Genomic DNA, 461,373 nt, shown 5'->3' with positions numbered 1-461,373 from the left:
CCTACCAGCTTACCATTTTCGATAATAGGAAAACGTCGGCGTTTAGAATTAAGAAACTTATTGGCTGCATCAAAAATATTCATATTGCCTTCAATGGTTTCAACATTTTTAACCATATTTTTTTCAACGGTAGCGTCATTATTCATTGGCATATTATAATATCTACTTTCACTTATCTGTTTTATACAGTCCCCTTCTGAAATAACACCAATTAATTCGTTTTTTTCATTTACCACAGGTCCTCCTGAAATCCTATGCTTAATTAAAGCATCAATAACATGTTCAATTCTTTGATTAGGTTTAAACGTAATCAAATTCGTAGTCATATAATCACTAACCTTAATTGGGGTTACGGTTGTAGCGTTTTTTGTTTTTTTTCGAGAAGGTAAAAAACTCTTTATTCCCATAATGCTATAATTTAGTTATTCTTAAATATAGGCATTTTTTTTAAATATTCCGGTTATAAACTTTTTGCTCAGGCTAATAACTACAAGTATTACTGTGTGATTGTGGTAAAAAAGCCACGATTGATTTTAACAGGAAAGGAAATTGTTTAGCCCAAACAAAAATAATTAGTAATCTTTTAAGGATTTAAACACTATTTTTTTATAGTTTTAGCGCGTTAAATAAATAATAGAGGAATGAAAAGATTTTTAGCATTGATTTTAGTAGTGAGTAGCTTTTCTTTAACAGCACAAAGCAACTCAGAGTTAATAAAACATTATGAAGCTTATTATAAGCAAATGAGGGCACAAGGCGATGTTCAAGGCATAATAAACGGGATGACACATTTAAATATATTGTCACCGTCTCAAGCGAGAAAAGATACGCTTGCTTATTTGTATATGACCGAAGGTAAATATATGCAGGCTCTTAATACCATAGGTATTGAAAAGAGTGCTACAGATTCTGATATTGCAATCGAAGTAAAAGCTTTGTCTTTAAAATCGGTTAAACAACCAGAATTAGCTATTAAGTTTTTTGATGAGATGTTTAAAAGAAAGCCAAGTGCCATAATAGCATACGAATTAGCAGAACTTAATTTGCAAACCCAAAAAATAACCGAAGCTGAAAAGCATGTTACGTACGGTATGGCAAATGTTAAGGAAGATATGAAAAAGGCTTATTACGAAACTCAAACACCATATGAAGTGCAATTAAAAGCGGCATTCATGTATTTAAAAGCACTTGTTGCTTTTAATAAGGATAAAAAAGCCAATATCGATGCTGCCGTTGATATTTTAGATGATGCTTTAAAAGTGTCACCTAACTTTAATATGGTTCAATTAACAAAGAACGAGTTGTTAAGACAAAAGCAAATTTTGCAAGCGCAAGCGGCAGAAGCTAAAAAGTAATAAATATTTAAAGACCATTTGAATAATTAAGTACGGTGTTATTAAAGAGTGTCGGTCTGTGAGCAGTCGAATACAAACGGCTGTACTAACCCGTCTCTGTTTAATTCTAAGTTTAACTAGGAATTTGCAATAACATCATCAATTAAATTTTCAAATGGCCTTTATTTTATGACCTATTGAGGCTTCTCGATTTTTCGACTATCGAATTCTACTTTCTTATTTACCTGTAAGTTTAAACTGGAAAAAGAAATTAAAAAATCTTTAATCGTATCTATAAGTTCTTCCTTGCTTGTAGTAGATAAATTTGATAAACTTTTTAATTTATGAAGTTTAGTTTCTAATACTGTAACTCTGGCAGAAATAGAAGGTACTTTAATTTCTTTTGGAATACCCGATTTTAACTCTTTTAATAGTGCATTAATAGATTCTTCGTTATCTTTAAAAAAGGTTAAATCCCCTTTTTTAATATTGCTAATGTTTTCTTGTAGGTCGCTATATCCTAGCCAGTTTTTAACAATATCTTCAGCTTTTAAGTCTAAATCAAACTCCACGTAATCAATTTTAGAAATGTCCTTTTCGGTAACTTCCTTGCTATTGGTATTTTCTACATTAATTTCAACATTGCTATCCTGAGTCTTTTTACAAGACATAAATATAACCAGTAGACTTAATATGCTTAAAGTTTTAAAATGCATAGTGCTTCATTTAAAAATGCTTCGCAAAGATATAGCAATAGTTTATTTTCTGTTTAAAAATCAGAAACCAAATTGGTAATATTTAATTTTAAACTATGATACGTTCAACCAAATCTAATTATTTTTGAGAAATTCTTACAAAAGTGTTTTTTAATTAAAGTTAAAAGTCTCTTTTATTGTTTTAGAGGAAAGTAAACTTCTGATAGACTCCAACTTATCAGGACTTTGTAAAAAAGGGTGTTCCTGATATAATTTTTGATATTCAGATAAAACGCCATCCTCATAATGACTTATTTTTTTGTCAATGACCTTATTAATATCTGAAATGATATTTTTTTGAAAATGTAGATTTATGGGGTCAACAAATCCCATCTTTATAAATCCCACAGTTTTTCTGGCACAACGGCAAGGGTTGCTTTTATTTACAAGGCCACATTTATTGTCCATAAAATTATATAACTGCTTTTTAGCCCTATGTAATTTAACCCTAAAGTTTTCTTTTGAAATTTCCATTATTTCGCTGCCAATAGCATCTGTAAACTCAAACAATTCTCCTATTATATAAATCATGCGTTGTTCCCGATCAAGACATAATAACATGCCTTTCATACAACTGATTTTTGCTTCTTTTACTAAATATTTATCCTCAACATCATAAGAATAGTCAGAGAGTGATTCGTTAGGTAGTTGGTCAAGTCCTTGTCCGAATTGTCTAAATGTTTGTGAGTCGGTTTCATACTTGCCTCTTTTCATATTTAAAAAGTGGTTTTTTATAATGCGATATACCCAAGTTTTAAAATGACTCTTTTGTTTAAATGACTCTAATTTTGTAACAATTTTTATTAAAACTTCCTGTGTCAAGTCTGCTGATTCATCTTTATCACCTACAAAAGTTAAGGCAATATTATAAATCCAATCTTGATGTTTTTTAATAAGGTTTTCTAATGCTTTTTTATTACCAGCAAGGGACTCTTCTATTAAAGTAGCGTCTGAAGTAGAGATATCAAATATTTTTTTCACCATTTCGTGTTTTTAAATGATAACATTTTGTCTTTACAACGACAAAATGTTATCAAAATTATCTTATTTATTCATTAGAAATTGGCCATGTGGATTATCTAATATCATTAACCACGTTCCATCATCTTGTTTTCTTAAAACAGCAATAGACAATCCGCTTTCTTTTATGTCGGTTCCATCCGGTGCTTTTGCTGTCATTTTCCATGGTGTAATATGAGTTGCAATATTTCCGGTTATAAACACTTCATGGCCACTATAAGTGAAAATGGGGTTTAACATAGACATCTTAGTAAACATTTCTTTCAAAACATTTGTATCAGATATCGGCAATTCAGGTTCAAAAACGACAACTGCGTTTGGCTCATAGCAAGCCATTACCTCATCAATCTTTTTGTTTTGAAAGGCCGTTGTCATTTTTTCGATGGTGTTTAATACATTTTGTTGTTCTACCGTCATCTTTTCCGTTTTATTTGTTTGTGAGTTAATAATTATAGAGTTCATACAGAATAGTATAACCATTAGTAATTTCGATTTCGTTTTGTAAATCATAAAGTTTTTTTATTTAATTAATACATGCTTTATAATTTTTAGACACAACCAAAAGATGACTGTTACAGTAAGTGTCAATTTATTGCCAAAAAAATAATGCTTGATATAAAGTCTAACAATGGGATAAAAAATATAATACCATATTTAAAAGAATCTAATTAATTGTATATTTGAACAATCCCCATAATCTTAATAATTATTATGTTTGAAAATTTTTGGTTTAACGTAGAATACGGCATTAACCATGTGTTGGATATCAACGCATACGATCACGTTTTGTTTCTTATTGTTTTAACCGTTCCTTATATGTTTAAGGACTGGAAACGTGTATTGTTATTGGTTTCTATGTTTACTCTAGGGCATACACTATCGCTTATTTTGGCGGCTTATGGTGTCGTTCGCATTAATGCCCGAATTGTAGAATTTTTAATTCCGATTACCATATTAATTGTGGCACTTTTTAATGTGTTTACATCTGGTAAAGGAGCTCAAAAAGAAAAGGTTGGGGTGCTGTTTCTGTCTACCCTATTTTTTGGTTTAATACATGGTTTAGGTTTCGCACGCGAATTCCAAATACTATTAGGAGCTTCAGATAGTAAATTAGTGTTGCTTTTGGAGTTTGCCTTGGGAATAGAGTTGGCACAGGTTATTATTGTGTTTTTAGTCTTGTTTTTAGGGTATATAGTACAAACTATTTTTAGATTCTCTAAACGCGATTGGATTATGGTAGTATCTTCCATTGTTGTTGGTTTAGTTATCCCCATGATCTTAAATAGCGATTTCTTATAGTAGTAGAAAAATCCATCAATTAGATTGGAACAACTCATAAAGTGGTTATTCTAGCCTATCGATTATGTATGCGTTAGTAGTTGAGAGGATGGTGTAGCGTTTTATTTAACGAAATCTTCAGTTTTTTTAATAAATCATATTAAACTTTCGTAAAACTTTAACGAACTTGCGTTGTAATTAAAATACTAACCAAGTATCTTCGTTATATTGTTTTGCGTGAAGGAATTAAGGCGGATGTTAGAGTATTCTTGATTTTTGTAGAAAAGCAACCATCTTAAAACCAATTTGCCATGTGGCAATTATCACGTTATAATTATAAGTAAATTAATGCCTGAAAATAAACAACTTAAGTACGACAAAGCTTATTTAAGAATAGCAAAAGAATGGGGGAAATTATCTTATTGTAATCGCAGACAAGTTGGCGCGGTTATTGTGAAAGATAGAATGATAATCTCCGATGGATATAACGGAACACCTTCTGGATTTGAGAATTTTTGTGAAGATGACGAAGGTTACACAAAATGGTATGTGTTACATGCCGAAGCAAATGCGATTTTAAAAGTAGCAGCATCTACACAATCCTGTAAAGGCGCTACATTATATATTACCATGTCACCTTGTAAGGAGTGTAGTAAACTAATACACCAAGCAGGCATTGTAAGAGTGGTATATAATGAATCGTATAAAGATGATTCCGGATTAATATTCTTAAAAAAGGCGGGTATCGACCTTAAACTAATAGAAGATTTAAAAGCGTAATGTCATTTCAAAAAAAATACTTGCCGTTGATTTTGGGAGTTGCAATAGCAACTGGCATTTTTATTGGTGGAAAATTAGATTTTAGAGACACATCTGATAGATTGTTTTCTACAAACAGTAAAAAGGATAAACTTAACAGGTTAATAGATTATATTGATTACGATTATGTTGACGACATAAATACAGATAGTATTGTTGACGTTACGGTTAATGGTATTTTAGAGAATCTCGATCCACATTCGGTGTATATTCCTAAAGATGCCATGGAGCGTGTAGCCGAAGAAATGAAAGGTGATTTTGTAGGTATCGGAGTTAGCTTTTATCCTTATAAAGATACCATAGCTGTAATTAGGGCTATTGAAGGTGGTCCAAGTGCTAAAGCAGGAATTAAGGGTGGTGATAGGATTATTATGGCAGACAATGATACGCTTTTTGGTGATAGGTTGAATGATGGTGAAATGGTTAAAAAACTAAAAGGGCCAATTAATACTAAAATCAAATTAAAAGTATACAGAAAAGGCGAGCCCGAGCTGTTAAGTTTTACAGTAAAGCGAGGTAAAATTCCCATTAAAAGTGTGGATGCAGCTTATATGCTGACCGAAAAACTAGGATACATAAAAATAAACCGCTTTGCAGAGTCTACCTATAAAGAATTTAAAAAAGGCTTGGATAAGCTTTTAGAATTAGGAGCGACCGAAATTGCCTTGGATTTACGAAATAATCCGGGCGGAATTTTAAGTATTTCAGAACAAATTGTGGATGAGTTTTTAGAAGATGACAAGCTTATTTTATTCACTAAAAACAAACGCGGAAGTATTGAAGAGAGCTATGCAACCAGTAAAGGTGATTTTGAAAACGGACATGTATATGTGCTTATAGACGAGAATTCGGCATCGGCAAGTGAGATTGTTGCCGGAGCTTTGCAGGATAATGATAAAGGCACCATAGTAGGGCGTCGTTCTTATGGTAAAGGCTTGGTGCAACGTGAGATGGATTTGGGAGATGGTAGTGCAGTACGCTTAACGGTATCACGCTATTACACACCAACAGGACGTTCCATTCAGCGTTCATATAAAAATGGAAATAAGGATTATTACGATGAATATTTCGACCGCCTGAATAGCGGAGAGCTTTTAGATCCTGACAAAATCAAGGTTGCAGATTCTTTAAAATTTACTACACCAGGAGGAAAGGTCGTTTATGGTGGCGGCGGTATTATTCCAGATGTATTCGTACCAATAGATAGTAGTATGCAAAATGAAACGCTTACCTTTTTACAAAGACGTGGCTTTATTGGGTACTTTGTGTTTGAAGAGCTCGAAAAGGATAGACGTCTTTACGAAGGTATTTCAAGACAGGATTTTATCGATTCATTTGAGGTGGGTGATGATCTAGTATTTGCTTTTCAGGATTACTTAAATGTACGTACCGATTCTAACATTACGTTTGTTGCCTATCATACCGAGGTAAAACAATATATTAAGGCTGCATTGGCCGATCAGCTTTACGGAGGAGGAGCCTTTGAGGAAGTTTTCAATCAACGTGATATTATGATTGATGAGGTTATTAAGTTGAGTGATGTAAAAAACTAAACTTCAACCTTATCATGCACTTTGGTGTCTTTTCCATCGTTTCTTAGCGTTAAACCCGAAGATCCATATTTATACCATTAAGAACTATTGTTTATAAGAGATGTCCATATTTGTCATATATGGATATTATTCATTATATTTGATTGTAACAAAACGGAATTATAATGAATGTAAGTTTAACAAAAAAGCAACGTGAATATATCACCAGTCAGATCGAATCTGGCGATTTTCAAAATGCAAGTGAATTAGTTAGGGATGCATTACGTTTGCATGAGTTGTATAGGCATAGAATAATCATGGATTTAAAAGCTGAAATTGAAAAAGGGTGGTCTGGAGCTACTAGCAAGCGTAAGGTACAAGATATAATTAAGGATAGGCAAGACAAGAGAAATAAAAATGCTTAAAGGCTACAAGCTATCAGAACAAGCTGATTTTGATCTTGAAGACATTTTTGATTACACAGAATATAAGCATGGCTTTAATCAAGCTGTAAAATATCTTTCGGATTTAGAGGATGTTTTTAATCAGTTAGTAGCAAATCCTGAAATAGGAAGGAAGCGCAACGAGTTAAAAGTAGGTTTGTTTGGTATTCCTGAACAGGAGCACATTGTTTTCTATCGAATTATAGATAGATATATTAGAATTGTTAGAGTGTTGCATGGCAGTAAAGATATGCCCAAACACTTTTAAACTTCAACCTTATCATGAACCTTAGTATCCTTACCGCCATTCCAAAGCGTTAAAATATCGGTAGCGACATGTGCGCCACTACCAGATGCTATGGCAAATTGACTACGCCATCCGGCAAGTGTGCCAGCAACATATAAACCATCTTCAATTAAATGATTGTCGTTTTTTAACCAGATACGGTTTTTTTCAATAGGACTTCGTGGGTGTGGTTCAATATGGTGTTTCAATCCTTTAATGGTCATTAAATTTGTATAACCAACAGCAATAACAACTATTTTGGCTGTGTAACTGTTTTTGTTGGTTTTCACATTAAAAACGTCTCCGGATTTTGATAATTCCAATACCTTTTCACTTTCAATTTGATCCACATGCGGATACAAAGTTGCTAATTGTTTTTTGCCACTTTCTAAAATAGAAGCCCCAGTAGTTTCTGGAGATAAACCCAATACATTGTTGAACAAGGCAGTTTGAAGGTGCGATGTTTTTTGGTGGGCAATAATGCCAATACGCTTGTCTTTGGCAAAAGGTTTGTTTTTTGCAGAACCTAAAACCAAAGCGCAGGATAGCCCGGCGGCACCGCCACCTATAATAAGGGTATTGTACATTAGTTACGCTTTTTTACTTTTTGTTCAATACGTTTCGATGTCCTTAAAATAAGCATCATCAAGATAACACAAAGCGATGCTGCAATTGTAATTAAGGCGATAATGCTATCTCCTTCAAAAGGCGCACTAAAATCAACCTTGGTAAAATTAAAAATCATTAACCCCAAGGCTATAACACTTATAATAATAGTTAAATATTTCATTCTAAATATAATTATGCAATTTCAAACAAGGCTTTAATATTGTGAGCAAACAACTTAACGGCAATAGCTAATAAAACGACACCAAACACTTTACGTATTATATTAATACCGTTTTGCCCAATAAAGCGCTCTATTCTAGACGATGTTTTAAGTACTATATAAATAAAAATAACATTCATTATTAAAGCAATAACAATGTTTTCTGTTCTAAATTCGGCTCTTAACGATAACAAAGTCGTTAAACTACCCGGCCCTGCAATTAATGGGAACGCTAATGGGAATACCGCAGTCGTTACAGCCGTAGTCTCTTCCTGTTTATATAATGTGATTCCTAAAATCATCTCTAAAGCAATAAAAAACAAAATAAAGGCACCAGCAACAGCAAACGAATTTACATCAATACCAATAAGGTTTAAAATACTTTTACCTAAAAACAAGAAAAGTACCAATATAATACCTGCTATTATAGAGGCCTTTTCACTTTGTATTTGTCCTGCTTTTTTTCGTAAATCTATTATTATCGGAATGCTTCCAATAATATCTATAACAGCAAATAATACCATAAAAGCTGTAAAGATTTCTTTAAAGTTTAATTGCATATTCTTTGGTTATTAATTTTGCCGACAAAGGTCGGTATTAAATATAAGATAATTGCATAAAAAAAATCCAAAGATTGTCTATTTTTGCCAGATGTTTCAATTAGGAAAAACCATCGTATCCGAAGATATCATAGAGAAAGACTTTATGTGTAATCTTTCTGCCTGTAAAGGGGCATGCTGTGTTGATGGAGATGCCGGGGCGCCTCTAGATAAAGGTGAGATTAAAATACTTGAAGATATTTATCCTGAGGTAAAACCTTTTCTGCGTAAAGAAGGCATAGAAGCTATCGAAGCTCAAGGTGTGTACGTAACTACCGAAGATGGTGAATTGGAAACACCATTAATTAATGGTGCTGATTGTGCATACGTTATCTTTAATGACAAAAAAGTAGCGCTTTGTGGTATAGAAGAAGCATATAATCAAGGGCGCATTTCCTGGAAAAAGCCAGTGTCTTGTCACTTATATCCAATACGAGTTCAGGATTACAGTGAATTTTCGGCTGTAAATTATCACAAATGGCAAATTTGTGATGATGCTTGTACGCTAGGTAAGGAACTTCAAGTGCCTATTTATAAATTTGTGAAAGAGGCGTTGATTAGAAAATTTGGTGAAGATTGGTATATGGAGTTAGAGAAGATTGCGAACTCCAAAAAAATTGGTTAAGATTTGTCTTAATTCCTTAAAATAAACTGTAATTTTTTGTAAACTTTTTGCTAATGTTGGGTACCCGTTTTACTGGGCTTAAGGACGATTTTTTGTTTATAAATAATTGATTTTCAATATTTTGAGTAATTCGCAAAATTTTCACTAAAAATCCATTTTTGTAAACTTTTGTTAAAAACTTGTTGACAATGTTTATAAAAATGCCTTTCATTTTCAACATCATTTTTCAATCTTTGTTACTCCCAAATCGAATGTAAATTTTCGTTCAATTTTTATAAAAATTTTAAAAAAAATGTCTCAGGCTATAGAACCGATTCTTCAAGAAAACAAAGACCGCTTTGTTATTTTTCCAATCCAACACCATGATATTTGGGAATGGTACAAAAAATCGGAGGCAAGTTTCTGGACAGCGGAAGAAATTGATTTGCATCAAGATCTTACAGATTGGTCTACAAAACTAAATGATGATGAGCGTTATTTTATAAAACACATCCTAGCGTTTTTTGCTGCTAGTGATGGTATAGTAAACGAAAATTTAGCTGAGAACTTTGTAAATGAAGTACAGTATAGCGAAGCGAAATTTTTCTATGGTTTCCAGATTATGATGGAAAATATTCATAGTGAAACCTATTCGCTTTTAATAGATACTTATGTAAAAGATGAAAAAGAAAAAGACCTATTGTTTAATGCATTAGAGAACTTTCCAGCTATTAAGAAGAAAGCAGATTGGGCGCTTAAATGGATTGAATCGCCAAGTTTTGCAGAGCGTTTAATTGCGTTTGCTGCAGTGGAAGGCATTTTCTTTTCGGGTGCATTTTGCTCCATTTTCTGGTTAAAGAAAAGAGGGCTAATGCCAGGTTTAACATTTTCTAATGAACTAATCTCTCGTGATGAAGGTGTACACTGCGATTTTGCGGTGCACTTGCATAATAACCATTTAATAAATAAAGTGCCAAAATCTCGTATAAGAGAAATATTGGTTGATGCTTTAGATATTGAACGTGAATTTATAACAGAATCTTTACCAGCTAGTTTAATTGGTATGAATGCAGTTTTAATGGCACAATATTTGGAATTTGTGACAGATAGATTGTTATACGAATTAGGCTGCGACAAAGAATACAATACAGCAAACCCATTTGATTTTATGGATATGATTTCGTTACAAGGAAAAACCAATTTCTTTGAGAAACGTGTGTCCGAATATCAAAAAGCGGGTGTCCTTAATAAAGAAGAAGAAGAGGACAAATTCAGTTTTGACGCCGATTTTTAATTGAACCCTTAATTTTCGAAGATTTCTCTCTTTTGAAAATCCAATTAGAATCATATTTCCGCGGTAACGTGGAAAATTAAGTACCTTTTATTGAAATAACCTAAGCAACTGAGTTTTACTCTAATTATTAACCATTAGATCTAAATTTTAGAATAACAGACTAACCCTTTTTCTGAAGGTGTATCAGAAAAACCAAACCTAAAAAGTGTAATAATATGTATGTAATTAAAAGAGACGGAAGAAAAGAGCAGGTCATGTTCGACAAAATCACCGCCAGAGTGAGAAAATTATGTTACGGATTAAACGATTTGGTCGATCCGTTAAAAGTAGCTATGCGAGTAATTGAAGGATTGTACGATGGCGTTACCACAAGTGAACTTGATAATCTTGCTGCAGAAATAGCAGCTACCATGACGACGGCTCATCCAGATTATGCACGTTTGGCAGCACGAATTTCGGTTTCTAACTTACATAAAAATACCAAAAAGACATTTAGTGATGTTATGGAAGATTTACATAAATATGTAAATCCACGAACAGGAAAAGAAGCGCCACTTTTATCAGATGAAGTCTACGATGTGATTATGGCTAATAAAGAGCGTTTGGATTCTACAATTATCTATAACCGCGATTTTGGTTACGATTATTTTGGCTTTAAAACTTTAGAGCGCTCGTATCTTTTAAAATTAAACGGCAAAATTGCCGAGCGTCCTCAACATATGCTTATGCGTGTTGCAGTTGGAATTCATTTAAATGATTTAGATGCAGCTATTGAGACGTATGAGTTAATGTCTAAAAAATATTTTACACACGCTACACCAACATTATTTAACGCAGGTACACCAAAACCACAAATGTCATCCTGTTTTCTTTTAACCATGAAAGAAGACAGTATTGATGGGATTTACGATACGCTAAAGCAAACCGCCAAGATTTCACAATCTGCAGGTGGCATTGGTTTAGCTATGCATAATGTACGAGCAACGGGTAGTTATATTGCTGGAACCAACGGAACGAGTAATGGTATTGTGCCAATGCTTCGTGTGTTTAATGATACGGCACGTTATGTAGACCAGGGAGGCGGAAAGCGTAAAGGAAGTTTTGCTATTTATTTAGAAACCTGGCATGCCGATATTTTCGATTTCTTGGATTTAAAGAAAAACCACGGTAAGGAAGAAATGCGTGCACGTGATTTATTCTATGCGATGTGGATTTCAGATTTGTTTATGAAACGTGTTGAAGAGAATGCCGATTGGACTTTAATGTGTCCTAACGAATGTCCGGGATTACCAGAAACACATAGCGAAGAATTTGAAGCATTATACACGAAATATGAAAAAGAAGGAAGAGGGCGTAAAACTATAAAAGCCCGTGAACTTTGGGAGAAAATATTAGAATCGCAAATAGAAACGGGTACACCTTATATGCTTTATAAGGATTCGGCTAACCGTAAGTCTAATCAGAAAAATTTAGGAACCATCCGTTCCTCTAATTTATGTACAGAGATTTTGGAATACACATCTCCAGATGAAGTTGCTGTGTGTAATTTAGCGTCTATCGCATTACCTATGTTTGTTAAAAATGGAGCGTTCGATCATAAAGAATTGTTCCGTATTACCAAGCGTGTTACCAAAAACTTAAATAGAGTTATCGATAGAAATTACTATCCGGTAAAAGAAGCCGAAAATTCTAATATGCGCCACAGACCAATAGGTTTAGGTGTTCAAGGATTGGCAGATACCTTTATAGAATTGCGTATGCCTTTTACTAGCGATGAAGCTAAAAAACTAAATCAAGATATTTTTGAAACGCTATACTATGCAGCTGTTACAGCAAGTATGGAAGAAGCAAAAGTAGATGGTCCTTACGAAACTTACGAAGGTTCTCCAATAAGTAAAGGTGAGTTTCAGCATAACTTGTGGAATTTAAAGGATAATGAATTAAGTGGAAACTGGGATTGGGAAAAGCTACGTAAACAAGTGCTTAAACATGGTGTACGTAACTCATTATTGGTAGCGCCAATGCCAACGGCATCAACATCTCAAATTCTTGGTAATAATGAGTGCTTTGAGCCTTATACTTCCAATATTTACACACGTCGTGTATTGTCTGGTGAATTTATTGTTGTGAATAAGCATTTATTAGAAGACCTTGTTGACCTTGGTCTTTGGGACGAAAATTTAAAGCAAGAAATTATGAGAGCTAATGGCTCTGTACAAGATATAGATATTATTCCTCAAGATATTAAAGACTTATACAAAACGGTTTGGGAATTAAGTATGAAGGATATTATAGATATGTCTCGTCAAAGAGGTTACTTTATAGATCAGTCGCAATCGCTTAACTTATTCTTAGAGGGTGCAACTATGGCTAAACTAACTTCAATGCACTTCTATGCATGGAAGAGTGGCTTAAAAACAGGTATGTATTATTTACGTACTAAGAGTGCTGTAGATGCGATTAAGTTTACTTTACAAACTACCAAGAAAGAAGAACCGAAAGCAGAAGTTGTTGAGGTTACAGATACAGATACCGCTGTAGAGCAAAAAGAGGACTCAAAGAAGAAGAAATTGGCAGCTCAAAATGCGGCTAAATTTGCGCAACAGAATGCGCCGGAAGTTGAGCCCATGACTGCAGAGGAAATGAAGGCGCTCATCGCACAGGCAAAAGCTGGTGAAGGTGATGATTGCCTCATGTGTGGATCTTAACAACTATAGATTTATATAGATAGAATTTATCAGGCGCATAAGGCATCCTTTTTGGGATGCCTTTTTGCTTTTAAAAGATTATATTTACTTGATAATCCAATTAACCAACCTACATATGGAAAACAGCTTTCAGGTTACTGAGGACGTTCTTGCCAGTAATAATATGCGTTTTGTAAACTATCTTATTGATTTAATACCTCAATACGGCATAGTATATGGTGCAATTTATTTGCTTTTTTATATTGCAGAAAGTACCAGTAATTACGCTTTAAATGATTTTCTTCTTGAATTGTCTACGCTACAAGATTATATATTTACCTATTCAATAATGTTAGGCTATTATTTTTTTATGGAAGGTTTCACCAACAGAACCTTAGGAAAGTATGTAACCAAGACCCTGGTTGTTACGGCAAATGGAAACAAACCCACGTATCTGGATATTTTAAAGAGGAGCTTTTGCAGATTAATTCCTTTTGATGCATTATCTTTTTTAGGCGCCAAAGGCAAAGGTTGGCACGATTCCCTTTCGAAAACATATGTTGTTGATGTTAACAAGTTTGAAGCAAAAAGGAAGTTGCAAGGCGAGTTAAATCTGATAGGTAAGCAGTAGAAAATAATCATGTACTTTATATTTTTTAATAATGGACGAAATCGTATATAAATTAGAAAGCTTAATAACTAAAGGAGTAGCCTATATATCGCAATCTTCTGATGCAGAAATGACTCAAAAACCATTACCGGAAAAGTGGTCGAGAAAAGAGATTTTGGGGCACCTTATTGATTCTGGAATAAATAATCTACAGCGGTTTACCGAAATTCAAACAGCAAACAAACCGTTTAAAATAAGGCAGTATAAGCAGGATGATTTGGTAAAGGCTAATAACTATCAGGATGCTGAGCTGAAAGAAATTGCTAATTTCTGGGCGTCAATCAATAATAGAGTCTGCTATGTAATAAAGCAACAAACAAAAGAAACACTGAGTTATAAAATAGAACTTCCTAGTGATGAAATATCCGATTTAAGGTTTTTAATTGAAGACTATGTAGATCACTTGGAGTATCATTTAAATCAAATAGTTAAATAAAGTTCTAACAATGTTATTCTGAACGACTTGTGCTGAGCGGAGCCGAAGCAAGTGAAGAATCTCTTTTTCTCATTTTTCTCAGATAGATTCTTCAGTCGTTCCTCCTTCTGAAAGACAAAAAATTTAGGCTGTTTAATTCAAAATATCTGTTCCTAAATAAGCATCATTTTTGTTGTAATACCACGCTCTGTTTTTAGGCATTTTAATGCCGTTTAAAACCTTTTCTTCTGTTAGGATAATATATTCGCCAGAATCATCAATTTGCTGTCCGTTTTCATCTGTTTTAAAGAATTGATACACTTCCATGGCATAAGATTTTGGATTAAAGTAAAAGTACCAAATATCATGTCCTATGTTATGGTCATAAGATACCTTTAAAACCAAATAGTCTTTTCCTTTAAATGTTTTCTTTTCAACTTTTTCTTCTATAATCGTTCCGGGGTCTTTTAATTTCATTGGTAACCCATAGAGATAGGTGTAATAGTTTTTGTAAAGCTCGGCACGTTTGCAGCTAAGATTATGTTTTTTTAGCTTTTCTTCAGATATATTTGTAGAATCGTTTAAGGCAAAAGTGCACTTGCCCTTATTTATAGTAAACCTAGTAGTTACAGAGTCTCTGGTTGCAATAACCTGAAAATAGTCTTCCAGTAAATTTATTGTAATGTTACTGATTCTAGGCGCTTTATCAGGTGTTTCCATAGTCACATGTAGTTCCTCATTAAACGAAGCCCAATACCCGTTTTTATCATGATATTCGATGGCCTTTTCCAGTAGTTGGGCACCTGTTAAATTTTGGCCATTTAAATGCGATAGAAAACAAGTAATTAGTAATGCTAAACTTATTGCCTTCATTGTGATTCGTTTTATGACTAAGATACAAAAACAAAAAGCACCTTACGAAGGTGCTTTTTGTTTACTAATTGAGATTTCTTTTTCTATTCTTCTTCTAAGTTGCTTACAATAGTAGCAGCTTCAACAGATTTATCATGAGCATTATGATATTCTTCTAATAAATTCATGGTTGCAGTTAATAAATCCTTTGTTTCTAAAAGAAGACTAAAATATAAAGTTGTGTTTTTTGGACTAGATTCTTCAGTTCTGGTACGTTCTACTTGTTTTTGTATTTTCTCAGTAACTAGATCAAAGACTTCTTTTTTGCCGTTTATAATACTACCGATTTGCTCAAAAGACTGAGAATCGAAAGCATCTTTGGTTGTGTTAAATAATAACCGTAGCGCTTCTTCTACTTGTTTAAGCTCTTTAATCTGGTTGAATTTAAGCTTTTTGTGGTTATTGTTTACGTGCTTATGACTTACTTTAGAAATATATTCTAACGATTGTGTCATGTCTTGTAAGTAACCTAATATGTTAATGTAGAAATTACTAGCCCCTAAACTGGACTCGTCTAAATTTTTAATGAAGTAGAAAATATTGTCGCGCAATTCATCAATTTCATCAGAGAGCTTAACTATATTTTTCTTGTTCTTTTTCAATAAGACTAAGTCTTCTTTTGATAAACCATCAATAGCACTAGAATAAATTTTGTTACCACGTTTAACAACATTAGCTATATTGTTTGCACTTTCGTTAATAACACCTTGAATAGAGCTACTTTCGGCATGTATTAAACTGTCTTCGGTTACAACTTTTTTAGAGCCTTTTTTGTGTGATAAGTAATTTCTAACCAACAGAATAATAGTTAATAACAGCAAAATAGGTGTCATGGCACTAGGATTCCATTTAATTAAAAATACAACTGTTCCAGCAGCTATAAAAGCGCCTATAGCAGTACCAAACCATCCACCGATTACATTTAGTACACCAGCAACTCTGTAAACAGCACTTTCTCTACCCCAGGCACGATCTGCAAATGATGTACCCATGGCTACCATAAATGTTACATAGGTTGTAGATAAAGGCAATTTCATAGATGTTGCAATAGCAATTAAAACCCCAGCAACCATTAAGTTTACAGAAGCTCTGATCATATCGAAAGCAGGAGCATCTATACTTTGGTCTTTTGTTAATACCACATCTGGTTTTTCAAAGCTTTTACCTATTTTTTCTTGGGTCTCTTCGGGTACAATTTTTCCAAATAAATCTGATAATAGCGTAGAACCTTTTACAATACCTCTGGATAACATATTTGGCTCAAATTTTTCATGAGTTTCTCCCTGACGAGATAAACTTATTTCGGTTTCGGCAACTGTTTTTGCTTTTTTAGAAAGCCATAAGGTTAATACCATAACGCCTCCAGCTATAAATAGTAGTAATGGTTCGGCAGGTACTTTTTTGTCAAGTACTTCCATTGAGAACATTGCTGCATCAACACCAGAAACAGACCATGCTTCATAAGAATGGTAAGCGGCCATTGGTACTCCAATAAAGTTTACCAAATCATTACCAGAAAATGCTAGTGCTAAACCAAAAGTTCCTATAGCAATGACTACCAATAAAATAGTTTTTTTAAATACTTTTTGGAATGCAAAAGAGAACAGCGTCCAAAAAACAATGCTACCAATTATAATAAGTAATTCGTTCCCCTCAAGAACTCCTTTAAGATCTTTGTAATAAGGTGTTCCTTTTAATCCTTTTAAGAAGATAAAATAGGTAATCGCAGCTAAAGATATACCGCCAAATATAGCACCGAAATTTTTTATTTTTTTCTCATAATGGAATGTAAAAACTAAACGAGAGACCCATTGTACTAAAGCACCAACTGAAAAAGCAATAAATACAGACATGATAATACCCCGAATAATTTCAAATGCTTTCTTGGTATTTATGTAATTTCCTAAATCGGCAAAAGTTTGAGAGTCTGATGCACTAATTTTTATTAATGACATAACTACAGCAGCACCCAATAAGTTGAATACAATTGAAACTGTTGTAGAAGTAGGTAATCCTAAGGTATTAAAGAAATCTAACAGTAATATATCGGTAATCATTACTGCCATGAAGATATACATGATTTCTTCAAAATTGAACATAGCAGGCACGAAAATCCCTTTACGTGCAACCTCCATCATTCCACTTGAAAATACTGCCCCAATAAATATACCTAAACTTGCAACAATCATTATGGTTCGCATAGAAATAGCTTTAGAACCAATAGCAGAGTTTAAGAAATTAATAGCATCGTTACTTACACCAACTACAATATCAGCAATCGCTAAAACTGTAATGGCAATGAGCATTAATAAATAAATGTTGTCCATAATTTAACTAAAATAAGTTTGCAAATATCTTAAGTGTTTCCAAGTATAATGTTACGTAATTGTTATGTTTTAGAAATGTAAATCAAATCCTAACCTAAAAGTAATATTATCTTCATTACCATCTATGGTGGTATAGCTCAAATCGCTTTGTACTTTTAATTTATGACCTACTACAAATTTATTAACCCCTAAAGTATACTGCGTCTCTGGAAGTCTACCTGTAATAGTTTCATAATCTGTTGTTGTGAATCGACCAGCGATTTCATAGTTGCTTTTGAATAAATAACCAGCCTGAAGGTTTACAGCGCTACCGGTTAAAACAATATCTCCCGTAGTTGTTATGCCGTCAATCTCAGTAGCAACAGGATCGTCTGCTGTACGTTTAGCATATTCTGCCATTAATGAGAACCCCTGGTATTTAAACATTGCATCTGCAAAGATAGTGGTTATATCGGTTTCATAAAGAGAACCATCACTTCTAAGCATATAACTTCCTAAAACACTTCTTGTTTTTACGGCATCTTGATTTAAATCATAGTTAAATGCAAACATTAATTTAGGAGTTTCTTCACGTTTAAGATCAGATTGACTGTAATCTCCTTTAGACTTAAATGCTCCGAATGGTAAAAATTCCAAACGTGCTGTATATTGTAAACCGCCTTCGTTACCTTCGGTAACATTACGACCTTCACCCTGCGATACTGCTAATTTCTCACGCATTAAAAAGGTTTTTCCTAGCTTGGTTTTATGACGTAATTGTACTCCTAAATCACGGTCAATGTTAAAACGGCTATTTAATAAAGAACGATCTATTAATTGAAGATTAGCAGAGGATACTACACGTTCAACATTACCAGGTAGTTTTGTTTGCCCGGCCCATAATTCCCAGTTTTTTGCAAAATGCCACATTATTACGGCGTCCAGAATATAGCGAGGGGTGTTTCTGTTAAATTGATTGGCGCCCGAAATATCTCTATTAGAAAGTCCCAATTCTATTTTATATCTAAGTTTAGGGCTGTAAGCGAATCCATCAAATTTTAGACGTGCACGTCTAACAATAAAATTATGTTCTGGGCTTCCGTATTTGTCTCCATCATGATCCCAAGACGATACAGATCGTACTTGAAAACGGGGAGCAAATTTTACACTAAAAGAACTGTCTTTTGCAGTGAAGTTTATTAAGCCTTTTCCAAAAGAAGTGTCGCTGATTTCTTGAGCGTTAATGTACGAGAATGCTACAATAGTAAAAACTATTGTACTAAGTTTTATTTTCATTGTAAGTATTAGTTTTTGTCGCTGCAAAGAACCAATACTAATGTTAACTTAATGTTAACTAAGGGTTAATATTAAAATAAATAAAGGCTGCCTGGCCAAGGCAGCCTCATTAGAAATCATAATAATGTAGTCGACAAAAACTAATAGATTATAATGAAATACTAAATGTGTCTTTAAGACATTGCAAAACTCTTAGTTTAAAGTAACTTGAATGTGACGATAACATTAAGTAATCATTAAGATTTCCAATGTTAAATATTAATTATCAAATACCTCACAATCAACGTTTTATTGGCTTAATGTTAATTTAATGTTATGTAAGTATTGATTTAATGTTATCTTATTTGTATATTTGATATATAATATTAAAAACCCCATAATTATGAAGAAATCAGTTTTATTTTTATTTGCCTTTTTAATTACTGTGGTAACTTTTGCTCAGCAAAAGAGAGAATTAAAACATAATAAAGAAACCAATTTAATCGAGGTTGTTTATTATCATGACAATGGTGTAGTAAGCCAAACAGGGACTTACACAGCAGATGGTAAACTACACGGTAAGTGGTTAAGTTTTAATGAAGAAGGCAAAAAAATCGTTTCTGCAAATTATGATAATGGGAAGAAAGTCGGCAAGTGGTTTTATTGGAACAATCAAACCATAAAAGAAGTAGATTATAGTGCTAATGTTATAGCCGGTTTAAAAGAATCTGAAACCAAAGAAAACAACGGTCTTTAAACTTGAAAAACTAATAAATAAAAAAGCATCCTAATTTTTTAGGATGCTTTTTTATTGCTTTGTGTTTTTTTACTTCGTTATTTTTCTAGTTCCAGTTGGCGTTTTTATGATGTATAAGCCGGAAGGAAGGGAATTAATAATCGTGTTTTCTTGTTCGGTTGAGTTTACCTTGGTTGATTTTAATATGTTTCCGGTAAAATCATAAATATCCAATTTAGATGGTTTTAAACTATTTTGAGCGTTTCTTGTAAGCGAAATCTTGCTGGAATTCTCCCTGTATTTTATAAGGAATTTTACAACATTATTATCTTGGTTACTTTCATCTTTAGGGTCTATTTTCATTATAAAAAAGTAATTTCCATAGGGAGGTTCTGTATTATTGTCTCCAGAGACCCTAGCATCTCTAAAGTCTAAACCTGTTAAACTTTTAGCAACTGATTTGAATGAGTTTTTATTTATTGATGGGACGTCTGTTGAAACTTTAAATTCATAGTCTTTTTTAGGGTCTAATTTAGAATCTGATGAAAGGTAATATTTTATTTTTGTGGGAGTTGAACTAACTGTTCCTTTATTATCTATTTTGATTTGTAAGAAATCTAAAGCGATTCCATTTTCGTTAGCAATATGTCTTTCGTTATTTTTAATTAATTCTTTTATAGCAAAGCTACAATTGAAGCAATCACTAGTTGCTGTAATAACTCCTGTATCAAAAACCAAATCAGGATACTCTTGAACACCGTTAACCTTAAAACTTGATGAGGAATAGACTGTGTTATTACCTGAATTTGAATCTCCATTTGTTGAAACTTTCATAAATATTTTATAAGTATCAGTTTTAGTTCCTAGAGGTATTTTTGCTGTAATTGAACCCGTTATGGTCTGATTTGTATTAACAGATCCAATAGATTTGCTTACTAGAAATTCTCTAGAATTTGTAGTCGTGGAGGAGATGTGAAACTCGAGACGTGTTGAAGTGGCCGTTAAGTCTCCTATATTCTTAACTTCATAAGATAATGTTTTATTTGATCCAGCATTTATTGAACTAGAACTTACAGAAGCTTTAACAGCTTTTAAGTCTGGAGGTGTTGGGCAGTTAAAAAATACTTTAGAGAAAATAGCATTATTATTTGTAGTATCTAAATCATAATCTGAATCCCCTTTTGCATAATCTGATGCTATTATTTTGTAGTACTTGTTACCTAACCCAAAATTCATCAAATATACTTCACCTTCTAATAGAGGTTTCTCAATTTTAATGTTTACTTTTTCTCTAATATTATTAACTGTTTTTTTAGAGCAAAAATTATTTTTTGCTTCTAATTCAGTACTACCAATTAATATAGGTCTATGATACTTCCATGACAATGAATTACAAATATCCAAAATTGGTTGCCCAAAATTCGGTAGCGTATTTATGTTTGTGGCATTACTTGAAGGGCTGTTAGCGGAATTAATTACTTTATAATACCTAATGCCATTTCCGAGCCCTAAGTCAAAACGATAAATGTTTTCTTTAGGTAATATTATATTAGGCAAATTAGTTTTAATTAATGCTCCTTGGGTAGTTCCTGTACAATGTCTTCTTATAGCTGTTTCAATCGTTACTCCTAGGTCCATAAATTCATTGAATTTATAATTTTGGGAGTTTATACTGATAGAAAAGATGGTAAAGAGAACTAGGAATGTAAGTTTTTTCATGATATTTGAGGTTTAAATTTATATGAAAATAAAACATAAACATTAATGTAAAGCATAACTTACGTTATGTGTATGTTATTTAATATGATTTATTGTTTTTATAAAAGAAACGGAACGTTTGATAAATGAATCTAAATATTGAGTAATAGCAAAAAAGCATCCTAATTTTTAGGATGCTTTTTTATTGTTTTATGTTTTTTACTTTGTTATTTTTCTAGTTCCAGTTGGCGTTTTTATGATGTATAAGCCAGAAGGAAGGGAATTAATAATGGTGTTTTCTTGTTCGGTTGAGTTTACCTTGGTTGATTTTAATATGTTTCCGGTAAAATCATAAATATCCAATTTATATGGTTTTAAACTATTTTGAGTGTTTCTTATAAGCGAAGTCTTACTGGAATTCTCCCTGTATTTTATAAGGAATTTTACAACATTATTATCTTGGTTACTTTCATCTTTAGGGTCTATTTTCATTATAAAAAAGTAATTTCCATAGGGAGGTTCTGTATTATTGTCTCCAGAGACCCTAGCATCTCTAAAGTCTAAACCTGTTAAACTTTTAGCAACTGATTTGAATGAATTTTTATTTATTGATGGGACGTCTGTTGAAACTTTAAATTCATAGTCTTTTTTAGGGTCTAATTTAGAATCCGATGAAAGGTAATATTTTATTTTTGTGGGAGTTGAACTAACTGTTCCTTTATTATCTATTTTGATTTGTAAGAAATTTAAAGCGATTCCATTTTTGTTAGCAATGTGCCTTTCGTTATTTTTAATTAATTCTTTTATAATAAAGCTACAATTGGAGCAATCACTGGTCGCTGTAATCACTTCTGTGTCAAAAACCAAATCAGGATACTCTTGAACACCGTTAACCTTAAAACTTGATGGGGAATAGACTGTGTTATTACCTGAATTTGAATCTCCATTTGTTGAAACTCTCATAAATATATTATAAGTGTCAGTTTTAGTTCCTAGAGGTATTTTTATTGTAGCTGAACTGGTTATAGTTTGATTTATATTAACATTACCAATAGGCTTGCTTTTCAGAAATTCTCTAGAATTTGTAGTTGTAGAGGAAAGGTAAAACTCAACCTTTGATGAAGCGGCGATGGAGTTCCCTAAATTTTTCACTGTATAGTTTACCGTTTTATTTTCTCCGTGATTTATAGTGGTGGAACTTACGGAAACTTGAACGGCGTCTAAGTCTGGCTCTGGGCATGGATTAGTTATTTGGTGAGCTATAATTCTGTAGTCTTCATCATTGTGTTCGCCAGCATTAGATTGCCACAAATAATAATAGTTAAGTCCTCTACCAAAGTTTAAGTAATAAAATCTTCCAGACTTTAGTGGGGTATCAATTTGAATATTTACATAATTTCGCCCACCTAATTGAGATAAGGGAAAAGTTTTACCACAATTACTTAATGCTATTTGTTCTGTAATGGTACTTCCGTTTAATAAAGAATAAAAAGTGTGGCTTCTTAATATACCAGTATCACAAACATCGCCAATACCATCATTATCTGTATCTAATTGATTAGTGTTTGGTGTTGTTGGGCAATTATCGATTCTATCTGGTATAGTGTCTCCGTCGCTATCTGTAGGAGTGCAAACTGAAGTTATATTATATGGAAGACTAAGACGATAGTCCTCATCGTTGTGCTCATTTGAACTTGATCTAAGAAGATAGTAATACTTTAAACCGTCACCGAAATCTAAATAATAGAATCTACCTGAAGATAAAGGGGCTTCAATTTGAATATTTACATATTGTCTATCTCTTAATTGTTGAGAGGTAAAAACTGTATTGCAATTGTCTAAAGCAATTTGTTCGGTGATCGCTTGAAAGGTATTCGATCCTGGATCTTTGATGATGCTATAGAAGGTGTGACTTTTGTAAGATTGAGCGTTTAGTCCAATAGTGAACAAGACAAGCATGGATGTAATAAAGGTTCTTTTCATGATTTAGAATGATTAAGGGGTTATTGTTACATAAATATAATCCTATAAAGTGCGTAATCCGTTAACCACATGTTAAGCAAACATTAAGAACGTTTATAAATAAAAGAACCGAAGAAGTTAACTTCTCCGGTTCTTTTATTTTAAATCTGTTACCTCTATTGTTCTCAATAGATTTAAGACAGATAGATATTGTTTTTTAGTTTAATTTAGTAACCACAAAGCTTTGGTTAGCCCAATCAAATGCTGATAAATCAGCACCAACACCAGCTTTAGTATTAACTGTATTGTCAGAAGGAACGCTAATGCCATCTGTAATTGCAGTTACAGTACCTGTAATATCTCCACCTACTTTATCGTCTCCTACATTACCTTGAGCAGAAGCATTAGAGATAGTTAAAGTTCCGTTTCCTTTGTCATCTTTGGTATCTATTCTGTTTCCAAAACTAGCGTTGCCGTAAGCAGCAAATAAAATATTACTTATGATCGCTTGAGTACCTCTTCTAATTTCAGCACCAGCTTTAAGAGCAACGTCTGGGTTAAGGTTTAATATAGTAACATTTTTTAAAGTTGGTGTAGAGATTGGTGCAGCATTAGCATCAGAACTGTTGCTATCTCCTTCAATACCTCTCGGATCATCAGTAGCAGCATCAAAACCATCATTACGAACTCCAAATGCATTAGTAATAGTACCAGTATAACCTCCTGTCCAATCGAACATGTCGTCAGCAATATTTGCACAATATACATTAGTTACATTAACGCTACCTCCAAAGAATTCAATACCATCATCGTTACCATTGCTTACAACTATGTTGTTTACTACAGTTCCGTTACCAACACCGAAGAAAGAAATTCCGTTAAACTCTTGCTCTCCGTTAATTTTAGCACCAGTATATTCAGCAATTATATAGCTTAATTCACCAGAGTTATCAGCGTCATCGCTACCTCCGTAAAGTAAACCAGCAACTTCAGATTGTACATCAGTTCCTTTGTTACTTTTTGCTTTACCAGCAATTACAATTCCTCCCCAATCTCCAGCTTTAGGAGAACTTGCATCTGAAGTAAATTTGATAGGGTTAGCAGCAGTACCCTTAGCAATGATTTTTGCTCCTCTTTCTACAGCTAAGAAAATATCTGTTCTACCACTTTTAGCTTTGATTACTGTACCTGGCTCTATGGTTAGAGTAGCTCCACTTTTAACGGTGAACGATCCTGTTAATGTGTATTCTACAGAAGCTAATAATTTAGCGTCTTCAGAAAGATCGCCCTTTAATTCATTGCCAGTAATAGGGTTATCTCCTCCATTGCCCGGGTCGATAGTTCTGTTATCATCATCAGATGAACAAGAGAAAATTGAAATTACTGTAATGGCTATTAGTAAGTTTTTAAATGTTTTCATATTGATTTTTTATGATATTTTATTTATAGCGCAAATTAACTTTAAGGGTTTGAATAAGGTGTTACCCAAATATTAGTTTTAGGTTAAGAAATAACAACAATGTTAAGTTAATGTTTAGTCTAATTTATTGATTATTATGAGTTAAAAACCCATCAAAAAAATATTGGCTTTTTTGATGGGTCTTAAGTTTTTATAGAAAATTGTTTTATAGATTGTAGCTTATTCCAACAGATATAGATGTTCCTTTTTTGTATGAATTCATTGTAAGTTTCTCAGGAATATCTCTATATCTTTCAAAACTTGGATTCAATAAGTTTTTAGCATTGAATTTTACACTTAAATTCTTATTGAACTTATGGCTAAAAACGAAGTCTAACAAAGGAACTCCTTTTTCAACAATATTTTCTTGAAAGTTTGTACCTATACTATAAACTTTGTCACTTTGATAATTGAACACTAAAGTAGAAATGGTTTCTTTATCATTCACACTAAATCTATATGAAAGATCTGCGTTTAAGGTAAAAGGAGAAGCTCCTTCTAACTCAGAACTATCACCTGTATAGTTAAACAAAGTGTTAGCTGTATTGTATTCAAGTTTAGTTTTCATTAATGTGATGTTACCACCAAAAGTAAGGTTTTGAGACTTTTCTGCATCTTCGGATTCTTTAGATAAGATGCTTAATCTACCTTCTAGTTCGGCACCGAATACCGTAGCGTCACCAGAGTTGTCGAATGTAAAATCTCTTTCTACCGCAGAGTTTCTTTCTAAACGGTTAATGGAATTTTGAATTAACTTACCAAATAAACCAACCGAAATTAACTCGCTTTTATTAGGGAATAACTCAAATTTAAGTTCTCCATTATAGTTGTCTGATGGAAGCAGGGCTGGGTTACCACTTTCTTGAAAGTTAATACCTTCGTAAGTAAAAGGTGCTATTTCTTTAAATTGTGGGTATGTGTATGTAATACTACTAGATGCTCTTAAGTTAATTTTTTCGTTAACCTCGTATTTTAAATTAAGAGAGGGTAAGATGTATTGCTTATCTAATGCTATTTCACTATTGTTAGAAAAGCCAGGAAAGCTAATATTAGTATCCCATTTTACATTCATTTTTACGTCTTCAGTTCGAACCCCTAGATTTGCGGTAAATTTATCGCTAAACTTGTATACAGCATCTATATATCCTGCGTGTATTGTTTTTTCGGCATCATATAGTTGGGGTAGGTATGTTTCTGCATCATTACTGTTTCTCCCTCTGGAAGTTTCAATTCCAAAAAGACCACTATTTAAATTACTTTGGTTAAATGTTGCGTCTAAATTATTTATGTCTAAAAAAGTATTCCTTGGATCGGTAAAGTTATGGTCGAAATATATACCATCGAATTTTCTGTCCGAAATACTTCCATCATAGCCTAAAGTTATTTTTCCATTGTTTTCTTGACGATCTCCTAAATACTTAACAAAACTTAGGTTTCCAGCAATATTGTTTTCAAATAAGTTACCGTAAAATCTACTATTATCTCTTACTGCGTTTTGAGAGATTCTTGTAGTGTTTGTGTCATTATTTATAATGAAAGTATTTTTTCTTCTGTCGGGTTCATCATTAAATATAGCATTATAACTTAAAGCAGCATTAACATCTATGGATTCTCCAAACTTATTAGTTGATAGTAGCTGGTTTACAAAAAGTTTGTTTTGAATTTCTGTTTGTAATAATACATTTACTAGCCTGTTGTCATCATTATCTCTTCCTACATCATTAGTAGTACCAATAAAATCTTGTACCTTCTGATTATTGGAGTGTACAAATAAATGGTTAAAGCTTAACTTGTGATTTGGATTGATTTTGTAAACTACATTACCCATCAACATTTTTGATGCGTTATAATTATATGTCTTAGTGTCAAAAATAGAGCCTACATTAAGTACACCACTATCGCTTATGTCTACAATAGCATCAGAAGCTCCTTCTTGAAAGGTGTATTTGTTACTAAAGGAACCTACTAAAAAGATACTTAAACTGCTTTCGTCAGATAACGTAAACTTTTTACCATAATTAATTGAGAGTCCTAAATTAGGGTTGGCTTTTCCGTCATTAGGAGTATAATTGTTATCAAAACTATAAGTTGATAAGTTTCTCACATTATGTTTTGTGTTGGAGTTGATACCAAACCAATTAGCACCATCAATTTCTTTAAAATCCTCGAAAGTAGTTTGAGTATTTGCCCCAGAAGAAAACCCTATCTTAAATAAAGATTTTTGTGATGTTTCTTTACTTATAATATCAATGTTTGCCCCAGATACATCAGATGACATATAGGAAGAAAAAGCTTTTCCTATGCCAACACTTCCAATAATATCGGATCCAAATAATGATAAGTCAATATTTTTGTTTCTCGGATCGTTAGAAGGGAGTGGTAGGCCATTAAGAGTAGTCGTGTTGTACCTGTCTCCTAAGCCTCGTACATAAATTTTACTAGAGCCTTCTTTTTTATTTACTCCCGTAACCTTTAAAGTAGCCGCAGCAGCATCAGATACAGCTTTTTTACTTAACTCTTGAGCGCCTATCGCAGTTTTTATTTCAACAGCCTTCTTCTGTTCAAGTAAAAGAGCCGTTTCGCTTTCTCTTTTAGTAGTGGTAGTAATTACAATTTCACTTAAAGCCGCAGCACTTGCTCCCATTGGTACATTTACCTCGGTTACTTTGCCGGCAACAACCTGAATACTTATTTCTTGAGTTTCGTACCCAACAAAACTAAATATTAAGGTGTACGCTCCAGGCTCTAAGCCTTGTAGGCCATAATGACCGTCAAAGTCTGAAGTTGTTCCTTTAGTCGTGCCTTTTATTAAAATATTAGCAAAGGCTAAAGGCTCATTATTATACTCTTTGTCTGTTAGTTGTCCAACTACAGAATCTGTACTTTGAGCATACGAAAATGTAGCAGTAAGAACTGCTAAAAAAACTAAAATTCTTTTCATTATTTCTATTAATTTCTAGCTGCAAAGAACGGTAGGTTATGTAAAGAGTGTGTTACCTTTAGATTAAACAACAGTAATCAAAGAGTTATCTAAATGTTACCTGAAAAGCGTCTAATTTCTCATTTGGAAACAATAAGTTAACATTGAAAACGTTTAAAAAAGATTGATTTTTTGTAATCAGAAAAAGAGTTTGTTGCCCGGGGTGAGGTTTGATACGAATTTGTCATTACAGGCTAATACTCCTTTTAGATGATGAGTTAGCTAAACAAACAAGTCATCTATACAGTTATGCCTTTGCTGTTAACTATTAGTGATAATTTGTATAATTCGTGTCTCTTTATTTTAAAGACAAGGGACCCTATTTATATATTGGTCAGAAGATTATTAATTTAATCGAGTAGTCTTGTTATCTTTCTCGCTAGTGGTATTGCTAATAGAAGCTAGTTCTAATAAAGGAAGTGTGCTTGCGCCTAAAGAAGTTTTGATATGGTCGCAATTTCCAGAAACTACTTTTACTTTTAATTCTTTAGTTTCATAGCCAATAAAACTGCAAACTAAAGTGTAGTCACCGTCTTCTAAATTCTCAATAACAAATAATCCAGTTTGATTTGTAGTTGCTTTAATTGAAGTTCCTTTAATCGCTACATCGGCAAAAACTAAAGGATTATTATCAAACTCCTTATCCATTAATTTACCGGTAATTATTCCAGTGTTTTGTGAAAAACAAAAAGAAGTAAATAATAAGATTAAAAAGATTGATAACTGTTTCATAATGCGATGTGAAATAATCTGATGCAAAGAACTAATTTTTGAATTGTTTGTATGTTATCAAATTATTAAAGAACGATGATTAAAATGTTACCTTAATGTTATGAGATTTTGGGAGCCAATTATTATTGATTTTAATTATCTTGCTTGTTTTTAAATGAAAAAAATGAACTGGGAACAATTACTATCCTTAAAACGCTTTGGCGACACTAACAAACGTTTACGAAAAGAACAAGATGAAACCCGTTTAGGGTTTGAGGTAGATTACGATCGTATCATCTTTTCCTCAGAGTTTAGAAGCCTTCAGGATAAAACGCAGGTAATTCCTTTATCGCAAACCGATTTTGTGCATACCAGATTAACACACAGTTTAGAAGTGAGTGTGGTAGGACGTTCTTTAGGAAGATTGGTTGGAAAGAAACTATTAGAAAAACATCCGCATTTGAATAATATTCACGGATACCAGGCTAACGATTTTGGAGCTATTGTTGCAGCAGCGGCCTTAGCACACGATATTGGCAACCCACCTTTTGGTCATTCGGGAGAAAAAGCCATTGGAGAGTTTTTTAAAACAGGAGAAGGGAAACAGTTTAAAAATCAGTTAACAGAAAAAGAGTATCAAGACCTATGCGATTTTGAAGGAAATGCTAATGGGTTTAAAATTTTAACCGAAAGTAGAGCAGGGCGAGAAGGCGGACTGCGATTAAGTTATGCCACTTTAGGTGCTTTTATGAAATACCCAAAGGAGTCGTTGCCAAAAAAACCAACAAAGCATATAGCAGATAAAAAGTATGGGTTTTTTCAAAACGAAAAAGAAGCGTTTATAGATGTTGCCAATGAATTGGGCTTATTAAAAAGAAGTAAAACGGATCTTAGTTTTTCCAGACATCCGCTTACTTTTTTAGTTGAAGCGGCAGATGATATTTGCTATACCATAATTGATTTTGAAGATGGTATAAACCTAGGCTTAATACAAGAAGAATTTGCTTTAGAATATTTAATTAATTTAGTACGGGATTCTATTAACACTAAAAAATATCATCAGCTAAAAAACACACAAGATAGAGTAAGTTATCTACGTGCTTTAGCAATAAATACCTTAATTAATGAAGCCGTTACTATTTTTATGGAAAACGAAGAAGCCATATTAAACGGTGACTTTAATTGTGCTTTGTTAGATAAAAGTAAATACGAAGCACAGATAAACGATATTATTAAAATTAGTATAGAAAAAGTGTACCAAAGCAAGGAAGTTGTAGAAAAAGAAATAGCTGGATATAGAATTTTATCCGACTTGTTAGATGTGTTTATTACAGCTATTAATAACTCGTATGAGAATAAAGCATCAAATTACGATAAGCTTGTGCTGCACCTTTTACCCGAAAATTATACTGAAACAAAAAGTGCCCTTTATAATAGAATATTTAAAGCCTGTAGCTTTGTATCGAATATGTCCGATAGCTATGCCATTCTATTATTTAACAAAATAAGAGGGATTAACATAAATTAGCCGCCTTATGAACTTAAAAAATTAGCTATACGTTTTTGTAAACTATAGCGTTTTATTTTGACTACTTATATTATATGAAAAAAAGCCTCATTTTATTTGTCGTATCAGTTTTTGCTGTTTCAGCTTTTGTGTTTTTTTCGAATACAAAAAATGCTAACATAGAAAAACTTAGAGAGCAGCATGCCTCTTTTTTAAAATCACATCCTTATAACAACACCTTAAAACTTTCTAAAAAAGAAAGAAAAGCGTTAAGAATTCCACCTAATAAATACTTTGAAGAACAATATTTATTAGAGATGAATCCTGCATTAGGGAGACCGACTCACGAAAAAGTAAAGAAGTTACAACAAGAACTAGCCAAATTAAGAACTTTAAGTCGTTTAACGGGAAAGGTTCCGGGTGAAAAAGTTGAAAATCGTTGGATAGAAAGAGGACCTAATAATGTTGGAGGTAGAACAAGAGCAATCATGTTCGACCCCAACGATGCCACAAACGAAATAGTTTTTGCAGGAGGTGTTAGCGGAGGCTTATGGAAAAACACCAATATTTCGAATGCAGATTCGCAATGGACAAGAGTAAACATTCCTGAAAACCTGTCAATTTCCAGTATAACTTACGATCCCAACAACACCGATATTTTTTATATCGGGACAGGTGAATCGTATGTAAATGGCGATGTAAATGGCGATGGATTATGGAAATCGGTAGATAGAGGAAATACATGGACTAAAGTTTTTGGAGGTATAACTGGAGATAGCTCTTTTCAATCGGCAGCTAATCTAACTATTAATTCACCGGGAGGAATTGCTGGTGATGTACCATACCGAGCAACAACAAATTTTGGTACTTCGATTAACTCTGTAATCACAGCAGATGTTGTTTTAGTAGACGATGGAGACGGAGAAACAAGTGATGGATGCGTAGCATTGGTAAACGGTTCCCAACTAAACGGTAAAATAGCGTTAGTGCGTAGAGGAGGATGTAATTTTACAGAAAAAGCAAAAAATGCTCAAAACGCTGGAGCTATTGCTGTGATCGTTATGAATAATATTGATGGAGATCCAATTAATATGGGTGGTGACGATGCTACAGTTACAATTCCTGCTGTTATGATTTCGAAAGCAGCTGGCGATTTAATAGAAAGTACTTTAAATACAGAAACAGTTAATGTATCCCTTAATCCCAGCAGCGGAGGTTTTACGGGCGTACTTGTTCCTGGGATACAGCATATCAACGACGTAGTTGTTAGAAATAATGCAGGCACATCAGAAATATACGTGGCTGCTGCCGATGCGTTTTATAAAGATGCTAACACTAATACGTTTTTGGGAGGACCAGAATTTGGTTTGTATAAATCGACAGACGGAGGTTCTAATTGGTCCGAAATCTCGTTAACGTTAACATCAAATGGTAATAAATATGTGCCTAACGATATTGAGATAGGTTCAGATAATAAAGTTTGGGTGACCACTACTAATAGTGTCATTTTTGGAGATGGTGGCGGTACAGTTTTATCGTCTGCAGATGGTATAATATTTACTAAAGTCCATGAAATTTCAGGAGCGCAGAGAACACAAATAGCATTATCTGCAACCGACGCACAAAAAGTATATGTTTTGGCAGAAGGAAATAATAGCGAACCAGTAATAATAGAAAAAACGACCAATGGTTTTGCAACAAGTACAAAACTTGACCTGCCTAATGATGCCGATTCTGGGGTACCCGAAAACGACTTTACAAGAGGACAAGCTTTTTACGATTTAATGATATCTGTAGATCCTGTTAACGATGAGATTGTTTACACCGGAGGTATCGATTTGTTTAAAACTACAAATGGAGGAACCAGTTGGGACCAAATATCAAAATGGACGGAAGGAACAGGAAGCAATCCGCTTAAAGATTTAAACGTTCCTTTGGTACACGCAGACCAGCATAATGTCGCATATGGTAACAGCGATAACAATAAAGTTTTGTTTGCTAACGATGGTGGTGTTTATTATTCAAATGATGCAGGAACTACAATTAGTGCCAGAAATAAAGGCTATAATACCGCTCAGTTTTATACTGTAGGCGTGGGACCACTTAGCGCTTATAATAATCAGGACTTTTTTCTAGCAGGAGCTCAAGATAATGGCACGCAGCTATTTCAAGATTCAAACAAAACTCAACCAGACGAATCTTTCGAAGTAGCAGGTGGAGATGGAGCCCATTGTTTTTTCGATCAAGATGGAACCGATCATTATTTCATTGGAAATATTTTTTACAATCAATTTGTATTCTTGTTCGATTATGATTTGGGTGAATATATTACAATTAATTCCGAAGATTCCGATAATGGCTCTTTTATTAATCCACAAGCATTAGACTCTAACTTAGATATCTTGTATTCTAATTACTCTTCTGGAACAAATAATATTATTAAAAGATATTCTAAAATAAAATCGGAATCAACAGTAACGAAAAACAATCTAACAAACGATTTACTAACGGCAAGGCCAACGGCATTAACAGTTTCTCCGTATACAGTAAGTTCATCTAAATTGTTTGTTGGAACCATTTTAGGAAAAGTACTTAAAGTCGTTAATGCCAACGGAGGTTCTCCGGTATGGTCGGACATAACAGGTGCGAGTTTTGTTGGAAGTGTTTCCGATATTGAATTGGGAGCTAACGAGAATGAAATATTTGTTACCATGCATAATTATGGTGTAACGAATATCTGGTATACTAATGATGGCGGATCGAATTGGGAAAGAAAAGATGGAGATTTACCAGATATGCCAGTAAAAACAATTTTACAGAATCCTTTAAATTATGAAGAGGTTATTATAGGTACCGATCTTGGAGTTTGGTTTACTAACAATTTTTCATCGGCAACACCAACATGGAATCAGGCGTATAACGGAATGAGTAATGTAAAAGTAACCGATTTAGATTTAAGGGACGATAACATGGTTTTTGCTTCAACTTATGGGCGAGGCGTATTTTCTGGTCTGTTCGAAATAGATCCAGCGGGAGATCTTGATGGAGATGGCGTATTAAATGGGGTAGATATATGTCCTCAGGTAGCAAATGCAGATCAGGCAGATTCAGATAATAATGGTATTGGTGATGTATGTCAGGATACAGATAAAGATTCTGTAATAGATATAGATGATAACTGTCCCGAGACTTCTAATATAGATCAGAAAGACGCAGATGGTAATGGTATTGGTGACGTCTGTGATGTTTCTTATACCAATCCCGATAACATCACTCTAGAAATAGTATCTGAAACATGTCCAGGGTTGGATAATGGGAAAGTTGTTGTTAGTGTTAAAGAAACAGCTGTTGCTTATACATTAACATTAACGGGTAATGGATTAAACCTAACCCAGGCACTTACAACAACGCATACTTTTGAAGATATAGCTGTTGGATCATATTCATTGTGTGTAGATGTAAATGGCACATCGTTTCAGCAGTGTTTTGAAATTACTATAGTACAGGCAGAGGCATTAGAAGCTGTTTTTGATAAAAGCACTAAAAATAATACTTCTGAAGTAACATCGGTAACCATCAATCAGGGTACACCTCCTTTTACCGTTGTTTTTAATGGCAATACTATAAGGACAACTAGTGAAAGGACTTTTGAAATAGAAACGTTAAAATCGGGAGTGTTAGAAATATTTACCTCTAAGGCTTGCGAAGGGGTTGCCAGTACAGTAATTAACAGCGAGAATGATTTTAGCCAATTAGTTGCAAGTCCAAATCCAGTTATTGAAAACTTAACGGTAACATTGCCTTCAATTAAAGAAAGTCAAATTCCGATTCAGATTCATAATATTAACGGTAAATTACTTTTAAGTAAAACTATAAATAAAGGAGATTCCAATTTTATTAAAATACCATTTCAAGAGTTTGGTAAAGGTGTTTATTTTGTGAGAATCAATATTGAAAAACCAGTAGTTTTCAAAATAATTAAATAGAAGAAAGACCATGAAAAAGATAATAAAAACGGGAGCCATTTTTACAGTACTATTTTTTGTTTTTGCTTGTGGAGGCGGAGATGGACCAGCACCAAATTCGGCACCAACAACAACGCAATTAGTATACCCATCGGTAGACTTACTGTGCATTGATAATACTATTGAATTTAGTTGGAACGCAGCTACAGACCCCGATGGAGATTCTGTTCGTTATAAAATAAGTATTGCCAGTGATAGAGCCTTAACAAATCTTGTAGAACAGCGTACAGTAACCTCTACAAGTGTTACCATAACCTTAAATAAGGGCGTTGCTCATTATTGGAACGTAATTCCGATTGATAGTGAAGGTAATGAAGCTGCACCAACAACAACACAAGCATTTTATACTTCAGGAGAAGGCGTGTCTAACTATGCACCATTTTCTGCTGCATTAGTAAGCCCGGATTTCGATGGCGATGTAGATGCAGGTACTGTAAGTTTAAATTGGATTGGGGGAGATACAAATACTGATGATGTACTAACTTATGAACTATATTTTGGTGAAGATACCGATCCTCCTTTAGTAGCAAGCGATTTATCATCTGCAAATTCGGATGTTAATGTAGTTTCGGGCAAAACATACTATTGGAAAATAAATACATCAGATGGTTCTGGAGCAAAAACAATCGGACAAGTCTGGAAGTTTAATGTAAATTAGTGTTATTCCTGCGACCTGTGCTGAACTTGTTTCAGTAAGGCAGGAATCTGCTGGTTTAATGAGGTACTTTGAGTGATCTCTATAAAAATTGGAATCACTGCCATTGACGTGTTTTGTTAAAATATTGTCTGTAATAAAATTATAGAAGTAGCTTAATCGCTCTAACGCTTAAGTGGAAGATTCCTGCGAAAGCAGGAATGCCAAAGTTTCATTAATATAACCTGTTAAACCTTCAACATCCAATCCAGTAGATTGCTGTAGCTGGTTAACACTTCCATGCTCAATAAAGTTATCTGGAATTCCTAATGTACTAATATTGTTTTTGTAATTATTAGCAGAAGCAAATTCTAAAATAGCACTACCAAATCCGCCTTTTACAGTGTTGTTTTCAATAGTAACAATGCTTTTGTGTGTTTTAAAAATGTTATGCAAAAGCTTTTCATCCAAAGGTTTTATAAAACGCATATCGTAATGCGCAACATCTTCAGGTGTGTTACATTTTTGAATGGCTTCACATATGTTTTTAGCAATGTCTCCAACACTTAGAATAGCCATGCTGGTTCCTTCTTTAAGCTGTGTGCCCTTGCCTATTTCTATTTTAGAAAATGGTTGTTTCCAGTCTATCATAACACCACGACCTCGAGGATAGCGAATAGCAATAGGTTGATTTAGACCTAATTGAGCAGTGTACATGATGTTTCGTAATTCGATTTCGTTTCTGGGAGCAAAAATAATAAGGTTAGGAATGCATCTTAAATATGATAAGTCATAAACTCCGTGGTGTGTAGCACCGTCGTTACCAACCAACCCAGCACGATCTAAGCAAAAAATAACAGGCAATTTTTGAAGCGCCACATCATGTATTACCTGATCGTAAGCACGTTGTAAAAATGTGGAATAAATGTTGCAAAAAGGGACTAAACCTTGCGTAGCCATACCAGCAGCTAATGTTACTGCATGTTGCTCTGCAATACCTACATCGAAAGCGCGTTCTGGAATTTCATCCATCATGTATTTTAAAGAACACCCAGTAGGCATGGCTGGTGTAATACCAACTATGCTTTTATTCTGTTTCGCTAATTCAACAATAGTATGACCAAATACGTCCTGGTATTTTGGAGGCTGGATGGTTTCAGATGTTACAATTAAATCTCCTGTTTGTGCATTAAACTTTCCCGGAGCATGATACTTAACTTGGTCTTCCTCTGCCTGTTTTAAACCTTTGCCCTTTGTGGTTATAATATGTAAAAACTTAGGGCCTTTTATGTTTTTTAAACGTTCTAATTCCGAAATAACCATGTTTATATCGTGTCCGTCAATAGGTCCCGAGTAGTCAAAATTTAAAGCTTCAAAAATATTATCTTGCTTTTGAGTTCCCTTTTTAACATTGGTTAAATATTGTTTTAATGCCCCAACGCTAGGGTCGATACCAATGGCATTATCATTTAAAATAACCAATAAATTGGCATTGGTTACCCCCGCATGGTTTAAACCTTCGAATGCCATACCACTGGCAATGGAAGCATCTCCGATTATGGCAATATGTTGTTTGTTAGTGTCTCCTTTTAATTGAGAAGCAATGGCCATACCCAAGGCTGCCGAAATAGATGTAGATGAATGTCCGGTACCAAAAGCATCATAATCGCTTTCACTTCGTTTAGGAAATCCGCTTACCCCATCCATTTGTCTATTGGTATGAAAAATATCTTTTCTGCCCGTTAATATTTTATGACCGTATGCTTGATGCCCTACATCCCAAATTAATTCATCTTTCGGTGTGTTGAAAACATAATGCAAAGCAATGGTTAGCTCTACGACTCCTAAACTAGCACCCAAATGGCCCTCTTTGGTGGCAACGATATTAATTATGAATTCCCGCAACTCTTTAGCAAGTTGAGGTAAATCATGTTGCTCTAAATGGCGAAGCTCTACAGGCGAGTTTATGTGTTGTAATAATTTTTGCATGCGGATACAAATGTACTATTTGAAATTGTATTTTTGTTCTTATGTTAGAACCTTTTGACGATACCTATTTTATGAAAAAAGCGCTTCAGGAAGCTGAGACCGCTTTTGAAAAAGGAGAGATTCCCGTGGGAGCTGTTATTGTTGTTGACAATAAAATAATTGCCAGAGGGCATAATTTAACAGAAACCTTAAACGATGTTACGGCACATGCAGAAATGCAAGCCATTACAGCAGCGGCTAATTTTTTAGGAGGGAAGTATCTAAAAAAATGCACCTTATATGTAACCTTAGAGCCTTGCCAGATGTGCGGAGGTGCTTTGTATTGGAGTCAGATTTCAAATATCGTTTATGGTGCCAGAGATGAAGAACGAGGCTGTATTAATTTAAAAACGAAACTGCACCCCAAAACGATTATAAAAGGAGGGGTTATGGCAGATGAAGCTTCAGAACTTATGAAACGGTTTTTTATTGAAAAACGGAATTTGAATTAGAGATTTTGATGGTGAGATCTTACGAGTTTTTGAGAGTAGGCAAAACCAACTAATTTTTTTAGACGATGTTATTGTGCATTATTATATAGGCGTACAATACTTTTTATTTCAAATGTTTTATAGTCATTTGCTTTAATTCTGTCATAAACAGCTTTCTTATCTATAAGTAGTTCTAGAAATTTATTGGTTTTGTCAACTAAAACATATTTTGAGTTTTTCTTTTTTATATAACTTTTAGAATTTTCTAAATCCTTATATAAACAGATTTCTCCTTTTATTTTTTTATTTAAAGTCCTTCTATGATTATTAATAATATCATTTATATATTCTCGATCATTTATTTTATAGCCAACTAATTCTTTGGGATCATAAGTGAATTCGTTTCCGCTTTTGTCAATAAGTTTTAGCTTCTCGCTAAGTATAAATCTATTTTTGATTTTCAAAGAACCATTAATTGTGTCATTTTTACTATTGATTACATATCCTTTAGCATATCCTCTTTTCAGTGTACTATCAATAACCTTATTAAAGCTTTCGATATTAGTAAGAGCCTTATTCGATAAGTTTACCAAATACTCTAGATCATCTATTGAAAAGTTATTATTTTTTATGAGCTTGCTAAGGGTATGGTCTTCTCCTAAAATTTGAAAAAAGCTCCATTTAAAATTTGAAGAATAGATATCATTTGAAGAAAAGGTTTCAAGCGAAACTGACGAATTAATACTGTTATTAGAGGGAAGTATATGGTTAGGAGGAAAGTCTTTTTCATCATTTCCGACATTTATTGGATATAACTTTTCTTTATGTTTCACGTAAACTTTTCGTCTGTAATTCAGTGTGTATCTTGATTTAAGATGCGATTCAACAAAATATGAAAGCTCTCCGTTTATTACTTCAAGAAGGAATTCTGGAAATTTAGTTTTTACCGAAACAAAACGAAAGTCACCTCTTTGAAAAAAATTAACCTTACCTGCTCGAAATTTTTGCTTCCCATTCTCATTCTTAACAAAGACAAAAACATTGGTTTTCAATTCAATTTTTCCAAAAATGGTATCACCACTCTTGGTTACTAAATAATCTTGGGATTTACATATGAACACATTAAATATTAGAGTGAAAGCTATAAATAATTTAAGAAATGATAATTTCATATAGTTTTATTCTTCTTCTTTGGTTATGAGGCTAGATATAATACATTAAGCTTTAATATAGCGGTATATAGATGTAAATAATTTATTTGTCAATCAAACTCAGTTGTTAACTTTTCTTTTCACGTTCACGCATCTTATCCAAATTCTCTTTAGTAAGCATATAATCTTTAATATCCTTGTCTTTCCAACGGTAATAAGAAAATAAAGGAAACACAACAACAAATAACCCAACAACACCAAAACCAATGAGTTTTTGAGACCATTCATGGTCTATGATAAAGCCGGTAACAATGCTTCCAAAAGCCGCTAAAAACAATATGAGAATAATATATTTCATTAGTTTAAAAGTGAGATAATTACAAGAGGTCTAAAAAGTCTTTATAATTTGATCTGTCAGGTTGAGCTTGTCGAAACCGATCTTGATTATCGGTAGTATAAATATATTTAGATAAGCTCAATATAATGTCAAGTTTACTTTTTAGGCAGCCTCATTATTGCGTAAAATTAATCAATTGTTGCCTGTAAGCCGTTAATAATTTAGATTTTGAGATATACCCATAATATTTACCATGTTTAACAACCGGTAAGTTCCATGCACCACTGGTTTTAAACTTATCCATAATATCATTCATGGAATGTTCCTCGTAAATAATAATATCTGCATCGGCGTGCATTAAACTTGAGGCATCTACTTTATTATAAAGTTGAGAGTTAAACATAATATGCCTAACATCATCTAAACGGATAACCCCTAAAAATTCATGTTCATCATTCACCACGGGAAAATGATTTCTGGAAGATTTAGCAACAGCATTTTTCAATATATCACCAAGTTTCATTTCCGGCTTTAATATGATAAAATTGGTTTCTATTACCTTATCAATATCCAAAACCATTAGTACATTTTGATCCTTATCATGAGTCATTAACTCACCACGTTCTGCCAGTCTAAGGGTATAAATAGAATGAGATACATAATATTTAGTCATGGCAAAAGAAATGGTTGAAACGATCATTAAAGGCACAAACAGCTCATATCCTCCAGTAATTTCAGCGATGAGGAAGATCGCCGTAAGTGGGGCATGTAGCACACCGGCCATTAAGCCCGTCATACCAATTAAAGTGAAATTCGATTCGGATACATGAAAACCCAAACCGACATTATTGATGATTTTTGCAAAAGCATTTCCTAGGGCACTACCCATAACAAGTGTTGGAATAAAAACACCGCCAACACCACCAGCACCAAAAGTGGTCGTCATAGCAATAGCTTTAAATATAGCAATACCAACCAGTAAACCGATAACAATCCAGATATTCGATAAATCTAAATCAAAAGGTGTTGTACCAATAGCAGATAAATGATCACCTTTTAAAAGATTGTTCATAATACCATACCCCTCACCATAAAGTGGCGGAATAACGTATAGCATGGAGCCAATTGCAACCCCTCCAATTAATAGCCGTTTGGCTCTACTTTTAAATTGTTTAAAGAAGTTAGTAATTCCAAAAAACACTTTCGAAAAATATACCGAAGCCAAGCTGGTAACAAGTGCTAAAAGGATATAGAATACAATATCGTTAACTTCAAATTTATCGGTTAATTCAAATCGCAATAAGATATCGGTGCCCAAAAACATATAAGAAGTTACCACAGCAGAAACAGATGCTAATAAAAGTGGTACTAACGAGGTAAAAGCAATATCCAGACTAAATACTTCAATAGCAAAAATAATAGCCGCAATAGGCGCTTTAAACATAGATGCCATAGCACCAGCTGCCGCACAACCAATTAAAAGCATTCTCGTTTTTGTGTTCATATGGAACAAACGAGCTGCATTCGACCCTAATGCAGATCCTACACTAACAGCTGGTCCCTGTAACCCCACCGATCCACCAAAACCGGCAGTTAAAGGAGCCGTTATTAATCCAGCATAAATATTATACCTCGGAATAATTCCGTTTAATTTTGAAATAGCATATAAAGTAGAAGAAATACCATGGCCTATATGCTTTTTTAGCCAGGTTTGCTTTATGATATAGACAATTAAAAGACCAATAATAGGTAAAATGAAATACAGCGAATTTTGGTAGTTGTTAAAGAAATCCAGTTCGAAAAGTAATTGAATATAGTGTGTGAAGTTTTTTAGAAGCACGGTACCCATTCCTGCTAAAAAACCAACAAAAATACTAAGAATGTAAATAAACTGGCGTTCAGAAATATGCTTGTATTTCCAGATTAAAAACTTTCGTAAAAGACTTTTAGTACTCAGAGGCATATTATAAAGTTAATAAAAAAATCCTGCAAAAAGCAGGATTTAAATTTTATGATTCCAAATTAAGTTTTAAACTTAATTCTGTTAACTGTTCATCGTCAATTGGAGCAGGAGCATCAATCATAACATCACGTCCCGAGTTGTTTTTAGGGAATGCGATAAAGTCTCTAATAGTTTCCTGTCCACCTAAAATAGCTACCAATCTATCCAATCCAAAAGCTAAGCCACCGTGTGGCGGTGCACCATATTGAAAAGCATCCATTAAGAAACCGAATTGTGCTTTGGCTTCTTCTGGTGTAAACCCTAAATAATCAAACATTAAAGATTGGGTTTCTTTATCGTGAATTCTTATGGAACCTCCACCTATTTCGTTTCCGTTTAAAACTAAATCGTAAGCATTGGCCTTAACATCTCCCGGATTTGTTTTTAATAATTCTAACTGCCCTGGTTTTGGTGATGTAAACGGGTGATGCATGGCATGGTACCGTTCGGTTTCTTCATCCCATTCCAATAGAGGGAAATCCATAACCCAAAGTGGCGCAAATTCGTCTGGTTTACGCAAGCCCAAACGTTCTGCCAATTCCATACGTAAAGCGCTTAATTGCGAGCGCACTTTGTTTTTATCACCAGATAACACACAAATTAAATCACCTTTTTGGGCGCCAGTAACTTCTGCCCATTTGGCCAAGTCATCCTGATCGTAAAACTTATCTACAGAAGATTTATAGGAACCATCATCGTTACAACGGCAATAAACCATTCCTAGCGCACCTACTTGCGGGCGTTTTACCCAATCGATGAGCTTGTCTATTTCCTTTCTAGTATAACAGTTTCCTCCAGGCACAGCAATACCAACAACTAATTCTGCATTATTAAAAACATTAAAGTCTTTATGTTGAGCAACACTATTTAGTTCGCCAAACTCCATACCAAAACGAATGTCTGGTTTATCATTACCATACAATCGCATAGCATCATCATAAAGCATTCTTGGGAATTTGTCTACTTCAACACCATTTACTTCTTTTAATAAATGACGTGTTAAGCCTTCAAAAGCATTTAAAATATCTTCTTGCTCTATAAAAGCCATTTCGCAATCTATTTGCGTGAACTCAGGTTGTCTGTCTGCACGTAAATCTTCATCTCTAAAGCATTTTACAATCTGGAAATATTTATCCATGCCGCCAACCATAAGTAGTTGCTTAAAAGTTTGTGGCGATTGTGGTAAGGCGTAAAATTGCCCTTCGTTCATACGTGATGGTACAACAAAATCTCGAGCACCTTCTGGTGTCGACTTAATTAAATAAGGTGTTTCAACTTCGATAAAGCCTTCCTTAGATAAATAGTTCCTAACTTCTTGAGTAACTTTATGTCTAAAAATCAAGCTGTCTTTTACCGGATTTCTACGAATATCCAGATAACGGTATTTCATACGCAAGTCTTCACCACCATCAGTTTCATCTTCAATGGTAAAAGGAGGAAGTATAGCTTCATTTAAAATGTTCAGTTCAGAAACCAATATTTCAATATCTCCAGTTGGCATGTTTGGGTTTTTTGAGGCACGCTCAATCACAGTCCCTTTAACCTGAATTACGAATTCACGACCTAGTTTTTGCGCTTTTTGAAGCATATCTTGTGAAGTACGTTCTTCATCAAAAACCAATTGCGTAATACCGTAACGATCTCGTAAATCGACCCAAACAATGAATCCTTTGTCGCGAGATTTTTGAACCCAACCAGAAAGGGTTACTTCTTCATTTACATTTGTAGCGTTTAATTCACCACAATTATGGCTTCTATACATAGTTGAAAATTGAATTGCATTTCTCACCTCTATTCTAGGTTAATTGAACGGTGAACCTAATGCATTAAACAGATTGCAAATTTATAAAGATATTACTTTGTAGTGTAACCTTTTTTACAAAGATTTAAGTAAAAGTGAATTTGTTGTATTCTTAAGGATTGCTCTTGTTTTTTATTAAAATATGGTTTTTCTGACTTAATAACTATGAGTATTCGTATTTTTTTTGGATATTTAAGAAGACTAATTCAAATAAAAAACAACATTATGAGCAAACTTTTACAATTTAAAATTCTGGCTTTGTTACTTATTTTACCCTCAATTGCTTTTACTCAGCAGATTTCGGGAACTATAACAGATGCTGCGACGAATTTGTCCTTACCTGGGGCAAATATTATTATTAAAGGAACCGCTACAGGGGCGGTTTCAGATTTTGATGGGAATTTTAGTTTAACCGTAGAGAACTTTCCAGTAGTTTTGGTGGTGTCTTCGGTAGGATACGATACCCAAGAGGTTACCGTATCTTCTGCCTCCCAAAGCATTATAATAAAACTCGAAGAAGGCGTTGCTTTAGACGAAGTTATATTAATCGGGTCGAGAAACCCAAATAGAACAGCAGTAAATACACCAGTTCCTGTTGATGTGATTGATGTTTCCGAACTTACATCGCAAGCACCACAAGTTAATTTAAATCAAATCTTGAATTTTGTGGCACCATCATTTACATCGAATACCCAAACCATTTCCGATGGTACCGATCATATAGATCCTGCATCTTTGAGAGGCTTAGGACCAGATCAAGTACTTGTATTAATCAATGGAAAACGAAGACATAACTCTTCTTTAATTAATGTTAACGGAACTTTTGGTCGTGGTAGTGTAGGAACCGATTTAAATGCCATACCATCTGCAGCCATTCAGCGATTGGAGGTATTGCGTGATGGAGCAGCTGCGCAGTACGGATCGGATGCTATAGCGGGAGTTATCAATATTGTTTTAAGTCAGGAGGTAAATACGCTTGCTTTAAACGTGACTACTGGAGCACATTTTGCTAAAAATGCAAATAATCAAACCGGAGGTGTTGATGGAGAAACTGTTAATATTAGTGCTAATTATGGGGTGCCTTTGGGTGAAAATGGAGGGTTCATAAATTTTACCGGAGATTTCGATTTTAGAGAAGACTACAGTAGAATGAAATCATGGGAAGGAAATGTTTTCAATCTGTATAACACAGTTGAACGATTTGCAAATAATGATGGTTATAATTTATCGGATCTGTTGGATGATGATGTAGCAGACGTTATACAATATGCCAATGCAGCCGGTATTAATTTAGGAGGAGCGAGCACTAAAGCAGATTTGCGGACTATTTTAAATGCCGATAATACCGATGCGGAATTAGCAGCCAGAGGATTAGTGAGGAGTGATTTTAACATGCGTGTTGGTCAATCAGAAGTAAGGGGAGGACGGTTTTTTGCTAACTTATCGTTGCCGTTGGATGACAATGGTACCGAATTTTATTCTTTTGCAGGAGCAAGTTCAAGAAAAGGAAATTCAGCCGGGTTCTACAGATTGCCGAACCAAAGTAGAACCTATACTCCAGCTTACATTAATGGGTTTTTACCTGAGATTAATTCAACAATTTCAGACAAATCTCTAGCTGTTGGAATAAGAGGTAAAATAAATGATTGGAATGTCGATTTAAGTAATACCTGGGGGAAGAATGCCTTTTTATACACTATAGGTAATACCTTTAATGCATCACAACAAAATGCATCTCCAACAACATTTGATGCTGGTGGTTTCAATTTTATGCAGAATACAGTCAATCTCGATATTAATAAATTTTATGATGGTATTCTTGATGGACTTAATGTCGCGTTTGGAGCAGAATACAGATTAGAAAATTATGAAATTGAAGCAGGAGAAGAAGCATCTTATGCGCAATATACGGCAGACGGACAAGTGATTACGTTATCAACACAAAATCCAGCGGAAGATTTTTTTGGTGATTCCAGACCTGGCGGTTCTCAGGTATTTCCTGGGTTTAGTCCTAATAATGAATTATCCAGAGGACGTAGTAGTGTAGCAGGGTACTTTGATTTAGAGGCAGATTTTTCGGAAGCATTTTTAGCGAGCTTTGCAACACGTTTTGAAAACTATTCAGATTTTGGTTCTACAATCAACTTTAAGTTAGCCACCTTGTTTAAAGCAAATGAAAATATTAATATTCGAGCAGCCTTAAATACTGGTTTTAGAGCACCTTCACTACATCAGTTAAACTTTAATTCTACATCTACCATATTTGATCAAAACGGAGATCCACAAGAAGTAGGAACTTTTTCTAATGATAGTAGAGCAGCACAGTTACTTGGAATTCCGCAATTAAAGGAAGAAACTTCTAAAAGTGTAAGTTTAGGTTTTACAGCTAAAGTGCCAGATGCCAATTTAACTATAACTGTTGATGGTTATTTTGTGGCCATTGATGATCGTGTTGTTTATACAGGCCAGTTTGCGCCAACTCCAGATGCAGGCACTGGTACAGGAGGTGTGCCTCCTGTGTATTCAGGACCACAATTAGAGTTGTTCAATCTATTAACTCAGGCAAATGCTTCCAGAGCCGCTTTCTTTGCAAACGCCATCGATACAGAGTCTAAAGGATTAGACATTGTTATTACGCACAAGGCGAATATAGGAACAGATATGAGCTTAAAATCAGATCTTTCAGGAACATTTTCCAAAACAAAAAAAGTAGGTGATATAAAAGCATCAGATTTGTTAGAGAGAGCCGGCAAAGTAGGTACTTATTTTCCAGAAGACAGCAGGGTTTATCTCGAAGAAGCTGTGCCGAGAACGAAGGTGAATTTAACCAACAATTTAACGGCAGGGAAATTTAATGTGTTTTTAAGAAATGTGTATTTTGGAGAGGTTACAGAAGCGACTACAAATGTAGACAGGCAACAGGTTTTTGGAACCAAACTAGTTACCGATTTATCTCTTGGTTATAAAGCTTCAGAAAGCTTAACATTAACCATTGGAGCTAACAATCTATTAGATGTTTATCCAGATAGAGCTGCCGAGGTTTTTTCCGATGGAGGAACCAATAGAAGTAGTGGCCGTTTTGATTGGTCCAGACGCGCACAGCAATTTGGTATAGGCGGGCGTTTTCTGTTTGCCAGATTAAGTTTTAAACTGAAGTAAAAAATAAAAAACATGCTTTATAAGCTCCATGAAATTTTCATGGAGCTTTTTTGTATAATATTTTGAATGAATAATCTGACGACTTTCTTTGATTAAATCCCTCTAGTACAATTCATTATCCTTTAGGAGTAAGTTTTGTCATTGACTTTTACGATGACTAATTCAAATAAAAATTATACAATGAGCAATTTTTTACAAATTAAATTGCTCCTAACCTTGTTATTTTTTATTCCCATAATGGCTTTTACGCAGCAAATTTCGGGAACAATAACAGATGGAGCAACAAATTTGCCTTTAGCAGGGGCAAACATTATTATTAAAGGAACTAATATTGGAGCAACATCAGATTTTGATGGGCGTTACAGTATAAATGTTAGCAGTTTTCCTGTTACATTAGAGTTTTCTTCTTTAGGATTTGAAACTCTTGAAGAAGTTGTAAGGCAAGCAGGAACCGTAAATGTTACTTTACAAGAATCGGCAGAATCTTTAGAGGAAGTCGTTATTACAGGTTTGGCATCCTCAATTAAACGGACTAATGCTGCAAATGCGGTAGCAAGCATTTCTGCAGATGATTTGGCAGGGCGAACCCCACCGCAAACTTTAGATGGTGCCATGGCAGGTAAATTTGTGGGAGCTCAAATCACACAGGCTTCGGGAGCACCAGGTGGAGGTATCTCGGTTAAGTTAAGAGGAGTAACTTCCATTAATGCCAACGGACAACCTTTATATATTGTTGATGGTGTTTATGTAAATAATAATAGTGTATTTGCAGGAGGACTAAACGAAGTATCTGGTGCTGCCGGTGGCGGAGCTACAACAAATGATTCTCAGGATAATGCTTCTAACAGAATTGCCGATATTAATCCAGACGATATTGAGAATATCGAGATATTAAAAGGAGCTTCTGCTTCTGCGATTTATGGGGCTCGTGCTGCGGCAGGGGTTGTTATTATTACTACTAAAAGAGGTAAGCAAGGAAAAACAAAAATTAAATTTTCTCAAGCCTTAGGGTGGAATGAAGCCGTAAATTTATTAGGAACTAGAAAATGGAATGCCGAATTAGCTGAAAATGGTGACCCCATAACAGGTATAGGCGGTCGCGCAGGTGCAGGTGCATTGTTTACGGCTGCACAAACAGCAGGTAGATTGGTTGATTGGGAAAAGGAAATATATGGAGAAAAAGGCTTTATTACGAACACTAATCTCAGTGCTTCAGGAGGAAGTGAAAAAACATCCTTTTTTGCAAGTTTTACAAGTAATGAAGAGGAGGGTATTGTTAAAAGAACAGGTGCAGGAAGAAAATCATTTAGGTTAAATGTAGATCATAAGATAACGGAGAATATTAAAATTGACCTTTCTGGTAATTATGTTACTTCAAGTGCTGATAGAGGCTTTTTTAACAACGAAAATAATGGAACAACCATTGGTTTTGCAACTTTATTTTCTAGACCCTGGGATGATTTTTTCCCAGTTAATGGAATTTATCCAGATAATCAGAATGGAGGTTCAAACCCAATTCATACGCGTGATGTGATGACTAACAATGAAGATGTTAGTAGGATTATTGCAGGAGCAGGTTTAGATGTTAACTTATTTAGTAATGATAAGCAAAGTCTGAAATTATTTATAAATGCAGGGGTAGATACGTATACGCTTAAGACGACTGTTTTTTTTCCTAGAGATTTACAATTTATGAACCCAAATACTGGTGTATTGCCTCTAGATGGATTAACTTCAGATGGAACAACTAAAAATACTGATGCTAATTATTCTGCTTTTTTGGTTCATAATTATTTGAATAACAATGAAATCAGTTTTAAAACTCAGGTAGGACTTACTAATAATCAGTTTTTGCAAAATACGGTTAGAGTTACTTCAAACGGTCTCATTGGTTCAGAATCAAATGTAGATCAATCCACTAATGTAGCAGTCTCTCAAACCAGATTAGAACAGGAAGATTTTGGGTTTTTCATTCAAGAAGAAATAAATTATCAAGACAAAATTATTGGAACGTTAGGAATAAGAGGTGATAAATCATCAAATAATGGTGATGCTAATGAACTCTTTTATTACCCTAAGGCATCAGTAGCTGTTAAATTACACAAACTATTTACTTTGCCTGAAGACATGGAACTAAAACTTAGAACGGCATATGGTGAAGCAGGAAATTTTGCGCCTAATGGGGCTTTATTTACACGTTATTTAAATACACTAATTACCAGACCAGGTGATGGTAAACCCTTTGCTGGAATTATAACATCTAATACACTTGGTGATCCGACAATAAAACCAGAAAGACAAAAAGAACTGGAGTTTGGGTTTGATATGGGGTTATTTAACAAACGTTTGTTTTTAGAATTCACTTATTATAAAAAAGATGTAGAGGATTTAATTCTTTCTGCAGATAATCAAGCGTCTTCGGGGTTTTCATTTCGCTGGGCTAATGCTGGTGAATTAGAGAATAGAGGGGTAGAAATAGCATTGAATGGAAGTGTTTTTGACAAAGGGGATTTTACATGGGATACAGGTGTTATTTTCTTTAAAAACACATCCGAAATCACCAAGTTAAACGTGAACCCGTTTAATACCCAAGGATTTCGTACTAGTTTAGGTACTTTTAGAATTGAAGAAGGTAAGAGTGCTACTCAAATCGCAGGAAATGATTCAGATGGCAATGTTGCTACTTTTGGTGATTCTGAACCAGATTTCCAGATGTCTTTTAATAATAATTTTAAGTATAAGGATTTCACTTTATCGTTTTTTTGGCATTGGAAGAAAGGAGGGGAAAATGTAAACTTAACACGTCTTCTTACAGATGACTCGGGAACAAGTCATGATTGGGATGACCTTACTTTAGATCCGGAAGGTAAAACACCAAATGGGTTTTATAGACTTTCATCTCTTGAAGCTGGTACAAATGCATATATAGAAGATGCTAGTTACTTAAAACTAAGAGAAGTTGGGTTATATTATAACGTTCCAAAAGGGGCTTTGAATAAATGGTTTGGAGATAATGTTTCAGACGTTAAGTTAGGTTTTTCAGGTAGAAACCTAATCAATGTTTTCGATTATGATAGTTACGATCCTGAGGTATCGAATTTTGGTTCTGCGGCGGCAGGTATTGGTATAGAGGTGGCACCATTTCCGTCATCAAAAAGATACATGTTTCATCTGTCAGTCGGACTTTAATATTAAAAAAAGAATAATATGAGAATTTCAAATAAAATAAAGACATTAGCCTTAGTCCTAGCTATAGGACTTACTTCTTCATGTACTCTAGAAGAAGGGCAAAGTTTAAATGGGGCTCAAACGACTTCAATTTCCGAAGGGCTTTCAAAGACAGAACTTCCACAGGTAGTTGCTGGGATTTTATCAAATATGAGAGATAGAATGAGTACACAGCGTGATGTCATGTCTGTGTTAGGGAGAGAATATTGGGTGCTTCAAAGTTCCGATCCGGGATGGGGTACAGAATTGGCAGCAGGATTGTTAAGTAACGGATCATTTTTTATAAATAATCCATATTCAGAACGGTATGCTACAGTTAAAGCATGTAATTTGTTATTAGAAAGTTTAGAAGCAGAAAGTACAAAAATCGTATTTACAGAAAATGAAATAGTTGCTATAAGAGGGTTTGCTAATACGATTAAAGCCCACGAGTTACTATCTGTTTTAAATATGGTGTATCAAAATGGTATTAGAACAGAAGTGTCTGATCCAGATAATTTAGGACCTTTTGAAAATTATGATGATGCACTAACAACCATTATGGGGCTTTTGGATTCAGGTTTTACCGATATAACAACAGCAGGAGAAGTTGAGCCTAATACTCTAGGAGTTTCTTATTCTGAATTTAATAGAGCTATTGCAGCCAGAGTTGCAATGTATCAAGGTGATCATGCTAAAGTATTAAGTGCTCTTGCCGATTCTTTTATGAACATGGAGGCGGGAGCAGATTTGAACGCTGGAGCATATCTAAGATATTCAGCAGCCGGAGCAGATCAATTAAATCCATTATTTAACGCACTACCTTCTTCGACAGATGGGGCTAGATTGGTTTATCCGGATTTTCTTGATCCAGCTTCTTTTGAAGCAGGAGATACACGAATTAATAAGGCTGTTATAAGAAGCGGAACAGATCCAGAATTGTGCCTGGCAGGTATGTGCGGAACACATGATGTATTGTTGTATGAATCTAATACTACTCCAGTAGGGTTGATAAGAAATGAAGAGCTTCTTTTGTTGTATGCTGAAGCTAATATGACTTCTAATCCGGGAGAGGCGGAAGCGGCCATTGATTTTATAAGAGCTGGAGCAGGTTTAGGTGCTGTTGGAGCAGGAAATGTTGACGAAGACAGGATAATATATGAAAGACGTTATTCGCTATTTGGAGAAGGCCATCGTTGGGTTGATATGAGACGTTTTGGAAGATTGGCTGATATAAACCAGGATTATGATAGAGCTGGTGATTTATCACCAGTGCCTAATCAATTCCCAATTCCTCAAAACGAAGGACAATAATATATTTACTTATTATTAACGTAAACTTGGATAAGAGAATTTATGTCGGTGTGTGTCCCAGACTTGTTTCAGAACTATTTTTTTACAGTCACAGTGCTCTCCTCTTTAAATTAAAGAAGAGAATGAATTTCGATTTTGATAAAAATAGGAAGAAAGAGGAGTTTCATTAAAAATAACAAACAAATATAACCCTCCGAATCCCGATTACATCGGGATCCACTTCCCTTTTTAAAAGGGAGGAACACCTTGAATTCTTAAGCAAGATTCACGTTATTATTTAAATAAAATGAAAAGCCCCAACATAATGTTGAGGCTTTTCTGCTATTAATCAATCCTTTAAATGAGATTAAAGGATAACGGTAACAACTATATTTCAAGTTGTTTTAGTTAGATTAGAAATTAATCTAATCCTTTATCCATATTTAAAACTTCTTGAGGCTCATTATTTGTGCTCAAAGCTTCTTTTAGTTTGTTTTCTGAATATTTTGCCACTCTGTTACTATACAACCACATTTTAAATTTGGTTACTAAATAAAACAGTATTGGAACTACTATTAGTGTTAAGAATGTGGCAACAAATAATCCATATATAACTGTCCAGGCTAGAGGTCCCCAGAAAATTACATTATCACCTCCCATATATATGTGAGGGTTAAACTCTGTAAATAAAGTAAAGAAGTTTATGTTTAGTCCGGTTGCTAACGGTATTAAACCTAAAATGGTTGTAATTGCAGTTAGTAGTACTGGGCGTAAACGTGCTTTCCCTCCTTTAATGATGGCCTCTAACAGATCATGATTTTCCAGATACTGGTCATCTTCCAAATCGTGTGCTACTTTTTTCCTATCAATTAAGAGTTGTGTATAATCTAAGAGTACCACACCGTTATTTACAACAATACCAGCCAGCGAAATAATACCCATCATGGTCATCATAATTACGAAGGAACTGCCTGTTATTAAAATACCACCAAAAACACCTATTAAACTTAAAAATATAGCAAGCATGATGATTCCCGGTTTAGAAACAGAGTTAAATTGAAAAATTAGAATAAAGAATATTAACCCTAAACCAGCCAAAAAGGCTCCATTAAGAAAGTTTTGTTGCTTTTCCTGCTCTTCAATTTGACCCGTATAATCAATTTTAACATTATTAGGTTTTTCCGAAAACCCTTGCATTTCGTTTTGAATTTGTGACACTATAGCTGCAGCATCGATGAATCCAGGCGCCAATGCAGAGTATAATGTTACAACACGTGTAACATCTCTATGTTTTATGGCGCTAAAACCAGAAGTATTATTTTGTTTAGCCACTGTAGAAACAGGGATTTCTTTTATTTGTCCATTAGCAGGATCTCTAAAAGTTATTTTCTGGTTAAAAATAGCACTTGTATTATATCTGTTTTCTTCATTAAAACGTACATAAATATCATAGTCTTCACCATTTTCTTTATAAATACCGGCTTTAGCTCCAAATATTGAATTACGCAATTGTGTTCCTACTTGACCAGAAGTTACACCCAATTCTCCGGCTTTTTTTCGGTCTACCTGAACCTGCATAGATGGTTTCGACTTATTTACATCAATTTTCAATTCATCAATACCTTGAATATTTTTCGAATTGATAAAATCGCGCATTTTTTCTGCGGTTGCAATAAGCTCAGAATAATCGTTACCTTCTAGTTCAATATTGATTGGATAACCAGCAGGAGGGCCTACTGGATCTTTTTCTACAGAAATACTTACCCCAGGGTAGATTCCTTTTAAATCTTCTTGTACTTTTTTAAGAAGTATATTACTATCGGCACCATCTCTAAATTTGTATTCACGCATGGTAGCTGTTATTTTACCACGATGAGGCATTTCTGCTTGTGAACCACCATCGGTTTGCGGATTCCCTGCACCTGCGCCAACTTGAGAAACGGCACTTTCGGTTAAGAAATTAAAATCACCATGCATATAAGTTTCTTCGTTTATAATTTTATAAACACGCTTTTCAATATCATTGGTAATCGCATTGGTTTTTTCAATGTCTGTACCTTCAGGGTATTCAATGTAAACAATAATTTGATTTGGTGTATTGTCTGGGAAAAACTCAAGTTTTGTACGTTGGCTTCCTACAGACATTCCGAAGCCCATAAAGGTTATAATAAGTAAAATAAATGTTCCTATGCTAATAACAATTGGTTTTCTTCCACTTAATGCCGCACGAAGTGTTCTTTCGTAAAAACGTTCCCATTTAGGTAATACATAATTTTGGAATCCATTAGCCCAACTTCTTAGGAATAAACGATATAACCAAAGTAAAATAACAGTTACTATCATTAAAGTTCCCAAGCCTCTGTAGCTTCCTCCAACAAGCATGATAAATAAACCAATACCTCCTACAATGGCAGAGATTTTAATGATGTTTTTTAAAGGCATTTCTTTATCCTCAGTAGTCATAAATTGAGATACCATAACGGAGTTAAAGAAGATGGCCACAAACAATGATGAACCTAATACAACAGATAGGGTAATAGGAAAATATATCATGAATTGTCCCATAACCCCTGGCCATAAACCTAAAGGTATAAATGCAGCTATTGTTGTTGCCGTAGATATAATAATAGGGAAGGCGATTTCACCAATACCTTTTTTTGCTGCTTCTGTACGGGTCATACCTTCTTCGCTCATTAAACGATACACGTTTTCAACAACAACAATACCATTATCAACCAGCATTCCAAGCCCCATAATAAGTCCGAAAAGAATCATGGTATTCATGGTATAGCCTAAAGTATTTAAAACCATGAGGGACATAAACATGGACATAGGGATAGCAAAACCAACAAATAAGGCATTTTTAAACCCTAAAAAGAACATTAAAACAGTTACTACGAGAATGATACCAAATATAATGTTGTTTACTAAATCATCAACCTGCCCTATGGTCTTTGAAGATTGGTCGTTCGCTACGGTAACTGTTAAATCTGGAGGAAATACATTTTCGACAGCCTCTTTAATAATAACATCTATTTGCTCTGCCGCAGCCACCATATTTTTTCCAGCACGTTTCTTAACATCTAGCATCACAACTGGCGCTCCAAATTCTCTGGCATAAGTCGTTTTGTCTTCATCTTTAAAGGTAACTTGAGCAATATCTTTTAGATAAATAGAATTGCCTTTTTCAGATTTTACTACAAAGCTTTCAAGTTCGTTTGGCGTATCAATTTCTCCAATGATTCTAATAGTACGTCTCTGCCCACTTGTAATTAAATTACCTGCAGACATGGTTACGTTTTCTCTGCTAATAGTATTTATAACATCGTCAAAACTTACTTGGGCAGCCATCATCTTGTATATGTCTACAGCAACCTCTACTTCTTTTTCCTGTGCACCACGAATATCTACTTGCTTAATTTCTTGTAAGCTTTCAATTTCATCTTCCAGATATTCTCCATATTCCTTTAATTTATCAATCGGATAATCTCCAGAAATATTAATATTAAGGATCGGAATTTCTTCAGACATGCTTAAATCGAAAATATTAGGCTCGACTTTAGCGCCATTAAATGTTGGCCAATCTTCACCCGAAGTTTCTGTATCTACTTCGTCCTTTACTTTTTGTTTGGCTGCATCAACAGAAATATTCTCATCGAATTCTACAATAATAATAGAATAGTCTTCTTGAGATGTTGATGTGATTTCAACAACATTACTAACTGTTTTTAGCTTGTCCTCAATGGGATCGGTTATCAGTTTTTCAATATCCTCGGCGGTATTTCCAGGATATACAGAACTAATATAGATTTTGGTTTCTTTAATTTCGGGGAAACTTTCTCTGGGCATACTAAAATAAGCGCCAGCTCCAAGAAATAAGATTAAAGCAATTAAAACATACATGGTTGTTTTATTGTTAATTGCCCATGATGAAAAACCAAACTCTTTATCTACTTTCTTTTGTTTTAAATTTTTACTCATTAGTCTTCAAAATTAGTTTGATTATTCTACAGCTTGTATTTTAACCTGTTGTCCATCTTTAACACTTCTAGCACCTTCATCAATAATCTCAGTACCATTTTCTAAACCAGAAAGTACTTCAATGTCGTCTCCTTGTGTTTTTCCAGTTTCAATAATAACCCGCTTTGCTTTTGCTTTGTTTTCAACTTTATCGGTTACAATGTATACATATTGTTGACCTTCTGCATTTTCAGAAATAATACTTTGAGGTATTAATATGGCTTTTTCGTTTTTGTAATCGTTAATTTTAAGCTTAGCCGTTAAATTGGGCTTTATAGTTTTGTCTTTATTTGAAACGGCAACTTCAATTTTAAACGTTCGATTTGCTGGGTTTATAAAATTACCTGCTTGGCGAACTTTTGCATCTACCTTTTTTCCAAGTATTGGAAATTCTACCTGAACATCCTTACCTGGCGTTATATTAGAAATGTAACGTTCTGGTACATCGGTTTCAATATACATATCACGAAGATTTACAATTCTAAAAAGTTGAGATTGCCCTTGAGCAACTACACTTCCTTGTTCTGTAATAACATCGTCGATAGTACCAGAAAAAGGTGCGCGAACCACTGTTTTTCCAACCTGTTGCTGTAATTGATTAGCAGCTCTTTGTTGCGCCTCGTAAGTCGATTTGGCTTGTAAGTATTGAATTTCGCTTCCTATTTTTTGATTCCATAAACGTTCTTGACGCTCGAAAGTTGTTTTGGCTAAATCAGCTTGAATTTGTAGTTGTGCCAATTGCTGGCCTAAACCTCCATCATCAATTTTTGCCAATTTTTGTCCTTTAACAACTTTTTGGCCTTCTTTAACGTAAACCCTTGTTAGCGTTCCAGAAAACTCAGGATAAATTACCAGGTTTTGTTTTGTGTTTACGCTTCCTTGTAATTCTACGAAGTGATTAAACACGGCTTCTTTTGCTTTAAAGCTGGTTATTAAAGGAACTCTTTCTTGTGGATCAAGTTTTTTAATTTCTAATTCCAATTGTTTTAGTTGTGCAGAGATTTCTTGGGCAGAAGCATCTAATTCAGATTTCTTTTGTCTTATCTGTTCTAAGTTACCAGATGCTATAATATCTTCTACAGACATTTTTTTATCGGCTCCACAAGATGATAAAACAAGTGTTACGATTAATAGTGAATATATTTTTTTCATTTTATTGATTGATTAATTGTTAATAGTGTTTAATGCTGTTTCTAGCTCAGCTTTTTTATTTATCACGTCAAGCATAGCTTGTAGAAACTCTTGTTGCGAACTGTATAATTGTGTTTGTGCTTGTCTTAACTCGAAACTTGAAGCAATACCTTCAAAGAATTTGGTTTGATTCTTTTTTTCAATACGTTCTGCCAAATTCAAATTTTGTTTTTTGTTATCGTAATCTTCAATGGCAAATTGATAGTCGCTTTTTGCTTTTGCTATTTGAAGTTTCAACTTTTGTTGGGTTTCTGTTAAATCTTCTTTTGCTTTTTCAAGGTTAATTCTGGCTCTTTGGGTAGCCGCACCTCTTCCTCCAGAGCTAAAAATAGGGATGTTCATACTTACACCAAATAGCGATGATCCGAACCATTTTTGCTTGCTGTCCGTAAAAACGAAATCACTTCCAAAAGTAGAATAACCAGCATTAAGAAAGGCGTTTAAAGTTGGTAACGCTTTACTTTTCTCTAATTTTAAAAGGAGTTCTTTTGAAACTTTATCGTTTTCTGCAATTTTAAAATCGATATTGTTTTCTATATTTTCTTCAGCTTCAATTAACTCTAAAATAATATTTTTTGCTGTTAAGCTTTCTAAATTATCGGTTAAGATGGTATTGGAGTCTATTTCTGTACCCAGCGTGATATTAAGCATTTGGTACGATAAGGTTTTTAAGCGCGTGGTATTGTTTAAATTACTTTCCAAGCCAGACAATGTAATTTGTAACTGTTCCACACTTTCTTCATCACCTAAACCATTTTCGTATATTTTTGTGGTTTCGTTGAGGTTTTTCTTTAAAACGTCGATGTTACGTTCTAAAATCTTAACGCTTTCTTCGGCTAATAAAACATTGCCATAAGCGTTAACAACAGCTTTTCTAACTTCTAAATCGGTTTTTTCTTTAGCATTTTTAGAGATTTCTAAAAACACTTTAGCCGATTGCAAACCAACCAAGTACGAACCGTCAAAAATTTTCTGATCTACTTTGGCAAAAGCATTCATGCTTTGTCTTGCACCAAAAACAGTGGGGAATTGGTCATCTGTTTCAAGTCCCAATTCATTTCGTACATCTTCAGGAAGTATAAATGCCGGAATAACAGAAACCTGTTGCTTTAAAAAGTTTTGATAATCTATGCTTGCACTTATTTGAGGGAGCCCTGTTGCAGTAGTTTCCCATTTTTGTTTTTCGGCTGCCTTGATGTCGTGCGCCGCATTTTTTGCAGTTCTGTTATTTTCTAGTGCAAAATCTATAGCTTCCTGTAAAGAGAAGCTTTTGGTGTTTTCTTGGGAAAACATGGCAATAGAACATAATAAACTAAATATTAAAATTAGTTTGTTTTTCATTTTATGATTGATTTGATGTTATAAACTTGTTTAATATGTTGAAGCCTTTGTCGGTAACAATGGCTCTTAAATGATATTCTAAATAACTTTCTATTAAGTATTCCATGGTATATATTTTCTTAGGAAAAATGGACTCGTCTTTTATACCGGTCATACCATTAAAATACATTCTGGAGATAAAATCTACGTTAATATTCGACCTGAACAATTCGGTGTCTACCCCTTTTTGAAGGCTTTCTTTAACCGAGTCGTGCATTTTTTCAAATTGTTTAATTTTCAGGGCATCATGTATTTGGGGATAGTATTTTCTTAATTGAAATTGAGGCGATGATTTTTCATTTTTTAAATGATGCATCACGAACATTTTAATATCGTATAATTCTTCGATAGGATTGTTTGAAGCTTCGCATATGGTATCGATACCATCGCATATGGTTTCAAATAGTTCGAACGTTACAGCTTCAACTAACTTGGTTTTGTTGGCAAAATGTACATAGATGGTTTTTTTAGATATACCCATTTCTTGAGCAATATCGTCCATTGTAACACTTTTAAACCCTAGAGTAAGGAATAAATCGGCCGCTTTATTTATAATTTTTTTTCTCATAATCGGGTGCAAATATATGACTGGAAACTTTGAAAACAAAAAAAGTTTCCTAAGTTTTACAATTTTTTAACATATAATTTCGAAGGAAACTTTTTAATAATGCTATTTAATTTATTTTTGCTTTATGCTTTCAATAGAAAAATACCAAGAAGAATTTGTTGCTTATTTAAAAAAGTATTCAACACTAAAGGAACCTAAAAACCTGTATGAACCTATTCAATATATCTTAGGGTTGGGTGGTAAGCGGCTGCGACCGGTTTTAACCTTAATGGCTACCGAAGTTTTTAATAGCGATTATAAAAAAGCCTTAGATGCGGCATTAAGTATTGAGGTGTTTCATAATTTTTCGTTGGTTCATGATGATATTATGGATGACGCCCCTTTACGTCGTGGACAGGAAACCGTGCACGAAAAATGGGATATTAACACGGGTATTCTTTCTGGTGATGCCATGTTAATTATGGCGTATCAATTGTTCGAAAACTATGATGCTGGTACATTTCAATCGCTAGCCAAGTTGTTTAGTAAAACTGCTATTCAGGTTTGCGAAGGCCAGCAATATGATGTTGATTTTGAAACTAGGAATGATGTAACAGTTCCTGAGTATTTAAAAATGATAGAATATAAAACGGCTGTTTTGGTTGGTGCAGCGATGAAGATGGGTGCCATTGTTGCTAATGCCTCAGAGAGCGACCAAAATAATATTTATGAGTTTGGCCGTAATCTGGGTATTGCTTTTCAATTGCAAGATGATTATTTAGATGCTTTTGGAAATCCGGAAACATTTGGCAAACAGGTTGGGGGTGATATAATTGAAAACAAAAAGACCTATTTATATATAAAGGCATTAGAATTTTCTGCTAGTGAGGATCGTATGAAATTGAGGGACTTGTTTAATACAATTCCTGAGGATAATGCAGCAAAAATAGATACTGTTAAACAAATATTTGATGCTTCTGGAGCTTCTAATGCCACTAGAGAAGAGATTAAGAGTTATACTAATAAAGCCTTTTTGGTTTTAGAGTCTTTAGCTATTTCTGAAGAGAAAAAAGCACTCTTATATAGTTTTGGTAATGCTTTAATGAACAGAAACGTATAATGCAATTACCATCTACTTTCGATCAACTCATTGAGGAAGCCAATCAATTGGATTTATACAGGAAATTAATTCTTCAGCTTAATAAGGACTTTCTTTTAGCGAACATAGATTTGGATTTTCATGAAGATGTTTTGCCTTCAAGTTTAAAGCTTTTGCTTCATGAAGCGGTTTATAAGCTTATTCAGGAAAAGTTTACCGAATATTTAAATCTGCTTTATATTATTGATGTGCCCGAAAAAGACATTAAAGCATTAGACGGGGATGATATTTTAAAACTCTCTGAAGCTGTTTCTTTTTTAATTCTTAAACGGGAATGGCAAAAAGTATGGTTTAGAAATAATTTTTAATTAGGATAAGTTTGTCCTAATTAAAAATTTAACTTAATTTTGTACCAAATTTAAACCAGATATGTTTTCCAAGGCTTGTGAATATGGTATTAAAGCGTCAATCTTTATTGCGCTTAATTCTAATAAGGGTAATCGGGTAAGTCTTAAGGCTATTGCTAAGGAGATTGATTCTCCAGAGGCATTTACTGCTAAGATCCTACAAGATTTGGTAAGGCATAAGGTTATTAGTTCCACGAAAGGTGCGCATGGTGGTTTCGAGATTGAAAAGCGTTTAATTAATACGGTAAAGCTAGCTCATATTGTAAATGCTATAGACGGCGATTCTATCTATAAGGGTTGTGGGTTAGGGCTTCATACTTGCGATGAAAAGCGACCTTGCCCTGTTCATGATAAATTTAAATCTGTTAGAGAGGAATTAAGATTTATGCTAGAAAACACGAATCTTGAAGAATTAGCTCTTAAGATTAAGTCTGGAACTTCATTTTTGAAAGTGTAAAAAAAATTTAAATATAAATAGGATAAATTTATCCGAATTAAAAACAATGATTATGAAAACTATGCTTAAAGACTCACAAAAACAAATCGGACAATTTGTAGCCGAAGATTTTAGAACTGCTGCAGTTTTTAGTAACTATGGTATAGACTTTTGCTGTCGTGGAGACAGAACAGTAGAAGAGGTATGCGATAAAAATGATATAAATGTATCTGAATTACTAGGCAAACTTCAAAATGTTTTAAGTTCAACCACAGGGCAGAATATAGATTATAAGTCATGGCCTTTGGATTTGTTGGTTGATTATATTGAAAAAACACACCATCGTTATGTGGCAAAAAAGGTACCTGTATTGCTTCAATTTTTAGATAAGCTTTGTAATGTACATGGAGAAAATCACCCGGAGTTATTTGAAATTAACGAACACTTTAAGGCTTCGGCTGGGGAGTTAGCAGCTCATATGAAAAAAGAAGAGTTAGTGTTATTCCCATTTGTGAAAAAGATGGTTAATGCTACTATTAGTCAATCGGGAATACAAGCGCCTCATTTTGGAACGGTTGAAAACCCAATAGCTATGATGAAGGACGAACATGATAATGAAGGGGTGCGTTTTAGAGAGATTGCAAAATTAACGAATAACTATACGCCTCCAGCAGATGCTTGTAATACTTATAGAGTGGCGTATGCTATGTTAGAGGAATTTGAAAAAGATTTGCACCTGCATATTCATTTGGAAAATAATATTTTATTTCCCGGAGCTATTAAATTAGAACAACAATTTGGTTAATGGTAAGTTCTAAATTATTTACAAATAAGTAACTTGAGTTTACTTATTAATAAATCAAAGTGCAGGAATATAATAGAATTAAATCGGGTTTGGATTGTAAAAACAGACTGAAAGTCTAATTCGTGATTATGAATAGTATAGAGAGCTATCCATTATATTGAGGTTTATTCGTGTAAATCTGTGTAATTCGTGGCTTGATTAAAAAGATATGGGTACACCTTAGCTGTCGGCAGACAGGGAATTTTTTAATTCTACATTATTTAGATTCATCAGTCGTTCCTGCCTGCCGGCAGCTAAGGTGTACCCACAAATATTGCTGCATATCAAATAATAATTTTACAAGGATAGACACTAATTTCACGAATTATCACTAATGGTTCTAAATATAAATTAAAGTACAGAAATATAATAGAATTAAATCGGGTCTAGATTGTAAAGACAGACTGAAAGTCTGATTCGTGATTATGAATAGTGTAGAGAGCTATCCATTATATTGAGGTTTTATTCGTGTAAATTTGTGTAATTCGTGGCTTGATTAAAAAGATATGGGTACACCTTAGCTGTCGGCAGATAGGGAATCTTTCTATTGTTACGTTAAATGAAAACTAATCCAAATTCTTCGGTTTTTCCTTCTTTACAATGGCGAAATAATTTAATAACCTGATTACCTTTATACAGAAAAATTAGACTATCATGCCCAAAAAGCTTGTAATAATATGCTTGATTAATTTCTTAATAGCTGCATTAATGGGTTTGGTGTTACGTTATACGTATATTGACCCAATTAAATTCAACTATAGGTTTTTAACGCATGCGCACTCGCATGTGGCGATGTTGGGTTGGGTTTATTTGATGTTATTTACTCTAATTGTTCACTATTTTGTTCCTGAGAAAAAGCCCGTATTTGATCGGTTGTTTTGGATTACGGAATTAGCGGTTGTTGGTATGATGCTAAGTTTTCCTTTTCAGGGATACGCTGCCGTTTCTATATCGTTTTCTACCCTGCATATTTTCTGTAGTTATTACTTTGTTTATCTTATTTGGAAACATCAAAGAACTGATTCGTCAGTAACGGGTAACTTATTAAAAGCGTCGCTTTTATTTATGCTTCTATCTACCGTTGGTGTTTGGTGTTTAGGACCTGCTGTGTCTATGTTGGGTCAAGCTTCGGCGTTTTATCAAATTGCGATACAGTTCTTTTTACACTTTCAATTTAATGGTTGGTTTTTAATAGCTGGGTTGGCTGTGTTTTTTCATGTATTAAATATTAAAAACTCTAAACTATTTAAATACTTTTTTAGTTTATTAATGACTTCAACAATATTAACCTTAGCGCTTCCTGTTCAGTGGTTTGCACCTCATAGTATTCTGTTGTATATTAATGGTGTTGGGGTCTGTCTTCAAATATTGATGTTGGTTTTCTTTTTAAAATTGGTGTATCCGAGATTAAGAATCCTATTTAAGGAGCAATCGAAACTTGTGAATGTTATACTTGGCTTTTCGATGTTCTGTTTTGTGCTAAAAACAGTTTTAAATGTATTGACATTGTTTCCTGAATTTTCAACTGTAGTTTATGAACATCGTAATTTTATAATCGGATTTATCCATTTGGTTATGTTGGGGGTTATTTCCGGGTTTTTGTTTGCGTTTATCTTGCAGAATCAATTAGTGACGTTTAATAAAACTTTAAATATTGGAATCTTCTTTTTTGTTATTGGTTTTGTTTTTACTGAGTTACTTTTAGGTATCCAAGGCTGCATGTTTTATTTTGGGAAAGGGTTGTTACCTTACTATCATTTGCTTTTGTTTTTGTTTAGTTTGTTGTTGCCGTTTGGGATTTGTTTTTTATTGATTAATATTGTTAGAACCAAGCGGATCGTCAGTTAACGTTTGTCATTCCTGCGAAAGCAGGAATCCATTCGATAGCAAAATCATGAATGGGTAATCAATCAACAATATCTTAATTATGTTGATAAATGGAGTAATTTATAACGACATGTATTCAAGTAACTCTATATACAGGTTTAATATTTCCAGAATTCAAGTGGATTCCTGCTTTCGCAGGAATGACAAAGTAACTGTCATTTAACTTAACGTTAGTTCGACGCAACCATAATAATATTATACTGAATGCCAGTGATTTAATTTAAGTGTCGGGTTGAGCGCAGTCGAAACCTATTTAAAATTATAGGTTTTAATGACCTTTCGACTGCGCTCAAGGTGACAAGTAACATTTTTAGTGTATTTATCGTTAAAATTAGACTGCTTTTAAATCGAGTTAACTTATCACTAGAAGTGATAACACAAAAAAGCAAAATAAACCCGATAATTAATACCTTCCAAAGGGAATGCGATTTTTTCATTTCCATGAATTGAAATGCGATTCCCAGAAACTTTAATGCTGCCAGCATTAAGATTATAAGCCCAATATAGTTGCTTTCTAACTTAGAGAATAGTGCAGAAATTAGTGTGAGTGCCAGTAAAACAATCCATGTTATTGTTGCGGTTTTGTACATATTTAAAAGAGTAAATAAATGATGGGAAAAAGTATAATCCAGATTAAATCGCACATATGCCAAAAAGCAGCACTGGCGTCAACATCTTCTATACTGGTATTTGAGTCTTCTTTTTTTATTCCGAAATAAACGGAAGTTAAAATAACCAATCCAACAATAACATGAATGGCATGAAATAGGGTAAGCATCCAATAGAAAGAGAAAAATGTATTATACCCAATGCCTATGCCTTCATTTAGTTTTTCGTAATATTCAAAGCTCTTTAGGCACAAAAATAAAACCCCAAATAGCATGGTTAATGCTAAAAGGGTTTTAAATTTTTCTTTGTTACCTCTTTTTAATTCGGTTACGGAAATCGCCATAAAAAACCCACTGGTAAGCAACAGCATGGTATTAACCATCCCATATGTAGCATCTAATCTCAGGCTGGAATTATGAAATAACTCTGGTTCTTGATTACTATAATATGCCATGGCTATTAAAGCAGCTCCAAAAGTGATTAACTCTAAGAAAATAATAATCCAGATGAGAATACCTCCCGGCGGATAATAGATGTTTTTATGGTCTATTTCTTGTGTTTGTATCATTTTAGTCCCAATCTAACAGTCTTTTTTGACCTTCTAATCTTTGAATCTCCGTGATGTCTTGAGACATTTCTACAACGCCTTTGTATTGCTTGTTTTTATCGCGAATGGCAAAGTATCTAATATGAATAATTCGTCCCTTAAAGTTGAACCAAAACTCTGCAACATCTTTTGTGCCAGCTCTAAATTCTTCAACAATACGCAATACCATATCGACGCTTTTTGGAGGATGGCAAAAGCGCACTTCTCGACCTATGATTCCTTTGCTACGGGCAAAAACCCTGTCGTCTCCTCTATTGTAAAATATAACCTTGTCGTTTTCGTCCACATAGGTAATGTCAACGGGTAAGAAACGAAGTAACAGGTTTACTTGTTCTGGGGTCATGTAACCTTCGTCGTAGTGGAATGTGTCTTCTAATGAAAAGGATAAGTCTCGCTTAGTATGATCTTCGCTTGGATGCACATAGGCAGTTTCTTTAATAGGTGGATAAGGTGCTGGTTTTTCAGATAACATCCAGCCAATTTCTTCATCGCCTATATAAAACTCTTCCCAATCTTCTTCGGAAAGTAAATCCATAGCTGTTGGAAACAAGCGTACATCTTCAATGGTTAGTAATCGTTTTATCCCTTCGGCCAGATAAGGAATATTATCTACGATTTTTGTCGCGTTTTTTTCTGAATTATAGCCTTCCAGGATACGGAACTGCTCTCGTAAATTATCGTGAAAAGACCACATGCCTTGTGAAGGACCAAACCAACCATATTTTTCCAGATATGGAAATAATTGATTTTCCTTTCTTTTAAATCGTTTTTCAATGGTATGTAACTGATTGAAAACGTTAAAGTATTTTTGAAAATCTTCTGTGGGATCAACATCATATAATTCTAATATAAGCTCTTGTATTAAGGTGCTTTCCTGATAATAAACTTTTACAGGGTGTCCTACTGGTAGTTGCTCGACTACGGGTAAATATGAATTCATTATTATTTATTCTAATTATTTGTTTTTTATTTTAAGTCTGGTGTTTTATGCGTTCATACAGTTTCACTAACGCTTGCAGAAGTTCTACTGGTGTTGTGAGGATTTGATAGTGATTTTGTCCAAACATTTGGGGTAAATAGTATTTGGCTTGTGCTTCAATGGCTAAGGCATACGAATTTATTTGTCGTTCGTTTAGTTCACGCAGAGCTTGTTTAACATCATTAATGCCATATTTTCCTTCGTATTTATCATAATCGTTTGGTTTTCCATCCGATATTAAGATGACCCATTTGTTTTTGGTATCGCGTTTGTCCAGAAGGGCTCCGGAATGCCGAAGTGCAGCACCAATGCGCGTATAGCCACTAGGCTCTATGGCACCAACCCTGTATTTAGCTGTGTTCCAATTATCATCAAAGCTTTTAATGCTTAAATATGAGGAATGGTTTCTGGTTTTTGAGTAGAAGCAATCTATGGAAAAATCGATATTAAACTCATCTAAGATTTCACCGAATAGAATAGACACTTGTTTTTCTACATCAATCACTCTGTTGCCTGCTGCATAACCATCACTTGATAAACTAATATCTAACAGCAATAAAATAGAGAGGTCTTTTTCTTTTTTTCGTTTTGATAAGTAGATTTTCTCCGATGGGGTGTGTCCTGAATGTATATCTACAAACAGATCGGTAATGGCATCAATGTCGAATGCTTCGCCTTGTGTTTGTCTACGTTGTTGCTGGTATTTATTATTTACCGTTGTAAGCATTTTGCGCAACCCGATTAATGTGGAGCGATTATCATATATTGTTTTTTCATAATATGTAACGTCCGATTCTAGCTGTGTTTTTGGGTATACCTTACAGAAATTGTCTTTGTAAGTTCGTTTGGCATGATCCCATTCATCATATTCCAAATAGTAGTCATTGCTTTCACTTTCTGCACTTTCTTGAATGGTCGTATTTTCAATAAAATCTGCCTGATATACCGAATGAGCCGTGTCGTCTACACGAACCGTAAATTTCATGTTTACTTCATCCAATGCGTTGGCATGATCTTCTAAATCGTCCTCGCCATCAAAATCTCTAAAATTCCCTCCAAACTCTTCGGCTGTTTCTACTTTTTCAAACTGATGTTGCAAGACTGCATCCTCTTGCTGTTTTTGATCGATTTGTACTGAAATGATTTCTTCAACGGCTTTAGATTTTATGATGGTTTGTAGTTGTTCTTTATTGGCTTCTTTTACTTTATCTGTAAAGTTTTTGAGTTGGTCGTCGGAATCATCATTGGGTGAATTTCGCATCCATTTTCCATAGATAAAGGAATAATCTTCGGGTTGTTTTGTGGTAGCCTTGTTTTTATAGAATGCTATGAATTTTTGATAGTAATTTTCGGTTATGGGAAATTGTTCCAATAATACCTGTAATACTTTTCCTGAAGTATTTTGAGCTTTTTGCTGGGATTCTATAAGTTCGTGTTCCTGATTGTCATTCCAGTTAAGATTTAAATTCTTTTGAATGGATAAATAAAGCACTCTAAACAGGTAAAAAGACAGGCTTTCTTCTTCGGTTTTAAAATCATAGAATTTTGTGGGTAAGAAGAAGTTGTTATTTCTGTAGCCTCCTTCGCGTTCTGCTTCATAAATCTCAATAGACTCACCAGTAATAGCACGTGCAAATATGGTAAGGCGAGCTTTTATGTCGCTTAAATTTACCGCATGCTCAAGTTCGGCTTCTTTTTTCTTTTTTCGCTTTTTAAAGAAGAAGGCAAACTTGGTGAATATATACTCGTCTGGTTCGAATTCAAACATTTACTTAGTGTTCAGTGTTCAGTGTTCAGTGTTCAGTGTTCGGTAGGCAGTATGCAGTGATCAGTATTCGGTGCTCATTGTTTACTGATCACTGCCAACTGATTACTGGCTTATATCATTAAATCACTTAAATCTTTGAGCGCTTGTATGACTTCTAAATCGTCTGTTAAGGGTTCTATTACTGCTACATGAACTGCGAGACGTTTTGGAAGTCCGGAATGGATTAGTTTTGCGGCATCTACTAATAATCGGGTAGAGACGGTTTCGGTTAACCCTAATTCTGTTAGGTTTCTGATTTTTGTGGCTATGTTGACCAATTTCTTAGCGATGTCTGGTTCGACTTCGGTTTCCGATACTAATATTTGTGTTTCAATTTTAGGTTCGGGATAGGCAAAAGATACGGCAACAAAGCGTTGTCTGGTTGAGGGTTTTAACTCTTTAAACCCACGTTGATATCCGGGGTTAAAGGAAGCTACTAGCATAAAATCTTCATGAGCTTTTATGGTTTGCCCTAATTTGTCTATAAACAGTTCACGTCTGTGATCTGTTAAGGAATGAATGGCAACGATAACATCTGGTCGTGCCTCGGCAATTTCATCTAAATATAAAATGGATCCGTTTTTAACGGCGGTTGTTAGTGGGCCGTCCAACCATACGGCTTCTGCACCTTTTATAATAAATCGACCAATTAAATCGGTTGAAGAGGTTTCCTCATGACAAGAAATAGTGATTAGTTTTGTATCCAATTCATGAGCCATGTACTCAATGAATCGAGACTTCCCCGTACCTGTTGGTCCTTTTAGTAAAATTGGTAATTTACATTTGTATGTCTGTTCGAAAACAGATACTTCCTTTCCAATAGTATGGTAATATGGTGCGCTCATTTTTAGAGTTTTTTGAATAATAAACCAGAGTTATTATTGTGTAAGAATTCTAATTCTGGTTTTTTAAGTGCTATAATTGTTTTAATCTGTGGTTGTTACCAATGCTTCATCGGTGGGTCTTCCGTGTTTTATAAAATCTATAATGTACAGTGCAATGCCTGTTAGGAATAATGTTGCACAGATAATGAGTACCATAAAATGGATTTCAATTTCTTTTTGAACTTCCATGAATTCCATTTTAAGTTTACGTTCTAAATACACTTGAACGACTCCGGCAACACCAAAGGCAACAGTCATACCTATCATACCAATATTTGATGTCCAAAACGCAGCTCTACCTCTAACGCTTTTATAGAGTTTTCTACCTGTCATATTTGGTAAACTATAGCTAATAATGGCAAGTACAATCATGGCGTAAGCGCCCCAAAAGGCTAAATGCCCATGCATGGCTGTAACTAATGTACCATGTGTGTATAGGTTTGTTTGTGGTAAGGTGTGTGCGAACCCTAGTAGTCCGGCACCGATAAACGATACGATGGCAGCTCCAAGTGTCCAGTATAGGGCCAGGTTGTTCGGGTGCTTTTTCTCGCCTTTTCGATACATATTAACAGCAAATAATGCCATGGCTAAAAATGCTAATGGTTCTAGAGCAGAGAAGATCCCACCAACGATTAACCAAATTTTATTTACACCAATGTAGTAGTAATGATGCCCTGTCCCTAAAACTCCGGATAGGAATGTTAAACCGACAATAACATACAGCCATTTTTCGATAACTTCTCTGTCTACACCTGTTAGTTTGATTAATAGGAACGATAAAATACCACCCATTATAAGTTCCCAAACGCCTTCAACCCAAAGGTGAACCACCCACCATCTAAAAAATGAGTCTTTCACCTGACTATCAAACGGAAGCATTCCGGGCAGATATAATAAGGCTGCAAAAAGTAATCCCATTGAGAGTACTAGTGCCGTGGTGGTTTTACGTTTTCCTTTAAATAGTGTTATTAATATGAGCCCTAAAAACAGAAGTACATTAACTACCACTAAATAATCGAGACCTCTTGGGATCTCAAGAAATTTACGCCCTTCCCAAATATTAAAGTGATAGCCAACAATAGCAATAACACCAACAACGGCGAGACTAATTAATTGTACATAGGCTAGTTTAACACTTACGAGTTCGCGTTGTGCTTCTTCTGGAATAATGTAATAGGCAGCTCCCATAAAACCGGATAACAACCAAACTACAAGTAAATTTGTATGTACAGCTCTTGCTGTGTTAAAAGGGATAAAGCTGTGTAATCCATCAAATCCAGCATGGGCAAATCCCATTATAAAGCCATATATAATTTGTAGACTAAACAGTAACATGGAAAGCGCAAAAAACCAATACGCTACTTTTTGTGATTTATATTTCATAATTCTTTAGTTTAGTTGTTGTCTTTAGCCAAGGGTGAAACCACGGTGTCGAATCCGTTTAAATCTATATCGTCAATCCAATCGAAAAAGGCGATTAAATCTGCAGCTTCTTCGGGAGTGAATCCGTAAGCCACCATTTTTCTTCCATTTGGAGCCCAATCTACAGGTGTTGTTAGTACGGCTTTAATGTAGCCTTCTCCTCGTCTATCTATGACTTTTGTTAATTCTGGAGCATAATAGGCTCCTTCTCCCAGAATTGTATGACAGCCCATACAATTGTTAGCTTCCCAAAGGTGTTTTCCTCTTACTACGGCTTCTGTGATGTTTTCGTCATTAGATTGGTCTTGCGATTTACTAAAAGAGTAAATGGTTAAACCAATAAATATTAAAAAAGTAACCACAGTTCCGCCCAGGAAAAAGGCTCGTGCTTGTTTTTTTGATAACATGTTATTTAGTTTTTATTAATTAATTCTATGATTGTTCTTACTGTTTCTTTATTATCTACTCCTAACCCTTCTTGTTGATGTATTAATTCACCTCCGGAATTAAAGACACTTATAATGTTAGAATGCGAAAAATCTATGGGAGAAATTTGTTTGTACTTTACAGCTAAAACATTCGCAAATTCACGAATACTGCTTTCCGTACCTTGTAAAAAAGTCCAGTGAGTTCCATCCATAAGGTTTTCTTTGGCAAAGGTTTTTAAGCGTTCTGGCGTGTCTGTTTTCGGGTCGATGCTTACCAAAACAAATTGCAGGTCTTTTAGTTGGTTTTTTGGGATTTGTTTTTCAATGTTGCGCATATCGGCTACTAGTCTTGGACATGCGGCTTTACAGGTTGTGTAAATCATAACCATGACCAGTGTCTTTCCTTTTAAATCTTCTAGATGAATGATCAGGCCTTCTTCTGTATTCCATGTTGTGGTTAAATTGAAAATAGATTCATCTGAAATGTGGTTGTTATCCATTTCTTTTGAATCTTGTTTGGTAGTCTTTAAGTCCATTTTGCAAATAGGACAACTACCAGAGTTGTTATATGCTTTCTTACCTTCGCATGCCATAGGGCAGGTATAAACTACTAAATCATTGACCTGTTTTGATACGTCTTGTTTGCAAGAAGCAAGAAACAGCACAGAAATAAAGCATAGTATTACTAATTTTAAATGTCTCATTTGTTTATATCCTTTACACATCTAAAGCCTAAATTTTTCATTGCATATTTTGCTTTTAAGCTACCTCGGGTTGCATAGCGCATAAATGCTGCATAATTCATTAAGTCTGTGGCTCCAACCGCAGCGCTTCCACAAAACAGATTGCTGTCGTTATCGACATCTTTTCTTGATTCTCCAGAGACTAAAACAGAGTTGAAATCGAAAGTCCATTCCCAGACCAGCCCATGTAAGTCGTAAACCTTCCAGTAGTTTTTAAATGTTGACCCCACATTATTGTTAAATGTTTTAGGTGTTTCGTACCACGATAAAATGTATTCATTGTAACTCTTTAGTGTTCTGGCATCTGGTAACTCTTTGTTTGCCATAGCTACATATTCCCATTCATCTACAGTTGGCAATCGTTTCCCCAGACATTCGCAATAATCTTTTGCTGCAAACCAGGACACATTCGTGATTGGTGCGTTTAATGATTGTTTTTCGGATAACTCGGTGTCCGATTTCCATTCTTTTAAATAGTTTCCGTCTGCGAACAACTTTTTTACTTTAGATCGCTGCCATTTAGGGTACTTTTTTACAAAGTCTAAAAATTGATTATTGGTTACAGGAAATACATCCATTTCAAAATCTACGACGGTAACCTTTAATGAATCTCTACCGTAAAGTGGGGTATAGGTATCTCCTGTTATTGGTACCATTTTAGACTGACCATGTACCAAATTGGCAAGGCAAAGAAATATGGTTATAATGATCAGTCTAATGGTATACATGATTTATTAATTTACTTATTAATTAGTGTGCGTTTTTAACTTGGTCTACCTGAGCTTTCGTTACATTGGTTTTGTTATTACCCCAAGAGTTATAGACATAGGTTAAAACATCGGCAATCTCGTCGTTACTTATGGCTTGCCTAGTCATAACACTATTATATTTTTCCCCGTTTACGGTAATTTCTCCTGTTTTACCCCTAAGCACAATGTCTATAGCACGGTTAACATCTGCATTTAAATAATCTGATTTTGCCAAAGGCGGAAAGGCGTTTGGAATTCCTTGGCCTTCTGCTTGATGACATGCAAAACAGGTTTGCATATATATTGTCTTTCCAGATTTCATTTTCTCAGCCAAAGTTTTGCTTTCTTTTGGAGTTGCTACTTTTGTATCGCTATCAGGCATTTCTTGGATGCCTCCGCCTTCTGGATGGTAAATACCTTCTTGTACTACCCCAGAGTAAATGGTTTTATTTTCCTCTCCTTCAACTTTTAACATGCCTAAAGCGCCTTTATTAAAGGCTCTAAAAATGGAGTGATCTACCAAAATAAAAGTTCCGGGAACGCCTACTCTAAATTCAACAATAGCTGCCCCGCCGGCAGGTATTAAAGTTGTTTGTACATTTTTGTTAATTGAAGACCCGCCTTCATCCATAACCTTGTCGAAAATCTCACCAATAACATGGAATGATGATACCAGATTAGGTCCACCATTACCAACATATAATCGTACGGTTTCACCAACATTAGCCGTAATGGCATTGTCGCCCGTAAGCGCGCCTACTTTTCCGTTAAACACTACATAATCGGCATCTTCATCCACTGCTTTTTGCATATCGAAAGCTTGTAAGCCCGGCTCGCCATTTTCACCTTTGGTATAAAAGTCGCCTTGCATAATGTAATACTCTTTGTCAACCTGAGGTAAACCTCCAGCAGGTTCCACTAAAATGAGTCCGTACATACCATTTGCAATATGCATACCTACAGGCGCAGTGGCGCAGTGGTATACATATAAGCCCGGATTTAAGGTTTTAAAATTGAATTTTTTCTCATGCCCGGGAGCTACAAACGACGATGTTGCACCTCCGCCTGGTCCGGTAACGGCGTGTAAATCGATGTTATGTGGTAATTTGTTGTCTGGGTGGTTAGATAAAGTAAATTCCACTTCATCTCCAACTCGTGTTCTAATAAAACTACCTGGAACAGATCCCCCAAAAGTCCAATAGTTATAAGTAGTGCCGTCTGTCATAGTGCCTTCTTTTTCAAGAATTTCCATGTTAACAATTAATTTTTTCGCTTTACGTACTCCAACTGGTGTAGGTACATTTGGTGGAGACGTTAGTTCTGCAACCATTTCTCTGCTTACAGGAATTTCGGCAGGATTATCGTAAGTTTTTTTTTCGTTGTTAATGCATGATGTTAGGACTAACATCACACACACGAGTAGTGTGCATGGGGGATTTGATAGTTTCATGGTCCATTGGTTTTTTAATTAAAATTTAGTTTTATTAATAAAAGACAAAAATGTCTTTTTTATGGTTAATCAAAAATACCTTTTAGCCTCATGAAAAAACATGACTTTTGTCAGTTAATTATGTAGTATGGTAGTAGGTAGCTTTCTAAAATATTATATAAGAAGTGTTTAAATAAAAGCTTCTTCTTTGTTTTGGTATGTTGTTCCAATAGGAGTGGGTTGTTTTGTCTCATATAACAAGCAACCAAAAACAGGGCTAAGGTTTTACCTTACTTTCTGTAAGGTTTCATTTTTTCAAGTTGATAATAGATGGTAGTGTTTTATAAGTGTTTTAAATGAACGGGTTAGTCGTATAAAAGATTGCTAAAAAGAATATGTAGGAAAGATAACCTTATTGTAAAATTTTAATTTTCAAATCATTGAAAAAAGTTATTAACCCTTACTAAAAGGAAGTCAGATCCTCTCTTATTATTCGGAAAAGCAATATAATTTAGTAACATATTTAATCATTAATTAATTGCTAAAAACCACTCTATTTTTATGGGAAAATTAGTTTTAAGTATTGTTATGTTACTTACTGTGTCTATTCTTTTCGGACAAGAATTGCCAAGTATTATACCGCCTTCTCCAAATGCAGCTTCTTTGGCCCAGTATGCGGACGTACCTGTGAGTAAATACACAGGAATACCTAGCTTATCAATTCCATTATATACGTTAAAGTCTGGGAAAATTGAGTTGCCATTATCTATTAATTATCATGCTTCAGGGGTTAAAGTAGCTCAAGAGGCATCATGGGTTGGTTTGGGTTGGTCGTTAAATGCAGGAGGAAATATAACCAGACAAGTTAGAGGTGTAGACGATTTTGAACCTAGGGGGTTTCCTTATGTTGATGAATATAATCCTAGTGAATTAAATGGTTTCGAGTTTTTTGAGAAATATAAGCTCGATAACCCTAGTGATACGGAACCTGATATTTTTTATTATAATTTTTTTGGGTATACCGGAAAATTTTTCTTTGAAAAACAAACCGCTAACGGGCATATTATTTATGCAACACCTATAGATCAGAACCAATTAATTATTTCTTATAATATACATACAAAAGAATGGATTGTTACCGATGGTAATGGTTGGAAATATTATTTAGGAAATAAAAATTTAAACGTTATTGAGAGAACCCTGAATGCAGGGTCATCACGATTTGTTCCTATTACAAGCGATAGGCTTGTTTTTGGAAATAAATTAATAGATACGGCATGGTACCTCACAAAAGTTTTGACACCAGAAGGTGATGAAATGAAATTTCTTTACAAAGAAGGTCATTTTACGAGTTTAAGTCAAGTTTCTCATAGGCAAGAATTGTATGAACTTTATGGTTCCGTTGGTGATGGTGGGCAACTAAAATATTTTGCAAGTCAGCAGGTAACTTATGATGTTTATTTATCACAAATAATTTGTAATAATGGAATAGCTTCCTTTTCAACTTCTCATAGAGCGGATATGAGAGTTGCTGATGGTAGTAGTATTGGTCCGAAAAGATTGTCTCATATAACAATTAAAGATTCAAACTTAAATTCTAAAACGATAAAAGAATTTGAATTTCAGCATAGTTACTTTAATCAGTCGAAGTTAGGAACAGATAATGAGCATGATTATCTTAGACTTAAGTTAGATGCTGTTCAAGAAAAATCAGGAAACTCAGAACTCCCTCCCTATGAGTTTTATTACAACACAACAGCATTGCCAGATAAAGGATCTTATTCGGTAGATTATTGGGGGTTTTTCAATGGAGCAAATAATAACTTAAGTACTTTAACTACTAACAGAGAGCGTTTAAATATTGATGAATACTTAGGTAGTAATACCCCTTTCCTTACCTATAATAAACCTAGGGCACAAAGAGATGCTGTTCGTACGTTAATCCCTAGTACTAATAGATTAGGAGGTGGTAGGAATTTAGGAGGAGCAAATAGATTTTCAAATCCTAGCTATGTAAAATCTGCTATTTTAGAGCGTATAAAATACCCTACTGGAGCCCAAAAAGATTTTACATATGAAGTTAATGAGTTCGAAAATGATTTAGGCGAAACATTAGGAGCAATTGATGGGGGGCATCCTTTACGTGTTACAAAATCTGTGACAGATTACGGTTCTGACACTCCAGCCTCAAGTAAACAGACTACCTTCTGGATATTTAATATTCCCCCATATCATATTCAGAAAGTACATTTAGATGTAAATATTAGCAATGGAACGTGGTACAACATTAATGATTTTTCCATTTTTGACGACATTGAAGTTGTATTGGAAAATAGTCATACAGGTAAAAAAATTATTAGTTTTAAACCTGATTCTTTAGAGAGGATGAAAAGTGGAGGGTTTTATACACAAGTTGAAATCACCCTACCTGCAGGATTCTATAGAATGAGGGTAAACAATGCTGAACACGATAGAATACCTCTTACAATGACAGTAAAATATTTAGATCCATTTAAATATTTTCCACCTGGACCACCCGATTTCCATAAACCTGGAAAAATACCTGAAGAAATAGATAAAAGCTCCCCAGATAAAATAGGTGCAGGTGTTAGAATTAAGACAATAAAAACCAAGGACGCTTCTGGTCTTATTAGTGAAGAAAACTATTCGTATGATGATGAACTAGGTATAACTACTGGTCTTTTGATGACAAAAGTCATCAATCATTATCATAGTACTAATTATAGATTGTATAACACCCTTAATTTACCGCCAATAACAATTAGTAAAAATTATCTTGTTAGGACTTCTGGTAGTGTTGTTGCTATGGGGAGTTCTGCTCAAGGGAATCCTGTAGGCTATTCCAAGGTAAAAGTTACACATACAGGTACTGTTGAAGGTTCTAGCTTTTTTTCTGAATATTTTTATAATAATAAACCTTCGGTAGTTAGGGAAGAAGTTTATCTTTCAGGAGTACCGTATTTTGCTCCTTATAGCAATGGTCAATTATTAAAAGAAAAGCATTATAATAGTCTCGGTAAGCTTGTTTCAGAAAAAAGTTTTAAATATTCTCAAAGAGAACAATCTAAAATCAGCATAGAAGTAGGTATTTTAGACATAGGTTATTTCAGAGATTTATTAAATCCTCCTAATAGTCTAGATCATATTCCTTCTTCTTATATAGGTTATGCACCTTACCATATCAGATCCGAATGGTGGCATTTAGACAAAGAAAAAGGTACTATTTATGATGTAAACGGTAATAACCCTGTAGCTAATGTTACAAATTACATTTATCATAGTGAAATACACAAACTGCCAACTGAAATTAATACCACCAACAGTAAGGGAGAAGTATTAAAGACTTTAAATTCATATCCTTCAGATAAGCCTACAGGTGTAGGTATTCCTAGTTTAGTCTATAATAAAATGGTTGAACAGAATATATTGAGTCCTGTAATCAAACAAGAGACCTTTAAGAATGATGTCCTATTAACTACTAAGGCAAATGTATTTAATAATTGGGACAATGTTATTCTACCTAAGTCTGTAAAAACAGGCAAGGGAACCAATGATCTAGAAGATAGAATAGAATTTGTAAAGTACAATAATACGGGTAAAATATTAGAAGTTAAGAGGACCAATGGTGCCCCTACATGCTATATCTGGGGTTATAAAGGTGAATATCCTATTGCAAAGCTAGATGGTGTACACTATAGTGCTATAAGTACTTCAATTATTTCTAATTTACAAACATTAAGTAATGCTGATGATGATAGAACCGTTGATATTATTAATTCCAATGGATTAATTACTAAAGTTGGAAAAGAGGGTAGTTTAAGAGAAGCTCTTAGAAATCTTAGAAATTCGTTACCAAATGCCATGGTCACTACTTATACCTACGATCCGTTAATAGGCGTTACCAGTTTGACGGATTCCAAGGGTTATACCACATACTATGATTATGATGAATTTAATCGCCTCGAGTTTGTAAAAGATGCCGACGGTAATCTAATGAGTGAGAACAAGTATAACTATAAAAACTAAGCCCCATGAGAGAATACATTTATATCCTTTTGCTGTTACTCATATCCCAAACAGCCCTGTCGCAAGCCCGAGAAACGATTATAGAAAAAGGCGATTACACCATAAGTGCAGCTTCTGGTAAGGTAGAGCTAAAAGCAACACAGTCTATTATCCTAAAGCCAAATGTATGGATCAAGAACGGGAGTACTTTTACGGCAGAAATAGTCGAACATACCACTACAACCGACTCATATACAGGTGTTTCACTAGGCAGTAATCAGAACTATGTATTTACACGTAATTTCCAAGCCCCGATGACTTCTTTTAAAGCAACTACTGCTAGGGAAGGCGATGTTGTAGAACAAGTCACCTATTTCGACGGTATAGGCAGGCCGATACAGAACATCGGTATCAAGTCTGCTCCCGATAAAAAAGATATCATTACCCATATAGAGTACGATGCCTTTGGCAGACAGGACAAGGACTGGCTATCTTACCACGAAATAACGGGCAGTGTCGGTGCATACCGAGGGAACAGGGCAACAGCAACGAAACAGTACTATAAGGACAACTATAGCAATGACTTTACAGAAGTGACCCTTCCAGACATCAATGCCTATTCCCAAAAAAATCTGGAAGCTTCCCCTTTAAATCGGGTCTTAAAACAAGCAGCTCCTGGCAAGGACTGGAAACTAGGCGGAGGGAAAGAAATAGAGTTTGGCTATAATACCAATACAGGAACGGAAGTTAAACAATATGGTGTAAGCTTAATTTTTGCAAATAATATCTATGCTCCAACATTAACAGGAGGCACCACGAACTATCCAGCAGGATCACTCTTTAAAACCATAACCAAAGACGAAAACCATGATGGGACATCCTCTAAGGCCCATACTACAGAAGAGTTCAAGAACAAACAGGGACAAGTAGTTTTAAAGCGTACCTATGTTACCTCAATGGTCAATGGGGTATCTCAAACCAATATACCTCATGACACCCATTACGTGTATGACGATTTTGGAAACCTTACCTATGTTATTCCTCCTAAAGTGGATACCTCCGATGGAATATCCCTAACAGAATTATCAGAACTGTGTTATCAATACAAATATGATCTTAGGAATAGGTTGGTTGAAAAGAAAATTCCGGGCAAAGGCAAAGAGTATATCATATATGACAAATTGGATAGGCCGATAATGACCCAAGATGCCAACCAAAGAACCAATGAGGAATGGTTGTTTACATATTACGATGCTTTTGGAAGAGTGGCATATAAAGGAAAATGTTCCCTTCCCGACGCAACAAATATAGATGTGCAAGCTTATGCCGACCAAAACAGTAGTGTTTCCGTGAGCAAGAGAGAAACGGGCATCCTTTATAACGGAACCACATTGTACTATAATATGGTCCCAATTTATAACCAAACAAGAGGCTCGCAGATTTTAACCATTAATTACTACGACAACTATACTTTCGACAAAGTATCCGGTAACCCTGAGACCTCATATGATATAACGCCAATTACAAATGCAAAAGGGCTTACAACGGGGAGTAAAGTTAGAGTTTTAGGATCGAACACATGGATCACTACGGTAACCTATTACGATAACAAGTCCAGACCCATATATATCTATAGTTTTAATGATTATTTAAAAACAACGGACAAAGCTAAAAATCGAATAAACTTTGCGGGACAAGTTACAGAGTCAACAACTACACATGTTAAAACAGGTCAATCCACCATTACAGCCATAGACACTTTCGTATACGACCATGAAGGTAGGTTACTAAGGCAAAAGCAGACCATTAATGATCTGGGTCAAGAGACCATAGTAGATAATACTTACAACAATCTTGGACAATTGACAATAAAAGGCGTTGGAGGTAAATCATCTAGTACTACCAGATTGCAAACCGTAAACTATGCATATAATGTAAGAGGCTGGTTAAAACAGATCAACGATCCTGCTATTTTAGGCAATGATCTGTTCGGGGTTAAGATCGGCTATAACGAGGGCGCTAATCCGTTATATAATGGCAACATAAGCTCGACACAGTGGAGGACCGCCAATACGGATCCCAGTCTAAAGACCTATAACTATCAATATGACGCCCTGAATAGAATTACTAATGCAACGGATAATTCGGGACATTATAATTTGATCAACGTTCTATATGACAAGAACGGAAATATTACTAACTTTACCAGAACGGGTCATGTAGTTGACAACCCTGTTGCAAGCAATAATACCCATTTTGGAACCATGGATCAACTGAGCTATACCTACCAAACCAATTCGAACAAGCTTTTAAAAGTATCTGATGCTGCAGCTACGGACAAGTACGGGTTCAAGGATGACGCTGTAGATAAGGCTTCGGATATTTCTGATGATTACACTTATGATGTGAATGGTAATTTGTTAACCGATACTAATAAAGGAATTATCAGCATAGAATATAATCATTTAAACCTACCAACCAAGGTTGATTTTGGTTTTGGACGGTCTATAGATTATACTTATGACGCTACAGGTATAAAAATACTCAAGAGAGTTAACCTGCCTACTGCTGGCGGTGGCACTGTTACTTTATATGCTGGAAACTATATATACGAATCACAAAGGAACAATACAATATTGAAATTCTTTAACCATTCCGAAGGTTATTTGGAGCCAAAAAACCAATTTGATCTGTCGCAAGGTTTCGATTATGTATATCAATACAAAGATCATCTGGGAAATATAAGGTTGAGTTATAAAGATAGTAACGATAATGGTAGCGTAGCTTCTTCTGAAATACTGGAGGAGAACAACTACTATCCTTTTGGACTTAAACATAAAGGGTATAATAATGTTGTAAATGGCGTAGAATACAAGTACAAAACTTATCAAGGTCAGGAGTGGCACGATGAACTTGGTTTAAATTTACATGAATGGAAGTATAGATTTAGTGACCCTGCTATTGGTAGATTCATTTCAATAGACCCCCTAGCGGAAGATTATAGATATAATGGTGTTTATAATTTTGCAGAAAATAGAGTTATTGATGGAAATGAATTAGAAGGTTTAGAATGGCAGCCTGTTAATGCTGATGGTAATAATATAGCACCGAATTCAGACCAAATAGCTAATTATAATTGGGCAGGATACGATTATAGTATGGCACGTGGTGTTATAAATACGAAAGGGTTTGTCACTGAAGGGATTACAGGTTTTTCTATGACAGCTAAAGAAGGTACTGTTGCTAGTGGTGCAATACAGGGTAATAATAGCGCGGGAACTGAAGGAGCTACTTTCTTTTCAGTTGATAATAATAAATCCCCTGTTAAAGAATTTTCAGCTTTATCAAGTAAGTCTTTAAGTTTTACAGGTTCAATGGAAACTTTTCCAAGTAATGCTAATAAAGAATGGGCTTCAGGAGATGTAACATTAACTTCTTCATATGCAAATGGAAAAACATTAACAGATAAAAGTTGGACAGCTATATCAGGTCCTTGGGGAAATGGTTCACTTGAAAATGGAGATTATACTACTAATAATTTAAGAGATAATAGAACTGGCTCTTATGCGAATCATGGAGTAGGTTTTACTTTTGATGTAAATCCAACTTTTACTACAAGTAGAGATTTGTTAAGGTTTCATCCAGATGGAGGAACAGCAGGGACATTAGGTTGTATTGGTTTAACATGTGGAGCTACTGGATTAAGAGATTTTAGAACAAGAGTAAATAATTATTTAAGTAATAATACAAGTATTAATGTGAACGTTAATATTACAAACAATCCAAATAATGATGGTAATTAAAACTAAATTTTTATTAGTATGTATTATGCTTATTTGTTTCTCTTGTAAAACTGAAACCAAAGAAAAAGCTAGTATTGATAATATAAGCAAAGTCAATATTAAAGATACGCTAACAAATAAAAAGCAAGATACTGAAATCAGCAACCGAATGAAGGGTAACGAAGAGTTACAATTTGCTATTGAAACTTCAATAAATAAAATAAATCTTTTAGATAGCAAAAGTCTTTTAAACGTAATTAGTAGTCCAGTTTTTATAGAAAATGGAAAAAGTGAATTTCCTGAATTGATTATTTTAAATAAAGACAACACGCAAAAGCTTACTTTGCTATTTTATCCGGGAAGCAATAAAAATCAAGTAAGCTATTTCATTTTAGAACAAATTGATCGAGCTACTATCCCTAAAGGTGAAAATGTATTTAAAATCGCGGAAGCTATATTTAAGACTAACAATGGTATAGCTCTTGGAGTAAAAAAGGAGGTCATAGAAAGCAAATATTTATCAGAGAACTTTAAGCTTATACAAGGAGACAAATTATTGTCTTTTGTTTTAGACGACTTCAACAATTCTTTTTTAAAAGAGTATAATATGCCGATGTATTCTGCAAAGTATTATTTCACAGATAATACAATTAAAAGGATTGAATTTGGTTTTGAATATCCCTAATAAGTTTGTAAATATTTAAAGAAAACCAAATACCCATAAGACCAAATCGCTCTTTTGAACGAAATTCAGGAAAATATCGCTCTCGTATCAAACCTAAAATATCTAAAAACCAAAAAGATAGCTTATGATAAACCCTTAACTTAATGACATTGAGCGCAAGTATGCAACTTGTGCCTTAACAGCAAACAAACTAAAATATAAAAACTATTCCATCTAAAAAAGAATATAAGAAGCATTTAAATAAAAGTTCCTGCCTTGCCTTGGTATATTGTTCCAATCGGCATAGGTGGAGTAGTTGGTGTCCAAAATATTCTCAACACCATATTTAAAAACCAATTTGTGCTGTTTTAAGTGGAACATGTTACCCAGATTAAGGTTTAAAACAGCATAGGTTGGTGTTTCGTCTTCACCATAAAAACTACTGTATTTACTTTGATTACCATTGCCTTCTAGTTGTAATGCCGCATTAAATTTTTTGGTATTGTAATTTATTTCGGCAACATAGGAAAGGGGCCTGATTAAAGGTAGGTTTTCCTTATTGCTTCCTACTCCATAGTTATACCCAACGGAACTATTGAATGATACTTTTTTTGAAAAACCGTAGCTCGTGTTAAGGTATACATCGAAAATGGAAGCATTGTTTAGGGCATTGTACAGTCTTACGCCATTTGCTCCAATAGTCATGGGGCTGGCAGTATCGTCGATTTCTCCAATAATATAATTTGAAATATGAAAGAAGGATGAGGTGACACCTAGTTTTAAGTTATTGATTTTGAAGTTTATTCTGGTATTAAATTCTAAAGCTTTTTCATTTTTTAAATTGGGATTACCTATATAATCATATCTATCAAAACTGTTGAATAGGAAAAAACCATAGCCTTCACTTACTGATGGTGCTCTTTCGCCGTAACCAAGTCCCAAAGATGCATCGAACATACTTTTTTTAATGGTATATGCCCCAGAAAGGCTTAATAGAAAACGATTTTTTGAGTCGCTTGTATTTGGGTGAAAAATTTGTAAACTTTCAACACCCACTTGTTTTGCTATTTTGTTTTGATGGAATCCCAACCTTAATGTTCCAGAAATCGATTCTTGAGCATTTAAAGCAATATTATCGTTTAGGTACAAGCCTGTATAAAGTGTCCTAATATCTGGCCAGGTGTACATAAACATATCAGGTTGGTTTGGATCGTTAGGGTACATGGTCATTTCTGCTAACGACCTATTATAAAACCCGTTGAGGTTGATACGGATATGATGCTTTTTTTCTGCGAGGGAGGCTTTACTGTAAAACCCGTAGGTATCGCTCCACCCGGGCATATCCATTCTTATTGGTACGTCGGGGCGTTTACTATCGTCCATAATATGTGTTATGGTGTTAAAGTAAAGTTTAGACTCTAATGATTTTATCTTAGCATCTGCGTTTTTATAATTGTGGGTTACCGATGTTATTAATGCTTCGGCTAAAGAAACATCCATTGGTAAGGCCGGGTAACCAACGTCTGTAGCCTTATCATATATAACATTTGCTTCTAACACATGGTTGTTAGCCAACTGATAACCTCCTTGGAGAGAGATATTGTATTTTTGAAATTGAGAATACAGTATTTCTTTGTTGTCTCCAGCATCATAATTGTCCGATTCACGAAATATGGCGTCTGTGTTCAAGTAAAATTTATTGCCAGAATACTCTACATCTAAACCAGCAACCTTATAATTACCATTAGTTTCGTACCCTAAATCTACACTGGTTTTTAAACCTGAATTATGGAACTTTGATGGTGCGATTTGTAAATCGATACCACCCCCAACACAATGTCCGTTTTCGGTACCTTCTTGTCCGGAATTTATGTTTACCTGTTCAAGATTAGAAACATCAACATACGATGTAATGGGATCCATTTTATCGGTACAGGCACCAAAAATCTGCATACCATCTATGGTTACATTCAATCTGTCACTTACCATGTTGTTTAGCGAAGGCTCCCAGGCATAATTCCCTCGTTTTATCATGGTTACCTGATTGGCTTTTTCTAAATAAGCATCAATACTCGACAAGGTTTTTTCTTGTCGATAGTTGCTTAATTTGCGTTGTGCTATAATAATAGTTTCTTGGAGTTTGGTTGTGTCTTTTTCTACAATATACTCCTGAGAAAAAATATTGTAACTACAAAAGCAGCAAATACTTATTATAAAGATTTTTTTCATGATACACGTATTATCAAGTTGAAAGCGTTTAAAAATGTCATTCAGAGTGACTTGTATTGAGCCTTTCGGCTTTAATTAATTCTAATAAGGAGAAGGAATCTCTTTAGATTCTTCGGTCGTTCCTCCCTGCCTGCCTGCAGGCAGGCCTCTGAATGACATTTTTTATACTAAATCGTTAAAATTCCAACTCTAAGTATAGAGAGCTTTTTTCGTTAGATGTTGTAACATCTTCACCTTTTAAAATAGTGCCTTCGCTATTTTTTAGTTTTAAGTTAAGTACCCAAAATCCCGTCATTGTTAACGATAAGTCACCCTGATACATGGTATTTGTTGCTTTATAACTTAAATCTGTATTGTTAGGGGAACTGTGATTGCCCATTCCTGGCATTCTAGGGTCTAACATGATGGAATAGTCTTTTACAACTGGAAAGGACATCATACTTTCCATTTTGTATAATCCAACCATAAGATCATTAATTCCAATTATAGGATCCTTTGGTTCAATAAGCGCTACGATATAACGGGTGTCGTCGCTTCCCATAAAAACTGCTGCGTTTTGTTTTTCAGATTGTGTTACAGTAATAGTATCTGTTGCCGAGTAGTCTTTGCCATTTACAGTGTAATTAAATGTTAACGACCATCCAGAACCATTGGTGCCAGTCATTTGGTATACTACAGTTCCTTGATATACGGTGTTTTTATCTGCTATTTTTGTGATTGCCGATCTTGGGCAGGAATGCTGCATGGTTTGCATGTCCATCATTGGCATCCATGAAATGCTTGCATTTTCAAAATAAGAATCGTCGGTATTGTCTTTAACTCTAATGGATACACTATTATAACCTGTTTTAAACTTCCCATTTTTGTTATACAATTCGATAGTATGGTCGTTATTTGCGATTTCTTGAATTTTGACTAGATTTTCAATTTCATCTGTTGGTGTTTCATCGTCGTCGTTAGAGCAGGCTGTTGTAAAAAGGGTTATAAATAAAAGTGGTAATATATACTTTAGTTTCATTTTTGATGTTTTTAATTTTTTTAAATACGTAAAAGGTCTGCCTCGCCCATTTGTATGAGCCAGAAGAATAGATAAAACCCATAGAGGTTTTGTAGCGAAAAAAATTAACTAAACATCGGAGGAGGCGTTTCTACCTCTAGGAGTGTTTTTATGACTTTAGATGAGTTATATGGAAAGTTAACTCGGGGTAATATGAATTTTTTTGAGTGAATACTTGATATGCCTGAAGTAAAAAGACAATAAATATCAAGTTCTACTCTTTTGCTTTCTTGAGAAGGAATTTTGCTATTGGTATCGGGATTGTTTTTTGCCAATTGATCTTTTAAGTGACATTTACCTTGACAGCCTTGTTGGTTCTCTTTTTGAATACATAAGGTTTTGGCGATGAGGTCTTGGTTAATAATAAAATCACCAATAATTGCCAAGGTGTTAATGTTATGTGCCAATAACATAATCACCAAAAATAGCGCTACGATCTTATGTATAAAAACCTTAATCATGGGCGCAAATTTATAATATTTTTATCTAAGTAAATATGATTCATGTCATTCAATTGTGAAGTACTGAAAATACTTGTTTATGTATATTTGAAGCTTTAATAATGCTGCTTTTTTTATAGCTGTTTCTTTATTTTCTTTAAGGATGGAAATTTCGTCTAGCATCGGTATTACAACAATATGTAACTGATCGTGAGCTTTCCCTTTTATAGAGCATTTTTTAATGATATAGCTGGTTTGTTTTGATAGTAATTCACCTAAGTTTACATAGTCTTTATCTTTCGACTTGTTGAAATCTTTAATTAAAGCGTCCATTTTGGTAATACCTATGTGCGTTTCGTTGTTTACGAGCCATGGGTTTCCTTTGTCTAATACTAATTCTTCAAGTGCTGGGTCTGTTTTGATTTCTACTTTGTTGTCTTTACAGCTGTAGGTAACAACAATTAGAAATATAAATATCAAATGTCTCATAAGTCATATAAGTTAAAAATCCTTTTTTCTTGATTTAAATACAATTCGTAATACGGGCAAAATCACCCATATGGTTAGCATTATAAAGGATATGATGAGCCCGAAATTGGTGCCAAAGAATTTTTTAAAAACAGCTCCAGTGTATCCTAGTAACGCCGAGATATCTAGTTTTAACAAAATAAGTGTTCGCGATAAATCTATGGGGTTTAGCATTGTGCCTACTAATGATAGTTTGTCTAATGGATAATCTTCAAACAGAATCAGAGTCATTAAAAATAAACCATCGTAAATAATAGCTAAAAATAGCCAGACCAAGATGGCATATCCAAAACCTTTAATTTTGTTTTCGTTAGTTAGTGCGATGTTAAATGCTAATGCTGTAAAGATGAATGTTAAAAATGTTCCTGTAATTAACAACAGGGAAAAACCCCAGATGGCATTCGATTTAAATAAGCCATAAGCGATAAATGGAATACCTAGTCCTAAAACTAAACTCATGGATAGAGAGATGGCTACACCCAGGTACTGCCCCAGAAATATGGAAGAACGTTTTAAGGGCTGAGCGAGTAACAGCTCTGTAAATTCTTTGGAGTTATAATAATACATTACTCCAAAAATGGTTCCTATAAGCGGTACTAGCACGATAATAACATTCATTAAGGTGATAACGGCTTTTGATAAATCATTATTAAGAAACAGCAAAACGATTCCCAGTAACAAGTAAAAAGTGAAGTATACATAACTCCAGCGGCTACGCATTAAATCGAAAAAACTATATTTTAATATTTTAAGCATGATTTTGTTTCAATTTACAAACCTCTCGACTGCGCTCGAGGGGACATTTTATACGCTGATTGTCAGGTCGATCGCAGTCGAGACCTAATTTCTTTAAGTTAATATAGATGCAATGGCATGTTCAAAATCTGGTTGATTGGTTTTACTTTTTAATGCTGCTATTGTACCCTTAAAGTAAATTTGACCTTCTAAAAGAAAGACTATTTCATCTGAAACCTCCTCGACAAAACTCATAATATGTGAGGTTATAAGAATGGTTTTTCCTTTAGCTTTTTCTTTCTGTATTAAATCTTTTAATCGGATGAGTGAAATAGGGTCTAAACCTGTTGTTGGTTCATCTAAAATAATTAGAGGACTGTCGAACATAAAGGTTAAAACCAGATTTACTTTTTGCTTAGTACCACCAGAAAGGTTACCAAGTTTTTTATCTAGAAAAGGCTCTAATGTAAAGAGTTCGATTAAGCGTTGGTCTTCATTGGTTTTTCCACGTAAATCTTTTATCATTTTAATGAGTTCCTTAACTTTTAGGTTATTGGGAAAATTGGCGATTTGTGGTAAATAGTCAATTTTATGCCTATAACTGGAACTGTTTTTAATATTTTCTCCAAGCACATTAATGGTTCCTTCGTTAGGAATAACCATGCCCAAAATAGATTTGATAAGTGTTGTTTTTCCAGAGCCATTAGGCCCCAAAATAGCAAAAATACCTCCTTCGGTAATGCTTAAGTCTACCCCGCTAAGCACAACATTTTTGTTAAACTTTTTATGTAGATTTTCAATACTTACCATGTTATCTTTTTTGTTAATGGGTTATTGTCTAATAAATTATCGGGCGTAAAAACAGGCGAAACTTTTTCGGAAAAATCAATAACATCTATAAATAAACTGCGTAATAGAATAATTGTTTCTGGTGTTCTGTTTACAATGTATGAAAATAGTTTTACGGGTCTGTAGGGTACGTCACCAATGCCATCTTTATCTAAATCGTAACCTGTGTAACTCGACCAGTAGTTTTTATTAAAAACATTATCGTTTACTTTACTGTTGTATGAGATATCGAAAGAGTTATATAAAAAATTATTTTCTACAAAGTTATTTGTGTAGCATGCACCACGAACTTTAATCGCCCAACCGTTATTAATAAAGTTGTTGTTTTTATAAACCATACGGTTTGAGCCTTCAATGTTAATACCAATGGTGTTCTCTTCAAAGGTGTTGCCTATAATTTCTGAGTCGTTTATTTCTTTTAAAAGCATACCATAGGATGCCGTTCCCCAGTTTTCTTTAAAGGTATTATTTAACATCTTTATTTTTTTAGAAAACATAACTGCAACACCAGCACCATTTTTTTCAAATGTATTATCTTGATAGATGTCGTTATTAGAAAACATAAAATGTAAACCGTAGCGTAAGTTTTCTGCACTAACATTGTTTTTTATTAAGCAATCGTCGGAGAATTCTAAATAAATACCATCGCGTACGTGTTGCACGAAGTTGTGTTCGATTACCACATTGTTACTGTACCATAATTGAATACCATTTCCGGAATTATATTCTTCTACAGCTTCTCCTATAATCTTGTTATGAAACACTTTTCCGTCTCGTGATTTTTCCAGATAAATCCCAAAAAAGAGCTTTTCTAAAACTAAATTTTGAATTACAAAATTCTTGCTTCTTCTTACTCGAATGGCGGCATAATCTTCTGTATAACTTGTGCCTACATTTATGATGAATAAGCCATCAACAGTTACATTATCTGCACTAACAGTTATTATTTCGCCTTTTAACTCCCCATCAATCACCGGGTAGTTTTCGCCTATAATAGTTAGCGGTTTGTTTACTAATATGTTATGTTCTTTATAAGTGCCTTTTTTAATCAAGATAGTATCAAAATCTTTAGCTAAAGATATAGCTTCTTTTAAGCTTGAAACAGGGCATGTATTGCAAACCTCAATATTTTGAGCATATGTTGGGTAGGCCATTAAAATGGCTGAGAAAAAAAGCAATAAATTTTTCATCTGTTTAAATATAACTGTTTTCTACACTGGAGGTCATTCGCTCTTAAATTAGACTTAATAATAAGCTTTGTTATTAAGGACCATTTTATAAACTAGCTTTTAAAATGAGCTAATAACTCGTTCCAATTATATAGTTTTCCTCCTTTTTCTGCTTGAGTTTTTTTAGCATCTTCTTCAGATTTAAAAGCCGATAGAAATGCACCCATGGGACTGGGTATGTTTTTGCTTATTAAGAACGTGGCTTGTGTAGCGTCTATTAACGCTTCGGGTTCTTTATAGTTATTGGATAAATAGAGTTGGATTTCGGATGAGTCAAATTCATCAATGAAATTAACCATGCATTCTGTAGCATCGAATTTATATACTTTGCCTTTTGTTGTAACGATTTCTGCGGCATGAACTTTGTCTACGATAGTCATTTTACAAAAATGACAACCATCATTTCCATAATCAATAGCCTGTGGTTTAATATTACAGCTAAAGCATAGCAGCAGCAATAATGATATTGTTGAATAGCGTTTTAGTGTTTTCATGTTTTAGTGTTTTTATCCCTAAGTCTTTCCAAAGAAAAGGGACTTTACACTTTAACAATTGGTGTTTAATACCTTTCCTTTAGTAAGCGTTTAGGAAGTAATTCTTTTATTGTTCTTCTTTCCAATTAAATAGGCTATAAAAGAAGCTGCAATTCCTAATCCTAAGAAAAATGCACCTAGTCTTGGGTAAGAATGCGCTCTAAAATTTAAAATGTCTTTACTTCCAAATAGAGGGGGTTGGAACCCCATAACGCTTCCATCTGGGTTTGTAAATTTCATTATGGCTTTAGGATCTAGATCATGGCCATAGTCGTATTCCCATAGGTAAAAATCGTAAAGCCCAGCGCTGCTTAAAATAATCATTAAAACAAACCATGATAAGAACCATTTATAATTGCCTTTAAGGGCTATGATTAACCCCAAAATGCTTGTAACAATAATTCCAATAGGGAAAATTTTAAATTCGGGAATTGCTTCGGGTATGTATTTCATTCCCACGTAATGGTTCATTAAATTAATGTTTTTAATGTCGTGAGGGTGTACATCAGAAAAATCATTAATATGAATATACATTCCTAACGGAATAGGGTATTGTGGTGCTTCCAGCGTTATTTTCCAAAGCGGAAAAAAGAATAATCCCAGTGGTAATAATGCTGCAATTAGCATGATGATATTTGACCTTTTCATCTTTATAATTCCTATGAAAATAGGAATCTCTTTTTTAGTTATACTATTAATCCTTTAAGATATTACTCTTATTTTTTTACTCAAGAGTATTGAACATTCAAATATTTGGACAAATATTTTAAGATTCCTGCCTTCGCCTCGACTACGCTCGGCGACTGTATTTCGACTGCTTCAAAATGACAATTCAAGGACTTTTTTAGACAGCAGCTTCTTTAGTGTTTTAAAAAGAAAGGCGAGAGCGAAGTGGATTACTCTCGCCTTAAATTAGGAAAATAAACACTAAAACAAAATTTCCCTAAAGTCATTAACCAATTAATTATTCAATGTCTTCACCAAGCGACCATTTTAATGGTGTGTTGGCATTTGCAGGAGATACACGAACATATCCTTGCATTTCCTGATGTAATGCCGAACAGAAATCTGTACAATAGAAGGGCCATACACCTATTTCTTTTGGTTCCCATAAGAAGGTTTCGGTTTGCCCCGGCATAATTAGCAGTTCTGAGGTGTTAGCCCCAATCATACTTACACCGTGAGGTACATCGTAATCTTGTTCTAAATTTGTTATATGAAAATATACTTTGTCTCCAACTTTTATGCCTTCAATATTATCTGGTGCAAAGTGGCTACGTATTGTGGTCATGTAAATATGAACGACATTGCCGTCTCTAACAACTTTTGTATCTGCTTCGTTTAAAGTAGCGTACGGATGCTTGTTTTCTTCTAGTTTAAAAAGCTTTTTAGAGCGTGGTTTTATTAAGTCTGCAGGACATCCGGCAGCATAGTGAGGCTCTCCAACTGTTGGGAAATCCAATAATAACTCCATTTTCTCTCCAGAAATATCGTAAAGCTGAGCAGATTGTGTTACTTCTGGACCTGTTGGTAAATAACGGTCTTTAGTAATCTTATTCATGGCTACTACATATTTACCGAATGGTTTTTGTGAGTTTCCTCCTGGAATCATTAGATGACCAACAGAATAGTAGCAAGGTTGTCTGTCTACAACTTCCCAAGTGCCTAGTTTCCATTTTACAACTTCGGAAGAAATAAAGAAGGTGGTATATGCATTTCCTTTGCCATCAAATTCTGTATGTAAAGGGCCTAAACCTGGTTGTTCTACAACACCTGCTAACACATCTTCGAAATTTAAGATAGGAATACCATAGGCATCTCCAGCTACTTTATTGTTTTCGATAGCATCTAACATTTTAGTAAACGAGTGTACTGTTAAGTTTGCAGATAGTTTACCGTTACCAACAATATATTCACCAGAAGGATCAACATCACAACCGTGTGGAGATTTTGGTGTTGGTAAGAAATAAACAGCGCCAGGAACGTCTAACGGATTTACAACACGTACTTCTTTTTTCATTGTTGACGTTGCGGTATGAGTTGCTTCGTCGTATATGTTGTGAGCATACTTAGTTGGCATCATAGTACCACCACCGTTGTTTACATATTCTTCAATCTTTTTCCAGTTAACAGCGGCAATAAAATCTTTGTCATTTTGAGATGCATTTACTTCCATTAGCGTACTTGCTTCTTCTGTATTGTAAGTTGTAAAGAAAAACCAACCATGAGATTTTCCACGACCAGGGTGTGATAAATCGTAATCGAAACCAGGCATTATTAATTGGAATTTAATATCCATATGACCGTGTTCCGGATCTATAGATATAAAAGATAAAGATCCTTTAAAGTTTCCTTTGTAATCTTTAATTGGCATATCCTTTTGCGGAATAGGTACAGAGAAACGCGTACCTGCTACAACATATTCTGAGTTTTCTGTTACGAAAGAAGAACTATGGTTACCAGCACTATTTGGAACTTCAATAATTTCTGCAGTTTCGAAAGTAGATAAATCTATTCTTGCAATACGTGGTGTGTTATTACCATTAATAAATACCCAACGCCCATCTATTACCCCATTAGTTTGAGAAATGTCTGGATGGTGAGAATCGTCCCAAGGCACAAAACCATGAGAGGTATTTAACATAGGTTTTGTTTCTTCATTATACCCATAAGCTTTTTCGGCATCTTGTGAGAATACAGGTATTACTTTAAATAAACGTCCGGAAGGTAACCCGTAAACAGAAAGCTGTCCGCTAAATCCGCCGGATATAAAGGCGTAAAATTCGTCGTGTTCTCCAGGAGCCACATAAACCTTTTCTGCGGCACTACTAGAAAGCGCTCCAGAATTAGATTTTGATGCGTCATTACAACTTGTAAATGCTACAAGAACACTTAATAATGCAACAGTTGATTTTAAAATATTTTTCATTGTCCTTTAAATTTAGTTAGTGTTTTAGTTATTCCGTAGGGGGTAATAATACTTTGTCTATAACATGTACAATACCATTACCTGCTGGTACACTTGCAATAATTTTAGCACCGCCAATTAGTGGTTCTCCGTCTACAACTTCTACTTTCACATAGCCATTGTTGGCTTGTCCTAACTTTTTAAACTTTTTAAGAAAATCCTTTGAGTAGTTTCCAGGAGTTACGTGGTATTTTAAAATATTAGCTAAAGCGTCTTTGTTTTCTGGTTTTAACAAATTTTCTACAGTACCTTCAGGTAAAGCAGCAAAGGCCTCGTTTGTTGGTGCAAATACCATTAGTGGTCCGGCATTTACCAAAGCATTTTCAAGTTCTGCTGCTTGAACAGCTGCAACTAAAGTTGTGTGGTCTTTAGAGCCGATAGCTATGTGTAAAACAGTTGGTTTTGACTCATCGTCTTTAATAAAAGCTTGTCCGGATTTTTTTTCTGGTGTTACTTGTTCTGGTTTAGAACTCGTTGAGGTTTCTTTGTTTTCGTTTTTACAGGCTGTAAATGCTATAATGCACAGTAATGTAAGAACGATGTGCTTTAATGTTTTCATCTGTTAATATTTATTGTTAGTTAGTGGTCGGTACTGCTCATTGGCAGGTATAATTTGTATAGCAAATATTTTAAGTGTAGGGCTATTTGCTATACACAAATAAGGTTCGTTATTTTAATGTTCTAAAATATTCTAATACTGCTCTGGCATCTTCCTCAGACAGGTTTTGATTCGCCATAGGAGAACCATTAAATTCAATAAGCAATGCTTTAGCTAATGGATCTTTTTGAACCATTTCATCCGGATTCAGTATCATGTTCATAACCCATTCAGGAGAACGTCTGTCTAAAATATTTTTTGGAGAGGGTCCAATAAATTTTTTATCTGCTCTGTGGCAAGCGGTACACATTTTTTTGAATACATCTGCACCATGGGTTACCATAGTTTGGTCGATATCCGAAGGGAGCTCTAAAGATGTTATAGGACCTATACCTTTGTTTGCTAAATCTACTTTTTTAGATGCAGGTTCAGACTCAACTTTTTTTGCTTTTTGTTCTGTCGGCGCTTTTTTCTCATAAGAGAATCCTTCTTTCTTTTTTTCTTCTTTTCCGCCACAACTTATTAGCAGTGATACACATAGTGCCATTACAATGTTTAGTGCTTTTTTCATAATTGGTTTAGATTTTTGTGGTACAAATTTAAAACCCTATACACCAATAAAATATGACAAAAATCATATTAAGGACATAATTATCCTTTTTATATTTGTTTCTAAAATAATTGCTGTTAGATTATGTTATCGAATTCGTCAAAATATGCAATTAAGGCTGTATTGTTTATAGCCTTGAATGCCAGTGAAGAAAATAAGGTTATGGCTAAGGATATTTCCCAACCTATAAATGTGCCACAAGCTTATATAGCGAAATTATTACAAGAATTGGTTAAAAAGGGTATTGTGTCGTCTGTAAGAGGTCCAAAAGGAGGGTTTTATTTAGATGAAATCAATATGAACCATTCTATAATGAGTATTGTAAGCGTTATAGATGGTGAAAAAAAATTGAATTCCTGTATGATGAGCTTAGAGAAGTGTAATGAAGAAAAACCCTGTCCGTTGCATAGTATATTAGTAACCTCGAGAAGTCAGATATTGAATAGTTTAAAAAACAAAACTATAAGAGCATTGGTTGAAGAGGTTAAATTAGGGAAAGCTTTTCTTCCCTTATAGCTATAAGGTATTCTTTAAAAATAAAATCTTACGAAAGGCGCCCAAGGATCTATATAGATGCTTTTGTCTTTATCGTGTAACACGTCGTACCTTACTCCAAAGGTTACATTGCCATTTCTATATCCTGCACCTATAAATAAGGCCGGAGACCAATAGTTTTCATTAGGAGTATTTACGTTAACATTATATCGCCGGTTTACATTAAGTTGTTCGAATTCGGTAGAGAGTTGTAACACATTAATGATATTGAATAGACCGATTATACTACCTCCTAAAATTGTTGATTTGTAAACATTTTTTTGATTGTCGAAAGTTCCATTAAGACCTAAGCCTGCGGCAAAAGTTTCATCAAACTTATAAATAGCACTGGGAGCTAGAGTTGCGCTAAAAAAAACCGTCACCAAAACCCAGTCCAATACCACCACCAAAGCGAACATGGCTCCAAAAATAACTGTTCTTTTGTTGTGCTATTCCATGGTTTATACCAAAAAACATAAATAGCATAATTAAGATTATTTTTTTATTAATGTTATAGAATGTCTTCATCAAAATTAAAAATCATTAAAAAATTAACAGGTAATAGTAGATATTCATTAAAAGCAAATGATGCAGTTATAAATATAGTCAAAGAAACATCTAATTTTAGTAAAAGTTGTATTTTTGGGGAATATTTTGACTAACCTATAGGGGATTAAAAATAGCAATGGATAAATTTTCATTTTTAAACGCAGCACATACAGCATATTTTGCTGATTTATACGATCAATATTTACAAAATCCCGATGCGGTAGAACCTAGTTGGAGAGCTTTTTTTCAAGGGTATGATTTTGGTAGTGAGAACTATGGATTAAACGGAGAGATTGTAGAAGGTGTTTCTACTCAAATCCCTGAAAAGGTTCATAAAGAGTTCAATGTCGTTAGGCTTATTGATGGATACAGAATGCGAGGTCATTTGTTTACCAAAACAAATCCTGTAAGAACACGTAGAAGTTATTCACCAACTTTAGATTTAGAAAATTTCGATTTGCACGAAAACGATTTAGATACTGTTTTCAATGCTGGAGATATTCTGGGTATTGGTGCAAAGACGTTACGTGAAATAATTAGTCATCTAGAAAGGATTTATTGTGATTCTATAGGTGTTGAGTACATGTATTTGCGTAATCCAGAGGTTATTAAATGGTGGCAAGAACGTCTTAATAAAAATGATAATCACCCTCAGTACTCGGTTGAAACTAAAAAATATATTTTATCTAAATTAAATCAGGCCGTTACGTTCGAAAACTTTTTGCAAACCAAATATGTGGGGCAGAAACGTTTTTCTTTAGAAGGAGGAGAATCTTTAATACCAGCCATTAGTAATGTACTTTTTTATTCGGTAGAAAAATACGGTGTAAAAGAGTGTGTTTTAGGAATGGCGCATCGTGGACGTTTAAGTACGTTGGTTAATATTTTTAGAAAACCATTACATGAACTTTTTAGTGAGTTTGAAGGTAAAGATTTTGAGGATGCAAATATTGATGGGGATGTTAAATACCATCTAGGACTAACATTAGATAAAACTTACCAAAACGGTAAGGACATAAAAATGAATTTGGTTCCTAACCCATCACATTTAGAAACTGTGGCTCCAGTTGCAGAGGGTATTACACGTGCTAAAATTGATAGCGATTATGATGGTGACAATTCAAAAATAGTACCCATTATAGTACATGGAGATGCTGCCATTGCTGGACAAGGGGTGGCTTATGAAGTAAGTCAGATGAGTCAGTTAAATGGCTATAAAACTGGAGGTACTATTCATATTGTAGTTAACAACCAAGTTGGTTTTACGACCAATTATTTAGATGCGCGATCTAGTACGTATTGTACCGATGTTGCCAAAGTAACTTTATCGCCGGTTTTACATGTTAATTCCGATGATGCTGAAGCTGTTGTACATGCTGTGGAGATGGCCTTGGAATATAGAATGCACTATAAAAAAGATGTGTATATCGATTTATTAGGATATCGTAAGTATGGTCATAATGAGGGTGACGAACCCCGTTTTACACAGCCAAACTTATATAAATACATATCAAAACACCCTAATCCCTTTAAAATATACTCCGACAGATTAATTGCCGAGAATACTGTAGATAAAGCTTATGTAGATAAGATTGTTGCAGATTTTAAAGAAACGTTGGAAAGGGAATATACGAAAGCTAAAGAAGCAAAATCTTCTAAGGTTAGGGAATTTATGCAAGAGCGATGGAAAGCATTTGAACGTAAAGGTTTGGATGCCATGCTTGAACCGGCAGAAACCATGTACCCTAAGAATAAGTTAGAAGGTATTTCAAAAATAATATCAACAGTTCCGGAAGGGGTTAAGTTTTTACGTAAAGCGGAAAGAATTCTTGATGGACGTAAAAAGATGGCTTTTGAAACAGACACTCTCGATTGGGGAATGGCCGAAACTTTAGCTTATGGTAGTTTAATGGAAGAGGGCTTTAATGTGCGTATTTCGGGACAGGATGTAGAGCGTGGAACGTTTAGCCATCGTCATGCTATTTTGCGTGATGAAATATCGGAAGAACGTATTAACTTATTAAATACAAACCCTGAAAATAAAGGGGAAATGCATATCTACAATTCCTTTTTATCTGAATATGGCGTACTTGGATTCGATTATGGTTATGCCATGGCTAATCCGAATACATTAACCATATGGGAAGCCCAGTTTGGTGATTTTAGTAATGGAGCTCAAATTATTTTCGACCAATATTTATCGGCAGCAGAGGATAAATGGAAAGCACAAAATGGAATAGTAGTTTTATTACCTCATGGATATGAAGGGCAAGGATCTGAGCATTCATCGGCTAGAATAGAACGTTATTTACAATTGTGTGGTATGGATAATATGATTGTTGCAGATTGTACTACGCCAGCAAACTTTTTCCACCTGTTGCGTCGTCAAATGAAACGAGATTTTAGAAAACCATTGGTTGTATTTACACCAAAGAGTTTATTGCGTCATCCAAAAGCAGTATCGTCTATGGATGAATTGGCAACTGGTAAATTTGAAGAAGTTATTGATGATACGATTGCCCCTAAAAACGTAAAAAAACTGGTTTTCTGTACTGGTAAATTCTATTACGATTTATTGGCAGCAAGAGAATCATTGCAAAGAGAGGATGTTGCATTGGTAAGAATTGAGCAATTGTTCCCATTACATTTAGAAAGTATACAGAAGGTTATTGATAGGTATCCAAATGTAGAAAAGTATGTTTGGGCACAAGAAGAGCCTAGAAATATGGGAGCTTGGAGTTTTATGGCTCAACGTATGGATTTGGTTAAGTTAGAAGTAGCATCCAGACCGTATAATTCGGTGCCAGCACCAGGGTCGAGTACGCGAGATAAGAGAAGACAGCAATCTGTAATCGATTCGGTTTTCAGTATCGACTAAAAAATATTAAAGAGAAACAATTCACATACAATTAAAATTATAAAGAATGATTTTAGAAATGAAAGTGCCTTCGCCGGGGGAATCCATTACAGAAGTGGAAATAGCTACATGGTTAGTAGAAGAGGGAGATTATGTTGAGAAAGATCAGGCTATAGCAGAGGTAGATAGTGATAAAGCAACATTGGAATTACCAGCAGAGGTTAGCGGAACTATTACGTTTAAAGCAGAAGAGGGTGATGCTGTAGAGGTTGGAGCTGTTGTTTGTTTAATCGATACAAGTGCAGAAAAACCTGAAGGAGGTGCGCCTAAAGCAGAGAGCAAAGAAGAAGCTCCAAAAACTGAAACACCAAAAGCTGCTGTTCCTGAAGCCAAAACATATGCTACAGGTTCGGCAAGTCCAGCTGCTAAAAAGATTTTAGCAGAAAAAGGTATAGAAGCGGCTTCCATTTCTGGAACAGGAAAAGATGGTAGGGTCACTAAAGAAGATGCTATAAATGCTGTGCCTTCTATGGGAACTCCAACTGGAGGAAATAGAGGTACATCACGAAGTAAAATGTCTATGTTACGTCGTAAGGTAGCAGAGCGTTTGGTTGAGGCTAAAAATACCACAGCCATGTTAACGACCTTTAACGAGGTAGACATGTCTCCGATTTTTGCACTACGTTCAGAATACAAAGAAACATTTAAGGCTAAACACGGTGTTGGTTTAGGTTTTATGAGTTTCTTTACATTAGCCGTAGTTAGAGCATTAAAAATGTATCCAGCGGTAAATTCAATGATCGATGGAAAGGAAATGATAAGTTATGACTTTTGTGATATTAGTATCGCTGTTTCCGGACCTAAAGGATTGATGGTTCCTGTAATGCGAAATGCAGAGAATTTAAGTTTTAGAGGTGTTGAGGCCGAAGTGAAACGTTTGGCTATTCGTGCCCGGGATGGACAAATTACGGTTGATGAAATGACTGGGGGAACATTTACAATATCTAATGGAGGTGTATTTGGTAGTATGTTATCTACCCCAATTATTAATCCACCACAAAGTGGTATTTTAGGAATGCATAATATTGTAGAGCGTCCGGTTGCGATTGATGGCAAAGTAGAAATACGTCCAATTATGTATGTAGCGCTTTCTTACGACCATAGAATTATTGATGGTAAAGAAAGTGTAGGGTTTTTAGTTGCTGTAAAAGAGGCTTTAGAAAATCCTGTAGAATTGTTAATGGATAATGATGTTAAGAAAGCGTTAGAACTCTAATACTTTTGTAATATAAAGAATAAAAGACACCTCCAATAGGGGTGTTTTTTATTGCTCAATATTTAAATGTTGTTCGATGATTTTTCTTTTGTTTTTAGAATAATAACAAGGAAATTTAGCTGACGAATATATGATAAAGTTTAAAAGTTGTTTATTAAACTATTTGAAATTGATACATTTTTGATACTTTAACACGTATAAATCCATTTTTTATATTTTTATGCAAATGTATAAGTCTGGAAAAATCATTAATTAAAACCTGTTGTATTTTTGAATTTTACTCTGATTGATATCATTCATATTCTTTCAATTTTTATACAAATTCCATTAATTATCGTCTTATTGTATAAAGGATATCGTTTAATCTCAAACAGGTTAATGGTTTTCTTTTTTTTTGCTCAAATTTTGAGTTCGTTAGAGGTGTTATGTTGGTTACATTTTGATTTCACATTCAAACCTTATCCTTTTTTAGCATATATCTCTTATCCTTTTTTCTTAGTTTGGGGACCGTGTATTTATTTATACATAAAGTCAGAAACAACTAATAACTTTAAATTTAAAAGGATATACTTACTCCATTACCTTCCTTTTATTTTAATAGCTATATATTCTATTTCCTTTTTTCACTTTGAATCCATAGAGGAAAAAAGACGAATTCTTTATTCTAAAGAAGTATTAAGTTTTTCCTTTAGAAAAGCGCTTAGTGTATTTATTGCTATTCAGGTTATGACATATAATATTCTTTCCATTTTTGCTTTGGAGCATTTTGCTAAAAAAAATGAGCTAAAAACAGCTCTCATTAAAACAAAAATAAAATGGAATAGATTTATTATTTATGGTTATTTTGTCGCTTGCATTTGTAATAATATAGCGGGCGTTATTTATTTTACTTCTGGATATAAAGAAACAACAACCTATCAATATGCTACTGCCATTTTATTCTTTTCATATTTTACTGTGATACTAATTAGAGCTCTCGTGGGATCCCATTTTGGAGAGCAGATAAAAATATCCAAAGCATCATCGTTTTCGAAAGAAGAGTTAAACAGGTTAAAGACCAGATTGGAGTTCCTCATGAATGATCAAAAACCTTTTTTGCAATTTAGCTTGACCTTATCTGAATTAGCCTCGAGAATGGAAATAAAAGAAAGGCAATTGTCACAATTTATTAACTCATATTATAAAATGTCCTTTCAGGATTATATCAATACTTATCGTATAGATGAAGCTAAAAGTTTAATTGAGCAATACAGACATTCGGGAAAAACTATTTTAGAAATTGTTTACGAATCTGGTTTCAATTCTAAAAGCGCCTTTAATTTTGCATTTAAAAAGCATACACAAACCACACCCACCAACTATAAAAAAACACTTCAATAAGAAGCGTATAGAAGTATTTGTTCTTTTTTAGGTTTTTATAAAAGCTGAATTAGATACCTGAAAAAATGAGTCCTGTTTCATGAAACCGCACATTTTTACAACAATACTTATGTTAATTTACTAGTAATCAAAAAGTAAAACATAATATTAATTAAAAGCAAAAACACATGAAACCGCTTCATTTTTTCTACTTTAAAAGAAACCTTACTATGTTCTTGGTCTTTACATTATTATTAAGTGTAAATCAAACCATTTATTCACAAGACACCAAAGAGTTAAATAATCATTACAATCAATATAAAGGCAAAGTCATAGACCAAAACTCAAAAAAACCTTTAGTTTTGGCTACCTTGTCTATTCGAGGCACTAACATTACTACTGTTACCAATGCAGAAGGTAAGTTTTTATTAAAAGTTCCAAAGAATATAAATGAAAGTAATGTTGTTATATCCTCTTTAGGTTATGAGAATAAGGAGATTTCTTTAAGACAACTTAAAGCTTCTAAAAATAATATTGGATTAGAAGTGCATATAACCGAATTAAGTGAAATAAACATTGAAACTATCAAGAACGCAAGTGAATTAGTTCGGGAAACTTTAAAGAAAAAGGGCGAAAATTATTTTAGCGATCCCACCTTAATGACAGCCTTTTACAGAGAAACAATAAAAAAAAGGAAAAAGAATATATCGCTTTCAGAGGCGGTAGTAAATATTTATAAGGCGCCTTACAAGTCTCAAAAAAGGGATAAACTAAAGCTGTATAAATCCAGAAAGAGTTCGAACTACAAAAAACTTGACACATTAGCACTAAAATTACAAGGGGGGCCTTTTAATACAGTATATTTGGATATTATGAAGTATCCTGAATATATTTTTACTGATGGATTGCTAAATGATTATGTATTCAGGCTCGATCATTCTACAAAAATAAATAACAGGCTTATTTATGTAATAAATTTTGAACAAAAAGAAGATGTTAAAAAGCCTCTTTACAAAGGTCAATTATTTATTGATGCTGAAAAAAAGATCCTTACAAGCGCTATTTATTCATTGAATATAACAGATAAAAAAGAAGCAGCTCGAATACTTGTTAGAAAAAAACCCACGCGAGCAGATGTTTGGCCTAAAGAAGTGGCATACCGTGTAGATTATCTTGAAAAAAATAATAAATGGTATTATGGTTATAGTAAACTTTTATTAGAGTTTAAAGTAAATTGGGATTACAAGTTATTTAATTCGGTTTATAGTATGGTGTGCGAAATGGCTGTTACAGATTGGGAGAAGAATATAAATGAAAGTGTTCCAAAATATAAAGACAGAATTAAGCCTTCAATAATAATGATTGAAAAGTCTATCGGATTTTCAGATCCAAATTTCTGGGGTGCGTATAATATTATAGAACCTGATAAGTCTATCAATTTCGCAATTAAAAAAATACAGAAGCAATTAAAGAAAGCCAAATTAAAAAGAACTGCTCTTGCAAAATAAATTTAAAACTACTTATAGGTTTTTAAATATAGAAGGGGCTATTAATAAGATTATTAATAGCCCCTTTTGGATTAACTAAATATAATTCAAGTGTAAAAAAACATTAACTGAAGCACATAACTAGGTTTATTGAAATGACAACAACTACCAGGACACCTAATCCTATCATACAGTATTTGTCAAGAATATCATTATCTTTTTCCATCATTATAACTTTAAAATTTTCCCTTTAAAATGTTTAGATTAAAAACTCTGCGCTTATTTAGCGCAGAGCCTTTAGGATAATTCTCTCTCTCAAAGAATTAATTAATAGCAGTGTAAAGGTATGTTGTGATAACGAAATAAAAAATAAGCAGTTCTACGTATTTTTCAATTTACAATAGGGTTTATAAAATGCGAAAGCCCTAAATATATACATATTTAGAGCCTTCTATAATTCTCCCTAAGAACTAATTAATAGCTCCGTAAAGGTAAGTTGTATTTGTGAGAAAAAAAATACGCACTTCTACGTATTTTTTAAAGATGGTTTTTATTTAAGTTAGCCCAAATTGAAAGTGATGTAGGTTTATTATCCAAGCCCAATTTGGCTACGATGTTACTTCGGTGCTTATCTACAGTACGAACAGAAATTGATAGGTCTTCTGCAATATCATGGCTTGTTTTGCTTTCAGAAATAAGCTTTACTATTTTAAGTTCAGACTTGGTTAACGAATTTATTACCTCGGGTCTTTGCGCTAAGTTGCTTGCATTTAAATAAGAAGCTATTTCTTCACTAAAATAGGGCGTGCCATTTATAACATGTTCAATACAAGTTTCAATTTCTTCAATGGCAAATTCTTTTAAAATGTATCCAAAAACATTAAATTCTTTTGCTTTATCGTATAACTCCTCTTCTTTATCAAAGGTAATAAGGATAACTTTAGTATTTAAATGGTTTTTTTTACAAGCCTCTGCGATTTCCAAACCTGTTCTGTGAGGCATTCTTATATCTAGAACAGCTATGTCTGGTTTTAGTTTTACTATAAGATTGTAGGCTGCATTGCCATCCTGGGCACTTCCTATGATGTTATAGCCCTTAGAAGTTAAAAAATCAGTTAAACCCCTTAACATTAATGGATGATCGTCAGCAATTACTATTGAAGTATTCATTACCTGAGGAGAATTGAAATGCTATTAATTAAAGTATAAGTTTTGTTTAGATCTGTTTATAATTTTAAATATAGATATTTCTTTTCATAATCTATTATGGCTTTAGCTTTTTTTAAGATATCCGCGCCTATTATCCCATCTACAGGCTTAGAATTGTGGTTTATTAGCGCTGTATTTACATGCGTGAGGTTAAACAAAACCAAAACAACCTTATTGCGTTTCCACTTTCCAATTTTCACTTTGTTCTTTTTAGACATTTTGGTTTCCATGTCTACAGCACCTGCGCCAGCAGCTTTAATAATGGAGTCTTCGGTTTTAAGTTTAAATGTTTCGATGGCTTCAAAACCTACACAAGAGTTTGATGCTCCGGTATCTAAAATAAATAATCCTTTATGGCCATTTATAGTTGCTTTTATTTCAAAATGATTTGTTTTAGTAAGATGCAATTTTACTTTAACATATCCTTTTTCATTTAGAAACTCCTGTAGTGTTTTTTCCATAAGGTTTTTTTATTCTCAGCAGTAAAAATAATACAATCAAGACTATTAATAGGCCAATAAGACCATAAATTAATTTACTGTTATTAACGTTGGCAGGTTGTGTTAATTGACCATAATATACAAATGCTCCCCAGTAATAAGGAGATTTTTTTATGTTGCTAATAGAGTCGTCTTTTAAATAATCTATTTTTGATTGTTGATTTGCAATATTAGCAGACAGATTATCGCTATAATGTTTATAAAAGGATTGCATAATTTGTGAGGTGGATAAATCGTTTATTTGCCATAAAGAAAATAATACGTTTTGTGCACCGGCGTATTGAAAGCCTCTGGCTATACTCATAGCACCTTCTCCTTTAAACCGTTTCCCAACACCCGTTTCGCAGGCACTCAGTACAACAAGGTTAGCATTTAAGTTAAGGCTATAGAGTTCATTTAGAAACATGGTCTCTTTAAAAAACGCTATACTTGCCGAGATTGAAGCGTTGCCACTGTTGGCGTGGGTAGACAAATGTAAAATGCTATAGTCTGGACTATTTTTAATAAAGGTTTCTTTGGTTGCTTTATTCTTTAAAAAAAGGTTGGAATGCATTTCTTCTTTTATAGCATTAGCCTCATCGATAGAGTAAATTAAACTGTTTTTTGTTTTTTCGAATACAGGAAAGAAACCAAGGAGCTTATTGGTATTGTTTTCTACTTTTTTGTCTTTTATATAAAACGCTGCACTTGTATTGTAAATAACATGTTGCTTCTGTACAACGAATGGCATTTTTGAAAAATTCTTTGTATTTGTTTTCTCTGTTAGTAAAGCTTCAAAAGGAATAAAATTTAATAACCCATCTGGAATAATAATTGTGTTTTTATAGGCTGCCGTTTTTCCAAAGTTTAAAGTGTTGTAAAGGGTAAGGGCTAGGGTGGTAAACGTATTTATGTTATCATTTATTATGGATGGTTCGTCAAATAAATGAATGAAGTCTATAATGCATTTTTGTGTAGTTTCGTTCAAATTAATCTTATTGAGATTAATACGGTTATCATCTATTATAAATTGATAGATGTTTTTTTGTCCATAAAAGTATTCAATCAAGACGGCTTCATCTTTTATGAGTTTATGTTGTATGTCATCAACCGAGAAATTAGTATTATTTAACTCGGGGTATTTTTTAGTTATAACTTCCTTAAGTGTTTTTAGTTTAATACTTACAGCATTTAAATCTGAGCTTAGGGTCGTAATTATTGATGCTTGCGAATTGCCTAATTGCTCATTTATTAAACGATTGGTTATTTTTTCCTGTTCTTTAAGTAAATAGGCTTCTTTAAGGAGTAAACTATCATTCGGGTATTGGCTTAAGAGTGTTTTTTTAGTGGCTTTCTCTTTTAAAACTCCCGATTTGTTTAATTCTGCATATTGAAAAGCGGTAAATAAAAGTGTGTCGTTTTTGGTGTTTTGGTATACGTCAAAAATAATATCGATACATTTTTCGCTGCGAATTCTGTTGGTTGCCTGATTCGATATTTTGTTTTCTTGGGAGGTCCAGTTGCTCTCTAATAATTGCGATACATAAAAGCTTAAGTTATAGCAATGAAGTGCCGATTTATAATCTTCTTGTAGCGTGGCGTAGAAATCAAAAATATCTATAAAGGTATTTTCGGCATACAGGCTGTTTTTATTGGGGAATTCTGTAGGTTTAATATTGGGTAATAAGGTTTTGAGAGCTAAATTAAGACTGTTTTTCGTCTCCTTTAATTTGTTTAATAGTTTGTAAAGTTGAGCTTCTTCTAAGTAAAGTTTGGCAAGTTTTCTTCGGGACAAGCTGTCTTGAGAAATATGCGTTTTGGCATTATTAAATGCTTGTAATGCTTCTTTATAATTGCCGTTTTGTAATTGAAGGATGTAAGTACTTCTAAACCTGCTGTAAGCATTGTTGTGGATTGTTTTAGGAATATCCTTAACACTGTTTATTTTATTTAATGCAATTTGACTGTCTATACGTAACTGGGCAACTTTCTGTTTTTGATACCTGTTTATGTCTTCTTTATTAAGGTAACCAGAGGTTAATTTTAATACGGTTTCATACTTCTCTAAGGTTTTATATAAAATAGATAGATTAATTATACCGCTAGCTTGATGTTTTGTATGGTTGCTCTTTTCTGCTAAGAAGATATATTGTTTTATTATATTTTCGGCATTGGTATAATCGCCTGTTTTAGTATATAAATTCCCCAGAGGAATAAAGCAGCTTTCAATAATATCGAAATCGGAAAATTTAGAGAGTTCGTTTGTTTTAAAACGATTCAGGGCATTTTCAAAGGTTGTTATAGCATCTTTTAATTGCGAGTTCTTCTCTAAGTAAAACCCTTTATGGCATTGCAAAAAAACAAGAGCTAGTTGTTCATCCTTACTTTTTACCTGTTTCTTGAATTGGGCTTCATGCGTACTTAAAAGTTTTAGGGATGCATTATTTTTGTTGTTAATAAATGTTTCGGCAGCTGCGTATATAGCTTCTTCTAAATTTTGAGAAAAAGTAGTTCCATAAATTAAAAAGAAAATTAAGCTTAGTTTTTTCATAGGAGTGAGCCACCAATATGGTTAGCTTCAAAATTTCCAAATGGCATAAAACTGCCAGTAATTAAAATTGTCTTTAAAATTCATAATATAACGCGCCCCTAAACTTGGACCAATTCTAGCAAAGCCAGCAGTCGCTTCAAATAATAAACCTGTTCTTAAATTAGTAAAAGAATTGGTTGTGCTGGTGTTATCTGTAATGGTATTAAAAACAAAACCACCGGGTTCTTGACCTTCGAATTGCTCTATAAGAGAGGTTTGACTTTGTTTTTCGCTTAACGATATGGTGTTTTGAAAACCTGCGCCTAAACCAATGTAATTGTTGACATTATAGCGAATTAAGACCGGAATATCCCAATCGATATTCTCATAAGAGATATCGGTGGTGGTACGCTGAAAAAAGCGAAGCCCTTGAGGACCTTGAACAAATTCATCTAATATATTGGTTTGCGCATCATAGTTATGCAGGTTATTCATTAATTCTATTTGCCAATACCATCTATATGATTTATACGGGGACAGTGTGGCTCCAAAAAAATAGCTTTCGGAGTTTTTTAAATCGTTAAACGAATTGTAACCTACTTTAGCTCCAATAGATATGCCTGGTATAAATCGAGTTGTTGCATAGTTTGTGATAATAGGTTCGTTTTTATCAAAAATAATAGCCGTCCTACTTTTGGTTTTTTTCTTATGAAAATCCTTGGCAAACTTAATCTTGTATTTTACAAAGCCTTTTGTGGAATCGTATTCTTTTACGTTTTTCTGTTCGCTTCCGGGCAAATAAATATTTTTAAAGGTAAAAATAGCCTGAGTGTTGGTATAGGTCGTATCTAAACAACTATACAAAACTTCCTGTTTGGGGCATATATCGCATTTAGGATACATGTCTACAACCTCTAAAGTCGATTTGTCCAGCATTTCAGGAATATCGGTTTCTAACCTTATAGTTCTAGCAGGACCTTCACCATTATTCTGAAATTTGATTTTATATTTTAAGGTTTTAAAACGAACCAATCTATAATTCATAATACTGCCATTCGATGACATTTTATTTGGATCGTGAGAGGTAACGATTTCCATTTCCATATCTTTTATTTTATGGTTATCGTAGTTGCTATCTGGTACATAAACACCTCTAACAGAAATGATGGCACTAGTATCTTTAACCATTTCCGGAGTTGTTTTTAAACTGAAAAAGATGTTGCGCTCCTTGTTGGGTTCCATGTTGTCGAATTCTAAAAGGCTCCAATCTTTATAGATAGCTTTAGATTCTGATATGGTTAAAGGCAGGTTTGTCTTTACTGTTGAGTCTTGTAATATGGCGCTTGATTTAATAATATCGTTATTAACAGAAGCTAGATAAGTCCCATCATCGTCAATATTATTTGTGTATGCAAAACTATTGGCAGAAATGCTTTTTTCGTTGTGATGTGTTCTGGTTTCTAATAATTCAAAATTATCGGCTTTATATTTAAGCTCATTATAAAACAAATATATTTTACCATTGGTCACGTATTCTTTCTCATTTTTATAGCTCATTACAACCACCATTTCCTCTTCGGGAAGTGGCTCGCGGTTACGCTTTAATATAAAGCTATCGTCCATCGAAGCAATATCATTATAGTCGGTTGTAATGGAGTTAACGGCAATTTTTTTAGGTCTCGTTGTTGGAGGCTTACCGTTGTCGTAATTATTAGTAACCCATAGCTTTACTTCATACTCGCCTTTGTTTTTATATATGTGTTTTGGTTTTTCTTCGGTGCTATAATGTCCGTCGCCAAATTCCCAGAAATGTGTATAAAATGCTTTTGGTGCACCGGCTATTTGATTTAGGGCTGGTGTTTCCGGAGTGAATATTATTTCGTTTCCATTATTAATACTCTTAATAGTCGCAGTTCTTGTGAGGCTGTCGTTTACAAGCAAATGTTGAGAGTGACAGTATACAGAAATAAATAAGAGACAAATAAAAATGAATAGTTTATTCATAAATAATTATGGTTAAATAGGGTTTAAATATACAAAAAGCGTAATCTATATAGTTGTTTACTATTATTTTAGCTTAAGAGCGTGTATGAAAATTAGATGCTATAATTATAACATTAGCAATTAACATCAATAATACGATGATTACAATACTTAATATGGACATTGCTTTTTTCACAGTGTTTTTTTGTGTTTATATATAGATACAGTAGAAGGAAGTTTTGTTACCCAAATTTCACTACAAATTGTCAGTTTCGTTAAGATCCTAACTATGATTTCATTCAGATTTATTTAAAAAATGAACAAATAGAAGGACATTTAAAGGATTCCCCAATACTTGTTGGAGTTATGTTTAGCTATATTAACCAGAATATTTACAATGCATTAGTCGTGGGGTTAGATTATAATTTCGTTTACAAGAACAATACCTATAAGTAAATACTTTATCAAATACTAATTAGGGCAGGGGCGTTGAATTGCGATAAGCTTGATTTAGCATTTACGGCGGAGTTGGAAAAGAAAAAGATTGGAGCCCTTGTAGCGAGTAGTGAGCATAATATTTGGGGAAAATATGTTTCAATAAGATGCGAAAATATATTGGACACGGAAATTAATTAACGTAAATATTGCTTAAGAGTTCGGAAGTCACTTCGAGTAAAATTCTGGAAGAATTTAGCACTTCGACTACGCTCAGCGGAGCTATCGAGAAGCTTTTTTTAGTCAAAAATTTACTTGTTTTCGATACGATCCCGAAGAAAATCGGGATCACTCAAACTGACATAAATTTTCTTATCCAAGATCCACGTTAATTACCAATTTTATAGTATGTAAATCTATTAGAATCTTTCCAAAGTGTTAGGAATAAAGCTTAAAAGCGTGTACTTGAAACAAACTAACACTCATTTGGCTTTTTTAAAACCCTCTCTTCTGAATTTTTTTTCAACATTTGAACTTCAAATACCATAATACTAATCCAAATAAATAATTAAGATGGTTGGTAATGGTGTTAATTCGCTTGTTTTAATTTTAATGACAAAGTATAACACAAAGAATAAAATATTTTATAAATGAAATTTAGAGGAATTATTTTAAAAACATTTTTGCTGTTTGGAATTCTTATAGGACATGCCACAGAAATATATGTTTCGCCAAATGGAGGTACAAAAAATACTGGGAAAAAAGATGACCCTGTATCGTTTGAGACGGCTATAAAAATGGCATCAAAACTACTTAAAGAATCTGGTGTGCCCGATGAGAGAATCACGATCCTGGTTTTAGGGGGACACTATCGTTTTGAACGTCCTATAAGTTTAGGAGAAGAATTTAAGGGGACAGCTTCAAGCCCGATAGTAATAAAAGCAGCAAAAGGGGGAAAAGTAGTTTTTGATGGAAGTGTTTTAGTAGATGCAAATAAATTTAAAAAAGTAACAAAAGCTAAGGAAAAGGCTCGTTTATCAAAAAAAGTAATTGATAAAATTGTAGCTGTAACAATTAAAAATGAAGCGATGATTGAGCGTTTTAACGAGTCGTTAATGTTAAACTTAAATTTTAATGGGAAGAACTATCTACCATCAGTTTTTCCTAATGAGGAGTATGCAGATTTTGTAGAAAAAACAGTAACTGCAGAAGTTACTCCACCTGGAATTCCTGTTGGCGAGCAAGATTACGGTCTTAGAGCTGGGTATGTTCCATACTTAGAAGAAGGAAAATCTAGAGGTTGGAAAGGAAGTCTAGAAGAACCTCGTGGTGCACGTGCAAAAATAGACAACAAGGAAAATGAAATGGCCGGAACATGGGTGCAGTGGGAAAATGAATTAAAACGGAATAACAAGCGAAATCAACTAACAGGTTTTATTGAGGCAAATTGGTTATTGAGCTCTCAACCAATTTACGCAGCAAGTGGCAAAGATGAATGTTTGCATTTATCTCGTGCATTAGGTTATGGTTGGGCATGGCGTAAAAACGATAAGCAATTTCGTGTGTTTGGAATGCTTTGCGAACTAGATGCGCCAGGCGAATGGCATTTCGATCCATTAACTAACCGCCTATTCATTTATCCGCCAGAACCTATGACTAAAGACACTAAAATTAGTCTATCTGTAGCAAACGGATTTATGGCATTAGAAAACACGAAGCATGTTCAAATTATTGGTTTATCTGTAACGAATGTAGGTGGCGGAAATGTTTATGCTTTAAGTGGCGAGAATAACTTAGTTGCAAGTTGTGACATTACAAATAGCACAGCTATAGGTGTAGATATATTAGGTAAAAATAATAGTGTTATTGGGTGTGATTTAATCGATTTAAATATACATGCAAGATTAGGCGGAGGAATTGCAGATGGAAATGAAATTACGCCGGCAAATAATAAAATTGAAAATTGCCATATCTATCAAAAACAATTTAAACACGAAAAAGTTAATATTGCAATTAATGGGTGCGGAAATGTATTTAGAAACAATCTGGTGCACAATTCAATTGGTCAAGCACTGGTTGTAAAAGGAAATGAGCAATTAATTGAGCTAAACGAATTCTTTAATATTGGTTTTGAAGAAGGTGATGGAGGAGCTGTTTATTCCGGAGCAGATATGGGAGGTTATGGCAATGTGTATCGATACAATTTTTTCCACCACTTAATACATTGCCCAGGAAAGGTAGGCCGTTCGGGTATACATCTTGATGATGGTCAATCTGGTGCAACGTGTATTGGGAATGTCTTTTACAAATCGGCCGCTAAAGGAATTTTCACATTTGGAGGTGCTGGACATACAATTTATGATAATGTACTACTTGAAGGGGATATCGGTATTTATTTAATGCAGGTATCGGGAGAAAAAGAACGGTTGATGGCGAAAGAAATCAAAGCAGACCCAAATCATCATAGACGCGGAACTAAAGAAGATATGATTGGTAGAGTTGAGGCAAGGATAGGAGATAATGGTTGGGCTAAACCACATTGGATTAATAAGCATCCTACTTTTAATAAAATCATGAGCGATACTGAAACTTATGGTAGGTTCTGGCCAATATACTTAAAGGTTGTTAATAATTTCTCTTATGGTAACGGATCTCAAAAAATGCTTGATTATCGTGTAGAAAAGGGAGCCTTAGAAAAATGTGTTATTGAAGATTATAAGGAAGTTACTCCATCTGATTTTGTGGATTATGAGCAAATGAATTTTCAATTTAAAGATAAAACAAAATTCCCTGCTATACCATTTGATGAAATTGGTTTGAAGAAAGATGAGTATCGCCAAAAATTTCCTGATAAAGTAAAATATAGAAACGGAGTTAGAGCGTTTTTTAAAGGAATTGGAAGTATGCCAGGAACGAAAAAGCAAATAAACACATCTGAATTAGTAGAATAATTAGTTTTTGTTTGTATAACAGAAATAATCTTTAATCACTCTGAAATGGTGTGATGATAATACAAATAGTTGATATTGAAAAATAGGTCTAAAAGTGTCATCCTGAGTGTTTAGACTAGGCTCAGCACGAGCTAAAGTCGAAAAATCTCATGTGTTAATAAAAAAGTGTTTAAGTTTTTAAGAGATTCCCAGCCTACTGCAGGCAGGTTCATTACCTGCCCGTCCTGTAGGCGGGTGTTTTGAATGACACTTTTTAGACCTCAAAAAAGCATGTTAATTATTATATAAGTAGGTCATTGATAATATCTTTATTACGGTAAACCATTAATAATAGTTGTTAATTGCGCTTCGGTAGCAATTGATGTTTCATCTTCTGTAAAGGTTATAACATCATTTTCGGCAATAGTTACAGATTTGATTGCATACTTCCAGTTATCGCCATCTTCTGTAGCAAAAATAATATGGCATTCTAAACCAATAGGGATTAGTCCGTAGTGCTCGCTAAACAAACCTGTTTGGTCATCATAAGTATCTAAATGAGCTAACCCAGTGTCTTCTCCGTCGTAAGAGATATAAACAGAACTATTCATGTTATCATATCCTTCTGGTACGGCTACCTGAATGGTTGTTTTTGGACGAGGATCACTATAAAAACGATCTACGTTAGACCATCCAAATGATTGAAAAAAGCCATAGTAGAAATCGCCTTCTCCAAATACACCTGCATCTTGTCCGGCAACAGCAGCGTCAACTTCACCCCATACAAGGTTTCCGTCTTGGTCAATTCTGCCTTCCCATAAAGTCATATCATTATCGACTCCTCCCGTTAAATCTGTAGGGATTTGCATTTGAAACCCACAGTTTATATCTAAATCGACACCGTCTTGAGTGGCATTTACATAAAACTCACCTCCAGAGATTAACATTGCTCTATCTCCATTAGGCATAATTCCCATGGTTGGCTTGTTTGCGGTAAGCATGCTACCTTTGTCGAAAAGTTCAACAAATTCAATGTTTACAGCACCCGTTACGTCATTTCCGTTTAAAGTTAAACAAGTACCACTAATAAAAATTTGTACGCCTTTTTCAGATGTAAGGGTTACACTTCCTTCGTCTGCATCAATTTCAAATGTTTGAGTCAGGTTCTCTAAGGCTGCTTCCTTTAAATTGTTAAACTCTTCAGCAGTCGGACGAATTAGAATGTCGCCGTCACCATCGTCGTTGTGGTCTTTGGAACATCCTGTTACTATTAAAGCTAACATTAAAAGTGTTCCTAAAATAGATTTTAAGTTTTTGCTCACGTTATTAATAGTATTTAAGAATTCGTGAAATTGTCTTGTAATTTTCATAATAAATTGGGTTTTTAATTGTTCTTCGAGTTTATATAAACAGGGCAATTATTTTGTTACCCTGTTTTTTGATTTTTTTCTGAGGGCTTTAATTTTTGAATATTTAGAAATGGTTATTCCTGCTAAAGTGAAAGTTTATGAATTGGATGTGGGTTGAATCTAAAAAGTAAAAAATAAGAGGCTCAAAAGTTAAAATGGACCGATACTACTTTCGCAGCAAGACATTGCATTATACTTTTGAGACCTCTCTAACAAGTAGGTTAACAATAAATCAACACTATAAACAGGTTATTAAAATTTTAAGGTAAGCCATTAATGATAGTTGTTAATTGCGCTTCAGTAGCAATTGATGTTTCATCTTCTGTAAACGTTATAACATCATTTTCGGCAATAGTTACAGGCTTAATAGCGTATTTCCAGTTGTCACCGTCTTCAGTAGCAAAAATAATATGGCATTCTAACCCAATAGGAATTAGTCCATAATGCTCACTAAATAACCCTGTTTCACTATCATAAGTATCTAAATGGGCTAACCCAGAATCTTCTCCATCGTAAGAGATGTAAACAGAACTATTCGTATTGTCGTATCCTTCTGGTACAGCTACTTGAATAGTAGTTTTAGGACGTGGGTCGCTGTAAAAACGATCTACGTTAGACCATCCAAACGATTGGAAAAAACCATAGTATTGATTGCCTTCACCAAATACACGACCTTCTCCCTGTGGCTCATCAGCTTCTACTTCGTCCCATACTAAATTTCCGTCTTCATCAATTTTACCTTCCCATAAGATCATATCATTATCTACTCCTCCTGTTAAATCTGCAGGAATTTGCATTTGAAATCCGCAGTTGGTTTCTAAAGCAGCTCCATTTTGTGTAGCGTTCACAAAGAATTCCCCTCCAGAAATAAGCAATGCTTTATCACCATTAGGCATAGTTCCCATAGTTGGTTTGTTTGCTGTAAGCATGTTTCCCTTGTCGAAAAGCTCAACAAATTCAACGTCTACAGTACCCGTTACAGCGTCCCCGTTTAATGTTAAACAAGAACTGCTAATGCTAATTTGTACACCTTTTTCAGAAGTAAGGGTTACATAGCCGTCATCGGTGTTAAATTGAAATGTTTGAGTTAAGTTCTCTAAGGCAGCATCTTTTAAACTTTTAAAGTCTTCAGCCGTTGGACGGATTAAAATATCACCATCGTCGTCACCATTTTTAGAACAGCTGGTTGTTATTAAAGCTACCATTAAAAGTGCTCCTAAAATAGATTTTAAATTGTTGCAAAATTGTGTTGTCTTTTTCATGATTAATTTGATTTATAAATTGTTTTTCGAGGTTATATAAACAGGGCAACTATTTTGTTACCCCGTTTTGGTAATTATTTTTTATTGTTGAGGTTGACTGATTATTTTTCTAGATACAATAGCATCTCCCGAGGCAACTAATTGCATCATTTTGTATGCGTAAGTTTTAGATGAAGAATAGCCTTTTGCATATCCGCTTACAGTTTTAACTTCCCAGAAATAATTTCTTTTAGAGTTGTTTTTTGCTTCAGTTTTTAAAACAAAATAGCTTTCAATTTTTGATGCTTTTACTATTTCTCCAGAGCTTGTTAAAAGAATCATTCGCTTTGCGTCTTCAACAGAGGGAGATGTTCCAGAATAAGATCCTTTATTGGTTTCTACGTTCCAATCGTAAACCTTAATTAAACTTTCATTTGTAATGTCTGCATGAATAGTTGTTGTATTAAAGTTCGATACTAAGGTTGTGGCATGCGTGTTTAAAATCGATAATACTACAGTACCAATAACCAAAAGGGATTTTTTACATACGTTATTAATATTGATGAGGTGTTTGTGAAATTGCTTTGCATTTTTCATGATTTCTAAATTTTATGGATTAATTAAAATTTTTGTCCAGTATTTTTACTGTTACACCCTTATATCAAGACCATTAAAAAAATGTTACCCTTTTCGCTTAAGATTTTACTTAAAAAGTATCTTTTGGAGTTTTACTTTGAATTTCCTTGGTAATTGCTTAGCCCTTGTATTCACTGAGTTTGCTCGAGTAATTTCCCATGCTTTACTTCGAGACTAGCTGGTTTAAAGAAATTCTTTATTTTAGTAGCAAATACAAGGGGTAATGAGTGAAAAAAAAATACACGAAGACCAGAAATATATTGAAGGATTACTAAAAAACAATTCGTTTATAATACAGGCTATATATGATAAGTTCGCACCTAAAGTGATTAATTATATAAAGCAAAATAGTGGCGATAGCGATAAAGCTCAAGATGTAATACAGGATACTTTAATAACCATTTATAATCAGGCAAGCGAAAATAAGTTGCAGCTTACTTGCCCGTTCGATGCCTATTTCTTTCTACTGTGTAAACGGAAGTGGTTAAACGAATTAAAAAAAACTTCTAAAAAGGAGGTAACAATTAATGAGGACATTTTATCTAAAGGTGACGAGGCTCAAGAACTGGCTTTTGAAACATCTGTATTTGGCGAAAAACAAGCATTATTTACAGAAATGTTTCAAAAACTTGGAACCGCTTGTAAAGATTTGTTAACAGCTACTTTTAAAATAAAATCTATGGAGGAAGTAGCAAAAAGTTTAGGTGTAACCTATGCTTATGCAAGAAAAAAGAAATCTTTATGTATTGGTAAGTTAACAGAACTGGTTCGGGAGTCACCAAAGTTTAACCAACTTAATAATTAATAGCCATGAACGATCAAGATTACATATTATTCGAATCCTATTTGTCTAAAGAGTTATCTCAAGACGAAGTCACCGCTTTTGAATCTAGATTAGAAAATGAAGCAGAATTCAATCAGGCATTCAATACCTATAAAGAGTTGTCTTCTTTTTTAGAACATAAATATGAAAATGAAGCAGCCTCAACGACATTTCAAAATAACCTAAAAACTATTTCCAATACTTATTTTGAAAAACAAGAACCAGCCAAAAAAGTAGTCCGCTTTAAACCGTGGCAATATGCTGTAGCAGCAAGTGTTATGTTGTTAATGGGGATTTTTACCTTCAACAATTTTTCTAATCCGTCTTTTAGTGATTATAATAATTATGAAACTATTAGTTTAACCGTTAGAGGGGGTCAGGAAGAGCTTTTAAAGACAGCCGAAGATGCTTTTAATAATAGAGATTTTGAAACAGCAGAAAAAGCTTTTACAAGTTTATTGGAAGGCGGAAATGATAGTTTGGAATTGTTGTTATATAAAGGTATAGCAAACATGGAATTAGACAATTTTGAAATTGCCGATAATACTCTACAAAATATAGGTAATGGAGATTCAGTTTATAAATACAAAGCTATATGGTACTTAGCATTGAGTAAATTAAAACAAAAAGAATACAAAGCTTGTTCTGAAATTTTAAAAGGAATACCAGAAGATGCTGAAGATTATGAGCAGGCTCTGAAGTTAATTGATAAACTAGAGTAGGAGTGTTCAGTGTTCAGTGATCAGTAATCAGTTTTTAGTGATCAGTATTTGGTAAGTTGTTTTTGTTGAAGATAAATACCTCTATTAAACTATCGGTTGCTATACTATGTGTGATTTAAGTACAAAATGTATAACAGTATAAATAAGCTCGAAGAAAGTCATCAACTTATTGGTGACTTTTTTATTTTTACCAAATGATTATTACTGACACACATACCCACTTGTATAGTGAAGCTTTTGATGACGATAGAAATGAGATGATCGATCGTGCTATAGAGCAGGGCGTTTCTAGGTTTTTTATTCCAGCTATAGATTCCGAGTATACCGAAGCCATGCTTCAACTTGAAAAGGATTACCCCGATAATATGTTTTTAATGATGGGGTTGCATCCTACCCATGTTAAAGAGAACTATAAAGAAGAGCTTAAACACGTGGAACATATGCTCGCAAAGCGACATTTTTATGCTGTAGGCGAAATAGGAATTGATTTGTATTGGGATAAATCCACATTAGGAATTCAGCAAGAAGCATTCAAACATCAAATTAGGCTTGCCAAGCAATATAAGTTGCCAATAGTAATTCATTGTAGGGATGCTTTTGACGAAATATTTGAAGTTTTAGAAACAGAAAAGAGCGATGATCTGTTCGGTATTTTTCATTGTTTTACTGGAACCTTGGAACAAGCACATCAAGCCATTTCTTATAACATGAAACTTGGTATAGGCGGTGTGGCTACTTTTAAGAATGGGAAGATTGATACTTTTTTAAATCAAATACCGCTTAAACATATTGTCTTAGAAACAGATGCACCTTATTTAGCTCCAGTTCCATATAGAGGGAAACGAAACGAAAGTGCCTATATAAAACAAGTGTTGGAAAAGTTAGGACATATATATGGTGTATCTTTGGAAGACATAGCGGCAATTACCACTCAGAATTCTAAGGACGTTTTTAAAATTTAAACCATGAGCGATATAAAGCCAAAAATATTACTAATATATACTGGAGGAACCATAGGTATGGTTAAAGATCCTAAAACGGGGTCGCTTAAGGCGTTTGATTTTAAAACACTTTTAGAAAAAATTCCGGAATTACAGCTTTTAGAATGTCATATAGATACGGTATCGTTTAAAGAACCTATAGATTCAAGTAATATGAATCCGAAATACTGGGTTCAAATTGCAGAAATAATAGAGGCTAAATATGAAGCGTTTGATGGTTTCGTGGTTTTACACGGAAGCGATACCATGAGTTATACATCATCTGCATTAAGTTTTATGTTGGAGAACTTGGCAAAACCAGTCATATTTACAGGATCTCAATTACCAATAGGCGATTTAAGAACAGATGCAAAGGAAAACTTAATTACATCCATTCAGGTAGCCTCGTTACAACATAATGGAAAACCAGTAATTAAGGAGGTATGTCTATATTTTGAATACAAATTATATAGAGCCAATAGAACCACAAAAATAAACGCAGAACACTTTGAAGCTTTTGCATCTTTAAACTATCCAGATTTAGCCGAGTCTGGCGTTCATTTAAAAGTTAATAAAGAATATTTGTTTAAGCCTGATTTAGATAAACCTCTAAAAGTCTATAAGAATTTAGATAATAATGTTGCACTAATAAAACTCTTCCCAGGTATCACTAAAAGTGTATTGCAGAGCATTTTTAATACCCCGAATTTAAAAGCTGTTATTATTGAAACCTACGGTGCCGGAAATTGTAGCACTGAAAGATGGTTTATTGACATGTTAAAGGAGCATATTGAAAAAGGGATACATATTATAAATATTACACAGTGTTCGGGAGGAAGCGTTATGATGGGGCATTATGAAACCAGTAGTGAGTTAAAAAGTATAGGAGTTATTTCTGGAAAAGACATTACAACCGAAGCGGCTATAACTAAGCTAATGTATGTGCTGGGACGAAATATTACAGAAAATAACGTCAAAACGATCTATGAAACAGCTTTACGGGGTGAAATATCTTAAAATTAACTCTTAAAATTTTAGCGTTCAAAGTTTTTTTTGTTATTTGAGCCCCCAATAAAATAAAGTGCAGTTAAAAATACAGAGAGGTGGCCGAGTGGTCGAAGGCGCACGCCTGGAAAGTGTGTATACGTCAAAAGCGTATCGAGGGTTCGAATCCCTTTCTCTCTGCTTTTTTATTTTATTTTTAATTGCTTTTTTTTTAATATCTTTAACACTTTAACTAATATATTAAGATCTAGAACATGAAAAGATTATTTTCTCTCCTTGCCATTACAGGAATGATGGCATTTGGAACTACTAATGCAACTACAATTGCAAACTCAACTACAGCAGTAACTGCTATTAATACAACTCAAGAAGAGGCAACAGATGCTGCGGCAGCTCCTGCCGAAACACTTGGGTTTCATCAAGAATTGAAAAAACGTTTTATAGAAGGTGGTGCTGGCTTTATGGGAATTGTATTATTATGTTTAATTCTTGGGTTAGCTATTGCTATAGAAAGAATTATCTTTTTAAACCTTTCAACTACCAACACAAAAAAATTAACACAAAATGTAGAGGATGCTTTATCTTCAGGTGGAGTTGAAGCAGCAAAAGAAGTTTGTAGAAATACAAAAGGACCTATCGCATCTATTTACTACCAAGGTTTAGATAGAACAGACGAAGGTATAGAAGCTGCCGAAAAAGCTGTTGTAGCTTATGGGGGAGTTCAAATGGGACAATTAGAAAAAAATGTATCTTGGATTTCATTATTTATCGCTTTGGCACCAATGCTTGGTTTCATGGGTACGGTAATTGGTATGATTCAAGCATTCGATAAAATTGAAGCTGCCGGAGATATGCAACCATCTCTTGTTGCCGGTGGTATTAAAGTAGCACTTTTAACAACTGTATTCGGTTTGATAGTAGCTATTATACTTCAGATTTTTTACAATTACATTATTGCTAAAATTGATAGTATTGTTAACGATATGGAAGATGCTTCTATTACGTTAATGGATCTATTGATTAGAAATAAGAAGTAATAATTTAAATATAAAAAATTATGGGTTTACATAAAGTTTTAAAAATAGTAGCTTTCGCTCTTGCTATTATTGGCGCGATTTTTGCGCTAATGATAATAGCAGGTGATGATGAGCAACAGCTATCCATGAGCGGAAATATGCTATATATTGCCTATACCGTACTTGGATTAATATTAGTAATGGTTCTGTTATTTGTTATAAAAGGACTATTTGCTGGAAATATTAAAAAGACATTAATGACAGTTGGAGCGTTTGTTCTAATTGTAGTTATTTCTTATTCGATGTCGTCTGGTACAGATTTAGATTTAACACCTTTTACAGATAAAGGGTTAGATGTTACCGAAGATACATCTAAGTACGTAGGAGCTGGATTATATACATTCTATGTGTTAGCTATTTTAGCTATAGCATCCATGTTATATTCAGGAGCTAAAAAAATATTTAACAAATAAAGTTATGGCAAAAAGAGCAGCACCAGAAGTAAATGCAGGCTCCATGGCCGATATCGCGTTCTTACTATTAATATTCTTCTTAGTAACAACAACAATTGAAACAGATTCTGGGATTAACAGAAAACTTCCACCTATGGAAGAGTCTGAAGAAGATGTAGTTATCAAGCAAAGAAATATTTTTACCGTATTATTAAATGGTAAAGATCAATTGCTAGTAGAAGATGAATTAATGGAGGTTAAGGATTTAAGGCAAGCAGCCATTGAATTCTTAGATAACGGAGGCGACGGATCATGCGATTACTGTAAAGGAAATAAAGATAAGTCATCTTCTGATAATCCAGATAAAGCGATTATATCTTTAAAGAATGAACGTGAAACAACTTACAAAACTTATATAGCTGTTCAAAATGAATTAGTAGCGGCTTATAACGAATTAAGAAATATCAGGGCTCAAGGGCTGTACGGTAAGTCTTTTGCAGAAATGCAGGAAAACTATAAGGATGTAAATTGGCCAGGTAATAAGGAAAGGTTAAAAGAGAAGATAGACAAAATTAAATTGGATTATCCTCAAAAACTTTCAGAAGTACAATAGTTTAAAATTTAACATTTATAAATATGTCTAAATTTAAAAAGAAAAAAGGCGGCGATATGCCAGCGGTTAACACAGCATCTTTACCAGATATTGTATTTATGTTATTATTCTTCTTTATGGTAGCCACAGTAATGAGGCAAAATACCTTAATGATCGAGAATAATTTGCCATTTGCAGACCAGGTTGAAAAGTTAGATAAAAAGGATTTGGTGATGTATATATATGCAGGTAAGCCAAGTGATAACTATAAACAATATGGAACAGAGGCAAAAATACAACTTAATGATAAGTTCGCAGATGTAAATGAAATTGCTGCGTTTATTGCTGCAGAAAGAGCTTCTAAGCGAGAAGAATTAATACCATTTTTAACAACTGCCTTAAAGGTAGATAGTGATGCTAATATGGGATTAATTGGAGATATAAAGCAGGAATTAAGAAAAGTAAATGCACTTAAAATTAACTACACGACTAAAAAAGGTACTGTGTTAGGAAGATAATAGTTCTATACTCTTAATTTTATATAAATAAAAGGCGTTTTGATTTATCAAAACGCCTTTTATTTTTAAAACCCAGATAATTTTTAATTATAATTGTATGTTAGTAGCATAATACTATTATTAATGAAACATTTATTCGTTATAATATTCTTTTTAATTGGTTATTTAAACTGTCTGGCTCAAGAGCAGGAACGAGACGTTAATAAAAGTGTTGATTCACTTTATAAAGAAGACCAATTTTATGCAGGAGTAACTTATAATTTATTAGGAAAAATGCCAGAGAATGTTTCTCAAAGTGGATTCTCTTTAGGGTTTCATTTAGGTTTTATTAAGGATATGCCTATTAATAAAAAAAGGAATGTTGCTATAGGTTTGGGGGTCGGATATTCTGCAAACTCCTATAATCAGGACTTGCTTATCGATAAGGATAACATGGGTAATACTACATACACTGTTTTAGAAAGTAGCAGCACATTTACCAAGAATAAATTCTCAAGCCATTTAATTGAGGTTCCTCTAGAGTTTAGGTGGCGTACATCTACAGCTAGCGATTACAACTTTTGGCGCATTTACACGGGTTTTAAAATAGGTTATATGTTTACCCATACAACCAAGTACAGAGGTGATTTAGGAAGAATAGGATATAGCAATATAAAGGACTTTAACAACCTTCAATATGGCTTAACGTTTAGTGCTGGTTATAGTACGTGGAATGTATATGTGTATTATGCCTTAAACCCCATCTTTACGGACGATGTTATTGTAAATGGGAAAAGAGTTGATATGAATGCCGTAAAAATTGGTTTAATGTTTTATATCCTATAACCAATAAGGTACTAGTATTAACTGTGGAATAGCTCCAACAAAACCACCCATAATAAGCTCTTTATAATTGTGTGCGTTTAAATGTAGTCTGGATGTAGCAACAGCTCCCATTATTATTGCCATTAAAGCTAAGGTTCCATTAATGTTTATGCTAAAGTGTATGCTTAAGATGGCAAAGAACATGAATAATCCGGAAACAGAAATCATGTGTATACTGGCTTTAAATTTAAAAAGGGCAAGTGTTAGGCATGCCATAGTAGAAATTAATATACCTACAAAGAAAAAATAAAGCTCAACGATTTGGGAAGGTGTTATAATACGTTGCAATACTATTATAATGACAAAGCAGTTTAATATTAAAGGAATAATACGCTCTTTAGTAGTCGCCAGATAAATGGATTGCACTTTACCCAGCGTTTTAAGTAGAAAGTAAAGCAGGATAGGTAAAATAACTGTTAGTATAAAAAGGGATACTAACTTGGCTTTTATTATCTCTTCCGGAATAAATCGTGGTGATTTATAGAAATAGAAAATAACGCCAAGAATAGGCATTAATAATGGATGAAAAATGTATGAGATACTCCTTAGTATTTTATCCATTATATCTTTTTACGTAATCGGGCAACAGGAATATCCAATTGCTCTCTATATTTTGCTACTGTTCGACGAGCAATAGGATACCCTTTTTCTTTAAGAATAGAAGCTAAGGTTTCATCGGTTAAAGGTTTTTTCTTGTTCTCTTCTTCTATAACCGTTTCCAATATTTTTTTAATTTCTCTTGTAGAAACATCCTCCCCTTGGTCATTTTTCATAGACTCGGAAAAGAATTCCTTAATTAGTTTTGTACCATAAGGTGTATCGACGTACTTACTATTTGCGACTCTTGAAACCGTTGAAACATCCATAGAAATTTCGTCGGCAATGTCTTTTAAAATCATAGGTTTTAAGTTGCGCTCGTCACCTGTTAAGAAATAGTCTTTCTGATAGTGCATAATGGCACTCATGGTAACAAATAAAGTCTGCTGACGTTGCTTAATAGCCTCAATAAACCATTTAGCAGCATCTAATTTTTGCTTAATAAAGATCACGGCATCCTTTTGCGATTTAGACTTGTCCTTAGTGTCTTTATAGCCTTTAAGCATGTTATTATACTCTCTCGATACATGAAGCTCTGGAGCATTTCTTCCGTTAAGTGTTAACTCTAATTCACCATCTATAATTTTAATAGCAAAATCAGGTACAACATGCTCTACAATTCTGTTATTTCCTGCATAAGAACCTCCTGGTTTCGGATTTAAGTGTTCAATTTCAGTAATAGCACTTTTTAATTGCTCTTCAGATATATCAAACTTTTGAATTAACTTTTTATAATGCTTCTTCGTAAATTGATCAAAAGCATTGTCTATAATATTAATTGCTAACTCACAATGCGGTGTTTTTTCTTTTCTGTGTAATTGTATGCTTAAACATTCTTGTAAGCTTCTTGCTCCTACACCTGCCGGATCCAATTGGTGTACAATTCTTAAAACACTTTGAATTTTTTCTTCCGTAGTATAAACGTTTTGCGTGAACGCCAAATCGTCCATAATATCGCTTAACTCTCTACGTATATAGCCACTTTCATCAACACTTCCTACTAAAAATTCTGCTATTTCCCGTTCTTCATCATTGAGACGATACGTGTTCAATTGATTTATTAAGTGTTGCGTAAATGATGTACCTGCCGCATAAGGCATCGTTTTTTCATCATCATCGCTACTATAATTATTTGATTGAGTACGATAATCGGGAATTTCGTCATCGCTTAGATATTCATCAACGTTAATATCTTCGGCATTTATAGTTTCACTGTCGTTTATATCGTCTGTATTGCTAAATTCAGAATCGTATTCACCATTATCTTCTTTACCACTCTCTAGAGCTGGATTCTCTTCCAGTTCTTGTTTTAAACGTTGTTCAAAAGCTTGCGTAGGCAGTTGTATCAATTTCATTAATTGAATTTGCTGCGGCGAAAGCTTTTGCGATAGTTTAAATTGTAAATACTGCTTAAGCATATTGTGATTTGGTTTAAGATAAAAGTAAAAAAAACTTTTTACCTATAAATAGGCATATATCTAATGTTTTTAAAATTCTGCATTTTGAGGTGTTCTTGGAAAAGGAATTACATCTCTAATGTTACTCATTCCAGTAGCGAACATTACTAAACGTTCAAAACCTAATCCAAAGCCAGAATGTACAGCTGTACCAAATTTTCGTAAATCCAGATACCACCAAAGCTCTTCTTCTGGAATATTAATAGCTGCCATTCGTTGTTTTAAAACATCTAAACGTTCCTCTCGTTGCGCGCCTCCAACAATTTCCCCTATGCCAGGGAATAAAATATCCATAGCACGAACAGTTTTTCCGTCGTCATTTAAACGCATGTAAAAGGCTTTTATATTTGCAGGGTAATCAAATAAGATTACTGGACATTTAAAGTATTTTTCAACAAGAAAACGCTCGTGTTCACTTTGTAAATCCGTACCCCACTCATCAATTAGATATTTGAATTTCTTTTTCTTGTTAGGTTTACAATTACGTAAAATATCGATAGCCTCCGTATAGCTAACACGTTTAAAATTGTTGTCTGTTACAAAATTGAGCTTTTCTATTAAAGTCATTTCGTTTCGTTCTGCCATTGGTTTCCTTTTGTCCTCATCCTGCAAACGCTTATCTAGAAACTCTAAATCCTCACGATTATTATCTAGAATGTATTTTATAACATACTTCATAAAGTCTTCGGCTAAATCCATGTTTCCAGCCAAATCCATAAAGGCTACTTCGGGCTCAATCATCCAAAATTCGGCTAAGTGACGCGATGTATTTGAATTCTCGGCTCTAAAAGTAGGGCCAAATGTGTAAACTTTACCTAAGGACATAGCATAGGTCTCTGCTTCTAACTGACCAGAAACGGTTAAATTGGTTTCCTTGCCAAAGAAATCCTTTGTATAGTCTATTTCTTTTTCATCGTTTAGGGGTGGGTTTTTAGCATCTAGGCTGGTCACCTTAAACATTTCTCCAGCACCTTCGGCATCACTACCTGTTATAATAGGCGTGTGTGTGTAGTAAAAACCATTTTCGTTAAAATATTTATGAATGGCAAATGATAATGCCGAACGCAAGCGCATAACAGCACTAAACGTATTTGTACGAGTACGTAAATGGGCATTCTCACGTAAAAACTCAAAGGAATGCTTTTTAGGTTGAATAGGGTAGGTTTCTGGGTCTGAGTCTCCTAAAATCTCAATAGTATTTACTTGTATTTCAACTTTTTGACCTTTTCCTTGGCTTTCAACTAATTCTCCTTTAATATATACTGCAGCTCCAGTCGTGATACGCTTTAAAAGCGCTTCATCGAAATTTTCAAAATCTACTACACACTGAATATTATTTAATGTAGAACCATCATTTAAAGCTATAAAACGGTTTGCTCTAAAGGTTCTAACCCAGCCTTTTATTTCTACTTCTGGGAAAACAATATCTTGGGACAGTAATTCTGATACAGTTCGTGATTTCATACGTGTTCAAATTTAAAATGTAAAGATAAAAAAGCCAATTGGCTTTTAAGCATCAAATGTTAAAAAACGAAAAGGGATTAGCATTAAAATTTACTGGTCTTCGTCTTCTTCTGGAATAATATTAATTGCGGGTTTTTTTAGTACTTGCTTATTGGCAATACTACGCTCTAACGATAACAACAAAGAAGGTAATAAGAGCAGGTTCGATAACATAGCAAATAGTAATGTGGCAGAAACTAAAGCTCCTAATGCTACGGTACCCCCAAAGCTGGAAATGGTAAATACAGAAAACCCAAAGAAAAGCACAATGGATGTGTAAAACATGCTTACTCCGGTTTCTCGTAATGCACCATACACAGAGGTCTTAATTTTCCAGTGATTGGCCTGGAGTTCCTGACGGTATTTTGCTAAGAAATGAATAGTATCATCTACAGAAATACCAAAAGCTATACTAAACACCAATATGGTTGAAGGTTTTATAGGGACTCCTAAATACCCCATTAAACCTGCTGTTACTAATAATGGCAATAAGTTTGGTATTAATGACACAATAATCATTCTTCCCGACCTGAACATGTATGCCATAAACAACGATATTAAAAAGATAGCAAGCGATAACGATATGGCTAAATTCTTAACAAGGTATTTGGTACCCTTTTGAAAAACTAAGGCTTTACCCGTCATGGTAACATTATATCTCTCCTCTGGAAAAACTTTGTCTATTTTTGTTTGAAGATTTTCTTCTATGCGCTCCATTTTATCAGTTCCAACATCTTTCATAAACGTTGTAATACGGGCATATTGACCAGTGCTGTCAACAAAATTTTTAAGCAAGTCTACATTCGAAGTCGAATTTTTGGCATAAGATAAAATAAAGCTGTTTTCTTGCGATGTTGGTAATTGATAATATTTGGTATTACCATTATAGTAAGCTTGTTTAGAGTATTTAACTAAGCCGACTACCGAAATGGGTTTAGATAATTCCGGAGTCTCTATAATTAAATCTTCCAATTCATTCATGCGTTTTAAAGTAGAAAGTTTCATAACACCCTTTTTACGTTTGGTGTCAATCATAATCTCTAAAGGCATGATACCATTAAACTCTTTTTCGAAAAAACGGATGTCATTAAAAAACTCTGTGTTTTTAGGCATATCCTCTATCAAACTGCCAGAGATTTTTATTTGGTAAATACCAATAATACTTAATATTAATAATACCAAAGACGTGGAGTAAATAGCTATGCGTTTTTGTCTTACCATATGCTCCATCCAATTTACAAAACCACCTATCCAACGTTTGTTCAAGTGCTCTAAATGACGTTCTTTCGGATAAGGTAAAAAGGTATAAATAATTGGAATGATAAGTAAGCACAGAATAAAAATGGCTAGTATACTTAAGGATGCAACAATACCAAACTCCTTTAAAAGTTTACTTTCTGTTAAAATAAAAGTTGCAAACCCAGAAGCAGTGGTAACATTGGTCATTAAAGTCGCGTTACCAATTTTAGTGATAACACGTTGTAGTGATTTTACTTTATTACCATGTAATTTTACTTCGTGCTGGTATTTATTAATTAAAAAGATACAATTAGGAATACCAATAACTATAATTAACGGCGGAATGAGGGCTGTTAAAACGGTTATTTCGTAGTTTAATAAACCAAGAATTCCTAAGGTCCACATAACTCCAACACATACTACAATAAGTGATATGAAGGTCGCTCTAAACGATCTGAAGAAGAAAAAGAAAATAATAGATGTTACTAATAATGCGGCACCTATAAACAAGCTGATTTCATCTACAATATTTTGTGAGTTTAGAGTTCTAATATAGGGCATTCCCGATATTCTAACATCTAAGTTGTTCGATGTTTCGAAGGTTTCTATTGTTGGTAATAAAACATCGACAACAAAGTCTTTCCTTGCTGCGGTGTTTACAATATCCTTTTTTAAATAAAGGGCTGTTCGAACCGTTTTAGTTTCGTTATTGAATAAAAAATTATCGTAAAACGGATATTTTTTAAAAAGCTCTTCTTGTAATGTTTTAACCTGTTCAATTGAAGAAATAGAATCTTTTATAAAAGGCTCTAAACGAAACTTTTCATTTTTAGTATCTTTTACAAGCTTTTGAAGGTCTTTAATAGATACGACGGTTTCTACTTCGTCATATTTTTTAAAGCTTTGCGATAGCTTATTCCAAGCATTTAATTTTTGAATGCTAAAAAGGGAACTGTCCTTTACGCCAAGTACAATAAGGTTGCCTTCTTCTCCAAAGGTTTTCAAAAAGTCGTTGTAGATTATGTTTACCTCATGATCATCAGGCAATAAATTTGCCTCGGTATAGGTAAAACGCATGTTTTCCCACTTAGTACTAAAGAAAAAGGTGATTAAAACAATACCAACAAGGATGATGGTTTTGTTACGCAAAATCAATCTTGCAACGATGTCCCAAAAGTCTTTACTAAATAATTTAAACATGCCTTATATAAAACGAAGCGCAAAGGTAGGAAAAACGAGTGTAATACGTTATAAAGAGACGTTAAATGTAAACTTTAAAGTTGTATTCTTTTAAATTTTTATAAATGCTAGCATTAAAGCTGTATATAAAGCTTATACCAAAGTCAGAAAGCGATTTGTTAGTTTTGAATCCCTATCATCATATCTTTAATTAATTAGAGTTTCTCTATTAGGCATTTTGGAAAACTAAGGTTTTCCCTTATTAAAACTAAGGAGAAACAATCGAATTTCTATTAGAATTACAATTTTTCCTTACAAAAAAAAGGTTTTTCCCTTACTAATCATAAGGATATCCTTAGCTAATTTTTGAGCGATACACTTTATTTTTACAGTAAGTAATTTCACTTTATTCTTAAGTAATAAACAAATAAAATTTATGAAAAGACTTTTGTTATCAGTAGTATTTATACTAATCGGTTTTTACCCTATTCTGGTAAAGGCTCAAGACCTTCCAACCATTGTTCCTCCGTCTCCTGAAGCTACTTCGCTAGCTAAGTTTACAGAAGTTCCAGTTTCGACTTACACTGGAGTGCCTAATATTTCAGTTCCTATTTACACAATTAAACAAAATGGTATTACAATTCCTATAAGTTTGACTTACCATGCCAGAGGTATAAAAGTTGAAGAGGTAGCTTCAAGAGTTGGTTTAGGGTGGGCGCTAAATTATGGTGGATCTATCTCAAGACAAACTAGAGGTATAGCAGATGAGTATCCACAGGTGGGATATGCTAAAAATATTATTAATCAAACTTTTTTTTCTAATCCTCCCAATCCTTCAGCTCAGTCTATTAGGCAATCTGTTTACAATGAATATGTGCAAAGACCTAACATAGATTTTACTCCTGATTTATTTTTCTTTGACTTTAATGGGACCAGTGGTAAATTTATACTGGATAAGGAAAGTAACGAAGCTGTTCTCCAAGAATTCAGAGATATCAAAATAGAATACTTTGATGCCGAAACGGGTGCTGCTGCTATAGGCATAGGTAGTTTTGTCGTGACAGATTCTAACGGAACCAAGTATTATTTCGGGGTGTCGAAAGATAAATCGAGAAAAGCAAGAAACACAGACGAAGTAACATCTTACAGCTACCCTCTTAACGGATCTCCATCACCTGGTTCTGCTGGTGGCACACTTTTTTATAATGCTTGGCAATTAATGGATATAGAAACTGTAAATGGAGATCTTATTGAATTTTTCTATTATAATGATGATATTGATGATAGTACCTATTATAGGCGTTCCTACGACAAAATAGAAGCCAACAATATACCCGTAAACTATTCATCAAAAATAAGAAGTTTCCAATATCAATTAAGTGAAATACATTTTAAGTCGGGAAAAGTAGTTTTTAAACGATCTGGAGACGAAAGAGATGATCTGTCCGGTGCACATTGTTTAGATAAAATTGAAGTATTTGATAAAAACAATAAACTCATTCAAATACATCAACTAAATTACACCTACACGACCGATACCACCAACAAAAATGTACTAAGCTTTTTGCTTTCATCCGACCCCAAATCTTCAAAACGATTATTTTTAACTTCAGTACAGCAAGAAGATGCTGGTGGTAAAAAGTTACCTGCTTACAGTTTTGAATACAGTGATACAAAGCTACCTAATAGATTTTCCAACGCACAAGACATATGGGGTTATTATAATGGTAAGGACAATGGGGCCTATCTTACTTTTTTCAAGTATGGAACTGACCCAAATGACAGAACCGTTGACACGACCTATGCAGAAGCCGGAATGTTAAAAAAGGTTAATTACCCAACAGGTGGTAGCACTTCTTTTACCTATGAGCATAATAAAGTTAGAAAGAGCGGGAAACTTTCAACTGTTGTATGGGCAAATAATACCGACCCAAACCCAATTATCAGAAAACAAAATGGTTTAGGTTTTATAGATACAGATCCGAACATATTTAATGGGTCTAGCCACTACATTAAAACTATCGATCTTACAAATTTATCGAGTAATAATCCTGGTGGTAGTTATACCTTTTGGGCTGTATCACCAGAAGAAAGGTATGTTTTTTCTGCACTCCTTACTATAAACCCTTCCGATGGTTCACCGTCTCGGCCACTTGCATTAACTCCAGGAGAGAATAAAGGGATTAGTAATAGTGTGCTTGTTCCCGGATTACATACTTTAGAAGTTTTCATAAATCCCGGTGACTATGATCCATATGATATTATGAATCATGGTTCTAGTTTTAATATAATATTAAGTTGGAATGAAAATAGCACAGGAGGCACAAATGATCCACCAACAGTTACAGATGATCCTAATCTCTTATATGGTCCAGGAAAACGCATTAAAAAAATAGAGTTTAATGATGGTAATGGTGTGGTAAACTCAAAGGAATATGAATACAAAGGCCCGGATGGATTTTCTAGTGGAAAATTATTTGGCTTACCTAATTTTTATTCATTAAATAGCGAACATGAAGCGGCATCTTTTACAACCATACTTGAACCATTCGGAGCAGTTCCAGGAAGTCCTTTAGGAACGCCACAGGGTAGTTCTATTGGTTATAGTCATGTAACAGAGTATTTAGGCACAAAAGAAGATAATTCTGGAAAAACAGAGAGTGAGTTTACAGTATTCGAAGATACCGGAGCCTTTTATAAATTTCCTTATCCGCTGCCCACGGATAATGAGTGGTTAAGAGGGAAAAATATCAGTACGAAAATTTATGAAAGACAGGGGAATTCTTATACGTTAAGAAAAGAAATTAGAAATGAATATCTATTTGGAGGTATAAATACTCCCCCGTATTTCACTGTACCTATTTTTAATCCTGAAACGAGAGTTGATACACTAACTTCAGATATAAAGGATCCTAATGGAGCTATTTTATATCTAAAGAATAAACGGGTGTTTCGTTTACCACTCGTAACTTTCTGTCCAGATCCTAATGATACTCCACCATATAATTCGCCTTCAGCTCCAAATGAATTTTTTTATAGAGTATACCATTATACTGCCGGGACTTTAGATTTACATTCAACCAAGGAAACCAATTATTTTGATGGAGGTATAGAGCTGGTTAATGCAACCAAATATTTTTATGATTACGATACCCACTATCAATTAGATAAATCTGAGGCTTTCACAAGTGATGATAAAACCATCATCACAGAGACTCATTACCCTGAAGATGTTGTTCATATAAATGATTTAGGCTATGACGACTTAGACACCTATGAAAAAGTAGCCATAGATACATTAAAAAACCAGCACCAGTTAGCCACTCCGCTTCAGCTAGAGACTACCATTAAGGATGGTACAACCGTGTTATCTAAAACAGTGCAACGTACAAATTTCTATAATAAGCCTAACACGAATCTTGTTCTACCAAAAGATCAGCAAACCTTGAAAGGCTCCTATCATGAAACAACTAACCCTTTACAGGACAGAGTTGAATTTATTAAACATGACGAAAGAGGGCATGTCCTTGAGGTCAAGAAATCTGATGGTACGACAGTTGCCTACCTATGGGGGTATAACGAAGAATATCCTGTAGCTAAAATAGAAAACGCAACTCATACTTCAGTTACGGCGACTTTAACAACTGGAGAATTAGATGCTATTAAAGCAGGAACCTATAATCAAAACATGATGATAGCGACCTTGAATAAGATAAGGTCAGGGCTTCCAGACGCTATGGTAAGCACTTATACCTATGCACCCCTGATTGGCGTAACAAGTACTACAGACCCCAAAGGTTATACCGTTTATTACAATTACGATAGTTTTAACAGGCTTAAGGAAGTTAAAGATTCCGATAAAAAACTTGTGACCGATTACCTACACCACTATAAGAATCAACAATAATATATAAGTCCCATGCATAATAATTTTCAATACAAATTAAGCTCTCTTTTTTATGGAATGCTATTTATTCTATTAGCAGGATTTAAATTATATTCCCAAACCACACTGTTTGGTCCCACAAGTGTTAATATCGGAGATGTTAGCACTTATAATATAAACGGGCCAGCGAGTAACGTAAACTGGGCCAGTAGTACGTACTATACAACATTATCTTCTACCCCAGGCTCTATAACCGTTGAATGGACAGGAGCTGGTCCTGGTAACACGGCGACTATCGCTGCGTTCGCAACGGTTTCTGGGCAACCTGAGCTTTTGAGTTTGGTGGTAACTGTTAACCTCCCGCAACCAGACACTCCGAGCCCACCAACTATACAAAGTACTAATTGTGGTAATACCGTACTAGCTAGGGGCAATCCTCCTGAAGGAGTTGCTTGGTTTTGGCAAACCAGCCCTACGGGGACGAGTATATCCTATTCTGGAATTACCCTAACAGTAACCAGTGGTACAAAATATTATTTAAGGGCCAGAAATACAGCAAATATATGGAGTTCTGGTTCCAGTAGTGTAAACTATACTGTCAATACAGTACCTGGAATACCCAGTGTTCCTATAGTGACCAATAACTGTGGCAATACAGTATTAACCAAGGGGAGTTCGCCCAGTGGGATAACCTGGTACTGGCAGAGTAGTGCTTCAGGAACCAGTACGTCCAATTCGAACACTTCGCTTAGTCGTACCAGTGGTACGGTATACTACTTAAGGGCCAGGAATAATACAACGGGATGTTGGAGTTCTTCAAGAACAATAAATTATACTGTCAATATAGTACCTGGAATACCCAGTGCTCCTACAGTGACCAACAACTGTGGCAATACGGTATTAACTAAGGGCAGTTCGCCCAGTGGGATAACCTGGTACTGGCAGAGCAGTGTTTCAGGAACCAGCACGTCCAATTCGAGTACGTCGCTTAGTCGTACCAGTGGTACGGTATACTATTTAAGGGCCAGGAACAATACAACGGGATGTTGGAGTTCTTCAAGAACAATAAATTATACTGTCAATACAGTACCCGGAATACCGAGTGCTCCTACAGTGACCAACAACTGTGGCAATACGGTATTAACCAAGGGCAGTTCGCCCAGTGGGATAACCTGGTACTGGCAGAGCAGTGCTTCAGGAACCAGCACGTCCAATTCGAGCATTTCGCTTAGCCGTACCAGTGGTACGGTATACTATTTAAGGGCCAGGAACAATACAACGGGATGTTGGAGTTCTTCAAGAACAATAAATTATACTGTCAATACAGTACCCGGAATACCGAGTGCTCCTATAGTGACCAACAACTGTGGCAATACGGTATTAACCAAGGGCAGTTCGCCCAGTGGGATAACCTGGTACTGGCAGAGCAGTGCTTTAGGAACCAGCACGTCCAATTCGAGTACGTCGCTTAGTCGTACCAGTGGTACGGTATACTACTTAAGGGCCAGGAACAATACAACGGGATGTTGGAGTTCTTCAAGAACAATAAATTATACTGTCAATACAGTACCCGGAATACCGAGTGCTCCTATAGTGACCAACAACTGTGGCAATACGGTATTAACCAAAGGCAGTTCGCCCAGTGGGATAACCTGGTACTGGCAGAGCAGTGCTTCAGGAACCAGCACGTCCAATTCGAGCATTTCGCTTAGCCGTACCAGTGGTACGGTATACTATTTAAGGGCCAGGAACAATACAACGGGATGTTGGAGTTCTTCAAGAACAATAAATTATACTGTCAATACAGTACCCGGAATACCGAGTGCTCCTACAGTGACCAACAACTGTGGCAATACGGTATTAACCAAGGGCAGTTCGCCCAGTGGGATAACCTGGTACTGGCAGAGCAGTGCTTCAGGAACCAGCACGTCCAATTCGAGCATTTCGCTTAGCCGTACCAGTGGTACGGTATACTATTTAAGGGCCAGGAACAACACATCCGGATGTTGGAGCTCCTCCAGAACAGTAAACTATACAATAACACAACTTTCAATCTGGTATGCAGATAGTGATGGCGATGGCTTTGGAGATCCGTCTGTAACTCAGTCGGCTTGTACAAAACCTGCCGGATATGTCTCGAATAATACAGATCAATGCCCTAACGTAGCAGGACCTCATAGTGGCTGTAGCCATATACCAACATCATTATCGAGCAATGAGAATTATGTTTATACCAGAGTGTATCAAGATCGTATGGACAATGCCTCAGAAATAGATGAAGAATCAGATTTTACAGAAAGTGTAACCTATTTTGACGGTTTGGGCAGACCAATGCAAAGTATTGGCATTAAGGCGTCTCCAGATAAAAAGGACATCGTTACCCATATCGATTACGATGCTTTTGGTAGACAGGATAAAGAGTGGTTACCTTATCGTGAAGTATCGGGAAGTGTTGGCTCTTACAGAGGAGATAAGTCTGTAGCGACTAAACAGTATTATAAGGACAACTATGGTGATGATTTTACTGATATGATCCTGGCCGATATCAATGCATATTCTCAAAAAGAACTTGAAGATTCTCCATTAAGTCGTGTTTTAAAACAAGCAGCTCCAGGCAAGGATTGGAAACTGGGTGGTAACAACGAAATAGAGTTTGTCTATAATACTAATGATGCAAATGAAGTAAGGTTTTATAATGTTTCATTAACGCCTTCAAGTAGTGGTGGAATACATACTTATACACCTACATTATTAGGAGGGACTACTTTTTATGCAGCTAATAAACTCTATAAAACCATTACCAAGGATGAAAATCATGACGGAACACTATCGAAAAACCACACTACCGAAGAGTTTAAAAACAAGCAAGGACAGGTTGTTTTAAAACGCACCTATGCTGATATAGAAGGTGTGTCAACCGCCCACGACACCTACTATGTATACGATTACTATGGTAATCTTTCATTTGTTATTCCTCCAAAAGTTGATACTTCCAATGGCGTATCTGCCATCGAACTATTAGAATTGTGTTATCAATATACCTATGATGATAGAAATAGATTGGTTGAAAAGAAAATTCCGGGAAAGGATAAAGAATATATTATATACGATAAGTTGGATAGACCTGTTTTAACTCAAGATGCCAATTTAAGAGCCCAAAAGCAGTGGTTGTTTACTAAGTACGATATTTTTGGTAGAGTCGTTTATACTGGATTGCATACAAATACCGACAAAATAACACGTCCCGACATGCAATCCCATTTTAATTCCGAAAACAATCTGGATACCGAGCTATATGAAACTAAGGTGTCTTCAGGAACGGGTTATAGTGGATCCTATTACACCAATTCGAACTTCCCTAATGCAGCCATTGACTTGTATACCATTAACTATTACGATAACTACTACTTTAACAAAGATGCTTTGATCCTGCCCGATAAAGCTGAAGAACAAACCATAATTAATCATAACGGCACAAACAATATGTTAACCAAAGGTCTGGCAACAGGAACTAGGGTGAAGGTATTAACAACAACCCAATGGATTACCTCGGTTACTGGTTACGATGTAAAGGCACGTCCAATCTATGTAGCAAGTAAGAACAGTTATTTAGGCACTACAGATATTGTTTCGAGCAAATTGGATTTTGCAGGTAAAATAGATAAGACCACTTCCACTCATTTAAAAACTGGACAAATACCCATTACAAATGTAGATGTTTTCGAATATGACCATGAGGGTAGATTGTTAGAACAAAAGCAAACGATTAACGATCTTATTCAGGAAACCATAGTGGACAATACTTATGACAATCTTGGGCTTTTAAAATCGAAGGGAGTTGGCGGTAAATCTACTAATACGGTCAGGTTACAAGATGTAGACTATACTTATAATGTGAGGGGGTGGTTAAAAGGAATTAATAATACGGGTGGTAGTAATTCTGCCATTACATTGGATGCAAATGATGCGTTTGGCTTTCAAATAAATTACAATACGCCTAGTACTGGTGGAACAGTATTGTATAACGGCAATATTAGTCAAACACTTTGGAAATCTACAAGTGTTAATAATACCAGCAACCCTGTTGCCAATAAATATTCTTATATTTATGATGCACTTAACCGGATTACAAATGCGACGGACAATACAGATAATTATAACCTTTCACTTATCGATTATGATAAGAACGGAAACATCATGCATTTAAAAAGAAAGGGGCATAGGAATGCCAACGCAACTACTTTTGCCCTGATGGATGACTTAACCTATACTTATAATGGTGGAAATAAACTGTTGAAAGTGGCAGACGCTGCTACAGTAGACGAATTTGGGTTTAAAGACGATGCAGTAAATACTACTGTGGATAGTGCAGATGATTATACTTACGATGACAATGGCAACATGACAAAAGACGAGAATAAAGATATTATTTCTATTAGCTATAACCATTTGAACTTACCCACCGATATTATTTTTGACAGGCACGATGAAACTGCCGTACATTATGTCTATGACGCTAACGGGGTAAAGTTGCGTAAGTGGACAGTAGATGAAGGAGACGAGCCAGTTATTACCCTTTATTCTGGAAACTATACCTATCAAGGTCAGTTGAATTCAGAGGTCCTGAAATTCTTTAACCACCCTGAGGGTTATGTGGAGCCAAAGAACGAAAATGATTTACCTCAAGGTTTCGACTATGTATACCAATATAAAGATCATTTGGGTAATATTAGGTTGAGTTATAAGGACAGCAACAATGATGGTAATATAACTGGTAGTACAACACAAATATTCTTTGATGGTTTCGAAAGTGCTTCTGGTTGGGATGGTACAGGGCATACTTGGGGATGGGATGTAGATGAGTTTGATAGTAATTTTAAGCTTCAAGGGAATTATGCCGCAAGGTTGGATCCACACTCCCATTGGGAAAATGTAGCGCACAGTAATGACTGGATAACTATAAATAATTCGGTAACCACAGATTATATTTATTCTGGGTGGGTTTACCTTGAAAATATACCAGAAAACCAGGCAGATATATTTTTATTTATGAACGAACCAGGAGAAACAAGTTATTATACATTAATAGACTATCAAAGAACACATACTAAAGGTAAATGGGTATATCTTGAGAAACGAGTAAGTGTGCCAGCTAATATTACTCAACTAAACTTAAGGATTGATAACGACTATGCTGGTAGTGTTTGGTTTGACGATGTAAGTATTCGTAAAGTTAACGATCCTATGACTGTTGAAATACTGGAGGAAAATAATTATTATCCTTTTGGTTTAAAACATAAAGGGTATAATGATAATGTTACTAATACTAATATTGCAAGAAACTGGAATTACTTAGGGCAGGAAGAACAAACAGAGTTAGGTTTAGGCTGGTTGACGTTTAGGTATAGAAACTATATGCCTGAGATTGGGAGATTCTTTGGTGTAGACCCTGTATCGAGTGAGTATATGTCAATATCTACTTATCAATTTGCTCATAATAATCCTATTTGGAAAATTGAGCTAGAGGGCTTAGAAGGAATAACCATTAATAAAGAAGATGAAGGAGGAGATGTTATAACTCGTGAGCCAGTAAAAGTTAGAGGGGATAGGTTGCCAAATGATGTCCAGATAGATGCTAAAGGTACAATGAACGCAATAATGCCTATAGTTACGACTTTGGTATTGATTGATGGACCTGAGCCTGGTCCAGGTGATGTTACAGCTGGAGGAGTTCTTGCATCTGCAGGTTTAGGCATTGCTATTGGACAAACTTTAGCAGATGGCTGGAATATTTTTGCAAATTTTTATAATTCTTTAAATACAGAAGATACATCGTCAACTCAGACAGAAAGTAGTACTAAAGAAAGTTCAGCTGAAGCAGAAACATCTTCTGAGACTTCAAAAACAGCTAAGGAAAGGGCTGAAACCGCAAGTGGTTTAGAAGCAGCATTGAATCAGGATGAAGGAATAGAAAAAGCACAACAATCAGCAAAGAAACAGGTTAAAGGTGAAAAACAAAATAGAATTCAAAGCAAAAAGAAATCAGAGCAGAGAGTTGATCACCAATTAAAAAGAATTGATTTAGAGAATCTAGGTGATATTTGATTATAAAAGCAGTTATGAAAACAAACAGTTATATTGATGAAATTGTCCAGCAAGGAATAGAACTTAAAAACGAAGATAAATTTCAACAGTCAATAGATGTATTAGAAAAAGTTATATCTAATTATCCTAATTATAAAAAAATTAATGGTGTTATGCTTTTACTAGCTGGAAATTATTATAAACTAAAACTATATGAAAGGTCCATAGATTATTCATTTAAAGTAGTTGCTAATAATCCAAAAGTTGAATTAGCAAACCTTTTATTGTATTTATCATATTTTGATTTGGATGAACATGAAAAAGCTTTTATGGTACTATTCTCTTATCTAGAAAAGTATCCAGCTGATTTATTTAAAGATACCTTAGAAGAACTTTTAGATGGGTTAATTGATGGATACAGCTTAAATTACGAAGAGGATATAATTTCATATGCAAAAAAGAATGATGTAGATATCCCAAAAGGTTTATTGGGTGGTACTAACTCAAATTAGTGGTTAGAGTAACATATACTTTTAAGTCATAAGTAATCAATTAAAAATAATTTAAACTTATTAAAACAACAGGTGTACTATAAAGTATACCTGTTTTGATTTATGTACTCTATATTTTTGATGTGATTTTGGTTATTTGTGTTATTGTTGAGTAATAGAAATAATGGTTTTGGAGTTGAAAAATGAGAGTGTTATTATTTTATTAATTGAAGATTTAAATACCCCGCTCCCGCTAAACTGCGTTTAGTGGCGGTAAGATAAAAAAACAAGAAAAATTACTTTGAATTAAGGGATTGTAATCCGAAACGTTACAGCAGGGAATAAAAGGTAAAGACCACATTTTAGAAATAGGATTTGGTCTTTAGTTTAATCCCATTTATACTGGTCCTTTTACCATTAAATTAGGAACAAAATGTCGATTAGGTACTTCGACTTTGCTCAGTACAAGCTTCATCAGAAATATTGTTATACCTTGAATTTTACCTCAAAATAAACCCTGTTTTTATAACCATATTAATTAAAAGCCCCATGAGATATTTCAAGGTTAATACGTTAGGAAATCACCTAGATGGTAATCGCCCAATTATAAAAACCGTTCCGAATTCATTTAAAAAATGGAATCAGTGTATGATGTTGAGAGAACCTGTAGAAGTAAATTACCCTACTAATGTTAGGTTTAACTTAGATGAAAATACAGAAATTAAAATTCCTTACTTGCTTGGAAATGAGTTGCACTATTTAATCAAAATAAAGGTGCTTTAATATTTACAGAGATACATTAAATGTAAACTTAACAGCAATGTTATCGCTAATTTCTGGTAAGTGATAAGCACCATAGCGATACGTAAAGCTTAAGCCAAAGCCAAAAAGAAATTTGTTGATTTCGAACCCGGATTCCGTATACCCCTTTCTTAAAGAGCCAAATGTTACGTCTTGGTGTAGTTCTGGATCTTTCATGTCACCTACTGCATATCGGGAAATTAAAACAATCTGTGGTTTATATTTTTGTGAAATATTAAATGGCTTCAAATAATGTTTTAGTTGAACTGTAGTAAACTTATCTGAAAAGAACTCATTAAAATACATGGTTTCAAAGCTGTTTAGTCCAGCTACTGAAAAACGTTGCATGACGGTTTCTTTAGTAATATTATTAGGATAAGCGTGGTATAAATGAGTTAGAGGCGTATTGCCATTTGCTATTCCGGAAACTAAGGTTATTTCAGACATTCCGTCCTTTACACTGCCTATTCTATAAATCGTTCGAAAATCTAATTTAGAAAAGTTAAAATCACTTTTAAAAACATTTTTAATGCTTTTGGTGTATTGGAGCGTAAACTGTGGATACCCTTTTTTAGTTTCCTTGTATGTCTTCTCCGATATTTCAAACTTGCTAAAAGGATTCCATTGTAACGATAGCTGTGCGGTACTTAAATGAAAAGAGCTTATAGGGTTGTTATCTAAAATGTATTGATAGTTATAAGTAGGGTCTATATTGCTAACAGCAAACTCGGCTTCAGCTAATAATTTAGGATTAAACTCGTGTTCTACATTTAAAGACTTGGTAATATGCTTATGAAATAGGTCGATGTTTAATAAACGAGGTTCAAAAAATTGAAAGAACCTACCATCTGTTAAAAATTTGGTGCTTCCTGTTTCTTTTAAGTCGTTGGTGTAAGAAAGATTGACCCAGGTGTTCGTTTTTTTAGCCAATCGAAAACCACCTCCAATAGAGTATTTAAAACGATGATCCCTAAAGCCATAAACACCATAACTGTTTATGCGGTATTTTTCTGAGAAAGCATCGTTAGTAACACCACCAATACCTGTTCTTATACCCTCGTATTGGTTGTATTTTATTAAATATCTTAAATCGAAATTGAAATATCTGGTGGGGAGATACCCGTTACCAAGATGTTTTATGAATTCCCTTTTTTTAATGGAATCTTTAGCGGGGGTTAAAATAGTTTCTAATGAATTCTGTGCTTGCGCATATGTGGCACAAATAAAACAAAGAGTTAGCGTAAAGTGTTTTATCATTTAAAGGGTTGAGAGAGACTAAAAGATTTACGGAAAAAGCGACTATTTAGACTACGAACAGTAACTAAAAGTCGCTTTTTAATTATACCGTCATGATTTCTTTTTCTTTTACATCAAAAAGATTATCAACCTTTTTAACGTGATTGTCAGTCATTTGTTGTACATCAATTTCAGCATTATTCATTAAATCCTCAGATACGTCATCTAGTTTCTTAATGTCGTTGTTAGCATCTTTACGAGCTGTTCTTATACTCACTTTCGCATCTTCGGCTTCAGATTTAGCTTGTTTCGCTAGGTCTCGTCTGCGTTCTTCTGTTAATGGAGGTACGTTTATAATTATAGTTTCACCATTGTTCATTGGATTAAAACCAAGATTAGCATAGGCAATACCACGTTCTATTTCCTGGAGCATACTTTTTTCCCAAGGTTGTACCGTAATGGTGCGTCCGTCTGGAGTATTTACATTAGCAACTTGACTTAATGGTGTTTGCGATCCATAATAGTCTACCATAACACTACCAAGCATAGCAGGGCTAGCTTTTCCTGCTCTAATATTAACAAATTGTTTTTCTAAATGCTTTATAGCATTATCCATAGCTTCTTTTGTCGTATCTAGTATAAATTGTATGTCTTCGTTCATTGTACTAAACTTTTTGAGTCAATATATTATAGTCATCTGTATAGGGGTATAACGTATATACAGATGTCGTTTGTATTTTAATGTATTGGTTAAAAACCAAATCCGGGAATTCCCGTTCAAAAATTACGCCAAGTTTTATAAGTTAACCTCAGTACCAATTTTTTCACCGGAAACGACCTTTAATAAGTTTCCTTTTTTATTCATATCGAAAACAATAATAGGCAACTCATTTTCCTGGCTAAGCGTAAATGCCGTGGTATCCATTACTTTTAATCCTTTGCGCAAAACATCGTCAAAAGATATGAAATTAAATTTAATAGCATTGTTATCTTTCTCAGGATCTGCATTGTAAATACCATCAACACGGGTTCCCTTTAAAATAACATCTGCTTCAACCTCTATAGCTCTTAGCACAGCAGCAGAATCTGTAGTGAAATAAGGGTTTCCTGTACCACCGCCAAAAATTACAACACGTCCTTTTTCTAAATGACGCATGGCTTTTCTTCTAATAAAAGGCTCAGCTACCTCGTTAATTTTAATGGCCGTTTGTAAACGTGTCGGGATACCTGCATCTTCCAGAGCACCTTGTAAGGCCAAACCATTTATAACAGTTGCAAGCATGCCCATATGGTCGCCTTGTACGCGATCCATACCTTTGCTAGCACCGGCAACACCTCTAAAAATGTTTCCGCCACCAATAACTATGGCAACTTCTACACCTTTGTTTGTAATGGTTTTTATGTCTTCTGCATATTCTGCTAATCGTTCCGGGTCGATGCCATATTGGCGATCTCCCATTAATGCTTCTCCCGATAGTTTTAGGAGTATACGTTTGTATTTCATTTAGTTATTTCTATTTCTTTTTTAATTGCCGGATCTGCTTGTTTGCAGGTGCAATTTGCTATTTAATAGGCCTAAAATACAGGTAATTATCATAGCTTATTTGTTTTTGCTTTTGAAAGTTTAGCAAATATAAACAATATCTTAATTTGCTGAACTGGATTTTTTGTATAAAAAAACCACTGCAATAAAAATTACAGTGGTTACCTTTTGAATACTTTTTTGTTTTACCCTACAGAAGCACGTTTGAAACCTGTAATTTCAACATCACCGTAAGATGTTACATATTTAGCAACATTTATTTTTTCATCTTTAATGAAGTTTTGATCTAATAAACATTGTTCTTGATCAAGTGTTGTGTTATCTGAAACAAAACGCTCCATTTTTCCTGGTAAAATTCTATCCCAGATTTGTTCTGGCTTACCTTCAGCTTTTAATTCTGCTTTAGCATCTTCTTCAGCTTGCGCTAAAACTTCTGGCGTTAATTGCGCCATAGAAATGTATTTAGGTACGTTTTTAAGCGTTTTACCTAAACGTCCTAACTCGATGTTATCTTTTTCAATAACAGCAATTCTAGCTTCAGTTTCAGAAGCAATATAAGCTGGATCGAAATCTTTGTAAGATAAAGTAGTGGCACCCATTGAGGCTACCTGCATAGCTACATCTTTAACTAAAGTTTCAGCATTGTCAACTTTAGCAGATAAACCTACTAATGCTGCAATTTTGTTAATGTGAACATAAGTCCCAACAAAAGGAGCTTCTAACTTTTCGAATGCAGTAATATCAAGTTTTTCACCAATAACACCTGTTTGCTCTGTTAATTTATCAGCAACGGTCATACCACCAAAATCACCAGCTAAAAACTCTTCTTTAGTATTGTAGTTCAATGCAGCTTCAGCTAACTCATTTGCTAAAGCTAAAAAGTTTTCGTTTTTACCAACAAAATCAGTTTCACAACCTAATACAATAGAAACACCTTGAGTTTGGTCTGTATTGATTTTAGAAACAGCTGCGCCTTCAGAAGAATCTCTGTCAGCTCTTTTTTCAGCTACTTTTTGTCCTTTTTTACGTAATACTTCAATGGCTTTGTCAAAATCGCCTTGAGCTTCAACTAAAGCTTTTTTGCAATCCATCATCCCTGCACCAGTAGCTTGTCTAAGCTTGTTTACTTCTGCTGCTGTAACTTTTACTGTAGATTCCATATCTTTATTTTATTTAAAAAAAGTCGTTCAAATAATTTCCCAGCTAAGAAAAGAATTAAACGACTTAATCGTATTGTGTAATTGTTAATTTATTCTTCTTCTTCGGCTGCAACTGTTTTAGCTGGAGCAGCTTTTGCTTTAGGAGCCTCTGCTTTAGGAGCAGCAGATGCTTCTTTCTCAGCTTTACGCTCTGCTAAACCACCAGCGATAGAGGCTGTAACGTGAGTTAATATTTTATCGATCGATTTAGAAGCATCGTCGTTTGCAGGGATAACATAGTCAACTTGACGTGGGTCTGAGTTGGTATCTACCATTGCAAAAATTGGAATGTTTAATTTTTGTGCTTCTTTAATCGCGATATGCTCACGTTTAATGTCTACAACAAATAAAGCGCCCGGTAAACGAGTCATGTCGCTAATAGATCCTAAGTTCTTTTCTAACTTAGCTCTTAAACGATCTACTTGTAAACGTTCTTTTTTAGAAAGCGTATTGAAGGTACCATCTTTCTTCATTCTATCGATAGAAGCCATTTTTTTAACAGCTTTTCTAATAGTTACGAAGTTAGTTAACATACCACCTGGCCATCTTTCTGTGATGTAAGGCATGTTAATAGAACCGGCTTTTTCTGCTACGATATCTTTAGCTTGTTTTTTTGTTGCAACGAATAAAATCTTACGACCAGAATTAGCAATTTTGCTTAATGCAGCACCTGCTTCATCAATTTTAGCCGCTGTTTTATAAAGGTTGATAATATGGATGCCGTTACGCTCCATGTAAACGTAAGGAGCCATGTTTGGATCCCACTTACGTGTAAGGTGACCGAAGTGTACACCTGCTTCAAGTAATTCTTTTACTTCTACTGCCATTTTGTAATAGTTTACGTTCTGTTGAATTAGCAATGATTAAGTGGTCATTTTTATAATCGCCTTAACCATTTAGATGCTAAACTAAATCCTGCCTTATTTAGACTAGGACAACAATAACTGGTTTTTTAAATGCTGAACTGGTTTCAGCATCTTTTTAAATTTTCTTTATATGATAAAGGAACCTGATAAACAGATCCTGAATCAAGTTTAGGATATTAACGTTTAGAGAACTGGAATTTCTTACGAGCTTTCTTCTGTCCGAATTTCTTACGCTCTACCATTCTTGGGTCTCTAGTTAATAAACCTTCTGGTTTTAGGACTAATCTGTTTTCAGCATCAACCTCGCACATAGCACGAGAGATAGCTAAACGAACAGCTTCTGCCTGACCTGTAATACCTCCTCCAAATACATTTACTGTAATATCAAAGTTGCTATCATTGTTAGTCATAACTAAAGGTTGTTTTACTTTGTACTGTAATGTTGCAGTAGTAAAGTAAGACGTTATGTCTTTTTTATTAATCGTGATGTTCCCTTTTCCTGGGGCAACATACACACGAGCAACAGCCGTTTTTCTACGGCCAATTTTGTGAATTACTTCCATTATTTGAATTCGTTTAAGTTAATTGTTTTAGGTTTTTGAGCTTCATGAGCATGAGCAGAACCAACAACAACGGTTAAATTACGGAATAAATTTGCACCTAATTTGTTTTTAGGTAACATTCCTTTTACTGATTTCTCTACTATTCTTGCTGGGTCTTTCCCGAACAATTCTGTAGCAGTTAAACTTCTCTGACCTCCTGGGTAACCTGTGTGACGAATGTACGTTTTATCAGTCCATTTGTTTCCAGATAAGTTGATTTTTTCTGCATTGATAATAATAACATTATCTCCGCAATCAACGTGAGGTGTGAAATTTGGCTTGTGCTTACCTCTTAAAAGTTTGGCAACTTTAGAAGCGAGACGACCAAGTGCTTGACCTTCGGCATCAACTAAAACCCACTGCTTATTCACAGTAGCTTTATTGGCCGAAATCGTTTTGTAGCTTAATGTATCCACACTAATTAATTTTTTTATATACCTGTCTGCCGACAGGCAGGTTAAACATTCCTCTCTCAAAAAGAGTTTGCAAATTTACGATTATATATTTGATTACCAAATAGGGAAGTGATATAATTTCTTTAAATGGTACGGGCTAACAAAATTACCCGTTAAAAGGTATCAATATTTTGATATTAAGGTGGTTATTAATTCCAATTTTGGAACATTAAAGTATTGAGAAATACTATTGATACTTTGATAAAGTATGGGTATAAGGTTCCTAACTAGAAAATTAAATCAGATGTATTGGTTTGATATAGAAATATTTACGGTTTTACCACAATTCTTTCAGGTAAAATCCAAACTAAATAGAATTATTTGTAATTTAATATTCAATATTCTGGAACTGAAACAACTCACCTTTATTAATTCCAGAATTAGATTAAATATCTAACAATTATATACAAAACAGTAAGCTCTCTGTGTATATTGTTTTTGTGAGTTTTAATCACTAAAGACACATCTTGCTTCCATTGTGAAAACAAATCACGTGGCTCAAAGGGCTCCTTCTAATCAAGCTATAACGAGTTGTCTTATTATATGATGACCTGTTGTATAAGTTAGTGTTGTATCAAAACTTTTATAATTATGGAAAACTTAAATATCATGAGTTTCTGGCAGGCACTTATTTTTGTTATCTCGGTGCCCCTATTTTCGCAAACGGTAACTATCGATCAAAGCGTGCAACGCTATTTGGGAACAGTCTCCGACTTAGATCGAACCAAATATTTTCGAATTCATTCTAATACAACCTCAGACCCGGAGATGAATACGTTCTACTCCGATTACAATGTTACTAGAGGAAGGGGGTTCTGGGGACCTTATTCTTATGCTAAAAGCCAAACGGGATCGGTTGGTAATTACCCACCTTATAAAAATGGTCCCGGAGGTGTTAGAAATGTATCGAGTTTTGTTAGTACCGAGCATCCAAAAAATGTAATTCGTTATAATTTGGATATGGTGGCAGCTGCTAATTGGGCTGTTGAATACTGGAAGGATTTTGTTAACGACAATGGGCGTGCGGAGTTTTTCGAACTAATGAACGAACCTTTTGTACATTCAGACGATGCTGTTTTTGCTGCGCAACAACCCGATGCTAATTTAATGCGTATTCGAATGGCAGACTGGTATAACGAAGTAGGCAAAAAGATTCATGCCGAACCATTATTGGCAAATATGAAAGTTATTGGTTATTCCAGTGCCTGGCCATCTATGGAATTATGGGATTTTGGCCATTGGAACAGTAGAATGAAAATGTTTATAGATAGAGCAGGTGCCAATATGGATGGTTTTTCAACACATTTATATGATGGTATTAATGTAACAGGACAGGATAGTTTTAGGTCTGGAAGCAACTCTGAAGCTATATTGGATTTAATAGAAGCATACAGCCATATTAAATTTGGGTTTGTTAAAGACCATGCTATTACCGAGTATGGTGGTATTGCTAAAGGTTATGGTCCGAATTATTCCGATACCGAAAGTTCACAAACAGTAAAATCGTTTAATAACATTTTGTTTAACCTGTTAGAAAGGGAAGATAGAATGGCAATCTCTATACCATTCGCAACCGATAAGTCTCTATGGTTTTTAACAGCGGCAAATAACTATCAACCCTATGGGGCAGTGTTGTTAAGACCGACTAACTTAGGGCAGCCTAATCCTGCTGGATGGGTGTATACTCCCAAGGTGTATTTTTATGATTTATGGAAAGAATTTAAGGGTAAACGTGTTGAAGTAAGTTCAAATGATTTCGACATCCAGGCACAGGCATTTGTAAATGGAACAAAAATGTACGTTGCTATTAACAACTTGGATACAGCATCGAAAACAGTAAGCTTAAACTTTGCAGATGCTTTCTCAGGGTTTCAGAACGTTAGAATAAAAGCATTAAAGGTTTACGATAATAGCCCTCCGGTTTTTACGAATACATTAAGCACAAATGCCCCATCCAGTATTACTTTAATAGGAGGGGAAACAGTAACTCTAGAGTATAGCTTTTCTAATTCTTTGACATTTGATAACGCCATTCGTAGAACAAAGTACTATGCATCTACATATTTAAAATCTATTACTAGCGGATCGAATATGTCGTTTTCATTTAACGGTGTGTCAAGCGGTTCTGGAAAAGCGATGTTAAGAATGTCTATTGGAAGGAAACATAACGTTACTAAAGCGCCTACCGTTAAGGTAAATGGAACTACGGTTTCTGTACCCAATAATTGGAAGGGATACGATCAGGCCAACAGAACCGATTTTTTTGGAACTATTGAAATTCCTGTTCCTATAAATCTTATCCAGACAAATAACACCGTAACACTTACATTTCCAGATTCTGGAGGGCGTGTAGCTTCTCTAATTTTACAAGTTGAGAAGTATGATACAATGGTGAGCGGACAGAGTCCTTATCCTAATGGTGTTGCGCATGCCATACCTGGCACAATTCTCTGCAAAAATTTCGATAATGGAGGAGAAGGTGTAGCATATCATGATACAAGTTCTGGTAATACTGGTGGTTTATACAGATCTACCGATGTTGATCTGGGTAACGGAGATGGCGATGTGGTCATAGGATGGACGGCTTCCAACGAATGGTTAGAGTATACTACAAATGTAGTAGCCGGCACATATAATATAAGTGCAAGGGTTTCTTCGCCTCAGAACAATAAGCGTATTGTTGTAAAGCTGGACGGGACAACTTTAGGAACATTTACGTTACCAAATACAGGGGCATGGCATACTTATCAAACCATTACTTTAAACAACATTGCCCTATCGGGAGGAAATGGAAAAATATTACGTCTGGAGTTTCCAGATGGAGGGCTTAATTTAAAAACGCTTTCGTTTGTAAATACAACACCTAATGCAGATACTGTAAATTGTGGGTTGTTGCCAACATCGGTTGCTTCATCAACATCCTACGTCGTTAATGTGTCATATACGGCCACTCAAAGTAGAGATGTTGTAGTAGAGTTTTGGAATTCGGGATGGCTGTCCAATGGAAAAACAACAGTAAGTGCGGGTTCTGGAACCGCGGCGGTTACGGTTAACTTGAATAATGCTCCAGCAGTAGGTTCTGGGTATTTGTGGAAAGCTAATATACGACCTGTGGGTACATCATGGACATCTAATATTGATGGTTGTAATATAACAGGAGTAAATGTTACCTCTTCTGCAAAACAATCCAATAAAAAGGAAGCGCCTGTTCAGGTAAATAATAGAGTTGTAAAAGCATACCCCAATCCATTTAAAAGTATTCTAAAAATCGAATTGCCAGAAAACCATCAATTCAATAAAGCTTTAATATTCGATCTTTATGGAAGAACGTTGTACGAGCAGAAAATTTCGAATAAACAAAAGCATGTCGATTTAAGCAATTTTGGTTTAAAGGCAACTAATTCTAATATCTATATAATTAGGCTTTCTGGTAAAAAAGGAACTTGGGGTACTAAAACAATAAGAGTTATTAAAGAGTAGTATAGATATAACTTGAATAATTCTGGGGTATATGAAGAAGAAAAATCTGCTGGATTTAAATTAAATTCAGCAGTCTTTTCTTTTTTATGATTTACTTAAAATAGCGAAAAAATCTCCGGATTAGGATAAAACGCTGCAATTGCAAACCAATAACTCATTACAGACCTAGCACCTGTTAGCGTTTCGCCAGCTCTGGGACCTTCAATGGCTTTACCAAAAATAGACCATTTGTTTCCTTCATTGTCTTTAAAAAAAGCTTCAGTCCCATTAAAATCGTATTCAAATATTAAGCTTTCATGGTCACCAGATAGTTTATATCCGTAGATTAAATCATTGTTTCCAACAATTAAGTAGTTGTCTCCATCAAAGGAATCCCTAATAACCTCTCCGCCTTTGAAATCTGAAAATTGATAGACCTTAGATTTTTCTCCGCTAATTATAGCATAAACACGCTCTTTATTAGGTAGGTCTGAGTTTAGTATTGAAGGGGTGAATATAAATCGATTGTTATTAGTGGAATAATCGCCATAAGGCGACGTGCCATATGATCTTGAAAAGCCTGTTGTAGTTGTTAAAACTTTTGTATTAGGATAAAGTGCTTTCCATGTTTTCCAATTTGTTTCTACAACATCAATTAATTTAGGTTTGTCGTTAATTAATTGTCCGTTTACACATTCAAGTCTTAATTGAGACCAATTACTGTCCGTATTTCTATCGTATAAAATTAGATTTGCATTATATAGAAGTCCAGATACTCCAAAAGTAGTTTTTTTTCCATCACTTATACTTTCCCAGGCAAAAGCAGTACCGGTTAACGGGCAGTAGTTTAATGTAAAGAATTCGCCATCTATTTCATCGTTAACCACCTCATGCCAATCTAATACAATATGAGGATAAGCTTTGGCTTGATTATTATGTACAATTCCAACAACAAGATCATAGTCATCTATAAAGTCTGTAATGTTGGCATTAGTAAAACGAGGATTGTCTATTGATGGAATTCCGTCTTTACCAGGACCACCATCTTTAACTTCTGAAATTGGTATTAACCATTGGTTAGAATTTTCGTTTTCATTGCCGCCTGGATTAATAGTGCCATTGCCATTGTTAATGTCACTACTAGTGCTACATGACGATAGTAATAAACAGCATGCAAATAGGTAAAAAATATTTTTTTTCATAGCATTTAATTTAATTGTAAAACATTCTTTTTTGGACTTATTTTTAATAAAAGCCCAGTTGTGATCCTATAAGTAGGCGTTAATTGCGTGCCATCAACATTATTATAAATAGGTAGCTCTGCTTTGGCAGAAAATGCTAGTTGAGGTTTTAAATTGATGGAAAAGTTTGGAATAACCGAAACCCAGTTGCCACCTGTGTTATCCAAGTCGAAACCGCTAATTTTGTCTCGTCTCGCATCTCTGTATTTAAAAGACAGACTAGGGTTGGTTAAGGTTTTAAATAATACGAATTGATCTGAAAAGCTTATAAACCCTTGAAATTCGTTGCCAAATTTGTAAGTACTGTTCTCAAAATAGGAATCATTTGTTCCGGTGCTTCTGTAAATAATTCTTGCTGAAAGTGTTGATGTTGGTCTAAATGCGAAATTCTTGGAAAAAGAAGTCCAGTAAATAATATCCCAGGCATTGCTGCCGGGTTGTAAATCGGCATTTAATGTAATGCCTTGATCGTTTGTTTCTGTAGAGGATCCTAAGGGGATTTTTGAACCCAATCCGATAGCGATATTGCTTTTTTCGCCTAATAATTCGGGGAAATTATATTTTAATAATAAAACAGCATCTCCAATACCGGAGGTTTGATCTAGGTTCTCATTTCCAAATTGAGAAATATTACGGCGTTGATTTACCCATGTGAATAGACCTTCTATTGAAAATCGGTTGGAAATAGAATAATTGGCATTCAACAATACCGAATGTGTAATTCGTAATCTGGAATTGTCGTTTAGAGTTTCAGTTCCAGAGTTTAACGTGTTTAAGTAGTTGTAATCGTAATTTAAACCTACTTGAATGGTTCCTTTGTCTGCCTGAGATAACCCCAGATTGTTTGATAGGGGAATACCACCAGAGCAGCAGGTTTGAGCATCAATTTGAGTAAATACCAAAATACATGTAACAAAAAAAAGCCTTTTGCAATTCATGGTAAATCTTTTTGTCATATATAAGATGTCGTTGCGTAAAGCATTGCCTTACTAACTTTAACATATGGGAAATATTGATATATTGTTTTATGGTTACTAATTTAACGTGAAACTTGGATAAGAAAATTTATGTCAGTTTGAGTGATCCCGATTTTCTTCGGGATCACTCGAAATGACATCTTGAACTCTTAAACATAGAAGATTCACGTTAATTTATTCAAATAGACATTCAAAAAATCCCAGATTTATAATCAGATTATAATTTTTCATATAGTCCGATTTTTCTGCATTACAACGCTTATTTTTTTAATAGTTTAACATTATAAAATATAAGAATTTACTGAGTTTTTATTAGTTTAGATGATAGTATTGTGTCTATAAATTAATCGACTCTATAGTTTAAGATTAACGAAAACATACCTACTGTGTTTTTATAAATTAGATCTTAAATGGATAGGGTTTTTCATTTTAATAAAAATAATGTTTGATAAAAAAACCTACTCTTTTATAATTAGTCCCCTATGTTTTATAAGCCTATTTATAAACTTCTCCTGTACAGACCCAGTTACCCCAGAATATAAATATAAAGAGGGTTTAATATATATAGATGCCTATGTTTCAACAGTTTTAGAAGCGTCATATACAACTATAACAGAAACAACATTATTATCGGGCAAGTTGAAAGATTTGTTTGTTAAAAATGCAACTGTTTCTTATAGAAATATAGAAACTAATCTTGAAGTTTTTTTAATAGAAGAGGAAGAAAGTTACTTCCCCCCAAATGATTTTCATGCATCTGTGGGTGAAACGTGGGAACTTTTAATTACACTCTCAGACGGAAGAAAATATAAATCTAAACCAGAAACGATAATTGAGCCAGTAGGCTTTTCAAATTTAAAGGCAAGCTATGATAAAGAATTATTTTATAGAGAAAGTATAGAAGATTTCGTTCCAGGTCATAAAGTTTCTTTAGACCTTGAGGATCCTGCTACAGATGATAATTATTATTTTTGGAAGTTTCGTTCGTTTGAAAAGATTAGTATTTGTGGTGAATGTTATGGAACAATATTAAGAGATGGGAAATGTATAACTAGCCCAGTGTCTATTGATAGGAATAAAATTATAAATTATGCATGTGATACTGATTGTTGGCGAATACGATATAATGAAGATATAAAAATTTTTTCCGACGATTTTACAAACGGTAAACTTGTATCTGGACTACCTGTTGGTAATGTGATATTGTACACTAAAAATAATATCGTAGTAGAAATGCAACAATATTCACTTTCTTCTTCTGCTTATAAGTATTACAAAGTTTTAAAAGATATCGTAGATAATAATGGAGGTTTTAATGCACCACCACCAGCCGCACTTGTAGGTAATGTGTTTAACCCAGAAGATAGTAACGAATTTGTTTTAGGCAGATTTACTGCTGCATCTGCAGTTATTAAATCTATTTTTATTGATAGATCACAAATTATAGATAAGGCTGTAGAACCTAGGGTTCTTGCACAGCCAGAGGTGTGTGAAGATATTTGTACTTTCTCAGAATGTTTTCCGATACAATCAGATTGTATCCCAATTACGAGCATGTCTTGTGATGAATCTCGATATAGAACAAGTATTAGACCAGAGGGGTGGGTAGATTAAAACTTAAAATATACTTTATGAAAATACTTTTGCCCCTTTTTCTGTCAATTTTACTAATTCATGGTATTGAAGCTCAAACTAAAAAGCATGAATTGTCTTTTAAAGTTAAAAACCAAAAAACAGACAAAAACCTTGATGGTGCTCAAATTTATATCACACCCTGCAATTGTGGCGGCGTAACAGATGCTAACGGTTTTTTTACAATAAACCTTCCCGAAAAGGAATACAATTTAAGTATTACATACATTGGGTTTAAATCCTATAATAATAAAATTCTTTTGAATAAGGATATGCTTATAGAAGTCACTTTAGAAGAAAATCAAGAGCAATTATCTGAAATAATATTAAAAGCAAAAAAGATAAATGATTATATAGAATCGCCCCAAATGGGTGCTATACAACTAAAATCGGAAGAAATTGAAAAACTGCCCTCAGCCTTAGGAGAGGTTGATGTGTTGAAAGGAGTTACTTTGTTAGCGGGAGTGAATAACGCTGGAGACGTAAGTAATGGTCTTTCTGTTAGAGGGGGATCGTTAGATCAAAATCTTATTTTATATGATTATGCTCCAGTTTTTAACCCAACACATTTATTTGGACTTTTTTCTGTTTTTACGCCAGAGGTACTATCGTCTGTAGATTTATATCGAGCAAACATTCCTTCAAAATATGGAGGCAGAGTGGCTTCTGTTTTAGACGTAAAAGTTAAAAACCCATATGTAGATAAATTAAAGTTAAGTGGAGGTTTAGGATTAGTATCTACCAGACTAGCTATTGAAACACCAATAATAAAAGATAAACTAACACTTATTGCTGGTACGAGAGCTGGCTTAACAGATTTTTTACTCCCCATTTTTTCTAAACGATTAAAGAATACAAAAGCTAAGTTTGGAGATGCGACATTAAAATTAATGTATTTACCAACAGATAAAGACCAAATTACTTTTACAGGGTTTTATAGTAAGGATTTTTACCAATTAGATTTAATATCTGAAGTAGAAAATGTTAATGCCAAAAACAACCAATATGATTTTGGAATGCTAAATGGGACACTTAATTGGATACATTCATTTAACCACAAAACTAGTTTAAAAACAATTTTGGTTGGAAGTAGATATACGCCTAAAATTATTTTTCCCGAAGTAGAGAATAATAATAAGATCGAGTTTCAATCAAGAATAAATTACTTGAGTCTTATATCGGAATTGAAGAAAAATGGCAATGATACATTTAATTATTATGCGGGTATACAAGCCAATAAATACATAATTGAACCGGGGGAATTAAATCCGGGTAGTGCAGAGAATGTGCTTCCTGTATCATTGAAATCTGAAACCAGTTATGAGTTGTCAGGATATTTAAATGCTAATTGGTCACCTATAGATAATCTTTCTTTATCGGCAGGATTGCGTTATAACTATTTTATGTTCTTAGGGCCTTACAAGTCAGTAACTTTTGATGAAATAAGCGGTGCTATTTTAGATACTAAAGAATTTAAAAAAGGAGATTTGGTGAAATCGTATAATGGCATTGAACCTAGATTTGGAGTTTCTTATAAGTTAAATGATAAAACATCTATAAAAGCAAGTTACGCTAAAGTGAACCAGTATCTTCAAAATGTATATAACAGTACAACGCCTATACCGACATCACGTTGGAAAACTTCAGATATAAATATTAAACCACAAATTGGAGAAACTTATGGCATGGGGTTTTATCATAATTTTAGAGAAGATGATAGGGTCATTACAATGGGTTTGGAAGGGTATTATAGAGATACAAAAAATGTACTAAGCTATAAGCCCGGGGCAGATTTTTTTCTTGAGGAATTTTTAGAACGAGACGTGGTTCAGGGTATTGGCAAAGCATACGGAGTAGAGTTTAGTTTAAAAAAACCAAGAGGAGATGTTAATGGATGGATCAATTATACATGGTCAAAAAGTCTATTAAGATCCTTCAATGAGAATTTAGGAGATAGAATTAACAATAATGAATGGTATCCATCAGATTTTGACAGGACTCATGTTGTTAATGCGACCATTAACCTTGAGGGGGATAAATACAATACCTTTAGTTTTAATTTTACAGGACAAACAGGTAGACCTTATACCGTTGCTAATGCGGTAGTACAAGTTGATGAAATACAAGTTCCAGTATTTATTGATCGAAATAACGCACGTCTTCCAGTATATCACCGTTTAGATCTTTCTTGGAATGTCCATTTTAGCGGTAGTAAAAAGAATAAAAGATGGAAGAATGATTGGACATTTACTATTTATAATGTTTATAGCAGAAAAAATCCGTTCAATATTTATTATAGACAGCGTACCGGAGAAAAAACCAACTCGCCTATTTTTAGAGACAGTCCTTTAGGTACATATCAGCTTTCGGCTATAAATAGCCCTTTAATATCTTTAACCTATAATTTTACATTCCAATAGAGCTGTATTCTAATAGTTGTTTAGTTAGTTATCACTGGTTTGAAAGGAACTGATTAATGATTTACACGGACAGTTGATTTTTGCATTTGTAGCTAAGAGCTAATTTTTGACTACTTTTGGGGCATCATGCAAGAGTTAAAACTTTCAAATTGGTTGCCTACCACAAACAAAGAGGTTAAAATACGAGGTTGGGAAGCGCTCGACGTTATTTTATTTAGCGGCGATGCTTATGTAGATCATCCGTCGTTTGGTCCTGCTGTGATTGGTCGTATTTTAGAAAGTTATGGTTTGCGTGTCGCTATAGTGCCGCAACCTAATGTTAATGACAATCTTCAGGATTTTGTAAAGTTAGGAGCTCCCCGGTTGTTTTTTGGAATTACTGGAGGGTGCATGGATCCGATGATTAGTAATTATAATGCTAACAAAAAACGTCGGGATAAGGATGCGTATACGCCAAACGGCGATATTGGTTTTAGACCCGATTATGCCACGACAGTTTATTCAAAGATTTTAAAGGAAAAATGGCCAAACGTTCCTATTTTAATAGGAGGTATTGAAGCGTCGTTGCGTCGTGTAACACATTATGACTATTGGAGCGATAAACTAATGCCTACTATTTTAGAAAGCTCTAAAGCCGATATGTTGGTTTATGGTATGGGAGAACAACCTTTGCGAGAGGTTGTGAGGTTATTACAAAAAGGAGTGCCTTTTAGCAGTATTAATACCATAAAACAAACAGCAGTACTTTTAAATAAAGAAGCTAAAGTACCTAAGAATAGTAATTGGGAAGATGTTGAAATTGCATCGCATGAAGCTTGTTTAACCAATAAGAAGACGTTTGCATCTAACTTTAAGGTTATAGAACAGGAATCTAATAAGTTATATGCACGCCGAATTTTTCAGAAAGTAGGTGAAAAGACCTTGATGATTAATCCGCCATATCCTACTATGACGGAAAAAGAAATTGATGCTTCCTTCGATTTACCGTATACACGTTTACCACATCCTAAATACAATAAACGTGGCCCCATACCTGCGTTCGAAATGATTAAGTTTTCTATAAATGTACATCGTGGTTGTTTTGGCGGATGTAGTTTCTGTACCATTTCGGCACACCAAGGAAAGTTTATAGCGTCCCGTAGTCAGGAGTCGGTATTGCGCGAAGTCGATACCGTAGCCAATATGCCAGATTTCAAAGGGTATTTGTCAGATATTGGCGGTCCAAGTGCCAACATGTATAAAATGCAAGGGAAGATACAATCCATATGCGATAAGTGTGTGGCGCCGTCCTGTATTTCGCCCGTTATTTGCAGTAATTTAGATACCTCACATAAACCATTAACCAAATTATATCAAGCAGTTGATAGTCACCCGAAAGTAAAAAAGTCTTTTATAGGTAGTGGTATTCGTCATGATATGCTCGTACCGGAGTTTAATAAAAATGCAGATGCAAAAGAATTGGATGATTACACCGAAGAGGTGATGACAAAACACGTATCCGGTAGGCTTAAAGTGGCTCCAGAACATACGAGCGATCCTGTTTTAAAGTTAATGAGAAAACCGTCTTTTTCCTATTTTCATAAGTTTAAAGAGCGTTTTGACAAGATTAATATTAAGAAGAATTTAAAGTTACAGCTAATTCCGTATTTTATTTCAAATCATCCAGCTTGCGAAGCCGAAGATATGGCTAACCTTGCTGCCGAAACCAAGGATATGGGTTTTCAGCTTGAACAGGTACAAGGGTTTACACCAACACCTATGACGGTGGCAACTGTGATTTATTATAGCGGCTATCACCCTTATACCCTTAAAAAAGTAAAGACACCAAAAACACGTAAGGAAAAAGACGAGCAACACCGATTCTTCTTCTGGTATAAAAAAGAAAATAAAGATTGGATTAGAAATACCTTAAACAAATTAGGGCGTCAGGATTTATTAAAAGTATTATTACCAGAAAACGATAAATGGCGAAAAAACAAACCAGGTAAGCCTAAGCATACTTTTGATGATGCTGTTCCTTTTAATCAAAGAAAGAATAAGGCTAAGTTTAGGTCTAAGAAGAGAAGACGTTAAGGTTTTTATTTATTGGCCATATTTTCAGGGTTAAATGGTTTTAAATCAATCTGAAACGTAAAAGGGTATAATTTTTAGTCAGAAGTTATATTTTGTCGTAAGTTTTTTTTGGTATATTCGTTTTTTCATATACATTTTTCAAAATCATTATTTAAGGTAAATGGAAAAGCTATAATTTGTGATATGTATCATGTTATAGGAGAGTCTTTAAGCTTTTTTAAAAGAAATTCAAACGTGAAAATTCAATTATATGTAGTAATACCTGTTTTTAATGAGGAAGAAATAATCAAGGCTGTGGTTGAAGATTGGATAACACTACTCAATAAACTAAAAATAAGTTATAAACTTAAAATCTTTAACGATGGATCAACAGATTCGACCTTGGAAGAACTTAAAATGTTGAAAAATCATTATCCGAATTGTATCGAATTAATTGATCAAAAAAATTCCGGACATGGTCCGACAATACTTAGAAGTTATAGAGAAAGTTTAGATTCTGAGTGGATTTTTCAAGTTGATTCTGATAATGAAATTAAGGCGCATTATTTTGAGGATTTTTGGAAAGTTAAAGATAATTATGATTTTATTATAGGTAAAAGAGTAAATAGAAATTCCCCAGTTTTTAGAAAAATCATGACATATTTCTCATATCTTGTTGTCAAATATTTTTATGGTAAAGGTATTAAAGATGTTAATTGCCCTTATAGACTTATGCGGACAAATGTATTTAAAGACATTTTTATGAATATTCCTGATGATACATTTGCGCCTAATATTATAATTTCTGGTATGGCTTTAAGGAAAGGATTAAATGTGAATTCTTTTGATATTGAGTTTAATACAAGTGTAAATAAGGTTAGTTCATTAAGCTCTAATATTACCAAGTTAGCCAGAATAAGTGTTAATTCTTTTTTAGAAATTATCAATTATGCAAGAAAAAAAGAGTTATAAGGTATACCTTATATTTTTTGTTTTAATTCTTGTTTATCTGGTTTTCGCTATACAATATTCGCCCATTTTTGAAAAGCTTGGGAGTGATAAAGAAGTGTTTCAATATATAGGAATGCTTATAAAAAATAATAAATACCCTTATACAGATGCATTCGATCATAAGCCCCCTATTATATATTTAGTGAATTATTTGGGCTGTTTATTTACGCCAAATAGTACATGGGGTATATTTATTATTTTAAATTTTATGGGCTTTTTTAGCGCCTTACTTGTTTATAAAGCAGCATTAAATAGATTTCAAACTTTCATTTTACCCATGCTTATATGTGTTGCTTTTTTTTGTGTAAATAATAGCAATATCATATTACAAGAAGGCAATTTAACTAGGCAAATAGCGGCATTTTTAACTATATGGGTCATATTTCTCATTTTTACTAATAAAAGAACGAAAATTAAAAGTATCCTGATTGGTTTTATAATTGGGATTATTTTTTTTACGCAACAGAATGAGGTTTTAGGAGGGGTAATATTATCTGGGTATTATCTCATGTTTAAGAAAAATTTCAGTTTCAATACTTTAAAAAGTATTCTAGAAAATATTACTTTTTTTACTTTAGGACTGTTAATTCCTTTTATTGGAACTTTATTAATTGTTAATCATTGGGATAATTATGGTGACTTTATAAACCAGGTGTTTTTATTCAATTTTGATAATTATATAGAAGATAAATCGTTTATAACTAAAATAGCTGCGGTTGTATATAGGTTTGCTACTATTGCGTATTTGAATAAAGTTCTTTTAATTATTATATTATTAACACCTGTTAGTCTTTTGTTGTCAAAAATAGATGAAAAAAAATGGCACATTGACCCTAAATTTATAGTATTATTTACAGCTCTTATATTTCAAATAATATCTACTTCAATTTCAGGAAAAACATATGGTCATTATTTTCTTATGTTTGTTCCTTATATAATATTTATGTTTATTTTCTCATTTTATGAGAAAAGAACTAATTATAAAAATTTCCTTTTAATTGCTTTAGTAGGTGTTTTAATTTATCATTCTGTAAGTACATTATCTTATCATAAACCTAATAATTCTCTTTTAGAAGGTTTAACTAAGGAAGTCATTTCTGTTAAAAATACCGAGGGTCAGTTTTATTCATTAAATGGTAGATATCTAAGGGTAAACTTTAACCTTAATATAACCGCTCCATCAAAGCATATTTATACTCATTTTATGAATGAGGAAGTTGGTAAAGAGATTATTGAAGATTTACGTATAAACAAAACTAAATATATATTGTTCGACATTAGGGAAGATCATATAATTCCTGAATCATTAAAATCTTTTATAACTTTAAACTATAAAGAAACAATGATTCATAAAGACCACATTTTATTTAAGAGAAAGTAATTCTTAGATGAATTTGTTAATGCGCCTCCAACCAATTATCACCAATATCCAGATCAACATCAAGAGGAACATCCAGCTTATAAGCATTTTCCATTTCGGTTTTTACAAGTGACTTAATGGTTTCTAATTCGGGTTTGTATACATCAAAAACCAATTCATCATGCACTTGTAAAAGCATTTTAGATTTATAACTTCCTTCAGAAAGCTTATTGTAAATATTAATCATGGCAATTTTAATAATATCTGCCGCACTACCCTGTATTGGTGCATTTACAGCATTTCGTTCGGCTGCGCCTCGCACTACAGCATTTCTGGAATTTATGTCTTTTAAGTAACGACGACGTCCCAAAACTGTTTGTACGTAGCCATTATCTCTTGCAAAATCTACTTGCTCACTTATAAAACTTCTAAGCTTAGGATAGGTTTCATAATAAGTATCGATAAGTTCTTTGGACTCGGCTCGCGATAGGTTTGTTTGATTGCTCAACCCAAAAGCAGAAACACCATAAATAATACCAAAATTAACAGTTTTGGCATTACTACGTTGCTCGCGGGTTACTTCATTTAAAGGCACGTTAAATACTCTTGAGGCCGTCGATGCGTGAATGTCTTCACCATTCTTAAATGCAGAAATCATGGTTTCTTCTTTACTTAAAGCAGCAATAATACGAAGTTCTATTTGCGAATAATCGGCAGCTAAAAGCGTATAATCTTCGTTTCTTGGAACAAAAGCTTTTCTTACCTGTCTACCGCGTTCGGTACGAATAGGGATATTTTGAAGATTCGGATTGTTACTACTTAATCGTCCAGTAGCTGCAACAGTTTGCATGTAATCGGTGTGCACTCTACCAGTTGATGCTTCAATCTGTTCTGGTAGGGCATCAACATAGGTGCTTTTAAGTTTCGATAAACCTCTAAAGTCCAAAATATTTTGAATAATTTCATGCTCTTTTGCCAAATACGATAGAATATCTTCAGAGGTTGCATATTGACCCGTTTTGGTCTTTTTGGGTTTGTCTACAAGCTTTAATTTCTCGAAAAGAATGACACCTAGTTGCTTAGGCGATGCAATGTTGAATTCTTCACCAGCAGCTTCGTAAATTTTAGTTTCTAAAGAAGCAATGTCTTTGTTTAATTCTTCCGAGAGGGAATTCAGGAATTCCTTATCTAAATTAATACCTTCCAATTCCATAGCCGCCAATACACGAAGTAATGGGACTTCAATCTCATCAAAAAGTTTTTTGGTATTTGCTTCACCCAACTCTTTTTCGAAATGCTCTTTTAATTGAAGAGTAATATCGGAATCTTCAACAGCATATTCGGTTTGCTTATCTAAAGGAACATCCCGCATTAATAACTGGTTTTTTCCTTTTTTACCAATAAGCGTTTCAATAGAGATTGGTGAGTAATTCAAGTATGTTTCTGCCAGCACATCCATATTATGACGCATATCAGGGTTGATGAGGTAATGAGCCAACATGGTGTCAAATAATTCACCTTTAACCTCTATGTTGTATTTGGCTAAAACTTTGATATCATACTTTAAATTCTGACCAATTTTCTGAATCGTTTCGTTTTCAAAAAACGGACGCAATTGTTCAATAAGAGCTTGTGCTTCAGTTTTATCTTCTGGAAATGGTAAATAAAACCCTTTGCCTACTTCCCAAGAAAAAGCAATGCCAACCAATTCTGCTGTGATAGGATTTAAGCCTGTAGTTTCGGTATCGAAGCACACGGAAGTTTGATTCATTAAATTTTTAATGAAGAGTTTGGTGGCAATTCCAGAGTCTACGCTTTGATAAAAATGAGATGTAGTTTCGGCTGTTTTACGAGTATATTCTGATACGGTTTCTGTGTTTGATACATCTGAAACATCACCTCCAAACAAAGAAAACTGTCCAGCACCAGCAGAAGCTTGTTCTTTTGGTGTCGCTTTTGTTTCTGCTTGTTTTGTATTTGCTTCAGCAGTTTGTTGAGCATCGTCCTCAGTAGCAAATGTCTTGTTGAAATTGTCTATTAAACGTCTAAATTCTAACTCCTGAAAAATCTCGGTAACTTTTGGAATGTCTGGCTGAGACATTTCAAAATCATTCTCATTAAACTCAACAGGAACATCCAGCATAATGGTAGCCAACTTTTTTGATAGTATCCCCAATTCACCATTGGCTTCAATTTTCTCTTTCATTTTACCTTTAAGCTCATGGGTATTGGCTAAAAGATTTTCCATACTACCGTATTGTGCTAAAAACTTTTTGGCTGTTTTTTCTCCAACTCCGGGAAGCCCAGGGATGTTATCACTGGAATCTCCCATCATTCCTAAAAAGTCAATAACTTGTAAGGGGTCGGTAATTTCAAATTTTTTCTGCACTTCTGGAATACCCCAAGTTTCGTAACCACCGCCAAAAACAGGACGATACATAAAAATGTTTTCAGAAACCAATTGTGCAAAATCTTTATCTGGAGTTACCATAAAGGTTTTATAACCTTCTTTTTCGGCTTGTTTGGAAAGTGTTCCAATAACATCGTCGGCTTCATAACCTTCCTTAACCATGATGGGAATATGCATGGCTTCGAGTATGTTGTAAATGTAAGGAACAGCTATTTTAATAGCCTCGGGAGTTTCATCTCTATTCGCCTTGTATTCCTGATACATCTCAACACGGTCTGCGCTTCCACCTTTATCAAAACAAACGGCTAAATGATCTGGTCTTTCTCGCTTAATAACATCTAAAAGAGAATTCATGAAACCCATAATAGCAGAGGTATCAACACCTTTAGAATTAATTCTGGGATTTTTAATAAAAGCGTAATAACCACGGAAAATTAAGGCATAGGCATCGACTAAGAAAAGACGTTTTTGATCTGACATATTTTTTGTTTTGAAAGAAAATCAAATCTACAAAAAGTAAATCGTAAAATAATGCTTATACTGGTTTTGGTTTTTAAAAACATGGGGAGGTTTGTTAAACCTTAATGTTTCTATTTACTATAAATAATAAATTTATAATTAAGCTTACTTTTTCGCCAACCGTTTTACGAAGTATAGAAAATGCTTTAGTTATGTGGGCTTCTACAGATTTAATAGAAATGTTCAGGTATTCAGAAATTTCTATGTTGGTCAGGCCTTCTTGTTTACTAAGTAAAAATGTTTGTTTGCATTTGGGAGGTAGGTTTTCTATTTCTTGTTTAACCAGTGTTATAAGTGTTTCTAAAGTTTTTTCGTCTTCTTTTTCTACGATATAACTTAAGGCGTCTATATGTTTTTTCTCTAAAGAGACTACCGGTCTAAATTTTCTGTATTGATCAATAAATTCGTTATAAACAGATTTATATAAATAATTTTTAATAGAAAAATTGTTCTTTAAATTCGAGCGACGCTTCCATACTTTAATGAATACATTTTGCACAATATCTTCTGCTAAATCACTGTCGTTAGTGAGACTATAAGCATAAACACAAAGTTTATGGTGGTAGTTCTCAGCTAAAAAAGTATATGCTTTAGACTCTCCTTTTTTTAATGCATTAATGAGAGCAGAATCATTAAAAAAAACGGTTTTCATACTGATAAAATGATAAAAAATTGCATGGATAATTATCGAAATATAAAAAAAGTTATTTAAAAAGCTAGGGTTGTTTAAAATTATAGCGTAATAAATATGAATAATGAATTTATATCTCAATAATGGTATCTCCTAAAATCGAAAAGATAATTGCAAAGTATTTAACAAAACAGGCTTCTTCTTCAGAACTTGATGAGTTGCTCATTTGGCTAGAAGAAGGCGATAATGAAAAAGAGCTTTTAAGTTATGTGAAGGTAAATTATGCCATCGATTTTAATATGAAAGAGTTTGATACGAACCGCTCTAAAAAAGAACTTCTTGAATTTATTAATAAAGAAAAGAAGGTGTATGCCTTAAGTAAGGTTAAAAACATAATGAAGTATGCTGCTTTATTTATTTTGTTGTTAGGGTTGGGATACTTATATAATGAAGGGTTCTTTACTAATAAAACACCCGAATCCATTATTTCAGGAGACAGCATAACATTAGAATTAGAAAATGGAGATATTGAAATTCTTAGCGAAGACGGGTCTAAAAAAGTAGTAGATAAAAAAGGAAATGTAGTAGGAACTCAAAATGGAAGCGAATTACTTTATGTTAACGATGCTGAGCAAGAAACGTTGGTGTATAACACGTTAACAATACCGTATGGCAAACGCTTCAAGATTACATTATCCGATGGTACAAACGTGCATTTAAATTCCGGATCGTCATTAAAGTATCCTGTTAATTTTATTAAAGGAGAAACAAGAAAGGTGTACTTAGATGGAGAAGGGTATTTTGCTGTTGCAAAGAATGCAAGTAATCCCTTTATCGTAAATTCCGAAACTTTAAATGTTGAGGTTCTAGGAACAGAGTTTAATGTATCTGCCTATCCGGAAGATGCAACTACCGATGTTGTTTTAATTGAAGGTTCAGTAGGACTTTATGTAGATAGTAGTACATTGGAAGATGGTACAGTTATTACACCAGGAACCAAAGGAGCTCTTAACAAGGCTAATAAAAGTATATCTACAGAAGAAGTAAATACCTTTATTTATACATCTTGGAGGCAAGGTGGACTATTTTTTAGAAATATGCCATTTAAAAACATCGTTAAAAAAATGGAGCGTCACTATAATGTAAAAATCATTGTTACCAATAACACATTAAACAGTGAGGTGTTTAGTGCCAATTTTAATGATGAACCCATAACCAAAATCTTAAGTTATTTTAATGATAGTTATGATATCAATTATACTATAAAAGATAACACTATATATATTAATTAATCCTTAAAACTCTCTAACTATATGGAAAAACACGCATCTCAATAACTAATACAATTAGCTAAAACAATCACTTTTTATTTCTCCTATCTTGGGAAATAAAAAACCGGAAAATGCTACCAACATTCCCCGGTGGTTTAAGTGATTAACTAAAAGTCATTCACTAATTAAACATTTAAAAGTATGAAAAAATTTCACCTTAACAAAAGGGGGTATTTCTCTTTTGTAAAATTTGATTTAAAAATGAAATTAACCAGCCTTTTCGTTTTTGCATCTATTTTTAGTTCACTGGCCAATACAGGTTATTCCCAGCCAATAAATTTGGATGTGAAAAATGAAACTGTGGCTAAAATTATTGATAGAATTGAAGCAACTACAGAGTACAGATTTGTGTATAATACCAGATTTGTGAACCTAAAACGTAGAATTTCAATAAAAGCAAATAATAAACCAATAGAAGGAGTTCTAAATGATTTATTCAGAAAAACACAAACGACTTATAAAGTAAGTAATAAGCAAATAATTTTAAAAGATAAAAAGGGCAATAAGCCCAAAGAACAGGCAGCATTAAAAACTCAGGACTTTATTATTCAGGGTGTGGTTTCAGATGCTAAAGGGGTACCATTACCGGGAGCTAATATCATTGAAAAAGGGACGAGCAATGGAACGCAATCGGATTTTGATGGTAAATTTTCCTTAGCCGTTTCAAATGCAAATGCTACACTTGTTATTTCTTATTTAGGATATACAACAAAAGAGGTTGCTGTAAATGGGAAAACTTCTTTTTCTGTGTTATTAGACGAGGATGCAGCAGGACTTGATGAAGTTGTATTAGTTGGGTATGGTTCCCAGCTTAAGTCTGAGTTAACCGGAGCCGTTGCATCGGTAGACACCGAAGAGTTAACTAAAGCCACCTCAGCTACGGTAGATAATGCCCTGATTGGTAAAGTAGCAGGGGTACAGGTATCTGCTAATAGTGCTACTCCGGGTGGAGGTATGTCTGTTAGAATTAGAGGTGTAGGAGGTGTTAATAGCAGTGAGCCATTATATGTTGTAGATGGTATTCCTATCAGTATAAACCCAAATGAAAATAGTAGCCCGCTGTCATCTATAAACCCTAAAGATATCGAGTCAATAAGTGTTTTAAAGGACGCAGCCTCGGCAGCTATTTATGGAGCCAGAGCAGCAAATGGGGTGGTGTTGATTAAAACGAAGCGAGGTACCGGGCTTAAACCGACAATAAACATCAATATGTCTCACGGGTTTCAGAGCATCGTAAACGATTATGATTTAATGGATGCAAGTACTTATGCTCAATTTGTAAATGATGCTGCAACTAATGCCGGAAATACAGCGCCTTTTTCTAATCCGTCGAGTTTTGGTGCTGGTACAGATTGGATAGACGTGGTTACGAGAACAGCTTCGGTATCAGATTTAAATGCATCATTTTCCGGAGGTGGCGAAGCAGGTAATTATTTTTTATCTTTAGGATATTTTGATCAGGATGGTATTGTTATTGGGAGTTCGTTTAAAAGAATTTCCTTGGTCGCAAACGGGGATATGAATATGTCGGATAAGCTCAAAGTAGGGACAAGTATTGCAGTGTCGAGATCAGAACAACTTGCTACGGAAAACCCTAGAGGGCTAAACGATAATACACTTTTTGACGTTGCGATGCATTATCCAACACTTCCGATATACGATAGTAACGGTAATTATGCTCCAACGCCAAATGAATCGCCATATAAAGCCAGGCCAAATCCGTTATTTTATGTAGAACAATTAAGTGGCACACCACCAGAAATAAGGAATTTTAGAGGAGCGGTTTACTTGGAGTATAAAATCATACCAAACCTTACGTTTAAAACAAGTGGATCATATACTTATGGAAACACGTTAAATAGGCAAGTAGGTCGAATTTATGATTTAGGTGCTGCTATGTCTAATTTGCAATCGCTTCGAGTAGCTCAAAGTACTAATTCAACATGGTTAATTGAGAATACGCTTAATTATAGATACCAAACAGATAATCATAACTTTGATGTTATTGCAGGACAAAGTGCCCAGGAATCTGAATTCGAAATACTGCAGGCTGATGGTGAATACGACCAGGAAGGAAATGATATAATAACTACAGATGCGGCAGATTTAGCCTTATTTAATCAATTTCAGGATAATTCCTTAACATCTTATTTTGGTAGAGTTAATTATGGTTACAAAGGCAAGTATTTAGTTACTGCCAATATTAGGTTTGATGCTTCTTCCAGGTTTGGGTCAAATAATAAGTGGGGAACATTCCCATCGGTATCAGCAGGATGGAATATTCATAAAGAAGATTTTTTCCCGGAAGGTGGCGTGGTTAGCTCTTTAAAATTAAGAGGAGGATGGGGACAAGTAGGAAACGATGATACTGCAGGACTTAACTATGCATTCTCAGCCAATGCTACTTCAAACTTTGGTTATGGTTTTGGTAACCAGACAGGGGGTAGAGCTATTGGTACGGCAATAAATGGCGTTGCTAATCCCGACTTAAAATGGGAAACGGTTACACAATACGGTTTTGGTATTGATGCTGAACTTCTTAGCAACAGATTAACGTTGACTGCTGAATACTACAACAAGAATCAAACCGATATGCTGGTTGCAGTTCCTCAATCAGCCATTACAGGTTTATCTGATCCCGGTGGTGCCCAAGGTAATATTCTGCAAAATGTAGGAGAGCTCACCAATAGTGGTTTAGAGTTTAGTGTAACCTATAGAAATAAAATTGGAGATTTTGCTTATAGCTTGGGAGCTAACTTAGCTACCATTAATAATGAAGTTACTGAATTAGGTGCCAAAGGGGATATTCTTGCCTTTAATTTCAACAATGCTTTTAGAACAAGAACTTATGAAGGCGGGGAAATAGGCGAATTTTACGGTTGGGAAGCAGATGGATTGTTTCAGTCACAGGCCGAGGTAGATAGCCATGCAACTCAAAATGCAGGTACAGCAGCAGGAGATATTAGGTTCGTTGATCAGCTTACTGTTGATACCAACGGTGATGGTATACCAGACCAAGCGGATGGGGTTATTAATGATGATGATAGAGTATCTATAGGAAGTCCGGTACCTGATTTTACATACGGATTTAACATCAACCTTGAATACAAGAATTTTGATTTTTCAGTACAAGCTAATGGTACACAGGGTAATGAAATTTATAACTTAACCAAGTCTACATTACTTGATAATACAAGTGCTGAAAACAAAGGTAATTTTGTTCCCTGGACAGCATCCAATCCAACAATGTATCCAAGAGCTATTCAAACAGATCCTAATAATAACAGAAGATCATCCAGTTATTTTGTTGAAAACGGTTCGTTTATGCGTGTTAGACTTATTCAGTTAGGTTACACGTTGCCTTCAAGTGTATTGGAAAAGATTCATATTAACAACCTTCGAATATACACAAGTGTACAAAACCCTTTTACATTTACTAAATACTCGGGGGTAGATCCGGAAGTAGGAAATGCAATAGGCAATACAGCTGGAAACGCTACCAATTTGGCGTCTGGACTTGATCATTTTGTATATCCCTTAGCTCGTATGTTCACTTTCGGGGTTAACATTTCTTTATAATAAGAATAAAAAAATATTTAATTATGAAAAAAGTACTATATATATTAATTGCAGTTCCTTTTTTAGTAATCTCATGTCAGGATGACTTTATCGAAAAGGTTGACAAAAATGGCCTAAATTCTGAAAGCTTTATGCAGTTTGAAAGCCAGGCAAAAGAAGCAGTGACTTCAATTTACGACCCATTAACTCATTATGGTATGTATAATTGGGGTTTCATGATACTTGGAGAAGCACCAACTGATAATATTGAAAATGATTGGGGAGATGGAAGCTGGGGACCTCATGTTGTGAACATACATAATTTTAACTGGGAAGGTAGTAATACCTTTATCGTACGTAGATGGAACAGTTGTTACAAGGGCATTGCAAGAGCAAATTTTGTGTTGGAAAACCTTGATAAAGTTCAGGATTTCTCTAATGAATCTGAAGATCAACTCAGAGGAGAAGCTTTGTTTTTAAGAGCATTGTATTATTATAATTTGGTGAGTGCCTATGGTGATGTACCACTAGTTATATCATTATTGTCACCAGATGAGATTAATAACATTACAAAGTCTCCAGCTAGCGAGGTTTGGGCGCAAATCGATGCAGATTTAGTTGAAGCGTCGTCGTTATTGCCAACCACTTACAGTGCAGATGACCTAGGAAGAGCAACAAGAGGAGCTGCTTTTGGGCTTTTATCTAGAGTAAGACTTTGGACTGAAGATTACGCTGGTGCCGAAAGTGCTGCAAGTTCGGTTGAAGGTTTAGGTTACAGCTTGGTCTCTAGCGAAGATTATGTAAAAATGTTTGATGGAAGAATGGAAAACAGTTCAGAATCCATATTCGAAACACAATTAGTATCGGGACTTGGCGGTTTATGGAATGCGCATGCTACAGAACAATCCATATTAATGCACATATTCCCAAGGCTAGCGTGGGGCGATTATATGCACCCAAGACGTAAAGGTACCTATGATATCGTTGATATATTTGAAACCGGAGATATTAGAAGACAAGCTTCTATATTAATTCCATTTCAGGATGAATTATATTCAGAAACATTAGGGGAGTTAAGAACGTTCCCAGATACCGATACCCATCCAGATTTTAGATCGAATATTTTAAATGACGAGGTATACCAAATGAGAAAATTTATCTCTAACGATGATAACCTTTGGGGAGGTGGAGATGGATTTAGAGAAGGCGTGGCTATTAATATTCCGGTTATTAGATATGCCGAAGTCATACTTAATAAAGCGGAGGCTTTAGTGGAGCAAAACAAATTACCAGAAGCGTATGCCGAGCTTGAAAGGATACGTACTCGTGCAGGTTTGGATATGACAGGTATTAGTGCTTCAGACCAAAGTGCATTACGTGATCAAATAAAGAAAGATAGACGTATTGAGCTAATTTTTGAAGGTCACAGATGGGGAGATTTAAAACGTTGGGATGACCTTTCTAAAATTACCGATGCAGGTTTATCTTATGCAGGCCAGATAGATTATCCAATTCCATCTCAAGAATTAGATATTAACCCTAATTTGGGTAATTAAGATTTGAAATATTTATGAGTTTTATTTAGTTCGAGTTAATTTAGTTAGCAAAGAGGCTGTTTAAAAAGCAATATATTTTGCCGTTCAGAACATAACAAAGAATTTTATTGTTTTGTAAATCAAAATATTACAAATTTAAAGAGTTTTCCTGCCTGCCGCAGGTAAGTTCATTTTGTTCATAATGACATTTTTAAGCAGCCTTTTTCAATATTTAATAAATTTTCGAGAAACATTATAGAGGTAAAGAATCATTTTCATGAAAAAAATATCAACGATATTAATTTTTATTTGTCTTTTTATTTCATGTAGAAAACAAGAGCAACCCAAGCATTTGTTTACATTACTTACTCCAAAAGATACCCAAATTACCTTCAACAATAAAATTACAGAAACCGATAGTTTAAATTACTACATCTACCCTTACATGTATCTTGGTGGTGGTGTAGCAACAGGAGATTTTAATAACGATGGCTTAGTAGATGTCTTTTTTACTGGTAATATGGTTCCTAATAAACTATATATCAATAAAGGAGATATGGTTTTTGACGATGTTACTAAAACTTCAGGAATTAAAAGTTCAAAATGGCACACTGGAGTAGCCATAAATGATATAAATAATGATGGTTGGCTCGATATTTATGTAAATGTTTCAGGAAATGGTAACGAGAAAAGAAACCTTTTATATATAAATAACAAAGACCTAACATTTACAGAAAGTGCAGAACAATATGGTATAGATGATAACGGATGTTCCATCCAATCGGTCTTTTTAGATTATGATTTAGATGGTGATTTAGATCTATTTGTAGCAAATTACCCCAACGCACCTTTATCTAGCGGAAATGCGTATTATCTAAGTAGAATGAAAAACTTAGAATATGAAGAAAGTGATCATTTATATCGAAATGAGGGTCATGGGAAATTCACTGAGGTATCTCAAGAAATAGGAATAGCCAATTATGGCTTAAGTTTAGGTGTAAGCGTAGCAGATTATGATGGTAATGGTTATGATGATATTTATGTGTCTAACGATTTTAATACACCCGATAGATTTTTCTTAAATCAAGGTAATGGCACGTTTAAAGAATCGATAAAGGAAACGACTTTTCAAACCGCTTTATTTGGTATGGGCTGTGATGTGGCCGATTATAATAACGATGGGTTATTTGATTTACTTCAAGTAGATATGACTCCTGAAAATAACCGAAGAGCCAAAGAAAATATGGCTAGTATGAATGCAGAGACATTTTGGAGCACCGTAGAAAGCGGTTTTCATTATCAGTATATGTACAATGCTTTGCAACTTAATAGAGGCTTAGATAATAACAATCAATTAAAGTTTAGTAATACGTCTAGAATAGCTGGAATAGCTACAACAGATTGGAGTTGGTCGCCATTGTTGGTTGATTTGGATAATGATGGTTGGAAAGATATATTTATAACCAATGGTATTAAAAAAGAAGTAAATAACAGGGATTTCTATAACAAATTAAAAAAGGAAATTAAAAGCCGTAAAGATTTTACCGGACACATTTATGAAGATATGCCTTCTGAGCCTGTTGAAAATAGAGTGTTTAAAAACAATAGGGATTTAACTTTTGATGAAAAAAGCGAAGCATGGGGGCTAAACTTAAAAGGGTTTTCCCACGGTGCAGCTTATGCCGATTTGGATAATGACGGGGACTTGGATGTAATTATAAATAACACTGATAGTGAGGCCAGCATTTATAGGAACAACTCGGATACAGGCGATAAACATTATTTAAAGTTGAGGTTAAGTGGAACCGAAAAGAACAGAATAGGTCTTGGAACAAAAGTGTCTATTTATTATAACGAAGAAGAACAGCATCAGCAATTAACCCTTACCAGAGGTTTTCAGTCTTCTGTAGACCCAACAGTCCATTTCGGGCTTGATACAAATACAAAAGTAGATAGTGTACTTGTTAACTGGCCAGATGGTAGCAAGCAACAACTAAAAGATATTGCGGCAAATCAATTTATAGAATGTAGTTATGCAGATGCAACAAAAATAAACCTGAAAACAAATACAATACAACGATACTTTCAAAATATCACAGACCAAACTAAAGTGTCTTTTAAGCATGAGGAAAATAGCTATAGAGATTTTCATTTTGAACCTCTGTTACCTCATCAAACATCAAAATTAGGAACAAGAATTGCTGTTGATGATTGCAACAGGGATGGTTTGGAAGACTTTTATGTTGGTAATGCTCATAAAAGCAGCGGTGTACTTTATGTTCAAACGAAAGATTATACCTTTATAGAAAAAGAAGGCCCTTGGAAAGATGATAATTTGTCTGAAGACATGGGAGCTTTATTTTTTGATGCAGATGGCGATGGCGATAAAGATTTATATGTTGTTAGCGGAGGTAACGAATTTTTAAGACGTCCTGAATTGTTGCAAGATCGTTTGTACATAAACGACGGCGAAGGCAATTATATTAAAACACAAGAAAGCTTACCGAAAATGTATACTAGTAGTGGTTGCGTTAAGGCTTGCGATTATGATAAAGACGGCGATCTGGATTTATTTGTTGGAGGCAGACTAGTTCCTGGAAAGTACCCGCTACCGGGAAGGAGTTATATTTTAAAAAACGAAGGCGTTAAAAACGGTTTTCCAAAGTTTGTTGATATAACAGAGCAGTTGGCGCCAGAGTTGAAGTACGCTGGAATGGTTACAGATATGCTTTGGTCTGATTTTAATGCAGATGGTAATGATGATATCGTTATAACTGGAGAATGGATGCCGGTTAGGTTTTTTGAAAACAAGCAAACATCGTTCAAAGAACGCACTAATGATTTTGGATTAGAGGGAGATACCGGTTGGTGGTATAGTTTAGCCGAAGGGGATTTCGATAACGATGGCGATATTGATTATGTCGCAGGTAACCTGGGAGATAATTACAAATACCAGACAACCAAGGAAGAACCTTTTGAACTGTATTCGGCAGATTTTGATAATAATAAAAGTTTAGATATTGTATTTAGTTATCATCAAGAAGGGGAACGATATCCACTAAGAGGAAGGCAATGTTCCGCCGAACAAATTCCGCTTATTGAATTAAAATATAAAGATTATAGCTCTTTTGCTGTTGCTAGTTTGTCGGATATTTATGGAGAGCAAAACTTAAAAGAAGCCATTCATTTAAAGGCTACCAATTTTTCGAGTAGCTATATTCAAAATAATAGAAATAAAAAATGGGACATAACATCATTAGCCCCATTAACACAGTTGTCGTCTGTAAATGGTATTGTGGTCAACGATTTAAATTCAGATGGCAATCAGGATATTATAATAGCTGGAAACCTATACAGCTCTGAGGTAGAAACCCCCAGAAATGATGCAAGCTTAGGGCTTGTATTGTTGGGTGATGGAACGGGAGGGTTTGCTCCAATAGATTCTAACCAAAGCGGATTATATATTGGAGGAGATGTAAAGGATATAAAAGTGATTCAATTGGGTTCATCGGCTAAGGAAAAAGCTTTGCTGGTTTCAGCAAACAATGAAAAACTACAAATAATTAAAATTAACGAAACTCTTAACGATTAGTTAAATTAAAAGAGCAAGAGAAGTATTAAATTAGAATACCGTTATCTTTGATAAAAAAGAAATATGCTTCGTTTGATACTATTTATCTTAATCTTATTGATTTTAGATTTTTATACATTTCAAGCTTTTAAAGTAACTTTTAAGAGTCAGATTGTAACATATATTTTCACTTTTCTTTCATTAGTTGTTTTAGGAAATTTTTTCTACCAAATTTTTACTTTCGACAGATCCAACGGAATTCAATTCCAGTTTTCGTTAGCATTAATTTTGTTAGTTTTATTTTATGTTCCTAAAATTTTTATTGCCGTTACTTTATTAGGAGAAGATATATTTAGGTTTTTTTCTTATGGTTTAGAAAACGATGTAAGAACATCTATAGAAGGAGGAACTACTTTAGGGGGTAGACGTAAGTTTATTTCGCAGATAGCATTGGGTTTGGCAGCACTTCCTTTTGCTTCAATTTTATATGGTGTTTTTAGAGGAAAATACAATTACAAAGTATTAAAATATACCCTGCATTTTGATGATTTGCCTAAAGCTTTCGATGGGTATAAGCTAACTCAAATTAGTGATATCCATTCTGGGAGTTTCGACAATGTGGAAAAGGTAAAGTATGCGGTCGATTTAATAAACGAACAGCAAAGTGATGTGATATTATTTACGGGTGATATCGTAAATAATAGAGCAGAAGAACTAGTGCCATATAAAGATGTTTTTGGTAAGCTAAAGGCAAAAGACGGTATGTACTCTGTATTGGGAAATCATGATTATGGCGATTATGTGGCATGGGAATCTGAAGAAGTTAAAAAGCAAAATTTAGAAGATTTAAAAGTACTGCAAAAAGACATAGGGTTCGACGTATTGCTAAATGAAAGTAGATATTTAGAGAAAGAGGGCGAACGTATAGCCTTGGTGGGAGTAGAAAACTGGGGCGCTGGAGGATTTAAAACGGCAGGCGATTTAAAAAAGGCTTCCAGTGTTATAGATAAAGATGATTTTAAAATTTTAATGAGTCACGATCCGTCGCATTGGGAAAAAAAGGTGATTCAAGACGATTACCACTACCACTTAACACTAAGCGGTCATACCCATGGTATGCAGTTTGGTATTGAAATACCCGGTTGGTTTAAATGGAGTCCTGTAAAATGGCGTTATAAGTACTGGGCTGGCATTTATGAAGAACTGGGGCAGTATATAAATGTAAATAGAGGTTTTGGATATTTAGCGTTTCCAGGACGTGTTGGAATATGGCCAGAAATAACAGTTATAGAACTTAAAAAGGGCTCAGATAATGCATAGTTATTAAGAAATGCTATATTTGTATAAGAAGATTTGACTAAAAACTACTGAAATATGTCAAAATTTGGTGAACTTATAGATGTTGAAATTCCTGTTCTGTTGGATTTTTATACAGAATGGAATGATCAATCAACAGCAATGCACCTTGTATTAAGGGATGTAGCCGCTGCACTAGGAGACAAAGCTAAAGTTATAAAGATTGATGTTGAAAAGAACGAAGAACTTGCTGAAGCCTTAAGAGTGAAAACTTTACCAACTCTTATTATCTATAAAGACGGGGAGATGAAATGGCGCCAAAGCGGAGAGCAGGACGCCAATACCCTTATAGGTATTATTCAGCAATACTCATAAATTCCTGCGATATGTGCTGAACTTGTTTCAGTATAAGGTAGGGCCTTTTTCAAAATAAGCTTTAAATAGCGGCACGCACTAAATATTTATATGTGGTACATCCTTAGTCATGGTGGGCCTAGATATATAGTGTATTTTAAATAACTTCAAATTTAATAGATTTCGATAGCGCTCGACCCAACAACAGGTTATTTGTTAATTAGTAAACATTATTTATTAGTAAATAGTATTCGTATCTATCTATATAGCTTTAAAACTATAGCCTAACATACTAAAATGCTTTAGCACTTTTGGTAAAGCGTATTGCATGTTTTTTGATGCTTTTACGCTATCGTGAAATACAATAATACTACCATTGGTTGTTTTGCCTGTAATGTTGTTTAAACAAGCTTCTTTGCTGATTTTTTTATTCCAATCGAACGATAGCACATCCCACATAATTATTTTGTAGTCTAACCCTATTAACTTTTTCCCTTGCTTAGGGGTTATCTGTCCGTAAGGTGGACGAAACAAATTCTTAATCCCAAATTCTGAGTTCGGGATTTTACGTTCAATAACGTCCTGAGTTTTAGAAACATTTTTTAAATAATCGGCTGTTTTTGTTTTCCAACCTTTAAGATGATTATAGGTGTGGTTGCCAATACTATGTCCTGCAGCTAGAATATCAAGAAATATATCTGGATGCTTTTCTATATTATTACCAATACAAAAAAAGGTAGCTTTTGCCTTGTATTCTTTTAGTGTATCCAATACCCAATTAGTGATCTCAGGTGTTGGACCGTCATCAAATGTTAGGTATATCTCTTTGCTGTTAGAAACCATATTCCAAATATAATTTGGGAATACTTTCTTTAAAAGCAAAGGTGTTTTTACTGGAATAAAGGCATCCATAGAAGAAGGTTAATTCGGGGTACTATCTGTTGTAGGGACATCTTTATCAACTTTTTGAACAGGCTCTTCTACCTCCGGCTCATCGCCATAAAAATGTTTAAAGGCTCTTAGGTAATTGTTAAATATATCACCTTCGGCTTCAGCAAACTCAATATCATATTTTATTAAAACATCTACCAATCCTTTATAGCGTTGAATGTCCGTATAAATATCTTCAAATAAACGTTCTTGATTATATGTTTTTAAGCTACTGTAATAACTTAAGTTTTCCTGATATTTTTTTGCTACATCCTTAAATAACTGTTGAGCCTTTTCTTTATTTCCTACTTCGTAATAGGCGCCAATGTAAGGCTCTAAAAGCGTATAGTAACCAAAATGTTCCACAGGCATATTAGCCATAGCAATATCTGCTATCTCTTCGGCTTTATCCAATTTATCCTCATTAATTAAATTTTCAATTAATCGAGCTAAATTACCTCTGTAAGTTATTGAGTTTTTGCGAGTTTCCACATCGTGGTAAATATCCGGACTACCACTATTTCCCCAATCCCATTTTTTAACCTTTTCGTACATAAGATCTGTATCCACACGTCCCATATCAAAAGGATTTGCTCTATTAATGGGTGTACTTATAGGAACTAACTTGTAGCACATACCATCAAGTTGCAGGTAATCTTTCATCCAGATATAATCATCGTCGCCAAAACTACCGCCTGTAAAATATATAGGGCGTTTCCAGTCGTTATTAGCAACAATGTCTAGCATAAGTAATCTGTTTTTATAAAGTGCACCTCCCTTGATGTTTATATCGATATGAGATACTATTTTATCGGCATCTTCTGGTTTTACTATTCCAGAACGTAATGCATTTTCTTTGTTAACGGGAATTCGTAAATAATTTGACGGAAGATATCTTCCGTTGAGTTCTTGACTAGGATATTGACTGATGTCTGCATCGGTATAATTCTGCAAATAATATTTAAATCTGGTTTTAGGGCTCTCGCTTGTTATAAAATTTAGCGCAGATTTTATCCCTATAGTATCATTTGCCATTTTTACGATTCTAACATAATCGTTTGTTCCTAATTTATAATCGTTGTGCGTAAGTTGCGATGGTATAGGATCGCTATCATAAGCTTTACGCTTCATTTGGTCTATATACCAGTCTGTTTGGAATAAACTTGTATTTACAACGCGTACATCGGTTCTATAGCCTTCAATTTCTTGAGCGTACCAAAGCGCGAATGTGTCATTGTCGCCAATGGTAAATAAAATACCATTTTCTGCACAAGAATCCAGATACTTTTTGGCCATAGCATTTGCAGTATATTTGCCAGACCTGTCATGATCGTCCCAGTTATTGGCAGCTAAAATACTTGGAACAAGTATTAAGCAAGCTGCTGCGATAATAGGTGCAGCTAATTTTTCCGGTACGTATTTTTTTAAGACATCGAAAATGGCATATACGCCAAAACCAATCCAAACAGCAAATACATAAAAAGACCCAACCACAGAGTAGTCGCGTTCACGAGGCTCAAATGGACGTACATTGGTATACACCTGGATGGCAATTCCTGTAAAAAGGAAAAAAACAAGCATAGTCCAGAACAGTTTTTTGTCTTTATTGAATAAAAAGAAAAAGCCAAAAAGCCCTAAAAGAAATGGCAAAAGATAATATGTGTTTCTGGCTTTGTTATTCTTAACATCCCCCGGTAAATTATCTTGCGAAAAACCTAATAGGATTTCGTCTATAAACTTTATACCAGTTATCCAGTTTCCATGATTATCATAGCGTCCTTGTATATCGTCTTGTCTACCCGAGAAATTCCACATAAAATAACGCCAATACATATAACCAAGTTGATACTCGAACATGTATGCTATATTATGCATTAATGATGGTTTCTCAACATCAATATATTGCTGGAATTGTTTTAAGAAGGAATGATAATCCTCATAATCTACATTGCCTTGAACGACATCATTTTTAAAATTTGAAATAGCCGTTCTCAATTTGTTTTCCATTTGATATTCCGGTTTTAACTTAAAGTTTAAAAATCCGGAAAACATCATATAATTTTCGGCGTGTTCAGAACTCCACATACGCGGAAGAATGGAAGCGTGTTTTGAATTGTAATTTTGCTTAGCGTTTTTATAATCGTTTACTATGACATATTTGCCTTTGGCTTCGTCTTTTTCATATTTTGGCTTATCATCTACGTAAGGATTGTTTTCATCAAGATAAGCGTATTGATCTGTAAACTGAGGACCATAAAACAAATGAGTCTCAGGATATTGTTCTAAGTTGTAATAAGCTAGTAGTTCTCTGGCACTCGACGGGTTATTTTCGTTAATTACAACATTGGCATTAGCGCGAATAGGAAGCATTAACCAAGTAGAAAACCCTACAATAACAAATGCTATACATAGAATACCTGTATTTAAATGAACAAAGTTTTTTTGTCTGGTATAGCGTAAAGCATAATAAATAACCCCCACTAATAAGATCCCTGCAATTATGGAACCCGAATTAAATGGCAGTCCAACAGTATTCACGAAAAAGATTTCGAAAGAACTAAATATTTTAAGAATATTAGGCGCTAAAAGTTTAAAAATGAATAATAAAACCGCTACCGAAACTGCATTAGCAATGATGAAGTTTTTAATTGTAATGGTTTTATAGTTTTTAAAATAATATACAAGACCAATAGCAGGAATGGTAAGCAGTCCCATAAAGTGAACTCCAAAAGACAGTCCGATAACAAAGGCAATTAAAATAAGCCAACGATTACCACGAGGTTTGTCCATGTCTTGTTCCCAACGTAAACCTAACCAGAAAAGAATAGCCATAATTAGCGTAGCCATAGCATATACTTCGGTTTCAACAGCATTAAACCAAAAAGAATCTGTAAATGTAAAAGCTAAACTACCAACTAAGCCACTTCCAAGAATGGTGATAGATTGGTTTTTGTTAAGATCTTCGTTATTGCCAACAAGTTTTTTCAACAATAAGGTAATTGTCCAAAACATAAACAAAATAGTAAATGCGCTGGATACGGCACTCATCATATTCATGACCCAACCAATTTGCGAGGGCTCTAGAGCAAAAATGGAGAAAAAGGCACCAAACATTTGAAATAAAGGAGCTCCCGGTGGGTGACCAACTTGTAACTTAGAAGATGTTAAAATGTACTCGCCTGCATCCCAGAAGCTAACGGTAGGTTCAACTGTTAAAGTGTAGGTGATTAGGGCTATTAAAAAAGAGAGCCAACCTAAAATAGTGTTCCATTTTTTAAAGTCGAAATGTGCCATGTATATCAATAAATTTATTTGCTATGGCGAATTTAATAATAAATATGTTATTCCTTAGCTTTTTAAGGAAACGTTAAGTAATGAAAATTATTTTTAAAAAATACTTGTACAAATAAAACTTTGTACTAAATTTGCACCCTCAATTGCACATTGGCCTATGGTGTAACTGGCAACACGTCTGGTTTTGGTCCAGAAGAGTCTAGGTTCGAGCCCTAGTAGGCCAACAGAATTGTAATCCCGATCATTAATTTGGTTGGGATTTTTTTTGAAATGAAATTACTCTGGGGCGAGAAGTTTATGCTGAGCGGAGTCGAAGTAAGCCCTAGTAGGCCAACAGAATTGTAATCCCGATCATTAATTTGGTTGGGATTTTTTTTGAAATGAAATTACTCTGGGGCGAGAAGTTTATGCTGAGCGGAGTCGAAGTAAGCCCTAGTAGGCCAACAGAATTGTAATCCCGATCATTAATTTGGTTGGGATTTTTTTTGAAATGAAATTACTCTGGGGCGAGAAGTTTATGCTGAGCGGAGTCGAAGTAAGCCCTAGTAGGCCAACAGAATTGTAGATCCTGATCATTAATTTGATTGGGATTTTTTTATGGAGTAGAATTATTTTGGGCGAGAAAATGAAAAGTTTATGCAAGACCTTGTGAAAAAATAAGAGAAATCCTTATTAATTGTAAGGATGAACCTTAGCTGTTCTTAGTTTCAATGTATTAGTTTTGATGGAGTAAGTGTGGACTATTTTTAATAATGGTTTTTTGTTAAGAAATAACACTATCAAGAGGATATTAAGAGGTCATGATCAAAAAATTAAAGGAACTTTGGTATTAGATGGAAAAGAACTTTCTTATAATGCATATTTGTCAAGAGCAAATCATACTCATATAAGTACATTTGGTTATTTTAACACTCATAGGAGAGAAGGATGAGTCTTAAATGCGGGTAACAATGGAGGAACAATTAAAGGGCAATTTTTCTATCTTTCTAACCAAATTATGGGAGCTGATTTTCCTGTTTTAAGAGTAGATTTTAACAGTACTGAAGATTATAATTATGCGGCAAAATGGTTTGATAAATATAGATAAAGAATGAATATAAATTTTAAAAGATTAATTCCTCTAATAATACTATTGTTTCTAAGTATACATGTGTATTACAAATATAATATTTATAGAAAGAATTTTGATAATCCTAAAGTTGAGGAGTTATCAAATGCATTATCTATTCCAGTATTTAACTACGTAAGTCAATTTGAAAATAAAGACTTATGCGATTCAGATAATTTTAAGGACATGATTAATTGGGTTACTGAAAATTATTATGTGTTAGAAGAGTATCCTGATTTATTAGACTCAGGATATGAAATTAAATATCATAACAAAAGTGATAAGTACTTGTTTTGTCTTTACGGAGAAGATAAAATAAGTAGTTCAAATAATATTTCGATAATAGAAGGGCTTGATGAAAATGGTCTCTTCAGTAAAAAAAGGCCGTCCTTTATACAATATTATTTTAATTACTCAGATTATGATATTGTTCTATTTGGTTATTCACCGATTCCTCCTTTAAATGAAAATGGGAATAATAAAAATAAAACACTAGGCAGATAGTTTTTTTACACCATATACCGTTTAGTAGATTATTGCTCTCAGAGGTGTGTTAAATAATAAAATATTTTATGTGTTTGTTTTTCAGATGTTAAACATGTATTAGAGTAGTATATCTGTGTTTTCCTAAGAGGTGTTTTTCAATATATCAAGGGTAGGGTATAACAAATAATTGATTAGGACTAGTTTTACTTACTATTTGTGATGTTAGGAAAATGATTTGAGCTTTTGCACCAATCTCTTAAAGCTTTCTATAGGGAATAGAAAAAATTAAAGAAATACATTTGCATATGTAATTTCTGTAAAGCCATATAGTTGTTATGAATAAAAAAATTACATTTGTTTTTAGTTAAGCACACTTTTTAAAGTATATATGTATAATTATATAAAAAGAATTGCAAGAACTATTATCCCTAAAAGTTTTTTGTTTAAAAACGAGTTGTTTTTTCGTCAATTTTATGCGTTGTTTTATATTGGAACTAGACATCAGTGCAATATTTGTGGTAAAAAATTAAGGTCATTTGTTGGGGGAGTTTATGGAGGGGAATTATGTCCTTCTTGTGGTAGTTTGCCTAAGTCTAGACGGCTTTGGGATTTGTTAAAAGACGCAAATATTAAGGGCGAGGTATTGCATTTTTCTCCTTCAAGATGCTTGTATCGCAAATTTAAAAAAATGAAACATCTAAATTATATCAGTTCTGTTTATGATGGGGATTTTCTGGGTGATGAAAAATTTGATATAACAGGCATAGCAGTAGGAGACGATAAATTTGATTTTATTATTTGTTATCATGTGTTAGAGCATATAATAGATGACCAAAAGGCAATTTCTGAACTTTATAGGGTTTTAAAGCCAGAGGGAAGGATTTTTATACAAACACCTTTTAAGGATGGTGAGATATATGAAGATTCAAACATAACGTCTTCTGAAATGAGAAAAAAACATTTTGGGCAAGAAGATCACGTTAGGGTTTACTCTGTTAATGGTTTGGTAGATAGATTAGAAGCAGAAAAGTTTAAAGTTACAGTTTTAAACTTCGAAGCTTGTAATGAAGATTTTCGCCTTGGTTTTGAATCTCCAGAAAACGTACTTATAGTAAAAAAATAGCATTTAAAGATATTTTATGTCTTTGTTTTCGGATGTTTTTAAATGAATAACTATTAAAAAGAGGAAGCCTCAAAAGTCACCATATCGAGAAATCTAAGCTAAAACGGCTTTATATAAAGATTCTCGAATCTCGCTAAAATTCAGTTCGTAATAACGTATGGGTTTTTATGCTTTTGAGACCACCTCTTGTGTTAGAGTAGTATATCTGTGTTTTCCTAAGAAGTATTTTTACATGCCTTTAAGGGTTTGCCAAGCGAATCATTAAATCCATTTTTGTAATCAACGCATTATCTTGTCCAGCGCCACCACCAAGGGATTTGAATTTTACTTTTCCATTGGGAGCAATAACAATTTTAGTAGGGATGCTGTTTATATTATATTTTGAAGCTAGATCAAAACTCTTAGTGTCTTCATCCATAGTATCAAAAAGATTATTAAAATTGAACTTCTTTTTTACCATATAATTTGTCACTGTTTTTACCCTGTCTTCATAAGTTTTAAAGCCACTATCCAGTGTGTTTATAAATACAAAAACGATGTTTTCATTATCTTTGTATTTTTCTATTAACTTTTGCATGCCCGGAAACGATGCTTTACAAGGACCGCACCATGTAGCCCAAAAATCCAGAATAACTGTTTTTCCTTTTAATGAAGCCATTGTTACTTCTTTGCCATCAAGATTTTTTAAAGTAAAATCGGGAGCGTCTTCATTTAACATGGTTTTTTTAAGATATTCTAATTCTTTTTCAGCATATTTGTTTTCTATGTTGGCAACAGCCTCTTTAAGGTTTCCGTTAGGGTTAACATGCTTATATGCTTTTTTAAATGCCACAAGCATCTGATCGGTACCTGTTCCTTTGGTTAAGAATTCTGGAGCCTTGTCTGTTACTAATTTAAATTGATTATCAGCCATTAAATACTCAATATACTTATCGTTTAGATATAGGTTGTACCCATCTCTGATTAATAATTCTTGATGTTTTATCGCTTCTTTTAGATTTCCCTGTTTTAATGAGATGTTTATATAAGTCTCCAAAAACGCATCGTGTTTTTGGTTAAATTTCTCTTCATTCTCATTTTCGGTAAGAGAAAGTTGTTTTTGATAACCAGAAGATAACATGCCTCCTTTTGTTAACTCTACAGACTGTTTGGCGATATTAGAAATAAAGCCATCCACATTTTTTCCTGCGCTCAGTGCTTGGTTTACAATAGTGTTAAAAAATGACGCTTTTTCAAATGGAGATTCTATGAGATCCACATACGTGTGAAAAGCATCCATATTTCCAGCTTCATAGTACGCGATAGCTAATGCACTGATTCCAAAATTGAAACCTCCGTTTGTTTTAGCCTGTATTTGTTTAAATAGTTGTTCTTTTTTTACGACATCTTGAGTATTATAAAATTCGGAGGTTAGATTCTCTATTTTAATTTTACCATCAGGAAACTTACGGATCACCATTTTTTTTATAGAATCTGCAAGCTTTGGTTTTCCAATTAATTCATAGGTTTGTAATAATATTGAGTAGTCATTTTCATCTAGATCTTCTTTAGCTTCTAACTCCTTTATTTTTTCCTCCGCGGCTATTTTCATTTTAGCCTGGTCGTAAGTCCTAAGTATGTATAGGTAACTCAATTCATTTTTCTTTTTAAACTCTGGAAATGCTTCGAAGTCCTTTTCCAAAGCTTCAATTAATTGCGAGCCACTTCCTATTAGACCATAACTATATCCATGAGTCAATGGGTAATTTGCAATGGTACTATTGTTTCCTGATACCGTATTGCCATTAATATCATGTACTTTTAGAAGATATCCTTTTCCTTCATTACTGTCAAACTCACCGTTTACCTTAAATGTAAAGGCTATTGCTGAAATAGAATCTGGAATTGTTAGTACAGCTTTTTTATTTGTAAAATTGATATCGTAGGCATAAGCGTTATAATCTTTTAATTGATGGTAAAAACTTTCCATTTCTGGATCGTCCCCATGGTATGTAATTGTAAATGGTTCATTATGGGTGATCTTATCTGTAGAGATTTCAAAATCACCCAAAGTAAGTGGCGTTAATTCTTTTTTTTCTGCTTTGCAGGAGGTAAAAACAATAATGGAAATCAATACGTATAATAAGACTTTTTTCATTTTATGGGGTTTTATTTAATATTAGTTCTCTTTTTTAGAACAATTTTTAAAGGTTTAAATAAGGCAATTAATTAGTGAGACATGATAGTGGCTGTTTAAAAAGCAAATGGGGGTTTCTTTAAAAACAGCCTTAACTATCCGACTAACTCAAAAAGTATTCATTTCAATAAAGAATTTCTTGATATAAACTTTCTTCGAACCAAAATCTGGAGGAATTCTTTTTGATTAAAAAGCCATGGTACTAATTATTTTAATAGTTTATCTAATAATGGTTTTATTTCATTGCTGGAAGGTCTAGGAGCGTCCGGGTCTACTACATTTCCTTGAGGATCTAGTATAATAAATCTGGGAATGGCTTGAATTGCATAGTCTGGATATATTGTATGATTTTCTGGTGCTAACAATTGGATCCCTGTTAATTCTTCTTCTGTAACCAGAGCTCTCCACGGATCATAATTAGAAGGCCCATCTACTGAGATACCTACAAATTGGATGTTCTTGCCATGGTATGACTTCTCTAGTTCTTTTAAGGCGGGGAACTCTTTTTTACACGGTCCACACCAGGTTGCCCATAAATCTATATATACATATTTACCCTTTAAATCCTCTAAAGATGTAAGGCCTCCAGCATGATTTTCATAATTAACAAAATTTGGTGCTGGCTTCCCTATTAAATCATTTTTTGCTTTATTCATATTATACAAATAAACCATTGTGCCTTCAGTAAATTCAATAAATTCTTCCTGAAGCTCAATAAATGCAGTTCCTAAATTTTTATTCTCATCTACTAATTTTCTTATCTCATTTTTTAAACCTTCTATTTTTTTATAGAAGGTAATTGAATCGGTAGCAATAAACTTTTCTTCATCAGGTATCAACTCTTTTACTTTTTTTCTTCGTGCTTCCATATATATAGAACCTTGAATACCTGTTCCTTCAAATATTGCAGATTCATTTCCTTTAACATCATAATTAATAGTGATGTCGTCTCCATTTTTTAAATATAGAAGTATTGCCAAAGGATCTTTTCCTTGTTGTGAAAAAAAATACTCGCCTTCTTCTAGTTTTAATGTGTCTGAAAATGTGCCGTCAGGATTAAAATTGATTGTTGTTATAGAATCACCTTTAGATGTGTACTTTCGTAAAATAAGTTTATCAAAATCTATGTTTTTGAATGTTCCCGAAAGGGTTACATAATCTTTAGGAGCTTGTTTATTGCAAGATGTAAATAATACAATGGCTATTAACCAAATTGTGTGTTTCATAATTGATTTTTAATTTAAGCGTTTGGGGTTTTTAAAAAAAGTATACAATCTTTTTGCGATGAAATAAAACCCCAGTTTTAGACTTGTATTGCATATCAAAAACTGGGGTGTACTTAATTGCTAATAACCAGGGTTTTGTTCTACATTACCATTACTTACTTGAATGGAAGCAAATGGTATTGGGAAAATAAATTTGTCTGGATTCGTTGCTACTGCAACTTCATCTTCAACTTTAAAGCCAGCATTAAAACCACCATCTACAAAAGCATATCTAACTAGATCGAACCAAGACTGCCCGCCTTCAGAAAATAACTCAACCGCTTTTTCTAAACGTACAGCAGTTAGAAATTCATCTAAAGTTATACTTGCTGGGTATTCAACAAAACCATCTCCTCCAATCGTTGCACCTGCTCTTGCTCTAATGGCGTTTAAAGCAGCTAATGCTTCTGGAGTAACTGTACTATTTGCTCTAGCATCTGCCTCTGCATAAATTAAATAAACTTCTGCCATTCTCATATGCCTGATCATTTCAACAGTAGGAAACCCGCCATATTTGGTAACTCCAAAAACTCCAGAACCAGGAAAAAAGACCTCGGCAGTAAGTGCACTTGCTCTTTGCGTTCCATCAATGGTTATGGTTTGCCCACCTATTGTTACAGAACTGCTGGCCTGATCTTGTAATTTACTCGTAAGATTTAAAGGAAAACCACCAATTAATCTTACCGGGGTATTAAAAGCATTATTGCTATCACCAGCAGGTGTTGTTCCAAACAAAACTTCCGAACTTTCATATACCTCTGTTGAGGTAAGGTCTCCAAAAATGTCAAAATAAGCAGGTGTTAAAGAAAAATCTGATGGCGAACTATCAATAACCTCTTTAGCTAACATAGCAGCTTCTGTATATTGACCTTGATACAAAAGTATTTTTGCTTTTAATCCTTTTGCAAATGTTTTGTTTGCGTATTGTTTAGACCTATTATCGGGAGCATTGGCTATACCCGCGTCTAAATCTGAAATAATAGCAGTATAAGTTTCTGCAACTGTATTTCTTGGAAATGCCTCATCACTTTTAGCTGGTGTTGTTCTTACTGCAATTCCATAAGTTGATGTGACATCATAAAACTGGCCATAAGAACGCAACAAGTAGTAATGCCCTAATGCTCTTATTATTTTAGCCTCTGCAAGAAATTCTTCATATCTTTCTGGATTATCGAAATCGGTATCGGTTATCTTTTCCATACCTTCAATAAACCAATTAGCTCTATTAATGACATTATATAAGCTTTGATATGCAGTAGTTATAAATGGATTATTAGTATTAATATTATGTGAAGCCATGGTAGCAAAATCAACATTGATGGGGTCATCAAATGCTGTTGTTTGTGCAATATATCCACTTAAAAAATCAGGCAGCGTATATGCTAATGCGCCTTGGTTCTGTTCTGTTCCATATAACCCTACATAAACGCCAGCTAATACACTTTCTGCGCTTCTTTCATCGACTATTGTCTTTGATGCGTCTAAGCTTAGTAATGGTTGGAAATCGTCTAGATCATTTGCTAGCTCACAAGAATTTGATAGAAACATAAGGGGAGCCAGTAGAAAACTATATATTATTTTTTTCATATTTATAATCTTTATATTAAATATATTATAACCCTATATTAAGGGAAAAGGTGTAGGTTCTTGTATTAGGAGTGTTAATTCCAGTATCATTTGTTAAAGAAGAACTGGAATTGAGTGCAATTTGGCTTGGAACACTATTCGTAGGAATGTTTACGCCTACATCTTCAGGATCTAAACCTGGATAATTGGTGATTGAAAATAAATTATTACCAGTTACTGTAAATTGCACATTAGAGAGTCCTAATTTACTAATGATATCTTTTGGTAGACTATATGAAATAGAAGCAGATCTTAACTTAATATATGAGGCATCAACAACATCATACGAGCTTACTCCTCTAAAATAAGAAAAGGAGCCAAGACGTGCTAGAGAGGCATCCGTGTTGTCTTGAGCCCAGGTATCGAATACTCTTCTAGAGAAATTCTTACTCAAATCAATAGAACCAAATCCTGTTCTATCTGTGGTAAATATTCTTTCTATACCTTGCGCATAGGTCCAGTTTATATTACAACTCCAGTTTTTATACCTTATTTGGTTATTCCATCCTCCAAAGTAGTCTGGAATTCCACCGCCACCTAACGCAACCCTATCATCATCATTTAAAACATTATCTCCATTGGTGTCTTCAAAAATATAATCCCCTGGGGCTGTTAAAAAATCGTCGTATATACCGCTTGGAGATGCTGCATTTAAATCGTCAATTTCTTGTTGTTCTTGAGCAATTCTTGTAACATTAAACCCAAATATGGTGCCTATAGGGTTTCCTTCAGACACAGCATCTGTTCCGCTATCTGCATTGTATAGATTATCAACATTATTTTTTACTGTAGCAATATTAAAAGAGGAAGACCATGTAAAATCCTTGCTTCTAAAGATGTCGCCACCAAGTGTGAACTCCCAACCTTTATTACTTACATCGGCTACATTAGCATTAAACACAGCACTACCTGATTGCAATGTTATTGGCACGTTTAAAAGTAAACCGGAAGTGTTTTTTTCGTAATACCCAATTTCACCATATAATCTATTATTAAATAAAGCGAACTCTGTAGCCAGATCTAATTGATCTGTTTCTTCCCAACGAATATTTAGATTAGGAACCCCATTTGGTAATAAGCCTACGATGCCATTATAAATGGAGCCTCCAAAACCAGTTGAATTATAAAGGGCTAAATAGGCAAAATTTGCTGTGTTATCATTACCTGTTTTACCTAAAGAAGTTCTTACTTTTAGTTGGTTTATGGTCTTGCTGTTTTCTAAAAAAGATTCATTATGTATATTCCAGGCTAAAGCACCTGAAGGAAAAACGCCGTATTGATTACCTGGTCCAAATTGTGATGAACCATCTCTACGTATAGTGAACGTTGCTAAATACCGATCATCATATACGTAATTAACTCTACCAAAAATAGAATTCAAACCTTGCTCAATAGATCCATCATTACGAAAATCATTAAATTCAGCATTGCTGGGAGCTATTAAAATATAATCATCTGGAAAGCCTCTGTAACTCTCTTCAATACCATTTCTTTTGCTTGCATCCCATGATATACCAGCGACGGCATCTATTCGATGTATATCACTAATTGTTTTCGTATAATTTAATCTATTTGTAAATGTTGTTGTTGTTGATTCAACGTTAGAAAGCGCAAGTATAGCACCGGGTCTAGGGGAAAAATCAGCGGCATTTTGTATGACTCTTTCACTATCTGTGGTATTAAAACTATTCGTGTTACTTTCATTACGTGATACGTTTATTGAAGATCTAAATTTTAATCCGTCAGCTAATTTAAGTTCTCCGTATACAGATCCAAATATATTATGACTTACGGCTCTATTTCTGGTTTGATTACCTTCTCCTAAAAGTGTGAATGGTTTATCGTTTCCAAAAGTGAGGAACCTGTCTTGTATAGAAAAATTACCATTTTCATCAAAAGGAGATTGATCTGGCGTGTAATTAAATACATTTTCATAACTATCAAAATCCTTACTTCTATTAACCGAATGATTATAATTAACCGAAACACCTAGCTTTAAACGGTCGGTTACGTCAATATCTACATTGCTACCTAATGTATAGCGTTTAAAATTGCTTTCTATAAAAACACCATCTTGACTGGCGGTACCTAAAGAAAGGCTATAAGCTACGTTTTCCGAGCCACCACTAATATTAAGGTTGTGTCTAACCCAAGCTGCATTTTCATTGGTAATTACGTCCTGCCAATCAGTATCTGCATTGCCGAAAAAATTTGGATCATCAAGAACCTCGTCGGTAAAGCTATAAAAAAGGAAATTATCTCTTGATTCCTGTGCAAGATTGGTTACGAGTTCTCTATGCTCTGCGGCATTTAACAAATCATTTCTTCTGGCAATATTTTGTATGGTTGTGCTAACGTTATAAGAGATTCTTGGTGCTTGATTCTTTTTACCACGTTTTGTGGTAACAATAATAACCCCATTTGCAGCACGAGAACCATATATGGCAGTTGAAGATGCATCTTTTAAAATATCTATACGTTCTATATTACTAGGATCGATAGCTATTAATGGGTTTTCTGTGGAGACAGAGTTAATAAATCCATCATTAGTAACTGGGGATGTTACAAATGGGACACCATCTACAATATATAATGGTTGATTGTCACCACTAATCTGACTTAGACCTCTAATGTTTACAATAGTTTTAGAGCCTCCTGGCGCACCACCAGTAGTTTGAATATGTAACCCTGCTACTTGACCTACTAATGCCTGATCAAAACTTTGCGTTACAATTTGTTTAAGTTCTTCGGATTTAACTGATCCTACAGATCCTGTTAAATCTTCTTTTCTTGTAGTACCATAACCTACAACTAATACTTCATCTAATTGATTGGACGTTTGTAATGTAAAATTGTAAGTGGTTTGGTCTGCTGTAATTTTTTGATATATAGATTTATAACCAAGAGCTGTTACTGTTACAAAATAACCTACTTCTACTTCTAGAGAAAAAGTACCATCAAAATCTGTCGTGGTTCCTCTAATAAAAGTGGCATTGGCCGTATCGCCTGTAGATGGGTCTAAACCTGTAACATATAAAGACACACCAGGTAAAAAATCACCACTATCGTTTTTTACGCTTCCTTTAATGGTAATAGTTTCCTGTATTACAGTTCTTTTTTTCTTTTTAACAATAACAGTGTTATCTGTAAATTCATAAGTACAATGAATAGCAGACAGCCCTTTTTCTAATAAGGTTCCTGCCCTTATAACACCTTTTTTTAAAGAAATTGGTGGTGCATTCTTTATTAAATTATAACTATAAATAAATTTATAGTCAGTTTGTTCTTTAATAAGTTCAAAAATTTGCTCAACAGATATAATCTTGTCTGAATTGATGATAATTTGCGCATCTTGAGAAAACCCAGTTTTTGGGCTCAAACTAAATACTGTTGTGCATAATAAGAAAACAAAAATTCTCATAATAGCTTTAAAAAATCTTTGACTGTAAAAATCAAAGACATTGGTCAGTTTAATTTTCATAAATTTGTTTTGAATTAGTTAGACATTGTTTAATTGGTTCACTTTAAAGGGAATTTAGCTTCTGCCTGGTACGTATTAGCTTTATTCCTTTTTCCTATTCTATAGTTATAGTTTTATTTGTTATACTAAATTTGACTTCACCTGTTTTCTGAATTTTATTTAAGAGCACATCTATTTTATTGCTTCTGTTTAAAATACCAGAGAATACTAAGTTTTTCGTATCCGAATTTTTAAAAACGACATCAACATCATACCATCGGCTTAATGTTTTCATCATGTCTTCTAAGGTTTGTTTGCTAAATCTAAACTCTCCTTTTACCCAGCCTATTATGCTGTATACATCAGCCTCTGTAGTATGTATCTCATTAGATTCAATATTTAGCACCGCTTGTCTTGAAGGCGTTAACGTTTCTCTATTTGTGGCATTACCAACAACAACACTACCTTCAACTAGAGTAGTATAACTAAATGCTTCATCATTATATGCTCTTACATTAAACTCGGTTCCTAATACTTCAATGTCTTGTTTATTGGAAAGTACTTTAAAGGATGTGTTATTATTACTAGTGCTAGGGGTAACATCAAAAAAAGCTTCACCATAAATTAATTCTACAATTCTGGTTTCTTCTTTATCAAAATGAACAGGATATTTTAGCTTGGATTCTGAATTTAACCAAACCTGAGTTCCATCAGATAGTTTTACATAATATTGACCGCCTTTAGGGATTGTTAAATAATTATAAGCAGTTTTTGGATTTTTTGTAATAGGACTAGTATCGTAAATAAGTTCCTTACCATTGCTTTTTACATTATTTCCAATATATTCTTGTTCTTTTTCTAGTACAATTTCAGAGCCGTCATCTAAAGTTAAAGTGGCTTTGTCTGTACCTATGCTAATGTTGTTTTTAACTATTGAGTTATTCTCATTAACTACATGTTTTTTAGTTAAAAAGAAATATCCCATAGAAATTAATACTAACGCAGCTGCTGCATATTTGTATAGCCTGGTGATTTTATTTGGCTTACTGCTTTTAGACGTATCATTGTTATTGACATAAGATGCTTTGATGTTTGCCAATGAAGGCTTATGATCAAATTTGTTTTTAGAATTTATTAAATAGTTTATTTCAATAAACTCATTAAAATATGCCAAATTTTCTTCGCTCTTAAGCCAGGTCTTCAGTATTTCAGACTCTTTATCTGAAATAGTATTTTCAATTAATTTGAGGATTAACCTATCTATTTTATTGTTCACTTTTATTGTATTTATGAAAATGACGGAGTTTTAACAAAAAACCCTTGTTTTTTTTAATATTAAGTAAAAACCTTTAATATTGTTTATTAAATGGGGGATTTCAATATTTTATTAGCAGCTTTAAAAAATGGGGATGATCATGCCTTTGAAAAAATATATGCAGATCATTACGAATTGCTTTGTTTTTACCTCCTCAGCTATACGTCAGATAAAGCAAAAGTAGAAGATATTGTTCAGGAAACGTTTATAACCTTATGGTCTAAAAGAAAAGAAATAAACATAACAACTTCCCTTAAAAATTATTTAATAAGAATTGCTTATAACAAACTAACAGATACCTACAGGAAAAGTAAGAAAAAAGATGAAATGTTATCGTCTTATTACCAAACAGCTCTAATGCGTGCTATTAATTTAGATAATGATGAGAAAAATGAACGCCTTTTAAAGCTTGATAAATGTATTGATAAATTGCCAAAAAAATGCAGAGATGTATTTAAGGAAAATAAAATAAAGGGCATGAAGTATAGTCAGGTAGCAGAAAATATGAATATCTCAATTAAAACCGTGGAAGGCCATATAACAAATGCTTTTAGATTAATTAGAAGCTGTATGAAAGTGAATAGCTAAGTTTAAGTTAAATAGCAAATGGTGTTAATGATGGTAGTTTGTTGCTTGTTATAATAATATTATATTCTAAAAGTAATCACAGGACGTTTGGCATGATTTACCAAATCTTCGCTAATGCTACCGTTAAAGAAATGAGAAATACCCTGTCTGCCATGCGTACTCATACCAATCAAGTCGGCATTTATGGATTGGGAAAAATTCATAATACCTTTTTCAATACTAATGTCGTTATAAACGTTAATTGTATAATTTGAAAAGCCAAACCCCTCAACAAATGTCTTCATCCTATCTTTCGATTTAGCAGAAGTAATAAATTTATTGGGCGTATTAACCATAAGTAAATGCATTTTTGCTTTCAATATATTGGCAAAGTAAATAGCCTTTTCGAAAGTAGCTTTGCTTTCGTCTTTAAAATCTGAAGCAAATACAAAATCATTAATCTTAAAAGTTTCGTGCTCGTTTTTTACAACCAAAACAGGTGTTTCAGACGTACGAACCACCTTTTCGGTGTTACTGCCAATAAGCATTTCTCTTAAACCGCTTACGCCGTTAGACCCCATAATAACCAAGTCGATATCATGTTTTTTACAAACATGGAAAACACCCTTAAAAATTTCATGAAATTCTACAGTTTCATGTAGTTTTAGATCTTTTAAATATGCTTTGGCTTTTAATTCTTCAAATTGTTTATGCGCTAATTTCATAAAATACACAGCCTCAGGCAAATTGTTGTAAGAGCTTAAAGGGTCTACCTGCTGTATAGGCATTTCAAGTATGTGTAACAGATAAATTTCGCAATGATGTTTCTTTGCCAACAAAGCTGCTACTTTTAAAGCATTTTCAGCTTGCGTTGAAAAGTCGGTTGGAACGAGTATTTTTTTCATAAAGCGACAGGTAAGATATATCTAAATTTATGAAATATTCCTTTAAAAATCAATAAAATATTATATATTTGCACCGTTGTAAGGCGAAATTAAAGTAAATGAGGGGACGAAAAGTCCCCTCTTTTTATACTAAAAAATGTTTAAGAGTACTGTTACAGACTTATTGGAGGCTGCGTTAATTGAAAGGCCAGATTTATTTCTTATAGATTTTACTATTCAGGGAGATAATCAAATTAAAGTAATAATAGATGGAGACAATGGTGTTTTGGTTGAGGACTGTATGTTCATAAGCAGAGCCATTGAGCATAATCTTGATAGGGAGGAACAGGACTTTTCTTTAGAAGTTATGTCTGCTGGAGCAACATCGCCGTTAGTTCACAAACGACAGTACAAAAAGAATTTAAACAGGGTGCTTAAAGTAAAGATGGCTTCCGATGAATTGGAAGGAACACTTACAGAAGCAACTGATAATGATATTAAATTAGAATGGAAAGTTAGAGAGCCTAAACCCATAGGGAAAGGTAAAGTAACTGTTAAGAAAGAAGCGAATATCGCTTACGAAAATATTGTAGAAGCTAAAGTTATGATTAAATTTTAAATCAAAAAGAGTTATGGAGAATATCGCGTTAATTGAATCTTTTTCAGAATTCAAAGACGATAAGCTAATTGACAGAGTAACGTTAATGGCAATTTTAGAAGATGTATTTAGAAGTGCCTTAAAGAAGAAGTATGGTGATGATGACAATTTTGATATTATTGTAAATCCAGATAAAGGAGATTTAGAAATATGGAGAAATAGAGTTGTAGTTGGAGATGGAGAAGTAGAGGAACCTAACCAAGAGATTTCATTATCTGAAGCTCGAAAAATTGAGCCCGATTTTGAAGTAGGAGAAGATGTGTCTGAAGAAGTAAAGCTTATTGATTTAGGAAGAAGAGCTATTTTGGCGTTACGTCAAAACTTAATTTCTAAAATTCATGAGCACGATAACACCATAGTTTATAAACAATTTAAAGATTTAATTGGAGAAATATACACAGCAGAAGTACACCATATTCGCCATAGAGCGGTTATTTTGCTAGACGATGAAGGTAACGAAATTGTACTGCCAAAAGACAGACAAATACCTTCAGATTTCTTTAGAAAAGGAGATAATGTAAGAGGTGTTATTGATGCCGTAGAACTTAAGGGAGCAAAACCAACGATTATAATGTCTAGAAGTTCCCCTGTATTTTTGGAGAAATTGTTTGAACAGGAAATTCCAGAAGTTTTCGATGGTTTAATTACCATTAAGAACGTAGTTAGAATCCCTGGAGAAAAAGCAAAAGTGGCTGTAGACTCTTACGATGACAGAATAGATCCTGTTGGAGCATGTGTTGGTATGAAAGGGTCTAGAATTCATGGAATCGTTCGCGAATTAGGTAATGAAAACATTGATGTAATTAATTATACAAATAATTTACAATTATTTATTACAAGAGCATTAAGTCCTGCAAGAGTAACTTCAATAAAGTTGAATGAAGAAGCAAAAAGGGCTGAGGTTATATTAAAACCAGAAGAAGTAAGTAAAGCGATTGGTAGAGGTGGACATAATATACGTCTAGCTGGTCAATTAACTGGTTACGAGATTGATGTGTTTAGAGAAGGAGCTGAGGAAGATGTGGAATTAAATGAGTTCTCTGATGAAATAGAAGGATGGATTATTGAAGAGTTTAGTAAGGCTGGATTAGATACAGCAAAAAGTATTTTAGAGCAAGAAGTAAACGATTTAGTAAAAAGAACAGACTTAGAAGAAGAAACAATTAATGAAGTTATTAGAATTTTAAAAGAAGAATTCGAAGAATAACATATATATTTGAGTATTTTAAAGGCGATTTATGGCTGAAACAATTAGATTAAATAAAGTATTACGCGAGCTTAATATCTCTTTAGATCGTGCCGTAGAATTTTTAGATTCTAAAGGTATTGAAATAGAGAAACGACCCACTACAAAAATTTCAGAAGAAATATACAGTGTTCTTTCTAATGAATTTCAAGTTGATGCTAACAAAAAAGTGGCATCGAAAGAGGTTGGTGAAGCTAAGATAAAAGAGAAAGAAGTGTTGCGAGAGCAACGCGAGCGTGAGCTTGAAGAGAAACAAAAAGTAACAGCCAGAAAAGATGAAGTAGTTAAAGCTGCTGCAGCACTTTCAGGACCTAAAAAAGTTGGTAAAATAGATTTAGATCCAAAAAAGAAAAAAGCAGAACCAGTTTCTAACAAAACAGAAAAGGTAGAAGAACCTAAAACGCCCGAAAAACCAGCTGTTAAAAAAGAAGTAGCGGAACCTGCGAAGCCTGTTGTTAAAAAAGAGGAGGTCAAAGCGGTAAAAGAAGAAGTAAAAGCTGTTAAGAAAGAGGTTAAAACAGAGAAACCTAAAGTTGTCGTAGAGAAAAAAGCTGAAGAAAAGAAGGAAGAAAAACCTAAAAAGCAGATTTTAAACGAAGCTGGAGAACTTGTTCCAGATGAAAGAGTAGAAACACAGTACAAAAAACTAACAGGTCCAAAAATAGCTGGCGATAAAATAGATTTATCCAAATTTGTTAAGCCAAAGAAAAAGAAAGAAGAAAAGAAACCAGAAGCCAAAGCTGGTGAAGCAGGAGCTGCTAATAAGAAAAAACGTAGACGTATTAGCAAAGCTGGCGGACCGCAATCTGGGAACAATCAAGGAGGAGGAAATAGACAAGGAGGAAGGTCTGGAGGAAACGATAGATTTAAAGGAAAACCAGGTCAAGGTCGTCGTCACATTGTAAAAGAAGAGCCTAGTGAAGAAGATGTAAAAAAACAAGTGCGGGAAACACTTGAAAAACTTCAAGGAAAATCTTCAAAAGGTAAAGGAGCAAAATACAGAAGAGATAAAAGAGATCAGCATAGAGAACAAACTGAGATCGATCAGCAAATAGAAGCAGCAGAAAGTAAAATTCTTAAAGTTACAGAGTTTGTAACCGCAAGTGAAGTTGCTACTATGATGGATGTATCTGTTACCCAAATTATTTCGGCATGTATGTCGTTAGGTATGATGGTAACCATGAATCAGCGTTTAGATGCCGAAACATTATCTATCGTAGCAGAAGAATTCGGTTATCAAGTAGAGTTTGTAACTGCAGATATCGAAGAGTCTATTGAAGAAGTAGAAGATAAAGAAGAAGATTTAAAATCACGTGCACCTATAGTAACTGTAATGGGACACGTAGATCATGGTAAAACATCGCTTCTGGATTATATACGTAAAGAAAATGTAATTGCAGGTGAGTCTGGTGGAATTACCCAACACATTGGAGCTTATGGTGTAGAACTGGAAGGCGGACAAAAAATAGCGTTTTTAGATACACCAGGTCACGAAGCCTTTACGGCGATGCGTGCTCGTGGTGCACAAGTTACAGATATTGCGATTATTGTAGCTGCTGCAGACGACGATATCATGCCACAAACCAAAGAGGCGATATCTCACGCACAAGCAGCAGGAGTCCCTATTGTTTTTGCAATTAATAAAATAGATAAGCCAGATGCCAATCCAGATAAGATTAAAGAAGGATTAGCACAAATGAATCTTTTAGTTGAAGATTGGGGTGGAAAAATTCAATCCCACGATATTTCGGCTAAAGTGGGAACAGGAGTAAAAGAACTATTAGAAAAAGTATTGCTTGAGGCTGAGTTATTAGAGCTAAAGGCAAATCCAGATAAACAAGCTGTAGGTACAGTTGTAGAAGCCTTCTTGGATAAAGGTCGTGGTTATGTATCAACTATTTTGGTACAGGCAGGAACACTAAAAGTTGGTGATTATGTATTAGCAGGTCAACACAGTGGTAAAGTGAAAGCAATGCATGACGAACGAGGAAATGATGTTGAAGCTGCGGGACCTTCTACACCTGTTTCTATTCTAGGTTTAGATGGTGCGCCACAAGCGGGTGATAAATTTAATGTGTTTGCAGATGAGCGTGAAGCTAAGCAAATTGCATCAAAGAGAGCGCAGTTGCAAAGAGAACAATCTGTTAGAACACAACGTCATATTACGCTTGACGAGATTGGTCGTCGTATAGCACTTGGTGATTTCCAAGAATTAAATATCATCCTTAAAGGTGATGTGGATGGTTCGGTAGAAGCATTAACAGACTCATTCCAAAAACTGTCTACAGAAGAAATTCAAGTTAATATCCTGCATAAAGGGGTTGGAGCCATTACGGAAAGTGACGTATTGTTAGCATCAGCATCCGATGCTATTATAGTCGGGTTTAATGTGCGTCCTGTAGGAAATGCTAGAATGATTGCCGATAAAGAAGAAATCGACATTAGAACATATTCTATTATTTACGATGCCATTAACGATCTTAAAGATGCGATGGAAGGCATGTTGTCGCCAGAACTTAAAGAAGAAATTACTGGTACAGCAGAGATTAGAGAAATATTTAAAGTATCTAAAGTTGGAAGCATTGCAGGTTGTATGGTAACTAATGGTAAAATATTAAGATCATCTAATATTCGCTTAATTAGAGACGGTGTAGTTGTTTATACTGGCGAATTAGTATCGTTAAAACGATTCAAGGATGATGCTAAGGAAGTTAGTAAAGGTTACGACTGTGGTATGCAAATTAAAAACTACAACGATATTAAAGAAGGAGATATTATTGAAGCCTTCCATGAAGTTGAGGTTAAAAAGAAACTTAAATAATACATATATTTTGTTTTGATGGCGGAACGGTTAATTAAGTGTTCCGTCTCAAAAAGAAGTTTTAAACACTGGAGCGACCAAATTTTGGTCGCTCCAGTGTTTTTTGTCTATAATTTATACTGGATAATGTATAATTATTCACCGCTTTTTTAATTATGTATTTATGATATAAAAACTTAAATTAATAAGAGGTTTTGAGTTGTATTGTTATAGAATTAAATAAGCTTGTATTTATATGTTAAAATATTAATATAAGCGTAAGATTTGGTTTTTTTAAAAGGTCATTTTATACCTACAATGTTAACATATAATACACCATAATTATATATGTTTTTTTTAATTTTATCTTAATTAATTAAAACTCTCAAATCCAATGAACTTTCTTAAGGGGAAAAACAGCAAAAAAGACGACGTTATAAACAAATATGTAGATATGTTTACTACAGGCTTGGCAGCAATTTTTACTGCTGGTATTTTTTATGGGGCATATATTATTTACAACTGGTTGATGGACGATTTTTTTTAAGAGTACATTCACTAAAAAATGTTTTATTGGCTGATAAGCGGGGTTAAAATCAACATTAATTAAGTAGAGAAAAAGATCGTTGTTTTTTTGTGAGGTGATTTCAATATTTTGGTATTGTAAATTCTAAATCATTATGGAAATCAGGCTCTCAATTTTAGTATTATTCCTCATGTTTTCAATTAGCAGCAATTTGGCATCTTCTATTTGTTGGATTAACGGAATCACTTATAATGGTGATGGAAGGACTACCTTTGCTTTGCCAAATCTAAAGGTAGAACACCGTTACATACTGGTGGAAGGTGTAACCTATGTCAATTAGCTTAGTGCAACAAGGATGTCTGGAATCTATCGATCCTAATGAGGTGAATATACCTAAGAAAGAATCTGAAAACACTAAAAAAGTTAGGTTTTTGAGAAATAATAGTGCGTATGAGTAAGTTCAAGCACGGTCACCATTTCTTGGTGTTAAATATATAATTATGTTTCGTAGGATTTATTCTTCAATAAATTAAATAACTAGCTTTTCTTTTTTTTAGGTTTAAAAATAAAAGCTGTAGGAAATTTTCTTTTAATTTTTTTTAGTGCTCTGTCGGCTTCTAATCGAGTTCTAAAATTTCCTGCCCAAATTTTAAAGTTCGGAGACTCATATTGAATAGTAGGAGTCCAATTTGTAAACGATTCTCTAAAGTCTTTTTTAGCATTTTGGGCACCACCACGATTGCCAGAATAGATTTGAATTTTATAGCGTTTAGAATCGTTTTCTTTTTTGTTCATTGTCTTCTTAAGATCCAGTAAAGTCGCTATTTTACTATCCTGATTGATAGTTGCCTCACCCTGCTGCGCAAAGCAATAAGTGGAAGTAATTGCAAAACAAATAATGCTTAAAAAACTAATTTTTAGATTCAATGATTTCATGTTTTAAAATATATTTATACAAATGTATACGTTATAAAATTAAATGTGGCTCTTTTTGTTATTTAGAATCTATCTAAATTAGCAATATCACTTCTGTAACATTTCTAAAATCGACTTTAAATATTACTTTTGCCAGAGATTTTACAACTATGGTTTTTTTTATTATAATATGAGAAAAATCATGCCAAAGTTAAGAAGTTAATTTAACCAACAATATGAGAAAGGTGATTCACCGTAAATTGGGCTCAAACGTTTTCGGTTTAAGCTTGATTATTTTATTAGCGTTTACAGCCTCCTTTTCTGCTCAGGAAGGGGATTCAGCAAAAGGGAAAGCTTTATTTAATGCCAATTGTGCTGCTTGTCATCAATTAGATAAAAAAATGACAGGTCCTGCATTGCGCCATGTTGAACAACGTTTGTCTGACGAACAAGGTCTAGACAGAGAGTGGCTTTATGCTTGGATTCGTAACAGTGCTGGAGTAATAAAGTCTGGCGATGCATATGCAAACAAAATCTATAATGATTTCGGCGGTGCGGCCATGACGGCATTTCCGCAATTATCTGATGATGATTTAAATAATATTTTAGCCTATACTGCTCAAGAAAAAGCAGCTCCGGCGGTTCCAGCTGCTACGGCTGCAGGAACAGGATCGGCAACTTCTAATACCGGAGGTATTTCAAACGAGCTTATTTTAGGAGCCTTAGCTATTTTGTTCATTCTGTTAGCAATTGGGTTGTATGTAGTAAATAAAACATTACGTCGTTTCGCTGCAGCTCAAAATATAGAATTGCCGGATACAGAAAGAACCCCATTATGGAAAGCATTTGTTAAGAATCAATTCTTAATGTTGGTAACAGCAATATTCTTTTTGCTTGCCAGTGCATATTTCGCTTTTGGTTACTTTATGCAAATTGGTATCGATCAAGGATATCAACCAGTACAGCCAATACACTATTCACATAAAATACATGCTGGCGATAACGGTATCGATTGTAAGTATTGCCACTCTTCTGCAAGAGTAAGTAAAACATCAGGTATTCCTTCATTAAATGTTTGTATGAACTGTCATAAATCTATTTACGAAGTAGCTCCAGAAACGTTGGCAGAAGGAAAAGCAATTGGAGTAGATTATAACGAAGAAATTAAAAAATTATACGCAGCAGTAGGATGGGATGATGCAGAGCAAAAATATACTGGAAACTCTCAACCGGTAAAATGGGTGCGTATTCATAACTTGCCAGACTTTGTTTACTTTAACCACTCGCAACACGTTAGCGTTGCAGGAGTTGAGTGCCAAACTTGTCACGGACCAGTTGAGGAAATGGAAGTTATGTACCAACACGCGCCATTAACAATGGGTTGGTGTATAGAGTGCCACAGAACAACAAATGTTGATGTGAAAGACAATGCTTACTATACTAAGATACATGAAGAATTATCTAAGAAGTATGGTGTAGAGAATTTAACAGCTGCTCAAATGGGTGGTCTGGAATGTGGTAAATGTCACTACTAAACAATTAAATGTCACACTGAGCGCAGTCGAAGTGCTTGTGAAAGTGAAACAATAAATAATAAGAAGTAATTCAATTATATAATATGTCATCAAACAAGAAATACTGGAAAAGTGTTGAAGAGCTAAACGAGAATAGCTCTATTGTTGAGACGCTAAAACAAAACGAGTTTGTAGAAGAGATTCCTACTGATGAATTTTTAGGTGATAAAGATACATTAGAAGCATCATCTACAACGCGTCGCGATTTCTTAAAATATGTAGGTTTTAGTACTGCAGCTGCTTCATTAGCGGCTTGTGAAGGTCCTGTTAAAAAATCTATTCCATACGTTGTACAACCAACGGAAATTATTCCTGGTGTTGCCAACTATTATGCAACTACCATTGCAGACGGATTCGATTTTGCGAGTGTTTTAGTTAAAACCAGAGAAGGTCGTCCAATTAAAATTGAAAATAACACTATGGCAGCTACCAATGGTAGTGCTAATGCCAGAGTGAATGCATCAGTTTTAGGTTTGTATGACAGTTTAAGAGTTCAAAGTCCTAAGAAAGCAGGAGAATCTATTTCTTGGAGTGCTTTTGATTCTGAAACAACCCAGAAATTAGCAGAACTAAGTGGTGCTGGTCAGGAGATTGTGTTATTAACACAAACATATGCAAGTCCATCTACAAGTAAGCTAATTTCAGAATTCAAAGAAAAATATGGTAACGTTCGTCATGTAGTTTATGATGCTGTTTCAGAATCGACTGCATTAGATGCTTACCAAGCTAAATACGGAGAGCGTGGATTAGTAAGTTACGATTTCGCTAAAGCCATGACTATCGTTTCTGTTGGAGCCGATTTCTTAGGAGATTGGCAAGGTGGTGGATTTGATTCTGGATATGCTAAAAACAGAGTGCCAGATCATGGTAAAATGTCACGTCATATTCAGTTTGAGTCTAATATGTCTTTAACTGGAGCCAATGCAGATAAACGTGTGCCATTAACACCAACCCAACAAAAATTAGCTTTAGCAAAATTATATAGCCTGGTTACCGGTAATAATGTTTCGGTAAATGGTTTGCCAGAGAAAGTAGAAGCAGCAATTAAAGGTGCAGCTTCGCAGCTTAAGAAAGCAGGAAGTAATGGTGTTGTAGTTACAGGAATTCAAGATGTAAATGCACAAACCGTTGCTTTAGAAATAAACGAAGCATTAGCGAGTAAAGCTTTCGATAAAGATACCCCTATTAAAACAAGACAAGGTAACGATAAGGCAGTTGATGCGTTAGTTACTGATATGAAAGCAGGTAAAGTTGGAGCAATTATAATGAGTGGTGTAAATCCAGTTTATACTTTACCAAACGCTGCTGATTTTGTTGAAGGGTTAAAAAAGACAAAATTATCTGTTACGTTTTCTATGAAAATAGACGAAACGTCATCAGAAACACAATATGTTGCAGCAGCACCTCATTACTTAGAATCTTGGGGAGATGTTGAGATTAAAAAAGGACATTATGCGTTAACACAACCAACTATTCGTCCTTTATTCGATACCAGACAATTTCAAGAAGCTTTATTAAAATGGACAGGAAATGATGTTTCTTACCATGATTACATAAAAGATGCTTGGGGTACAGGTATACTAGGCGGTGGTTCTTTTAACAAAGCGTTACACGATGGTGTATTTGTTGGAACGATTGCTACTGAAACTGTTGAGACTGCGGGGCCAGCCTCTGAAGCTTCTGCCTCAGATGCTACAGAAGAGTCTGCCGAAACAGCAGCGCCTTCTGGAAATGCAGCCAGAGCATTAGCAACTTCTGCAAAAAGTAACGGATTAGAATTAACCTTATATACAAAAGTAGGTATGGGTGATGGACAACAAGCCAACAACCCATGGTTACAAGAATTTCCAGATCCAATTACAAGAGCATCTTGGGATAATTACCTAACCATTTCAAAAGCAGATGCAGACGAAAAAGGGTTAGAGAATACTCATGTAGCAAACGGTGCTTTAAATGGTAGTTATGCTAACGTTACGGTAAATGGAGCAACTATTACTGTTCCTGTAATGATTCAACCAGGACAAGCTAAAGGTTCTGTTGGACTGGCATTTGGTTACGGAAAAACCAAAGGTTTAAAAACCGAAATGCAAACAGGTGTAAACGCCTATAAACTATATCAAGGATTCAATACTGTTCAAAATGTAACTATTGAGCCTGTTGCCGGAGAGCATGAGTTTGCTTCGGTACAATTACACAATACCCTAATGGGGCGTGGTGATATTGTAAAAGAAACCACTTTAGAAGTATTTAATACTAAAGATAAGAAACACTGGAATGCCGTTCCTGTAGTATCCTTAAACCATAAGGAAACTCCAGTAACATCACCAGATGTTGATTTATGGGATGAGTTTGATCGTTCTATCGGACATCACTTCAACTTATCAATCGATTTAAATGCCTGTACAGGTTGTGGTGCTTGTGTGATTGCTTGTCATGCAGAAAACAATGTACCAGTAGTAGGAAAAACTGAAGTGCGTCGTAGCCGTGATATGCATTGGTTACGTATTGATAGATACTATTCATCAGAAGAGTCATTTGAAGGTGATAATACTAAAAAGGATAATATATCTGGATTAGGTAGTTCATTAAGTGAGTTTGGTGAAATGGAAAACGCTTCAGAGAACCCTCAAGTAGCATTCCAACCGGTAATGTGCCAGCACTGTAACCACGCACCTTGTGAAACAGTATGCCCTGTGGCTGCAACATCGCACGGTCGTCAAGGTCAAAACCATATGGCATATAACCGTTGCGTAGGTACAAGATATTGTGCTAACAACTGTCCTTATAAAGTACGTCGTTTCAACTGGTTCTTATACAACGGAAATGATGAGTTCGATTATCATATGAATGATGACTTAGGACGTATGGTATTAAACCCAGATGTAGTAGTACGTTCTCGTGGTGTGATGGAAAAATGTTCTATGTGTATTCAAATGACACAGAAAACGATTCTTGATGCTAAACGTGATGGACGTAAAGTAGGAAAAGATGAGTTCCAAACAGCATGTTCTGCAGCATGTAGTAGTGGTGCTATGACGTTTGGAGACATCAACGATAAGGAAAGTAAAGTTGCAAAACTTAAGGAAGATAATCGTATGTATCACTTATTAGAGCACGTAGGAACAAAACCAAACGTGATCTATCAAACGAAAGTGAGAAATACAACCGAAGCATAAAATTAATTAAGAAACAATTATAAAAGGATTATGGCGTCTCATTACGAAGCACCTATTAGAAGACCTTTAGTTACAGGAGAAAAATCATATCACGACGTTACTGTAGATGTGGCAAAACCTGTAGAAGGAAAAGCAAATAAACAGTGGTGGATAGTTTTTGGTATCTCACTAGCTGCTTTTCTTTGGGGAATTGGATGTATTATTTACACAATATCTACAGGTATTGGAACTTGGGGTTTAAACAAAACCGTAGGTTGGGCTTGGGATATTACTAACTTTGTTTGGTGGGTAGGTATTGGTCACGCAGGAACACTTATTTCTGCAGTACTATTATTATTCCGTCAAAAATGGAGAATGGCAATTAACCGTTCTGCAGAGGCAATGACTATTTTCTCGGTAGTACAAGCAGGTTTATTCCCAATTATTCACATGGGTCGTCCATGGTTAGGATACTGGGTATTACCAATACCAAATCAATTCGGATCGCTTTGGGTAAACTTTAACTCACCATTACTTTGGGACGTATTTGCGATCTCTACGTATTTATCGGTATCGTTAGTATTCTGGTGGACTGGTTTATTACCAGATTTCGCTATGCTTAGAGATAGAGCCATTAAACCTTTCCAAAAGAAAATATACTCACTATTAAGTTTTGGATGGTCTGGACGTGCTAAAGATTGGCAACGTTTTGAAGAAGTATCTTTGGTACTTGCAGGTTTAGCAACACCATTAGTACTTTCTGTACATACTATTGTATCGTTTGACTTCGCAACGTCTGTAATTCCAGGATGGCATACCACGATTTTCCCTCCTTACTTCGTTGCAGGAGCGGTATTCTCAGGATTTGCCATGGTAAACACGCTTCTTATTATCATGAGAAAAGTGTGTAACCTTGAAGATTATATAACAGTACAACACATCGAATTAATGAACATAGTCATTATGATTACGGGTTCTATAGTTGGTGTGGCATATATAACAGAGTTATTCATAGCTTGGTATTCTGGTGTAGAATACGAACAATATGCATTCTTAAACAGAGCAACAGGACCTTACTGGTGGGCATATTGGGCAATGATGACTTGTAATGTATTCTCTCCGCAATTCATGTGGTTTAAGAAACTAAGAACAAGTATTATGTTCTCTTTCTTTATCTCTATTGTAGTAAACATAGGAATGTGGTTTGAGCGTTTTGTAATTATCGTAACATCATTACATAGAGATTACTTACCATCTTCATGGACGATGTTCTCACCAACATTTGTAGATATAGGTATCTTTATAGGAACCATAGGATTCTTCTTTGTATTGTTCTTATTATACTCTAGAACATTCCCAGTAATAGCACAGGCAGAGGTTAAGACAATCTTAAAATCATCTGGAGAGCGTTATAAGAAAATTAGAGAAAGAGGAGAGAGTTTAGTAGGAACTGGCGTAGATGCAAGAACTTCAGGAGGACAAGCTCCTAAGCCAGCACCTGCAGCTGAAACACCTACTACTGAAGAAGATAATACAACAGAAGATAATACAGCTAAAGTAAGTGACTTACTTGGTAGTATAGGATCTTTTGATGTTGAAACGCAAACAGCTGATGACTTGAAGAAAATTAATGGTATCGGACCAAAAATGGAAGAGACCCTTAATAGTATTGGTATTTATACCTTCCTTCAGGTTAGTAAGATGACGAAAAAAGAATACGACTTGTTAGACGCTATTACAGGTTCTTTCCCAGGAAGAGCAGAACGTGATGATTGGTCTGGACAAGCTAAAAATTTAATAAACTAAATATAGTCAATGGAAGCTTCAAAAGTTATTCACGCTATTTATACGGATGATGATGTATTAATGTCGGCTGTTAAGAAAGTTAAGGCAGAAAAACATCATATCGAAGAGATATATACACCATTTCCGGTTCACGGACTAGACAAAGCTATGGGCTTGGCACCAACACGTATCGCTATTACAGCATTTATGTACGGTTTGGTTGGTTTAACAGTAGCTATCACGATGATGAATTTCATTATGATAGAAGATTGGCCTCAAAATATTGGAGGTAAACCAAGTTTTAGTTATCTAGAAAACATGCCAGCATTTGTACCAATTATGTTTGAGTTAACGGTATTTTTTGCGGCGCATTTAATGGTAATAACATTTTACTTACGTAGTAGAATGTGGCCATTTAAAGAGGCTGAAAATCCTGATCCTAGAACTACAGATGATCATTTCTTAATGGAAATAGCAGTTCATGGAAATGAAAAAGAACTAGAAAGTTTACTTGCAGAAACAGGAGCCGTTGAAGTTAATTTAGTCGATAAAGAAGCGCATTAATTTAGTAATATGAAAAGCTTAATTAAAATATTAGTAGTAGCAGTGGTTTTAGTAGCCGTATCATGTAAAAACGATACTGCACCAAACTATCAATTCATGCCTAATATGTATGAATCTGCAGGATATGAAACTTATGGTGAAGCTGCGTTTCCTAATGGTGTAGAAGCACAGGTGCCAGTAAAAGGAACTGTTGCTAGAGGACACATTCCATTCGATATAGAAAATTCAACAGCAGGTTACGAGTTAGCTAAAACAACATTGGTAAGCCCTTTGGATTCTACTCAAGTAGATTTAGAAAGAGGAAAAGCATTATACGACATTTACTGCGGCATTTGTCATGGTAATAAAGGTAAAGGACAAGGGAAACTTGTAAAGCGAGAAAAAATACTTGGTATCCCAAGTTACGACGATGCAGGTAGAGCAATTACTGCTGGTAGTATTTACCATACCATTTATTATGGTAAAAATGCAATGGGTTCTTATGCAAACCAATTGAAAGAAGAAGAACGTTGGCAGGTAGTATCCTACGTGTTGAAGTTAAAAGCAGATTTAGAAAAGTAAGATTGATAAGATTATTATAGATATGTATACATTTTCAAATAAATTAAAGACATTTTCAATCGTCCTAATGGTTTTAGGATTACTAGGTGTTGGATATGGTTTTATAACATCTCATAAATCTTTTGAAGAAGTTGAGCACTTACTTGAAGTTGAAGAGGCTCATCATGGTGGTCATGGAGATGTGGCAGGACATGCTACAGCAACAGCTGGTCATGCAACCGATTCACACGGCGAGAAAGCTCATGGAGATGCAGGTCATCAAGGGGAAGATGCACATAAAGAACATGTAGAACATGTCATGCATCAAATACATAACAGACCATGGTCTGCTTTATACGTAGCTGCCTTTTTCTTTATGATGATTGCTTTAGGAATATTGGCATTTTATGCCATACAAATTGCATCACAGGCAGGATGGTCTCCGGTATTATTTAGAGTCATGGAAGGTATGACGGCGTATTTACTACCTGGAGCTTTAATCGTATTAGCTATAGCTATATTTGCTGGCGATCATTTATTCGTATGGATGAACCCAGATATGGTAAATCCAGAAAGCGAGCACTTCGATAAATTAGTTGCAGGTAAATCTGGTTGGTTAAACAAAACAGGATTTATTATTCGTGGTTTAATTTTTATAGCAGGATGGAGTTTATACCGTCACTTTTCACGTAAATTTTCAATTGCACAAGATACAGCCGAAGATAAAAGCAACTTTAAAAAGTCATTCCGTATAGCAGCAGGATTTTTAGTATTCTTTATATATACAGAATCTATGATGTCTTGGGACTGGATTATGAGTGTAGATCCACACTGGTTCTCTACCTTATTTGGATGGTATGTGTTTGCAAGTATGTTTGTAAGTGGAATAACAGTATTATCTTTAATCACATTATACTTAAAGTCTAAAGGACAGTTGGAATTTGTAAACGAAAACCATTTACATGATGTTGCTAAGTACATGTTTGCATTTAGTATCTTCTGGACGTATTTATGGTTCTCTCAATTCATGCTTATCTGGTACTCTAACATACCAGAAGAGGTAACTTATTTCGTAACTCGTTTTAGCGATTACAAATTACCATTCTTAGGTATGGTAGTTATGAACTTTGTATTCCCAATACTTATGTTAATGAATGCCGATTACAAACGTATTCCTTGGTTTGTTGTTATGGCAGGGTTGGTAATATTAGCAGGTCATTATATTGATATTTTCAATATGATTATGCCAGCTACAGTTGGAGACAGATGGTTTATAGGAATTCCAGAAATAAGCTCAATATTACTATTTGCTGGATTATTCATATTTATAGTATTTACCGCTTTAACAAAAGCACCATTGCTAGTAAAAGGATATCCTTTTAGAAAAGAAAGTGAAGAATTTCATTATTAATTAAGATATAAATAAAGACGAACGATAACAATGACTGCTTTATTAACAATTATAGTTTTAGTATTTATTTCAGTAGCCATTTGGCAAATGGTAAAGATTTTCGATTTGGCACAAGCTACCAAAGGCGAGAATAGTCAAGTTGCTACCGATAAGGATAACACAATGAATGCATATTTAATGATGGGTTTTTTAGCCTTCATTTATATCATAACCATAGTGTGCTTTATAAAATGGGGTGATTTACCATTAATGTCAAATTCAGCTTCGGCACACGGTCCTACTATCGATAGTTTGATGGTTATCTCTATGATAATTATCTTCATAGTACAAACCATTACACAATTCTTATTACACTACTTTGCTTATAAGTACAAGGGTGAAAAAGGAAAGAAAGCATTATTCTTTGCAGACAATAATAAGCTAGAAGCTATTTGGACAATCATTCCAGTAATCGTTTTAGCAGGTTTGATTATTTACGGATTAAACACTTGGATTAACATAATGGGTGTTGATGAAAGTGACGATCCGCTAGTAGTTGAGTTATATGCGCAGCAGTTTAACTGGAAAGCCAGATACGCTGGAGCAGATAATACTTTAGGAAAAGCTAATGTACGTTTAATAGATATAGATCGTGCTAACATCTTAGGTTTAGATGAATCTGATCCTAATGCACAAGACGATGTAATAACTACAGAGCTACACTTACCAGTTGGAAAACCGGTATTATTCAAGATGCGTTCGCAAGATGTATTGCACTCAGCTTATATGCCTCATTTTAGAGCGCAAATGAACTGTGTACCGGGTATGATTACCCAATTTGGTTTCACGCCAACAGTTACAACTGCAGATATGAGGGAAACACCTCAAATGAAAGAGAAGGTTAATAGAATTAATGATATTAGAGTAGAAAATAGTAAACCACTATTAGCAAAAGGAGAAGAAGCTTTAGAGCCTTACACATTTGATTACTTGTTAATATGTAACAAAATTTGTGGAAAGTCTCATTACAACATGCAAATGAAAATAGTTGTAGAAACTCAAGAAGAATATGATGCTTGGATTAAAGAGCAGAAAGCATTCAAAAACTCTCTAATTAACTAACAAATTTAAAAGATAAAACGATATAAGATTATGTCAGCACACGCAGATACTCACGCACACGACGACCACGGACATCATCATAAAGAAACGTTTGTAACTAAATATATATTTAGTCAAGACCATAAAATGATTGCCAAGCAGTACCTTGTTACCGGTACAATAATGGGAGTTATAGGTGTTTTAATGTCTATGATGTTTCGTATGCAAATCGCATGGCCAGAAGAACCTAATGTATTGTTTGAAGCATTACTAGGTAAATGGGCGCCAGACGGTGTTATGGATGCAGATATATATTTAGCATTAGTAACCATTCATGGTACCATTATGGTATTCTTTGTACTAACAGCTGGTTTAAGTGGTACGTTTAGTAACTTATTAATACCGTTACAAATTGGAGCGCGTGATATGGCTTCAGGCTTTTTAAATATGGTATCGTACTGGTTATTCTTTTTATCGAGTGTAATCATGGTAATATCCCTATTTGTTGAAGCTGGACCAGCGGCAGCAGGTTGGACAATCTATCCACCGTTAAGTGCTTTACCAATGGCTCAAGGAGGTTCAGGTATGGGTATGACGTTATGGTTAGTTTCTATGGCCATATTCATCGCATCATCATTACTAGGATCGCTTAACTATATTGTTACGGTAATTAACTTACGTACAAAAGGAATGTCTATGACAAGACTTCCATTAACAATCTGGGCATTTTTTGTTACAGCTATAATTGGTGTGGTTTCATTCCCAGTATTATTATCAGCAGCCTTATTATTAATAATGGATAGAAGTTTTGGAACATCATTCTTCTTATCAGATATATTCATTCAAGGCGAAGTATTGCATTATCAAGGAGGTTCTCCGGTTCTATTCGAACACTTATTCTGGTTCTTAGGACACCCGGAAGTATATATTGTAATACTACCAGCAATGGGACTCGTTTCAGAGATTATGGCATCCAACTCGCGTAAACCAATTTTCGGTTACCGTGCGATGATTGCATCTATTCTAGCGATTGCATTTTTATCAACAATCGTTTGGGGTCACCACATGTTCGTATCAGGAATGAACCCATTCTTAGGATCTGTATTTACATTTACAACATTATTAATTGCAATACCATCAGCAGTAAAAGCATTTAACTGGATAACAACACTCTGGAAGGGTAACTTACAGATGAATCCAGCCATGCTATTCTCAATTGGTTTTGTATCAACATTTATAACAGGAGGTTTAACAGGAATTATTTTAGGAGATAGTGCCTTAGATATTAATGTACACGATACTTACTTTGTAGTGGCTCACTTCCACTTGGTAATGGGTATATCTGCATTATATGGTATGTTTGCAGGAATCTACCACTGGTATCCTAAAATGTACGGACGTATGCTAAATAAGAATTTAGGTTACATCCATTTCTGGATTACTGCAGTATGTGCTTATGGTGTATTCTTCCCAATGCACTTTATTGGTATGGCAGGACTACCACGTCGTTATTATACCAATAGTAACTTCCCATTATTTGATGATTTAGCTAACGTAAATGTTATCATTACCATATTTGCCTTAATAGGAGGTGTTGTACAAATCGTTTATTTATACAACTTCTTTGCTAGTATTTTCTTTGGAAAGAAAGCAACGAAAAACCCATGGAAATCTACAACATTAGAGTGGACAGCTCCAGTAGAGCATATGCATGGAAATTGGCCAGGTGAAATTCCACACGTGTATCGTTGGGCTTACGATTATAGTAAACCAGGACATGATGCCGATTTTGTGCCTCAAAATATCCCTTTAAAAGAAGGAGAAGAAGAATTACAGCACTAGTAGCTAGTACTACTTTCAACATATTAAATAAAGCCTTTCTAAAAATAGAAAGGCTTTATTTTTATAATTAATTGACATTCAGGATTATATTCACATCGGATTTTTAGCACAAAAAAGCGCTATAAACAGACATTTAAGTCTTAAAATACAATTTTTCAACACTCGTAAAGTCGCTAAAAGGTTGATTTCTTCGACGAAATACCAAAAAAATACAAAAAAGTCGACGAAATACAAAAAAATCCGTTAAATTGCGCATCGAATAAATTTGTATTTGATTTCAATTTAAGACAAATAGTGAAGATGATACAATTTTATTCAGAGCTATCAAGATATGAATAAAAATGATCAATTATGAAACTAGCACTAGTATTTAGAAATGTATTAAAGAATGCTTTCTATGTTTTGATGTTATGTTGTACATCATTATCAGTTTTTGCGCAATGCCCCGATATACCAGTTTCACCCCAAACTGTTTGTGATGCATCTGGACTTACTGTTAATGATTTAAATGTTTATGCAACAAATATAGTTAATGGTATTGCTTGGTATGATGTTCCAACTGGGGGAACCCCTTTAAGTGCAAACCAATTGGTTTTAGATGGGGCAACTTATTATGCCGATGATGATTCTGGTTCTTGTGGCACTAGACAATCTTTAACCGTAAATTTTGATGTAGCTCCTACAGGGCGAATTTTGCACCGTATTTATTGCGACAATGCAAATGCTACTTTACAAGACTATATAAATGAAATTTTAGTTCCAAGTATTCCAGCAGGAGGTTCTGTCGAGGTTTATTATCCAGCAGTATCACCCAACCCGCCAGTTCCAATTACCCCTACAGATCCCGTTGCTCCGGGATCAACAAGTTTACTTGTAACATTTGTAGATAATTTAGGTTGTAAAAGTCAATTTGAAAATGGTTTAACATATTTAGTTCCCGCCCCACAAGATCCAACACCTGCAAGTCCACAAGAATTTTGTGCAAATACAAATCCAACTGTTGGCGATTTAGACAGAGGAACACTAGCGACTAACTTTGTGTGGTACCAAAGTATTGATATTTTTGGAAACCCTATTCCACCAGCATTATCGCTAACGACACCGTTGGTAGATGGAAATACATATTATATTATAATAGACGATGTACTTTGTGATAGTAACCCAATACCCGTAACAGTAAACATTGATATTCCTTTAGATGCAGGAACACCTGGAAGCAGACAGTTTTGTGAAGACGATATTCCTACAACAGCACCCTTTAATTTGTTTGATGAATTAGGAGGAATGCCAGACGTTGGAGGTACTTGGGCATCACCCCCATCTATAACAACAACAAACGGTCATTTAGGAACTGTGGATATCTCTGCGTCAATTGCAGGAACATATGTGTTTACTTATAGTCTTAACAATGCCCCAAGCGCTTGTCCGCCCAGTACTTCAACCGTAACAATTACTATTTCACCAAGATTGTCTCCGGGAACACCATCCCCTACGGCTACGGTATTATGCGTCTCTGATTTATCTGTAAACTTTGACTTAACAACATTACTGAATAATGATGAAGATCCAGGAGGACAATGGACACGTGGTACTTTAAGTACCGATCCTATGGTTACGTCACCAATAGATTTAACCGCTTTCATACCAGGAGTATATAATTTTACCTATACACAAAATCGTTTAACCCCCTGTCCGGAAGATTCTACAACTGTTCAACTTGAAGTAGTTGCCAACCCTAATGCGGGAACAGCTTTAAATGACTCCTTTTGTGAAAACGCTTTAGTAGCAAACTATAACTTATTTGATGCTTTAGATGGCTCGCAGGATAATAATGGTGGTACGTGGACAGATGCCACGAATAATCCAGTTACAACCCCAATAGATATTACAGGTTTTACTGTAGCCGGAAGTCCTTATACATTTAATTATACTATAGATAACGGAACGTGTTCAGACACCGAAGCAATAACAATAACAATTCAACAAGCCCCGGAATCAGGAACACCAGTGGCAACTTTTTCAGAATTCTGTGAAGGAACAGCACCAGCAAATTATGATTTATTTGATTTGTTAGACGGAGAAGATCAAGCAGGAACATGGTATTTGGGACCAGACAACTTAGGAGCCGTAGCTCCAAACCCAACAGATTTGTCTAGCTTAACCCCTGGAACATACGATTTTACCTATGAAGTAACTCCGCTAGTGGCTTGTAGTGATGTATTAGTAACCGTTTCTGTTACAATAAATCCATTACCCAATACAGGTACACCTACACCGGCAACATATTGTGAAAATGATTTAGCCACCGCTTCATCATTAGACCTATTTGATCAACTTACAGGAGAAAGCTTAGGAGGGACATGGACAGATGACGATACTTCAAATGCATTATCAGGAAGCAATGTCGATTTAACTGCCCTAATAATAGGGTCATTTAATTATACTTATAGTATAACAGATGCAAATGGATGTATGAATAGTTCAACAGTAACAATTACAGTTGAAGATGCTCCAGAATCAGGAACACCAATAGCTACTTTACCTGAGTTTTGTGTGGTAGACATTACAACAAACCAAGCAGTAGACTTATTTGATTTACTAACAGGAGAAGACCCATCAGGAACATGGAACGACGATGACGCTAGTTTGGCCTTATCTGGGAGCTCAGTTACAATTGATGGTCTTATGCCCGGAACATATAACTTTACATACGATGTAACTGCAATTGGAACTTGCGACGATCCTAATGTAACAGTATCAATTACAATAAATGATACATTGGTACCAACAGCAGCAGCAACTCAAGAATTCTGTGATACAGCAACAGTTGCAGATTTAACAGCGACAGGAGCAACAATACAATGGTACAATGATGCAACAGGAGGAACACCATTAGCAGGAACAACAGCCTTAATAAACGGAGAAAATTATTTTGCCACACAAACAAATGCAACTACAGGATGTGAATCTTCTACAAGAACAGAAGTAACAGTTACTATACATCAATCACCAAGTGCAGGAGCTTTGGCAGATCCGGCAATTTCAGAATGTAACAATACTACAATAAACCTTTTTGATGGTTTAGATGGTTCGCAAGATAGTGGCGGAACATGGTATGAAGGCCCAAATAATTCAGGAACAATAGTAGCAACCCCAACAGCATACGATGTAACAGGATTAAGCGCCAATAATTACCAATTTACATATTATGTAACTGCTTCCGCACCATGTATAGACGACAGTATAACCATAACGGTAACTATCGATGAACCTTTAAGTGCGGGAACGAATAATACCTTGGATGCTTGTAGTACCGATGGAACTACAGACTTATTTACACTTCTGGGAGCAGCAGACCCAGGAGGAACATGGTCGCCAGCATTAACAAGCGGAACAGGCGTTTTCGATCCATCAGTTGACCCAAGTGCTACCTACAGATACACACACACTAATGCTTGCGGAACTTCAAGTAGCGAAGTTGTAGTTACAGTAACGCAAGCACCAAATGCAGGAACAGATAACGCAGCCTTAATTTGCGTTATCGATGGTCCTACAGATTTATTTACCTTTTTAGGTGGAGCAGATGCTGTAGGGACGTGGACACCGGCATTGGCTAGTGGCACAGGCGTTTTTGATCCTTTAGTAGATGCCCAAGGCGTTTATACCTATACAGTAACAGCAAACGCGCCTTGTGCAACAGATGCTACTGCAGATATAACAGTAACAGTTAGCGATATTACCCCACCGGTTGTAAACAATGCAACCATGGAGTTTTGTTTGGTAAACAATCCAACAGTAGCAGATCTAGATGCGGCTTTAACCGTAACAGGAACTATTACTTGGTATGATGATGCTACCTTAACAACGCAACTAGATCTTACAGATGCATTAGTAGATGGCGAAGATTATCATGCCACCCAAAGAAATGCTTCAGGCTGTGAGTCATCAATAAGCGTACAGGTAGATGTTGTTATTCACGATACGCCAACCCCTACAATAAATGACCTTAGTGTAGAATACTGTATCAACGATGGTCCGATAATTAATGATCTCTCATTAAATATTACAGAATATGACTCATCAGCAAATAATATCGTTTGGTACGATGCGGCAACAGGTGGTTCTGCGATTTCAAGTAGTACACTTTTAAATCACGAAGCAACCTACTATGCAGCATTAATAGATGCAACTACTGGTTGCGAAAGCAGCGTAAGGTTACCATTAACTACAGATTTAACATCATGTGGTAAATTGATACTTCCAGACGGATTTTCACCAAATGGAGACGGTACAAACGATACATACGATTTCGACAATTTACATATTCTGTATCCAGACTTTGTAATAGAGATATTTAACCGATACGGAAACATTGTTTATAAAGGAAATGCTAATACACCAAGATTTGATGGTACATCCAATCAGTCCGGAACCATAGGAAATGGCGATTTACCAGTAGGTGTATATTACTATGTTTTCATTTTTAATGATGGAGAAAACAAACCAGAACAAGGACGCTTATACTTAAGCAGATAATTCATATAAAGCAAAATTTAAGAAACGATGAAAAATTTAAGTATATATCATAAAATAGCTGCTTTGTTAAGTTTGACGCTCTTGTCATTACAAAGTTTTGCACAACAAGACCCCCAATTTACACAGTACATGAATAACATGAGTGTAATTAATCCGGCATATGCAACAGCCCAAGAAGCGATTCTAAATTTAGGAGGCCTCTATCGAACACAATGGGTTGGCGTAGAAGGAGCACCTAAAACAGGAACGTTTTTCGCCCACACTCCTATTAATGAAAAGATAGAAATAGGTCTGTCGTTTACTAACGATAACATTGGCGATGTTGTAAATGAAAATAATATCTATGCAGATTTTGCCTATGTACTACGCGTAGGATTTCAGGCGAAACTATCACTTGGTATTAAAGCAGGTGTTACGCTGTTTGATGTTAATTTTGATGATTTCAACTTACAATCAGGAAACACATCAACAGATGTAGCATTTAACGAAAACATCAATAAAACATTCCCTAACGTAGGTATTGGAGCATTTTATTTTACCAGTAACTTTTACGTAGGACTATCTGCCCCAAATCTATTAACGACAAAACATATAGAAACAGAAAACGGCGTAAAATCTACGGGTGTACAAGACATTCATTATTTTTTAACAGGAGGGTATGTTTTCGATATTAATAGAGAGCTAAAGTTTAAGCCAGCGTTTATGGCGAAATCGGTTAGAGGCGCACCTTTATCGGTAGACCTAACAGCAAACGTGTTATTTAATAACAGATTAGAACTGGGGTTGGGCTATAGGCTAGATGATGCCATAAGTGGGTTAGCAAGTTTTAGAGTATCACCAGATTTAAAAATTGGATATGCATACGATTTTACAACCTCGAATCTGGGCGATTACAATTCAGGATCTCACGAAATATTTGTTTTGTTTGATATTGATTTATTCGGACTTAAAGGCGGGTACGATCGTTCACCAAGATTCTTCTAACCTAAAAATGACTACAATTATGAAAAAAAACATATACATACTTGCAAGCCTTTTATTAGTTAGTGGAATGGCATTAGCACAAAAAGGAAATTTAAAAAGAGCCAATAAGCTTTTTGAAATGAGGTCTTATATAGAGGCTGCCGAGATTTATGAAAAGAAAGAACGCAATCAGGAAGTGCTTCAAAATTTAGCAGATAGCTATTACTACAATGCCAATTTGCAAAAAGCAATAAAAACATACCGTGAGTTATTTGTAAGCTATGGAGATTCCATAGACATTGAGTTCCATTTTAGATATGCGCAAGCCTTAAAAGGAGTTAAAGATTATAAAGAAGCCGATTTTCACTTAAGTAGATATTACAATAAAAAAGTAAACACACCAGCTTTTATTGATGCTTTAGAGAAAACAACGCCACATACTTTTAAACTAAAACAGATAGAAAACACAAATTCCAGTAGCGATTTTGGTTTAGTGTTTTATGGTGATGACAAAGTTGCTTTTGCGTCGGCAAGAAATAGCAAAAACCCATCTTACTCATGGAATAAGTTGCCATACTTAGATCTGTACAAGGCTACGATGACCGATAGTGGAACTTTACAAGATATTACACCCTTTTCAGATGAAATAAATACCGATTCTCACGAAAGTAATGCCACATTTAGTAAAGATGGTAAAACTATGTACTTCAACAGAACCAATAGTACACGTACTAAAACCGATGAAAATAAAATAGCCCACATTAAAATATTTAAAGCGGAGTTGGTAGATGGTAATTGGACGAATGTAACAGAATTACCATTTAACTCGAATGCATATAGTTGCGAACATCCGGCACTTAGTAAGGATGGTAAAACACTGTATTTTGCTAGCGATATGCCTGGAACCATTGGTAGTTTCGATATTTACAAAGTAACAGTAAACGAGGATGGTACTTACGGAGAACCAGTAAACCTGGGCAATAAAGTAAATACAAAACATCGTGAACAATTCCCGTATATAAGCGCACTTAATGTATTATATTTTTCATCAGACGGACACTTGGGCTACGGTGGATTAGATGTATTTAGAAGCGATATGGTTAATGTTAATTTTAACAAACCAATAAACTTAGGAGGTTCAATAAATAGTAACCTGGACGATTTTTCATATACCATAAGAGAAAAGAATAATAAAGGTTATGTGTCTTCAAACAGGGGAGGTTACGATAGATTATATGGTTTTGCCAGAGAAGAAAATATTTTAACCAAATACTTAGTAGAAGGTATCGTTCAAGATAAAAATACCAAAGAACTATTAGCAGGGTCTTTAGTAACACTATTTGACGAAACAGGTACTGTAATTCAAGATTCTTTAGTAGGGGAAAAAGCGGATTACTTGTTCAAAATAGAACCTAATAAAAAGTATAAAATTAGAGGAACACGAAAAGCATATATTCCACAAGATGTTGAATTCTCTACAGACAGCAAAGGTAAAATTAGCCATAATATCTACTTAACTTTAGAGGCATATACGGATGCAGAAGAAAACGTTAAGAAAAACGAAAGAGGCGATGTTCAAATTCAATTAGATAAGATTTATTTTGATTTCGATAAATCCAATATTCGCGAAGATGCTGCAACAACTTTAAATGTTTTGGTAGATTTAATGAAGAAATATCCAGATATGGAAGTTGAAGTATCTGCACATACAGATGCACGAGGACCAGATCAATACAACCTGGATTTATCTAAAAACAGAGCAGCAGCAACTTTAGAATATTTAGTAAGCAAAGGCATAGAAAGAAACCGATTAAAAAGTATAGGTTATGGAGAAATGCAACCGCTTAACAAATGTATTAAAGAAGGAATTTGTAAAGATGAAGAATACGATGTAAACCGTCGTTGTGAATTCACGATTATAAATTAGTTAACCATATATAACTAGCCATAATTTTAACCAAATTATTTGCTAAAGCCTTTCCTGGTTGGGAAAGGCTTTTTTATTTTGTATAAGGTTCGTGCAGTTATTTAATATTTATTCTTTGATGAGTTTCTTTACCACTAAAAGGTTTTGATTTTCAAAAATATTTAGAAAATAAACTCCTGAAGGTAAGCCTTCAATTTCAAAATTATAAGAACCATTTTGGTTGGCTAAAGACACCTCTTTTATTAAGCCACCAGTGACATTGTATAATTTAGCCTTGGTAATATTAGCTGTCGATTTAATATTTAAATCGTTATTGAAAGGATTAGGAAATACTTCAATATTATTTGCGGTCTTAGAAAAATCATCTGTACTTAGAGCTTGGGAACTTATCTCCAAACCATTGAATCTTGGACCTCTGCCATTTGGAGTATCACCATTACTACCATCAATTCCAACGATTGCTAGTTCATAGGTTTTGGACCCATCACTGGTAAAACTAAATGACGCAGGATCTGAAGAATTTCCAGCAATTGGAGGCGTTTGATTATCATCTTTTGCGTCGGTATTTTCGTTTAAGTTTACAGTACCTATAGTAGCTCCTCCAACTTCTCTAAGCGTTACCATAACTGGTGCCGGGTATCTGTAATCGAAATGATAGCTGTTAATGGAATAACTTCCTGCTGGAAGATTGGTAATGCTTACAATGGTTTCTGTAGAATTGACTGCCCCAAAAATAAAATCTCTTATCATATTATTGTCGCCACCCCGGTTTCTTGAACCAGCTATGTTACCACCTAAAGTTATAGTAACACCGTCAATTGTAATGGAATTATTGGTTGGTGCGCTATCTCTAGGAGAAACCAAAGCTTCAAAACCACTTTCTGTTAAATTCGAGCCACCATTATCTTCACTATTAATATCTAAATTTATACCCGATACATCAATAGTTGCATTGGGATCTATAATAGAAAGCCCGTTAAATCTAGAACCATTACTGGAAGTACCTGTAGCAACAACCTCATAAACTTTTCCAGCTTCAGCATTAATAGTAAAACTTGCAGGAGTTTCAACATTGTCGATAGCAATGGTGTTTCCTATTTGCGCCCCCCCTTGTTCTCTTAAAACCACGGTTACCGGAGCTGCATAATCATTATCATAGTGAAAACTGTTAAAGGTATATTCGCCAGCTGGCAAATTTTCAATACGCATTCCTGTACTGGTTCCATTACCAGCTGCATAAACAAAGTCTCTAACTAAATTATTTGGAGTACTGGATCCTCTATCTCTACTACCCTCTACAGAACCAAATAGCGTAAATGTTACACCATTATCTGTCGCAGAGGCATTGGCCACTGCATCCATAGCAACGAATGGGTTTAGTGTTGGTCCAACGGCTCCATTACCACCAACTCGTCCATTAATATCAACGCCGTAGGCAATATTTGTATCAATCGGGGGTATCGGTTCTGGTATTATTGGCGCTGGGCCATCGTACACTTTATTGATATATTCTCCAACAACCATCGTTGTATAATTTAAATATGAAATATAATTCCCATAAAACCATAATACGACTCTATCTTCTGGGGTAGTAATTCCTTTTGGTACATATGGACGTAAATTGTCTTGAATTGAATTACTAGTAACTTCAGTCCAGTTCCAAGTTGTTCCACCATCTGGGGTAATGGCTGAGTAAATTTCATAACGATTATTTTCAATCCCAGTAATCGGATTTCGATTTGAAGACATGAATATTTCGTTAGTATTATAAGGATTTGTAGTTATAAGCCCAGTATAATCTTCTTGTCCAAGTTCAACAAACCCTTGTCCTGCATCAGAAACAAAATAGTTATTCCATTGGGTACCGTTCCACTTGGCATAGTGATACGTAATTTGATTGATGTTTCTTTGCTTAGAGTAAGTTACAACTGGGTGTCCGGTTACAGGATCATAGTTTATATTATGTGTCCAAGGTCTGTCTTGAGTACCATCGCTTCCAAAAACATAAACTTTGTTTACTGAAGAAACTTGAATTGGCACTCCCGGGGTTGTATCGGTACCAATTACACTTGCCATAGTAGTTATAAGCGTTCCGTCGGTTTGATAAATACTTCCCTGAGAACCATCCGCATTTGTTTTATAATAACAATGGTATAAGTTATTTTCAACATTTACCGGATGTCCATCTGTAAAAAAGAAATCAATTCTATCTGTATTATTTGAGGTGCATTTTAAGTAAGGACGCACACTACCATTACCAATTTGAAATAAAATAAGGTCTTTTCCATCTCTTACAGGCGTACCATCTGCCAGATATTCTTTAAAGTTAGGGTTGAAGTTATTGGTACGCATGAAGTTATAAATCTTTCCTGCTTCCGCACTCAACTGGTATGCATTATTATAAGTAGCTCCCTTATTGTCAGAATCGTTAGTGGTAACTTGCGAGACTTGAGCCCCCCAATCACTTTGTTGGGTTGGTTCGTTTACATTAGATATCCGGAAATAGTTTACTTTCTCCCTAATATGCGCAGTAAAAAAAGCCATGATTTTTCCATCTTGACGGAGAAGCAACGAGGCATTGTTATGATCGTCTTTTTCAAACCAATTGCTTAATAAGGTCTCAGTACCAACATTGGCTCCCGTTTTAATGTCGTTAACACTTAATCCTACTCTTCCATTTTTTTTCACATAGGAAGTATAAAGTTTGTCGTTTTTAAATGCCGCCCTTTCATCGTTATACCATGTCCAGACACCATCATCAGATATAATAAAATCAAAACCATTAGCAGTGTCGTGTTGTGCGTTCATTACACGTAGTGCAGAAAGCCCCAAAACAGTTAGAAATAAAATTGTCTTTTTCATAATTTTCAGTAAAAATATGGTAACATAACTATTAGGATCGGACTCTATTTACTAGATCACACATGTTAATATTCTAGTTACCTTGTTGTAAAGAATTGAGAAACAATATATATGCTTTTGCATTTAAAGAGGGCAAGGAATGTTTTGATATATGCCTCATATCATTAATGGCATATGATTTTTTTACATATCACCCCTGGTTATTTCACTTTATCGATAAATTATTAAAATATCCACATGAGTACGAGAAATGTATTACATGTTTAATTTTTAGATTCAATCAAGGCATTATCAAAATTTTATTTCTTCGTGTAATTAAGAGCGAGTAGAAAAAATGAACGAAAACCTAGATCCATCTAACGAAAATTTTTCTCCTGAAGAATTAGACGTAGAAAAAAAATTAAGACCACTGGCTTTTAATGATTTTACAGGTCAGGATCAAGTATTGGAAAATCTTTAAATATTTGTTCAAGCTGCGAATTTAAGAACAGAAGCTTTAGATCATACCCTGTTTCATGGTCTTCCATGATTAGGAAGAACAACCTTAGCCCATATATTGGTTAACGAGATAAATGTTAGTATAAAAGTAACCTCAGGTTCTGTATAAACCGGGAAACCTGGCAGATTTGTTAACCAATTTAGAAAAGCGCGATGTACTGTTTATACATGAGATCCATCGACTAAGTCCTAATATAGTAGAAGAATATTTGTATTCGTCTATGGAGGACTATAAGGTTGATATCATGATCGAGTTGGAACCCAATGCACGTACTGTACAAATCAATTTAAATCCTTTTACACTAGTTGGTGCTACTACTCGATTAGGATTATTAACCTCACCCATGCAACTGCTTAACAAATGTGTTAAAGAAGGAATTTGTAAAGATGAGGAATACGATGTAAACCGTCGTTGTGAATTCTCGATTATAAATTAGTTAACAATATATAACTAGCTATAATTTTAACCAAATTTCGAACTATTCTGGTCTTTTCGGGCTATTCTGGTCTTTTTGGAGTCTAATTTAAAACAGTGTATTTAATACTTTTGTCGAAATTTAGAACTAAAAACAATAATTAGCCAATAACCACTCCCAAATATTTTTGCCATGAAGAAAATCACGTCTTTATTTATTTTATTAATTCTCATTTTGCCTTTTGAGAGTTCTTTTTACAAACTATGGTAATTGATTTCAATACAGACTTTTTTGTTCCTGTTATAGGTGATAGATTAATAGGTATGGTGTACTGAGCTGTTAAACAAAGAGGTGCGTATATTCAAATATTGCACGTTCACCTTCAATTTTCACATTTTTCAAATTTATATTAATCTAACTCTCGAATTATATAAAACAGATGACATATATAAAAGCAATAACAGGTGCTGCATTTTTACTCTTAAGTGCAGGAGGGATATTACAAGCACAAGAAAGTCCAACAGTCACAAATGGCAAAGCAAAAGGAGCAGGAGGTACAGTGAGTTACTCCGTAGGTCAGGTTGTCTGTACCACCAATACTGGGTTAAACGGTAGTTTATCACAAGGAGTACACCAGCCTTATGGAATGACTCTTGCGACTGATAATGGATTGATACATTTAGAATTGATGGTATACCCCAATCCTACTACCAATCGTTTAACATTAAATGTAGATAACATTGAATTTTCAATGTTGAACTTTCAACTCTATGATATACATGGAAATCAACTAAAAAGTGGATGGTTGGAAAACAAAACGACTACTATAATAATGGAAAAATTACCAACAGCCACCTACTTTCTAAAAGTGAGTGATAATAAGAAAACCTCAAAAACATTTAGAATAATTAAAAAATAAAATTGTATGAAAAGAATATTTACAATAGCAGCTGTATTTCTATTTACAGCAATTACATGGGCGCAGAGTCCAGAAAAAATGACTTACCAAGCCGTAGTAAGAGATGCTAGTAATGTATTAGTTGCTAACCAGACCGTAGGTACACAAATTAGCATTATACAGGGGAGCGTGAATGGTACTACGGTATATGTGGAAACACATGTGCCAAATTCTAATGCCAATGGGCTAATAAGTCTTGAAATAGGATCGGGAACTATCGTTTCAGGTGCTTTTAATTCTATTGATTGGAGTAAAGGGCCTTATTTTATAAAAATAGAAACCGACCCAAAGGGAGGTACAACATATACTATAAAAGGAACCAGTCAATTATTAAGTGTTCCTTATGCCTTACATGCCAAAACAGCAGAGACTATTTCTGGAGGTTCTAGAATAATAACAATCAATGAGGATACAACATTAGATGTTGGTGATCAACTTGTTTTCATCAATGGACCCTATATTGTATCGTTTCCAGCTTCACCAGTAGATGGTATGAAATTGGTTATTTGTTCCATATATAATGCTGCTCGTATAAGCGGAAATGGAAAAATATTACGCATTGCAGGAGTAATAGTTAATTACCCTTTATCTTTTGGTATATTAGAGTCTAACATGGTTACTTTCTATTACAGTAGTGTAATGGATGCTTGGATTGGAGGAGGTGCAAATGGTTAAATATAACGAACGATAGTTATTATAAACAAATATTTGATAAAGCCTTTCTAATTCAGAAAGGCTTTTTGATTATATTTGTTAATACTGAAATTGCTTCAGTATCCCTATAATCAAAGTCGATATTTGATAAACGGGAATCCATGCTGTTGTAAATTATTTAAGTAATAAAAAAATTCCTGCCTTCGCAGGAAGTTACTATGAACGAAAACCTAGATCCATCTAACGAAAATTTTTCTCCTGAAGAATTAGACGTAGAAAAAAAATTAAGACCACTGGCTTTTAATGATTTTACAGGTCAGGATCAAGTATTGGAAAATCTTCAAATATTTGTTCAAGCTGCGAATTTAAGAACAGAAGCTTTAGATCATACCCTGTTTCATGGTCCTCCAGGGTTAGGAAAAACAACCTTAGCCCATATATTGGCTAACGAGTTAAATGTCGGCATAAAAGTAACATCGGGTCCTGTTCTGGACAAACCGGGAGACTTGGCAGGTTTATTAACCAATTTAGAAGAGCGCGATGTATTGTTTATAGATGAAATCCATCGATTAAGTCCTATAGTAGAAGAATATTTGTATTCAGCTATGGAGGACTATAAGATTGATATCATGATTGAGTCCGGACCAAATGCACGTACCGTACAAATCAATTTAAATCCCTTTACTTTAGTTGGAGCTACAACCCGATCAGGGTTATTAACTTCCCCCATGCGAGCGCGTTTTGGTATTCAAAGCAGGTTACAATATTATAAAACAGATTTATTAACAACCATCATACAACGAAGTGCTAGTATTTTAGGTGTGCCGATATCTATGGAAGCAGCCATAGAAATTGCAGGTAGGAGCCGGGGTACGCCAAGAATAGCAAACGCTTTATTACGTCGTGTTCGGGATTTTGCTCAAATAAAAGGCAACGGAAGTATAGATATTGGAATAGCAAAGTTTGCATTAGAAGCGCTAAATGTTGATGCTCATGGTTTGGACGAAATGGACAATAAAATCCTATCGACCATAATAGATAAATTTAAAGGAGGTCCCGTTGGTATTACAACCATAGCTACGGCAGTTAGTGAAAGCCCGGAAACTATAGAAGAAGTTTACGAGCCTTTTTTAATACAACAAGGCTTTATTATGCGAACCCCTCGAGGGCGAGAAGTTACAGAGCAAGCCTATAAACATTTAGGAAGAGTAAAAGGAAACATTCAAGGCGGATTGTTTTAATGTTGATGTCATTCCTGTTTGGTCACAGAGCGTAGTCGAAGTGAAGGCAGGATTCTCATCCTATTTAGACTTCTCTTACGGTTTAAACTGATAAGTGATTATTAGCATTGTTGTGCTGAAAAAGCTATATCGAAACTAACGCTATTTTAATCATTTACAGATGCCAAAATACAAGTACCCAAATAAGGTTCACTTTTTTAAATTTTTAATACAAGCATCATCAATAGCAAAAAATCCTATGCTATTTCGCAACAAGTGGTTTAATGAGATAGGAGATACCTTTGCAATAAAATCACCTTTTTACGGACATATAATATTAACCCGAGATGCTGTTATTACAAAACATATGCTTCAAAAAAAGCATAAAGTGTATCATAAATCAAAAATTCAAACCCTTTATTTGTCAAAATATGTAGGTTACGGGTTATTAACCTCAAGTGGTGATTATTGGTTAAAACAACGTCGCTTAATCCAACCAGCATTCCATAAAGAGAAAATACAAAACCTTGTAGAAATTATTAATAAAGCCGTTAATGAACAGGTTGAAAGTATAAACGCAGAAGGATTCGTAGAGCTGTATCCAATTATGAATGAACTGGCATTCGAAGTGGTAGCTAAGTCATTATTTAATTTTTCAGCAGAAAAAGAAACCCTAAAACGATTACAGTTTATTATAGAAAAGCTGCAATTGTTTATCGTTAAAGAGCTAAGAATGCCATATAAAAAATTATGGTACACATTAACAGGCGAGATTAAGTACCATATGAAACTGGTAAAAGAAAGCCGAAGCATCATTAATACAATTATTGATCAAAGGCGAAAGTCAAATGAAGAACATGACGATCTTTTGGATATGCTACTATCTGCAACCTACGAAGATGGAACAACCATGACAAATGAACAATTAATTGACGAAATATTGATCTTGTTTGTTGCAGGTCATGAAACTACAGCCAATGCATTAACTTTTACATTAAAGTTATTGGCTCAAAATAAAGACGCGCTAACCAAGGTTGAGACAGAGATTAAAGAAACCAACACAAAAGGTTTAACACCTTTACAAGAACTTTCCCAACTTAATTATACCAAGTGCTGTATAGAAGAAAGCCTTCGTTTATATCCACCCGCATGGATAACAGATCGTGTAAATATAGAAGACGATACCATAGATGATTACATACTAAAAAAAGGAACCATAATAGGAGCTTCTATATACGAATTACACAGAAATAAAAATTATTGGGATGACCCGGAGTCATTCAAACCATCTCGTTTTTTTGAAGAAAACAGAAAAGAAGTACTGCCTTATTATATGCCTTTTGGAGCAGGGCCGCGATTATGTATAGGAAATAACTTTGCTATGTACGAAATGATTTTAGCCGTTAGTGCCATATTGAAAAAATTCAATATAACTACAGATAATGATACCATAAAAGTAAACCCTTTAATTACTTTAAAACCTGTTGATGTTAGATTGAAGTTTACATTAAAAAATGACTGTTGAGATAATAGGTTCTACTTCGCTGAATTAACTAAAATTTTATCTCTAGCAATGTTTTAGTGTCAGGAGCGTAGTCTAAGCCCAAAAGGAGTTACACGTTAATAGAGCACTTCGACTGCGCTCAGTGTGACATCGTAGAATTCATTTATATTTACAAAATTAGAAAGGTTTTAAGATAAAATAAATAATAACTATAATGTCAAGCTGAGCGCAGTCGAAGCTCTTATGTTATCTAAAATGTATTTTTATTACGTTTATATAATAAAATGTTCAGATGATTCCTATTACACAGGTATCACTAATAATATTGAAAAACGTTTCAAAGAACACGAATTGGGTTATAAAAACGATTCATATACATATAAAAGAAGGCCTTTAGTATTGGAGTTCCATCAAGAGTTTAATGATGTTTTGCAAGCCATTTATTTTGAAAAGAAAATTAAAGGGTGGCCCCGAGCTAAAAAACAAGCTTTGATAAATGGAGATTATGATATGCTTCAAATACTTTCAGAGTGTCGAAATGCTACTCATTGTAAGTATAAAGATTAAGTTTGCGATTGTTAAATTTTTATCGATTTTGTTAGGTTGAGCGCAGTCGAAGCCCTAAAGTTGTTAATCGTTAAATAAGCACTTCGACTGCGCTTAGTGAGACATTACAGAATTCATTTATATTTACACCATAATTATATTTAAAAAGAAAGTTTAGAATAAATAAGTTGTGGTAATATTAGGAGTGCAGCCAAAGCCCAACAAAAAAAATGAATTCAAAAGCAAAACATACCAACCTAATAAAAACCGAAGCAAAACGCCTAGGGTTTTTATCATGCGGTATAAGCAAAGCACAGTTTTTAGAAGAAGAAGCTCCACGATTAGAAAGCTGGTTGAATAAAAATATGCATGGCGAAATGCGTTATATGGAAAATCATTTCGATAAACGCTTAGACCCAACAAAACTAGTAGAAGGTTCCAAAAGTGTGGTGTCGTTATTATTGAATTATTACCCTTCGGAAATTCAACAAGACAAAACAGCTCCAAAAATTAGTAAGTATGCATACGGAAGAGACTATCACTTTGTAATAAAAGATAAACTAAAATCGCTTTTAAACGTCATTCAAGAAGAAATAGGAGAAGTTAATGGGAGAGCATTTGTAGATTCGGCGCCAGTTTTAGATAAAGCCTGGGCTGCCAAAAGTGGACTGGGTTGGATAGGTAAGCACAGTAATCTAATTACCCAGCAAGTAGGCTCTTTTTATTTTATAGCAGAATTGATTATCGATTTAGAGCTGGATTACGATACCCCAGTAACCGATCATTGTGGCACATGCACAGCCTGTATTGACGCCTGCCCGACCCAAGCTATAACAGAACCCTATGTAGTAGATGGCAGCAAATGTATTTCCTATTTCACTATAGAATTAAAAGAAAATATTCCGACAGAATTTAAAGGACAGTTTGATGATTGGATGTTTGGTTGCGATGTATGTCAGGACGTATGCCCATGGAACAGATTCTCAAAACCGCACAACGAGCCACTTTTTAACCCGCATCCGGAATTATTATTCATGACCAAAAAAGATTGGGAAGAAATTACAGAAGATACCTTTAAGAAAGTCTTTCAGAAATCTGCAGTTAAACGCACAAAATTTGCTGGGCTTCAGCGAAATATCAAGTTTTTAAAAGACTAAATATAATTAGGTAGATTCTCTAATAACTAGACTGGTTTTCATTTCAATAGTTTCATATGGAATATCAACATTTTTAGCCTTTATTTCTTTATATAAAAGTTTAAACACTGTTTTCCCCATTTTATAACCAGGCTGATCAATAGTTGTTAAAGTTGGTGTGATTACAGAAGACATAAACCAATTACTAAATCCAATTATGGCAATATCTTTAGGTATTTTTATACCATTATCATTAAAGTATTTTAGTGCACCAATGGCCACCATATCAGTAATAGCAAAAAGAGCATCTACATTTTTCCCATGCATATCAATTAGCTTTTTAGCAGAAGCATGACCATCATTAAAATCATCATTATTATTACAGATATAAACTAAAGAAGGATCAAATTCAATATTATTGTTTAATAATGCTTTTTTATACCCCAAAAAGCGATCTATAGAAACTTGCGGATTTAAATCACCTCTAAAATGAGCAATACGCTTATAGCCTTTTTTTATTAAATACTCAACAGCTTCATAAGCTGCCTTTTGATCATTTATAACAACTTTAGAACAATCTGTGATTTTAGAAATTTTGTCAAATAAAACTAATGGGATATCATGATTTTTTATTTTTTCTAAATGGTCAAAATTTTGTGTTTTATTGGAAAGAGAAATCATAATGCCATCAACGCCTTTACTAATGAGTAAATCCACAGATTTAATCTCTTGTTCAACATCTTCTTCAGACTGCATTAAAATAACCATATAATCCTTCTTTTTAGCAGCCTTAATAATTCCTTTTATTACAGTCGCAAAAAAATGGTGAACCGTGGTAGGTACAATAACACCTATGGTTTTGGTTTGTTGAGTCCTCAAATTTACAGCAGAAGCATTAGGAATGTAGTTTAGCTTTTTTGCTAATTCCTTTACCTGCTTTTTTGTTTTTTTACTTACATCAGGATAATCTTTAAGAGCTTTAGAAACGGTAGTTACAGAAATATTTAGTTCTTCCGCAATTTGTTTTAAAGTTATAGCTTTCATTGTTTTGAATGTCAAAATCACTAAAATAGGAATAATTATTCAGTAATTGAAAGTGATATTAAAAGCTTTCGAAAACGTTTTCGGTGAAAACGAAAACGTTTTCGAAAAAATTTTAAGAGTTTAAAATATAAAGAAAAGTAAATTTGAGTAACTAAAACTAAACTAAAAAAGCATTGATTATGTTACTACGAATTACAATTTTAAAAAAGCTTTGTTTTACAGTGCTGGCTGTAATGTCAAGTTTGGCAATAGCCCAAACCGGAGGCGTTGAAGGTACTATAACGGACACAAATGGCAGCCCTCTGCCGGGTGTAAACGTATTGATTCAAAATACCAATAAAGGAGCCGTAACAGATTTTGATGGAAATTATGTTATAAGTGATATAGATAACGGAAGTTATACACTAGTAGTTTCCTATATAGGTTTTAAAACAGAAGAACTGCCATTTACGGTAAGTGGTGTTGCTATACAATTAAATGTATCGCTTCAGGAAGATTTAATGTCATTAAACGAAGTCGTTGTAACAGGTTCTGGTAACCCAAGGAAGAAAATGGAATCGAGTGTTGCAATTACTACAATGGGGTCTAAACAAATAGAAGAGCAGGCACCACAAAGTACAGCCGATTTATTACAATCCATACCAGGGTTTTTAGTAGAGACTTCGGGAGGTGAAACAGGAAACAACCTATTCGCAAGAGGTATTCCAACAGCAGGTGCTTACGAATATGTTCAATTTCAAGAAGATGGTCTGCCGGTATTCGAAGACGGTGCTTTACAATTCGCAAATATCGATAACTTTCAAAGAACAGACCTTACCGTTAAAAGACTAGAAGCAGTAAAAGGTGGTACAGCCTCAATCTATGCTTCTGGAGCACCAGGGGGTATTATTAACTTCATTTCAAATACAGGTCAAAACGAATTTAAAGGAACAACTAAATTAACAGTAGGAGACTATGGGTTGTTTAGAACAGACTTTAATCTTGGCGGATCAATTATAGAAGATAAATTGTTTTATAATGTAGGAGGGTTTTACAGAGTAGACGACGGAATTAGAGATCCAGGATTTAAAGCCAATAACGGAGGGCAAGTTAAGTTTAACATGACTTATAGATTTGATAAAGGTTATGCCCGTATCCATTTCAAAAATTTAGATGATAGAACCATTTTCTACCAATCAACACCATTTATAAAGGATGGCGATAAAGTAAAAGAATATCCAGGATTCGATGCTAATTACGGCACATTCGCAAATCGTGAAATGACTAAAATTAACGTGCCTCAAGGTGGTGGCGGATTTTTTAAAGCAGATTTGGAAGATGGTATACACCCGAGAACAAATGCCGTTGGTGGTGAGTTTAAATACAAGCTTTCAGATATAGTATCTGTAAAGAACAGTTTTAAGTATACAGATATAAACTTAGATTACAATGCTATTTTCGCAGCCGCTTGGATGGGAGGCGTTACCAGTCAGGCAGATTATGCAACGGATTTGGGAATTGCTAGCGGCGATGCTGTTTTTACTTATAACAATGGAGGAGGTGCATTGCCTTCAAACATTAACTTAAAAAGAGCAGATTTCTGGAACATTAGAAAAAACATGAATAATTTTGCTAATAATTTAGCATTCAACTTTAACTGGGACAAAATTAATTTAAACGTAGGGTACTACTATTCTAACTGGAAATCTAATCAAAATTGGAACTGGAGCAGCTTCTTGGCAAGTGTTGAAGATGAAGGTAGATTAGTAAATCTGGTTGATTCAAATACAGGAACCGAATACACATACCATGGTATATCTGGCATTTCATGGTTACAAAGAGAATCACAAATAAAAGGAACATTAAATGCCATTTTTGTTGATGCTGAAATTGAAGCGACTGATGACTTAACATTAAACCTTGGTTTTAGATATGATGACGATAAGTATTCTGGAGCAGGAGATCATGGAACCTGGGGTAACGATATAGGAGTGTTGCCAAATAATAATGCAGATAATGGCGTAAACATTTTAACAGGAAACTATATTTATTGGGATTACGATGTAAGCGAGTTTTCATATACTGCAGCTGCTAATTACAAGTTTAGCGATAACATGGCATCTTATGTAAGATACAGTAGAGGATTTAGATCGCCTATTGAAGAAGCCTTTTATATAGCTGTTGAAAGTGGTGAAGGAAACGCAAACCAAGCCTTTCAGGATTTAGAGCCAACAAAAGTGAACCAGACAGAATTAGGTTTCAAATATTCATCTAAAAAATTAGCTTTATTTGCTAACTTGTTTCACATGAAATTAGATAATATAACCTATCAGGATATCGGTGCAGGAGGAGTTTCAGAAAGAAAGTTTGCAAATGTAAAGAATACAGGTTTAGAACTTGAAGCTATTGTAAAATTAGGGGATTTTAACGCCACATTTAACGGAACGCTTCAAAACCCTGAATATGATGGTTATGAAGGATCTCAAGTAGCCTTAAACGGAAATTTAGCAAGACGTATTTCTAAGTTTTACTGTAACATAAGACCAGATTATAACATTACCGACAATTTTAATATATATGCTAAGTACTCTTATTTCGGGAAAAAATACCACGATATCGAGAATACTTTCGAACTACCAGCATTTGGTGTAGTAAATGCAGGAGCATCATATAAAATAAACAATTTAAGATTTGGATTGGATGCCTCAAACTTATTTAACACCATTGGACTTACCGAAGGTGATGGCGGAGCACCAGCAGATGGCGATGTGTTCCTTGGAAGGTCAATATTAGGAAGAGCAGTAAGATTATCAGTAGCAATTAATTTCTAATAGATAGTGAGTAGTTTATTTTTATAACGTTAATTAAAATGCTGTCTAGTTAGTTTAGATCTAGACAGCATTTCATTTTAAAAAAGGCAAAATGAAAAATCTGGGAATTAAATCGGCTCTTTACATTAACTATTTTGTTTTCGCCATTCTGTTAAATAGCGTAGGCATTGTCATTAAGCAATCTATAGAAAATTATAATGTAAGTGAAACAAGCGCGAGTATCTTAGAAGCCTTTAAAGATTTACCCATTGCCTTCGTATCCTTTTTTGTAGCCTCGTTTTTGCCAAAAATAGGATATAAAAAAAGCATGCTCTTTGCTCTGTTTATAGTGTTTTTTGGATGCATATATATGTATTATGGCAATACATTTGGAAGCACCAAGATTTTGTTTTTAACCATTGGAGTTGCCTTTGCTTTCATTAAAGTATCTGTTTTTTCAATGATAGGGTTGCTTACATCAACTCAACAAGAACACAGTAGTTTTATGAGTTCTATCGAAGGGTTTTTCATGGTAGGAATTGCTTTGGCATACTTTATCTTTCCTGCTTTTTTTAATGAATCCGATCCAGATGCCTGGTTACGTGTATATCTATTTCTAGCAGGATTAATAGCCGTTTCATTTGTAATTCTTTTATTCTCCAAAATAAACGTAAAAGCAGAAGTTTCAGATAAATCTGTGGCTCAGGACTTTTTAGAAATGGTAAAATTAATAGCGTTGCCATTGGTAGTCTTTTTTACAATTAGCGCCTTTTTATTTGTAATGGTAGAACAAGGTATCATGACTTGGTTACCTACATTTAATAAAAATGTATTATCACTTAGTGATTCTTTAAGTGTACAAATGGCAAGTATTTTAGCTATTTCATTAGCCATAGGAAGGTTACTGGCTGGTGTGGTTGTAAAAAAGATATCATGGCTTACTATAGTTGTCACCTGCTTGATTATATCTATGATAATAGTGGGGCTAGTATTGCCAAATGCCCTTAGCACAGGAACCATGGAAATTAAAAATGTGCTCGACATCCCGTTTATAGGGTTCATTTTTCCAATTATAGGGCTTTTTATTGCCCCGATATATCCACTAATCAATTCAGTCGTACTCTCAGCATTACCTAAAAAAATGCATAGCTCCATGACGGGGCTTATTGTTATTTTTTCTGCTTTAGGAGGTACACTGGGCTCAAGAATTATAGGCTACCTATTTGAACATATAGGAGGAGAAAAAGCATTTGTTTTTATGCTAATTCCAATGTTAATTCTTATAGCCTCCCTTTTTATGTTAAACAAAATGACGAAGAAATATGAAGTTGTTAGTTAATAAGTACGAACTCATAGACCAATTAATAAAACAGGAAGATACTACCGGAAGTTTTACTATAACAGTAGACGATTCAGGCAAAAAAGAATTCTTTATAAAAGACGAAAAAAGCAATGACGTCGTAGTAAAAGGTACGTATCATTTATCTAATCTGTTACAAGAAGCAGCTCTTTTAGCTAGTGATAGCGGAGAGATTTTTTTAGAACATGTTACAGAAGAACCTGTAAAAAGAATATCCAGAGTAATAAAAGATTACTATTGGGATAAACTAACCAGGAGTTTTAATAACGAAGCGTTATTAGACGTGTTAGAAGATGAAAAAATGCAGGGAGATTACCTGCGATTGTATGTGCCAGAATCAGATACAGAAGCACTAGCGTTTTATAAACAAAAAACAATAGGACATGAACGTGTGAAAGTCGAAACGATTTCAGACCATATTTCGAGCGAATACATAAGTACACTAAATAAAAAGCCAGGAATTTTAGCATTAGCATATTCAAAAGAAAAAGGGAAAAGTATTCCGTTTGTTGTACCCGGAGGACGTTTTAACGAAATGTACGGATGGGACAGTTATTTTATTGGTTTAGGTCTTATAATTGATGATAAGTTTGATCTTGCTCGGGCTATGATTGATAACCTTGAATATCAAATTATACACTACGGAAAAATATTGAATGCCAATCGTAGTTATTATTTGTCCCGATCACAGCCGCCTTTTTTTACATCATTTATAAGAGCGTTTTACGAAACCTATTCCGATAAATTACAGGTAAATTGGTTGCAGCAAAAGCTTACTACAGCCATTTCAGAATATTTTAATGTTTGGATGACCCAAGATGTGCGATTAACCAATACGCAATTAAACCGTTATTTTGGAGAAGGAATAGGGGTTCCTAACGAAACAGAGCCAGAACATTTTGATGCCATATTCGAAATATATGCAAAAAAGCATAATATGTCGCTTACAGAGTTTAAAACAAAATATAAACAAAAGGAGATTGTTGACGAAGCTCTGGATATGTATTTTATACATGACAGAAGTATGAGGGAAAGTGGGCATGATACAACCAATAGATTAGACGATTGTTCGGCACACCTAAATACCGTCGATTTAAATAGTTTATTGTATAAATATGAAACAGATATCGCTTATCTCATTACAACATATTTTAATAATACCTTTTCGTATAATGACACAACTTTTAACTCAAATGATTGGTTGCAACGCGCAAACAAGCGCAAACAGCTAATCACAGATTTTATGTGGAACGAAAAAGAAGCTACATTTTACGATTACAACTTTGTTAAAAAGGAACAACAACCCTGTGCCTCTGTTACAAACCTATATCCTTTGTGGGCAAATTTATGTACGCAGGAACAAGCAGAAAGCCTAATAGAAAAGCAATTGCCCAATTTAATTTGTAAAGGAGGCGTGGCCTCAACATCCAAATTAGAAGTCATGCCCGAAGATACAGTAGAAAGACAATGGGATTTTCCATACGGTTGGGCACCACACCAGATGTTAATTTGGCAAGGACTTAAAAATTACGGATTCGAAGAAAAAGCACAAGAACTTATTTACAGATGGCTGTGGCTTATCGTAAAAACGGTGGTGAATTATAATGGTTTAATACCAGAAAAGTTCGATGTTAATTCATGCACCCACGAAGTAGATGTAGAATATGGTAACGTAGGAACAAATTTTAAATACGTTACAGAAGGAGGTTTTGGTTGGACCAATGCATCCTACAAATTAGGGATTAAGCTTTTAAAAAACAGATATGTTGACGATTTAAATAAGCTTCAAGACCCAGATTTGGTCTTTTCAAAAAACACTTAAAACCAAAAAATAGTTCAGTTCGATTTATTTGAGCAAACGTCGTTTATTGATTCTTAGGATTTAACATCCCGAAACTTACCAATTTAATATCTCGCGGTCAAAACCGCGAGATAGTTTATTATTTTCAATCAAATTATACTTAACCATTAATAATGTTAAAAATGGATTGATAGGTATGACAATTCTCCGAAAGAATGAAGGTTTACTTAACAGGATTGTTATCTTTGTTGGTTCAATAAAATTGGGACTGTCTCAAAAGTTATTGTAATTTAATTTGTCAGATTGAGTACAAACGATAAACTCAATAGGACAATGCACTTACTTTTGATACGGTCTCCTTCTTTTTTAAACTGTCATTCCCCCGAATACGGGAACTATTAATTAAGTATAATCATGAGCGAAGAAAGTAAACGAAGAGAGGCGCTTATCTATCACGCCAAGCCAACTCCAGGAAAAATAGAGGTAGTTCCAACTAAAAAATATGCTAGTCAAAGAGACCTGTCTTTAGCCTATTCTCCAGGCGTAGCAGAACCTTGTTTAGAGATTGAAAAAAAGAAAGAAAACGTATATAGGTATACGGCAAAAGGGAATCTGGTTGCTGTAATTTCCAATGGAACAGCAGTTTTAGGTTTAGGGAATATTGGTCCTGAAGCATCAAAGCCAGTAATGGAAGGAAAAGGTTTGTTATTTAAGATTTTTGCTGGCATTGACGTGTTCGATATTGAAGTAGATACCGAAAATGTAGAAGAGTTTATTCAAACCGTAAAAAAGATAGCCCCAACATTTGGAGGTATCAACTTAGAAGATATAAAAGCCCCTGAAGCTTTCGAAATAGAAAGACGTCTTAAGGAAGAACTTGATATTCCTGTAATGCACGACGACCAACATGGAACGGCAATAATTTCGGCTGCGGCGTTGTTAAATGCAGTAGAATTAACAGGAAAAAAATTAGAAGACGTAAAAATAGTAATAAGTGGAGCAGGTGCAGCAGCCATTTCTTGTTCTCGTTTATACCAAGCCTGTGGTGCAAAACGAAAGAATATGGTTATGTTGGATAGTAAAGGTGTTATTAGAGACGATAGAGAAAACCTTACTAAAGAAAAAGCGGAATTCGCTACCCATAGAAAAATAGATACGCTAGACGAAGCTATGAAAGATGCCGATGTTTTTATCGGACTTTCAATGGCGAATATCGTGTCGCCAGATATGTTGTTAGCTATGGCCAAAAACCCAATTGTTTTTGCTATGGCCAATCCAGATCCGGAAATTAAATACGATGTAGCTGTTGCAACTCGTAAAGATATTATAATGGCAACAGGTCGTAGCGATCATCCTAATCAGGTAAACAACGTATTAGGGTTTCCATTTATATTTAGAGGAGCTTTAGATGTTCGTGCTACAAAAATTAACGAAGCCATGAAAATGGCTGCTGTTAAAGCATTAGCTAAATTGGCTAAAGAGCCAGTTCCGGAACAGGTTAATATAGCCTACGGAGAAACCAAACTCACATTTGGTAACAACTATATAATACCAAAACCTTTCGACCCTCGACTTATTGCCGAAATACCTCCAGCGGTGGCTAAAGCCGCAATGGATACTGGAGTGGCCCAGCAGCCTATTGCCGATTGGGAAAAGTATAAAGATGAGTTGTTGGAACGATTGGGATCTGATAATAAGTTAGTAAGATTACTTCTTAACAGAGCCAAGCTAGACCCAAAACGTGTTGTGTTTGCAGAAGCAGATCAATTGGATGTTTTAAAAGCAGCTCAAATAGTTTATGAGGAAGGCATCGCACACCCAATACTTTTAGGTAGAAAAGAAACCATAGAATCTCTTAAGGCAGAAATAGACTTTGATGCTGATATTCCTATTATTGACCCAAAAACAGAAGAAGAGAACCCGCGTAAAAACAAGTATGCCAAAGTGTATTGGGAACAGCGTAAACGTAGAGGGGTTACTTATTACTCGGCACAGCGTTTAATGAGAGAACGTAACTACTTCGCAGCTATGATGGTGAACGAAGGAGATGCCGATGCGCTTATTTCTGGATATTCCCGGAATTACCCAACTGTGGTAAAACCTATATTGGAACTTATAGGAATGGTACATGGTGTAACACGTATAGCCACTACCAATTTAATGATGACAAAAAGAGGGCCGCTATTTTTAAGCGATACCTCAATAAATATTGATCCGGGAGCCAAGGATTTAGCAAAGATTACCCAGATGACCGCTAAAGTCATCAAGATGTTTGGTTTAGATCCCGTATTGGCCATGGTATCGTATTCGAATTTTGGTTCTTCAGATCACCCGATGTCCTCTAAAATTAGAGAGGCTGTTTCTTATTTACATCGTCATTTTCCAGATATGAATGTAGATGGGGAGTTGCAAACAGATTTTGCATTAAACGATGAGATGCTTCGGGAGAAGTTTCCGTTTTCTAAACTGGTAGGTAAAAAAGTAAATGCATTGGTTTTTCCAAATCTGGATTCAGCAAATATTACTTATAAATTGTTAAAGGAATTGCACGAAGCCGACTCTATTGGACCTATTATGATGGGGTTAAAAAAGCCTGCGCACATTTTACAATTAGGAGCCAGCGTTGATGAAATAGTGAATATGGCAGCCATTGCCGTGATTGATGCACAGAATAAAGAAAAGTGGGAGTTAGAAAATGCTGACAGGAAGTAATTTAGTGTGAATAAATTTATTACATTTGGTCGGTTAACGAACAATATACATGATAACACATATTCAAGGAAAACTCACTGAAAAAAATCCAACACATGTTGTTCTTGAATGTAATGGAGTAGGCTATATGCTAAACATTTCATTACATACATTTTCTCAAATTCCTGATAATGAAAATTTAAAGCTCTTTACTCATCTTCAAGTTAAGGAAGATTCGCATACGCTTTATGGATTTTCATCGTTAGCAGAAAGGGAGATTTTCAGGCTGCTCATTTCCGTAAGTGGTATTGGAGCAAGTACGGCACGTACGATGCTATCTTCATTAACACCAAAACAAGTACGAGAAGGAATAGCTTCTAACGATGTTGCTTTAATTCAATCTATAAAAGGAATTGGAGCCAAAACAGCCCAGCGCGTTATTATAGATTTAAAAGATAAAATCTTAAAGATTTATGATATTGACGAAGTTTCCGTTTCTCAGGGCAATACCAATAAAGATGAAGCGTTATCTGCTTTAGAAGTCCTTGGTTTTGCAAAAAAACAGGCAGAACGTGTTGTAGATAAAATTATAGTCGTGCAACCAGATGCCGATGTGGAAACCATTATAAAACAGGCTTTGAAAAATTTATAATAGATTTGAATAAAACCAACTTTAAATTTTATAAACTAATTAAAAATCGTCGTGCTAAACAATCAGTGTTGAGCACTTCTATGTATTTCGACTTCGGTCTAAATGGAATATTTACCGCAAGTTACCTTAAAAAAAGCCAAAATGCTTTTTTAATTTTAGCACTACTTTTCTCAGTAGGAGCATGGTCTCAAGAACCTGTTCAAGATTCGGTTAAAACAGGATATAATGTGGGGCGTTTAAAAACACCTAAGCCTAACAGTGTAGAATCTAAATATACTTACGATCCCGAAACAAACCGATACATCTATACAGAAAAGATAGGGAACTTCGATCTTAAATACCCGATTATCTTAACACCAAAAGAGTATTACGATTTAGTAGCTAAAGAAAATTTAAAGTCCTATTACAAAGAAAAAATTGATGCCTTTGATGGTAAAAAAGGTGATTCCAAAGACGAACGAAAAAACCTGTTGCCAGAGTTTTATGTGAAATCGGGTTTATTTGAATCCATTTTTGGAGGAAATACAATAGAAGTCATTCCACAAGGATCTGTAGAAATAGATTTAGGACTCTTGTTTTCAAAACAAGATAATCCATCATTTTCACCAAGAAACAGAAGTAACCTTACTCCCGATTTCGACCAGCGAATTAGTTTAAGTATGCTGGGGAAAGTTGGTACACGACTACAAGTAACAGCAAATTTCGATACAGAATCAACGTTCGATTTTCAGAATCTTGTTAAATTAGAATATACACCTACAGAAGATGATATCATTCGAAAAATAGAAATAGGTAATGTAAGTATGCCTCTAAATAGCTCGTTAATTACAGGAGCACAAAGTTTATTTGGTGTAAAGGCAGAATTACAGTTTGGAAAAACAACTTTTACAGGAGTTTTTTCCGAACAAAAATCACAATCTAATACAGTTGTAGCGCAAGGAGGGGGTACCCTAGAAGAATTCGATTTATTCGTTAGAGACTATGACGAAAACAGACACTTCTTTTTAGCACAATATTTTAGGGATACTTACGACGAATCCTTGAAAAACTATCCATTTATAAATAATAAAGGGTTACAAATAACAAGACTCGAAGTTTGGATAACTAACAGAAGTAATAGAACCGAAAATGTTAGAAACATTGTAGCGCTTCAAGATTTAGGAGAATCGTTTTACGACCCTGCAAATCAGGCCAATGATCATATACTATTGGATCCGATACCAAATGGTTTTATAACCAACTCTAATGTATTCCCAGATAATGGTAATAATAGATTTAATCCTACTACTATTGGTTCGGGGTCTATTTTGACTGAAGCTATTAGGGATATAGCAACAGCCCAGCAAGGTTTTGGATCACAATCAGGTGCAGTTAGTGAAGGTTCAGATTATGCCAAGCTGGAAAACGCCAGAAAATTAATAAGCGGTCAAGAATATACCTTAAACTCAGAGTTAGGATATATATCATTAAATCAGCGTTTAAATAACGATGAGGTTTTAGCAGTTGCGTTTCAGTATACCGTTGCCGGAAAAGTATATCAGGTAGGGGAATTTGCTAACGATGGTGTAGATGCTACCGATGTAACCACAAACAATACAGGACAGGTAACCCAGGTTGTAAATACTAACTTGGTTTTAAAACTATTAAAAAGTAGTATTACCAGTGTAGAACAACCGATTTGGGATTTAATGATGAAGAATATCTACGATTCTGGAGCTTTCAATTTAAGTCCAGACGATTTTAAACTTAATATTTTTTACAACGAAGCCTCACCATTAAATTTTATAACACCCGTTGGAGCAAGTTTTGCTGTCGATATAAATGGAGTCCCTGTTAATACAAATACTCCAGATGAAGATTTAATAGAAAATATACCATTATTAAGAGTATTTAATTTAGATAAACTCAATTTTAATAACGACCCGCAGGCTAGAGGTGATGGTTTCTTCGATTTTTATCCGGGAATAACGGTGATACCTCAAAACGGAAAAATAGTTTTTACCAGTGCAGAACCTTTTGGTGAATACCTATTTAATGTATTAGGAGGTGGAAATTACGATAGTAACGTTTCGTATAACGAGGACCAAAACAAGTACGTATACGATGTGCTCTATAAAAGTACAAAAACAGCAGCTTTAGAAGCCGTTGAGAAAAACAAGTTCAGACTAAGAGGACGTTATAAATCTACAGGAGGCGATGGTATTCCTATAGGATCATTTAATGTACCAAGAGGTTCGGTTAGAGTGGTAGCCGGAGGACGTGTTTTAGTTGAAGGCATCGATTATACGGTGAATTATCAGTTAGGGCGTGTTCAGATTTTAGATGAAGCCCTTAAAGCTTCTAATACCCCAATTGAGGTTTCAACCGAGAACAATGCTGTTTTTGGTCAGCAAACAAGACGCTTTACGGGAATAAATGTAGAGCATAAGTTTAATGAGAATTTTGTGTTAGGAGCCACACTTTTAAATCTTAATGAGCGACCTATAACACAAAAAGCAAATTTCGGAACAGAACCAATAAACAATACTATTTTTGGGTTTAACGGGAACTATTCTACCCAAGTCCCCTTTTTAACCCGTTTAGCAAATAAATTACCGAATATTGACACAGATGTAGAATCAAACCTTTCATTACGAGGGGAATTTGCATATTTAGCACCAGGGTCACCTAAAGGCACTAATCTTAATGGAGAAGCAACATCTTATGTTGACGATTTCGAAGGTTCCCAAAATGCCATCGATTTAAAATCCCAACAATCGTGGTTTTTGTCTAGTAGACCCCTTGATATAAATGGAAACGGAAATACAGATGAACTGGAAGACAGGGATGGGATTCAAAATGGGTACGGCCGGGCACTATTAAACTGGTATAGTATCGATCCTATTTTTTATAGCAGTCGACGTCCATCCGGTATCACAAACGAAGATATGTCAAGCCTATATACAAGTCGTGTATTTATAAACGAACTCTTTCCCGATAGAGATTTGGTACAAGGGCAAAACTCGGTACTTTTTACTCTGGATTTAGCATATTATCCGGAAGAAAGAGGTCCCTATAATTTTGATTCAGCGGCAACTAGTGGAGTACTAAGTAATCCTGAACAAAGTTGGGCAGGTATCACGCGACAATTAACTTCTACAGATTTCGAACAACAAAATGTTGAATATATAGAATTCTGGTTACAGGATCCTTTCCAGGAAGACGAGGCCAGAACAAGAGGAGGTAAGTTAGTATTCAATCTTGGTAACATATCAGAGGATATTATCAAAGATGGAAGAAAGTTATATGAAAATGGTCTTCCTGAAAACGGTGATGTTAGCCTGTTACAGCCTACAACTTGGGGCACAGTGGTGCCGCAAAATCAATCATTAATTTATGCGTTCGATACCACAGGCGAAGAACGTACCAACCAAGATGTCGGTTACGATGGATATAATGATGCTAAAGAAGCGGAAGTTTTTGGTGCCAATTTTGGAGATGATCCAGCAAACGATAACTACACCTATTTCTTAAATACAGATGGGGATGTATTTGAACGTTATAAGAAATTTAATGGCGTAGAAGGAAATACGCCAGAAACATTTAGCGATACACAAAGAGCGGCAAACACGCAGCCAGATGTAGAAGATATTAATCGTGATAATACTATGAACACGATTGATAGTTATTTTGAATACGAATTAGAAATAACACCAGCTACTTTAAATATGGATACAAATCCATTTATCGTTGATTTTAAGAATTCAGAGCCGAGAAGGTTTCTTAATGGCGAAACCACTTCGGGTGATAAGAACCCTAGATGGTATCTGTTTAGAATTCCAGTTGATGTACCTTTGGAAAGGTTTGATGATGATGTAGATCCTGCTAACAAACCTTATAAACGCGTTGGAGGAATTACCGATTTTAGATCCATTCGTTTTGCGCGTATGTATTTAAAAGGCTTTGATCAAACTACAGTATTTCGTTTTGGTACATTAGATTTGGTTAGAAGCGATTGGAGACGTTATAAACAAGCTTTAAATAGAAATATTAATAATGCCGATACAGAATTCTCTTTAGGTATAATAGGCACCATTGAAAATGAAGGGAGTTATGTAAGTCCTCCGGGAATTCAACCAGAAGAGTTGTTTAATAATAATACGGTTGTGCGACAAAATGAACAATCGTTAATAGCCAATGTTTGTAATTTACAACCAGAGGATTCTCGAGGCGCTTTTAAAAATATTAATATTGATATGCGTCAATTTAAGCGTTTAAGAATGTTTATACACGCAGAAGATGATGGTGGAGGATTTACGGAAAATGGAGATAGAAGAATGGTTGGTTTTGTTAGAATGGGTAATGATTTAACAGAGAATTATTATCAAATTGAAATTCCGTTAGTAAAATCTTCAATTAATTCAAACGATCCAAATCAGGTTTGGCCTCCCGAGAATGAAATTAATTTACCATTAGATATTTTAGGAAGAATAAAAGCACAGGCACTTTCAGATGGCCCTCTGCCTAATAACGATCCAAGGTTCTACGATGTTATTAATGGTGATATCGTTGATGTAAATAACGAGTTTGCCGGATATGAAATTGGTAGACATCGTGTAGCTATAAAAGGAAATCCAAATTTCGGGGATATTAGAACACTTATGGTAGGTGTTAAAAATGCTACGACTTCTAATGCTTGTGCAAATGTTTGGTTTAACGAACTTCGCTTATCCGATATGGATAACGAAGGAGGCTGGGCCGCCGTGTTAAGTGTAGATACCAATATTGCAGATTTTGCAAACATAAGTGCAACAGGAAGAAAAAGTACTTCTGGTTTTGGAGGCCTTGAACAAGGTCCTAGTGAGCGTAGTTTAGAAGATGTGCAGCAATACGATGTGGTTACAAATGTTAATATAGGGCAATTGTTACCTAAAAAATGGGGTGTTCAGTTACCTTTTAATTATGGACAAAGCGAAGAACTTATTACGCCTAAGTATGATCAGTTTTATAAAGATTTAACTTTAGATTCCAGATTACAGGCTGCAGATACAAAGGAAGAAAAAGACCGTATAAAAGAGCAGTCTGAAGATTATACCAGAAGACAAAGTATTAATTTTATTGGTGTTAGAAAAACAAGAACATCCGATGCTATTCCACGTTTTTACGATGTGGAAAATTTAACGTTGAATTATTCATACAACAAAGTAGAGCATCGGGATTTTGAAATTGAAAACTCTGTTGACAAAGCGGTTAGAGTAGGAGCAAACTATGCCTTTAATTTTAATCCTATTACTGTAGAGCCATTCAAGAAGAGTGACTCATTATTTAGAGGCAAGTATTGGAAAATATTAAAGGACTTTAATTTCAATTTGTTACCAACAAGCTTTACGGTTAATACAGATATTAATAGACAATTTAATAGACAAAAATTTAGAGAGATCGATCTTGGAGGCTCAAATATTGGAATAGAAGAATTATTTAGAAGAAACTACACATTCGATTTTCAATACACCATTAATTATAACTTAACAAAATCGTTACAATTCAACTTTACAGCAGCTAATAATAATATAGTTCGTAATTATTTTAAAAACAATATTATTAATGGAGAGCAAGATCCTTCATTGGATATTTGGGATGGTTTCCTCGATTTTGGAGACCCAAATAGGCAAAGCCAAAATTTAGGAGTTACCTATCAATTACCAATTAATAAAATACCGACGTTTAGTTTTCTTGATGCTACGTATCAATATACTGGTAATTTCCAATGGCAAAAAGGATCAGATTTGTATGGAGCTATAACAATACCAGACGATCCTAATACATACGATTTAGGTAATACGCTCCAAAATTCTAGTGTTCATAATATCAATTCATCTCTCGATATGAATCGATTTTATAAATATATAGGATTAGTAAAAAAACCTATCAGAAAAGTACGATCCAGATCAGCTTCAAATGCAGGTGCACCTCCGGGAGCAGTTGACGACAAAAAGAAAAAACCAAAAAAGCCAAAAAGCCAATCGGTTAGAAAATTAATAAATGCAGGAATAGATATCATAACAAGTGTAAAGCGAATTCAAGTTAATTATTCCGAAAATAGTGGGACATTCTTACCGGGTTACCTTCAGTCACCAGGTTTTATAGGTACTTTAAAACCAACATTAGGATTTACATTTGGTAGTCAAAGCGATGTAAGAGACCTCGCCGCAAGAAGGGGATGGTTAACCAACTTTCCGCAATTTAACCAACAATATACAGCTACAAACACTAAGCAACTCGATGTGTCTGCTAATTTAGAACCGGTAAAAGGTTTAAAAATAGATATTGTAGGAAGCCGTGGGTATCTCGAAAATTATTCCGAGAATTATAGGATTAATGGTGGAGAAGGAAATTATCAATACCAATCGTTAACGCCAAACGCCTTTGGTAACTTTAATATATCGACCATATTAATAAAAACTGCATTTAGTAAAAGTGATGAAAATACGTCTGATGCTTTTAACGAGTTTAGAGCGAACAGATTGATAGTCGCCAGAAGGCTAGCCGCTAAGAATGGAGCAGACTTAAACGATCTGGACGAAGACGGTTTCCCAAAAGGTTATGGAAAAAGTAATCAAGCAGTATTACTACCGGCCTTTTTAGCTGCCTATACAGGTACAGATGCAAGTAGTGTGAAATTAGGGGCATTTAGAGATGTGCCAATTCCTAATTGGGATTTAAAATATACTGGTTTTATGAAGTTTAAATGGTTTAAAAAACGCTTTAAACGTTTCTCCCTAACTCATGGATACCGTTCGGCATATACCATAAATCAATTTCAGTCTAATTTAGATTTTGAAGCAATAAACCCGGCTTTAGATTTCGATAGTCAGTCCGACAACACTAAGGATCAATCTGGTAATTATAAAAACGAACGCCTACTGAGCAACATTAATTTAACCGAGACATTTAGTCCTTTGGTTAGACTTGATTTTGAAATGAAAAACTCAGTTAAAATATTAGCCGAAGTTAGAAAAGACAGAATGCTATCGCTTAGTTTCGATAATAACTTAATGACCGAGGTATTGGGCAACGAATATGTGATAGGCTTAGGTTACAGAATTAAAGACTTAAAAATACGCTCTAAATTAGCTGGACCTCGAAAACGTGTTGTAAGTGATTTAAACATGAAAGCAGATGTATCCGTTAGAGAAAATAAAACGATTATAAGGTATTTGGATTTAGAAAATAATCAGGTAACCTCCGGACAAACAATTTGGGGAATAAAATACACGGCAGATTATGCGTTTAGCAAAAACCTAACAGGTCTCTTTTATTTTGATTATTCGTTCTCGGAATATGCTATTTCTACCGCATTTCCACAAACAACAATCCGTTCGGGTATCACTATTAGATATAACTTCGGAAATTAACATAAAAGAAGTAAAAGAGTCATTCAAAGTTATTTAAGATCAGGGTTCTCATTCCTGCGCGATCACTTAGCGTAGTCGAAGTGAAGGCTGGAATTCACTTTATTGTAGTTTTAGTTACCATTTATTTAAATAGATGCTTGCTTTCATAGGAATGAAATCAATATCTATTCCTTTTTTATTTTTAGAAAAGCGCTATTTGTTTTCGATTATGTTCGTCCATTAGTTGTCATTAATGTCTTTGTCCTTATAGCAAAATGATCTAATGCCCTTAAACAAACAAACGATCTAGCATTATTATTCATTAGAATAAATAAACTTCCTGCTTTTTATTAAGCAATCTATTTGAATTTAAGATTTGAATAAATACATTTGTCGAACTAAACGAATTTAAATCAATACTATGAATATTCCATCAGAATTAAAGTACACTAAAGACCACGAGTGGATTAAAATAGAGGGTGATATTGCTACCATTGGTATTACCGATTTTGCTCAAGGAGAATTAGGCGACATTGTGTATGTAGAGGTAGAAACTGTAGATGAGACATTAGATGCAGAAGAGGTTTTTGGTACAGTTGAGGCTGTTAAAACGGTGTCCGATCTATTTTTACCATTATCTGGAGAGATTATAGAGTTTAATGAAACTTTAGAAGACGAGCCGGAAAAGGTGAATAGTGACCCTTATGGAGATGGTTGGATGATAAAAGTAAAATGCTCAGACCTGTCTCAAGCAGATGGACTTATGTCTGCAGACGATTATAAAGCATTAATAGGTGCTTAAAAAGCTAATACCTATAGCAACCATAACATACTCGTTAGCTTTAATTATAGCAAGTCTAATTAGGTTAGATAATGTTCCAAAATTGGGAATCTCTTTTGAAGATAAGATATTTCATCTTTTTGCCTATTTTATCTTAACGGTTTTATGGTTTTATACATTTTTATATTCATTTAAAATCAGAAAGAAGAAAGCCATATTTTTGGCAGTCATTCTTTCTGTCTTTTTTGGTATAATTATTGAGGTATTACAGGGGAGTATTACAGCTTCGAGAGCATTAGATGCTTATGATGCCGTAGCAAATACCATTGGAGCTTTATTAGCAGCAATTGTATTATGGTTTAAAAAAAGTTTGCACGTTAAAAACCTTTAAACACTTGCTTTTTTTATAAATAAATAGTTATTTTAGCAATCTTGATAAATGATATAAATTATGGAACCTAAAAAAAATCCTAAAGCTAATGTTGGACGAAACAGTTCACTTTACTTCGCTATTGGTTTAGCTTTAATGTTGTTTTTAACAAACTACGCAATTAATTATAAAACATATGATAAGGCTGATACAGATATTGGAATGGTCAATATGGATGAAGAATTAGAAGAGGAAATCCCAATTACTGAGCAAATACAAACGCCTCCACCACCTCCACCTCCACCAGCAGCACCGGAAGTAATCGAGATTGTTGAGGATGAGGTAGAAATAGAAGAAACAGTTATCGAGTCTACAGAGGTAGATCAAGAAACTGAAATTGTAGAGGTAGAAGAAGTAGAGGTTGAAGAAGTTGAAGAAGATATAGACGTACCGTTTTCAGTAATTGAAAATGTACCAGTTTTCCCAGGATGTGAAAAAATGAAGAACAATACCAAGAAAAGGGATTGTATGTCTAAGAAAATTGCACAGTTTGTAAATAAAAAGTTCAACACAGAATTAGCTAGTGATTTAGGCCTTTCTGGAAGACAACGTATTAATGTAATTTTTAAAATAGATAAAACTGGTAAAATTACTGGTATACGAGCAAGAGCACCTCACCCAGGTTTAGAAAAAGAAGCAACTCGTGTAATTGGTTTATTACCAAAAATGAAACCAGGAAAACAACGTGGAAAACCAGTAAACGTTCCATATTCATTACCAATAATTTTCCAAGTTCAGGACTAAAGTTTCATTCCATGTTTACAGCGCATATCTAAGTTGGCTGTACAACGAAATCGAGACTGGTTATTGAGCATATCCGAAATATAAAATCCCGTTACAAAATATGTAACGGGATTTCTTTTTTGGTATGCTTATTGTTATTTTATCATAATATTAACATTTATACTATAATTATTATGAGAAATCAAAAGAAGTCTCACGAACTCATTCGGCAAAATGAGGAAATCGTGAAGAAATCACAAAAGCATGATGCAAATTTACAAAAAAACTCAACCCTATACTTTCAGGTTGGATTAATTATTTGCTTACTGGCAGTCTATGGCCTGTTTGAAATGAAGTTTGAAACTAAAATTTCAACTTATGCAGGGAATCTCCCTCTAGAAGACCCTTACACTATTGAGATTCCAGTAATAAAGCCAGAAGTTCAAGCTGTTAAAGAAACGGTAAAACGAAAACGAATTGAGAATCCTAAAAAATTTATTGAAGTCCCAAATGATGAGCCTATAAACCCGATAATAGATGAACCGGTGGAACCCATTGTAAATAATGGTGCACCAATAAATCCCGAAGACATAAACTTACCTGTAATAGATGAAGAAGTTTTTATACCTGTTGATTTTGTTCAGGTTGTACCGATTTTTCCTGGTTGCGAGAAGAAAAAATCGAATCCGGAAAGGCGCAAATGCATGACTAAAGAACTTAATAAACTAATTAAAAATAAGTTTGATAGAGATTTGGGACGCGAATTTGGGCTTAAAGGAAAACAAGTTATACGTACTCAGTTTAAAATAGATAAAACAGGGAAAGTAACAGATGTTAGAGTAAGAGGTTCACATCCAGCCCTAGAAAAAGAGGCAGAACGTGTTATTAATATTATTCCAAAAATGACTCCTGCGAAACAACAAAAAGAAAATGTGGGTGTCATGTATACATTGCCCATAGTTTTTCAAGTAGAATAGTTAGTGTCGTATTCTAATTTTTAAAAGAGGTTTGAAAAGTTAAATTGAACTTGTCATTCAGAACGAAGTGAACCTGCCTGCCGGCAGGCAGGGAATCTGTTAAATCTAGACTTAAACAGATTGATAAAGTTGTACCTCCTTGTCTACCGACAGGTCGACTCCAGTAATGACAATTCGATAATACTTTTCAAACCTTTTTTCTTAACCAAGACCAGGCTTATATTCTTAAAACCAAGCAGTAATATTTAAATTTAGCCTATAACTTTAATAGGGGAGCAATCTAAAAAAATATAGTATCTTTCAGCGCAAAATCAATTATTAATCACTTTCATGAAGAGATTCATTGTACTGCTCCTACTTTTGGTTCAATATACCAGTTATTCGCAAGATATCTTTTTAGTTGAAAAACCTCCGGTTTTTCCAAGTTGTGAGGCTGTAGCCATAGATTCTTTACAACAATGTTTTGATAGAAATGTATTCGAACATATCTATAAAAATTTTAAAGTACCTCAAAAAGTAGATGACGAGAAATATAAAGGAGAAGTTGTTGTTCTTTTTGAAGTGGATACTTTGGGGCAGTTTAGGGTTATATATATTGATGCTATCTATAACGAATTAAAGGAAGAAGCCAAGCGTGTGTTTGCAACGTTACCAATCGTTAAGCCAGCAACCTATAACAGTAGAAAAACGTACAAGCAGTATAGTTTGCCTATAAAAATTCCTTTGGTAAATCAAGAAGTACAAACTCAGGATTTGGCAAAGAAGAATGAATTGTCTAAGCTGGAACAGCAATCGAAAAGTGAGTTCGATAAGGTAAATGCCGATTTAAGACCGTTTGAGAATAAGGCCCATAACAGTCAACTAAATATTCCATTTACGCATAGTGACTATGCAAGGTTCGATAGAGGAATGAATCTTGTGGGAACTAATAGTCACACCGCTTCAAAACCATTTATATACGACGAAGTTTCCAAGTATCATGATTTTAAAGCAGAAAAGGAAAAATTAAAAAAGGAAACAGATACCTGGGTAGGAAGAAAACTTTGGAACGAGCACCTAGTGCGACTACAGGGTAAAGATTATTGGTTTACAATAGACCCGATATTCGATTTACAAGTAGGTAAAGATACCGATGCCAGTTTTAATACCACATACAACAATACAAGAGGTATTTTAATTCAAGGAGGCTTAGGTAAAAAATTCAACTTTTATACCACCATTTTCGAAAGTCAGGGCAGGTTTGCACAGTATGTAAATCAGTATGCAGAAAGTTTAAAAGCTTTTGGTCCCGATCCGGCAATTATTCCTGGTAGAGGTATAGCAAAAAGGTTTAAAACAGACTCTTACGACTATCCAGTAGCAGAAGCCTATTTGTCATATTCGCCAGCAGAGTTTTTAAATGTTCAATTTGGGCATGGTAAAAACTTTATAGGCGACGGGTACCGATCCTTATTCCTTAGTGATGTTGCAAGTCCATATCCTTTTTTAAAACTCAACACAAAATTCTGGAAAATAAAGTATACCAACACATGGATGTGGTTAAAAGATGTAAGACCAGAAGTTGTAGAAGATAAAGCGTTTTTAACGAAATATATCGGAACCCATTATTTAAGTTGGAATGTCTCTAAAAGGTTAAATGTTGGGTTGTTCGAATCGGTGCTTTGGACAAATTCAAACGATAGAGGGTTTGACATTAATTATTTAAACCCTATTATATTTTTTAGAGCCATTGAGTTTGAGACCGGACAAGGGGCAGGAAATGCACTTCTTGGGGCATCGGCCAAATATAAATGGAGTGATAATATAAATTTATACGGACAGTTTATCTTAGACGAGTTTTCGCTTAACGATATTAAAGCCGGAGAAAAAAGTTGGAAAAACAAGTACGGCTACCAGTTAGGTCTTAAATATTTTAACGCCTTTAAGGTTGATAATTTATTGTTACAATTCGAGTATAATCGAATAAGACCATACACATATTCGCATAATACTATTGTGCTTAACAATGCACATAACAACCAACCCATGGCGCATTTATGGGGAGCAAATTTTAGTGAAGCCATTTTAATAGGGCACTACAGGTACAAACGTTGGTTTGCAGATGCAAAACTCATATATGGCGTACGAGGGTTAGATTTTAATGATGGTACAGACAATTTTAGTTATGGAGGCGATATTTATAGAAACTATAACGACAGACCTTCAGACACAGGAGTAGAAGTTGGGCAAGGCTTAAAAACTACGACATTTAATGGTAATTTACAGGCTGGCTATATTATTAACCCGGCATCTAATTTAAAGCTATTTGCAGATATTAGTTTTAGAAATTTTGATCCGGAAGCAGAAACCACTACTACATTTAAAAACAATACCGTTTGGTTTAATTTTGGACTTAGAACCGATTTGTTTAATTGGTATTTTGATTTTTAAGACCTAATCTTCTTAATTTATTAATATTTGGAAATTCTTCAAATAATATTTTTTCATACTAATCTTATGTAATCATAAGTTTTACGGTTTTCCCTCAATACAATACTGTTAAAGTTCATGTATTCTATGAAAATAGAATAATTACATAATCTAAAAAGATCTTTTGTTGTTTATATTTAGGTGAAGGTCAGGTTAGTTCCTAAAGACCTCGTAAAATATTTAAACCCCAAAAACAATACAATTATGAAAATTATCAAACGTACAGGCTGGGTGTTAATAATGGCGCTTCTTATTATAAGTTCATCGTTATTTGCAGTAAAGATTTCTGATTATGACTACAAAGCAGAAAACATTGATTTAAGAATTGAAGAACAAAACTTAAAAACAACGAAAAATGAGTCTTTAGAAAAAGCTATAAAGCTTAATAGCTCAACACAAAAAGGTATAACTATAGTTATGTCTGCAACTCCAGAGGTGTATGCTAGCCAACCAAATCTCAACAATAACCCTAAATTTGCTAAGTATGATGATCTCGTTATTTATGTGCGAGATGCTAATAATCACCAATTAAGCCTAAACCCTTCTAATTTTGAGGTTGATTTTGATACAAGTAGTGATTTTAATTTTCATGGAGTTTTTGGGGATGTGTTATATATGAGTTGTAATGCTGCCTCTCCATACCTGAATTTAAGTTTTGATGCTCGTATAAAAGATGCTTCCGGTTGGGGACCGTGGAAAAATTTTACATATTTCTTTCAAGGGTATCCATGATCAGGAGGAGTTTTCTTAAGACCTCTAAATGGTAAAGAAAACTATTAAGCAAAAAGGTATTATTATTAAATAATATCGTTCTTAAAAGAGAAGATCTAAAAAGTGAGTTTGATTTGTCAAATTATAAAGACTTTTTGGATCTTCTCTTTTATTTTTAATTGTAGGTGTTTTTTAAAACCTCATATATTTTCCCTTCAAAACTCTTATAATAGTCACTTCTTTATTTTGAGAGGAGATACTCAAAGTGTTTAAAAAAGAAAAAAGGACAAAATGTTTTTATCGATTTCATCATTAAAAACCTTGAAACATTAATAAATGCAATAAAAACACGAAATATTTTATGCGATAAATTAAGCAAGAAAAAGCATTGCTCGAAAAACTTTAATAAAGTATCTTTGCACTCGCTATAAAAGCCCGTAAAGATAAAAACATTGAGCAATACAAAATCTTCATTAGCAACACCTTCTGTTATTTCAGATTTTAAGGAGATCACTAAAATGCGGTTAGCATTAAGTGTGGTTTTCTCGTCATTAGCAGGTTACTTGTTGGGGGTAGATGTAGTTGATTTTAAAACATTAGTGCTATTAGCCTTTGGAGGGTACTTTATGGTAGGAGCGTCCAACGCATTCAATCAAATTATTGAAAAAGATCTGGATGCGTTAATGAAACGTACCCAAAACAGACCAATACCAGCCGGACGGATGTCTGTAAATACAGCATTTATCATAGCATCTATTTTTACGTTGTTAGGAATCATCATTTTATATACCATCAACAAGCAAACAGCAATGTTTGGTGCTATTTCTATATTTTTATACACGTGCGTGTACACCCCTTTAAAAACTAAAACACCCCTTGCCGTTTTTGTAGGAGCCATTCCTGGAGCAATCCCGTTTATGTTAGGATGGGTGGCCGCTACCGATGATTTTGGTATAGAACCAGGAACATTATTTGCGTTACAATTTTTTTGGCAATTCCCACATTTCTGGGCCATTGGTTGGTTTTTGTTTGAAGACTATAAAAAGGGAGGGTTCTTTATGTTGCCAACTGGAAAGCAAGATAAAGGGACAGCGGTGCAAACCATCATGTATACAATTTGGACATTAATAATATCTATTATACCAGTATTTGGATTTACAGGAAAGTTACAATTATCAATTGTTGCCGCAATATTAGTTTTTAGTTTAGGAATAGGCATGTTGTATTACGCTGTTCGGTTGTTTAAAGAAATGACTGAAAAAGCAGCCAAACAACTTATGCTGGCTAGTGTTTCCTATATAACCCTTGTACAGATAGTATATGTAATAGATAAATTTATATAAGAACTATGGATTTAACTCAAGGAACACAAGAAGAGAAAAATAACAGAGCAAAAAAAATGATGCTCTGGTTTGGTATTATTTCCTTAATAATGTCCTTTATGGGATGGACAAGTGCTTTTATTGTAAGTAGTTCCAGACCAGATTGGTTAAAAGATTTTGAATTACCCAATGCTTTTTTAATAAGTACTGTGGTAATAGTTATTAGTAGCCTATCTTTCATTTTAGCAAAAAAAGCTTTAAAAAATGGAAATAGAAATGCAACCACACTATGGTTACTAGTAACTCTTATATTAGGAGTTGTCTTTATTTTCAATCAATTTATAGGATTTCAACAGATTATAGACTTGGGTTACAATTTTACGGGACCAACGAGCAATGTAACCATGTCTTATATTTATTTAATAGCCATAGTGCATGTATTGCACGTGGTTGTTGGGATAATTTGCTTATTAGTAGTAATTTATAATCATTTTAAACAGAAGTACGATGCAACGAAAATACTCGGATTGGAACTTGCAGCAACCTTTTGGCATTTCATAGATATATTATGGGTTTATCTCTTTTTGTTTTTATATTTTATTAGATGAATAAAATGACTATTTTTGTGCAACTTTAAAAAAAATAATCATTATAATATGAACACTACAGTTGTAAATACTGGAACAGAAGGCAAAACATGGGGAGGCGGCAATAAGCCTCTTAATGCGAGCTATGGAAAAATGATGATGTGGTTTTTCATCGTTTCAGATGCTCTAACATTCTCTGGGTTTTTAGCGGCCTACGGATTTTCAAGATTTAAGTTTATTGATTCATGGCCAATTGCCGATGAAGTGTTTACTCACTTTCCGTTTTTACATGGTGTAGAAGCACCTATGTATTATGTGGCTTTTATGACGTTTATACTTATTATGTCGTCTGTAACTATGGTATTGGCAGTAGATGCTGGTCACCATTTAAATAAAGCCAAAGTAACCTTTTACATGTTTTTAACCATTATCGGAGGTTTAATATTCGTAGGATCTCAAGCTTGGGAATGGGGAACATTTATAAAAGGTGATTACGGTGCAGTACAAACAAAAGGAGGTAATATTTTACAGTTTGTAGATACAGAAGGACACAGAGTTGCTTTAAGAGATTTTGTAGTAGCAGATCCGCATAGCGAAAGAACACAACATGAACGTAAAGAAGGTTTATGGTTCGTATCTGAAGGAACATTGCCAACTTATACTGTTGCAGAAGTAGCAAAAGGCTTAGAATCTCACGACAACGTTTTAGTGAGAACACAGATAATTAATGAAGCAGGAGAGAAAACGGTTTTGTCTAGAGCAGAGTCAATAAAACAAATAAAACAAAACGGAAAGGCAGTTGTAGAAGGTGCTAATTTACACGTTAATGAGTATGGTTCACCGCTGTTCGCAGATTTCTTTTTCTTTATAACTGGATTTCACGGTTTCCACGTATTTTCTGGAGTTGTTATAAATATCATTATTTTCTTTAATGTTATTTTAGGAACTTACGAAAGACGCAAAAGTTATGAGATGGTTGAAAAAGTGGGGTTATACTGGCACTTTGTAGATTTAGTTTGGGTATTTGTATTTACATTCTTCTACCTGGTTTAATTATTTAAGAAATTATAAAAATGGCACACGAACATAAATTAGAAATATTTAGAGGTTTACTTAAATTTAAATCGAATACTCAAAAAATATGGGGTGTTTTGATTCTTTTGAGTATAGTTACAATAGTTGAGGTGATTTTGGGTATTATAAAACCAGAATCTTTAATGGGTCAAGTGTTAGGAATGAAAGCCCTTAACTGGATTTTCATTATCCTAACTATAGTAAAAGCATATTACATTACTTGGGACTTTATGCATATGCGTGACGAATTAAAGTCTTTAAGACGTATGGTAGTTTGGACTTCTATATTCTTGATTCTATACCTAGTATTCATTTTATTACAAGAAGGCGGTTATGTTTTTGATGTATATAAAGAAGGATACGTAAAAAGAGATTTTTAACTAACTTTATTGGCTTTTAATTAATGCTTGTAGCAAGCAAGCCAAAACAAGTAAAGTGTTAAATAAGAAATATAAAGACGGTTTTTAAACCGTCTTTATTTATTTTTGCAAACACAATTTTTTATAAAAAAACTGTTATTTGATGGATTACAAAAAAGTACGTCGGTATGTGGTTTTAGGAATTTTGTTTTTTCTTCCTGTAACATTTTTATTGTTCTTATATCCTGCAACCCATAATTACACACCGCTTGATATTGTTAATGAATCCGTATTGGATATAGAACAGTTTGATTCAGCTTCCGAAGAGAAAATCGTTTTAAAAGATCATATTACAGTATTAGGTTTTTTTGGAAGCCGTCCTTTAGATAAAGCTACAGCAGCATCCAATTTAAAAGAGCTGGTTTACGATAAGTTTAAAGGCTTTAAACGATTTCAAATAGTAATACTTATGCCTCATGGTACAGAAGATGCAGTAGACGAACTTAAGGCAGAAATTAGCTCGTATGAAGATTTAAGGTTTTGGCATTTTGTTTTTGGAGGACATAGTAAAATTCAGGAAGTGTTTTCTAGTTTAAGAAGTAGTATCAATATTTCAGATTATTTAGATACCGATCAAGTATTTATTATAGATAAAGATTTAAACCAAAGAGGTCGACTTGATGATAGAACTGATAACGAGCTTGAAAAGAATAAACCCATATATGGTTTAGATTCTTATAACTGTATTGAAGTCGCAGAAATTAAAAATAAGATGAGTGAAGATATGCGCATTTTGTTTACGGAATACAGACAAAAAAGAAAAGGAGAATTTAACTCTGATACCAGAAGAGCTAGCGATTTAAAATCTGAATCAAATTGAGTTGAGACCTTTAGTAAAAGAGTGCTTCGCTTACTTCGGCTAGGCTCAGTACAGGTTGCTCACATAAACTAAAGACGAAGGAAACTATAAAAACAAAAAAATGAGTAAAAAAACGAATTATTCATATATAGGAATAGCATTCATTATTCTGGTTTTCGGTATTATTTTTATACCAAGAATTGTAGATAGAATTTCCAACAAAGATATTACCAGAAAAGAAAGCAGAAGTGATTTCACGGATGATAAAAAATCGGCGTTATCAGATTTAGCCTTTATAGAAATAAACGGTGAGCCAAAAAAAGTACCAGCCTTTTCCTTTACAAATCAAGATGGTAAAACCATAAGCAATAAAGACTACGAAGGAAAGGTGTTTGTTATAGAATTCTTTTTTACAACATGCCCTACGATTTGTCCGAGAATGAATGCCAATCTCATTCAAATTCAAAATACTTTTAAGAGTTTTGATGATTTTGGTGTGGCATCATTTACGATAAACCCCGATTATGATACACCAGAAATTCTTAAAGCCTATGCAGAGAAATATGGTGTAACGAATCCTAATTGGCATTTAATGACTGGGGATAAAGAAACTATTTACAAACTGTCGAACCAAGGGTTCAACTTATATACAGGAGAGGAAGAGGATGCCGCAGGAGGCTTTGAGCATTCAGGCAACTTCGCTTTAATTGATAAGAACGGATACATTAGGTCAAGAAAAGATGATTTTGGTAATCCGATTATTTATTACAAGGGTATCATTTCTGAGGAAGAACAAATGGATGACGATGGTGTAAAGGAGGAAATAAGTGCATTAAAAGAAGATATAAAGAAATTACTTAACGAATAATCGGTGTCATTCAGAGTGACCTGTACTGAGCCTAGCCGAAGTAAGCAAAGAATCTATTATAAAGAATACTTATGATTGAAAACACAAACATAGCAGACGAAAAAAAATACAATAAACTAATCGTTGCATTGTCGATATTAATACCAGTAGTGGTGGCCGTTTTATTTGGAATTAAAATTCCGAATGTAGAACCATTAACCTTTTTACCACCGATTTACGCGACTGTAAACGGTATAACAGCATTGGTTTTAGTGTTGGCAGTTTTTCAAATTAAAAAAGGGAACAGGACAACACATGAGAAGTTAATGAAATTGGCTATTATGCTTTCAGTATCGTTTCTGGCTATGTATGTAGCTTATCATATGACGAGCGATTCTACAAAGTACGGAGGAGAAGGAGCTATTAAATATGTTTACTACTTTATACTGCTAACGCATATTTTATTATCGATTGTAGTTATTCCGTTTGTGCTTATTACATACGTTAGAGGTATAACAAACAATATAGAAAAACATAAAAAAATAGCGAAAATAACCTATCCGTTATGGCTATATGTTGCCGTTACCGGAGTTGTAGTTTATATTATGATTTCTCCGTACTATTAATGAAACTCTACTTTTAGGAGCGGGCACCGCGAACTAAAAGTAGCTAGTTGAATTAATCCCGCTAGAGAGCGGGATCTAAAAAAGAATATTATCTCACTCTACTTTTAGGAGCGGGCACCGCGAACTAAAAGTAGCTAGTTGAATTAATCCCGCTAGAGAGCGGGATCTAAAAAAGAATATTATCTCACTCTACTTTTAGGAGCGGGCACCGCGAACTAAAAGTAGCTAGTTGAATTAATCCCGCTAGAGAGCGGGATCTAAAAAAGAATATTATCTCACTCTACTTTTAGGAGCGGGCACCGCGAACTAAAAGTAGCTAGTTGAATTAATCCCGCTAGAGAGCGGGATCTAAAAAAGAATAATATTTCACTCTACTTTTAGGAGCGGGCACCGCGAACTGAAAGTAGCTAGTTGAATTAATCCCGCTAGAGAGCGGGATCTAAAAAAGAATAATATTTCACTCTACTTTTAGGAGCGGGCACCGCGAACTAAAAGTAGCTAGTTGAATTAATCCCGCTAAAGAGCGGGATCAATAAATCTATAAAATGAAACAAAAAAGTATCCTTTTTCTCTTTTCTCTTTTCTTTTTTCTAAAAGGAAATACCCAATGCGCCATGTGTCGTGCGGTTTTAGAAAGTGAAGAAGGACAAACAGCAGCAGAAGGCATTAATGATGGTATTGTATATCTGATGGCTATTCCGTACATTTTAATGGGAGGATTAGCGTATTTCATTTATAAGAAATACAGTACGTTAAATAAATAATAAAAACTTTTCGGAACAATTTTTGTAACATTTCTTTGTCTTTGAAGTCTAATTGTAAAGCTTAATAAAAAAGTTTTCATTAATCACCCCTAGAAATGTTAAAAATCACTCAACTGCACAAGTCCTATCCAATAGGAGATTCTAGTTTACATGTTTTAAAAGGTATTGACCTTGAAGTTGAACAAGGAGAAATGGTAGCCATCATGGGATCTTCTGGATCTGGAAAATCTACATTACTTAATATAATTGGAATGTTGGATGAAGCAGACGAAGGAGATTACATTTTAGATGGATTACGCATTGAGAATCTTACGGAAAAAAAAGCCGCAGTTTACAGAAATAAGTTTCTTGGATTTATATTTCAATCATTCAACCTTATTAATTATAAAAATGCATTAGAAAACGTAGCCTTGCCTTTATATTATCAAGGAATGAAACGTAAAGAGCGCCAAGAGAAGGCTCTGTTTCATTTAGAAAAGGTAGGATTGGCAGACTGGGCGGAACACTTGCCAAAAGAGCTTTCTGGAGGGCAAAATCAACGTGTTGCCATAGCCAGAGCTTTAGCTGCGAATCCTAAATTGTTACTAGCCGATGAGCCCACGGGAGCTCTAGATACTAAAACTTCTCATGAGATTATGGCTTTTATCCAGCAATTGAATGATGAAGGAAAAACCATTTTAATGGTAACTCACGAAGAGGATATTGCCAACATGTGTAAACGAATTGTTCGATTGAGAGATGGTGTTATTATGGAAGATTCGAAAGTAGAACAAGTAAGAGCCGAGCAGTATGTTTGATCTGGATCTTTGGCGGGAAATATTTCAAAGTATAAATAAAAATAGAACACGAAGTCTACTATCTGGCTTTACGGTAACGTTTGCAATATTGTTGTTTGCCATCCTTTTCGGGATATCCAATGGTTTACAAAATACCTTTGAAGAGGCTTTTAAAGACGATGCCACCAATTCCATCTTTATCAATTCAGGAAGAACAACAAAGGCCCATAAAGGTTTGCAAGCTGGTAGACGTATTACATTTAAGAATAAAGATTTCGATTATGTAAAAGATGAATTTGGAAATAAAATAGAGTTCATTACCGCACGAATTTATAGAAATGTTCAGGCTTCATTTCAAAACGAACAAAATACTTACGATTTAAGAGCTGTTCATCCCGATCATCAATTTTTAGAAAAAACCTTAATAAAAGAAGGAAGATATATCAATCAAAACGATGTTAATAATAGAACTAAGGTTGTTGTTATTGGTAAGTTGGTTGAAGAAGATCTGTTTTTAAGAACAAAAGCCTTAGGGAAATATTTAAACTTAAGTGGTGTACAGTATAAAGTGGTAGGGGTTTTTACAGACGATGGAGGTGATAGCGAAGAGCGTAAAATTTACATGCCGGTAAGTACAGCACAGCGCTTATACGGCAATAACGATTATATAGATCAAATAAACCTTACTTATAATCCGGAAATGAACTACGATAAAGCCATTGCTTTTGGAAATCAAATTACCAAAAAGCTAAAGGATCGTTTTTCGGTAGCCAAAAGCGATCAACGAGCTGTAAGAGTTAGAAACATGGCAGAGGCATCTAAAAATGTTCAGCAATTCAGTTTTATCCTTGGTATTATCATTTTTATTATAGGTTCAGGAACGCTCGTAGCCGGTGTTGTAGGTATTAGTAATATCATGATTTTTATAGTAAAGGAACGTACTAAAGAAATAGGGATTCGTAAAGCATTAGGGGCTTCGCCCAGATCGATTGTATCAATCATTTTAATAGAATGTATTATTATAACCGGAATAGCAGGGTATGTTGGTTTGTTACTAGGAATAGGAATTTTAGAATGGATGGGGCCTAGTTTAAAAACGTACTTTATAAAAGATCCTGCAGTTAGCACCAGCTTAGTGGTTGGAGCAACCATTACTTTAATAATTGCAGGAGCTATTGCAGGGTATTTCCCGGCAAAAAAAGCATCAAAAATAAAACCTATTGTAGCATTAAGAAACGATTAATATGTTTAAGTTTTTATTCGATAGAGATACATGGCAAGAACTTTACGATAGTTTTAGTAAAAATAAACTAAGATCGGCTTTAACCATGGTTGGCGTTTGGTGGGGAATCTTACTCTTAATTGTTTTATTAGGTTCTGCAAGAGGTTTAGAAAATAGCTTTAATCGTTTGTTTGGTGATTTTGCAACCAATAGTGTTTTTGTATGGGGGCAAAGTACAAGCAAGCCCTTTAAAGGATTTCAAGAAGGTAGACGTGTGCGATTATCATTAACAGATGCAAAAAAAATAGAAGAAAACGTTGAAGGAATAGAATTTGTTGTTCCAAGAAGCCAGAATCAAGCAACAGTAGTTAGAAAATTCCTTTCGGGAAGCTTTCAAATGGCAGGCGATTATCCGTTGTTAGATCAAGTACAGAAGAAAAAGTTAATACATGGAAGATTTATCAATCAAAATGATATTGATGTTGATAAAAAAGTAGTGTTATTGTCTGAAGATACATATAAGCAATTATTCGAAAAAGACGAAAACGCTATTGGGGAATATGTAGAAATTAATGGCATGAGTTTTAAAGTTATTGGGATCTTTAAAAATGGCGATGTTAATATGGGACCAACAACAGATATGCATATTCCGTTTACAACATTTCAGCAAATATATAATATGGGAGATCAGATTGGGTGGATGATGATAACAGGAAAACCAGAATATGATATTAAACAAATAGAAGCCGATGCTAAATTATTGATTAAGAATTTAAATAAAATTCACCCTAAAGATAACCGGGCACTTGGGAGCTTCAATTTAGGTAAGGAGTTTGGTAAAATAACAGGGTTTTTAACAGGTATGCAATTTTTAACTTGGTTTGTCGGTATCGCAACATTGTTTGCTGGCGTTTTTGCAATTGGGAACATACTACTTATAACAATAAAAGAGCGTACCAAAGAAATAGGTGTACGACGTGCTTTAGGAGCAACTCCTTTTGAGATTAAGAGACAAATAGTTTTAGAAGCAGTTTTTATAACAATAGTTGCCGGTATAATTGGGATAATAACAGGAGGATGGATTTTAATTTTAATAGACGCCATTTATGGTCAAGGAACAGAAGCAGCTCTTGTAAACGCTTCAGTTTCGATAGCTGTTGTATTTATAGCCTTAATAATATTAGTGATTTTAGGGACTTTAATCGGGTTAATTCCGGCATTTAAAGCCACAAGCATAAAACCAATTCAAGCATTAAGAGAAGAATAAACAATCAAAGAAATGAACAAGACAGTAAGAATTATTGTAATAATAGTAGCGATTATACTATTAGCATGGGTGTTAAAGTACTTTAAAGATGCCAATTCGAAAGATGTTGTAGATTACAAAATAGAAGAACCGTTTTACACTTCTATAAATACCAAGGCAGTAGCTACCGGTAAATTGAATCCAGAAGAGGAGATTGAGTTGAAGCCCCAAATTTCAGGAATAGTAGATGAAATTCTTGTTGAAGAAGGTGATATTGTAAAAAAAGGAGATCTTATTGCTAAAATTAGGGTCGTGCCTAATGAGCAAAGTTTGGTAAGTGCAAAAAGTAGAATCGCTTCGGCAAAATTGTCTTTCGATAATGCCAAAGTATTGTATACTCGAAATAAAACATTATTTGATAAAGGTGTTATTTCAGTTCAGGATTTCGAAAACAGCGAACTGTCGTACAATCAGACTAAAGAATCGTTAGCTCAGGCACAAAACGATTATCAAATTATTAAAAGAGGCTCTATTTCTGGAGGTAGTGCAGCAAATACCAATATTATTGCTCAAATAGCAGGAACAATTTTAGAAATTCCGGTAAGAGAAGGAGATCAAGTAATACAGAGTAATAATTTTAATGCAGGAACAACCATTGCTACCATTGCCGATATGAGTTTAATGATTTTTGAAGGAAAAGTAGATGAAGCCGAGGTAGGGAAGCTAGAAGAAGGTAAAGAGATAAAAGTAATACTTGGAGCGATTAACGATAAAGAGTTTCCTGCTAAGTTAACTTTTGTGGCTCCAAAAGGAAAAGAAGAAAACGGAGCGGTTCAGTTTACAATAAAAGCGAATGTAAGTATAGATTCTACTACCAATATAAGAGCCGGATATAGTGCTAATGCAGAGATAGAAATAGAAAGCAAGGATAGTGTTTTGGCCATTAGGGAAGCTTTGCTTCAGTATAACAGAATTACCGAAAAACCTTTTGTTGAAGTTATGAACGGTAATAATAAGTTTAAAAAGGAAAATGTTAAGATAGGTTTATCCGATGGTATTAATGTCGAAATTACAGAAGGAGTAAAAGAAGGAGATAAAATTAAGGTGTGGAACAAGGCTTCCAAGGATAATGAAGATGACGATGAAGAAAACGAAGAAGATTAATGATTAAGAAGATTAAACCACTCGCTATGAAACGATATTTATTTGTATCAGCATTTTTGTTAATCGGTTTAGCATTATCTGCACAAGAAAAAAAATGGACACTTAAGGAATGTGTGAATTATGCTATAGAGAATAACCTCTCTGTAAAGCAAGCAAGATTTGATGCAGAAACAGCAAAGCAAGATGTAGTAGATGCCAGAGGAAATTTTCTTCCATCAGTTAGTGCATCTGCATCACATACTTATAATTTTGGCTCTTTTATAGATCAAAATGGAGGACGTATATCTATAGACAGTAGGGGGAATAGCTTTAGTATAGGGACTGGTGTTACTATATTTAATGGGTTTAGAAATACAAACTTATATAAGCAATCTAAACTTGGTTTGAAATCTAGTCAAATACAACTAGATATATTAACCGATAATATGTCTCTTAATATAGCCAATGCCTACTTAAATATTTTGCTTAACAAGGAAAATTTAAAAATAGCCTTAGAGCAGATAGAGGTAACTCAAAAACAATTAAATCAAGCAAAGGCTTTTGTTGAATCTGGGGTAAGAGCAAGATCTACAATATTAGAAGTTGAGGCACAACTTGCAACAGATAATGAACGATTAGTAAATGCTCGAAATAGTGTAGACTTGGCTTTATTAAATTTAGCACAGTTATTACAAATTACTCATAAAGGATTTGATGTTGAAGATGTTCTTTTAGAAGTATCGTCACTAGCTATAGCATATAATAATTCGGATGATATTTATAACGTTGCAGAAACTAAACGACCAGAGATAAAAAGAGCAAATTTAGATATAGAAAATTCGGATTTATCAATTGAAATTTCTAAAAGTGCTTTTTTACCATCTTTAAGTTTTAGTGCAGGAGCAGGAACTTCCTACCAACATAGCCAGGGGCAAAGAGATGTAAGACCAGAAGTTCAAATAAATGATCCCAACGATCCCAGCGACGATGTTTTGGTATTTGTTCCAAACGGATTTGGACGGCAGTTGGAAGACAACTTAGGTTATAATTTGGGTTTTAGTCTCAGTATTCCAATTTTTAGTAGATTTAAGAATAAAGCCAATGTTAGTAAAGCTAGAATAAATAGAGAGAAGAGTGAACTTAGACTGGAAGAAGAAAAACAAACACTTAGGTCTAATATAGAACAAGCTTTTGCAGATGCTAAAGCGGCTTTAAACCAATATCTAGCATCAGAATCATCGGTTAAGCTGCAACAAGATGCTTTGCAAAATGCACAAGAACGATATACCTTGGGAGTTATAAATTCTTTTGATTTTGAACAAATTAGAAATCGATTAATAAATGCTCAAGCATCCTTGATTAATGCAAAGTATAATTTTGTTTTTAAGACAAAAGTTTTAGACTTTTACATGGGAAAATCTTTAACTAACTAATTGAAGAAATAGTTGAGGCTTCCTAAAAGTTTATTTTTTGTGTCATTGCGAAGGAGGTACGACTGTGGCAATCTATTTACTATTAACTTAAAAGTTGTTTAAGTAAAGAAAAGATAGATTCTCACGTCGTCCCGATAGCCATCGAGACTCCTCAGAATGACAAAACAAACTTTATGGATAACCTCTTTCCATTTAAATAATGGTATTTTTTTGACAGAAAGAACAAAATGAGCACATACATTTTAAGTATAGAAACAGCAACAACGAATTGTTCCGTATCACTTTCAAAAGATGGGGAAACTGTAGTTTTAAAAGAAGACTACGATAAAAACTATTCGCATGCCGAAAGACTTCATGTTTATATAGACGATGTTTTAAAAGAAGCCAAAATAATATCGGACAATATAGATGCAATAGCCGTAAGTAAAGGCCCTGGATCTTATACCGGCTTACGAATTGGAGTTTCGGCCGCAAAAGGGCTTTGTTTTGCTTTAAACAAGCCTTTGATTTCTGTTTCTACTCTGGAAGCTTTAGCACATCAGGTTATCTCCAATGATGGGGTTATTGTGTCTATGTTAGATGCCAGAAGGATGGAAGTGTATTCCGCTATTTTTGATGTCAACCATAGTCAAGTGCGAGACACAGAAGCACAAATTTTAGATGAAAACGCCTTTGAAGATTATTTAGAAAAAGGAACAGTTCATTTTATTGGAAATGGTGTTGAAAAAGCAAAAACATTAATCAAACATCCTAATGCCGTTTTTGTTGATGGTAAATTACCTTCTGCAAATGAAATGAGTCATTTAGCTTATAATAAATACAAAATAAGCGACATAGAAGATGTCGCTTATTTTGAACCTTATTATTTAAAAGATTTTGTGGCTTTAAAACCTAAATCTGTTTAAGCATTTTTACGAATTTCAACTTGATGTGGATATGGAATTTCAATACCTGCAGCATCAAGAGCTTCTTTGCATTTTTCAAGTGTTCCAAAATACACGTCCCAGTAGTTATCTACAGTAGACCATGGGCGTACTGCGAAATTAACCGAACTGTCTGCTAATTCAGATACATTTACACCAGGGGCCGGATCTTGAAGTACTTGTGGGTTAGACGTAAGAACATTCAATAAGACTTCCTTGGTTTGTTTTATATCGGCATCATAACTAACTCCAACGGTTAGGTCTACACGTAGTTTTCCTTCGGTAGAATAATTGGTTATATTTCCATTGGAAAGTGCTCCATTTGGAATAATGACTTCTTTATTGGTTGGTGTTGTGATTTTTGTAGTAAAGATTTCAATTTCTTTAACAACTCCTAATTCTCCCTGGGCTTCAATTAAATCTCCAATTTTAATGGGTTTAAAGATCATGATTAAAACGCCACCGGCGAAATTCCCTAAAGACCCTTGTAATGCCATACCAACAGCTAAACCAGCGGCAGCAAGAATAGCAGCAAAAGAAGTTGTTTCTATGCCTAATTGCGATAAGATAGCAAGGAATAAAAGGATTTTTAACATCCAACCAATTAAATTGAGTAAGAACTTTTGCAAGCTTTTATCGTAATTGGCTTTGTTCATCACTTTGCCAATCATTTTATTGATTCTTTTAATAATCCAGGAACCAATAATCCAGATGAGAATAGCCCCTATTACTTTAATACCGTAGTTTTGAATGAATGTTAATCCAGTTTCAATCCATTTTTCTAAATTCATGATGCTTTATTTTAAAATTATGAGTTAAGTTTTAAAAGAAGCAGGTTAGTAATGCCAAAATTGCTGGCACTGACTGTACATAAAATAGTTTTGCTTTCTTTGTGGAATAAGACCCATAGATGCCTGCTATGGTCACACAAATAAGAAAAAAAACAGAAAAGATTTGGTTGTTTAATATTAGGGAAAAGATAAGTCCAGCAGCCAGAAAACCGTTGTATAGTCCTTGATTGGCCGCTAGTACTTTAGTGTCTTCGGCATATGCCTTAGATTTTAGCCCAAAGGTTTTAATACCTTTTGGTTTGGTCCATAAAAACATTTCCAGAACAAGAAAGTAAAGATGTTCTATAGCAACTAGTACAATTAATATACTTGTTATAAGTGTCATACCTTAGGTCGTTTTATTTTCCAAGTTTTAAAATCCTCGTTGCACCTTGAATGACTAATATAAAAACTATTATACCAATTATCAAATCAGGTTTGTTTGAGTTTAGCCAATTAACTAAAATTGCGGCAATAATAACTCCCAGATTAATGATTACATCGTTGGAAGTAAAAATCATACTCGCTTTCATATGTGCTTCCTCTTTACTTTTAGATTTTTGAAGCAAATACAAGCAAATGCCATTGGCAATTAATGCCAAAATAGAAATAATGATCATTACCTTAAAGTCCGGTAAATTTTCAGATCCCAAAAACCGTCTCAAAACTTCTATTAGCCCAATTACTGCAAGGGTTATTTGAAAATATCCAGCAATTTTAGCAATCCGTTTTTTTCTTGTTAAAGTACCGCCTACTGCAAAAAGACTAATTCCATAAACAAACGAATCGGCAAGCATGTCTAGACTGTCGGCTACCAAACCCATTGATTTTGAAATGAGCCCAGTTGCTATTTCAATTAGGAAGAAGGTGAAATTGATAGCGAGGACAGACCATAGCAACTTTTTTTGATTTGTGTTTTTTTCAAATTCGGTTAACTCGGTCGGTTCGGTGGTTAGTTTTTGTCCACCTAAATTTAGTTGAAGAATGGAATTTTCAATTTGGTCAATCTGTCCATTATGAAACACAATCAATTTTCGGTTCGGAATATCAAATTCCAAATTCTTGATGCCCGAAATACCGTCCAATTTCATTCGAATTAGATTTTCTTCCGAAGGACAGTCCATTTTGGCAATTCTAAATGTGGTTTTTTCCATTCATATTCTCCTTCTTAATTGGTTGCAACATATTTAAATATTGCAAAAAGGGTCATTTCTTTAATAAGGTAATAGCCTTATCGACTTCCGATACAGGAAGTTGGCAGACTTTGTTTACACAAACATAAATAAAGGTGTTATCTGGGCTATATCTATTTTCTAATAGCGGTAGATTGTTTTCGGTAGTGCTAGCTGCAATAAGTTTATTTGGAAGGTAGGTTTTATTTAATTCGCTAATCTTCTGCTTAGCATCTTTTCCAACTATGGCAACTTCATAATATGGATTGGTATAGTTTAGCATTAAACCTAGCCAGTTTGAATATGCCGATGGATACTCCTGCATTTCTGGCTTTACATTGTTTAGCATACTTATAGCAGTTTCTCTGTAATGTGCATTATCAAAGTAATGCGATAGTTTGAAAAGGCTCTTTGCCATAATGGAATTACTGGCAGGAATAACATTGTCTCTATATTCAATACTTCTAGAGACTAAGGACTCGTCTTCATCCGAAGTGAAGAAAAACATTTTACTAGTATCATCAAAAAAATGATCGAACGTATAGTTAGCCAAGTCTCTTGCGGTAGTTAACCATGTTTCATTTAAGGAGCTTTCATAAAGCGTTAAAAAAGCATCAATTGTAGCCGCATAATCTTCTAAATAACCATTAATAGTGCTCTTTCCGTTTTTGTAATTATGAAATAAACCGCCATCTTCCCGCAGTTGATTGTTAATTATAAAATTGGCGTTTTTTTCAGCTGAAGCTAAATAAGATGCCTCACCAAAAACACGATATGCATCAACATAGCCTTTAAGCATTAAAGCATTCCACGAGGTTAGTGTTTTATCATCTAACCGAGGCTTGGAGCGTTTATCGCGAATAGGAGTTAAAGTTTCTTTCCAGTGTTTTTTCTTTTCAGCTAAAATAGCTTTGGTTACTTGATGCTTTTCAATGATTTTTTCATCATCGTCCTTTCTAATTAAAACATAATTGCCATGTTCCCAAAGACCATAACCATTAATGTTGTAATAATCGGAAAACAATTCGTAATCGTCTTTTAGAATCGTTTTTAAGCTATCTTTTTGCCAAACATAAAAAGCACCCTCTTCTAGTTCGCCTTCTGGAGTATTGCTGTCTGCATCGAGTGATGAGTAAAACGCACCATTTTCGGTAGTCATATCGCGTTTTACATACTCTAGGGTTTCTGTAACAATATCTTTATACAGTTCATTTTTAGTGATGAGGTAAGCATCAGAATACAGGCTTACCAACTGTGCATTATCATAAAGCATTTTTTCAAAATGGGGTACATGCCATTTCTTATCTACCGAATATCTGGAAAAACCACCACCAATTTGATCGAAAACACCACCATACGCCATTTTTTTGAGCGTTAAATTTACATAGTCTTGAAGTTTTTCGTCATTGGTTTGATAGGCATACCTTAATAAAAAATGATAGTTATTAGGCATCATAAATTTTGGCTCCCTATTCATACCACCAAGATTGTTATCAAATTGAGTAGACCATGTTTTAATGGCATCACTTATATAATCGCTTTCAAAAACAGGTTCGTCTGTATTTAAAGTTACTATATCCAAGGTTTTTAATCCTTGCTCAAGTTTATCGGCGTATTCATATAATTTTTCAGGCTTTTCGGTATACAGTTTGGAGAGTTGCTCTAAAGCACTCACCCATTGTTGTTTAGGTAAATAGGTTTCTCCCCATACAGGTCTGCCATCTGGTAAGGCTATAGCATTTAAAGGCCAACCACCTCTTCCGGTCATAAGTTGCACAGCATTCATATACACTTGATCTACATCTGGGCGTTCTTCCCTATCAACTTTTATATTTATAAAGTTTTTATTCATGACTTGAGCCACCAAGCTGTCTTCAAAGCTTTCATGCTCCATAACATGGCACCAATGGCAAGCGGAATAACCTACACTAATTATAATTAATTTATTTTCGGCTTTAGCCTTAGCTAATGTTTTTTCGTTCCAAGCATTCCAGTTAACAGGATTGTGGGCATGTTGCAACAAGTAAGGACTTGTTTCATGTATTAGGTCATTGGTATATTTGTGTTCCATAGATTTTGTGTTCTGACCTTTGCAGCTTATAATTAAAATAATGAAAATGAGTAAAAGTGGTTGTAAATGCTTCATTTATCAAAGTTAGGGAAATTTAGGCATAAAAAAAGAAGCTACTTGAAAAGAGGTAAAAGTTTAATTATGACATTAAACCAGCTTTTCAAATAGCTTCTTATTTATTAAAAAAGGAACTTAATTTACTTCAAAAGTAATTTTAAGATTCACTCTATATTCTGTAACGTCTCCATCGCTCACACTAGCACTTTGGTCTTGAACATATACAGAACGGATATTTTTTACGCTTTTAGAAGCATGTTTCACTGCTTTTTTTGTGGCATCTTCCCAACTCTTTTCTGAGTTTGATAAAACTTCGATTACTTTTAATACTGACATGGTTTTGTTTTTAAGTTAAAATTACCTGTGCGGTAATCACTTATTTTGACACATGTCAATTAAAAAAGTCACCCATTAATAGCTTCTACCATATCAACTTTACCGGGAAGCATTTCTTTTAGCATGTTTTCTATACCGCTTTTTAAGGTATATGTAGACGAAGGACAACCACTGCAAGCTCCTTGAAGCATTACACTTACAGCTTTAGTGTTTTCGTCGTATGATATAAATTGAATATTACCACCATCGCTAGCTACTGCAGGTTTTACATATTCTTCGAGAATATTTATAATTTGCTTTGATGTGTCATCTAATTTTTCAAAATTATCATCCAGTTGCGTTGACGTTTTTTGTAACGTTTCTGCAGCATTTGGCAATACAACATCTTTTCCGTTTTCGATATAGTTTTTTATAAACTCACGTATTTGTATGGTAATATCTTGCCATTCTGCCATATCGTATTTGGTAATCGATACATAATTCTCATCTATAAAAACGCTTTTTACAAACGGAAAATGGAATAGCTCTGTTGCCAAGGGCGATAATTTAGCCTCGTCGATAGATGTGAATTCAAAAAGCGATGTTACTATTTTTTTATTAGCTACAAACTTCATGGTAGCCGGATTTGGTGTGCTCTCGGCATAAACCGTTATAGGAACTTTTTTTGTGGTGTTTTCAGATTCTTCTATTACCACGCCACCATCGTTTAAATAGGCTTCAATTTGTTGGGCAACTTCATCTTGAACATCAGTCCATTCTACGATATTAAACCGTTCTACAGCTACAAAATTTCCAGAAATGTAAACCTTTTTTACAAATGGTAAATAGAATAATTGTTGTGCTAATGGCGATGCTTTTGCTTCGTCTATATTGTTAAATTCAAAGCTCTGATGCTTTGTTATGAATTGATTTAATTCAAATTTAATGATAGTATTGTTTGATGTTTCTTGCACAGAAACCTTGAAAGTGCTCATTTTAGCTAATTTTTTACAAAAATACTAAAAGAAAACTTTAGATACTATATATTTGAGTTTATGACTTGCGGTTTATGAAAGAAAAAGGATAAGGTTTTAGTTTTGCCTTATTATCTTTAAACCTTTAATGATCAAAAATTAATATTTAACCAAACCTACTTGAGATGAAATTAAAAAATATTTTAATAGTAATTACTGGGGTGTTATTTACTCATATTGCAATTTCTCAGGAAGGCTTACCTATTTATACCGATTACCTTACAGATAATTACTATTTAATCCATCCTTCAATGGCTGGAGCTGCTAATTGTTCTAAAATTAGATTAACAGGTAGGCAGCAATGGCTTGGACAGGACGATGCGCCTAGGCTTTTAACCTTAAGTTTAAATGGAAGGATAGGCGATTCACAATCTGCTATTGGTGGTATATTGTATACCGATAAGAATGGGTACCATTCGCAAACAGGTGCTTATGTAACGTATGCACACCATTTAATGTTTTCCAGAAGTGAAATAGATTTAAATATGCTTTCCTTTGGGTTAAGTGCTGGGTTTATTCAATATCAATTGGATGAAACTACTTTTTTAAGTGATAGCCCTATAGGCGATCCTGCAATTGATGGTACTGTACAAAATCAAACCAATTTAAATATAGATTTTGGTTTCTCTTACCACTACCTGGATTTTTATGCACATGGTACAATAAAAAACGTGTTAAAGAATAAAGGGGTAAATACAGATATTGGCCCTATGAATCAGGTTGCACAAACAGACAATTTAAGGCGCTACCTATTATCGGTTGGATATGTTTTTAATAAGTATGGGAGCGAGTGGAGTTATGAGCCTTCTGTAATGTTACAATATAGAGATGCTACAAAGGAGGCTGCAATTGATGTGAATGCTAAGGTATATAAGCAAATGGACTTTGGTAAAATATGGGCAGGACTATCTTATAGAAATAGTTTCGACGGGGCCGAATATTTAACTAATACCGGGTCAATTAGAAGTCAAAAACTACAACAAATCACACCAATTGTAGGTGTTAATTATAATAAATTTATGGTTGCCTATAATTATACGTATCAAACGAATTCATTAGTATTTACCAATGGAGGTTATCACCAGTTTACATTAGGTTATAATTTTAGTTGCAAACGAAAACGTTTCGAGTGTAACTGTCCGGCGGTTAATTAAAAATCTTTTAAAACATAAGTTATTGCAAGGTCAATGTCATTAAGATTGTTACGTTGAGCGCAGTCGAGATGTGTTGAAAATGTGCATATTAAAAGTTCTCGACTGCGCTCGAACGGACATCTAAGTGCTTTTTAGACAACCTCTTAAAAAAGTGTTTTGACTTTAAAAAGACACAGATATTTTTCCTCTAATGTAAAAAGGCGTACCTGGTGTAAAATGTATTTCCTCTGTAGAGGAAGCTTCATTAAACAAACGGCTTTCGGTAGCGAATTGAGTTTCGTTCCACTCGGTGTCAAAAAGGTTTTCTACAATAATACCATAAGTCCAGTTTTTCCAATTATAATTAAGGTTGAGATCGGTAACAAAATAGCCTTCTGCCGTCATCGAATTATTTTCGTTTGCAGGTCTATCATCTACAAAACGATAAGTCAGTGCACCTGAAAAATTACCAAGCTCTTTCAATAAGATACCTCCAGATGAAGTTAAGTCTGGAGCAAGGGGGATAAAATCTTCCCCGTCTGCTTCTTCTGTACTTCTTCCATAGGTATAGTTGATATCTGCATACAAGTACAGCCAATCGGTAGCTTGATAACGTGTACCGAACTCCACACCCAAACGGCGTGTTTTCCCACTGGGCTCAACAATTCCTGCATCGCCAACATAAACAAATTCTTGTTCTAGGAACAATCCCCAAAGTGTAGCATTTAAGGCTAGTTTATTGGTTGGTTTTACGATTGTACCTAAATCTACGCCATAAGCAGCAGGGAGTATGTCTTCTCCGTTATTGGCTACTACAACTCTGGTATCATTGGAATGGAATCCGATACCGGATTTGAGAAAGAGTTGCCAATTTCTGTTAACCGAAAAGATGGTATTCAATTTTGGACTAAAAGCAACTTCAGACTCACTTTGATTGTCGTAAACTTCTGTAATCTTGTTTACATAGTCGAACTTGAAATAATCCAACCGTAAAGTAGGGTTGAAAGTCCACTTACCGGTTTTAAACTTTGCATTTAAAAATCCGTAGGTGTTTACTTCGTCCACATCGCCCAAGGCTATTCTTTTAAGTGTTGTTTGACGATTCAAAGTACTTGATAGTTCAGTGTCATCGGTATTGTCATACCTAAATCCAATTCCTGATTCATATTCGAATTGAACATTATTACCCAAAACCATATGCTTTTTTTGGAACATGCTTTCTGCACCTACGATAATACGATTCTCCTTTTGATATATTTGGTCGCCATTTACTGGGTCTTCTAAAAAGAAAGTAAAGTTAGAATATAGCTCGAAATCGTATAGAGATAAGAACATTTTGGTCTTAAAAAGCTGATTTTCATCTATAATCTTAGTGTAGTTTGCCAAGAGGTTGGTTCTACTTGTCTTACCGCCTTCGGTATCGTCAATAGCTCCGAATCTATCAATAAGGCCTTGGTCTACCGCTCGTTGAGGAATTTGTCCAGATGCATCCCATTTGCTTTTAAAATGCGAAGCAGTAAGATTTAATTCCTGATTTCCTGATAAATTATAGTTATATCGACCCATAATATTAATACGATTGAAATTCTGCGGAGAATTGAATGGTCCATCGGTTAGATAAAGCTCTGATGCAAGGTAGGCATTACTATTCTCTGATTCTAAGAAGTTGAACATGCCTAATAACCGTGAGGTATTGAATTGCCCAGCTTCCAAGGAAATTAAACTTTTGTCCAGCGTTTTTCGCAAGCGAAGATCAACATACCCTGCAGTATTAAAATTCCCTTTTTCTGCATAATAAGGACCTTTGTCAAAATTTACATTTTCTATGGTCTCTGGAATTACAAAATGTAAATCGGCATAGCCTTGACCGTGTGCATGACTAACCATGTTAACGGGCATGCCTTCTACACTAATGGCTACATCTGTACCATGATCAATGTCGAAACCTCGAAGGAATATCTGTTCTGCCTTACCGCCACCAGCATGTTGCCCGATAATCAAACCAGGTACTTTACGTAAGATTTCCTGTGATGATTTTACAGAATTGGTCTGTACGTCCACATTTACAATACGATTTAACGCATTAAGTTCTGATGTTATGACTACTTGATTAAGCGAAATACCTGATTCTTTCATAACTATTGTAATTCTATTATTCAAGTTTTCTTGAGATACTTTAATAAGCTTTGTTTTGTAGCCCAATCTGGAAAAATAGACCGAATCCTGAACGTAAGTATTCGTTATAGTAAAAGAACCTGTAGCATCTGTATGGCTGTGTGTTCCTGTGTTTTGATTGAAAACGCCAACATCTTCAAGAGGACGATTGTTTTCATCGACGACCTTTCCCTTCAAATTTTGAGCATAAATGAAGTAATTAAAAAGCATTAATAATGCAATTATTATAAATCTCATTTTTTAAATTTTATAAATTGTTCAATGAGAGTATCTAAAAAGTTTTTATAGTTTGATTTGCCAGATTGAACACATCGCCTTCGCTCAAGATAAGCTAAATGCGAAGTGCTCAATATGGCGTTAAATGTACTTTTTGGATACCCTCTTTTTTGTAATGTATTTGGAATGATAAGGCATAAGCAATCGATTTGTTACCTTAAAGTCTTTATTTTTGGGTAACAAAAATGTATACACCCATTGCTATTATAATGGATATAGATATACTAGGGCCACAGATTTAATAAATTTATGACCTTAAAAAATTAGAAAATACCTTATGTTAGAGTTGTTTTGGGTGGAGGGATATTAACATCCAATTCGCGGCTAATAATCCTAGCTTCATAAAACCAAATTATTGAACTCATAACTAGCGAGAATTGTTTTTGACCGATTCTTTTTTCTGGGAGAATATGCTTGTCTAGTTTGTTATCTAAAAGGTGCTTTTCTGTATCGTTTTTTTGGCTATCTGTATCGAAAATTGAACTTAAAAAAGAAAGAAACTCATGGGTGTGATGCGTTGCATGCTCTTTTTCGTCATGATGATGTTTTTCTGATAAAGAAAATTTAGATAGAAATATGTGGTCGTGATGATGATGATGGCTGGTTTCCGTATGTTTCTCTTCGTGATGATTTTCTAATGCCAGATGGTGCGATATTTTGTGAAGCAGTTTATATAATTGAGTCTGTAATGGGCTCAATATGTAAAGAAAAGACATCGCAATGATAAAATTTTTGAGGAATAAAGATTTTATTGAATTGGTGCTTTTCAAGTTATGTGGCATTTAGGGCACAAAAATAAACGTTCTAACCTTACTGAGGAAACATAAACTACATTGGTTTTTTCTGAAGTTAAAACTAATCTGAGTATCATATTAATACATGCTTGTTTCCTTGATTATTTCGACTAAACTCAACATAAACTAAACTCGAAAGATTATTAAAACCTGTGTTTTATATAGGTTTCTACTAAACTCAACCTGATACCGGAGTACAATGCATCGATTTTAATTGTATTAAAAAACGGGCTCACCTCTATAAAAAGATAAAACCCGTTTTTTTATTATACAAAACTTTGGGAGCGTTACTGTATAAATTCAATTTTAGTTTGTTGCCTATTTCCAACTATACTTTTTTCTTTGAGCTTGTTCTTTAATGGCTTTGGTCATAGCATTTTCTAAGCCATTTTTAGCACCTTCTTTTTTCTGTTCTGCAACATAGGTTTTACGTTTCTTGTTCAGCTCCTGAATCTTTTTCTTTATAGTTTCTCTTTCTTTACTTTTTTGAGAAACATAAGTTTCAATCTCTTTTTTTGTTTTTCCTTTTAGTTCTTCTGGTAAAGAAGCGTCTTTAATATCTTCAATAACAACTTCTTCCTGTTCTATGGCATCTACAAGGTCCCAGCTTTTGTTTTTATATAAATGCGAACTTTTGCTTATGGTTCTCTTTACAGCATTGGCCTTGCTGTAGCTGCCAGCATTAGCATCTTGCTTAGCCTGCATGGCTAGTTTTTCCCTACCTCTTGTACCATAAATAACATAGGTTTTGTTTAATTTTTGATTTAAAATTAAGATCTCGTCATCGTAAGGCGATGCAATATGTACCGTAGTTTTATTTTGATTAATGGCTATATAATCACCATTGGTTAATTGAGCACCATCCTTCCAAGAAGAAGAAATCCCTTGGTTATAATTGCCACAAAAAATAGTGTTTATGGTAATATCTTTTTCCTTGGCGTTTGTCGATGCATCTTTATAGTTTACTTTTCCTTGAGTAAAAGGCTCATTACCAGCAATGAAAATTAATTTTAAATCGTCCGGATTTTTACCCCAATCCAATTGATTTAACGACGTTTGTATTACTTGGCCACAATATTCTTCACCACCGTTGGTAGTTAGAGAGAATAGTTCTTCGGAAATTTCATCTAAGTCTTCGCTAAAAGATAATACTTGTCTAATATATCCCTCTCTGCCGCTTAATCTGTCGTTTCCGTATTCATATAAAGCAATTTGTAAGTTGGGTTTTTGTGTACCACATTTTGCATAAGACAATTCGTTTACAATGTCCCAAAGTTGTGCTTTAGCCTGATCGATAAGCCCGTCCATACTATTACTGGTATCCAATAAAAGAGCCACTTTAATAAATTGTTTGCTAGGATCGTGATGTGCTTTTTCTGTAGCGTTAAATACGACATCTTGTTTTTTATTGTCTGCTTTGCAAGCCATAAAAGCAATTAGTGCGATGCTAAGAAAAAATGTTTTAATATTTGTTTTCATAATGTTTTTTTTCTGATTAATGCTGTAAATCTATGTCCAACATATTTCTTAAAAAAAGCAGAATGAGTGAGTAGCAGGTTTGGTTGAGTAAAGTGGTCTTTTGAATGTATGATCGTGTCCTATTTACATGGAAAAAACACATATTTATAAAAACACTATTTTATTATACCAACGAAAGTGCGTAAGTTTATCTATTATTAAACAACACATGCAAGCAACTATTAAATACATATGGTTTTTATGCATTATGCTTAGTACAACATGTATGTTTGCTCAAGTATATGAAAAGTCTACAAATCGAGAGCCTAGGTTTACGGTAAGAGGTTCTGTGATTGAAAGTGATACGCATAACCCTATACCAAACGTAAATATTGAAGTTAATGGAGGGGCTTATACCACTACCGATTTTGCAGGTGATTTTAGGATAGAAGCTAAAAAAGGCGACGAACTTATTATTAAGCATAAGGATTTTGAGACGGTTTACTATACTATTTTAAGTAATGAACGGATTACTGTTAGGGTTGAGCCTAGTAGGGAAGAAGCAGAATATAAACGAACAAAGTTTTCGAGGCGTAACTCCAATGAATTTAAAATGTTAATAGATTCTGCCGAAACACACTTAAAAAAAGATGCTAAACGCAGTATTAAGTTTATTGAACTGGCTCTTGTTGAAAGTAATTCTGTAAAGCAGAATGCCGAGGCTTATGAGGTTTTAGGAGATATTTATATGTTCTGGAAACAGTATGATTTAGCTGTTTCTAATTATAGGATTAGCGACCAAAATTTAAAAACCAATGCGGTTAAATTGAAACTTGCTGCGGCGTATAAGCAAAATAATAACTATCAGGAAAGTATAGAAACCTATAATGGGGTAAACAAAAAAGCGTTGTCGAATTGGCAATTAGTTGAACTTTACGAAGGCCTTGGTGATGTTTATATGTTGACGAAAAGTTACCAGTTTTCAATTGATAATTACAATAAAGGGTTGGTTGTAGCCCAAAAGCATCTAATTACACCTAAAATAACAGATTTAAATTCGAAAATAGCGCAGACTTATAATTTAAAGGGAGAGACTCAAAAAGCTGAGGGTTATTTTAATAAGTCTATGAAGTTGGCGAGTACCCAAAATAAAAAACGAGCGGCTGAAGAAAAGGATCGAGCAGCCGAATTTTTAAATGCCAATCAGGATTATTCTGGAGAGATAGAGTTAAGGAAGGAGGCTTTAGAAGATATAAATGATTTAAAAAGCGATTCGGATATAGATAATGAGAGTGCGTTAACACCCCAAAAACAGAATTATAAAATAGGGAATGCGTTTGCGTTGCAAAACGATTACGATAATGCCATCCCGTATCTTGAAAAGAGTATAGAAGAGGCAGATAGTAAAGCAGATCTTATAGTGCAAAAAGATGCTACCAGAAAATTATCTGAGATTTATAGAGACGCTGGGCAATTTGACAAAGCATTGATCGCCTATCAAAACTATGTTGATTTGGTCGATAAACTCTATACTAAGAAAGAGCAGGAAATAGCTCAGGCAGCAAGGTTTAGTAAGGTTATTGTTAACAATCAAAATAGAATTTCAAGTCTGGAAAGTGATAGAGCTTTAAATGAGAGTAAGTTTCAATTGAGTAATGAAGAAGCCAAGCGACAAAAATTAATTATTTACTCACTTTCTGGCGGACTCATATTGTTGTTGGTTGCTGCATTTTTAATGTTTAAATATATTAAGCAACAACGTTTGGCTAATAACTTATTAGCTTTAAAAAGCTTGCGTAGTCAAATGAATCCACATTTTATATTCAACGCATTAAACTCAGTAAACAGTTTTATTGCATCTAATGATGAGCGTACCGCCAATAAATATCTTACCGATTTTTCGTTATTAATGCGCGCTGTTTTAGAGAACAGTGAAGAAGATTTTATTCCGTTGGAAAAGGAAATAAGACTATTGGAATTATATACCAAATTAGAACACTTTAGATTTCAGGATAAATTTGATTATAGCATTAATATTGATGAAAATATTAATATTGAAGATTTTGTAATACCCCCTATGTTGTTACAGCCCTATATTGAAAATGCCGTGTGGCATGGCCTACGTTATAAAAAATCGAAGGGACAATTAGAAATAGGAATTACCCAAACGACTTCAGACGAAATAAAAATTACCATTACAGATGATGGTATTGGTCGAAAACAATCGAAAGCTTTGAAGACCGAGAACCAACAAAAACAAAACTCGAAAGGGATGGGTAATATTAAAAAACGTGTCTCTATTTTAAACGAGATGTATAAAGATAAGGTCGATGTGGTTGTTGATGATTTTCAAGATGAAGAAGATGTGGGAACTAAAGTTGTGGTAACGCTTAAAAAAGATTAATAATGAAAAAACCATTTAAAAAAAAGCTTAAAAAAGGAATACTTTATTTAGTATTGTTATTTGTGATTCTGTTTGTTTTTCGAATTCTTTACGGGTATGCAGAGTACCCGAGTGCTGTTGGCAATAGCAGTACTTTTTTTGAAGAAATAGCAAGCAGTCGTGTTAATTACGCTTCAAAAAAATATAAAATGAAATCTAACACTAATAACGCGCAAAATGTTATTAATGTTGATCAGAAATATGAAAAGATAGCCACTGTTAATACGAAGTCTTCTGAATTTGAAAAAGAAAAGCGTTTCCTAAACAAAGAAATTAAAAGCCATGAGGCAATAATCCAGTTTGAACAGAACAGTGGTAACGATGGAAACAGGAGATTACAATTGTTAATTGGAGTGCAGCCAGATAAGTTTGATAGTTTATATATTTCGTTATCTAAAATTGGAAAGGTTCAATCTAAGGAAATTACAAAAAAGGATAAAACGAACGAATATAAACAGCTTAACGCAAAAAAAGAATCACTTTTAAAAATTAGAAGTTCGTTGATTGAATTAAAATCTAAAGGTGGAAAAATTCAGGAGTATATTGATTTAGAAAATAGAATACTAAATATTGAAGAAGAATTACAGGGCTTAGGAGTGCTGTTAGGTAACTATGATGAAGAAAATGAGTTTTGTACAATTAAATTTTCATTAGTTGAAGGTGTAGAAAATAAAATAGGTTTGATGCATCGTATAAAGGTTGCTCTGGACTGGACAGTCTCCACTTATTTACAGCTGATTGTAATTTTATTTTTTGTAACAGGGTTAGTCTACATTGTATTATTGATCTTAGACAAATTAAACGTATTCAATAGTATTATTAAAAACTTAAATGAATAGATGAAACTAACTTCAATTATAGTAGAAGACGAAGAAACGAGCAGAGATATTTTAAGGAATTATCTCAAAAAATATTGCCCTAATGTTGAGGTTTTAGGTGAGGCAGCCAATGTTGACGAGGCTTTGGTTTTAATAAGAAATCACGATTTAGATTTAGTGTTTTTAGATGTAGAAATGCCTTATGGTAATGCGTTTGATTTATTAGACAAGGTTGGCGATATTAATTTTGAAACCGTGTTCGTAACGGCATATAATCATTATGCTATGGATGCTTTGAATGCACATGCTTCCTATTATTTAATGAAACCCATTTCTATAGACGAGCTTATAAAAGCCGTTGATTATGTTACCGAAATTAAAACCAAGGAAGAAGCACTTCAAGATCAGGTTCTTGTTCCGAAAACAAGTGGTGTAGATGGTAAAATTACCATTCCGCAATTAGATGGTTTTGAGGTTATAGATATAGCAAATATTTTGTATTGTAAGGCTGACGATAACTACACAGAAATCTATTTGAATACAAATAAGAAGAAGTTGGTAAGTAAAACACTTAAATACTTTGAAGATGCTTTAAACAATGCTAGTTTTGCACGTGTACACAAATCGTATTTAGTTAATGTAAACGAAATTGTTAAATACATAAAAGGAAAAGGAGGAAGTGTATTGCTTAGTAACGGACAGGAGATTGTAGTGTCGGCTTCTAAGAAATCGGATTTGTTGTCTTATTTTAAGTAACATTCCTGCGACATGTGCTGAACTTGTTTCAGTAAGGCAGGAATCTCATGAAATATTAAAGTATTAATTATAAAAAGGGGATGATCGGTGGCAATTAGTACCGGGATTCCTTTTTCAAAGGAATTTATTATGCCAGTTATAAAACCAGTAAGAGGAAAGTCACCTCAAATACCAGACGATTGTTTTGTTGCAGATAATGCCACCATTGTTGGCGAAGTCTTTATGGGAAGCCAATGTAGTATTTGGTTTAGTGCCGTAGTTAGGGGCGATGTAAACTTTATTAAAATGGGTAATAAAGTAAATATACAAGATGGAGCTGTTATTCATGGTACTTTTGAAACGTCTCCAACAACCATTGGAAATAATGTGTCTATTGGTCATAACGCCCTTGTACATGGTTGTACCATTCATGATAACGTTTTAATCGGTATGGGATCGATCGTTATGGACGATTGTGTGGTAGAAAGTAATAGTATTATTGCTGCCGGAGCTGTTGTAACTAAAAATACGAGAGTAGAAGCAGGTAGTATTTATGCAGGGGTTCCTGCAAAAAAGGTAAAGGATATTAGCGAAGAACTTATCTCTGGCGAAATAAATAGAATTGCCGATAACTATATTAAATATTCTGGTTGGTTTAAGGAGTAACAAGTTCAGCACATGTCGCAGGAATTAAAAATCTAAATATTCAACAACTGCGCTAGAAGAATTTAAAAGCGATTGCATAATTTCAGGATCACCATTCGTGTAAAATTGATTTTTACTATTAGAAGATTCACCATTCAGTAAATCGTTTTTTTTCAGGATCGCTTTTGTTTGCCTTGCGACAGCCTCGCCAGAGTCTATAATTTTAACATGACTGGGAAGCAATTTAGTTAATAACGATATTAAATAGGGGTAATGGGTACATCCCAAAACTAAATAATCGATGTTGGCATCAATCATTGGTTTTAGGTAGGTTTTTAAGAGGGTTTTCATTTCCTCAGATTGTAACTTGCCATTTTCTATAAGTTCTACAATACCTTCTCCAACTTGTTCAATAACATTTACATTGCTGGCAAACCTACCAGACGTTTTAGAAAATAAGGCACTGCTTAAAGTGCCCTTGGTAGCTAAAATACCAACAGCATTGTTTTTCGTTTGTAAAGCGGCAGGCTTTATGGCGGGTTCAATACCAATAAAAGGAATATTATAAGTATCTCTTAAGTAGTCTATGGAATTAGTGGTAGCTGTATTGCATGCCACTACAATAAGTTTACAGCCTTTGCTAATTAAGAGCTCAGTATTTTTAATACTTAAATTAGTAATGATCTCTTTTCCTTTTGGACCATAAGGAGCGTTAGCACTATCGGCTAAATAAATTGTGTCTTCGTTAGGTAAAAGCGTGTTAATAGCTTTCCAAATGGAGGTGCCGCCAACACCAGAATCGAAAATACCAATGGGTTGTTTGCTCATATTATTATGAATTCGCATAAAAGTAAAATAATTCAAGTTTTTAACGAAAGTTATGCCAATAAAAAAGCTGCCTTGTGGTAAGGCAGCTTAGTAAAATTTATTTGTGGTATTATTATATGCCTAGTTCTTTTTTTACCTCAGGTAAAATATCTTTACCTTCTGCTACGATTAATGTAGTTCTTTCTAAAACATATTCATATCCAAGTGCTTTAGAAACTTTGTTTATAGCTGCAAATGCTTTTTCCTGAATAGGCTTAAATAATTCAGCTTCTTTTTTAGCTAAATCTTGTTGTGCATCTGCTCTAAATTGTTGGATACGTTGTTGTTTTTCTTGAAGCTCAACATATCTCTTTTGGTTTTCCTCATCTGTTTTAGTATTAGCTTCGGCATCAAATTGTTTTACTGTATTTTGATACTCCGTACCCATAGCTTGCATATCGGTTTGATATGTTTTTCCCAAAGCTTCAAGCTCTGCTTGTGCTGCTTTAGCTTCAGGCATTGCAGCTATTAGCTCTTGGGTATTTATATGTGCAACTTTGCTTTGGGCTTGGGTTAAGCTTAAAGATCCAATGCATAATGCAGTTGCTAATAAAAGAGTTTTTAATTGTTTCATTTTAAAATAGTATTTGTGTGTTATAAATTAATTTTTGTTTAAGCTGTCTTTCGCTTTCTGACGATCTTCTAATATTTTTTTCTTTCTTTCTTCTAAAGCTTTTTTTCGAGCCTCTCTTTCTTTTAATTTTCGTTGTCTATTTTCTTCAATAAGTTGTGCTTTGGTTTTTGTCTGCGTTTCAGCTGGTTTAGTCTCGTCTTCTGGTTTTGCAGTATTTTCATTACCTCCTTCATTTTCTGCTTCTTTATCTGTAGGAGCAGTTTCCGTTTCCGTTTCCGTTGTTTTATTTCTGGCGTCAATTTTTGCTTGTCTTGCTTTTTGACGATCTTCCATTATTTTTTGTCGTCTGGCTTCTGCTTCTTTTTTCTTTGCTTCTCGAGCAGCTAGAATTTCATTTCTGCGCTTTTCGATAGCACTTTCGCGTTCTGCCTTTTTCTCTTCTAATGCTTTTTGACGTTCTTCTAATTCGTAATTAATTTCTGGAACGAGCTCTTCTTCTTTAGCAGCCCTTCGCTCTGCTTTAGATTTGGCTTGTTTACGTTTCGACGATCTTGTAATGCTTCTTAATATTTGATCACTTAAGTCGAACCGCTTTGCCGAGAACAGCATCACTGCATCTGACGATTTATCAAAAATAAAATCATACTTTCTACTTGACGCCATATCTTGAACTGCTGCAAAAATTTGATCTTGAATGGGCTGCATTAATTGCTTTTTTTGAATAAACAAATCGCCATTAGGACCGAAACGCTTTTGCTGATAGTCAAGAATTTCCTTTTCTTCAAAAGCTATATCTTCTTCTCTTTCATCAATAAGTTCTTTTGTTAAAAGCGCTTTCTCATTACTTAAATCTTTTCGCTTTTGTTCAACAGCTCCAAGTTTTGAACTAATTTCATTTTTCCATTTATCTGCTTTTTGATTCAATTGAGCCGTGGCTTCTTGGTATTCTGGAACGTTCTCTAAAATATATTCAGTATCTATATAAGCAATTCTTACACCGCGTTGTGCATGCATTGAAAAACTACTTATTGTAAGAATTAATGTCAGTAAAAAAAGAACTTTATTTTTCATCTGTATATATTATAATTTATTGACTTATAAATTCTAAAAACGACAAATGATTTTTTATTTCTGCCTTTTTCGAATCGTATCTTCAAAATTAACGAATTTTAATCTTAAAAATTTTAATTCTCATGCAAATCATTATAGTGTTATTAGAAAATATCGTGCCAAAATAAATTTCATACTTAAAACCTTTGTCCAATTATGAAGTGAGTTTCCCATTTCTGACTGGATCCTGGTTGTCCTGGAATATCGTCGAAACGATGACCAAAATCAATACCTAATAACCCAAATGCTGGCATGAAAATACGAACACCAACACCTGCAGAACGTTTAAGATTAAATGGGTTGTAATCTCTAAAATTATTATAAGATGCACCACCTTCTAAAAAGGTTAGTGCATAAATTTTAGCAGAAGCTTTTAATGTTATTGGATAACGAAGCTCTAAGGAAAATTTGTTGTAAATAGTACTACCATCTTGATCTGATAACGATTGATCTGGATAACCACGTAATTGTACAGTTTCTCTTCCATCCAAACTATAGTTTCCTAAGCCATTACCACCTACAAAGAAACGCTCGAAAGGAATAACACCTCTATCATTATCGTAAGCTCCTAAAAAGCCAAATTCTACACTTGGTTTAAGAACAAGGTTACTATTAGGAATAACTTCGTTATACCAATCGCCTTTAAAGCTTACTTTATAAAATTCTAACCATTTATAACGTTCTTGATCTATTTCTGCGATTCTGTCTTGCGCACTTCTTTGAGCAAAAAGGGATTGACTACCATCTCTTGTTATTAATTGGTTTTCATCGCGTTCTTCTTTAAGAGCTTTGTAATCGATGCCATTAAATAAGGAATAAGGAATACTAAGTTTAGCGGTTACGGCAAAATTAGATCCTCCGGTTGGAAATATCGGGTCTACTCTAGTGTTATTTCTACTTAGACCTATGGTGTACGATAAATTATTTGAGTAACCATCTCCAAAAGTAAATAACCCTGTGTTGTAGTTATTCAAATCGTAACGTTGAAAACTAATAGCCTGAGATAGGGTGAAAAAATCATCTGGTACAGATAAACGTTTAGCTAAACCAAATGTAATTCCGGTAATGTTAAAACTTCTGTCTTTATCGGGTCTTCTGCTTTGTGGATTAAACAAAAACTGCTTGGTATGCGATAACGATGATGAAAACTGTACTGGTCTTTTACCTCCTAACCATGGCTCTGAAAAGGAGAAGCTATAGGTTTGAAAGAAACGACTTGCCTGTAAGCGTAGCGCCAGCTTTTGTCCATCTCCCATAGGGATTGGTTTGTAAGCATCTTTTTTTAAGATGTCTTTTATTGAAAAGTTATTAAAAGATAATCCAAGTGTACCAATAAAGCCACCGCCACCATAACCACCTTGTAATTCTATTTGACTAGATCCGGTTTCTTTAACTACGTAATTAATATCTACGGTACCTTCGTTAGGGTTAGGGTTTTTAATATCTGGAGTTATTTCCTGAGCATCAAAAAAGCCTAATTGCCCCAATTCTCTAATAGTACGTACTACATTAGATTTACTGTATAACTGTCCTGGACGCGTTCTAATTTCACGATATACTACATGATCGTTTGTTTTGTCGTTTCCAGATATGGATACGTTATTAAAATAAGCAGGCTTCCCTTCAGATATTCTAATTTCCATATCTATAACATTATTGTCGGCACTTACTTCTACTGGATTTATAGTAGAAAACAAATAACCATTGTTTTGATATTGGTTTGCAATATCTATAGCATCTGGTTTAGAATTATCTTGAATACGCTCTTGTAGCAAAATACCATTATAGGTATCACCTTTTTTAATACGAAGTATCCTGCTTAAATATTCGTTGCTATAAACGGTGTTCCCAATAAATGTTATATCTCCAAAAGTGTATAATTCACCTTCGTTTACAGCTATTTTAAGCGATATGGTTTTATCGTCGTTAATTATTAAACTATCTGATAAGATACGAGCATCTCTATAGCCGTTTTCTTTATATTTTTCTATTACAGATGATAAATCTGCCTGATAAGCAGAATCAATAAACTTTGAACGTTTTAAAATTCTTAGACGATTTATTTGCTTAGTGCTTTTCATTTTTTTTCTAAGCTTCTTGTCTTTAAAAACCGAATTACCAGTAAAAGTAATGTCCTTAATTTTAACTTTTTCGCCCTTATCGATGTTAAGTACCATATTAACACGTGCTACTTTTATAGAGTCTTTTACCTCTATAGTGTTAATGTGTACTTTAGAATTTAAGAAACCTTCTTTTTTGTATTTGTTAATTAAAAAGTTCTTGGTATTCGTTATAAGGTTTTCGGTTACTTTGGTACCTTTTTTTAGTTTATTATCGTTAATGATACCTTCTTTTTTAGAATTTCTTACACCGTTAATTTTGATTTCGTTAAGTTGAGGTAAATCGGATAGTTTTATTTCTAAAAAGGCAGTATCACCTTCTATTTTGGTAACGTATACTTCTATATCGCTAAATAATTTTGATTTCCAAAGCTTCTTAATAGCTCTACTAATATCTTCTCCAGGAATAGTAATTTCTTTTCCTTTTTTTAAACCCGAATACGTAACTATGGTTTGTTCACTAAATGAAGTATTTCCAGAAACAGTAATGGCTCCTATAGAGTATTTTTTACTTTGACTATACTGTAATTCTTGTCCTTGTATGTTAAAGCTACTTATAAAAAGTAATATTGCTATGCTATGCTTTAAGTATGTTGCTAAAAATGAAGTGTTAGCTAAGTTGTTCACTTGTTTTCCCAAATCGTCGTTCTCTTTTTTGATATTCAATAATAGCTTCATACAAATGTTGTTTTGTAAAATCAGGCCACAATACATTTGTAAAATATAATTCGGCGTAGGCTATTTGCCAAAGCAAAAAGTTGCTTATACGCTGTTCCCCACTTGTTCTAATGAGTAAATCTACGTCCGGTAAATTATGCGTGTAAAGATGCTCATTTATAATTGATTCATCAATATTTTCCGGCGAAATTATATTATTTTTAACTTTAATACTAATTTCTTTAACAGTGTTTAGTATTTCTTCCCTAGAACCATAACTCAATGCAAGGTTGAGAGTCATTCTTTTGTTATGTTTTGTGTTTTCTATAACATGATTGAGCTCTTCGTAAACTTTTTTAGGAAGCGAATTTAAATTTCCTAAAGCTGCTAGTTTAATATTGTTATCTTGAAGTGTTTTTATTTCTTTTTTTAAAGAAGACACTAAAAGTTTCATTAAAGTTTGCACTTCTAATTTTGGTCTATTCCAGTTTTCAGTAGAAAAGGCATAAAGGGTTAAGTGCTTAATACCAAGTTCCGCACAGGATTCTACAGTGCTCCGCACAGATTTTGTACCGTTTTCATGACCAAAGGCACGTATCATGCCTTTTTGCTTAGCCCAGCGTCCGTTGCCATCCATTATAATGGCAATATGTTTTGGTAGTGTTTTGTTTAGTATGCTTTCTTTTATGTCCATTTTTAATCTCCTGGGCAATAACAAGGGTTTTCGCCAAATGTATATGTAAGGGTTAAACCCGAAAACACATACCAGTCGTTATTGTTTATATTGCCAAATCTGTATTGTTGTCTTTGTTGAGAATCTGAAATACTTCCATCAAGTCCGTCTGTAAATGTATAACGCGCACCAATCTCTATACCTAAAACAATATTATCTATGAAAGATGCTTTAAACCCAGCCACCATTGGGATGCCAAAAGCCCAATTTGAAGTATTCTCGGGGGTCTGTACACCATTCAAGAAAAAATAATTGTCGTGTTTGGTAGTCGTTATACCCGTGTACAAATAAGGTGTAGCTATTTTTTCTCCCGTATGTAAGTCGAAATCTAAAAATGTAAACTCTAATCCTAATGAAACTTCCACGATACTATTTGAAAAATTATAACCTCTTTGAATACGTCTGGGGTCGTCTGATTTTGTGTCAATACCTTTTAATTTACTATAAATCACCGATGCCCTGTATGAATGTCTTTTACTTCTGTTCCATTTATAAATTCCTCCGAAAGCTACTTGATTCGGGGAAATATAATCTGTGGCACCCACATCTCCAATAAAATTACTTCCTCCTGCAAAAATACCAATTTCATTAATTTGAGCGTGGCTTAAATGGATGCTTAAAATGCTTATTATCAATAAGGTTAAATACTTCATAAATATTCAAAAGTTTGCAAATATAATAAATAAGATTAGCCCAATACCAATTAAACTCCAAAACACCTCATATAATTCGTTTCTTTTTCACTTGTATAGCTTCAAAAAATATAAACGTATTAATGTTATGTTCATATTTTATCTATTATCTAAGCAAAAAATAATTCAAATTATTTATTGTTTTAAAATTTAATAGGTATAAATAATTTGAGCTAAATTGTATTAGTGTAAAACAGAAATTCTTATAAATTATTGCCTAATTGCGCTTGTCTTCCCCCCAAAGCAGCTTTTTTCTAAGCGTATCCAGAAAGCTTTCATCTAAAAGATCTATCATTTTAATTTTGAAGTCCGCTTTTTTAATTTTGATTATGGTACCGTTATCTAATGTTGCAATTCTGGAGTCTAAAGACACTAAGTGGCTTTCTTCTCGTCCATCAACCTTAAGTTGTATTTCTGTTGAATCTGGAATTATAAGTGGGCGAGCACTTAAATTATGAGGAGCAATAGGAGTTATAACAAAACTATTTGTACTCGGTGTAATTACAGGACCGCCACAACTTAACGAATAACCCGTTGAGCCGGTTGGTGTTGAAACTATTAAGCCGTCGCTCCAATAAGAGGTGAGGTATTCGCCATCTAAATGTGTTTCAACAGTAATCATAGATGTTGTATTTTTCCGGCTTACTGCTATTTCGTTCAAAGCAAAATTCAACGATGTTATATCGTCGTTTTCTGGTGTGGTTTCTATTGAAAGTAAACTACGTTCGGATATTTTATAATGCCCATCAATTATATTTTGAATAGCATGCTCAATAGCATCTACTTGTATTGTTGCTAAAAAACCTAAACGTCCGGTATTAATACCGATAATAGGGATATCGATATCCTTCACGAAGGTAATGGCTCTTAAAATGGTACCGTCGCCACCAACACTTACAAGAAAGTCGAAAGATGTGTCTAAGGTATCGAACGTTTTACATGAAGCAAAGTCCTTAATTTTAGGAGATTCTTTAAGAATAATATTAAAAAACTCTGTTTCAATGTAGGCGTCAATATCTTTTTTAAATAAGTAATTAAATAGTGTTTCTACCGATACTGTTGTAGTTTTATTGTAGAATCGTCCAAAAATCGCAACTTTCATGTGTTTGTTTTTATTGTTTTAGGGGTCACATTTCGACTTTAGCTTATTTTGTTAGAGTTGAAAGACTCGGTACAAGCTACGTGGCATCCATATTGTTGGTTTCTTTATAAAACAACTTTAGATATGGACGGTTCGTTGTTTACATGTTAAGGTATTTATTCAAATAATCTGATCGATCTTTAAGGCTTTCTATGTAGCTGTCTTCTTCATGACCAGATGCAATATTATAACCATACCTGCGGAAGGTTTGAATGATTTCATTAAGTCCGGTATTGCCTATTTTAACGGTAACCTGTACGACGTCATTTTTTATTTTTGAAATAAAGGCGCCTAAAAGTTTACCGTTATTAGATTCTACTATTTGGCTTATTTCACTAAATGAATAATCGTTAATACCCTTTTCGACAACCAGAACACCTCCAGGTTCAAAAAAGAAAGGTGATTCGTTAAAAAGACTTATAATATCATTGAGTTCGTAATATCCTAAATAATTGTTTTTTTGATCCAATACGGGCATGATATTAGCCGAATTTTGAGCAAAAGCCTCCAATACATCTAGCCAGAGCGTATTGTCTCTCACGAAAAAATCTTCAATGGAATATAGGTAATCACTAATATGCTTATCACTTTCAAAACAATGCGCATCAGTCTCAAAAAAAGTGCCCAGAAAAACATCATTCTCATCTTTAATAGGAATATGAGAATAGGTTAATTGGTTAAATAGTAATTGCAAGTCACTTATTTTGCCATTACTATTTAAAGGCTTTATATCGTTTATAATGTATTCCGAAAGTTTCATTGTTTGGCTTTAAGTGTATGCAAATTAATTAAAAAAATAGTATATAAGCCTGTTCTACTTTGTATTTTTGCTTTTTAAAATTGATACATGACAAAGTTAAGTGTAAATATAAATAAGATTGCCACTTTGAGGAACTCCAGAGGTGGCGATGTACCAAATGTATTGCAGTTTGCAAAAGATGTACAACGGTTTGGAGCAGAAGGGGTAACCATTCACCCAAGACCTGATGAGCGCCATATACGTTATCAAGATGCTCGTGACCTAAAATCGGGGGTTTATACAGAATATAATATTGAAGGAAATCCTATAGATTCTTTTGTAGATTTGGTTTTAAATGTTAAACCAACGCAGGTTACCTTGGTGCCGGATGCTGTTGATGCTATTACAAGTAATGCTGGTTGGGATACTATAAAACATAAAGACTTTTTAGTTGATGTTATTAAGGAGTTTAAGCAAAACGGTATAAGAACTTCTATTTTTGTAGATCCGGTTTTAGAACAAATAGAGGGCGCTAAGGCTACGGGCACAGATAGAATTGAGTTGTATACTGAGGCTTTTGCTCATCAATATAGTTTAGGTAATGAGGGCGGTATAATGCCTTATGTTAAAAGTGCAGAATTGGCTAATAATTTAGAATTAGGGATTAATGCTGGTCATGATCTATCTTTAGATAACATTGCGTTTTTTAAAAACAATATTCCGGCTTTATTGGAGGTCTCTATCGGACATGCTTTGGTAGCCGAAAGTTTGTATTTAGGCGTTGAAAATGTTATCCAAATGTATTTAAGCAAATTAAAGGTCCAATCTTAATCTTTCCCAAAGGGAAAGAAACTCTGCCAAAAACATTATAGAATTAAACAGATAGATTTTAAAATAATATTTAAAAATAGGTGAGTGATCACGCAATAATTTTCCTCCTTTGGAGGGGTTAAGGCTTATGATATTACATTCAAATATAATAGGAGAAGGGCAGCCGCTTGTTATTCTTCATGGGTTTTTAGGAATGAGTGATAATTGGAAAACACTCGGACGTCAGTTTAGTGAGCAGGGCTATCAAGTACATTTGGTAGATCAACGTAACCATGGGCGTAGTTTTTGGGATGATAATTTTAGTTATGAAGTACTTGCCGAAGATTTAAAGCAATACTGCACTGCACATAACCTTGACAATATTATACTATTAGGACATTCTATGGGAGGCAAAACAGCCATGTTCTTTGCTACTCATTATCCAGAGATGGTTTCGAAATTGCTAGTCGCAGATATTTCCCCGCGTTTTTATCCGATACACCATGATGCTATTTTAGAAGGTTTAGAGGCTCTTGATTTTAATGTTATAAAAAGTAGAGGTGAAGCCGATAAATTGTTAGGTGATTATGTGTCTGATTTTGGAACCCGTCAATTTTTACTAAAAAATCTGTATTGGGTAGAAAAGGGAAAATTAGGATTGCGTATAAACCTGAAAGTTTTAAAAGAAGAAGTGGCTGAAATAGGAGAAGCGTTGCCAACACATGCGTTGTTTGAAAAGGATACCTTGTTTTTACGTGGCGACAGATCTGAATATATTGGAGTTGAAGATGAAGGTATAATCTCCAATCATTTTACAAAAGCAGAAATTGCTACTATTTCTAATTCGGGACATTGGTTGCATGCCGAAAACCCTAAAGACTTTTTTGAGGCAGTAATAAATTTTGTATTATAAATTACACATGACTATATGAAAAAAACAAAATTATTAAGAAAGTTGTGGTACGGTTTATCATCCAATCAAAGATTTTTTATTCGTAGGTTGTACTACCTTCCTCAAGATTTATTTGATAAAATTACAGGTAAAACTCATAAATATGTACCACCAAGAGGTTTTATTTATACGGGTTCGCCATCTAGTGCAGAAAACTATATAAAACAAGGAGAACTTCAGTTAGAATTACTAAAAGAAGAAATAAGTTTAATACCGTCAGATTTTGTTTTAGATATAGGTAGTGGTGTAGGGAGAACGGCAATAACATTAACAACATACCTTGACGAAAGTGGAAGCTATGATGGTTTTGATGTGGTTAAAAAAGGAATAGATTGGTGTAATTCTGGTATTGGTAAAGATTTTCCAAATTTTAATTTTAAGTATGTTGCCTTATTTAATGATCTGTATAACATATCTGAGAGTAGTGCTTTAGAGTTTGTTTTTCCTTATAAGGAAAATAGTTTTAGCAAGATTTTTACATTTTCGGTTTTTACTCATATGATGTTGGAAGAAATTCAGCACTATTTTTGTGAGATTCAAAGAGTAATCACTGATGATGGACTATGCTTCTCAACCTTCTTTTTGTATGATTCAAATGATGAAGATTATGTTGCTACTAGGAAACATTTTAATTTTCCTGTTAAAGGAAATGATGGTTTTAGATTAATGAACGAAAATGTTAAATCTGGTAATATTGCTATTCATAAAACCAGATTAGATGAGATGTTGAAAAATGCTAATTTAAAGAGGCTAAAAACAATTGATGGTTTTTGGAAAGATGAGGTTAGAGATGAGTCAAAAAAAGAATATCAAGATATTGTAGTGTTTAAGAGAATTTAAAATTTGATATTTCGTATTTTTAATAAAATTTAATTTATGAAACTCTTAACCAAACTCTTATTAAATGCCGTAGCAGTATTTGTAATAGCATATTTTTTAGATGGTGTACATGTAGATAATTACATAACAGCTTTAATTGTAGCTTTTGTGCTGTCTGTGTTAAATCTGATTGTAAAACCCATCTTGGTTATTTTTACTTTGCCAATAACCATAGTTACTTTAGGCCTGTTTTTGTTAATAATTAATGCTTTAATTATTTTATTAGCCGATAACCTAATAGCCGGCTTTTCGGTGAGCAGCATTTGGATTGCCGTATTGTTTAGTATACTACTTTCTGTTTTACAATCGATATTCCATTCACTTTTAAAAGAAGATAAAAAATAGCTTTAAAGCGATCACTTGTTTTTGTTGGTTTTTAAAACTAAAAACTTTAGCGGGGAATAACATTCGGGCTTTGAAAATCAATAAATAAGGCCACATAAAATCAAGCTGTTAAAAACTTTGCTAGGATGTAAAAATTATTATATTTTTGCATCCCGATTTTGGTTACATAAAATTTAGTTTTTGAAAGAAAACGATATTGTTAAATGCCTGATATAAGGCTTTATATATTTTAAAATGAATATTACAAGAGAAAACGTTGATGCATTAAATGCTGTTGTGAAAGTAGATATAGTTAAAGAAGACTATAGCGAAAAAGTTGAGAAAATCTTATCAGATTATCGTAAAACAGCAAATATCCCTGGTTTTAGAAAAGGGCATGTGCCAATGGGAATGGTTAAAAAGCAATACGGAAAAGCTGTTTTGGTAGATGAGGTAAACAAGCTATTGCAAGATGCTTTAAACAAATATCTTACCGAGGAGAAATTGGACGTTTTAGGACAGCCTTTACCAAAACCTCAAGACGATATAGATTGGGATGCCGAAGGATTCTCTTTTGAATTCGAATTAGGTTTGGCGCCAGAATTTGAAGTAACCTTAAAAGGTAAAAAAGCAATAACGCAGTACAATATTGTTGCTGACGATAAAATGATTGATGAGCAGATTGAACGTATTCAAAAGCAATATGGGAAATTAGTTCCTCAAGATGCTGTTGTAAAAGACAGTGAAATTACCGGAGTTTATAAAAATGAAGAAAAAGAAATTGAAAACACGGTAACTTTAACTCTAGATAAATTTAAAGGTAAAGCAACCGAGAAACAATTTATAGGTGCAAAAGTAAATGATGTAATTACTTTAAAAACCAAAGGGCTTTATGATGATGAGCACGAATTAATGCATGCTTTAAAATTAGGTCATGATGAAGTACATGGTTTAGATATTGAAGTAAACTTCACTATTACCGAGATTAATGAGCGCGTATTAGCAGATTTAGATCAAGAGTTGTTCGACAAGCTTTTTGGAAAAGATACTGTGAAAACAGTAACTGAGTTAAAAGCTAAGATAAAGGAAGATGCCGAAAAACAATTTGTGCAACAAGCAGATCAAAAGCTTTTAAACGATGTTACCGAATATTTAGTTGAAAATACGAAGTTCGATTTACCTGCAGAGTTTTTAACAAAGTGGATGCAAACTGCTGGTGAGAAAGAAATGGATGAAGTGCAAGCCAGAGAAGAATACGAAAAATCGGAAAAAAGTTTACGTTACCAATTAATTGAAGGGAAATTAATTACCGATAATGATGTTCAGGTAACTTTAGACGATATTAAAGATCATGCAAGAGACATGATAAAAGCACAAATGGCACAATTTGGTCAACTAAACCCATCTGATAAAGAATTAGAAGATATCGTTGCAAGAGTATTATCAAATCAAGATGAAGCTCGTAGAATTTCAGAACAACTTATAAGTCAGAAATTATTAGCAGTTTACAAAGAAAAAGCTAATATCAAAGTTAAGGAATTGAGCTACGAAGAGTTTGTAAAAGAAGTTTACGGTGACAAGTAAGTAAAGAATAATTCATTATATTTAAGCGCTTAAATCTACAGATTTAAGCGTTTTTTCTTAGAAAGAAAAATTTTTTAAAATAGATTTTTTTGCCATTTAAATGTAAATCAGGCAATTAGTCAAAATTAAATATTAAAAAGGACTTATGGATTACGCAAAAGAATTTGAAAAATTCGCGATAAAAGATCAAGGCATTAGCAGCACATATTACAATAAAATTGTTAGTAGTATGTATCCTACCGGCCTAACACCAAATATTATTGAAGAGCGTCAAATGAACATCGCAATTTTCGATGTGTTTTCACGTTTAATGATGGATCGTATCATCTTTATGGGTACGGCTATCAATGATCAGGTGGCTAATATTATACAAGCACAGCTGTTATTTTTAGAAAGTGTTGATGCTTCAAAAGATATTCAAATCTATATAAACTCACCGGGAGGAAGTGTTTATGCAGGTTTAGGGATATACGATACAATGCAGTTTATAAAACCAGATGTGGCTACTATTTGTACGGGTATGGCTGCTTCAATGGGAGCTGTTTTATTGTGTGCCGGAGAGAAGGGTAAACGTAGTGGTTTAACGCATTCGCGAGTTATGATTCACCAACCTTTAGGTGGTGCGCAAGGACAAGCGAGTGATATTGAAATTACCGCTAGAGAAATATTGATTTTAAAAGAAGAATTATATAAAATTATTAGTAAGCATTCAGGACAAGATTACGACAAAATTTATGAAGATAGTGATCGTGATTACTGGATGAAAGCGGATAAGGCCAAGGAATATGGTATGATTGACGAGATTTTGTCTCGAAATTAAATAAAAATTCGTAATTTTAGTTAATTGTTATTGAGGGATTTATAATAATTCACGTCCAAAAATAAATATAGATTAATGGCAAAGGAAGAATTAGAATGTTCGTTTTGCGGTAGAAAAAAACCAGAAACGAATTTGTTAATAGCAGGATTAGATGCTCATATATGCGACAGATGTATAGAGCAAGCTCATGGTATTGTAATAGAAGAATCTAAGCAAAACGATAGTAGCGATCTATCTGCCGAATTAAAACTACGTAAACCCCAGCAAATAAAAGAATTTCTTGATGAGTATATTATAGGGCAGAACATGACTAAAAAAGTGATGTCCGTAGCCGTATATAATCATTATAAACGTTTGTTACAGGCACCAACCAAAGACGATATAGATATTCAAAAGAGTAATATTGTAATGGTGGGGCAAACTGGTACAGGAAAAACCTTAATGGCAAAAACCGTTGCCAGAATGTTAAATGTACCATTAGCTATTGTTGATGCTACTGTTTTAACAGAAGCAGGTTATGTGGGTGAAGATGTAGAAAGTATTTTAACCCGTTTATTACAGGCTGCCGATTACAATTTAGAAAAAGCAGAAAAGGGAATCGTTTTTATTGATGAGATTGATAAAATTGCTCGTAAAAGTGATAACCCATCCATTACACGAGATGTTTCTGGAGAAGGTGTGCAGCAAGCCTTATTAAAACTTTTAGAAGGAACAGTTGTTAACGTACCGCCAAAAGGAGGTCGTAAGCATCCAGATCAAAAGTTTATAGAAGTTAATACAGAAAACATTTTGTTTATTGCAGGTGGTGCTTTTGATGGTATTGAGCGTATTATTTCAAAACGTTTAAATATGCAAGCTGTAGGATATAGTGCTTCTATGTCTGATGATGTGGTAGACCAAGATCATTTACTACAGTATATTATTCCGAAAGACTTAAAAGATTTCGGACTAATTCCGGAAATCATAGGTCGTTTACCAGTGCTTACTTATATGGATCCTTTAGATGCAGATACGTTAAGAGCTATTTTAACCGAGCCTAAGAATGCCATTATCAAGCAATACAAGAAGCTGTTTGCTATGGATGAGATTAATTTCACTATAACAGATGGTGCTTTGGATTTTATTGTAAACAAAGCCATTGAATATAAATTAGGAGCAAGAGGCCTACGTTCGCTTTGCGAAGAAATACTAACTGATGCTATGTTCGAGTTGCCTAGTAGCAACGAGAAGAAGTTAAACGTTACTAAAGTGTATGCCGAAGATAAATTAACGAAAACAACTCTTAAGAAACTTAAAGCGGTTTCGTAAAGAGCTAAAAATTGTGATGCCTTAAAAAAGCATTACGGTTTGATATAACGATCATTTTAAATCTCAGAGCGTTTAAACACTCTGAGATTTTTGTTTTTATAAATTTCTTGTTTGTGTATTTAATTTTGAATAACACACTAGAAGACCTATGCCATCATCTTTATCTTTCTTGAATAGGAATCAATAACCAAGGCTAAAATACATTGGATATCTATTTACAATATTAGGCGCCATGAACAACCTAAAATTGTTCTGGGATTTTTGGTGTCTGAGATGGTATGCATATTTCTAACCAATTAAAAATGGAACCGGCTGCTACTCGCATATTCATATAGCCGTTGAGCTTCATAGATCGTAAAGTTAATCTATAGCTTGTGCTATTAGAGATTTTAAACCTAATGAATCTTTTTGAGTACGTTTTATCTAAGATATTTTCAACATGAAAAAGTGGAAATTTAAGACAAAGTCTTTTTTTAATTTATATCTTTAAAAGTAATAAAAACATAAAACACTCTAACATGGGAACAATTAGAAAATTGGGCTTAAAAATTTTAAAAAAAATCAATTTAGGCACTATAAAAATTAAACATCACTATACAAAAGAGGCTTTTTATTTGGATTCGTTTATGCATAAGGGATATTGGTATTACGGTAAAAAAAGAGAAAAGAACCCTATGGAGCTATTTAATAAAATCATTAAAAAGGGTGATTGTATTATAGAAATGGGAGGTCATATAGGGTACATTAGTCAGTATTTTAGTTATCTAGTTGGCAGCAATGGTCAAGTTATAATTTTTGAGCCAGGAGAGAATAATCTTCCTTACCTTAAATTAAATACTCAAAATCGTAACAATGTTAGACTTGAAGAAAAGGCTGTTTCTGATACCAATGGATATGCGGATTTCTATTTAGAAAATTTAACTGGACAAAACAATAGCTTGTTAAAAGATTATGATTTGTTCCAAGATAATCAACAGTATTCTGGCTTAGAAATAGAAAGAAAAATTGTGAAATTAGAAACAATTACGATTGATACATTTTTGGAAAAGAATTATCCCAATCAAAAAATTGATTTTGTGAAAATTGATGTTGAAGGAGCAGAATTACAAGCAATTAAAGGAATGAAACAAACCATGCTTAAATATCTTCCTAGTTTAATGATTGAAGTGACAGAAAATATTAAAGAGATATTTGATATTTTAACGAATTTGGATTACTTTATTTTTGATCCTATTACTAGAAAGGAAGTTACAACTATTAATAGGGATAATATTTTTGCTATACATAAGTCCAATGAAAAATTAATTAATGAACTAAATGTTATAAGGCTTAATTAAAATTTGATAAAAAAATTAACTCATATAAAAAACCACGCAATAAGCGTGGTTTTCTATTTCTTATGGATGTTTTAATTAATAAAATACATTATGGATAATTTCCTATGTGTTTTAAAACTGTGTTAAAAGTATACTTAATTAAACAGAGCGCAAAGATTTTTAAGACCTTTTAGATGACAAGGCAAAATTCTCGTTTAAAGACTTTTCCTATGGTATTTAATCGGAATTAAAAGCCGATTCTCTAGTCTAAAATAACAAACTCTACACGTCTGTTTACTTGTAAGTCATTTTCAGAACATTTTTTCTTACAGTCAATTTTTGGTTTAGATTCACCGTAACCTTTAGATTGTAATCTGTCTTTACTAATACCATTTTTTACCAGATATTTTACCGCAGAAGCAGCACGTTTTTTGGATAAGCCTAAATTATAAGAAGCCCTACCTTTATTATCTGTATGCGCATTAATAACCAATTTCATTTCCGGATGCTCTTTTAATACCTTAATGATTTTGTTTAAAGAAATGGTAGACTCTTCTTTTACATTCCATTTGTTAAAATCGAAATAAATGTTTTCTAAAACAATTCTCAACTCATCTTCAACTTCTGCAATAACAGGTTTGGTAGTAAGTAATTCTAAATCTTTATTATAAGATGTATTGTAACCTCTAGTAGCTTCGAATTTAAAGTCTCCATTTTTAAATCCATCCTTTTGGGTGGTAATACTGTACAATTCAAAAGGAGTAACTTTAAAGCTATAAGCAGCATCTTCTTTAGTTAGCTGTCTTGCTACTTCGTTACCTTCTTCATCTTTTAAAATAACCAAGGTGTTAGGTAGCTTTATCTGAGTTTCTAAATCTAGAACTTTACCTTCTATGGTTTGAATAATTTCCTCATTAGTTGCGGTATAAATATCAAAACCACCTTTTCCATTGGGTCTGTTTGAAGACACATACCCTTTGTTTTCGGCAGCTAAGAAATAAGCAATTTCATCGTATTCACTATTAATTGTGTTTCCCATATTTCTTGGAGCTCGATACCCGTTACGTAAAATTTTACTTGTAAAAAGGTCGAAACCACCAATGTTATTATGTCCCTTAGAAGAGAAGTATAAATATTTTGAATCTATGGAAAGCGATGGATACTTTTCATCTTTAACCGTGTTAATTGTGCGCCCTAAATTTTCTGGACTGCTTAACGTACCGTCTTCATTTATATTAGAAACATAGATGTCGTAACCACCAATGGATTCTGGCATATTGGATGAAAAGTATATTTTATCTCCCTTAGGGCTCATATAAGGATTTTCAATTGAGACATTTTCCTTATTAATGCTTAACAATTCTTCATTAATCCAATTCCCGTGAGAGTCCTCTTCTAAAACAGCCTTGTACAGTTTATACTCCAAAGAGTTCTCTTTACTGCTTCTTGTGTAATATACTGTTTTTTGATCTGGTGAAAAGGTTAATTGATCTTCACTATCATTTGTATTAAGTATTCTGGAAAATAACAATGGTAAGCTTAGTCTACCATTTTTACTAATATCTAAGCAAAACAAATCTTTATATGCCTCATTGGTATTAGGATCTATTTTTGCCAATCCGCCGATTTTTTTTGAAGAAACCATAATAAGCTTGTTTCTAAAAAAACCAGAACCAATTTCGGAAAATTTAGTGTTAATACCAGCATCTAATAGTTCGAACTCAAAGCCGTTAGCATCAATAGATTTTGACGACTTGTGTAAACTCAGATTACTGTTATTGTATGAAAAATGATTTGATGCAATTAAATTTGAAGTTCCTTGACTAAGTACAATATTAGAGATAAGGAAAACGAGTAAACATACTTTAGTTCTCATCTTTTGAGGGTTTTTGAGAGATTAGGATTAATTTAGAGGTTAAATATAACTTCGAATATGACTTTTGGAAAAATTTCTTAGACCAATCGCTATTTAATTCGTTAACTCATTGTTTTGTAGCCTATTCTGTTGAAAAAGAGGTGTTTTCGTCGTTGAATTTAGCAGATTGTCTAAATAATCTAAAATAAAACAGCCTTAACCGGTTAAAGTTAAGGCTGTTATATATCATGATGTTATAATACTTGGAATTTTTATACTAAGTAAATTTTAGAATTCATTATAAAAGCGCTAAATATTAATTTAGCTTTTTATAGTTCAGCCAAGCTTTTTCATTACTTATTATTCTTATAGTTTCTAAAGCTTTTCTAGCCTCAGACTTGCTTTCGTAACTTGCATAGGCTACCTGAAATAAACCATTTTTACTTTTTCCGACTTTTCGGGCACTAATAAAACCTTCCAATTTTAATTGATTAATTAATTTGGTACAGTTTTTTTCAGTACTAAACGAACCGGCCATAACATGGTAATCTCCAGTTTGGTTAACTTTATTAAGGGTATTTTGTGGAGATGCATTTATAATTACAAATTCAACACGTCTGTTGGTTTGTCTATCTTCCTTGGTACAACGATTTTTACAATCAATTAATGGTTCTCTTTCTCCATAACCTTGAGAGATTAATCGATCTTCCGAAATACCATGTTTTATTAAATAGTTAAGCGTTGATTTAGCACGCCTATGCGATAAGTTTAAGTTATACGCGTCACTACCTACATTATCGGTATGGGCATGAATCGCTAACTTTATTTTAGGATGATTGGTAAGTACCTCAATTATTTTATCTAGGTCTTCGTACGACTCTTCTTTTATATTATGCTTGTCAAATTCAAAATATATGTTTTCAACAACAATTTGAAGCTCATCATCTACTTCGGCTATCAAGCTTATAGGCGCAAGTTCTAAATCTTGATGATAAGTTGTTTCGTCGTTTTTGTACGATGCAAAATCGAACGTGCCATCTTCATAGTCTATTTTTTCAGTTGTTATAATGTAGGTTTCCGATGGAGAGACATCAAAACTATAGGCTCCATCTTCACCAGTTATCAATTTATCTAATTCTTTGAGGTTTTTGTCTCTTAGAATAACTACGGTATTAGGTAGTATGGTTTTAGTGTCAATATCTAAAATTTTACCTTCAATAGTTTGTTTAACATGGTCGATAGTGAAGTAAAAAATATCAAAGCTATTTTCTTCTTTCCTGTTTGATGAGAAATACCCCGATTTTTTATTTGCATAAAAATAGGCGATTTCATCATGTGGCGTATTAATGGTGCTACCTAGGTTTTTGGGAGTATGGTATTTGTTATTGAAAATTTTACTAACAAAAAAATCAAATCCTCCAAAACCTTCATGACCTTTCGAGGCAAAGAACAAATGCTCATTGTCTTTAGAAACATAAGGGTGCTTATCGTCAGAAGTCGTGTTTATTTTTCTTCCTAGGTTTTTCGGAGTTCCTAACGTTCCGTCAGAATTAATATCAGAAACATAAATATCGTAGCCGCCAATGGCATCAGGCATGTTAGCAGCAAAGTATAATTTATCTCCGTTAGCGTTAACGAAAGGGTTTTCTATTGAAACATTTTCACTATTAAAATAAATAAGTTCTTCGTTAATCCAATTACCATGAGAGCCTTCTTCTAAAGTGGCTTTGTACAGTTTATATTCTAAGGATTTTTTCCGGCTACTCCTAGTGTAGTATACGGTTTTTTCGTCTGGTGAGAACGATATTTGATCCTCGCTGTTTTTCGTGTTTAGTATTCTTGAGAATAGTAATGGGTTGGCTAAAGCGCCATTACCTAATGTGTCTACACAATAAAGCTCTTTAAAAGCTTCCTTTGTGTTGCGGTCTTTTCTGGCAAAAACACCGATTTTTTTAGAAGATACCATGATTAGTTTTTTCTTAAAAAAACCAGTTCCAATCTCTGAATATTTAGTGTTGATGTTTGTGTCTGAAACGTCAAATTGAAACCCATTGGTTCCAGTTGTTGGTTGGCTAAATAAAAAGATCGATTGAAGCCATATAATAATAAAAAAATATGCTTTCATCTTAGGGGGTCGATTAGGGTCGATTAATTACATGTGCTATTAAACTCGTTGTTAACGAGTTAAAAATATGGGTTTTAATAGTAAAACACAATTATATTCGTTTAAGTGCTCCCTGTTGAAAAGAAAAGCTTACAAAACAGGGTTGTTCAAGCCTAAAAGCTCGTCCATGTAAGTCCTCGTGTTAGAAAGTCGGGGTATTTTATGTTGACCACCTAGCTTATTATTTTGCTTTAACCAATCATAAAATAGATGCTCTCGGGCTATATTTATTTTAGGCTTATTAAGCGTGATATTATTATAGCGTTTAGCTTCATAGTCGGAATTCAACGCCTTTAGCGCATTATCAAATAATTCATTAAAATAATTGATGTCTTTAGGGGGCGTTTTAAATTCAATAAGCCATTCATGGGCTCCCTTTTCTTTGCCTTCCATAAATATTGGAGCCGCAGTAAAATCTACGATTTCAGCTTTAGTACGTTTGCATACTTTTTTTAAGGCATTTTCGGCATTTTCAATAATAAGTTCCTCGCCAAAAACATTAATATGATGCCTAGTTCTACCAGAAACTTTTATTCTGTAAGGGCTTAATGAAGTGAAACGAATGGTATCCCCAATTTTATAACGCCATAATCCGGCATTTGTAGTAATTATTACAGCATAATTTGTATGGAGTTTCACTTCGCTTAAAGGGATGGCTTTTTCTTCGGTGCTATCATAAATATCCATTGGGATAAACTCGTAGAAGATTCCGTAATCGAGCATTAATAGTAACTCATCGGAGTTGTTCTGGTCTTGTATTGCAAAAAAGCCTTCAGAAGCATTGTAAATCTCATAATATTTAAATTCCGTTTTTGGAAGAATTTTTTTGTACTGATTTTTATAAGGTGTAAAACTTACACCACCATGAAAATATACTTCTAAGTTAGGCCATATATCATGAATACTCTTTTCTTTGGTAGTTTCTAGAACATTATTGAGTAGTACGAGCATCCATGAAGGTACACCAGCAAGACTTGTTACATTTTCATTTATAGTTTCGTCTACAATAGCTTGCATTTTATATTCCCAATCGCTCATTAGAGATACCTTATTGCTAGGTGTACTACTAAATTCTGCCCAAAAAGGCATGTTGTCGATTAAAATAGCTGATAAATCGCCAAATACGGTACCATTTTCTTTATATAGTTCTTTGCTACCACCAAGGCGCAAACTCTTGCCTGTAAACAATTGAGAATTTTCATTGTTATTGAGGTACATGCATAACAAATCTTTGCCGGCTGCATAATGGCAATCTTCAAGTGATTCTGCACTTACTGGAATAAATTTACTTTTTGCTCTGGTAGTACCACTGGATTTAGCAAACCATTTTATAGGACTGGGCCAAAAAATATTAGTTTCCCCTTTTCGAGAACGCTCAATAACATCTTGCCAACCTTCATAGTTTTTAATAGGGACACGTTCTGAAAATGTTCTATAGTTTTTTATAGAAGCAAAGTCGTATTCTTTGCCAATTTCTGTGTCCTTAGCAATATCTATAAGGGTTAATAGTAATTCGTCTTGTACTTCGTTAGGATATTTTAAAAATAATTCTATTTGATGGAATCGTTTTTTCAAAAACCAAGAAGCAATTGAATTTACTAAAGGTATTGGCATATTTATTCTATCTTTAAGATTTTAAAAATAAGACTTTTTTTTATGACTTACCAAGGTGTTTTAACAAAAATGGAAACTGAGTTTGCTAGCCCAATTCAATATTATCTAGTGTTTGAAAATGATTTTTTAAACATGAATCAATTATTGAATAAAAGTGTAACCATTAAATTTGTTAAGTATCAATGTTTAAATTGCGGATTGAATAAACCAATTTACAGACAAGGTTTTGATAAACAGTGTTTTTATGAAGTACCACAAGCGGCCGATTGGATTATGCGTCCTGAGCTAAGTACGGCGCATTTAGGTAAAGAAGATAGAGATTTAGAGTTTGAAAAGCGTGCGCAATTACAACCGCATATTGTGTATTTGGCAAATTCTAGTAATGTTAAGGTTGGGGTTACAAGAAAGAACCAAGTGCCAACACGTTGGATAGACCAGGGAGCACATGAAGCTATTGAGATTGTTGAAGTTCCTAATCGTTATTTAGCTGGTATTACTGAGGTCGCTTTAAAAGATTATGTGGCAGATAAAACGAATTGGAGAAAAATGCTTAAAAATGATATTGAAGATGAAAACTTAGTCGAGTGGCGAGAGCGTTTAAAGCAACATATACCAGATGAGGTAAAGGAGTATTATATCGAGACCAATACGGAAACTAATTTGGATTTTCCAGTACATAAATATCCAGAAAAACCTAAAAGTTTAAATATTGTTAAACAACAAGAGTACTCGGGTAAACTAGTTGGTGTGAAAGGACAGTACCTTATTTTCGAAGATGATACTGTTTTTAATGTGCGTGCTAACGAAGGATTGGTTGTTAATATTGCTATTAATTAATTCGAATCCGAATGTAATCATGGTCGTACTTGCGCGATACTTCGGCTACGTTAAGAGATCGCGTAAGGCACAACGCTATAATTGTTGAATAAAGAGAAGAAATAAGCTTATAGAAACTATATTAAACCAGATACAACTTAACCGCCTGTACAAAAGCAATAACAACTAATAAAACCCCTGTAATTTTATTAATAACCGAGGTTATATTTTTAACCTTATTTTTTATAAATGTACTAAAGCGACTGTAAAAATAAAGTGTTAGTAGTTTGCCTAAATACACTCCTGAAAAAAATAAAAACAGCACAGAAAACGAAGACTTAAGCGATAACATGATATTATTGTTGTTTAAGATACCAAAAGCTATAACCCAATAGATTAAAACTGGTGGGTTTAAGATGCCGAGAAAAAAACCGGTAGCATATTTCGATTGTGTAATTTTCCTTTTTCTGGTTTTTTCCTCAGACTGCTTTTTGAAAAATAGAAGCGATCCCGCTAATAGCAATAGTGTTACAACTGTTATTTGTACCCATAAATTCTTATTAAAGAAATTTATAATAACCGTATTACAATGTAAGGCGTAATACGATAAGATAACCTCTGCTATACCTGCAGATATGGCTATTTTAAAAGCCTTCTTTGCATTTTCTTTTAGAGTTGTATTTATTACTGCAATATTAGAAGCTCCTAAAGGGAGTGCTCCGAGAGTAGCAGCCAGTATACCAATTAATAAATAAACTACGACCATAATGCTTTTGTAGCAAATAGTTTGGAAAGCTTACATGAATTTTTTTGTGAACTATAAAAAAAGGCTTTCGATAATCTTTTGCTACAAAAAAAGCTGCATTTGTATTTTATAACAAATGCAGCTTTTTTATTGAGATAGGTAGATACTAAATATCTTCTTGATCTCTTAGGTTTTGGATATACGCAGCTTTTTGAATCTCACGACGTCTCTTAACAGAAGGTTTTGTGAAAAATTGACCATCTCTCAAGTTTTGCATAACTTTAATGTTCCTGTGTTTTCTTTTGTATCGTTTTAATGCGCGCTCGATACTTTCGCCATCCTTAATAATAATTTTCAGCATATATAACTTTTAAATTCGTTTGTTTTAGGGTTATCCTAAATACGTTATTTGTTTAAAGCAGAATTTAACCCCTACATTTTTTTACAAAACTAACGGGTTATTTGATTCTTCTACTAACAATAATAACTTTTTTAACGTAGTATCCTAATAAAAAAGGAATTTATTCTAAAAAAAACAGAATAAACCCCCTTTTTTACATTGTTTAGGTTTTTTTCTTTTTTCCGCCTAATAAACCGCCAAGAACATTTTTAACGGCATCTTTTGTTGTATCTTTTTTAGTGGTCGTAGAGTCGGTTTTACTTTTGCTACCTCCAATTAAACCACCTAAAACATCCTTAACAGCATTGTTTTGCTGTTTTTTAATAGAATCGGATTTACTTTTATTACTGCCAATAACATCGCTAATTAAATCTTTTACTTTACCCTTTCCTTTATTGAGTAATTTTTGCTTTTCAATTTCAATTAGCTGACTTGTTAGCTTTGTAACACCATCTGTTAAATCGGTTTTTACTGAAGGTCTTGTGTATGTTCCGCCAATGTTTGCAGTAACAGGAATGCTTATGTCTTTTGCTTCCTTGGTATTAATTTTACCAATTAATTGATTAACATCGCTGCCTAAATATTTGGCTGGTACATTGAAGACGGCACTATATTCTAAATCTTTATTGAAACCATGAGAACCCGAAACGTCAATATTAACATCCTCATAAGTTATTTGAAACGGTTTTACACTAACTTTTCCATTAGCAAATTCCAGTTTTGTTTTAAGGTTTTTTAAATCTAATTTGTCGAAATCTATAAAACTTAAAGAGCCTTCCAGTTGGTTAAATAGCTCACCTTCGTTTGCATTAACTTTTGTGGTTAACAGTTCGGTAAGTGCTTTACCAGAAAGGCTACTTAATTTAGGGGCAAGTTCGTCATCTAAATTACCGGCAAGACTCATATTAGTGTTTAGCTTTCCTTGAAATAGTTTGGCAATAGGTGCCAAGTTTCTCAATAATTCTAACTCGTTAAACGATTTAGAGATGTCGAAGCCATTTATACCAAAATCTAAATTAAAAGTAGGAGTTTCGCCTTTTGTAGAAACATCACCAGAAATAGCCATAGTACCATCAAACATGTTAGAGGTCATATCTTTAAGCGTTGCTTTTTGGTCTTTAATAAAAAGGGTTCCTTTTACATTTTTTAAATTAAGATCGTCGTAAACTACCGTTTGCGCATTGGCATTGATAGTACAATCTAAAAAATCGGGAATTTTTAAAGCTTCGGTATCTTGGGTGATGTCTTTGTCGGACGAAGCAGTGTCGTCTTCAGACATAAAATCGTTCACTTTAAAAAAAGTAGAGTTTAAACTAAAATAACCTTGAAGTGTATTGTCACTTAAAAGGAATCCTAACAGGTTTTTTATTGTTCCTGTAGCATTTATATCACTGCTCCCCGTTCGAGCTTTAAAATTATTAAGCGAGATGGTTTCAGGGTTAAAGTCCATATTAGCCTCAGAAATATGAATAGGATTAATCATATCTTCCGAAGAAAACACAAAATCGCTAATACTTACCGAGCCACTATTTTTAATACGCTCGTAAGCATTTGTTTCAATAGCTTTCATGTCGAAAGACGTGTTAACAACACCTTTTAAAACACCAGTTAATGTATTTTCTAATTCAAGAGGATAAACTTTTGTAATGTTTGCTAAATTTAAAATTCCACTAATGTTGGCATTAACTAACATGTTTTGTGTGATGTTTTTTAAAGAGGCAGACGATTTAAATATATCTTCATCAATTTTAAAATTGAGCGTATTTATATCAATGTAAGTGTCGTCAACATTACCAGTATTGTTTTTTATAGCTGTGTTTATTGTAATGTTTTCAACGCGTTTAGGTAAATCGGGATATTTAAAAGAAGCGTTGTTAGAGGTTATGCTAATATCTAAATTAGGAATTGTTTTTTCGGAGCTTATACCTTTCACTATACCTTTCACTCTAAAATCGCCAGTAGTTTTAACGTTTTCAATGTTTTTTGAATATTCTTCAGGAATTAATGCTAGGAAATTTTTAAAAGATGTTTCCGGATTTTCAAAAGTAACATCTATTTCTTGACCGTTATCCAGTAGTTGTACATAGCCATCAAACTCTATAGGTAACTTGTTTATCAAACCTTTATTTTCTTTAAAGGTGTATTTACTGTTTTCTAAATCTAAGCCTATTAGCGCATCTAGTTTAATAGGGTTATTGCTTAAGTAGTTACTGCTATCTATAGTAAAACTAATATTGGCTTCTGTTTTGGTGTCTAATTCTGAAGTTTCTGCAGAAAAGATACCTCTGCCTTCGTGATTAAGTTCGGATATATAAATTGTGGTTTTCGATCCTTCATCAATATATGCTAAGGCACTGTTGTTAATGCTGTAGTTTTCAATATCGAAAGAAAAACTATCTGTTTCGGTGTTTGTTTCGTCTGTAGTAGCATCCTCATTGCTTTTAGCAATATCGTAGTTTGCATTACCAAATTTATCTGTTTTAAGGGTTAATAAAATTTCATCAACGTTAATAGATTTCACTTCTAAAGGCCCGTCGCTAGGTGTTTTAAACAACTCGCTAATAGACATAGTAACAGCAATATTCTTAGAGGTTACAAATGTTTCATCTTTAAAAGGTTCGAAATTGGTTATAACCAAATCGGTTACAGAGACATGGGCTTTAGGGAAGCTTTTTATAAAACTTAAACTCACGTCGCTAAATTCTACTTTAGCGTTTAGGTTTTCGTTTACTAATTGCTTAACCATGTCTTTAATTTGCGGTTTAAATGCAAAGGGGACGACTATTAATAATACGATTATTATGAGCAGGACAATGCCCGAAATTTTCAATGTTTTTTTCATGGGGGTAGGTTTTGCTATTTAATTCTTAATTTGAGAATTTATTTGATTAGGGTTAAATAAAATGTTTGTTATGAATATACGTAAAAAAGTAATTTAAAAGATGGGACTTGTTTTTATTTAGTGTTATTTTTTAAAAGCAGATCAATTTCTTCATTCACTTTTAAGTTAAAACGTTTTCTAAATAAAAAAACCCCTAAATACAAAAAGGGTGTATCTATAAGTGCTATTAATACCTTGAATAAAAAGCCACTAATTAGCAACCCTTTAAAATTGGACCAGTCAATAATATTAAACGAACATAATAGGGTGACTATTGTAAAAGTATCAACAAATTGTGAGAACCATGTTGAAAAATTATTTCGGAGCCAAAGATGTTTGCCCTTAGTAAGTCGTTTCCAGAAATGATAAATCTGTATGTCTACAAACTGTGCGAATAAATAGGTAAGCATACTGGCAAACACTGCAATAACAGAATTGCCAAAAACCGTATGAAACATATCGTCCTTAACGTAAGACCAACTTGTAGCTGGTACACTGTCTGCAACCAGAATTATTAAAAGGGAAAAAAGCGAAGCGAAAATACCCGTGACCACAACATCGTTAGCCCGTTTTTTACCATAAATTTCACTAATTAAATCGGTGATTAAAAAGGTAATGGGGTAGGGTAAAATACCAACCGATATTTCAAAAAGCTTGTTTCCAAAAATCTCAACATCAACAGGGTACCAATAAAAAAACTTCTGAAAAATAAGGTTAGATACCACTAACGATGTAATAAATAATGCGCCAAGAAGTATATAAATACGTTGCGCAGCAAGCATATCTTTTAAAGTCATACAGTAATTGTGAATAAATACGTGTTGTAAATATAAAGGAAACCATTTACTTTTATTATTTTGCTTTTCTATGATGCAATCAACAACATTTTATATTGCCTTGGGCAGCAATAAGGGAGATAAACTTAAAAACCTTCAAGAAGCGGTTGATTTAATACATGTGAGGGCAGGAAGTATAAAACTGATTTCGAAAGTTTATAGGTCTCCTGCTTTTGGTTTTGAAAGCGATGACTTTTTTAATGCTTGTCTGGTCTTAAAAAGCGATTTGAAATCTCAGGAACTGCTTGAGGTTTTGCTTGGCATTGAAACAGATTTAGGACGCACAAGAAATACTGCGGAAGGTTACGAAGCGCGCATTATAGATTTGGATATTATTTTTGTTGAGGATAATGTTATTGAAACTGAAACGCTTATGGTGCCACATCCGGAAATGCAGAAACGTAAGTTTGTGTTGGTGCCACTTAACGATGTAGCATCTAAAATAAAACATCCCAAATTCGATAAGGAAGTTTCTGTTCTGTTAACCGAATGCAACGATGAAAGTGTTTTAGAGCCTATTAATATTTGGTTGAAAAACCCTAGGAAAGCTTTTAATTTCTCAAAGTATAATTATATTGCCATTGAAGGGAATATTGGAGCAGGAAAAACCAGTCTGACCAATAAAATTGCGGACGATTTTAATGCAAAGCTTATTTTGGAACAATTTGCAGATAACCCGTTTTTGCCTAAGTTTTACGAAGATGCATCGCGTTATGCCTTTCCTCTGGAGATGTCTTTTTTAGCAGAACGCTACCAACAAATTTCTGACGATTTAGCCCAACTCGATTTGTTCAAGGATTTTATTGTGAGCGATTACGATGTGTTTAAATCGCTTATTTTCTCAAAAATCACATTACAGGAAGACGAGTTTAAGCTGTATAGAAAGTTATTCTATTTAATGTACAAAGAAATTGCAAAACCAGATTTGTATGTGTATTTATATCAAAATACAGAAAGATTACAAGAAAACATTAAAAAGCGTGGACGGGATTATGAACAAAATATTGAAAATGACTATCTAGAAAGAATCAATACAGGGTATTTGGATTTTTTAAAATCACAGCCCGATTTTAACGTGAAAATCATTGATATTTCGGATAAGGATTTTGTGGATAATAGATTAGATTATTTGTGGCTTTTGGGAGAGATTTCTAGGGAATGATTTTTTTTGTTACGCTTATCGTTTAGTATATGGCAAGTAGGGCAGTAGAAAGCAATGAACTTTCAAATTTGCACTGAGCCAAAGCGTTGTATTTTGTTTTTAAATTATCCATTCTTAAAAGCCAAATCAACGATTTGGCGGTGTTACTTAATAGCACTGAACTTTCCTTAACACTGAACGCCCTATTTGCTATATACAGTGTTACATGCTGGATTTTCATTTCTTATAATCTAGATATGAAGGAGCTGATTTTTTCTCAGGCTCTTTAATTTCATCTTTGGTGCTTGTGTATTTATGTAAATCTTTGGGATGAATGTATTCTTCTTTCTCTTTAGTCAATTCTGATGAACACAGATGAGCGCGACCCTCTTCAGCGAGACTGTACCATGTCCTTGTCGTTAAGTCATATGACCAATGGTCAATTTCTTGATATTTATCTTCTTTGTCTGTCTTAATCTCAAGAGTACATTTCATTTTCTTTTGGATTACAGGATCTTCCCATCTAAAGCTTTCAAAGACTAAATGAGTTGTTTTTGTTTGATTAGCTAGAAGAACGATTGGTATCCATTTTTCAGTACTTGCTTTGTTTATCCATGTGAATCTTTCGTCCGATAGTTCACTTCCTTCAACCACCCATTTAGCTCCAAAGTGTTCATAGTGGTTTGGGATGGGTAAATCTGGGAAAGTAATTTTTAGTCGAAGGTCTATTATTTTACCAATTTGAGCCCCACTATTCGTTAGACTGATTGGAATATCAAAACTTGGAATGTACCATTTATCATTTTCATTTTTAATCGGATAGATTCTAAATGTGCAATATCCCACTGTCAGTATCGGTGAGAATTTTGAATAATGAGTTTTCCATATTGCGATTCCCGATAACCCTAAAGCGATAAGTGAAAGAAATGCAGCTCCAAAAGCTATCCAATCTGATGTATCCATATTTTATGTTTGTTTTTCGCTTTCATACAACGTTATGATATAATTCCGTTTCAATGAATTATATCGATTGATAAGCGAAGTTATAATTTTGTAAGTTTAGAATCAAACCAAATTGTAGATAAAAAACTACAAATAAAACACTGTTTTTACATTCCCAACAAAGGTAAATGTTTAACTTTATGATAGGTAAGCGCAGCTGCGATGCAGTTTTTTAAAGCGTCTTTAGGTAGTTCCTCTTTCAATTGAAGAACAATCGCTCTTTTCCCTTCAAAATTAAGAGTGCTTTTATAAATGGTTCTAAATGTAGATACCAATCTGCTAGTGCATTGGAAATACATAGCATATTGATTTGGGTTTTTAGATTTCCAATCGATTCTAATGGTACTGCCTTTTTTTGTTAGGTAACTAGGCTCTCCCCATTTTAGGGTTTCTTCCAAATTGTTCAATCCTTCTATTTCACTAGCAGTCTCCATAATTAATTCCCGAAGACTTGTCATTTTCTTTCTAACCGAATCGGGATAATTGTTGAAAACCAATTCAACTCTAGAATCTGTTTTTACTTCTAATTTTTTCATTGGTTCGATTTTAGTTTGGAGAACACATCCCAAATAACCACACCAGCACTAACCGAAATATTTAAAGAATGTTTGGTGCCAAATTGAGGGATTTCAATAACCATGTCGCTGGCAGTTACCACATTTTGATCCACCCCTTTAACTTCGTTACCAAAAACCAGAGCATAAGTTGTGTTGGTTTCAGGAATAAAGTCATTAAGCATGGTAGCATTTTCAGTTTGTTCGATAGAACAAATTTTAATACCGTCTTGTTTTAAGTTTTCAACTAAATCCGAAGTGTTTTTAACGTATTCCCATGCTACCGTATCGGTACTCCCCAAGGCTGTTTTATGAATATCTTTATGAGGTGGTGTAGCCGTTATGCCGCAGAGATAAATTTTTTCAATTAAAAAAGCATCACTCGTTCTAAATACAGAGCCAATATTGTTTAAGCTTCTAATATTGTCTAATACAATAATAATTGGTGTTTTTTTTACCGATTTAAAATCATCAATACTCAATCGGTCTAATTCACTATTTTTTAGTTTCCGCATGCTTTTTTAACGTTAAGTCATGCTGAGCTTGTCGAAGCATCTCAAGAAAAAATTCTTCACTTTGTTCAGAATGACAACTAAAATAATTTAATAGTTTGTTAATAATTGTAAATAACTTCTAATGTTTCAATTTTAATGAAAATCAAAATAATACTACATTAGCAATCTTACTGTATCTGCAAAAATAACACTTAAAAACCATATCATCATTGGCAAAAAAAACAAAAAAAGAAACTCCGTTAATGAAACAATACAATGCTATTAAAGCAAAGTATCCTGATGCTTTATTGTTGTTTCGAGTAGGTGATTTTTATGAAACTTTTGGAGAGGATGCCGTTAAAACGGCAGGTATTTTAGGTATTATTTTAACCAAGCGAGGTGCTGGTAGCGAAAGCGAAACGGAATTGGCAGGGTTTCCGCACCACTCATTAAATACCTATTTACCAAAATTGGTTAAAGCGGGTGAGCGTGTTGCCATTTGCGATCAATTGGAAGATCCTAAGCAGACCAAAACAATCGTTAAACGCGGTGTAACGGAGTTAGTAACTCCGGGTGTGGCGCTTAATGATGAGGTTTTAGTATCAAAATCCAATAACTTTTTGTGTTCTGTTTATTTTGACAAAAAGTATATAGGGATTTCGTTTTTGGATATTTCTACCGGAGAATTTTTAACCTCCCAAGGTAATGCCGAATATATAGATAAGCTATTACAGAATTTCAAGCCTAGCGAAGTTTTGGTTTCCAAACAAAAACGTACCATGTTTAATGAAACATTTGGAAATGATTTTCATACGTTTTATATGGAAGATTGGGTGTATCAAACGGACTATGCTTATGAAACTTTAATAAGACATTTTGATACTAAAACATTAAAAGGTTTTGGTATTGAAGATTTGTATGAAGGCATTATTGCATCAGGTTCTATTTTACATTATCTGTCGGAAACACAGCATAATAAACTGCAACATATCACGGGTATTTCTAGAATAGCAGAAGATGATTATGTCTGGATGGATAAATTCACTATCAGGAATTTAGAGCTTTATCATTCCACCAACAATAATGCCGTTACGCTTTTAAATGTGATTGATAAAACCATTTCGGCGATGGGTGGACGTTTGCTAAAACGTTGGTTGGCATTGCCTTTAAAAAATGTGGATAAAATAAAACAACGCCACGAAGTAGTGGATTTTCTAACCAAGGAAACTACAGTGCTTCAAAAAATTCAAAATCACATTAAACAAATAGGGGATTTAGAGCGACTCATTTCTAAAATAGCGACGGGAAAAGTGAACCCTCGTGAGGTCATTCAGCTTAAAAATTCTTTAGAAGCCATAGTACCTATAAAATCCTTGGCATCGAATTGCGACAACGAATCGCTTAAAACCATAGGGAATACGCTTCAAAGCTGTGAAGCACTTCGCGAAAGAATTAAAGAAACGCTCAATGAAGATGCTCCTGTTAACGTATTGAAGGGAAACAGTATTGCTGTTGGTTTTTCTTCAGAATTGGATGAATTGAGAGGCTTGTCAAAATCCGGAAAAGATTATCTTGATAATATGTTGGAGCGTGAAAGTGAGCGCACAGGTATTACATCATTAAAAATAGCTTCAAACAATGTGTTTGGGTATTATATTGAGGTGCGTAATACGCATAAAGATAAGGTGCCAGAAGATTGGATTAGAAAGCAAACTTTGGTAAGTGCCGAACGTTATATTACTGAGGAACTTAAAGAATATGAGGCTAAAATTTTAGGAGCCGAAGATAGAATTCAAGCTATCGAACAACAGTTGTTTGCAGAATTGGTATCGTGGATGAACCAATATATAAAGGAAGTACAACAGAACGCTTATTTAATTGGTCAGTTAGATTGTTTGTCTGGATTTGCCCAATTAGCAAACGATAATAACTATGTATATCCTATTATTGATGATTCTTTCGATTTGGATATAAAGGATGGACGCCATCCAGTTATAGAAAAACAGTTGCCTATTGGAGAGGCGTATATTGCTAACGATGTGTTTTTAGATAGGGTTGCCCAGCAAATTATTATGATTACCGGGCCTAATATGTCTGGTAAATCGGCCATTTTACGTCAGTCGGCATTAATTGTGCTATTGGCTCAAATAGGAAGTTTTGTACCGGCAAAAGAAGCTCGTATTGGTTTGGTAGATAAGATTTTTACACGGGTAGGCGCCAGCGATAATATCTCGATGGGCGAATCAACCTTTATGGTAGAAATGAATGAAACGGCTTCCATTCTAAATAATATTTCAGACAGAAGTCTGGTGTTGCTTGACGAAATAGGCCGTGGTACAAGTACCTACGATGGTATTTCTATAGCTTGGGCTATTAGCGAATATTTACACGAACACCCTGCGAAGCCTAAAACCTTATTCGCAACGCATTACCACGAGTTAAACGAAATGACTGAAACGTTTGAGCGAATTAAAAACTTCAATGTCTCTGTTAAAGAATTAAAGGACAATGTGCTTTTTTTAAGAAAACTGGTAGCAGGTGGTAGTGAGCATAGTTTTGGTATTCATGTGGCTAAAATGGCCGGAATGCCTCAACAGGTTTTACATCGAGCTAACAAGATTTTAAAGAAATTAGAGAAGTCTCATTCCAGCGAAGAGCTTACAGATAAGGTTAAATCGATAGAAGACGAGATGCAACTCAGTTTTTTTAATTTAGATGACCCCTTATTAGAAAATATCAAAGACGAAATATTACATACTGATATTGATACACTTACACCAGTGGAAGCGTTAATGAAACTGAATGAAATTAAACGAATGTTGGTTAAAAAAAAGCGGGCGTAAAATAAATTTCATTTATTTTGATAAAAGGCTTTGCAATTAATAGAAATATTTTAAATTTGCATCCGCAATAGCGATATTGCACCGCCTGCTAACCGTAGGTAAGTTCATTAAAAAGACTGCGAAAGTAGCTCAGGGGTAGAGCATCACCTTGCCAAGGTGAGGGTCGCGGGTTCAAATCCCGTCTTTCGCTCTGATACTTTCTTAAAATATACCAATGCTGAAGTGGTGGAATTGGTAGACACGTTGGACTTAAAATCCAATGGCCCTTGGGCCGTGCGGGTTCAAGTCCCGCCTTCAGTACTAAAGCCTTTACAAGATTTCTTGTAGAGGCTTTTTTTATGCAGGTAAAGCACTTTTTTATAATATTAGATCAAGGTTAAATATTGCTAGGAATAGCGATTATTTTCTATTAAATATTTCTTCGGTATTATAATATAAAAGAAATAAAAGCAATTGTTCATTCTCAAAAGCTTCGCGTATTTTTTTAAACGCTATACGTATTTGCTCTTCAACTGTTCTGGAAGATATATTAAGTATATTACCAATTTCTTTATATTCTAGCCCTCTTTGTCTACTCAAGTATAAAATTTCTTTACAACGGGGAGGAAGCAAGTCAATAATCTTTTTAAGCTTCTCAATACGTTTTTTTAAAAACTCATCATCTTCTTCTATTCTATTACGTAAATTTTCCTGTCTTAATTCCTGTAACAGATCATTATCTCTAATTGACTTTCTGTACAAATCTATGTAACGGTTATGTGCTATGGTGTATAGATAATTTTTAGGAGAAATGTTTCCCTTAAGTTGTTTTCTGTTTTCCCATAGTTTGGTGTAGCTATACTGCACAATATCTTCTGAATCCGATTGACTTCGAGTATATGTAGTAATATACCCAACTAAAGATTTATAATATTGATTAAATAAATACTTAAAAATCTCTTTATCGTCTTTTTTTAGTCTGGCTACAGATTCTTTCATAGAAAGTGGGGTGTTAAACTCATAAAAAATTTAAAATTTTGTATGAAAATTAAAAAAAATGATAAAGTATTACGGGATACTTAAAAATGGTTCGTATTAGATACAAATAAATAAAAAAATTGTGAATAACCTAATAAATAAATATTTAAACAATACGATAACTTCTGAAGAATTATATAAATTAAGTAAGTGGTTACAAGATGATAATAACAAGAAGATATTTGAAATTTATCTTAGAGATCAAAGCGATGTATATACAGTGCTACAGGATGTAAATTTAGAAAGTGCCTATGCTTCAATAAAGAAAAAAGCCAAGTTAGAACCAAAGAGTAGCGTTTTAAAATTATCGGTTAAAAAGTGGGGCAGATATGCAGCAGTATTGGTTTGTTTAGTTGGTTCGGCTTATGCTATCTATCTTATTTCACAATATTCAAGTGTTTCAACAAAAATAAATGATCCTTCTAACCAGATTACTTTAGAGCTTGAAGACGGCTCGATTAAAGTTTTAGATGAGTTTTCCTCTGAAATTATAACGAATACAAGAGGCGAAGAAATTGTAAATCACAACAAAAAAGTGCTTCGATATTCTAATGAAAGTACCACGAACAAGGAAACACTGGTTTATAATCAATTAATTGTCCCCTATGGGAAAAAATTTCAAATAGTTCTTTCCGATGGTTCTGAAGTTTTTCTTAATTCAGGATCTAAACTAAAATACCCAGTTACATTTTTAAAAGGATTAGAAAGAAATGTTTTTCTAGATGGTGAAGCTTATTTTTCTGTTGTTAAAGACCAAGATCATCCTTTTACAGTAATTACAGAAGAAATGAATACCCGTGTGTATGGAACGAAGTTTAATGTATCCAGTTATAAAAATGAAAGCAATACATCTACAGTACTGGTAGAAGGTCGTGTTGGGGTATACAAAACCAAATTAGAAGTAAACAAAGACAATTTAATTATGGTTTCTCCCGGACAAAAAGCAACTTATGAAAGTGGTGAGGTAGCTGTTGAAAAAGTTGATATTGAAAAATATATTGCCTGGACAAAAGGAAGACTTCACTTTGTTGATGATCGTTTTGAGGTTATTGTGAAAGAATTGGAACGCCATTTTAATGTTGCGATTAATAATACCTACACAGAATTTAATCAAAAACCAATCACAGGTACATTTGAAACCGAAACATTAGAGCAAATTCTAATTGCTTTTCAGGCTTATGCTTCTTTTGAGTACAAGATAGAAGGAAAAGAGATATTAATAACCAAACCAAAATAGCAGACTTATATGAGGAAATAGAAACAACAGCGATTAGCTAAAATGAAAGATCGGAAAATGCTGCCACATTTCCCGATCACATTAGAAATGATTAAAAAATCACTTAACTAAAATTAACCAAAATTATGAAAAAAACTAACACTGATGGTAGTGATCTGTTGTCATTGCCAAAATTTGATTTGAAAATGAAATTATTTATTGTGTTTTTAACCGCTACTTTATTTCAATTACAGGCAAATAGTTATGGGCAAAAAACAAAGGTTTCATTGGATATGGACCAGACGACCCTAGGAGCTGTATTTGATAAAATTGAAGATAAAACGGAATTTCGTTTTCTGTATAGCAGTTGGGAAATTGATTTAAATAGAACGATATCCATAAAGGTTAAAAAAAAGCAAATCAATATGATCTTAAATCTATTGTTTGCTGACACGAATATCAGTTATAGGGTACTTGACAGACAAATTGTTCTAACCAAAGGAGATTACGTATCGAGGGTTAATTTGGAAAATAAAATAAATCCCAGACCTCAACAGGGAATTACTATAACCGGTAGAGTAACCGATAAAAACAACAACCCTTTAATTGGTGCCAATATTTTGGTAAAAGGTACAACAAGAGGAGCGCAGACAGGTTTTGATGGTAGCTATTCCATCAATGTTTCAGATAAAAAAGCAATACTTGTAGTGTCATATTTGGGGTTTACTCCAAAAGAAGTTCCAGTTAACGATTTAACAACCATTGATGTACAACTTGAAGAAAGTACAGATGAACTTTCAGAAATTATTGTGACCGCACTTGGCATTAAAAAAGAAAGAAAGGCTGTTGGTTATGCCATAGATCAAATTGGGGCAGAAGAGTTAAATGCTACTGGAGAACCAAGTGTTCTTTTAAACTTGGCTGCTAAAGCTCCGGGTGTACAGGTATTTGGATCTTCTAATGGTGTTGACGGAACCCCAAGGGTGATCATTAGAGGGGTAACGTCTTTATCATCAGATAATCAGCCTTTATATGTTCTTGATGGGTTGCCTTTATTAAGTAATCGATCTCTATCAGAAAGTATTTTTTCGCCAACCATAGGATATAACGATCTTGGAAATCCTTTATCGGATATTAACCCGAATGATATTGAGAGCGTAAGTATTCTAAAAGGAGCTAGTGCAACAGCCCTTTATGGTGCCAGAGGGGCTAATGGTGTTATTATGATAACTACTAAAAAAGGTAAGTCTGGACAAAAAGGATGGGAAGTAACAATGTCTTCTGGTATTACATTTCAATCGGCTTTGACTTTGCCCGAACGACAATTAAGATATGGTCAGGGTTTAAATGGTGAGTTTAGTTATATAGATGGTAATGGAGCAGGGGTAAACGAGTCGGAAGTTAGATTGTGGGGACCGGAATATAATGGTCAGCAAATATCTCAATGGGATCCGATTACAGGTGGCGCTGTGGTAAAACCATGGTTGCCTTATGGAGCTAATAATTATAAGAATTTCTATGAAACAGGGTATACAGCCCAGCACAATTTATCATTAACGCATGTAACAGAAAGTTCTAATGCTCGATTATCCATTGGGCATCAAGATATAAAAGGTATTGTTCCCAATACAGGTTTAAAAAGAATAACAGGAAGTATAAATTCTACATTTCAGTTAGGCGAAAAACTAACGCTTAATTTTGTGGGAACCGGTTCTAAAATGACTAGTAATAATAGAGCTTCCTTTGGTGGTACAAGTGGGGGCGATGGAGGTCTTTGGCAAATAATGTCAATACCAACTAATATAGATATTAGAGACTTAAGGGACTATAAAGATGAGTTCGGTAACAGAAAAAGCTTTTCTGAAAGAGGAGGGAACCCTTATTGGAATCTCTATGAAAATTTAAAACCAGTTATAAGAAACAGATTTAGTGTTAATATAGGGTTAACCTATGCCATTACAGATTGGCTTTCTTTACAGGGTAATTTATTTCAGGACAGGAACGTAACCGAACATTCCAGAATAGAAGCTAAACATTTGTATAGCGATGGGTACTATTCAGAAGGAATTAATTTGAATAAAGAAGTTAATCTGGACGCTAGGTTAACTATCGATAAAGACATTTTTAAGGACCTTAATCTTAATTTTATGACGGGTATAGCCGTAAGAGATGAGGATAGTAATAATAAATTTTCAAGAACAGAAGGCGGTTTGCTTGTAAGAGGTGTTTATAATTTAGGAAATTCGGCATCTCCTGTCGTTACGAGAAACAGTATAACAGAAAAAAAGGTTAATAGTTTATTTAGTTCTGTGGAGCTAAACTATAAAAACTATGCGTTTCTTACTGTAACAGGGAGGAACGATTGGTCTTCAACGCTTCCTCGAGACGAATGGTCGTTTTTCTATCCATCCGTCGCAGGGAGTTTAATCTTTACAGATGCATTTGGTATAAAAAATCATGTATTAAGCTATGGTAAATTAAGAGCTAATTGGGCAAAGGTTGGTGACGATACAAGGCCTTATGCTTTAAACAGGTTTGTAAAAAGAGAAGCTGTTCCTTTTAATGGTAGCCCAGTATTAGGCTTGGAAAATGTAATTCCTGCTACAGGCTTGATTCCAGAAGAAACCACGTCCTTTGAACTGGGTACCGAATTATACTTTTTCGATAGTAAAGTAAGATTAGATGTTGCATACTATGAGAGAGAATCCAGCAACCAACTTATTCAAGTAGCAAGTGCGTGGGAAAGAGGCGCTAGAAACTCATTTATAAATGCAGGAACAATTTCCAACAAGGGTATAGAACTAAGCTTAAATGTTAATCCAATTTCTACCAATAATTTTAACTGGGACGTAAACATAAATTGGGCTAAAAACAAAGGCACAGTTACTGGGTTTCCAGAAGATTTGGTTACATCGAAGATTATAGGGGCATGGCTTGGTGCTGAAATACTTGCAGAAAATGGTTCTCCATATGGCATTATAAAAGGATTCAAATATTTTAGAGATAGCGAAGAAGGGTATAATACTATTGCCAGACAAGCCGATAATTTTGCAACCTTTGGTTATACTCTTGAAGATAATATTACAGGTACTGGAAAAATACTTACTAGAAATGGAATTCCAATGACGAATCAATGGCAAAGCGCTGGTACAAGTACCTTGGGTATTATCGCTCCTTCCGATTGGACTGGAGGAATAAACAATACGTTTACTTATAAAAATGTTCAGCTTAGTTTTTTGGTCGATGTAAGATCTGGGGGGCATGTATTGTCGACTACCGAACAATATATGGGGAGATATGGTCATAATCATGAGAGTGTTGATTTAAATGCTAATGGTGTTCCGGTAAGAAACCCTATAGCAGATGGGGGAGGCTATATTTTTGATGGGATTGATGTTGAGACCGGTAAACCAAATACTATAGCCATAACACCCCAAGATATGTTTTCTGGTTGGAATATCCCTACGGAAGCAACGGCATGGGATGCCACTAACATCAAATTAAGAGAGCTTTCAGTAAGTTATAATGCCAGTAAAAAAATCTTAGGAAAATTAGGGATAGCTAATGCGAGATTATCACTGGTTGGTAGAAATCTATGGCTTATTAAGAATGGGCTGAACGGTATAGATACAGAAACTGCTAGTATGGGTAGTTTAAATAATGGAGTTGGTATGGAATATGGAGCTGTGCCCAATTCCAAAAGTTATGGAATGAACCTGTCTGTAAGTTTCTAATTTAATAATCAATAAAAAAATAGAAGATGAAAACAATAAAATTTTTAATCATATTATGTTCTGTGATTTTATCGGTAACATCTTGTACCAATAATTTTGAGGAGATAAACACCAACCCAAACGATCAAATAGTTGGTAGTAACGAAGGTATGCTGTTGGGAGCTCAATTAACAGCTGCGAAAGAGTTGATGGATAATGTTGTTAGCTCTAATGATGGCATGGCCAAATGGGTTCAATATTACAATCACACACTTGATCCTGTAGATTTTATAGATCCGAATCCGGCAGAAGATTACAATGAATTTTGGATATACCATAATTTGGTTACTTCGGCGTTACCTTTAGTTGAACGTGTACTGGGTAATACCGATGAAGCTCCACACCCCAATTACAGAGCGGCAGCACTAGTAATGAAAGCATGGATATACGAAAACATGACCGAGGTATTTGGTCCAATTCCTTTTACCGATGCACAAAAAGGTGAGTTGTTTGATGAACCAAAATACAATAAACCGAAATTCGATTCTCAGGAAGAGATTCTAAAAGGGGTTTTACAATTATTGGAAGAAGCCAACAGTACCTTTGATTTATCAGGAGAATCAGGAACTACTATGGTTGCACAATCTGATGCGTTTTGTGGAGGAGATATATTGAAATGGAAAAAGTTTGCCAATTCACTACGAGTGCGTATTCTTTTAAGGATTTCTGATGTAGACCCGTCATTTGCTGCGACTGGTTTGGAAGCAATTTTTTCTAATCCATCACAACATCCTGTTATAGAAAGTAATGCAGACAACATTGGAATAACTTGGGACGAAGGTACAGGAACGTATGGAGACCCTATGGTTAAATTTATTAATAATAATAATTTCAAACCTAATGTAGTAACAGGGTTTTTAAATATTCTGGGAGAAAGACAGGATCCAAGAATGAAAGTGTTGGTAGCACCCGCAGAAGGTTATTTAAATGCGGATACATATATAGGTTTGCCTCCGGCATTCGATAACGATAACCCTAGTGGGTTTAAAAGAGTAGCAAGAGATTCCGTGAGTCAGTTATCCAATTCTTATACAAGTTTACGTATGAGACCAATAATAACGTATTCGGAAATTTTATTTATTAAAGCCGAAGCTAGTTTAAAAAGTATAAATGTGGGAACAACTGCCCAAACTGCTTATGAAAACGGTATAACTGCCAATATGGAAGAATTGGGAGTTGATGCTGCAGATACGGCAGCTTATTTGGGATCTCCATTGGTAACATATAATGCTGGTAATGCATTAGAGCAAATTATAACTCAAAGGTATATCGCACAATTTGGACAGAGTACAAATACCTTTTCTATGATAAGAAGAACGGGCTTTCCCAGACTGGATTTCTTTAGAATAGGGGTTTATGCAGACAATGGATATCCAGTTAGGGCAAGATACCCTTCTTCAATGGAAAGTTTCAATGAAGAAAACTTAAAGAAGGCTATTAGTGGTGTTACCATTATTGAGGGGGTTTTTGGTGATAACCTTTGGTTTGCGACAAATGCGCCATCAGTATCCATGGAGCCAACCCTTCAAATGGGACCAGTTTTATACAGTTACTAATTAAAAAGATACCTCTGACCTATTTTTAGAGTATCCCATATGTATTTTAACAAATGCATGTGGGATTCTTTTTTGTACGCATATTGTTTTATGGTTTTAAAGAAAATGAAGTGTATTTTTCTTTGCATTTCTACCTCCTCAATTTCATTAACTCTAAACTGCATAAGGGGACATGTATTGTTTCTTTTTAATGATTTATTGAAGTTTATAATAGGTCCCTATTTGCTCATTCACACTTATCAAAGCCTTATAAAAAATAAGGGAAATCCTTATAAATTGTAAGGACAAGCCTTAGCGATTTTTCATTTTATAGTGGTAGTTTTAAAAGAATAAATACAACCTGATTTTTTATTTTTTTAAACAACAATATTATGAATAAACGATTCCTTATTTTCTGTTTTTCTTTATGTGCAACATTATTTTTAAATGCTCAAGATAATTATAATAAGAAGTATAATCTGGGGCCAAGTTCAAGTGGAAAATGGTATAAACTATTTGAAATTGATTTAACAGGTAATGGTAATTATAATTCTGTAAATATTGCATTAGATTTTAATTATGTAAATACTTGGATTAAATATAACTCGTCAGCTTTTATAAGGTTAAGAGAGGGGCCAACCTCTTCAGAATCAGATTGGCAAAATAATGTAATAGGAATAAAGCAGGCCGTATTAAAATTAAAGAAAACAGGTTTGAAAACCTATGAATTATGGGGCTACTCTAACGGAGGGCATGGACATATGTCATTTGAATGTTCGGTTACAAAAGAAGCTAATTTAATTTTTACTATTCCTGGTGCCACTTCTCTTGTTCCAGATGTAAACTTATATGAAGATGTACCTTATAAAAGAGAATGGTATTTTACATCAGGGGATTTTATAATTAATAATGGGAATGTAGGAATTGGGACATCGAATCCAGATATGAAACTAGCCGTTAAAGGGAAAATTCATGCGGAAGAGGTGAAAATTGATCTTAATGTTCCTGCTCCTGATTATGTTTTTAAAGAGGGTTACAATCTTATAAGTATCAAAGAATTAGAAAAATTCATTAAAGAAAATAGTCATCTACCGGAAATACCTTCTGCAAAAGAATTTGAGGAAAATGGAATAATGCAAGCAGAAATGGATATGAATCTTCTTAAAAAAATAGAAGAGTTAACCCTTTATGTTATTGAACAAGAAAAGTCCTTAGAGAATAAAGATTTAATGATAAAAACCCTTGAAGAAAAATTGGAGTTACAAGAAGCTCGTCTAAGAAAAATAGAAGCATTATTGGTTTCTGAAAATTAATATAAATCATTATGAAAAAACACCTGTTCATTTTTAGCCTAATTGTTTCGCAACTAGGTGCGCAAACTACCACATTTGATAATCTAAATGCAAATCCATTAACTAATAAAACTATTACTTGGACATCGTCTAATTATGGTTCTGGTTTTGGACATAGAATTATTAATACAGATCCTGGAGGGCATACATTATTAAATTTCCAAGGCAGGCATAATAAAACTACGTGGTCAAATATTATGTCTCTAAGTACTAATGGTAACGTTGGTATTGGTACAGCCAATCCAATTGAAAAATTACATATTTCGGGAAATATACTAGGGGACAAACTATTGCTGAATGATCCAAATGATACGTCGGATTGGAATATACTATGGCAGAGTGGGTTTTATCAAAGTTATAATGCAACGAATGCTCCTGAAGCTACTGGCTGGTTTTGGGGCTTAAATATGAATCATGGCTCAAATAACTCTAATTATAGGTATTCTGGGCAAATAGCTATTAAGAATTCTTATGCAAGTCCTGTATTGTATTTTAGAAGTGTTAATAGCAATGGAATTGGCACTTGGGCAAAGGTTTTGCACAATCAAGGAAACCAAACTATTAATGGGAACTTAGGCATCGGTACTGCAAACACCAAAGGCTTCAAATTAGGTGTTCAAGGGAAAATAGCAGCAACAGAAGTAAAAGTAGCGACCTATGCCAACTGGGCAGATTTTGTTTTTGATGATGGCTATAATTTACCAACACTTAAAGAGGTTGAACAACACATAAAAGAAAAAGGCCATTTAAAAGATATTCCAAGTGCTAAAGAAGTAAAAGAAGATGGGTTCTTTCTGGGAGAGATGGATTCTAAATTACTGCAAAAAATAGAAGAATTAACACTTTATACGATTGAACAACAAAAGGAGATCGAATTTCAAAGAAACAAACTTGAAAATCAGAATAATAAAATAGAAAAACTTGAAAAAGAAAACAAAGAATTACAATCTCTATCTATGCGATTATTGAAAATTGAGAAATTACTCAGTATAAATAACAATTAACTTAAAAAATAATTAATAATGAAAAAACTTTTTTTAGTTACCCTTTTTATTGGAGGAATAGGATTTGCACAAATTACAGATACTGGTGACAAGGTGGGGATAGGAACGGCAAATCCATATCAAAAATTACATGTTAATGGTGCTATAGGTATTGGCCTTTTGAATGGAACATATATAGAGGGTTTTAAAATTAATTATGTAGATGGAGGAAGTGGAACTACGACTTTCATGAGCAGCAGATGGGGAGGGGATATTTATTTTAAAAGAAGCAGCTCTGAAGGAGAAAGAACTCAATTTTCATTTGGTGGTGCTAATGAACATTATATGGGCTTATATAATTCAAATAATCAAGTAAAAGTGCTATTTCGATCAGGAGGTAATTCCTATATAAACGGCGGCAATGTAGGTATAGGTACTACAGCTCCAGATATGAAACTAGCCGTTAAAGGGAAAATTCATGCGGAAGAGGTGAAAATTGATCTTAATGTTCCTGCTCCAGATTATGTTTTTAAAGAAGGTTACAATCTTATAAGTATCAAAGAATTAGAAAAATTCATTGAAGAAAATAGCCATCTGCCGGAAATGCCTTCTGCAAAAGAATTTGAGGAAAATGGAATAATGCAAGCAGAAATGGATATGAATCTTCTTAAAAAAATAGAAGAGTTAACACTTTATACGATTGAGCAGCAGAAGAAAATAGAATCATTAGAAGAACAAGTTTCTAAAGTAAACATGCTGAAGGAAGAAAACAAAACTTTAAAATGCTTAATAGAAAGGATAACAAAATTAGAAGAACAATTAAAAACGATACAAAAATGAAAAAAGTAATAGTTATTTTAAGTTTAATAATAACTCATTTAGGATTTGCGCAAACAGCAGAATTAAATAGAAACAGTCAGGCAGCGGTATCGTTTTTGCCAGGTAATGGGAATTCTATATTCCATATTGCTCATGGACTTAATAACGATTTAAATATTTCTCATGGTACTAGTGTTGGTACAGCAAACATAATGACCATTAAGAATGGTGGTAGTGTAGGTATTGGTGTAACCAGTCCTCTTGGAAAACTTCATGTTAATGGAGAAACATATATACAGCGTGGTGTTGTTAATTTTATTACTGCCAATACAGATATTGGTGGTTCAACAGGTATAAAAGCGAACCCCAATGGGTGGTCAAGATTAGATCCTAACGGGTCACGGTTTATTATGACTGTAAAAAATAGTGATGTTGCTTCGAGAAGAAATATTCTGGATATTGAGAATACAGAGGACAGTTGGAGGCATTTAATGGAATTGCGGGCAGATGGAAGTGCTTTTTTTATGGGGAAGATGGGTATTGGAACAGCGAACCCTGCTAGTCAATTTGAAGTTAGTACCTCAGACAATAAACGTGTTCGACTTAATTATAATAATGAATCAGCAATAACATTTTGGCCTAATAATGGAAATTCGGTATTTCATTTAAGTCATGGACATGATAATAAGTTACACTTTTCTCATGGCTCTATAGTTGGTGCAGGTAAGATTATGACAATTGGAAATACTGGTAGCGTGGGTATTGGTACAACAGATACCAAAGGCTTCAAACTTGGAGTTCAAGGAAAAATAGCCGCCGAAGAAGTTAAAGTAGCTACCTATGCGAATTGGGCGGATTTTGTTTTTGATAGTACTTATAAATTGCCAACACTAAAAGAAGTTGAGCAACACATAAAAGAAAAAGGCCACCTAAAAGATATCCCAAGTGCAAAAGAAGTAAAAGAAGATGGTTTCTTTTTAGGAGAGATGGATTCTAAATTGTTGCAAAAAATAGAAGAATTAACACTTTATACGATTGAGCAGGAAAAGAAAATACAAGAACTAAGCTTACTAAAAGAAGAGAACGAGCTTTTGCGTAAAAAGTTTGAGACTCTTGAAGCTTTGGTATCTGAATTGGTAAAAGAATAAAAATCAGAATACAAAACAATTTTTTGGGTGCTGCTTCAAAAGTAATAGACTATGGCTTTTAAGGTAGCGCCCTTTTTTCTATTCCAATTATAAGCTCTTTCCAAACCCAAGAGTTTTTATAACAGACAAAATAAATTTTGGATTGATATAGGGGTAGTAACCTCTAATTGGTTATTAATAATTGTATGAAAATGTAGGTGCGTATTATTTAAGTTAAAAGGAGCCTTGTTTTTATACAATTACTATATTTAATAATTAATTCGTCAAATATGAAAGCTAAATATTACCTACTATGTATTGCATTATTGTTTATTCAATCAACACTTTTGGCTCAGCACTGGCAAGAGCCTGTTAGAGGAGCCTGGCTTCATGACAGCGGCATCGAAAACGAAGGTGTTGTTCTGGTTGAAGACAATCGCGTTGTTGATATTGTTGTCTCTTCAAATACAAATTCTGCGGTAAAACAAGCCGCTTTATTTCTCGCATCCGACATCGAAAAGATTACTGGTAAAAAGCCTGAAATTGTTTCAAAATCGAATACAGAAAATCCAGCCATTCATTTGGTTACATTAGGAGAAGGCGTGATTCCAAAGGAAATAGATACACAAAAATTAAATGGCAAATGGGAAGCTCATCACATTAAAACCATAGAAAAAGATATTTGGTTAGTAGGTTCGAATTTTAGGGGGACAGCATTTGCTGCATATACTTTAAGTGAACGAATTGGGATAGATCCGCTCTATCATTGGACAGGATATGAACCGGATAAGAAAAAGGTGCTCAAGGTAAAATCTATTGATCATATAGTTGATGAGCCAACATTCAAATACCGTGGGTTTTTCCATGATGACGAGGATACATTGCCAACTCCCCTTGATAAAAATGGTTATCCCCAATACGCAGGAGGAAAGGTTGATGCCGTATGGTATGAACGTTATTTTGAAACAGCATTGCGCCTTCGTATGAATCAAGTAGCTCCGTTTGTGCGTGTACTTCGTCCTTATGAGGTACAGAAGAAAGCAAGTGATTGGGGCTTGTTCTATACTTCGCATCATTATGATATTTTATTGTCTAATCCATTAGGGTTTCATCGTTTTGGTTTAGCAAAAGAGCGTGGTATTGATGGAGATTATAGCTGGTTTAATAATAATGAAGGCATATTAAAGTACTGGCGAGGTGGTGTTGAGGAAAACAAAGATATAAACTGTATCTGGCCTGTAGGCTTAAGGGGCACTGCTGATACTTCTTATAAATTTCCGGAAGGAACTACTCAGGAAGATAAAAATAAAGTCTTTACTGATGCTATTAAAGATCAGGTAAAAATGACCAAATCAGTTTTGGGTAAAGGAGAGAAACCCGTGTTTCATTTTACACTATATGGTGAAATGTTGACAAACTATCAAAAAGGGAATTTCGATTTTCCAGAAGATGTTATTTTGGTCTGGAATGATGATGGCGATGCTAAAATGAGGGCACTACCAGAAACATTAGGAAAATGGAAACATGGTATTTATTATCATTTAGCATATTACGGACATACCACCAAGCAAACCCATCATACGGTAAAACCTCATCGCATTGAACAGGAGTTTAGAAAGGTTTTAGATGCCGGAGCCACAGAATATATGTTGGTTAATGTTTCAGAAATGAGAGAGTTTGTTATGAATGCCAGATTCTTGGCAGAGATTTGTTGGGATGCGAAAACGGCTTTTTTTGAACCCAATGCAGCGGATCGCTATGTTGAATGGTGGTCAAGAGAGTACTTTGGAGATATGGCAGCCAATGATGTAGTACAAAGCTATAATCACTACTTTGATATTCTTCACTCGCATAATCAAATATGGGAAGGATCAAAAAATTTCGATAAAGCTCTCGACAGGCTGAGGTTCAGACTTAAAGGCGATCATCATATCAGGTATAACGATGATGATAAAAACCACTTAGAATACTTAAATAACCGTTTAGCAAAATATGATGACGCGTTTCTACCATGTAAACGTGCTGTACGAAAAATGAATAGTCAACAAGCGCGGTTTTTCTTTGAAAATGTAGAATTAGGATTGCTTTTCGATTACCATACTACTAAAGCAGCAGGGCTTATAAATGAAGCATTATCTAAATACCCGGATAAAGAAGCTCTTAATTATGCAAATAAAGCGATGAAAACACTAGAGATATTAGAGCAGGAAATTTTAAAAGCAGAGAGACCACCCTTTGAAAACTGGTATCGTGATACATGGATACGTCGTAAAGATAGCTGGACAAGTGTGCATTATGCGTATCATAAATTAAAGGACTATTTGAGCACTTACGAATCACGATACAAGTAATGTTCGATATATTGCCTTCAAAATCAAATGATTACCGAAGTAATTCGTTCATTCTCATAACTTTTACAGTTTAACCGATAATAAATTCTTTACATTCTTTGTTTTCAAGACATATCAGGTTTTCAAAACCTGATATGTCTTGTAATGCTTTGATATTTAGTTTATGCTGTTTGTTAATTAATTATTTGAGTTCTAACCGCTCCGTTTTATTGTAATCTTTCCCTCTCAATATTTCAAACTTTTCAATCATTTCCTTAAGTTTTTCAGGGTTAGTTTCAGCCAGATTGGTCGTTTGCCCAATATCTTCTTTTAGATTATATAATTGGAATTCTTGCGAATTCCCCAATTCAATATTAACCCGTTCTTCTATAGTCTTTCCGTCATAGGGAGGAATCATTAACCAATCGCCACTTCTTAAGGCTGTTCTACTGGTTGCTTCTAAAACTAAATCGTGTCTGCCGTCTTGGCTTTTCCCTAAGAAGACATCGAGTAGTTCTTTGCTATCTGTTGTGTTGTCTTGAGTCCCTATCAATTTTGCAATTGAAGCCAATAAATCCATCTGACAAACCAAAGCATTAGAAATCCCTGGTTTTATTGAACCTTTCCAGTATGTAATAAATGGCATACGCGTTCCAGCTTCAAACAAGCTGTATTTACCTCCTCTTAATTTTCCAGAAGGGGTGTGGGAGCCATTTTTTTCAACAGCATCATCATAATATCCATCATTTAAAACAGGACCGTTATCGCTAGAAAAGATTACTAGTGTGTTTTCCAATACACCTTCTGTTTCTAGGGTTTTCATAAATTCCCCAATACACCAATCTGCTTCTAAAATCACATCACCCCTAGGCCCTAAACCGGATTTTCCAACAAAACGTGGGTGCGGCGTACGTGGTACATGCGGTTGCTGCATGGCATAATATAAAAAGAAAGGCTTGTTCTTATGTTCCTTTACATAAGCTTGGGCTTTTCCTAAAAAGTGATCCGCCATATCAATATCACTCCATTTAGCATCATTTCCACCCTTCATATAACCAATTCGTGGAATGCCATTTACAATACTGTTGTTGTGTCCATGGTGCCATTTCATTGTAACCATTTCCGGGTTGCTAATTGCAGTTGGTTCTCCTTCAAAGTTCTTATCGTAATCTACTTCAATAGGGTCGTTAGGGTTTAGGCCAACAACATTTCCATTATCGATATAAACGGTTGGAACTCTATCTTGAGTCGCAGCAAGAATATACGATTCATCAAAGCCTACTTCATTAGGACCAGGCGAAACGCTTTGGTTCCAATCTACAACTCCTGTACCCAATCCAAGATGCCATTTACCAACAATTCCTGTATGGTAGCCTTTTTTCTTGAGTAATTTTGGTAAGGTTTGTTGTTCTGTGCTAATTAATAAAGGAGCTGTTCCCGGTAAAATTTTTGCTTTTTTATTGCGCCAAGGATACATTCCTGTTAATAACGCATATCTGCTTGGTGTACATGTTGCGGAAGATGCATAAGCATCTGTAAAGCGAACACCGCCATCTGCCAAAGCATCAATGTTTGGTGTGGTTAGCTCGGTGGCCCCATAAGCACTTAGGTCGCCATAGCCTAGATCATCCAAGTATATTATAACAATATTAGGTAGATCCTTTTCGACTACAGGTTTAGAGTTTTCTTTCTTTTTTGATTGACATCCAAAAAATACGATTAGCATTACCCAAATAAGCGGGTTTAATATGTTTTTCATTGAAGTTTACGATAATTTAAAATCAAGTTAAAAGTACGAAAAAGGTTGTTTCTAATCTTCAATAGACTTATTTAAACTTATTATTCGCTGGAGTTGATTTTAATAAAGCCAAGCAGTTTTTGTTTAGGGCGAATAGGGTTTTTTATAATAGGATTAGTATATACGCCTCTAAATATTGGATGAATATCATCACTTGTAAAAAAATCAGCACTATTGTTATGTCCAGTATAAAGAATAGTTGGTTCTGTGTTTTTATATAAGACGTAGTCTTTAACAACATATACCTTCTTGTATTCTCTTAATACAAACTCGTCTAATTCTCTTTCGTTAACTAAGTTGGAACATCTTACTTTTTCATAATGATCACCAACCCATACCATACAATCCTTTTTATAATATTTTGAAATATATAATAATGATATGGTTAATAAAAATAAGCAAACAAATAAGCTTATTCTTTTTATTTTATTTAGCTTGTTATTAATACTTATAATTTCTTTTCTTAGTTCATTCTTTACTATTTCGTATTCACGGCTCTGTTGGAATTTTCTGTAATTTTCGTATCCTAAATATTGACTTAAAATGTTTAGATTGTGTTCACTGGGAGTTCTTCGTTCGCTTTTTTTGTCTAAAATATAACCATCATAATATCTGGTGAGAGTTCTTTCTTTAATTTTTTCGTTTAATACGTCTTCGAGGTATCTTGAAATTCCATATGCTTTCGTTTTTTTTGATGCCTTTATGGCTTTTACAAATACCAATTCAATTAATTCCTGAATTAATTCGTCTTTTTCTATTTCCACTATTATGTTCTTTTAAGAGGGTTAATGTATTGTAATTCAATGTTTTATTTTTTATTTGGTTTCTGTGTCAAAAAGATGTCAAAAAGTTGACAATAGTGTGTCAATAATTGTTTTTGATAACCTCGCGTAATTCGCTTCAGAATCGATTCAAGTTATGTCGTGCTAACATAATGAATGTGAAAAATTGAATTGTGCGGAAAACCGTAAAGTGCTAAACGAATGATTGCATTGGGAAGTAATCATTATTTATCACTATACATTTTCTACTTCCCATAAAACAAGAATTAATAACCCTTAAGGGGGCTGTAAACAAAACTATCTGGGTGGAAACCCGGACAAGAACCCCTTTGCAAAATTTTAAATTATGAAAACCATATTATACGTATTTGTATTTCTTTTAATTGGAGCTAATCTTACATCATGTACACCGCAAAATGAAAATGAAAATGAGGTGTCTGAATGTTGTGGAGATGGTGGGAATATTCCGCCGTCTAAAGTCAAAAAATGATTGCTAAATAAAAATTAGTTATTACATTAGAGGAATGAAATATGCCATATTATCATTCCTCTTTTTTTGTGTTGTTAAAAATGGGTTTGGATCTAAGGTGTTTAACAGCAGGCAATTAGATAGTATAGACTACTATCACAATATGGCTAATAACCCTGAGACAGATTCAAGCCTTATAAAGGCCTATGTCTTTTTTGAGCGTAAAAAAAATGAAAGTATTGAATTAAACGATACTGAATCTGCAATTTATCATTTAAGACAAATAGCAATAATACAGAATGAGTTAGGAGATTACTTTGGGGCCGAAATTTCGGTTGTAGAGGCATTAAAGTTGTTGGATACTATAGAAAGTTCTGAAGATGTTATAAATAATAAAATCGGTTTGTATAACCAGTTAGGGCGAATTTACTTGGCGTTGTTGGATTATAAAGAAGCCATAAAGTATTTTGATGAAGGCCTAAAGATAGCTAAGCTTAAAAGTAGTATTAATATCATCCAGAACAATAAGGCCTTAGTATACATTCGACAGCATAGATATGAATTGGCTGAAAAAGAGTTCTTAAAGGTCTATAAGAATAGCCTTTCAGAAGATGACAAAAAACAACTTTTGAGGGCTTTAGATAATTTAGGGTTTGTTCAAACAAAACTCAATAAACCAAAGGGGTTAGAAAAAATAATGACCGCTTTGAGTCAGAGAATAGCTATAAATGATAATGCGGGAATTTATTCCAGTTATAAGCATTTGGTTGAAGTTTATAAAGACCGGGACGATTTAGAAAATGCCACGTATTATGCGCGTAAAGGTTATGAAGTAGCAAAGACCATTAATAGTCCGTCATTCATAAGAGATGCCTTATCGTGTCTTATAGATTTAAATCAAGATAGCAATATTGTTGAATATGTAAAGATTATTGATAGTGTAGCCTTGGCAAAGCAAACGCAAGAGAATAAGTATGCTAAGATGAAGTATGATTATACCGAAAAGGAAAAAATAGCGAAAGAGAATGAGCTTGCAAGAGAAAAGGAAAAAGGTTTAAAAATTCTTTATCTGTCTATAGCAGGTTTTATTTTATTGATATCAACATTTCTGTTTTTCATTTTAAGATCCCGACATAAAAAGGAGAATATAAAGAAAGTGTATAGGGCAGAAACACGAATGTCTAAAAAGGTTCATGATGAGGTTGCAAATGATGTGTCGAGCCTCATGAGTTTTGTTGAAAACGACATAGAAATTACAACAAACAAAAAAACGGAACTATTAGATATCTTAGAAGATATTTATTTGCGAACACGAGATATATCAACTCAAACAGCTAGTATTGATTTAGCTAATTTCACCAAAAGCCTTGGGTATTTATTAATTCAACATAAAAGAAAAGGAACAAAAATTATTACCAATAATATAAACACGATTAATTGGTCTGAAGTTTCCGATCATAAAAAGGTGGCTGTTTTTAGAAGTGTCCAGGAATTATTGGTTAATATGAAAAAGCATAGTGAAGCCAAAGTAGTGAGTTTAGTGTTTAAGGAAAATCGTCGTAAAAAAGAGATTATTTATTCAGATGATGGGATTGGTGTTTCAATAGAGGATGTTAAATTAAATGGACTGCTAAATGTGGAATCCCGCATTAATAATATAGGAGGAAGTTTTAGTTTTATAACCTCAAAAGGAAACGGCTTTAGGGCTGTGATAAAGTTTAATAGTTAAAGTTTCATTATGTTTCAAAAGGTTTTAATAGCAGAAGACCAAAATTCAATCCATAAAGGTCTGGAAAATATACTTAAGGATTTAAATATTAAGGAAATAGCAACCGCGCAGTATTGTGATGATGCACTCCTGAAAATTAAAGCAGCTCTAAATACAGAAAGCCCAATAGAGCTTTTAATAACAGATTTATCTTTTAAGGAAGATCATAGAGATAGAACATTAACATCCGGACAAGAACTGATAGAAGCTGTAATGAACGTGCAACCCGAATTAAAGATTATTGTATTCTCTGTAGAACATCGCATTGGTAAAATAAAAAATTTAATAGAGTTTTCTAAAGTAGATGCCTATGTTGAGAAAGGACGAGAAGAATCTAAAGAAATGGTAAAAGCGGTTCAAGCCGTATTAAGAGATGAAATTTATTACTCGCAAAATCTGGCTCAATTAATTAGAAGTGCAGATGATATATCTCAAACGGATATGTATGATGAATTAATTTTACAATTGCTGGCAAAGGGATTGAAAAGAATCCAGATTGCTTCATATTTTAAAGAAAAAGATTTGCCTGCGCGAAGTTTAAGGAGTATTGAAAAACGTATTAATAAGCTTAAAGTTCTTTTTGATGCAAATACATCCGAACAATTAGTGGCCATTGCCATTGATAGAGGCTTAATTTAAATCATTAAATTTTTTTTTTTCGTATTTACGGTTTACCGCATAAAACTATTGTTTAATAGTGTTAGTTTTGGAATGCTATTAACGAGTATTATGAGTGATGATTGACATGGGTTAGAACGTGTTTTTGTTGCTATCGTGCGTATATTGGGGGGTTGATTGATTTTAGGAGTGTTTTGATTTTGTTCATTACTAATTTTAAGATTTAGAATTTAATGAGAAAAATAAACACGAATAGGATTGGTGAAAAGTGGAGTGAATTTCAAAAAGTGGAGGTTTGGAAAAAAGGGAAAATCATTTCAGGACTAGATGGAGATGTTTGGAGAAATGATGAGTTTGGAAGACGAATAAAGTGGGGAAATTATGGTGATAGAGATTCTTCATATGGATGGGAGATTAACCATATAAATCCAGTGCTAAATGGAGGAGCCGACAATATTGATAATTTACAACCACTTCACTGGAAAAATAATATGGTTGGTAAACTAGATGAGATAGAAGTTCTTAAATGAATTTTCAATTTTAAGATAGGGGCTACAGGGGGCTGTAAGTTTTTAACTCTAATTGAAATTTAAGAATGAAAAGGGGATAAATAAAACGAACAGAATTGTAAAAGCTTTCAAAATAGCATGTTTTGTTCTTTTCCTAACGTTTAGTTATGCTGCTTCATCTCAAACGGTTTATGTTACTAAAACAGGAACCAAATATCATAAAAAACTGAAGGTATCTCAAATATTCCAAAAGGGAAATTACTTCAGAAAAAGCCAAAAGATTTGGTTATATCCCTTATTTGGTTTGTAAGCCAAAAGGAGATAATATAAAAACAGACCATCGACAATAAGTTCTTTAACAGATGGTGATAAAAGTCGTTCTACAAGATAATCTACGGTCATCCAATGTACCGAAAAAACTAAATCTGGCTCACATTGTAAATGCAGAGCCAAAAATGTTAATGGTAGGTATTACCAGTATTAAATAGATTTAAAAAGTTAAAATATACTGTCATCTTTAAGTTGTTTCTCTCTACTACCACAAAAATCCGTAGATACAAGCAAGTATAACAATGATTACGTATGCCATAATATTAAAAGATATATCGGTTTTAAAAATTCTTTGACTTAAGAATATTGCCTTTCTGTTATTCGCTTTGTTTGTAAAAATAAAATATAGGCATGTACCATTCATAAATAAAAACAGAGCGCCTATCCATATTGGAAGTAGGATGTCTTCAGTGAAAATTCTAATGATAAACGGTATAGAAATAATTAGCATAGCTCCAAGAATTACGTAAGCAGGTCTTAAATCTACTTTTCTATCAACGCTGTGCGTTGGATCTAAATAGGATAAAGTCACTATCAAGGTAGACAGTACTACGAATGAAATGGTCATTCGGTAGAAAAAGGGTATGTCTCCCATTATAAATAACCCTATGGAAAGCGGTATGCAAAGTAAGGCAACCCATAGAGCGGCCTTAGCACTTGTTCGTTTCCAGAACATACCAAAAATAATAGCAACAAAGGCACCAGGGCTTATGAAGCCTGTAAATTCCTGAATAAATTGAAAGGCTTGGTCGAGCTCTAACATACCTAAAAGAGGAGCGACTAACATGCCAACTAATAGTGCCGCAGCAGCGGTTATTTTACCAACTTTCACCAAATGCGTTTCGGTAGCATTCTTTTTAAAAATAGGTTTGTATATGTCGAGGGTGGCAATAGTCGATACGCTATTTACTAAAGAGCTAATAGAACTACCAATTGCCGCGACCAACGCCGCAAAAACCAACCCTTTAATTCCTATAGGCACTAGTTGACTAAGTACCCATGGAAATGCTTCATCCGGTTTTCCTATATCGGCTTGTAGGGCATAAGCAGCCATTCCGGGTATTACAGCTATAACTGGCATTAATATTTTTAATAAGGCAGCAGAAGCGACACCCTTTTGAGCTTGTTTTATATTCTTTGCAGCTAAGGCGCGTTGAATAATAAACTGATTCCCTCCCCAATAATAAATGTTAGTAATCCACATACCACCAACCAAAACACTAATACCAGGTACATCATTAAAATACTTATGTCCTTTATCTAAAATCATATCAAATCTTTCTGGGGCGAATCTGTATAAATTGGTTACGCCGTTTAGTAGGCTACCATCGCCAAGTGTATAAAGAGCAGCGCCAGCAGCAATTAACCCGCCAACTAATAAAACCACAGCTTGTATAACATCTGTCCAAACAACAGCCTTCAGACCACCAAAAATCGAAAAGGAAGCAGAATATATAACCAAACCAAGAACGCCAATAAGAATGGGAAGCCCTGTTAGGTTTTCTATAGCTAAACCACCCAAATAAAAAATGGAAGATATATTAACAAAAATGTAAAGAATGATAAGAATAAAGCTAAAACAAATACGAACACGATTATCAAATCTATTTTTTAGAAATTGAGGAATGGAGTAAATCTTTTTTTCAAGAAAAATGGGTAAGAGGTATTTTGCTACTAGAATTAAGGTTAAGGCAGACATAAGTTCGTAGCCTCCAATAGCCAACCCAATAGCATAGCCAGAACCGTTGGTTCCCAGAATTTGTTCGGCAGAAATATTAGAGGCAATCAGAGAGCCACCAACAATCCACCATGGTAATGATTTGCTGGCTAAAAAATAATCTGAAGCCTTCTTGTGTTTGGCTCTAGACATCCATAAGCCATATCCAATAATTCCAAACAGATAAACGAATAATACAATAAGGTCTAAACTTGATAAAAACATAATTTACTAATTGGTCTTGCCTCAAAATTATAAAGGTCAGCTTCAAATTAGAGAACCAAATGGCTTGTAGAGGTACAGTTCAATAAAAAAGACGTTCGTTTTAGCTTAGCCGTACGCGTTAATTTTGTGCAGAAATACTTTTTTTATACTCAGAAGGAGTTAGTCCAGTACTTTTTTTAAATGCAGAATTAAAAGTGGTTTTAGAGTTAAAACCTGCTTCCATGGCTATGGCCATGAGTTTGTAGTCTTTGTGTTTTTCAGAATTCATTAACCTTTTAACTTCGGCAACCCTGTACTTGTTTATAAAATCATAATAATTGGTTTGAAGCTGCTTTGCTAAAACTTCTGAAACTTGATTTTCTGAAGTTGATACTGCTTTGCTCAAGTCTTTTAACTGCAATTTTTTGTTTTTATACAATTGTTTTTCTTCCATTGCAGAAAGCATTTTTGCTTCAATGTTCTTAAGGCGCTCAAAATCCAGTTCGTATGTTTTACTGTTGGATAATGTTTGGTTGTTTTTTCGTTTAGCAGAGTCTATACCAATAATTTTCCGATAGGCAATTATTAATCCAAATGTAGTAACAATGGTTAAGTATAAGTTGTTTGGTGATGATAAGATGGTATTGGGATGTGTGTATATATCCTGAACAAATTCTACAATAAACAAAGAAGCCATAATACCAAGCATGATAAATAAATAGTTGATGTCTCGGCTGGGTTTTGCAGATTGACTTTTTACAATAGAATAAATGAGTGCTAAACCTATAATTTGAAAGGTGATTATAGCCGTTTTTACTATCCAATACTCTATATGAGCAAAAGCATTTTCGGTAAGAAAATAGAGGTCTCTTAGGCTTAAGTCCCCTAATAGGATGTAATACGATTTTATAAAAAAGTAACAAAAAATAACACAGAAGGAAAAAAGTAATAGTTGAAAAACTTTCTTATGAAACGTCGTTTTTATGTTATAAGAAACCAGGGTTAGTTTGTAGAGTGCTATTGGTGTAAAAGCCGACCATGGGAGGTAGGCTAATGTAAAATTTGGTGAATAGAAAAACAAGCTAAACAAACCTATATAGTTGAACAAATCCAATACAATAGATAGTACAAACGTGCTGTACCAAAGCGTTAATTTTTTGTCGGAGTACGAGAGAAGTAAAATATATAAAAGAAATAAATTGAGCAGCCCGAAAATATGATAATGCTTTAATATTTCTAATAAGAAAGGGATCATTATGGGGTTAAAGTTTACAATTAAGTGTTGAATTTAACATAATTATTTAATCTGAAAAAGAATAGGAAACCCTGTGTTGCGCATATTTACGAGTTTGTAGTACAAAATGTGCTTTTTGTTAAGTTAAATGCAAGAATAATATCGGATTTGATAGAAAAAGTATTTAAATTCAAGCTGCTAAATAGCTAATTTAACCTACTCTTAATTGACAAAAACAAGTTGACAAGTCTGTTGAGCTTTAATAATAAACTATACAATCGATTTTTATGATAAAAGGTAAAGTCCCAGTAATTGAGAAAGTAGGATATGCTTTAGGAGATGGAGCAGCAAATATAGCCTGGAGGGGTGTAGCAACTTTTTTGTTTATTTTTTATACCGATGTTTTTGGATTAAGTCCAGTAACAGTGGGGTTTTTGATTTTGGTTTCTAGATTTAGTGACGGTATTAGTGATGTTCTAATGGGAGTTATTGGAGATCGTACTGATTCCAAATATGGTAAATTTCGTCCTTGGATTTTATGGACTGCCATTCCGTTAGGAGTTATTCTTACTTTGTTGTTTACAAGTCCAGAATTAGGAGCAAATGGTAAAATTGTCTATGCATACATTACCTATATTCTTTTTACGTTGATATACACGGCAAATAACATTCCTTATGGGGCTCTCATGGGTGTGATGACAGGTAATGATGAAGAAAGAACAAGTATTGGGTCTTTTAGAATGGTTGGGGCTTTTGCAGGAGGTATGTTGGTACAAGGTGCGTTACTTTTTTTAGTTGCTCATTATGGAGATGTAGATCCAGATATAGAAGTTTCTAAATTGGAAGAGGATGTATTTAAGGTAGAAGTGTTGGCATCTAAAAATGTAGAGCATGCAAATATAAAAACAAATCATGGTGTTGCCACATTTGTTTGGAGTGATTTAGAGGAGGGGGAAGATGAAAATGAGCCTACAAATAGGAAGAGCTTTACAATGGAAAAAGGAAAAACCTATTCATTTGTAGTTGCTGGTGAAAAAGAACTATCGAACGATGACATAAATATTGTAGACCAGAAAAAAGGGTATAGTAAATCTATGTATGTTATGTCTGCGCTACTTGTCTTGTTAATGTTAGTTACTTTCTTTTCTACAAAAGAACGGGTTTTGCCTCCTAAAAATCAAAAAACTAATCTCAAACAGGATCTAAAAGATTTAATTTCTAATAGACCTTGGATTATTTTATTGGCTATTGGACTATTATTCAATATATATAACTCTATAAAACAAGGGGTTGTTATTTATTATTTTACCTATTATCTAAATAATCAATTACTTTCCGCATCATATTTGGTAGGATTGATGCTGGCATCTATCGGAGGGGCATTTATTACGGCTTCATTAAGCAAAAAAATAGGTAAGAGAAATTTATTTATTTATGCGCTAGTTTTCTCGGGTTTAGTCAATGCTTTATTGGTTTTTTGTAATCCAGAAAACATAGGAGCTATTTTTACTATTGGTATTATATCTGAATTTGCTTCTGCTGTATTGCCAACGTTATTCTTTGTCATGCTCGGAGATTCGGCAGATTTTTCAGAATGGAAGAACGGGAGAAGAGCTACTGGTCTTATTTATTCTGCTGGATCTTTTGCGACTAAGTTTGGTGGAGGTATTGCTGGGTTTATTGTTATGCAGGTACTTGCGTTATTTGGATATAATGGATTGGATTCTTCCACAATTAAAGATGCTATTCCAGGTATGGTTATGTTGATGAGTTGGATACCCGCTATTATTACGATAATAGCAGCTGGGCTAATGATGTTTTACCCGTTAAATCAAAAGAAGATGAGTGAAATAACTTTAGAATTGAATACAAGAAGGCAGTCAGAATAGATAAATTCAATAAGAAGAAGGTAGTAGATTTAAAATTAAAAGAGGTCTTTAAAAGTTGTTGTATTAACTTTTTTGGACCTCTTTTTTACCCTCTCACAGTAATAAAAATGCTATTTTAATTCAAAACGGGTGTCTAATATGGTATAAGAACTTCCTCCAACGAAAATCTGGAACGTTCCGGGTTCGATAATAAAATTGCCCTCATTACTATAAAACCCTAAAGTTTCTTTGTTTAAAACAAAATTGACTGTTTTAGTTTCTCCGGGGGCTAGCTTTATCAATTCAAATCCTTTTAATTCCTTTACAGGGCGTGTTACACTAGCAACAAGGTCTCTTATGTAAAGTTGCACAACTTCTTTGCCTGTTACTTTTCCAGTGTTTGACACCTCTACAGATATATTGATGTCCTCATCACTATTAAAAATGGCTTTGTTAAGTGCTAAATTTTCATATTTAAAAGTCGTGTAGCTTAATCCGTGACCAAATGGATATAAAGGTGTGTTTTCCACATCACTATAATGAGACCAGAAAACTAAACTAGGGTTGTTCTTGTCGCTAGCAGGTCTTCCTGTGTTTTTGTAATTATAGTATATGGGTATTTGACCAATATTTCTTGGGAAAGTCATAGGTAGTTTTCCGCTTGGGTTATAATCTCCGTAAAGTACTTGTGCTATCGCATGTCCGGCTTGTGTGCCGAGTTGCCATGCTTCAACAATAGCTGGAATATGTTCGTCTGCCCAGTTAATTGTTAAAGGGCGTCCGTTGTTTAATACTAGAACGATGTTTTTATTTACTTTGTAAACTTCCTCTAATAATTCTTGTTGTACACCGGGTAGGTTTATATCGGTTCTACTTCTGGCTTCTCCACTTTGAAAACCATGTTCGCCCAAAACCATAACGACCACATCGGCAGCTTTAGCAGCATTAATGGCGTCTTTGAATTCGCTTTTGTCGGCGGTGTTTATTTCAATTTCATTTACGAATTGTGTAGGGCCAACAGTTACGTCTGTACCTTTTTTATAAACCAGATCATTGCCCTTGTATTCCTGCATCCCTTCTAATACAGATACTCCAGTATTGTCTTTAGACGCAATTCTCCAGCTGCCTAACGGGCTGTTTTTTTCATTAGCTAAAGCACCAATTAAAGCAATATTTTGACCTTCTTTTTTTAATGGCAGTAAATTGTTTTCGTTTTTAAGTAGAACGATAGATTTTTTCGCTATATCGAGAACAGCATCCAAGTGTTTTGGACTGTTCACCACTTCTTTTTCTCTGGTTTCGTCGCAATATCTGTATGGGTCGTCAAATAAGCCTAATTCAAATTTTACCGTTAAGATTCTTCTAACGGCATCGTCAATAATACTTTCTTCAATAACGCCATCTTTTACAAGTTGTTCTAATTCATGGACGTAAATGTGTGATTCCATATCCATATCGGAACCCGCAATTGCTGCCATTTTAGCTGCATCTTTATTGTCTTGCGCATAGCCCCAAACGACAAGCTCTTTAATAGAGGCCCAATCTGAAATCACAAAACCCTTAAAATCCCATTTCTTCTTTAAAATATCCCTTAATAAGTATTTGTTGCCAGTAGCAGGTACACCATTGTATTCATTAAACGCATTCATAAAGGTTTTTACATTAGCATCTACGGCTGCCTTAAACGGAGGAAGGGCCATGTTGTGTAATGTTGAACTTCCTATATCTACTGTATTGTATTCTTTTCCGGCTTCAGAAAATCCGTAAGCAGCAAAGTGTTTGGCACATGCAGCTATGGTGTTTGGTTTAGATAGGTCGTCGCCTTGAAACCCATTAACTCTGGCTGTTGCAATTTTACTGCCTAAAAAAGGGTCTTCTCCGGCTCCTTCCATAACACGACCCCATCTAGGGTCTCTGGAGATGTCTACCATTGGAGCAAATGTCCAGTTTATACCAGCAGCAGAAGCCTCGGCAGCAGCAACTTGTGCGGATTTTTCTATAGCTTCTAAATCCCAGCTGGCAGCTTCGGCTAAAGGTATGGGACTTAATGTTTTGTAACCATGAATAACATCAAAGCCTATAATTAAGGGAATACCTAATCTGGATTCCTCAACAGCAATTTTTTGTACAGCTTTAACAGCTTTGGTACCTCTTACGGAAAGCATGGAGCCTACAAGTCCATTTTTTAAGTGTTCGTATTTCTCTTCTGCATCACCCTCATTGGGAACAGGTCCGGTAACATCCCAAAACCCGTTATACTGATTCATTTGACCAATTTTTTCTCTTAGCGTCATTATTTTAATAAGAGAATCTACTTTTTTATTGATTGGATCTATCTTAGAGTAGATTATCGTGTCTTCATTTTGATTATCGGTACAAGCCATAAACGTTATTGTTACTATTATATATGTAATGAATTTAAATTTGATATTCATGTATAATGATGTTTCTGTTTAACGTGATTATATACAGGTGTTTATGTTTTGTCAGAATCTAGAATGTCGATAGAAAAATGTACTATTTTAAAATTTTATGATACTATTTTTTCATTTACATATTAAAAATGTATTGCATTTTGATATTTTTTATTCTGTTGGAGCACATTATGGCTTTGGACATAAAACCTTGTGCAAACACCTGGTATATAAGCTTAATTGGTTTAATTCTTTTTTAAAATTTAAACGGAAACAATTCTTTTTCTGAATATGTTATACAAAAATATATGTATTGATACGTATTTAGTTGCCCTAAATAGTCAATTGATGATACTATTTTTAATAGAAATAGGTGAAGTATAAGAAGGATAGGGTGTTTAGATGAGTAATGAGAAAGAAGGAAAAATGCTATAGAACACGTTTTATACATGCATTAAAATTCTCTCTGTATTCACTAGGCGTAGCCTTTTTCTCTTTTTTAAAGATACGATTAAAGTTGGCTATATTGTTAAATCCGCATTTAAAACTTATTTCAGCAATACTTAAATCTGTTTCCAGTAGTAGTTTGCTAGCGTGGCTTATACGGGTACTGTTAACGTAAACCACAAAAGTTTTCCCTGTTCGCTTTTTTATAAACCTATTAAAGGAGACTGGAGTCATATTTACTAGGGTTGATATTTCGTCCAGTGATATTTTTTTGTCAAAATTATTTTGAATGTAGTCGTAAACCTTTTTTATTTTCGAACTATTTTCAAAACTTCTCTTTTGTGTTGTGAAATTGGACAGCATGCGCTGATTTCTTGAGTTTGCCAAGTCGTATAATATAGATATAAACTCTAAATAGTAGTCTATACCATCTGTTTTGCTAAGCTTTATAAGCCTTGGCGCCATTTCTTTTGAAACCTTTCTTGAGAAAAGAATGCCATGGGCAGATTTCTCAAACATGTCCTTTATGGGCTTGAATATATTTCGTGCTAACAGTTTTTCGTCAAGTAAATCGTAATTTATGTGTATGGTGATTTCATGAATTTGTTTGCATTGGCATTTATGTAGTTCCCATGCGTGGACTACGTTCGATCCAACAAAAACAAGTTCAATGTCGTCTATTTCTTCAATATTATCGCCAACAATCCTCCTAACGCCTTTGCCGTTTTGTATAAAGTTCAATTCATACTCGGGATGAAAGTGGATGGGGAAGTCGAAGTCGTCTTTTACCCGATCGAAAACTAAAAAACTATCCTCTGGCGTGAGTTGGGTTATTTCTCTGTGTATATTATCCAGCATATGAAATGTATTTAAGGTATTGTGAGAAATATATACTATTATTTGATAAAATCATATTATATATATGCTTATTTTGATGTTAAATTTGTGTTGCAAACTAAATATTAACTAATCATTAAATAATATCGGATAATGATTTTTGCTCATTACAAATCTACCTTATTTAATGAAACTATTAAAAATTATTTTTTAATATACTAATTTACAATGATTTATGAAAAAAAAATTATTTAAAAAATTGCTTTTTTTAGTGATTTTTATTTTGAGCATATCTATGTATTCTCAAAATGTGACTGGTACTATTTCTGATTCAAATGGTCCTTTACCTGGTGCTAATGTTATAGTAAAAGGAACTACTAATGGAGCAGGATCCGATTTTGATGGAAAGTATAGTCTTACTAATGTAGATACAAACGCTATATTGGTTTTTAGCTATGTTGGTTACGAAACACTTGAAGTTCCTGTTGATGGAAGATCTGAAATCAATGTTGTTCTAGTTGAAGACACTAGTGCATTAAGTGAAATTGTCGTGGTAGGTTACGGAAAAACGTCGAGGCGTTTAGTAACCGGTGCTATTTCTTCGGTGAAATCGGAGGATATTAACAGAACACCAGTAATATCTGCAGACCAAGCCCTACAGGGTCAAGCGCCAGGTGTTACGATAATTAACGGAGGATCTCCGGGGACTGCTCCCCAAGTTCAAATTCGTGGTTTGGGAACTTTTGGTAATAGTCAACCATTATATGTTATAGATGGTATTGTTTCCGGAAGTATTAATGAAATTAACCCCAATGATATAGAAACTATCGATGTGTTAAAAGATGCATCAACAGCTGCTATATATGGGTCTAGAGCTTCTAATGGTGTTGTAATTATAACAACTAAAAAAGGGAAATCAGGAAAAACCAGAGTTACTTTAGATTCATATGTATCTACTCAAAGTATTCCAAAAACATTGGACTTGCTTAACTCAGAGCAGTTTAGGCAATATGCCTCTGAGACATTCGGTTTGCCTAACAGATATACCGAAAATGAAGCGTCTACAACACTCAATACCGACTGGCAAGACGAAGTATTTCAGTCAGCATTTGTTTATAATACGAATGTAGGTGTTTCTGGAGGAAGTGATGCGGCTATATTTAATATATCTGCAGGGTTTATAGATCAAGAAGGTATTATTATTAATACAGGATTTAACAGATCGTCTCTAAGGGCAAATAGTGAATTCAAATTGGGTAATAAGTTTAAAATAGGAGAAACTCTGGCTATTGCAGATTCAGAAATGAAAAATGAGGAGCAGAATGGAGATAGGACATTAGTGGAGCATATGATCAAGTCGTTACCTTATACCCCAGCTTATGATTCGAACAATCTGGGCGGTTTCGGTGGGCCGGATGGTTCAGATGGTGGATCGGATGCAGAAAATCCGGTTAGGCTTCAAACCATAGGTAATAATGTAACCGATGTTGTTAAAATATTAGGATCGCTCTATGCGTCTTACGAGTTTATTGATGGTTTAGAGTATAAATTTCAATACGGTTTTGAAAGAACATCGGCATCAACAAATATTCACCGCCCTAGGTTTAATGAAGGGGTGAATAAACGAGATGCTGCGATACTTGATCAAAGGGCTAATGTTTTCAGTTCAGACACTTATACCAGCTCGTTAACCTATTCCAAAGTTTTTAATGATGTTCATAATTTAGATTTATTATTAGTGGCAGAAAAGTTTGAAACTAATACTAGGAATAACCGATCTCAGGCCTCAAATCCTTTAAGTGATGCGGTACCTGTAATTCAAGGGAACGGACAGGTTACGAACCAACTTTTTGAATATGGTTTAATTTCTTATGTAGGAAGGCTTAATTACAATTATAATAGCAAATATTTAATTTCGGCATCTATTCGTCGTGATGGGTCTTCTCGTTTTGGATCAAATAACAGATGGGGAACATTCCCAGCCGTTTCTTTAGGATGGGTAATAAGTGAAGAAGATTTCTTAAAAGATTCAAAATCCATTAGTAGTATGAAACTTAGAGGGTCTTGGGGTACAACTGGTAATGATGGATCTGTAGATTATGTTTACGAATCGGGATTATTGGCTACTTATGGATATATAGGTTTAAATAATAATGTTGGAACTTCCAATTTTGGTACTGCAAATCCAGATTTAAAATGGGAAGAAGCAACTATGACTAATATTGGTTTGGATTTGGGACTTTTTAACAATGCATTTACCTTATCTTTCGAATATTACAATAACGATGTAGAAGACGTTATTGTGCCTATCCCTAATGTGCCTTCAGAAGGTTTAGGTGCTGGTTTTACTCAACGTAATGGGGCATCAACAAAAACTAAAGGATTTGAGTTTAATGTTGGTTACAACCATGATAAAGGAGGAGATTTTAGTTGGTCTGCTAACTTAAACCTTGGTACATCTAAAAATGAAGCTACAGATTTAGGAGATCTGTCGTTTATACAAAGCTCTACTTTTGAAAACGAAACATTATCTAGAATTACAGAAGGGGAATCGTTATTCTACTTTTATGGACTTCAAACAGATGGGTTGTTTCAGGAAGGAGACGATAGGAGTGCACAATCTGTTGCCATACCAGGTGATATACGTTATGTAGATCAAAACAATGATGGGGTAATTGATGGTAATGATGAATTAAAAATAGGAAACCCTTTTCCAGAACTAACTTATGGTTTAAACTTATCGGCTAACTATAAGAATTTCGATGCTACGCTATTCTTTAGTGGTGTAAGTGGGAATGATATATATAATACAAATTTATATGATTTGGAAGGGATGCCACGTTTGTTTAATGCAGGAACTGCGGTGTTAAATAGATGGACACCGACTAATACAAATGCAACGGTGCCCGGATATTCGGCAGCAGCAGCAAAAGATGGTCGTAATGTAAGACGCTCAGATCGTTTTATAGAAGATGGATCTTATGCTAAACTTAGAAACTTAACTATTGGATATAGCCTGCCAGAATCTACATTATCATCGGTTGCAAATGGTGTTTTTTCTAAATTTAGAATATATGCTACAGGGCAAAACCTATTTACAATTACTGACTATTCTGGTTACGATCCGGAAATAGGTGGGAGTTCTACAGTAACTCCGGGACAGCAATCTGCCGCGGCAGGTGTTGGGATAGATAGGGGTGTGTACCCACAACCAAGATCATTTACAGTTGGGGTTCAATTGGCATTTTAATATATATTAATCAATAATATAAAAAAACATGAAAAGAATTAAAATATTTTTTACTGGCATTGCAGTGATTTTTGGAATTTTAATTTCCTGCAATGAATCAGGATTAGAATTAAATAATCCTAATCAACTGTCGGAGGCTACATTTTTTAAGTCAAGTTTACAGTTGGAAGCGGCGGCGACTGCCTGCTATACGTATCTTCAAGAAACAGGTAATTATGCGAGATATCAATTCTATATTAACGATAATATTGCGGGCGAAAATCGTGCAACAGGTAACTTGGAAGGGGATAAAGCGCAGATGATTGCTCGAGTTGTAAATGAGACAAACGAAGGAAGTGTGAGACATTGGACTCATAATTATCAAGGTATAGGCCGTTGTAATTTTGTTATTACTAACGAAGAAAATTTTGAGAATATACCTGAGGATGATGCTTTGGGAAGGTTAGGAGAGGTACGATTCTTAAGAGCACTTTTTTATTTCCATTTAGTGACTAAATATGGCGATATTCCATTAGTGCTGGATACTCAGAGTTTACCGTCGGGTAGGCCTAAATCGCCAGCGTCAGAGGTTTACAATGCTATTATTGAAGATTTGGAATTTGCAACAGATAACTTGCCCGCAAAAGGAGTGCAAGAAAAAGGTAGACCAACAAAAGGATCTGCTTGGGCGTTATTAGGAAAAGTATTGTTACAAAATGGGGATGCAGCTGGTGCAAAAAATGCCTTAGAAAAAGTTACAGGTTATACTTTGATGGATAATTATTTGGATAACTTTTCTGGAAGCAAAGACCTTGAGCATAACGACGAATCTATATTTGAAGTAAATTTTGACGAATCTACAGGAGAGGGAGACTCATGGCAGCAAACAGGAAGAGGAAATGCAGAAACAACGTTTAGAGCTATGGAGTATTCAGGATGGTGGAATGTGAAACCAAGTCAGGTGCTTTTAGATGAATTCGAAGATGGAGATATACGCTATGCATATACTTTTTATTCAATAGATGATAGTGATAATGGTACAATGACTAATACATATAATAATGGTGAAAGTACATTTGCTGATGGTACAATCGGGCCAGATAATAATCCAGCCTGGAGAAAATATCAAAACTATGATAATAGGTCTTCAGAAACACCATTTAGTGGTATAAACGTAAGGGTTATTCGTTATGCAGATGTATTGCTTATGCAAGCAGAAGCAGAAATACGTTCAGGAGGATCTGAAGCTGTAGCTTTAGGTTTCTTAAATCAAGTTCGGGCAAGACCGTCTGTTAATATGCCAGCTATTAATGTATCCGGCACTGAGGCAATTTTAGATGCTATAAAACATGAACGGTGGGTAGAATTAGCAGGTGAACAATCTAGATGGTTAGATTTAAAAAGATTCGATGGAGATACTTATTTATTGCCCATACCGAGCGTAGAATTGCAGGTTAATACCAATTTGTAAATACATTGCATAGTTTAGTTTTTATATTAATTTGATTTATTGGTCAATCCTGCATACAACGTATGCAGGATTTCTTATATTTGTTAAGCCTCAAAAGTTAGTTTCAATATGAAATTCTTTAAGAGTATTTTTCTTCTCGTTTTTATTTTTTCTTGTTCAAAAGATATTAAGAAAAAACAATTTACCTTGCTGACATCAGATGTCACGGGAATTGAGTTCCAAAACACATTGACAGAATCGGACACACTTAATTATTTTAATTATCCATATATCTATATGGGAGGCGGTATTGCCGTGGGAGATTTTAATAATGATGGTTTACAAGATTTGTATTTTACTGGTAATATGGTGGAGAATAAACTATATCTAAATAAAGGAGATTTAGTTTTTCATGATGTTACAAAAGAAGCAAATGCTGGACTATCCCATGAGAATTGGTTTTTAGGTGCAACAACTGTCGATATTAATAATGACGGTTGGTTAGATATATATTTAAGCGTATCTGGAAAAGCGCCACATTGCCCGAATAAACTTTTAGTTAATCAGGGGCTTAATAAGGAAGGTCGTCTAACATTTAAAGAAGAAGCAGAGGCATACGGTATCGCAGATAACGGGCATAGCACACAAAGTACTTTTTTCGATTATGATAATGATGGTGATCTGGATTTGTATGTGGCCAATTATCCCATTACACCATTTAATACAACGCCCTATATATTCATGCAACATATAAGGCATGCCGTTCCAAGGCACTCAAATCACCTGTACAGAAACGATGGTAACGGTCAATTTAAGGATGTTACCAAAGAAGCCGGAATGTTATCTTATAGCCTGTCGTTAAGTGCCAGTATTAGTGATTTAAATAACGATGGTTATAAAGATATTTATGTAAGTAACGATTTTGCCAGTGCAGATTTTTGTTATATAAATAATGGTGATGGAACCTTTAAAAATACCATTGAACAATCAGTGAAGCACACTGCTTTATATGGTATGGGAGCCGATATCGCCGATTTTAATAATGACGGTTTTCTAGATATTTTTCAAGCCGATATGGATGCGTCTACGAATAAACGATCTAAAGCAAACATGGCAAGTATGAACCCTCAGGTGTTTTGGGATACGTACGACAATGGACTTTACTATCAATACATGCATAATTGTTTGCAATTAAATGCCGGTGTTTTAGGTGAAGGAAACACACCGCAGTTTAACAACATTTCCAGAATTTCGAATACCTCAAGCACCGATTGGAGCTGGGGACCTGTTTTTGCAGATTTAAACAATGATGGGTGGAAAGATTTATACGTATCAAACGGAACAAGAAGAGAAATAAATAATACCGATTTTTTTAATGCACTTAAAAAAAATAAAAACCCTTTTAGTGAAAAGAAAGAAGATGATAGGTTGAAGAATACCTTAAGAATGCCTTCGGAAAAAACAGATAATTTTGTTTTTAAAAATTCCGGAGACCTAACATTCGAAAAAATGAATAAAGCCTGGGGACTAGAATTTAAAGGATTTTCGAATGGTGTTGCTTATGCCGATTTAGATAATGATGGCGACCTCGAAATTATATTAAACAATATAGATGATAAAGCGGTAATATTTAGAAATAATAATAGTGAAAGTAATCATTATATTACTGTTAAATTCGACGGAAATAAATTAAACCCCAGAGGAATTGGGGCAAAATGTACAGTAATAGCAGATGGTAAAAAGCAGTTTCAGGAATTAAGTCTGGAGCACGGCTATATATCCTCTATGGCATCATTGCTTCATTTTGGTTTGGGTAAAGAAACCATAATCGATACTTTAAAAGTGGAATGGCAAGATGGCAAAACTCAAACGCTTACTCAGGTCTCGGTTAATAAAATGGTGGTACTAAAAAATGCAGACGCACAATTAGCTAAAACTGAGGGAAAAGTTAAAAAAGAAAAACTCTTTATTTCAAAAAATAATGTATTGGATTCGCTTTTTGTTCATGTTGAAAACGAGTATGACGATTATATAAAAGAAATACTGTTGCCTCACAAAACGTCAACCTTTGGTCCTTATGTTTCGGTTGGAGATTTAAACAAAGATGGTTTAGACGATTTTTACGTGAGCGGTGCTTCAAAACAGGCAGGAGGACTTTTTTATCAGAATAAACAAGGCTTATTTGATAAACAATATTTTACTTTGGAAGATGATAAAGAATATGAAGATATGGGATCTTTAATGTTCGATGCAGATAACGATGGTGATTTGGATTTATATGTCGTAAGCGGAGGGAATGAATTTGAACCAGATTCTAAATGGCTTCAAGATAGACTCTATGTAAACGATGGCTTAGGTAATTTGGTCTTATCTAAAGAGGCCCTACCCGAAATGATTACCAGCGGATCGCGCGTCTACAATTTTGATTATGATAAAGATGGCGATCAAGACCTGCTAGTTTGTGGCAGATTGGTTCCGGGTAACTATCCCGCACCGGCAAAAACTTATATTTTAGAAAATGTTAGTACATTTGAAAAGATTAAGTTTTTAGATGTAACTAACATGCTGATACCAGAGTTCAATAAACTAGGGTTAGCCACTTCTGCAAGTATTGAAGATATAGATAATGATGGTTGGAAAGATATTGTGGTAGTGGGTGAGTGGATGCCTATTCGTGTTTTTAAAAATAATGAAGGCAAAAACTTTAGTGATATTTCAGAAAAATTGGGGTTGACAAAAACTACCGGATGGTGGTTTAGTGTTGCTAGCGGCGATTTCGATAACGATGGAGACATAGACTTCGTAGCAGGAAACCTAGGACTTAATTATAAGTATAAATCATTTGAAGGAGAGACATTCGATATTTATTTTAACGATTTCGATAACAACAACAAGAACGATATCGTTTTAAGCTATTATAACGAAGGCAAAAAATACCCAGTTAGAGGCCGTTCATGCTCATCCTCTCAGGTAGGTGAAATAAAAGAAAAGTTTAAAACCTATAACGAATTTGCTGAGGCAACTTTGGTTGATGTGTATGGTAAAGAAGAATTAGAAGCATCCCTGCACTATCAGGTCAATACATTTGCAACCTCTTATATCGAAAATAGAGGAGATTCTTTTGTGTTGCATGAATTGCCTAATGAGGTGCAATTATCTAATGTAAACCAAATACTGGTGAAGGATTTTAATAAAGATGGGCATCAGGATATCGTAACTGCTGGGAATTTATATGGCTCTGAAATAGAAACTCCAAGAAACGATGCCGGAACAGGTATGTTTTTAGCAGGAAACGGTCAAGGAACGTTTACACCCTATTCTATAATAGAAAGTGGGTTTTATACGCCCAAAGATGTTAAAGATCTGGCCTTTATTAAGGTTGGTAATAAGCAAATGATTATTGTATCAAATAATAACGACACCCTTAAATTTATAGAAATTAAATCCAAATAGGGTTATATATACTAACTATGTCATCAATATGCTCTCTCTACAAAAAAAAGTGGTTTTTCATTTTTAGTTTGTGTCTGTTTTTTGGATGTAAAAAGGAACAAACCAAACAAGATGCAGTTGTTGTAAAAAAAGAAACGTTATTCGAAAGTATACCCTCAAATGAAACAGGAATTACTTTTAATAATGCTATAGAAGAAAGCCCTGGTAATTTTTTTATCGTTTATAATTACGCTTATAATGGAGGAGGGGTTGCCATAGGAGACATTAATAATGATGGACTTTCAGATATTTATTTTACAGGAAATCAGGTTGAAAATAAATTATATTTAAATAAAGGTGATTTTCAATTTGAGGATATTACAGACTCAGCAGGTGTTGGAGGTGGAGAAGGTTGGGACAATGGAGTGGTCATGGTTGATATTAATGGAGATAATCTTTTAGATATATACGTTTGCAAAGGCGGCTTTCGGGGTACGGATGAAGAGCGCCGTAACCTTCTCTATGTTAATAATGGCGATAATACGTTTTCAGAAAAAGCCAAAGATTATAATATAGCAGATTCGGGATTTTCTATGATGGCTTCGTTTTTTGACATGGATAACGATAACGATCTCGACATGTATTTAATTAACCGCCCAAAATATTTTTTTACTTCGTTTGATGATATTAAAAAAGGTAGGGAAGAACAAAACCCTTTACACAGAGATAAGCTTTACGAAAATATAAACGGGGTTTATAAAGAGGTTGGCCAAAAATCTGGAATAAATCAAACCTATTCTTATGGTTTGGGACTATCAACTTCCGATTTAAATAACGATGGTTTTAGTGATATTTATGTTGCAAATGACTATTTGGAAAGCGATTACTTTTTTGAAAATAAAGGAAACAAAACCTTTGAGCAAAATATTCAATCTATAACCAATCATGTGGCATTTTATGGTATGGGCATAGATGTTGTAGATTTTAATAATGATGGTTACGAAGATATTGTAGAATTAGATATGACATCGCCAGATCATATTCGAGCCAAAACGAGTATGGCTTCTATGAATGTAGATGGTTATAATTACATTCTAAACGCAGGAAATCATTACCAGTATATGCATAATATGCTTCAGGTTAACAATGGTAATGGGTATTTTAGTGAAATAAGCCAGTTTGCTGGAATCGATAAGACCGATTGGAGTTGGTCTTGTATTGGTAGTGATTTTGATAACGACGGATTACGGGATTTGTTTATTTCCAATGGTTTTAGACGTGATATTTTTGACAAAGATGCAACCAGTATACTTCTGAAATATGTGGATTCTGAATTGAAAAGACAACGTACTAAAAGTGAAAATGTCGATCATATTGTAAATCTGTTTAATGAAAATAAAATCCCTAATTATATTTATAAAAACAATGGCGGATTAAAGTTTTCCAGTAAGGGAAAGGATTGGGGACTGGAGGCCGCTAGTTTCTCCAATGGAGCAGCTGTTAGTGATTTGGATAATGACGGAGATTTAGACCTTGTTGTAAATAATATTAATGATAACGCTTTTATTTACAAGAATAATTCTGAGAAATCAGGAAATCGTTTTTTAAAACTAAAACTAAAAGGACCAAAGTACAATACACTGGGATTAGGAGCGAAAATTACTTTGTTTAAAAACGATAGTATTCAGTATCACGAATTAAAGAATGTAAGGGGGTATTTGTCTTCGGTCGATCCTATTGCTCATTTTGGTCTGGGAATAACTACTACCATAGATTCAGTAAAAGTTGTTTGGCCAGATAAAAAGATAAACCTGATAACCAATGTAAAGGCAAATACACTTTTAACTGTAGATTATCAGCAAGCCAAAGTAATAAAAGAAACAAGAAACAAATACAATCCTGTTTTTAAGGATGTTACCAGGTCTGCTTTTTTAGGAAATACAGTGAAGCATACCGAAAACAATTTTAATGACTTCAAAAATCAGATATTATTACCTCACAAACTATCAACCGAGGGGCCATGTATATCTGTAGCAGATGTTAACAATGATGGGTTTGAAGATTTTTATATTGGAGGTGCGGTAAATCAAGCAGGGAGACTCTTTTTGCAGAGAAGCAACGAAACGTTTATAGAAAGTAAACAAACAGATTTTTTAAACGATAAAGGTTTTGAAGATGTAGCTTCTGCATTTTTTGATGCTAACGGAGATGGTTCTTTAGATTTATACGTTGTGAGTGGGGGAAATGAATTTTCTGAACATTCTTCTGAATATCAAGACAGATTGTATTTAAATGATGGTAAGGGGCATTTTAATAAATCTAACAATTTACCAGAGATTACTTCCAGTGGCGGTTGTGTCATACCGTTGGATTATGACGCTGATGGTGATCTGGATCTTTTTGTTGGGGGTAGATTGGTTCCAAACCGGTATACGAGTGCTCCAAAAAGTTATTTATTACAAAACAATTCAGGAGTTTTTGTAGATGTTACAACTCAGCACGCCAAAGCGTTGGAGTTTGTGGGTATGGTAACCGATGCAGCTTGGGAAGACATTGATGGGGATTCAAAAAATGAGCTGCTATTAGTAGGAGAATGGATGCCCATTAGTGTATTTCAAATAAAAGAAGGGATTTTTGTAAAACAAGATATGCCGGCTTTAAATAAAACCAATGGATGGTGGAACACCATAGAAGCAAAAGATATTGATCAAGATGGCGATATGGATTTTGTATTAGGAAACCTTGGTGAAAACTATAAATTCAAGGCCAGCGAAGAAAAACCATTTTATGTTTTTGCTGCAGATTATGATAAAAATGGGACAAATGATGTCTTTTTGGCTAAAGATTATAAAAATAAAATTGTTCCAATACGGGGGAAAGAATGTTCTACAGAACAATTACCCGGTATATCAAAAAGGTTTACCACCTATAATGCGTTTGCGGAGGCAGATTTAGGATCCATATTGGATGATAAGGCACTTACGTCGCAGAAACATGAAGTTTATATGTTTCAATCAGTATTTTTAATTAATAATGGTGGTTCATTTAAAATAAAAAAGCTTCCAAATGAAGCGCAGTATTCTACAGTGCAAAGCATAGAAATAGACGATTTTAATAAAGACGGCATTAATGATATTTTACTTGCAGGAAATAAATTCAATGTTGAGATAGAAACCACACGTGCCGATGCTTCTATTGGAGCGTTATTAGAAGGTGATAAACAATTTGATTTTAAAGCTGTAAAGCCTTCTTTAAGTGGTGTCTTTTTGCCTACGAATGTTAAAGATATAAAGCCTATAAAACTTGGTAAAAATGCCAAAGGAGTTTTAGTAGGAGTTAATAATGGCTCCATGCACTTGCTGAAAATGTCTAACTAAACGTGAGTTTGATGTAAGTCATACAGAAAAAACTAAATTAAAACATTGAAATATAGTTATTTGTAATGTCTACACCTGCCTGTCGGCAGCTACGATGTACCCACAGATATGGCTGCATATCAAATAATAATTTTACAAAGATAGACACTAATTTCACGAATTATCACAAATGGTTCTAAATATAAATTATTTACTAATAAGTAATTCGTATTTACTTATTAATAAATTAACGTGAGTTTCTATTTAACTGAAGTTATTTAACTTCATTGTAAAGTACTGATTGTTATCTTATAAAATATTTTGTATTTAAACACACCCTCCTTAATCCTCCCTCGAGGGAGGAATCTCACTCAGTAAAATTGTCCCCTTGAGGGGAACTTAGGGTTGTTTTTAATGTAACTAATTAGAAATCAAAACTATTAAATCGAACACACCTTAAATTAAAGTACAGAAATATAATAGAATTAAATCGGGTTTAAATTGTAAAAACAGACTGAAAGTCTGATTCGTGATTATGAATAGTATAGAGAGCTATCCATCATATTGAGGTTTTATTCGTATAAATCTGTGTAATTCGTGGCTTGATTAAAAAGATGTGGGTACGTGGCTGCAGGCAGGCAGGGAGCGAAGCATGAGCGACGAGCCATCCCATTATGATGAGATGTCTCCTCGTCCCTCGTCGAAATTGTAAAGGTTTTATCTTTTAAAATCTATCAAAAAACTGATTATCAGCATTCAATATGTCGAACCGACGTTAACTAAAGATAGTTTTAAGTGATTAAAGCATCTCATAAGTTTTTGAGCGTATTTGCTCATGTCAAAAGAAACAGTCATAAACAAAAAAAGACTGCTTTACAGCAGTCTCTGTTTTCAAAAGATATTGTCGCGGTATTTAGTGACCAGCTTCTTTCTTTATTTTGTCTTTAACAGCGTCAGCAGCTTTATCTACAGTCTCACCCGCAGCATCAACAGCTTTATCTACAGTCTCACCTGCAGCATCAACAGCTTTATCTACTGCCTCACCAGCAGCTTCAGTAGCAGCATCAACAGCTTCTTCAGCTTTGTCAGCAGCAGCTTCTACAGCTTCTTCAGCTTTTTCAGCAGCAGCTTCTACTGCAGCTTCAGCATCCTCTGCTTTTTTAGTATCTCTACAAGAAGTAAAAGATAAACCTAGTACTAGTAATAAAGCGGTACTTAATAAAAATTTTTTCATTGTTCTTTGTTTTAGTGTTAATTATTTGAGTATTAAAATAATACTAATTACGAATTTAATAACTTTTAGTAAAATCCAAGAATTTTATGTTAATTTTTTTAACAAAACCCCGATAAAACACCTTATATACGCAGATAATCTAGTATTTGGACGACAGCACCTTTATTTTTTTTAATATAATCGCTATTATTCCTTCCAGAAGCCAGACGTTTTTGTTTGTTTTCGATCAATTCATTTAAAATATGATCAAATTCTTTTTGGTTGGAAATAGAGAACATGCCATTAAGATCTATCATGGCTTTCGCTTCAGGGAACTTGCCATGATTAGAACCAATAATAATAGGTACTCCAAATACAGCAGGTTCTAAAGTGTTATGCAAGCCAGTATGACCCATGGCCCCACCAACATAGGCAATATCCGCATAATTGTACACTTTTGTAAGAATACCAATAGTATCAATTATAAAAACCTGAGCATTGGTTAGTTGTGTGTCATGCCTTGTGGAGTACAATACCGATTCGGTATTCAACTTGTCCTGAAAGCTATTTATTTGAGAAGATTTAATATTATGAGGAGCAATAATAAACTTTACATCCTCGTGGTAACAGCTATTAATATAGTTAATAAGTAAACTGTCGCCCTCTGGCCATGTACTACCAGCAACTACACATAATTTGTTGTCTTTAAACGTTTCGATAAAATCTAGGCTATTGTCTAATTCTAGCTGACTGGAAACACGATCGAAACGCGTATCTCCACTAACCGTTACGTTATTGTAGTTTATAGATTGTAGTAAGGTTTTAGAAGTGTCATTTTGAGTAAAAATATGCTCGAAAGTAAATAAAGCCCGTCTTAATTCGGCGCCATAAAACTTAAAGTAAGATTGGTTTTTTCTAAAAGCAGCCGATATTAAAATAGCTCGCAATGAGCGCTTTTTTAATTCATTTAAAAAATTAGGCCAAATGTCGTACTTAACAAAAATGGAAAGCTCTGGATTAACAATATCTATAAACTTTTTGGCATTGCGTTTACTGTCTAGTGGCAAATAAACCACAACATCTGCTATGGGAGAATTTTTTCGAATTTCGAAACCAGAAGGCGAAAAAAAGCTGAGTACGATTTTATGCTGCTTATAATGTGCTCTTAACTCCTTAAAAACAGGAAGCCCCTGTTCGTATTCGCCCAAAGAGGCACAATGAAACCATAAGGTTTTATCGTTTGGGTGTAATGCATTTTCAAGAACTTTAAAAGTGTCTTGACGACCAATAACACCCTTTTTAATTTTTTCGTTAAAAACAGCCGCACACTTTAATCCAAAATGAGCTGTACGTATACCTATGTTGTAAATAAAACCCAATTTTTTTCTTTGCCGCTAAAATACATTTCTTTGGAACAAATTCATTGGTTGGCGTGAATGAATTTTGTAATTTCGTAAGCTGTTAACCCATTACGGGTATTCAGTAAATTTAGTCTTACAATTATTTCATTTAAAAGTAATAAAAAAGACTGCAAGTTTTTTTAGATGAAAAAAATTCAAATGGTTGACCTCAAAGGTCAGTATAGCGGCATAAAAGATGTCGTTAACACTTCTATCCAAGAAGTTATAGAAAACACTGCATTTATAAACGGACCTAAGGTTCATGAGTTTCAAAAGAATTTAGAGCAATATTTAGGAGTTAAACATGTTATTCCATGTGCCAATGGTACAGATGCATTGCAAATAGCAATGATGGGGTTAGGTTTAAAACCAGGAGATGAGGTTATTACAGCCGATTTTACTTTTGCCGCCACTGTAGAGGTGATTGCATTGTTACAGTTAACACCAGTATTGGTGGATGTTAATGAAGATGATTTCAATATAAATATTGAAGCCATTAAACAAGCCATCACTCCAAAAACTAAAGCTATTGTACCCGTTCATTTATTCGGTCAATGTGCCAACATGGAAGCTATAATGGAGATTGCAAAAGAACACGATCTATTTGTAATTGAAGATAATGCACAAGCTATCGGAGCATCTTACGCGTATAAAGACGGTAGAAAAGTTAAAGCAGGAACCATAGGTCATGTGGCGTCTACGTCTTTTTTCCCATCTAAAAATTTAGGCTGTTATGGTGATGGTGGAGCTATCTTTACTAACGATGACGATTTAGCACATACCATTAGAGGTATTGTTAACCACGGAATGTACGAGCGTTACCATCATGATGTGGTAGGAGTGAATTCTCGTTTGGATAGCATTCAAGCAGCCGTATTAGATGCTAAATTACCACATTTAGACCATTATAATAGAGCACGGCAAGCTGCAGCAATAAAATACGATAAAGCATTTAAAAATATTGATAACGTAATAACGCCAAAAGTATCTGCAACCTGTTCTGAGGATTGTGATACGTCTTGCCAATGTCATGTTTTTCACCAATATACACTTAAAATAAAGGGTGTAGATAGAGATGCGTTGGCTAAACATTTAAACGAAAGTGGTATTCCATGTGGCGTGTATTATCCAATTCCGCTTCACAACCAGAAAGCATATCAAGACGAAAGGTATAATGAAGATGATTTTAAAATAACAAATCAATTGGTAAAAGAAGTGATTTCGTTGCCTATGCACACTGAATTAGATGATGAACAAATAGAATATATTACATCAACAATTATAAAGTTTATAAATGGATAAAATATTAGTTACAGGCGGATTAGGTTTTATTGGATCACATACAGTTGTAGAATTACAAAATGAAGGTTACGAAGTTGTTATAATTGATGATTTGTCTAATTCATCAATCAAGGTTTTAGACGGCATTAAAGCAATAACAGGAAAAGCGCCAATTTTTGAAAAGCTGGATTTAAAGAATAAAGCAGGAGTTGAAGCTTTTTTTAAAGAACATAATGATGTAAAAGGTGTTATCCATTTTGCTGCGAGTAAAGCTGTTGGTGAGAGTGTGAAAGAGCCTTTACTGTACTACGAAAACAATATTGGGACTTTGGTTTATATTTTACAAGAACTAAAAAAGTTACCATCGTCAAGTTTTATCTTTAGTTCATCTTGTACTGTTTACGGACAGGCAGACGAATTGCCAATAACAGAAAGTGCGCCAGTAAAACAGGCCGAATCTCCTTATGGAAACACAAAGCAGATAGGTGAGGAAATTATTAGAGATACCTGTAAAGCAGTTCCAAGTATACAAGCTATAGCATTGCGTTATTTTAATCCTGTTGGAGCACATGAATCTACTATGATAGGAGAATTACCTATTGGTGTACCTCAAAATTTAGTTCCTTTTATAACTCAAACCGCGATTGGATTACGCGAAGAACTATCTGTTTTTGGAGATGATTATCCAACAACAGATGGTACCTGTGTTCGAGATTATATCCATGTGGTGGATTTAGCAAAGGCACACGTAGTTGCTTTAGGGCGCTTGTTACAAAATAAAAATGAATCGAGTTACGAAACATTTAATTTAGGAACCGGAAAAGGAAGTTCAGTACTCGAAGTTGTTAAATCTTTCGAACGCGTTTCTGGAGAAAAACTAAATTATAAAATTGTTGGTAGAAGAGAAGGTGATATTATTTCGGCTTATGCAGATACGAACAAAGCTAATGATGTATTAGGTTGGAAAACCGAATTAAGCTTAGATGATGCTATGCGTTCGGCATGGTTATGGGAGCAAAAAGTTAGAGCAAATAAATAGTAAATAATGCTATAAAATATATAAAAGGCTGCTATACATTTAGCAGCCTTTTTTGTTTACAACTTGTTGTGTCTTTCTTGCACTAAAAGGTATATTATTATCGGGGATTACCATTTTAAGTTTTTTTTAAGAATTATGAGCGCCTTTATTCATATTTTCATATTTGCAATAAATTTGTCCGTTTAAAAAGTGTTGTAATCGCTCTCAATTATCCAACCAATGTCATTCAAATCAAGAACACTATTGTTTGTTATATGCTTATTTGTTGTATCCAACAAATTAGTCGCCACCCCAAAAGTAAAAACGATCCCTATATTTAATATTCAGGTAGATAGCTTGATTGAACAGCAAAGTATCAGAAACGATATGACTCAGTTGGAGCTGTTGGTGCTTTATAATGACGCTTTAAAAGAAAAGAAACCAGCAGATTCAGTCAATATATTTAAAAAGTTAGCCATACTTAATGCCGATCTTGGTCAACCGGAAGACGCACTCATTTATACCGAAAAGTATATTAAAAATACATTAGATTTTTCCATCCTGAATAGTGAGGCATATAATGTTATTAGGGGCTCTGAAGCGCATAAAGAACTATCTGAGAATTACATGTTGCAAATTGACTGGATTTCATTCATATTCTTATATGTTGCTTTAATTGGTTTCTTTTTTACCGTAATTATTAATTTTTCTAAAAAGGCAAATAGGTGTGCCAAACTATTCATTAGTGGTTTTGTAGGCGTACACTCTTTATTTATTCTGGAGTTTGTTTTGTACATCTCTAATATTCAGTATAGGCTGCCCCATACATACTTAATAGCCGCATTGACGGCACTTTTATATGGACCGTTCTTGTATTTGTATTTTAAAAGCGTTACTTATAATTTTAAGTTTCGGACTATTGACTTATTACATTTTCTACCAACTCTTATTTTAATTGTGTATTTATTTCCAATGTATTCGCTTTCATCCAACGATAAAATTGAAATTATGCTGGAAATAAATAATTCATATAATATAAATAGGTATGTCATATTTATTTCAAAAGTGGTGTCACTTTTTATATATGCTATTTTAATTGGAAAGTTTCATTATTCGCGTAGAAAAGAAGAGGATTCTATAAAAGGTAAAAAACCCGTTAATAGGTGGAAGAAAACCATTTACGCCATACATGTTATTTATCTAGTTTCATATATCATTTATGGTTTGCCTGTAAGCGGATTAATGCTTTCTTTTCCTTACTTCATTAATTATATACAAGTAAGTATTATGTCTGTTATGGTTATTTATCTAGCCTATATGGCATATGTTCAGCCCGAAATTTTTAAGAGCTATTCAGTCGGTACATCAGAAAACACAATACCCCCTTTAGAAAAATATCAGAAATCTGGACTTACAAATGCCTTATCGGAAGAACTTAAAGGAAATTTAATCAGGCTATTTGTAGAAGATAAGGTATTTAAAGAAAATAATATAAATCTAGAAGAACTGTCTAAAAGACTAAATACTACAAGGCATAATACATCCCAAATAATAAACGAACATTTTAATATAAACTTTTTCGAACTCATAAATAAGTTTAGAATTCAGGAGGCCATTCGTATTCTTAAGGAAGATATTCATGGCAGTCTTAACATTATAGATATAGCCTATGAAGTTGGCTATAATAATAAGGTCACTTTTAATAAAGCCTTTAAAAAAGAAACATCCCTTACACCTTCAGAGTTTATAAATATGCAGATCAAAAAAGGGTTGTACAAGTAAATATGAGGTAAGCAATCTTCGGTAAGGTAAGGTATTATAGGAATTACCGCTAAATAATGACTTTATCCTTTTTTTTACACATGCAATTGTATAAGGTAAGGTGGTAAAGCACTTTACTTAAAATATTTTAGATTCTTCTAAGCTTTAAATGTCACTGGTAGAGTATAATTTTTTTGAATTAGTCACTTGAAAAAAACTCTTTACTGCCTTCCTTATTATCAATCTGCACAGACTAACTCAAAAAAATATACTTTATGGCAGTAAGAAATTACTATTTGATGCTCATGATGTTTGTTGCAATAACATCATTTGCACAAGAAAAAACTATTTCTGGTAAGGTTGCGGACAGAAATAAATTACCACTACCCGGATCAACCGTTCTTATTAAAAACACTACTATTGGTACTTCGGCAGATTTCGACGGAAATTATTCAATAAAAGTAAATCAAGGTCAAACCCTTGTGTTTAGCTTTGTAGGGTACAAAAGTGAAGAAATTGTTGTTGGGCAATCCAATACAATTGATGTTATTTTACAAGAAGATGAAACCGCTCTTGAAGAAGTCGTGGTAGTTGCCTATGGTTCACAAACAAGAGAATCTATAGTTGGATCTGTTGGGGTTGTTTCAAGCGCCACAATAGAGACCCAGCAGGTAACCTCTCCTTTAAGGGCATTACAAGGTGCCGTGCCGGGGTTGAGCTTATTAACAGATGGCGGTCAGCCAGGAAGTAACCCAACAATTAGGATTAGAGGAGTATCCAGTCAAAGTTTAGAACGAGGGCCTCTAATTGTTGTAGATGGCGCTCCGTTTAATGGAAACCTTAATTCGATAAGTCAAGACCAAATCGAAACGGTTTCGGTCTTAAAAGATGCATCCTCGTCAGCGTTATACGGATCGCGTGCTGCAGGAGGTGTTATATTAATTACAACAAAAAGTGGGCGTAGAGGTTCCGCTCCAAAAATAACTTTACGATCACAAATCGGATTGTCTAACCCAACGATAGGAATTCACGATTTAGCAGGACCAGAAGGCTACTTAAAACTAACTTGGCAAGCATTAAAGAATACCAATCAATATGAAGGCGGACAAACCGCGACAGATGCAGCACAAAGTGCAACAAATGAACTAATTGATTATTTGGGGTATAATCCATACAGTGTAGCCAACCCAATAGATGCCAATGGTAATTTGGTGCAAGGCGCAAATTTATTATGGGATTCCAATTGGGAAAAGGAAGTTATTAGAGAGGATTATCTTAGGGTAAATCATAATATTAGCTTATCTGGAGGGAGCGAAAGAACTAAATATTTTATGTCTTTGGATTATTTAAATGAAGATGGTCCAGTTATTCCTTCCAATTTTGAAAGAGTAGCCTCAAGGCTAAATCTGGAAACGGAAATAAACGATTGGTTTAAAGTGGGGCTTAATACTAGTTTTTCACGTTCTAGTTCCAATAATCCAGATCAAACCAGCGGAAGTACAACACAAGCCATTACCTGGATTTATGGTTTATCCAGCATTTATCCAATATACGCACGTGATGCCAATGGTGATTTAATTAGAGATGTTTCAGGAAACCGTATTTTCGATTTAGGAAATGGGCTGGTTAGTGGGCAACCAGTAAACAGTACTAGACCAGTTTTTAATGGCGAAAATATTTTAGCCAGTTTAACTTTAGGAAAAGAAAGGCGAGTAAGAACCAATTATTTGGCTAATCTTTTTGCCGAAGTAAAGATTTATGATGGGCTAACATTTAAAACACGATTGAGTTATGAAAACTTTATGTTTGATTCTTTTAGTTTCGATGACGACAAAATAGGTGCAGCAGCAGAGGTAAGTGGTCGTGTATCACAAATTAGAAACTTGATAACAACCTTAAATGCTATTCAATCCTTAAACTATAAAAACAGTTTTGGAGCAAACAATATATCTGTTGACCTCATAACAGAAGCTTATACAAACACACAAGACAATTTACTATCGCAAGGTACGGGTCTTTTGCCAGGCGTAGATAATCTTGACGGAAGCACAACACCAGAAGCAGTTGGGGGTAATATTATTACATCAAGAATTAATAGTTACCTAGGTAGGGTTAACTATAATTTTGATGAAAAGTACTATGCGGAGTTTTCATTAAGAAGAGACGGATCCACACGTTTTAATAAAGATAAAAGGTGGGGTAATTTCTTAGCAGGAGGTGCCAGTTGGGTTGTGTCGAAAGAGCATTTTTTAAGCGAAAATAGCACACTTACATTTTTAAAACTTAGAGCATCTTATGGTGAATTAGGAAATAATAGAACAACAAGCCTTTTTCCATATCAATCTGTATTTAGAACAGGTTTCGTTAACGAGAGTAACCCAGGGATTATATTAGAGGGTGTGTCTGACGAAAATTTAAGATGGGAAAAAGTAGAATCCTTGAATATTGGAGCAGATTTCGAATTGTTTAATGGTATTATTTCTGGAACTTTAGAATATTATAATAAAGAGTCGGTAGACCTTATTATGGATAAACCGCTTCCACGTTCGTTGGGAGTTAACAAAGTGATAACAAACATTGGGTCTATTAAGAACTTTGGGTGGGAAGCATCCTTGCGTTCCATTAATTTTAACTCAGATGATTTTACCTGGACTACGGGAATCAATTTTGCATTAAACAAAAATGAGTGGGTCAAACTGCCACAAGATGAGATCTTAAGCGGATCTAAGCGTTATGTAGTAGGAGGCTCCATTTTCGATTTCTACATTCGGGAATGGGCAGGTGTAGATGCTGCAGATGGTCGCGGTATGTGGTACATGGATGTAATAGATACAAATGGTAATGTTGTTGATAAAGTAACAACAAAAGATTATGATGATGCAACAAGGTATGACCAAGGTAAAACAGCCTTGCCAGATATAGAAGGTGGGTTTACTTCTTTTGTTAGATATAAGCAGTTCGACCTGAATGTATTGTTCAATTTTAGCTTCGGATCGTATTTGCTGGATAACGATTATGCTGCGCTAATAAACCCTTTTGAAAGTCCAGGAGGAAGTGCGCATCCAGATAATTTTAGTGCATGGAAAAATCCGGGAGACATTAGCGATTTTCCATTGCTCTTAGCTAGTAATAATGACCATTCAGCCCGTTCTACAAGATTCCTGTTTAAGAATGATTATGTAAGGCTAAAAAGTTTAACGTTTGGTTATAATCTTCCACAATCAACTATCGATAGAGTAGGACTAAGCAAGTTGCGATTCTTTTTGCAAGCAGATAATATTTTTACTTGGCAATCGCATAAGGGGATTGATCCAGAACAAGCATTTAATGGAGTTTCCAATAATAGATCACCATTATCAAAAACCATTACCTCTGGGATTCTTTTAGAATTTTAAATCAAAAAAATAACAAAATGAAAATATATAATACATTACATATAAAGTTCCTATTAGTTGTAATAGTTGCTTTTTTATCTGGTTGCTCAAAGGAGTTCTTAGATGAGCCCAAAAACAGTGGGCTTCCAGAAGCAGTAGTTTTTTCAGATAGAGATATTGTTCAGGCGTTTGTAACTGGAATTTACGATAGATACAAAGGACAATGGGATGACGATTTAACAGACGATGACCTTCCCGGAGGAAATGTATCCGATCCGGATACTGGCGGATTGTATGCTATGTATTTTGCAAGAACAATTAAAGGTAACGATTTAATTCAGGCACCATCATGGTTTTTATTCGACTATTCTCATGAAAATAGAGGGGCAACTTTTAGAAGAACGCGTTTTACCTGGACGTTTAACTACGAGATTATTAACTACGCTAACGTATTAATTAACGGTCTTAAGGAGAGTACAGATTTAGATGATGCAACCAAAAAAGAGTTTACCGCTGTGGCTAAAGCCATAAGAGCCTTTCACTATTTTCAATTGGCTCTTGAATTTGCGCCTAATTATAATAATGACAGATCTGTTGCTAGAATCCCTCTTTATACAGAGCCGGCAACAGTGAATTCAATAGGGAACCCTCCAAGTCCGTTAACGGATGTTTACGATTTGATTTTATCAGATTTAAAAGATGCCGTTGCGGACTTATCAGAAGATCGACTTGGTAAAAGCTATATTAACAAATCGGTGGCTAACGGAATTTTAGCACGAGTATTGTTAGTAACTCAAGACGATTGGACATTAGCATCATCGGCAGCAAGAGCAGCATACGGAGGCAATGCGGCTACTGCCGTAGTATCTACAAACTGGGATGAAGGTTTTGATGATTTAGCAGACCAAGACTGGCTTTGGGGGCATTTTCAAGATGGTTCCAATGAAACTAATTTCTTTTGGATGGCTCCTCATGTTTTTACAGATCATTTGGCATTGTCGTTTCAAGCTACTTATGCGAATACAAATTTTGTGGATACCTTTTCCGATACCGATGTTAGAAAATTATTTGAGGATATTTATAATTCCTCAACACCTTATAGGGAATTTGTAACAACGAAGTTCGTATTTACATTTGGATCTGATGTACCATTAATGCGAAAATCCGAAATGGTATTAATCGATGCAGAAGCCCAATATAATATGGGTAATGAACCAGAAGCTAGAGATTTACTTTTTGCGTTACAAAAAGAAAGGGATCCTGACGCCACATTATCTACTAATTCTGGTGGAGCGCTCTTGGATGAAATCTTATTAGAAAGACGTAAGGAACTGTATGGGGAAATAGGAGTAGAATGGTTTGATGCCAAAAGATTAAGACGACCTATAAATAGAGACCCAGAACATAGAGTTGTTGTTAATGTTCCTGCAGATAGTGAGTTGTTTTATTTAAACATTCCACAATCAGAAATAGATGCTAATCCTAATATGGATCAAAGCTTAAACCAATAATTAATAGAAGCTTAATTATATTTTAGTTAAAAACGAGAATGTCTGGAAAGTGTCATTTTAAAATGAAAACTAACTCGCTCAATAGTTTTAATGGGTGAAATCTCAAAAAACGAACAGTAACTATACTTTTTGGGCATTTTCGTTTAATTTTCAATAGGCTACTTCTTCTATTTAAAATGAGAAGGAGAGTTATAAGCATAATTTATTCAGAAATTGTATATTTAGAGACAAGCAACTCTAAATCCTCGATATGAAAAAAATTAGTCTTATAGTTCTTCTTTTATCACTTTCTTTAAGTGGCATTTCCCAAAACACATATTTACATTGCGGAAAACTTATTGACACCCAAAAAGGTAAGGTTTTAACGGAAATGACGGTTGTTGTTTTAAAAGATAAAATCGTATCTGTTGAAACAGGTTATGTGTCAGGACAAAATTCTGACGATGTTATTATAGATCTAAAAACAAAAACGGTTATGCCCGGGCTTATCGATATGCATGTGCATATTGAGCATGAAACCAATCCGAAACGATATATACAGAAATATACATTAAACGATGCCGATGTTGCTTTTAACTCGCTTCGATTTGCCAAGGTAACTCTAGATGCCGGTTTTACCACAGTTAGGGATTTAGGAGGATCTGGGGTTAATATTTCCCTTAGAAATGCGATTAACTCAGGAAAAGTTGTTGGGCCTAGAATATTTACTGCAGGAAAAGCTTTGGCAAGTACGGGAGGACATGCAGATCCTACGAACGGAAACCGTAAAGAACTCATCGGTAACCCAGGGCCAAAAGAAGGTGTTGTTAATAGTATAGAAGATGCAAAAAAAGCTGTAAGACAACGTTATAAAAATGGAGCAGATTGTATTAAGATAACTGCTACCGGTGGTGTTTTAAGTGTAGCGAAAAGCGGCTCGAACCCGCAATTTACGCTTGAAGAAGTAAAAGCTATTTGTGAAACAGCGAAAGATTATGGCATGCATGTCGCAGCTCATGCTCATGGTGATGAAGGGATACAAAGAGCGATAATAGGAGGTATAAAAACGGTGGAACATGGTACTTTAATGAGCGAAGAAACTATGGAACTAATGAAAAAGTATGATGCGTATTATGTGCCAACCATAACAGCGGGAAAAGAAGTTGAAGGAAAAGCCAAAATAAAAGGTTTCTACCCAGAAATTGTTGTTCCTAAAGCATTAGCTATAGGACCACAGATTCAAAAAACATTTGCTAAAGCTTACAAAAAAGGAGTTGGTATTGCTTTTGGAACTGATGCGGGAGTATTTAAGCATGGTGAAAATGCCAAAGAGTTTGGTTTTATGGTTGAAGCTGGTATGCCAGCGATGGAAACGATACAGAGTGCTACGATTACCAATGCCAAAATTTTAGAAATGGACGATAAAATTGGACAAATTAAAGCAGGGTTTATTGCAGACATAGTTGCAACCAACGATGACCCTACTCAACATATTTCAACAATGGAACAGGTGGTTTTTGTTATGAAAGAAGGGAAAGTTTATAAAGAATAATTATTGCCATTCCTGCGGCACATATCGTAGGAATGACAAATCTAAGGTGTTAATTAATAGCTTTTACTCTTTTTAAGTATCTGAATCTAAAGGTTTTTTCTTTTTAAAACTAGTCATAACTAAAATGATCATTCCGGTAGTTACCGAAAGGTCAGCCATGTTAAAAATACCCGTTCTAAAAACACCTCCTAAATCGATAAACAAGAAATCGGTGACCGAACCATATACAATACGATCGTACACATTAGCAAAACCGCCTCCTATAATACTAGCAAAAGCAAAAAGAGATAAATTATCTAAAGCTTTGTTTTTAAAAACATGAACTAATACAAAACCGAGTACTAAAACAGGTAAAATAAGTAATAAGATAATTCTAAGAGTTGGTCCTAAGTCACTACCCATACCTAAAAAAGCACCAGTATTTTCAACATTCATCATTAAGAAAGCATCGCCTATTAAAGAAATGCGTTCTCCGGGATTTATTTCCGTTCGCGCTTCAATATGAGTTCTAACAATTACTTTCGATACTTGATCGACAGCAATTGTTAGAATGATAACCACTAAAATGTAAATGGATCGTTTTGATAATTTCATTTAGTCGTTATTAGTTTCAAAAGTCGCAGAAGTTGTTTCTGAAGCTCTATTAATCTTCTTTACTAATCCTTGTAATACTTTACCAGGTCCAACTTCGGTAAATAATGTGGCACCATCTGCAATCATTTGTTGTACTGACTGTGTCCAACGTACAGGCGCTGTTAATTGAGAAATTAAATTCGCTTTTATAGCAGTCTCATCAACAACAGCATTGGCTGTTACATTTTGATAAATGGGACAGTTGGGTTTATTAAATGTTGTGTTTTCTATTGCCGCTGCCAACTCTTCGCGAGCAGGCTCCATTAATGGTGAATGAAAAGCACCGCCAACTGGTAGTACCAATGCACGACGTGCACCAGCATCTTTTAACGATTGACATGCTTTATCAATCGCTTCAATTTCTCCAGAAATTACTAACTGACCCGGGCAGTTATAGTTTGCAGCTACAACAATACCATCGGTTACGTTACATACCTTCTCAACAATCTCATCATCCAAACCTAAAACAGCAGCCATTGTACTTGGTTGTAATTCGCAAGCTTTTTGCATGGCCATGGCACGTTGAGATACTAACTTTAAGCCATCTTCAAAATTTAAAGCACCATTAGCTACTAAGGCAGAAAACTCTCCCAGTGAGTGTCCGGCAACCATTTCCGGTTTAAAAGAATCTCCTAAAGTTTTTGCTAAAATAACCGAGTGCAAAAATATTGCAGGCTGTGTTACTTTAGTTTCTTTAAGATCTTCGGCAGAGCCCTCAAACATAGTATCTGTAATAGGGAAACCAAGAATATCATTAGCTTTTTCAAATAATTCTTGAGCTAAGGGTGAATTTTCATAAAGGTCTAAACCCATTCCTGAAAATTGAGCGCCTTGACCTGGAAATATGTATGCTTTCATGTGTTGGTAATTATCGTTTTTCGTGCTGCAAAAGTATAAATAAAATCTTTAAAGACTAAAGATCGCTTCGCTTTTAGAATAGGGAATTAAGTACAAAGTAACAACTGCAAAGCATCTAGGTATATTTAATGAGGAACTTTGAGGGTATTTGTTCTTTATTCTTTTATAAGTTAACGATAGCGGCCTCTGCACAACGTTCGCCGTCCATGGCAGCAGAAATGATACCGCCAGCATAACCACCTCCTTCGCCACAAGGGTACAAATTAGAAACTTCTGGGTGTTCCAATTGCTCGTTCCTAGGGATACAAACTGGTGATGAGGTTCTCGATTCTACACCTACAATATTTGCTTCGGAAGTGTAGTAGCCTTTCATTTTTTGTCCGAAAGCTTGAAATCCCTTTCTAAGTCTACTTCCTATTAGTTTAGGTAGTAGTGAATGTAATGGTGCCGATTTTAATCCCGGTTGGTAGGAACAGGGATTCAAATCGTTAGATAGTTTGCCTTCTACAAAATCGGTGAGTCTTTGTGCCGGTGCAGTCTGACTTCTTCCTCCAGCTGTAAAGGCTAATTTTTCCAAGTTTTTCTGGTACTCCAAGCCTTTTAAAACACCGAATTTTTCGTATTTGTATAAGTCTGCATCGGCATTAATTTCAACAACAATACCCGAATTTGCATATAGGTTATTTCGTTTAGAGGGCGACATACCATTCACTACAACTTCGCCATTGGCGGTTGCCGCTGGGACTATAAACCCTCCCGGACACATACAAAAGGAATATACTCCTCTGTCGTTAACTTGATTGACTAAACTGTAAGAGGCCGCTGGAAGTAATTCGCTACGTTTTCCATCACAATGGTATTGTATGGAATCTATGATATGTTGCGGATGCTCTACCCGAACTCCCATGGCAAAGGACTTTGCTTCTAATGCGATTTTCTTTTTATGTAATAGGTAAAAGATATCGCGAGCCGAATGTCCGGTAGCTAAAATAACTCGGTTAACGGTTATTTCTTCACCGTTTTGAAGTTGTAAGGCTTGTATTTTATTGGTTTTTATAATAAAATCTACTACTCTGGTTTCAAAATGAATCTCACCACCATATTCAAGAATGGTTTCTCGAATGTTTTGAACCACTTTGGGTAACTTGTTTGTGCCTATATGAGGATGGGCATCGACCAAAATTTGATCGGTAGCACCATGAAATACTAGGTTTTCGAAAATACGACGGACATCTCCTCGTTTTAAACTTCGGGTATAAAGTTTTCCGTCGCTATAGGTACCTGCACCTCCCTCACCAAAACAATAGTTGGAATCTTCGTTTACAAAATGATCTTGGTTTATTGCTTTTAAATCGCGTCGTCTGTCCTGAACATTTCTACCGCGTTCTAAAACTATGGGTTTGTAACCTAATTCTATACAGCGCAAAGCGGCATACATTCCTGCTGGACCAAAGCCGATAATATGAACGGGTTTTGCTTTGGAAACGTCTTTGTAATCGAATTTATAGTTGGAAGTTTTTGGTAATGCTTCTCTTATATAAACTGCAACTTTATAGTTAAAAATAATTTTCGGCTTTCGTGCATCTATAGATTTTCGAAGTACTTTAACACCGGTTATATCTTCTTTATCAATATCTAAAGCGTGCGCCGATTTTATTACTAAAATATCGCTGCGTTCTTCTTCCTTTAGAGAAACACGAAGCTGAATTTCTTTTACCATGAGGCAAAATTACTCAAATTTAAGGGAAGATGTTGAAAAGAATGCTCCAAGACTTGACTTGGGAGCTTCTGTTGAGGTTGTCATTTTTGTTAAAGTGGAAACTTACCGAGATCTTAAAAGTCTTAAGACCATACTGTCATTCAGAACGAAGTGAAGAATCTCTCAAGAGTAAAATATTTGTTTGTTAGATTAATAAGATTCTTCACTTTGTTCTGAATGACACTTTTAGGCTTATTTATTGATAAAGTAACGTTCGTTTAAAATGTTCATATGGTGTTTTGCGTGGCCAATAATGGTAAACCCAATAGCAAGGACACTTATCTTGATTTTAAAACTAATCCCGGTTTCATGAAACACATCTTCATCAAAACTTTCAAACAATATGGAGGTAGATTGTCTTACTAATTTAAATTCCCTGAGTAAGCTTTCAATGGTTCTATTATTAGCTTTGGAGTTTTTGGCATAATCATTTTCATCAAAACTTAATAAGGCCTTTGGTTCCAGTCGAGCTATGCTTAATGCTCGATAAGCAAATATTCTTTCGGTATCTATAACATGTTGGAGCAATTCCTTTGGTGTCCATTTATCTGGTTTGTACCTATAATCCTGATGTTGGATTAATTTTTCTATAGTGTTTTCAAAAATGGTTTCACTAGTGTATAAGCCATCTATTAAATCGATGTTTTCGTCAACCAATGCGATATATCGATCATAGAAATCTGGCATAAACTTTAAATCGGCGATCTTCATTGTTTTTATGTTTTATTCTTTTTATAGTAGGTTACTACATGTTTAGGGGTTTTTAGTTGTTTTGGTAATAAGGCATCGCGAACGGGAAGTTTGGCAACTTGTTTTAAAGGTACAATGCCAGCCCAAATAGGGAGTTCCAGATCGCTTTTTTCATCAACCACTCCTTCGTCCCTAATTTTAGCCGATGCTGATTGTATTTCCATTTCGAGTACCAGAGTTGCGTTTAACTCTTTAGTATTCATGGGGCGTAGTGTTTCCCATCTATCAGGAATCATATGGTCTACAACACATTTTAAGGCAGTTTTCTTTTCTTCAGGATCTTCAACTTTGCGTACGCTGGCAAATAGGGTTGCAGATCTGTAGTTAACGGAATGATGAAGTCCGGAACGCGCTAATACGAGACCATCCAGGTGCATCACGGTCATGCTAGCTTCTTTAGCTGCTATAAGAGCTAATAGCATTCTGTTTTTAAGCGAGCCGTGTAGATAAACTTTGTTGTCTATTCTGCCGTAGGCCATAGGTAGGGTAATAGTCTTTCCGTTGTAATTACAGCCTATGAATCCAATAAAGCCTGCATCCAGAATATGGTTTATTTGTTCTACATCGTATACAGCTCTTTTGGTACCTCGTTTTACTTTGTTTAGTTCTGTTTTTGGATAAGTTAACATAACTGTTCGATTTGATTAATGTTTGTTCTTAAGTACGAATTTAGTAGATTTATGGGGTGTTTGATTCATCCAGAAATCATTTTTTAAATAGTCCAGTTATGATTCCATATAAAACCATAATAGAAATAAACCGAGATAGTAAGCAGCCAGTTTATATTCAACTTACGAATCAGTTTATCGATTTAATTAAGGAACGCACTATACCTCCACAGACCAAATTACCAGGAACTAGAACGTTATCTGGCCTAGTAGGGTTACATAGGAAAACCGTAATAGCATGCTATGAGGAACTAGAAATGCAGGGATGGATAGTGAGTGTTCCAAAAAAGGGAACTTTTGTTCGCAAGGACATTCCAATATTACAGCAACAAACGTGGGACGATAAAACGGTGCCTAGAACTGGTAATAAAATAGGCTTTGCTTTTAAGAGTAATCCGGCACTAGATAGAAAACCGCCACAGGATAGTGTAGATGGTTACATGTATGTTAATGATGGTGTTTCGGATGAAAGGCTAACACCTGTTAAAGAACTGTCTATAACTTATAGAAAAATAGCGAATAAAAAGCATACGCTTAAATATTTGAATTATGGGACAACTTATGGTAGTCCAGAATTAAGAGAAACCTTAATGTGTTATTTGAATGAAACTAGAGGCTTGAATATTACCAAAGATAATATTCTTATTACCAGAGGTAGTCAAATGGGCATGTTTTTAACGGCTCAATTACTTGTAGAGGATGGAGATTATATTATAGTAGGAGAGACTAATTATAGTTCTTCGGATGCAACATTTGAATTTGCTGGGGCTAAATTATTACGAGTTAAGGTAGATGAATTAGGATTGGACACTCATCATATCGAAAAGCTTTGTAAAACTTATAAAGTGAAAGCTGTTTATACTACGCCACACCATCACCATCCTACAACGGTAACACTTTCTGCGAAGCGAAGGATGCATCTTTTAAATTTGGCTAAAAAGCATCATTTCGCTATTCTTGAAGATGATTACGATTACGATTTTCATTATAATCATGCGCCTATTTTACCTTTGGCAAGTCATGATACTTGTGGAAATGTTATTTATGTGGGGTCGATTTGTAAAACGGTAGCACCGGTTTTTAGAGTAGGGTACTTAATTGCACCTAAGGCTTTTGTAGATGAATGTGCTAAATTAAGACGTTATGTTGATAGACAAGGAGACGCTATTTTAGAAATGACATTTTCCAATTTTATAAAAGATGGAAGTTTAGATAGGCATATTAAAAAGGCTGTTAAAATATATAAAGCACGACGCGACCTTTTTTGTGAGCTTCTTAAGGAGGAATTAAGTGATTATTTATCTTTTGAAATCCCTAAAGGAGGCATGGCGCTTTGGGTAAGGTTGAATAAAAAGTATTCTTGGAATACGGTAAAAGATGTAGCCAAACAACAAAAATTAATTATTTCGGAATGGCAGTATTATGATGCGGCTAACACAAAGCACAATGCTATACGGATGGGTTTTTCCCGCTATAATGAGGCCGAGGCTAGAGAGTTTGTGAGCCGATTTAAAAAAACGATGAGAATTGTTGATGAGCAAGGTGGCGCTTAATTATACATGGAGATATAGGTTTGTTTTTATTGATTCATAGGGATTAAAAAAGCTTTACAAATCCTGTTATAAAGTTGATTGTCGCTTTTTTTTGTGTATGTTTTTACCTCTGTTCCTATTTTATTGTAGAAATTAAATGATTTGGGATGGCTACTACTTACGTATATTGATCGGTATCCTTTATCGAAATAGTAAGGTTTTATAATAGCGTTTAACCAATAACCTCCGTAGCCTTTTCCTTTTTCAATAATGTGAAAATATTTTAAAAGTATTGTGGTTTTTTTGTCTAAATAGCTATCAGTTTCAAGCTTGTCAATATCGCCACCTACAATTGTTAATACACCTTTAAGTTCTTGGTTTTTTTCAATGGTGTGAATATCAAACCAAACGCCATTAATTTGTTTTAGGTTTTCTATATAATTTACCGCATGGTAAAGTTCGTTATAGTCATCCCAATTATTCTCTAGTTTCCAGTTTACATATTTTCCAATGGGTAAAAAGAGTTTGTTGTTAAAGGTTTGGTGTAAAACAAAATTTACGTCATTGTCTTTAGTTTCTATTATTTTCATACGCTATTCGACGTGTGTTTTCTTTTAAAATTCAAATCCTTTGATAGGCGAAGAGATATCTACTAAAGCTCCATTTGGATCTTTTAGTAACAACCGTCTTTGTCCGTAAAATGTATCGGTTGGTTCGTTAACAATTTCAAATTTTTCCGATTCGGCTATCTTAAACAGGTCGTCTACATTGTCAACTACAAATGTTAGGTAAAACCCTTGTGGACTCTTTTGAAAGTCGTTTGGTACTATGTCATTTGTTCGATCAATTATTCCTAATTCGAGTTTTTTGTCCTTAGAAATTAAGTGGACGAACCAATCACTGTCGTAGTCTACATTAAAATCGAACAATATTGTGTAAAAGTTTTTACTTTCCGATAAATTGTCGGAACAGATATTTGTCATTAACCGGTTTATTGTTTTCACTATTTTTATTGGATTTTAGAGTATACTGAAACTATAGAATAAGTACAATTATGTTTATTTCTCTTTCAAATGTTTAATGTAATTGGTTAAGAGTCCATCAATCTGTTTTGCTGCTATTGGGTTTGCAGAATGAACCTTATATTTTAATTGTCTTAAGTCTAGTCCAGATTTGTATACCAACCATTTTGCTGCAGCATAGCCATCTGGAGCGATTTCTCCATTTTCATCTAGTCCAAGATCATTATCAAAACTAATAAAGTCTGGTAGTCCATTGTTTTTTATATAGAAGATAAAGTCGTTATATGTTCTAACTATGTCAAATTCAGACTCCATGGATTTGTCATAAACCATGTCAATAGTTCTAATATCGTCAAGAAATAATTTTTTCATTCTTAAATGTTCGTTAAGAGACAAGTTAAAGATTAGACATTACACTAGATTAATTTCTAGCCTTATGTTTTTTATTTCCAAAATAACCACTATTTGTTTTCGGTTTTATTAATCCATTCAATTTCGTGCCCAACTTCTCCCTCTACAATTTCTCCAACTTTAAACTCTAAAATTTCTGTTGCAACTCTTTTAATTTCAGTTTTCCATTCAATCCACTCATTTAATTCCATGTTTGCAAATAAATGAAGTCCACTGGGTTCAACGGATGCAAAAATTGATTTTTCATTTTCGTTATAACTAAACCAATAAGGAATTCCATTTTCTCCTTTTCCATCTTTTCCAAATCCAATCCAACCAGGCATTTTCTCATATACCAAATGTATTTTATCCCAAGTGACTTTAGGCAAATCATGTCTGATATTTAAATTACATTCTTGATGCTCCATTTTTTTATTACTTTTGGCAGCCTCTAAAAATTCTAACGTTTGTTCTTCTTGGTGTTTAATAAATTCACTTTTTTTATTAATCCAGGCAGACGAATTTATAACTATTGTTTTGGCTTTTAACAATGAACAATTCTGATTAACTCTAACATATGCAATACATTCCAAGATTCCACAATTGAGAGATTTTAATTCAATTAGTTTATTACCTAATTCTGTTTTTCCTTTTTTAGTTTCTTTTTCCGCTAATTGTGTTATTTGCTCTATTGTCATTTTTTGGAGAATTACCTAGAACTATAAAATAAACGCAAATACGTTTATTTCTCTTTCAAATGTAATTATTTTTGGGCGTATGATTATTGCTAATTTGGTTAATCCTTTTGTTTTATCTCCAATCATTTTAGTTTGTCAATAATTATCTTTTAATTCTAATTAATGTTTATTGTTTAAAACGTTTTTTCAACCCTATGACCATTTTAAATATAGACTTTTTTACATTATCTGATAGGGAATCGGTATAATGAGATTCAGTTAAAAAAGCTATTTCTTTATATAAATCCGGATGATTTTTTATAATTTTTATCATCAGTTTAAAAGCATTATATCTAAAGGATGGTTGTTTACCTATCTTTTCCCAAATATTTATACAGATGTTGAATAGCTTTCCTTCATTATCATTGGTCAATTCCATGTGTTGAAGAATTATTAATAATTCTCTTGCTTGTTCATCGGATGTTGTAGGTATAGTGTCAATTATTATGTCTACATATTTAAGTATGCGCTGGTCGTTTTTTTCCATACAGCTCCACAATAGCCATGCAGCTCTCCATGAATAGGGTGGTTTGTTTGAAATAGCAAGTTTAATAGCTTCTTCAAAATCTTCTGGGTGAGATTTCATATAGGCAATCATATCCGCTTTGTATGAATTCGTAAGGATATGTTCCAGTTTAGTCTCGACCATTACCAATTATGTTCATTTAATTAACGGCTTTTTCAAGCTCAAAAATATTGTTTGCTAGTTACTAAGTGTTTTTTATCAGACTGGTAGCAAGTTTTAAGAACTAATTTAATAAATACAAACTAAATAGAAAACCAGCAAGAGTTTGTATAAGTAGGCTAAAGCTAGTTGTTATTTTATATATTAGTATGGTTATAATGCTATACCAACTCCAATGTTTACTGTTGTCGGTTCTTTTTCAGCTTTAATATCAGTAAATTGATATGCGTCAGTAACTAAATTATAGCTTTTAATGGAATTAAAATATTGGTTTATCCTTAGTAGAATAAAACCTTTTTTGTTTGATGAAAATGATATGGTTTTCTTTAATTGAATGAAGGTTCCAAAGCTAAAGGTATTGTATCTGTCTTCTATGTCGTTGTTGTAATTTTGAGTCAAATTTGTGTTAGTTTTGTCGTTATCGGATATAAAACCAATGGTGCTAATTTGCTTAATTTGCGATTCACCTTTTTCTTTTGCAGATACTAAAAAATTCGCAAACCCTCCAGCACCAAATTGATAAGTATTATTATTTCCAAAATGGAGGTTAATATTTATTGGAATCTGAATTTGACTAACGTTTCTGTTTACTTTATTTGTTACATAACCATTTATTTCTTCGATAGAAAATCTGTCAAGGTAAAAGCCTAATCCAAAGTCAAGAGATGTTTTTTTACTTAGTGGATAGTTTATGCTTGGTAAAATATAAAACCCTAGATTAATTGAAGATTTAATTTCAGGATTTCCTTCAATATTTGTATTTACTAGTTTACTGGTTTTTGGAACTGATAATGTTGATCCAAGAGATAATTGAAAATTGGAATTTTTGTTTTGCGAATAGGTTTTGGTTAAAAAACAGATTGTTAAAATAAGTAAAACTTTTTGTTTCATGGTTTAATTGGGGTTTAATATGTGGCAATGCTAAGTATAAAAACATATAGCTGAGGTGTTGTTTTCACACAGTAGTAAAAATACTTTTATTTCTCTTTCAAATGTAGTCATTTCTAAGTACATTACTTGTCTTAATTTTATGGATAAAAAAGAAAATAGAGCTAGAAGAATAAAAAAACCTTGGCCGACTAAGGCTGCTATGGAACAGGTTTATAGTATGCAGCTTTGGGGTGGCAATGGGGCTGATTTTTACTCTGGAGAGGGATCGCATCAGCCTGAACTAGTAAGTCCATATATAAATGTTTTAACCGCATTTTTAACATCTTTTAAAAGTCCTATTAAGGTATGTGATTTAGGTTGTGGAGATTTTAATGTTGGAAGGAAATTGGTGAATTATGCCAAGACATATGTTGCGGTAGATATAGTAGAAGACCTTATAGCCCACAATAAAGAAAAGTTTAAGGAAGACAATTTAGAATTCCATTGTTTGGATATTGCAGTAGATGATTTGCCTTCGGGAGATTGCGCTTTGTTAAGACAGGTCTTACAACATTTGTCGAATACTGAGGTGCAAAGAATAGTGAGTAAATTGACCGATTTTAAATATGTCGTTTTAACTGAACATGTGCCCGAAGGCGACTTTGTACCCAATAAAGACATCATTTCTGGTCAGGGTATCAGAATAAAAAAACAAAGCGGCTTAAATTTATTGGCGCCCCCATTCAATCTTAAAATAAAAGAAGAAAAGCAATTATTATCTATTGTTTTAAATGATAACAAAGGCGCTATAGTAACTACGCTTTATAAAATGTTTTAAGTCACGGTAATTATTTCGAATGGTTTCGGATGGTAGTCCATTCCAATACATATTTCTTCAGCTTTTTCTTTTCCTAAGAGTTTCTCGCATATATACAAGCCTAAGTCTAACGAAGAGGCAACAGCGCCTGCTGTTATGGTATTTTTATCGTCAACTATTCTGGTTTGAGCCACTTTTGCGCAATATTTTTCCAAGGCTTTGTATTCATTAAAGTTGGTTGTAGCTGTTTTTCCTTTTAAAAATTCAGCAGCACCAATTAATAGACTACCTGTACAGATTGAAACAATATAATCTACATGTTCTCCAGTTTTTAACCATTCAATGAATTCCGTGTTGTATTGGAGTTCTCTTGTGCCATATCCACCGGGAACGACGATCATATCGTAATTTGATAGATCAGGTTTAATTTTATCAACAACGATTTCTAGCCCAAAACTATCTTTTATCGATTTTTTGGTAGCACACAAATCCCAACTAAGATTTTCTATAAACCCTTTGGTTTTTATGTTTTTTATAGGGTCGTAAAACCCGATAAAATCTAAAAGCGTTATGTCGTCAAAAAGTATATATGCTATTTTCATTTATTATCTGTATTCGCTTCTTGGGTAATCAGACATTCTTATGTGCTCTTTTTGTAGTTCGGTTAAGGCATTCTTTGCTATCCATTTTGCAGCAGGACTTTCAAGTTCCAGTATTTCGTTGGCCGTTTTTATTGCCATTTTGTTCAAATCGACGTTCCGTTTACCGATATTCCTCAATGCCCAATTCACGGCTTTTTTTACATAGATTCTGTCGTCATTTGCTTCCTGTTTTATGATAGGGAAAAACTGTTCAAACAACTCATTTCCTGAATTTTTATCGGCCATACAGTAAGAAGCCATAATAGCAAAGCCTGCTCTTTTCTCGAATTCTGGTTTTCTTTTTGTCCATTCTAATATTTTTGCAAGTGCAAATTTACTTTTGGCAAAAAGTGCCATAGAAAAGCTGTCGCAAATTTCCCAATTCTCAAATGTTTTCACCCATTTTTCCATTAGTTGTTCGGTAACATCTTTAGGTTTAAAGAGTTTACTGCATAAAAGGCGAGCTTCGTAAATACCGCTATCGAAAAGTTGAAGGGCAAGTTGATTGTCTTGCCCAATTTCTTTAGCAATGACTTTTAGGTCTTTGTGGTAGATGCCAAGAGAATTATGTGCTATAACTCCAAATTTCTTCTCCTTGAAGACTATTTTTTCAGCATCTTTTAAGTGATAAAGACGTTCTATGATTTCATCACAAGTCATTATTCTTTAAGTTTGTTTCTATTTCAAAAATAATTGTTTTGAAGTCGATTTTATTCTTAATTAAGAATAATTGTATCTAAAACTTTTTCCAATCGGTCTAATGCAGATCCCCAACCATTATAAAAGCCCATTTCTTCTTGTTGTTTACAATATTCCGGAGTGGCATGGATTACGCTAAAAACAAACTTTGTTTTGTCTCCATCGGCTTCAAAAAGGGTTTGTATCTCAACATCCTCGGTCATAGGTTTAAAATCTGCCGAAGTCACGATTTTCTCTAGTTCAATAATTTCCTTATAAGTACCTTCTGATACAAATTCACTGCCATCTGGCATGAGCATGGTATATTTCCATTTGCCACCAACTTTAAAGTCGTGTTCTATAATTTGTACATCCATTCCATTTGGCACCCACCATTTTAAAATATGTTCTGGTTGCGTCCAGGCTTCCCAAACTAAATCGATTGGAGCATTGAATGTTTTTTCTATAGTTAAAGTTCTGTTTTTTAAATCACTCATTATTTTTCTTTTTTGTTTGTAACTGGTTTATGTAATTTTCGAAAGAGTCAATTCGATCTTCCCATAACTTGTTGTATTGTTTTATCCATAGGAAGGCTGGAATTAATGTTTTTGGTTGAATAAGGCATAAACGTTCCCTACCGCTTTGGTTGAAAGTTATTATACCACATTCGTTTAATATTTTTAAGTGTTTTGAAATCGCAGGCCTGCTGATTTCGAATTTTTCGGCTATTTCATTTACCGTTAATACTTCGGTAGATAATATTTCTATAATATCCCTTCTTATTGGATCCGCTATGGCTTGAAAAACATCTCTTCTCATAAAATACGTAACTAATCGGTTACAAATATATAAGTAACCAATCAGTTACGCAAATAAAATTTGAAAAATATTATTCCAGGGTAGGGCTATTTGTATCTAATATTACTCAAATTAGGATTTTAGCTGTAAGTCGAAGCCAATAAATATAAGGATTGCCTGCTTTTTAAATGAATGGTAACTAGAGGTTTTAATCTACCTCCTTTCATAAGTCAAAAACGAAAACTCATGCTCATGCTTATCGTCTTTAGTATGAAATGTATTAGCAGTTTCTTTCCAAATAGAAGTATCTATTTCGGGAAAGAAGGCATCGCCTTCAAAATTTTCGTGTACGCGGGTGAGTTCAATTTTATCTGCTACAAGTAAGGCTTGTTTGTATATTTCTCCTCCACCAATAACAAAAGGTTGCGGGTCGTTTTTTGCGGCTTTAATAGCTTCATCTAAGCTATGCACTATAATAACACCGTCGGGAACGTTGTAATCGCTTTGTCTAGTAATCACTATATGAGTTCTGTTAGGAAGTGGCTTCGGAAAGCTTTCAAACGTTTTCCTACCCATAATGATATGATGTCCGTTAGTTAGGCTTTTAAAACGTTTTAAATCGTCGCTTAAATGCCAGATCAATTTATTGTCTTTACCAATAGCGTCATTTTCTGCAGCAGCACCAATTATAGTAAGTTCAGATGTTTTTTCTTTTTTGTTTAGAGATTCATTATAGTGTTCGCTTTCTGCTATAATAGGAGCTTCTTTCTCTAGTTCATTTTTTAATTGTTCTATCCTTAGTTTCTGTTGAACAATGAGTTTATCCAATTGTGTTTTTTCCCATGCTTTCCCCATGAATTTATGTGTGACAAACACATTAAACACATGATAAATTAAAAAGAATAACCAAATTAGTATGGCAAACAAAAACCATTCTTTACCAAATAGAGTGAAATCTTTACCGATCTCGAGAACTGTATTGGCAACAATTATAAATACCGAGCCAATTAAAAAAATAACAAAGTGAATGTATAAACGTTTTTTTTGTTTAATACGTTTTTGGGCATTTTTAATAAGCTCTAACTGTTCTTTATCTATTTGAGGTTGTTCTTTCTTTTTTCCAAACATAGGCATTTAATAACTGATGTAAAGTTATAATAATTTGTTGAATTTTTTATGTTTACGGACGAAATCGTTTATGTTTTAAAGCCTTTGGAAATCAATAAAGAGAGAACCAACCGTTTTGGTAATCTGTTAAATTTAGTAGGGCTATTTTGTGTAGTTTAAATTTATGTAAGGTAATACTTAAGAAATTGATAATTCTTTTTGGTTTACCAGATTATATGCGAATTCTGGCGCATAGTTTTATAAATTTGTTAGAAACAGCAACACACAAAAATATTAAATTATGGCAATTACAAAGCAATACTTAAAAAGCAAGCCAATTTGTAAAGTTACTTTTTCTGTACCTGCCAAAGAAGCAAACGAGGTTTTAGTAGTTGGTACCTTCAACGAATGGAATACAGAGTCTACCTCCCTTAAAAAACTTAAAAACGGTACGTTTAAAGGTACCGTAAATTTAGAAAAAGATAACTCTTATGAGTTTAGATACGTTGTTGATGGTAATTACATTAACGATGATCAAGCAGACGCCTATGCGTGGAACGATTATGCATCAACCGAAAACGGTGTACTAAACGTTTAGTTAAATCCAACCTAATTTTAAAGAAGAAAGTACTTTCCTTTGGTTAAGGGAAGTACTTTTTTTATACGGCTACTGTTCCTTTTATGTGTGGATGTGGATTGTAGTCTTCTAAAGTAAAATCATCAAAAGTAAAGTCGAAAATATCCTTAACCTTTGGGTTTAGTATCATTTTAGGTAAAGGCCTGATGGTTCTGGATAATTGCAGCTCTAATTGTTCGTAGTGGTTGCTGTAAATATGTGCATCGCCAAACGTATGAATAAATTCACCAGCTTCGTAACCACAAACTTGAGCCATCATCATAGTGAATAGGGCATAAGATGCTATATTAAAAGGTACTCCTAAAAAGATATCTGCACTGCGTTGATATAATTGACAAGATAACTTTCCGTTAGCTACATAAAATTGAAAGAACGCATGGCATGGAGGTAATGCTGCTTTACCATTCGCAACGTTTTCGCTGAATGATTTAGAGGTGTCGGGCAATACAGATGGATTCCAGGCAGAAACCATCATTCTACGACTGTCGGGATTATTTTTTAGTGTATTGATAACATCTTTAATTTGATCGATCTCATCGCTATTCCAGTTACGCCATTGATGGCCGTATACAGGACCTAAATTACCATGATCGTCTGCCCACTCATTCCATATGCGCACACCGTTTTCTGTAAGATATTTAATGTTGGTGTCGCCTTTTAAAAACCAAAGTAATTCGTAAATTATAGACTTTAAGTGTAGTTTTTTGGTAGTAACCATTGGAAAACCTTCACTTAGATCAAATCGCATTTGGTATCCGAAAACACTTTTTGTTCCGGTACCAGTACGGTCTCCTTTTTCATTTCCGTTTTCTAAAACATGTTTTACTAGGTCGTGGTATTGCTTCATAACAATTTCCTGCGAAGGCAGGAATCTCTTTAAATTAAAAAATAGATTGAGAATATAGCGAAAATCTTTTATTAAAGATACTTCGATTGCGCTCAGTATAACAAAAAATATTGGCGATAAAATTATAAAAAAGCATCATATTCTAAGGCTTGATGCTCAGATATATTATTATAAAGTTATTAACTGTTATACTTCACTACGAATTTTGCTTTTTTGCTAAATGTAACAGTTTGTTAATGGATTAAAAGATTGTTTTATTGCCTTGTCTGCCGGCACGGTTATGTTTATAGTTGCGGGCAAGTAAATCCTTATCTCAGATTCATATTAACTATAAAAAAGGAGATTCCTGCCTGCGCAGGAATAGGTTAACCGATAATCATTCCAGCTATAGTAGCAGAAATTAATGAGGCGATAGTACCTCCAATTAAGGCTTTCATACCAAATTGAGATAGTAATTTTCGTTGCCCTGGTGCTAACGAACCAATACCTCCAATTTGAATACCAATAGATGCGAAATTAGCAAAACCGCACAGCATATAAGTGGCCATAATTACAGATTTTTCGTAATTAAGGTGAATGGCATTTGTAGTATCTTTTAAATCTCTCAATTGTATATAGCCTATAAATTCACTAGCTGCTAATTTAATTCCTAATAATTGTCCCATTAAGGCCATATCCTCTTTAGCAACTCCAATAAGCCACATAAGTGGAGCAAAGACATAGCCTAAAATTAATTCAAGCGATAGACTTTCGTATGGTGTGTTATCGGCTACCCAAGTGTTTATTGAAGAAATATCACCAACCCAACCTAATATGCCATTAAACATGGCAATAAAAGCAACAAAAACTAAAAGCATGGCGCCTACATTAACGGCTAGTTTTAAGCCTTCTGTAGTTCCGTTAGCGATAGCGTCTAAAAAATTGGCTCCTATTTTTTCCTGAGAAACCTTAACGTCTGTATTAACATCTTCTGTTTGCGGATAGAGTATTTTTGAAATAACTATAGCACCTGGAGCTGCCATAACAGAGGCGGCTAAAAGGTGTTTGGCGTAAAACAACCTAAGTTCTGGATCGTTACCTCCTAAAAAGCCTATGTATGCTGCTAGTACAGCTCCAGCAACGGTTGCCATACCACCAATCATGACCAATAGTATTTCGGATTTGTTCATTTTTTCCAAATACGCTTTTATTAAAAGCGGTGCTTCTGTTTGACCCAAAAAGATGTTTCCTGCAACACTTAAGCTTTCGGCTCCTGAAATTTTTAGAGCTTTAGAGAGTAGCCAAGCCATAGCTTTTACAACTTTTTGAATAATACCTAAGTAAAATAAAACCGAGGTTAACGCAGAAAAGAATATTATGGTTGGTAATACTTGAAAGGCAAATATAAACCCGAAAGTATCCATATCTACAACAAGCCCATCAAATAAAAATTTACTACCTGCTCTTGTAAATTCCAGAATCTCAACAAAAAGTCCTCCAATAAATTCAAAAATATTTTTGATGAATTCAACTTTTAAAACGCCAATAGCGATCAATAATTGAAACGCTAAGCCAATACCAACAATTTTCCAATTAATAGCTCTCCTGTTGCTGCTAAATAGAAATGCCAGAAATACCAAGCAAACCATTCCTAAGATACCTCGCCATAAACTGTTTATTGAAAAACCCTGACTTGGAATAATGGTGACTGTGGAAGTACTGGCAGTTTGTTCTTGTTCTGTTGATGTATTTTCAATTTTAGAATCTACACCATTAATGTTTAATGTGTCTTTGGAATTGTTACCAGTCGTAGTTTGTTGAACAACTGTTTCATTTTGAACAGAATCCAATTGTTTTGTTTCATTTGCTTCTTGTGCTATTGTATTCGACGCCATAAATAAGAAAAAAATAGCGACAATGAACAATGAAAACTTTTTCATACTAAAAAGAAAGTATTATTCTCGTTTCGAGATTTCGTCACGAATATGTGCTGCTTTTTCATAGTCTTCATTAGAAACAGCATCGTTTAACAATTTATGCAGCTCTTCAAGTGTTTTTCCTTTAAGATTTTCGCGAGGTGCGTTTGGCTCTAGTTCATCAGAAACTAAATCGTCAACCAAAATACTATCTTGGTCTTCATCCTTCGGATTCACTTTTAGGTATATACCAGCCTTATCTAGAATGTTTTTATAAGTAAAAATTGGTGCGTCGAAGCGAAGCGCCAATGCAATAGCATCGCTCGTTCTGGCGTCTATAATTTCTTCAATTTTGTCGCGTTCGCAAATTAAACTGGAATAAAAAACGCCATCAACTAGTTTGTGAATGATAACTTGTTTTACAACAATATCGAAACGATCTGCAAAATTTTTAAATAAATCGTGTGTTAGTGGTCGAGGAGGTCTAATTTCCTTTTCCAAGGCAATGGCAATTGACTGTGCTTCAAAAGCACCAATTACGATTGGAAGTTTGCGATCGCCTTCTAATTCGTTTAAAATTAAGGCATAAGCGCCATTTTGGGTTTGGCTATAGGATATTCCTTTAATATTTAATCTTACTAAACTCATAATTTATAAAAACGCAAAGAACTGTTTAAATTAGGACTTTACCAACTGACTGATACAGATTTAAGAAATTAGTGCCAATTTAAGCAGTTCTTTATGACTATACAATTTATTAAAAAATAATTTATTGTTGTGCCTTAAAAGCTTTTATTTTTTCTATAAGTTGCGGAACCACATCGAAAGCATCTCCTACAACACCATAATCTGCAGCTTTAAAGAAAGGCGCTTCTTCGTCTGTGTTAATGACCACTTTTACTTTTGATGCGTTAACTCCGGCTAAATGTTGAATGGCTCCAGAAATTCCAATGGCGATGTACAAATTTGATGCTACAGGTTTACCGGTTTGACCAACGTGTTCGCTATGTGGTCGCCATCCCAGATCTGAAACAGGTTTAGAGCATGCTGTTGCTGCTCCCAAAACATCTGCTAATTCTTCTATCATGCCCCAATTTTCAGGACCTTTTAGCCCACGGCCTCCAGATACAACAACATCTGCATCGGCAATAGTAACTTTATCTGTGGCTTTATCTACAGATTCTACTTGAACACCTAAATCTGAAAGTGAAGGCGAGAAGTCTTCCGCGGAAGCGCTACCCGTATTTTCTACTAATCCAAATGAATTATTGGAAACACCAATTATTTTTACATCGGTATTAATTTGAGATATTTCGAAAGCTTTATTGGTAAACGCCGTACGTTTAACTGTAAAAGGAGACGTGCTACTTGGTGCTTCAATAACGTTGGAAGCATATCCTGCATTCAACCCAACGGCTAAGAGAGGTGCTAAATACTTGCTATCTGCACTAGAGCTTATTACTACCACTTTTGCTGCTTCTTTTTCTGCCGCTTGTTTAATGGCTTCGGCATAACCATTGGCATTAAACGATTGTAATTGATCGTTCGATATATTTAAAACTTTATCTACACCATAGTTTCCTAACTCAGATGCGTTATCTACATTTATGGTAACAGCCGTAACGGTAGTTCCTAATTGATCCGCTACGGTTTTGGCATAAGAAGCAACTTCTAAAGCTACTTTTTTAAATGCTCCTTGTTCTGATTCTGTATATACTAAAACTGACATAAAAAATTTTATTTTTTGTCACCCAACCTCTTTTCAGAAGAAAGAGACTAAGTTTTTTTGTTAACATTGTTTTTCTTTTCAAATCCCCCTCCTTTGGAGGGGCTAGGGGAGGCTTAAATAACCTTAGCCTCATTATGAAGTAAGTCTACGAGTTCATCTAGATTGTCTGCAGAAACCAGTTTTACAGCCCCTTTAGGCGCTGGTTTTTCAAATTTAACAGATGTTGTTTCTGCACTAGCTTCAATAGGTTCAATAACAGATAAAGGTTTTTTACGCGCCATCATAATACCTCTCATGTTCGGTATTCTAAGATCGCTTTCTTCAACCAATCCTTTTTGACCTCCAATTACTAATGGAAGTGTTGTAGAAACGGTTTCTTTACCTCCATCAATTTCTCTTACTGCTTTTGCAGATGTACCATCTACTTCTAAATTAATACAATTATTAACAAAGTTGGCATTGATTAGTCCTGCAATCATACCAGGAACCATACCGCCATTATAATCGATAGATTCACGTCCGGCAATAACTAAATCGTAGCCTCCGTCCTTAAACACGTTTGCTAATTGTTTTGCTACCGAAAACCCATCAGAAGCAGCAGTATTTACTCGTATCGCCGCATCGGCACCAATAGCCAAAGCTTTACGAAGTGTAGGTTCGGTTTCTGGACCACCAACGTTAACAACAGTAACTTCAGCGCCCTGCTTTTCTTTAAACCACATGGCTCGGGTTAAACCAAACTCATCATTTGGATTTATTACAAATTGTACACCATTGGTGTCGAATTTTGTGTCACCTTCACTAAAATTAATTTTGGATGTTGTATCAGGAACATGGCTAATACACACTAATATTTTCATATTATAACAGTTTAATCGTTTTGTTTTAATTTAAGTTTGTCGGTCAATTTTGTGTAAGGATTAGCTGAATAAGAATTGTTTAATAGTATAATCACCAACACATTTTGAGGATACGAAGGTAATTATTTTATTTTGAATTTTTATTATGCACGCATAATAAATTTATTGAAATTATTATCAAAAAATGTGCATTTGTTGCTATTTCTTTATGAATTTGTAATGCTTTGATTGATTAACTGAGGATAAATAAAAAGAATTAGAATTCATTTAAAGTACAAAATCCTCATTATTAAGACATAATTTCTATGAAATTATTAATTTTTTTTTGTGGAGGATTTTACTGCTGATTTTTATATCAAATTATAATCAATAATTCCTATTTTTGCAATTCGATTTAAAATACATTTAATGAAGACAATTCAATTTAGAGAGGCTGTTTGTGAAGCCATGAGCGAAGAAATGCGCAGAGATGAGAGCGTATATTTAATGGGTGAAGAAGTAGCAGAATATAATGGTGCTTATAAAGCATCGAAAGGTATGTTAGACGAATTTGGACCTAAGCGTGTTATTGATACACCAATTGCAGAACTTGGTTTTGCAGGTATTGCTGTTGGTTCTACAATGACTGGTAACAGACCAATTGTTGAGTATATGACGTTTAACTTTTCTTTAGTTGGGATTGATCAAATTATAAATAATGCTGCAAAAATTAGACAGATGTCTGGTGGGCAATTTAAATGTCCGATTGTATTTCGTGGTCCTACGGCTTCTGCAGGGCAGTTAGGAGCTACACACTCGCAAGCATTTGAGAATTGGTTTGCTAACACACCAGGTTTAAAGGTTGTAGTACCATCTAATCCTTACGATGCAAAAGGGTTGTTAAAAGCGGCTATACGTGATGATGATCCGGTTATTTTCATGGAAAGTGAGCAAATGTATGGTGATAAAGGTGAAGTGCCAGAAGGAGAATATGTATTACCTATAGGTGTTGCAGATATTAAGCGAGAAGGAACCGATGTAACGATTGTCTCTTTTGGAAAAATAATTAAGGAAGCATATAAAGCAGCAGACGAGTTAGAGAAGGAAGGTATTTCTTGTGAGATTATCGATTTACGTACTGTGCGTCCTATGGATAGAAAAGCGATAGTAGAATCGGTTAAGAAAACCAATAGATTGGTAGTTTTAGAAGAAGCATGGCCTTTTGGAAGTGTGGCTACCGAAATTACATACCTAGTACAAAGTGAAGCGTTCGATTATTTAGATGCTCCAGTTGTAAAACTTAATACAGCAGATACTCCTGCACCTTATTCACCAGTTTTATTAGCGGAATGGTTACCAAATAGTAACGATGTTATTAAAGCAGTAAAAAAGGTATTGTACAAATAAATTAATATTTTTTACGTTAGTAAACTTCATTAGCACGATTGTTGATGAAGTTTTTTTTTCATTAAGAAAATATGAGTATAAGATTATTTTTTACATTTTTTTTATTCGGAATTACTGCCACCTTAGCACAAACTAAAGTTAGCGGTTATGTGTTTGACGAGTTTAACGAGCCTGTATCGTTTGCGAATGTTATTTTTAAAGGATCTACCATTGGAACTATAACCGATGAAAACGGAAAGTTTTATTTGGAATCTGATGAGACATGGAGCGGATTAACCATTTCTTTTATTGGTTATGAAACGTTAAAGATTCCTTTGACTAAAAAAGTAAACTATAATTTAAAATTTGTACTTAAAGAAGAAAGTGCACAACTAGACCAGATTGTTATTACTACCGGTAAGCAATCGAAAAAGAATAATCCTGCGATCGATTTACTTAGAAAGATCTGGGAACACAAGCGTAGAAATGGATTAAATCTATATAAACAGTATCAATACGATAAATACGAGAAAGTAGAGTTCGATATTAATACCATAGATAGTTCGCTTATTAAAAGTAGACTTTTTAGGGGTATGGAGTTTGTTTTCGAGAAGGTAGATACTTCTAACGTAACGGGTAAAACCTATTTGCCAATTTTTATAAACGAAGCTGCTTCTAGGGTTTATGGCGATAATGTTATTAACAAAAAGAAAGAGGTTTTAAAGGGAAATAAAAATTCCGGATTTAGCGATAATCAAATAGTGATCGATTTTGTTAACGATTTGTATTCCGATTATAATGTTTACGATAACTACCTAAAGTTTTTCGACAAAAGTTTTGTGAGTCCGTTGTCTAGAACGGGAATTAACACATATAATTATGTGTTGTCGGATAGTACTTTTATAGATGATAAATGGTGTTACAATATTATTTATTATCCGAGACGTAAAAACGAACTGACTTTTAAAGGTGATTTTTGGGTGGCAGATACGACGTATGCTATTAAAGAAATTAATCTACAGGCTTCAAAAAGTGCCAATATAAACTGGGTAAAAGAAATTTACATAGAGCAGGAGTTTGAAGTTTTAAACGACTCATTATTTCTTGTAAAGCGTGATTATATGATGTCTGATTTTGCTTTTAATAAAAAAGAGAAATCACGAGGTGTTTACGGTAAGCGTACTACATTATATAACAATTATGAGTTCGATAAAGAGCTAGATAGAAAGTTTTATGATGCCGAAGTTTATAACTACGATAAGGATGTTTACGATAGAAGTGACGACTTTTGGTCACAGAACCGTTTAGAAGCTTTAAATAAGGATGAAAAAGGGGTTTATAAGATGCTCGACACTTTAAAAACGGTGAAGAAGTTTAAACAACTTTATAATATAGGAAGTATTCTATCGTCTGGCTATATTGAGTTTAGTAGCTTGTCTTTAGATTATGGTCCTATTTTTTCAACCTTTGGATTTAACGAAGTAGAAGACCTGCGTTTGCGAGTGGGCGGACGTACTTATTTTGGAAGAAACGACCTTTGGCGCTTACAAGGGTTTTTAGCTTATGGTTTTGGAGATGATAAGTTTAAATATGGTATTTCTGGAAAGTGGTTGTTGGATAAAAAGAGCAGGCTTATAATTTCTGGTGGAAACCGTCGAGATGTTGAGCAAATTGGTGCGAGTTTAACAACATCTACAGATGTTTTGGGTAGAAGTTTAGCGTCCTCATCGGTGGTAGGTACGGGTGCCAACGATAAGCTGACTTCTATAAATCTAACCAGTTTAGCAATTGAAGCAGAACCATGGCGTAACGTTATTTTTAGGTTGAGTGGAAACTACAGAACCTTAGAATCTGCATCGCGAACGTTTAGTTTAGATTATAATACGCCAACGGGAGAAGAGGAATCTGAGATTAAACAGTTTGAAAGCTCGTTTTCTATGTTTTTCTTTCCAAAACGAAAAATGACAGGTTATGGTGTAGAGCGTCGAGTAGCTAATGATGGTTTTGCACGCATATTTGCGCAGGTGAGCCATGGTGATAAAAACTTGTTTGATAGTGATTTCGATTATACCAAAGTACAGTTCTCTTACGTACAACCTTGGCAAGTTGGTGGTTTTGGTAGACTAACTGCAACTGTTGAGGCTGGAAAAACTTTTGGAGAGGTACCGCTTGGTTTGTTAAGTGTAATACCAGGAAATCAAACCTATTTCTCTATCTATAATACCTTTTCCCAATTAGATTTTTACGAATTTGTGTCAGACACATATACCTCACTGCATTTAGAACATAATTTTAACGGACGCATTTTCTCAAGGATCCCTCTTTTAAGAAAGCTTAATCTTAGAGAAATTGTGAGTGTTAGAGGTGTTTGGGGTGAAATCTCGGAAGAAAATGTATTGTTAAGTACAACAAGTAACCCTAATTCTATTCCATTAGTAGCACCATCAGAAAAGCCATATTATGAATACAGTTTTGGTATTGGTAATATTTTTAAGGTGTTTAGAATAGACTTTAATTTTAGAGGTAATTATTTAAATGAATTCAAGCACCCTGATGCCAGAAAGTTTGGTGTTACTGGTTCTTTTGGTTTTCATTTTTAAAAGAGGTAGCTTAGGTTAAGGTATTAATTACATAAAGCTAATTAACGAATCAATGTTTAAGTTGTGTCTTATCGATAAACAACTTCGACTAGACTAGCCTTTTGACTAATCTAATTCCCTTCTTTAAGTAAGCACCAAACTCCAATTTTTTTTCGAAAACCTGTAAATAACATTTCAAATGAGAACCTTGATGCCTTCAGTATTTATGGATAATCAGGTTATTGTATAATAATAAAAGCCTGTCTAAAAAGTGTCATTCAGAACACCCGCCGGCAGCTACGGTGTACTCATATCTTTTTAATCAAGACACGAATTACACGAATTTACACGAATAAAACCTCAATATAATGAATAGCTCTCGATGCTATTCATAATCACGAATCAGACTTTCAGTCTGTTTTTACAATCCAAACCCGATTTATTTCTATTATATTTCTGTATTTTAATTTATTAATAAGTAAACATTGATTACTTATTTGTAAACAATTTATGTTTAGAACCATTTGTGATAATTCGTGAAATTAGTGTCTATCTTTATAAAACTATTATTTAATATGCAGCCATATTTGTGGGTACACCGTAGCTGCCGGCAGGTAGGGAACCTCATAAAATTAAAGATTTGTTTATTTAAGTGTTGAGATTTTTCGACTTTAGTTTATGCTGGGCATAGCCGAAGTACTCAAGGTGACAATTCGAGAACTTTTTAGATACCCTATTGAGTTAAAATTTATTTTTTCGAACTTTGTGTTACAATTACTATTGTTCGTTTTTTCTTTGTTGAAACAACCATTTAAATAGCAAAGGTTCTCTCAAAGCGACAGTCATAGCAAAGTGGCAGATTCCAGGGGAGCAACTATAATCATATTCTGTGTAAAAAAATCGTTTGCTCATGTTAATTTCGTTTTCAATTTGGGTATCAGACAAATTATAATTTGTACTCTCTACCCATTTAGTATAAACTGGAGAAAGACTATTTTGTTCCATGGTTTGAAACAACTTTCTAGAATCTTCGGATCCATTGTTAGCATCAGTTCTATGGATAAAACACCACACTGGTAAATTGTTGAATTCACCATTATTAATTCTACTTTCTAGAATATCATATTCATCACTTTTTATGGCTGGACTTAAAGGCACAATAGCAGCGATTTTATCCTTTAACTCCGAACCTATATACCAAGTTCCTGCACCGCCCATAGAATGTCCTGTTAAGTACACTCGATTTTTGTCAATATTAGGGTTGTTAGTTATTATATAATCTAATAGTTTATCAATAAAATCAACTGATTTAGAATCTGTCCATGAAGGGTATTCTCCATTAAAAGACTGAAAGAGCTCAGTGTCTATATGAGGAGCCAGCACATATGCAGGATATTGTTGCTGATTTTCTTCCTCTATCCACCCAAGTGCATAGTAACCGATTTGTTCTGAGGCTTCACCCGTTAAGAAATCGTTTTTAGACCTTGCAAAATATTCAAACCCATGAAGTCCGATTATTAAAGGGAATTTTTCACTTGGAGACCCTAAAGCTTGTTTGGGTGCAAAAAAATTATAAGAAATATCCGTATTGGTAAGTTCGTGATTGAAATGGTATTTAGTAAACTCATAGGAAAAAGAAGTGTCGTCCTCAACACATACTCCGTCTACACAAATACCATTACATTCTGAATTAGAACTACATTCATCTATAACGCCATTACAGTTATCATCAATACCATTATGTTTTTCCTGAATATCTGGATTGACCTGATCATTATCATCATCACAATCTAGATTATTATCTACATAGCCATCTGGTTTTTCGCATGATTGTATTGAATTACTATTACTCCCATAGTTGTCATTATCAGCATCTATATACCATGTTTTTTTAACACAAGATTCATCATTAGATGAACATGAATAAATTAAAACTGAGAATAAGAGTATAAGTAGCGCTATATATTTGAATTTATTATTCATATTATTCTTTTTAAGAAAGATGCTTTAAATCTAATAGGTTGCGTTAAGTTATTGTTAACAGTTTTATAAATGCATCTTTTTATCAAAGTTTAAACTCATACGCACCTAAATCGAATCCATTCCCTTGTGGTCTTTTTGTTCCTGATATATCATCACTAATACCAAAATCATTAAGGTCTTCACCGTTATCAATTGCAGGAGACCCAGATGTAATACTTAAATCGTTTGAGGAAAAGTCTGTAAATTGAAAAAACTTGATATCTTTTGTGAAAACATTATTAGAAGAGTCTAAAGCGGCCCCCTTTCTTACATATTCGGTGGCGTTTGGAGCTACAAAAATATTGTTTTTAAGTCGTTTTAAACCGCCCTTTTCAATATCTGAGGATCCATTAAAAAAGGCAAACGTCCTTTCCCCAGTATTATGAAAGGTGTTATTGAAAATATTAAAATAACCGTCAGAGAATCTAAATACACTTGGACCTCCGGCAGCAAAGAAAGCATAATCGTAGGCATCTATAATAACATTGTTGTAAATATCAAGATTTCCCATGCCATGAACAAAGATTCCAGTTCCTCCATTTATAATAGTATTGTTGTAGAATTTTCCGGTAGTTCCAGCACCTATTAATATACCCTCATCGTGTGCTCCTTTATCATGAGCATTGCGATTGTCCATTGCATATCCATTAATATAATTGTTATATACAGCAACATCTTCATCGGCGTTTTTAATTTGAATACCATCTAATCCAACATTTTCAATTCTGTTATCATATATCCTGAGTCCCTTAATCGAATGAGAATATGTTCTTTCAGAACAATGCGATTCTGTTCTGCCATTGTAAAAACCATGGCCTATGTACATACCTTCACCACCTGTGCCGTGGATGTAATTGTTATGAATTGTAACATTGCGCATTATCCAAAACGACCTGGTTGGATCTGTGAAATTATCGCAATCTTCATACGGACTGGTTTTAACCCCAATTCCGGCAAAACCTGCTCTTTCATTGGGACCAGCAATTTCAACACCAGCAATTTCAAAATCGGTTGTATAGGTTTGCATGGTTAGGAAAAAGCCGTTGTCTGTCGAGATTTTGATACCATAATCGCCGCCGCCGCCGTTACCTAAAAGTTTAATGTGTTGGGACTTTTGAAATTTTACACCAAAAGGGCGACCACTTGCCGGAACTACTGCTGCGACTTTTTCACCACAATTTTTAATTATAATGGGAGCATTTGGCGATCCTTTTATATTAACAAAGGTTAAATCTCTATACGTGATATTGCCATCTAGACAAATAATGTCTCCTGCTTTCAAATTTAATTCAGAGCCATCAATTTTTGATTGATCTGCTTTCACCACATAAGTGCATTCCTCGCAAGCTATGGGTTCTACAGTAATCAATTTTGGAGGAGTAATTGTTTTTGGCTCTGGTTCTGTGTTGTCTGATGAGCTACATCCTATTAGAATTAAATGAATTACCAATAGGGGCATTATTGAGTGAATTCTTTTCATTTTTTGGTAGATTTTTGTCGCTTAATTGTTTTTAATATAATTGGTTTTTGCTTTTGGGATAAACTATGAACCAAAGGCATGATACATTCTTTTTTAAAAAATTGTCGAGGGTTGTAGAAGTTTTGTCAGATAAAAAAGTCTGATGTGATAAGTTCTTCTTTCACTTTAAATAGGATCTCGGTCATTTAAAGCGATTGCTGAGTCGTTCCTTTTACTGTAAGAAACAGTAATATTAGCTAGGATTAAAAATAACTGTAGGTGTTTTATCATGGGGCTTAATCATTAAATCATACAATATTAACGATTTCAAATGTAAGGTATTTCAAATTAATATTATATTAGTGTGATGTAGGTTTCTTTGACTTATTTACTTTCTTATAGTTCAAGGAGTAATTAAAAAGCGCTCCCTGCTCCCATTTGTAAACCAATCCTTATTAAGCCTTTTTATTGTTCTAATGCGGCCTGCCACTTGTCCATAATTTCTATACAAACTTTAGTAAATTTTGTTTTTAATAACGGATGTAATATAATGCTTTGGAAGCCTTTGGTGTATTCAAATTCAAATATCATGGTGATTTCAGTAATATTCTGTTCTATTGAATCTACTTTCCAAATTCCCATTAAGCTTTTAAAAGGATATGGGTAATCTGGTGCTTTTGTATCTACAACAAAGGCATATTCTTTTTCAACCTCCCACAAAGTACAGGTTTCAAACCAACTATCTTTACCATGAGAACAAGAACGAACCATGCCTTTTCCATCTCCAGAAATAATTTTTACACCATCAATATTGGAGGCTACTTTATGATAGTTTTCTATATCAGAGATGATATTCCAGGCATCTTTTTTCGTAGCCTTAACTTTTCTTTTAAATACCATAAGTTTGGTTTTCGTTCCTGGTTTTCTATCCATTCTTGCCAAACCAATAGATTGATATATAATGAAGAATATAATAGGAATTAAGAACAATTCGATTAGCAAATACCCCGTGTTTGAAATTTCGAAGGGCCTTACAATGAGTACAATAATACTGGCTATTACAAATAATATGTCCTGAATTATAATCCATAAAATAGCCAGTGATCTTTGTTTTTTTATTTCAATAAGCATCGTTAGAGAAAAAAAAGTGATTATAGAGCCAATTACCAAAAACGGTGTGTTATTTTCAATTTCAAAAATGCTCATTAACTTTTTGTTAAAAAGGAGTATAGCCATTCCGGAGGCAAAAGTTGCAATGGTATTGAACAATGTTGCTTTTTTTGATGTATTCATAGTTTCTTTATTTATCATTATTAATAACATCAAAAATAAAGGCTGAAAGTTTTATTTTGTTGATATTTTGCGCCAATATTTGTATTTTAGCACCATGAAAATTTCTGTCCCCCACATTGCAAACTTGATTAATTATGGTGCTTATCAAGGCGTTTCAGATTCACAGCTAAAAAGACTATTAGATGAAGAACATATCGATTTTTACGATCCTGATGCTTATATAGAAGTCAACAAATATTTAAAAGTATTAGAAGTAATAATTGCCAAAACAAAAAATAACTATTTCGGATTACATTATGGGTGCTTTTTAAATCTTAAAGCATTAGGTTTAATACTGGAGATTTCTTTGAATGCATCTAGTATGGAACAAGCCATATTTATTCTTCAAAATTATCTTGCTTCATCGTTTCCTTTGGTTAATGTTTCTGTAAAGAAGGAACGCGACGTGTGTCTTTTGCAACTTAACTGTAAAATACAAGATAAAGATTTAAAGAGGCACTTATTAGATTCTGTTATAGCTATTGTTTACAGGGAATTAAAACTAATGCTTAAAAACGATATGTATCCAGAACTTAAATTACCTTATAGTGAACTCGATGAATATAATGAGTTTTTGGGTGTTGAAGTGGAAAAGGGGAATGCCTATACGCTTGTTTTAAAAAGTGAGGTTTTAAAAACCGAAATAAATTCTCGGCGTGTTAAGGAAATAGAATATCTGCTGCCAAAGTTTTTAATGATGCTGGATGACAAAACGAATGATGGGTTATTTTCATTACAGGTAAAAAATATGGTATTGAATATGTGCTGTCCCGAACTACCCAATTTTGAACAGGTTGCCAAGCAATTCCCGTTGAGTAACAGAACCATACAAAGGAAACTGGCACAAGAAGGCACGTCCTTTAGAAAAATTGTAAATAGTATTAAAAATGAGCTTTCTAATTATTTAGTAAAAGGAAAATTTTTAAAAACGAAAGATATATCACTTATTCTCGGCTATTCAGAGCCAAGTGCCTATTTACATGCGGTTAATAATTGGAAGGTTAACATAGAGAGCCTATAAAGGTTCGTTAAATAATTACAGATTGTTATAGTTCAAAATCGTTATTGTTAAACTAAAATGATTTACACTATATTTTGGAATTTCTTACATTTTGTCGAATTAAATTCTAAAAATCTTAGGTTTCTAATATCAATAGTTTGTATTACTTTTACAAGACTATTTCTGCATCCGCGGAAATCTGTTTTTATGTTAGCTTTAATTAAAAAAAAAAAACTTGCTTTTGCAGGGATAACTAAATAGTTTGATATCACCAACAACTATAGACCAAGTATTTGAAGCCACTCGAGTAGAGGAGGTTATAGGCGATTTTGTAAATCTTAAAAAAGCAGGGAGTAATTTTAAAGGGTTAAGTCCTTTTAGCGATGAGCGTTCGCCAAGTTTTATGGTGTCTCCCGTAAAACAAATCTGGAAAGACTTTTCTACAGGAAAAGGAGGGACGGCAGTATCTTTTTTAATGGAGCACGAGCATTTTACCTATCCGGAAGCTATAAAATACCTTGCAAAAAAATATAATATTGAAATTGAGGAAACCGAACAATCTAACGAACAAAAGGAACAAGCAAACGAACGTGAGAGCTTGTACTTAGTGAGTGAGTTTGCAAATACTTATTTTCAAAAAATACTACATAAAACCGATCAGGGAAAATCGATAGGATTAAGTTATTTTAAAGAACGTGGATTTACCCTGGAAACTATTGAGAAATTTGATTTGGGCTATTCGCTTGATGAGTGGCAAGCCTTTACAGACGAAGCTTTAAAACAAGGTTATAACATAGACTACCTGCAAAAAACGGGGCTCACTATTGTAAAAGAAGAGAAACGTTTCGATAGGTTTAAAGGACGTGTCATGTTTCCTATTAAAAGTATGAGCGGCCGTGTTTTAGGGTTTGGTGGGCGTATATTAACCAATGATAAAAAAGCCGCTAAATATCTAAACTCACCAGAGAGTGATATTTACCATAAAAGTAATGTGTTGTATGGGATATATCATGCTAAACAAGGCATTGCTAAAGAGGATAATTGCTATTTGGTAGAGGGATATACAGATGTAATCCAATTTCACCAAACGGGTGTAAAAAATGTTGTGTCTTCATCTGGAACAGCCTTGACATCTGAGCAAATTAGACTTATAAACCGATTGACAAAAAACATTACGGTGCTTTTTGACGGCGATGCTGCTGGTATGCGAGCTTCATTACGTGGAATTGATCTTATTTTAGAACAAGGTATGAATGTGAAGGTTTGTACGTTTCCAGAGGGCGAAGATCCAGATAGTTTTGCTAAACAAAACACACTTGAAGAGCTTACATCGTATTTAAATGAAAATGCTAAAGATTTTATTCAATTTAAAGCGTCTATTTTATTTGAAGAAACTAAAAACGATCCTATAAAAAAGGCTGATACTGTTAGGGATATAGTAAACAGTATTTCTAAAATTCCAGATCGCATTAAGAAAGAAATCTATATTCAGGAATGTGCCAGAATTATGGATATAAGCGAGGACGTTTTATTTAGTACACTGGCTCAAATTAATAAAAAGGAATTCCAGGAAGAAAATAAACAATTTAAAAAAGACCATAAAGCGTTTGAGGTTATTAAACATCAGCAACAACAAGTTGAAAAAGTTGATGTACAGTATATTTTAGAACGAAAAATTATTGAACTTTTATTGCTTTATGGAAACAAAGTTGAGGACTTTGAAGATTTAGTGTTGAAGGAAAATGATAAGGGTGAGTTGGTTTTGGAGCCAGTCATCCATCAAGCGAAGGTCTTCGAAAAAATATTTCTAGACCTTCAGGATGATGAAATGGAATTTTCTAATGAACAATTTAAGACACTGTACTATACTATTATAGATACATTAAATCAGAATCCTGATTTTGAACTTAAATCGTTTATAAACACGGTCGACAATCAAATGTCTAACGAAATCACAACCATTTTAATGGAAGATGAACGTTATGCCTTAGATGATTGGAAACGCATGAATATTTTTCCAAAAGAAAAAATACATAGTGTTGCTCAATTAGTTAGTGAAACTATTTTAAGTCTACGATGTTTTTTAATAGACCAAAAAGTAAAAGAATTTCAACAAGAAACATTACAAAGTAAAAACGATGTTAATAAAAATGTTCTTGAGGAAGTCAAAGACTATTCTGGCTTAAAAATGCTACTCTCCAGAAAATTAAATCGTGTACTATAATAATTGTTCGCTAAGCTTGGCTTGATTAACCAGGTCAACTAAGTTAGTTACTTTTAACTTACGCATTAATCGCGCTTTGTAAGTACTAACGGTTTTTTCGTTAATATCAAGCTCTTTAGAGATTTCTTTGTTTTTTCTACCAACAGTTAGAAGTTTTAAGACTTCTGCCTCTCTGGTTGAAAGTTTTTTGTAGAAAGTTCCGCTTTTATTAACTCTATTACCAAATGCTAATTGCTGAGTAAGTTCATTACTCAAATGAATCCCTCCATCGTGCACTTTTAAAATAGCCTCGTTAATGTTAATTACATTAACAGATTTGTTTAAGTATCCAGACGCGCCGGCTTTAATGGCGTTTATGGCATAAACTTCTTCTGGTTGACTACTAAAGATAATAGTTTTAATGTCCGGGTAGTCATGTTTTAAATAACGTAAAACAGTTAACCCATTTAAATTAGGGAAATCTGTTTCTGTTAAAATAATGTCTACTGGATTTTTTTTGATGAATTCCAAAATGGCATCTCCATCGTCTACGCTTCCTACAATTTTAATGTTTGATGAAGCTGAGAAAAGTACTTCAAGCCCTTTCCTTGTGATCGGGTGGTTGTCCGCTATTAATAATTTTATCATAATAAAGCTTTTATAATATTTAGTTAGAATTGTATTATAATTGAGAGAGTAAGCTTGCCGTAAATGTAGTGATTTTTTGATTAACCTACAAAATCTACAGGAAATTGTCAGGAATATCACAAATAGGGATAGGAATCATCTTATGCTTATTGGCGTTATTAAAGCGTTTATAAATTTTAAAAACCTCTAACTCTCTACCAGAGAAGTTGTTAGCGTTTTTGCCCTCAGCGTCCATTTTCATTGCCCATTCAAGCTCCGGATACGATGCTCCTATCTGATCTTCGTCACTTCTGGCATCTCCAAACAATCCATCACTCGGATCGGCTTGCATAATTGACTCTGGAACTTGTAAAAATTCTCCTAATTTGTAAACTTCAGACTTCAATAAATCTGCAATTGGACTTAAATCGACACCTCCATCTCCATATTTTGTGTAAAAACCAACACCAAAATCTTCTACTTTGTTGCCTGTTCCTGCAACTAATAATTTATAAAGTCCTGCATAATAATAAAGAGTAGTCATACGTAACCGTGCTCGGGTATTCGCTAAGGCCATATCTATTGTAGCTTGGTCACCGTCAAAAAAGACCTCGGTTTTAAATTCTTCAAAAACAGGTGTTAAATCGGTACGGGTATCACTCACGTTATCAAACCGACCTTTTAGCTGCGCTATATGTTCTTGTGCTCTGGTTACATGACTTTCTGCTTGGTGAATAGGCATTTCTATACAGAGTACATTTAAGCCTGTTTTTGCACATAAGGTAGAGGTTACGGCAGAATCTATACCACCGGAAATACCAATTACAAAACCATTAACACCAGCGTTTGTTGCATAATCTTTTAACCAATTAACGATATAGTCTACAACTTTTTCTGTTTGCATATTAAATAAATTTAAATCTTAAGAATATAGTACCTTTGCAAACAAAAATAAACGAAACACCTAATTAATAAAAATTTATGTCGTGTAAGTTTTATATGAAGAACTTATTATTGTGTTTAATAATATCATTGGTTACGATTTCCTGTAAAGATGAGAATAAGCTTGAGGTTGAGATAGCCAAAATAGGCACAGATATTAAAATAGAGCGGTTTGATTTATTACTGGCTAAAACTACTCCAGATGAATTACCTAAGCTAAAGGAAGTCTATCCTTTTATGTTTTCAAAAAAATACAGTGACTCGTTTTGGATTTCTAAAATAAAAGATACTTTACAGGTACACTTGTTTAACGAGGTTGAAAAAACGTTTAAAAACTTTGATGATACCGAAGAAGAAATAGAGTCCTTATTTAATCATTTAAAATATTATTTTCCAGAGTTTAATCTACCAAGGGTTATAACTGCTACCAACGATGTGGATTATAGAAGCCGGGTTATCGTTACAGATACTATTGTATTATTGGCCTTAGATTCGTATTTGGGTAGCGAGCATGAGTTTTATGGCAGCATTCCAAGGTATATAAGTGAGCATTTAAGGAAGGAGCAAATTGCAGTTGATTTGGCAGAGGAATATGCCAAAAAGTATATATTTCAAAACCAGAATAAAACCCTGTTGGACGAAATGATATATTTTGGAAAGCAGCATTATTTTAAGGATGCTGTGGTGCCTTTTAAAACAGATGCCGAGCGCATCGGGTATTCGCAAGAACAGTTAGATTGGACTATTACTAACGAAAGTTATATCTGGCGTTATTTTGTTGAGCGTGAATTGTTGTTTAGCACAGATACTAAATTACTGGGCAGATTTATAAACCCTGCACCGTTTTCTAAATTTTATTTAGAAGGTATTGATGGTGAATCCCCAGGCCGTTTAGGCCAATATATAGGATGGCAAATTGTAAGAGCATATATGAAACAAAACGAAGTAAGCCTAAAGGATATGCTTGTAACAAGCCCCGAAGAAATTTTTAATAACTCAAAGTTTAAACCACGAAAATAATGTCTGATAATACAACCTCTAAAATAGAATTAAATGTAGAACTTGATGCCAACCGAGTACCAGAGAAATTACTTTGGACGGCAGAAGATGGTGGTATTACTAATGAGGAAGCCAAAGCCATGATGCTTTCCGTATGGGACTCTAAGGCACAAGAAACCTTACGTATTGATCTATGGACCAAAGATATGCCGGTAGATGAGATGAAGGTGTTTTTTCATCAAACATTGGTCGCTATGAGCAATACTTTTAATAGAGCCACTCAAGATGAAAAAATGACGGCTACTATGAAGGATTTTTGTGATTATTTTGCCGAAAAGCTAGAGATCAACAAGTAAAACCTGCCAGACATTGAAGGATGATTATTTTTCAAATAAAAACATCCAATCATAGATATTTAAATCAAAAGCATCATATTCATTACTTTCATCTCCCATGCCACTAGCATTATAGGTTCGGGACCAAGAATTGTGTCCAACATTCGGGTAAATGGTTAGTTTTGCAGGTGTGTTGGGTTTTTCTTTATTAATAGCATCTACCATATCTACAGATTTAATATGAGAAACCACATTATCATTATCTCCATGAAAAGCCCAAACAGGAATGGTAGTGAATTTATCTCCGGAATTTTTGTTTCCGCCTCCAGCAATCGGAACAATAGCTGCAGCATAGGCATCTGGTCCATATTTAGAAACGTAGTTGAAACATCCAAAAGCGCCAAGACTTAAGCCAGTAAGATAAATACGTTTCGTGTTAACATTATAATTCTCTATTAAATAGGTTATAAAATTATGAATAGCATCAGGATTCCAATTTCCAGAAGGTAATTGAGGAGAGGCAACAATCATTGGGTATTTAGGAGACCATTCGTTTTTTTCTATAAGCTTAGGAGGGCCATTAACTACTACCTTTTTTAAGATATCTGGATTTGTTTCACTATCACCACGTTCACCAGAACCATGAAGGAAAACAAGTAAAGGGAAATCATGGGAGTTACTATCATGACCGCTTGGAGTATAAATATAATGCCCGAAATTAGACTTATTGGATTCACCAATAGTGAGCGCTTTATGTGTGCCGCCTGAGTCTTTTGGTAAAGATTCTAAATCGCTTCGGTTTTCTTGAGGCGTATCGTCACTGCTGCAACTTGAAAATAAAATTGATAATATTACTAGTGTATTCAATAAAGTTCTCATAAGTAGGTAATTTTTTTTGATATATGTTATATACGTAATAATAGTTATTAGGGATGTACAATTATAAGGTATATTGTCTAGACTTGGTTATAAAAAATAATTATTAGTCTTTTTTACTATCAACAAATTCTTTTTGTAAATGGTCCAGAAACAGAATACCATTTAAGTGATCTATTTCATGCTGAAAAATAACCGAAGAGAAATCCTTAACAGTTTCGGTTTTATGTTTTCCATCCATAGTGTCGTATTCAATAGTTATAGATCGTGACCTGCTATTTAATGTTTCTGTTCGATCAGGAATAGACAAACAGCCTTCTTTAACGGTTTGTTTTTCTTCTGAAGATTTAATAATCTCCGGATTTAGATACACTTCAAAAGGAAATTCTTCTTTGTCAAAACGTTGCACCCAAATAATTCTTTTTAATATGCCTACTTGTGGTGCTGCAATGCCAACACCCATAGACATGCTGTCTCTAACTGTAACATATAATCTTTTTATAAAAGTCTGTAATGTTTTGTTATTTGGATTGGGTTTTATGTAACCGCTTTTTGTTCTTAGTAAAAGAGAATCTTTTTTGTTGGTTATTTTAAAGACCCGCATGGGGGTTAAACTATCTGCACTATTAATAAGATTAATTTCGTTAGAAGAAAAAGTATATTCTTTAATCCTTTTAGTACCAGAACACCCTATTAAGAATAATGAGATAAAGATTGTTAGAATTGTTTTTTCATTACAAAACTTCATTTGGCTACCACTCATTAATCCGGTTAGAATCTAGTTTAATAAATATGAATATTAAAATGGTAAATGCCCAAAGCCCGGAACCTCCGTAGCTAAATAGGGGTAGAGGAATGCCTATTGTTGGGATTAACCCCATGACCATTCCAATGTTAATTAGGAAATGAATAAATATAATTGAGGCCACGCCATAACCATAGGCTCTACTGAATTGCGATTTTTGTAATTCCGCGAGATGTAGTATGCGTAATAAGAGGAGTACAAACAATATAACCACTAAGGAGCTACCCAAGAAGCCCCACTCTTCGCCAACCGTACTAAAAATATAGTCGGTATGTTGTTCCGGTACGAACTTACCTGTTGTTCTAGTACCTTCCATAAATCCTTTTCCGTTAAAGCGGCCCTCTCTAATAGCTTTTTCAGATTCATTTAAGTTATAGGCAAATGTTTTTTTCATAGCTTCTAACTTAACAGGGTCTTTTTCTAAGCGTAACCATAAACTTATTCTATCTTGATGGTGTGGTTTTAAAATATGGTCATAAGAAGCTTTAACAGCATAAGACAACCCTATGGAAAGTAGTAAAACAAAAAGGAGTTGAAAGAATTTAAACTTTTTTCTGTTGAAATAATAAAAACCAGAAAGACTAACAACAGCAATTAACGAGGTGATTAAAGGGCCGAATTTTAAAGCCAAAACAGATAGTACAATTACTGATAAACCTATAGATAGGTAATACTTTGGTAATCCTTCCCTGTACAACACAAAGAAGAAGGCGCCGTAAACAATCGTACTTCCGGTGTCGTTTTGTAATATTACTAAAAGAGCTGGGATAATTATTATTATAAGGGTTTGAATTTGATCCTTTATACTATTAATGTTCATGTTTAAATCACTCAGCTGTTTTGCTACAGCAAGAGCGGTGGCTGCTTTTGCGAATTCACTGGGTTGTAAGGTCATGCTTCCAATAGCATACCACGATGTAGCACCGTTAACATTTTTGCCAAAAATAAAAAGCCCTATTAGGGAGAGCATGGAAAAGATATAAATAATACTGGAAAAGCGTTCATAAAATTTAGCTTCAATGCCTAGAATGACAATAATGATAAAAAAAGTAAGTAATATAAATACAGATTGCTTGCCATAGGGTTGAGAAAAAGTAAAGTAGTCTATTTCACCACTAGTATAAGAAGCAGATAATATGTTTAACCAACCAAAACCGACCAGCAAGAAAAAAAGGATAATAGTTATCCAATCGAATTTATAATTTTTGTTAGTATCCCTAACCATTAACTTATGGGTTTTGTAATTTTATTAATTGCTGTTTAAGTCGTTTATATTCCGGTTCTTCAACAAATTGCAATTTAGTTTGCGCGTTTATTTTAAAGGGCTCTCCAGAATAGGGCTTCGCATATTCGTCTTCTAAACTATGCTTTAAAAGCCATTCTTCTAAATCTTTTCTGGTAATATGTCCTTTTATGTGTTTTTCTATAAGTAAACTGGCTACTTTACCTGCAAAACGACTTCCCCAATATCCGTTTTCAACAAAAACGGCAATAGCTATTTTTGGGTCATCTTTTGGTGCGAAAGCAACAAAAATGGAATGATCTGTTAGGTCGGTTTTTACACTATCTATAATAGCATAGTTTTGAACAGTTCCTGTTTTTCCACAAATCTCTATGTCTTTTACTTGTAACGAGGCAGCTGTTCCTTTTTTGTAAACCTGTAGCATACCTTCTATAACAGGTTCAAAATGCTCCTTGTCAATACTTGTATATTTAGGTTTTGTGAATTTTTCAGGTAAAGTTTTATCTTCAATAGATTTAATTATATGTGGTGTATAATAATGACCTCTATTGGCAATAGCAGCAATCATATTGGCTAATTGAATGGGGGTAGTGGCAACTTCACCTTGTCCGATAGCGTTAGATATGGTATATGTAGAATAAAACGTTTTTGGATATACGCGTTTGTAATAAGCTCTATCTGGAATTCTACCTTTTTGTCCAACAAATAAATCGTTGTTTAAAAAATTGCCCAGTCCGAAACTTTTGGCATGCTTGCTCCAAGTATCAATACCTGTTGAAGCACTACCGCTTTTATCTAAAATTTTTCTGTAAACAGTCGAAAAATAGGCGTTGCAAGACTCCTGTATTCCTGTAATTAGATTATTGCGCCTGCCAATGTAGCAATGGCATTTCATAAAACGATTACCATATTTATATCCTGCATAACAAGTAACAGTTTCGTTGGGTATTATAACGCCTTCCTGTAAACCAATCAAGGCGTTCATTAATTTAAAAGGAGAGCCAGGCTCGTAAACACCTTGTATACTTCTGTTAAATAATGGATTTGATATGGAATCTCTAAGCTTGATGAAATTTTTTGAGCGTTCTCTTCCTACTAGAAGATTAGGATCGTAGGTTGGGGCGGCCACCATGGCCAGTATTTCTCCCGAAGATGGTTCGATAGCTATAACGCCACCACGTTTATTTTGCATAAGGAGTTCGCCATATTCCTGTAGTTTAGCATCAATGGTAATAGTAATGTCTTTTCCTTGTTCTGGAATGGTGTCGAACTCACCTTCTTTGTATGGACCAATATTTCTATTAAACCTGTCTTTTTGAATAAACTTAATGCCCTTCACACCTCGAAGAATTTTTTCATAAGAAGCCTCAATACCCTGTTTACCTTTTAAATCACCCATTTTGTAATAGGGGTCTTTTTTTATATCGCTGGTATTTACCTCTCCAATATCTCCCAAAACATTAGCTCCGATACTTCTTTGGTAATGTCTTAGTGATCTTTTCTGGATATAAAAACCTTCAAACTTCCGCATTTTTTCTTGCAAAGCAGCATAATCTTCTTTTGATAATTGGGATAGAAAAACAGACGGTAATCTGGGAGAATAGCGTCTTGCTCTATTATATGTTTTTATAAATTGCTCTTTATCAATTTTTAATAGCGAACAAAATTCGAGCGTATCTAATGGTTCTACTTCGCGAGGAATTACCATGACATCGTAAGATGGTTGGTTGGCTACCAAAAGTTCGCCATTTCTGTCGTAAATAAAACCTCTTTTCGGATAATCGTATACTTTTCTAATAGCATTGTCTTCAAACAAATCATGTTCGTTTGAAGTATATATTTGAAGGTAAAAGAGTCTTGATAAAAATAAAAAACCAACAAATATTATTGAAAAGAATAGTAAAAACTGTCTCATTTAGGTTGTCGACTAAAAATAATAGTTATTGTCATACACAATAATATAGTAAATATACTTGAGAATAACGTTTTTTGAAGCACGAAAATTATTCTTGGCAGGCTAAATATTTCCAAAGAGAATAATATGATGTGATGCAATATAACCAGTAGTGTTATATAAGTGATTTTAGAACCAAATTCTACAACACTAAATTTTATATTGTGGTGTTCGTACATTGTTCCAAAAGAAAATTTTAATACAACCGGTCTTACATAAGCTATAAACACACAGGCTGCCGCATGAATACCTCCGGAGTCTAAAAACATATCGATTATTAAACCCAATAGGAATCCGGATAAAATAATTAATGCACGATTGCTCTTTACTGGAAATAGAATGATAAATAAAATGTATGGATAAGGGTTTATATAGCCAAAGAAGTTAATGTTATTGAGCATTAAAACCTGTATTAATATTAATACTACAAAACGGATGCTATTAATGGAAAGTATATTATTCATTTAGCAAATTAGTAACCTCAGGTTTGTTAATGTTTTCTATAATATACACATGCTCCAGATTGGTCATGTCGTTAAAAAGTTGCACATTGATCTCATAATAGTTTTCGGCAGCATCAAGCTTGTAGTTTTTAACGGTGCCTATTTCTATGTCTTTAGGGAATATTGAGGAACGTCCGGAAGTAACAATAGTATCCCCAACTAAAACATTAGCTATTTTTGGAATATCTGTAAGTTGTACTACCGCCGGATTTTTAGCATCCCATGTCAATGTACCGTAATGGTTCGTTTTCTTTAATTGCGAACTTATAGAACTGGTTGTGTTTAAAATGGAAACTACCGTAGCATAATTACCACTTGTTTTATCTACAATACCTACTATTCCGTGAGTGGTTACAACACCAAAATCTTGTTTTATACTGTCGTTTGTTCCTTTATTGATTAAAAGATAATTATCGGTTGCAGAATAGTTGTTTCGAATAACCCGTGCGTTAGAAAAATAGTATGGTTTAAGACTATCTGTATCTTGTGTTGTTGTGCTATTCTTTAAATTGTATAAAAGCGATTTTAGACGTTTGTTTTCTTCCGATAAGAGCGTATTCTGAGATTTTAAATTAAAATATGTGCTTATACTATTTGCAGTATTAAGGATACTACCGGATAAGAAATTAGCAGAATTGATAAACTTACTCCTATGATAAGAATGTGATTGAATTGTAAACAGAATTGAAATAGAAAACAGCAGCAAAAACAACAAAAAGTTTTTATTTCTTATTATGAAATTAATAATCTGTTGCATGACTTATTCGGGTGTCTCTATTTTATCAATACATTTTTGTATTTAGGTAAATTTTTAAGAGTAATACCAGTACCTCGAACTACAGCACGTAATGGGTCTTCGGCAATATAAACCGGAAGATCTGTTTTTTGAGATAAACGTTTATCTAAACCTCGTAGCATAGAACCACCACCAGCTAAATAAATACCGGTGTTGTATATATCTGCAGCTAATTCTGGAGGAGTTTGAGATAAAGTTTCCATAACGGCATCTTCAATTCTCAGGATAGATTTATCTAATGCTTTAGCAATTTCTCTGTGCGAAATGGATACTTGTTTTGGTTTACCGGTTAATAAATCACGTCCTTGAACGCTCATATCTTCTGGTGGTAACTCAAGATCTTCGGTAGCAGCACCGATTTGTATTTTTATTTTTTCTGCAGTACGCTCCCCAACATATAGGTTGTGTTGTGTACGCATGTAGTAAACGATATCATTCGTGAAAACATCACCCGCAATTTTAACAGACTTATCACATACAATTCCCCCAAGAGCAATTACTGCGATTTCCGTAGTACCACCTCCTATGTCCACAACCATATTTCCTTTAGGTTGCATAATGTCTACGCCAATACCAATAGCGGCAGCCATAGGTTCGTGTATTAAATAAACTTCTTTACCATTTACACGTTCTGCACTTTCTTTTACCGCACGCATTTCTACTTCTGTAATTCCAGATGGGATACAGATAACCATACGAAGTGCTGGTGTAAAGAATTTCTTTTTTAAAGCCGGTATGTTTTTAATAAACATACTTATCATTTGCTCAGACGCATCAAAATCTGCTATTACCCCATCTTTTAATGGACGAATGGTTTTTATGTTTTCATGCGTTTTACCCTGCATTAAACTGGCTTGTTGACCAACTGCAATAATTTTACCTGAAATTCTATCACGTGCAACAATGGAAGGTGAATCTACAACTACCTTGTCGTTATGAATAATAAGTGTGTTTGCAGTACCTAAATCGATTGCAATCTCTTCGGTTAGGAAGTCAAAAAAGCCCATGCGCTATTAATAATTTTAAGTGGTTTAAAAAACGAATTCCGTAAATGTAATAAAAGTTGATAAATATATGGGTTTTAAGTGTATTCAAATTTTACTAAAAAATACTATAAGTTAGTTATACGCTTTTTATTGATTTTTAGATGTCTAAAAAAGTATATTTTTTAATGTTTAAAATGACGTGTACCCGTAAATACCATAGCCAAGTTGTTTTCGTTACAATAATCGATACTTAACTGATCTTTTATTGAGCCTCCTGGCTGGATAACTGCAGTTACACCGGCCTTTTTTGCGATTTCCACACAGTCTGGGAAAGGGAAAAAAGCATCACTTGCCATAGCAGCACCATTTAAGTCAAAGTTAAATGTACCCGCTTTATGTATGGCTTGCTCCAGTGCATCAACACGACTTGTTTGTCCTGTTCCGCTAGCACAAAGTTGCTTGTTTTTAGCTAGTACAATGGTGTTGGATTTTGTGTGCTTACAAATTTTCGAAGCAAAAATTAAATCTTCAATTTCGCTATCGGTAGGATTCGAATTGGTAACATTGGTTAAACCTTCTACGGTATCTGTAATGTTATTTCTGTCTTGTAGTAACACACCGTTTAAGCAACTTCTAACATTCATTTTAGGTAATTCTATGTCGTGAAGTTGTAACATGATTCTATTCTTTTTGCCTTGAAGAATGGTTAAAGCTTCTGCCGAAAAGGAAGGCGCAATAACAACTTCGCAGAATAACTTGTGAATCTCTTCTGCTGTAGCTACATCAATTTCGGTATTACTAATTAAAACCCCTCCAAAAGCCGAAACAGGATCACCTGCTAAAGCATCAAGGTAAGCTTGGTGTAAAGTGTCGCGTTGTGCCAAACCACAAGCGTTATTATGTTTTAAAATAGCAAAAGTTGGCGCATCGTTTTTAAATTCGAGCATTAAATTTACAGCAGCATCAACATCTAAAAGATTATTATAACTTAATTCTTTACCATGAAGTTTTGTGAATAGCTCATCAAAGTTTCCAAAGAAGAACCCTTTTTGATGTGGGTTTTCACCGTAACGCAATACTTTTCCTTTTGTTTCGCTAATTTTTAAGGCAGCTTCATTATGGTCTTTGTTGAAATAGTTAAAAATAGCTGTATCGTAGTGCGAGGAAACATTAAAAGCTTTACCTGCAAAACGTTTTCTGTCTTCTTCAGAAATCGTTCCGTTATTTTCAGAAATAAGTTCTAAAAACTCAGCATAATCATCAACAGACGATACACAAATTACATCGGCATAATTTTTAGCAGCAGCGCGAATTAATGAAATACCACCTATGTCTATTTTTTCAATAATATCTTGATTATTGGCACCAGAAGCAACTGTTTTTTCGAATGGGTATAAATCAACTATAACCACGTCGATTTGAGGGATTTTATACTCTGCCAATTCTGCTACATCACCATCGTGGCTTTGTCTGTTTAAAATACCTCCAAAAACTTTAGGGTGTAATGTTTTTACACGACCACCAAGAATTGAAGGGTAAGAAGTAACATCTTCAACAGGAACAACGTCTACACCTAAATCATTTATAAATTTTTGAGTACCACCAGTAGAGTATATGGTAACACCTTGTTCATCTAATTTTTTTACAATAGGTTCTAATCCGTCTTTACTAAATACCGAGATTAATGCAGATTTAATGTTTTTTTCGTTGCTCATGCTAGTTTTTGTCTTTTTAGTTCCCTGCTAGGCGGGGGTTGAAACTTTTGCTGTTTTTCAATGAGTTACATTGAATTTGTAAATAAAATGCAAAAGTAATTATTTCAACTAAAATAATGCCTTAAGAATGCCTAAAAAGAGCGTGTTTTTTTAACTAAAAAGAGAAGTTGTTAACAAGGGGCTGTTGAATTTCAAATTTCGAGTTTAAGGTTTCGGGTTTCGGTGAGGTTGAAGATCGAAGACCGGAGAGTGATGACCGAAGATCGAAGACGGGAGGTTTTGGACGGAAGTTAGAGCATGTTTACTAATAAGTGTATGTGTGTTTAGTTTTAAGTAAACTTTAGAGAATGAAAATTAAGTTTAGTGATTGGAATTGTTTAGAAGACCGGAGACTGATGACTGAAGACGGGAGATTGTGAACCGAAGTTAGAGCAGATTATCTTGGTGTTTATTAATAAGTATATTGTATTTAATTTTAAATAAACTTTAAAAAATAAAAATTAAGTTCTCTGGTTAGAATTGTTTTAAAGACTGCCCACTGCCCACTGAATACTGAATATTGAATACTGAATATTGAATACTGATCACTGCATACTAGTTACTACAAACTAAACACTAAATTTAAAACTTTACGAAAGTATAGTCGCCACCTTGGCACAAACAAACTCTAAAAAGCGTTCATCTGCTTCAGTAAAGGGATCGGGTGTGTTAGAATCGATATCAATCTGACCAATATTCTCACCATTTACAAAAATTGGAATAACAATTTCGGCTTTAACGGTAATGCTACAAGCTATATAGTTATCTTGAGCAGCGACGTCTGGAACCACGAAATTTTCGTTGCTAACAGCTACCTGTCCGCAAATACCTTTTCCAAAAGGGATTACCGTATGATCTGTAGGTTCTCCTACATAAGGGCCTAAGTGTAATTCTTCCTTATCGCCATTTCTAAAATAAAACCCCACCCAGTTGTAATATGCTATATGGGCTTCAAGTAGTTCGCAAATATTTAAAAGGCGTTCGTCTACTGTTTTTTCTGTGTTTAAAACAATAGTTTCTACCTGAGGTTTTAGGTCATCAAAAATCATAAGTCCAAAAGTTTTGGCAAAAGTATTTAAAAAGGTGTAATTTCGATATTCGGTTTCACATAATTTTAACCAAATTAAATCAGATAAACGTATTTTGAATACACTCTTTGTAAAATACAAGTCGGTTATAAAGTTTATCCTGACTTTTTTATTGGTTTATATATCTTTTTCTGTGATTTATAAACTGTATTTAGACGCTTCTGATGGATCGAAATTTTACCCCGATTATATAACACACTTGGTGGCTAAACAGAGTGAATCTTTATTAAATTCGTTTGGGTATGACGCTCTAGTGTTACCGCACCCAGATGAGCCATCTATGAAAGTTACTGTAAAAGGCAAGTATTTAGCTCGAGTCATTGAGGGCTGTAATTCAATAAGCGTTGTTATATTATTTATATCATTTGTTATCGCTTTTTCCGGAAAATTAAAAACAACATTTTTATTTATACTTTCCGGTAGTGTTTTAATTTATGCCGTTAATTTAATTCGCATTGCGGTATTAAGTATGGCGTTATATCATTATCCTGAACACAAAGAAATTTTGCATGCAGTAGTTTTTCCTGCCATTATTTACGGGTTGGTTTTTTTACTTTGGATTTTTTGGGTGAATCGATTCTCTAAACTAAAAAATAAAAATGCCTAAACTAATCAAATACGCACTGTTGTTGGTGTTGTTCGGATTGTTGATTTTAATTCGGTTTTTTGAAAATGAACTGTTTTATGATCCATATTTGGTGTTTTTTCAAAACGACTATTTGTACATAGATAGTCCAAGGCGTGAAGTTTTAAAGTTAGTAGGCTTTACCACATTACGCTATGTGCTAAACAGTGTCATTTCGTTAGGGATTTTATATGTATTCTTTAAAGATAAAGGCATTATTAAATTTTCAATAGTCGTTTTTGCCTTGGCTTATGTTGTTTTGCTTTTAATTTATTTATACTTCGTTATCAATCCGAAGCAGGAAGATTATTATTTGTTTTTTAATGTGCGTCGCTTTTTAATACAGCCTATTATTTTACTCCTGCTATTACCTGCTTTTTATTACCATAGGCTTAAAAATTAAAGAAAGCCCATCTTGGCATTTTATGATTGATTACACTGAAAAAGCTGTGTCACCCTGAACGCTTTTGCCATTGGCTGAGACCTGTCATGTTTTTAAAACCTGACAGGTCTAAAAACAAAGAATTAAAGACCCGTAGTTATATGAAGTGCGAAAAGCCTTCGTCTAGGAATATGTGTCTGCCGGCAGGCAAAAAAGCCTGATTTTTCGTTTCAATAAAAAAATCAAGATCAGTTTTGTGTTAATCATATAATAAAAAAATACTTTCAATTTCAATTTTTTGTATTTTTGTTTCGTGATAAAAAAGTTATTACATAAAGGTTTTTCAGCACTTTTAGCATTGCTGGTTTTGTTTTCAACAGTATCTTTTACTATTGAAAAACATTTCTGCGGTGATGTTTTGGTAGATGTTTCTGTTTTTACGGAAGTAGATAAATGTGCTATGGAAGCTTATGAAATTGCATTGGAAAAAATTACGAAAAAAAAGTGTTGTAAAGATGTTGTTGATGTTATTGAAGGTCAGGATGAGTTAAAATTCTCTTCATTTGAAGATTTAGATTTTGAACAACAACAGTTTATTGCATCTTTTGCATACACTTACATTAATCTTTTTAAAGCTTTACCTAAGCTAATAATTCCTCATAAAGATTATTCTCCACCCAATTTGGTCACTGACATACATGTGCTAGACCAAGTTTTTATAATTTGATTTTTTAATTCCTGCCTTTCGTCTTCGCTCAAGATGAACTACAGTAGGAATCTCATCAACTCTAGGTGAGTTTAAGCAGATTACCTTCTTTGTTGGAAGGGTAATCAAGATTATTCAATCAAATTATTTTTCAAAATGAAACACACATATACAATTACAGGTATGACCTGTAATGGATGCAGAACTTCAGTGGAAGACAAATTGAATGCTATTAATGGTGTTTTAAATGCTTCAGTAGATTTAGAAAAGGCGGAAGCCCATATAGAAATGGCTAGCCATATTTCGATAAGTGAATTTCAAAAAGCATTGCCAGATAAATATTCAATTTCAGAAAATAACATTTCCACACCAAGTGAAGTAAAGGAAAAGAAATCTGAGTTAAAACAATTATTTCCTCTGTTTTTAATTTTCGGATATATTACAGTTGCTGCAGTCCTATTAAATTATAAACCCTGGAACGGAACCGAATTTATGCTCGATTTTATGGGGCTTTTTTACATCGTTTTTAGCTTCTTTAAATTTTTAGATTTAAAAGGTTTTCCAGAATCTTTTAAAATGTACGATCCTTTAGCTAAAGTCATGCCGGTTTATTCTTGGACGTATCCGTTTATTGAATTAGCGCTAGGAATCATGTTTTTAATGCGCATTCAAATACCATTAGCCTTAATAATCACATTGGTTATTTTAGGAATAACAACCATTGGAGTTATAAAAATACTCTTAAATAAAAAAACGATTCAATGCGCTTGTTTAGGAACGGCCCTAAAACTCCCTATGACCAAAGCAACGTTTATAGAAAATAGCATTATGATTGTTATGGCAATTATTATGCTTGTTAAGACCTACAATTAAATGAAACACATACTTTATATATTATTAATGCTTCCAATGATGCTATTATCCCAAGATAGAATTAATGGGGTGATCATGGAAGCAAACGAAAAAAATGATCCCATTGTCTTGCCAGGGACAAATGTGTATTGGCTAAATACTTCTGTTGGTGTTGTAACCGATATCGATGGAAAGTTTAGTCTGCCGTATAAAGCCGAGTATACACAATTGGTAATTAGTTATGTTGGGTATAAAACCGATACCATAACGGTTACAGAGCCTAAAATGGTGCGCCATTGGTTACAACCAACCGATAATTTAGATGCCGTTACCATAAATTCCAGAAAACAAGCAACCGCAAAGTCATATTTACAAGCGGCAAATGTATTTACGGTAAGTAGTGATGAGTTGCTAAAAGCTGCCTGTTGTAATCTGTCTGAAAGTTTTGAAACCAATCCGTCCATTGATGTGAACTTTGCCGATGCAGTTACTGGAACACGACAAATAAAAATGTTAGGACTCAATAGTCCGTATATTTTAATTGCTACCGAAAACATTCCGTCCATTCGTGGTGCCTCGCAAGCTTTCGGATTGAGTTTTATACCTGGAACCTGGGTAGAGAGTATACAGATAACCAAAGGAGCAGGAAGTGTTGTTAACGGCTACGAAAGCATTGCAGGACAAATAAATGCAGAGTTGGTAAAACCGGCTACTGATGATAAGTTATTTGTGAATTTGTATGGAGCAAGTAGTGAGCGATTAGAATTAAACACGCACATCAATACTAAAGTGAGCGATAAGTGGCATACAGGGTTGTATTTACATGGGAATACTCATAATAAAGAACATGATGTTAATAACGATGGTTTTTTAGATATGCCTAAGTATAATCAGATTAATATTATGAACCGTTGGCAATATACCAATGCCGAAAAAGGTTTTGTTAGTTTTATCAACTTAAAGTTTTTAAATGATGAGAAGCAAACAGGACAGCTTGGATTTAACCCAGATACAGATAAGTTGACAACGAGAGTTTGGGGAAGTGAAATTGATACGAGACGTTACGAAGTTTCAGCTAAATTAGGTTATGTGAATCCCGAAATTCCGTACCAAAGTTTGGGCGTTCAAACGGCCTTTAGTAGTCATAAACAAGATTCTTATTTTGGACTGAATCAATATGATATTACCCATAATAGTTTATATGCTAATGCTATTTATAATTCTATAATTAGCGATTCCAGACACAAGATTAAAACAGGTGTGAGTTATACTTACGATCATTATGACGAGTTTGTTAATACTGCCGATTATGAAAGAACGGAGAATTCGGTTGGAGCGTTTTTCGAATACAATTACGATAATTTAGATAAGCTGAATTTAACAGCAGGTATCCGAGTAGACACCCATAATTTATTAGGCACATTTGTAACACCTCGTTTTCATGTGCGTTACACACCTTGGGAAAAATCAGCGTTAAGGGCATCTTTTGGACGCGGAAAACGAAGTGCTAATATTTTTGCCGAAAATCAACAGCTGTTTTCAACCTCAAGAGCTATTAGGATAACAAGTTCCTCCCCTTTGGGGAGGCAAGGAGGGGCTATTTATGGTTTAAACCCAGAGATAGCGTGGAATTATGGTGTATCTTATTTACAAGGATTTAATCTTTTTGGAAGAAAGGCAGATATTACTTTAGATTTTTATAAAACCGATTTTAAAAATCAGGTGGTGGTCGATTATGAGAATCCGCAAGAAGTGAGTTTCTATAACTTAGAAGGTGATAGTTACGCCAATAGTTTTCAGGCGGAACTAAACTATAATGTGTTTGAGCATTTCGATTTGCGAATGGCTTATAAATATTATGATGTTAAAACAGATTATAATTCTGGTAAGTTATCAAAACCATTAGTGCCAACACATCGTTTATTTGCAAATGCGTCTTATGAGACTCGTAAACAAGATAAAGGGCAACAGTGGAAATTTGATGCAACATATAATTGGTTGGGAGAGCAGCGCTTTTCTTCAACAGAAACGAATCCGGTACAGTATCAATTACCAGATAAAACACCAACATTGGCAACATTAAATGCGCAAATAACTAAAGTGTTTTCTCCTAAATTTGAAGTATATTTAGGAGGTGAAAACATTACAAATGTGAGACAGTCTAACCCCATTTTGGGAGCAGACGACCCATTTGGTTCGAATTTTGATACCACATTTGTATATGGTCCTATTTTTGGAAGTATGTATTACGCAGGATTGCGATTTAAAATTTAAATTCCTGCGAAGGCAGAAATCTCATGAATAGAAACTAAATGTGTGGTCGAGCTCAATTAAGTCTTTAGATTGCATTCAACCAGACAAAGTAAAAGACTTGTCATTCAGAACGAAGTGAAGAATCGTTTAAATTAAATAAACAGCTACGACTTTTGCTAAGTATCGCAATGACACTAAAAGAATAAAAGAACAGATTTCCACATACATGGAAATGAAAAAAATAACAGAATCATGAAAAAAATAATAACAGTATTAACCGTATTAATAACAACAGTATCATTTGCACAAAACAAAAACGCCAGAGCATCTTTAGAAGTTGATGGTGTTTGCCTAATGTGCAAAACCAGAATCGAAAAAGCAAGCCTGAATACCAAAGGCGTTAAGTCTGCGGTTTGGAATGTGAAAACCCATGAATTGAAATTGATTTTTGACGAACGAAAAACCGATTTAAAGACCATACAAAATAGTATTGTGGCCGTAGGTCATGATACCAAAGAACTAAAAGCTACAGATGAAGCTTATGCTTCTGTGCATCCTTGTTGTAAATATAGAGATAGGGAAATAGTTGATGATCATAAAGAAGGCGAAGAACATAAAGATGGCGATGGTCATAAGCACTAAAATTAAATACTAAAGTCTCGAAAAAGGACTACTTAAAAAAGCTTAATTATTATCAAGTTCGAGACATCCAATAAAAATTTTATCCAGTGTAAAATATTGATGTAATGTCTCCTCGAGTACTTCGTCTGTGCTCAATCGAACATTCAATGTTATTTGTCTTTTTTAGGTAGCTTCTTTTTTGTTTCCAAGTATACTATTTTTAAGCAAAACCCATTATTAGCAAATGATTACGATTTACAATTCATCGATTATTAGTTTTGTCATTTATCGATTATAACAGTCTATACCAAGTATGAGCATCAGGTTTCCCTATTTTTGAATCAATTAATTAATGTCTGGAACTCTTTTCTTTAGTATAGCATATCCCTCCAAGCGTAGTATTATCTAGTTGGTTTGTCTTTTAAAATACAGACTACAGGATGTTATAATTACTTAAAGTGTTTTTTACTATTAACTTAAATAAATTAAAATGAAGTTTAAAAATTTACTGTTTTTTGTATTTGTAGGGCTTTTGTGGGCTTGCGAAAAAGATAATGCAAGTCCGATTGAAGACGAGAGAATTATTATAGATGGGGAGGTGTTTACACCAACAGAGAGCTCTATTAAAGTCTTAGGGAAACAACTGCTAATTACTTTTACTGATGGATTAAAGGAGGTGAAAATTGTAACTAACGATACATTAAAAGGAGCGTATAACATATTAGATGAGCCATTGAAACCGTCTACCTTGCTTAAGGCTACAGTTGAATATACAAATGGAGTTGATACATACAAAGGACTGTCGGGAACTATTATTTTGCAAAAAGATGGAGCGGTTTATTCTGGAGAGTATGATGTTGAACTAAAATCTGAAACAGATAACTTGGAAATAAAAATCAATGGAGGTACTTTCTCAAATTTGGAAAGTACAGTAGTAGACCCTTTAATCGCAAATGAAGCGGCTATTAATGACTCATTGGATGCCTGTTATCCGAAATTCGACAAATTTATTCAGTTTGAGTTTTTGTTCGATGCAGTATATTCAAATCAAATAGCTTTGCCAGATAGTAGTTGGTCAAGCATTTATGAGCACACACAGAATCCATCCGATGAAAAAATAATCAAACTATGGGATGATGCTTGGGAGATTATTTATAAAATGAACCTGATTATTTTAAGCGCAGATAAAAACGTTTCAAACGAGCTTTCTAAAAACGAATTAATAGCTCAGGCCAAAACAATAAGGGCATACACGGCTTTTAAGATCCTAGAGTGGTTTAATAGCATTCCTATTGTTGAAGAGCTTGAAGGGAATTTGTTTTCTGCAAGAAATACAAACGAGGAGGTTGTACAATGGATAATAAATGACGTAAATGCAGCCATGCCGAACCTTCCAGAAACTTGGCCTTCTTTAGAAGATAAGGTAACCAAGACATTTGCCCAAGGGATATTATCTAGAATAAACCTGTATAGTGAAAACTATTTAGAAGCTCATACTGTAAATCAGGAAATAATAAATGGTGGAGCATATGCATTAAGTACTGCAACAAATTTCCAGAAGGATAATACCGAGATATTCTGGGGGTTTGCAAAAGGAGACTATACAGAGTTTAATACTTTTTTCACCAAAGGAGATTTTGTTCCTGTAATTCGTTATACCGAGACTATTCTTTCTAGTGCCGAAACAGCTTATTATACAACAGGACAAGGAGCTGCCTTAAATTATATAAACATGTTAAAACAGCGTAGTGGAGAAACTGAATTGGTAAATGTGGATTTAGATATAATATATGAACAGTATAAAACAGAACTTAGCCTCGAAGGGGATATATTTCTAATCATGAAAAGATTTAGTAAAGCAGAGGATGAACTTCAAATTCAAAATTATCAGTTTGTTTTACCAATACCCTTAACAGTGTTAGATAATAACCCGGATATTTCTCAAAACCCAGGATATTAGAAATTACAAAAGAGATTGAATTCTAAGTTAAAACCCAAAGAATTCACCCAATAAAGTAAAGACCTTTCATTTATATGGGAGGTCTTTTAATTAAAAATTATATTTGTTTTACATAATTTTATGAGTGTAACATTTAATGATAATATATATTGTTTAAGCGCTTAAAGCTTTTAAAATAGAGGATGGAAAAGTAGCATAAAAGCATAATTATCTGTCTTTGTTTAGAGCCCAAACTTTAAAATTTAACCTATTATGAGAATCTGTATTGCCCAAACAAAACCAATTAAAGGAGATATTCAAGCGAATATCGAAATTCATAAAAACATTATTAATATCGCAGTTTCTAATAAATCAGATATTATTGTTTTTCCCGAACTATCCTTAACAGGGTATGAGCCAGAATTAGCAAAAGATTTGGCTACAAATAAGGATGATTCGCGATTTGATGAATTTCAGGAAATCAGTAATAAAAACAATATTACTATAGGGGTCGGAATTCCAGTAAAGAGCACCGATGGTGTGTTGATTAGCATGCTTATTTTTCAACCCAATAAGCCAAGAACCCTTTATTCGAAACAACATCTGCATCCGGGCGAGGCAGATTTATTTACAGTTGGTAATAATCAAATCTTTTTAGAAGAAGGCAACAATAAAATAGCTTTGGCAATATGCTATGAAACTTCTGTTTTAGAGCATTCTGAATACGCTAACAGTCAAGGCGCGAATATTTACATAGCTAGTGTATTGAATTCCATAGATAGCATTCATAAAGATATTGACAGGATCTCGAAAACTGCTAGAAAATATAAAATGACGGCATTTATGTCGAACTATGTAGGGATGTCCGGTGGTAACGCATGTGTAGGAAAGTCTTCTGTTTGGAACAACCAAGGCGATTTGGTGGCACAACTCGACGACGAAACCCAAGGGATTTTAATTTACGATACTCTAACTGAAGAAATTGTTAAAAGAGATAAACTGTAAAACTCTCAAACTGGATTAATGATAAAAACTATTAAAATAGCTACTTTGTTTCAATTAATCCTAATTTTTAACCTGTGCCATTCTCAGGAGATTAATATGAATAAGGATGTAAAAGACATTGTAAAACTGGGAAAAGATTCTATTGCTCAATTGGCATTAAAATTGATAGATAGGGAAGTAGCTATTGAAAATTTTGCTAAAATTAAAGTAAAGACAGATGGAAGGGAAGTCTATGTTTCATTTAGAAACCCTATAAAGTACCTTCCAATAGAATCTGAGTTTTATTTTGATTTAAACGTAAACCTTTTAGAGGGTATCATAGTTTATAATCCGGTTTCTAATGGTTTAGTAGATTGTAAAAAGAAGACCATTCCATTTTATAAACAAACAAGAGAAGCACAAGCTAGTATTGAATTTGTTATAAAAGCAATTAATAAAAATGATGAGGTAGGAGGAATTTCAGATATATCAAGTTTTGAAGATGATATGGTAATTCGTGAACACAAAAGCTATTATGATGTTAGTGTGGTTTCAGAATTTCAAGAATCGTTTTACAAAATAAAAAAGGTGTCGGGAAAAGTATATGACGTTGAACACGCTCATCTTGTCCCACCTCCAATTGAGAGTGAAAATAATAGTGTATTAAAGGAGATAAATTAGTTATAATATTTGTTGTTACACATAACTTGACGATATATAAATTAACCTATGATAAAGAAAAAAAATACCCACCTACTAATTCTATTGTTTATTTCAACTATTGTTTACTCCCAAACATATGAGGGAAAAATAGGTGAATATGATGTGTTTCTTGAAATCGACCAGTTTAAAGATGAAAATATTGAAGGTGTTTACTTTTACGGTAGTAGATTAAAGAATATTAGACTTGAAGGACAAAAGAATGATTCTCAAATTATCCTCTACCAACGTTTTAGTGAAAAATCAGAAAAAAAAGAACTTTTTGAGCTTCAAGTAAAAGGTAATCATTTGGTTGGAACATGGAAAAACGGTAAAAAAGAACTAAAGGTCAATCTCATAGAAACAGAAGCAGACTTTTATGCTTTGAAAAAAGGGAAAATTAAGTTTATTAGAGATAGTGTTCAAAAATTTAAAAATAAAGAGTTGGTTTGGTTTAAGGAAAAGTATTCTAACATGTCTTTCTTTAGGCTTGGTAACGGTTTTACAAAAGAACAGCGCTTGTTTTTTAATCAGAAGCTCGATACCCTGCACTATTCCAATGCCGAAACCTTTTTAGATTGTGATTATCTCGAAACGAATTTGAAGATAGAATTAATATCTGAGAATTATTTATGTTTCACCGAAACGTCATCAAGTTATTGTGGCGGGGCACATCCCAATCATGGTATTAAAACGTTTAATTACGATTTAGTTAAAATAAAAGCATTAAAAGAAATTAGTGATGTATATCCTGAATTGGATTTTTACCCGGTACTAAAGAATAAATATCAAGACGACCCTGATATTGATAAACAATGTGACTATTTTGATAGTGGATATGATAGCTGGTGGAAATATTCAAATTGGGTACTAACCGAAAGAGGAATTGAAATTACACCTTCGTTTCCGCATGCCATGACACCATGTAGTGTGCCATTTTTATTGACTTACAAAGAAATCAACAAATAAGCCTCCCATGAGATTTATAAGACCTACACATGTATTATGAAAAAATTCACAAACCTATTTAAACCACAACAAAACGTATCTCCAGTTTCTGAAGACATTATAGAAGAATATAAGGAAAAAGTACCTCAATTGTTAATTGACTTATGGAGATCTAACGGTCATGCCAAATATAATAATGGGGTAATAGAATTAATTAATCCAAAGGATTTTGAACCGTCGTTATGGACTTGGTTAGGACGGGAAGTAGAAAATTACGTCCCTTTTGCAATTAGCGGTTTTGGAGAGCTGTTTTACTATCGGAAGCTTACAGAAACAGATGAGGATGTTTGTATGATAGATATTCAATACCGAAAAATAGAGACCATTGTATGGGGCCTAGAATCATTTTTTGAAGATTTTCTAACGAATGAAGAGGATAGAAAAGAGTGGTTAAGAGAAGATTTGTTTAATCAGGCTATTACCGAACAAGGAGTACTGATCAAAAATGAAATTTTTACGTTTACACCAGTTTTAGCGATGGGTGGAGGCGAGGAAGTTAAATACTTGAAGAAAGGTAATGCTCAAGTCTATCAGGATATTGTTTTTCAAATGACTATGTAAATTAAGTTACTAGTAATACTTCGACTGTGATTTGTAAATAAACAAAAAAGAGGGTGTCTAAAAAAGTAACTTATTTTGTCATTCAGAGCGGCTTGTGCTGAGCATAGTCGAAGCAAGCGAAGAATTTTATTTGTTATAAATTAAATAGTTATAATTTAATAAGATTCCCCTGCTGGTTGCTACGGTGTACCCACAAATATGGTTGCTTAAATAACGTGAATCTTGCTTAAGAATTCAAGGTGTTCCTCCCTATTAAAAAGGGAGGTGGATCCCGATGAGATCGGGATTCGGAGGGTTATATATGTTTGTTATTTTTAATAAAACGCCTCTTTCTTCCAATTTTTATCAAAATCGAAATTCATTTCTCGGCTTTAATTTAAAGAGGAGAGCACTGTGACAGTAAAAAAATAGTTCTGAAACAAGTCTGGGACACACCGACATAAATTCTCTTATCCAAGATTACGTTAAATAATAATTCTAAAAAGATAGACACTAATTTCACGAATTATCACAAATGGTTCTAAATATAAATTATTTACAAATAAGTAATTTGAGTTTACTTATTGATAAATTAAAGTACAAAGGTATAATTGAATTAAATCGGGTTTGGATTGTAAAAACAGACTGAAAGTCTGATTCGTAATTATGAATAGTATAGAGAGCTATCCATCATATTGAGGTTTTATTTGTGTAATTCGTGTCTTGATTAAAAAGATGTGGGTACACCGTAGCTGCTGGTTGGCAGGTTCATTCCATTCAGAATGGCACTTTTTAGACGCCCTCACACATAAAAAAACGTCCCAAAAATTGAGACGTTTTTAATATCATTTAAGAAGTACCTTCTACTACATCATGCCTGGCATACCACCGCCACCCATTGGAGGCATAGCTGGAGCCGCTTCTTCTTTAATATCGATTAATGCACACTCGGTAGTAAGGATCATTCCGGCAACAGAGGCAGCATTTTCTAATGCAATACGTGTTACTTTCTTAGGATCGATAATACCTGCTTTAAGCATATCTACATATTCTTCAGACTTGGCATCGTAACCAAAATCTTTTTTGCCTTCTAAAACTTTAGAGATAACTACGCTACCTTCTCCACCTGCATTTTCAACAATAGTACGTAAAGGTGCTTCAATAGCACGAGCTACAATTTGAATACCTGTAACCTCGTCTAAGTTTTCAGTAGTGATCTTTTCTAATACCGATTTTGCTCTTACTAAGGCAACACCACCACCAGCAACAATACCTTCTTCTACGGCAGCTCTGGTTGCATGTAAAGCATCATCAACACGGTCTTTTTTCTCTTTCATCTCCACTTCACTAGCAGCACCAACGTAAAGAACAGCAACACCACCAGCTAGTTTAGCTAAACGTTCCTGTAGTTTTTCTTTATCGTAATCGCTAGTTGTAGTTTCTATCTGAGCTTTAATTTGGTTTACTCTGGCTTTAATATCTTTAGCAATTCCAGCACCATTAACAATCATTGTATTGTCTTTGTCTACCGTTACCGTTTCAGCAGTACCTAACATACTTAAGTCTGCATTCTCTAAAGTAAATCCTCTTTCTTCAGAAATAACAGTACCACCAGTTAAGATAGCAATATCTTCTAACATAGCTTTACGTCTGTCTCCAAAACCTGGTGCTTTTACAGCAGCAATTTTTAAACCTCCACGTAATTTGTTAACTACTAGAGTAGCTAAAGCTTGTCCGTCTACATCTTCAGCAATAATTAATAAAGGACGACCAGATTGTGCTACAGGTTCTAAGATTGGTAAAATTTCCTGTAAGTTCGAAATCTTTTTATCAAATAATAAGATGTATGGGTTTTCTAGATCAGCAATCATTTTGTCTGCATCTGTAACGAAGTAAGGAGATAAGTATCCTCTATCGAATTGCATACCTTCAACAACATCTACGTAAGTATCCATACCCTTGGCTTCCTCAACGGTAATAACACCTTCTTTACCAACTTTATCAAATGCTTTAGCGATTAATTCACCAATAGTATCGTCATTGTTTGCAGAAATTGCAGCAACTTGCTTTATTTTTTCAGAAGAATTACCCACTTTTTTAGATTGCGAATCTAAATCTGCAGTAATGGCATTAACCGCTTTGTCGATACCACGCTTTAAATCCATAGGATTTGCGCCAGCAGCAACATTTTTTAAACCTTCTTTTACGATAGCTTGTGCTAAAACAGTAGCGGTAGTTGTACCGTCTCCTGCTAAATCGTTGGTTTTAGAAGCAACTTCTTTTACCATTTGAGCTCCCATGTTCTCATGTGGATCTTCCAACTCAATTTCTTTAGCTACAGATACACCATCCTTAGTTACTTGTGGTGCTCCAAAAGATTTACTAATAATTACGTTACGTCCTTTAGGACCTAAAGTTACTTTTACAGCATTGGCTAATGCATCAACACCGCGTTTTAATCCGTCACGTGCTTCAATATCAAATTTTATATCTTTTGCCATTTTTTAATTATTTTTTGTCATTCCTGCGAAAGCAGGAATCTAAGTTTTATGAAAATTTAGTTTTTTTATGAGGTTCCTGCCTTTCTTGTTGAAACGAGTTCTGCACATGTTACAGGAATGACAGAATTTGCTATTAAATGATAGCTAAAATGTCGCTTTCGCGCATAATTAAATAATCGTTGCCTTCTAGTTTAAGTTCGGTTCCAGCATATTTTCCGTATAAAACAGTGTCACCAACTTTTACAGTAATAGGTTCATCTTTTGTGCCTTTTCCAGCTGCTACTACTTTTCCTTTTTGTGGTTTTTCTTTAGCGTTATCTGGAATAATAATCCCTGATGCCGTTGTAGTTTCGGCTGCAGCAGGTTCAATAAGAACACGATCTGCTAATGGTTTAATGTTTAATGCCATTTGTTTTATTTTTTAATTAATTATATTTTTTTTAATGATTAAGGACTATACTAAAAATATGCCAACCCTTAAGAACTGACAAACTTGCAGACGAACTTAATGCATAGGCAGAAACAAAAAATGCCAACTTTAAAAGTTGGCATTTTTTGTTTCTTTTATCGAATAAATTATTCTCCTGTAGAGTCATCTTCTGCAGGTGTTGCTGTTGCAGCGTCATCGGTTGTTTGCGCTGGAGTAGGCAAAGGAGCAGGTGCTGTTGTTGCATCTTCGTCTAATGCTTTAGAATCTAAACTTTCTCCACCTTTGTTAATAGCTACATTAGAAGCTAATATTAACACCAGTAATAGGGTAGCCAAAGTCCATGTACTTTTATCTAAAAAGTCGGTTGTCTTTTTTACACCACCTAATTGTTGTGTACCACCGCCGCCAAAAGATGATGATAATCCACCTCCTTTAGGGTTTTGAACCATAATTACTACGATTAGTAAAAATGCTACTACCACAATTAATACTAAAAATATTGTAAACGTACTCATTATTATATTTTATTTTGTTCTTGTAATTCTTCTACCGCTTTGATTTGGTCTGCAAAGAAACCACTTTTTTCTGGATATTTCAAACTTAAAATCTTATAAGATTGAATTGCTTTTTTGTAATTTTTTTGCTCCACATAAATACGAGCTAAAGTCTCAGTCATTAAGGCTTCCGGCTTTATCATTTGCGCTTTTGCAAGATTGCCTTTTGTAATGGTAGCTTTAAAAGGATTTATCTTCGGGTTTTTCGTTATAAATTGATCTATAAGCTCAAACTTTTTAGCTTTATCTAGCTCCTCAGAAGATTTGTCTTCTTTTTTAGGAGGTTCTGTTTTAGATGCAACCTGTTCGGAAGATACTGGCTCAAAAGATAATGGAGCAGGGGGGGCTTTTGTGTCACTATCCTGATCCCTGTCAATGGGTTTAAGGCATGTTAACTTTAACCATTCATTAAAAGAATGTGTTTCTTTTTTATTGAATTCAAGCGGTCTGCCCAGGTTTAAGATATCACTAACCAAGGTTTCCTGTGTTTTTGTTTCCTCGGCAGCTAATTGTGGTTCCTCTGTAGTTGGTTGTGTTTCTTCAGAAACTGGTTTTGTTTCTTCGGTAACATTTTCAATTTCTTCAGATTCATCTAAAACAAACGAAGGTGTTTTTTGAGGGCGTTCTTCTTTAGGTTGGAATAATGCCGGATCCAGTACACCTTGAGTATCGTTGATTTGCTGTTTTAAAATATGATCTATTGTCACATTTTTGTTTACCGAAATATCTTCTACAGTAACTTCTACATCCTTTAAGTGTGTCGTATTTTGTTTTATGAATTGTGAAATTTCATTTTGAATGAATGCTTCCGATGTAATAAAATCGAACAAAATACTCCTGTCTGTTGTGTAGGCAGCAGTTGTTTTAAGTTCTTGATTATATTTAAAGCTACTAGCATTCTTTAAGCCTTTAAGGTATACGGCACGAGCCGATTGGAAATATGGAAACTCATCGATAACAGATTTTACAGCTTCGGTTTGCTGACGCGTTATAGTTTGCGGGTGCTGTAATATGTTTACGAAATCTTTAGAGTTCATTAGATTACCATTTTGCTAAAGTTGCATTAAAAATATCTTGTGTTATACGCTCGAAAATTTCTTCATGAACCTCGTCCTTTAGCGAACCATCAAGTTGCGAACTTCCGCCGAAGTCTCGAAAAAATGAAAAGCTCTGTTCTAAATCATCTTCTTCATTTTTCCTGTTGTAAAAGCGTAATTTAACACCAATTGTTAGTCTGTTTTGAGCAGCAGTATTTTGAGATGTTGCTGTAGTTGGAGAAACCCTATAGGTTGTTATTTCGCCTTCGTACACCAAATCGCCATTAGAATTAACAAGGCTAAGATTGGTTTGGTTTTGTATTAAATCCTGAAGGGTATTTTGAAAAAGGAGTTCCAATCCAGGTTCAACTAATATGGATGTGTTTTCAAAACGATTAACTTGAAATGTTTTAATGTTTGGAGCAATCGATGCTCCTGTAAAGGAATAAAATCCACAACTTACAAACGTTGTAGTTATTATCAATAAAAGGATATATTTTATATGTTTCATCTAAATATTTATAAACACTTTGACTACGCTCGGTACTAGTCACTCAGTGGGACATTTAATTAATAACTATAAAAACGATAAGTTAGTAGTATTGTTGCAATTTAAACAGAAAATGACAACTGTACGCCACTAACTTTTTAAAGATCATATTGTTTAATCTTTCTATATAATGTGCGTTCGCTAATACCTAGCTCTGCAGCAGCTAATTTACGCTTTCCGTTGTGACGTTCAAGCGATTTTTTTATTAATTCCAATTCTTTGTCGTGTAACGATAAAGTTTCCTCTTCTTCAATCTCTTCAGCGAAATGGTACTTGTCTTGAATATCTACTATTTCAACTTCATTAGAAGTATGTTCTGGAATTGAGATTACCTCATTATTTTCTATAGGCTCTTCGTAGCTTGCATCATCCTTGTCGTCGTTGCCATAAATCTTCTGAATTAAGCTTTCGTTGTTCTTTTCAACATCTTTAGTATTGCCACTTTTCATAAGCTCCATGGTGAGCTTTTTCAAGTCGTTTAAGTCACTTTTCATATCAAAAAGGACTTTATATAGAATTTCACGTTCGCTACTAAAATCACTTTCAGATTTTGATGTTTTAATAACTGCCGGTAAATTAGTTCCGGAAGTAGGCAAATAACCTTGAAGTGTTGAAGCACTTATGGTACGATTTTGCTCTAATACAGAGAGTTGTTCTGCTATGTTTCGAAGCTGACGCACATTACCACCCCAGCGATGTTTTGTTAGTATGCGAACAGCATTATCTGTTAGCTTAACCGTTGGCATTTTATATTTAAGCGCAAAGTCGCTAGCGAACTTTCTAAACAGCAAATGAATGTCTTCCTGGCGTTCGCGTAAAGGAGGCAAATGGATATCTACCGTACTTAGTCTATAGTAAAGGTCTTCACGAAATTTTTCTTTATCAATGGCTTCAAACATATTAACATTGGTTGCAGCCACAATACGAACATTGGTTTTTTGTACTTTACTAGACCCCACTTTTAAAAACTCCCCATTTTCCAGAACACGTAATAAACGTACCTGAGTCGTTAAAGGAAGCTCTCCAACTTCATCTAAAAAAATTGTACCACCATCGGCAACCTCAAAATAACCTTCTCGGGTTTGTGTTGCTCCTGTAAAAGCGCCTTTTTCATGACCAAAAAGTTCACTGTCTATGGTGCCTTCTGGGATTGCGCCACAGTTTACGGCAATATATTTATTGTGTTTTCTGTGGGACAGTTGATGGATTATTTTTGGAATACTTTCTTTTCCAACGCCACTTTCTCCAGTAACCAAAACCGAAATGTCGGTAGGGGCTACCTGAATCGCTTTTTCAATAGCACGATTTAGCGATGGTGTATTACCAATAATACCAAAACGTTGTTTTATAGATTGAATTGATTCCATTTAATATATTTTTTCATCCCCGTACCTCTTGTTAGCGGGGCGGGATTTTTGTTTTAATGCTCGATATATTCAGAAACACCACTTTCATTTCCTTTTCCTAACCATTCCCAATTAAGTTTAAGTTTTATTTTGTTACTATTTGTTAAACTTATTTTGGCAATAGCTTTTCCTGCTTTTAGTTCATTTTCTGTTGTAATGCATTGGTACAACATATCGAGTTCGTTATTTTTTAAATTGGCAATTATACTACCATATTTTATGGAGCCACCATAATATTCAGCAGTAACCAAGTTATTCTGTTGTTTATATTTAAAAATAGTTTCAGAATTCACTTTTCCATTTTCAGAGTTTTCTATTAACGAAAATGTTTTATTGTTAAAGTTGAATTCTGCCATTGTTTTTAATTGTTTTCAGAATACCCAATAGCTTCACCAATAAGTGTTGCACTGGTGCAATCTGTTACTTTTACATTTACAAAATCACCTACTTTATAATGTGCCTTAGGGAATACTGCTACCAGATTTTGTGGAGTACGCCCAGACCATTGTTCGTTCGATTTTTTAGACTCTTTTTCAACTAAAACTTCAACAACCGTGTTAAGGTTTTCTTTGGTTCTTATCTCACTGTGTTTAAGCTGTAAATCTACAATGTCTTGCAGTCTTCTTTTTTTCACATTCTCTGGCACATCATCTTCCATTTTACGTTCTGCTAAAGTTCCTGGGCGTTCAGAATATGTGAACATATACCCGAAGTTATATTTTACATGGTCCATTAACGAGACGGTATCCTTAAAATCGTCTTCGGTTTCTGTTGGGAAACCAACAATCATGTCTTGGCTAATAGCACAGTTTGGAATAATACTGCGAATATTATCGATTAGGTCAATATACTCTTCGCGTGTATGCAAACGATTCATTTCTTTTAAAATACGATCGCTGCCACTTTGTACAGGAAGGTGAATGTGATTACAAATATTGTTGTACTTCGCCATGGTTTCAACCACATCGATTGTTAAGTCTTGCGGGTTCGATGTTGAAAAACGAATTCGCATTTTTGGTTGCGCTTTGGCACAAAGCTCTAATAGTTTAGCAAAGTTTACAGATGTTGCTTTTTGAATGTCGCTTGCATTATCGAAATCTTTTTTCAATCCGCCACCATACCAAAGGTAGCTGTCTACATTTTGACCAAGTAGGGTAATTTCCTTAAATCCTCTGTTCCATAAATCATTGACTTCCTCTATAATACTTTGTGGATCCCTACTGCGCTCACGTCCGCGTGTAAAAGGCACCACACAAAAAGTACACATATTATCACAACCACGAGTAATGGAAACAAATGCCGTAACGCCATTTGTGTTTAAACGTACAGGAGAAATATCGCCGTAGGTTTCTTCTTTTGAAAGAATGACGTTTATAGCATCGCGTCCTTCATCTACTTCAGCCAAAAGATTTGGTAAGTCTTTATAGGCATCTGGTCCAACAACCAAATCAACAATTTTTTCTTCTTCAAGAAACTTGGTTTTTAGTCGTTCTGCCATACATCCTAAAACACCTACTTTCATTTTAGGGTTATGAGACTTTTTAACAGCATTATATTTTTCTAAACGTTTACGTACGGTTTGTTCTGCTTTATCTCGAATAGAGCAGGTATTTACCAAAACCAAATCGGCATCTTCTAAATTCTGAGTGGTATTGAACCCTTGGTCGGCCATTATTGAAGCTACTATTTCGCTATCGCTAAAATTCATGGCGCAGCCATAACTTTCAATAAAAAGTTTACGTTTATTGTTTTCTTTTTGTTCAAGGATGAGCGATTCACCCTGTTTATTTTCATCTATAATTTTCTCCATAGTATATCGAAACTATAACCAGTCAATTTTCGTACCCATCTGCCGAAAGGCAGGTGCAAAGATACAATTTATTTGTGTTTTGTGACAAAGTGACAGGCTGTATTTATGTTCGATTTTGTGGAATAATAAGGCGATTTACGCAACCAAAGCACTCTTTCTGTATCTATTAAAAAAAATAACTATTAAAATCCCCATTTATGAAAAAGATTGTATTTGCTCTTTCCGTTGTATTGTGTTTTATGAATATGCAATGTTCAGATGATGACTCAATTCCTGTTTTAGAGCCTGATAATTTATTAATTGGTAATTGGATAGCCCCATCGTATGATAACGATGAAATAACCTATAAAAGGGCTAATGTATTGCCTGAAGAAGCTTACGGAATGACGTTCAAAAAAAATGGAGTCTTTGTTGAGCGCTCTTCGGGTTGGTGTGGAACGCCTCCGTTGGTGTTTTTCGATTCTGAAGGAGCATGGCAGTTGGATGATAAGCTCATAAAAATAGCTTTGGAATATTACCCTAATAATTATGCATGGCAGATTATTTCACTTACCGAAAATGAGTTAGTTGTTAAAAGAGCGTTGACGGAGCAAGAAGAAGATCATAGAGAATTAATGGATTTATTTGATGAGATTTATAAACTATCAATAAGTGTTTCATGTACAGACGCAAGCGATTGGGCTTTTACTGCTTATGGAGCAAAAGCTTGTGGAGGTCCTCAAGGATATATTGCATATTCTAAGCAAATTGATACGGCTGCTTTTTTACAGAAAGTTGAAAAATACACTAATTTGGAAGATGCATTTAATACAAAATGGAGTATTGTTTCAACATGCGATTTACCAGTGCCACCTAAAGAAGTCGTGTGTGAAAATGGATTTCCTGCACTAAAATAAATCTAATAAATAAATTTAATTATGTTAAAAAAGCCCCTTTTTATTGCCGCCGTATTGTGTTGTTTTTTGAGTTTTCAGTGTAATGAAGATGATGATAATACCCCAGTTAAAGAAATTTGTGATCAAAAAACTATTGTAAATAAAGAAATTTATAATAACTTAGTGTTAGATGCTAGTTTTACTTTTGTTAGTGCAGAAATAACAGATAACTGCTTAACAATTGAAATAAAGGGAGGTGGTTGCGATGGTAATTCTTGGGAATATAAACTAGTGGACTCTGGAGATGTTACTGAGTCTTCGCCAGAACAACGTGATTTAAAATTCCAATTAATAAATGAAGAAGTTTGTTTGGCAATAGTTACTAGGACCGTTTCATTTGATCTAACACCGCTTCAAGTTAGTGGAAGTAATGAAGTTATATTAAACCTTGAAGGTTTAAAAACGCCATTACGTTATAAATATTAAATAAAATCATTTGCTATGAAATTAAAATATCTTTTTTTGTTATTAGTTCTTATCGGTATATGGTCTTGCGATGAAAAAGGTGTTGATTACGAGCTTGTTAAAGTGGCAACTCCAGAACTGATGGCTAAATCCGACTTTAGAAATTCGGTTGCTATTGTTGACCCCGAAAACATTGAGGAGCTAGGTAAGATATATGCTTACAAAAACTACATTTTTGTGAGCGATAGTAAAAAAGGAGTACATATCATAGATAATTCGAATCCTGAATCACCTCAGGCAATTAAGCACATTAAAATTCCCGGTAACGAAGATATTTCGGTTAAGAATGATTTTTTATATGCAGATAGTGCCACAGATTTATTGGTTTTCGATATCTCTGATATGAATTCAATTTCTTTAGTAGAAAGATTAAAAGATGTGTTTAATATTTATGATTACAATATTCCTATTGAAGCTGAAGCAGTTGATTATGGTAAAATAGATTTAGAAGACAACATTATCGTGGGGTGGACAATAACTACCGAAAAGCGTAAGAAAGTAGATAATCGATTTATTGGTATTGCCTTTGAAGATGGAGCAGTGGTTCAATCAATGGCAGAATCGGTTACAGGTCAAGGAGGGTCTTTGGCGAGGTTCCAAATCGTGGGTAATTACTTGTACACCGTTGGAAATTATCAAATGTCTATTTTTAATATACAAAGCTTATCGTCGCCAGTACTTGAAAACACACAGAATGCTGGTTGGAATATAGAAACCATGTTTCAAGCCGACGATTATTTGTATTTAGGAAGTACTAATGGCATGTACATCTATAGTATATCGAACCCGTCTTCGCCAGAGTATGTCTCGGAGTTTACTCATTGGGAAGGCTGTGATCCTGTTGTTGTTGATGGGGATTATGCTTATTTAACATTACGCGGAGGAAACGATTGTGGTCAGTTAGAAAGCGTTTTAGAGGTTATTGATATTAGTAAAAAAGAAACACCAACATTAGCTGGCCGTTATGAGTTAGAAAACCCTTATGGGTTGGGCATTAAGGGAAGCACTTTGTTTGTCTGCGATGGTACTTCCGGTTTAAAACTATTCGATAAGGCAGACCCATTAAAAGTAAAACAAATAAACGCATACCAAGATGCGCAATCTAAAGATGTTATACCATTGGAAAACAACTTGCTTATGATTGGAGGAAATACGCTGTACCAATACGACTATATAGCCGATGGTGTAGAATTAATAAGTTCATATTCATTAAGATAACATTCCAAATTATATATAAAATAAGAAACCTGTATTTATGCAGGTTTTTTTTGTTTATGTTATATTGCAATTGTTTTAACTAAACCGCGTATCTATATTAATAATTTTACCCAAGTTGAAATATGAATACATTAAATACACTACAGCAAAAAATAAGTAATGCCAAAGATTTGGATTTTGGCGATATTATTAGCAATTCTATAGATTTATTTAAAAAAATATGGCTTAAAGGTTTTTTGGTAGTCTTGCTTATTGCCGTTTCAACCTTTGTAATAAGCTTGGGCTTTCAATTGATAGGCTTGGCGCCTGGTACTCTTGATTTTAATAATGGATTTGATATTGAAACGATTACAGGTTTTTATTCTCAAAATGCAATTTATAGTATCCCCCAAACAATCTTAATTGGCACATTAACACTGGCGTTTTTGGCAGCTTTTTATAGAATTTGCAAACAAACGGAAGCTGGAGAAACAGGAAACGACGATTACTTTTATTTTTTTAAAAAGGAATACTTTTCGAAGGTGTTTATGCTAGGCATTATTTATGGTTTAATTGCAACAATAACACAGCTTATGTTTTTAATTCCTTACATATATGTGCTTGTGCCCTTGTCTTATTTTGCCGTTATTTTTGCCTTTAATCCAGATTTTAGTGAAACAGAAATAGTAAAAGCAAGCTTTGCATTAGGAAATAAAAAATGGTTAATCACCTTTGGTTCAATGTTCGTTATGGGTATTCTAGGTATGTTGGGAATGTTGGCTTGCGGAATTGGTGTGCTGTTTACTATATCTATTATATATTTGCCAATGTTCTTGATTTATAAAGATGTTATTGGCTTTAAAGATCACAGTGAGATTGACCAAATAGGGCTTGGCGATGACATCGATTATTAATAATTTTTACAAATGAATACAGTTAACAGATTAGCAGAAAAAATCGAAAAGGCTAAAGCTCTGGATTTCGGAAATATTTTAAACGAATCTATCGAGTTATTTAAAAAGACCTGGCTTCAGGGAGTTTTATTGCAGTTGTTTACGCTAATAATCATGATGCCTTTAATTATTATATTATTTCTGCCTTTAATAGGGCTCATTATTGCGCAACAGGAAAGTGGCTATTCGGGCTCTGAAGCGTTAAGCGGCTTTTTTGCGGGTATGTCCATATTATATATCCTGTTCATATTCGTTGGGATATTTGTTTTGGGAGCTGTTTCTGTAGCTTTAAATGCTGCGTTTTTTAGAATCATATACAAGTTGGATTATAATGAGACCGTAACAACATCAGATTTCTTTTATTTTGTAAAAGGAAAGCATTTAAGCAAGATATTTGTATTGATGCTGGCATCCTTTGGTATTGCTATCTTAGCGATGATGCTATGTTACCTGCCTATATTCTATGTTATGATACCGTTGTCGTACTTTTCAATAGTATATACATTTAATCCGGAACTTAGTGTTGGCGAAATTGTAAAGACGAGTTTTAAAATAGGAAACAAAAAATGGTTGCTTACTTTTGGAACCATGTTCGTGGCGTCTACCTTAGCGCAACTTGTTGGTTTGTTGTTGTGTGGAATAGGATTCCTTGTTACAGCACCATTTGTTTATCATCCTATGTATTTAATATATAAAAATGTGATTGGCTTTAAAGAGACCGATCCTATAGAAGAAATAGGACTTTTACCTGAATAATTTTTTTATTTACAACATAAAAAAAACTGCTTTTTAAGTGTTAAAAGCAGTTTTTTTTGTTTAAATAATCAACAGATAATCCATAAAATGTGTCAGATAAACTTTTTTTCATATACATTTGTAGCTTCAAAATTTGAAGTATGGCGAAGAATTTAGTGATAGTAGAGTCACCAGCAAAGGCAAAAACCATTGAAAAATTTCTAGGAAAAGACTTTAAAGTAGAGTCAAGTTTCGGACATATATCCGATTTACCTTCCAAAGAATTAGGCGTTAATGTAGATGGTGATTTTAAACCGAAATATGAGATATCCAAGGATAAAAAGGCAGTTGTAAAAAAATTAAAGGACTTAGCTAAAAATGCCGATTTGGTTTGGTTAGCAAGTGATGAGGATCGAGAAGGGGAAGCAATTGCTTGGCACTTGGCTGAAGCTTTAAAATTAGATAAGGAAAAAACGAAACGAATTGTTTTTCACGAAATCACAAAGGCAGCTATTCAAAAAGCAATTGAAAACCCCAGAGGTATCGATTACGATTTGGTAGATGCCCAGCAAGCCCGTCGTGTACTGGATAGAATAGTAGGTTATGAACTATCTCCTGTGCTTTGGCGAAAAGTAAAAGGAGGATTATCTGCAGGTAGAGTACAGTCCGTTTCGGTGAGACTCATTGTTGAGAAAGAGAGAGAAATTCAAGGGTTTACACCAGTAGCTTCATATAGGGTTGATGCTGAATTTTCTAACGAAGACGGACAAGCCTTTAAAGCAAAACTTCCAAAGAATTTTTCAACTAAAGAAGAAGCGCAAGAGTTTTTAGAAAAGAACAGTACGGCGAGTTTTAAAGTTTCAGATTTAGAAAAGAAACCCGCAAAAAAATCTCCGGCGGCACCGTTTACCACATCAACGTTACAACAAGAAGCATCACGTAAATTATATTTTTCGGTAAGTAAAACCATGACGATGGCACAGCGCCTATACGAAGCGGGTTTAATTACTTATATGAGAACAGATAGTGTAAACCTATCGGATGAAGCCAGACAAGGCGCCCAAGCAGAAATTGAAAGTGCTTATGGGGCAAAGTATAGTAAACCGAGAAATTATAAAGGTAAAGCAAAAGGTGCTCAAGAAGCGCATGAGGCTATACGACCTACAAATTTTGCAACACATTCAGTAAATATCGATAGGGATCAAGCACGTTTATACGATTTAATTTGGAAACGAGCTATAGCATCGCAAATGAGCGAGGCAGAATTAGAGCGTACCAATGTAAAAGTTAGTGCTTCTACACATAATGAACTTTTCTCGGCCAATGGAGAGGTCATTACTTTTGATGGCTTTTTGAAAGTATATTTAGAAGGAACAGATGATGAAGATGTTGAGCAAGAAGGTATGTTACCAGCAATGAAAACTAACGAGACACTTCTTAATAGTTATATTTCAGCAACTGAACGTTATACACGTCCGCCTGCAAGATTTACCGAAGCCTCACTCGTTAAGAAGTTAGAAGAGTTGGGTATTGGACGTCCGTCAACATACGCGCCAACAATTTCAACCATACAAAATAGAAATTATATAGAAAAAGGTGTAGTTGAAGGTGTAGAAAGAAGCTATACACAACTACGACTTCAGAATGGTTCGGTAAGCGATAAACGATTAACCGAAAAAATAGGTTCAGATAAAGGAAAGTTAGTGCCAACAGATATAGGTATGATTGTAACCGACTTTTTGGTAAATCATTTTGAAACCATTTTGGATTACAATTTTACAGCTAAGGTTGAGGAGAACTTCGATGAGATAGCCGAAGGGAATGAGGATTGGACTATAATGATGAAGTCATTTTATAAAAACTTCCATCCGAAAGTAGAAGATGTAAAAGAAAATGCAGAAAGAGAATCTGGAGAGCGTATTTTAGGAACAGATCCTAAAACCGGAAAGCAGGTAAGTGTGCGTTTAGGTCGATTTGGACCTATGGTGCAAATTGGTACTGTAGACGATGAAGAAAAACCACAGTTTGCCAGTCTTAGTCCAGACCAACAATTAAATACCATTACTTACGAGGAAGCTATGGATTTATTCCAGCTTCCAAAAAGTTTAGGAACTTACGAAGGAGAAGACATTGTAGTAAATAATGGACGTTTTGGACCTTATGTTAAATTTGGAGACTCATTTGTTTCGTTGCCTAAAGGTGTAGATCCTTTGAGTGTCGAACTTGATGACGCTATTGTTTTAATTAAAGAAAAGCAAAAAGCAGACGCTCCTATATATGTGTATAAAGATTTACCAGTACAAAAAGGTAAAGGACGTTTTGGGCCATTTATTAAATGGAACAATATGTTTATTAATGTAAATAAGAAATACGATTGGGATAACTTATCTGAAGAGGATATTGTTGAATTAATTGAAACAAAAATTCAAAAAGAAATAGATAAGGTTGTTCATAATTGGGAAGAAGAAGGAGTACGTGTTGAAAAAGCACGTTGGGGTAGACATAATGTTATACAAGGAAAGGTAAAAGTAGAACTGGCTAAAACGGTTGACGTTTCCGAAATGACTTTGGATGAGGCTAAGGCAATTATAGAAGCTAACGCACCAAAGAAAAAAGCGGCTAAGAAAAAAGCACCAGCGAAAAAGAAAGCACCAGCTAAAAAGAAATAAGTTTTTTTAGTGCTTTTTATTTTATAAAAAAGCCTTAATAAGGTGAGTTATATCTAATAACTAAAAAGGTATCAAATGAATTTTAATTTTTTGTCTCCTGTTTCAGATTTAATTTTGGCTCATAACGAGCTGCTTTCATCGCAAGCCTTAGGAAGGAGAGTTAAGATTCACTCAGCACATGCCGGTATTCCCGACTTGGATGATGTAGACATTGCTATTTTAGGAGTTTTAGAAAATAGGAATGATATTAATTACATAGGAGAAGAGTTTCAACTAAATGAAATTCGAAAATCCCTATACAGTCTTTTTCCCGGAGGTTGGAATACTAATATTGTAGATTTAGGAGATATTAACAGAGGGGAAAGTGTTGAGGATACTTACTTTGCATTAAAGACTGCTATTAGTATTTTAGTAAAAAAGAATATTATCCCTATTATCTTAGGTGGTACTCAAGACCTAACCTATGCGAACTATAGAGCCTACGATAATTTAATACCTATGGTAAATGTCGTAAATGTAGATAGTAAGTTTGATTTAGGCGACTCCACAAAACCTATAAAGAATAATAGCTTTGTTGGTAAGGTTATTTTAGATGAGCCCTATAACCTTTTTAATTATGCTACCATTGGATACCAGACGTACTTCAATTCGCAAGAAGAGATAGACTTAATGGATAAGCTTTATTTCGAATCCTACAGACTAGGACAAGTTTCTAAAGATATTACCATAGTAGAACCGGTATTAAGAGATGCCAATATAGTTAGTGTAGATTTAACATCAATAAAAGGATCTGAGGTCGGCGTAAATCAAAAGTATTCGCCCAACGGTTTAGATGGTAAAGAGATTTGTGCGATCTCACGTTATGCAGGAATTAGCAATAAGGTAACTTCTTTTGGTATATATGAATATAAACCTTCCCACGACGACGAAATGACATCGATGTTGGTGGCCCAAATAATTTGGTATTTCATCGAAGGTGTAAATTATCGAGTAAGTGACGATGACTTTTCCGACGACCGAAACTATCAAAAGTTTATAACCCTTGTAGACTCGCAGGAGCTGGTTTTTTACAAGAGTAATAAGACAGGTAGATGGTGGATAGAAATTCCTTTTTTATCCGAAGTAAATAATAAATTAAAAAGACATGCGTTATTACCTTGCATGCATCAGGATTACCTTGATGCCTGCAATGGCAAGTTACCAGATCGTTGGTACAAGGCATTTCAAAAGAATAGCGTTTAACAGCGATTTAGGTCGAAATGTTTATTTCATCGGTAAAATGCTATTTTTTCACGATGAAATGTATTTTTTTTACAGAAAAAGTTGTTTTTTAAAAAATATATAAATATGTTTACGCTCTCAAAAATAAAGCTTAAACTAATTAACCTCGAGTTTTCTATGGATATGAAAAAGTTTGTATTATTAATCACAGTAGTAACATTACTAGCTAGTTGTGGCTCTCAAGATAGGGGCGAACTAGTAGGTATAAAAGGGAAAAAATGGCACCCGGAAAAACCTTACGGAATGCAACTTATTCCTGGAGGAGCGTTTATTATGGGTAAAGCAGATGATGATCTTGCTGGTGTACACGACGCACCTGCAAAAACAGTTACTGTAAGAGCCTTTTATATGGACGAGACAGAAATAACAAATAGCGAGTATCGTCAATTTGTTAATTGGGTAAGAGACTCAATAGTTAGAATGAAACTTGCCGTATTGGCAGACGAAGTTGGAAAAGTACCAGAAGATGGTGGTATAGGCGAGTATGCATTTAAGGATGCAGATACAGCTAATATGTCTGTTTACGAAAAGTATATGTTCGAAAACTATACAGGTTTAGGGCCTACAGGATATGAAGGAAGAAGAATTAATCATGATGTTGATTTAATCTTTGATACGGCAGATTATCCAGATGAATATTATACAGAAGTAATGGATACCATGTACCTTCCTATGGAAGAATCGTACAATGGACAGCGTACTTGGGATGTAAAGAAATTCAAGTTCCAGTACAGTTATATGGATATCCGAGAAGCTGCAAGAAATAGAGGTATTAAACGTAAAGATGCCATTATAAAAGAAGAAATTGAAGTATATCCAGATACCACTGTATGGATTAGAGATTTCGCTTATTCTTACAACGAACCAATGCATAACGATTATTTTTGGCATGATGCATACAGCGACTATCCTGTAGTTGGTGTAACATGGCAACAAGCTAAAGCATTTTGTGAATGGAGAACTATTAATAAGAACTCTTACCAAAAATCTAAAAAAGGATCTGCAATGGTAAACAGATTCAGATTACCATCTGAAGCAGAGTGGGAGTACGCAGCAAGAGGTGGTCTGCAAGCAGCTACTTACCCATGGGGAGGACCTTATACTAAGAGTGATAGAGGTTGCTTTATGGCTAACTTCAAACCAGTAAGAGGAGATTATGCAGCAGATCAGGCCTTATATACAGTAGAAGCGAAGTCTTACGAGCCTAACGATTATAATTTATATAATATGGCAGGTAACGTATCAGAATGGGTAAACGCATCATACGACGCTTCATCATATGCATATACATCTACAATAAACCCTAGTGTAAACGATAGTAAAAACACTCGTAAAATTGTAAGAGGTGGATCATGGAAAGATGTAGCATACTTTTTACAAGTAAGCTCTAGAGATTATGAGTATGCAGATTCAGCAAGAAGTTATATTGGATTTAGAACAGTACAAGATTACATGGGGACACAAGTAACTAAGAATTCTAATAAAAAATAAGAGAATCAAATCAATTAACAATAATAAATACTATTAATTAACCTACTTAAGTAACTTACTTAAAATTAAAAACCGAAAATTATGGCAAAGTCAAAAGCAAGTAAAAAATTCATGAATATGGCTTATGGATTAGGAGCAGCAATTGTAATCGTTGGAGCACTATTCAAAATTATTCACTTCGAAATAGGACCATTAACAGGAAACGTTATGTTAACCATTGGTCTAGTAACAGAGGCAATTATATTTGCGTTATCAGCATTCGAACCAGTTGATGAAGAATTAGATTGGTCTTTAGTATATCCGGAATTAGCAGGGGGACAAACAGAAGCAAAACAAAAAGAAGACCCACAAGGCATATTAGCCAGTAAATTAGATAACTTGTTAAAAGACGCTAGAATTGATGGCGAATTAATGGCAAGTTTAGGAGAAAGTATCAGAAATTTCGAAGGCGCTGCAAAAAGCATGACGTCTACAGTAGATTCTGTTGAAGCAGCTCAAAAATATGGAGAAGAGTTATCATTAGCAGCAGCTCAAATGGAATCATTAAACAGTTTATATAAAGTACAATTAGAAAGTGCAAATAAACAAGCATCTGTTAGCGAAGAATCTATAGAAAACGCTGCTAAATTAAAAGAGCAAATGCAGTCGTTAGCATCTAATTTATCTTCATTAAATGGTGTTTACGGTGGTATGCTGTCTGCAATGAATAAGAGCTAATTAGGGAATTAACCCAATTTATTAATTAACCAAAACCTAAATTAGACATGGCAGGAGGAAATTTATCACCAAGACAGAAAATGATTAATCTGATGTATTTGATATTTATTGCGATGCTCGCTTTAAATATGTCGAAAGAAGTACTTTCTGCATTCGGATTAATGAACGAAAGACTAGTAGAGTCTAACAAATCAGCAAAAGAGCGTAATCACAGTTTTGTAGATAATTTAAAGCTTAAAGCTGAAGAGCAACCAGAAAAATACGAGCCTTTAAAAGCTAAAGGAGAAGCACTAGATAAGTTGGCGACAGATTTTGATACGTATCTTGAAGATTTAAAATCTAAAATGACGGCAACTGTTGATGATGCTACAGATTATGAGATTATGGATAAAGGTGACTACCTTGACGAAAATTTCTTTAAAGGAGATAAACTTAAACCAGCAGGCGAAGAGTTTTTAAACCAAATCAAGACTTTTAGAGAAGGCGTTGTTGAGTTGCTTAAAGATGAAAAAGGCATGGAAGATATCGTTAAAGATGTTAAGGATAAATTTAATACAGATCCTATTCCTAGAGCAGCTGGAAAACAAGACTGGTTAGATTATCATTATAAAGGATTCCCTTTAGTGGCTTCTTTAACAAAGATGACGCAGCTTCAAGCTGATATTAAAACTACAGAATCTGAAGTTTTATCTACGATGATGCAAGGTACACAAGCAGTACAGTTATCTATGACAAACTATACTACCTTATTAGAAACATCTAAATCTGCTTATTTTAACGGTGAGCAATTTGATGGACAAATTGTGTTAGGTCGTAAAGATTCTTCTACGAAACCAAATAAAGTAGAATTAACTTTAGACGGAAGACCACTTACTGAAAAGCAATATGCTATCGAAGATGGTAAAGTAAAGCTTAAAATAGGTACTGGTGGTGTAGGAGAGCACAGAATTAAAGGAGATTTAATCTTCTTAGAGGACGGTGTTGAGACTAAGGTGCCAGTAGATCAGTCATTTGCTACAGTTTCTAAACCAAATGCAGCTACAATTTCTGCAGATAAAATGAATGTAGTTTACCGTGGTGTTAAAAACCCAATGACTATTTCATTTGCAGGAGTACCAGATAATAAAGTAAACGCAAGTGCTCAAGGTCTTTCAAGATCTAGAGGTAGTAAATACATTATGGATGCTACCAGAATTAAAGGTAGAGAAGTAACAATTAATGTTACAGGTACATTACCTGATGGACAAAAAGTTAGTGATAGAGCTAAATTCAGAATTAAGGATTTACCAAAACCAACAGGAACGATAAGAGGAGAAGACGGAACTGTAAAAATGCAGAAGAATTCTTTAGGAATATCTACTATTGGTGCTAAGTTTGATGATTTCGATTTTGAATTACCATTACGAGTTACTAGTTTTATGTTTAAAGTACCAGGGCAGCCAACAATTACTGTTAATGGTAACAAGTTAGATGGTAGAGCAAAAGCTGCATTACGTAAAGCTAAGCGTGGATCTGGAGTTCAAATATTTAATATCAAAGCTAAGGCCAAAGGTGTTAGTGTGATACTTAAAAAAGTTTCTCCGGTATTTGTTGAACTTACTAACTAAGAAGTACTATTAGAGTTAACCTTTTGGTTGAACTAATAAGTTAAATATTTAAATAAGAAGAAATATCCATAACAAAAGTTGGATAATGAACTCTAAAGTTTGTTATGGATATTATATATGTGCTGAGCGCTGTCGAAGCATATACCAAGCGTAGTTGAGTACGACGCATTGAGAAATAATAAATATAAACACATGAAATTAAAAAGTTTTTTATTAACCGTTACTACTGTTTTTACAGTGTCGGGCATATTCGCCCAAGCAAATATCTTAAACGCTAAGAGTCCCGAAGAAATTGGTGTAAGAACGGAAGCTCAAAAGGTTGTCGATAATGACAAACCTTTACCATATGGTTATGTTGATGACAGAGATATTTTGTTTTCTAAAATGACATGGGAAAAGATTATTCTTGATGAGCGTTCAAATTTTCCATTATATTACCCTACAGATACCAATAACATTGGTAGTAATAGAAGGTCGTTATATCATGTGCTTATGACGAATATAAAAAATGGAAAAATAAAGAACATATATGATGATTCTTATTTTACAGCAAAGCGAACTTTAAAAGACATAGAAGGCGCTTTAGCTAAAATTGATACTACCGAATTAGGTATTGAACAATTAAATGCAGGAGAAGCATTATCTCCGGAGTATATTAACAGAAGAGATATTACTGCTGCAGATATAAAAGAATATCATATTAGAGGACTTTGGTATTTTGACAAACGTCAAGCAGAAATGAAGTACAGATTACTTGGTATCGCACCAGTAGCCCCAGATGTGAATTTTATTGATGACCCAGAGCCGGACTTAGTACCTTTATTTTGGGTATTTTTCCCAGATGCTAGAGAAATATTACATGAAGCAAAATCATTTAATAATAAAAATAGTTCGATACCATTTTCGTTCGATCATATTTTAAATGCCAGACGTTTTCACGGATATATTTATAAAGAAGAAAACGTACAGGAAGATCGACAAATTAATGAATATGTGTCAGGAAACGCTTTAATGCAACTGTTAGAATCTGAAAGGATTAAAAATAGAATTAGAGATTTTGAACTAGATATGTGGACTTATTAAACAGATTCACATTATCAATTAAAAGATACGAAGCGCTCACTATTAAGTGAGCGTTTTTTGTTATTAATAAGTATCTTCGCAACATTATGAAAGTAGATTATATCGTTGTGGGAATCGGGTTGGCAGGTATTAGTTTTTGTGAACAATTAAAAGCCCATAACAAAACATTTGTGGTGTTTGATGATGCATCTCAACAATCTTCTACTGTGGCAGGAGGTTTATACAATCCGGTAGTGTTAAAACGTTTTACTTCCGTATGGAAAAGTAAGGAGCAATTAGAAATAGCACTGCCGCTCTATGCGCATTTAGAGCAAAAGCTACATGTTAAATTAGATTATAAGATTCCAGTTTATCGAAGATTTGCATCTTTAGAAGAGCAGAATGATTGGTTTACTGCTTCAGATAAACCCATACTTTCAGAATACCTTTCAGATAAAATAATTAAGAACCAAAATGACGCAGTAGAAGCTAATTTCGGATTTGGTGAAGTTCTCAATACAGGTAGGATAGATGTAAAAACCATGATTGAAGCTTATAAAGCAGATCTGTTAAAAGATAAACTGTTGTTTAAAGAGGCATTTAACTATAATGCCATTGAGATCGAAGAGAGTATATTGCAATATCAAAATATAACAGCTAACCATGTTGTATTTTCAGAAGGGTATGGTATTAAAAAAAATCCTTATTTCAATCATTTGCCATTAGTTCCAGCAAAAGGAGAGCTGATTGTTATACATGCACCAGATTTAAAAATAAACTATGTTTTAAAAGCTGGAGCCTTTTTAATTCCATTAGGGGACGATTTGTATATTGTTGGAGCCACTTACGAATGGAGAGACTTAAGTAATGAAACTACTCAGGCAGCACAAGAAGAGCTCTTAAATAAGCTTAAAAGCCTTGTTAACTGTCCTTTTAAAGTTGTAAATCAAGTAGCCGGAGTTCGTCCTACAGTTAAAGACAGACGCCCGTTGGTTGGACAACACCAAACGTATAAAAATCTTTATGTACTTAACGGCTTAGGAACGAGAGGTGTTATGATAGGGCCTTATGTAGCCAAGCAGCTCTATAACTTAATAGAAAACAAAACTCCATTAGAAGAGGAAATTGATATTCGTAGGTTTGACTGATATTTTAACCTGAGTTCGACATAAAAATGATTGTATTTTAACGTTAATCTTGCTTAAGAATTCAAGGTGTTCCTCCCTATTAAAAAGGGAGGTGGATCCCGATGAGATCGGGATTCGGAGGGTTATATATGTTTGTTATTTTTAATAAAACTCCTCTTTCTTCCAATTTTTATCAAAATCGAAATTCATTTCTCGGCTTTAATTTAAAGAGGAGAGCACTGTGACAGTAAAAAAATAGTTCTGAAACAAGTCTGGGACACACACCGACATAAATTCTCTTATCCAAGATTCATGTTATTTTATTGAAAATAAACAATTTATGATTTATCTCAGGAGCACAGTCGAAACCTATTTAAACTTTCAGGTTTTTATGACCTTTCGTTAAGCTTCGCTAGGTATCTTCAATATAAAATACATTTTATATTTCGATAATGCTCAAGGAGACAAACACTTTATATTATTGGCTTTCACACCTAAAACAGGCTTGTTCTTATGTCGAACTCAGGTTATTTTAAGTTTTGCTTTTCTTCTTTAATATTTTTTTGATAGTCTTTGAAGGTTTTATGTTGTTGTTTGGGTTTGAGCAATAATCTACAAGCAGTTTTTTAGCATTTTCATGAATATCATCATCATTTAATTTGCTGTTGGTATTATCCAATACGGTTTTAGTCATAGCAGCTAAATATAAACCCAATAGGTCTGAATTTCCTTTTGTTAAATCCATTGCTTTTTTACCTATATTAAAAGTGTAATCAGGAGTACCCTCCATCCATTTCATAATGAATTGCATAGAATTCAACCTATTTAATTCGTCTTTATTAGTTGGATTGCTTAATAAGTAATTGGTGCATTCGAGGACCTGTGATTCAGACTTTTTAAAAATTTTATCGCCACTAAATTCATAGTCCTTAAGTTTTGAATAATCTTGGCTATAACTATTTAAGTTTAGACAAGCTAGGGTGATTAGAAGTAAGATGTTTTTCATAGGAGTGTAAGTATTTAAAAAAGTTGTAAACACTTATAATGTAAGGGATTATTTTTTAGCAAGCGACTTATCGTAACTCATAAAAAAGTTAATCCAAATATTTCTTGAAAGTCTTAAAATAATGGGCATACATACAATTAAAGTTGCAATAATTGATATAAATACAATATGTATACTAGCGCTAAATACGAAAAACGATATTACAAAAGCAGCTGTGGAAAAAGCAATCCCAACAGCATAGCTAACATACATAGACCCATAAAAGAAAGAAGGCTCTATCTTATATTTGGTTTTACAGTTGCTACAGTGTTCATGCATGTTTAAAGCCTGAGAGAGTATATAAGGATTTTTATTTTTAAACATAGATTCCTCGTGACACTTAGGGCAAGTGCCAGTTAAAATGCTATATAGTTTTGTTCCTTTTTTAAACATATAAATTAATGTATTTTTGCAAGCGCGATGAAAAAAGATGTCGCGTTTTTTAACCTAGTTATTCATAAAATATTCTTTCTCAAATCTTACTCAAGATGAGGTAAGAAATCAAGAGCAAAGTTAGGTCTTTAATAATAAAAGTGAAGTAATATAAGTTACATTTCTATGATGAACATTCATAATTTATCGATTTCATTTCAGGGAGAATACCTGTTTGAAGATATAACATTTAAACTAGGTAATGGAGATAGGATTGGTCTTATTGGTAAAAATGGAGCAGGTAAATCTACAATGCTTAAAATTTTATCAAAAGAGATGGAACCCGATACGGGGCAAATAGCAGCCGATAAAGAACTGAAAATTGGGTTTTTAAAACAAGACATAGACTTTGTTTTGGGTAGAACAGTGCTAGAGGAGGCTTACGAAGCTTTTACAGAGATAAAAGAACTGGAAGCTAAAATGGAAGGGATTAACACCCAACTGGCAGAACGTACCGATTATGAGAGTGAAAGCTATAATCAGCTCATGATAGATATTAATGAGCTTCAGCATCAATATGAAATTTTAGGAGGTTATAATTATCAAGGCGATACTGAAAAAATTCTTCAGGGATTAGGATTCAAACGATCAGATTTTAATATGCTAACCGACACCTTTTCCGGTGGATGGCGTATGCGAATAGAATTAGCTAAATTACTTCTTCAGAATAATGATATTCTTTTGCTGGATGAGCCAACAAACCACCTGGATATAGAATCTATTATCTGGTTAGAAGGCTTTTTAAAGAGTTATCCCGGTGCGGTAGTTATAGTATCTCACGATAAAATGTTTTTAGATAATATTACTAATAGAACGATTGAAATTTCTTTAGGTAGAATTTACGATTACCCTAAGCCCTATTCAAAATATTTAATATTACGCAAGGAGTTAAGAGAGCAACAGTTGGCTTCTCAAAAAAATCAGCAAAAACAGATTGAGCAAACAGAGAAGCTTATCGAGAAGTTTCGTGCCAAGGCATCAAAAGCTACTATGGCTCAGTCGTTAATTAAAAAACTCGATAAAATTGATAGAATTGAAGTTGATGAAGACGATAACAGTGTTATGACACTTAATTTTCCTGTATCGATAACTCCAGGGAAAGTTGTAGTAGAAGCAGAGAACATTTCTAAAAACTATGGAGATAATCAGGTTTTAAAACATATCGAGTTGCTTATAGAACGAGATAGTAAAACAGCTTTTGTTGGGCAAAACGGACAAGGTAAATCTACACTGGCTAAGATTATAGTTGGAGATATTAAGCATGACGGTCATTTAAAACTAGGGCATAATGTGCAGATAGGCTACTTTGCTCAAAATCAGGCAGAATATTTAGATGGTAATAAAACCGTGCTGGATACTATGATTGATGCTGCTAACGAAACAAATAGAAGTAAAGTGCGAGATATTTTAGGATCCTTCTTGTTCCGTGGAGATGAAGTTGAGAAATATGTACGTGTACTTTCGGGAGGAGAACGAAACCGTTTAGCATTGGCGAAGTTAATGTTACAACCATTTAATGTTTTAATAATGGATGAGCCAACTAACCACTTAGATATAAAATCTAAAAATGTGCTAAAAGAAGCCCTAAAACGATTTGAAGGAACTTTAATTTTGGTATCTCACGACAGGGACTTTCTTCAAGGTTTAACCAATATTGTTTATGAGTTTAAAGACCACAAAATAAAAGAGTATTTAGGCGATATAGATTATTATTTGGAACAGCGTAAGGTTGAAAGTCTTCGAGAGGTTGAAAAAAGAACTGTAGTAAAAGAAACGCCTAAGGAAAAGAAGCACCAGTCCTACGAAGATCAGAAAAAGCTAAAATCCTTAAATAATAAATTAAGCAATGTTGAAGCTCAAATTAATCAGTTAGAGCAAGATATAAAAGCTATAGATTTAGAGCTTGAAATCAATTACGAGGAAGTGACTTCCAAACCAGACTTTTTCGATAACTATCAAAAAAAGAAAACCGATTTACAGAACTTTATGGATAAATGGGAGGAGATTCAATTAGAAATTGAACAGTTCTCTGAGTAGTTTTGTTAAAATTTTATGCATTTCATCGAATAAAATAGTTTTTTATCGATATTCATGTAATTTTGTAAGTGAATTAATCCCTAATCACACGAAACATGAAGATCTTAAGACTTTTAGCAGTAAGCTTTTTTTTAACGACCTATTCGTTTGCTAATGTTTCTACAACAGAAAAAGACGCCTTAATTGCTTTGCACAAAGCAACCAAAGGAACCGAGTGGAATGCTACTTGGGACTTAAATGCTTCTATAGATACATGGTTCGGTGTTAAAGTAGAAGGTAATAAGATTATTGAAATTAACTTACCATTTAATAACCTTCAAGGGGAGCTACCTAAAGAAATAGGCGATTTAAAACATTTGAAAAGAATCAATTTAGGTTTTAATAAGCTAACAGGAAAGTTACCATCGACTATAAAGAATTTAAAAGAATTAGTGTCTTTAGAATTATTTATGAATGGTTTTGAAGGAAACATTCCTTCGGAATTAGGTGAACTAAAGAAACTTGAAGCTTTAAAGCTATACAGTAATAAATTTACAGGAGAAATCCCAGATACGTTAATGGGCCTAACCAATTTAAAAGAACTTTTATTAGGAAGTAACTTTTTAACTGGTCACATTCCAAGCGAGATTTATGCTTTGTCGAAATTACAAAAGCTAAGTCTTATGGATAATAAAATGGATGGTGAAATTCCAGTTGAAATAGCCCAATTAACAGATTTAGAAGAATTATTATTATCCACAAACCAATTTACAGGTGATTTGCCAATTGAGTTTATGAACTTAACTAAATTAAATACTGTAATGGTAAGCGATAACAATTTAAATCAGGAATACATAAGTGTTTCTGGAAAGAATCCACCTAGTCTAATGCACTTAGAAATGCAAAGTGCTACTGCGACTGCGACTATGGACATTGAAAAAGAATAATTAATTTTACTAGTTTTAACTTTAAAAGTCGGCAAAATTGCTGACTTTTTTTAGTTTTATACTATGCTTGAGCACTTTTTTACATGTCCATATTGTTGGGAAACCATTTCTATGCTAGTAGATAATTCCATTTCAAAGCAATCTTATATAGAAGATTGTGAGGTATGTTGTAATCCAATCCAGCTGAACATTCAATTTTTAAATTCAGAATTAATAGATTTTCAGGCAGCTAGCATTGAGCAATAATTTTTTTTATTTTTATGCTTGCTAAAGTAAAAAAGGATTGTATATTTGCAATCCAATATCGCGGGATAGAGCAGTAGGTAGCTCGTCGGGCTCATAACCCGAAGGTCACTGGTTCGAGTCCAGTTCCCGCTACTAGAGAAGACAAGTCAGCATTTTGCTGGCTTTTTCTTTTTTAATTCTATACTGTACTTATTTAATTAATCGTTTTCACATTAATTTAAGCTTTTCTTGAAATTATTTGTCTACTTCAGAGTTTTATTTGAATTAAAATTTAGAAGATAATTTGTATTAAATTATAATCAAAATGAATAAGCTTTTTGGGACTAATTTTAAAAATAAGAAGAAATCAATTTTTTTTGTAGGAATTTTACTGTTATAAAAATGTGGGAATCCCGTAATTTTTTAATTCTAAGATTAAAAATGGGCTTTTTTTACAATAAATTAACGTTGCGATAAAAATAAATTTAAATAACTTTTTGGTTGGTTGGATTTGGCTTGGTAAATACTATCTTAAAATTCGTCAAGTAGTTGTAAATAAATAGGTTTAGTTTAAAAATAAGTAATGTCTTTCTGTTCAATGATCGATTATTTTAATTACAATTAAAATAAATTTAGAGCATGAAATTATTTTGTTTTTTATGAAATTCGCTAATAATTGCGTATATTTTTACAATATTTTTCAAATAATTACTTAGTTTTAGCGAATATTATTCTTACTAAGCCATGAGGGGAGGCAACAACCAATTTACATTAAAGAGTTATAAAAAGCTTTTTGAGAGCTTATATCCGCAGCTTTGTGTATTTGCGTATAAGTATTTAAACGATCTGGATTTATCGAAAGATATAGTTCAGGAAGTTTTTCTTAAAGTTTGGGAAGATAAGATTGCTTTCGAAAACGAAAGCCATGCAACAGGTTTCTTTTATAAATCTGTAAAGAATAAATCTCTCAATTACCTTAAAAGTAAACAATATAAATCTACAGAACGGTACGAACTTGCCAATATGGAGGCTTATGAAACGGAAGAGTTCTACATGTCTGAAGCCGTGGTTATAGAAACCTCGGCTGTAATAGAAAATGCTATTAGTACTTTGCCTGAAAAAGCAGCAAAAGTTATTAGATTAAGTATAGAAGACTATACTAATAATCAAATAGCAGACGAATTATCTATATCTATAAATACCGTAAAAGACCATAAAAAAGTAGCCTATCGTAAATTAAGAAGTCTTCTTAGTTTTTTAACGGTTAGATGATAAAATATAAAAGACAAATTAAAGTTAGTTTATCATGTTAAGTTTTCATAAAGCATTATACTTACTGTGTGATTTTTACGACCGATAACCATTATTTTGTTTAGGTCTAGGCATTACACACTAGAAAAACTAACGATTTTAAAAAAGAATTAACTAACATAAATGTACTATGCAAAATAGTTTTGGGTAAATATGCCATTAAGTATAAGTTGGCAAATTGACAGAACAAGATCAAAAGTAAAAATTAAAACCAAAGTTGACTTGACATTCCTACGTATGTGTTGAGCTTGTTTCAGTAGAACGGAAATCAAAGAAGAAACGATTAAAGAAGTTCTATAAAGGTTTCAACATGATTATATAAGTTGTTTTATTTTTTTTGAAGGAAAAGAAATACAGAAGGGCGATTTGTTTCTAGTGTATTTTCCTAAAGAAAAGTTAGGCGGAAATAAACAAGTTTTTAAAAGTAAAACCCACCCCCTTATATATTTTTGTTGTATTAACTACAGCTAGAAGTTATCTTGCACTTTTTTTATTGAAGTAAAGTGATAACCCACTAGTATTAATTTTACCTTGTAATTTAACTTCATAGTGATTGCTATAGCTATGAAGTGAAAAGCTGAAACAAGATAAAAGGGTTGTCGGTAGGCAAGTAGGATCATTTTAACTCATGGAAAAAGTGCAAGGTAAATTTCAAACTAATAAATAATAATCTAAATGGGTAATTCCAATAAAATTAAATCACTTTCAAAAAGATTAGCTGCCTCGCTAATTAAGAATGAAACATCTAGCGATTTAGAAAAATCTGAGATTTTCGATCAAACAACAAAAGCGAAGATACTTATGGATATTAAAGATGGAGACCGTTTAGATCTTTTAAAAAAGATAGATACAGAAAAAGATTGGGAGATCTTAAAAAAGAAAATACAAGCTTCCGAGCGTTCAAAAAAGTCATTTAAATATTGGCCTTATGGTGTTGCGGCATCTGTAGTGCTTTTAGTTTCGGTAGCTTTTGTTCTCAATAAAACAGATCAAAGTGTTGGTGATGATACACCTACTATTGTAAATAATAATATCGAAATAGGGACAGACAAAGCCACTTTAACATTGGAAGATGGCTCACAGGTTGCTTTAGAAAAAGGTCAGGTTTACGAATCTAGTAATATTACTAGTAATGGAGAAGAGATTATATACCAGTCCGGTAAATCAGGCAAGCAGGCTAATGCCGAAATAGCTTATAACACGTTAACCATTCCGAGAGGAGGACAATTTCATATGGTATTGTCAGATGGTACTAAAATTTGGTTGAATTCCGAGTCTCAATTAAAATACCCAAAAGCTTTTAATGACGGTGAAACGCGTGAAGTTGAACTTATTTACGGAGAAGCCTATTTTGATGTTTCGCCAAGTACAGCTCATAAGGGAGCTAGATTTAAGGTGCTCCACCAATCGCAAGAAGTAGAAGTGTTAGGGACTGAATTTAATATCAAAGCTTATAAGAACGAAACGAATATTTATACGACATTAGTTGAAGGTAAAGTAGCAGTTAGTTCAGCAGGCAAAAAACATAAACTTGTACCGAATCAACAATTAAACTTAAATCTTGAAACTAATAGCGTAAATACAACTACGATTGACGTATATAATGAAGTTTCATGGAAAAATGGTATCTTTAGTTTTGAAAATATGCCTTTAAAAGATATTATGACAGTATTATCCCGTTGGTACGATATGGATGTAAATATCGATAATGTGGTGAAAAAGGAAGAACGATTTATCGGTACATTCAATAAAACCAATAGAATTGAAGACATACTATTAGCCATAAAGAGTACCAATGTTATCTCCAGTTATGAGATAAATGATAAAACATTAGTTATTAAATAATAAAGCAAGTAATATTAGAATAAAGGGGAATAGGGAACGGTTTTTAGATTAATTAGGTTAGAGTGGTTAAGAATTTAAACTTGAACTTTCCCCTTTATAAAAAGACTTAGAATGGTAAGTGAAAATATACGCCAATAGTATACCTACTTTGCTTGGTTATTAAAAAAAGAATTTTACAATAGCCATTGTAAAATAAAAGCTCAAACATTAGTATTAGTAAATCCTAGATATCTTTATATAGGTTGTTTTTTGAATTAGTCACTCTAGAAACAATATTTTGATTTGAATACGGACAACCCGCTATTGTAGTTTGGTTGTCCATTTTTGTTTATGATTATTTTTTGAATGGAAAGGTTCTTCGAAAATTAGTTTTGCAATAATTTTTTAGATCGTATTAGAACATTATTTAAAAGGGATCATGCTCAAAAGTTGTGTTTAGGCAAAAATTCTAGTTAATCTGAATAAAAAGAATTCTACATTTCGACACCTCTGAACTGAGCCCTGAAGGCTTTAATTTTAGCATTGAAGGATTCCGCCGAAGCATTGGTACTCCTGTTAATAAAGTAATTTAAAATCTATCTATAGTTATGGTTATAGTGTTAGCAATAGTATTGAAAGCTTTAAAACCTGTTTGTTCTACATCTTTGTACCAATGCGCCAGTTTTGTGTAGGCCATTCCAATAGAAGTAGCTGTATTGAATATTATCCTGCGTTCTTGAACTAGGTTAAAGACCTTTTATCAGGACATAGTTCAAAAGAGTATTAGCTTTATTATATTGGTTTTGAGTACAATTATTTATTGCTTTTGCAGCAAGCATTTTACTTTTAACAAGGAGTCGTTTATTTGACTGTCTCATTATTAAAGATGTCTAACTTAAAGTATAGCTGTTTGTTTTAACATGTTTAATCATTTCATTTTCTTACTCTCTGACAAGGCTTTCAGAATTAGCTTTTGTGAATTGAAAGAATCTTAAACCTGTATGGGCTTAAAAAAATGTTTCTCAGTAATAACTTCATGGCGCAGACCTTATCTGGTTTGATTTCTTTAACTTTAGTTTGTTTAAAATCACTTAATCGGTTTTTCTATGCTGGATAGTAGTTTTGTACAGTCAATATTATGAAAATCATCAATAGTTTATATTGTAATTTCTTTATGGTAGTTTTAGAAGGCCATTAGTATATTATCAGAATATCTTTTTTTCTTGAAAGCATGGACAACGTTTCTTTATTCTGTACTAATGATGGTAATGTCGAAATAGTCAACAAGTGATTTTAACAAAATGAATTTTAGTAGGCCTAAGGAGTAGTTCCGATGTTTTTATTTTTTGTGAAAATCAAACTACATTTTAATTCGCATACAGCTTTTTAGTGATGATCTTTTTTAAGATGCTTTGATATTACTAGTTTCATATTTTAAGGCAATTCATTATCACTTTTGAACATCAATATCTATACAAATTTGTTTGTATGAAAGTTCAAAATTCAGCAAAAAACTAGAGGTTTTTTTGAGTGTGAGATAGTTGTTTTGTAGTTTAAACGTATAAATATGATTATTTGTAATTTACTAATAATTCAATATTTTTTTTAATGCACCCACCCCATTTAAGTTTTTGTTGTTATTACTATATAAACTCATCTTCTTCATGTTTTTGAATTAAACAAAAGGACAGTATCTAGACATAGATTTTATCTTCTAATTATGAAAAGGTGAAATTAAGAATTGTCTGTAATATTGTTTTGATTCAAAATAGAGAAACGGGGGTGAATCTATCAATATATTCTCTAACTCTAAGCGATTATACAAATAAAGTTAAACCGCTTTAAATATTTCCGCCTCTCAAATTAAAAATAAACTACCTACCGGTGATTTATAGCTAAAGTGCCAAATCTCTCAAGTATAAAAGAAAGTGAGCACTCAATTCTTTAAACAAGCTAGAATTAAGACCTCTGATGACGATGATTATGGGACAGAATATATTCTGTAAATAATTAACTAAAATACTTGTAAGTGTTATAGGTAAGGATTTTTCGAATTAAAAAATTGAAATTGTGTTTGTTACAAAAAGATACTTTTAAAAGAATTTAAATATAAATAGAAGACAGCAAAACCAACAATTAATTTAATTACTAACTAAATAATCATATTATGAAAAGAATTACAATCTTGTTTGCGATTTTATCATTAGTTTTTAATATGGCTAGATCCCAAACCGTATTTAATTTCGATACGAATGCCACTGACAACGGAGATAATATCACCGAGACAATAGATGGAATCACGATGACCTTATCTGGTGCATCGGACTTAAGGCTAGTAAATGGAGGGGGGGCATTTGGAACATCGGGAGATGCCGCAATGACGACCATAGCGCCGACTTCATTAACAATAATCTTCAGTGAAGCGGTGAATGTAAATTCGATACTGCCGTTTTCAGCTTCGGCTCAGTCATTAACCTATACACTTACGCCGGATGGAGGCGGGTCGCCTGAAATGGTTGTAATAACAAGCGGGGCGCCTCCGGGAAATAACCCTGTTGATTTGAATTGGACCAATGTAACCACTATAACTGTAACCTCGTCCACAGGATCGGCAAATTTTGGATTTGACGATATTTCGGTGAGTGCCATTAGTAGCCCACCAGCTACCGTATTTAATTTCGATACGAATGCCACTGACAACGGAGATAATATCACCGAGACAATAGATGGAATCACGATGACCTTATCTGGTGCATCGGACTTAAGGCTAGTAAATGGAGGGGGAGCATTTGGAACATCGGGAGATGCCGCAATGACGACCATAGCGCCGACTTCATTAACAATTACCTTTAGTGAAGCGGTGAATGTAAATTCGATACTGCCGTTTTCAGCTTCGGCTCAGTCATTAACCTATACACTTACGCCGGATGGAGGCGGGTCGCCAGAAATGGTTGTAATAACAAGCGGGGCGCCTCCGGGAAATAACTCTGTTGATTTGAATTGGACAAATGTAACCACTATAACAGTAACCTCGTCCACAGGATCGGCAAATTTTGGGTTTGATGATATTTCGGTGAGTATTAGCCCACCAGCTACCGTATTTGATTTTGATACAAATGCGACAGATAACGGAGATAATATCACCGAGACAATAGATGGAATCACGATGACCTTATCTGGTGCATCGGACTTAAGGCTAGTAAATGGAGGGGGAGCATTTGGAACATCGGGAGATGCCGCAATGACGACCATAGCGCCGACTTCATTAACAATTACCTTTAGTGAAGCGGTGAATGTAAATTCGATACTGCCGTTTTCAGCTTCGGCTCAGTCATTAACCTATACCCTTACACCAGATGGAGGTGGGTCGCCAGAAATGGTAGTAATAACAAACGGAGCGCCTCCGGGAGATAGCCCTGTTGATTTGAATTGGACCAATGTAACCACTATAACTGTAACCTCGTCCACAGGATCGGCAAATTTTGGGTTTGATGATATTTCAGTGACCGCTAACCCACAATTATTACGATTAGAGCTTATAGCATATTTACAAGGAGCAAGTATAAACCCTAACACAGGAGAAGAAACATTAATGCGAGACGATTTACGTGTAGCAGGAAATATACCAACGACAAGCCCTTATGCAGATGCATTAACTTGCGATGCTTCAGTATTCGCAATCACAGGAAGCGATGCTATAGTAGATTGGGTATTTGTAGAACTACGTGATGAAAATGATAACAGTGTTGTAATTGAATCGCAATCAGCATTATTGCAGCGCGATGGCGATGTGGTAGGTGTAGATGGAGATTCAGCGCCATCATTTAGCAGTTCAGCAGGTAATTATTTTGTCTCAATAAATCATCGTAACCATTTAGGTGTGGTTTCGTCATCAGCAATAGCGCTTTCCAGTACAGTAGCGACAGTAGATTTTACTGCAAGCAGTGCTTCTGCAGAAGGAGGAGCAAATGCCTTGACAGATTTAGGAAATGGTATTTTTGCCATATATGCGGGTGATTATGATGCTAATGCACAAGTACAAAACACGGATGCTTCTGGAGTAACATTATTAATAGGAGGTTCAGGATATTCAGATGCCGATATCGATATCAATGACCAAGTACAAAATACAGATTTGCAAAATCTTATAAACCCAAATATCGGTAAAGGAGAACAATTTTCAAAAATAGCAACGAAAGCTAAAAGTACATTTATTAATTTAGCTGCACCGGGCATAACCGTTACTTTTGAAAATGCACAGAATACAAATGATGGTGCTAATGATTTTTATGAAGTAGATGTATTTATAGAAGGTACCGAAGATTTTAAGTTAGGTTCAGGACAATTCTACATCAATTATAATACGGCGGCCTTTGGTACGAATATTTTTGCTAATAATAAAATTGAATATACACAACCTGGAGGTTCTATTTTAGGAGAAGTATATGGCTTTCCGGCATATAAAGATTTTATCCAGAACGATAATACCGATTCAAGGGTATCCTTCTCTTTCCAACAAGGTGTGAGTTCAGGGTCTATTACAGCTAATAATGTAACAACTACAAAGAAGTTGTTAGCACATCTTAAGTTTGAGTACATAGATACTAATGAGGAGCCAATGATAAATTTTGAAATAGCCGATATCTTTTTAGATCAATTTTATACAGCCTGTGGTCCAAATACGGCTGGTTTCCCTGATTGTACTAGTAATGATGAAGCAGGAGAACAAATAACCGATGATACTTTTGATTCCACATTAAGTATTGATGGTAATAATGAGTTTATGGAGCTTGTTATGTATCCAAACCCTACCAATAGTGTGTTCCATATAGAAGGTTTACGGGAAAAAGTAAACTTGAGTATATATGATATTCAAGGGAAATTAATACTGAAACAAGATAATTATTTAAATACTCCAGTAGAAGTTACGCCATTAAAGTCAGGCTTATACCTTGTTAAAATCGAGAATAGCCAAGGAGTTAGAGTAAAACGCTTAATAAAGCGATAACACAACCCAACCACACACACACACACACAACGGCTTAAGAGCGTGGAGTTTTCTTAAACAACAATAATGCGCTCACCCAAATCTTATTAACGTATCAGGCAAGAATTCAGCAAGAATTTTATGTGTACCAACCATATAAAAAGTTCTTGCCTGATATGTTATTGCTTCAAATGAAAAGTAAAATACAGTTTAAACTTATATCAAATAGAATTCAAAATGTATCGTCAATGGTTTTGAGGTTTATTTGGTATTTAAAAACAATTCATATGATGAATAAGATTATTTTATTTATTGCATTTGCTATTGCAATAGGATTTGGGAGTGTTAATGCTCAAGATATCAACATCACCTTTGCCAATGCAGTGGTAACAAACGACGGGTCAAACGATTTCTATGAAGTGGACGTATTTATAGAGAGCACGGCAGACTTCAAATTGGGATCGGGCCAGTTCTACCTCAATTATAACACGGCTGCCTTTGGCACGAACGTATCGGCCAGCGGCAAAATAGAGTACAGCCAGCCATCAGGATCCATACTGGCAGAGACCTATGGATTTCCTGCGTACAAGGATTTTGTACAGAACGACAACACGGGCTCCCGAGTATCGCTTTCCTTCCAACAGGGCGTAAGTTCTGGGACGATAACGTCGAACAACGTAACCACCACGGCGAAGTTGCTGTGCCACATCAAGATAGAATATACCAATGTAAACGAGGACCCGATGATCTGTTTCGAGACATCGCCCAGTTTCCTCGACCAGTTCTTCACGGCATGCGGACCGAATATATCAGGTTTTCCTGACTGTTCAAACAACCCTGGCATACAGTTACTTAACGACAGCTTTGACTGTAGCGGAGCTGCACTGCCTTCTACTACATGGTACGAGGATCAGGACGGTGATACCTATGGAAACATCAATGTAAGTCTACAGGCTGCTAATCAACCGGCGGGTTATGTATCGGACAATACGGATTGCGACGATACGAACAATACGGTATATCCTGGCGCAGCGGAAGTATGCGACGGGATTGACAACAACTGTGACGGGAGTATAGACGAAGGGATTCCAACCACGACGTTCTATGCGGATGCTGACGGCGACGGTTTCGGGGATGCAAACAATACACAGGAGTCCTGTTCAGCACCGGCGGGCTATGTAACGGACAATACGGACTGTAACGATATCGATGCGGCGGTGAACCCAGGCGCACCGGAGATTTTCGACGGTCAGGACAATGACTGTGACGGCGTTGTGGACAACGGTGTAGTTCCGGGGATCAACATCACCTTTGCCAATGCAGTGGTAACAAACGACGGGTCAAACGATTTCTATGAAGTGGACGTATTTATAGAGAGCACGGCAGACTTCAAATTGGGATCGGGCCAGTTCTACCTCAATTATAACACGGCTGCCTTTGGCACGAACGTATCGGCCAGCGGCAAAATAGAGTACAGCCAGCCATCAGGATCCATACTGGCAGAGACCTATGGATTTCCTGCGTACAAGGATTTTGTACAGAACGACAACACGGGCTCCCGAGTATCGCTTTCCTTCCAACAGGGCGTAAGTTCTGGGACGATAACGTCGAACAACGTAACCACCACGGCGAAGTTGCTGTGCCACATCAAGATAGAATATACCAATGTAAACGAGGACCCGATGATCTGTTTCGAGACATCGCCCAGTTTCCTCGACCAGTTCTTCACGGCATGCGGACCGAATATATCAGGTTTTCCTGACTGTTCAAACAACCCTGGCATACAGTTACTTAACGACAGCTTTGACTGTAGCGGAGCTGCACTGCCTTCTACTACATGGTACGAGGATCAGGACGGTGATACCTATGGAAACATCAATGTAAGTCTACAGGCTGCTAATCAACCGGCGGGTTATGTATCGGACAATACGGATTGCGACGATACGAACAATACGGTATATCCTGGCGCAGCGGAAGTATGCGACGGGATTGACAACAACTGTGACGGGAGTATAGACGAAGGGATTCCAACCACGACGTTCTATGCGGATGCTGACGGCGACGGTTTCGGGGATGCAAACAATACACAGGAGTCCTGTTCAGCACCGGCGGGCTATGTAACGGACAATACGGACTGTAACGATATCGATGCGGCGGTGAACCCAGGCGCACCGGAGATTTTCGACGGTCAGGACAATGACTGTGACGGCGTTGTGGACAACGGTGTAGTTCCGGGGATCAACATCACCTTTGCCAATGCAGTGGTAACAAACGACGGGTCAAACGATTTCTATGAAGTGGACGTATTTATAGAGAGCACGGCAGACTTCAAATTGGGATCGGGCCAGTTCTACCTCAATTATAACACGGCTGCCTTTGGCACGAACGTATCGGCCAGCGGCAAAATAGAGTACAGCCAGCCATCAGGATCCATACTGGCAGAGACCTATGGATTTCCTGCGTACAAGGATTTTGTACAGAACGACAACACGGGCTCCCGAGTATCGCTTTCCTTCCAACAGGGCGTAAGTTCTGGGACGATAACGTCGAACAACGTAACCACCACGGCGAAGTTGCTGTGCCACATCAAGATAGAATATACCAATGTAAACGAGGACCCGATGATCTGTTTCGAGACATCGCCCAGTTTCCTCGACCAGTTCTTCACGGCATGCGGACCGAATATATCAGGTTTTCCTGACTGTTCAAACAACCCTGGCATACAGTTACTTAACGACAGCTTTGACTGTAGCGGAGCTGCACTGCCTTCTACTACATGGTACGAGGATCAGGACGGTGATACCTATGGAAACATCAATGTAAGTCTACAGGCTGCTAATCAACCGGCGGGTTATGTATCGGACAATACGGATTGCGACGATACGAACAATACGGTATATCCTGGCGCAGCGGAAGTATGCGACGGGATTGACAACAACTGTGACGGGAGTATAGACGAAGGGATTCCAACCACGACGTTCTATGCGGATGCTGACGGCGACGGTTTCGGGGATGCAAACAATACACAGGAGTCCTGTTCAGCACCGGCGGGCTATGTAACGGACAATACGGACTGTAACGATATCGATGCGGCGGTGAACCCAGGCGCACCGGAGATTTTCGACGGTCAGGACAATGACTGTGACGGCGTTGTGGACAACGGTGTAGTTCCGGGGATCAACATCACCTTTGCCAATGCAGTGGTAACAAACGACGGGTCAAACGATTTCTATGAAGTGGACGTATTTATAGAGAGCACGGCAGACTTCAAATTGGGATCGGGCCAGTTCTACCTCAATTATAACACGGCTGCCTTTGGCACGAACGTATCGGCCAGCGGCAAAATAGAGTACAGCCAGCCATCAGGATCCATACTGGCAGAGACCTATGGATTTCCTGCGTACAAGGATTTTGTACAGAACGACAACACGGGCTCCCGAGTATCGCTTTCCTTCCAACAGGGCGTAAGTTCTGGGACGATAACGTCGAACAACGTAACCACCACGGCGAAGTTGCTGTGCCACATCAAGATAGAATATACCAATGTAAACGAGGACCCGATGATCTGTTTCGAGACATCGCCCAGTTTCCTCGACCAGTTCTTCACGGCATGCGGACCGAATATATCAGGTTTTCCTGACTGTTCAAACAACCCTGGCATACAGTTACTTAACGACAGCTTTGACTGTAGCGGAGCTGCACTGCCTTCTACTACATGGTACGAGGATCAGGACGGTGATACCTATGGAAACATCAATGTAAGTCTACAGGCTGCTAATCAACCGGCGGGTTATGTATCGGACAATACGGATTGCGACGATACGAACAATACGGTATATCCTGGCGCAGCGGAAGTATGCGACGGGATTGACAACAACTGTGACGGGAGTATAGACGAAGGGATTCCAACCACGACGTTCTATGCGGATGCTGACGGCGACGGTTTCGGGGATGCAAACAATACACAGGAGTCCTGTTCAGCACCGGCTGGCTACGTAACGGACAATACGGACTGTGACGATACCGATGCGGCGATCAGCCCGAATACGGTATGGTATGCAGGTGTGGACACGGACGGAGACGGTTCCTTCGGGAGCACGATCTCGAGCGTACAATGTACCTCACCGGGGGCAGGCTACACGACAACAGAGCCCTTGGCCGACGACTGCGACGATACGAACAATACGGTATACCCTAACGCACCAGAAATCTGCGACGGACTGGACAATAA

Annotated in this window: 349 protein-coding genes, 5 tRNA genes and 2 pseudogenes (2 of these 356 cut by a window edge); 194 read left to right on the top strand and 162 right to left on the bottom strand. The window is 34.3% G+C overall.

Annotated features, from left to right (window positions below):
• Window positions 1-407 carry the 5' portion of a CBS domain-containing protein gene (locus tag C1H87_RS10195; protein WP_102755703.1) on the bottom strand. The gene continues 64 nt to the left of window position 1, outside the view, so the window shows 407 of its 471 coding nt (coding positions 1-407); it begins with the start codon at window positions 405-407; the stop codon falls past the left edge of the window.
• Between the two features lie 234 nt (window positions 408-641).
• Here C1H87_RS10195 and C1H87_RS10190 point away from each other — a divergent pair, with 234 nt between their 5' ends.
• On the top strand, window positions 642-1,355 hold the full coding sequence (locus C1H87_RS10190; protein WP_102755702.1) for a hypothetical protein: 714 nt from the start codon (window positions 642-644) through the stop codon (window positions 1,353-1,355).
• 173 nt (window positions 1,356-1,528) lie between these two features.
• On the opposite strand, the gene C1H87_RS10185 is transcribed toward C1H87_RS10190, so the two are convergent.
• From C1H87_RS10185 to C1H87_RS10175, 3 genes are all read right to left on the bottom strand, one after another.
• On the bottom strand, window positions 1,529-2,050 hold the full coding sequence (locus C1H87_RS10185; protein ID WP_102755701.1) for a hypothetical protein: 522 nt from the start codon (window positions 2,048-2,050) through the stop codon (window positions 1,529-1,531).
• A 150-nt stretch (window positions 2,051-2,200) separates the two neighbouring features.
• Window positions 2,201-3,073, bottom strand: coding sequence for an RNA polymerase sigma factor (locus tag C1H87_RS10180; protein WP_102755700.1), 873 nt, complete (start codon window positions 3,071-3,073; stop codon window positions 2,201-2,203).
• Window positions 3,074-3,133: 60 nt separating this feature from the next.
• Entirely contained in the window at window positions 3,134-3,571 is a 438-nt protein-coding gene (locus tag C1H87_RS10175; protein ID WP_158655180.1) for a YybH family protein, read from the bottom strand.
• 249 nt (window positions 3,572-3,820) lie between these two features.
• Here C1H87_RS10175 and C1H87_RS10170 point away from each other — a divergent pair, with 249 nt between their 5' ends.
• The 5 genes from C1H87_RS10170 (at window position 3,821) to C1H87_RS10150 (ending at window position 7,449) form a co-directional block, all read left to right on the top strand.
• Window positions 3,821-4,408, top strand: a complete 588-nt coding sequence (locus C1H87_RS10170) for a HupE/UreJ family protein (protein ID WP_102755698.1) — start codon at window positions 3,821-3,823, stop codon at window positions 4,406-4,408.
• 327 nt (window positions 4,409-4,735) lie between these two features.
• The gene (locus C1H87_RS10165) at window positions 4,736-5,167 is read left to right on the top strand and encodes a deoxycytidylate deaminase (RefSeq protein WP_102755697.1); all 432 of its coding nucleotides are present in this window, start codon (window positions 4,736-4,738) and stop codon (window positions 5,165-5,167) included.
• Window positions 5,167-6,759, top strand: a complete 1,593-nt coding sequence (locus C1H87_RS10160) for a S41 family peptidase (protein ID WP_102755696.1) — start codon at window positions 5,167-5,169, stop codon at window positions 6,757-6,759. Before C1H87_RS10165 ends, C1H87_RS10160 begins: the two co-directional genes overlap by 1 nt.
• A 164-nt stretch (window positions 6,760-6,923) precedes the next feature.
• Window positions 6,924-7,163, top strand: coding sequence for a type II toxin-antitoxin system ParD family antitoxin (locus tag C1H87_RS10155; RefSeq protein ID WP_102755695.1), 240 nt, complete (start codon window positions 6,924-6,926; stop codon window positions 7,161-7,163).
• Entirely contained in the window at window positions 7,156-7,449 is a 294-nt protein-coding gene (locus C1H87_RS10150) for a type II toxin-antitoxin system RelE/ParE family toxin (protein WP_233783421.1), read from the top strand. The genes C1H87_RS10155 and C1H87_RS10150 overlap by 8 nt, the downstream gene beginning before the upstream one ends.
• Here C1H87_RS10150 and C1H87_RS10145 read toward each other — a convergent pair.
• From C1H87_RS10145 to C1H87_RS10135, 3 genes are read right to left on the bottom strand one after another with little or no spacing between them, the layout of a single operon-like run.
• Window positions 7,446-8,054 carry an FAD-dependent oxidoreductase gene (locus C1H87_RS10145; protein ID WP_102755693.1) on the bottom strand — a complete coding sequence of 203 codons (609 nt, stop codon included), beginning with the start codon at window positions 8,052-8,054 and terminating at the stop codon, window positions 7,446-7,448. The genes C1H87_RS10150 and C1H87_RS10145 overlap by 4 nt on opposite strands.
• Entirely contained in the window at window positions 8,054-8,257 is a 204-nt protein-coding gene (locus C1H87_RS10140; RefSeq protein WP_102755692.1) for a hypothetical protein, read from the bottom strand. The genes C1H87_RS10145 and C1H87_RS10140 overlap by 1 nt, the downstream gene beginning before the upstream one ends.
• A gap of 11 nt (window positions 8,258-8,268) precedes the next feature.
• On the bottom strand, window positions 8,269-8,856 hold the full coding sequence (locus C1H87_RS10135) for a MarC family protein (protein WP_102755691.1): 588 nt from the start codon (window positions 8,854-8,856) through the stop codon (window positions 8,269-8,271).
• A 91-nt stretch (window positions 8,857-8,947) separates the two neighbouring features.
• Between C1H87_RS10135 and C1H87_RS10130 the strand changes: the two genes are divergently transcribed.
• The 5 genes from C1H87_RS10130 (at window position 8,948) to C1H87_RS10105 (ending at window position 14,586) form a co-directional block, all read left to right on the top strand.
• On the top strand, window positions 8,948-9,520 hold the full coding sequence (locus C1H87_RS10130; RefSeq protein ID WP_102755690.1) for a DUF3109 family protein: 573 nt from the start codon (window positions 8,948-8,950) through the stop codon (window positions 9,518-9,520).
• 292 nt (window positions 9,521-9,812) lie between these two features.
• Window positions 9,813-10,793 (top strand): ribonucleotide-diphosphate reductase subunit beta, encoded by a 981-nt coding sequence (locus C1H87_RS10120; protein WP_102755688.1) that lies wholly within the window; start codon window positions 9,813-9,815, stop codon window positions 10,791-10,793.
• A 215-nt stretch (window positions 10,794-11,008) separates the two neighbouring features.
• Entirely contained in the window at window positions 11,009-13,501 is a 2,493-nt protein-coding gene (locus C1H87_RS10115; RefSeq protein WP_102755687.1) for a ribonucleoside-diphosphate reductase subunit alpha, read from the top strand.
• A gap of 115 nt (window positions 13,502-13,616) precedes the next feature.
• Entirely contained in the window at window positions 13,617-14,111 is a 495-nt protein-coding gene (locus C1H87_RS10110) for an RDD family protein (protein ID WP_102755686.1), read from the top strand.
• Window positions 14,112-14,142: 31 nt separating this feature from the next.
• Window positions 14,143-14,586, top strand: a complete 444-nt coding sequence (locus C1H87_RS10105) for a DinB family protein (protein WP_102755685.1) — start codon at window positions 14,143-14,145, stop codon at window positions 14,584-14,586.
• A gap of 132 nt (window positions 14,587-14,718) precedes the next feature.
• Here the strand turns inward: C1H87_RS10105 and C1H87_RS10100 are convergent, their stop codons facing one another.
• The 3 genes from C1H87_RS10100 to C1H87_RS10090 all read right to left on the bottom strand — a co-directional run bounded on the left by C1H87_RS10100 (window position 14,719) and on the right by C1H87_RS10090 (window position 19,079).
• A complete protein-coding gene (locus C1H87_RS10100) occupies window positions 14,719-15,438 on the bottom strand; it encodes a DUF6503 family protein (RefSeq protein ID WP_102755684.1) in 720 nt (239 codons plus the stop codon).
• 83 nt (window positions 15,439-15,521) lie between these two features.
• Window positions 15,522-17,804, bottom strand: coding sequence for an inorganic phosphate transporter (locus C1H87_RS10095; RefSeq protein ID WP_102755683.1), 2,283 nt, complete (start codon window positions 17,802-17,804; stop codon window positions 15,522-15,524).
• Window positions 17,805-17,873: 69 nt separating this feature from the next.
• Window positions 17,874-19,079, bottom strand: coding sequence for a porin (locus C1H87_RS10090; RefSeq protein ID WP_102755682.1), 1,206 nt, complete (start codon window positions 19,077-19,079; stop codon window positions 17,874-17,876).
• Window positions 19,080-19,461: 382 nt separating this feature from the next.
• On the opposite strand from C1H87_RS10090, the gene C1H87_RS10085 reads away from it, so the two are divergent.
• A complete protein-coding gene (locus C1H87_RS10085) occupies window positions 19,462-19,815 on the top strand; it encodes a toxin-antitoxin system YwqK family antitoxin (RefSeq protein ID WP_102755681.1) in 354 nt (117 codons plus the stop codon).
• A 69-nt stretch (window positions 19,816-19,884) separates the two neighbouring features.
• On the opposite strand, the gene C1H87_RS10080 is transcribed toward C1H87_RS10085, so the two are convergent.
• The 5 genes from C1H87_RS10080 to C1H87_RS10060 form a co-directional block, all read right to left on the bottom strand.
• Window positions 19,885-21,513, bottom strand: a complete 1,629-nt coding sequence (locus C1H87_RS10080; protein ID WP_102755680.1) for a T9SS type A sorting domain-containing protein — start codon at window positions 21,511-21,513, stop codon at window positions 19,885-19,887.
• Window positions 21,514-21,711: 198 nt separating this feature from the next.
• Window positions 21,712-23,475, bottom strand: coding sequence for a CARDB domain-containing protein (locus tag C1H87_RS10075; RefSeq protein ID WP_102755679.1), 1,764 nt, complete (start codon window positions 23,473-23,475; stop codon window positions 21,712-21,714).
• Between the two features lie 196 nt (window positions 23,476-23,671).
• Window positions 23,672-24,874: a hypothetical protein gene (locus C1H87_RS10070; protein ID WP_102755678.1), complete on the bottom strand. Its 1,203-nt coding sequence runs from the start codon at window positions 24,872-24,874 to the stop codon at window positions 23,672-23,674.
• A gap of 205 nt (window positions 24,875-25,079) precedes the next feature.
• Entirely contained in the window at window positions 25,080-27,854 is a 2,775-nt protein-coding gene (locus C1H87_RS10065) for a TonB-dependent receptor (protein WP_102755677.1), read from the bottom strand.
• Between the two features lie 384 nt (window positions 27,855-28,238).
• Window positions 28,239-28,625, bottom strand: a complete 387-nt coding sequence (locus C1H87_RS10060) for a carboxypeptidase-like regulatory domain-containing protein (RefSeq protein WP_102755676.1) — start codon at window positions 28,623-28,625, stop codon at window positions 28,239-28,241.
• Between the two features lie 163 nt (window positions 28,626-28,788).
• Between C1H87_RS10060 and C1H87_RS10055 the strand changes: the two genes are divergently transcribed.
• The 3 genes from C1H87_RS10055 to C1H87_RS10045 all read left to right on the top strand — a co-directional run bounded on the left by C1H87_RS10055 (window position 28,789) and on the right by C1H87_RS10045 (window position 34,794).
• Entirely contained in the window at window positions 28,789-30,132 is a 1,344-nt protein-coding gene (locus tag C1H87_RS10055; protein WP_102758236.1) for a deoxyguanosinetriphosphate triphosphohydrolase, read from the top strand.
• Between the two features lie 74 nt (window positions 30,133-30,206).
• Window positions 30,207-34,097, top strand: a complete 3,891-nt coding sequence (locus tag C1H87_RS10050) for a PA domain-containing protein (protein WP_102755675.1) — start codon at window positions 30,207-30,209, stop codon at window positions 34,095-34,097.
• A gap of 10 nt (window positions 34,098-34,107) precedes the next feature.
• Window positions 34,108-34,794 (top strand): hypothetical protein, encoded by a 687-nt coding sequence (locus tag C1H87_RS10045; protein ID WP_102755674.1) that lies wholly within the window; start codon window positions 34,108-34,110, stop codon window positions 34,792-34,794.
• Between the two features lie 168 nt (window positions 34,795-34,962).
• Here C1H87_RS10045 and dxs read toward each other — a convergent pair whose 3' ends face one another.
• On the bottom strand, window positions 34,963-36,759 hold the full coding sequence (gene dxs / locus C1H87_RS10040) for a 1-deoxy-D-xylulose-5-phosphate synthase (RefSeq protein ID WP_102755673.1): 1,797 nt from the start codon (window positions 36,757-36,759) through the stop codon (window positions 34,963-34,965).
• Between the two features lie 41 nt (window positions 36,760-36,800).
• Here dxs and C1H87_RS10035 point away from each other — a divergent pair, with 41 nt between their 5' ends.
• Window positions 36,801-37,250 (top strand): nucleoside deaminase, encoded by a 450-nt coding sequence (locus tag C1H87_RS10035; protein WP_102755672.1) that lies wholly within the window; start codon window positions 36,801-36,803, stop codon window positions 37,248-37,250.
• 68 nt (window positions 37,251-37,318) lie between these two features.
• On the opposite strand, the gene C1H87_RS10030 is transcribed toward C1H87_RS10035, so the two are convergent.
• The 4 genes from C1H87_RS10030 to aspS form a co-directional block, all read right to left on the bottom strand.
• The gene (locus C1H87_RS10030; RefSeq protein WP_158655179.1) at window positions 37,319-38,281 is read right to left on the bottom strand and encodes a hypothetical protein; all 963 of its coding nucleotides are present in this window, start codon (window positions 38,279-38,281) and stop codon (window positions 37,319-37,321) included.
• 226 nt (window positions 38,282-38,507) lie between these two features.
• Window positions 38,508-38,738, bottom strand: a complete 231-nt coding sequence (locus tag C1H87_RS10025; RefSeq protein WP_102755670.1) for a hypothetical protein — start codon at window positions 38,736-38,738, stop codon at window positions 38,508-38,510.
• A gap of 154 nt (window positions 38,739-38,892) precedes the next feature.
• Entirely contained in the window at window positions 38,893-40,680 is a 1,788-nt protein-coding gene (locus tag C1H87_RS10020; protein WP_102755669.1) for a chloride channel protein, read from the bottom strand.
• Window positions 40,681-40,726: 46 nt separating this feature from the next.
• Entirely contained in the window at window positions 40,727-42,481 is a 1,755-nt protein-coding gene (gene aspS / locus C1H87_RS10015) for an aspartate--tRNA ligase (RefSeq protein WP_102755668.1), read from the bottom strand.
• A 264-nt stretch (window positions 42,482-42,745) separates the two neighbouring features.
• Here aspS and C1H87_RS10010 point away from each other — a divergent pair, with 264 nt between their 5' ends.
• The 3 genes from C1H87_RS10010 to C1H87_RS10000 all read left to right on the top strand — a co-directional run bounded on the left by C1H87_RS10010 (window position 42,746) and on the right by C1H87_RS10000 (window position 50,200).
• Window positions 42,746-45,679 (top strand): TonB-dependent receptor, encoded by a 2,934-nt coding sequence (locus C1H87_RS10010; RefSeq protein ID WP_102758235.1) that lies wholly within the window; start codon window positions 42,746-42,748, stop codon window positions 45,677-45,679.
• A gap of 180 nt (window positions 45,680-45,859) precedes the next feature.
• Window positions 45,860-48,868 (top strand): SusC/RagA family TonB-linked outer membrane protein, encoded by a 3,009-nt coding sequence (locus C1H87_RS10005; protein ID WP_199769352.1) that lies wholly within the window; start codon window positions 45,860-45,862, stop codon window positions 48,866-48,868.
• A gap of 18 nt (window positions 48,869-48,886) precedes the next feature.
• Window positions 48,887-50,200, top strand: a complete 1,314-nt coding sequence (locus C1H87_RS10000; RefSeq protein WP_102755667.1) for a RagB/SusD family nutrient uptake outer membrane protein — start codon at window positions 48,887-48,889, stop codon at window positions 50,198-50,200.
• Between the two features lie 399 nt (window positions 50,201-50,599).
• Here the strand turns inward: C1H87_RS10000 and C1H87_RS09995 are convergent, their stop codons facing one another.
• The 4 genes from C1H87_RS09995 to C1H87_RS09980 are packed head-to-tail and all read right to left on the bottom strand — an operon-like array spanning window position 50,600 to window position 57,338.
• Entirely contained in the window at window positions 50,600-54,160 is a 3,561-nt protein-coding gene (locus C1H87_RS09995) for an efflux RND transporter permease subunit (RefSeq protein ID WP_102755666.1), read from the bottom strand.
• A gap of 21 nt (window positions 54,161-54,181) precedes the next feature.
• Window positions 54,182-55,351 carry an efflux RND transporter periplasmic adaptor subunit gene (locus C1H87_RS09990; RefSeq protein WP_102755665.1) on the bottom strand — a complete coding sequence of 390 codons (1,170 nt, stop codon included), beginning with the start codon at window positions 55,349-55,351 and terminating at the stop codon, window positions 54,182-54,184.
• 12 nt (window positions 55,352-55,363) lie between these two features.
• Window positions 55,364-56,731, bottom strand: coding sequence for a TolC family protein (locus tag C1H87_RS09985; RefSeq protein ID WP_199769351.1), 1,368 nt, complete (start codon window positions 56,729-56,731; stop codon window positions 55,364-55,366).
• Window position 56,732: 1 nt separating this feature from the next.
• Entirely contained in the window at window positions 56,733-57,338 is a 606-nt protein-coding gene (locus C1H87_RS09980; RefSeq protein WP_102755664.1) for a TetR/AcrR family transcriptional regulator, read from the bottom strand.
• Window positions 57,339-57,462: 124 nt separating this feature from the next.
• On the opposite strand from C1H87_RS09980, the gene C1H87_RS09975 reads away from it, so the two are divergent.
• The 5 genes from C1H87_RS09975 (at window position 57,463) to C1H87_RS09955 (ending at window position 61,951) form a co-directional block, all read left to right on the top strand.
• Window positions 57,463-58,437, top strand: a complete 975-nt coding sequence (locus C1H87_RS09975) for a polyprenyl synthetase family protein (RefSeq protein ID WP_102755663.1) — start codon at window positions 57,463-57,465, stop codon at window positions 58,435-58,437.
• A complete protein-coding gene (locus C1H87_RS09970) occupies window positions 58,437-58,784 on the top strand; it encodes a hypothetical protein (protein ID WP_102755662.1) in 348 nt (115 codons plus the stop codon). Before C1H87_RS09975 ends, C1H87_RS09970 begins: the two co-directional genes overlap by 1 nt.
• 61 nt (window positions 58,785-58,845) lie before the next feature.
• Window positions 58,846-59,280 carry an RrF2 family transcriptional regulator gene (locus C1H87_RS09965; RefSeq protein ID WP_102755661.1) on the top strand — a complete coding sequence of 145 codons (435 nt, stop codon included), beginning with the start codon at window positions 58,846-58,848 and terminating at the stop codon, window positions 59,278-59,280.
• Between the two features lie 52 nt (window positions 59,281-59,332).
• Entirely contained in the window at window positions 59,333-60,064 is a 732-nt protein-coding gene (gene ric, locus C1H87_RS09960) for an iron-sulfur cluster repair di-iron protein (protein WP_102758232.1), read from the top strand.
• A gap of 693 nt (window positions 60,065-60,757) precedes the next feature.
• On the top strand, window positions 60,758-61,951 hold the full coding sequence (locus C1H87_RS09955) for a hypothetical protein (protein WP_102755660.1): 1,194 nt from the start codon (window positions 60,758-60,760) through the stop codon (window positions 61,949-61,951).
• A 254-nt stretch (window positions 61,952-62,205) separates the two neighbouring features.
• On the opposite strand, the gene C1H87_RS23740 is transcribed toward C1H87_RS09955, so the two are convergent.
• The 10 genes from C1H87_RS23740 to nirK all read right to left on the bottom strand — a co-directional run bounded on the left by C1H87_RS23740 (window position 62,206) and on the right by nirK (window position 71,668).
• A complete protein-coding gene (locus C1H87_RS23740; RefSeq protein ID WP_102755659.1) occupies window positions 62,206-62,580 on the bottom strand; it encodes a cytochrome C oxidase subunit IV family protein in 375 nt (124 codons plus the stop codon).
• 2 nt (window positions 62,581-62,582) lie between these two features.
• Window positions 62,583-63,167, bottom strand: coding sequence for a cytochrome c oxidase subunit 3 (locus C1H87_RS09945; RefSeq protein WP_102755658.1), 585 nt, complete (start codon window positions 63,165-63,167; stop codon window positions 62,583-62,585).
• A gap of 1 nt (window position 63,168) precedes the next feature.
• Window positions 63,169-64,146 carry a DUF438 domain-containing protein gene (locus C1H87_RS09940; RefSeq protein ID WP_102755657.1) on the bottom strand — a complete coding sequence of 326 codons (978 nt, stop codon included), beginning with the start codon at window positions 64,144-64,146 and terminating at the stop codon, window positions 63,169-63,171.
• A 31-nt stretch (window positions 64,147-64,177) separates the two neighbouring features.
• The gene (locus C1H87_RS09935; protein WP_102755656.1) at window positions 64,178-65,953 is read right to left on the bottom strand and encodes a nitric oxide reductase activation protein NorD; all 1,776 of its coding nucleotides are present in this window, start codon (window positions 65,951-65,953) and stop codon (window positions 64,178-64,180) included.
• Window positions 65,954-66,063: 110 nt separating this feature from the next.
• Entirely contained in the window at window positions 66,064-66,837 is a 774-nt protein-coding gene (locus C1H87_RS09930; protein WP_102755655.1) for a CbbQ/NirQ/NorQ/GpvN family protein, read from the bottom strand.
• 81 nt (window positions 66,838-66,918) lie between these two features.
• On the bottom strand, window positions 66,919-68,259 hold the full coding sequence (locus C1H87_RS09925; protein WP_102755654.1) for a cbb3-type cytochrome c oxidase subunit I: 1,341 nt from the start codon (window positions 68,257-68,259) through the stop codon (window positions 66,919-66,921).
• An 11-nt stretch (window positions 68,260-68,270) separates the two neighbouring features.
• Entirely contained in the window at window positions 68,271-68,705 is a 435-nt protein-coding gene (locus C1H87_RS09920; protein WP_102755653.1) for a c-type cytochrome, read from the bottom strand.
• 5 nt (window positions 68,706-68,710) lie between these two features.
• Entirely contained in the window at window positions 68,711-69,430 is a 720-nt protein-coding gene (locus tag C1H87_RS09915; protein WP_199769350.1) for an SCO family protein, read from the bottom strand.
• A complete protein-coding gene (locus C1H87_RS09910) occupies window positions 69,427-70,197 on the bottom strand; it encodes a formylglycine-generating enzyme family protein (protein ID WP_233783419.1) in 771 nt (256 codons plus the stop codon). The genes C1H87_RS09915 and C1H87_RS09910 overlap by 4 nt, the downstream gene beginning before the upstream one ends.
• A 22-nt stretch (window positions 70,198-70,219) precedes the next feature.
• Complete coding sequence (gene nirK, locus C1H87_RS09905) at window positions 70,220-71,668, bottom strand: copper-containing nitrite reductase (protein WP_102755651.1); 1,449 nt, start codon at window positions 71,666-71,668, stop codon at window positions 70,220-70,222.
• 540 nt (window positions 71,669-72,208) lie between these two features.
• Between nirK and C1H87_RS09900 the strand changes: the two genes are divergently transcribed.
• Genes C1H87_RS09900 through C1H87_RS09890 form a run of 3 tightly spaced genes read left to right on the top strand, consistent with a single transcriptional unit; the run spans window position 72,209 to window position 80,140 of the window.
• On the top strand, window positions 72,209-75,694 hold the full coding sequence (locus C1H87_RS09900; RefSeq protein ID WP_102755650.1) for an RHS repeat domain-containing protein: 3,486 nt from the start codon (window positions 72,209-72,211) through the stop codon (window positions 75,692-75,694).
• Window positions 75,695-75,699: 5 nt separating this feature from the next.
• Window positions 75,700-79,476, top strand: coding sequence for a DUF6443 domain-containing protein (locus tag C1H87_RS09895; RefSeq protein ID WP_158655178.1), 3,777 nt, complete (start codon window positions 75,700-75,702; stop codon window positions 79,474-79,476).
• Window positions 79,463-80,140: a hypothetical protein gene (locus tag C1H87_RS09890; protein WP_102755648.1), complete on the top strand. Its 678-nt coding sequence runs from the start codon at window positions 79,463-79,465 to the stop codon at window positions 80,138-80,140. The genes C1H87_RS09895 and C1H87_RS09890 overlap by 14 nt, the downstream gene beginning before the upstream one ends.
• A gap of 213 nt (window positions 80,141-80,353) precedes the next feature.
• Here the strand turns inward: C1H87_RS09890 and C1H87_RS09885 are convergent, their stop codons facing one another.
• The 12 genes from C1H87_RS09885 to C1H87_RS09830 all read right to left on the bottom strand — a co-directional run bounded on the left by C1H87_RS09885 (window position 80,354) and on the right by C1H87_RS09830 (window position 91,856).
• A complete protein-coding gene (locus C1H87_RS09885; protein ID WP_102755647.1) occupies window positions 80,354-82,348 on the bottom strand; it encodes a TonB-dependent receptor plug domain-containing protein in 1,995 nt (664 codons plus the stop codon).
• A gap of 175 nt (window positions 82,349-82,523) precedes the next feature.
• A complete protein-coding gene (locus C1H87_RS09880) occupies window positions 82,524-83,366 on the bottom strand; it encodes a hypothetical protein (protein WP_102755646.1) in 843 nt (280 codons plus the stop codon).
• A 104-nt stretch (window positions 83,367-83,470) separates the two neighbouring features.
• A complete protein-coding gene (locus tag C1H87_RS09875; RefSeq protein ID WP_158655177.1) occupies window positions 83,471-83,866 on the bottom strand; it encodes a hypothetical protein in 396 nt (131 codons plus the stop codon).
• Window positions 83,867-83,911: 45 nt separating this feature from the next.
• Window positions 83,912-84,334: a hypothetical protein gene (locus C1H87_RS09870; protein ID WP_102755644.1), complete on the bottom strand. Its 423-nt coding sequence runs from the start codon at window positions 84,332-84,334 to the stop codon at window positions 83,912-83,914.
• Between the two features lie 12 nt (window positions 84,335-84,346).
• Window positions 84,347-85,129, bottom strand: a complete 783-nt coding sequence (locus C1H87_RS09865; RefSeq protein WP_102755643.1) for an ABC transporter permease — start codon at window positions 85,127-85,129, stop codon at window positions 84,347-84,349.
• A 93-nt stretch (window positions 85,130-85,222) separates the two neighbouring features.
• Window positions 85,223-85,918 (bottom strand): ABC transporter ATP-binding protein, encoded by a 696-nt coding sequence (locus C1H87_RS09860; RefSeq protein WP_102755642.1) that lies wholly within the window; start codon window positions 85,916-85,918, stop codon window positions 85,223-85,225.
• The gene (locus tag C1H87_RS09855) at window positions 85,912-87,147 is read right to left on the bottom strand and encodes a nitrous oxide reductase family maturation protein NosD (RefSeq protein ID WP_233783417.1); all 1,236 of its coding nucleotides are present in this window, start codon (window positions 87,145-87,147) and stop codon (window positions 85,912-85,914) included. The genes C1H87_RS09860 and C1H87_RS09855 overlap by 7 nt, the downstream gene beginning before the upstream one ends.
• 92 nt (window positions 87,148-87,239) lie before the next feature.
• The gene (locus tag C1H87_RS09850; RefSeq protein WP_102755641.1) at window positions 87,240-87,680 is read right to left on the bottom strand and encodes a nitrous oxide reductase accessory protein NosL; all 441 of its coding nucleotides are present in this window, start codon (window positions 87,678-87,680) and stop codon (window positions 87,240-87,242) included.
• Window positions 87,681-87,770: 90 nt separating this feature from the next.
• The gene (locus C1H87_RS09845) at window positions 87,771-88,367 is read right to left on the bottom strand and encodes a hypothetical protein (protein WP_102755640.1); all 597 of its coding nucleotides are present in this window, start codon (window positions 88,365-88,367) and stop codon (window positions 87,771-87,773) included.
• 316 nt (window positions 88,368-88,683) lie between these two features.
• Window positions 88,684-90,648: a Sec-dependent nitrous-oxide reductase gene (nosZ, locus tag C1H87_RS09840; RefSeq protein WP_102755639.1), complete on the bottom strand. Its 1,965-nt coding sequence runs from the start codon at window positions 90,646-90,648 to the stop codon at window positions 88,684-88,686.
• Between the two features lie 28 nt (window positions 90,649-90,676).
• Complete coding sequence (locus C1H87_RS09835) at window positions 90,677-91,246, bottom strand: fasciclin domain-containing protein (RefSeq protein ID WP_102755638.1); 570 nt, start codon at window positions 91,244-91,246, stop codon at window positions 90,677-90,679.
• Between the two features lie 109 nt (window positions 91,247-91,355).
• A complete protein-coding gene (locus tag C1H87_RS09830; RefSeq protein WP_102755637.1) occupies window positions 91,356-91,856 on the bottom strand; it encodes a c-type cytochrome in 501 nt (166 codons plus the stop codon).
• Between the two features lie 123 nt (window positions 91,857-91,979).
• Here C1H87_RS09830 and C1H87_RS09825 point away from each other — a divergent pair, with 123 nt between their 5' ends.
• A complete protein-coding gene (locus C1H87_RS09825; RefSeq protein ID WP_102755636.1) occupies window positions 91,980-92,411 on the top strand; it encodes an RrF2 family transcriptional regulator in 432 nt (143 codons plus the stop codon).
• A gap of 14 nt (window positions 92,412-92,425) precedes the next feature.
• Here C1H87_RS09825 and C1H87_RS09820 read toward each other — a convergent pair whose 3' ends face one another.
• Window positions 92,426-92,848: an alpha-ketoglutarate decarboxylase gene (locus C1H87_RS09820; RefSeq protein ID WP_233783415.1), complete on the bottom strand. Its 423-nt coding sequence runs from the start codon at window positions 92,846-92,848 to the stop codon at window positions 92,426-92,428.
• A gap of 266 nt (window positions 92,849-93,114) precedes the next feature.
• Between C1H87_RS09820 and C1H87_RS09815 the strand changes: the two genes are divergently transcribed.
• The 4 genes from C1H87_RS09815 to C1H87_RS09800 all read left to right on the top strand — a co-directional run bounded on the left by C1H87_RS09815 (window position 93,115) and on the right by C1H87_RS09800 (window position 99,978).
• A complete protein-coding gene (locus tag C1H87_RS09815) occupies window positions 93,115-95,856 on the top strand; it encodes a 2-oxoglutarate dehydrogenase E1 component (RefSeq protein WP_102755635.1) in 2,742 nt (913 codons plus the stop codon).
• A 46-nt stretch (window positions 95,857-95,902) separates the two neighbouring features.
• Window positions 95,903-97,111 carry a 2-oxoglutarate dehydrogenase complex dihydrolipoyllysine-residue succinyltransferase gene (odhB, locus tag C1H87_RS09810; protein WP_102755634.1) on the top strand — a complete coding sequence of 403 codons (1,209 nt, stop codon included), beginning with the start codon at window positions 95,903-95,905 and terminating at the stop codon, window positions 97,109-97,111.
• Between the two features lie 726 nt (window positions 97,112-97,837).
• Complete coding sequence (locus C1H87_RS09805; RefSeq protein WP_158655176.1) at window positions 97,838-98,491, top strand: helix-turn-helix domain-containing protein; 654 nt, start codon at window positions 97,838-97,840, stop codon at window positions 98,489-98,491.
• Window positions 98,492-98,658: 167 nt separating this feature from the next.
• Window positions 98,659-99,978, top strand: coding sequence for a carboxypeptidase-like regulatory domain-containing protein (locus tag C1H87_RS09800; RefSeq protein WP_102755632.1), 1,320 nt, complete (start codon window positions 98,659-98,661; stop codon window positions 99,976-99,978).
• A 516-nt stretch (window positions 99,979-100,494) separates the two neighbouring features.
• On the opposite strand, the gene C1H87_RS09795 is transcribed toward C1H87_RS09800, so the two are convergent.
• The 4 genes from C1H87_RS09795 to C1H87_RS09780 are packed head-to-tail and all read right to left on the bottom strand — an operon-like array spanning window position 100,495 to window position 106,179.
• Window positions 100,495-101,127 (bottom strand): response regulator, encoded by a 633-nt coding sequence (locus C1H87_RS09795; protein WP_102755631.1) that lies wholly within the window; start codon window positions 101,125-101,127, stop codon window positions 100,495-100,497.
• Between the two features lie 56 nt (window positions 101,128-101,183).
• Window positions 101,184-101,627 carry a retropepsin-like aspartic protease family protein gene (locus tag C1H87_RS09790; protein WP_102755630.1) on the bottom strand — a complete coding sequence of 148 codons (444 nt, stop codon included), beginning with the start codon at window positions 101,625-101,627 and terminating at the stop codon, window positions 101,184-101,186.
• Window positions 101,596-104,196: a CHAT domain-containing protein gene (locus tag C1H87_RS09785; protein ID WP_102755629.1), complete on the bottom strand. Its 2,601-nt coding sequence runs from the start codon at window positions 104,194-104,196 to the stop codon at window positions 101,596-101,598. The genes C1H87_RS09790 and C1H87_RS09785 overlap by 32 nt, the downstream gene beginning before the upstream one ends.
• A 27-nt stretch (window positions 104,197-104,223) precedes the next feature.
• Window positions 104,224-106,179 (bottom strand): PKD domain-containing protein, encoded by a 1,956-nt coding sequence (locus C1H87_RS09780; RefSeq protein WP_102755628.1) that lies wholly within the window; start codon window positions 106,177-106,179, stop codon window positions 104,224-104,226.
• A gap of 1,064 nt (window positions 106,180-107,243) precedes the next feature.
• On the opposite strand from C1H87_RS09780, the gene C1H87_RS09775 reads away from it, so the two are divergent.
• The gene (locus C1H87_RS09775) at window positions 107,244-109,544 is read left to right on the top strand and encodes a right-handed parallel beta-helix repeat-containing protein (protein ID WP_102755627.1); all 2,301 of its coding nucleotides are present in this window, start codon (window positions 107,244-107,246) and stop codon (window positions 109,542-109,544) included.
• Window positions 109,545-109,855: 311 nt separating this feature from the next.
• On the opposite strand, the gene C1H87_RS09770 is transcribed toward C1H87_RS09775, so the two are convergent.
• From C1H87_RS09770 to C1H87_RS09760, 3 genes are all read right to left on the bottom strand, one after another.
• On the bottom strand, window positions 109,856-110,893 hold the full coding sequence (locus C1H87_RS09770; RefSeq protein ID WP_102755626.1) for a hypothetical protein: 1,038 nt from the start codon (window positions 110,891-110,893) through the stop codon (window positions 109,856-109,858).
• A 299-nt stretch (window positions 110,894-111,192) separates the two neighbouring features.
• A complete protein-coding gene (locus C1H87_RS09765) occupies window positions 111,193-112,194 on the bottom strand; it encodes a hypothetical protein (protein WP_102755625.1) in 1,002 nt (333 codons plus the stop codon).
• 81 nt (window positions 112,195-112,275) lie between these two features.
• Window positions 112,276-112,770: a hypothetical protein gene (locus C1H87_RS09760; RefSeq protein WP_102755624.1), complete on the bottom strand. Its 495-nt coding sequence runs from the start codon at window positions 112,768-112,770 to the stop codon at window positions 112,276-112,278.
• A gap of 262 nt (window positions 112,771-113,032) precedes the next feature.
• Here C1H87_RS09760 and C1H87_RS09755 point away from each other — a divergent pair, with 262 nt between their 5' ends.
• The 10 genes from C1H87_RS09755 (at window position 113,033) to C1H87_RS09710 (ending at window position 119,742) form a co-directional block, all read left to right on the top strand.
• The gene (locus C1H87_RS09755) at window positions 113,033-113,614 is read left to right on the top strand and encodes an RNA polymerase sigma factor (protein WP_102755623.1); all 582 of its coding nucleotides are present in this window, start codon (window positions 113,033-113,035) and stop codon (window positions 113,612-113,614) included.
• A 5-nt stretch (window positions 113,615-113,619) separates the two neighbouring features.
• Window positions 113,620-114,354 carry a hypothetical protein gene (locus C1H87_RS09750; RefSeq protein ID WP_102755622.1) on the top strand — a complete coding sequence of 245 codons (735 nt, stop codon included), beginning with the start codon at window positions 113,620-113,622 and terminating at the stop codon, window positions 114,352-114,354.
• 194 nt (window positions 114,355-114,548) lie between these two features.
• Window positions 114,549-115,316: a TatD family hydrolase gene (locus C1H87_RS09745; RefSeq protein ID WP_102755621.1), complete on the top strand. Its 768-nt coding sequence runs from the start codon at window positions 114,549-114,551 to the stop codon at window positions 115,314-115,316.
• A gap of 3 nt (window positions 115,317-115,319) precedes the next feature.
• Complete coding sequence (locus C1H87_RS09740) at window positions 115,320-116,351, top strand: asparaginase (RefSeq protein WP_102755620.1); 1,032 nt, start codon at window positions 115,320-115,322, stop codon at window positions 116,349-116,351.
• Window positions 116,352-116,431: 80 nt separating this feature from the next.
• A tRNA-Ser gene (locus C1H87_RS09735) sits at window positions 116,432-116,519 on the top strand.
• Between the two features lie 74 nt (window positions 116,520-116,593).
• Window positions 116,594-117,376, top strand: coding sequence for a MotA/TolQ/ExbB proton channel family protein (locus C1H87_RS09730; protein ID WP_102755619.1), 783 nt, complete (start codon window positions 116,594-116,596; stop codon window positions 117,374-117,376).
• A gap of 20 nt (window positions 117,377-117,396) precedes the next feature.
• Window positions 117,397-117,828, top strand: coding sequence for a hypothetical protein (locus tag C1H87_RS09725; RefSeq protein WP_102755618.1), 432 nt, complete (start codon window positions 117,397-117,399; stop codon window positions 117,826-117,828).
• A gap of 4 nt (window positions 117,829-117,832) precedes the next feature.
• Entirely contained in the window at window positions 117,833-118,420 is a 588-nt protein-coding gene (locus C1H87_RS09720; protein ID WP_102755617.1) for an ExbD/TolR family protein, read from the top strand.
• A 23-nt stretch (window positions 118,421-118,443) separates the two neighbouring features.
• Window positions 118,444-118,917 carry an ExbD/TolR family protein gene (locus C1H87_RS09715; RefSeq protein ID WP_102755616.1) on the top strand — a complete coding sequence of 158 codons (474 nt, stop codon included), beginning with the start codon at window positions 118,444-118,446 and terminating at the stop codon, window positions 118,915-118,917.
• Window positions 118,918-119,040: 123 nt separating this feature from the next.
• Window positions 119,041-119,742 (top strand): porin family protein, encoded by a 702-nt coding sequence (locus C1H87_RS09710; protein ID WP_102755615.1) that lies wholly within the window; start codon window positions 119,041-119,043, stop codon window positions 119,740-119,742.
• Here the strand turns inward: C1H87_RS09710 and C1H87_RS09705 are convergent.
• From C1H87_RS09705 to C1H87_RS09690, 4 genes are all read right to left on the bottom strand, one after another.
• The gene (locus C1H87_RS09705) at window positions 119,737-120,342 is read right to left on the bottom strand and encodes a hypothetical protein (protein WP_199769349.1); all 606 of its coding nucleotides are present in this window, start codon (window positions 120,340-120,342) and stop codon (window positions 119,737-119,739) included. The two genes, C1H87_RS09710 and C1H87_RS09705, sit on opposite strands and share 6 nt — an antisense overlap.
• Window positions 120,342-121,796 carry an RNA polymerase factor sigma-54 gene (gene rpoN, locus C1H87_RS09700; RefSeq protein WP_102755613.1) on the bottom strand — a complete coding sequence of 485 codons (1,455 nt, stop codon included), beginning with the start codon at window positions 121,794-121,796 and terminating at the stop codon, window positions 120,342-120,344. The genes C1H87_RS09705 and rpoN overlap by 1 nt, the downstream gene beginning before the upstream one ends.
• A gap of 69 nt (window positions 121,797-121,865) precedes the next feature.
• Entirely contained in the window at window positions 121,866-123,299 is a 1,434-nt protein-coding gene (gene asnS, locus C1H87_RS09695; protein WP_102755612.1) for an asparagine--tRNA ligase, read from the bottom strand.
• A gap of 90 nt (window positions 123,300-123,389) precedes the next feature.
• Complete coding sequence (locus C1H87_RS09690; RefSeq protein ID WP_102755611.1) at window positions 123,390-125,777, bottom strand: efflux RND transporter permease subunit; 2,388 nt, start codon at window positions 125,775-125,777, stop codon at window positions 123,390-123,392.
• Window positions 125,778-126,192: 415 nt separating this feature from the next.
• Between C1H87_RS09690 and C1H87_RS09685 the strand changes: the two genes are divergently transcribed.
• The 4 genes from C1H87_RS09685 to C1H87_RS09670 all read left to right on the top strand — a co-directional run bounded on the left by C1H87_RS09685 (window position 126,193) and on the right by C1H87_RS09670 (window position 137,000).
• Window positions 126,193-129,663 carry an RHS repeat domain-containing protein gene (locus tag C1H87_RS09685; RefSeq protein WP_102755610.1) on the top strand — a complete coding sequence of 1,157 codons (3,471 nt, stop codon included), beginning with the start codon at window positions 126,193-126,195 and terminating at the stop codon, window positions 129,661-129,663.
• A 12-nt stretch (window positions 129,664-129,675) separates the two neighbouring features.
• Complete coding sequence (locus C1H87_RS09680; RefSeq protein ID WP_102755609.1) at window positions 129,676-135,747, top strand: DUF6443 domain-containing protein; 6,072 nt, start codon at window positions 129,676-129,678, stop codon at window positions 135,745-135,747.
• Window positions 135,748-135,761: 14 nt separating this feature from the next.
• The gene (locus C1H87_RS09675) at window positions 135,762-136,238 is read left to right on the top strand and encodes a tetratricopeptide repeat protein (protein WP_102755608.1); all 477 of its coding nucleotides are present in this window, start codon (window positions 135,762-135,764) and stop codon (window positions 136,236-136,238) included.
• Window positions 136,239-136,766: 528 nt separating this feature from the next.
• Window positions 136,767-137,000 (top strand): hypothetical protein, encoded by a 234-nt coding sequence (locus C1H87_RS09670; RefSeq protein WP_102755607.1) that lies wholly within the window; start codon window positions 136,767-136,769, stop codon window positions 136,998-137,000.
• Between the two features lie 3 nt (window positions 137,001-137,003).
• Here the strand turns inward: C1H87_RS09670 and C1H87_RS09665 are convergent, their stop codons facing one another.
• The 7 genes from C1H87_RS09665 to rplM all read right to left on the bottom strand — a co-directional run bounded on the left by C1H87_RS09665 (window position 137,004) and on the right by rplM (window position 142,880).
• Window positions 137,004-138,275 carry a DUF5686 family protein gene (locus C1H87_RS09665; RefSeq protein WP_233783412.1) on the bottom strand — a complete coding sequence of 424 codons (1,272 nt, stop codon included), beginning with the start codon at window positions 138,273-138,275 and terminating at the stop codon, window positions 137,004-137,006.
• A gap of 82 nt (window positions 138,276-138,357) precedes the next feature.
• On the bottom strand, window positions 138,358-138,915 hold the full coding sequence (gene frr, locus C1H87_RS09660) for a ribosome recycling factor (protein ID WP_102755606.1): 558 nt from the start codon (window positions 138,913-138,915) through the stop codon (window positions 138,358-138,360).
• Window positions 138,916-139,050: 135 nt separating this feature from the next.
• The gene (gene pyrH, locus C1H87_RS09655; RefSeq protein ID WP_102755605.1) at window positions 139,051-139,758 is read right to left on the bottom strand and encodes a UMP kinase; all 708 of its coding nucleotides are present in this window, start codon (window positions 139,756-139,758) and stop codon (window positions 139,051-139,053) included.
• A gap of 224 nt (window positions 139,759-139,982) precedes the next feature.
• Complete coding sequence (gene tsf / locus C1H87_RS09650) at window positions 139,983-140,957, bottom strand: translation elongation factor Ts (RefSeq protein WP_102755604.1); 975 nt, start codon at window positions 140,955-140,957, stop codon at window positions 139,983-139,985.
• 89 nt (window positions 140,958-141,046) lie between these two features.
• Complete coding sequence (rpsB, locus tag C1H87_RS09645) at window positions 141,047-141,823, bottom strand: 30S ribosomal protein S2 (protein WP_102755603.1); 777 nt, start codon at window positions 141,821-141,823, stop codon at window positions 141,047-141,049.
• 215 nt (window positions 141,824-142,038) lie between these two features.
• On the bottom strand, window positions 142,039-142,425 hold the full coding sequence (gene rpsI / locus C1H87_RS09640) for a 30S ribosomal protein S9 (RefSeq protein WP_102755602.1): 387 nt from the start codon (window positions 142,423-142,425) through the stop codon (window positions 142,039-142,041).
• Entirely contained in the window at window positions 142,425-142,880 is a 456-nt protein-coding gene (gene rplM, locus C1H87_RS09635) for a 50S ribosomal protein L13 (protein WP_102758228.1), read from the bottom strand. The genes rpsI and rplM overlap by 1 nt, the downstream gene beginning before the upstream one ends.
• Window positions 142,881-143,510: 630 nt before the next feature.
• Here rplM and C1H87_RS09630 point away from each other — a divergent pair.
• On the top strand, window positions 143,511-146,399 hold the full coding sequence (locus C1H87_RS09630; protein ID WP_102755601.1) for a carbohydrate-binding domain-containing protein: 2,889 nt from the start codon (window positions 143,511-143,513) through the stop codon (window positions 146,397-146,399).
• 95 nt (window positions 146,400-146,494) lie between these two features.
• On the opposite strand, the gene C1H87_RS09625 is transcribed toward C1H87_RS09630, so the two are convergent.
• Window positions 146,495-147,580 carry a DUF3179 domain-containing protein gene (locus C1H87_RS09625; RefSeq protein WP_102755600.1) on the bottom strand — a complete coding sequence of 362 codons (1,086 nt, stop codon included), beginning with the start codon at window positions 147,578-147,580 and terminating at the stop codon, window positions 146,495-146,497.
• 5 nt (window positions 147,581-147,585) lie between these two features.
• Window positions 147,586-148,557: a hypothetical protein gene (locus C1H87_RS09620; protein ID WP_158655175.1), complete on the bottom strand. Its 972-nt coding sequence runs from the start codon at window positions 148,555-148,557 to the stop codon at window positions 147,586-147,588.
• A gap of 480 nt (window positions 148,558-149,037) precedes the next feature.
• Between C1H87_RS09620 and C1H87_RS09615 the strand changes: the two genes are divergently transcribed.
• From C1H87_RS09615 to C1H87_RS09595, 5 genes are all read left to right on the top strand, one after another.
• Window positions 149,038-150,210 (top strand): DUF4249 domain-containing protein, encoded by a 1,173-nt coding sequence (locus C1H87_RS09615; protein ID WP_102755598.1) that lies wholly within the window; start codon window positions 149,038-149,040, stop codon window positions 150,208-150,210.
• A 17-nt stretch (window positions 150,211-150,227) separates the two neighbouring features.
• On the top strand, window positions 150,228-152,648 hold the full coding sequence (locus tag C1H87_RS09610; protein WP_102755597.1) for a TonB-dependent receptor: 2,421 nt from the start codon (window positions 150,228-150,230) through the stop codon (window positions 152,646-152,648).
• 126 nt (window positions 152,649-152,774) lie between these two features.
• The gene (locus tag C1H87_RS09605; RefSeq protein ID WP_102755596.1) at window positions 152,775-154,721 is read left to right on the top strand and encodes a YgiQ family radical SAM protein; all 1,947 of its coding nucleotides are present in this window, start codon (window positions 152,775-152,777) and stop codon (window positions 154,719-154,721) included.
• A 234-nt stretch (window positions 154,722-154,955) separates the two neighbouring features.
• Entirely contained in the window at window positions 154,956-155,672 is a 717-nt protein-coding gene (locus C1H87_RS09600) for a glycosyltransferase family 2 protein (protein WP_158655174.1), read from the top strand.
• Window positions 155,650-157,092: a hypothetical protein gene (locus C1H87_RS09595; RefSeq protein WP_102755594.1), complete on the top strand. Its 1,443-nt coding sequence runs from the start codon at window positions 155,650-155,652 to the stop codon at window positions 157,090-157,092. The genes C1H87_RS09600 and C1H87_RS09595 overlap by 23 nt, the downstream gene beginning before the upstream one ends.
• 16 nt (window positions 157,093-157,108) lie before the next feature.
• Here C1H87_RS09595 and polA read toward each other — a convergent pair whose 3' ends face one another.
• Both polA and C1H87_RS09585 read right to left on the bottom strand, forming a co-directional pair.
• Window positions 157,109-159,961: a DNA polymerase I gene (polA, locus tag C1H87_RS09590; RefSeq protein WP_102755593.1), complete on the bottom strand. Its 2,853-nt coding sequence runs from the start codon at window positions 159,959-159,961 to the stop codon at window positions 157,109-157,111.
• A 94-nt stretch (window positions 159,962-160,055) separates the two neighbouring features.
• Window positions 160,056-160,652 carry an RNA polymerase sigma factor gene (locus tag C1H87_RS09585; protein ID WP_102758227.1) on the bottom strand — a complete coding sequence of 199 codons (597 nt, stop codon included), beginning with the start codon at window positions 160,650-160,652 and terminating at the stop codon, window positions 160,056-160,058.
• A 122-nt stretch (window positions 160,653-160,774) separates the two neighbouring features.
• Here C1H87_RS09585 and C1H87_RS09580 point away from each other — a divergent pair, with 122 nt between their 5' ends.
• The 6 genes from C1H87_RS09580 (at window position 160,775) to C1H87_RS09555 (ending at window position 172,297) form a co-directional block, all read left to right on the top strand.
• The gene (locus tag C1H87_RS09580) at window positions 160,775-161,923 is read left to right on the top strand and encodes a FecR family protein (RefSeq protein WP_102755592.1); all 1,149 of its coding nucleotides are present in this window, start codon (window positions 160,775-160,777) and stop codon (window positions 161,921-161,923) included.
• Window positions 161,924-162,103: 180 nt separating this feature from the next.
• A complete protein-coding gene (locus C1H87_RS09575; protein WP_102755591.1) occupies window positions 162,104-165,541 on the top strand; it encodes a TonB-dependent receptor in 3,438 nt (1,145 codons plus the stop codon).
• 23 nt (window positions 165,542-165,564) lie between these two features.
• The gene (locus C1H87_RS09570; protein WP_102755590.1) at window positions 165,565-167,076 is read left to right on the top strand and encodes a RagB/SusD family nutrient uptake outer membrane protein; all 1,512 of its coding nucleotides are present in this window, start codon (window positions 165,565-165,567) and stop codon (window positions 167,074-167,076) included.
• A 256-nt stretch (window positions 167,077-167,332) separates the two neighbouring features.
• Window positions 167,333-170,647, top strand: a complete 3,315-nt coding sequence (locus C1H87_RS09565) for a VCBS repeat-containing protein (protein ID WP_102755589.1) — start codon at window positions 167,333-167,335, stop codon at window positions 170,645-170,647.
• 63 nt (window positions 170,648-170,710) lie between these two features.
• Entirely contained in the window at window positions 170,711-171,946 is a 1,236-nt protein-coding gene (locus C1H87_RS09560; protein WP_102755588.1) for a metallophosphoesterase, read from the top strand.
• A 54-nt stretch (window positions 171,947-172,000) separates the two neighbouring features.
• Window positions 172,001-172,297 (top strand): thioredoxin family protein, encoded by a 297-nt coding sequence (locus C1H87_RS09555; RefSeq protein ID WP_102755587.1) that lies wholly within the window; start codon window positions 172,001-172,003, stop codon window positions 172,295-172,297.
• A 240-nt stretch (window positions 172,298-172,537) separates the two neighbouring features.
• Here the strand turns inward: C1H87_RS09555 and C1H87_RS09550 are convergent, their stop codons facing one another.
• Window positions 172,538-173,188 carry a polysaccharide deacetylase family protein gene (locus C1H87_RS09550; protein WP_102755586.1) on the bottom strand — a complete coding sequence of 217 codons (651 nt, stop codon included), beginning with the start codon at window positions 173,186-173,188 and terminating at the stop codon, window positions 172,538-172,540.
• 9 nt (window positions 173,189-173,197) lie between these two features.
• Window positions 173,198-176,500 carry a DUF2723 domain-containing protein gene (locus tag C1H87_RS09545; RefSeq protein ID WP_102755585.1) on the bottom strand — a complete coding sequence of 1,101 codons (3,303 nt, stop codon included), beginning with the start codon at window positions 176,498-176,500 and terminating at the stop codon, window positions 173,198-173,200.
• A gap of 151 nt (window positions 176,501-176,651) precedes the next feature.
• On the opposite strand from C1H87_RS09545, the gene C1H87_RS09540 reads away from it, so the two are divergent.
• From C1H87_RS09540 to C1H87_RS23565, 3 genes are all read left to right on the top strand, one after another.
• Window positions 176,652-176,724: transfer RNA gene (locus tag C1H87_RS09540), tRNA-Gln, on the top strand.
• Between the two features lie 866 nt (window positions 176,725-177,590).
• On the top strand, window positions 177,591-178,112 hold the full coding sequence (locus C1H87_RS09530; RefSeq protein ID WP_102755583.1) for a hypothetical protein: 522 nt from the start codon (window positions 177,591-177,593) through the stop codon (window positions 178,110-178,112).
• A 670-nt stretch (window positions 178,113-178,782) separates the two neighbouring features.
• Window positions 178,783-179,217: a class I SAM-dependent methyltransferase gene (locus C1H87_RS23565; RefSeq protein WP_233783410.1), complete on the top strand. Its 435-nt coding sequence runs from the start codon at window positions 178,783-178,785 to the stop codon at window positions 179,215-179,217.
• A 238-nt stretch (window positions 179,218-179,455) separates the two neighbouring features.
• On the opposite strand, the gene C1H87_RS09520 is transcribed toward C1H87_RS23565, so the two are convergent.
• The 5 genes from C1H87_RS09520 to C1H87_RS09500 form a co-directional block, all read right to left on the bottom strand.
• Window positions 179,456-181,354: a TlpA family protein disulfide reductase gene (locus C1H87_RS09520; RefSeq protein ID WP_102755581.1), complete on the bottom strand. Its 1,899-nt coding sequence runs from the start codon at window positions 181,352-181,354 to the stop codon at window positions 179,456-179,458.
• A gap of 245 nt (window positions 181,355-181,599) precedes the next feature.
• Window positions 181,600-182,619, bottom strand: coding sequence for a TlpA disulfide reductase family protein (locus C1H87_RS09515; protein ID WP_102755580.1), 1,020 nt, complete (start codon window positions 182,617-182,619; stop codon window positions 181,600-181,602).
• Window positions 182,620-182,739: 120 nt separating this feature from the next.
• Window positions 182,740-184,245, bottom strand: a complete 1,506-nt coding sequence (locus C1H87_RS09510; protein ID WP_102755579.1) for a RagB/SusD family nutrient uptake outer membrane protein — start codon at window positions 184,243-184,245, stop codon at window positions 182,740-182,742.
• A 25-nt stretch (window positions 184,246-184,270) separates the two neighbouring features.
• A complete protein-coding gene (locus C1H87_RS09505; RefSeq protein WP_158655173.1) occupies window positions 184,271-187,705 on the bottom strand; it encodes a SusC/RagA family TonB-linked outer membrane protein in 3,435 nt (1,144 codons plus the stop codon).
• 154 nt (window positions 187,706-187,859) lie between these two features.
• A complete protein-coding gene (locus C1H87_RS09500) occupies window positions 187,860-189,020 on the bottom strand; it encodes a FecR family protein (protein ID WP_102755577.1) in 1,161 nt (386 codons plus the stop codon).
• A 90-nt stretch (window positions 189,021-189,110) separates the two neighbouring features.
• Between C1H87_RS09500 and C1H87_RS09495 the strand changes: the two genes are divergently transcribed.
• Complete coding sequence (locus tag C1H87_RS09495; protein ID WP_102755576.1) at window positions 189,111-189,647, top strand: RNA polymerase sigma factor; 537 nt, start codon at window positions 189,111-189,113, stop codon at window positions 189,645-189,647.
• A 59-nt stretch (window positions 189,648-189,706) separates the two neighbouring features.
• On the opposite strand, the gene C1H87_RS09490 is transcribed toward C1H87_RS09495, so the two are convergent.
• Window positions 189,707-190,531 carry a universal stress protein gene (locus C1H87_RS09490; RefSeq protein ID WP_102755575.1) on the bottom strand — a complete coding sequence of 275 codons (825 nt, stop codon included), beginning with the start codon at window positions 190,529-190,531 and terminating at the stop codon, window positions 189,707-189,709.
• Between the two features lie 136 nt (window positions 190,532-190,667).
• Here C1H87_RS09490 and rimP point away from each other — a divergent pair, with 136 nt between their 5' ends.
• The 5 genes from rimP to C1H87_RS23305 all read left to right on the top strand — a co-directional run bounded on the left by rimP (window position 190,668) and on the right by C1H87_RS23305 (window position 196,080).
• Complete coding sequence (rimP, locus tag C1H87_RS09485) at window positions 190,668-191,129, top strand: ribosome assembly cofactor RimP (RefSeq protein ID WP_102755574.1); 462 nt, start codon at window positions 190,668-190,670, stop codon at window positions 191,127-191,129.
• Window positions 191,130-191,142: 13 nt separating this feature from the next.
• Entirely contained in the window at window positions 191,143-192,375 is a 1,233-nt protein-coding gene (gene nusA / locus C1H87_RS09480) for a transcription termination factor NusA (RefSeq protein ID WP_102755573.1), read from the top strand.
• A 31-nt stretch (window positions 192,376-192,406) separates the two neighbouring features.
• Window positions 192,407-195,235 (top strand): translation initiation factor IF-2, encoded by a 2,829-nt coding sequence (gene infB, locus C1H87_RS09475; RefSeq protein ID WP_102755572.1) that lies wholly within the window; start codon window positions 192,407-192,409, stop codon window positions 195,233-195,235.
• A gap of 373 nt (window positions 195,236-195,608) precedes the next feature.
• Window positions 195,609-195,761 carry a hypothetical protein gene (locus C1H87_RS23310; RefSeq protein ID WP_158655172.1) on the top strand — a complete coding sequence of 51 codons (153 nt, stop codon included), beginning with the start codon at window positions 195,609-195,611 and terminating at the stop codon, window positions 195,759-195,761.
• Window positions 195,762-195,894: 133 nt separating this feature from the next.
• A complete protein-coding gene (locus C1H87_RS23305; RefSeq protein ID WP_199769348.1) occupies window positions 195,895-196,080 on the top strand; it encodes a phage tail protein in 186 nt (61 codons plus the stop codon).
• Window positions 196,081-196,277: 197 nt separating this feature from the next.
• Here the strand turns inward: C1H87_RS23305 and C1H87_RS09470 are convergent, their stop codons facing one another.
• The gene (locus C1H87_RS09470; RefSeq protein WP_102755571.1) at window positions 196,278-196,676 is read right to left on the bottom strand and encodes an SPOR domain-containing protein; all 399 of its coding nucleotides are present in this window, start codon (window positions 196,674-196,676) and stop codon (window positions 196,278-196,280) included.
• 215 nt (window positions 196,677-196,891) lie between these two features.
• On the opposite strand from C1H87_RS09470, the gene C1H87_RS09465 reads away from it, so the two are divergent.
• The 11 genes from C1H87_RS09465 to C1H87_RS09415 all read left to right on the top strand — a co-directional run bounded on the left by C1H87_RS09465 (window position 196,892) and on the right by C1H87_RS09415 (window position 216,032).
• Window positions 196,892-198,190, top strand: coding sequence for a c-type cytochrome (locus C1H87_RS09465; protein ID WP_102755570.1), 1,299 nt, complete (start codon window positions 196,892-196,894; stop codon window positions 198,188-198,190).
• 83 nt (window positions 198,191-198,273) lie between these two features.
• Window positions 198,274-201,405 (top strand): TAT-variant-translocated molybdopterin oxidoreductase, encoded by a 3,132-nt coding sequence (locus C1H87_RS09460; protein ID WP_102755569.1) that lies wholly within the window; start codon window positions 198,274-198,276, stop codon window positions 201,403-201,405.
• 30 nt (window positions 201,406-201,435) lie between these two features.
• Window positions 201,436-203,190, top strand: coding sequence for an NrfD/PsrC family molybdoenzyme membrane anchor subunit (gene nrfD / locus C1H87_RS09455; RefSeq protein WP_102755568.1), 1,755 nt, complete (start codon window positions 201,436-201,438; stop codon window positions 203,188-203,190).
• Between the two features lie 9 nt (window positions 203,191-203,199).
• On the top strand, window positions 203,200-203,733 hold the full coding sequence (locus C1H87_RS09450) for a DUF3341 domain-containing protein (protein WP_102755567.1): 534 nt from the start codon (window positions 203,200-203,202) through the stop codon (window positions 203,731-203,733).
• Between the two features lie 9 nt (window positions 203,734-203,742).
• Window positions 203,743-204,294, top strand: a complete 552-nt coding sequence (locus C1H87_RS09445; RefSeq protein WP_199769347.1) for a c-type cytochrome — start codon at window positions 203,743-203,745, stop codon at window positions 204,292-204,294.
• Between the two features lie 22 nt (window positions 204,295-204,316).
• Window positions 204,317-205,684, top strand: coding sequence for a quinol:cytochrome C oxidoreductase (locus C1H87_RS09440; protein ID WP_102755566.1), 1,368 nt, complete (start codon window positions 204,317-204,319; stop codon window positions 205,682-205,684).
• 30 nt (window positions 205,685-205,714) lie between these two features.
• Complete coding sequence (locus C1H87_RS09435) at window positions 205,715-206,785, top strand: cytochrome c oxidase subunit II (RefSeq protein ID WP_102755565.1); 1,071 nt, start codon at window positions 205,715-205,717, stop codon at window positions 206,783-206,785.
• Window positions 206,786-206,815: 30 nt separating this feature from the next.
• Complete coding sequence (locus tag C1H87_RS09430) at window positions 206,816-208,606, top strand: cytochrome c oxidase subunit I (protein WP_102755564.1); 1,791 nt, start codon at window positions 206,816-206,818, stop codon at window positions 208,604-208,606.
• A gap of 351 nt (window positions 208,607-208,957) precedes the next feature.
• A complete protein-coding gene (locus C1H87_RS09425; protein WP_102755563.1) occupies window positions 208,958-213,142 on the top strand; it encodes a gliding motility-associated C-terminal domain-containing protein in 4,185 nt (1,394 codons plus the stop codon).
• Between the two features lie 27 nt (window positions 213,143-213,169).
• Window positions 213,170-214,126: a PorP/SprF family type IX secretion system membrane protein gene (locus C1H87_RS09420; protein ID WP_102755562.1), complete on the top strand. Its 957-nt coding sequence runs from the start codon at window positions 213,170-213,172 to the stop codon at window positions 214,124-214,126.
• A 19-nt stretch (window positions 214,127-214,145) separates the two neighbouring features.
• Window positions 214,146-216,032 carry an OmpA family protein gene (locus C1H87_RS09415; RefSeq protein ID WP_102755561.1) on the top strand — a complete coding sequence of 629 codons (1,887 nt, stop codon included), beginning with the start codon at window positions 214,146-214,148 and terminating at the stop codon, window positions 216,030-216,032.
• A 108-nt stretch (window positions 216,033-216,140) separates the two neighbouring features.
• Here C1H87_RS09415 and C1H87_RS09410 read toward each other — a convergent pair whose 3' ends face one another.
• Entirely contained in the window at window positions 216,141-218,894 is a 2,754-nt protein-coding gene (locus tag C1H87_RS09410) for a BNR-4 repeat-containing protein (protein WP_102755560.1), read from the bottom strand.
• Window positions 218,895-219,228: 334 nt separating this feature from the next.
• Here C1H87_RS09410 and C1H87_RS09405 point away from each other — a divergent pair.
• From C1H87_RS09405 to queG, 7 genes and pseudogenes are all read left to right on the top strand, one after another.
• A pseudogene (locus C1H87_RS09405) lies at window positions 219,229-219,742 on the top strand (AAA family ATPase); the annotation flags it as partial.
• A 505-nt stretch (window positions 219,743-220,247) separates the two neighbouring features.
• Window positions 220,248-220,727, top strand: a complete 480-nt coding sequence (locus C1H87_RS09400; RefSeq protein ID WP_102755559.1) for a T9SS type A sorting domain-containing protein — start codon at window positions 220,248-220,250, stop codon at window positions 220,725-220,727.
• A 6-nt stretch (window positions 220,728-220,733) separates the two neighbouring features.
• On the top strand, window positions 220,734-221,441 hold the full coding sequence (locus C1H87_RS09395; protein WP_102755558.1) for a hypothetical protein: 708 nt from the start codon (window positions 220,734-220,736) through the stop codon (window positions 221,439-221,441).
• 197 nt (window positions 221,442-221,638) lie between these two features.
• A complete protein-coding gene (gene ruvB / locus C1H87_RS09390) occupies window positions 221,639-222,661 on the top strand; it encodes a Holliday junction branch migration DNA helicase RuvB (protein ID WP_102755557.1) in 1,023 nt (340 codons plus the stop codon).
• Window positions 222,662-222,821: 160 nt separating this feature from the next.
• Window positions 222,822-224,165, top strand: a complete 1,344-nt coding sequence (locus C1H87_RS09385) for a cytochrome P450 (protein WP_102755556.1) — start codon at window positions 222,822-222,824, stop codon at window positions 224,163-224,165.
• Between the two features lie 234 nt (window positions 224,166-224,399).
• Window positions 224,400-224,711, top strand: a complete 312-nt coding sequence (locus C1H87_RS09380) for a GIY-YIG nuclease family protein (protein ID WP_102755555.1) — start codon at window positions 224,400-224,402, stop codon at window positions 224,709-224,711.
• Between the two features lie 209 nt (window positions 224,712-224,920).
• A complete protein-coding gene (gene queG / locus C1H87_RS09375; RefSeq protein ID WP_102755554.1) occupies window positions 224,921-225,847 on the top strand; it encodes a tRNA epoxyqueuosine(34) reductase QueG in 927 nt (308 codons plus the stop codon).
• 6 nt (window positions 225,848-225,853) lie between these two features.
• On the opposite strand, the gene C1H87_RS09370 is transcribed toward queG, so the two are convergent.
• Window positions 225,854-226,870 (bottom strand): LacI family DNA-binding transcriptional regulator, encoded by a 1,017-nt coding sequence (locus C1H87_RS09370; protein ID WP_102755553.1) that lies wholly within the window; start codon window positions 226,868-226,870, stop codon window positions 225,854-225,856.
• 179 nt (window positions 226,871-227,049) lie between these two features.
• Between C1H87_RS09370 and C1H87_RS09365 the strand changes: the two genes are divergently transcribed.
• The 26 genes from C1H87_RS09365 to tsaB all read left to right on the top strand — a co-directional run bounded on the left by C1H87_RS09365 (window position 227,050) and on the right by tsaB (window position 262,790).
• Complete coding sequence (locus C1H87_RS09365) at window positions 227,050-229,680, top strand: TonB-dependent receptor (protein ID WP_233783408.1); 2,631 nt, start codon at window positions 227,050-227,052, stop codon at window positions 229,678-229,680.
• Window positions 229,681-229,771: 91 nt separating this feature from the next.
• Complete coding sequence (locus C1H87_RS09360; protein WP_102755552.1) at window positions 229,772-230,998, top strand: MFS transporter; 1,227 nt, start codon at window positions 229,772-229,774, stop codon at window positions 230,996-230,998.
• The gene (locus C1H87_RS09355; protein WP_102755551.1) at window positions 230,982-232,841 is read left to right on the top strand and encodes a trehalase family glycosidase; all 1,860 of its coding nucleotides are present in this window, start codon (window positions 230,982-230,984) and stop codon (window positions 232,839-232,841) included. Before C1H87_RS09360 ends, C1H87_RS09355 begins: the two co-directional genes overlap by 17 nt.
• 393 nt (window positions 232,842-233,234) lie before the next feature.
• Window positions 233,235-235,532 carry an NADP-dependent malic enzyme gene (locus C1H87_RS09350; protein ID WP_102755550.1) on the top strand — a complete coding sequence of 766 codons (2,298 nt, stop codon included), beginning with the start codon at window positions 233,235-233,237 and terminating at the stop codon, window positions 235,530-235,532.
• Window positions 235,533-235,581: 49 nt separating this feature from the next.
• On the top strand, window positions 235,582-236,163 hold the full coding sequence (gene ruvA, locus C1H87_RS09345) for a Holliday junction branch migration protein RuvA (RefSeq protein ID WP_102755549.1): 582 nt from the start codon (window positions 235,582-235,584) through the stop codon (window positions 236,161-236,163).
• A gap of 80 nt (window positions 236,164-236,243) precedes the next feature.
• Entirely contained in the window at window positions 236,244-243,557 is a 7,314-nt protein-coding gene (gene sov, locus C1H87_RS09340) for a T9SS outer membrane translocon Sov/SprA (RefSeq protein ID WP_102758224.1), read from the top strand.
• 400 nt (window positions 243,558-243,957) lie between these two features.
• Window positions 243,958-244,338 (top strand): glycine cleavage system protein GcvH, encoded by a 381-nt coding sequence (gcvH, locus tag C1H87_RS09335; protein ID WP_102755548.1) that lies wholly within the window; start codon window positions 243,958-243,960, stop codon window positions 244,336-244,338.
• A complete protein-coding gene (locus C1H87_RS09330; RefSeq protein ID WP_102755547.1) occupies window positions 244,331-244,708 on the top strand; it encodes a VanZ family protein in 378 nt (125 codons plus the stop codon). The genes gcvH and C1H87_RS09330 overlap by 8 nt, the downstream gene beginning before the upstream one ends.
• A gap of 60 nt (window positions 244,709-244,768) precedes the next feature.
• Window positions 244,769-245,491: an energy transducer TonB gene (locus C1H87_RS09325; protein WP_102755546.1), complete on the top strand. Its 723-nt coding sequence runs from the start codon at window positions 244,769-244,771 to the stop codon at window positions 245,489-245,491.
• Between the two features lie 173 nt (window positions 245,492-245,664).
• On the top strand, window positions 245,665-246,447 hold the full coding sequence (locus C1H87_RS09320; RefSeq protein WP_102755545.1) for an energy transducer TonB: 783 nt from the start codon (window positions 245,665-245,667) through the stop codon (window positions 246,445-246,447).
• 330 nt (window positions 246,448-246,777) lie between these two features.
• On the top strand, window positions 246,778-248,877 hold the full coding sequence (locus tag C1H87_RS09315) for a gliding motility protein RemB (RefSeq protein ID WP_102755544.1): 2,100 nt from the start codon (window positions 246,778-246,780) through the stop codon (window positions 248,875-248,877).
• Between the two features lie 243 nt (window positions 248,878-249,120).
• The gene (locus C1H87_RS09310) at window positions 249,121-249,648 is read left to right on the top strand and encodes a hypothetical protein (RefSeq protein ID WP_102755543.1); all 528 of its coding nucleotides are present in this window, start codon (window positions 249,121-249,123) and stop codon (window positions 249,646-249,648) included.
• A 431-nt stretch (window positions 249,649-250,079) separates the two neighbouring features.
• A complete protein-coding gene (gene cyoE, locus C1H87_RS09305) occupies window positions 250,080-250,970 on the top strand; it encodes a heme o synthase (protein WP_102755542.1) in 891 nt (296 codons plus the stop codon).
• A 5-nt stretch (window positions 250,971-250,975) separates the two neighbouring features.
• On the top strand, window positions 250,976-251,557 hold the full coding sequence (locus C1H87_RS09300) for a cytochrome c oxidase subunit 3 (protein ID WP_102755541.1): 582 nt from the start codon (window positions 250,976-250,978) through the stop codon (window positions 251,555-251,557).
• A gap of 48 nt (window positions 251,558-251,605) precedes the next feature.
• On the top strand, window positions 251,606-252,589 hold the full coding sequence (locus C1H87_RS09295) for a cytochrome c oxidase subunit 3 (protein ID WP_102755540.1): 984 nt from the start codon (window positions 251,606-251,608) through the stop codon (window positions 252,587-252,589).
• A gap of 20 nt (window positions 252,590-252,609) precedes the next feature.
• Window positions 252,610-252,990 carry a cytochrome C oxidase subunit IV family protein gene (locus C1H87_RS09290; protein WP_102755539.1) on the top strand — a complete coding sequence of 127 codons (381 nt, stop codon included), beginning with the start codon at window positions 252,610-252,612 and terminating at the stop codon, window positions 252,988-252,990.
• 142 nt (window positions 252,991-253,132) lie between these two features.
• Complete coding sequence (locus C1H87_RS09285) at window positions 253,133-253,849, top strand: hypothetical protein (RefSeq protein WP_102755538.1); 717 nt, start codon at window positions 253,133-253,135, stop codon at window positions 253,847-253,849.
• Between the two features lie 100 nt (window positions 253,850-253,949).
• Window positions 253,950-254,696 (top strand): SCO family protein, encoded by a 747-nt coding sequence (locus C1H87_RS09280; protein ID WP_102755537.1) that lies wholly within the window; start codon window positions 253,950-253,952, stop codon window positions 254,694-254,696.
• A gap of 71 nt (window positions 254,697-254,767) precedes the next feature.
• Window positions 254,768-255,301 (top strand): DUF420 domain-containing protein, encoded by a 534-nt coding sequence (locus tag C1H87_RS09275; protein WP_102755536.1) that lies wholly within the window; start codon window positions 254,768-254,770, stop codon window positions 255,299-255,301.
• A 545-nt stretch (window positions 255,302-255,846) separates the two neighbouring features.
• A complete protein-coding gene (locus C1H87_RS09270) occupies window positions 255,847-256,065 on the top strand; it encodes a hypothetical protein (protein WP_102755535.1) in 219 nt (72 codons plus the stop codon).
• Between the two features lie 95 nt (window positions 256,066-256,160).
• The gene (locus C1H87_RS09265; RefSeq protein WP_102755534.1) at window positions 256,161-256,862 is read left to right on the top strand and encodes an ABC transporter ATP-binding protein; all 702 of its coding nucleotides are present in this window, start codon (window positions 256,161-256,163) and stop codon (window positions 256,860-256,862) included.
• Window positions 256,855-258,084 (top strand): ABC transporter permease, encoded by a 1,230-nt coding sequence (locus C1H87_RS09260; RefSeq protein ID WP_102755533.1) that lies wholly within the window; start codon window positions 256,855-256,857, stop codon window positions 258,082-258,084. The genes C1H87_RS09265 and C1H87_RS09260 overlap by 8 nt, the downstream gene beginning before the upstream one ends.
• 1 nt (window position 258,085) lies before the next feature.
• Window positions 258,086-259,330 carry an ABC transporter permease gene (locus C1H87_RS09255; protein ID WP_102755532.1) on the top strand — a complete coding sequence of 415 codons (1,245 nt, stop codon included), beginning with the start codon at window positions 258,086-258,088 and terminating at the stop codon, window positions 259,328-259,330.
• A gap of 12 nt (window positions 259,331-259,342) precedes the next feature.
• Window positions 259,343-260,473 (top strand): efflux RND transporter periplasmic adaptor subunit, encoded by a 1,131-nt coding sequence (locus tag C1H87_RS09250; protein WP_102755531.1) that lies wholly within the window; start codon window positions 259,343-259,345, stop codon window positions 260,471-260,473.
• Between the two features lie 26 nt (window positions 260,474-260,499).
• Window positions 260,500-261,885, top strand: a complete 1,386-nt coding sequence (locus C1H87_RS09245; RefSeq protein WP_102755530.1) for a TolC family protein — start codon at window positions 260,500-260,502, stop codon at window positions 261,883-261,885.
• Between the two features lie 227 nt (window positions 261,886-262,112).
• Window positions 262,113-262,790, top strand: a complete 678-nt coding sequence (gene tsaB / locus C1H87_RS09240; RefSeq protein ID WP_102755529.1) for a tRNA (adenosine(37)-N6)-threonylcarbamoyltransferase complex dimerization subunit type 1 TsaB — start codon at window positions 262,113-262,115, stop codon at window positions 262,788-262,790.
• Here the strand turns inward: tsaB and C1H87_RS09235 are convergent.
• The 6 genes from C1H87_RS09235 to C1H87_RS09210 form a co-directional block, all read right to left on the bottom strand.
• The gene (locus C1H87_RS09235) at window positions 262,787-263,599 is read right to left on the bottom strand and encodes a mechanosensitive ion channel family protein (RefSeq protein ID WP_102755528.1); all 813 of its coding nucleotides are present in this window, start codon (window positions 263,597-263,599) and stop codon (window positions 262,787-262,789) included. The genes tsaB and C1H87_RS09235 overlap by 4 nt on opposite strands.
• A gap of 31 nt (window positions 263,600-263,630) precedes the next feature.
• Entirely contained in the window at window positions 263,631-263,984 is a 354-nt protein-coding gene (locus C1H87_RS09230) for a DUF1304 domain-containing protein (RefSeq protein ID WP_102755527.1), read from the bottom strand.
• A 13-nt stretch (window positions 263,985-263,997) separates the two neighbouring features.
• Entirely contained in the window at window positions 263,998-264,792 is a 795-nt protein-coding gene (locus tag C1H87_RS09225; protein ID WP_102755526.1) for a cation transporter, read from the bottom strand.
• 52 nt (window positions 264,793-264,844) lie between these two features.
• A complete protein-coding gene (locus C1H87_RS09220; protein WP_102758223.1) occupies window positions 264,845-266,881 on the bottom strand; it encodes a thioredoxin domain-containing protein in 2,037 nt (678 codons plus the stop codon).
• A gap of 192 nt (window positions 266,882-267,073) precedes the next feature.
• Window positions 267,074-267,274, bottom strand: a complete 201-nt coding sequence (locus tag C1H87_RS09215; protein ID WP_102755525.1) for a dodecin family protein — start codon at window positions 267,272-267,274, stop codon at window positions 267,074-267,076.
• Between the two features lie 68 nt (window positions 267,275-267,342).
• Window positions 267,343-268,248: a NifU family protein gene (locus C1H87_RS09210; protein WP_102755524.1), complete on the bottom strand. Its 906-nt coding sequence runs from the start codon at window positions 268,246-268,248 to the stop codon at window positions 267,343-267,345.
• 164 nt (window positions 268,249-268,412) lie between these two features.
• On the opposite strand from C1H87_RS09210, the gene C1H87_RS09205 reads away from it, so the two are divergent.
• Window positions 268,413-269,441: a PorP/SprF family type IX secretion system membrane protein gene (locus tag C1H87_RS09205; protein WP_102755523.1), complete on the top strand. Its 1,029-nt coding sequence runs from the start codon at window positions 268,413-268,415 to the stop codon at window positions 269,439-269,441.
• Between the two features lie 162 nt (window positions 269,442-269,603).
• On the opposite strand, the gene C1H87_RS09200 is transcribed toward C1H87_RS09205, so the two are convergent.
• From C1H87_RS09200 to C1H87_RS09190, 3 genes are all read right to left on the bottom strand, one after another.
• Window positions 269,604-271,832, bottom strand: coding sequence for a TonB-dependent receptor (locus C1H87_RS09200; RefSeq protein WP_102755522.1), 2,229 nt, complete (start codon window positions 271,830-271,832; stop codon window positions 269,604-269,606).
• 314 nt (window positions 271,833-272,146) lie between these two features.
• Window positions 272,147-272,587, bottom strand: coding sequence for a hypothetical protein (locus C1H87_RS09195; protein ID WP_158655171.1), 441 nt, complete (start codon window positions 272,585-272,587; stop codon window positions 272,147-272,149).
• A 396-nt stretch (window positions 272,588-272,983) separates the two neighbouring features.
• Window positions 272,984-274,144: a vWA domain-containing protein gene (locus C1H87_RS09190; RefSeq protein ID WP_102755520.1), complete on the bottom strand. Its 1,161-nt coding sequence runs from the start codon at window positions 274,142-274,144 to the stop codon at window positions 272,984-272,986.
• 208 nt (window positions 274,145-274,352) lie between these two features.
• Here C1H87_RS09190 and C1H87_RS09185 point away from each other — a divergent pair, with 208 nt between their 5' ends.
• The 4 genes from C1H87_RS09185 (at window position 274,353) to C1H87_RS09170 (ending at window position 278,785) form a co-directional block, all read left to right on the top strand.
• On the top strand, window positions 274,353-276,527 hold the full coding sequence (locus C1H87_RS09185) for a histidine kinase (RefSeq protein ID WP_102758222.1): 2,175 nt from the start codon (window positions 274,353-274,355) through the stop codon (window positions 276,525-276,527).
• Window positions 276,528-276,529: 2 nt separating this feature from the next.
• Complete coding sequence (locus C1H87_RS09180; RefSeq protein ID WP_102755519.1) at window positions 276,530-277,405, top strand: DUF4349 domain-containing protein; 876 nt, start codon at window positions 276,530-276,532, stop codon at window positions 277,403-277,405.
• Entirely contained in the window at window positions 277,406-278,140 is a 735-nt protein-coding gene (locus C1H87_RS09175; protein ID WP_102755518.1) for a LytR/AlgR family response regulator transcription factor, read from the top strand. It abuts the gene before it with no gap.
• A 129-nt stretch (window positions 278,141-278,269) separates the two neighbouring features.
• Window positions 278,270-278,785: a gamma carbonic anhydrase family protein gene (locus C1H87_RS09170; protein ID WP_102755517.1), complete on the top strand. Its 516-nt coding sequence runs from the start codon at window positions 278,270-278,272 to the stop codon at window positions 278,783-278,785.
• 24 nt (window positions 278,786-278,809) lie between these two features.
• Here the strand turns inward: C1H87_RS09170 and murI are convergent, their stop codons facing one another.
• From murI to C1H87_RS09130, 8 genes are all read right to left on the bottom strand, one after another.
• Window positions 278,810-279,592: a glutamate racemase gene (murI, locus tag C1H87_RS09165; RefSeq protein WP_102755516.1), complete on the bottom strand. Its 783-nt coding sequence runs from the start codon at window positions 279,590-279,592 to the stop codon at window positions 278,810-278,812.
• A 112-nt stretch (window positions 279,593-279,704) separates the two neighbouring features.
• A complete protein-coding gene (locus C1H87_RS09160; RefSeq protein WP_102755515.1) occupies window positions 279,705-280,205 on the bottom strand; it encodes an OmpH family outer membrane protein in 501 nt (166 codons plus the stop codon).
• Window positions 280,206-280,232: 27 nt separating this feature from the next.
• Window positions 280,233-281,276, bottom strand: coding sequence for an OmpH family outer membrane protein (locus tag C1H87_RS09155; protein ID WP_102755514.1), 1,044 nt, complete (start codon window positions 281,274-281,276; stop codon window positions 280,233-280,235).
• A 176-nt stretch (window positions 281,277-281,452) separates the two neighbouring features.
• Window positions 281,453-284,113 carry an outer membrane protein assembly factor BamA gene (gene bamA, locus C1H87_RS09150; RefSeq protein WP_102755513.1) on the bottom strand — a complete coding sequence of 887 codons (2,661 nt, stop codon included), beginning with the start codon at window positions 284,111-284,113 and terminating at the stop codon, window positions 281,453-281,455.
• Window positions 284,046-284,786, bottom strand: a complete 741-nt coding sequence (locus C1H87_RS09145; RefSeq protein WP_102755512.1) for an isoprenyl transferase — start codon at window positions 284,784-284,786, stop codon at window positions 284,046-284,048. Before C1H87_RS09145 ends, bamA begins: the two co-directional genes overlap by 68 nt.
• 2 nt (window positions 284,787-284,788) lie before the next feature.
• Window positions 284,789-285,478 (bottom strand): type IX secretion system protein PorG, encoded by a 690-nt coding sequence (gene porG, locus C1H87_RS09140; RefSeq protein WP_102755511.1) that lies wholly within the window; start codon window positions 285,476-285,478, stop codon window positions 284,789-284,791.
• A 256-nt stretch (window positions 285,479-285,734) separates the two neighbouring features.
• On the bottom strand, window positions 285,735-286,619 hold the full coding sequence (locus C1H87_RS09135; protein ID WP_102755510.1) for an NAD kinase: 885 nt from the start codon (window positions 286,617-286,619) through the stop codon (window positions 285,735-285,737).
• 139 nt (window positions 286,620-286,758) lie between these two features.
• Window positions 286,759-287,418, bottom strand: coding sequence for a CBS domain-containing protein (locus C1H87_RS09130; protein ID WP_102755509.1), 660 nt, complete (start codon window positions 287,416-287,418; stop codon window positions 286,759-286,761).
• 87 nt (window positions 287,419-287,505) lie between these two features.
• Here C1H87_RS09130 and C1H87_RS09125 point away from each other — a divergent pair, with 87 nt between their 5' ends.
• The 8 genes from C1H87_RS09125 to C1H87_RS09090 all read left to right on the top strand — a co-directional run bounded on the left by C1H87_RS09125 (window position 287,506) and on the right by C1H87_RS09090 (window position 295,411).
• Window positions 287,506-288,228, top strand: a complete 723-nt coding sequence (locus C1H87_RS09125; RefSeq protein WP_102755508.1) for a pyridoxine 5'-phosphate synthase — start codon at window positions 287,506-287,508, stop codon at window positions 288,226-288,228.
• Window positions 288,229-288,355: 127 nt separating this feature from the next.
• Window positions 288,356-289,120 carry an alpha/beta fold hydrolase gene (locus tag C1H87_RS09120; RefSeq protein ID WP_102755507.1) on the top strand — a complete coding sequence of 255 codons (765 nt, stop codon included), beginning with the start codon at window positions 288,356-288,358 and terminating at the stop codon, window positions 289,118-289,120.
• 15 nt (window positions 289,121-289,135) lie between these two features.
• A complete protein-coding gene (locus C1H87_RS09115) occupies window positions 289,136-289,999 on the top strand; it encodes a class I SAM-dependent methyltransferase (RefSeq protein WP_102755506.1) in 864 nt (287 codons plus the stop codon).
• Window positions 290,000-290,035: 36 nt separating this feature from the next.
• Window positions 290,036-290,383 carry a phage holin family protein gene (locus C1H87_RS09110; RefSeq protein WP_102755505.1) on the top strand — a complete coding sequence of 116 codons (348 nt, stop codon included), beginning with the start codon at window positions 290,036-290,038 and terminating at the stop codon, window positions 290,381-290,383.
• Window positions 290,384-290,617: 234 nt separating this feature from the next.
• Window positions 290,618-291,946, top strand: coding sequence for a trigger factor (gene tig / locus C1H87_RS09105; protein ID WP_102755504.1), 1,329 nt, complete (start codon window positions 290,618-290,620; stop codon window positions 291,944-291,946).
• A 145-nt stretch (window positions 291,947-292,091) separates the two neighbouring features.
• The gene (gene clpP / locus C1H87_RS09100; RefSeq protein WP_102755503.1) at window positions 292,092-292,766 is read left to right on the top strand and encodes an ATP-dependent Clp endopeptidase proteolytic subunit ClpP; all 675 of its coding nucleotides are present in this window, start codon (window positions 292,092-292,094) and stop codon (window positions 292,764-292,766) included.
• A 75-nt stretch (window positions 292,767-292,841) separates the two neighbouring features.
• On the top strand, window positions 292,842-294,074 hold the full coding sequence (gene clpX / locus C1H87_RS09095; protein WP_102755502.1) for an ATP-dependent Clp protease ATP-binding subunit ClpX: 1,233 nt from the start codon (window positions 292,842-292,844) through the stop codon (window positions 294,072-294,074).
• A 518-nt stretch (window positions 294,075-294,592) separates the two neighbouring features.
• Window positions 294,593-295,411 (top strand): FkbM family methyltransferase, encoded by an 819-nt coding sequence (locus C1H87_RS09090; protein ID WP_102755501.1) that lies wholly within the window; start codon window positions 294,593-294,595, stop codon window positions 295,409-295,411.
• A 241-nt stretch (window positions 295,412-295,652) separates the two neighbouring features.
• Here C1H87_RS09090 and C1H87_RS09085 read toward each other — a convergent pair whose 3' ends face one another.
• The 3 genes from C1H87_RS09085 to C1H87_RS09075 all read right to left on the bottom strand — a co-directional run bounded on the left by C1H87_RS09085 (window position 295,653) and on the right by C1H87_RS09075 (window position 301,023).
• Window positions 295,653-297,266, bottom strand: coding sequence for an OmpA family protein (locus C1H87_RS09085; protein WP_102755500.1), 1,614 nt, complete (start codon window positions 297,264-297,266; stop codon window positions 295,653-295,655).
• 295 nt (window positions 297,267-297,561) lie between these two features.
• Window positions 297,562-299,370, bottom strand: coding sequence for an OmpA family protein (locus C1H87_RS09080; protein WP_102755499.1), 1,809 nt, complete (start codon window positions 299,368-299,370; stop codon window positions 297,562-297,564).
• A 129-nt stretch (window positions 299,371-299,499) separates the two neighbouring features.
• Window positions 299,500-301,023: a GH3 auxin-responsive promoter family protein gene (locus C1H87_RS09075; protein WP_102755498.1), complete on the bottom strand. Its 1,524-nt coding sequence runs from the start codon at window positions 301,021-301,023 to the stop codon at window positions 299,500-299,502.
• Between the two features lie 42 nt (window positions 301,024-301,065).
• On the opposite strand from C1H87_RS09075, the gene C1H87_RS09070 reads away from it, so the two are divergent.
• Window positions 301,066-301,860: a DUF2797 domain-containing protein gene (locus tag C1H87_RS09070; RefSeq protein WP_102755497.1), complete on the top strand. Its 795-nt coding sequence runs from the start codon at window positions 301,066-301,068 to the stop codon at window positions 301,858-301,860.
• A gap of 121 nt (window positions 301,861-301,981) precedes the next feature.
• Here the strand turns inward: C1H87_RS09070 and C1H87_RS09065 are convergent, their stop codons facing one another.
• From C1H87_RS09065 to C1H87_RS09050, 4 genes are all read right to left on the bottom strand, one after another.
• The gene (locus tag C1H87_RS09065) at window positions 301,982-302,605 is read right to left on the bottom strand and encodes a LysE family transporter (protein ID WP_102755496.1); all 624 of its coding nucleotides are present in this window, start codon (window positions 302,603-302,605) and stop codon (window positions 301,982-301,984) included.
• Between the two features lie 145 nt (window positions 302,606-302,750).
• On the bottom strand, window positions 302,751-302,945 hold the full coding sequence (gene rpsU, locus C1H87_RS09060; RefSeq protein ID WP_102755495.1) for a 30S ribosomal protein S21: 195 nt from the start codon (window positions 302,943-302,945) through the stop codon (window positions 302,751-302,753).
• Between the two features lie 202 nt (window positions 302,946-303,147).
• Window positions 303,148-305,826: an AsmA-like C-terminal region-containing protein gene (locus C1H87_RS09055; RefSeq protein WP_102755494.1), complete on the bottom strand. Its 2,679-nt coding sequence runs from the start codon at window positions 305,824-305,826 to the stop codon at window positions 303,148-303,150.
• Between the two features lie 113 nt (window positions 305,827-305,939).
• A complete protein-coding gene (locus C1H87_RS09050) occupies window positions 305,940-306,662 on the bottom strand; it encodes a queuosine precursor transporter (RefSeq protein WP_102755493.1) in 723 nt (240 codons plus the stop codon).
• Window positions 306,663-306,732: 70 nt separating this feature from the next.
• Here C1H87_RS09050 and folK point away from each other — a divergent pair, with 70 nt between their 5' ends.
• Window positions 306,733-307,863 (top strand): 2-amino-4-hydroxy-6-hydroxymethyldihydropteridine diphosphokinase, encoded by a 1,131-nt coding sequence (gene folK / locus C1H87_RS09045; RefSeq protein WP_102755492.1) that lies wholly within the window; start codon window positions 306,733-306,735, stop codon window positions 307,861-307,863.
• Window positions 307,864-308,079: 216 nt separating this feature from the next.
• On the opposite strand, the gene C1H87_RS09035 is transcribed toward folK, so the two are convergent.
• The 3 genes from C1H87_RS09035 to C1H87_RS09025 all read right to left on the bottom strand — a co-directional run bounded on the left by C1H87_RS09035 (window position 308,080) and on the right by C1H87_RS09025 (window position 309,913).
• Complete coding sequence (locus C1H87_RS09035) at window positions 308,080-308,805, bottom strand: hypothetical protein (RefSeq protein ID WP_102755490.1); 726 nt, start codon at window positions 308,803-308,805, stop codon at window positions 308,080-308,082.
• A 146-nt stretch (window positions 308,806-308,951) separates the two neighbouring features.
• Window positions 308,952-309,380: a DUF1801 domain-containing protein gene (locus C1H87_RS09030; protein WP_102755489.1), complete on the bottom strand. Its 429-nt coding sequence runs from the start codon at window positions 309,378-309,380 to the stop codon at window positions 308,952-308,954.
• Window positions 309,377-309,913, bottom strand: a complete 537-nt coding sequence (locus C1H87_RS09025; RefSeq protein WP_102755488.1) for an RNA methyltransferase — start codon at window positions 309,911-309,913, stop codon at window positions 309,377-309,379. Before C1H87_RS09025 ends, C1H87_RS09030 begins: the two co-directional genes overlap by 4 nt.
• 209 nt (window positions 309,914-310,122) lie before the next feature.
• On the opposite strand from C1H87_RS09025, the gene mutS reads away from it, so the two are divergent.
• The 3 genes from mutS (at window position 310,123) to C1H87_RS09010 (ending at window position 313,035) form a co-directional block, all read left to right on the top strand.
• On the top strand, window positions 310,123-312,735 hold the full coding sequence (gene mutS / locus C1H87_RS09020; RefSeq protein WP_102755487.1) for a DNA mismatch repair protein MutS: 2,613 nt from the start codon (window positions 310,123-310,125) through the stop codon (window positions 312,733-312,735).
• Window positions 312,736-312,853: 118 nt separating this feature from the next.
• Window positions 312,854-312,925, top strand: a tRNA-Gly gene (locus C1H87_RS09015).
• 26 nt (window positions 312,926-312,951) lie between these two features.
• Window positions 312,952-313,035: transfer RNA gene (locus tag C1H87_RS09010), tRNA-Leu, on the top strand.
• A gap of 99 nt (window positions 313,036-313,134) precedes the next feature.
• Here the strand turns inward: C1H87_RS09010 and C1H87_RS09005 are convergent.
• On the bottom strand, window positions 313,135-313,713 hold the full coding sequence (locus C1H87_RS09005; RefSeq protein ID WP_102755486.1) for an RNA polymerase sigma factor: 579 nt from the start codon (window positions 313,711-313,713) through the stop codon (window positions 313,135-313,137).
• Between the two features lie 121 nt (window positions 313,714-313,834).
• On the opposite strand from C1H87_RS09005, the gene C1H87_RS09000 reads away from it, so the two are divergent.
• The 8 genes from C1H87_RS09000 (at window position 313,835) to C1H87_RS08965 (ending at window position 326,908) form a co-directional block, all read left to right on the top strand.
• The gene (locus C1H87_RS09000) at window positions 313,835-314,989 is read left to right on the top strand and encodes a FecR family protein (RefSeq protein ID WP_102755485.1); all 1,155 of its coding nucleotides are present in this window, start codon (window positions 313,835-313,837) and stop codon (window positions 314,987-314,989) included.
• 125 nt (window positions 314,990-315,114) lie between these two features.
• Window positions 315,115-318,702, top strand: coding sequence for a SusC/RagA family TonB-linked outer membrane protein (locus C1H87_RS08995; RefSeq protein WP_102755484.1), 3,588 nt, complete (start codon window positions 315,115-315,117; stop codon window positions 318,700-318,702).
• A gap of 26 nt (window positions 318,703-318,728) precedes the next feature.
• Entirely contained in the window at window positions 318,729-320,297 is a 1,569-nt protein-coding gene (locus C1H87_RS08990) for a SusD/RagB family nutrient-binding outer membrane lipoprotein (protein WP_102755483.1), read from the top strand.
• Window positions 320,298-320,668: 371 nt separating this feature from the next.
• Window positions 320,669-321,589, top strand: coding sequence for a tail fiber protein (locus C1H87_RS08985; RefSeq protein ID WP_102755482.1), 921 nt, complete (start codon window positions 320,669-320,671; stop codon window positions 321,587-321,589).
• A gap of 11 nt (window positions 321,590-321,600) precedes the next feature.
• Window positions 321,601-322,632, top strand: coding sequence for a pyocin knob domain-containing protein (locus C1H87_RS08980; protein WP_102755481.1), 1,032 nt, complete (start codon window positions 321,601-321,603; stop codon window positions 322,630-322,632).
• Between the two features lie 18 nt (window positions 322,633-322,650).
• A complete protein-coding gene (locus tag C1H87_RS08975; protein ID WP_102755480.1) occupies window positions 322,651-323,451 on the top strand; it encodes a tail fiber protein in 801 nt (266 codons plus the stop codon).
• On the top strand, window positions 323,448-324,578 hold the full coding sequence (locus C1H87_RS08970) for a hypothetical protein (protein WP_158655170.1): 1,131 nt from the start codon (window positions 323,448-323,450) through the stop codon (window positions 324,576-324,578). Before C1H87_RS08975 ends, C1H87_RS08970 begins: the two co-directional genes overlap by 4 nt.
• A 269-nt stretch (window positions 324,579-324,847) precedes the next feature.
• A complete protein-coding gene (locus tag C1H87_RS08965; protein ID WP_102755478.1) occupies window positions 324,848-326,908 on the top strand; it encodes a glycosyl hydrolase 115 family protein in 2,061 nt (686 codons plus the stop codon).
• A gap of 181 nt (window positions 326,909-327,089) precedes the next feature.
• Here the strand turns inward: C1H87_RS08965 and C1H87_RS08960 are convergent, their stop codons facing one another.
• Both C1H87_RS08960 and C1H87_RS08955 read right to left on the bottom strand, forming a co-directional pair.
• Window positions 327,090-328,646 (bottom strand): sulfatase family protein, encoded by a 1,557-nt coding sequence (locus C1H87_RS08960; RefSeq protein WP_102755477.1) that lies wholly within the window; start codon window positions 328,644-328,646, stop codon window positions 327,090-327,092.
• 80 nt (window positions 328,647-328,726) lie between these two features.
• Window positions 328,727-329,449 (bottom strand): hypothetical protein, encoded by a 723-nt coding sequence (locus C1H87_RS08955; protein WP_102755476.1) that lies wholly within the window; start codon window positions 329,447-329,449, stop codon window positions 328,727-328,729.
• 364 nt (window positions 329,450-329,813) lie between these two features.
• On the opposite strand from C1H87_RS08955, the gene C1H87_RS23300 reads away from it, so the two are divergent.
• The 4 genes from C1H87_RS23300 to C1H87_RS08940 all read left to right on the top strand — a co-directional run bounded on the left by C1H87_RS23300 (window position 329,814) and on the right by C1H87_RS08940 (window position 332,852).
• A complete protein-coding gene (locus C1H87_RS23300; RefSeq protein ID WP_158655169.1) occupies window positions 329,814-329,957 on the top strand; it encodes a hypothetical protein in 144 nt (47 codons plus the stop codon).
• 34 nt (window positions 329,958-329,991) lie between these two features.
• Window positions 329,992-331,665 carry a tetratricopeptide repeat-containing sensor histidine kinase gene (locus tag C1H87_RS08950; protein ID WP_102755475.1) on the top strand — a complete coding sequence of 558 codons (1,674 nt, stop codon included), beginning with the start codon at window positions 329,992-329,994 and terminating at the stop codon, window positions 331,663-331,665.
• Between the two features lie 9 nt (window positions 331,666-331,674).
• Window positions 331,675-332,343 carry a response regulator transcription factor gene (locus C1H87_RS08945; protein WP_102755474.1) on the top strand — a complete coding sequence of 223 codons (669 nt, stop codon included), beginning with the start codon at window positions 331,675-331,677 and terminating at the stop codon, window positions 332,341-332,343.
• 212 nt (window positions 332,344-332,555) lie between these two features.
• On the top strand, window positions 332,556-332,852 hold the full coding sequence (locus C1H87_RS08940; protein WP_102755473.1) for an HNH endonuclease signature motif containing protein: 297 nt from the start codon (window positions 332,556-332,558) through the stop codon (window positions 332,850-332,852).
• 514 nt (window positions 332,853-333,366) lie between these two features.
• Here C1H87_RS08940 and C1H87_RS08930 read toward each other — a convergent pair.
• Together C1H87_RS08930 and C1H87_RS08925 are read right to left on the bottom strand one after the other, a co-directional pair.
• On the bottom strand, window positions 333,367-335,103 hold the full coding sequence (locus tag C1H87_RS08930) for a sodium:solute symporter family transporter (RefSeq protein ID WP_102755471.1): 1,737 nt from the start codon (window positions 335,101-335,103) through the stop codon (window positions 333,367-333,369).
• A 118-nt stretch (window positions 335,104-335,221) separates the two neighbouring features.
• Window positions 335,222-336,337, bottom strand: coding sequence for a helix-turn-helix domain-containing protein (locus C1H87_RS08925; RefSeq protein WP_102755470.1), 1,116 nt, complete (start codon window positions 336,335-336,337; stop codon window positions 335,222-335,224).
• Window positions 336,338-336,603: 266 nt separating this feature from the next.
• On the opposite strand from C1H87_RS08925, the gene C1H87_RS08920 reads away from it, so the two are divergent.
• On the top strand, window positions 336,604-338,205 hold the full coding sequence (locus tag C1H87_RS08920) for an MFS transporter (protein WP_102755469.1): 1,602 nt from the start codon (window positions 336,604-336,606) through the stop codon (window positions 338,203-338,205).
• 110 nt (window positions 338,206-338,315) lie between these two features.
• On the opposite strand, the gene bglX is transcribed toward C1H87_RS08920, so the two are convergent.
• Both bglX and C1H87_RS08910 read right to left on the bottom strand, forming a co-directional pair.
• Window positions 338,316-340,619: a beta-glucosidase BglX gene (gene bglX, locus C1H87_RS08915; RefSeq protein WP_102755468.1), complete on the bottom strand. Its 2,304-nt coding sequence runs from the start codon at window positions 340,617-340,619 to the stop codon at window positions 338,316-338,318.
• Window positions 340,620-341,027: 408 nt separating this feature from the next.
• Window positions 341,028-341,903, bottom strand: coding sequence for an AraC family transcriptional regulator (locus C1H87_RS08910; protein WP_102755467.1), 876 nt, complete (start codon window positions 341,901-341,903; stop codon window positions 341,028-341,030).
• Window positions 341,904-342,117: 214 nt separating this feature from the next.
• On the opposite strand from C1H87_RS08910, the gene C1H87_RS08905 reads away from it, so the two are divergent.
• The 4 genes from C1H87_RS08905 to C1H87_RS08890 all read left to right on the top strand — a co-directional run bounded on the left by C1H87_RS08905 (window position 342,118) and on the right by C1H87_RS08890 (window position 353,370).
• Window positions 342,118-345,132: a SusC/RagA family TonB-linked outer membrane protein gene (locus C1H87_RS08905; RefSeq protein ID WP_102755466.1), complete on the top strand. Its 3,015-nt coding sequence runs from the start codon at window positions 342,118-342,120 to the stop codon at window positions 345,130-345,132.
• Window positions 345,133-345,160: 28 nt separating this feature from the next.
• Window positions 345,161-346,582: a RagB/SusD family nutrient uptake outer membrane protein gene (locus C1H87_RS08900; RefSeq protein WP_102755465.1), complete on the top strand. Its 1,422-nt coding sequence runs from the start codon at window positions 345,161-345,163 to the stop codon at window positions 346,580-346,582.
• 186 nt (window positions 346,583-346,768) lie between these two features.
• Window positions 346,769-350,014, top strand: a complete 3,246-nt coding sequence (locus C1H87_RS08895; protein ID WP_233783405.1) for a VCBS repeat-containing protein — start codon at window positions 346,769-346,771, stop codon at window positions 350,012-350,014.
• Between the two features lie 17 nt (window positions 350,015-350,031).
• Window positions 350,032-353,370, top strand: coding sequence for a VCBS repeat-containing protein (locus tag C1H87_RS08890; protein ID WP_102755463.1), 3,339 nt, complete (start codon window positions 350,032-350,034; stop codon window positions 353,368-353,370).
• Window positions 353,371-354,262: 892 nt separating this feature from the next.
• Here the strand turns inward: C1H87_RS08890 and C1H87_RS08885 are convergent.
• Both C1H87_RS08885 and C1H87_RS08880 read right to left on the bottom strand, forming a co-directional pair.
• Entirely contained in the window at window positions 354,263-354,583 is a 321-nt protein-coding gene (locus C1H87_RS08885) for a hypothetical protein (protein WP_102755462.1), read from the bottom strand.
• A 122-nt stretch (window positions 354,584-354,705) separates the two neighbouring features.
• Complete coding sequence (locus C1H87_RS08880; protein ID WP_102755461.1) at window positions 354,706-355,941, bottom strand: 3-deoxy-D-manno-octulosonic acid transferase; 1,236 nt, start codon at window positions 355,939-355,941, stop codon at window positions 354,706-354,708.
• A 165-nt stretch (window positions 355,942-356,106) separates the two neighbouring features.
• Between C1H87_RS08880 and C1H87_RS08875 the strand changes: the two genes are divergently transcribed.
• The 6 genes from C1H87_RS08875 (at window position 356,107) to C1H87_RS08850 (ending at window position 366,438) form a co-directional block, all read left to right on the top strand.
• Window positions 356,107-357,264, top strand: a complete 1,158-nt coding sequence (locus tag C1H87_RS08875; RefSeq protein WP_102755460.1) for a DegT/DnrJ/EryC1/StrS family aminotransferase — start codon at window positions 356,107-356,109, stop codon at window positions 357,262-357,264.
• On the top strand, window positions 357,257-358,282 hold the full coding sequence (gene galE, locus C1H87_RS08870) for a UDP-glucose 4-epimerase GalE (protein WP_102755459.1): 1,026 nt from the start codon (window positions 357,257-357,259) through the stop codon (window positions 358,280-358,282). Before C1H87_RS08875 ends, galE begins: the two co-directional genes overlap by 8 nt.
• Before the next feature lie 219 nt (window positions 358,283-358,501).
• The gene (locus C1H87_RS08865) at window positions 358,502-360,043 is read left to right on the top strand and encodes a helix-turn-helix domain-containing protein (protein ID WP_102755458.1); all 1,542 of its coding nucleotides are present in this window, start codon (window positions 358,502-358,504) and stop codon (window positions 360,041-360,043) included.
• Window positions 360,044-360,297: 254 nt separating this feature from the next.
• Window positions 360,298-363,417, top strand: coding sequence for a SusC/RagA family TonB-linked outer membrane protein (locus tag C1H87_RS08860; protein WP_102755457.1), 3,120 nt, complete (start codon window positions 360,298-360,300; stop codon window positions 363,415-363,417).
• A gap of 17 nt (window positions 363,418-363,434) precedes the next feature.
• Complete coding sequence (locus tag C1H87_RS08855) at window positions 363,435-364,907, top strand: RagB/SusD family nutrient uptake outer membrane protein (protein ID WP_102755456.1); 1,473 nt, start codon at window positions 363,435-363,437, stop codon at window positions 364,905-364,907.
• Window positions 364,908-365,157: 250 nt separating this feature from the next.
• Window positions 365,158-366,438 carry a metal-dependent hydrolase family protein gene (locus C1H87_RS08850; RefSeq protein ID WP_102755455.1) on the top strand — a complete coding sequence of 427 codons (1,281 nt, stop codon included), beginning with the start codon at window positions 365,158-365,160 and terminating at the stop codon, window positions 366,436-366,438.
• A gap of 72 nt (window positions 366,439-366,510) precedes the next feature.
• On the opposite strand, the gene lspA is transcribed toward C1H87_RS08850, so the two are convergent.
• The 5 genes from lspA to C1H87_RS08825 form a co-directional block, all read right to left on the bottom strand.
• A complete protein-coding gene (lspA, locus tag C1H87_RS08845; RefSeq protein ID WP_102755454.1) occupies window positions 366,511-367,032 on the bottom strand; it encodes a signal peptidase II in 522 nt (173 codons plus the stop codon).
• Window positions 367,033-367,929, bottom strand: coding sequence for an ACP S-malonyltransferase (gene fabD / locus C1H87_RS08840; RefSeq protein ID WP_102755453.1), 897 nt, complete (start codon window positions 367,927-367,929; stop codon window positions 367,033-367,035). It abuts the gene before it with no gap.
• Between the two features lie 163 nt (window positions 367,930-368,092).
• Entirely contained in the window at window positions 368,093-369,649 is a 1,557-nt protein-coding gene (locus C1H87_RS08835; RefSeq protein ID WP_102755452.1) for an NAD(P)/FAD-dependent oxidoreductase, read from the bottom strand.
• Window positions 369,650-369,880: 231 nt separating this feature from the next.
• On the bottom strand, window positions 369,881-370,399 hold the full coding sequence (locus C1H87_RS08830; protein ID WP_199769346.1) for a DinB family protein: 519 nt from the start codon (window positions 370,397-370,399) through the stop codon (window positions 369,881-369,883).
• A gap of 5 nt (window positions 370,400-370,404) precedes the next feature.
• Window positions 370,405-371,067: a pyridoxamine 5'-phosphate oxidase family protein gene (locus C1H87_RS08825; protein WP_102755451.1), complete on the bottom strand. Its 663-nt coding sequence runs from the start codon at window positions 371,065-371,067 to the stop codon at window positions 370,405-370,407.
• 98 nt (window positions 371,068-371,165) lie between these two features.
• Here C1H87_RS08825 and pdxR point away from each other — a divergent pair, with 98 nt between their 5' ends.
• On the top strand, window positions 371,166-372,659 hold the full coding sequence (gene pdxR / locus C1H87_RS08820) for a MocR-like pyridoxine biosynthesis transcription factor PdxR (protein WP_102755450.1): 1,494 nt from the start codon (window positions 371,166-371,168) through the stop codon (window positions 372,657-372,659).
• Window positions 372,660-372,685: 26 nt separating this feature from the next.
• Here the strand turns inward: pdxR and C1H87_RS08815 are convergent, their stop codons facing one another.
• The 6 genes from C1H87_RS08815 to C1H87_RS08790 form a co-directional block, all read right to left on the bottom strand.
• Window positions 372,686-373,228 (bottom strand): hypothetical protein, encoded by a 543-nt coding sequence (locus C1H87_RS08815; protein ID WP_102755449.1) that lies wholly within the window; start codon window positions 373,226-373,228, stop codon window positions 372,686-372,688.
• 24 nt (window positions 373,229-373,252) lie between these two features.
• A complete protein-coding gene (locus C1H87_RS08810) occupies window positions 373,253-373,621 on the bottom strand; it encodes a VOC family protein (protein WP_102755448.1) in 369 nt (122 codons plus the stop codon).
• 75 nt (window positions 373,622-373,696) lie between these two features.
• Window positions 373,697-374,032: a cyclic-phosphate processing receiver domain-containing protein gene (locus C1H87_RS08805; RefSeq protein WP_102755447.1), complete on the bottom strand. Its 336-nt coding sequence runs from the start codon at window positions 374,030-374,032 to the stop codon at window positions 373,697-373,699.
• An 89-nt stretch (window positions 374,033-374,121) separates the two neighbouring features.
• Window positions 374,122-374,748, bottom strand: coding sequence for a hypothetical protein (locus tag C1H87_RS23440; RefSeq protein ID WP_199769345.1), 627 nt, complete (start codon window positions 374,746-374,748; stop codon window positions 374,122-374,124).
• 166 nt (window positions 374,749-374,914) lie between these two features.
• Window positions 374,915-375,436, bottom strand: a complete 522-nt coding sequence (locus C1H87_RS08795; RefSeq protein ID WP_158655168.1) for a hypothetical protein — start codon at window positions 375,434-375,436, stop codon at window positions 374,915-374,917.
• Window positions 375,437-375,625: 189 nt separating this feature from the next.
• Entirely contained in the window at window positions 375,626-376,363 is a 738-nt protein-coding gene (locus C1H87_RS08790) for a porin family protein (RefSeq protein WP_102755445.1), read from the bottom strand.
• 139 nt (window positions 376,364-376,502) lie between these two features.
• Between C1H87_RS08790 and C1H87_RS08785 the strand changes: the two genes are divergently transcribed.
• Window positions 376,503-377,180 (top strand): class I SAM-dependent methyltransferase, encoded by a 678-nt coding sequence (locus C1H87_RS08785; RefSeq protein WP_102755444.1) that lies wholly within the window; start codon window positions 376,503-376,505, stop codon window positions 377,178-377,180.
• Here the strand turns inward: C1H87_RS08785 and C1H87_RS08780 are convergent.
• The 5 genes from C1H87_RS08780 to C1H87_RS08760 form a co-directional block, all read right to left on the bottom strand.
• A complete protein-coding gene (locus tag C1H87_RS08780) occupies window positions 377,177-377,761 on the bottom strand; it encodes a DJ-1/PfpI family protein (RefSeq protein ID WP_102755443.1) in 585 nt (194 codons plus the stop codon). The genes C1H87_RS08785 and C1H87_RS08780 overlap by 4 nt on opposite strands.
• 3 nt (window positions 377,762-377,764) lie before the next feature.
• Entirely contained in the window at window positions 377,765-378,460 is a 696-nt protein-coding gene (locus tag C1H87_RS08775; protein ID WP_102755442.1) for a DNA alkylation repair protein, read from the bottom strand.
• Between the two features lie 56 nt (window positions 378,461-378,516).
• A complete protein-coding gene (locus tag C1H87_RS08770) occupies window positions 378,517-378,975 on the bottom strand; it encodes an SRPBCC domain-containing protein (protein WP_102755441.1) in 459 nt (152 codons plus the stop codon).
• Window positions 378,968-379,297 (bottom strand): ArsR/SmtB family transcription factor, encoded by a 330-nt coding sequence (locus tag C1H87_RS08765; RefSeq protein ID WP_102755440.1) that lies wholly within the window; start codon window positions 379,295-379,297, stop codon window positions 378,968-378,970. The genes C1H87_RS08770 and C1H87_RS08765 overlap by 8 nt, the downstream gene beginning before the upstream one ends.
• 192 nt (window positions 379,298-379,489) lie before the next feature.
• Window positions 379,490-380,404, bottom strand: a complete 915-nt coding sequence (locus tag C1H87_RS08760; RefSeq protein WP_102758219.1) for a dihydrofolate reductase — start codon at window positions 380,402-380,404, stop codon at window positions 379,490-379,492.
• A gap of 280 nt (window positions 380,405-380,684) precedes the next feature.
• Between C1H87_RS08760 and C1H87_RS08755 the strand changes: the two genes are divergently transcribed.
• Window positions 380,685-380,981 carry an isoamylase early set domain-containing protein gene (locus tag C1H87_RS08755; protein WP_102755439.1) on the top strand — a complete coding sequence of 99 codons (297 nt, stop codon included), beginning with the start codon at window positions 380,685-380,687 and terminating at the stop codon, window positions 380,979-380,981.
• A 61-nt stretch (window positions 380,982-381,042) separates the two neighbouring features.
• On the opposite strand, the gene C1H87_RS08750 is transcribed toward C1H87_RS08755, so the two are convergent.
• The 5 genes from C1H87_RS08750 to C1H87_RS08730 form a co-directional block, all read right to left on the bottom strand.
• Window positions 381,043-381,867: a thymidylate synthase gene (locus C1H87_RS08750; RefSeq protein WP_102755438.1), complete on the bottom strand. Its 825-nt coding sequence runs from the start codon at window positions 381,865-381,867 to the stop codon at window positions 381,043-381,045.
• A gap of 365 nt (window positions 381,868-382,232) precedes the next feature.
• Window positions 382,233-383,741, bottom strand: a complete 1,509-nt coding sequence (locus C1H87_RS08745; protein WP_102755437.1) for a NupC/NupG family nucleoside CNT transporter — start codon at window positions 383,739-383,741, stop codon at window positions 382,233-382,235.
• Window positions 383,742-383,801: 60 nt separating this feature from the next.
• On the bottom strand, window positions 383,802-384,410 hold the full coding sequence (locus tag C1H87_RS08740; protein ID WP_102755436.1) for a bifunctional nuclease family protein: 609 nt from the start codon (window positions 384,408-384,410) through the stop codon (window positions 383,802-383,804).
• A gap of 121 nt (window positions 384,411-384,531) precedes the next feature.
• Entirely contained in the window at window positions 384,532-385,491 is a 960-nt protein-coding gene (locus C1H87_RS08735; RefSeq protein ID WP_102755435.1) for an electron transfer flavoprotein subunit alpha/FixB family protein, read from the bottom strand.
• 113 nt (window positions 385,492-385,604) lie between these two features.
• Window positions 385,605-386,351 (bottom strand): electron transfer flavoprotein subunit beta/FixA family protein, encoded by a 747-nt coding sequence (locus C1H87_RS08730; protein WP_102755434.1) that lies wholly within the window; start codon window positions 386,349-386,351, stop codon window positions 385,605-385,607.
• Window positions 386,352-386,759: 408 nt separating this feature from the next.
• Here C1H87_RS08730 and C1H87_RS08725 point away from each other — a divergent pair, with 408 nt between their 5' ends.
• Together C1H87_RS08725 and C1H87_RS08720 are read left to right on the top strand one after the other, a co-directional pair.
• The gene (locus tag C1H87_RS08725; protein WP_102755433.1) at window positions 386,760-387,737 is read left to right on the top strand and encodes a pyruvate dehydrogenase complex E1 component subunit beta; all 978 of its coding nucleotides are present in this window, start codon (window positions 386,760-386,762) and stop codon (window positions 387,735-387,737) included.
• Window positions 387,738-387,808: 71 nt separating this feature from the next.
• Window positions 387,809-390,316 carry a DUF5686 and carboxypeptidase-like regulatory domain-containing protein gene (locus C1H87_RS08720; protein ID WP_102755432.1) on the top strand — a complete coding sequence of 836 codons (2,508 nt, stop codon included), beginning with the start codon at window positions 387,809-387,811 and terminating at the stop codon, window positions 390,314-390,316.
• A gap of 756 nt (window positions 390,317-391,072) precedes the next feature.
• On the opposite strand, the gene C1H87_RS08715 is transcribed toward C1H87_RS08720, so the two are convergent.
• From C1H87_RS08715 to C1H87_RS08705, 3 genes are all read right to left on the bottom strand, one after another.
• On the bottom strand, window positions 391,073-392,278 hold the full coding sequence (locus C1H87_RS08715) for a carboxylesterase family protein (RefSeq protein ID WP_102755431.1): 1,206 nt from the start codon (window positions 392,276-392,278) through the stop codon (window positions 391,073-391,075).
• 82 nt (window positions 392,279-392,360) lie between these two features.
• The gene (locus C1H87_RS08710) at window positions 392,361-393,797 is read right to left on the bottom strand and encodes a right-handed parallel beta-helix repeat-containing protein (RefSeq protein WP_102755430.1); all 1,437 of its coding nucleotides are present in this window, start codon (window positions 393,795-393,797) and stop codon (window positions 392,361-392,363) included.
• Between the two features lie 444 nt (window positions 393,798-394,241).
• Window positions 394,242-395,069 (bottom strand): type II toxin-antitoxin system RatA family toxin, encoded by an 828-nt coding sequence (locus C1H87_RS08705; RefSeq protein ID WP_158655167.1) that lies wholly within the window; start codon window positions 395,067-395,069, stop codon window positions 394,242-394,244.
• Window positions 395,070-395,163: 94 nt separating this feature from the next.
• Between C1H87_RS08705 and C1H87_RS08700 the strand changes: the two genes are divergently transcribed.
• Both C1H87_RS08700 and dnaG read left to right on the top strand, forming a co-directional pair.
• A complete protein-coding gene (locus C1H87_RS08700) occupies window positions 395,164-396,129 on the top strand; it encodes an AraC family transcriptional regulator ligand-binding domain-containing protein (RefSeq protein ID WP_102755428.1) in 966 nt (321 codons plus the stop codon).
• Window positions 396,130-396,370: 241 nt separating this feature from the next.
• On the top strand, window positions 396,371-398,332 hold the full coding sequence (gene dnaG, locus C1H87_RS08690) for a DNA primase (RefSeq protein ID WP_102755426.1): 1,962 nt from the start codon (window positions 396,371-396,373) through the stop codon (window positions 398,330-398,332).
• Here the strand turns inward: dnaG and C1H87_RS08685 are convergent.
• Together C1H87_RS08685 and nadE are read right to left on the bottom strand one after the other, a co-directional pair.
• Window positions 398,327-398,959: a response regulator gene (locus tag C1H87_RS08685; protein WP_102755425.1), complete on the bottom strand. Its 633-nt coding sequence runs from the start codon at window positions 398,957-398,959 to the stop codon at window positions 398,327-398,329. The two genes, dnaG and C1H87_RS08685, sit on opposite strands and share 6 nt — an antisense overlap.
• Window positions 398,960-399,053: 94 nt before the next feature.
• Complete coding sequence (nadE, locus tag C1H87_RS08680; RefSeq protein WP_102755424.1) at window positions 399,054-399,842, bottom strand: NAD(+) synthase; 789 nt, start codon at window positions 399,840-399,842, stop codon at window positions 399,054-399,056.
• Between the two features lie 95 nt (window positions 399,843-399,937).
• Between nadE and gldB the strand changes: the two genes are divergently transcribed.
• A complete protein-coding gene (gene gldB / locus C1H87_RS08675) occupies window positions 399,938-400,900 on the top strand; it encodes a gliding motility lipoprotein GldB (RefSeq protein WP_102755423.1) in 963 nt (320 codons plus the stop codon).
• Window positions 400,900-401,235, top strand: a complete 336-nt coding sequence (gene gldC / locus C1H87_RS08670; protein ID WP_102755422.1) for a gliding motility protein GldC — start codon at window positions 400,900-400,902, stop codon at window positions 401,233-401,235. Before gldB ends, gldC begins: the two co-directional genes overlap by 1 nt.
• 24 nt (window positions 401,236-401,259) lie before the next feature.
• On the opposite strand, the gene C1H87_RS08665 is transcribed toward gldC, so the two are convergent.
• The 9 genes from C1H87_RS08665 to C1H87_RS08625 form a co-directional block, all read right to left on the bottom strand.
• Window positions 401,260-402,093: a carboxylesterase family protein gene (locus C1H87_RS08665; protein WP_102755421.1), complete on the bottom strand. Its 834-nt coding sequence runs from the start codon at window positions 402,091-402,093 to the stop codon at window positions 401,260-401,262.
• 103 nt (window positions 402,094-402,196) lie between these two features.
• Window positions 402,197-402,838 carry a peptide deformylase gene (gene def, locus C1H87_RS08660; RefSeq protein WP_102758218.1) on the bottom strand — a complete coding sequence of 214 codons (642 nt, stop codon included), beginning with the start codon at window positions 402,836-402,838 and terminating at the stop codon, window positions 402,197-402,199.
• A 4-nt stretch (window positions 402,839-402,842) separates the two neighbouring features.
• Complete coding sequence (rodA, locus tag C1H87_RS08655) at window positions 402,843-404,120, bottom strand: rod shape-determining protein RodA (protein ID WP_102755420.1); 1,278 nt, start codon at window positions 404,118-404,120, stop codon at window positions 402,843-402,845.
• Between the two features lie 4 nt (window positions 404,121-404,124).
• Window positions 404,125-406,053 carry a penicillin-binding protein 2 gene (gene mrdA, locus C1H87_RS08650; RefSeq protein ID WP_102755419.1) on the bottom strand — a complete coding sequence of 643 codons (1,929 nt, stop codon included), beginning with the start codon at window positions 406,051-406,053 and terminating at the stop codon, window positions 404,125-404,127.
• On the bottom strand, window positions 406,050-406,556 hold the full coding sequence (gene mreD, locus C1H87_RS08645; RefSeq protein WP_102755418.1) for a rod shape-determining protein MreD: 507 nt from the start codon (window positions 406,554-406,556) through the stop codon (window positions 406,050-406,052). Before mreD ends, mrdA begins: the two co-directional genes overlap by 4 nt.
• A complete protein-coding gene (mreC, locus tag C1H87_RS08640) occupies window positions 406,549-407,352 on the bottom strand; it encodes a rod shape-determining protein MreC (RefSeq protein ID WP_102755417.1) in 804 nt (267 codons plus the stop codon). The genes mreD and mreC overlap by 8 nt, the downstream gene beginning before the upstream one ends.
• A 17-nt stretch (window positions 407,353-407,369) precedes the next feature.
• Window positions 407,370-408,398: a rod shape-determining protein gene (locus C1H87_RS08635; protein ID WP_102755416.1), complete on the bottom strand. Its 1,029-nt coding sequence runs from the start codon at window positions 408,396-408,398 to the stop codon at window positions 407,370-407,372.
• Window positions 408,399-408,559: 161 nt separating this feature from the next.
• Window positions 408,560-410,092 carry a bifunctional phosphoribosylaminoimidazolecarboxamide formyltransferase/IMP cyclohydrolase gene (purH, locus tag C1H87_RS08630; protein WP_102755415.1) on the bottom strand — a complete coding sequence of 511 codons (1,533 nt, stop codon included), beginning with the start codon at window positions 410,090-410,092 and terminating at the stop codon, window positions 408,560-408,562.
• A 629-nt stretch (window positions 410,093-410,721) separates the two neighbouring features.
• Entirely contained in the window at window positions 410,722-411,180 is a 459-nt protein-coding gene (locus C1H87_RS08625; protein WP_102758217.1) for a GAF domain-containing protein, read from the bottom strand.
• 94 nt (window positions 411,181-411,274) lie between these two features.
• On the opposite strand from C1H87_RS08625, the gene xrtF reads away from it, so the two are divergent.
• From xrtF to C1H87_RS08570, 11 genes are all read left to right on the top strand, one after another.
• Window positions 411,275-411,826 carry an exosortase family protein XrtF gene (gene xrtF / locus C1H87_RS08620; RefSeq protein WP_102755414.1) on the top strand — a complete coding sequence of 184 codons (552 nt, stop codon included), beginning with the start codon at window positions 411,275-411,277 and terminating at the stop codon, window positions 411,824-411,826.
• Entirely contained in the window at window positions 411,819-412,247 is a 429-nt protein-coding gene (locus C1H87_RS08615) for an exosortase F system-associated membrane protein (protein WP_102755413.1), read from the top strand. The genes xrtF and C1H87_RS08615 overlap by 8 nt, the downstream gene beginning before the upstream one ends.
• A 292-nt stretch (window positions 412,248-412,539) precedes the next feature.
• Complete coding sequence (locus C1H87_RS08610) at window positions 412,540-412,953, top strand: HYC_CC_PP family protein (protein ID WP_102755412.1); 414 nt, start codon at window positions 412,540-412,542, stop codon at window positions 412,951-412,953.
• A gap of 135 nt (window positions 412,954-413,088) precedes the next feature.
• Window positions 413,089-413,805 carry a heavy-metal-associated domain-containing protein gene (locus C1H87_RS08605; RefSeq protein ID WP_102755411.1) on the top strand — a complete coding sequence of 239 codons (717 nt, stop codon included), beginning with the start codon at window positions 413,089-413,091 and terminating at the stop codon, window positions 413,803-413,805.
• Window positions 413,806-416,058 (top strand): TonB-dependent receptor, encoded by a 2,253-nt coding sequence (locus tag C1H87_RS08600; RefSeq protein ID WP_102755410.1) that lies wholly within the window; start codon window positions 413,806-413,808, stop codon window positions 416,056-416,058.
• A 231-nt stretch (window positions 416,059-416,289) separates the two neighbouring features.
• On the top strand, window positions 416,290-416,679 hold the full coding sequence (locus C1H87_RS08595) for a heavy-metal-associated domain-containing protein (RefSeq protein WP_102755409.1): 390 nt from the start codon (window positions 416,290-416,292) through the stop codon (window positions 416,677-416,679).
• Between the two features lie 469 nt (window positions 416,680-417,148).
• A complete protein-coding gene (locus C1H87_RS08590) occupies window positions 417,149-418,618 on the top strand; it encodes a RagB/SusD family nutrient uptake outer membrane protein (protein WP_102755408.1) in 1,470 nt (489 codons plus the stop codon).
• A gap of 252 nt (window positions 418,619-418,870) precedes the next feature.
• Window positions 418,871-419,602: a carbon-nitrogen hydrolase family protein gene (locus tag C1H87_RS08585; protein ID WP_102755407.1), complete on the top strand. Its 732-nt coding sequence runs from the start codon at window positions 418,871-418,873 to the stop codon at window positions 419,600-419,602.
• A gap of 18 nt (window positions 419,603-419,620) precedes the next feature.
• On the top strand, window positions 419,621-420,262 hold the full coding sequence (locus C1H87_RS08580; protein WP_158655166.1) for a hypothetical protein: 642 nt from the start codon (window positions 419,621-419,623) through the stop codon (window positions 420,260-420,262).
• 48 nt (window positions 420,263-420,310) lie between these two features.
• Complete coding sequence (locus C1H87_RS08575; protein ID WP_102755405.1) at window positions 420,311-421,249, top strand: hypothetical protein; 939 nt, start codon at window positions 420,311-420,313, stop codon at window positions 421,247-421,249.
• A 36-nt stretch (window positions 421,250-421,285) separates the two neighbouring features.
• Window positions 421,286-421,849, top strand: a complete 564-nt coding sequence (locus tag C1H87_RS08570) for a T6SS immunity protein Tdi1 domain-containing protein (protein ID WP_102755404.1) — start codon at window positions 421,286-421,288, stop codon at window positions 421,847-421,849.
• An 845-nt stretch (window positions 421,850-422,694) separates the two neighbouring features.
• Here C1H87_RS08570 and groL read toward each other — a convergent pair.
• The 8 genes from groL to miaB form a co-directional block, all read right to left on the bottom strand.
• Window positions 422,695-424,329: a chaperonin GroEL gene (groL, locus tag C1H87_RS08565; protein ID WP_102755403.1), complete on the bottom strand. Its 1,635-nt coding sequence runs from the start codon at window positions 424,327-424,329 to the stop codon at window positions 422,695-422,697.
• Window positions 424,330-424,462: 133 nt separating this feature from the next.
• Window positions 424,463-424,738: a co-chaperone GroES gene (locus C1H87_RS08560; protein WP_102755402.1), complete on the bottom strand. Its 276-nt coding sequence runs from the start codon at window positions 424,736-424,738 to the stop codon at window positions 424,463-424,465.
• A gap of 167 nt (window positions 424,739-424,905) precedes the next feature.
• A complete protein-coding gene (gene secG / locus C1H87_RS08555; RefSeq protein ID WP_102755401.1) occupies window positions 424,906-425,274 on the bottom strand; it encodes a preprotein translocase subunit SecG in 369 nt (122 codons plus the stop codon).
• Between the two features lie 2 nt (window positions 425,275-425,276).
• A complete protein-coding gene (locus C1H87_RS08550; RefSeq protein WP_102755400.1) occupies window positions 425,277-426,350 on the bottom strand; it encodes a hypothetical protein in 1,074 nt (357 codons plus the stop codon).
• Window positions 426,351-426,354: 4 nt separating this feature from the next.
• Complete coding sequence (locus C1H87_RS08545) at window positions 426,355-426,861, bottom strand: LptE family protein (RefSeq protein ID WP_102755399.1); 507 nt, start codon at window positions 426,859-426,861, stop codon at window positions 426,355-426,357.
• A gap of 137 nt (window positions 426,862-426,998) precedes the next feature.
• The gene (locus C1H87_RS08540; protein ID WP_102755398.1) at window positions 426,999-428,267 is read right to left on the bottom strand and encodes a sigma-54 interaction domain-containing protein; all 1,269 of its coding nucleotides are present in this window, start codon (window positions 428,265-428,267) and stop codon (window positions 426,999-427,001) included.
• A gap of 53 nt (window positions 428,268-428,320) precedes the next feature.
• Window positions 428,321-428,662: a hypothetical protein gene (locus tag C1H87_RS08535; RefSeq protein ID WP_102755397.1), complete on the bottom strand. Its 342-nt coding sequence runs from the start codon at window positions 428,660-428,662 to the stop codon at window positions 428,321-428,323.
• A 5-nt stretch (window positions 428,663-428,667) separates the two neighbouring features.
• Entirely contained in the window at window positions 428,668-430,116 is a 1,449-nt protein-coding gene (miaB, locus tag C1H87_RS08530; RefSeq protein WP_102755396.1) for a tRNA (N6-isopentenyl adenosine(37)-C2)-methylthiotransferase MiaB, read from the bottom strand.
• A gap of 197 nt (window positions 430,117-430,313) precedes the next feature.
• Here miaB and C1H87_RS08525 point away from each other — a divergent pair, with 197 nt between their 5' ends.
• The 12 genes from C1H87_RS08525 to C1H87_RS08470 all read left to right on the top strand — a co-directional run bounded on the left by C1H87_RS08525 (window position 430,314) and on the right by C1H87_RS08470 (window position 444,376).
• Window positions 430,314-431,012 carry a lipocalin-like domain-containing protein gene (locus tag C1H87_RS08525; protein ID WP_158655165.1) on the top strand — a complete coding sequence of 233 codons (699 nt, stop codon included), beginning with the start codon at window positions 430,314-430,316 and terminating at the stop codon, window positions 431,010-431,012.
• A gap of 21 nt (window positions 431,013-431,033) precedes the next feature.
• Window positions 431,034-431,477 (top strand): hypothetical protein, encoded by a 444-nt coding sequence (locus C1H87_RS08520; RefSeq protein WP_102755394.1) that lies wholly within the window; start codon window positions 431,034-431,036, stop codon window positions 431,475-431,477.
• A 15-nt stretch (window positions 431,478-431,492) separates the two neighbouring features.
• Window positions 431,493-432,734, top strand: coding sequence for an LVIVD repeat-containing protein (locus C1H87_RS08515; RefSeq protein WP_102755393.1), 1,242 nt, complete (start codon window positions 431,493-431,495; stop codon window positions 432,732-432,734).
• Window positions 432,735-432,856: 122 nt separating this feature from the next.
• Window positions 432,857-433,627, top strand: a complete 771-nt coding sequence (locus C1H87_RS08510) for a hypothetical protein (RefSeq protein ID WP_102755392.1) — start codon at window positions 432,857-432,859, stop codon at window positions 433,625-433,627.
• A gap of 12 nt (window positions 433,628-433,639) precedes the next feature.
• Window positions 433,640-434,422, top strand: coding sequence for a hypothetical protein (locus tag C1H87_RS08505; protein WP_102755391.1), 783 nt, complete (start codon window positions 433,640-433,642; stop codon window positions 434,420-434,422).
• A gap of 140 nt (window positions 434,423-434,562) precedes the next feature.
• Window positions 434,563-437,070 (top strand): type I DNA topoisomerase, encoded by a 2,508-nt coding sequence (gene topA / locus C1H87_RS08500; RefSeq protein WP_102755390.1) that lies wholly within the window; start codon window positions 434,563-434,565, stop codon window positions 437,068-437,070.
• Between the two features lie 75 nt (window positions 437,071-437,145).
• Window positions 437,146-438,312, top strand: a complete 1,167-nt coding sequence (locus C1H87_RS08495; protein ID WP_102755389.1) for a formimidoylglutamase — start codon at window positions 437,146-437,148, stop codon at window positions 438,310-438,312.
• Window positions 438,313-438,474: 162 nt separating this feature from the next.
• The gene (gene porK / locus C1H87_RS08490; protein ID WP_199769364.1) at window positions 438,475-439,842 is read left to right on the top strand and encodes a T9SS ring complex lipoprotein PorK/GldK; all 1,368 of its coding nucleotides are present in this window, start codon (window positions 438,475-438,477) and stop codon (window positions 439,840-439,842) included.
• A gap of 81 nt (window positions 439,843-439,923) precedes the next feature.
• Window positions 439,924-440,559, top strand: coding sequence for a type IX secretion system motor protein PorL/GldL (gene porL, locus C1H87_RS08485; RefSeq protein WP_102755388.1), 636 nt, complete (start codon window positions 439,924-439,926; stop codon window positions 440,557-440,559).
• A 47-nt stretch (window positions 440,560-440,606) separates the two neighbouring features.
• Entirely contained in the window at window positions 440,607-442,166 is a 1,560-nt protein-coding gene (gene porM / locus C1H87_RS08480; protein WP_102755387.1) for a type IX secretion system motor protein PorM/GldM, read from the top strand.
• Between the two features lie 192 nt (window positions 442,167-442,358).
• Window positions 442,359-443,249, top strand: a complete 891-nt coding sequence (porN, locus tag C1H87_RS08475; protein ID WP_102755386.1) for a type IX secretion system ring subunit PorN/GldN — start codon at window positions 442,359-442,361, stop codon at window positions 443,247-443,249.
• 86 nt (window positions 443,250-443,335) lie between these two features.
• Window positions 443,336-444,376, top strand: a complete 1,041-nt coding sequence (locus C1H87_RS08470) for an NAD(P)/FAD-dependent oxidoreductase (RefSeq protein WP_102755385.1) — start codon at window positions 443,336-443,338, stop codon at window positions 444,374-444,376.
• A 511-nt stretch (window positions 444,377-444,887) separates the two neighbouring features.
• On the opposite strand, the gene C1H87_RS08465 is transcribed toward C1H87_RS08470, so the two are convergent.
• Both C1H87_RS08465 and C1H87_RS08460 read right to left on the bottom strand, forming a co-directional pair.
• Window positions 444,888-445,361, bottom strand: a complete 474-nt coding sequence (locus C1H87_RS08465; protein WP_102755384.1) for a hypothetical protein — start codon at window positions 445,359-445,361, stop codon at window positions 444,888-444,890.
• Between the two features lie 48 nt (window positions 445,362-445,409).
• Window positions 445,410-445,793 (bottom strand): DUF983 domain-containing protein, encoded by a 384-nt coding sequence (locus C1H87_RS08460; protein ID WP_102755383.1) that lies wholly within the window; start codon window positions 445,791-445,793, stop codon window positions 445,410-445,412.
• Between the two features lie 165 nt (window positions 445,794-445,958).
• On the opposite strand from C1H87_RS08460, the gene C1H87_RS08455 reads away from it, so the two are divergent.
• The 6 genes from C1H87_RS08455 to C1H87_RS08430 all read left to right on the top strand — a co-directional run bounded on the left by C1H87_RS08455 (window position 445,959) and on the right by C1H87_RS08430 (window position 452,176).
• Window positions 445,959-447,869: an ABC-F family ATP-binding cassette domain-containing protein gene (locus tag C1H87_RS08455; protein ID WP_102755382.1), complete on the top strand. Its 1,911-nt coding sequence runs from the start codon at window positions 445,959-445,961 to the stop codon at window positions 447,867-447,869.
• A gap of 95 nt (window positions 447,870-447,964) precedes the next feature.
• Window positions 447,965-448,795: a leucine-rich repeat domain-containing protein gene (locus C1H87_RS08450; protein ID WP_102755381.1), complete on the top strand. Its 831-nt coding sequence runs from the start codon at window positions 447,965-447,967 to the stop codon at window positions 448,793-448,795.
• Window positions 448,796-448,858: 63 nt separating this feature from the next.
• On the top strand, window positions 448,859-449,041 hold the full coding sequence (locus tag C1H87_RS08445) for a CPXCG motif-containing cysteine-rich protein (RefSeq protein ID WP_102755380.1): 183 nt from the start codon (window positions 448,859-448,861) through the stop codon (window positions 449,039-449,041).
• A gap of 59 nt (window positions 449,042-449,100) precedes the next feature.
• Window positions 449,101-449,173, top strand: a tRNA-Met gene (locus tag C1H87_RS08440).
• Window positions 449,174-449,764: 591 nt separating this feature from the next.
• Window positions 449,765-450,292 carry an RNA polymerase sigma-70 factor gene (locus C1H87_RS08435; RefSeq protein WP_102755379.1) on the top strand — a complete coding sequence of 176 codons (528 nt, stop codon included), beginning with the start codon at window positions 449,765-449,767 and terminating at the stop codon, window positions 450,290-450,292.
• A 714-nt stretch (window positions 450,293-451,006) separates the two neighbouring features.
• Entirely contained in the window at window positions 451,007-452,176 is a 1,170-nt protein-coding gene (locus C1H87_RS08430; protein ID WP_102755378.1) for a FecR family protein, read from the top strand.
• A gap of 473 nt (window positions 452,177-452,649) precedes the next feature.
• On the opposite strand, the gene C1H87_RS23560 is transcribed toward C1H87_RS08430, so the two are convergent.
• Window positions 452,650-452,736, bottom strand: a complete 87-nt coding sequence (locus C1H87_RS23560) for a hypothetical protein (protein WP_233783454.1) — start codon at window positions 452,734-452,736, stop codon at window positions 452,650-452,652.
• Between the two features lie 1,586 nt (window positions 452,737-454,322).
• Here C1H87_RS23560 and C1H87_RS08420 point away from each other — a divergent pair.
• The 3 genes and pseudogenes from C1H87_RS08420 to C1H87_RS23555 form a co-directional block, all read left to right on the top strand.
• Window positions 454,323-457,163 (top strand): T9SS type A sorting domain-containing protein, encoded by a 2,841-nt coding sequence (locus tag C1H87_RS08420; protein ID WP_102755377.1) that lies wholly within the window; start codon window positions 454,323-454,325, stop codon window positions 457,161-457,163.
• 155 nt (window positions 457,164-457,318) lie between these two features.
• Window positions 457,319-461,029, top strand: a pseudogene (locus C1H87_RS23735) (putative metal-binding motif-containing protein); the annotation flags it as partial.
• A gap of 177 nt (window positions 461,030-461,206) precedes the next feature.
• Window positions 461,207-461,373, top strand: partial view of a MopE-related protein gene (locus C1H87_RS23555; protein ID WP_233783402.1) — the 5' end (the start) only. Its footprint extends 3,697 nt past the window's final position; only the first 167 of its 3,864 coding nucleotides appear in the window; its start codon is at window positions 461,207-461,209; the stop codon falls past the right edge of the window.

Origin of the sequence: Flavivirga eckloniae (assembly GCF_002886045.1) — a bacterium.
Taxonomy (GTDB): Bacteria; Bacteroidota; Bacteroidia; order Flavobacteriales; family Flavobacteriaceae; genus Flavivirga; species Flavivirga eckloniae.
The sequence above is the reverse complement of the archived record's forward strand: the minus strand, read 5'-3'. Positions and strand labels throughout refer to the sequence as shown.

Excerpts from the sequence above, each read along its gene's own strand:
- C1H87_RS09215 (WP_102755525.1), bottom strand. The coding sequence starts at position 267,274 with ATGTCAGTATTAAAAGTAATCGAAGTTTTATCAAACTCAGAAAAGAGT.
- C1H87_RS09265 (WP_102755534.1), top strand. The coding sequence starts at position 256,161 with ATGTTAAAAATCACTCAACTGCACAAGTCCTATCCAATAGGAGATTCT.
- C1H87_RS09835 (WP_102755638.1), bottom strand. The coding sequence starts at position 91,246 with ATGAAAACATTAAAGCACATCGTTCTTACATTACTGTGCATTATAGCA.
- C1H87_RS08510 (WP_102755392.1), top strand. The coding sequence starts at position 432,857 with ATGAATACATTAAATACACTACAGCAAAAAATAAGTAATGCCAAAGAT.
- C1H87_RS08785 (WP_102755444.1), top strand. The coding sequence starts at position 376,503 with ATGGATAAAAAAGAAAATAGAGCTAGAAGAATAAAAAAACCTTGGCCG.
- C1H87_RS10075 (WP_102755679.1), bottom strand. The coding sequence starts at position 23,475 with ATGAAAAGAACCTTTATTACATCCATGCTTGTCTTGTTCACTATTGGA.
- C1H87_RS08720 (WP_102755432.1), top strand. The coding sequence starts at position 387,809 with ATGAGTATAAGATTATTTTTTACATTTTTTTTATTCGGAATTACTGCC.
- C1H87_RS08725 (WP_102755433.1), top strand. The coding sequence starts at position 386,760 with ATGAAGACAATTCAATTTAGAGAGGCTGTTTGTGAAGCCATGAGCGAA.
- C1H87_RS09800 (WP_102755632.1), top strand. The coding sequence starts at position 98,659 with ATGAAACCGCTTCATTTTTTCTACTTTAAAAGAAACCTTACTATGTTC.
- C1H87_RS09160 (WP_102755515.1), bottom strand. The coding sequence starts at position 280,205 with ATGAAACAATTAAAAACTCTTTTATTAGCAACTGCATTATGCATTGGA.
- C1H87_RS08635 (WP_102755416.1), bottom strand. The coding sequence starts at position 408,398 with ATGGGCTTTTTTGACTTCCTAACCGAAGAGATTGCAATCGATTTAGGT.
- C1H87_RS09675 (WP_102755608.1), top strand. The coding sequence starts at position 135,762 with ATGAAAACAAACAGTTATATTGATGAAATTGTCCAGCAAGGAATAGAA.
- C1H87_RS09765 (WP_102755625.1), bottom strand. The coding sequence starts at position 112,194 with ATGAAAAAGACAACACAATTTTGCAACAATTTAAAATCTATTTTAGGA.
- C1H87_RS09200 (WP_102755522.1), bottom strand. The coding sequence starts at position 271,832 with ATGAGATTTATAATAATTGCATTATTAATGCTTTTTAATTACTTCATT.
- rpsI (WP_102755602.1), bottom strand. The coding sequence starts at position 142,425 with ATGGAAGTAATTCACAAAATTGGCCGTAGAAAAACGGCTGTTGCTCGT.
- C1H87_RS08755 (WP_102755439.1), top strand. The coding sequence starts at position 380,685 with ATGGCAATTACAAAGCAATACTTAAAAAGCAAGCCAATTTGTAAAGTT.
- C1H87_RS09865 (WP_102755643.1), bottom strand. The coding sequence starts at position 85,129 with ATGCTTAAAATATTAAAATATAGTTTTTTCGATTTAATGCGTAGCCGC.
- def (WP_102758218.1), bottom strand. The coding sequence starts at position 402,838 with ATGAAGTTTTGTAATGAAAAAACAATTCTAACAATCTTTATCTCATTA.
- C1H87_RS09220 (WP_102758223.1), bottom strand. The coding sequence starts at position 266,881 with ATGGAACACAAATATACCAATGACCTAATACATGAAACAAGTCCTTAC.
- C1H87_RS08940 (WP_102755473.1), top strand. The coding sequence starts at position 332,556 with ATGAGAAAAATAAACACGAATAGGATTGGTGAAAAGTGGAGTGAATTT.
- ruvB (WP_102755557.1), top strand. The coding sequence starts at position 221,639 with ATGAACGAAAACCTAGATCCATCTAACGAAAATTTTTCTCCTGAAGAA.
- C1H87_RS09625 (WP_102755600.1), bottom strand. The coding sequence starts at position 147,580 with ATGAAAAAAAATATTTTTTACCTATTTGCATGCTGTTTATTACTATCG.
- C1H87_RS09380 (WP_102755555.1), top strand. The coding sequence starts at position 224,400 with ATGTATTTTTATTACGTTTATATAATAAAATGTTCAGATGATTCCTAT.
- C1H87_RS09825 (WP_102755636.1), top strand. The coding sequence starts at position 91,980 with ATGTTATCGAATTCGTCAAAATATGCAATTAAGGCTGTATTGTTTATA.
- C1H87_RS09770 (WP_102755626.1), bottom strand. The coding sequence starts at position 110,893 with ATGAAAATTACAAGACAATTTCACGAATTCTTAAATACTATTAATAAC.
- C1H87_RS09515 (WP_102755580.1), bottom strand. The coding sequence starts at position 182,619 with ATGAAACACACAATTTGGTTAATAGCCATTGTATTATTTACATCTTGC.
- C1H87_RS09895 (WP_158655178.1), top strand. The coding sequence starts at position 75,700 with ATGAGAGAATACATTTATATCCTTTTGCTGTTACTCATATCCCAAACA.
- C1H87_RS09260 (WP_102755533.1), top strand. The coding sequence starts at position 256,855 with ATGTTTGATCTGGATCTTTGGCGGGAAATATTTCAAAGTATAAATAAA.
- fabD (WP_102755453.1), bottom strand. The coding sequence starts at position 367,929 with ATGAAAGCATACATATTTCCAGGTCAAGGCGCTCAATTTTCAGGAATG.
- C1H87_RS08825 (WP_102755451.1), bottom strand. The coding sequence starts at position 371,067 with ATGTTAACTTATCCAAAAACAGAACTAAACAAAGTAAAACGAGGTACC.
- murI (WP_102755516.1), bottom strand. The coding sequence starts at position 279,592 with ATGAGCAAACAACCCATTGGTATTTTCGATTCTGGTGTTGGCGGCACC.
- C1H87_RS09270 (WP_102755535.1), top strand. The coding sequence starts at position 255,847 with ATGAAACAAAAAAGTATCCTTTTTCTCTTTTCTCTTTTCTTTTTTCTA.
- C1H87_RS09970 (WP_102755662.1), top strand. The coding sequence starts at position 58,437 with ATGCAATTACCATCTACTTTCGATCAACTCATTGAGGAAGCCAATCAA.
- C1H87_RS10080 (WP_102755680.1), bottom strand. The coding sequence starts at position 21,513 with ATGAAAAAACTTACATTCCTAGTTCTCTTTACCATCTTTTCTATCAGT.
- C1H87_RS08560 (WP_102755402.1), bottom strand. The coding sequence starts at position 424,738 with ATGGCATTAAACATTAAACCATTAGCAGATCGTGTTCTTATTGAACCT.
- C1H87_RS09670 (WP_102755607.1), top strand. The coding sequence starts at position 136,767 with ATGAGATATTTCAAGGTTAATACGTTAGGAAATCACCTAGATGGTAAT.
- C1H87_RS09115 (WP_102755506.1), top strand. The coding sequence starts at position 289,136 with ATGAAAAAAACAAAATTATTAAGAAAGTTGTGGTACGGTTTATCATCC.
- C1H87_RS09860 (WP_102755642.1), bottom strand. The coding sequence starts at position 85,918 with ATGGTAAGTATTGAAAATCTACATAAAAAGTTTAACAAAAATGTTGTG.
- C1H87_RS09175 (WP_102755518.1), top strand. The coding sequence starts at position 277,406 with ATGAAACTAACTTCAATTATAGTAGAAGACGAAGAAACGAGCAGAGAT.
- C1H87_RS08890 (WP_102755463.1), top strand. The coding sequence starts at position 350,032 with ATGTCATCAATATGCTCTCTCTACAAAAAAAAGTGGTTTTTCATTTTT.
- C1H87_RS09910 (WP_233783419.1), bottom strand. The coding sequence starts at position 70,197 with ATGTATACCATTAGACTGATCATTATAACCATATTTCTTTGCCTTGCC.
- pdxR (WP_102755450.1), top strand. The coding sequence starts at position 371,166 with ATGATTCCATATAAAACCATAATAGAAATAAACCGAGATAGTAAGCAG.
- tig (WP_102755504.1), top strand. The coding sequence starts at position 290,618 with ATGAATATTACAAGAGAAAACGTTGATGCATTAAATGCTGTTGTGAAA.
- C1H87_RS10145 (WP_102755693.1), bottom strand. The coding sequence starts at position 8,054 with ATGTACAATACCCTTATTATAGGTGGCGGTGCCGCCGGGCTATCCTGC.
- C1H87_RS08470 (WP_102755385.1), top strand. The coding sequence starts at position 443,336 with ATGAAAGTAGATTATATCGTTGTGGGAATCGGGTTGGCAGGTATTAGT.
- C1H87_RS23310 (WP_158655172.1), top strand. The coding sequence starts at position 195,609 with ATGAACTTTCTTAAGGGGAAAAACAGCAAAAAAGACGACGTTATAAAC.
- C1H87_RS09310 (WP_102755543.1), top strand. The coding sequence starts at position 249,121 with ATGAAAATTATCAAACGTACAGGCTGGGTGTTAATAATGGCGCTTCTT.
- C1H87_RS09450 (WP_102755567.1), top strand. The coding sequence starts at position 203,200 with ATGGAAGCTTCAAAAGTTATTCACGCTATTTATACGGATGATGATGTA.
- tsf (WP_102755604.1), bottom strand. The coding sequence starts at position 140,957 with ATGGAATCTACAGTAAAAGTTACAGCAGCAGAAGTAAACAAGCTTAGA.
- ric (WP_102758232.1), top strand. The coding sequence starts at position 59,333 with ATGAAAACTATGCTTAAAGACTCACAAAAACAAATCGGACAATTTGTA.
- C1H87_RS08885 (WP_102755462.1), bottom strand. The coding sequence starts at position 354,583 with ATGAAAAAATTTTTATTAAGTACCGCTTTATTACTAGTACTAGGTTTA.
- C1H87_RS08795 (WP_158655168.1), bottom strand. The coding sequence starts at position 375,436 with ATGGTCGAGACTAAACTGGAACATATCCTTACGAATTCATACAAAGCG.
- C1H87_RS08905 (WP_102755466.1), top strand. The coding sequence starts at position 342,118 with ATGAAAAAAAAATTATTTAAAAAATTGCTTTTTTTAGTGATTTTTATT.
- C1H87_RS09440 (WP_102755566.1), top strand. The coding sequence starts at position 204,317 with ATGTATACATTTTCAAATAAATTAAAGACATTTTCAATCGTCCTAATG.
- C1H87_RS09065 (WP_102755496.1), bottom strand. The coding sequence starts at position 302,605 with ATGGTCGTAGTTTATTTATTAATTGGTATACTGGCTGCTACTCTCGGA.
- C1H87_RS09025 (WP_102755488.1), bottom strand. The coding sequence starts at position 309,913 with ATGCGGAAACTAAAAAATAGTGAATTAGACCGATTGAGTATTGATGAT.
- C1H87_RS08445 (WP_102755380.1), top strand. The coding sequence starts at position 448,859 with ATGCTTGAGCACTTTTTTACATGTCCATATTGTTGGGAAACCATTTCT.
- C1H87_RS08780 (WP_102755443.1), bottom strand. The coding sequence starts at position 377,761 with ATGAAAATAGCATATATACTTTTTGACGACATAACGCTTTTAGATTTT.
- C1H87_RS09580 (WP_102755592.1), top strand. The coding sequence starts at position 160,775 with ATGGTATCTCCTAAAATCGAAAAGATAATTGCAAAGTATTTAACAAAA.
- gldB (WP_102755423.1), top strand. The coding sequence starts at position 399,938 with ATGAAGAACTTATTATTGTGTTTAATAATATCATTGGTTACGATTTCC.
- C1H87_RS09415 (WP_102755561.1), top strand. The coding sequence starts at position 214,146 with ATGAAAAAAAACATATACATACTTGCAAGCCTTTTATTAGTTAGTGGA.
- C1H87_RS09460 (WP_102755569.1), top strand. The coding sequence starts at position 198,274 with ATGTCATCAAACAAGAAATACTGGAAAAGTGTTGAAGAGCTAAACGAG.
- C1H87_RS10045 (WP_102755674.1), top strand. The coding sequence starts at position 34,108 with ATGAAAAAGATAATAAAAACGGGAGCCATTTTTACAGTACTATTTTTT.
- C1H87_RS10050 (WP_102755675.1), top strand. The coding sequence starts at position 30,207 with ATGAAAAAAAGCCTCATTTTATTTGTCGTATCAGTTTTTGCTGTTTCA.
- C1H87_RS10020 (WP_102755669.1), bottom strand. The coding sequence starts at position 40,680 with ATGCCTCTGAGTACTAAAAGTCTTTTACGAAAGTTTTTAATCTGGAAA.
- C1H87_RS08745 (WP_102755437.1), bottom strand. The coding sequence starts at position 383,741 with ATGGCGTCGAATACAATAGCACAAGAAGCAAATGAAACAAAACAATTG.
- C1H87_RS09235 (WP_102755528.1), bottom strand. The coding sequence starts at position 263,599 with ATGAATTTAGAAAAATGGATTGAAACTGGATTAACATTCATTCAAAAC.
- C1H87_RS09245 (WP_102755530.1), top strand. The coding sequence starts at position 260,500 with ATGAAACGATATTTATTTGTATCAGCATTTTTGTTAATCGGTTTAGCA.
- C1H87_RS09490 (WP_102755575.1), bottom strand. The coding sequence starts at position 190,531 with ATGAAAAAAATACTCGTTCCAACCGACTTTTCAACGCAAGCTGAAAAT.
- C1H87_RS09720 (WP_102755617.1), top strand. The coding sequence starts at position 117,833 with ATGGCAAAAAGAGCAGCACCAGAAGTAAATGCAGGCTCCATGGCCGAT.
- C1H87_RS09985 (WP_199769351.1), bottom strand. The coding sequence starts at position 56,731 with ATGAAAAACAAACTAATTTTAATATTTAGTTTATTATGTTCTATTGCC.
- porK (WP_199769364.1), top strand. The coding sequence starts at position 438,475 with ATGAAAAAGTTTGTATTATTAATCACAGTAGTAACATTACTAGCTAGT.
- C1H87_RS09435 (WP_102755565.1), top strand. The coding sequence starts at position 205,715 with ATGACTGCTTTATTAACAATTATAGTTTTAGTATTTATTTCAGTAGCC.
- mreC (WP_102755417.1), bottom strand. The coding sequence starts at position 407,352 with ATGCAACAGATTATTAATTTCATAATAAGAAATAAAAACTTTTTGTTG.
- C1H87_RS08950 (WP_102755475.1), top strand. The coding sequence starts at position 329,992 with ATGAAATATGCCATATTATCATTCCTCTTTTTTTGTGTTGTTAAAAAT.
- C1H87_RS08430 (WP_102755378.1), top strand. The coding sequence starts at position 451,007 with ATGGGTAATTCCAATAAAATTAAATCACTTTCAAAAAGATTAGCTGCC.
- C1H87_RS10185 (WP_102755701.1), bottom strand. The coding sequence starts at position 2,050 with ATGCATTTTAAAACTTTAAGCATATTAAGTCTACTGGTTATATTTATG.
- C1H87_RS08705 (WP_158655167.1), bottom strand. The coding sequence starts at position 395,069 with ATGAATACATCAAAAAAAGCAACATTGTTCAATACCATTGCAACTTTT.
- C1H87_RS08545 (WP_102755399.1), bottom strand. The coding sequence starts at position 426,861 with ATGAAACATATAAAATATATCCTTTTATTGATAATAACTACAACGTTT.
- C1H87_RS09680 (WP_102755609.1), top strand. The coding sequence starts at position 129,676 with ATGCATAATAATTTTCAATACAAATTAAGCTCTCTTTTTTATGGAATG.
- gcvH (WP_102755548.1), top strand. The coding sequence starts at position 243,958 with ATGAATATTCCATCAGAATTAAAGTACACTAAAGACCACGAGTGGATT.
- C1H87_RS09530 (WP_102755583.1), top strand. The coding sequence starts at position 177,591 with ATGAATATAAATTTTAAAAGATTAATTCCTCTAATAATACTATTGTTT.
- C1H87_RS08995 (WP_102755484.1), top strand. The coding sequence starts at position 315,115 with ATGAAAAAAACTAACACTGATGGTAGTGATCTGTTGTCATTGCCAAAA.
- C1H87_RS08505 (WP_102755391.1), top strand. The coding sequence starts at position 433,640 with ATGAATACAGTTAACAGATTAGCAGAAAAAATCGAAAAGGCTAAAGCT.
- C1H87_RS08960 (WP_102755477.1), bottom strand. The coding sequence starts at position 328,646 with ATGAAAAACATATTAAACCCGCTTATTTGGGTAATGCTAATCGTATTT.
- C1H87_RS10175 (WP_158655180.1), bottom strand. The coding sequence starts at position 3,571 with ATGAACTCTATAATTATTAACTCACAAACAAATAAAACGGAAAAGATG.
- C1H87_RS09355 (WP_102755551.1), top strand. The coding sequence starts at position 230,982 with ATGAAGTTGTTAGTTAATAAGTACGAACTCATAGACCAATTAATAAAA.
- C1H87_RS09875 (WP_158655177.1), bottom strand. The coding sequence starts at position 83,866 with ATGATTAAGGTTTTTATACATAAGATCGTAGCGCTATTTTTGGTGATT.
- C1H87_RS09575 (WP_102755591.1), top strand. The coding sequence starts at position 162,104 with ATGAAAAAATTTCACCTTAACAAAAGGGGGTATTTCTCTTTTGTAAAA.
- C1H87_RS08465 (WP_102755384.1), bottom strand. The coding sequence starts at position 445,361 with ATGAAAAACATCTTACTTCTAATCACCCTAGCTTGTCTAAACTTAAAT.
- C1H87_RS08775 (WP_102755442.1), bottom strand. The coding sequence starts at position 378,460 with ATGACTTGTGATGAAATCATAGAACGTCTTTATCACTTAAAAGATGCT.
- C1H87_RS09630 (WP_102755601.1), top strand. The coding sequence starts at position 143,511 with ATGGAAAACTTAAATATCATGAGTTTCTGGCAGGCACTTATTTTTGTT.
- folK (WP_102755492.1), top strand. The coding sequence starts at position 306,733 with ATGATGCAATCAACAACATTTTATATTGCCTTGGGCAGCAATAAGGGA.
- C1H87_RS09470 (WP_102755571.1), bottom strand. The coding sequence starts at position 196,676 with ATGAAATCATTGAATCTAAAAATTAGTTTTTTAAGCATTATTTGTTTT.
- C1H87_RS09980 (WP_102755664.1), bottom strand. The coding sequence starts at position 57,338 with ATGAGAAAAAAAATTATAAATAAAGCGGCCGATTTATTCCTTACTCTA.
- C1H87_RS09815 (WP_102755635.1), top strand. The coding sequence starts at position 93,115 with ATGGATAAATTTTCATTTTTAAACGCAGCACATACAGCATATTTTGCT.
- C1H87_RS09080 (WP_102755499.1), bottom strand. The coding sequence starts at position 299,370 with ATGAAAGCATATTTTTTTATTATTATATGGCTTCAATCGATCTTTTTA.
- C1H87_RS09845 (WP_102755640.1), bottom strand. The coding sequence starts at position 88,367 with ATGAAAAGGTCAAATATCATCATGCTAATTGCAGCATTATTACCACTG.
- C1H87_RS09690 (WP_102755611.1), bottom strand. The coding sequence starts at position 125,777 with ATGTTTAAATTATTTAGTAAAGACTTTTGGGACATCGTTGCAAGATTG.
- C1H87_RS09255 (WP_102755532.1), top strand. The coding sequence starts at position 258,086 with ATGTTTAAGTTTTTATTCGATAGAGATACATGGCAAGAACTTTACGAT.
- C1H87_RS10095 (WP_102755683.1), bottom strand. The coding sequence starts at position 17,804 with ATGGACAACATTTATTTATTAATGCTCATTGCCATTACAGTTTTAGCG.
- C1H87_RS09320 (WP_102755545.1), top strand. The coding sequence starts at position 245,665 with ATGAGAAATCAAAAGAAGTCTCACGAACTCATTCGGCAAAATGAGGAA.
- C1H87_RS09195 (WP_158655171.1), bottom strand. The coding sequence starts at position 272,587 with ATGTCTTTTCTTTACATATTGAGCCCATTACAGACTCAATTATATAAA.
- C1H87_RS09055 (WP_102755494.1), bottom strand. The coding sequence starts at position 305,826 with ATGAAAAAAACATTGAAAATTTCGGGCATTGTCCTGCTCATAATAATC.
- C1H87_RS08540 (WP_102755398.1), bottom strand. The coding sequence starts at position 428,267 with ATGGAATCAATTCAATCTATAAAACAACGTTTTGGTATTATTGGTAAT.
- C1H87_RS09915 (WP_199769350.1), bottom strand. The coding sequence starts at position 69,430 with ATGAGACATTTAAAATTAGTAATACTATGCTTTATTTCTGTGCTGTTT.
- C1H87_RS09005 (WP_102755486.1), bottom strand. The coding sequence starts at position 313,713 with ATGAAAGAATCTGTAGCCAGACTAAAAAAAGACGATAAAGAGATTTTT.
- C1H87_RS08980 (WP_102755481.1), top strand. The coding sequence starts at position 321,601 with ATGAAAAAACACCTGTTCATTTTTAGCCTAATTGTTTCGCAACTAGGT.
- C1H87_RS08520 (WP_102755394.1), top strand. The coding sequence starts at position 431,034 with ATGTTAAAAAAGCCCCTTTTTATTGCCGCCGTATTGTGTTGTTTTTTG.
- C1H87_RS10090 (WP_102755682.1), bottom strand. The coding sequence starts at position 19,079 with ATGAAAATAAAACTTAGTACAATAGTTTTTACTATTGTAGCATTCTCG.
- nadE (WP_102755424.1), bottom strand. The coding sequence starts at position 399,842 with ATGCAAACAGAAAAAGTTGTAGACTATATCGTTAATTGGTTAAAAGAT.
- C1H87_RS08730 (WP_102755434.1), bottom strand. The coding sequence starts at position 386,351 with ATGAAAATATTAGTGTGTATTAGCCATGTTCCTGATACAACATCCAAA.
- C1H87_RS09120 (WP_102755507.1), top strand. The coding sequence starts at position 288,356 with ATGATATTACATTCAAATATAATAGGAGAAGGGCAGCCGCTTGTTATT.
- C1H87_RS08990 (WP_102755483.1), top strand. The coding sequence starts at position 318,729 with ATGAAAACAATAAAATTTTTAATCATATTATGTTCTGTGATTTTATCG.
- C1H87_RS09365 (WP_233783408.1), top strand. The coding sequence starts at position 227,050 with ATGTTACTACGAATTACAATTTTAAAAAAGCTTTGTTTTACAGTGCTG.
- C1H87_RS09135 (WP_102755510.1), bottom strand. The coding sequence starts at position 286,619 with ATGAAAGTTGCGATTTTTGGACGATTCTACAATAAAACTACAACAGTA.
- C1H87_RS09605 (WP_102755596.1), top strand. The coding sequence starts at position 152,775 with ATGCAAGAGTTAAAACTTTCAAATTGGTTGCCTACCACAAACAAAGAG.
- C1H87_RS09560 (WP_102755588.1), top strand. The coding sequence starts at position 170,711 with ATGCTTCGTTTGATACTATTTATCTTAATCTTATTGATTTTAGATTTT.
- C1H87_RS08595 (WP_102755409.1), top strand. The coding sequence starts at position 416,290 with ATGAAAAAAATAATAACAGTATTAACCGTATTAATAACAACAGTATCA.
- nirK (WP_102755651.1), bottom strand. The coding sequence starts at position 71,668 with ATGAAACTATCAAATCCCCCATGCACACTACTCGTGTGTGTGATGTTA.
- C1H87_RS09035 (WP_102755490.1), bottom strand. The coding sequence starts at position 308,805 with ATGGATACATCAGATTGGATAGCTTTTGGAGCTGCATTTCTTTCACTT.
- C1H87_RS09755 (WP_102755623.1), top strand. The coding sequence starts at position 113,033 with ATGAGTGAAAAAAAAATACACGAAGACCAGAAATATATTGAAGGATTA.
- C1H87_RS09075 (WP_102755498.1), bottom strand. The coding sequence starts at position 301,023 with ATGCCAATACCTTTAGTAAATTCAATTGCTTCTTGGTTTTTGAAAAAA.
- C1H87_RS09760 (WP_102755624.1), bottom strand. The coding sequence starts at position 112,770 with ATGAAAAATGCAAAGCAATTTCACAAACACCTCATCAATATTAATAAC.
- C1H87_RS10000 (WP_102755667.1), top strand. The coding sequence starts at position 48,887 with ATGAGAATTTCAAATAAAATAAAGACATTAGCCTTAGTCCTAGCTATA.
- C1H87_RS09465 (WP_102755570.1), top strand. The coding sequence starts at position 196,892 with ATGAGAAAGGTGATTCACCGTAAATTGGGCTCAAACGTTTTCGGTTTA.
- C1H87_RS09370 (WP_102755553.1), bottom strand. The coding sequence starts at position 226,870 with ATGAAAGCTATAACTTTAAAACAAATTGCGGAAGAACTAAATATTTCT.
- queG (WP_102755554.1), top strand. The coding sequence starts at position 224,921 with ATGAATTCAAAAGCAAAACATACCAACCTAATAAAAACCGAAGCAAAA.
- porG (WP_102755511.1), bottom strand. The coding sequence starts at position 285,478 with ATGAAGTATTTAACCTTATTGATAATAAGCATTTTAAGCATCCATTTA.
- C1H87_RS09085 (WP_102755500.1), bottom strand. The coding sequence starts at position 297,266 with ATGAGAACTAAAGTATGTTTACTCGTTTTCCTTATCTCTAATATTGTA.
- rodA (WP_102755420.1), bottom strand. The coding sequence starts at position 404,120 with ATGGTTAGGGATACTAACAAAAATTATAAATTCGATTGGATAACTATT.
- C1H87_RS08970 (WP_158655170.1), top strand. The coding sequence starts at position 323,448 with ATGAAAAAAGTAATAGTTATTTTAAGTTTAATAATAACTCATTTAGGA.
- C1H87_RS09795 (WP_102755631.1), bottom strand. The coding sequence starts at position 101,127 with ATGAATACTTCAATAGTAATTGCTGACGATCATCCATTAATGTTAAGG.
- C1H87_RS09730 (WP_102755619.1), top strand. The coding sequence starts at position 116,594 with ATGAAAAGATTATTTTCTCTCCTTGCCATTACAGGAATGATGGCATTT.
- C1H87_RS09395 (WP_102755558.1), top strand. The coding sequence starts at position 220,734 with ATGAAAAGAATATTTACAATAGCAGCTGTATTTCTATTTACAGCAATT.
- C1H87_RS08735 (WP_102755435.1), bottom strand. The coding sequence starts at position 385,491 with ATGTCAGTTTTAGTATATACAGAATCAGAACAAGGAGCATTTAAAAAA.
- C1H87_RS09955 (WP_102755660.1), top strand. The coding sequence starts at position 60,758 with ATGCCCAAAAAGCTTGTAATAATATGCTTGATTAATTTCTTAATAGCT.
- C1H87_RS23305 (WP_199769348.1), top strand. The coding sequence starts at position 195,895 with ATGGAAATCAGGCTCTCAATTTTAGTATTATTCCTCATGTTTTCAATT.
- C1H87_RS10055 (WP_102758236.1), top strand. The coding sequence starts at position 28,789 with ATGAACTGGGAACAATTACTATCCTTAAAACGCTTTGGCGACACTAAC.
- C1H87_RS09170 (WP_102755517.1), top strand. The coding sequence starts at position 278,270 with ATGCCAGTTATAAAACCAGTAAGAGGAAAGTCACCTCAAATACCAGAC.
- C1H87_RS09620 (WP_158655175.1), bottom strand. The coding sequence starts at position 148,557 with ATGAATTGCAAAAGGCTTTTTTTTGTTACATGTATTTTGGTATTTACT.
- porN (WP_102755386.1), top strand. The coding sequence starts at position 442,359 with ATGAAATTAAAAAGTTTTTTATTAACCGTTACTACTGTTTTTACAGTG.
- nusA (WP_102755573.1), top strand. The coding sequence starts at position 191,143 with ATGGAGAATATCGCGTTAATTGAATCTTTTTCAGAATTCAAAGACGAT.
- C1H87_RS10190 (WP_102755702.1), top strand. The coding sequence starts at position 642 with ATGAAAAGATTTTTAGCATTGATTTTAGTAGTGAGTAGCTTTTCTTTA.
- nrfD (WP_102755568.1), top strand. The coding sequence starts at position 201,436 with ATGGCGTCTCATTACGAAGCACCTATTAGAAGACCTTTAGTTACAGGA.
- C1H87_RS09570 (WP_102755590.1), top strand. The coding sequence starts at position 165,565 with ATGAAAAAAGTACTATATATATTAATTGCAGTTCCTTTTTTAGTAATC.
- purH (WP_102755415.1), bottom strand. The coding sequence starts at position 410,092 with ATGAGCAACGAAAAAAACATTAAATCTGCATTAATCTCGGTATTTAGT.
- C1H87_RS09230 (WP_102755527.1), bottom strand. The coding sequence starts at position 263,984 with ATGACACTTATAACAAGTATATTAATTGTACTAGTTGCTATAGAACAT.
- C1H87_RS08910 (WP_102755467.1), bottom strand. The coding sequence starts at position 341,903 with ATGCTGGATAATATACACAGAGAAATAACCCAACTCACGCCAGAGGAT.
- porM (WP_102755387.1), top strand. The coding sequence starts at position 440,607 with ATGGCAGGAGGAAATTTATCACCAAGACAGAAAATGATTAATCTGATG.
- C1H87_RS08855 (WP_102755456.1), top strand. The coding sequence starts at position 363,435 with ATGAAAATATATAATACATTACATATAAAGTTCCTATTAGTTGTAATA.
- C1H87_RS10025 (WP_102755670.1), bottom strand. The coding sequence starts at position 38,738 with ATGAAATATATTATTCTCATATTGTTTTTAGCGGCTTTTGGAAGCATT.
- C1H87_RS09790 (WP_102755630.1), bottom strand. The coding sequence starts at position 101,627 with ATGGAAAAAACACTACAGGAGTTTCTAAATGAAAAAGGATATGTTAAA.
- C1H87_RS09385 (WP_102755556.1), top strand. The coding sequence starts at position 222,822 with ATGCCAAAATACAAGTACCCAAATAAGGTTCACTTTTTTAAATTTTTA.
- tsaB (WP_102755529.1), top strand. The coding sequence starts at position 262,113 with ATGAGCACATACATTTTAAGTATAGAAACAGCAACAACGAATTGTTCC.
- C1H87_RS10110 (WP_102755686.1), top strand. The coding sequence starts at position 13,617 with ATGGAAAACAGCTTTCAGGTTACTGAGGACGTTCTTGCCAGTAATAAT.
- C1H87_RS09685 (WP_102755610.1), top strand. The coding sequence starts at position 126,193 with ATGAAAAGACTTTTGTTATCAGTAGTATTTATACTAATCGGTTTTTAC.
- C1H87_RS09445 (WP_199769347.1), top strand. The coding sequence starts at position 203,743 with ATGAAAAGCTTAATTAAAATATTAGTAGTAGCAGTGGTTTTAGTAGCC.
- C1H87_RS09990 (WP_102755665.1), bottom strand. The coding sequence starts at position 55,351 with ATGAAAAAAATATATTCACTATTAATCGTAACACTTGTTTTATCATCT.
- C1H87_RS08930 (WP_102755471.1), bottom strand. The coding sequence starts at position 335,103 with ATGTTTTTATCAAGTTTAGACCTTATTGTATTATTCGTTTATCTGTTT.
- C1H87_RS23740 (WP_102755659.1), bottom strand. The coding sequence starts at position 62,580 with ATGTACAAAACCGCAACAATAACATGGATTGTTTTACTGGCACTCACA.
- bamA (WP_102755513.1), bottom strand. The coding sequence starts at position 284,113 with ATGAAGCTATTATTGAATATCAAAAAAGAGAACGACGATTTGGGAAAA.
- C1H87_RS09805 (WP_158655176.1), top strand. The coding sequence starts at position 97,838 with ATGACATATAATATTCTTTCCATTTTTGCTTTGGAGCATTTTGCTAAA.
- C1H87_RS09740 (WP_102755620.1), top strand. The coding sequence starts at position 115,320 with ATGAGCGATATAAAGCCAAAAATATTACTAATATATACTGGAGGAACC.
- C1H87_RS09925 (WP_102755654.1), bottom strand. The coding sequence starts at position 68,259 with ATGAAATATAAATCACAAAAAGTAGCGTATTGGTTTTTTGCGCTTTCC.
- ruvA (WP_102755549.1), top strand. The coding sequence starts at position 235,582 with ATGATAACACATATTCAAGGAAAACTCACTGAAAAAAATCCAACACAT.
- C1H87_RS10005 (WP_199769352.1), top strand. The coding sequence starts at position 45,860 with ATGAGCAATTTTTTACAAATTAAATTGCTCCTAACCTTGTTATTTTTT.
- C1H87_RS08860 (WP_102755457.1), top strand. The coding sequence starts at position 360,298 with ATGGCAGTAAGAAATTACTATTTGATGCTCATGATGTTTGTTGCAATA.
- C1H87_RS09870 (WP_102755644.1), bottom strand. The coding sequence starts at position 84,334 with ATGAGACATTTGATATTTATATTTCTAATTGTTGTTACCTACAGCTGT.
- C1H87_RS09185 (WP_102758222.1), top strand. The coding sequence starts at position 274,353 with ATGCAAGCAACTATTAAATACATATGGTTTTTATGCATTATGCTTAGT.
- C1H87_RS08585 (WP_102755407.1), top strand. The coding sequence starts at position 418,871 with ATGAGAATCTGTATTGCCCAAACAAAACCAATTAAAGGAGATATTCAA.
- rimP (WP_102755574.1), top strand. The coding sequence starts at position 190,668 with ATGTTTAAGAGTACTGTTACAGACTTATTGGAGGCTGCGTTAATTGAA.
- C1H87_RS08900 (WP_102755465.1), top strand. The coding sequence starts at position 345,161 with ATGAAAAGAATTAAAATATTTTTTACTGGCATTGCAGTGATTTTTGGA.
- C1H87_RS08985 (WP_102755482.1), top strand. The coding sequence starts at position 320,669 with ATGAATAAACGATTCCTTATTTTCTGTTTTTCTTTATGTGCAACATTA.
- C1H87_RS09615 (WP_102755598.1), top strand. The coding sequence starts at position 149,038 with ATGTTTGATAAAAAAACCTACTCTTTTATAATTAGTCCCCTATGTTTT.
- C1H87_RS09780 (WP_102755628.1), bottom strand. The coding sequence starts at position 106,179 with ATGAATAAACTATTCATTTTTATTTGTCTCTTATTTATTTCTGTATAC.
- groL (WP_102755403.1), bottom strand. The coding sequence starts at position 424,329 with ATGGCAAAAGATATAAAATTTGATATTGAAGCACGTGACGGATTAAAA.
- secG (WP_102755401.1), bottom strand. The coding sequence starts at position 425,274 with ATGAGTACGTTTACAATATTTTTAGTATTAATTGTGGTAGTAGCATTT.
- C1H87_RS08550 (WP_102755400.1), bottom strand. The coding sequence starts at position 426,350 with ATGAACTCTAAAGATTTCGTAAACATATTACAGCACCCGCAAACTATA.
- polA (WP_102755593.1), bottom strand. The coding sequence starts at position 159,961 with ATGTCAGATCAAAAACGTCTTTTCTTAGTCGATGCCTATGCCTTAATT.
- C1H87_RS10115 (WP_102755687.1), top strand. The coding sequence starts at position 11,009 with ATGTATGTAATTAAAAGAGACGGAAGAAAAGAGCAGGTCATGTTCGAC.
- C1H87_RS10120 (WP_102755688.1), top strand. The coding sequence starts at position 9,813 with ATGTCTCAGGCTATAGAACCGATTCTTCAAGAAAACAAAGACCGCTTT.
- C1H87_RS08525 (WP_158655165.1), top strand. The coding sequence starts at position 430,314 with ATGAAAAAGATTGTATTTGCTCTTTCCGTTGTATTGTGTTTTATGAAT.
- C1H87_RS08615 (WP_102755413.1), top strand. The coding sequence starts at position 411,819 with ATGCCTAAACTAATCAAATACGCACTGTTGTTGGTGTTGTTCGGATTG.
- C1H87_RS10100 (WP_102755684.1), bottom strand. The coding sequence starts at position 15,438 with ATGAAGGCAATAAGTTTAGCATTACTAATTACTTGTTTTCTATCGCAT.
- C1H87_RS08570 (WP_102755404.1), top strand. The coding sequence starts at position 421,286 with ATGAAAAAATTCACAAACCTATTTAAACCACAACAAAACGTATCTCCA.
- C1H87_RS08665 (WP_102755421.1), bottom strand. The coding sequence starts at position 402,093 with ATGAGAACTTTATTGAATACACTAGTAATATTATCAATTTTATTTTCA.
- C1H87_RS08580 (WP_158655166.1), top strand. The coding sequence starts at position 419,621 with ATGATAAAAACTATTAAAATAGCTACTTTGTTTCAATTAATCCTAATT.
- C1H87_RS09250 (WP_102755531.1), top strand. The coding sequence starts at position 259,343 with ATGAACAAGACAGTAAGAATTATTGTAATAATAGTAGCGATTATACTA.
- C1H87_RS08865 (WP_102755458.1), top strand. The coding sequence starts at position 358,502 with ATGTCATTCAAATCAAGAACACTATTGTTTGTTATATGCTTATTTGTT.
- C1H87_RS09965 (WP_102755661.1), top strand. The coding sequence starts at position 58,846 with ATGTTTTCCAAGGCTTGTGAATATGGTATTAAAGCGTCAATCTTTATT.
- C1H87_RS09855 (WP_233783417.1), bottom strand. The coding sequence starts at position 87,147 with ATGAAAAATTTATTGCTTTTTTTCTCAGCCATTTTAATGGCCTACCCA.
- C1H87_RS08420 (WP_102755377.1), top strand. The coding sequence starts at position 454,323 with ATGAAAAGAATTACAATCTTGTTTGCGATTTTATCATTAGTTTTTAAT.
- C1H87_RS08965 (WP_102755478.1), top strand. The coding sequence starts at position 324,848 with ATGAAAGCTAAATATTACCTACTATGTATTGCATTATTGTTTATTCAA.
- C1H87_RS08810 (WP_102755448.1), bottom strand. The coding sequence starts at position 373,621 with ATGACAAATATCTGTTCCGACAATTTATCGGAAAGTAAAAACTTTTAC.
- C1H87_RS09510 (WP_102755579.1), bottom strand. The coding sequence starts at position 184,245 with ATGAAAAAAATAATATATAGTTTTCTACTGGCTCCCCTTATGTTTCTA.
- C1H87_RS09520 (WP_102755581.1), bottom strand. The coding sequence starts at position 181,354 with ATGAAAAAAGTCTTATTATACGTATTGATTTCCATTATTGTTTTTACC.
- C1H87_RS09155 (WP_102755514.1), bottom strand. The coding sequence starts at position 281,276 with ATGAAAAATAAAGTTCTTTTTTTACTGACATTAATTCTTACAATAAGT.
- C1H87_RS09995 (WP_102755666.1), bottom strand. The coding sequence starts at position 54,160 with ATGAGTAAAAATTTAAAACAAAAGAAAGTAGATAAAGAGTTTGGTTTT.
- C1H87_RS09565 (WP_102755589.1), top strand. The coding sequence starts at position 167,333 with ATGAAAAAAATATCAACGATATTAATTTTTATTTGTCTTTTTATTTCA.
- C1H87_RS09715 (WP_102755616.1), top strand. The coding sequence starts at position 118,444 with ATGTCTAAATTTAAAAAGAAAAAAGGCGGCGATATGCCAGCGGTTAAC.
- C1H87_RS10070 (WP_102755678.1), bottom strand. The coding sequence starts at position 24,874 with ATGAAAACATTTAAAAACTTACTAATAGCCATTACAGTAATTTCAATT.
- C1H87_RS09325 (WP_102755546.1), top strand. The coding sequence starts at position 244,769 with ATGGAACCTAAAAAAAATCCTAAAGCTAATGTTGGACGAAACAGTTCA.
- C1H87_RS09315 (WP_102755544.1), top strand. The coding sequence starts at position 246,778 with ATGAAGAGATTCATTGTACTGCTCCTACTTTTGGTTCAATATACCAGT.
- C1H87_RS09205 (WP_102755523.1), top strand. The coding sequence starts at position 268,413 with ATGAAATTAAAAAATATTTTAATAGTAATTACTGGGGTGTTATTTACT.
- C1H87_RS09130 (WP_102755509.1), bottom strand. The coding sequence starts at position 287,418 with ATGAAACTTTCGGAATACATTATAAACGATATAAAGCCTTTAAATAGT.
- bglX (WP_102755468.1), bottom strand. The coding sequence starts at position 340,619 with ATGAATATCAAATTTAAATTCATTACATATATAATAGTAACAATAACG.
- C1H87_RS09400 (WP_102755559.1), top strand. The coding sequence starts at position 220,248 with ATGACATATATAAAAGCAATAACAGGTGCTGCATTTTTACTCTTAAGT.
- aspS (WP_102755668.1), bottom strand. The coding sequence starts at position 42,481 with ATGTATAGAAGCCATAATTGTGGTGAATTAAACGCTACAAATGTAAAT.
- C1H87_RS09300 (WP_102755541.1), top strand. The coding sequence starts at position 250,976 with ATGGATTTAACTCAAGGAACACAAGAAGAGAAAAATAACAGAGCAAAA.
- C1H87_RS08920 (WP_102755469.1), top strand. The coding sequence starts at position 336,604 with ATGATAAAAGGTAAAGTCCCAGTAATTGAGAAAGTAGGATATGCTTTA.
- C1H87_RS09830 (WP_102755637.1), bottom strand. The coding sequence starts at position 91,856 with ATGAAAAAAGCACTAAACATTGTAATGGCACTATGTGTATCACTGCTA.
- C1H87_RS09210 (WP_102755524.1), bottom strand. The coding sequence starts at position 268,248 with ATGAGCACTTTCAAGGTTTCTGTGCAAGAAACATCAAACAATACTATC.
- C1H87_RS10135 (WP_102755691.1), bottom strand. The coding sequence starts at position 8,856 with ATGCAATTAAACTTTAAAGAAATCTTTACAGCTTTTATGGTATTATTT.
- C1H87_RS09890 (WP_102755648.1), top strand. The coding sequence starts at position 79,463 with ATGATGGTAATTAAAACTAAATTTTTATTAGTATGTATTATGCTTATT.
- mreD (WP_102755418.1), bottom strand. The coding sequence starts at position 406,556 with ATGAATAATATACTTTCCATTAATAGCATCCGTTTTGTAGTATTAATA.
- C1H87_RS08830 (WP_199769346.1), bottom strand. The coding sequence starts at position 370,399 with ATGAAGATCGCCGATTTAAAGTTTATGCCAGATTTCTATGATCGATAT.
- C1H87_RS09975 (WP_102755663.1), top strand. The coding sequence starts at position 57,463 with ATGCTTTCAATAGAAAAATACCAAGAAGAATTTGTTGCTTATTTAAAA.
- pyrH (WP_102755605.1), bottom strand. The coding sequence starts at position 139,758 with ATGAAATACAAACGTATACTCCTAAAACTATCGGGAGAAGCATTAATG.
- C1H87_RS08535 (WP_102755397.1), bottom strand. The coding sequence starts at position 428,662 with ATGGCAGAATTCAACTTTAACAATAAAACATTTTCGTTAATAGAAAAC.
- C1H87_RS09610 (WP_102755597.1), top strand. The coding sequence starts at position 150,228 with ATGAAAATACTTTTGCCCCTTTTTCTGTCAATTTTACTAATTCATGGT.
- C1H87_RS09945 (WP_102755658.1), bottom strand. The coding sequence starts at position 63,167 with ATGATACAAACACAAGAAATAGACCATAAAAACATCTATTATCCGCCG.
- C1H87_RS09225 (WP_102755526.1), bottom strand. The coding sequence starts at position 264,792 with ATGGAAAAAACCACATTTAGAATTGCCAAAATGGACTGTCCTTCGGAA.
- C1H87_RS09030 (WP_102755489.1), bottom strand. The coding sequence starts at position 309,380 with ATGAAAAAATTAGAAGTAAAAACAGATTCTAGAGTTGAATTGGTTTTC.
- C1H87_RS08815 (WP_102755449.1), bottom strand. The coding sequence starts at position 373,228 with ATGAAAATAATAGAAACTAAAGACAATGACGTAAATTTTGTTTTACAC.
- C1H87_RS10130 (WP_102755690.1), top strand. The coding sequence starts at position 8,948 with ATGTTTCAATTAGGAAAAACCATCGTATCCGAAGATATCATAGAGAAA.
- C1H87_RS09665 (WP_233783412.1), bottom strand. The coding sequence starts at position 138,275 with ATGATAAAACACTTTACGCTAACTCTTTGTTTTATTTGTGCCACATAT.
- C1H87_RS08600 (WP_102755410.1), top strand. The coding sequence starts at position 413,806 with ATGAAACACATACTTTATATATTATTAATGCTTCCAATGATGCTATTA.
- C1H87_RS09885 (WP_102755647.1), bottom strand. The coding sequence starts at position 82,348 with ATGAAAAAAATCTTTATAATAAGTATTTGCTGCTTTTGTAGTTACAAT.
- C1H87_RS09900 (WP_102755650.1), top strand. The coding sequence starts at position 72,209 with ATGGGAAAATTAGTTTTAAGTATTGTTATGTTACTTACTGTGTCTATT.
- lspA (WP_102755454.1), bottom strand. The coding sequence starts at position 367,032 with ATGAAATTATCAAAACGATCCATTTACATTTTAGTGGTTATCATTCTA.
- C1H87_RS08460 (WP_102755383.1), bottom strand. The coding sequence starts at position 445,793 with ATGTTTAAAAAAGGAACAAAACTATATAGCATTTTAACTGGCACTTGC.
- rpsU (WP_102755495.1), bottom strand. The coding sequence starts at position 302,945 with ATGCTGAAAATTATTATTAAGGATGGCGAAAGTATCGAGCGCGCATTA.
- C1H87_RS09090 (WP_102755501.1), top strand. The coding sequence starts at position 294,593 with ATGGGAACAATTAGAAAATTGGGCTTAAAAATTTTAAAAAAAATCAAT.
- C1H87_RS09725 (WP_102755618.1), top strand. The coding sequence starts at position 117,397 with ATGGGTTTACATAAAGTTTTAAAAATAGTAGCTTTCGCTCTTGCTATT.
- C1H87_RS09935 (WP_102755656.1), bottom strand. The coding sequence starts at position 65,953 with ATGTTTGAATTCGAACCAGACGAGTATATATTCACCAAGTTTGCCTTC.
- sov (WP_102758224.1), top strand. The coding sequence starts at position 236,244 with ATGTATTTCGACTTCGGTCTAAATGGAATATTTACCGCAAGTTACCTT.
- odhB (WP_102755634.1), top strand. The coding sequence starts at position 95,903 with ATGATTTTAGAAATGAAAGTGCCTTCGCCGGGGGAATCCATTACAGAA.
- gldC (WP_102755422.1), top strand. The coding sequence starts at position 400,900 with ATGTCTGATAATACAACCTCTAAAATAGAATTAAATGTAGAACTTGAT.
- C1H87_RS10035 (WP_102755672.1), top strand. The coding sequence starts at position 36,801 with ATGTTAGAACCTTTTGACGATACCTATTTTATGAAAAAAGCGCTTCAG.
- C1H87_RS09285 (WP_102755538.1), top strand. The coding sequence starts at position 253,133 with ATGGATTACAAAAAAGTACGTCGGTATGTGGTTTTAGGAATTTTGTTT.
- C1H87_RS10180 (WP_102755700.1), bottom strand. The coding sequence starts at position 3,073 with ATGGTGAAAAAAATATTTGATATCTCTACTTCAGACGCTACTTTAATA.
- C1H87_RS08625 (WP_102758217.1), bottom strand. The coding sequence starts at position 411,180 with ATGATTTTTGATGACCTAAAACCTCAGGTAGAAACTATTGTTTTAAAC.
- C1H87_RS08750 (WP_102755438.1), bottom strand. The coding sequence starts at position 381,867 with ATGAAGCAATACCACGACCTAGTAAAACATGTTTTAGAAAACGGAAAT.
- C1H87_RS09290 (WP_102755539.1), top strand. The coding sequence starts at position 252,610 with ATGGCACACGAACATAAATTAGAAATATTTAGAGGTTTACTTAAATTT.
- C1H87_RS23300 (WP_158655169.1), top strand. The coding sequence starts at position 329,814 with ATGAAAACCATATTATACGTATTTGTATTTCTTTTAATTGGAGCTAAT.
- C1H87_RS09275 (WP_102755536.1), top strand. The coding sequence starts at position 254,768 with ATGATTGAAAACACAAACATAGCAGACGAAAAAAAATACAATAAACTA.
- frr (WP_102755606.1), bottom strand. The coding sequence starts at position 138,915 with ATGAACGAAGACATACAATTTATACTAGATACGACAAAAGAAGCTATG.
- C1H87_RS08875 (WP_102755460.1), top strand. The coding sequence starts at position 356,107 with ATGAAAAAAATTCAAATGGTTGACCTCAAAGGTCAGTATAGCGGCATA.
- C1H87_RS09555 (WP_102755587.1), top strand. The coding sequence starts at position 172,001 with ATGTCAAAATTTGGTGAACTTATAGATGTTGAAATTCCTGTTCTGTTG.
- C1H87_RS09820 (WP_233783415.1), bottom strand. The coding sequence starts at position 92,848 with ATGTTCGCTTTGGTGGTGGTATTGGACTGGGTTTTGGTGACGGTTTTT.
- C1H87_RS09940 (WP_102755657.1), bottom strand. The coding sequence starts at position 64,146 with ATGAATTCATATTTACCCGTAGTCGAGCAACTACCAGTAGGACACCCT.
- C1H87_RS09550 (WP_102755586.1), bottom strand. The coding sequence starts at position 173,188 with ATGGATGCCTTTATTCCAGTAAAAACACCTTTGCTTTTAAAGAAAGTA.
- asnS (WP_102755612.1), bottom strand. The coding sequence starts at position 123,299 with ATGAAATCACGAACTGTATCAGAATTACTGTCCCAAGATATTGTTTTC.
- C1H87_RS09410 (WP_102755560.1), bottom strand. The coding sequence starts at position 218,894 with ATGAAAAAGACAATTTTATTTCTAACTGTTTTGGGGCTTTCTGCACTA.
- C1H87_RS09110 (WP_102755505.1), top strand. The coding sequence starts at position 290,036 with ATGAAACTCTTAACCAAACTCTTATTAAATGCCGTAGCAGTATTTGTA.
- clpP (WP_102755503.1), top strand. The coding sequence starts at position 292,092 with ATGGATTACGCAAAAGAATTTGAAAAATTCGCGATAAAAGATCAAGGC.
- C1H87_RS08575 (WP_102755405.1), top strand. The coding sequence starts at position 420,311 with ATGATAAAGAAAAAAAATACCCACCTACTAATTCTATTGTTTATTTCA.
- C1H87_RS09705 (WP_199769349.1), bottom strand. The coding sequence starts at position 120,342 with ATGGATAAAATACTAAGGAGTATCTCATACATTTTTCATCCATTATTA.
- C1H87_RS08805 (WP_102755447.1), bottom strand. The coding sequence starts at position 374,032 with ATGAAAAAATTATTTCTTGACGATATTAGAACTATTGACATGGTTTAT.
- C1H87_RS08850 (WP_102755455.1), top strand. The coding sequence starts at position 365,158 with ATGAAAAAAATTAGTCTTATAGTTCTTCTTTTATCACTTTCTTTAAGT.
- C1H87_RS10150 (WP_233783421.1), top strand. The coding sequence starts at position 7,156 with ATGCTTAAAGGCTACAAGCTATCAGAACAAGCTGATTTTGATCTTGAA.
- C1H87_RS09125 (WP_102755508.1), top strand. The coding sequence starts at position 287,506 with ATGACAAAGTTAAGTGTAAATATAAATAAGATTGCCACTTTGAGGAAC.
- miaB (WP_102755396.1), bottom strand. The coding sequence starts at position 430,116 with ATGGAGAAAATTATAGATGAAAATAAACAGGGTGAATCGCTCATCCTT.
- C1H87_RS09295 (WP_102755540.1), top strand. The coding sequence starts at position 251,606 with ATGAACACTACAGTTGTAAATACTGGAACAGAAGGCAAAACATGGGGA.
- C1H87_RS09070 (WP_102755497.1), top strand. The coding sequence starts at position 301,066 with ATGACTTACCAAGGTGTTTTAACAAAAATGGAAACTGAGTTTGCTAGC.
- C1H87_RS08770 (WP_102755441.1), bottom strand. The coding sequence starts at position 378,975 with ATGAGTGATTTAAAAAACAGAACTTTAACTATAGAAAAAACATTCAAT.
- C1H87_RS08715 (WP_102755431.1), bottom strand. The coding sequence starts at position 392,278 with ATGAATAATAAATTCAAATATATAGCGCTACTTATACTCTTATTCTCA.
- C1H87_RS09180 (WP_102755519.1), top strand. The coding sequence starts at position 276,530 with ATGAAAAAACCATTTAAAAAAAAGCTTAAAAAAGGAATACTTTATTTA.
- C1H87_RS08700 (WP_102755428.1), top strand. The coding sequence starts at position 395,164 with ATGAAAATTTCTGTCCCCCACATTGCAAACTTGATTAATTATGGTGCT.
- C1H87_RS09145 (WP_102755512.1), bottom strand. The coding sequence starts at position 284,786 with ATGGACATAAAAGAAAGCATACTAAACAAAACACTACCAAAACATATT.
- C1H87_RS08605 (WP_102755411.1), top strand. The coding sequence starts at position 413,089 with ATGAAACACACATATACAATTACAGGTATGACCTGTAATGGATGCAGA.
- C1H87_RS09495 (WP_102755576.1), top strand. The coding sequence starts at position 189,111 with ATGGGGGATTTCAATATTTTATTAGCAGCTTTAAAAAATGGGGATGAT.
- C1H87_RS09930 (WP_102755655.1), bottom strand. The coding sequence starts at position 66,837 with ATGAGCGCACCATATTACCATACTATTGGAAAGGAAGTATCTGTTTTC.
- C1H87_RS09360 (WP_102755552.1), top strand. The coding sequence starts at position 229,772 with ATGAAAAATCTGGGAATTAAATCGGCTCTTTACATTAACTATTTTGTT.
- C1H87_RS08495 (WP_102755389.1), top strand. The coding sequence starts at position 437,146 with ATGAATTTTAATTTTTTGTCTCCTGTTTCAGATTTAATTTTGGCTCAT.
- nosZ (WP_102755639.1), bottom strand. The coding sequence starts at position 90,648 with ATGAAAAATATTTTAAAATCAACTGTTGCATTATTAAGTGTTCTTGTA.
- C1H87_RS10060 (WP_102755676.1), bottom strand. The coding sequence starts at position 28,625 with ATGAAACAGTTATCAATCTTTTTAATCTTATTATTTACTTCTTTTTGT.
- C1H87_RS09710 (WP_102755615.1), top strand. The coding sequence starts at position 119,041 with ATGAAACATTTATTCGTTATAATATTCTTTTTAATTGGTTATTTAAAC.
- C1H87_RS10085 (WP_102755681.1), top strand. The coding sequence starts at position 19,462 with ATGAAGAAATCAGTTTTATTTTTATTTGCCTTTTTAATTACTGTGGTA.
- C1H87_RS09880 (WP_102755646.1), bottom strand. The coding sequence starts at position 83,366 with ATGAAACTAAAGTATATATTACCACTTTTATTTATAACCCTTTTTACA.
- C1H87_RS08790 (WP_102755445.1), bottom strand. The coding sequence starts at position 376,363 with ATGAAACAAAAAGTTTTACTTATTTTAACAATCTGTTTTTTAACCAAA.
- C1H87_RS10165 (WP_102755697.1), top strand. The coding sequence starts at position 4,736 with ATGCCTGAAAATAAACAACTTAAGTACGACAAAGCTTATTTAAGAATA.
- C1H87_RS08685 (WP_102755425.1), bottom strand. The coding sequence starts at position 398,959 with ATGATAAAATTATTAATAGCGGACAACCACCCGATCACAAGGAAAGGG.
- C1H87_RS08590 (WP_102755408.1), top strand. The coding sequence starts at position 417,149 with ATGAAGTTTAAAAATTTACTGTTTTTTGTATTTGTAGGGCTTTTGTGG.
- C1H87_RS09785 (WP_102755629.1), bottom strand. The coding sequence starts at position 104,196 with ATGAAAAAACTAAGCTTAATTTTCTTTTTAATTTATGGAACTACTTTT.
- galE (WP_102755459.1), top strand. The coding sequence starts at position 357,257 with ATGGATAAAATATTAGTTACAGGCGGATTAGGTTTTATTGGATCACAT.
- topA (WP_102755390.1), top strand. The coding sequence starts at position 434,563 with ATGGCGAAGAATTTAGTGATAGTAGAGTCACCAGCAAAGGCAAAAACC.
- C1H87_RS09280 (WP_102755537.1), top strand. The coding sequence starts at position 253,950 with ATGAGTAAAAAAACGAATTATTCATATATAGGAATAGCATTCATTATT.
- C1H87_RS09745 (WP_102755621.1), top strand. The coding sequence starts at position 114,549 with ATGATTATTACTGACACACATACCCACTTGTATAGTGAAGCTTTTGAT.
- C1H87_RS08455 (WP_102755382.1), top strand. The coding sequence starts at position 445,959 with ATGATGAACATTCATAATTTATCGATTTCATTTCAGGGAGAATACCTG.
- porL (WP_102755388.1), top strand. The coding sequence starts at position 439,924 with ATGGCAAAGTCAAAAGCAAGTAAAAAATTCATGAATATGGCTTATGGA.
- C1H87_RS09430 (WP_102755564.1), top strand. The coding sequence starts at position 206,816 with ATGTCAGCACACGCAGATACTCACGCACACGACGACCACGGACATCAT.
- C1H87_RS09425 (WP_102755563.1), top strand. The coding sequence starts at position 208,958 with ATGAAACTAGCACTAGTATTTAGAAATGTATTAAAGAATGCTTTCTAT.
- dxs (WP_102755673.1), bottom strand. The coding sequence starts at position 36,759 with ATGCAAAAATTATTACAACACATAAACTCGCCTGTAGAGCTTCGCCAT.
- C1H87_RS09585 (WP_102758227.1), bottom strand. The coding sequence starts at position 160,652 with ATGAAAACCGTTTTTTTTAATGATTCTGCTCTCATTAATGCATTAAAA.
- C1H87_RS09350 (WP_102755550.1), top strand. The coding sequence starts at position 233,235 with ATGAGCGAAGAAAGTAAACGAAGAGAGGCGCTTATCTATCACGCCAAG.
- rpoN (WP_102755613.1), bottom strand. The coding sequence starts at position 121,796 with ATGCTTAAGCAGTATTTACAATTTAAACTATCGCAAAAGCTTTCGCCG.
- C1H87_RS10160 (WP_102755696.1), top strand. The coding sequence starts at position 5,167 with ATGTCATTTCAAAAAAAATACTTGCCGTTGATTTTGGGAGTTGCAATA.
- C1H87_RS09595 (WP_102755594.1), top strand. The coding sequence starts at position 155,650 with ATGCAAGAAAAAAAGAGTTATAAGGTATACCTTATATTTTTTGTTTTA.
- rpsB (WP_102755603.1), bottom strand. The coding sequence starts at position 141,823 with ATGGCAGTAGAAGTAAAAGAATTACTTGAAGCAGGTGTACACTTCGGT.
- C1H87_RS08945 (WP_102755474.1), top strand. The coding sequence starts at position 331,675 with ATGTTTCAAAAGGTTTTAATAGCAGAAGACCAAAATTCAATCCATAAA.
- C1H87_RS08435 (WP_102755379.1), top strand. The coding sequence starts at position 449,765 with ATGAGGGGAGGCAACAACCAATTTACATTAAAGAGTTATAAAAAGCTT.
- C1H87_RS23440 (WP_199769345.1), bottom strand. The coding sequence starts at position 374,748 with ATGACAATAGAGCAAATAACACAATTAGCGGAAAAAGAAACTAAAAAA.
- C1H87_RS09190 (WP_102755520.1), bottom strand. The coding sequence starts at position 274,144 with ATGAAAACAAATATTAAAACATTTTTTCTTAGCATCGCACTAATTGCT.
- C1H87_RS09775 (WP_102755627.1), top strand. The coding sequence starts at position 107,244 with ATGAAATTTAGAGGAATTATTTTAAAAACATTTTTGCTGTTTGGAATT.
- C1H87_RS08975 (WP_102755480.1), top strand. The coding sequence starts at position 322,651 with ATGAAAAAACTTTTTTTAGTTACCCTTTTTATTGGAGGAATAGGATTT.
- C1H87_RS09920 (WP_102755653.1), bottom strand. The coding sequence starts at position 68,705 with ATGTTATCAAAAAAACAAGCACGAGCCTTTTTCCTGGGCGGAACTGTG.
- C1H87_RS08760 (WP_102758219.1), bottom strand. The coding sequence starts at position 380,404 with ATGTTTGGAAAAAAGAAAGAACAACCTCAAATAGATAAAGAACAGTTA.
- C1H87_RS09750 (WP_102755622.1), top strand. The coding sequence starts at position 113,620 with ATGAACGATCAAGATTACATATTATTCGAATCCTATTTGTCTAAAGAG.
- C1H87_RS09505 (WP_158655173.1), bottom strand. The coding sequence starts at position 187,705 with ATGAGAATTTTTGTTTTCTTATTATGCACAACAGTATTTAGTTTGAGC.
- infB (WP_102755572.1), top strand. The coding sequence starts at position 192,407 with ATGGCTGAAACAATTAGATTAAATAAAGTATTACGCGAGCTTAATATC.
- C1H87_RS08450 (WP_102755381.1), top strand. The coding sequence starts at position 447,965 with ATGAAGATCTTAAGACTTTTAGCAGTAAGCTTTTTTTTAACGACCTAT.
- C1H87_RS10010 (WP_102758235.1), top strand. The coding sequence starts at position 42,746 with ATGAGCAAACTTTTACAATTTAAAATTCTGGCTTTGTTACTTATTTTA.
- C1H87_RS08710 (WP_102755430.1), bottom strand. The coding sequence starts at position 393,797 with ATGAAAAGAATTCACTCAATAATGCCCCTATTGGTAATTCATTTAATT.
- C1H87_RS09545 (WP_102755585.1), bottom strand. The coding sequence starts at position 176,500 with ATGGCACATTTCGACTTTAAAAAATGGAACACTATTTTAGGTTGGCTC.
- C1H87_RS10065 (WP_102755677.1), bottom strand. The coding sequence starts at position 27,854 with ATGAAAAGAATTTTAGTTTTTTTAGCAGTTCTTACTGCTACATTTTCG.
- C1H87_RS09420 (WP_102755562.1), top strand. The coding sequence starts at position 213,170 with ATGAAAAATTTAAGTATATATCATAAAATAGCTGCTTTGTTAAGTTTG.
- C1H87_RS10140 (WP_102755692.1), bottom strand. The coding sequence starts at position 8,257 with ATGAAATATTTAACTATTATTATAAGTGTTATAGCCTTGGGGTTAATG.
- C1H87_RS08835 (WP_102755452.1), bottom strand. The coding sequence starts at position 369,649 with ATGGTAAAAGAAATTCAGCTTCGTGTTTCTCTAAAGGAAGAAGAACGC.
- C1H87_RS08765 (WP_102755440.1), bottom strand. The coding sequence starts at position 379,297 with ATGAGAAGAGATGTTTTTCAAGCCATAGCGGATCCAATAAGAAGGGAT.
- C1H87_RS10105 (WP_102755685.1), top strand. The coding sequence starts at position 14,143 with ATGGACGAAATCGTATATAAATTAGAAAGCTTAATAACTAAAGGAGTA.
- C1H87_RS08515 (WP_102755393.1), top strand. The coding sequence starts at position 431,493 with ATGAAATTAAAATATCTTTTTTTGTTATTAGTTCTTATCGGTATATGG.
- C1H87_RS09850 (WP_102755641.1), bottom strand. The coding sequence starts at position 87,680 with ATGAAAACACTAAAACGCTATTCAACAATATCATTATTGCTGCTGCTA.
- C1H87_RS23565 (WP_233783410.1), top strand. The coding sequence starts at position 178,783 with ATGAAACATCTAAATTATATCAGTTCTGTTTATGATGGGGATTTTCTG.
- clpX (WP_102755502.1), top strand. The coding sequence starts at position 292,842 with ATGGCAAAGGAAGAATTAGAATGTTCGTTTTGCGGTAGAAAAAAACCA.
- C1H87_RS08925 (WP_102755470.1), bottom strand. The coding sequence starts at position 336,337 with ATGATCCCTTTCTTATTAGAAATATTAAAGCATTATCATATTTTCGGG.
- C1H87_RS10155 (WP_102755695.1), top strand. The coding sequence starts at position 6,924 with ATGAATGTAAGTTTAACAAAAAAGCAACGTGAATATATCACCAGTCAG.
- C1H87_RS10170 (WP_102755698.1), top strand. The coding sequence starts at position 3,821 with ATGTTTGAAAATTTTTGGTTTAACGTAGAATACGGCATTAACCATGTG.
- mrdA (WP_102755419.1), bottom strand. The coding sequence starts at position 406,053 with ATGAGACAGTTTTTACTATTCTTTTCAATAATATTTGTTGGTTTTTTA.
- C1H87_RS09050 (WP_102755493.1), bottom strand. The coding sequence starts at position 306,662 with ATGACTTTAAAAGATATGCTTGCTGCGCAACGTATTTATATACTTCTT.
- C1H87_RS08740 (WP_102755436.1), bottom strand. The coding sequence starts at position 384,410 with ATGAGTTTAGTAAGATTAAATATTAAAGGAATATCCTATAGCCAAACC.